Origin of the sequence: Bauldia litoralis, from assembly GCF_900104485.1 — a bacterium.
GTDB classification, from domain to species: domain Bacteria; phylum Pseudomonadota; class Alphaproteobacteria; order Rhizobiales; family Kaistiaceae; genus Bauldia; species Bauldia litoralis.
In genome coordinates, this window is record NZ_FMXQ01000002.1 from 345,598 (window position 1) to 694,413 (window position 348,816).

Below are 348,816 nucleotides of genomic sequence, written 5' to 3' on the forward strand. Positions count from 1 at the left end.
AGGAAACCGGCGAAGAGTATCCAGAACTGGCCGAGGATCACCGCGATCGCCGAGACGATCCCGCCAAGCACGGCGAAGAGCGTCCCCGACATGAATCCGTAGCGACGTCCGATCTCCCGCATGAGCAGCGCCGCCGGGATGGCGCCGAGGGCAACACCCAGGTTGAAGCCGCTGACGGGCAAGGTCGCGAGCGACTTGTCAGGCCCGAGCAGGTAGATGCCGGCGAGCCCGCCAAGCGTGATGGCAATCGGCGGAATCCCACCATTGATCGCGGCGGCAGCCGAGAGAACGAAGGCGTTTCGCCGCGCGTGCGGGTCTTCCGAAACGACGGATGAGTCGAGGGCTTGGTCTGTCACAGGGTATCTCCCGGGCGGGACTATAGACCCTGACGCCAGGAGCGGTCGTCAAAAATGGACGTGGCTTGCCGCGTCCAGGGACAGTGGCTGGCCGTTGACGCCAAGCACCACGGGAGGGGCCTTTCCTTCGACGACACGACCGATCCGGGTCACCGGAACGCCCGCCTCCGCGGCTTCTGCGGCGAAGCGTTCGGCGTCGGCCTCGGGGACAGTCGACAGGATCTCGTAGTCGTCGCCGCCGGCAAGGACGCTGGCCAGCGCCGATTTGTCGCTGTCGACCAGCGCCCGTGCGCCGGCGGACAGCGGCACGGCGTCGGCATCGATCTCGCCGCCAACCCCGGACGCCCGGCAGATATGCGCGAAGTCGCCGACAAGTCCGTCCGACACGTCGAGTGAACTGGTGGCGAACCGCAGCAGCACGGGCGCCAGCGCTAGTCGCGGCTGGGGCAGAAGGTAGCGATCGAGGAGATGGTCCGCTGCCTTGCCTGCCGGCATCGAATCGAGCGTCCCGAGACGGATGCGAAGGCCGAGCGCGGAGTCGCCGATGGTCCCGGACACGAAGACGACATCACCGGGCGCGGCGCCAGCCCGTCGGATGACGCTGCCGGCCGGCACCCGGCCAAAAGCGGCGATCGATACCGTCAGGCCCCCGGCCGCGCGCGTCGTGTCGCCGCCGAAGAGCGAGACGCCGAAGAGCGCCTGGTCGGCAGCGAGGCCGGCGGAAAAATCCCGGAGCCAGTCCTCGTTCCAGTCGTCCGGCAGCGCCATCGACAGCAGGTAGCCGACCGGTGTCGCGCCCTTGCTGGCGAGATCGGACAGGTTGACCCTGAGCCCCTTGGAGGCGATCGCCGACGGCGGATCACCGGCAAAGAAATGGACGCCCGCGACGATCTGGTCAGCCTTGAGAACGAGATCCTCGCCGGGTGGCGGGACATAGACCGCGACGTCATCGGTCAGCCCGAAAGCGCCGGGGTCTGATGCAAGGGGCCGGAAATAGCGCTCGATCAGTTCGAACTCACCTGGGCGCTCGGCCATCGGACGTCACGCCTGGCCGGGCGCAGCGAACTCGGCCGGCCGACTGGAATGCGCCAGCTTGTCGAGCACGGCGTTGACCATGCCCGCCGCATCGGAATCGAAGAAGGCCCGGGTCACGTCGACATATTCGGTGATCACCACCCGCGCCGGCACGTCCGAGCGGTTCGCCAGTTCATAGGCGCCGGACCGCAGCACTGCCCGCAAGGTCGCGTCGATGCGCGGCAGTGGCCAGCCCGGCGTCAGCGCCTGGTGGATCGCCGGATCGAGCGCGCGCTGGTCTCGGACGACGCCCGAGACGATGTCCCGAAAGAAGGCGGGATCGGCGTCGCGATACTGTTCGCCGTCGACTTCCTGCCCGAGGCGATGGGCTTCGAACTCGGCCAGAACATCCGGCAGCGTCGCCCCGGCCAGATCCATCTGGTAGAGCGCCTGCACGGCAGCAAGGCGCGCGGCCCCGCGCTGGTTGGCCGGCTTTGCCGGCTTGCCGCCCTCGCTCATCGGTCGAGGCCGAAGCGCCGGCGGGTCTCGATCATCGCCAGCGCCGCTTCCGCCGCACCGCCGCCCTTGTTCTTTCCGGACACCTTGGCGCGCGCCCAGGCCTGGTCGCGATGATCGACCGTTAGAATACCGTTGCCGACGGCAAGACGTCGGTTGACCGCAAGGTCCATGATCGCCCGCGCCGATTCACCGGCGACGATATCGTAATGGCTGGTCTCGCCCCGGATGACGCAGCCGAGCAGCACGAAACCGTCATAGCGCGTCCCCCCCTGCTCCATCGCGGCGACCGCCATCGCCATCGCGGCGGGGATCTCGAAGGCCCCGGGCACCGAGATGTGATCGAAGCTGCCGCCCGCCGCCTTGATGGCCGCGGACGCGCCCTCGGCCAGTTCCTCGGCCAGGTCTTCGTAAAAGCGTGCGTCTATGATCAACAGATGCGGCGCGTGTTCCGCCATGGCAGTCCGACCCCTTGCGATTGAGGCCGCGACTTAGGCCGTTTCCGCCAGTCGCGCAACATAGCGGGCAATGAGATCGACCTCGAGGTTGATCCGATCGCCCTTTTTTCGTTCGTTCCAGATGGTCGCCTGCAACGTATGCGGGATCAGCAGGCAGTCGAAACGATCCTCCTTGACCGAGTTGATGGTCAGGGATGTGCCGTCGAGCGCCACCGATCCTTTCGGGGCGATCATCCCGGCAACTTTCTCCGGCAATTCAAACCAGAACCGGGTGGTCTCTCCGAGGTCTTCGCGATCGACAATCGAGACGACGGCGTCGACATGCCCGCTGACCATGTGGCCGGACAGTTCGTCGCCGACTTTCAGCGGCCGTTCCAGGTTAAGGCGATATCCAATGTCCCACTCGGAAGCCGTTGTAACATTGAGAGTTTCGGGCGCCGCGTCGACTTCGAAAACCGTCCCGCCACCGTCCCCGCCATCATGGGAGACAACGGTCAGGCAGATGCCGTTGCAGGCGATCGACCCGCCAATGACCAGGTCTTCCGGCTTGAACTTGCAGGCGATGGCAACGCGTTGCACGTCGTTGCGCTGTCCGTTGCTGATAACGGATCCGATCTCTGTGACAATTCCGGTAAACATCTGGCCCCGCTCAGGTCCTCAGATAGCGTCTCATCTGGTCGTCACCGACGATTGCGGCATCGATTTGGCGAAACCGCGGGCTGCGCTCGATCGCCGATAGCGCATATCCCTCGAGTGCGCGCACACCGTCGACGCCGACCACCACAGGTGCCCGGAACAGGACGATTTCATCGAGCAGGTCGTCGGCGAAAAGCGAAGCGGCGACCCGGGCGCCACCTTCGACAAGGATGCGGGTCACCCCGTCCTCGGCAAGGATGGCCAGTGCCTCCGGCAGGTTGAGCCCGTTCGTGCCGTTCGTCGTCTCGACGACCTTCACCCCGGCCGAGGCCAGCGCGGTCTTTGCCGCGTCAGTCGCCGCCGGTCCGACGATAACCACCACAGGGACGTCGCCGGATGTCGTCACCAGCTTCGAATCGAGTGGCAACCGGGCCGACGGATCGAGAACGATACGGATCGGCGACCGGGCTTCCAGTCCCGGCAAACGCACTGTCAGGCGTGGATTGTCGACGAGAACGGTCCCGATGCCGATCATCACGGCATCCGATTCCACCCGCATTGCCTGGACCGCGGTCAGCGCCGGCTTGCCGGTGATCATCATCCGCTCGCCTTCGCGGCGGCCGATCATCCCGTCGGCCGAAACCGCCAGCTTCAGGGTGACATGCGGCCGGCCGCGCGTGACGCGCGAGATGTGCCCGGCATGGTCACGTGCCGCTTCCGCCGCCATCACACCGGAGACGACCTCGATCCCTGCCGCTTCCAGCGCCGCCCTGCCCTTGCCGGCGACCCGCGGGTCCGGGTCTTCGAGAGCCATCACCACCCGCCTGACCCCCGCAGCAATCAGCGCGGAGGTGCAGGGCGGCGTCTCGCCGTCATGGGCGCACGGTTCCAGCGTGACGTAGACGGTGGCGCCTCGCGCTGCCTCTGCGGCCATCTCCAGCGCGATCGTCTCGGCATGGGGCCGGCCACCGGCCGCCGTCCAGCCGCGCCCGACCACGATGGGCGCCCCGTCCACCGTCCGCACCACCAGGGCGCCGACGGCCGGGTTCGGGTGGGTCTGGCCAAGGTTGCGACGTCCGATCCGCAGGGCCGACGCCATGAAGCGCCGATCCTGCTCGCTCGCAGGCATGGAGACTGTTGCTGTCGACGCCGTCATCGGCCGTCAGTCCTCGTCCTTGCCGACCGGGATTTCGCCGGACAGCTCACCGACAAAGGCTTCGAAGTCCTTCGCCTCGCGGAAATTCTTGTAGACCGACGCAAACCGCACGAAGGCCACGGTGTCGAGCCCGCGCAGCCCTTCCATGACGAGATGCCCGATGCTCTCGGAGGGAATATCGCCCTCCCCGGAACTCTCGAGCTGCCGGACGATGCCGTTGACCATCCGCTCGACCCGATCGGGATCGACCTGGCGTTTCCGTAGCGCGATCTGCACCGAGCGCATCAGCTTGTCGCGGTCGAACGGGACGCGGCGGTTGTTCTTCTTCACCACCATCAGTTCGCGCAACTGCACCCGTTCGAAAGTGGTGAACCGCCCGCCGCAATCCGTGCAGATCCGCCGCCGGCGGATCGACGTATTGTCCTGCGAAGGACGCGAGTCCTTCACCTGGGTATCCGGATTGCTGCAAAAGGGACAGCGCATAACCGATCGCCGTTTCCTGCGCCTCGCTCAGCCCTGGTAGATCGGGAAACGCGCCGTCAGCGCGTGGACCTTCTGCCTGACGGAAGCCTCCACCAGCGGCGCCGCGCCGTCCTCGGACTGCGAGACCGCGTCGAGGACCTCGCCGATCAGCTCGCCAACCTGGCGGAACTCGGCAATCCCGAAACCGCGCGTCGTGCAGGCCGGCGTTCCCAGACGAATGCCGGAGGTGATGAAGAACTTCTCCGGATCGAACGGAATGCCGTTCTTGTTGCAGGTCAGGCCGGCCCTGACGAGCGCCTTCTCGGAGGTATTGCCCTTCAACTGCTTGGGACGGAGGTCGACCAGCATCAGGTGGTTGTCGGTCCCGCCCGAAACGATCTCGAAGCCGGCGCCGCGCAGCGTTTCGGCGAGCGCCCGGGCGTTCTCCACGACGTTCTTCGCATAGACCTTGAAGTCCGGACGCAGCGCTTCGCCGAAGGCAACCGCCTTGGCGGCGATCACATGCATCAGCGGCCCGCCCTGCAGGCCGGGGAAGACGGCCGAGTTGAACTTCTTGGCCAGCGCTTCGTCATTGGTGAGGATCAGGCCGCCACGCGGTCCGCGCAGCGACTTGTGGGTCGTCGAGGTCGCGACATGGGCATGTGGAAACGGCGACGGGTGGACGCCGCCGGCGACGAGGCCGGCAAAATGCGCCATGTCCACCATCAGATACGCGCCGACCGAATCGGCGATTTCGCGGAACCGCTTGAAGTCCCAGACGCGGGAATAGGCCGTGCCGCCGGCGATGATCAGCTTCGGCTTCGATTCCTGCGCGATCCGCGCCACTTCGTCATAGTCGATCAGGTGGTCGTCGCGGCGCACGCCATAGGGCGCAACCTTGAACCACTTGCCGGACATGTTGACGGTCGAACCGTGGGTGAGATGGCCGCCGGCCGCCAGGTCGAGCCCCATGAAGGTATCGCCGGGCTCCAGCAGCGCCAGGAACACCGCCTGGTTCATCTGGCTGCCCGAGTTGGGCTGGACGTTGGCGAAGTCGCAGCCGAACAGCTTCTTCGCCCGCTCGATCGCCAGCGTCTCCGCGACATCGACGAACTCGCAGCCGCCGTAATAGCGCTTGCCCGGATAGCCCTCGGCATACTTGTTGGTGAGCACCGATCCCTGGGCCTCGAGCACGGCGCGCGAGACGATGTTTTCCGAGGCGATCAGCTCGATATCGTCCTGCTGGCGCTTCAGCTCCTTGCCGATCACATCGGCGATCTCCGGATCGCTGTCGGCCAGTCCAGCCGCGAAGAAGTCCGGCCGCGTGCCCGCGGCAATGGTATCGGTCAACGACATCAATCGACCCCAGATGGAAGAGAAAGGAAAACAATCGCCGCGGGAGCCTCCCGGATGGCGATCACGCTTTGCGACGGCTTAACATAAGGGTCAGGACGCGCCAAGAACAGGCGTGGAACGATTGGCCGCGGCGCGGTAATCCGCCGGTCCGGTCCGGGCGACTGCGGCAGCCGAAACGGCGACGGGGCGGCAAGGCCGCCCCGCGATTCCCCTCGAAGGTCGAAACCCCTAGAGCGGCGTCGTGTTGGTCTGCGCGTAGAGTTCCAGCCCGTCGAGGCCATAGATGTCGTTGCGGAAATGGACGACGCCGTCGCTCATCGCCCAGGCGGTCAGATACGTCCAGAACAGCGGAACTGGGTTCGTCACCTGGACATCGAGGCGCTGATAGTTGCGGAACTGCTCGTCGATCTGCTCCCGCGACTGGCCGGGCGTATCGCGCAGCAGCCAGACGATCAGCTCGCGAATCCCCTGGACCCGGACGCAGCCCGACGAATCGAACCGAGCCTCCTCATTGAAAAGGCCCTTGTGCGGCGTGTCATGCATGTAGACGCCGTCGGGGCTGGGGAAGTTGATCTTGACCAGGCCCAGCGAGTTCTCGTCGCTCGGGTCCTGCCGGAACATGTAGTTGGTCGCCTCGTCCGAGAACCAGTCGACCTGAGCAGGATTCAATTCGTTGCCGCTCCGGTCATAGATCCGGATGCGATAGTCGGTGAGATAATTCGGCTTCTTCTGCATGATCGGGATCAGATCCTTGCGGATGATGCTCGCGGGCACCGTCCAGTAAGGATGGAAATTGATCTGCGTGATCTTCGAATTGACGATCGGCGACGGCCGGTCGACCTTGCCGACGATCGCCGTATGACGCTGGGCGACGTAGCCGTTCTCGACGGCTTCGATCTGGGCGGCCGGGATGTTAACCATCACGAAGCGGTCGGGGACCTTCTTCGTGATCATCTGCAGCCGGGTCAGGTTGGTCGCGAGCTGGTTGAGGCGCACGGCTGCCGGCACGTTGATCGCGGCGAAGGTCGTGTTGCCGACGATACCGTCGGCCGGAATCCCGTGTCGCGCCTGGAACCGCTTGACCGCTGCGTCGACATAGGTGTCGAAGGCATCCGACACGCCGTTGGCGACACTGAGATCGCCGGAAATGATCAGACGCTGGCGGAGCGCGGTGACTGCCGGGCCGCGGGCGCCGACACGCAACCCCTGCTCGGCGGGCACCACCGGCCAGCCGCCACGGGCGACGATATCGGAATACTGCAGGATCGCGTTTTCGACCGCGGCGACGATATCCGGCGACATGATCGGCACATTGGTCCGGACTTCCGGCGCACTAACCACTGCGGCATCGAAACCGTCGGACCACTCCGTCGCTCGCTGCTTGAGCACGTCCTGGATCGGGTCGGCAAATGCCCCCCGGCCGAGAACGCCCATCGCGACAGCGCCACCGGCGGCCGCGATCAGCGACCTGCGGGTGACAGACTTGGTGATTTTCGTGACCCGATCATTCATTTCGATCATTCCCCGGCAACGCCGTCCTTTGCGCCCGGGAAAGCCCGGGTGCCAAAGCCAATCCTGCTTATCTCTACAGGATTTCCCTTTCGCCCGGTTAATATGGCGCTTTCGTGTCTCGGGTCGATGTCCAGGTGACGGTGGCGTCTGACTGTTGCGCGGACGCAACAGACCATTGTGCCCAGTCACGCAAAGCCCGGCCACCGGCCGGGCGTGCGCATCGATGACGATCGGCGACCGTCAGAGACGGTAGAGAATCTGATCCGTCCAGAACCGCTCCAGCCGCTGCAGCGAGCGATTCAGTTCCTGGAAGTCCTCGATCGCAATACCGCCAACCTGATGGATCGAGCGGATGTGGCGCTCGTAGAGGCTGTTCACGATATGGGCAACTTCATGCCCCTTATCGGTAAGGCTGACCCGGACGGAGCGACGGTCCATCCGCGAACGCTGGTGATGGATATAGCCCATCTCGACCAGCTTCTTGAGATTGTAGGAGACGTTCGAGCCCAGGTAGTAGCCGCGCGTCCGCAGTTCTCCGGCCGTCAGTTCCGACTCGCCGATGTTGAACAGAAGCAGCGCCTGGACTGCGTTGACATCCGAACGCCCCGACCGTTCGAACTCATCCTTGATAACATCAAGCAAGCGCCGGTGAAGTCTTTCGACCAGCGTCAGTGCTTCAAGATACAACGGCTTGATGTCCACACCTTCGTTCTCGGTGGGAATAGCCGCTGCAGCCCCTTTTGCATTTGCCATTTTCTTCGCTCCGCTGTTTCCCGGCAGGTATTTTCCCACCTGAGTCAGCGAGGAGATTATGCCCCGGCGCTGAAAATCCGCTTAAACTTCTAGATTAATCGGACCTTACTTTCAGGCGTCGAATTCGCCTAAAATCGCGGCTATTAGTACCAGTCTTTTCAAGAGCTTAGGCGTCGAGGCGGCTCACCGGGTTTCGCGGCGACGTTCAATCATGAATAACGCGAGGTATACGCCCAGGGTCACGAAGTGGAACAAGACGATCGGCAGGTCGCCGCCGAAAGTACCGATGAAGACGGTGTGCATGGCGATCTCCGCCAGCGCCGCATAAACCCAGACCACGTTGCCCCAGGCGACCCGTTGCCAGAGGCCGACGGAAGCGACGAGATCGACCACAGCCAGGTGCATCGTGGCGATCTTCCACGCTGCCGGCATCGTCTCGAAGGAACCGACCGCGCCGTCGAATATTCCGACGATGATCCCCCATTCGCGCAGGCCCAGCAGCATCATGACACCGGCCATCACCCGGCCGTAAATGTTGAGGATGGCTGGAAGCCGATCGCCGAACGGCGCGTGCGGTGTCGAATCTTTTTCGCTGATGGTCATTTCCGGACGGCGTCAAATCCGCTATTTGGCGAGCAAATTCCCGCCGACGCCATTACACCGTCAAAGCCGGCGTGACCAGCATCGTCCTTCGCGGCGATCCGCCCACCTCGATAGATCGGGTCGACGAGACCGACCCGCAACCAGCGGCCGCACTGAGACATGACCCGACAGATTCCCCCCGTCGCTCAAGCTTCTTCCCTTTCGCAGGACATGGCCGAGATCCTCGCCGGCCGGCGCATGCGAAGGAACCGGAGAACCGACTGGTCGCGTCGCCTGGTCCGTGAAACGGCGTTGTCCGTCGACGACCTGATCTGGCCGATCTTCCTGGTCGAGGGCCAGGGGATTACCCAACCGGTGGCGGCAATGCCCGGCGTCGACCGCTATTCCGTAGATCGCGCGGTGGCCGCGGCGGAGCGGGCCGCTGCCCTCGGCATCCCCGCCCTCGCCCTCTTCCCCTATACCAACCCCGACCTCCGCGACGAAAGCGGTTCGGAAGCGCTGAACCCCGACAACCTCGTCTGCGCGGCCTGCCGCGCGATCAAGGCGGCCGTGCCGGACATCGGCCTGATCACCGACGTGGCGCTCGATCCCTATACGAGCCACGGCCATGACGGCTTGCTGGTCGGCGACGAGATCGTCAATGACGCGACCATCGCCCAGCTCACCGCCCAGTCCCTGAACCAGGCCGAGGCCGGCGCCGACGTCATCGCCCCATCCGACATGATGGACGGACGCGTCGGCGCGATCCGTCGCGCCCTTGATGCCGGCGGCTTCACCAACACCCAGATCATGGCCTATTCGGCCAAATACGCCTCGGCCTTCTACGGTCCTTTCCGCGATGCGATCGGCACTTCGGCGACCCTGAAGGGCGACAAGCGCACCTACCAGATGGACCCGGCCAATACCGACGAGGCGCTCCGTGAAGCGGAACTCGACATCGCCGAGGGCGCCGACATGGTGATGGTCAAGCCGGGCCTCCCCTATCTCGACATCGTGTGGCGAATTCGCGAGGCCTTCCAGATGCCGACTTTCGCCTATCAGGTGTCGGGCGAATACGCGATGATCCAGGCGGCGGCCGGCAACGGCTGGATCGATGGCGAAAGAGCGATGCTGGAGAGCCTGCAGGCCTTCAAGCGCGCCGGCGCCAATGGCATCCTGACCTATTTCGCACCTCTGGCGGCCGAACGTCTCACGCGCTAGATTCAGCCGGCGTGGGCGATGCGACAGCAGCAACGAAACGCTCCCGGTCCCCGCTTGCTTCTCGGGACCGTAGCGACGATGCTTGCTGCGTCCGCGCGCAGACCGTGCGGTCGGGGGAGATCACATGAGCAATGAAGCGCCGACTCGGTCGGATTCGGCCGTCTACGATCCGGACCTTCGTCCGGAACTGTTCGACGCCATTCTGTCCAAGCGCGTTGTCGCCTTCGTGGTTGATGCCATCATCATCGTCCTGCTGATGATTCCGGCGGCCCTTGTCGTCTTCATTGTCGGCGTCGTCACATTCGGCATCGGTTGGCTGCTCTACGGGGCGCTGTTCGCCATCGTCGCCCTCGGCTACATCGCCCTGACGCTGGGCGGTCCGCGCTCGGCCACCGTCGGCATGCGGATGACCGACATCGAGATGCGGACCTGGAATGGCGGTCCGAGCTTCCCACTGCTCGCCGTCATGCATGCGCTGATCTTCTGGTTCTCGGTGGGGCTGCTGACGCCGTTCATCCTTCTCGTCGGGTTGTTCACCCGCCGCCGGCAACTGCTCCATGATCTGCTGCTCGGCACGATCGTGGTCAATTCCGCGCCGCTGCGTAGTTTCGCAAAATAATGCTCCTACCCACTGGAACTTGGCGATGCCGGAGCCTTGAGCGGCTCGCTCGTCCGGGCATGATCCCGGTCCGGTAAAGGATATGACGGCACAACTGGTCATGATGTGGCTGACATTCGCGACGATCGTCGCGATGGTCGTGGCCTATGCGCTGGAGCGCTGGTCAATCGAGCTCGTCTCGATCGCCACCCTGGTCGCCTGGCTCGTCCTGTTCTGGCTTGGACCAATCCTTCTGGGCGAAAAGACGCCGCTCAGCCCTGACGACATCCTCGCCGGCTTCTCGAACCAGGCTCTCGTCACCGTGTTGGCGATGCTGGTGGTCGGCCAGGGGCTGTTCCAGACCGACGCGCTGGAAAGGCCGGCGACCATGCTCGCCCGTTACGGCGGGCGGACCGGAATGGGCGCGGTCATCCTCATCCTCTTCGGGGCAATGGTCACCAGCGCCGTCGTCAACGACACGCCGGTGGTGGTGATGTTCCTGCCGATCGTCACCGCGATCGCGGCGACCCGCGGCATCGCGACCTCGAAGGTGCTCATGCCGCTCAGTTTCGCCGCGCTGCTCGGCGGTACCACGACACTGATCGGCACCTCGACGAACCTGCTGGCCGCTGGCGTCGCCCAGAAGGCGGCCGGCCTTACCCTCGGGTTTTTCGAGTTCACCATCCCCGCCGCGATCATGGCGGCGTTCGGGTTCGCTTACGTCACCCTCGTCCTGCCGCGCATTCTGACGGCGCGGGCCGGCATGGCCGACCAGATGACCGGCGGCAGCGGCAAGCAGTTCATCGCCCAGATCGATATCACCTATGGCCACCCCCTCGCCGGCATCGCCTCGGTGTCGGGAATGTTCCCCGCCCTGAAGGACATGACCGTCCGCCTCGTCCAGCGCGGCGAGCACCCATTCCTGCCGCCCTTCGAGAACCTCACCTTGCGCCCCGGCGACACAGTGATCGTCGCTGCGACCCGCAATGCGCTGACCCGCGCGATCTCGGACGGCGCCGCCGCGCCGAGCCGCGATGCCGACAACGGCGCCAGCGAAACCGCGCCGACGATGCCGACCAAGGATGTCACGTTGGCCGAGGCGGTGGTCGCGCCCGGCTCGCGCCTGATCGGCCGCACCATCGAGCAGGCCGCCATTCATCTCGATACCGGCACCGTCGTCCTTGGCGTCGAGCGCCGCAGCCGCATGCCGCGCATGCCGCTCAGCGACATTCGCCTCGAGGCCGGCGACGTCCTTCTTGTCGGCGGCACGCGGGACACCGTCGAGGGCCTGCGCCTCAACCGCGACCTCCTCCTGCTCGAATGGTCGGCCGCCGATCTGCCGACGCGCCGCTACGCCAAGCGGGCATTGGTCATCTTCGTCATCATGGTGGCCTATGCCGCCAGCGGCATCGGTCCGATCGTCATTGGTGCGCTCGGTGGCGCCTTCGCGATGATCGCCTTCGGCTGCCTCAACATTCGCCAGGCGATCCGCGCTTTCGATCACCGAATTTTTCTAATGATCGGCGCATCGCTGGCAGCGGCGGCGGCGCTGGAGGCGACCGGAGGCGCGGTCTTCATTGCCGACGCGGCAATCGACGCGGTCCGGGGTTATCCGGTCAGCGTCACTCTGTCGGTGATCTTCATCGTCGTGGCGATCCTCACCAACATCATCAGCAACAACGCCACGGCGGTCCTCTTCACGCCGATCGCGATCCAGGTCGCGGACAAGACCGGCAACGACCCGATGCCCTTCGTCGTCGCGGTCATCCTCGCCGCCAGTTGCGCCTTCGCCACGCCGATCGGCTACCAGACCAACATGCTGGTCATGGGGCCTGGCCACTATCGGTTCCGCGACTATCTTGTCGGGGGAACGCCACTCGTCATAATCATGTGGCTGGTCTATTCGGTGGTCGGTCCTTGGTATTATGGTCTGTGGTGAACCGGAATCCTGACTGCGCAGTCGCATGACGCACCAGCCAACAGACACGCCCCAATTCTACCTGACCGCCCCGGCGCCCTGTCCGTATCTCGACGATCGCTTCGAGCGGAAGGTCTTCACGCACCTTGTCGGCGACCGGGCGGCTTCCCTGAACGACATTCTCACCCAGGGCGGGTTTCGTCGCAGCCAGAACATCGCTTACCGGCCCGCCTGCGAAGGCTGCCGTGCCTGCATCTCGGTGCGCAGCGTCGTCGATGCCTTCGTTGAGACGCGCAGCATGTCGCGCGTGATGCGCAAGAACCGCGACATCATCGGCTCCAACAAGGCGGCGGCGCCCTCGTCGGAGCAGTATTCGCTCTTTCGTCGCTATCTGGACTCCCGGCATGCCGAGGGCGGCATGGCCGACATGTCAGTGCTCGACTACGCCATGATGGTCGGCGAATCCTATGTCGCGACCGAACTTGTCGAATACCGCTTTCGCGGTCCCGATTCCGCTTTCACTGGCCGCGGCGAAGGTCCGCTGATCGCCGCCGCGCTGACCGATGTTCTCGCCGACGGCCTGTCGATGGTCTACTCCTTCTACGATCCCGATTACGCCGATCGTGGCCTCGGCACCTACATGATCGTCGACCACCTCAACCGGGCCCGGAAGATGGGCCTGCCCTATGTCTATCTCGGCTACTGGGTCGAGGATTCGCCCAAGATGGACTACAAGCGCCGCTTCCGGCCGCAGGAGCACCTGATGGCACGCGGCTGGGTTCGGGTTGACTAGGAGCCGACAATGATCGCCTTGCAACGCATCGCACTGGGCGTGGCGCTCGCCGCGTCTTCCGCCACTTTCGGAGGGGCCTCCTTCGCCGACGAGCAGCCGGCCGAAACCGCGACCGATGCCGCCGCGCCTGCCGAGACCGCAGACCGCGCCGACAAGCCGGAATGCGACAAGGGCATCTCGTTGAGCCCCGAGGAACTGGTCGCCAGCCTCGACGCCGCCACCGATTGCTGATCGCGCCACGTCGGCATGATCTCGACACCGGTCCTGGCGCTGTGTATCGGCCTCGCCGCCGGTCTCCGCACGATCACGCCGCTGGCGGCAGTGAGCTGGGTCGCCTGGCTCGGCTGGCTGCCGCTCGACCACACATGGCTCGCCTTCTTCGGCCACCCCTGGGTGGCGCCGGTGCTGACCCTTTTCGCCATAGCCGAACTTGTCGGTGACAAACTGCCGCAAACCCCGAGCCGCAGGAAGCCTGCGGTCTTCGCCGCCCGCATCGTCAGCGGCGCACTCTGCGGCGCCGCCCTGACGGCGCCCTACAGCGCCTGGAGCACCGGTTTGATGGCGGGCATCGTCGGCGCGGTGATCGGCACCCTCGCCGGCCACGCACTCCGGACGCGGCTGGCCGCAGGCCTCGGTCGCGACTGGCCGGTCGCGCTGGGCGAAGACGCGGTCGCCGTGATCGGCGCCACGCTGATCGTCTGGGCAGCGCACACGGGCTGATCCGCGTCAGCCGATCGTCGGCGTACCGAACTTGTTCGAGCGCGGAAAACCCTGCGGCGGCATGCGACCGGCCTGGGCCCGTTCGCCGATCCACTCTTTCAACTCCTTGAGCGACCGGTTGAAGCTGCGCCCGGAGGAATCCATCCAGGTCAGCCCGTCCGCGCTGGAGAAGACGCGCGCGTCGGACACACCGCCATCCTTGTAGCGCTGCAGGCGCACGCCCTTGCCGCGGTTCATCTCGGGGATCTGGTCGAGTGGGAAGAGCAGCAGCTTGCGATTCTCGCCAAGCATCGCCACCGTGTCGCCGACGGCCGTGATGCAGAGGCGCACTTCCGCGCCGCCTGAAACCGCCATCACCTGCTTGCCCTTGCGGGTATTGGCGACGATCTCCGATTCCGGCACGACGAAGCCGCGTCCTTCGTTCGAGATGACGAGCAGCTTGCGCGCCGGATCGTGGACAAAGGCCGCGACAATGTCGTCGGCCGCGTCGAAGTCGATGAGCACGCGGATCGGCTCGCCATGGCCGCGCCCGCCCGGCAGCCGGTCGGCCGGCAGCGTGAAGAACCGCCCGCCGGTCGAAGCGACCATTATCCTGTCGGTGGTCTCGGCCGGGAAAGCGTATTTCAGCGAGTCGTCGCCCTTGAAGGCGAGATTGGCGGTCTCGGTGGAATGGCCCTTGAGAGTCCGAATCCAGCCCTTCTGCGACACCACGACGGTGATCGGCTCGCGCTCGACCGTCGCCTCCAGCATCGCCTCCTCGATCCCGGCGGCCGGCCCGTCCGCGAAGGTCGTGCGGCGGCGGCCCAGCGGCGTGTCGGGACCGAAGGTCTTGCGAACCTCGCGGATCTGGTCGGCAACCGCCCCCCATTGCTTGTCCTCGGAGGCGAGTAGCGCCTCGAGCGCCTTGCCTTCCTCGGAAAGCTTCGCATGCTCGCCCTTGATCTCCATCTCCTCCAGCTTGCGGAGGCTGCGGAGGCGCATGTTGAGGATCGCCTCGGCCTGGACATCCGAAAGGCCGAACGCCTTCATCAGGTCGGCTTTCGGCTCATCCTCGTAGCGGATGATGCGGATCACCTCGTCGAGGTTGAGATAGGCGATCAGGTAGCCGTCGAGCACCTCGAGGCGGTGGCTGATCTGCGCCAGTCGATATTCGGAGCGCCGCACCAGCACGACGCGGCGGTGGGCCAGCCACTCGTTGAGCACCTCGCCAAGGCTCATCACTTTCGGCACGACGCCTCGCGACAGGACGTTGAGGTTGAGCGAGATGCGCGACTCGAGGTCGGTCAGCTTGAACAGCGATTCCATAAGCACCGCCGGATCGACGGTGCGGCTGCGCGGTTCGATGACGACGCGAATATCCTCGGCCGACTCGTCGCGGATGTCCGCGACCAGCGGCAACCGCTTCGCCTCCATCAGTTCAGCGATCTTCTCGATGAGCCGCGATTTCTGGACCTGATAGGGGATCTCGGTGACGATCACGACATAGGTGCCCCGCCCCTGGTCCTCCGTCTCCCATCGCGCCCGTACCCGGAAGCCGCCGCGACCGGTGCGATAGGCTTCGATGATGCTTGCCTTGTCCTCGATGATCACGCCGCCGGTCGGCAGGTCCGGGCCCGGCACATGCTCGACAAGGGTTTCGATCCGCGCATTTGGTGACTTGATCAGATGCAGCGCCGCATTGCAGAGCTCGGCGGCATTGTGCGGCGGGATGTTGGTCGCCATGCCGACCGCGATGCCCGAGGAACCGTTCGCCAGCAGGTTCGGAAAGGCGCCGGGAAGGACCACCGGCTCCGTCTCGGACTCGTCATAGGTCGGGCGGAAGTCGACCGCGTTCTCGTCGATGCCATCGAGCAGCAGCCGGGCGACCTCGGTCATCCGCGCTTCGGTGTAGCGCATGGCGGCGGCGCTATCGCCATCGACATTGCCGAAGTTGCCCTGCCCCTCGATCAGCGGATAGCGGACCGCGAAATCCTGGGCCAGTCGCACAAGAGCGTCGTAGATGGCCTGGTCGCCATGCGGATGGAAGTTGCCCATCACGTCGCCGACGATCTTCGCCGACTTCTTGAAGCCCGCCTTTGGATCGAGCTTCAGCAGCCGCATGCCGTGAAGGATGCGGCGATGGACCGGTTTCAGGCCGTCGCGCACGTCGGGCAGCGCCCGGTGCATGATGGTCGAAAGCGCATAGGCGAGATAACGCTCCTCGAGCGCTTCTCGCAGATTAACGGGCTCGATCGAGCCCGGCGGTGGAATCAGGTCTTTTCCCATGATTCGGGAGTATCGGCGGATCGGCGCCGGCGCAAGCTATGTCGACTGCGATCTCGGCCCGCGTTTGGTCCCTGTCCACCAGCGTTTCACAGCGACGCTGACGCGCCGGTTCATCCGCCGCACGACGGGAATGTCGGTTGCCAGGACGATAAAGCCCAGCGGCAGCATCCAGAAGCCGAGGACGGGCAGGAATCCCAGCACACCGCCAAAAATCAGCAAGCCGCCGATCCCCAGCCTGTAGGCCCGGTTTTCCGGCAGATTGAATCTCCGCTTGCCCAGTCGAATCGTCGCCACGGCCAGAACCCGTCTCCAGCAAATCAGCGCCCGAACAGACGCTGTCGATACAGATGGAAGGAAATTTGGCGGTCGACAAGGGCACATTGATGCAATTCGCCCCTTTGCAAGCCGGCCAAGCCTTTGCTATACGGCTGCAACTCGGCAGGGCTTATGCCGATCCCCGGTAGCTCAGTTGGTAGAGCAAGCGGCTGTTAACCGCTTTGTCGCTGGTTCGAGTCCGGCCCGGGGAGCCAGTTTTTCCAAGGCGAATGCCAAGGCCCGTCGTGGTCGGCAATCCGATCGAACCTTGACTCGCCGCTCCGCCTTGGCGAATGAAGCTCTTGCGGCACGGGCCCATTCCCATGCCGACGGGTGGTAAGACCTTTGAAGCAGCTTGATACTTGTTGTTAGGCCAAGGGACTATGGGGCGACGGCGGCCCGTCCCCGGCTCGTCCGCTTACATGGGCGATTCGAAGACGGCCGGATATCCACTCAATCGACCAGAGGAGGTCGCAGATGACTAATAACGAAGGCACGACAGGAAGCGGTGGCGGCGGCGGCCGCTCGATCATCTACATCATCATCGCGGTCATCGTTCTGGCGATCATTTACTACGCCGCGACGACCTACATGAAGGAAGAAGAGGTCGCTCCGGAGCCGGCAGCGCCGACTGAGCCTGCTGAGCCTGCAACCCCGGCCGAACCTGCGACGCCGGCCGAACCGGCCGAGCCCGCGACTCCGGCAGAGCCTGCAACGCCTGCCGAGCCCGAGACTCCGGCCGAACCGGCCACCCCGGCCGAGCCCGAGACGCCAGCCGAGCCGATGACGCCGGAAGAGCCTGCGACCCCGGCCGAGCCGGCGACTCCCGCAGAACCGGCCACGCCGGCCGAGCCTGCGGCACCGGAAGAGCCCGCGACTCCTGCGGAGCCGACCACGCCGACCGAGCCGGCCACCCCGGAGCCGACCGAACCGGCGCCCGCTCAGTAGCAAAGAACACGGGCTTCCGGCTCATCGAGCCGGAAGCCTCCATCGACTGACGAAAGCCGGCGTTCCTTTGGGGGGCGCCGGCTTTTTCATGCGCGGGTGACAGCAGGCAACACTTAACCCTAACCGGCAAAATTCATCTCGAATCAGCGCTTTGGCAAAGCTCTCCGGCGTATTCTGCCGCGGGCTTACCGGTGGAGACTGAGCGCATGGTGCATACGCAGGCGGACCGCGTCGCGTGGGTCGACTATGCCAAGGGCTTCTGCATCATCATGGTGGTGATGATGCACTCGACCCTCGGCGTCGAAAAAGCAGCCGGCGCCGAAGGCTGGCTGCACACCTTCGTCGAGTTCGCCCGCCCCTTCCGGATGCCGGATTTCTTCCTGATCGCCGGGCTTTTCCTCGCCCGGGTGATTGATCGCGACTGGCGCACCTATCTCGACAAGAAGGTCGTCCACTTCGCCTATTTCTATGTCCTGTGGCTGACCATCCAGTTTGCCTTCAAGGCCCCCGGTATCGCCGCGGAGGTCGGGGTCGCCGGCACGATCGAGGCCTACGCCTTCGCCTTCGTCGAGCCTTTCGGCACGATCTGGTTCATCTACCTGCTGCCCATCTTCTTCATCGTCGCCAAGGCGACCCGCGGCCTGCCCTGGTGGACCGTCTGGATCGCCGGCGCCCTGCTCCAGGCAGCGCCGATCCATACCGGGTCGATCATCGTCGACGAGTTCGCGTCCCGCTTCGTCTTTTTCTACACCGGCTACATCTTCGCCCCGCAGGTCTTCCGCATTGCCGACGCGGCCATTGACCGTGGCTGGCTGGCCGGCGCCTTCCTCGTCGCCTGGGCGCTGGTCAACGGTTTCGCCGTCTTCGGCGGATTCGCCGATCTTCCCGGTCTCAGCCTTGGCCTCGGCCTGATCGGCGCCGTCGCCGTGGTCAGCGTCTCGGCGCTTCTGTCCAAATCGCACCTGATGGAACCGATCCGCTACTGCGGCCAGCATTCGATCGTCATCTACCTCGCCTTCTTCCTGCCGATGGCGGTCACCCGCACGGTTCTCCTCAAGGTCGGAATCATTGGCGACATCGGCACCATCTCGCTGATCGTCACCGCCGCTGGCGTCGTCGGACCGCTGATCCTCTTCTGGATCGTCCGCGGCACGTGGTTCCGCTTCCTGTTCCGCCGGCCGGCCTGGGCAACACTTCAGCCGCGCCGGCAGGTTCTGGCACCCGCCGAATAGCGGGACGGCCCGATCCGGGTACCCTTGCCACCTGCGTAACGGCGGGCGACCATCGGTGAATGACATCTGACACCGCCGACGCCCCGCGCCTTTTCTGGTTCAGGGACGATCTCCGCCTCGACGACAATCCCGGCCTGGTCGCCGCCTGTGAAGGCAAAGCGCCCCTGGTCCTGCTCTACGTCCTCGATGACAGCGAGGACGGCACCAGACGCCTCGGCGGCGCTGCCCGGTGGTGGCTCCATGGCTCGCTCGGAAGCCTGTCACGCGACCTTGCGGCGCTCGGCCAAACCCTGATCATCCGGCGCGGGCCGGCGCGCGATGTCGTCCGCGATATCGTCGCGGAGACCGGCGTCCGGCGCGCTTTCTGGAACCGGCGCTACGCCTTCGCCGGCGATCTCGACTCTGACATCGCAGCGGACCTCGAGAAGGCAGGCTGCGCCACCGAGACTTTCAGCGCCAACCTGCTCTTCGAACCCGATGCGGTTCGCAGCGGCAAGGGCGAGCCCTTCCGGGTCTATTCAGCTTACTGGCGCGCCGCCCAACGGACCGGTGAGATACGCAATCCCGTGACGCCGCCGAAGGCCTTGCCTCCGCCCTTGCCCGACCTGTCCGGCGAGCCCCTCGACGCCCTCGCCTTGCTGCCGACAGACCCTGACTGGGCCGGCGGCCTGCGCGACGCATGGCAGCCTGGCGAAAGCGACGCGTCGGAACGGCTGGAATCGTTCCTCGCCGACCGGGTCGCCGCCTATGCGAAACGCCGCGATTTTCCGGCCGATCCCGCCACGTCGAAGCTCTCGCCCCATCTGCGTTTCGGCGAGATCAGCCCGGTGCGGATCTGGCATGCGACCGCCGACATGCGGGAAGCGCAGAAATTCCGGTCCGAACTCGGCTGGCGCGATTTCGCCTGGCACGCGCTTGCCCAGGCCCCGGACATGGCCCGAACCAACCTGCGCGACGAATTCGACGGCTTCCCCTGGGCGGCCCCGGACGAAGAAATATTGCGCGCCTGGCAGATGGGCCGGACCGGCTACCCGATCGTCGACGCAGGGATGCGCCAGCTTTGGCAGACCGGCTGGATGCACAACCGGGTTCGCATGGTCGTGGCGTCCTTCCTGACCAAGCACCTGCTGATCGACTGGCGCCACGGCGAACAATGGTTCTGGGACACCCTCGTCGACGCCGACCCGGCCAACAACCCCTTCGGCTGGCAGTGGGTGGCGGGGTCCGGCTTCGACGCCCAGCCATATTTCCGCATCTTCAATCCCGTGCTCCAGGGCCAGAAGTTCGACCCGGATGGCGCCTATGTCCGCGCATTCGTGCCGGAAATAGGCGACCTTCCCGACCGCGATATTCACAAGCCCTGGGAAGCCTCGCCGATGGAACTCAAGGCCGCCGGCATCGAACTCGGCGTCGACTACCCGACCCCGATCGTCGATCATCGCGAGGCCCGCGAACGATCCCTGGAGGCCTACCAGGAGATGCGCCAGGCGGATTGATCGCCAGATCGTAGCAAACCCATTCCGCGGAAACACCAAACGCAGGGCAAACATTCTACGCCCGCCCCTTCCGCCTCCCTTGCCGCACTTGAAGGCCTGATGGCCAGCCGCTAGCTTCCGACCCGAAGCGAAGAGCGCATCCGCCCTCACAAGAAATCCGGACATGACCGCAAAACAATCCGTCGTCGACGCTATCGGCAACACGCCGCTGATCCGCCTCCGCCACGCATCCGAGGCGACTGGCTGCGAGATCTATGGCAAGGCGGAATTCATGAATCCCGGCCAGTCGGTGAAGGATCGCGCTGCCCGACAGATGATCCTCGAGGCGGAAAAGCGCGGTGACCTGAAGCCCGGCGGGCTGATTGTCGAAGGCACCGCCGGCAACACCGGCATCGGCCTGGCGCTTGTCGGAAAAGCTCGTGGTTACAGGGTGTTGATCGTCATTCCTGAGACGCAAAGTCAGGAAAAGAAGGACATGCTCCGCCTCTCGGGGGCGACGCTGATCGAGGTTCCGGCCAAGCCGTTCAAGGACCCCAACAACTATCAGAAAGTCGCCCTGCGCCTGGCGGAATCGCTGCGCAAGACCGAGCCGAACGGCGTGCTGTTCGCCGACCAGTGGAACAACCTCGACAACCGCAACGCCCACTTCCAGACCACCGGACCGGAGATCTGGGACGCCACGGACGGCCGCGTGGACGGGTTCATCTGCTCCGTGGGCACCGGTGGAACACTGGCGGGCACGTCGACCTATCTCAGGAAACAGAACCCGTCCGTGACAATCGGCTGTGCTGACCCGGAAGGCGCGGCAATGTTCAGCCTGTTCACCACCGGCGAGGCAAAGGCCAGTCCCGGCAACTCGATCACCGAGGGCATCGGGCTCGGCCGGTCGACCCCGATCGTCGGCGATATCATCGTGGATAAATCCTACATTGTCCCCGACACCGAGGCGCTGCCGGTAGTCTTCGACCTGATCCAGCACGAGGGACTGGTGCTCGGCGGCTCGTCGGGCATCAACGTTGCCGGCGCCATCCGGCTGGCGAAGGACCTCGGTCCGGGCCACACCATCGTGACGATCCTCTGCGACCTCGGCACCCGCTACCAGTCGAAGCTGTTCAATCCGGAATTCCTCCGCTCGAAGGACCTGCCGGTGCCGGAATGGCTCGAAAGCCAGCCCGACATCGTCGTTCCCTTCGAGAACGCCTGACACCCGACCGCCATGGCGCTAGGATCGGGCCTCAGACGAGGGAACCCGACGCCGTGGCCACCGAGCTTCTTTTTCGCGACGACGCCTACCTGCCGGAAACGGAGGCGACAGTGCTTGCCGTCACCGACCGGCGAGGCATCGTCCTTGACCGAACCGTCTTCTTCGCCACCGGCGGCGGACAGCCCGGCGATGCGGGGACCCTGAGTCGGAGCGACGGCCCGGCTGTCGCCATCGCCACGGCGGTCTACGGCGACGACAAGAGCGAGATCGTTCATGTCCCCGGCGACGGCGAGCCACTGCCCGAACCCGGCGAGACGGTGAAGGCCTCGCTCGACTGGGGACGCCGCCACCGGCTCATGCGCATCCACACCGCCCTTCATCTCCTGTCCGTCGTCCTGCCCTTTCCGGTCACCGGCGGCCAGATCGGCGCCGACGAGGGGCGGCTCGACTTCGACATCGACGGCGACGTGCCGCCGAAGGACGAGATCGAGGCGGCGCTCAACGCGCTGGTCGCGGCCGATCTTCCGGTCAGCGACGAATGGATCACCGACGACGAACTCCTCGCCAACCCCGACATGGTCAAGACGATGAAGGTCAAGCCGCCGATGGGCAGCGGCAAGGTGCGGCTTGTGCGCATCGGGGACATCGACCTCCAGCCATGCGGCGGCACCCATGTCCGCACCACCGGTGAAATCGGAGCGCTCGCCATCGGCAAGATCCAGAGCAAGGGCCGGCAGAACCGCCGCGTCCGCATCCACTTCGCAGGCGACGCATGAACCACCGTTCTCGCTGGTTCGCCTCTACCGAGTGGCTTGCCGACCACCTCGACGACCCTGACATCGTGATCGTCGACGGAAGCTGGCACCTGCCCGGCCAGGCCCGCGACGCGCGCACCGAGTATGACGCGGCGCATATCCCGGGCGCGGTCTTTTTCGATATCGACGCGGTCTCTGACACGGCCAATCCGCTGCCGCACATGCTGCCGCCCCCGGAAGCCTTCGCCGCCGCTGTCGGCGCCCTTGGCATCGACGAGCGGCAGCGGATCGTCGTCTATGACGCCCTCGGCCTGTTCGCCGCTCCGCGGGTCTGGTGGACCTTCAGGATCATGGGCGCCCGCGACGTTGTCCTGCTCGATGGCGGGCTTCCGAAGTGGCTGGCCGAGGGACGCCCGACCACCGACGCCCGGACCGTCCGGCCGCCCCGTCCCTTCGCTACCGATTTCAACGCCGAAGCGGTGCAGGACCTCGCAGCAGTGCGCGACGGCCTCGCCGCATCGGCGATCCAGCTTGTCGACGCCCGGCCGCGCCCGCGCTTCCTCGGCGAGGCGCCGGAGCCACGCGACTGGGTGCGCTCGGGCCGGATACCCGGCAGCCTCAACCTCCCCTCCTCGGCTGTCATTGCCGATGGCGTCATGGTTGCGCCGGAAGCGATTGCCGATGCCTTCGCCACCGCCGGCGTCGATCTCGCCAAGCCGATCGTCACCAGTTGCGGATCGGGGGTCAACGCCGCAATTCTGACACTGGCGCTGGAAATGATCGGCGTCGAAAACAGTGGCCTCTACGACGGTTCATGGACGGAATGGGGCGGCCGGCAGGATATGCCGCTTGCCACTGGCCCGGAACGATAGCCGCAGCATAGCGTTGACACCTTCAGACGGGTTGCACCTCCCGGTGATGCGGGAGCGCCGTAGCCTGTCGAGCCATGCCTGAGGGGGCATCCGCGACGCCGGTCTTCCGGCCCGCACAAGAGGTGGAAACACAATGCGACGTCAGACACGAACCCTGCTTCTCGCCGGGGCATCCTTTCTCTCCCTGGGCGGCCTCGCGCTGGCCGAGCAACGGCCGGCCGAGCCGATCGTCATTGCCCAGGCCGACACCGCCGGGGTCGCAGCCGCCGAGCAGGCTGTCGCCGAGGCGCGCGCAGCGCTCGAATTGGCCGAAACCGCCGGCAAGGGCGTAAAGAAGGCGCAGAACGCGCTGGACAAGGCGCTGGCACAGCTTGACGCGGCCAAGTCCGCTGCCGCGCCGCCCCCGCCCCCGACTGAAGAGGTCGTCGAGGACCTGAGGGAAGCAGCGCCCGCCGAGGAAGCCGTCCCCGAGGCGCCTGCCGACGTCGCCGAAGAGCCGGCCCCGCCGCCCGCCGAAACAGTGACCGAACAACCGGCGCCAGAAGCGCCAACGGAAGACGTGGCAGACGAGCCGGCCCCGGAGCCGCAGCCCGAGACCGTCGCCGACGAACCGGCCCCGCCTCCCACGGATGTTGCCGAGGAGCCCGCGCCTCCCCCTGTCGAGGAGGTCGCCGAAGAACCGGCGCCAACACCGCCGGCCGAGACCGTCGTCGAGGAACCGGCCGCTCCTGCCCCGGCGGAGAACGTCGCCGAGGAACCGGCGCCGGCCCCCAAGGCCAAGGACCAGGCGACAAAGCCGGCCGCCAAGCCCCAGACCGGCGATACCGCCAAGCAGCCTGCCCCGCCCGCCAAGCAAACCGCGGAGGAGCCGGCCGCGCAGCCTGACGCCAAGGCCAGCACGCCAAACGCCGAACAGGCCGCAAAGCCCAGGAAGCCGCGTGCCGATGGTCCGCGCAAGGGTCCGCCGCCGGAGCGGGCGGAAAAGCCGGAGGAGAAGCCGGCCAAGCCGCTGCCCGAGAACGCCGAGGCCATTCGTGAAGGCCAGAAGGTGGAAGCGGCCGGCGGTCGTGTCATCGAACGCGAGCGTGGCCAGGTGGTCATCCGGCACGACGACGAGGAGCGTTTCCGTAGCGAGAACAGCCGCTACGATCGCGAGCGCGGCGCCGACGGCCGGACCGTCATCACGGTCGAGCGGCCGAATGGCGATGCGATCATCACGGTGCGTGACGCCGATGGCGATATCGTCAAGCGCACCAAGCTGACCCGCGACGGGCGCGAGATCGTGCTCATCAACAACGAGCGTCGCGGTCCGCGCAACGAGCCGCCGCGATACGATCTCGGCAACATCCTGCCGCCGATCGTCCTGAACATTCCGCTTCAGGACTATATCGTCGAGAGCCGTCGCGCCTCGCCGCAGATAATCTACCAGACGTTGATCGCCCCGCCGGTCGAGGTCATCGAGCAGCCCTATACGCTGGAGGAAGTGCGCTACAACGAGCGGGTTCGCGACATGGTCCGCCGGGTCGACGTCGATACCGTGACGTTCGATTTTGGCCAGGCCTACGTGCCGGAAAGCCAGATCGACGCCCTCGACGGCATCGCCCGGGCGATCCAGGCGGCGATCGACCGCGACGAACGCGAGATATTCCTCGTCGAAGGCCACACCGACGCCGTCGGTTCGGAACTCGCCAACCTCGCCTTGTCCGATCGCCGGGCGGAGTCGGTCGCCGAAATCCTGACCTACTATTACGATATCCCGCCGGAAAACCTGATCACCCAGGGCTACGGCGAGAGCGACCTCAAGGTGCAGACGCTGGAAGCCGAACGGCAGAACCGCCGGGTGACCCTGCGTCGGATCACGCCGCTGATCAGCGCCGGCAACTGATGCCGACCTGAATGGCTCTGGATGGCGGGTGCCGCAAGGCGCCCGCCTTTTCCTTGCCTAATGCAGGATCTGGCTGAGGAAGAGCTTGGTCCGCTCGTGCTGCGGACTATTGAAGAACTCTTCCGGCTTGTTCTGCTCGATGATCTGCCCGGCATCCATGAAGACGACGCGGTCAGCCACCTGGCGGGCGAAGCCCATTTCGTGGGTCACGACCATCATCGTCATGCCTTCGTTGGCAAGCCCGACCATGACGTCGAGAACTTCCTTGATCATCTCCGGGTCGAGCGCCGAGGTCGGCTCGTCGAACAGCATGATCCGCGGGTTCATGCAGAGCGCCCGGGCGATGGCCACGCGCTGCTGCTGGCCGCCGGAGAGCTGTCCGGGATACTTGTTCGCCTGCTCCGGAATCTGCACCCGCTCGAGGTAGCGCATCGCCACCTCCTCGGCCTCGCGCTTCGGCATCCGTCGCACCCAGATCGGCGCCAGCGTGCAGTTCTGCAGGATGGTGAGGTGCGGAAACAGGTTGAAGTGCTGGAAGACCATGCCGACCTCGCGGCGGATCTCGTCGATGCGCTTGAGGTCGTCGGTCAGTTCGATGCCATCGACGATGATGCTGCCCGACTGGTGTTCCTCCAGCCGGTTGATGCACCGGATCATGGTCGACTTGCCCGATCCCGAAGGTCCGCAGACGACGATGCGTTCACCGCGCCTGACCTGCAAGTTGATGTTCTTCAGCACGTGGAAGTCGCCGAACCACTTGTTCATGTCGACGATATCGACGGCCACTTCGTCTTCCGGGCCTTTTCTCTCCTCGTCGGCGGAAACCGGCATCGCGGCAGCGTGTTCGGACATTCGGGAAGCTCCTGGTCAGTTCCGGTAGCCGGTATCGAGGCGGCGTTCGGTGTAGAGGGAGTAGCGTGACATCCCGAAGCAGAATATCCAGAATATCAGCGCGGCAAAGACATATCCGGTCGCCGGTGTCGACGGCGACGCCCAGTTCGCATCGGTGAAGTTCGCCTGGACGATCCCGAGCAGGTCGAAGATGCCGATGATCAGCACCAGGCTGGTATCCTTGAACAGGCTGATGAAACTGTTGACGATGCCCGGAATGACGATCTTCAGGGCCTGGGGCAGGATCACCAGCCGCATCATCTGCCAGAACTTCAGGCCGACCGCCTTGGCCGCCTCATATTGCCCGGTCGGGATCGCCTGGAGCCCTCCACGGATGACCTCGGCCATATAGGCGGCCTCGAACAGCGCCACGCCGATCAGCGCCCGCAGCAGCTTGTCGAAGTTCACCCCCTGCGGCAGGAACAGGGGCAGCATGACGCTGGCCATGAACAGGACGGTGATCAGCGGCACGCCGCGCACGAACTCGATGAAGGCAATCGAGGCGAAGCGGACGATCGGCAACCGCGACCGCCGGCCAAGCGCCAGCGCGATTCCGATCGGCATCGACGCGCCCATCCCGCTCAGCGCCACGACCAGGGTGACCAGGAGCCCGCCCCAGAGCGGCGTCTCGACGTAGGACAGGCCGAAATCCACCGCGAAGATACCGAGGATCAGGCACAGCAGGCCGACGGCCGACCACACGCCGAGGGCGCTGCGCGCACCGGCAAAGCCTCGTCTCGCGATAGCAACAAGCCCGACGACTCCGCCAGCGAGGCCGCAGACGAACGCCAGAAGCGTCGCCAGCGACGTCCCGTCGGCGCCGACGCCGACGTCCGGCGTCACGACAAACACCGATATCAGCCACGCCAGCACCGCCAGGCCGGCAAGAGCGGGAGCGACATATCCCGGCACGGACGGCGCGGCGAAGGCGGCGACCACCGCAGTCGCGATGCAACCGAGCACGACGAGTCCCACCGCGGACCAGATGGAGATGTTGAAGTTGCCACCGGTCAGCAGGAGCAGCGCCACGACCGGGAAGATGCCGAAGAGGTAGATCGCGGTTTCCCGCTTGTAGGGTATGCGCGGCACCGCCATTAGGACGACGCCGATGATGAGCAGGACCGCCGTCAGGTCGACGCGCCATCGCTGGTCGAGCGGATAGCGGCCGTAGATGAACTGGCCGAATTTCGCCTCGACGAAGGCCCAGCAGGCCCCCGCTCCCGGCACGATGCAGTCCTCCCGGCTGTCGCCGGTCCACACCGCGTCGATGAACGCCCATTCGATGATCGGCGGCACGATGAGCAGGATCAGCGCGACGCCGACCAGCGTCAGGATCGTATTGCCGATCGAGGAAAAGAGGTTTTGCTGAGCCCAGCCGACGGCGCCAATGCTGCCCCGTGGCGGCGGCAACACAGGTTCTTCCTCGGCGCGCACATACATCATCGTCTCGGCAAAGCCCGGCCGCACCGCGGCGACTTCGCCGGGGACATGCGCGTCCGCGGGCTTCGGTTCGTCAAAGCCGCCGGAGGGGGCGTCTGTCGGTTTGTCGGCGCTCATCCGGTCAGCGCTCCACCAGCGCCACGCGGCGGTTGAACCAGTTCATGAACAGCGACGTCGCGACACTGATCGCCAGGTAGACCAGCATGGTGATGGTGATCGCCTCGACCGCCTGTCCGGTCTGGTTGAGGACTGTCCCCGCGAAGACCGAGACGAGGTCCGGATAGCCGACCGCCACGGCAAGCGACGAGTTCTTGATCAGGTTCAGATACTGGTTGGTCAGCGGCGGAATGATCACCCGCATCGCCTGCGGGATGATCACCAGCCGGAGCGTCGGCCCTTGCCGCATGCCCAGCGCGAAGGCCGCCTCGCTCTGCCCCTTGGCCACGGCGAGGATTCCGGCGCGGACGATTTCGGCGATGAAGGTCGCGGTGTAGAGGCTGAGTCCGAGCAGCAGGGCGACGAATTCGGGCTGGATGTGCAACCCGCCGACGAAGTTGAAGCCCTTGAGTTCGGGATACATCAGTTGCAGCGGCGAACCGCTCGCCAGGAAGACCAGGAGCGGCAGGAAGACGATGAGCCCCAGTCCCGTCCAGAAGGCGGGAAAGGTCTGGCCCGTCGCGTAAAGCCGCCGCCGCGCCCAGATCGAGATGCCGATTGCCGCCACGATCGCCACACCGAGCGCCACCACCGTCGCGCCGAAGCCCGGTTCGACATCGGGCCAGGGCAGCAGCAAGCCGCGGTTGCTCAGGTTGGAGCCAAGCGGCAATTCGACCGCCTGTCGCGGCCCGGGCAGCACCGCCAGCACGGCCTTGTACCAGAACAGCAGTTGCAGCAGCACCGGGATGTTGCGCAGCGTCTCGACATAGACCCCGGCGATTCCGGCGACCAGCCAGTTTCGCGACAACCGCGCGATGCCGACGATGAAACCGATGATCGAGGCGAGGAAGACGCCGATCACGCCGACAAGCAGCGTATTGATCAGGCCGACGAAGAAGGACCGTAGGTAGCTGTCGTCGGGCGTGTAATCGATCAGGGATTGCGAGATCGCGAAGCCCGCCCGGCTCCACAGGAAGTCGAAACCGGAGGCGATATTCGCCCGTTCGAGATTCTCGCGTGCGTTGTCGATCGCCCACCAGAAGAAGGCGACGACACCGATGGCGAGAAGCACCTGGAAGACGATGCCGCGGATTTTCGGGTCGTAGAGCGGCGAGACGCGCGCCGCCCCGCGCACACCACGATCAGGTGCCATATCTCCTACGGCCATCCGTGTCTTCCAGTTACCGCTTCAGGTCGCCTTCGGGCGGCGCGATTGCCGCCCGAAGCCTTGCAAGCGATACGCCGCCGCCTAGCGGATCGGCGGGGCGTACTGGATGCCGCCCTTGGTCCACAGGGCGTTGAGACCGCGAGCGATCTGCAGCGGCGAATCCGCGCCGATGTTGCGCTCGAAGATCTCGCCGTAGTTGCCGACGGCCTTCAGCACGTCAGCCGCCCAGGCAGTGGTCAGGCCGATGTCCTCGCCGAAGGTCCCGTCCTTGCCAAGCAAGCGCTGGACCGACTGGTTCTCGCTGGACATCATCTCGTCGACATTCGCCTGGGTGACACCGAGTTCCTCGGCGTTCAGCAGGGCGAAACCGACCCACTTCATGATGTTGAACCATTCCTCGTCGCCCTGGCGGACGACCGGGCCGAGCGGCTCTTTGGAGATGATCTCGGGCAGGATGATGTGATCGTCCGGCGCGGCGAGCGTCAGACGGGTGGAGTAAAGGCCGGACGCATCGGTGGTGTAGGCGTCGCAACGATTGGCGTCATAGGCGGCGTTGGCTTCCTCGACCTTCTCGAAGACAACCGGATTTAGCTCCATGTTGTTGCGCGAGAAATAGTCGGCGAGGTTCAGCTCGGTCGTCGTCCCGGTCTGGACGCAGACGGCGGCGCCGGAAAGCTCGAGCGCCGAGGTAATGCCGGCGTCCTTGCGCACCATGAAGCCCTGGCCGTCATAGTAGGTGACGACGCCGAAGGCGAGTCCAAGCGCGGTATCGCGCGACATGGTCCAGGTCGTGTTGCGCGACAGGAGGTCGATCTCGCCCGACTGGAGCGCGGTGAACCGATCCTTCGCGGTCAGCGGCGTGTACTTGACCTTGGTCGCGTCGTTGAAGATCGCCGCGGCGATGGCTTTGCAGAAATCGACGTCGAAACCGGTCCATTCGCCCGCGTCATCGGGCGCGGCGAATCCGATCAGCCCGGTGTTGACGCCGCATTGTAGAAAGCCCTTGGCCTTCACGTCTTCGAGAGTCGTTGCGCTGGCCGCACCCGCTGCAAACGAGAACATTGCGCCGGCAATAACCGGAATCATCAGTTGTTTCATACTCAAACTCCCTCTTTGTCGCGGATAACCGCCGAAACTTTCCTATTCATGCCGAGGCTGTAAGCAGACTTGCGACAGGAAATTGCCTGAACCATGCCCGATCGAAAGTTGACCCTCTCATCACAGGCGATTATGCGACACCGGTCAAGACCGTCCAATGCCGATTTTCCGGCAGTTTCGGCCCAAAACTTAATCCACATAAGTCGGACATTTCATCAATGGTCAAGTCAGACGACGGTCGCCCGGACCGCAAGCCATCCACCCGGTTGGTCCGGGTCGGGCGCGACGAGGCGCTGACCGGACCTTTCGTCAATCCTCCCGTCGTCCATGCATCGACGGTCCTGTTTCCCGACACGGACACCATGCTCTCCCGTCGGCAGCGCTACCTGTATGGACGCCGGGGCACGCCAACCAGCGAAGCCCTCGAAACCGCCATCAGCGACATCGAAGGGGCCTCCGGCACGGTTATCTGCCCCTCCGGCCTGAACGCTGTCTCAACCGCCCTGCTTAGCGCGCTTTCCGCCGGCGACGAGGTGCTGATCGTCGATTGTGTCTATGGCCCGGTCCGACACTTCGCCGATACGGTCCTGAAGCGAATGGGGATCGACACGGTCTATTTCGACCCCGCGATCGGCACCGGCATCGCCGACATCATCTCCGAGCGCACGGCCGCGGTCTATCTCGAAGCCCCGGGTTCGCTGACCTTCGAGATGCAGGACGTCCCGGCAATCGCTGGCATTGCCCACGATCGCGGTGCAACCGTCTTGTTCGACAATACCTGGGCGACGCCCTTTTTCTTCAAGCCGCTGGCAGCCGGCGTCGACCTGTCGATCCAGGCCGGCACCAAGTATCTCGGCGGCCATTCCGACGTGAATCTCGGGCTCGTCGCTGCCAACGAGCGCCATTGGCCGGCCCTCAAGGAAGCTCATGGCACCATGGGACTCTGCGCCGGCCCCGACGACATCTACCTCGGCCTGCGGGGATTGCGGACGATGGGCGTTCGCCTCGAACGCCAGATGCAGTCCGCACTGACCGTCGCCGGATGGCTGCAAGACCGGCCCGAGGTCGCCCGGGTTCTCCACCCGGCCCTGCCGGACGATCCCGGACACGCCTTGTGGAAACGCGACATGGGCGGCGCTTGCGGCCTGTTCAGCATCATTCTCGATGGCTGGAGCCTCGACGATACGAAGAGCCTGGTCGATGGCCTCGACCTCTTCGGCATCGGAGCGTCGTGGGGCGGGTTCGAAAGCCTCGCCATCCTCGCCGACCCCCGCAAGCAGCGCACGGCGGTGCCGTGGGCCGCTGAAGGTCCGCTGGTACGGCTGCATATCGGACTGGAAGACCCGGGCGACCTGATCGCCGACCTCAAGGCCGGCTTCGACCGCATCGCCGCCGCCTGAGCGGGCGGTCCCGCTCCTATCCCCGGCGAGCGCCCCTCAACGCCGCCCAGAGTTCCTCGACCATCGTCGCCGCGCCTTCCCTGCGGAACATCGTGCGGATCGCCACGGTCTTCGGCATCAGGGAGCCATCCGGCTGGCGCTGGAACGCAACGCCGCTGCGCCCGAGGGCGTAGGCGTAGAAGACGGTGAAGGCCGCGCCTACGAACACGCCGGCGACGACGTCGCTCGGGAAATGGGCGCCGACCGCCACCCGGCTGACGGCCATGAGCCCGGCGCAGACCCCGATCACGCCGACCACCACCGGCTGTCCCCTGAAGATGTAGGCGCAGGAGACGAAGAGAGCGGCGGCGGTCGTCGCATGCCCCGAGGGAAAGCTGACATGCTCATGGGCGAAGGAAATCGGCTCGAAGGTAAAGATGCCGTCCTTCTTGAAGCGCAGCGGACGGGAGCGTCCAAGCGTCCACTTGATCAGGTTGGTGACAATGCCGGCCGCGGCCATATTGAAGAAGAAGAAGCCGACAAGGTCCGCGACCTCGACCCAGGCCGCCGCCGCGGACCGGCCGATGCGGGTCCAGTCGGCGAAGAGCAACACCAGCCCGAAGATGCCGACCGGGACCAGATACCACCCGGACTTGCCGAACTGGGTGATGAACTGGAAGACGCCCTCGGTCAGCGGCGACAGGGCCTCGGACCAGCCCGGCGCCCCGGAATCGAGGCTGAACAGGGAAAGCGTGATCACGATCACCGCCAGCAAACCTCCCGCCAGCACCAGCCGCGTCCGCGGATAGGCATCGGGAAGGAGGGCCGGAATCCGACGCCGCTTCAGCCGGGCGTTGAGAATCGCGAGGTTTCGCCGAAGCCGCCCCCCGCCCTCGGACGCAGCACGGGCCTTTTGGTCTGTCTCGGTCATGCGTGCGCCGGTTCGGTCTGAATCCCCCATGCGTCCGACGCTAGCAGGATTTCGCGTCAGAGGCAGGACTGGAACCGTTCTTCCGTCACATCCCGACAATCAAAGTGATCCCGGCCTGGAACCGGGAGAAACCGCCGTTCCCGCCTAATCGCTTGTGTACGTCGACAGGGTCAGGCTCAGGTTGTAGGCGCTGATGAGCCTGATGAAATCGCGGCTGAAGGACTGCAAGAGCGCGTCTTCCTCGCCGTCATGGAACGCGATGTCGAGTTCCATCGATTCGACATCCCCGCGTGTCGCGACGGGAAGCAATTCGCCATGCGCGCGAAGCCATCCCGTCGCCATCGTCTCGATCTGCGAAATCGAGTTCCGGTCATCGACGTTGCCGAGGCCGTAGTGCAGGCAATTCGTCAGGCTTCCGTCGACATCGCGGTGGTCAATCCGATACGGGCGCGCGGTGATGAGGTCCCTGATCTCCCCGACGTCCAGGGCTTCGCCCGAAATCCGCAACTCAATATCCAAGCTGATGACCTTGTGTGTTGGCGGCGGAAATCGGTCCGGGACCGAAAAGGCAAAGCCATCGGTGGGATTGGCGACCCCGGCAGGGCTCGAACCTGCGACCCGCAGCTTAGAAGGCTGCTGCTCTATCCAGCTGAGCTACGGGGTCGTCTCCGGGCGCGCTTTCAGTGGGTCCAGGGTTGCGCCCGGTCGTAGCGAAAATTGTCGGCGTAGGACTGGAGCCGCAACGAACGCTCGTGGGTCTCGCTGACGCGATAGGGAATGCCGTTCCGCTCCGCATAGGCGACAGCTTCCTCGCGGGTGTCGAATTCGAGATGGATCTGCCGCCGCATGTCCGACGACGAGGTGTAGCCCATCAGCGGGTCGACCTTGAGCGGCACCTCCGGCTCGTAATCGAGAATCCACCGGTCCGTCTGTGCGGTGCCCGACTGCATGGCCGTCTTGGCCGGTCTGAAGATACGCGCGAGCATGGACTGCCTCTCCAGCGAGGATTGATCGAACCGCGATCCGGAAGCCGCTTCGCCGCTTCCCCCGGTTGCCCCTAGATAGGCCGAGCCGATCCGCCGGATCAAGCCCGCCCTTTTACCGCTGGCCGGTTTCCGCCGATCCGCGTCGCCTCGGCCTGGGCGGTCAGAGCCAGCTCGGTCGCCAGGAAGCAATGCGCCTGCCCCATCGCGGTTTCCGTGCGGTTCAGGACATCGTCGCGAAGTTGCTTGCCGTAGAGGACTTCGGTCGACGCGCAATCGATGTGGCGGACGCCCTCGCCATCGACCAGGAACAGGTGGTCGCTGCCGGGCCGGCCGGCGATGTCGATATATTTGCGGAGTTCGATCGTCCCCTCGGTGCCGAGGACGAAAAGCCGCCCGTCGCCCCAAACCGGCAGCCCGGCCTGGGTGAACCAGTCGACGCGGATGTAGCCGGTGGCCGAATCCGAGACGAGCACCATCTGGCCGAAGTCGTCGAAATCCGGCTTGTCGGGGTGGTCGAAATTGGCGATCTGGCTCGAGGCGACAGTCGCCTCGCTGGCCCCTGTGAAGAACAGGAACTGCTCGACCTGGTGCGAGCCGATATCGCAGAGAATGCCGCCGTAGCGCGCCTTCTGGTAGAACCAGTCCGGGCGGGGGTAATTGCCCTCACGGTGCGGCCCGAGGCCGACAGTCTGCATCACCTTGCCGATCGCCCCGGCCCTGACCAGTTCGCCGGCGGCGATCGTGGCGGGCTGGAGCAGGTGCTCGGAATAGCAGATCGACAGGATCCGCCCGGTCTCCGCCTGCACCGCGCGCAATTCGGCCAGCTGGTCGAGGCTGGTGGCGCCGGGCTTGTCGAGCATCACGTCCTTGCCATGGCGCATCGCCCGAACGGCCATCGGCGCCCGCTCGGCCAGGATCCCCGCCCCGATGATCAGCTTGATCTCCGGGTCCTCGAGGATTTCGCGCTCGTCGGTGACCCGCCTGGCCTCGGGAAACGCCTCGCTATAGGGCGCGGCCAGATCGTCCTCCGGCCCGTAGAACGCCTTGAGCCGGCAACCGGCCTCGATCATCACGCTGGTCTGCGCGTAGACGTGGCCATGGTTGATACCGATGGTGGCGAAATCGAATCCTGGCGATGCGGGCATGAGGCTTCCGTCGGCTGGGAATGGGGCAACACGGCACCGGCGGCGCCGGTCGCGGGAGAGCGCCGACGAAAGTAACTTGTCGGTTATTTAGTGGCAAGGCGCGGCGGAACCGTCCCCGCCTCGCGACGCCAGCCGTCTAGCCGGCGGCCTGCGCCCAGTAGTCGACCACCAGCGCCCGCTCGATCCATGCCGAGGCGAAGGCGACGAATTCCTTGTGCTTCGGGTGCGGCAGATAGGCGTCGCGCGCCGCTTCCGAGACGAAGGTCAGCACGAAGCAGTGTTCGTGGCCGCCGGACTTGCCTTCCGGGCTGTTATTCACCCCCCACTCGAACCCATCGACCCCGTCGACCTCGGTCGCCAGCACGCCGAAGCGCCGGGCGATCTCGTCGATCTCGGCCTCGGTGGTGCCGTCCTTGAAGCCGAACAGCACGATGTGGCGCAGCTTGGTCTGGTCCATGAGTCTTACTCCGATGAAGGGAAAGGAAGACGCCGAGGGTGACCGGGAAGGTCACGACGGTCGGGAAAGGCGGTGAATGCGCCTCGGCGGCGGGCGGCGGTAACGGAAAATGGTCGGGGCAGCAGGATTCGAACCTACGACCCCCTGCTCCCAAAGCAGGTGCTCTACCAGGCTGAGCTACGCCCCGAACACATCGTATGTGGCCGGTATGACGGTTCTGGTCAATCCCGCTGCGTCATCCACACTGGCCGCAGCAGGGTCAATTTCAGCGTCACTCGTCGCCGACCTAATCCGTTTCTTCCCCGCCTACGTTGGGCCAACAGCGCCCGGAATTACTCGAAGTTGCTGTTCCGTCGGCATTTGGTCCAAAAACGTACGTTGGTTTGTCATCAGTGCAAACATACCGCCCCACAAACGCTTCAACCGGTAGTCGCCATGCTGATGAAAGCTCGGATATTTGGTCACGCTCCAAGTCAATGAAACACGTAGCCAACCGAAATGGCGGATCGTGCGGCGGCAGTATCGTGTCGGCATTGCCGATTGCTCCTTCCAGACCTTTCTCGGAGAGTATTGCGTTCCTCAGATTCGCTTCGTAAAGGTTGGTCCGCGATATTGTGGCCCCAGTGAGGTTTGCGCCAGAAAGGTCCGCGCCGCGTAAGTTAGTTCCCACAAGAACAGCTCCCTTCAGACTCGCGCGATCGAGCCGCGCGCGCACCATGTATGCGTAATCCAATCTGCTCTTTTCCAGCCTTGCGCAGGACAACGTAGTTCGTGTGAGTGCCGCGCCTTTCAGCTTCGCCCGGCTTAATAGTGCGCCCTCCATCTCAGCGGCGAAGAGGCGCGCGCCGCTGAGATCGGCTCTTCTCAGGTTTACCGCAGGTAAGAAACCATACCTCATGTCCGCTGACCGAAGGTCAGTTCGTTCAAGCTGTGGTCGGGCGAGGGAGAGCAGGAAATGGTTTCGCTGTTCCACGAATTGCTCCTTGGCATTCGCAAACCGCAGGCTAGGCTCGTCCGCAAGAGCTTTATCGAGATCCATGCGGCTCAGATTGGCGTGATCAGCTAGGAATTCCAGTTCAGCCTGCCTCCTTGGCAACCAATCATCGGGACGTTCGACCAATTCAACTTGGTAAAGGTCTGCTTGCCAGAGAAGCGAAGGGCCAACGGTAAATCCGCGAGTAAATGCGAACGATGTAAAAAAAGCCAATACCGCTAATAAAGCGAATGACCAAATAATCGGAACGCCACTACGCTTCAACTGCAATGTCGACCCGCTTCTAAGCGCCCGCAGGACAGACGCATAAGTGATCCACCCAAACAATAGCGCAAAAACTAGTAATCCAGCTATAAATATTGTCAATCCAAGATTATGATGCGACCATGATCGAATCCAGAACAAAAAAAGAACTGCGGGCGCAGCCCACCATGCGAGAAATAATGCCAAAATTGGGTAGACAAACCCAAACTCAGATGGAATTGCATCAGTTTTTCTTGAAATTAAGGCTTCTGATATTAGGCCGGGCTGTATAGCCATACTTAATGGAGTCGTTTTTTCTGTCCCATCCATGCGTATTTCTGAGGGTAGGGACGCAATTCCACTCGTAAGTTTGACGACATAGAATAAAAAATATAAGTACCCACTTGCCAGAAGAATCGGCATTACGATGAAGAATGCGACTGTTGGCACAGAAATTCCGAGCAACGGCAATTCGGTTCTAACCACTTTAGCAAAAAAGTCGCTATCCCTCACTCCGCCAATGGTAATGAGGGAGAATGCAATCAGCGCAAGCGAAGTGAGCCAAGCGACCTGCGTGTTCTTTGCTATCTCGTCGACATATTTCACTCGGTCTTTCATCATCGTTTACCTCATGAACGAAATTCGCAGGGCTGAGACCCTCTATATTAGCAGAGAACGACAACGACCATCAATGGTTGTGTCAGCTCAGGCTAGTGCTTGGCGGGCGCGGCACTGACGTTATCTGCGATCGCTTGACACCCTGCACAACAAGCAGGCGACCGATCAAATAGACGCCAATCCTCTGAGAACGCGCCTTCCATCTCTTGCGCCAACCCGCTGGCATCGATCTTGCGAACCTCGTTATCCGTGCAGTGCGTCTAGGGTTCCGGTCGCTTTGGCGATGCCTGGTCCGAGAGACGCACCCGAAGCCCCAATAACGACGGGGCTTCGGGACACGGCGGGCCAAAATCCCGGGAGGTCGCTGCACGGGTTTGCTGAGCGCAACCCGTCCTCCCGCGTGCTCGGCAAATCTTCGCGAAACAAGCCGGCCGATCCGTCGGCGGAACACGAAGGAGCCGAGAATGACCCTGAAGACGTTGTCGAAATCCGCGCTTGTCGCGCTGGGACTGTCCGCCGCCTGCCTCGCGCCGATCAGCGCCCAGGCCGAGAAGAAGACCGATTTCAAGGTGTGCTGGTCGATCTATGTCGGCTGGATGCCCTGGGGCTACATCCAGGAGTCCGGGATCATGGATCTCCACGCCAAGAAATACGGCATCACCGTCGAGATCGTTCAGATCAACGACTATGTCGAGTCGATCAACCAGTACACGGCCGGCGAATATGACGGCTGCTCGATGACCAATATGGACGCCCTGTCGATCCCCTCGGCCGGCGGCATCGACACCACCGCGCTGATCATCGGCGACTTCTCCAACGGCAACGACGGCATCGTCCTCAAGGGCAAGGATGCGCTGGCCGACATCAAGGGCCAGAGCGTCAACCTCGTCGAGCTGTCAGTCTCGCATTACCTGCTCGCCCGCGCCCTCGACACGGTCGACCTGAAGGAAGCCGACCTGACCGTCGTCAACACCTCGGACGCCGACATGGTCGCCGCCTACACGACGCCGGACGTCACATCGGTAGTCACCTGGAACCCGCTGCTCTCGGAAATCGAGGCGTTCCCGGATTCCCACAAGGTCTTCGATTCAAGCGAGATCCCCGGCGAGATCATCGACATCATGATGGTCAACACCGAGACGCTCGCCGACAATCCCGAATTCGGCAAGGCGCTGGTCGCCGCCTGGTATGACGCGATGACCCTGATGGCCAAGGAAACCGGCGACGAGGCACCCGCCCGTTCCGCCATGGCCGAGGCGTCCGGCACCGACCTTGCCGGCTACAACGCGCAGCTCGCCACCACCCAGATGTTCTACGACCCGGCCGACGCGGTCGCCTTCGCCAAGGACGAGAAGCTGATCGACACGATGAAGTTCGTCGCCCAGTTCCTCTTCGACCACGGCATCCTCGGCGACGGCGCCGACAGCCCGGACGCCGTCGGCATGGCCTTCCCCGGCGGCAAGACCCTGGGCGACACCGACAACATCAAGCTGCGCTTTGACCCGACCTACATGCAGATGGCGGTCGACGGCGCGCTTTGAGCCCAGGCAACAAAAGGACGGGACGGCCGCCGACTTGCGCGGCGGTCGACCCGACACCCTGATGGCAGTCACTCACGGCAAACTGACCCGCTCGACCCGGCTGTCGCTTGGCGCAATTCCGTTCGTCCTGCTGATCGCCGCCTATGCGGTCGGCAGTCACCTTCGCCGGCTCGAAAACCCGGCCGACAAGCTGCTGCCGCCCTTCGGCAAGATGGCCGACGCCTTCTGGGAGATGGCGACGGTGCCGGACAAGCGCTCCGGCGACCTGTTGCTGTGGTCGGACACCGCGCTCAGTCTCGGCCGTCTCGGCGTCGGCATCGCCGTCGCCGCGCTGATCGCCGTGTCGCTCGGCGTACTGATCGGCTTCGTCCCCCGCGTGCGGGCGTCGCTGGCGCCCTTCGTCGCCGCGATCTCGCTGATCCCGCCAATCACCATCCTGCCGATCCTCTTCATCATCTTCGGCCTCGGCGAATTGTCCAAGGTCATGCTGATCGTGCTCGGCACCGCGCCGATCATGACCCGCTCGCTCGCCCAGGCGGTGATCGACATTCCGCGCGAACAGATCATCAAGGCCGAGACCCTCGGCGCAGGCCCGTGGCAACTGGTGCAGCGAGTCGTGCTGCCGCAGATCTGGCCGAAGCTGGTGACCGCCATGCGGCTCGGCCTCGTGCCTGCCTGGATCTTCCTGATCTCGGCCGAGGCGATCGCCTCGACCGGCGGCCTCGGCTACCGGATCTTCCTCGTCCGGCGCTACCTCGCCATGGACATCATCATCCCTTACGTCCTGTGGATCACCCTGCTCGCCTATACGCTTGACCGCCTGCTCCACGCCTTCTCCCGCCGCGCCTTCCGCTGGGCTCATCTCGAGGGAGACAGCCTGTGAGCTTCGTCGCGGTCCGGGACGTCGCGGTCAGTTACGACGAGACGCCGATCCTCGAGCGGATCAACCTCGACATTGACGAAGGCGCCTTCGTCACCGTCGTCGGCGCTTCGGGTTGCGGCAAGTCGACCTTCCTCCGCCTCCTCCTCAGCCAGGAATCCGCAACCCGCGGCACCATCACGCTGGCCGGCGAACCAATCCCCGACCGGCCGACCCCGGACCGCGGCATCGTCTTCCAGCGCTACTCGGTCTTCCCCCACCTGACCGTGACCGAGAACCTCATCCTGCCGCTCGAACTCGCGCGCTCCCGACACTTCGGTCGGCTCTTTGGCGCGAGACGGAAGGCGTTGTGCACGGAAGTCGACGACATCCTCGTCCGGATCGGCCTCGCGCATGCCAGCGACCGCTACCCCGCCCAGTTGTCGGGCGGCATGCAGCAACGGCTGGCCATCGCCCAGGCGCTGCTGATGAAGCCCAAGCTTCTCCTCCTCGACGAGCCCTTCGGCGCCCTCGATCCCGGCATCCGCCGCGACATGCACGAGTTGCTGCTGGCGTTGTGGGAGGAGATCGGGATGACCGTGCTGATGGTCACGCATGACATCGCCGAGGCCTTCAAGCTCGGCACCCGGCTGATCGTCTTCGACAAGGTGCGGCACGATCCCGACGCGCCGACCGCCTATGGCGCGACCATCACCTACGACCTGCCGCTCCGCCGTCCCTCGGCACAGCGCACCGACATCGCGACGGCCTCCGTCGAAGCCGCAGACGCGCTCGACCAGACCATCTCGCTTCTCACCAACGAAAACAGAAAGGGAGCCCCCCAATGATCTTCGGCAAAGAGCGCCAGAAGGCCCGCCGCTACGCTGGCGCCGTCCCCTCTCCCGACCGCAGCCGCCGGCATCATCCCGACTTCAATGCCAAGGAGACGCGGGGATGGAAGGCGGTCGAAGCCGAGGGTCGCCTGTCGGTCGACGGCTGGCGGCGCGAGGAAAAGTGGGCGCTCGACATGGGCCTGCCCGGCGCCGATGTGCTCACCGACAAGTCGATCCCGACATTCGCCCGAGGCGAGCTGCCGCATTTCGCCGGCATCAACACCTTCCTCAAGGCGCCCTATGTCGAAAACGTCCGCGATGTCGGCAAGTATGACGCCGCAGTGCTCGGCATCCCCTTCGATTCCGGCACCACCTACCGGCCCGGCACCCGTTTCGGGCCGCAGGGCATTCGCCGCATCTCGGCGCTCTACACGCCCTACAATTACGAGCTCGGCGTCGACCTCCGCGAGCAGATGACGCTTTGCGACGCCGGCGACGTCTTCACGATTCCCGCCAATCTCGAAAAGAGCTTCGACCAGATCACCCGCGGCGTCAGCCATGTGTTCTCGTCCGGCGCGCTGCCGATCATGCTCGGCGGCGACCACTCGATCGGCTTCCCCTGCGTCCGCGGCATCGCCGATTGCACATCGAAGCGCATCGGCATCATCCATTTCGACCGCCACATCGACATCCAGGAGAAGGATCTCGACGAGCGGATGCACACGACGCCCTGGTACTGGGCAACCAACATGCCGAATGTCTCGGCGACCAACCTGGTCCAGCTCGGCATCGGCGGCTGGCAGGTGCCGCGCCCCGGCGTCCAGGTCGCCCGCGAGCGCAACACCAATGTCCTGACCATCGACGACATCGAGGAAATGGGGCTGGAGAAGACCGCGGAGGTCGCCCTCGAACTCGCCTGGAAGGACGCCGATGCCGTCTACATCTCCTTCGACGTCGACTCGATCGATTGCGGCTTCGTACCCGGAACCGGATGGCCGGAGCCCGGCGGCTTCCTGCCCCGCGAGGCGCTGAAGATCCTCGGGCTGGTCTGCGCGGAAGGCATCTGCGGGCTCGAGGTGGTCGAGGTCTCGCCGCCCTATGACACCTCGGACATCACCGCCCTGTTCGGCGCCCGGGTCGTCGTCGAGGCGCTGGGCTCGCTCGTCGCCCACGGCAAGATGGGCTCCCACAAGCACCTGATCGACAAGCCGGTGAGTTTCTGACCATGGCCCATGACGGACACCACCACGGTCCCCACGACCACCACCATCATCATCATCACGCCCATGCCCCGATCGGGCACAACGGCGCTACTGCCACGACGCAATGGCAAACCCCGCACCTGCCTGAGGGCGAGGCCCGGCCCGAGGCGGCGCCCTCGGAGCCCGATCTCGATCTTGTCGAGACCGCGTTTCTCGAAGCCTTTCCGCGCGCGCCGGATCCGACGAGCTTTCTCAGGCTCGCGGGAGTTCCGTTCATCGGACGGACGACGGATGGCAGGACCCTGAACCTGTTGCGGGTCGAGGCCAGCCAGACCACCGATGTCGGCAGCGTCACGCCTCATCTCGGCGGAGAGGGTTTCAACTATACCCCTCTCCCCGCCGCGATCACGTCGCGTCGCGATGCGCTGGCCTTCGTGTACCAGTCGGACGACCAGACAGTCCGCCTCGCGCTCAGCGAAGCGAAGGCCCTGACCAACGTCACGCCGTCCCGCTAGAATTCGAGCCGGAACCGATCACGCCGCGGTCCGGTTCTTCCGCCGACCGTCTCCGTCGACGACGACACGATCCCGGCCGTGGAGCTTTGCGTCATAGAGGGCTGCGTCGGCTGCCTCGACCATCTCGCCGGGATCGCTGAAGCCCTGGGCCGAGGCGATTCCGACACTGACCGTTACCGTGACATCCGTGCCGTCCAGTTGGATCGGGCAAGCCGCGATCGCCTTGCGAATCCGCTCCGCCGTTTCTCTCCCCTCCTCGCTGTTCGTACCCGGAAGAATCGCGGAGAATTCCTCGCCACCCGATCGAAACAGCTTGTCGCTAAGCCGCAACTGGCCGGTCATCGTATGCGCGATCGCCCGCAGCACGGCGTCCCCGGCTGAATGGCCATAGGTATCGTTGATCTCTTTGAAATGGTCGATATCGATCGCCAGCAGCGAAACCTGTTCCCGGAACCGCTCGACGCGCGCCCACGCTTCCGACAACGACTCATCGAACGCGCGACGGTTCGCCAGTCCCGTCAGGCTGTCCCGGCGGGCCAGTTCGGCGAGGACTTCCTCCGACTCGTTGATCCGGCCGATCATATGGTTGAACTCTTCCGCGACCCGATGGAGTTCGGGCGGAATCTGGACATCGATGCGGTGTCCGCGATCGCCGTCCGCAAACCGCACCGCGCCATCGACAAGCCGATCGACACTCGCGACCATGATGCGGCCGATCAGGAACACACCGCCGACAATCGCCAACAGCGAAAAGATCCCGGCGACGCTGGTGGTCCAGATCGCCCTTTCGTAGAAGAGAACCGCGACGTCATGGTCGGCCTGGACCTCTCCGTCGAGATGGTTGTGGACGGCCGCCAGCTTGTCGGTCGCAGCCGCGATTTCGCCATGGAACCGCTGCATCGCGGCGATTGCCGCCGGGTCGCCTCGTCGCTGCTGGACCGAGATCAGCTCGGTCGCCTGACGATCGGCCGTGGTCCATTCGTCGCGCGCCCGCTGCACGAGGGCATATGCCGCCGGTTCATCCTTTACCGCTTCACCGAGCGCCCCGAACTCTGTTTCGATCCTGGTCCGGGCCTCCCGGTAGGCCCGCTGATGAACCGGATCGCCGTCCTCAATGAACTCGTCCACCGGCACCAGCGAGTTGGCGATGTCCAGCCGCAACCGTTGCGTCGGCGCGATCTGGGTGCGCTCGCGCATCAGGACGTCCTGAAAGGAGTCGATCACGCCGTGATTGAGGACAAAGTAGCTCACAACCGCAGAAACAATCAGTGGCAGGATCGCAATGGACATGCTCAACGCGATCCAGAAACGCAGAGATCTGGTCTTTAGAAGAGCTTCCACAGGTGCACGCCCTCGCATTCAATGATCATGTCGGACCATTTGGGGCGTCAGTGCTGCAAAAAACGTTAAGTCAAAGTCTCGAATGTGCCTTGCCACGGACCTCGGTCTCTCTCCGTCCGCAGGGCAGGCCATCCGGTCCGGGACTGACCGGAGTGCCGCCTAGGGCGTCTTGAGCCTGTCGACCAACGCCTGCGCCTCGTCGACCAGACCGGGATAGAAGTCCTGGTCGTCGACCCGTTCGCCATAGCAGGTGTGAAAAGCCGCCTCGCCTTCCGCATAGATTCGGCCGATTTCATCAAAGCGGCTGTCGTCGTCCGCGCCCGCGTCCTGGTCGCTCTCGGACAGAGCCATCGCCTGCGCCTCGTAGTCCTGCCAGACCGCATCGCAATCCGCGATCGCTGTGACCGGCGATGTCACCGGCGCGCTGGCAAGCGTGAAACGGCCATTGGCAAGCACCACCACGATGATCTCGTCCGGCACGCCGATCGCCACATCCTGGCTGCGCAGATCGAGCATCGCATAGGCGAAATCGGCGCCGGCCGGCGGCTTAACGGGGATCTCCGCGAACCGGGCAACGGCCGCGTCGGCGCTGATCGCCTGGGTGTAGAAGGCGCCCGTCTCCAGCGCGTCGCGCAGATCGCCCGGCATGGCCGGCGTGCCCCACCAGTCGCGATGCTCGGCGAGCCAGGCGTCGACAATTCCTTTGGTGGTCACCAGCGCGCCCGCGCTGCCGTCGTCCATTCCAAAGGTCAGTCCGTCCAGCAGGCCGAAGCCGAGGTCGCCGTCGAACAGCGCTTCGAGGCTGACCGCCCCCTCCGACGAGAAGCCGTCAAGCGTCACCGGACCGATGAGATCGCGCAACTGCGCTTCGAGTTCGTCCAGCGCCTCCTGATGCGCGGCCATGACCTCGTCGCCGAAATTGCCGGCCGCCGCCTCGGCGGTGAAGCGGGCGACGAAGGCGTCGCGTGACGCGAGGTAATCCTGTTCCTGGGCTGGCGACCCGGCGGCAATCGACACCAGGGCCAGCAAGGCGATCGCAAAGACTTTCATGAGGTGGAATCCCGATGAGGAAGGCGGCAATCTACACCGGCGCATGGCGCCCGGATACGACGATCCGCATCGCTTCGACGATCGCCGGTGTCGCACCTGGCGCCGCCGTTGTCTTGCCATCGACCGTCGCTATACTCCGCCGCCAACGTCAGGAGTATCCCGTACCGTCATGGCAAAGAGCGGACGCGCGAAGACCAGCGGGCAGAAGACGCCGCCCGAAAAACCCAGGGCGGCAACCGGTTCGCGAGCCGCCATCCTGATCGCCCTTGCCGGCGCGGTGGTCGTCGCGGCCGTCCTCGGGGTTCTGCTGTGGCCTCAGCCCCGGACGGAGCTGGTCGCCGAGACCGGATCGGAACCGGGGCTGATCGCCCGGATCGAGTCCCTCTACAACGACATCTACGTCTACAAGCGGACCAATGGCCAATACGTCCTGTCGTTCGGCGCGGAACGCCTGCGCTACACCGAATCGGTGGTCAATCCCGACGACGAACTCGATCTGCCGGTCTATTACACCCAGTCGATGACGGTCGGTCTCGCCTACGCGCCGGCGCTCGAGAATGCCGCGATCATCGGCCTCGGCGGCGGCCGCACCGCCTGGTACCACCACAAGAGCGTCCCGGACCTGCACTTCACCGCCGTCGAGCTCGACCCGCAGGTGGCGCAGGTCGCCGACCAGTTCTTCGGCGTGAAGGCCGAGGAGAATTTCGACCTCGAGATCCTCGACGGCCGGGTCTGGCTGACCAAGTCGGACGAGACCTATGACCTGATCATGGTCGACGCCTATCGCGGTCCCTTCGTCCCCTTCCACCTCCTCACCACCGAGTTCTACGAGGAGGTCGCCAGCCACCTGAAGCCCGGCGGCATCGCCATCCAGAATGTCGAGCCGTCGACCATGCTCTTCGACAGCGCCGTCGCCACCATCGGCGCCGCTTTCGACAATCTCGACTTCTACGAGGGCCGCGGCAACATCGTCATCGTCGCCTATGACGGCCCGAAGCGCGACCCGGCCGAACTCCGGCGGATTGCCGCCGAGCGCCAGGCCGAGTACGGCTTCCGATACGATCTCACGCAGATTCTGGAACGCGGCTACGAGCCGGAATTCGACGCCGACGCCGAACCGCTGACCGATGACTTCGCCCCGGTGGAGTATCTGAAGGCGATCGACCGGCACAATCAGAAACAGAGTTGACCGGCGCCCCATCATGACCCTCGCACCTGCGCTTCCCCTCCACCGCCGACTCGCGGTCGGCCCCGGCGCCGCCCTCCTGGTGGTGATCGATGTCATCACCCTCGGCTTCGTCACGCTCGGCTTCGAGATGGTGGCGAGCCGCATCCTGACGCCGCTCTTCGGCAGCGGCATCTACACCTGGGCGACGATCATCTCGATCGTCGTCGGCGGATTGATGGCCGGTTATTTCCTCGGCGGCTTCGTCGCCGATCGCTTCCCGGGCTTCGGCCTCGCCGCGGTGATCAAGTTCCTCGCCTCGGCCTATCTGTTCTTCATCTACTGGTTGACCCAGGGCGGACTGGAATCGCTGATCGGCGAGATCGACGGCGAGTTCACCGCGCTCTTTGTCTCGGGCTTCGTCGTCTGTTTCCCGCCGCTGGTCGTCCTCGGCATGTACTCGCCGCTGTCGGTGCGCCTCTTGCTGCGCGACCCGAAGGATGCCGGCCGGATTTCCGGCGGGCTGTTCGCGATTTCCTCCTTTGGAAACATCATGGGGATCATCGTGACGACCTTCATCCTGATCCCCTCGGTCGGCACCCGGGCGATCACCGCCGGCTTCGCCACCTTCTTGCTGGCGACGGCCTTCGCCTCGCTCTCGACCCGCGCCATCTACGGCAAGTCGGAGTGAATCGACACGCGAAAGCAGCGCACTAGAGCGCTGTTTCAATTGGAAAATTCCGGAAATTCGGTCTAGTGGGACGACAGGCCGCTGGCGCCGGTATCGGGAAGCACTTCCGCCGCCATCAGTCCCTTCGCGCCATTGCCATAGCGCACCAGAACGGTCTGTCCCGGCCGCAATTCGGCCAGCCCGTATTGGCGCAGCGTCTCCATGTGGACGAAGATATCCTCGGTCCCCTCGCCGCGGGTCAGGAAGCCGTAGCCGCGGGTTCGGTTGAACCACTTCACCGTCGCGCGCTCGAGACCGCTGGTCGGCGTCACCGTCGTATGGGTGCGGGCCTCGACCGTCTGCGGCGGATGCACCGCGGTCGAATCGTCCATGCTGAGAATGTGAAACGCCTGGAGGCCCTTCTCGCGCATCACCGCTTCGCAGACCACCCGCGCGCCTTCATGCGCCGTCTGGAAACCGCCCTGGCGGAGACAGGTGACATGCAGCAGGACATCGGCCGAACCGTCGTCCGGAATGATGAAGCCGTAGCCCTTCGAAGCGTCAAACCATTTGATGATGCCGGAGACCTCGACGAGATCGACGGGCGCTTCTTCGCCTGTCGTCACGCCGACTGGAAGTCCGGGTGAGACCTTCGCCCCCATGTTGACGCCGTGCCCCTAAACGATGCCGCATTGTCCGGCGCAGCCTTCGCCGAATCTCGTAAGAGCATAACACCCGCAAGAAGAGAGGCCAGCCCAAAATGGGACTGCGCCTGCGCCTGTGTACTCTTTGCAACGATCGGGCAGCAGCAGTGGGGGTGGGTCCGGCCCGATTTGCCTTTGCCGCGGGCGACCTTATGCTCGCCGCCGCAAATCGCCAGGCATCAGGAGGAGCTCCGATGAAATATCTTCACACCATGGTCCGCGTCCGTGATCTCGACGCGTCGCTGAAATTCTATCGCGACCTCCTCGGTCTCAAGGAGACCCGTCGGATCGATAACGACAAGGGTCGCTTCACGCTGGTCTTCCTCGCCCCCGAGGGCCAGGAGGAAGCGCCGGTCGAACTGACCTACAACTGGGATCCGGAGGAATATACCGGCGGCCGGAACTTCGGCCACCTCGCCTACGAGGTCGACGACATCTATGCCTTCTGCCAGAAGGTCATGGACGCCGGCGTCACGATCAACCGCCCCCCGCGCGACGGCCACATGGCGTTCATCCGCTCCCCCGACAACATCTCGCTGGAGATCCTCCAGAAGGGCCAGCGCCTTGAGCCCAAGGAGCCCTGGGCGACGATGCCGAATACCGGTGAGTGGTAGCCTGGGACCTCTCATCCCGTTCCATTGGTCCGCCGGCCCGAGAGGCGCCGGCGGGCACGTTTGATACCCGCTGAACGGCCGCATTTCCCCGTCGGTCGGTGACGAAATTCACCGGTCCGACAAGAAGCCGTCGCGAGGCACTTGTTTCGGAGCCGGGATCACCCTTATAAGGCAGCGCGCTGCGCCCTTCGTCTAGCGGTCCAGGACGCCGCCCTTTCACGGCGGAAACACGGGTTCGATTCCCGTAGGGCGTACCACTATCCCCAGACTTTCGACCTTTCGGCTTGATCGCAGCTGTCCCGCATCGGTACTTTCGCCCGATGGACAATCGGCATCCGCCATTCCCGAACTCGCCGTTGTGGTGCTCGCGCTCGGCGCACCGCCCGAGACGATTCGCGCGATCCGGTCCCTGCTGCGCCAGCAGCCTCCCGTCGAAATCGCCGTGGTGAATTCCGGCGGCGGCGACATGGCGGCACTGCTCAGCGCCAACCAGCTGGATCTGCCGGTGGTCGAACGCGCCGAGCGGGTCTATGTCGGCGCCGCCCGCAACCTCGGTATCGCCGCAACCCGGGCGCGCTATGTCGCCTTTCTCGCCAGCGACTGCGAGGCATCGCCGAACTGGGCGCGCAACCGCCTCGAGACCCATCGTCGCGGATACGCCGCGGTCGGCAGTTCGGTCGTCAACAGCCGCCGGCGCAATCCCTTCGCCTGGGCATCGCACCTGACCCTGTGGCCCTGGCGGCATCCCGGCCTGAAGAAACGTGGCCTGCCCTTCGGCGCCTCCTATGACCGCCGGCTGTTCGAGACCTATGGCACCTTCCGCGAAGACCTCAGGGTCGCAGAGGACACCGAATTCAACGCCCGCCTGCCCGAGGACAAGAAACCGGTGTGGCAGCCGAAGGTCAGAACCGTCCACGCCAACCCGACCAACCCGGTGGCGCTCGTCCGGGACCATTTCGCCCGCGGCACCCGCGCGGCGCGTTCCACCGTCGAACTGCATGGCCTGCGGATGGACTGCGGTCCGAAGGCATGGTGGCGGAAGTCGTCGTTGTCGACCCGCATGGCGCGCCACACCCACCCGCGCGACCAAGTCTATGTCAGGCTGGCAAAGCCGATCATCCCGGTCGCGACGGCGGCTTACTGCCTCGGCGCCGCCTTGTGGTTGATGCGGCAGCCGGCCGCGACCCGCGCCCTGCCCCGGGCCGGTGGCTCGACACCTGCGCCGGTGACGCCGGTCGCCCCCAAGGCGATGGCGGCGGCGAGCGCCATCGCGCTGCAGGCGCGGCCGGAAGACTCCGCGTCGGCTGAACAGACGCCGTAGAATGATCGTCCGCGAGCATTTCACCCGGAGCTGGCTCCCGGGACGATGGCGCAGCCGACCGCGGATCCTGGCTCTCTTCTCGTTCCGCTACGACGCCCATCTGGTGCCGGACCTGATCGAGAATCTCCGCCCGCTGGTCGACGGCTATGTTGCCTGGGACGACCGCGCCGCGACCGACACCTTCAGTTCCGAACCGCGTCGCCGGCGTAAGCTGATCCGGGCCGCGCGCAACATGCGGGCGCGCTGGGTGATGTTCATCGATCCCGACGAACGGATCGAAAGCGCTGCCGCCGACATCCTCCCGGACATGACGCGTGACGACAAGCCGATGGTGATCGGCTTCCACTTCCGGGAGCTCTACACACCGGATTCCTACCGGGTCGACGGTCTTTGGGGGAAGAAGGTCCGCTACAATCTGTTTCCGCTGCTCGACGGCCAGAAGTTCCGGAAGGAAGCCCTCCATGCCCCGGCCTATCCGATCGGCTATCGCCGCCGGATGACCGACCTCAACCTCTATCACCTGAAGATGATCGCGCCGCAGCGCCGTGCCGCGCGGCGCGACCTCTACAAGCTGCTCGACCCTGAAAAGGCGTATCAGGACATCGGCTACGACTACCTGGCCGATGACGCCGGGGCTGAATTCGCGACGATCCCGCCGGAGCGCGGCTACCTGCCCGCGCATCGCGACGACGACGGATTGTGGATGGGCGACATTCCGGCGACGCCGGCAACAGAACCGCAGTCCTCCCGCGACCGCGCCCGATAAAGCCCGGACGGGCTAGGCGCCCCGCGCCTCGCTTGCGACCGCATCGGCCACCGGCGGCAGCGACGCCCCGGGCATCCGGTCGAGCAGCGACTTCAGCCGGGCGGAAGAATCCATCAGCACCGCCCTGTCCGGATGCGCCCGCGCCGCGATCAGCGCCTGGGCCAGCCGGATGTCGCGGCCGATCGAGCCGACCGTGCCAAGTCCGGTCGCGCCGACGATGCGGCCGTCGGGCCGAAGGTGGAAGAGGATCATCGCGCCATCGTCGCGGCGTCGCGCAACGGTCGACGAGCCGAGATGCGGCAGGCCGACGATCTGCAGCGACAGGTCGTATTGATCCGACCAGAAGAACGGCACGGTATCGCACACGGCGTCTCCCCCCGTCAGGACGCTGGCGATCACCCGGGCGTGGTCCTCGGCATTCTGGAAAGCCTCGACCCGGACGGTGCGCTCGAACAGGGGATGCCAGTAGGTCGCCACGTCGCCACAGGCGAAGATCGCCGGATCGGAGGTCCGAAGGCTGGCGTCGGTGCGAATGCCGACGTCGATGTCCAGCCCGGCGGCCGCCGCCAGTTCGACATTCGCGGCGACACCGACGCCGACGACCGCCATGTCGCAGGCCAGCGTCTCGCCGGTGGAAAGCCGCGCCACCCTTGCCTGCCCGTCCTCGCCCGGCTCGAACGCCTCGACCATCGCCCCCATCCTCAGCGTCACCCCCTCGACGCGGTGCCGCCCGGCCAGCAGTCCGGCGATCTGGCTCGGCACGACGCGCGCGAGCAGCCGGTCGGACGCCTCGACCATCGTGATGTCGAGATGCCTGAGCCGCGCCGAGGCCGCGATCTCAAGGCCGATGAAGCCGCCCCCGACGATCATCAGCCGCTTGCCCTTGCCAAAGCTCCGGGCGATCGCCTCGGCCTGGTCGAAACTTCGCAGGGAATGGATATTGGCGCTGTCAGACCCCGGCGTGGTTAACCGGCGAACCCGCGACCCGGTGGCCAGCACCAGCCGGTCGTAGGCGACGGTCTCGCCATCGTCGAGCGCGACGGTCCGGGCCTCACGGTCGATCGCCATCGCCGTCACCCCGATCCGCAGGTCGACATCCTTCCAGGCGGGATCGGCCTTCGGCCAGATCAGGCAATCCTCCAGCGTCGCGGTGCCGAGCAGGACGCCCTTGGACAACGGTGGCCGTTCATAGGGCGGATGCGGCTCCTGGCAGATCAGCGTCACGGCGAAGCGCCCGTCGGCCGCGCACAGCGCCTGGGCAAGCCTGCCACCGGCCTGGCCGCCTCCGACAATGACAATCCGTTCCCGACGTCGCGCCATGGTCTCCGGTCTCGCGCCACTGCGATCAGCCGAAGGTACAGGCGAGTACAGCCCGACCGCAATCGCGGCGACCCGGCGGAGGGAGTGCTCATGATGGTATTCCATCAAATGGTGCGGACGATCGCTGCCGGATCGGCTATGGATGACCCGGAGGAGGATCGGGGTGAGCGACGAGACCAGAGACGATACCGGGGAGCCGAAGGGCCAGCGACCCGGCCCGGCCCGGCCGGGCCTCTCCGATGTCGCGGCCCGTGCCGGCGTCGGCATCGCCACGGTCGACCGCGTCCTCAACGAGCGCGGCAACGTCTCCCCGGCCACCGCCCGCAAGGTGATCGAAGCGGCTCGCGACCTCGGACTGCCGCGGATCCTGCCAAGGCCCTACCGGCGCGGCGTGCGGATCGGCGTCGTCATGGCCCGGCGCGAGACGCCCTTCGCCGAGCGAGTCAGTGCCGCCTTCCTCCGCGTCGGCGCCACCCTCGACCGCTCGGTCATCATCCAGCGCAGCTTCGTCGACGAGACCCGCCCGCGCGAGGTCGCCGAGCACCTCGCCTCGACCAAGGCCGACGCGCTGATCATCTACGGCCAGGAGCAACTGGCGATCATCGACGCCGTCAGGGCGCTGACCGCCCGCGGCATCCCGGTGGTGACGATGATCTCCGATATCCCCACCTCGCCGCGCCTCGCCTATGTCGGCATCGACCACTACAGCGCGGGCCGCACCGCCGCCTTCTTCATGGCGCGGATGGCCCGCCGGTCGGGCCCGGTGCTGGTGCTCTGCCACAGCTACGACTACCGCGCCCATGCCGAGCGGGTCAGCGGCTTCACCGACGGGTTGCGCGACCACGCCCCGGAGATGACCATCCTCGACGTGATCGAGGGCCACGACCGCCAGGACGAATCCGAAGCGTTGGTGCTGGATCGCATCGGCGGCGCACCGGAAGAAATCGTCGGCATCTACAACACCGGCGGCGCCAACCGCGCCGTGGACAAGGCCATCGGCCAAGTCGCCTGGCAGCAACGGCCGGTCTTCATCGGCCACGAATTGTCGATCCACACTGCCCGCATGCTGTCGACCGGCGTCATGACGCTGGCCATCGACCAGAACCCGGAAGAGCAGGCGCGCCGGGCGGTCGACGTGCTGCTCCGCCGCTTCGGCCACAGCGATACGCCGCCGGAGGCGAATGACGTCGCCTTCACGATCTTCGGGCCGGAGAATATCCCGCCGGCCGAAGAGAGCACGGAGACCGGCCTTTTCCTGCCAGGCAAGCCCGGCGAAGGGTCCACTTCGGTCCCGTGATCGGAAACCATCACCGGAATTGGCGTTCCGGACGCCCGCCGCGGTGCTAGCCGATTGACAGCGGCGGATCAGCGCCCACTATCTAGGCACAATCAAAATCGTACCGTTGGCGGGTCTCCGGGAGGGATCACGATGACCGACTATATCTACAGCGCCGAACCGCCCAAGAGGGACTACAGCCTCGTTGGCCCTGAAACCCTGCGCGCCGAGGAGCGCGGGCTCGCGACGGCCGAGTGGTATCACACGGCGATTCCGCGCAAGCGGATGAAGGAGCTGATGCAGCGCTCCGATGGCCCGGCCACCCGCGACATCGCCATCTGGGCCGCGGTCTTCTTCGCCAGCGCCATCGGCGGCTTCCTGACCTGGGGCACCTGGTGGTGCGTCCCCTTCTTCATCGTCTACGGCGTGCTCTACGGCTCGTCGAGCGACGCGCGCTGGCATGAATTCGGCCACCGCACGGCGTTCCGGACCCAGTGGAAGAACGACATCCTCTACCAGATCGCCTCCTTCATGGTCCTGCGCGAGCCGGAAGTCTGGCGCTGGAGCCATACCCGGCACCACACCGACACGATCATCGTCGGCCGCGATCCGGAAATCGCCGCGCCGCGCCCGCCAAACCTTCGGGAACTCGCCCTCGCCTTCCTCGGCCTGCCGCAGGCGAAGGTCTATTTCAAGAAGGTCTTCCTGCATGCCTCCGGCCGCCTCAGCGACGAGGAGAAGACCTTCATCCCCGAGTCCGAGTGGGACAAGGTCTACCGCACGGCCCGCATCCACCTGGCCATCTACGCGGCGGTCATCCTGCTGTCGCTGGCGACCTGGAGCATCCTGCCGCTGATGTATGTCGGCCTGCCGTCATTCTACGGCGCGTGGTGGTACCTGACGACGGGACTGACCCAGCATGCCGGTCTGTCGGAGGACGTCCTCGACCATCGGCTGAACTGCCGCACCGTCTACATGAACCCGGTGGCGCGGTTCCTCTATCTCAACATGAACTACCACGTCGAACACCACATGTTCCCGATGGTCCCCTACTACAATCTCCCGGCGCTGCACGAGGAGATGAAGGACGACACCCCGACGCCCTATAGCGGCTTCTGGGAGGCGTATAAGGAGATCATTCCGACGCTGATCCGCCAGGTGAAGGAGCCGGGCTATTACGTGAAGCGGGAATTGCCGCCGACCGCCAAGCCGTTCGTTCCGGCTGGCGCTTCGACCGCCGGCGTCGCCGCCGAATAGCGCGCGGTCCGGACCGCCAGGGCGGTCCGGACTCAACCCGGGAAACGGTCTAGTCGGTGAAGAACACCTGCTCCATCCGCGCCCACCACTCGCCTTCCTTGCGGGTCGGCAGCGGCTCCTGCATCGGTCCGCAGATCTCCCACCAGCGCTGGGTGTCTTCCGAGGCGTCCATCTTCTTCATATCCGCGGCAAAGTCGGTGCCATGATATTCCCAGTAGGCGAAGAGGAGGTTTTCGGGCTCCTTCAGGAAGATCGAGTAGTTGCGGATATTGCAGTCGGCGATCGTCTGCAGGACCGCGGGCCAGACATCCCGGTGCAGCCGCTTGTATTCGTCAATGGTGTCCGGCTTCAACGTCAGCACCTGACCCATGCGTTCCATCGTGTGATTCCTCCTTCGTTGCTCGCGAATGCGCGTTTCGAGGCCACCGGCAATAGACGAAGCGCGGCGACAAATGAAGGGCGATCCGATGACCGATGAACGCGCCATGGTCATCGTCGGCGCCGGCCACGCCGGCGGCCGCGCCGCCCACGCCTTGCGCGAGGCGGGATGGGCCGGACCGATCATCATGCTCGGCACCGACACCCATGCCCCGCACGAGCGCCCGCCGCTCTCCAAGGAGATGCTGATCGGCACGAAGGCGGCGGCCGATTGCGCCCTCTTCGACGCGGATTTCTATCGCGCCAACGCCATCGACCTTCGACTGGACACGACGGCCGAGTCGATCGACCGGGAGAACCGCATCCTCACCCTCGGCGATGGTTCGCAGGTCGCCTACCAGCGCCTGCTGCTGGCCACCGGCGCCGAGCCGCGTCGTCTGCCGGTTCCCGGCGCGACGCTCGACGGCGTCCACTATCTCCGCGAAATCGACGATTCCCTTGCCCTTGCTGCGGGCCTGAAACCCGGCGCCCATATCGTCATCATCGGCGGCGGCTTCATCGGGCTCGAGGTGGCGGCGAACGCGCTGGCCCTCGGCTGCGAGGTCACGGTCGTCGAGACCGGCGAGCGGCTGCTGATGCGCGCGGTGCCGCCACAGATCGAGGCGCGGATGCGCGACCGCCATGGCGAGGCCGGCGTCACGCTGCGCCTCGGCCGCCAGGCCGCCGAGATCCTCGGCGACGACCGCGTCACCGGCGTTCGTCTCGACGACGGGTCGGAGATTGCCTGCGACCTCGTCCTGGTCAGCATCGGCGCGATCCCGCGCATCGGCCTGGCCGAAGCGGCCGGCCTGGCCGTCGACAACGGCATCGTCGCCGGCCCCACCCTCCAGACCTCCGACCCGAACATCTTCGCCGCCGGCGATGTCTGCGCCTTCGATCACCCGCTGTACGGCGCCCGGATCCGACTTGAGAGCTGGAAGAACGCCGAGGAACAGGGTCCGATCGCCGCCAGGAACATGCTGGGCGGCAGCGAGGAATGCGCCACCGCGCCGTGGATGTGGTCCGATCAGTACGACATGACCATCCAGATCGCCGGCCTGCCGGATCGCGGCGTGAACGCCGTCGAGCGCCCCCTCGACGACGGCGCCGTCGTCGTCTTCCATCTCGCCGACGACGGCCGCCTCGTCGGCGCCAGCGGCTACGGCGCCAGCGGCACCATCGGCCGTGTCATCCGCATCGGCCAGATGATGATCGAGCGCGGCCTCTATCCCGACCCCGCCGCGCTTGCCGACCCGGCCGTCAACCTGAAGGCCTTGATGAGACAGCAAGCGGCCTGAGCCGCCTTCACCAAAAAGACGACCAATCCCGGGAGAATTCGCCGCGATGGCAACGGCAGCAGCCAAAGCCGACCGAGGCCATCGCCGCCCCAATCAAGGAGCATAACCCGTGCAGAAAATCCTGATCTTCCAGTCGCTCTGGGCGATGGAACGCCGCCACACCGACGGCATGGAACGCAGCGTCGAAGAGAATATCGAGATGATCGCCGGCGCCGGTTTCGACGGGATCAGCACCGACTGGCGCAACCGCGACAATGTCCGGCGCATCTCCGCCCTGCTCAAGCAGCATGGCATGACCGCCGAGGGCCAATGCTTCCCGGCCACCGTCGACGACCTCAAGCCGGTGCTGGAGATCGCGACCGAGTCCGGCCTCCACCATCTCGACATCCAGCCGAACGTCCGGCCGCGCCGCCTGCAGGAGTGCATTCCGCTGATCGAAGGCTGGCGGCGGCTCGCCGAGGAGGTCGATTTCCCGGTCTATATCGAGACCCATCGCGACCGGATGACCACCGACCTCTTCTTCGTCCTCGACCTTCTCGACTGCTTCCCCGACCTCAAGCTCCTCGGCGATATCTCGCATTTCCTCGTCGGCCGCGAATTCGAATGGCCGATCGACGAGGTCAATCACGGCTACATCCACCGCATCCTCGACAATTCGTGGTCCTTCCACGGCCGCGTCGCCAGCCGCGAACAGGTCCAGATCGAGATATCCTTCCCCCATCACAAGATGTGGCTCGACCTCTTCCTCGACTGGTGGGAATACGGTTTCCGCAGCTGGAAGCGCCGCGCCGGCCCGGACGACACCCTGGCCTTCACCTGCGAACTCGGCCCCAAGCCCTATGCGATCACCGGCCCCGACGGCAACGACACGACCGACCGCTGGGCCGAGGCCCTGATGATGAAGGATCTCGTGAGGAAGCGGTGGGATTCGCTTTCCACCTGAGATAGTCTGCGGCGCGGTTGATCAAAAACCATCACTGACGGCGCTCGGCCGGGGATTTTCAGCCGGCCGACAATCCGCCATTGTGGTCACGGGAGGCAGCCGCCACGCTGTTTGTTCAAGGGCTTCGGTATTAACCGGGGCACATCCAAGGGAGGACTACGAATGTTGAAGTATCTTCTTGCCGGGGGCGTCGCCGCCACGGTGGCTTTCTCGGGCGCCAGCGCCGTTCAGGCGCAGGAGCGTTTCACCTACCTGCTGCACTCGACCCCGACCAACGTCTTCTGGCAGGCGGTCAAGCTCGGCTTCGACTCGGCCTGTGCCCAGATCGATGCCGATTGCCAGATGGTCTTCCTCCAGCAGGACGGCAATTTCCAGGAGCAGCTGAACAACCTCGAAGCCGCGCTGGCCAACAACCCGACCGGCATCATCACCACCTTCGCCGGCGGCAACATCTTCGATGAGGCTCTCGCCCGCGCCGAGGAAGCCGGCATCCCGATCATCGCCAGCAACGTCGATCATCCGGACGGCAAGTATCGCCTCGCCTATGTCGGCCAGAACCTCGAGACGGCCGGCTACGATCTCGCCAAGGCGCTCTCCGAGCAGTTCCCGGCTGAAGGCCCGATCCACGTCCTGATCGGCGTCAATGGCCCCGGCCAAGTGTGGTCCGAGACCCGTGCCCGCGGCATCCAGCGCTATATCGAGGAAATGGCCGCGTCCAATCCGGATCGCGAGATCACCTTCGAGCGCATCGACGCCGGCCTCGATCTGGCCCTCGTCGGCCAGCGCGTCGCAGCCTACGTCCAGTCGACCCCGACCACGGCGTATTTCGACACCGGTTACTGGCATGCCGGCGCCGCTGTCTCGCTGCGCGATCTGGGCAAGGGCCCGGGCGAAGTCCTGCTTGGTGGCTTCGATCTCGTCCCGGCCGTCTTCGACGAGATGAAGAGCGGCTACATCCAGTTGAGCGTCGACCAGCAGCCTTACCTGCAGGGCTACTACCCGGTGCACGAGCTCTACCTGCTCAACAACTACGCCTTCCCGGCCTTCGACGTGGATACCGGCAAGGCGCTGATCACGCCCGACGACGTCGACGCTCTGCTCGAGCTGTCGGCCCAGGGCATCCGCTGATCGCCTGAACAACCACAGCGCCCGGGCTGCCTGAACGGCGGCCCGGGCGGCTTTCTCGGGGGACCAATGCAACCAATCGTCAAGGCGCTCCTGTCGCGCCCGGAGATCAGCGCGCTCGTGATGCTGATCCTCGTGATCATCGGCTTCGCGATCTACGCGCCGAATTTCACGTCCTATGGCAACATCCGCGTCACGCTCTTCGCGTTCCCGGAGCTCGGCATCGTCGTGCTCGGTGTCGGCATCCTGATGATCGCCGGCGAGTTCGACCTCTCGGTCGGTTCGGTCTTTGCGCTTGCGCCCATGATCATGGTGCTCGCCACCGGTCGCTGGGGCTTCGACCCCTATCTCGGCATTGCCGCCGGTCTCGTCGTCGCCCTTGCCGTCGGTTACATCAACGGCTGGATCACGATCACGTTCAGCATCCCGAGCTTCGTCACCACCCTCGGCATGATGTTCATGGTCCGCTCGATCGCCGTCGTGCTGTCCGGCGGCTTCCCCCCGCCTTTCCCCAGCGAACTCAGCACCGGGCTTTTCGTCAGCGACCTCGGGCTGTTCCGGTCCTCGATGATCTGGTTCGTCGCCTTCGCCATCATCCTCGGCGTCATGCTCCACCGCACCAATCTCGGCAACTGGATCTTCGCCACCGGCGGACAGCAGCAGGCGGCGGCGGACATGGGTATCGACACCCGCCGCGTGAAGATCTTCTGCTTCATGCTGTGCAGCTTCCTCGCCGGCTTTGCCGGGATGATCACCACCTTCCGCCTGCGCTCGGCGATTCCCTCGCTCGGCGAAGGCCTCGAACTCCAGGCGATCGCGGCCGCGGTGATCGGCGGCACGGCCCTGACCGGCGGCATCGGCTCGATGATCGGCTTCATTGTCGGCACCGCGCTCATCCGCGTCATCGACAACGGCCTCGTCATGGGCCGGATCGATGCAAGCTGGTTCCGCTTCGCCATCGGCGCGCTGACCATCTTCGCGGTCATTCTCAACATCTGGCTGCGGCGCCGCGCCCAGAAGATGCAATAGGGAGGGCGTCATGGTCGCCGTCATCAAGGAACACGCCTTCCCCCCCGAGCAGTTCGTCAAGCCCAGCGCCAATCCGCTGGTTCGCTGCGAGGGCCTGGTCAAGTGGTACGGCAGCGTCCAGGCGCTGACCGGAGTCGACTTCCACGCCGAGCCCGGTGAGATCGTCGGTCTCGTCGGCGACAACGGCGCCGGCAAGTCGACGCTGATCAAGATCCTCTCCGGCGCCGACACGCCGACCAGCGGCAAGATCTATTTCGCCGGCAAGGAGGTCTCGATCCGCTCGCCGAAAGTGGCGATGGCGCTCGGGATCGAGACCATCTACCAGTACACCGCCATGGTCCCGGCCATGTCGATCGCCCGCAACATGTTCATCGGCCGCGAGCCGCTGACCGGGTTCAAGCTCGGTGGCATCGGCATCATGGACCAGAAGAGCATGGTCGATCACGCCACCAAGTCCCTGACCAATATCGACCTGACCCAGCGCTCGCCCAACACCACGGTGGAGGAGCTTTCCGGCGGCCAGCGCCAGGCCGTCGCCATCGCCCGGGCGATGTATTTCAAGTCGCAGCTGCTGATCCTCGACGAGCCGACCAACCATCTGTCGGTCAAGGAAACCAACAAGGTGCTCGACTACGTGGCCGAGCTGAAGGACCAGGGCATCGGCTCGATCTTCATCAGCCACAACCTCCACCACATCTTCCCGATCGCCGATCGCATCGTCGCCATGGCCCGCGGCGCCAAGATCGCCGACATCCGCAAGTCCGATACGACGATCGAAGCCCTGACCGACCTGATAGTCTGAGGCACGGGGGCCGAAGCCCCCTGCCCCGGTCGATACCAATTGACGGAGAAACGACGTGGACGTGAAAGCAGCCGTAGCCTTCGAAGCCGGAAAGCCGCTGGAGGTGGCGACCGTCCAGCTCGAGGGGCCGAGGGCCTTCGAGGTGCTCGTCGAGGTCAAGGCGACCGGCATCTGCCACACCGACGAATTCACCCTGTCGGGCGCCGATCCCGAGGGCCTTTTCCCGGCGATCCTCGGCCATGAGGGCGCCGGCGTCGTCGTCGAGGTCGGCGAAGGCGTCACCAGCCTGAAGCCCGGCGATCACGTCATCCCGCTCTATACGCCCGAATGCCGCCAGTGCCCGTCCTGCCTGTCGCGCAAGACCAACCTCTGCACGGCGATCCGCGCCACCCAGGGCCAGGGCCTGATGCCCGACGGCTCCTCGCGCTTCTCCCTCGATGGCAAGCCGCTGCACCACTACATGGGCTGCTCGACCTTCGCCAATTACACCGTGTTGCCGGAGATCGCGCTGGCCAAGATCCGGGAAGACGCCCCCTTCGACAAGGTCTGCTACATCGGCTGCGGCGTCACCACCGGCATCGGCGCGGTGATCAACACGGCCAAGGTCGAGATCGGCGCCAAGGCGGTGGTCTTCGGCCTCGGCGGCATCGGCCTCAACGTCATCCAGGGCCTGCGGCTGGCCGGCGCCGACATGATCATCGGCGTCGACATCAACAACGACAAGAAGGAATGGGGCGAACGCTTCGGCATGACCCATTTCGTCAACCCGAAGGAAATCGACGGCGACATCGTCCCCTATATCGTCGACATGACCAAGAAGGGCGCCGACCAGATCGGCGGCGCCGACTACACCTTCGACTGCACCGGCAACGTCACCGTCATGCGCCAGGCGCTGGAATGCAGCCATCGCGGCTGGGGCGTCTCGGTCGTCATCGGCGTCGCGCCCTCCGGGGCCGAGATCGCCACCCGCCCCTTCCAGCTGGTCACCGGCCGGGTGTGGAAGGGAACCGCCTTCGGCGGCGCCCGCGGCCGCACCGACGTGCCGAAGATCGTCGACTGGTACATGGAGGGCAAGATCGAGATCGATCCGATGATCACCCACACCCTGCCGCTCGCCGACATCAACAAGGGCTTCGACCTGATGCATGCCGGCGAGTCGATCCGCAGCGTCGTGGTCTACTGACGCCGGCCCCGCGCCGCCGACACGAACGGGAATTTCAGGAAACAAGCATGACCGATACGACGACGGGCGCCTGGGTCGAGGCCTGCGCGAAGGATGACATCGAGACGGAGGACGTGATCCGCTTCGATCACGGCGGGCGGACCTACGCGATCTATCGCTCGCCGGACGACGAATTCTTCGCCACCGACGGCATCTGCACCCACGAGCATGCGCTCTTGTCCGACGGCCTCGTTCTCGACGAGATCATCGAATGCCCGAAGCATAACGGCCGCTTCGACTACCGCACCGGCCAGGCCAAGGGCGCCCCGGTCTGCGTCGATCTCAAGACCTTCCCGGTCAAGGTCGAAGGCGACAAGGTCTTCATCCAGCTCGGCTGACGCTGCCGTTCTCTCTCCGCGAGCACCGGAAAGTCGCCGCCCCTCAATCCGGGTCGGCGCCCTCTCCCTTGGCCTCGTCGGCGATCTTCGGGCGGAAGTAGCGGCCGATGATCAGCGGCGCCAGGAAGCCGACGATGGCGAAGACCCACAGGCCGATCGCCAGCGGCGAACCCAGCAGGATCGACCAGTCGCCGTCGGAGATGGTCAGCGCCCGGCGCAGGTTCTTCTCCATCTCGTTGCCGAGCAGTACCCCGAGGATGACGGGCACCAGCGGCACGTCGAGCTTGCGCAGCACATAGCCGAGCACCCCGAAGCCGACCATCACCATGAGGTCGAAGGTCGAGCCGGAAATCCCGTAGATGCCGACGAAGGAAATCATCGCCACCGTCGGCATCAGGTAGCGCGGCGGCACCAGCAGCACCCGGACGAACAGGCTGACCATCGGGATGTTGAGCAGGAGCAGCATGACGTTGGCGATGAACAGCGCTGCAATCAGCCCCCAGACCACGTCCGGATTCGACTGGAAGAGCAGCGGCCCCGGCGTGATGTTGAGCGTCAGCAGCATGGCGAGAAGCACCGCCGTCGTGCCGGATCCCGGCACGCCGAGCGCCAGCATCGGGATCAGCGCCCCGCCAGCCGCCGCGTTGTTGCCGGCCTCGGGCGCGGCGACGCCGCGCGGGTCGCCCTTGCCGAAGGTCTTGTCCTTGTCGGAGAGCCGCTTCTCGAAGGTATAGGCGATGAAGGAGCCGAGCGAGGCGCCCGCCCCCGGCAGCACCCCGGCGACGAAGCCGAGGCCGGTGCCGCGCAACATCGTTCCGATCGAGCCCTTGATCATCGACCACGGCGCGGTCACCCGTCCGATCTTCATGTCCGCCGCGCCGGCCTTGCCCTGGCCCTTGTGCTCGAGGAACAGGAAGACTTCCGACAGCGCGAACAGCCCGACGATGGCGACGAGGAAGTCGATGCCGTCATAGAGGTGGACCTCGCCGAAGGTGAAGCGCGGGACGCCGGTCTGGTGGTCGACGCCGATCATCGCGATGCCGAGACCCAGCGCGGCCGCGATCGCAGCCTTGGCCTGGTTGCGGCTGGCGACTCCGCCGAGCGTCGCGAAAGCCAGCGTGAACAGCGCGAAATACTCCGCTGGCCCGAAGAGCAGCGCCACCTTGACCAGTTGAGGGGCAAGGAAGACCAGCCCGATCGTGGCGAAGAAGGCCCCGACGAAGGAGGCGATGCCGGAGAGTGCCAGCGCCTCGCCGGCCTGTCCCTTCTTCGCCATCGGGTAACCGTCGAGCGTCGTCATCAACGCCGGTTCGTCGCCGGGTATGTTGAGCAGGATCGACGAGATCCGCCCACCATACATCGCCCCGTAATAGACGCTGGTCAGAAGAATCAGCGCCGGCGTTGCCGGCAGCCCGAGCGTGAAGGCAAGCGGGATCAGGATCGCCACCCCGTTCGACGGCCCGAGCCCGGGCAGCGCGCCGATGATCGTGCCGAGGAAGCAGCCGAGCAGCGCCAGCCCGATATTCTGGACGGTCAGCGCGACCGCGAAACCGTCGAGCAGTGAAGAGAGTGCGTCCATCGCTCAGAATCCCCAGGGGCCACGGGCGAGCGACAGGCCCAGCACCAGGTGGAAGATGACGTAGATGCCGACCGCGATGACGATCCCCGCCAGCGCCGCCGCCAGCGGTCGCGAACCGAGCCGCCAGCCGAGCAACGAGGCCGCCACCGCCGTCGACAGGACAAACCCGAATTCCGGCAGAAACAGCGCATAGGCGAGCATCACCGCGACCGCGAAGGCGATCTCGAGGAGCCGCCCGGGCGGCGGCCAGTCCGGCGCCGCGTCGGGCCGGACGATCGCGTAAAGGCCGCCAAGGGCGAGCACCACGCCGATGATGATCGGAAAGGCGCCCGGCCCCAGCGGGTCGACGATGAACCCCGTCTCGATCTGCGTCGCCTGCCAGATGAACAGCGCGGCGAGCAGGATGCAGACGACGCCGAGGACCCGGTCGCTCATCGCCGGGCCTCGCGCGGGAGGCATGGCCCGGTCACTTGATCAGGCCGATTTCCTTCGACAGCGCCTCGGTCTTGGCCACCTGCTCGGCAACGAAGGCCTGGAAGGCATCGCCGGAAAGGTCCAGCGGCATCAGGCCGTTATCGGCCATGATCGCCTTCCATTCGTCGGAGGCATAGACATCGGCGATCGCCCCGGCCCAGAAGGCATAGGCGTCGTCCGACATGCCGCCCGGCGCATAGAAGCCGCGCCAGTTGGCGCCCACCGCGTCGATGCCCTGCTCGCGCGCCGTCGGAAACTTGTCGAACTCGCCGGGAAGCCGGTCCGGCGCCAGCACCGCCAGCACCTTGATGTCGCCGGAATCGACGAAGCCCTTGGCCTCGGAGATATCGCCGGAGAAGGCCTGGACGTGGCCGCCCATCAACTGGGTCACCGCCTCGCCACCACCCTCGAAGGCGACATACTTGATCGTGCGGACGTCATCGATGCCCGCGGCGTTGGCGGCGATCAGCACCTTCAGGTGGTCCCAACCGCCGACCGCCGAACCGCCGGCGACCGAGACCGACGACGGATCGCTCTTGATCTTGTCCATCAGGTCGGTGAGCGAGTTGATGTCGGAGTCCCCGGCGACGGCGATCACGCCATAGTCGGCGCCGACGGTCCCGAGCCAGCGCACCTGGTCCATGGTGTTGCCGGGGAAGGCCCCCTGCGCCAGGCGGGTCGAGGTTGCCGACGACGCGGCGACGATCAGGTCGTTGTCGTCGTTGCGCTTGTTGACCACCGCGGCATAGGCGACGCCGCCGCCGCCGCCGGCCATGTTGGTCACCTGCACCGGGTTCGGCACGATCTCCAGGTCATAGAGCGCCTTGCCGACCTGTCGGCAGGTGAAGTCCCAGCCGCCGCCGGCATTGGCCGGCGCGATGCATTCGCTGTTCGTCGGCTCGAAGGCGAGCGCAGCGGTCGAAAAGCCGCCGACCGCAACGGCGAAAACCGCCGCGACGAACACCGGGCGCGCGTCGAATTGGATCATGGTCTTCCTCCCGTTTTTTCTTGGTCTCGCGCCCCGGAGGAGCACGGGCCATGACGGGATTAAGGCACCAAGCTACCCGAGTGTCGAATCCCCGCCACAACCAGCGACCGGCCGGGCGTCCCACACCGGGAAAAAATTAACCACTCGCGCCACATCCTCGCTCATCGGTTCACGTGATTCGGGGGCATTGGGGGTGGCATGGGTGTAGTGGTTGCGTTCAGGCAGAAGGTTGAAGAGTGCGACGCCGGGGAGGACGACGCGGAGCTCGACCTCTTCACCGCCGTCGATGTTGCCATCCGCGATCTTCGCGAGATCGTCCTGCGCTGGGGAGAGCCAGCCGGAATCGAGCAGGCCGACGCCTGCCGGGAGATGCTGGAACGGGTCTATCGCGCCGCGCTCTGAGAGGCCCGACCGAATGAATTCCATTGCTCAAGAGCCGCGCCGGGCAACCGACGCGGCTTTTTTCTTCGGCCGGGTCGCGGTGACATCGGGACCTCGGCGACCACCGCATGCTCTACGACCCGACGACGGGTGTCCTCCGCTACGACGAGGATAGCAGCGGCGCGATCGCCCCGATCGTGGTCGCGAAACTCCCCGGTGGCCTGGCCATGACCGCGGCGGAGTTCTTCATCGCCTGCCCGCTCCGCGCTCGACTGGCTTTCGTCGCAATCGACAAGCCGTCGATGTCGCCATCCGAAATCTTCGCCAGCGTTGCCTGCTCCCGTCGCGCCTACCCCCGGTTGACATAAGGCGAAACGCTGTTGCCGAAAAGCCGCGCGAGACACCGTTCGCGGCGTTAATTTCCACGAGAAGGCCTTACCGCGCCGACACTGCTTTGAATCAGACTTGAATCCATCTAGTGTCGACTGACACGCTTCGCTTCCGGGCGGCCGGAATGGTCGATGGGGAACGCCCCGCGCGCCCGACGGCGTTTTAGTCCCGCGACTGGAGAGGTCGCGCTTTTAATGGCCGGCTCCCCGATAGGGAAAGCGGCCGAAACAACGCCGTGGCGTTGTGCCCAGGGAGAAGAAGAATGCTCAACCAATTCAAGCTTAACAACGCCGACGTCGCGTTGTTCTACAACTCGACTTACGTCGATACATCCACCGGCGGCAACGGTGAAGCCTACAACCTGGAGAAGTCGCTTCAGGCCAAGGGCCATGACGTCGATCGCTTCGTCGGGACCGATGCGGCCACATGGGCTTTCCTTACCCAGAACTACGACGTAATTGCCATTCCCGATCTGGAGAAAAAAGCGCTCTCGCTCGATCCAGGATCAATCGTCATTCTCAAGCAGTTCGTCATGAACGGTGGCACTTTGCTCGTCATCGGCGAATACCAGAACAACGGTACCGCTTTCATCAATCAGATTTTCCGGACGTCGCTGAATAACGACAACGATATCGGCAACAGCACGAAGCAAAGCGATGCTTCCGGCACGACGTTCAGTGGCCAGGCCAACACACTGAACGCCAACAACGACACCCAGTCGCTGGATGCGTCCTCGTTGCCGAACCGCGCCGAAAGCTACTACGAGGATTCGGCCGGCGACTCGACCGTCATGTCCTTTCAGGTCGGCAAGGGTCAGGTCACCTATCTGGGCTGGGACTGGTACCAGTCCAACCCGCCACTGCTTGGCGGCCAGGACGGCGGCTGGCAGGGTGTCCTCGACAGCGCCATCAGCGAGACCGACGGCAAGGTCAACGGCAACACGATCAAGGGTACCAAGAGCGACGACAAGGTCACCCTGACCAAGGCGCTGAAGGGCAAGAAGACCACTAACGACGACGATTACATCAAGCTCAAGAAGGGCGACGACAAGGCCAAGGCCGGCGACGGCAACGACATGATCTTCGGCGCAAAAGGCGAGGACAAGTGCATCGGCCAGGACGGCAACGATTGGCTCAACGGCCAGCACGATAACGACATCCTCAAGGGCGGCCTCGGAGCCGACTGCTTCGTCTTCGACACCAAGCTGAGCAAGGCCGGCGTCGATTTCATCAAGGACTTCAAGTTCTTCGAAGGGGACATGATCGTCTTGAGCCAGAAGGTCTTCACCGACCTGCCAATCGGCCAGTTGTCCCAGACCGACTTCAACGACCACATGAACGTCAAGGCCAACGGCTACGTCGAATATAACGGCGACGAATTCTGCCGGGTGAAGCCGGGCGTCGTTTCCTCGGGCGGTCTCCTTGCCCAGGACTTCGTCGTCATCGCCTGACGATCCGGCGCGCTCGCGCGCCAGACCAGACAACTGAAAGCCGCGACGGGCGACCGTCGCGGCTTTTTCTTGTGCGCTACCGCCAGAATTCAGGGCCGCGCGGCGTCGATGATCCGAAGGCTTGGCTGGCTACGCCCCTGCCAATGGTCGGCGGACAGCGAGCCGGCGACGTGCAGCGCCTGCCCACGGGAGTCGAGCAGCGCCCGGCCAAGGTCGGTATCGGCGGCGCGAAACGCCATCGCCTTCAGCGCCGTTCCATCGGGCGATCTCAGCGAGGCGCGGACGTGGCCGTTGCCGACCGTCTCGACATAGCCGACCTGGTGTCCCGGAAAGGCGAAGACCGGCTCCGCATGGCCGGCGCCGAACGGCCCGGCCCGGCCGATCAGGCCGATCATGTCGATCGTCGCCCCGGTCGCCGCCAGCGCCGCGTCGATCGACAGGCTGCCCATCGGCTCCGCACCGCCCGCCTTGGCCGCTTCGGCCGACAGGAAGGCGCGCAGGTCGGCCAGCCGGCCGCGTTCGATGGTCAGGCCGGCCGCCATCGCGTGGCCGCCGCCCTTGACCGCGATCCCCTGCTCCACCGCGCGCCGCACCGCCCGGCCGAGGTCGACCCCGGCGACGGAGCGGCCTGACCCGGCGCCGAGTCCGTTCGGCTGCAGCGCGATCGCCAGCGACGGCCGCTGGAAGCGGTCCTTGAGCCGCGAGGCGATCAGCCCGACCACCCCCGGGTGCCAGCGATCGCTGGCCGTGACCAGCACCGCCGGCCCCGGGCCCGATCCGATCTCGGCCTCCGCCTCGGCGACCGCCTCCTCCAGCATCGCCGTTTCAAGCACCTGGCGTTCGCGGTTCAGCCGGTCGAGTTCGGCGGCGATCGTCGCGCTGGCTTCCGCGTCGTCGGTGGCCAGCAGCCGGGCGCCGAGCGCCGCGTCGCCGATCCGGCCGCCGGCATTGATCCGGGGACCGAGCATGAAGCCGAGGTGATAGGGTGCCGGCGGCCCGCCGAGCCGCGCGACATCCGCCAGCGCCGCCAGGCCCTTGTTCTCCCGCCGCCCCATGGCGAGAAGCCCCTTGGTGACGAAGGCGCGGTTGAGCCCGACCAGGGGCACCACGTCACAGACCGTGCCGAGCGCCACGAGGTCGAGCCATTGCAGGAGGTCCGGCGCGGCGCGTCCGGCGAAGAAGCCGCGCGCCCTGAGCACCCGGTTGACCGCCACCACCGTCAGGAAGGTGACGCCGACCGCCGCCAGGTGGCCAAGCCCCGACAGGTCGTCCTGGCGGTTGGGATTGACCACGGCCTCGGCCGGCGGCAGTTCCGCGCCGACCTGATGATGGTCGAGAACCACCACGCCGAGCCCCAGCCGCCGCGCCTCCGTGAGCGCCTCGAAGGAGGTCGAGCCACAGTCGACGCAGATCACCAGTTTCGCGCCGCCTTCGGCGAGCTTGCCCATCGCCTCGGGGTTGGGGCCGTAGCCCTCGAAGATCCGGTCGGGGATGTAGACGGTCGCGTCGCACCCGGCGGCGCGCAGGAAGCGCAGCATCAGCGCCGACGACGTCGCGCCGTCGACGTCATAGTCGCCGAAGATGGCGATCGCCTCGCCGCCGGTGATCGCATCGGCGATCCGCGCCGCGGCCGCATCCATGTCGGTCAGCAGCGACGGGTCGGGCATCAGGCGCTTCAGCGCGGGATCGAGGAAATCCGGCGCATCGTCGGTGGCGACCCCCCGGCCCGCCAGCACCCGCGCCACGATGTCGGAGATGCCGTGCCGCTGCGCCATCGCCTGGGCGACGCGCGCCGCCTCGCCGTCGAGCCGCTCGGCCCAGCGCCGGCCGGTCAGCGACTGCTCGACGCCGAGAAAGGCGCGCCTGTCCTGTGACGTGTTGAGGGTCTGCAACAAGGTCTCTGTCCGATTCGCCGGGATTGCCGGCGAGTCTAGTCGAATTCGCCGGGCCTCGCGCCGAAGGCGATCAGAGCGCGTCGCCGAACTTCTCGAGGTCCTGGTGCTCGGCCTTGATCCAGCGCACCGTGCCGGAGGACGACCGCATCACCACGGTATGGGTGGTCACCGCCCGCCGGCCGAAGCGCACGCCGGACAACAGGTTGCCGTCGGTCACCCCGGTCGCCGCGAACAGCACGTCGCCGCGCGCCATCTCGCCCATCTCGTATTTGCGGTCGATGTCCTCGACGCCCATGCGGTGGGCGCGCTCGCGCTGTTCGCTGGAGTTGATCACCAGCCGTCCCTGCATCTGGCCGCCGATGCAGCGCAGGGCCGCCGCCGCCAGCACGCCCTCGGGCGCGCCGCCGATGCCGAGATAGATATCGATGCCGGTCTCGTCCGGGCTCGTCGCGTGGATGATCCCGGCCACGTCGCCGTCGCCGATGAGCCGGATCGCGGCCCCGGTCGCCCGCACTTCCTCGACCATCCGCGCGTGGCGCGGGCGGTCGAGCACGCAGGCGGTGATCTCGTTGATCGGCACGCCCTTGGCTTCCGCCAGCGCCTTGATGTTGTCGAGCGGCGAACGGTCGAGATCGACCAGCCCGGCCGGGTAACCCGGCCCGATGGCGATCTTGTCCATGTAGACGTCGGGCGCATTGAGCAGGCTGCCCGCCTCGGCGATAGCGATGACCGCCAGCGAGTTGGGCAGGTTCTTGGCGGCGATCGTCGTGCCTTCCAGCGGATCGAGGGCGATGTCGACGCGCGGCCCGCTCTTGGTGCCGACCTCCTCGCCGATATAGAGCATCGGCGCCTCGTCGCGCTCGCCCTCGCCGATCACCACGGTACCGTGGATTGGCAGCAGGTTGAGTTCGCTGCGCATCGCGTCGACGGCGGCCTGGTCGGCGGCGACCTCGTCGCCCCGCCCGCGCAGCCGTGCGGCAGCGACCGCGGCCCGTTCTGTCACCCGGACAAGTTCCAGTGTCAGGATGCGGTCGAGGGACGGGCCCTTTGGAAAGCGCGTGGTCTCGGTCATCGGATTCGCGCCCTCCCCGGCCGACACAGAATCATGTGAATTGCTCGATCCGTATCATCTGCGGCTCGCCCGCGATATGGCCGTCGGTCTTGATCGTCTCGAGCGCCGCGCGGATCTCCGCCTCGGTCGTCTCGTACGTGATCATGATCACCGGCGCCGGCTCGACCGGCCGCTCGTGACCGGGCGCCGCCCGAGGAGCGCGCCGCCGCTGGACGATCGATTCCAGCGAGATCCCGCGATCGGCCATCCGCTGCGAGATCGCCGCGAAGGCGCCGGGCCGGTCATAGACCGACAGCCGGACATAGTAGCCGCCCTCGTGGGTCCGCATCCCGGCGCGGCGATAGGGTTCGAGGTCGGAGGCCGGCCGGCCGAAGGTGCCGACCCGGTCGCCGCGGGCAATGTCGGCGATGTCGCTCATCACCGACGAGGCCGTCGCGTCACCGCCGGCGCCCGGACCGGACAGCACCAGCTGGCCGACGAAATCGGCCTCGATCGCCACCGCGTTTGTCACGCCGTCGATGCGGGCAATCGCCGAGGAGCGCGGCACCATGGTCGGATGCACGCGCTGCTCGATGCCGGAATCGGTCCGGCAGGCGACGCCGAGCAGCTTGATCCGGTAGCCCAGTTCGTCCGCCGCCTCGATGTCGGCGCTGGTGATCGAGGAAATCCCCTCGACATATATCGCCTCGCCATCGACCTCGGTGCCGAAGGCGATCGAGGTCAGCAGCGCCAGCTTGTGGGCGGCGTCCTGGCCGCCGATGTCGAAGCTCGGATCGGCCTCGGCATAGCCCAGCCGCTGCGCCTCGGCGAGACACTCCTCGAAGCCGATATGGTCCTGCTCCATCCGGCTCAGGATGTAGTTGCTGGTGCCGTTGAGGATGCCGTAGATGCGGCTCACCGTATTGCCGGCCAGCGCCTCGCGCAGCGTCTTGATGATCGGGATGCCGCCGGCCGCCGCCGCCTCGAAGTTGAGGCTCGCGTCTGCGCCTTCGGCCAGCCGCGCCAGTTCGTTGCCATGCTCGGCCAGCAGTGCCTTGTTGGCGGTCACCACATGCTTGCCGGTCGACAGCGCCGCCTCGACCGAGGCCCGCGCCGGCCCTTCGGACCCGCCGATCAGCTCGACGAAGATGTCGTTGCCGGGATCCCGCGCCAGCGCCACCGGGTCGTCGAACCATTCCATCCCCGAGACGTCGATGTCGCGATCCTTGCCGCGATCACGCGCGCAGACCCCCGAGATGACGATCGGCCGGCCACTGCGGACGGCCAGGTCGTTGCCGTGACGGGCGACCATCCGCACCAGCGAGGTGCCAACGGTTCCGAGGCCGGCGACCCCGATCCTGATCGGTGCGTTCGCTTCCATGTCGTGTCTCGCGGTCCTGGCGACGGGCAATGGTCGCGAACCGTGGCACGCGACCAGTCCCGGGCTGCGGGAGGTCCTGGATGTCCGGGCCCGAGCGCGCCAGCCTGATTAGCGGGCGGCGCTCAACGGGACGACGTTGTGCAACGTTTTGTCCGCCGATTCAAGGAATCGCCGCAGGTTCCGGCCCGCCTGGCGGATGCGCTGCTCGTTCTCGACCAGCGCGATGCGCACGTAATCGTCGCCATGCTCGCCGAAGCCGATTCCGGGCGCCACGGCGACATCGGCCTTCTCGATGAGAAGCTTGGAGAATTCCAGCGAACCAAGGCCCCGGAACTTCTCCGGGATCGGCGCCCAGGCGAACATCGATGCGGCCGGCGGCGGAATCTCCCAGCCGGCCCGGCCGAAACAGTCGACCATGACGTCGCGCCGGCGCTGGTAAACGGCGCGCATCTCGTCGATGCACTCCTGCGGCCCGTTCAGCGCCGCCGCTGCGGCGACCTGCACGGGCGTGAAGGCGCCATAGTCGAGATAGGACTTCACCCGGCCAAGCGCCGCGATCAGCCGCTCGTTGCCGACGGCGAAGCCGATCCGCCATCCGGCCATCGAGAAGGTCTTCGACATCGAGGTGAACTCGACCGCGACATCCATGGCGCCGGGCGCCTGAAGGATCGAGGGCGGCGGATTGCCGTCGAAATAGACTTCCGAATAGGCAAGATCCGACAGCACGATCAATTCGTTGCGCCGCGCGAAGCTGACAAGGTCGCGGTAGAAATCAAGGTCGGCGACATGCGCGGTCGGGTTCGACGGATAGCAGACGACGACCGCCAGCGGCTTCGGGATCGAGTGCATCACGGCGCGTTCGAGGGCGCGGAAATAGTCCTCGTTCGGCGCCGCCGGCAAGGCGCGGATGACGCCGCCGGCCATAAGAAAGCCGAAGCCGTGGATCGGGTAGCTCGGGTTTGGGCAAAGCACCACGTCGCCCGGCCCGGTGATCGCCTGGGCCATGTTGGCGAACCCTTCCTTCGAGCCGATGGTGACGATCACCTGGCTGTCGGGATCGACCTTCACGCCGAAGCGACGGTCGTAATAGGCGGCCTGCGCCCGCCGCAGGCCGTTGATGCCGCGCGAGGCCGAATAGCCGTGGGTGTCCCCGCGCCGTGCGGTATCGGCCAGCTTCTCGACGATATGAGCCGGCGTCGGCAGGTCCGGATTGCCCATGCCGAGGTCGACGATATCGGCGCCCCCTGCACGGGCGCGGGCCTTCAGCCGGTTGACCTGCTCGAAGACATAAGGCGGCAGCCGCCGCACGGAGTAGAATTCGTTCATCGTCCCGTCCCGTCCATCATCAATCTTCCGGCGCGCATTCCGGATAAAGGTCGGCAGCGCCTTCCTGTGAGCACTTCTCGATCTGCTTCAAGGCCTCGGCGCCATGGTTGGCAGCTTCGTCGGTCAGCGCCTTGGTCTGGGATGCCGGCGGTTTCGGCGCCGAGCCGCCCTGCTTGGCGCGCAAGGCCTCGAGCTCGGCGATGATCTTCGCCCGCTCCTCCACCGGCAGCAGCGTACCGCCGGGCTGCGGCGGCACAACGTTGATGTTCGGATACTCGCCCGAGGCAGCCTTTGCCGGTGCAGGCACCGGGGCCTCGACCGGGATCGGCTCGGCCGGCGCTGCCGTCGTCGTGACGACCGGAACCGGCTCGGCCTTCACAGGAACAGGCACCGGCTTGACCGGCGCGGGCGCCGCCACGACCGGAGCGGGCGTCACCACGGGCGTCGCCGTGGCGGTCGCCGTCGGTGGCGCGGGCAGCGTCCCGGCGGCGCCGTCGGCGGCGGTCGCGCCATCGGGCGTCAGGAGCATCGGGTTGCCGGCCAAAGGTGCCGCCGGCTGAGAGAGATTGGTCGTCTGCACGCAAGCACTCAGACCCAGAGAGAGAACAAGCGAGGCCAGCGCCGCGAAGCTCCCCCGGGAGCGCATCGCCATCCTGCTTGCCTTGCAATGGTGGGTTGCTAGCGTGATCAAAGTGTTAAGACCGCCCGTTTAATCTATTACCATGCTGGACCATCGCGTCTTATTATGTCGAAAAAGCGGGTTTTGAGCGCGCCGTCTGGCGCTGGATACGTATGAGCACGGATCAATTTCCCAAGGACGGTTACGGATTCCGGGACCCGGAAGCCTTCGCCCATAACCTCGCCCGCATCATGGAAGAAGCCGGCAAGGCCGCTTCCGCCTACCTTAAGCCCCGTGAAGAAGGCAAGGCCAGCTTTGATTTTGCCGACGGCGCCGGCGATATGGCCAAGGTTCTGTCGCGCGTCGCCGAATACTGGCTGTCCGATCCAGAGCGGACCGTAGCAGCGGAATCCACACTTGTTTCCAGCTACATCGACCTCTGGTCGAATTCGCTCAAACGCATGATGGGCGAGCCGACCCGCCCGACGATCGAGCCGGAACCGGGCGACAAGCGCTTCGTCGACCCGCAATGGAGCGAGAACCAGTTCTTTGACTTCCTGAAGCAGTTCTACCTCGTCACCAGCCGCTGGGCGGTCGAGATGGCGGAGAATGCCCAGGACGGCGTCGACGAGCATACCCGCCAGAAGGCCGCCTTCTACACGCGCCAGATCGCCAATGCCCTCGCCCCGTCGAATTTCGTCCTGACCAACCCGGAACTGCTGCGCGAGACACTGGAAACCAACGGCGAGAACCTCGTCCGCGGCATGCACATGCTGGCGGAGGATATCGAGGCGGGCCACGGCGACCTCAAGATCCGCCAGTCGAGCCCCGGCGATTTCCGTCTCGGCGAGAACCTCGCCACCACGCCGGGCAAGGTGATCCACCAGAACGGCCTCTGCCAGGTCATCCAGTATGCGCCGACCACCGACACCGTCCTCAAGCGGCCGCTGCTCATCGTGCCGCCGTGGATCAACAAGTTCTACATCCTCGATCTCACCCGCGAAAAATCCTTCATCCGCTGGTGCGTCGAGCAGGGGCACACGGTCTTCGTCATCTCCTGGGTCAATCCCGGCAAGGCGCATGCCCGCAAGAGCTTCGAGCATTACATGCGCGAGGGCGTCCTCGAGGCCGTCGATGTCGCGATGAAGGTGACCGGCGCCGATGGCGTCGACACCATCGGCTATTGCGTCGGCGGCACCATCCTGGCGGTCACCCTCGCCTGGATGGCGGCCAAGAAGGACGATCGCATCAAGACCGCGACCTTCTTCGCCACCCAGGTGGATTTCACCCATGCCGGCGACCTCAAGGTCTTCGTCGACGAGGAACAGATCGCCGATCTCGAATACAAGATGAAGATGCGCGGCTACCTCGAGGGCAAGACCATGTCGAGCGCCTTCAACATGCTGCGCGCCAACGACCTGATCTGGCCCTACATCATCGGCAACTACATGAAGGGCAAGGAGCCGTCGGCCTTCGACCTGCTCTACTGGAACGCCGACGCCACCCGCATGCCGGCCGCCAACCACGCCTTCTACCTGCGCAACTGCTACCTGAAGAACAAGCTGGCCTCCGGCGAGATGGAGATTGCCGGCGTCCGGCTCGACCTCAGGAAGTGCAAGATTCCGATCTATAATCTTGCCACCCGCGAGGACCACATCGCGCCGCCGCGCTCCGTTTTCTACGGCTCGTCCTTCTTCGGCGGCAAGGTCACCTTCGTGCTGACCGGGTCCGGCCATATCGCCGGCGTCATAAATCCGCCATCCCGGAACAAGTATCAGTACTGGACCGGCCCGGCGCCGAAGGGCGACGCCTATGACGCATGGGCCGCGAAGGCCAGGGAACATCCCGGTTCCTGGTGGCCCCACTGGCAGGCGTGGATCGAGAAGACCAATACGGTCCGGGTCAAGCCGCCGAAGATGGGCGCCGGCAAGTTCAAGCCGATCGAGGATGCACCGGGCAGTTATGTGAGGGTGAAGGCATGAGTATCGCGATTATCGGCGCTGGCGCCATGGGCAAGGGTCTGGCGCGACGGCTGGCGGCAGCCGGCGAAACGATCGTCCTGGCCGGGCGCGACAAGGACAAGGTGGCCGCGATCGCCGCCGATATCCCCGGCGATGTCACCGGCGCCTCGATCGACCAGGCCGCGAACGCCGATGTCATCATTCTCGCCGTGCCTTATCCGGAAGCCGCCAACGCGCTGGCCGAAGCCGGCCCGCTCACCGGCAAGGTGCTGATCGACATCTCGAACCCGGTCGGCCCGGAATTATCTCTGGCGGTCGGCATGACCACCTCGGCCGCCGAGGAAATCCAGAAGCTGGTGCCACAGGCCCGCGTCGTCAAAGCCTTCAACACGGTCTTCGCCGAACTCCTGGACCTCAAGCTCAGCAAACCCGACACCCCGCCCCAGGTGATCTTCGCCGGCGATCACGAATTCGCCAATCACCGGGTCGAAGCGCTGATCAAGGCGATCGGCTTCGAGCCGCTGGACGCCGGCCCGCTGAAGAACGCCCGATTCATCGAGCCGGTTGGCCTGATGATGATCCAGCTCGGCCACGGCCTCGGGCGCGGCAGCCGTATCGCCCCGCGCTTCGTCGAGTATTGAGCGCCGACGACCAGACGGCGCCTAGTGGCCTCGTCATCCGCGAGGCCAATGACAACGATGACGACGACGTGCTGGCGATCGAACGCCGCGCCTTTGGCCGCGACGACGAGGCGGAGCTGGTGCGCGACCTCCTGCGGGACCCCAGCGCCGCGCCACGCCTGTCGCTGCTGGCGTTCGAACGCACCCGCCCCGTCGGCCATCTCCTCTTGACCGCAGTGACCCTGGATGGCGCGGAGCAACCGGTCGCCGCAGCCCTGCTCGCGCCGCTGGCGGTCGTCCCCGAGGCGCAGAATCGCGGCTGCGGAAGCAGGCTGGTCGCGGATGGACTGGCGCGACTGGAAAGCCGCGGCGTCGGGCTCGTCTTCGTCCTCGGCCACCCGACTTACTATCCCCGCTTCGGCTTCACGCCGGCCGAACCGCTGGGCTTCGCGCCGCCCTACCCGATCCCGGCGAAGGATACCGACGCGTGGATGGTCCGATCCCTGCGCGACGGGCAACCGCCCGCCGCATCATCGGTGCGTGTCGCTGTCGCCGAGGCGCTGGCAAAGCCCGAATACTGGCGCGAATGAGCCGGCCGGCGAACCCGCCTAGGTGACCGGCTCGTCTTCCTCGACGTGACCCGACGGAATCCCGTCGATGCTGACCAGGTTGTTGTCGCGCCGATAGCCGGCCAGGTCGTCCTGCGCTTCCGCCCAGTTGGGCATCGACGACCGCTCGCCCTTGTACTCGTACGTCGGCACGCCGAAGCCGCAGGAGGTCTGCGCCGACTCGACGTCGAGCACGATGATCTGGCGGGCGGAGAGCGGCTCCTCGCCGTCGAAAGCCTCGGCCAGAACCTTGCGATAGTCGGCGCTGCCATGGGGCAGGATACGCCCATGGCCATAGAGCCGGAGGATGTTCGGCGGACCGGCGAAGGCGCAGAACATCATCGTCAGCCGCCCGTCGGCCCGGACATGGGCGGCGGTCTCGTTGCCGCTACCGGTCCAGTCCATGTACGCGACCGCGTTGGGCCCGAGCACCCGCAGCGCGTCGAGGCCCTTGGGCGATAGGTTGATCCGCGCCCCCTCCGCCGCCGTGGCAACGAAGAAGACGTGCTGCTCCTTGATGAACCGCTGAAGCTTCGGCTCAACGCTGGTGTAGAATTTCGCCATGCCGCCCGCCCCTAGCGCAACTGCGCCAGAAGTTCCTTGGTCGGGTAGGAATCGGCCGGCAGGCCCAACTTGAGCTGCACCTCCTTGACCGCCGCCCGGGTCTGCTCGCCAATGATCCCGTCGACCTTGCCGACGTTGTAGCCCTTGCGGGCAAGGATCGTCTGCAGCTCGGCGGTTTCCTTGGCCGACAGGCTGTTGATCGGCCCGCTGCCGCGGCTGACCTTACCGGCGCCGGCCATGCGGGTGGCGAAATAGCCGGCGGTCGTCGTGTAGACCAGCGACGAGTTCCATTCGAGCAGATAGGCGAAGTTCGGATAGGCAAGGAAAGCCGGCCCGTTCTTGCCCATCGGCAGGAGCAGCGATGCCTCCAGCCCGTCCGAAGGCAGCGCCGAGCCGACGCCCTTCACCCCGGCCGCCACCCATTCGGAGCGCGGGAACTTGATCTTCAGGTCCGCCATCTCCCAGGGAAATTCCTTGGGCACGGTGACTTCCTGCAGCCACGGCTCGCCGCGACGCCAGCCGATGCTCGACAGGTAGTTGGCCGCCGAGGCCAGCGCGTCCGGCGTGCTCTTCAGGAGGTCGACCCGGCCATTGCCGTCGAAATCGACGCCGTAGTCATAGTAATGCGACGGCAGGAACTGGAGCTGCCCCATCTCGCCGGCCCACGGGCCGCGCATCTGCGCCGGGGTCAGGTCGCCGCGGTCGATGATCTTGAGCGCTGCGATCAACTGCTCGCGAAACAGCTCCGGCCGCCGGCAGTCATAGGCCAGCGTCGCCAGCGAGTTGAGCGTCGACCCGTCGCCGATCACAGCCCCGAAGTCGGTTTCCAGCCCCCAGAAGGCGGCGATCACCTGCGCCGGGACGCCGTATTTCTGCTCGATCTGCTGGAAGGTCTTGCCGTATTTCTTGATCTGCCCCGGACCCTGCTTGACCCGGTACTGCTCGACCATGCGGTCGGAGAATTCGAGGAAGGTCTGGGCAAAGACGCCCTGCGCCCGGTCCTTGTTGACGATGCTCTGGTCGAACTGGACGCCGCCCAGCCCGGCCTGGATCGCCTGGTTGGAAACCCCGGCTTTGGCCGCTTCCTGGGCCACGCCCTGCACCCAGGCGTTGAAGTTGGGCTCCTTGTGGCAGCCGGCTGCGAGTGCCGGCGTCGCGGCGAGTGTCACGGCAACGGCGGCAGCCGCGGCAAGTCTGGCGGTCGAAATCATGGTGGCCTTGGTCTCCGCTGATCGAGTCATCCCCGAGGGCGGGACTATAGGGCGACCGCCCGCCCGGGCAAACTCCCCCGAGCGGACGGCCCCTGCCCTATTCCGCCGGCTGGGCGGCGAGGTCGCCACGCAGCGTCAGGCGGGCCAGCGCATAGGCGCCGACGCCGCAAGCCGCGATCGCCGTCACCATCGGCATGGTCGTCCCGTCGAAGAAGACGCTGACGATGACGATCGCCACCGCGCCGGCCAGCATCTGCAGCGTCCCGCCCAGCGCCGACGCCATGCCGGCGATCGGCCCGTGCTCCTCGAGCGCCAGCACCATGGTCGTCGGGATGACGAGGCCGAGGAAGGCGAAGGCGCAGAACAGCAGCGCCATCAGCACGGCAAGGCTGTCGGCGCCGGCCACCGTCACCGCGAAGAGCAGGACGGTGAAGCTGGCATAGCCGAGGGTGGCGGTCGTCACCACGCGCAGCATGCCGAAGCGGCCCGCCAGCCAGCCGGCCATCTGCGACGCGCCGAAGAAGCCGACCGCGTTGAGCGAGAAGGCCAGCCCATACTCGATCGGCGTCAGGCCGAAATGCTCGATATAGACGAAGGACGACGTCGCGATGAAGGCGAAGAAGCTGGCAAATCCCAGCCCGCCGATGAAGGTCAGCCCCAGGAACCGCCCGTGCCGCAGCAACAGGCCGAAGCCGTCAACGAGGCTCCTGACGCTGACGCGGATGCGCTCCGCCGGCGGCCGCGTTTCGGGCTGGAAGACGGCCAGCATGAACAGCCCGAGCACCGCCGCGATCGAGACGAGCACGAACACCGAGCGCCATCCGAACTCGCCGATCAGCAGCGCGCCGGCCAGCGGCGCGAGGATCGGCGAGATGCTGATCACCAGCATCACCAGCGCCATCAGCCGCGTCGCCTCGGCGCCGGTATACATGTCGCGGATAATCGCCCGCGGGATCACCATGACCGAGGCCGCGCCGATGCCCTGGACGACGCGGAAGGCGATCAGCCAGCCGATGTCCCCGGCCAGCGTGCAGCCGATGCTGCCCGCCAGAAAGACCGCTAGCCCGAAATAGAGCGGCGGCTTGCGGCCGACCATGTCGGACACCGGACCGTAGACGATCTGGCAGACACCGAAGGCGACGAAGAACACCATCAGCGTCATCTGCGTCGCCGCGGTCGAGGCCCCCAGATCGGAGGAGATCGCCGGCAGCGCCGGAATATACATGTCGATGGCGAAGGGGCCGGCCGCCGACAGCAGGCCGAGCACCAGCGCGCTCTTGAAAAAGCTCTTTTGCATCACATTGCTCTTTCCAAAAGTGAAGCGGAGCGGCCGCCGGGAGGATGGTGACCGCGAGTCCGCTTTTCTACCTCTTGTGTGACTCAGGATTGTCAGGAGCGACAAGTGATCGCTTTCACGCACCTGCCATGTTCAGGACGAATGGCCCCACCGGTTCTCGACATCGCTCCGCACTTTTCCTTCGAACAGGCCGCTTCACCTGCCGCTTCCCGGTGGACCGGCCGATCGACCCGGCGCCGGCGTCAGATCCGCAGCGTCACCAGCAAGGCCCCGCCGGCGATCAGCAGGATGCCCAGCCAATTCGCCCAGTTGAGCTGTTCGCCGAGAAAGGCCACCCCGAACACCGCCACCAGCACGACGCTCAGCTTGTCGATCGGCGCGACCTGAGACGCGTTGCCGAGCTTCATCGCCCGGAAATAGCAAAGCCATGAGGCCCCGGTCGCCAGCCCGGACAGGATTAGGAACAGGTATGTCCGGCGGCTGATCGACCCCAGCGGCTGCGTTTCGCCCAGCGCCAGGACAAGCCCGGCCAACACCACGAGGATCACCACCGTCCGGATCAGCGTCGCGAAGTCCGAATTGACGTTCTCGACCCCGACCTTGGCGAAGATCGCCGTCAGCGCCGCGAACACGGCCGAGAGTATCGCCCACACCTGCCAGCTACCGGTTATCGCCATCGTCGTCACTCCTGCCTTGCCGAGTTGATATCCGAAGCAGAAAGCGTGAATTTATCTATCCGGGCTTGAGTAAAAATCAAAGAAAATGTCGCCAGAAGGCTAGGAATAAGATTACGAGCCGAGCTGGATTTGCGATATCACTGCCATGACTAGGCTTCACCTTCCCGTTGTTGCGGGATGAACCAGGACCAAAAAAGACCAGGGGAGTGAACGTGACTCAGATCATACGTCTTGCAGCATTATCTGGGTTTGTTGCCGTCATGGCGCTCTCACCCTTCCCTGCCGGCGCGGATGACAACAAGGCAGGAGCCGCCGCCGCGGCTATCGTCGGCGCAGCCGCCATACTCGGAATCGCCGCCCTCGCGCATCACGACGATCATCACAAGAACGGTCAACACCATTCCGACGAGAAGGCCGAAGCCAAGTACGAGCGCGGTTACAATGACGGCCTCTATAATGCGCCCTATCACGGAGCGGGGGCGGATCAGGCCTATCGCAATGGCTACGACGCCGGTGTGACCGAGCGCCGCAACCGCATGGCGCACAACCGAGATCACGAATGGCAGGCCGACCAGCATAGCGCGCCGCGACTGGCGATGCGCGCCTGCGTCGGCGAAGCGTCGGCCAAATGGAACCGCCGCCCGACGGACATCGTCCCGGTCAAGTCGCGGAAGATTGGCGGCGACGATTATCTCGTCCAGGTGGCGGCCGGGCATCGCTCCGGCAAATGCGAGGTGAGTGGCAATGGGCGTGTCTATCTTCTGGAAAACGGCAAGATCTGACATAGCCGGTCGGCCATCCCGGATATCGCCCGAGTACGTGCATTGGACCAATCAACCCCCGAGGAGTGACGAAATGAACTTCGCCAAACGACCTAGCCGCCGCGTCATCATTGGAGGATTTGCCGCGACGGCAGGCCTGGCGATCGTCGAACGGCACCTCATCGGCTCCGCGCTGGCTGGCCTCGTCTCCGACCCGACCAATCTCCAGACCGGCGATTTCACCTGGCAGCCCGAGCGCTCGCCGAGTGGCCCCGTGGCGATCATCGTCTCGCTGCCCGAGCAGCAGGTCTATGTCTATCGCAACGGCGTGGAGATCGCCGTTTCCACCTGTTCGACCGGCAAGCCAGGCCACAGCACGCCGACCGGGGTGTTCACGATCCTTCAGAAGGACAAGCACCACCACTCGAGCACCTACAACAACGCGCCCATGCCGAACATGAACCGGCTGACCTGGGGCGGCATCGCGTTGCACGCCGGCAAGCTCCCCGGCTATCCCGCCTCGCATGGCTGCGTCCGGCTGCCGATGGAGTTTTCAGAACTGCTGTTCAGCGTTACTCATCTCGGCACGCCGGTGATCATCGCCAACGCCCATTCGGCGCCCGCCGACGTCGTCCATCCCGGCCAGATCCTGTCCGCCGATGCCCGGGCCGAGTTCGCGCATGTCGAGGACACCAAGGCGAAGACGCCGGAGGCCGCCCACCCGGTCTCCCAGGTCGCCGCGGCATCTGAGGTTCCCACTCCGCGCATCAATCCGCGGGATGAAGCGCCGGCCGAGCCGGCGGTCGCCGAGGTTGTGCCAGCGACAGCCATCCTCGTATCGAGCGTCGATCAACGCATCATCGTCATGGACAACGGCGAAATCGTTGCGGAAGGCACGGCGACAATCGAGCAGCCCGACGATCCCCTCGGCCATCACGTCTTCGTCCTGTCCGACGTCAACGACACCGACGATCATCTGCATTGGCACACATTCGGCTACCAGCACGAGATTGGCCCGGATGCCGACGCCGCCGACCTCGACACGATCCATCGCATCAAGGGCGAGCATTCCGTGATCGAGGCGATCCGGACCCGGATGCACCCCGGCACCATCATGGTCACGGTCGATCAACCGCTGCACGAAGATACGCGATCGGTCCGGGACTTCACGGTCATCACGACGGAGGATGTCGGCTAGTTGCGGACACCGGCGAGGCGTTGACCCGAGGCGAAAACGACACCTGGAGGATTCTTGATATGAAAGTGGTTCTCGGTTTCACAGCGGTCATCTGCTTCGCGTTTGGGGCAACGCCGCCGGCCCTCGCGGCGGAACAGGACGCCATCGACGGCTGCATCGACAAGGTGCGCGCGACCGGTGGGCCGGACGCCGCGGGCGGCGGCGAGGTGCTGAGCTCTGAATATTCGGAGGCCGGCACGCTGGTCCGGCTCCGCGATGCCGGCGGCACGGTCTGGGAATGCATCGCCTATGACGACGGTGCGGTCGGCGACCTGCGCGTGGTCGAGGCCGCCGACGACGGTGAAGGCGCAATGGCCGGAGCGGAAGACCACGGCGGCGGCGCGAGGGCGGGCACCAAGGTCACTCGCGTCGAATTCGAAGCGGGCAACGATAACGCCTCGAAGACGGGCAAGATCACCGGGCACGGCTATCACGACTATGTCCTCGGCGCCCGCGCCGGCCAGCGGATGGGCGTTTCGCTGATCACGAAAGGCACCTGCTACTTCAACATCGAGGCACCGGGAAGCGACGGCGCCGCCATATACAATGGGTCGATGGATGGGCCCGACGCGGTCAACATCAAACTACCGAAAGATGGCGACTACACGATCCGCGTCTACCTGATGGGCAACGATCGCGACTCCGGGGCAACGGTCCACTACCAGTTGTCCATGACCATCATGTAGGCGCCTCCTCCCGCCTCTGGCCACGCATCGCCCTTCGGGGCAATGCATGGCGGCGGGACAGGCCGGAACGGGCAACGAATCCCGGCGTCAGGCGAGCCCCTCGGCGGCGAGCGCTTCCCTGACCGCCGGGCGCGCCTCCACCCGGGCGAGATGCGCCGAGAGCCTGGGTGGCACGTCGAACCCGGAGTCCCGCGCCCACCGGGTCATCACGTAGAGGAATGCGTCCGCGGCGCTGAAGTCGGGACCGAAGAGGTATTGCCCTCCATCGAGCCGTCCCGCGAGCAGGTCGAGGCGGCGAACGATCGCCGCCTGGGCTTCCGCCTTTTCCGCATCGGCCGGCGAGAAGGAGAACCGCATGAAGGGACGGTGGATCTCGGTGGCGATGAAGGCCAGCATCTCGACCAGTCTGGCTCGCCCATGCGCCCCGGCCGGCGCCAGCCGATCGTCTCGGTCAGCCACCCAACTGAGAATTGCGACATTCTCGGTCAGCACCAGACCGTCGTCCAGCACGAGGGCGGGTACATAGCCCTTGGGGTTCACGTCGGTGAAGTCGGCGCCGGTTTCGGTGGTGCGGCTCTGCAGGTCGACCCGCTCGATGTCGACGGGAATGCCGGCTTCCCTGATCGCGATGTGGTCGGCCAGGCTGCATGCCCCGGGGGTCAGGTATAGCTTCATCGGATTCCCTGCTCCGCCTTGACGGGTCTCAGGCTGTCGCCGCCGCGAGATGGGTGGCGAGCTTGTCGAAGGCCTCGCTCCAGCCGGCAGCGTGGCCGTCACGGGAGGATTCGGACTCCAGGCCCGACTGGCGGAACACCATGCGGGTCTTGTCCCCTTCTTCGGCGAAGGTCACGGTAACCAGGGTTTCCGTACCCGGCTGCCCATGCTCGTCGATCCACGCGAAGGTGTAGACAAGGCGCTCCGGTTCGACGATTTCCCGGTAGACACCGCGGTTCCGGTGATCCTCGCCTGCCGGCGAGCGCATCACCGAATGCCAGGTGCCGCCAGGTCGGAGGTCCCCGTCGCACTCGATCACCGTGAAGCCGATGGGCGCGCCCCATTGCATCTGGTGCTCGCGCTCGGTCCAGGCGCTCCATACAAGCGCGCGCGGCGCTTCGAACACCCTCTCGATCACCAGTTCGCGGGCATCCCTGGCGGTGCGTGCTTCAGCGCTTGCTTCCATCGTCGCTCTCCCTGTCCTGTACTTTGCGGAGGTAGTCGCTCAGTCGATCGAACCGCTCTTCCCAGTGCCGCCTGTAGCCTTCCAGCCAGTCGTCGGCCTGCTTCAGCGCCAGCGGTTCCAGTTGGCACGGGCGCCGCTGCGCCTGCTTGCTCCTTGCGATCAGGCCGCCGCGCTCGAGCACCTTCAGGTGCTTCGAGATGGCCTGCATGCTCATGTCGAAAGGCTCCGCCAGTTCCTTCACCGTTGCCTCCCCATCCGCCAGGCGGGCAAGGATCATCCGGCGCGTCGGATCGGCAAGAGCGGCAAAGGTGGCGCTGAGCGGGTCTGTCTCGGGCATTATCAACCGCCTGTTTGATCAACTACACGGTTGATAATCACCATTGCTGCTGTTGTCAACCGAATGGTTGAGCAAATCGGTTCGACCCCCGGATCGCAGTCGGCTATCGTCCGCCGACATGCGCCCGCCCGTCCTCAATCCCCTGTTCCGCCCGGTCTCGAGCCTCGCCGGCATCGGGCCGAAGCTTGCCGTGACGCTCCGCAAGCTGCTCGGCGGCCCGGACCCCGACGGCGAGCCGCGGGCGATCGACCTGCTCTTCCACCTGCCGGTCGCCGTCATCGACCGCAGCCGCCAGCCCGGCATCGCCCTCTCGCCGGAAGGCGCGATCGTCACCCTCAAGGTGCGGATCGACCGCCACCAGAAGCCGCCACGCGGCAACCGGCGCATCCCCTACCGGGTGTTCGTCCATGACGACACCGGCGAGCTTGCCCTCACCTTTTTCCACGCCAACGAGCCATGGCTGGAACGGATGCTCCCCATCGGTGAGACACGCTATGTCTCGGGCCGGATGGAGTGGTTCAACGGCCGCCCGAGCATGGTTCACCCCGACCACATGGTGTCCGAGGCCGATTTCGGTGACCTCCCGCTGATCGAACCGGTCTATCCGATGACCGCCGGCCTCGCCCGAAAGACCCTCCTCAAGGCGGTCGGCGACGCCCTCGACGGCCTGCCCGACCTGCCGGAATGGCTGGATTCCAGCGTTGTCGCCGAGCACCACTGGACGACCTTCGGCGCAGCGCTCCGCGCCGCCCATCACCCGACCGCCGTCGCCGATATCGAACCCCACAGCCCCGCCCTCGCCCGCTTGGCCTATGACGAATTATTGGCCAGCCAGCTGGCTTTGGCGCTAATGCGGGCCCACCAGCGGCGCAGCGCCGGCAAGGCGCGCAAGGGCGACGGCGGCCTGCGCGCGAAGATCCTCGACGCCCTGCCTTTCACCCTGACCGGCAGCCAGCAGACGGCGCTGGCCGAGATCGACGCCGACCTCGCCCAGCCCGAGCGGATGCTGCGCCTCCTCCAGGGCGATGTCGGCTCCGGCAAGACGGTCGTTGCGTTGCTTTCCGCGGCGACCACCATCGAAGCCGGCGCCCAGGCGGCGATCATGGCGCCGACCGAATTGCTGGTCCGCCAGCATGCCCGCACCATCGCGCCGCTGGCCGAAGTCGCCGGCATCCGCCTCGCCGTGCTCACCGGCCGCGAGCGCGCCCGGGACCGGGCCGAGGTGGTCGCCGGCCTTGCCGATGGCTCGATCGACCTTCTCGTCGGCACCCATGCGCTGTTCCAGTCCGGGGTCGAATTCCGCGACCTCGGGCTGGTCGTCGTCGACGAGCAGCACCGTTTCGGCGTCCACCAGCGGCTGGCCCTGACCGCCAAGGGCGAGGCGACCGACGTCCTGGTGATGACCGCGACGCCGATCCCGCGCACCCTCGTCCTGACCTATTACGGCGACATGGACGTCTCCCGCCTGACCGAGAAGCCGGCCGGCCGCCGGCCGATCGAGACCCGGGCGATCCCGCTCACCCGCCTTGATGAAGTGGTCGAACGGGTCCGCGCCGCGACCGTGGACGGCGCCAAGGCTTACTGGGTCTGCCCGCTGGTCGAGGAATCGGAAGTCCTCGACGTCGCCGCGGTCGAGGAGCGTTACGCGACGCTGACGGCGGCGCTGGGCGGCGGCATCGGCCTCGTCCACGGCCGGATGAGCGCCGCCGACCGCGATGTCGAGATGGCCAAGTTCGTCAGCGGCGAATCGAAAGTCCTGGTCGCCACCACCGTCGTCGAGGTCGGCGTCGATGTCAGCGATGCGACGATCATGGTCATCGAGCATGCCGAGCGCTTCGGCCTCGCCCAGTTGCACCAGCTCCGCGGCCGCGTCGGCCGCAGCGATCGTCCCTCGGTCTGCCTGCTGCTCTACAAGGGGCCGCTTGGGCCGGTCGCCACCGACCGGCTGCGGATCATGCGCGAAAGCGAGGACGGCTTCGTCATCGCCGAGGAAGACCTGCGGCTGCGCGGCGGCGGCGAGGTCCTCGGCACCCGCCAGTCGGGCACGCCGGGCTTCCGCATCGCCGACCTCGACCATCACGCCGACCTGATGGAAGCCGCCCGCGACGATGCCCGCCTGATCGTCGACCAGGATGCCAATCTCGGCTCGGAGCGCGGCGCGGCATTGCGGTTGCTGCTTTACGTCTTCGGCCGCGACGACGCGGTCCGCCTGCTCAGGGCCGGTTGAACGTCGCGTCCGCGCCGACCTGGCGACCGGCCTCTCCGAGGCGGTCCGGCGGTTCGGACGGCGAGGCTTCCGGGTCCTCCTCGTCGCCGTTGAACTTCGGGCTCACAAGGCCGGCAGAGATCACCAGCTTGGCTGCCTCCTCGACGCTCATGTCGAGGCGAACGACGTCGGCCTCGCGAACGAAGAGCAAGAATCCCGAGGTCGGGTTGGGGGTCGTCGGCAGGAAGACCGAAACCATCGGATCGCCTTCCTTGTCGAGCCGGTGGCCGACTTCACCCTTGGTTCCGGTGGCGATGAAGACGATGGCCCACAGGCCCTTTCGCGGATACTCGATCAGCCCAACGGTCTGGAACGACTTGGCCCGGTTGGACAGCACCGTCTCGAAGATCTGCTTGAGACCGCGATAAAGGTTCCGCACCACCGGCATCCGGTCGAGGAGCGACTCGCCCCAGGACAGCGCCGTGCGTCCCACCAGGTTGGCGGTGAGGAAGCCGAGCAGCGTGATGCAGACGATCGCCACCACCAGCCCGAAGCCGGGAACGGTGAACGGCAGATAGGTATCGGGGCTATAGGCGGCCGGGATGAAGGGCGTCACCCAGGAGTCGATCCAGACGATGAAGCCCCAGGTGATGTAGACGGTCAGGAACAGCGGCGCCGCGATCACCAGCCCCGTGAGGAAATAGTTGCGGAAGCGGAGCATCCCCCGGCTCCGCCGCGCCTCCTCGGCAAGTGTTGGCTGCGGCGGCTCGGCACCGTCCGTCATTCTGGCGACCCTCCACGGTCGCAGACGCGACCGAACGCCACATTATCTATCCATTGCGATGGAAATGAGAAGGCCCGATCGGCGTCGCGCCTATTCTACGGTCACCGACTTGGCCAGGTTGCGCGGCTGGTCGACGTCGGTGCCCATGAAAACAGCAGTATGGTAGGCCAGAAGCTGGATCGGGATGGTGTAGACCAGCGGCGTGATGGTCGACGGCATCTCGGGGAGGATCACCGTCTCGACCGCGTCGATCGCCGCCGCATCGCGGCCCTTCGGGTCGGTCAGCAGGATGATCCGCCCGCCTCGCGCCGCGACTTCCTGCATGTTCGACACCGTCTTGTCGAAGATCCGGTCATAGGGCGCGATCACCACCACCGGCATATTCTCGTCGATCAGCGCGATCGGCCCGTGCTTCAACTCGCCGGCAGCGTAGCCTTCGGCGTGGATATAGGAGATTTCCTTCAGCTTCAGCGCGCCTTCAAGGGCGAGCGGATAGCTGGTGCCGCGGCCGAGATAGAGGATGTGCTGGACCTTGGCGAGATCGCGCGCCAGCGCCTCCATCTGCGTTTCCAGCCGCAGCGCCTGGCTCATCAGCCGCGGGATTTCGCTGAGCGCCCGGACCAGTCGCTCCTCGTCGACATCGGTCAGGTGTCCCCGCGCCTTGCCCGCCGCCACCGCCAGCGACGCCAGTACCGAAAGCTGGCAGGAAAAGGCCTTGGTCGAGGCGACGCCGATCTCGGGGCCGGCCAGCGTCGGCAGGACAAAATCGGACTCCCGCGCGATCGTCGATTCCTGGACGTTGACGATCGCCGCGACCTTCTGGCCTTCCGCCTTGGCGTAGCGGAGCGAGGCCAGCGTGTCGGCGGTCTCGCCCGATTGCGACACGACGATCGACAGGCCGTTCGGGGTCAGCGGCTGCTCGCGATAGCGGAACTCCGAGGCGATATCGATGTCGACCGGCAGGCGCGCGAAGCGTTCGAACCAGTATTTCGCCACCAGCCCGGCATAATAGGCGGTGCCGCAGGCGGTGATCGACAACCGGTCGAGCGAGGCGAAGTCGATGCCGCCGATCGCGTCCGGCGCGCAGCGTCCGCCGGCAAAGTCGAGATAGTGGCCGAGCGTGTGCCCGACGACCTCGGGCTGCTCGTAGATCTCCTTCGCCATGAAATGGCGGTGGTTGCCTTTGTCGACCATCAGGCTGGTCACCAGCGCCCGCGTCACCGGCCGCTCCACCACCGCGCCGTCGGCGTCGTAGATCGTCGCGCCGGCCCGGGTCAGGATCGCCCAGTCGCCGTCCTGCAGGTAGCTCACCCGATCGGTGAAGGGCGCCAGCGCGATCGCGTCGGAGCCGAAATAGATCTCGCCGTCGCTGAAGCCGATCGCCAGCGGGCTGCCCCGCCGGGCGCCGATCATCAGGTCGTCCTCGCCGTCGAAGAGGATCGCCAGTGCGAAGGCGCCTTCCAGCCGGTCGAGGGTGGCCTTGACCGCGTCGGCGGGGGCCATCCCCGCTTCGAGATTGCGGCTGACAAGCTGCGCGATCACCTCGGTGTCGGTGTCGGTCGAGAAGACGGTGCCGCCCTGCTCCAGTTCGGTGCGCAGCTCGCGAAAATTCTCGATGATGCCGTTATGGACCAGCGCCACCCGGTCGGTGGCATGGGGATGGGCGTTGCGCTCGGTCGGCGCGCCATGGGTCGCCCAGCGCGTATGGCCGATGCCGGAGCGCCCGGACAGCGGCTGCGCGGCAAGCCGCTCCTCAAGGTTCCTGAGTTTGCCTTCGGCCCGTCGCCGGGTCAGGTGGCCGCCTTCGAGCGTCGCCACGCCAGCCGAATCGTAGCCGCGATATTCGAGGCGCTTCAGCGCATCGACCAGCAGCGGCGCCGCCGGCCCCGAGCCCAGAATTCCAACAATGCCGCACATCGCGTTAACGCTCCGGACGCCTCGCCAACCCGGACCAACTCATAGCGGGCCGCGCGTCGACGGGAAATCACATCCTGTTTCCAGCCTTAACGTGCGCCGGGATGGTTAACGGACCACCTCATTTGCCTGTCTTCTCCGCCGCCTTGCGCTTGCGGAATTCCGCCGCCCAGCCGGGCCGGTCGAACTGGCGACCGCGCGCCACGGCCAGGGCGTCCTCGGCCACGTCGCGGGTGATGACGCTGCCCGAGCCGACATAGGCGCCCTCGCCGATCGTCACTGGCGCGACCAGCGCGCTGTTCGAACCGACGAAGGCCCCGGCGCCGATCTCGGTGTGGTGCTTGGCAAAGCCGTCATAGTTGCAGGTGATGGTACCGGCGCCGATGTTGGCCGCCGCGCCGACATGGGCATCGCCGATATAGGACAGGTGGTTGAGCTTGGCGCCGGCGTCGACGACCGCGTTCTTGACCTCGACGAAGTTGCCGACCCGCGCCTTCGGCCCGATTTCGGCACCGGGCCGCAGCCGCGCATAGGGCCCGACGATTGCCCCGCTGGCGATGCTGGCGCCCTCGACATGCGAAAAGGCCCGGATCGTCGCGCCGTCGGCGATCGTCACGCCCGGACCGAAGAAAACCTGTGGCTCGACAACAACATCGCGGCCGATCTTCGTGTCATGGCTGAAGTAGATGGACTGGGGATCGATCAGCGTCGCGCCGCCTTCCAGCGCCGCCTGCCGCGCTTCGTCCTGGAAAAGCCGTTCGGCGACAGCGAGTTGCGCCCGGTTGTCGACACCCAGCACTTCGTCCGCATCGGCCTCCAGCGCCACCACCGCCTTGCCGGCGGCATTGGCGAGTTCGACGAGGTCGGTCAGGTAGTATTCGCCCTTGGCGTTGGCGTTGCCGATCTTCCTGAGCAGCGACGCCGCCTTGCCGGAGAAACCCATCACCCCGGCGTTGCAGAGGCCGATCGCCCGCTCCTCTGTCGTCGCATCGTTGAACTCGCGGATCGCCGTGAGCCGCTTGCCGTCGACGATCAGGCGACCGTAGCGGGCGGGATCGGCGGGTCGGAATCCGAGCACCACCACATCCGCCTTGCCGGCCAGCGCCCGGCGCATCCGCTTCAGCGTCTTCGGCGTGATCCGCGGGGTGTCGCCGTAGAGGACGAGGATATCGTCCTGGCCGGCGAACTCTTTCCGCGCCGCAAGCACCGCATGGGCGGTGCCGAGCCGCTCGGTCTGTTCATGGATCGCCGCCGGATAGCCGGTGCCCTCGACGAAACGCCGCGTCGCCTCGGCCCCCGGCCCGACGACCACGGCCATCCGGGTCGCCCCGGCCGATCGCGCCGCGTCGAGCACGTGGCCAAGCATGGGCCGGCCGCCAACGGCATGCATGACCTTGGGTGTGGCGGAGCGCATCCGCGTCCCTTCCCCGGCAGCAAGGACGATGGCTAGGCAGGATCGTTTCGGCATGGTGACAGCTCGATCATCGTGGAGACGCACACGCCTGGATCCGGCGCGCGCCGGCATCATGCCCGAAAATCAGGTGATTCGGCGGCTGGGCCGCTAGCCGATCTGCGCCAGTCCGGGGAAAAGGTCGAGCAGCCAGAAGGCGATCGTCGTGATCTGGCCGGTGACGAACAGCACCCCGGTCACCACCAGCAGCGCCCCCATCGTCTTCTCGACCTTGCCGACATGGCCCCGGAACCGCTTCATGAAGCGCATGAACGGCCCGGCGAAGAGCCCCGCGGCGATGAACGGCAGCCCGAGGCCGGCCGAATAGGTCGCCAGCAGGATCGCGCCGCTGCTCACCGTATCCTCGGTCCCGGCAAGGCCGAGGATCACCGACAGGACCGGCCCGATGCACGGCGTCCAGCCGAAACCGAAGGCGAGCCCCATGACATAGGAACCGAGCGGCCCGGCCTGGTGGCTCCGCACCTCGACCCGCGCCTGGCGGTGCAGGAAGCCGATCTTGAACACACCGAGGAAATGCAGCCCCATCACGATGATGATGCCGCCGCCGATGATGGTCAGGATATCGAGATACTGGCGCAGCAACTGGCCGATCGCCGTCGCGGCCGCGCCGAGGATGACGAAGATCGTCGAGAAACCGAGGACGAAGGCGATCGACGAAAGGAACACTGTTCGCCGGCCGACCGTTGTCGGGGCGTTGCCGGTCAACTGGTCGAGACTGACCCCGGCGAGGTAGCACAGGTAGGGAGGCACCAACGGCAGCACGCACGGCGAGACGAAGGACAGCAGTCCCGCCACAAACGCGCCGCCATGGGTGATGTCGATTGCCATTCCGTCCGTCCGATATCCGCCCGCGCTGGACGTGTGAACCGGTTATAGTGTCGAGGCTGGTCGCGCCACAGTCACTTTTTCAGGAGGCGTCCTTCATCGCGGCACCAGCCCGGGCGGCGCCTCGCATGGGTTTTGGCCCTGAAGATGGCGCGGGCGCGACCTCGTGCCGCTGCCCGCCCCGTCACGGGAACTGGACGCGACGGACATCTGCGGCTTTGCTCGACCCGGGGCCGCTTTCGACCGGTCGCAGGAGGAAATCGTGCCGCAGATCCTGACCCTTGCACTCAATCCGACGATCGACGTCTCGGCCGAGGCCGATGTCGTGCGCCCGACCCACAAGACCCGCACTACTAACGAATCCTTCGAGCCCGGCGGCGGCGGCGTCAACGTTGCCCGCGTCCTGACCGAACTCGGCGGCAACGTCGAAGCCTATTGCATTGCCGGCGGCGTCACCGGCGACCTGTTGAAGGACCTGCTCGGCCGCATCGGCCTGCATACCCACATCATCCCGGTCGCCGGCAACACCCGCATGGCCCACATGGTCTACGAGCGCAGCACCCGGCTCGAATACCGCTTCGTCCCGAGCGGCGCGCCGCTGACCGACGAGGAGATCGAGCGCGCGCTCGAGGCAGTGCGGGTCGCCGGTTTCTCATGGCTGGTGGCCAGCGGCAGCATCCCCGCCGGCTCGCCGCCGGACATCCTCGCCCGCTTCGGCGCGATCGCGGAATCGAAGGGCGCGCGCTTTGTCCTCGACAGCCACGGTCCCGGCCTGACCGAAACCCTCGGCCGGACGCCGGTCCATCTGGTCAAGCCGAGCCTCAACGAGATGAAGGGCGCGTTCGGCAGCCACCTCGACGCCAGTTCCTGTGGCGAGGCCGCGGCGTCTCTCGTCGCCGACGGCAAGGCCGAGATCGTCGCGGTGACCATGGGCGCCGACGGTGCGGTGATCGCATCGCGCGACGGCATCGTCCACGTCCCGCCCCTGAAGGTCGAGGTCAAGTCGGCGGTCGGCGCCGGCGACAGCTTCGTCGCCGGCATGACGCTGGCGCTGGCGGACGGCAAGTCCGTCGCCGAGGCAGCGATGTTCGGCGCCGCCGCCGGGACCGCCGCCGTGCTGACCGCCGGCACGTTGCTCTGCCAGCGCGAGGACGTCGTCAGGCTTTACGAGCAGATCCGCGCCACCATGCCCGACCCCACCCCGGCGGCGCGATGAATGACGACCAGGACGCCGTCTTCGCTTTCCTCGCGGAGCCGCCGACGCATGGGCTGAGCGAACCGGTCAGGCGCATCGACACCAACGCCGCCGCGGTCTTCCTTGCCGGTCCGGACGTCTACAAGGTCAAGCGCGCCGTCCGCTTCCCCTTCATGGACCTGTCGACGCTGGAGAAGCGCCGCGCCGTCTGCGAGGCCGAGATCGCCGTCAACCGGCCCTATGCCCCGTCGCTCTATCGCGGCGTCGTCCCGGTGACGCGCGCGCCCGACGGCGGCCTCAGCCTCGGTGGCGACGGCACCCCGGTCGAATGGGCGGTCCACCTCGCCCGGTTCGACGAGACGATGACCCTCGACCATGTCGCCGAGCGCGGCGAACTCACGCCGGCGCTTCTCAAGGCCCTCGCCGCCGCCGTCACCGACGGCATGGCCCGCGCCGAACCCCGAGACGGCGCAGCCGCCACCGAGGCGCTGGCTGGCGTCGTCGATGAAACCGCGCAGTCACTCGTCGATCATCCGGAGGTCTTCGAGCCGGAGGCGGCGCGCGCCTTCGCCGCCGCCATCCACGACGCCTTCGCCGCCCTGCGTCCCCTGCTGCTCGATCGCGGCGCGCGCGGCTATGTCCGGCGCTGCCATGGCGATCTGCACCTGCGCAACATCGCCCTGATCGACGACAAGCCGGTGCTGTTCGATGCCATCGAGTTCGATGAATCGATCGCCACCGTCGATATCCTCTACGACCTCGCCTTCCTGCTGATGGACCTTTGGGAACGCGACCTGCAGGCCGAGGCGAACACCGTCCTCAACCGCTGCCTCTGGACATCCCCTTCCCTAGACGACGACCTCGCCGGGCTGGCGGCGCTGCCGCTCTTCCTCGCCCTGCGCGCCGCCGTCCGGGCCAAGATCGAGGCGCTGCGCTTCGCTACCGTGGATCACGACCGCCAGGCCCGCGACGACGCCCGCCGCTACTTCGACCACGCCCGCGCCTTCCTCGAGCCCGTCGCGCCGCGCCTGATCGCGGTCGGCGGCCATTCCGGCACGGGCAAGACCACCCTCTCCCGCCATATCGCCCACCGGATCGGCCGGCCGGTCGGCGCGGTGCACCTGCGCAGCGACATCGAACGCAAGCGGCTGATGGGCGTCGACGAACTGGAGCGGCTCCCGGCCTCGGCCTATGAGATCGACGTGACGGTCCGGGTCTTCGCCGCCTTGCGCGAACAAGCCGGCAAGGCGCTTGCCGCCGGCCAGAGCGTCATTGTCGACGCGGTGCACAACACGCCGGAAGAGCGCGCGCTGATCGCCGACGTCGCGGCCAGGCACGGCGTCGCCTTCGCCGGGCTGTGGCTGTTCGCGCCGGTCGATATCCTGGTCGACCGCATCGAGCACCGCACCGGCGACGCCTCGGACGCCACGCCGGCCGTCGTCCTCCTACAGGCCGACCAGCTTTCGGGCGAGATCGACTGGACGCCGCTCGATGCCAGCCGGGGCTTCGACGAGACGGCCGCTGCCGCCCTCCGCTGCATTGCCGCGCCGACCGCGACCGGGTAGCGCCTTTTCGCGCTTTCAGGGAGATGCAAGGATGCCTGCCGATTGAACAGCGCCGGACGCCCGTGGCTTACCTCCTCCTGAAATATGTCCACATCATCGGCGCCACCGTGATCCTCGGCACCGGGTCCGGCATCGCCTTCTTCATGCTGATGGCCCACCGCAGCGGCGACGCCGCCTTCGTCGCCCGCACCGCTGCCGTCGTCGTCATCGCCGACATCGTCTTCACCGCCACGGCCATCGTCGCCCAGCCGGTCACCGGCTTCCTGCTCGCCCGCGAAGCCGGCATCCCGCTCGATCTACCCTGGCTGGTCGCCTCCTATGCCCTTTACCTGCTCGCTGGCGTCTTCTGGCTGCCGGTGGTCTGGATGCAGGCCCGGATGCGCGATCTGGCGCGTCAGGCCGCCGCCGACGGAGCCCCGCTGCCGCCGCGCTATCACCGCCTTTTCCGGCTCTGGTTCGCCTTCGGCTTCCCGGGTTTCGGGGCCGTCCTCGCGATCGTCTGGCTGATGGTCGCCAAACCGACCTTGTGGTGAGCGATGAACAAGCCCCTCCCGACCGTCGCGATCCTTGGCGCCTCCGGCCTGATCGGCCAGGCCGTGGCCACAAGTCTTCGCCGCGACGGGTTTCCAATCGTCCCGATCGCCCGGCGCTTCACCGCCGCCCAGCGAGCCGTCTTCGGCGACGCCCTGGTCGTCTCGTCCTTCGTCTCGCTCGAGGCAGTCGACCTTGAGAGACTGCTGGCAGAAACCAGCGCCGACATCGTCGTCAACTGCGCCGGCGTCCTGCAGGAGGGAGCGCATGGCCGCCCCGACGAGGTCCACAGCGCCTTCGTTGCGAGGCTGGTCGCCGCTCTTGGGGCAAGCCCGGCACCCTCGCTCCTCGTCCAGCTTTCGATTCCCGGCCGTGACGAAGACGACCACACCGACTTCGCCCGGACCAAGCGGGATGCCGAGCGGACGATCCGGGCGTCTCTCCTCCCGCATGTCATCCTCCGCCCCGGCCTCGTCGTCGCGCCCGCCGCCTATGGCGGCAGCGCCATGATCCGCGCTCTGGCTGCGCTCCCCATCGACCTGCCGACGCGTGAGGCGGGCAGTCCCTTCGCGACGACGGATATCTGCGATATCGCCGACACCATCGCATTCGTCGGCCGCTCCTGGCGTGACGGCGCTCGCGACTGGTCTGCGACCTGGGAGGTGGTGGACCGCCGAAAGACGACCGTTGGGGACGTCGTCAACGACTTCCGCGACCGTTTCGGCGGCCCGAAGCTCCGCTTGCCGTCGGCCTCGTGGCTGATGGGCCTTGGCGCGCGGCTTGGCGACCTCGCCGCCCGTCTCGGCTGGTCGCCGCCGATCCGCAGCACCGCGCTGACCGAAATGCGCCGCGGCGTCGCCGGCGATCCCGAACCGTGGATCGCCGCCACGGGCATCGAGCCGACACCCCTCGCCGCAACGCTCGATGCCCTGCCCACCACTGTCCAGGACCGATGGTTCGCCCGGCTTTACCTGGCCAAGGCGCTGATCGTCGCGTCGCTGGTCCTCTTCTGGTGCCTGTCCGGCCTGATTGCCCTGACCGTGGCCTTCGGCGCCGCCCGCGCCATCCTTGTAGACCACGGCTTTTCGACGCCGGTCGCCAACGCCATCACGGTCATCAGCAGCCTTGTCGATATCGCGATCGGCGTGGCGATCGCCTTCCGGCGCACTTGCGCCTGGGGCCTGATCGCCGGCATCGTCGGCTCGCTCGGCTACATGGCCGGCGCGCTCGTGCTGACGCCGGACCTGTGGATCGAGCCACTCGGCGCTCTGGTCAAGACCGGCCCGGCGATCGTCCTGATGCTGGTCGCCCTGGCGATCCTGGACGACCGATGAGCGGCGGCGAGCCCATCGACTGGCCGGACGACGGCGTCATCCTCTACGACGGGGTTTGCATCTTCTGTGCCAGGTGGGTCCGCTTCGTTGCCATCCGCGACACGGCGCACAGGCTGCGCTTCACGCCAATCGAGTCGCCTTATGGCAGACGCCTCGCGGAACGACTCGGCATTGATCCGGCCAATCCCGATACCAACGCCGTCATCCTTGGCGGACAGGCATATTTACGCTCCAACGCTGCCCTCGCGGTGCTTTCGACGCTCCCCCGCTGGCACTGGGTGCGGTTGCTTCGGCTGGTACCGCTTCGGGTTCGGGACGTCGTCTACGGGCTGATCGCACGAAACCGCTATCGCGTCTTCGGCCGCCGCGACTCATGCGATGTCAGCGCGCCGTGGCTGGCCGGTCGGGTGATCTGGGATCAGCCTTCGGACCCGGATTGAGCCGCGGTTGGCGCACTGGTCCGTGATCCACTTCTCAAGGGGATTTTCAGGAACTCTTAATCAAATTGTCGCAACGTGCCGCCCAATGAAAAGGCGCCAGCTCGTCGGACCCGCGTCCGGAAGCTGGCGCCCCCCTGCGACTACTGTTGCGAGGCCTTAAGAGCTCGCCAAGGTCTCAAAAAAACGACAGTGGCATCACCCCGTTGGCTCGTCTTGTAGCTGGCGCCCCGAACACCGCGACGGCTAGCGCGTCTGGCGACGCTCAGGGCAGCCTCGCGCTACACACGTTAGACCTGCAACCGCGCTTGTCAACCGCCAATTTCCCCGGCCCTCTGCCGGAGCGACTTGATATCAATCGAGGAATGGTCCCCACGGACTTTCCTTCCCGCGCCTGCGACCGCACACATGACCCCGTTCATCGGGCCATATCGGGCGCGCAGAAACAGCCACGGTACCGCGCCGCCCGAGCGATAAGACCGACATAACGGTCGAAAGCAGCTAGATCCCGAGGCAGGCGTACTTGATGTCCAGATAGTCATCGAGGCCGTATTTCGAGCCCTCGCGGCCCATGCCGGAATCTTTCACCCCGCCAAAGGGGGCGACCTCGGTGGTGATGACGCCGGCATTGATGCCGACCTGGCCGTACTGGAGCCCCTCCATGACCCGCATCGTCCGCCCGAGGTCGCGGGTATAGGCGTAAGCCGCGAGGCCAAACTCGGTGTTGTTGGCCATCCGGATCGCCTCCGCTTCCTCCTCGAACTTGAAGACCGGCGCCAGCGGACCGAACGTCTCCTCGCGCGCCACCGCCATCTGCGACGTGACGTCGGCGATCACGGTTGGCGTGTAGAAGGTGCCGCCCAGTTCATGCCGCCCGCCGCCGGCGACCAGCCGGCCGCCCTTGGACAGCGCATCGTCGACATGCTCCTGGACCTTCTTGACGGCCGCGTCGTCAATCAGCGGCCCTAGTGCGACACCATCTTCGAGGCCGTTGCCAACCTTCAACTGCCGGGTCGCCGCGGCAAGCTTCTCGACGAAGGCGTCGTAGACGCCGGACTGCACCAGGAAGCGATTGGCGCAGACGCAGGTCTGGCCGGCATTGCGGTATTTCGACTGCATCGCGCCGTCGACCGCCGCATCGAGGTCGGCGTCGTCGAAAACCAGGAACGGCGCGTTGCCGCCGAGTTCCATCGACACCCGCTTCATCGTCGCGGCGGCATCGGCCGTCAGCTTCTTGCCGACGGCGGTCGAGCCGGTGAAGGTGATCTTGCGAACCGCGGGGTTGGCGGTCATCTCGCCGCCAATCGCCCTGGCCGCCCCGGTGACGATGTTGAGGACGCCCGGCGGAACGCCGGCCTCTTCCGCCAAAATGCCCCAGGCAATCGCCGAATACGGCGTCTGGCTCGCCGGCTTGGCGACCACGGTGCATCCCGCCGCCAGCGCCGCGCCGATCTTGCGCGACAGCATCAGCGTCGGAAAATTCCACGGCGTGATCGCCGCGACGACGCCCACCGGCTGCCGGATCACCATGATCCGGCGCTCCGGCCACGGCGACGGGATCACGTCGCCATAGACTCGCCGCGCCTCCTCGGAGAACCAGCGCACATACGCGGCGCTCGCCCCGACCTCGCCCCGGGCCTCGGTGATCGCCTTGCCCTGCTCGGTAGTCAGCAGCCGGGCGAGGTCCTCCTGGTTTGCCTCGATCGCCTCCGCGAGCTTGCGCAGGATACAGGCGCGAACCGCCGCCGTTTTCCGGCCCCAGTCGCCGAAGGCGGCCTCGGCCTCCGCGATCGCCCGCCGCGTCTCGTCGACACCCGAGTCGGGAACGACGCCGATCGTCTTCCCGGTCGCCGGGTTGGTGACGTCGAACGTCTTGCCGCTGTCGGCTCCAACCCATTCGCCGCCGATGAAATTCGCTTCGCGCTGGAAGGGCAGGTTCTGGCTCATCGTCATGCTCCGGGGGTGCTCGGTCGGAATTCTCGAATCGTCGCCGGACCGTTGCCGGCCGGCGCTGAGATACTAACGCATCCGCAGCACCTGCGGTTCGCGACTTTCTCGACCGCGACACCGTCACCCGGCGATTGCCAGCCCGATCATCAGCAGGCCGGCAAGGCATGTAACGATGCCGACGGCATGGGCCGCGCGTTCACCGTCCGGCGCGAAACGTTCGAAGGTAATTGCCGACGCCACCACCGCCATCGCCCACAGGTTCATGACCCCGACGACCAGCAGGATCACCATCAGCCCGCCGCAACAGGTCACGCAGTGCAGGCCGAGCCACATCCCGTGTCGAAAGGCGCCGCCGGCGTTGGCCGGCGAGGGAAAGCCGTCGCCCGGGCCCATCCGGCAACAGGCCAGGTGGCGCGCCTTCCACGCCGTGAACTGCAACGCCCCGGCAATCAGCACGACCACCCCCGCGACCACCGGAAACGCCTGGGACAGCGCCGGAACCCGCATCGCGGCCGCGGCCAGCCCGACGCCGATCGGATAGGCGGCGAGGCCGGCCAGGGACCAGACAAGGAAGTAACCGGCGCCGACCAGCGCGGTCAGTGACCTGAGTCCGCGCGTGCCCCTCCCTTCGACCGCTCGCCGGAACCGCAACAGCATCGGCGCCAGCGACGGCAGCATCATCGCCGCCATCATCACCACCCACATGGCGAGGAACATCGTCGCAGCGAAGGCCCAGGACTGCCCGGGCATCCGCATCCACGCCATCGACATCGTCCAGCCGCCCGGCATCGGCATGCCGCCCATCGCCGCCATCGAACCGCACCAGACGATGATGACGGCTGCGCTGACGACGAACAGCATCGCCGCCAGGCCAACAACGGTCCGGTCCGAGCCTCGCCCGGAGGCCGCGGATGCGCGGCCCCCGCTTCCCCGTTTCAAGGTCCACGCCGACGCCATGGCTCAGGCCGCCGCGTAGTCGTCGTGGTGGCGCCACCAGATGCCCGACTCGTTGCGCCCCCTGGGCGCGCGGTCGAGCCACTGGTACATGCCCCACAGCCCGTCGAGCCCGCGGGAGTAGGTCGAGTAGGTGTGGTAGATGACGCCGTCCTCGCGGACGAAGGCGCTCATCCCGGGCCGCTCCCGCAGGAACGTCGCCATGTCGGTCCCCGTGATGGCTTCGATCGTGTTGGCAGGACCGTCCTCCTTCCGAGGCTCCGTCACCTCGGACGGAGCGGTTTTCGCGGCCTCGCGCCGGTAGTTGTACTCGACACCGCCATTGCGCTGCTCTGCCTCGGTGAACGAGACGTTGAAGTCGGCGTTGAAGTCGCTACCGAAGGAAGAGGCCCAGGGGAAGGACCATCCCATCCGCTGCCTGAAGCCTTGCAGCTTGGCGAGCGGCGCCCGCGAAACCGCGGTCAGCAAGACGTCGTGGTTGGCGAGGTGCACCGCGAAGCCGTCGAAACCGTCGGCGATCGCAGAGCACGAAGGGCATCCGGCCTTGTAGTCCGGGCCGAACATGAAGTGATAGACGAGGAGCTGCGAGCGCCCCTGGAACAGGTCCGCCAGCGAGGCCTCGCCCGCGTCCGTCTCGAAGCGGTAGTCCTTGTCGATCCGGACCCAGGGCAGCGCCTGCCGCCTCTCGGCCAGCGCATCGCTCTGCCGCGTTAGCGCCTTCTCCGCCTCCATCAGCTCCAGCCGTCTGGCCAGCCATTCGTCCCGGCTTGCAATCGGATGTGTCGTCATCGGTCGTCTCCTTCTTGTTCAGCGCCATCGCCCTGCCTTCGCGTAAACGAGAGGCTGGCTGGCGGCCGGGAGATGATTTACGACCGTGAAGCGGAGGGTGAGAGTGACAAGTCTGGCGCGATTTCCATGGATTCGCTGATTACCGCCGGGGCGCTGTCGCTTGCGGCCGGCGATCCGCTGGGCGCGCTCAACCTCGTCGCCCTTCGCGATGACGCGCCGGCGCTGGCGCTGCGCGGCATCGCCATGGCCCAGCTCGGCGACCTTGACCGGGCAAAGGCGCTGCTCGCCCGCGCCGCCCGCGCCTTCGGGTCGCGCGAGGCCGTCGCCCGCGCGCGCTGTGTCGTCGCCGAGGCGGAGATCGCCCTCGTCTCGCGCGATCTCGGTCGGCCGCAGCAGACCCTCGACGCAGCCCGGACGGTGCTTGCCGACCACGGCGACCGGGTCAATGCCGCCTATGCCGGATACCTCGCGCTTCGCCGCCTGTTGCTGCTCGGAAGGCTCGACGAAGCCGAGGCCCGCCGCGCCGCCTTCGATCCCGCGCCGCTGCCGCCAGCCGCGCGAGCCGCCTATGAACTGGTCGTCGCCGGCATCGAGATCCGGCGGCTGAGGACGGCCCCGGCCCGCGCGGCCCTTGCCAATGCCGCCCGGGCTGCGGCCCAGGCCGGGATCCCCTCGCTATCCGCCGAGGTCGAAGCCGCCGCCCGCGTCCTGACCACCCCGGCCGCGCGCCTGATTGCCGATGGCAACGAACGCCTGCTCCTGCTCGAGGAGGTCGAGGCCCTGCTGGCGTCGCCGTCGCTCGTCGTCGACGCGACCCGCAACGCCGTCCGGGCGGGCGGCGCGATCGTCTCCCTCGACCGTCGCCCCGTGCTCTTCACCCTCGCCCGCGTCCTCGCCGAAAGCTGGCCAGGCGACGCCAGTCGCACCGACCTCCTGCGCCGGGCGTTTCGCGCCAGGCAAAGCGACGAGTCGCATCGCGCCCGGCTGCGGGTCGAAATCGGCCGCACCCGCGCCGCGCTGCGCGGCCTCGCCGGGATCACCGCAACACCGAACGGCTTCAGGCTGATGCCGGATGGCGACCGCGATGTCGTCGTGCTCGCCCAGCCGGTCGAGGACGATCATGCGGCGGTGCTCGCTCTCCTCAGCGATGGCGAAGCGTGGTCGAGTTCGGCGCTGGCGCTGGCGCTCGGCATCAGCCAGCGCTCGGTGCAGCGCGCCCTCGAACGACTGGCGGAGACAGGCAAGGCGCAGCCGTTCGGCCGCGGCCGGGCCCGCCGCTGGGTCGCCGCCTCGGTCCCCGGATTCCCGACAGGCTTGTTACTCCCCTCGCCGCTGGCGAGCCGCTAGGTTGCCGCGATGAAACACTCGACAGCAGACCTCCTCGCCGAATACGGCCCCTTCCCCGGCGTCAACTCGATTGGCGGGGTGACCTTCGACTGCAAGCGCGTCTGGTTCGCCTCGGGCGACAGGCTGAACGCGCTCGACCCCCGAACCGGCGAGATCGTCGGCACGATCGACATCCCCGCCCATGCCGGAAGCGCCTTCGACGGCCGCCACCTCTTCCAGATCGCCGCGGACCGCATCCAGAAGATCGATCCGGAAACCGGCAGCATCCTTGCCAGCATCCCGGCGCCTGGCGGCGGCAGCGATTCAGGCCTCGCCTGGGCCGAGGGCACGCTGTGGGTCGGCCAGTACCGGGAGCGCAAGATCCACCAGGTCGATCCCGAGACCGGCGCTATCCTCCGCACCATCGAATCCAACCGCTTCGTCACCGGCGTCACCTGGGTGGATGGCGACTTCTGGCACGGCACCTGGGAGGGCGACGAGAGCGAGTTGCGCCGCATCGACCCTGAGACCGGCGAAGTTTTGGAGCGGCTCGACCTGCCGCCCGGCGTCTCCGTCTCGGGCCTCGAATCCGATGGCGCCGACCGCTTCTTCTGCGGCGGCGGCGACACCGGCAAGGTCAGGGCCATCCGCCGCCCCGCCCGCGAAACGGCGCGCTAGCCGCGGCCGGCCGGAGCCAGCCGCGTCAGCCGTGTTTCACCATGACGTGGCGCACCGCCGTGTAGTCCTCGAGCGCGTAGAGCGACATGTCCTTGCCGTAGCCCGACTGCTTCAGCCCGCCATGCGGCATCTCGTTGACCAGCATGAAGTGGGTGTTGATCCACGTGCAGCCATACTGGAGGCGCGCCGCCGTCGCCATTGCCCGGGAGACGTCCGCCGTCCACACCGACGAAGCGAGGCCATAGTCGGAATCGTTGGCCCAGGTCACCGCCTCCTCGACCTCGGTGAAGCGGGTCACCGAAACCACCGGGCCAAAGACCTCGCGGCGAACGATCTCGTCGGACTGCAGCGCGCCGGCCACCACCGTCGGCTGGTAGAAGAAGCCGTTGCCGTCGCCCGGCTTGCCGCCGGTGGTGATCTCGATATGGCTGAGTTCCGAAGCCCGCTCGACGAAGCTTGAAACCCGCTCGCGCTGGCGCTTGGAGATCAGCGGCCCGATCTCGTTCTTCGTGTCGTCGGCCCCGCCATAGGCGATGGTCGATACCGCCGAGGAGAGGTCGGCGACGAACTTGTCGTAGACCTTGGCGCCGGCATAGATCCGGCACGCGGCCGTGCAATCCTGGCCGGCGTTGTAATAGCCGAACGCCCGAAGCCCCTCGACCACCGCCCCGATATCGGCGTCGTCGAAGACGATGACCGGCGCCTTGCCGCCAAGCTCCAGATGCGTGCGCTTTACCGACTTGGCGGCCGCCTGCAGGACCTTCTTGCCGGTCGCGACGTCGCCGGTGATCGAGATCATGTTGACCTTGGGGTGGTTGATCAGCGCGTTGCCGACGCTGTCGCCCCGTCCGAGCACCACGTTGACGACGCCTTCGGGCAGCACGTCGGCGAGGATCTTCGCCATCTTCAGCGCCGTCAGAGGCGTCTGCTCGGACGGCTTGAACACCACCGTGTTGCCGCCGCCGATCGCCGGCGCCAGCTTCCACGCCATCATCATCAGCGGATAGTTCCACGGCGCGATCGAGGCGACGATGCCGATCGGGTCGCGCCGCACCATCGACGTGAAGCCCGGCATGTATTCGCCGGCCGCGTTGCCGGGCACGCAGCGCACCGCCCCGGCGAAGAAGCGGTAGCAATCGACGATCGCCGGAATCTCGTCGTTGGTAACGGCATTGATCGGCTTGCCGCAGTTCAGCGCCTCGAGCGCCGCGAAGCTCTCCGCCTCCGCCTCGATGCGGTCGGCGATCTTCAGCAGGTAGCCGGAGCGCTCCGCCGGCGTCGTCCGCGACCACTTGACGAAGGCCTTTTCGGCGGCCGCGACCGCCGCCTCGATCTGCGTGGCGGAAGCCTCCGGGAGGTCGAGGATGGTCTCGCCGGTGCGCGGGTTGAGGATGGTTTCGGCGGTCTCCGTCCCGGCCTCGAAACCGGAGCCGATCAGCATTTGCGTGTCCATTGCGGTACTCCCTGGCATGACGGCTTTCACTTGCCCTGGCCGGCGATCTCGGCGCCGTCCCGGGTGAGGTAATAAGCGGCGACGATCGGCAGCAGCGTGACCAGCACGACGACCATCGCCACGACATTGGTGACCGGACGCTGGCGCGGGCGCACCAGTTCCTCGAGCATCCAGATCGGCAGCGTCTGCTGCTGGCCGGCGGTGAAGGTGGTGACGATCACCTCGTCGAAAGACAGCGCGAAGGCCAGCATCCCGCCGGCGACCAGCGCAGTGCCGATATTGGGCAGGATGACGTGGCGCAGCGTCTGGAAGCCGTCGGCGCCGAGGTCCATCGACGCCTCGATCAGCGAACCGGAGGTCCGCCGAAAGCGGGCGATGGCGTTGTTGTAGACGACGACGACGCAGAAGGTCGCGTGGCCGAGGACGATCGTCCAGAAGGAGAAGGGAATGTCGGCGATGTTGAAGGCCGACCGCAGCGCGATGCCCGTGATGATGCCCGGCAGCGCGATCGGCAGGATGATCAGCAGCGAGATCGTCTCGCGGCCGAAGAAGCGCGAGCCCGACACAGCCGCCGCGCAGAGCGAGCCGAGCACCAGCGCGATCGCCGTCGAGATCGTCGCCACCCGCAGCGACAGGCCGAGCGCCTGCCAGACATCCGGCCGGTTCCACGTCGCGGCGAACCACTGCAGCGTGAAGCCCGGCGGTGGCCACTGGTAGCTCCGCTCCTCGGTGGTGAAGGCATAGGCGAAGATCAGCAGGATCGGCACATGCAGGAACAGCAGTCCCGCCGCCGCGGCGATCTTCAGGCCAAGCGGTGCGCGGCTTCCCCGGTCAGAGCGCATCGAAGGCCCCCATCCGCCTGGCGCCCCACAGGTAGAAGCCCATGATGACGATCGGCACGACCGTGAAGGCGGCGGCGAGCGGAATGTTGCCTGCCGTGCCCTGCTGGGCGTAGACCGCCTGGCCGATGAACAGCCGCGACGAGCCGACGATCTGCGGGATGATGTAGTCGCCCAGCGTCAGCGAGAAGGTGAAGATAGATCCGGCGACCATGCCCGGCAGCGCCAGCGGCAGGAGTACGGTGCGGAAGGTCTGGCGCGGTGCGGCTCCGAGGTCGGAGGACGCCTCGATCAGGCTGACCGGCACCCGCTCCAGCGCCGCCTGGGTCGGCAAGATCATGAACGGCAGCCAGACATAGAGGAAGACGAGGAAGGTGCCGATATAGCTCACTGACAGCGAATTGCCGCCGATCACCGGGATCGCCAGCACCAGGTCGAGCAGCCATGTCAGGTGCAGTTGCGCGAAGGCCCAGTTGAGGATGCCTTCCTTGGCGAGGATCAGCTTCCAGGCATAGACCTTGACCAGATAGCTCGACCAAAGCGGCAGCATCGCGCCGAGATAGAACAACACCCGCCATTTGCCGCGCGCATAACGGGCCGCGTAATAGGCGATCGGAAAGGCGACGACCGCCGCCGCCAGCGTTACCACCGCCGCCATGATCACCGAGCGGAGAATGATGTCGAGGTTCGACGGCCGGAACAGCTCGCCATAGGTCTTCAGGGTCAGTTCGTGCCGGATCAGCCCGGAAAACTCGTCGATCGAGAAGAAGCTCTGGGCGAGCAGCGCGAACAGCGAGCCGAGGTAGATGACTCCGAGCCACAGCACCGGCGGCAGCAGCATGACGAAGAGCAACACCCCCGGCCGACGCCACAGGAGGTCGGCCAGCGCGCCGAACACGCCGCCACGGCCGGGCAGGACGGCATGGGCGGCCGCGCTCATCCCTCGTCTTCCATCAGGTGAAGGTCGGCGGCGTCCCAGGCGAGCGATACCGCCTCGCCCTCCCCCGACGCGACACGCCCCGCCGGCAGCACGGCATGGAGCCGGAGCCCCTCGACGACGATGGCTATGCGCGTCGACGCACCGAGGAAGTTCCGCGCCGCTACGGTGCCGGTGACCGCACCGGCCGCGCCCGGCTCGACCCGGACGGCCTCCGGGCGAAGGCTCGCCCATCGCGCCGTCCCGGCATGGCGCTCGACGAAGTCCGGCGGCAGAACGTTGGAGGACCCGACGAAATCGGCGACGAAGCGCGAGGCCGGCCGCCGGTAAACGTCCTCCGGCGTCCCGAGTTGCATGATCCGCCCGTCGTTGAACACTGCGATGCGGTCGGCCATCGACAGCGCCTCGCCCTGATCGTGGGTGACGAAGACGAAGGTGATGCCGAGGCGCTTCTGCAGTGCCCGCAGTTCCTCCTGCATCTGCTCGCGCAGCTTGAGGTCGAGCGCCCCGAGCGGCTCGTCGAGGAGCAGCACCCGGGGCTTGTTGACCAGCGCCCGGGCCAGCGCGACGCGCTGGCGCTGGCCGCCCGAAAGCTGTCCCGGCCGCCGTTCGCCATAGCCCGGCAACTGGACCAGTTCGAGCGCTTCCGCCGCGATCCTGTGCCGTTCGGCCTTGCCGACGCCGCGGACCATCAGGCCGTAGCCGACATTGTCGATGACGTTGAGGTGCGGAAAGAGCGCGTAGTCCTGGAACACCGTGTTGACGTTGCGCCGGTACGGCGGCACGCCTTCGGCGGTTTCGCCGAAGATCTCGATATGCCCGGCGGTGGGCTGCTCGAAACCGGCGATCAGCCGCAGGCATGTCGTCTTGCCCGATCCGGACGGACCGAGCATGGCGAAGAACTCGCCCTCGGCGATGGCGAGGTCGACCCGGTCGACCGCGCGCACCGGACCGAAATGGCGCGAGACGTTCTGGAAGGAAACCGCCGTTGTCATGTCCGGCTCAGGGACGCCCGCCCGCCGCGACGATCGCGACGGACGGGGGCCGTGTCATGGGTGAGGATCGCGATCAGCGTCCGCCGATCACGCCGATATAGTCGGAGACCCAGCGATAGTAGGGAACGCACTCCCCCTGGCTCTCGCAGGCCGACACCGGGGTCTGCCAGAACTTGATCTTGGCGAAATCCTCGAAGCCGTTGGTCTCGCAGCCGGCGTCGGTGAGCAATTCATTGCCGTTGCAGGCCGCCGGCACCGAGGGAACCGAGCCGAACCATGCGGCGAGGTCGCCCTGCACCTTCGGCGACAGCGAGTGCTCCAGCCACTTGTAGGCGCAGGTCGGATGGGCGGCGTTGGCGTGCATCATCGTCGAATCCGCCCAGCCGGTGGCGCCCTCTTCCGGAATCGTCGAGGCGATGGGCATGTCCTCGCTCTTCAGGATGTTGACCTGGAACGGCCACGAGCCGGAGGCGACCACGCCCTCATTCTTGAAGTCGTCCATCTGGATGAAGGCGTCGTGCCAGTAGCGCGAAACGAGCTTGCGCTGGCCGCGCAGCAGGTCGAGCGCCGCCTTGTACTGGTCGGCGTTCAGTTCGTAGGGGCTCTTGATGCCGAGCTCCGGCTGGTGGGTCATGAGGTAGTTGGCGGCGTCGGCGATATGGATCGGCCCGTCATAGGCCTGGACGCGGCCGACATTCGACTTGCCGTCCGGCAGGTCCATCTCCTCGAAGACGACGTTCCAGCTCGTCGGCGCTTCGGCGAAGACCTCGGTGTTGTACATCAGCACGTTCGGGCCCCACTGGTACGGGACGCCATAGTGGATGCCCTTGACGGTGTGCCAAGGCGCGTCCTGCAGCCGCTCGTCGACGGTCGACCAGCTCGGGATCAGGTCGACGTTGATCGGCTGGACCCGGTCGCCGGCGATCAGCCGCAGCGAGGCGTCGCCCGAAGCGGTGACGAGGTCGAAGCCGCCCTCGTTCATCAGCGCCACCATCTCGTCGGAGGTGTTGGCGGTCTTGACGTTGACCGTGCATCCGGTGGCGGTCTCGAAGTCGGTCACCCAGTCGAAATTCTCGTCGGTCTCGCCGCGTTCGATGTAGCCCGGCCAGGCGACGATATCGACCTGGCCTTCCGGCTCGCCAAGCGCCGGCAGCATTTCCGCTGCCATCCCCTGGCTGGCGAAACTCAGGACAACCGCAAGGGCAGTGCAGGATTTCAGCACGGATTTCATGTCTTCTCTCCCGGTCAAGCCGTCGCGACCCCAGCCGGCGACAGGCATCCGGAAGGCATGGTCACGCCTTCTCGCCGGTTTCGCAATTTCATTTATCAGAAGGTCGATATCGGTATTTCCGATACTAACGGTGCCGCACAACCCGCTGCGTCTGCGCGATCCCGATGAAATCGCGCGCGGAGTCGGCCAGGTGCGACCCGCGACGCCAGACGACGCCGACCTGGACCACCGGCAGCGAGCCCGACACGTCGCGGGATTCGATGCGGTCGCCTTCCAGCGACCAAGGTCGGTAGACGAGGTCCGGCAGCAGCGCCACCCCCGCCCCCGTCGCCACCAGGCTGCGCACCGCCTCGACCGAGCGCGTGCGAAACGCGACATGCGGCTTGGCCCCAAGCGCCGAGAGCAGCTTGCCGGTATTTTCCTCGATCTCGTCGACGGTCAGCATAATCAGCGGTTCGGCCGCGATATCGTTGACGCCGATGATGTCGGCGCTGGCCAGGTGATGCCCGAGCGGCAGCCACAGCCGGTAGGGCGAGACCTCGAGGATTTCCGCCTGCAGCGCCATGCGATCCCGCAGGTTGGAGATCACCATCACCGCGACGTCGAGTTCGCCGCCGATCAGCAGGTGCTCCAGGTATTCGCCATTATCCTCGATCGCCGAGACGTCGATGGCCGGATAGGCGCGGCGATAGCGGGCCAGCAGGTCGGAGAGGACGTAGCCGGCGACCAGCGAGGTGACGCCGAGTTGCAGGCTCCCGGTCGCCGCCGCCCGCTCCTCGGAGAATGCCCGCCGCGCATCGGAGACATCGGCGAGGATCTTGGTCGCGTGCCGGAGGAACTGCTGCCCCTTGTGGGTGATCGTCAGCCCGCGCGGATGCCGCTCGAACAGCGCCACCCCGAGGTCGCGCTCCAGCTCGCGGATCGCCTCGGTTACCGACGACTGCGAGATCGACAGATTCTGCGCCGCGCCGGACACCGTCCCCTGGTCCGCCACCGCGAGGAAATACTGAATCTGCCGGATCGTGAAGGCCATCCTCCCAATAACCATGAACCCGGCCGCCCACAAAGGGCCAGAACAGGTGGTTTATGGTTACCGGAGGTCGAGACATGATCGGCCCGGGGCACGGTCTCGAAACGGGAGACAGGTTTGGTAGATAGCGCCCCAGGGAGACTGTCCATCCCCGCAAGGAGGGGAACCGCGACCGTGACCGGGGGTCATTCCGGCGCGCATCGACCCGGCTTGCGGCCCCGCGTAGAGCGATAGCTTCCGCCCCGTTCCGGGTCGCTGCGGCATCGTCACCGGTTGTTTGCGTGTCGACCGCTGTGTTTACCTTCGGCCCGACATCCCGGTGTCGAGGCTGTCGTTATGCACGTAATAGTATAGGACTTGGGTGGCAGGAGTTTGCGGGAGAGGCTTATGACATCACAATTGACTGGTACCAAAATTCTGTTTCAGGACGATTTCTCGACGAACGGACCACTCAACGCGGCGAATTGGGACTACAACCACTGGTCCGCGCAGAACAACCCGTCCTTCCTGGGCCTGACCCAGATGCGCCAGTCATTGCCGCTGGCAGAAAACGGTATGGCCCGCATCCGCCTCGACACCTGGCTCGACGGCAAGGCGTTCAGCGGATCGGAGGCGATCACCAAACAGGCCTGGGACGTGACCGACGGAGGCATCGCCTTCGAAGGGCGATTCCGCTACGAGGGGACCCAGGGCGGCATGATCGCCGGGTTCTTCTCGTACCAGGACTTCCCGCCCAACGTCGATCGCAACGTTCATGACGAGATCGACTTCGAGATCCTGACCACCAATCTCAACAAGATCTCGACCAACGTCTTTGCCCACGAGCCGGGAGACAAGACGGCCCATCCCGAATCCATCGACATGACCGGCAGCTTCGCGGACTGGCATACCTACCGCATGGAGTGGATGCCGGGCATGGTCCGCTGGTTCGTCGATGGCACCCTCATCCGGACGGACACCAAGAACGTGCCGACGGAGCCGCAACAACTCCACATGAATCTCTGGGGCGTGCCCACCACTTGGGGACCGTCTCCCGGCGACCCCAGCGGGCCTCCGGTCGGCGACCCCGGTTTCAAGCCTGCGACCAGCGCCGGCGCCAACCAGACCTTCTTCTTCGACGTGGACTCGGTGAAGGTGGAAAGGCTGTCAACCCTGCTTGGCAACGGCAACGCCAACAAGATGCTCGGCACCATGAACAATGACGGCATCAACGGCGGCGGCGGCGGCGACACGCTCTTCGGAGCTGGCGGTCACGACACCCTCATCGGCCGCCGCGGTGACGACACCATCCGCGGGGGCAACGGCGACGACACGGCCTACGCGGGCAGAGGCAACGACATCGTCGTGGGCGCCGCCGGCAACGACACGATCATCGGCGGCACCGGCAAGGACAAACTCAGGGGCGGCGCCGGCAAGGACGTTCTCTACGGCGGATCGGACGAAGACGTGCTGATGGGCGGAAGTGGCAAGGACTTCCTCGACGGCGGGCACGGTAACGACAAGCTCTGGGGCGGCAAGGGTGCCGACATCTTCTACTTTTCAATCAACGCCGCGGGCAACGCCTTCGGGGTGGACACGATCAAGGACTTCAAGTCCGGCAAGGACATGATCGCCATCCACGTCGAAGAACTCAGTCCCGAAGCCGAGGTCCTTTATGCCAAGGGAACCGGGTTGGTGAGTGTCGATATTGACGGTCCGGGCGGTCTCGATCCCGTGACCATCGCCAAACTCCAGGGGCGCCCGGACGCTGACGACGGTGATTTCTTCCTGGTGTGATGGGGAAACCCGAATGACTGGATGAAGCCGGATAACCTCCGGCTTCATCTGATCCTGCTGGACAGGCCATATCCTGCGGGCGATATCGGCGCTGCCCCGTCGTCTGGAACCTTGAACCGTCCGAGGTGTGAACGCAGCCGCCCGCGCAGTACACGTCCCTTCGTGGGATCGGATATCCGTGGCGAGACGTGACCACCTCGGCCGGCCGAAGGGGTGAGGCCGCATCGACGGACGCGTTTCGTCGCGCCCTGATCGACAGCGAAACGCTTCAAGAAATCAGAATTTGGTGAGCGCGCAGGGGCTCGAACCCTGGACCTACTGATTAAAAGTCAGTTGCTCTACCAGCTGAGCTACGCGCTCGCGTGCGCACCATATGGCTGGCCGCCGCGCGTCGGGTCAATACATGAGCCGCCTGTCGGGCGCAATCTTTTCGGCCGGGAGGGAAACCAACCGCCGGTTTTCTCCGTATAGTCGGTATCAGCATGGAGGGAACCGACATGACCAGCCGGACCAGACACGCCTTCTTCACAATTCTCCTCGTCTTCGGCATCGCCGCGGCGCACCCTGCCAGCGCCCAGCTCGCCGACGTGGATCGCGACGGCATCCGCACCACCATCCAGAACCAGATCGCCGCGTTCCAGCGCGACGACGGCGACGCCGCCTACGGCTACGCCGCGCCGATAATCCAGGGGCTCTTCCCCTCGGTCGACGCGTTCATGGCGATGGTGCGGAGCGGCTACCAGCCGGTCTACCGGCCAAAATCGGTGGTCTTTGGCGAGGCCGTGCTGACGCCGCAGGGACCGACCCAGCGGGTCTTCGTCACCGGCCCGGACGGCAAGAACTGGGTAGCGATCTATTCGCTCGAGCAGCAGCCGGACGGTAGCTGGAAAATCAGCGGCTGCACGCTCGTCGAGGACGAAGGCAGCGTCGCCTGATCGGCGTCGCGGGGCGAGGCGAGCGGGCCGTCGATCAGCCGGCGGCCTCGCCGATCATCGCACGCATCTGCTGGTCTGAGGTGAAGTCGCCGACTTCGACCGACAGCATTTCGGCAAGCCGGGCCCGGGCGCGGTTGACGCGGCTCTTGACGGTGCCGACCGCACAGCCCGAAATTTCGGCCGCTTCCTCGTAGGAGAAACCGGAGGCGCCCACAAGGATCAGCGCCTCGCGCTGCGACTCCGGCAAGGTGGCCAGCGCCTCGCGCAGTTCCTCGAATTCGACCCGGCCAACCTGGTTCGGCTGGGAGACGAGCCTGTCGGCATGCTTGCCGTCGACATCCTCGACTTCGCGCTTCCGTTTCCGGAATTCCGAACGGAAATGGTTGCGCAGGATGGTGAAGAGCCAGGCGTTGAGGTTGGTCCCGGGGGTGAAATGGTCGATCTTGTCGATCGCCCGCATCAGCGTTTCCTGGACGAGGTCGTCTGCCCGGTCCCCATTGCCGCAGAGCGAGTAAGCGAACGCCCGCAGGTTGGGGATCGCCGAAAGCATTTGGTCGCGGATCGAGGGATCCAGCTTCATTCCGAAGTCCCGCCCTTGTCGCCCTTGCGGGGTTTGTCCATCTGGTTCAGGAGTTCGACGAACCGATCCGGCACGCCCTGATCCACCACGTCGCCATACATGGCGCGCAGCTGCTCACCGATCCGTGCCTGGATGTCCCGTCCAAGCTTGGCGGTCTTGTCTGGGTTCGTTTCCTGTTTCAATTTTTCATCGCGAGCGGAAGTTTTCCGGTCCTTCATGTCTGATTCAGCCCTTTAACGCCTGGAAACACTTCCGACGTCCGGAAGATATGGAACGTTTGCCGTGCGAAATGGTTTCATCGCTACGGCAATTGTTTTTTGCAAGTGTCGACGCAAGCTCCTAGCAATCCTAAAACAAGCATAGTCATTCTCAAGGAGACATCACGTGCCCGGGTCACAGGCAGTCGCCTCTCACATTCCTTATCTTCGCCGCTATGCGCGCGCCCTCACCGGCGACCAGGCGTCCGGCGATGCCTATGTTGCCGCAACGCTCGAGGCGCTGGTCGAGGATCCCTCGGCGCTGGACGTCTCGCCTGATCCCAAGGTGGGCCTGTACCGCACCTTCGCCCAGATCTGGAACTCCCTCGCCGTCAACGGCGCCGAAACCGTGGACGATAGCGAACCGGCGGAAAAGCGCCTGACCCGGCTGACGCCCCTGCCTCGCCAGGCCTTCCTGCTCGTCTCTCTCGAAGGCTTCAGCGACGAGGAAGCCGCGGCGATCCTCGGTGTCGAACTCGATGAGGTCCGCGAGCTGATCAACGACTCCGGCCGCGAACTGGCGCAGGACATTGCCAGCGACGTGATGATCATCGAGGATGAGCCGGTCATCGCGATGGAGCTCGAAAGCCTTGTGCAGGATCTTGGGCACCGGGTCACCGGGATCGCCCGTACCCATGACGAGGCCATTGCCCTCGCCAAGGCCAAACAGCCCGGCCTGATCCTCGCCGACATCCGGCTGGCTGATGAAAGCTCCGGCCTGGACGCGGTCAACGAGTTGCTCGAGTCCTTCGAGGTACCTGCGATCTTCATCACCGCCTATCCGGAACGCTTCCTGACCGGCGACCGGCCCGAGCCGACCTTCCTCATCGTCAAGCCCTTCCAGCCCTCGATGGTTTCGGCGGTCTTGAGCCAGGCCCTGTTCTTCGATCGCAAGGCCCGCAAGGGCACTCCCGCCTGATCCGTCGAACCTTCCCGGCAGGACCCTGAAACGAAAAATGGCGGGACCTTCGCAGGTCCCGCCATTTTCTTTAGCCGGTGTCAGGCTCAGGCGTTGTTGCGATCGAGCCAGCTGTCGATCTCCTTGTTGGCCTGGTCCTTGGCGTAGCCGTAGCGCTCCTGGAGCCGACCGGCGAGCTTGGTGCGCTCGCCCTCGACGACGTCGAGATCGTCGTTGGTGAGCTTGCCCCACTGCTTCTGGACTTCGCCCTTGGTTTGCTTCCAGTTGCCTTTGATCTGGTCCCAATTCATGATTTCGTCTCCTTGACGGGGTGAAACATTCGACGGGAAGGAAACGCCCCTTGCCGCTCTGAAGTTCCCGCATCGATGTCGAATTCGCTAACTAAGACCGACTTGGAAAGGGACGCGACCGCGCGGCCGCGCCCCCTCCCTGCCGACTGCCAAGGGGGGCTTGGATGCAGTCGACCACCGTCGTTAACGCGAGCGCCCCAAGCGGGTTCCGGACACCGGGGCCGGATGAATTGCGGGATATTTCGTATCTGTCCGCGCAAGGCGCGGACAGGGCGGCATCGGTCTATTCGATTTCGCGACGCTGTAGCGTCAGCGCATAGCGCAGGCCATCCGGGCCGCCGGAGAGCTCCGATGCACCGCCGACCGCCAACGGCACCAGCCGCGACAGCAGCACATAGCCAAACTCCTCGCGGTCCGGTTCCTCGACCGGCCCCTCGCCCGTCTCGCTCCACATCAGCGAAAGCGCCGGCGTCGTCGGATCCGCCCGGTCGTTGAATCCCGGGAGTGCCGTCACGGCGACACTGACGCGGCCGTTTGGCGTCGCCAGGGCCCCGGTCTGGACGGAATTCACCGCGAGCTCGTGCAGGGCGAGGCCAACATAAAGCGCTGCATTCGGTTTCAGGTAATAGTCGCGCCCGTGAAGAACGACCTGCTGCCGGCCCCGGGCGGCGAAGGATTCGACCTGCGTCGCGATCAGTTCGCTGAGCTGTGCGCCGCGCCAGTTGGCTTCCGTAATCAGATCCTGCGATCGGGACATCGACTGCACGCGGCCATTGAAGCGATCGAGAAAATCGTCGACCGTCCGGGCGGTGCGCGACGTCTGGGCCGCCAGGCTCATGACGATCGCCAGCAGGTTCTTCGACCGATGTGTGACCTCGCGCAAAAGAGTTTCGCGGATCGCCTCGGAGCGCCGCCGGTCTGAGACGTCGACGATCGACGACAGAACCCCGATCACGTTGCCGTCAGCATCGCAGTCGGGCTGGAGAAAAATGTCGTAGAAGCGCTGTCCTTCCGGATGATCGAGCGTCAGTTCGGCCTTCCGGGATACAGCGTTCCCGACCACCTCGGCCTTCGCCGCCGTCAGGGACGCCGCCGACGAGGCTGGAAACAGGTCCGCGTCGCCGCCGCCTGTCGCTTCGTCGACCGCCCATTCCGCCGGCGCGTTCTCGAACCAGACATACCGCAGCTCGGCATCCTGGTACGAAAAGCTGATCGGCGTTCCACTCAGGATCGCCAGCGCTTTTTCCACGCGGTCATTGAGACCTTGTCGTTCGTTCGACACATTTCCGCCTTTGGACCGCCGCCAGAATATCGAGGCAACAGTCTCGCCGGGACTATTGTTCCGACGTGAATACCGCAAAAGCGTAAATCGATCGGAAACCCGCGTTTCCGGCCACGAGGCGACCGAATCAGGAATTTCGGCTGGAAGCCATCGTCGCCAGGATCGCATCGACGAGGTCAATATCCCGGTAGGGTTTCATCACCACCACGGCGGCGTGGCTGTGGGTCATGGCAAGGCCGCTGGCAATAACGAAGGGAGTCCCACATGCGAGGAGTTCGGCCATCAGCCCACCGCTGTCGCCATCGCCGAGCCGCATGTCGAGAATGACGACATCGACTGACTGATTCGCCAGGTGCTTCCGCGCGGCATCCACCGAGTTGACCGGCCAGGCGCTCGCCGCTCCGGCTTCCTCGATAATACGCTGGGCCTCGACGGCAATAAGGAACTCGTCCTCGACAATAAGAACCGAGAGGCCGGACAGCGGTCCGCCGGCGGTTCGTTTCATTGAAAATTCTCCAGCGACCAGCATGGTGCTGATTCCCACGCGGCGCCGCCCCTGTCGTTATCAAATGACGTAGCCGGGGATCTCGTGATGTGCAGGTTTGGCAGCGGCGAACCATCGCGGGGGAAGCTTTCCTCGTATACTGTTGACCGGTAACGAGGATTCCATGGCACCACGACCCCCGGCCCTTACCCGCAAATATCCCTGCGAACGGTGCCCACTGCGAGACCTGGAAATCTTCCGGCCGTTCAAGCGGGAGGAACTCGAGTTCGTCTCACATTTCAAGACCGGCGAACTCACCGCCGAGGCCGGGACGACGATCATGGCGGAGGGCAGCCATAGCGCACATTTGCTTACGGTGCTTTCCGGCTGGGGTTTTCGCTACAAGTTGCTGGAGAACGGCAATCGCCAGATCCTCAATGTCATCCTGCCGGGCGATTTCATCGGCCTGCAGGGCGCGATCATGGACGAGATGCAGCATTCCGTCGAAGCGCTCTCCGACATGTTCCTCTGCGTCTTCGAGCGCGAGCGCCTATGGGAGCTTTATCGCGATCATCCGGGGCTGGCCTTCGACGTCACCTGGCTCGCCTCGCGTGAGGAACAGGTCCTCGACGAGCACTTGCTCAACCTCGGCCAGCGCACTGCCGCTGCCCGGACCGCCTTCCTGTTGCTTTTCCTCTTCAGCCGGGCGCAGGATCGCGGCATGACCCGCGGCGCGTCGGTGACATTTCCGCTGACCCAGCAACATGTTGCCGACATGCTGGGCCTTTCGCTGGTCCACACCAACCGGACGCTCAATCAGCTGGCGCGCAAGAAGCTGATCGCCTGGCAGGACCGCACCCTTCGCCTGCTTGATCGCGACGCACTGGCGGACCTCGCCAACTGGGACGACACGGTCAGCGTCCAGCGCCCGTATATCTAGGCTCCCCCGGCGACAGGAGCGAGCTTGCGGATCGTTTCAAGAATCGCGCGCGGGCTCACCGGCTTCTGCACCATCGCCACCTCGCCGAATTCGCTGGTGAGGTCGTTCGACCGATAGCCGGTGCACAGGCAGAACGGCACCTTGAGTTCGCGGAGCCGCTCCGCCACCGGCAGGCTGGAATCGCCCCTCAGGTTCGCGTCAATGATCGCCACGTCAGGCACCGCGTCGCCTTGGAGTCGCGCCAGCGCCGCCTCGACCGTCGCCGCCGGCCCGATCACCGAATGACCGGCGTCCTCCAGAATCGAGGCGATCTCGTCGGCGATGATGAACTCGTCCTCGAGGACGAAAATGGCAAGCTTCCCGTGAGTCTCGGTCATGGTGTCACGCGTTTACCTTCTCCTTGGCCAACTCTTTCGCAAATGGCCGGATGGTGTGCAGGGGCGCGCGGATCTCGCAAAGAAGCCCTTCCTCGCGGAAGTCCAGGTGGGCATCGCCACCGAGTTCATAAGCGATGCTCCGCTCGATCAGCATCGATCCGAAGCCGCGGTCTTCCGGTGGCTTGACCGCCGGTCCGCCGGACTCCTGCCATTTGAGCAGCATCCACAATTCCTCGTCGATGCGGGTGATCGACCAGACGATCTCGACCCGTCCGGTCGGGATCGACAACGCGCCGTATTTGGAAGCGTTGGTGCCGAGTTCGTGAATGACCAGCGCGAAGGACAGCGCTGCCTTGGGGCTCAGCCTCAGCCGCGGTCCGCCGATCCGGATAACGCCGCCGACATCGAAGCTGCCCGCCTCCTGGCGAATCACGGTGTCGATATCCGCGCCAAGCCAGCGTTCCCCGGCCAGCAACTCATGGGCCCGTGACATCGTCTGGATTCGCCCGAGCAGCGAATTCTCGAACAACGAAACCGATTGCTGGGTGCGGGCCGTGCGCCGGATGACCGCCTGGATCACCTGCAGCGTGTTCTTCATCCGGTGGTCGAGTTCGCGCATCAGCAGGCGCTGGATCTCCTGCGCCTCGTGGCGGTCCGTGACGTCGACGGCGGTAGCCACGAGGTTATGCGTCCGCGCGCTGTTCGGCGTCAGCGGCCGGACCCAGAGGTCGAGAACCCGCGACTCTTCGTCGACATCGATCGTGAAGTCGAAGCGCGCGTCCTCGCCGTTGCGTGCGGTCGCGATCGCCTGGCGGATGCGGGCGCCCTCTTCCGGCTCCTCGTAGTCAAGCGAAAGGTCCCAGAGCGCCCGGCCGATCATATCTCCTTCGGCGACTTTCATGACCTCGACGGCGGCGCGATTGGCGCTGATCACCTTGCCGTCGGGGCCGAGAAGCCAGGCCAGCGGGCCGATACCGTCGAGCATGCCGCGCAGTTGCGCCTGAGCTTCCGCGATCTGCTCGGTCTTCGACCGGTTGGCGATATAGCCGACCACCGCGACCGTCGAGGCCAGCCCGGCGCCCACGACCAGCAAGACCGCCCACCACATGACGGTCGAGGCGCTGGATGGAGCAGCACCCACCGTCACGGTCCAGGTCCGGCCACCAAAGGAGAAGGTCTGGCGATTCGGCGGGGACGTGACCGGCTCCGCGTCGGCGACGGCTTCGGCCGCGCTCGCGGAGGGACCGACCGTCAGGAGGATCTTGGCAATGCCGCTGGTTCGTTGGGCAAAGCGGGCAAGGTCGTCAACCGTAACGGAGGCGAAGGCAACGCCGATGACGTCGCCGCTCCGGTCCAGCGCCGGCAGATAGAACACCACCCCCCGTTCGTCGGTACCCAGCAGGCTCGTTGCGTCGCTGACGACAAGCTGGAACTGGCTGATCGTCTGTTCGATGGCCGCTCGTCGAACCGGATCGGACGCGGCGTCGAAACCGTAGGAGGGCTGGCCTTCGCCAGACAGGTAGCCGGATTCGATGACAAAATGGAAAGGTCGTTCCAAGGCCGCAACAGGGGCGCCATCAGGCCCGCGCTGCCAAATTCCGATCGACCGCGCCGGTTCGGTTTCAAACCTCACCTGGTATTCCTGGCGGTCCTCTGCCGGGACGCGCCGAAGAAAGCCGATCCCGCGCAGGACCTCGTCCGCCGCCAGAGGCACCGCGAAGCGATCGAATTCGTCCTTGGTTACATTGTTCGCGGCATAGAGTCCGCGCACCGCGCGAACGGAAATCGCGACGCGGTCAAGCGCAACCTTGACTGCCGTCGCGGCGGTGTCAATTCGAGCGCTTGCCTGCTCTTCGCGAAGCCGCTGATAGGAATCGTAGACGAACCAGCCCCCCAGTGCTGTCGCCCCGAGGCCCACCACGATGGCGACCGCCGTCGCCATCCTGCGGTGCCGGACTATTTCTCTTTGCGGCAAGCGATCCTCGACCCGTGTTACCCGCTCTCAGAGCGCTCCGACGACCAGCAGAATTGTGACGAAACTCACCACGCCCCAGGGTCCGTCAGGAACCGAGACCGATGAGATGATGGATGGGATGAAATAGGAGGCGTCATTGGAATCTGCTCGGTGCGTATGAGGTGTGTAACGCCCAATATTGCCTGGAGTTCCACGAAACGGCGAAAATAATTGTGGGAACAAACCACCGGAATCCCTTGTTGTTTGGCCCGTAACCCGGCTGCGGCCAAACGCACCAACGTCCTCCCAGGTGTGTTCGCCCGGCTCGGAAACCGAAACGCCAATAAGGGACACACAAACAATGACCTTCAGGAAACTCCTCGCCACGACCGCCATGGTTGCCGTCACTGCGACCGGTGCATACGTCGTCACCCCCTCCCCCTACGCTGCCGCCGCGACGATGGCTTCGGGCTACGTCCAGCAGATCGACACGACGGACCATTACGCGTCCGACATCATCGGCTCGACGGTCTATAGCTCGGCCGAGGCCGACGGCGAAGCCATCGGCGACGTCAATGACCTCGTTGTCGCTCCCGATGGCGGGATCGCTGCAGTCGTGATCGGCGTCGGCGGCTTCCTCGGCATCGGCGAAAAGGACGTTGCTGTTCCGTTCGATCGCCTGACCTGGCGCACGGACGAGGATGGCGAAACCTGGCCGGTTCTCGCCGCTACCCAGGAAGAGCTCGAATCCGCTCCGGCCTTTGAGCGCGACGCACAGACGGCCATGGCCAAGGACCCGGCCATGAAGGACAACGCGCCGGCTGACACCATGGCCAAGACCGACGGTCCGGCTGTGATGGACGAGAACGCTCCGGCCGACACCATGGCCAAGACCGACGACCCGGCGGTCATGGACGGAAACGCTCCGGCCGACACCGTGGCCAGGACCAACGATCCCGCCGTGATGGACGAGACGGCGATGGCCCCGGCCGATGGCGCGACTTTCGACCCGTCGACCATCAGTGTCGAGAACCTGATCGACACCACCGTCTACAGCTCCGACGGTGAGAATGTCGGCGAGGTCTCGGACGTCCTCTTGGCCGAAGGCGGCGAGATCGACGCGGTCGTGATCGATGTCGGCGGCTTCCTCGGCATCGGCGAAAAGCCGGTCGCGATCGGTTACTCCGACCTCGCCATCACCATGGACCAGAATGAAAACCTGATCCTGAAGACGGCGTTCACTCGCGATCAGCTCGATGCGGCGCCGGAGTATGACGAGACCGCGTACCGCGAGGACCGTCAGAAGGTTCTCGTCCGCGGCAAGAGCTAAGGCTCGCTACCTGACAACGACGATGCACGGTCTCCATTCCGGAGGCCGTGCATCGGCCATTTCATGAGGTGCGACGATGTTGGAATGGATTCTCATTGCCCTGCTGATCGCCGCGGTCGCCAGCATCCTGGGTTTCCGAGGCGTCGCCGGCGCAGCCGCCGGTGTCGCCCAGATCCTGGTGGTGATCCTGCTGATCGGTTTGGCGCTGCTGCTGATCTTCGGCGTCCTGGCCTTCGCCTGAGCCGAACGACTACCGCGAACCTTCGCGCCCGGTGCTGATCGCGCCGGGCGTTTTCGTGTAGGCCTCAGGCCGGCGGCAGGTCGCCCCGCGCCCAACCGTCCTTGGTTTCCGCGACGAAGTCGTCGAACCGCCCGGCAGCGATCGCCGCCCGGACCCCGGCCATCAGGTGCTGGTAATAGGCAAGGTTGTTCCAGGTCAAGAGCATCGCGCCGAGCAGTTCGCCCGACTTGATCAGGTGGTGGAGATAGGCGCGCGAATAGTCCCGCGCCGGCACCCAGTCCATGGTCTCGTCGATCGGCCGCCGGTCGTCGGCGTGGCGGGCATTCTTCATGTTGATCCGGCCGAAGCGCGTATAGGCGACGCCATGCCGGCCGGCGCGGGTCGGCAGCACGCAATCGAACATGTCGACGCCGCGCCGTACCGCCTCGACAATGTCGTCCGGCTGGCCGACACCCATGAGGTAGCGGGGATGGTCAAGGGGAAGTGCCGGCACCGTCGTGTCGAGCATCGCCAGCATGACGTCCTGCGGCTCGCCAACCGCCAGCCCGCCGATCGCGTAGCCGTGAAAGCCGATGTCGGCCAGCGCCTCGGCGGAGGCGATCCGCAGGTCCGGCTGGTCGCCGCCCTGCACGATTCCGAACAGCGCCCGCTCTTTCGTCGCGCCGAAGGCCGCCTTCGAGCGCTCGGCCCAGCGCAACGACATCCGCATCGCGCGCTCCACCTCCTGCCGCGGCGCCGGCAGCCGCACGCATTCGTCGAGCTGCATCCGGATGTCCGAGTCGAGCAGGCCCTGGATCTCGAGCGAGCGCTCCGGCGTCAATCGGTGGGTCGACCCGTCGAGATGCGACTGGAAGGTCACGCCCTCTTCATCCAGCTTGCGCAGTCCCGATAGCGACATCACCTGGAAACCGCCGGAATCGGTGAGGATCGGATACGGCCAGTTGGAGAAGACGTGCAGGCCGCCGAGGCCCGCCACTCGCTCGGCGCCCGGCCGCAGCATCAGGTGATAGGTGTTGCCGAGGATGATATCGGCGCCGAGCCCGCGCACCTGCTCTGGGTACATCCCCTTGACTGTCCCGGCAGTGCCAACCGGCATGAAGGCCGGTGTCCGGATGACGCCCCGCGCGGTCGTCAGTTCGCCGGTCCGCGCCGCACCGTCGGTCGCCGCGATCGTCATGCCGAAATCGGTCACGGCCGTATCTCCGGAAAAAGCAGGCTGGCGTCGCCGTAGGAATAGAAGCGGTAGCCGCTGTCGATCGCGTGCCGGTAGGCCGCCACCATCGTCTCGCGGCCGGAAAAGGCCGAGACCAGCATGAACAGCGTCGAGCGCGGCAGGTGGAAGTTGGTCATCAGGATATCGACCGCCTTGAAGCGATAGCCCGGCGTGATGAAGATCGACGTTTCGTCGGAAAAAGGCGCGACCAGCCCGTCATCGGTCGCCGCACTTTCGAGAAGCCGCAGCGAGGTCGTTCCAACCGCGACGATCCGGCCGCCGGCGGCCCGCGCCCGGTTGAGTGCGTCGGCGACGTCGGCGCTCACCGTCCCCCATTCCGCGTGCATCCGGTGGTCGGCCGTATCCTCCGCCTTGACCGGCAGAAAGGTCCCCGGCCCGACATGCAGCGTCACCCGCTGCAGCCCGATCCCCGCCGCCGAAAGCCGCTCGAACAGCCCGTCGGTGAAATGCAGGCCGGCCGTCGGCGCGGCGACCGCGCCTTCCTCCCGCGCATAGATCGTCTGGTAGTCGGCCCGGTCACTGGCATCCTCGCCGCGTTTCGCGGCGATATAGGGCGGCAGCGGCATGTGACCGATGGCGTGCACCGCCTCGTCGAGCACCGGCCCCGAGAGGTCGAAACGGATGAGCACGTCGCCACCCTCGCCCTTCTCCTCGACGGTCGCATCGAGGCCGGCGGCAAGGCAGGCATTGTCGACGGTGGCGCCGAAGCGCAGCCGGTCGCCAGGGCTGAGCCGTCGTGCCGGCCGGGCGAAGGCCCGCCACCGCGCCGGTCCGCTGCGCTCGTAGAGCGTGACTGACACCGGCGTGACATGCTCGCCGCGGATCCGTTCGCCGCGCAGTTCCGCCGGGATCACCTTGGTGTCGTTGACCACCAGCACGTCACCGGGCCGCAGCAGGTCCGGCAGGTCGCTGACATGCCGGTCATCCAGCGCCACACCCGGCTTCACCACCAGCAGCCGCGCCGCGTCGCGCGGATTGGCCGGCCGGAGCGCGATGCTCGTCTCCGGCAGTTCGAAATCGAAGAGGTCGACCCGCACGAAAAACCGTCAGCGGCGCGAATAGGCGCGGCCGAGCGCCAGCACGCCAATGACGATCAGCACCGCCGGCCAGATGACGTTCCAGTCGACATCGAGGTCGAAGAGAAACATCAGCGTCAGCGCCACCAGAACGATGCCGGTGATCAGCGGCCCGATGACGGCGGCGCCGAAGCCGTTCGCCGCGTAGGCCTTCCACGCCCCGATCAGTGCGAAGACCGCCGGAATGAGAATGAACAGCGCCCACCAGTTGCCCGGAATGGCGTAGCCCATGTTCTGCAGGAGGAAGACAATGCCGACCCCGATCAGGATCAGCGCCGCGACCCAGGCCCCCGGACCGCGCGGATCGTTTGCGTCGTCTTCCTGCAATGGCGTGTTGGACATGATGGTTCACCTCCCGCTATCGACCGCCGATCCTAGCACGATGGCAGTTGACGAGCGGTTGACGGGCCGCGCGCGCCGGCAGACACCGGTCGCGCGGCCCGTGATAGCGTCAGGCCTCAGGCTGCGTCGGCGGCAACCTTCATTGACACGATCTTGTCGGGGTTGGCCACCGGCTCGCCGCGCTTGATCTTGTCGATATTGTCCATGCCCTCGCTCACCTGGCCCCAGACCGTGTACTGGCCGTTGAGGAAGCCGGCGTCGCCAAAGCAGATGAAGAACTGGCTGTCGGCGGAGTTGGGATCGCTGGCGCGGGCCATCGAGCAGGTGCCGCGCACATGCGGCTCGGCGTTGAATTCAGCCGGCAGGTGCTTGCCGGAGCCGCCCATGCCGGTGCCGGTCGGATCGCCGGTCTGGGCCATGAAGCCGTCGATGACGCGGTGGAAGACGATGCCGTCGTAGAAGCCTTCGCGCGCCAGCTCCTTGATCCGGGCGACATGCCCGGGCGCCAGGTCGGGGCGCAGTTCGATCACGGTGGTGCCATGGGTGGTTTCCATGATCAGGGTGTTCTCGGGGTCTTTTACGTCGGCCATTCGGCCCTCCTCTTTCGGTTTTTCGTCAGACTAGTTGGTGTCGCCGGCGACCCGCATGTGGACGATGTGGTCCGGGTCCTGCACCGGCTCGCCGCGCTTCAGCGCATCGACCAGTTCCATGCCCTCGACCACTTCGCCCCAGACCGTGTACTGGCCATTCAGGAACGAGCAGTCGTCGAAGCAGATGAAGAACTGCGAGTTGGCCGAGTTGGGATCGGACGTGCGCGCCGCGCCGATCACGCCGCGGCCGAAGTTGGTGTTGGTGAATTCGGCGTTGAGGTCGGGAAGATCCGAACCGCCGGCGCCGGTGCCGGTCGGGTCGCCGCCCTGGGCCATGAAGCCGTCGATCACCCGGTGGAAGGGCGTCGCGTCATAGAAGCCGCGGCGGGTCAGCGTCTTGATCTGGGCGACATGGTTCGGCGCCAGGTCGGGACGCAGGCGGATGGTCACCTCGCCATCCTCAAGCTGCATGATCAGGGTGTTCTCGGGATCGAGGTCCTGGCCATGGGAGACCGCCGGCAGAAGCAGAAACAGAGCCGCCAGCGCGGCCGTAACGTGTTTGATCATTCTCACTCACCAAATTCGCAGGATGACGGGATGGATGGATGATCCGGCGCCCGTTCGGGGCCCCGGGGCTTGCGGCATCAGGTCGAGGAAGCCGGCGGCGCGGCCTTGGACTTCAATCTCTCGACGATAGCCGGAGGTACGAACGGCGCAACGTCGCCGCCCATGCGAGCGATCTGCCGAACAAGCGTGGCGGTGATGTGGCGGCTTGACGGCGAAGCCGGCAGGAACACGGTCCTGATCTCCGGAGCCAGCACCGCGTTGGTCGCCGCCATCTGCATCTCGTAATCGAAATCGGCCGCGTTGCGCAGCCCGCGGACCAGCACCTCGGCGCCGGCCGCCTGGGCCGCCGCAACGGTCAGCCCGTCGAAGGACGTTACCGAGACGCGATCGCGCTTGTCGGTCGGCAGCCCGGCGATCACGTCGGCGATCATCGCCTTGCGCTCGTCGGAGGTGAACATCGTCTTCTTAGACGGATGGACCCCGATCGCGACAACCACCCGGTCGGACACCGTCAACGCCGCAAGCAGGATGTCGAGGTGGCCGTTGGTGATCGGGTCGAAGGTGCCGGGATAGAGCGCTGTTCGGGTCATGGTCCGGTCGGTTCGCGGCTGTGGCCGAGGCAAGGCGTCGCTCGGCTTCTATCGGGAACCGCCCCGCCCGGCAAGGCGTTGCCCCGGCACGGGGGCAGCGGAGAGAGCCAATTCCGGCCATCCGGCAGCCCCCTTTTTCCCAATGCCCGCAGAGACTTGACCATGTGACCCCGATCACACGGCTTTTGTGAAGTTGGTCACTGTGGATGAAAGAGGGCGGAACTATCTTCCAGTCATACCCGTTGTTCAAGTGAGGCCGGCACGAACCCCCGGCCAGGCACGGAAGGATGAGAAAGATGACCACCTTGATCCGCCAGACAGTCGTTGCAGTCGCCTTTGCCGCGACAGTTGCGCTCGGCATCACCGGTGCGACTCTCCGCGGCGAAACCAAGGAAACCGATGTCGCCGCGACCTGCGAAGCTGCCGCCTGGCCGAACATCCCCGCCGAATGCCTCGCCGGCGCCGGCAATGACATCCGCTACATTTCGGCCAACGAGCCCGCCGCCGTGATGATCGGTCCGATGGCGTCCAACGGCGCTCTCGCCGACCGCTTCCAGACCGCCTTCGAGTAAGGCGAACCCGGGCGACTTAGCTGAACACCAGATGAACGGAGCAATCGGCCAGGGTTCAGTCGGCAACAGCGATAAAACCGACAGACATCGACAGCCGGTTCCGTCAGGAGACAACAAAATGAATTTCTGGATCCATTCGACCATCGCAGCCACCAGTCTCGCCGCCACCGTCGCCGTCGCATTTGCCGGCGCAGCCGTCTACGACGCCGGCGGCCCGACCGTCGCCACCAAGAGCGATCGCCTCGAAATCGCGACGACGGCTCCGGCGGACATCAACTACGTGACCGTCGAGTCGCGTGGCGACCAGGTTTCGGTGCTGGAGCGCGTACCGGTCACCATGACCGCCTCCAATGCGACCGAGACCCCGGCCGACCTCATCGCGCAATAAGCCTTCGTTTCCCTACGCCTCCCAAAACCTGACCTGAGCTTGAGCCGCCGGCGCCCCAACCGGCGGCTCTTTTTTGTCTGGGCGGCAACTTCCATCCGTCGGTCGAGCGCCCCTCCACCCTTCGGGCGGACTCCGCTCCCCCGCGAACGGGAGAGGACACGCCGCTCCGCGATACAATCAGCTCTTCGGAGATGCTAAAACCGGCGCCCTGCGATCCCGCCCCGCTTGCGGGGAGGGGGGACCGTCGCGAAGCGATGGTGGGAGGGGCGCGCGGCCCACAAGATCCGGGAAAACCACGGAAACCGCCCTACCCGGCACCTTCCTACGACCTGTTCAATTCCACGGCCGACCGAACCAGCGCCTTGAATGCTTCGGCGTCGATCGTATCGCCCTCCCGCAGGTCGATCGCCCGCCGGGTTCCGGCGGTCAGGCTGGCGTTGAACAGGCCGGAGGGGTCGTCCAGCGCCGCTCCCCTGGCGAAAGTCAGCTTCACATAGCCCTTGTAGGTTTCGCCGGTGCAGATGATCCCGTCATGTTCCCAGACCGGCACCCCGGAAGGATTAGACGGCTTCCGCCACTTCACCGCTTCGACCACGGCCGGGTCGGCTTCCCGGATCAGTCCGCGCATTCGCCCGAGCATCGCCCCGCGCCAATCCCCCAATCCCGCGATCTTGGCGTCGATCAGGTCGGAAGGAGAGTTATCGGCCGCCGCCGTGTCGGCGTTCTTGGTACGTGTCGTCATGTCCGGCTCCCTCGATAGCCATTCGCCTCTTCAAATGGATAGACCGAGGCGCAGCCCTTCGCCGCGATATTGGTGCCATTGTTGATCGAACCGGTGACAGCCCGCCCCTCACATCCGCTCGCCCGGCAGTACGCTCGCCTGCTTCACCCAGTCGACGAACTGGTCTTCGTCGATCGCCTCGTCCTCGTGAATGTGGAAGTAGCGCACGTCCTTCTGCTTCGACCCGACCGGCGGCATGGGCTGCAACTGTGCGCCGCGATGGAAAGCGACCTTCACGTATCTGTCGAAGCAGTGATAGCTCAGGAACCACGTCTGCGGCTCGTCGCCGACATTCGCGCCATAGAGCGGCGAGTTCCATTTGACCGCCTTGCGGACGTCGGGAACGGCCTCGGCGATCAGCGCATCGAGTTGGCGCCCGACATCCCGCTTCCAGCCTGGCATCGCCGCGATATAGGCCTGCACCGGCGCATCGCCGGTGCCCTTGGCGATCTGCGGGTTGCCACCGGACAGGAGAACCGGCTCCGCGCCGCCCCCCTCGGCCGACTGCGCCGCACCCTCTGCCTTCACTCCTGATGTCGCTTTCGCCATCGTCCTCGATCCCGTGCGTCGCCGCGTCGTCCTTTGCGCCCGCCCGGCCCGGATCCAGACGGTGTCGGCGCCCCGCTCAGTCCATCCGGCCCACGACCGCCTCGAGGTTCGAGCAGAATTGCACCCACCCGGCCCGCGCCCCCCCAAACGCCTGTTTCTGGTCGGGACGGAAGCCGACCTGCTCGACGCGAAGCCTGGTTCCCGTCGACGAAGGGGTCAACGTGAAGGTCACAACGCTCTCCAAGTTGTAGGCCGGATCGTCATGCGGGAAGTTCCACGTGTAGGCGAGCGTGCGGTTTGTCTCGACGACAAGGACCTCGCAATCCAGAACCCCGCCCCACTCGCCGTGAAGATTGAAGCTGTGGCCGACCACCGGCTTGAAATCGTTCTTCATCAGCCACTCTTCCATCAGGTGCGGCTGGGTAAGCGCCCGCCAAAGCTTTTCGGGCGGAAACGGGATGTCGCGCTCGATGACGACGGCGCGCGTTTCGGTGGGTGCCTGGCTCACTGGTCCATCCTTTTCAGCAGATCTTCGAGGTCGTCGAGGCGGGATTCCCACGACGCGGCCATCCGGCTCGTCCAGTCGACCAGTGGCGACAGTGCGCCAAGTTGGGCGCTGTAATGCGTCTGTCGCCCCTCATGGCGGCCGCGCACCAACCCCGCCTGTTTCAAGATCCCGAGGTGCTTCGAAACGACCGGTTGCGATACACCGGCCCGCGCCGTCAGGTCGCCGACCGTCTTTTCGCCTTCGCGGCACAAGCGCTCGAAAAGCCCGCGCCGCGTCGGGTCGGCAAGCGTCCTGAAGAGAAGGTCATGCGCGTCCGGCATTCTTGCATCCATACCCCGTCGGCTATCGGTCTATTTCATCGCCGAAGAGCTATGGGTTGTCAAGAACGGGATTGGGGAAGCGACCTCGCCCGGGCGACGGAACAACGAACTATCCGCAAAATTCCAACGCTCATTGGCCTGTGCCATCATGCTGAGGCGTGATCGCTCGGCGCGCGAATACAAAACGACCGGGCTACTTCCATAGCCCGGTCACAATACGTTGTCACAGTGATGCGTTCGCTCGCGCCCCGCCGGCAGCCGCGCCCTAGGCTTGCGGCTCCGGAGCCCCGCCGTCATCGGGCGGACTGCCCTCACCGCCCTCGCCGGCTTCGTCGTCACCGGCTTCCGGCTCCTCGTCTTCGGCTTCACCAAGGTGTTCGACCGAAACCACGGTCTCGTCCTTCGCGGTATCGAAGACGATCACGCCCTGCGTGCCGCGGCCAACGATGCGGATGTCGTGGATCGGCATGCGGATGATCTGCCCGCCGTTCGACACCAGCATGATCTGGTCGTTGGCATCGACCGGGAAGGACGCCACCAGCGGTCCGTTCCGTTCGTTGACCACCATCGCGACGATGCCCTTGCCGCCACGCCCGGTCGTCCGGTACTCGAAGGACGACGTCCGCTTGCCGTAGCCGTTCTCGGAGACGGTGAGGATGAACTGCTCCGCGGCGCTCATTTCGGCGTAACGATCCTGCGAGAGCTCGCCGCTGGTCGCGGCCTCCTCCTCGCCATCGGCCGGCGCCTCGGTGGCCGCCTCCGCGCCCTCCGGCTCGCCCTCGCCGCGCACCGCCCGGCTCATCTTCAGGTAGGCCGCCCGCTCGGCGCCGTCGGCGTCGAAATGCAGGAGGATGGCCATCGAGATGACGCGGTTGCCCTCGCCGAGCGCGATGCCGCGCACGCCGGTCGAGTCGCGGCCCTTGAACACCCGCACCTCGTCGACCGGGAAGCGGATGCACTGGCCGGCCGCCGTGGTCAAAAGCACGTCATGCTTTTCGGTGGCAAGCTGGACCCCGACGATCCCGTCGCCCTCGTCCAGCTTCATCGCGATCTTGCCGTTGCGATTGACCTGGACGAAGTCGGAGAGCTTGTTCCGCCGCACCCGCCCGCTGGTCGTCGCGAACATCACGTCGAGTTCGGCCCAGCTCTTCTCGTCCTCCGGCAGCGGCAGGATCGAGGTGATCTGCTCGCCGCGTTCCAGCGGCAGGAGGTTGATCAGCGCCTTGCCGCGCGATTGCGGCGAGGCCAGCGGCAGCCGCCAGACCTTTTCCTTGTAGACGATGCCGCGCGAGGAGAAGAACAACACCGGCGTATGGGTATTGGCGACGAAGACGCGGTTGACGAAATCCTCGTCCTTCATCGCCATGCCGGTGCGGCCCTTGCCGCCGCGCCGCTGCGCCCGGTAGGTGTCGAGCGCCACCCGCTTGATCCAGCCGGAATGGGTGACCGTGACCACCATGTCCTCGCGCTGGATCAGGTCCTCGTCGTCGAGATCGGCACCGCCGTCGAGGATTTCGGTCCGCCGCGGGACCGCGAACTCGTCGCGGATCGCGATCAACTCGTTCTTGATGATGGTCTGCACCCGCTCGCGCGAGCGCAGAATGTCGAGATAGTCGGTGATCTCGACGGCGATCTTTTCCAGTTCGTCGCTGATTTCCTCGCGACCGAGCGCCGTCAGTCGGGCGAGGCGCAACTCGAGGATCGCCCGGGCCTGCGCGTCGGACAGCCGGTAGGTGCCGTCCTCGGCAATCCGGTGGCGCGGGTCGTCGATCAGGGTCAGCAGCGACGCCACCTCCTCGGCCGGCCAGTCGCGGCTCATCAGTTCCTCGCGCGCCGTCGCCGCGTCCTTGGACGAGCGGATGACGCGGATCACCTCGTCGATATGGGCGACCGCGATGGCGAGACCGACCAGCACATGGGCCCGGTCGCGCGCCTTGGCCAGCAGGTAGCGCGTCCGCCGGCTGATGACATCCTCGCGGAAGGACACGAAGGCCTGCAGCATGTCCTTCAGCGTCATCTGCTCGGGCCGGCCGCCGTTCAGCGCCACGATGTTGCAGCCAAAGGAGGTCTGCAGCGGCGAGAAGCGATAGACCTGGTTCAGCACCACGTCCGCCACCGCGTCGCGTTTCAGCTCGATCACCACCCGCATGCCGTCGCGGTCGGATTCGTCACGGATGTCGGAAATCCCCTCGATCCGCTTCTCGCGAACCAGATCGGCGATCTTCTCGATCATCGTCGCCTTGTTCACCTGATACGGGATCTCGGTGATGACGATCGCCTCGCGCTCCTTGCGCACGGTCTCGACCGACGCCCGTCCGCGCATCAGCACCGAGCCGCGCGCCGTCGCATAGGCGGAGCGGATGCCGGCCCGGCCGAGGATCATGCCGCCGGTCGGGAAGTCCGGACCGGGGACGATTTCCATCAGCCGCTCAAGGTCGATCGCCGGATCGTCCATCAGCGCCATGGTCGCGTCGATGATCTCGCCGAGATTGTGCGGCGGGATGTTGGTCGCCATGCCGACGGCGATGCCGCCGGCACCATTGACCAGAAGGTTCGGATAGCGCGCCGGCAGCACGACGGGCTCGCTTTCCGAGCCGTCATAGTTGTCGCGGAAGTCGACCGTATCCTTGTCGATGTCCTCGAGCAGCGAATGGGCGACCTTCTCGAGCCGGCATTCGGTGTATCGCATCGCCGCCGGCGGATCGCCGTCGACCGAGCCGAAATTGCCCTGCCCGTCGATCAGCGGCACGCTCATCGAGAAGGGCTGCACCAGCCGGACCAGCGCATCGTAGATCGCCTGGTCGCCATGCGGATGGTATTTGCCCATCACGTCTCCGACCACCAGCGCCGACTTGCGGTAGGGCTTGTTCCAGTCGCGGCCGTTCTCGTGCATCGAATAGAGGATGCGGCGATGCACCGGCTTCAGGCCGTCGCGGGCGTCCGGCAGCGCGCGGCTGACGATGACGCTCATCGCGTATTGGAGATAGCTGTCCCGCATCTCGTCGGTGATCGAGACGAATTCGATGCCGGGTGTCATTCCGTCGCCGGGTTCGTCCGGCGTCCGGGGGGGTGTTTCATCAGCCAATGGGATACTCGGGGAATCAGGGTTAAACCTGCACAAAACCTAGGGATTCACCACCAAAGTTACAAGCCGAAAGCGCCTGCAATCCGCCCCGAAAAGCGCTGCGTTTTCAATGTCTTGGGCCGGCGATAAAATGAGACGGCAAAACCGCCGCTCTCGCCCCTTGATAATCCGCGATTCGCCCACCTGCCACCCGGGCCGCCCGACGGCCGTTTCCGTCGCCTGAGCGATGCGATACGTAGGGTCTGTGGCCACCCGCAAGCTCCCGCCAGACCCCGGAGTCCCGCCGCATGAAACGCATCGTCGCCCCGGCCGGCCAGCGCACCCGCATCCTCCGCATGCTGTCCGACAGCATCCCGCAGACGGTGCGCTTCACCGCCCGGCGGGTCGACGGCGGCGGACCGCCCGAGGGCACGGTGGAGATTTCTCGAACCCGCTGGTTCGTCCGCCAGCCGACGGAGATCCGCCCTCTCGAGCCGGACCAGGCGATCCCCAAGGGTTTCGCCGACGTCGACTATGCCATCGACGTGACGCCGCGAGCCGACACCGAAATCGTCTTCCAGAGCCGCCATTTCCGCATGTCGGCGCTGGTCTGGGTCATCGCCGCCGTCATCGTCCTGGCGGTTATCTCGGCGGTGGTCGTCCCGCTGCTCCTCTGACGGTCGGCGGCGTCAACCCGGCACGCCCTGGACGAAGCGCAGCGACTCGACCGTCGAACTCGTGCCGCCGGCCACCACGCTGAACGATCCGTCGGTCTCAAGCACCACTGCTGCGACATCGTCGAGCCGGGCGATCCCTTCGCTGCGCACCGCGGACAAGATCTCCTCTTCGCTCACCCGCTCCCGCCGCATCGTCGGCAGGAAGCGTCCCTGGAAGTAGAGCAGCGTCGGCTCCGACTTGACGAGGTCCTGGAACCACCTCACCCGCACCGAGGTGAAGGCGACCGCGAATTGCAGGCCACAGAGCAACACCATCGCAAACAACCCCTCCGCCAGGGAGACCTCGCTCGACAGGAGCGCTGTCGCCAGCACCGAACCGAGCGCAACGGTGACCACCAGGTCGAAGGCGTTCATCTTGGAAAGGGTGCGCTTGCCGGTCGTCCGCAGCAGCAGGACCAGCCCGGCATAGGCGGCAGTCCCGACGACCAAGACGCGAAACAGGTCGTACCAGCTGTCGAAGATCATCGCCCTGGGGCCTCCATGATGCGGAACACCCGGCCGGGCGCATCTTGGTGACAACCGCGCCGGTTGCGGAAGGTTCCCGCCACCCGCCACGCCGACGCCCGAACGCCTTGACGTCGGCGCCGCGAACCGCGACCGATAGCCGATGACGACGACCGACCTCATCCTGCCCGACCGGCGCGGCGACGAAGCCGCCTTCCGCCAGGCCGTGCGCCAGCTTCGCGATCACCTGCTCGGCGCGGTCGACATCGACATGGCGATCATGCTCAACGGTCAGCCCTTCACCATCACCTGGGGCGACCGCCGCCACGCCGCCACCGACGAAGCCGCCTTTTCGATCGCTTCCGGCATGCGGGTCATGGAAGGCACCGAGACCAACCCCGCCGAGATCGTCTCGTCCGGCGAGGAGCAGATCACCATCGTCATCGACGGCGAACGCCTCGTCTTCCACCTCGTCGAGGTCAAGGACAGGGAGCCGGACGAAGTCGCCGCGCCCCCCAGGGCGCTGCGCTGACAGTAGGACAGCCCCCACCGCTCATCCCCGCGAAAGCGGGGACCCAGCCCTGGCCAAGCCGGACAAGGAAAAGTCTGGATCCCCGCTTTCGCGGGGACGAACGGTCTGGGGAAATGTCAAACCCGGCTCGCTGCAATAAGAGCGCTCCCCTAAGCCCAGCCCTCTCCAGAGCGCACCACGCCCCTTTCCCCCTCGACGTCATCTCCGCAACGCGCGGGATCCAGTACACACTGCCGGCCTGCAACGATTCTCGACCGCAACTACCCCGCAAGAGCCCACTCCGCGCTCCACCACCACGCCCCCGACGGCCTCGCATCGGTCCATCAGAGAGCCGCCCCAGGCCAGGTCACGCCTCCTCTACCCCAAGCAAACCGCTACAAATGCCCCCCTCACAAACCGCCACGCCGCAAACCATCCCTCGTCGCCACCCTATATTAACTATCCGTTAACCACGTTGCAGCGACAACATGTAAACGTTCATTAACTCTGGTTAACGCACCGTGTCTCTCGCCTTCGCCGCCAGTTCGGGCATACGTCTCGCCGGTCGCTCCTTCCTCGCCTTCGTGCTGGAGCCAATGCCGCCGGTCGCCGGGTGGCTCGCCGATCTCGACGCCGTCGCCAGCCAGTCCCTCTCCTTCTTCGCCAACCGGCCGGTGGTGCTCAACCTCGCCCGCCTCGAGCCCGACCGCGAGGAAACCAACGCCATCATCGACGCGCTGAAGCTGCGCAACATCCGGGTCATTGCCGTCGAAGGCGTCGATCCGTCATGGGTCGATCCATCGCTCGCCCCGCTCGGCAGCGGCAAGGAGACCGGCAAGGTCGTCGACTTCCCGAATGCCGCGCCGCGCGCTCAGGCCCGTCCTGCCGCGCCGGCCGCCACGCCGAAGGGATCAACGACGATCGACCGTCCGGTTCGTTCGGGCCAGTCGATCTTTCATCCCGAAGGCGACGTCATCGTTCTCGGCTCGGTTTCCTCCGGCGCCGAAATCATCGCCGGCGGCTCGGTCCATGTCTACGGAACGCTGCGCGGCCGCGTCCTGGCCGGCGCCACAGGCAATCCGGGCGCATTGATCTTCTGCCGCAAGTACCAGGCTGAACTGGTGTCGATTGACGGCAGCTACATGACGGCGGAGCAAAGCCCGCCGGAACTGATCGGCAAGCCGGTGCAGATCCGGCTGCGGAACGACGCAATTGTGGCGGATATTCTCGATTAACCAAGGAGCAGGGGCAGAGATGGGGACGGTAATCACAGTCACTTCCGGCAAGGGCGGCGTAGGCAAGACGACGTCGTCGGCGGCCCTCGGCGCGGCACTCGCGCAGACGGGCGATTCCGTGGCGCTGGTCGATTTCGATGTCGGACTGCGCAATCTCGATCTGGTGCTCGGCGCCGAACGCCGGGTCGTCTATGACTTCGTCAACGTCATCCAGGGCCAGGCAAAGCTGTCCCAGGCGCTGATCCGGGACAAGCGGATCGACACGCTGCATCTCCTCGCCGCCTCCCAGACCCGTGACAAGGACGCGCTCACCGAGGAAGGCGTCGAGGCCGTCGTCAACGCCTTGCGCAAGACCTTCGACTGGGTGATCTGCGACAGCCCCGCCGGCATCGAGCGCGGCGCGCTGCTCGCAATGCGCCACGCCGACATGGCGATCGTCGTCACGAACCCCGAGGTCTCGTCGGTGCGCGATTCCGATCGCATCATCGGCCTTCTCGACGCCCGCACGATCAAGGCCGAAAACGGCGAGTCGATGGAGAAGCACGTCCTTATTACCCGCTACGATCCCGCCCGCGCGGCGCGCGGCGACATGCTGGCAATCGATGACGTTCTCGAAATCCTTTCCCTGCCGCTGATCGGCATCGTCCCGGAAAGCCCGTCGGTGCTCAAGGCATCGAACCTCGGCCTGCCGGTGGTGCTTGCCGATCCGTCGAGCGACTCGGCCCGGGCCTACGCCGACGCGGCCAAGCGCATCAAGGGCGAAAGCATCGAGATGGCGGTGCCCAGCGTCAAGAAGAGCTTGTTTGGGGGCCTGTTCCGGAGGGCAGCCTGATGATTTTGCGTTTCTTCAAGCTACGGCGTTCAGCGCCGGTTGCCAGGGACCGACTCAAGGTCCTGCTGGCTCACGAACGGGCGATGACGGGCCGGCCGGACCTGATCGCGGTGCTGCGCGAGGAAATCCTCGCCGTCATCCGCAAGCATGTCCCCGTCGATCCGGGCAAGGTCAACGTTCGCGCCGACCAGGCTGGCACGACATCGACGCTCAGCGTCGATATCGAATTGTCGACAATGAAGCCGCCAACGGCCGCCGCCGCATAGGCGTCGGCCCGGAGCCCGTTTCGTCGTGACCCGCTGCTAGCGGTGTGCGAAGCCCGGGGGATACGGTTTGCCGCAAAGCCAGAAGTAGTTGCGGTGTTTCGGGCTCCAGATGAAGCAATTGACGAAATCCCAGGGGTTCTGGTTGATCCCGCGCCATGCCTGGTGCCGGGTTCTCGACGTATAGCCATTGTTGGCCGCCAGCACCGGGGCGGCGGTGACCATGACCGCGGCGGCGAGAAGGACAATGGCGACAGCATGTCTGTGCATTACGGCTCCTGTCAGGGATTCTGGTTGGCTCATTGTAGCCGCTTCGGCTGCCAACTGGAAATTCTTCACGAGCCACCCTTAATCGTCTCTTGAAAGCATGCATCGGCGATCCCACGTGCGCGTCCTTCGCCTCGCGGAGATCAAAAGGCAATGCTGGACCAACCGGTCCGGACCGACCCCGATAACGCCCCAACGGGCCCCGGGGAAACCAGGTTCGATCGTATCTACCGGCTCATTGGCTGGGCCGTGGTTCTCTTATTCTGTATCGGGGGGATGATTTATGCGGCGCTCGACTGATCCCTGATTCCTGGCGCTGACAACGCCCGGTGAATGCAAAAGCCAGCGCGGCCACCGCCCGCTGGCTGATGGTGGATCATTGTGTTAACACCCGCGCCGCGGCGACGACGCCCGCGGCTCTGACAGGATCGGCATGCTCAAAGGCTGGCCGGCGATTCTCACTCTCGGCTGGATTTTGCTGGCGCTGTCGATCGCGGCCGCTGGAGTGGCGCTCTATTCGCTGGTCGCTCGCGACGGACTTTCGCCGCTTTTCGCCGAGGTTGCGGCGATCACCGCCGGCGTCGGCGGCACATGCGTCCTGTCGACCATCGGACGCACCTTTGAACTCCGCTTCCGTGACGCGACCCTGCTGACGGTCCTGGCCTGGTTCGCCGTCCCGGCCTTCATCGCCCTGCCCTATCTGGCGGACCCGCTCGACCTGTCCCTCGCCGACGCCTATTTCGAGGCCGTCTCCGGGCTCACCACGACTGGCGCGACGGTACTGACCGGCCTCGACGACCTGCCCCATTCGCTGCTCCTCTGGCGCTCGCTCAGCCAGTGGATCGGCGGCATGGGCATCATCGGCTTCGCCATCCTCATCCTGCCCTTCCTCAAGATCGGCGGCATGCAACTGTTCCGGCTCGAATTCTCCGACCGCTCGGACAAGCGCCTCCCCCGCGCCCGGTCGATCGCCCTCGTCGTCGCCGAGATCTATGTCGGGCTCACCGTACTCTGCTTCCTCGCCTACCGCGTTCTCGGCATGGACGCCTTCGACGCGCTCAACCATGCCCTGACCACCCTGCCGACCGGCGGCTTCTCGACCCATGATTCGTCCTTCGGCTATTTCGACAGCGCGCCCCTGCAATGGGCCAGCGTGCTGTTCATGATCCTGGCGTCGCTGCCCTTCCTCGCCTATTTCCGCTTCATCCAGCGCGGCGCGTTGCGCGACCGCATCGATCCGCAGGTCGAGGCTTTTCTCCTCACAATCGTCGCCGCCACCGTCCTCTTCTCCACCTGGCTGGTGACCAGCCAGGCCCTCGGTGTCGGCGAGGCGCTGACGGAATCGACCTTCAACATCGTCTCGATCGTCACCACCACCGGCTATGCCTCGCTCGACTATCTCGGCTGGGGCACCTTCGCCGCCGTCTGGTTCTTCATCCTGACCTTCGTCGGCGGCTGCACCGGCTCGACCGCCGGCGGCTTGAAGATCTTCCGCTTCCAGATGGCGTCGCGCATCGTCGGCCGGCACATCAGTCACACGATCCACCCCCACGCCGTCCTGCCACTGCGCTACGGCGGCCGGCTGGTCTCCGACGAGCAGGTCGGCTCGATCACCGTCTTTGTCGCGCTCTACCTGGCGACGATCGCCGTCATCTCGGTGATGCTGGCCATCCTCGGCCTCGACCCGTCCACCGCCCTTTCGGCCGCCGCAACAGCCGTCGGCAATGTCGGCCCGGGCGTCGGGTCAATCATCGGTCCGGCCGGCACCTTCGCTTCGCTGCCGGAGAGCGCCAAGGTCATCCTGTCGGTCGCGATGGTGATGGGTCGGCTGGAAATCCTCAGCGTGCTCTTGCTGATGTTCCCCGCCTTCTACCGCTGACCCGGGGGGCAAGTTTCTGCAAAGTCCTCGAAAGCCGCACCGGATCGAGCGTCGAGAGGATCGTCACCGCGCCGGTCACCTGGATGCGCTTGGTCACGGCATCGACCGCCGCCATCATGATTGCGGGCGACGCGATGGCGATGTCGAGCCGGCGATCCTCGCCGAATCTGTAGCGCCCGATTTCCACGGTGCCCTTCCCTCTTCGCGAAGGCAAGACGCCAGCCGCGAACGGGCCTTGCGTCAATGTTGATCTCGATCAACGTCGGCAAGATGCCGTCCGCGCAGGATTCTCCGATCGAGACCGACGGAGCGACTCCCATGCCGACCGAAACCATCCTCGTCATCGTTGGCGTCATCGCCGCTTTTGGCGTCCAGTCCGTAACCCTGCTTTACGCTGACCACGCCACCCGCAATCGCTGATCCACCAGAGCCTGCATCTCTGCCAACCGGCGAAGCGCCTGCCTGCCGGTGGTCTGGCTGCTGCGCCATTTTCTGCTGAACGCCCTTGTCTTCGCGCGATCTCGGCTGACGACGGCCGCGATTGCGAACTATTCTCATTTTAGCTCTTGCATTTGTTGCGAATAATTCTCAGTATCATTACCAACTGGGATCGCAACAGATGACGGCACTGGCTCTTCGTTCCGCACGCTCAATTCAGGCTCTCTGGGCCGAACGCTTTGCGCCCAACGGCCGCAAGCTGCTGATCGCCCTGCTGCTCGTCGCCCTGTTCGGCTCCTCACCCGAAATTCGCGCCCTCGTCATGCAGGCGATGGCCGACGCCTACCTTCAGGTCACCGTGTTTGTCGCCGTGACGCTGGCGCTTTTTTACGCCGTGGAGCGCGGACTGAACATCAACCTCGGTGAGGTGATGGCGAGAAACGCCAGGTGGCAGCCGGCTGTTGCCGCCCTGTTCGGCGCCCTGCCCGGCTGCGGCGGCGCCATTGTCGTGGTCACCCAATACACGCGCGGCTATGCCAGCTTCGGCGCGCTGATTTCGGTCCTGGTCTCGACCATGGGCGACGCTGCATTCCTGCTGATTGCCCGCGACCCGGAAAGCGCCGTCATCGTCCTCAGTATCAGCCTCGTCGCCGGCACGATCACCGGCATGATCGTCGATCGCCTGCATGGCCGCGACTTCATGCGCATGAAGATGGACGCCGATCCACTGGGCGCCGCCTGCCGCACCGGCCGGGGCCTGCTTCCGCCCGGCGGCAAGGTACTGTGGCTGTCCCTGCTGTTTCCCGGCACCATCCTCGGCGCGATGATCGCGTTCCAGGCCGACCCTGATGTCATCATCGGCATTCCCGGATTTACGCTGTGGTTCGGCTTCGCCGGCGCGGCCCTGTCGATCCTGCTCTGGGCGATCTCCGCCAACCACGTCAATGCGCTTGCCGGCCAGCACGAGGATATGGGCACGCGGATCACCGCCGACACCAATTTCGTCACCGCCTGGGTGGTGATGGCGTTCCTCACCTATGAGATCTTCGTCTACGCGCTCGGCGTCGATATCGGCACGCTGTTCCACGCCTGGGCGCCGGTGCTGCCGCTCGCCGCGATCCTGATCGGCTTCATCCCCGGCTGTGGCCCGCAGATCGTCGTCACGACGCTCTATCTCGCCGGCGCCATCCCCCTGTCGGCGCAGCTTGCCAACGGCATCGCCAATGACGGCGACGCCCTCTTCCCGGCAATTGCCCTGGCGCCGCGCGCCGCCGTTCTGGCCACGCTCTACTCCGCCATCCCCGCGGTGATTGTCGGCTACGGCTGGTTCTTCCTGTTCGAATAGAAAATATTAGCCAAATCCCGCTATCGGTCTGCCGTCGGCGACCGTGATCGTCGCGAGACGAGCGGGAAAGCCATGATCGAGACAATCGTCCATTCCTTCGTCACCCTGTTCGTGACGGCGGATCCGATCAGCATCGTCCCGCTGTTCATCGTCGTCACCGCCGGCCTCAACGCAGCTGAGCGCAACCAGGTCGCCCTCCGCTCGGTGCTGATCGCCGGTGTCATCCTCGTCGCCTTTGCGCTGCTGGGCGACGAAATCATCGCCTTCTTCGGCATCACGATCCAGGCGTTCGAAGTCGCCGGCGGGATGCTACTCTTCTTCACCGCCTTCGGCATGGTCTTCGGATCAAGTTCGAGTGAGCCGCAGAAACCCGGCGCCAATGCCGACGGCGCGCTGACCCAGATCGCGGTCTTCCCGCTGGCGATCCCGATGATGGCCGGCCCCGGCGCGATCTCGGCCACGATCCTGCTGTCCGCCCGCGCCCATGGCTGGCTCGGAATCGTCGAACTGGTCGCCGTCATCCTGGCGCTGATGGCCTTGATCTACGCCGTCCTGATGATGTCGGGCCGCATCGACCGGCTTCTCGGCGATACCGGCCGCGTCGTGGTCAGCAAGCTCCTCGGCGTCATTCTCGCCGCGCTTGCCATCCAGTTCATCGGCGACGGCGTCACCAAATTCGCTGAAGAAATCGCCAAGGCGGCGGCATAGCCGCGGCCTGCCGGGGATCAGTTCCCGGCCGCTGCATCGAGGCTGACCCGCATGGTCGCGCCACCGAAGGCGTGAACCTTGTCATGGGCAGCGACCTCGACCTCGGTCGTCCCCTCGGGAATCGCGACGCCGCTCAGGCTGCGGGTAAACGGCTGCTCGGTGTCATGGGGATGGAGCAGAGTCCGGGTGCCGAGCACGGTCCCGTCGAGGGCGCGCACCTCCCAGGCGTCGGCATAGTGGTCCCATCCGGCATCGTCATGGCGTACGGTGACGTCGAAGCGCCAGGTGCCGCCGGTCTCCGGCGTGGCCACCACGTCGATGACGTCGGCTTCGCCGGCAAACGCGGAGGCGGCGGGTGTCAGCAAAAGAAGAAACCCTAGGACGGCGCCGCGCATTAACCCGCTCCATTGTTGCATCCTTGGCAATCGACAGGGAATGTAGGTCAAATCGCCCGAGAGACCACCCGAGAGAGGAATCGCATGGCCGCCCACGGGTCGAAAGTTGTCATTTACGCCGCCCTTGTCGGTAACGCCCTGATCGCGGTGACCAAGTTCGTCGCCGCCAGCATCACCGGCTCCTCGGCCATGATGTCGGAGGGCATCCACTCGCTGGTCGATACCGGCAACCAGGGCCTCCTGCTCTACGGATTGCGCCGGGCCGCCAAGCCGGCCGATGCGCGACATCCATTCGGCTACGGCGCAGAACTCTATTTCTGGGCCTTCGTCGTCGCCATCCTGATCTTCGCCGTCGGCTCCGGCGTCTCCTTCTACGAGGGCATTCACAAGATTTTCGATCCCCACCCGATCGAAAGCCCGTACATCAACTACATCGTTCTCGCTCTCGCCATCGTCTTCGAGGGCGTCGCCTGGACCATCGCCTATCGCAGTTTCGAGAAGACGCGCGGCGACCGCAGCCTGTTCGCCGCGGTCCGTCAGTCCAAGGATCCGACGATCTTCACGGTGCTGTTCGAGGATACCGCCGCGATGCTCGGTCTCATCGTCGCTTTCGTCGGCATCTACCTGTCGTCCACCTTCGACCTGCCCTGGGCCGACGGCGCCGCCTCGATCGGCATTGGCGTCATCCTCGCCGCCGCCGCCATCTTCCTGGCGATCGAGACCAAGGGCCTCTTGATCGGCGAAGCCGCTGCGCCGGACGTCGTCGAGACGATCCGCAAGATCGTCATGGCGACGCCCACCGTGTCGGGCATGAACGAGTTGCGGACCCTGCACCGTGGCCCGGAGGATATCCTCCTCGCCCTGTCGCTCGACTTCGAGGACAACCTCACCGCCGGCAAGGTCGAGGAAGCGATCCAGTCGCTGGAGACCGCGATCCGCGACCAGTTCCCGAGCGTCGGCCGCGTTTTCATCGAGGTCCAGTCGCGAAGCGGCCATGAGCAGTCGGTCCTCGCCGAACAGCAGCGGCTGGCGGACCCGACCCCGGACTGAATGCCGGAAAGGGCCGAATTCAGCCCTTTCGGTGTTGCACCCGGTGCTCGAATGCGGCTAACGTCCCGACAGGGCGTCAATTTGAAAATTCCGTGGGTTGGGGGGCTAGCCAAACCACAGGAATATTGACGCCATGAATGGCAGTTTTGAGGATTTCCTCGACGCACTCCTTGCCTTCGAATCCGGGTGGGACCGGGACCGCTACGAAACCGGTATCATCCAGGACTGGCAGCTCGACCAATGGGCTGGCGGCGCCGTCGGCTCGTTCTTTTCAGGCTATACCAGCTGGTCGCAACTGACCGACGCCGAATGGGAGGCCATGGCCTACCGTTCGATGAATTCCTACGGTTTCGTCGGCTATCAGTTCGGCGAGGCGCTGCTCATCGACCTCGGCTATTACGACGACGATTTCTATTACGGCAACGGCGCCGCCACCAACACCTGGGACGGCGCATGGACCGGCAAGAACGGCGCCGACTCGCTTGACGCCTTCATGACCAAGGCGGTCCAGGATCTCGCGATCCGCGACGCCTTCGGTCACAACCTGAAGATCATCGAGGATGGACTCGCCGCCGCCGGCAAGTCGCTCGACGACTATCTCGGCACCACCCGCACCTACAGCCAGAACGGCATCGACATCTCGGTGCCGCTGACGCTCACCGGCATTCTCGCGGCGGCGCATCTGCGCGGCGCGCCGGCCACCGTCAGCCTTCTCCTCAACGATACGGTCAGCGCCGACGAATACGGCACCTCGATCCTGCAATATATCGAGCAGTTCGGCGGCTATGACGCACCCAGCATCGCCGAGGCGATCGCCTTCTTCGAGGATGGGCTGACCGGCGACGAGGGTTTGGGCACCCCGGGTGAAGCCGACCCGGGCGCCGGTTCCGGCGACGGCGGTGCGCCGGCAGGAAACGGAACGGCCGACGTGACGGCCGAGACCGCCGACGTGGCCATCACCTGGAACTGGGGCCAGGACACGGTGGTCGACGCCTTCGATCCCGCCACCGACACGATCTTCATCGACTGGTTCAACGCCGACCAGATCGAGATGACCGAGGTCGACGGTGGCGTCCGCTTCTGGATCGCCTCGAACAACCAGACGCTCCTCATCGCCGGCGTGACGCTCGCCGCTCTGTCGCCGGCAAATTTCACCATCCGCGACGACACCGCCGCGGCGGAGCTCCTTGGCGCGATCGGCGCATCCGATGACGGCGGCGGCGACACCGGTGACGGTGGTACTGGCGGGACTGACAACGGCGGCACCGACAACGGCGACACCGGGGGCACTAGCGACACCAACCAGGGCGAGACCGGTGGCGGCGACGCGACCGTCGCCGGCCACGGCACCGCCAACGTCACGGCGGCAACCGCCGATGTTGTCCTGACCTGGCAGTGGGGAACGCACAACGTCGTTTCCGGCTTCACCCCCGCCATCGACACCATCTTCGTCGACTGGTTCAACGCGGGCGAGATCGACATCGCGGAAACCGGCGGGAATGTCGTCTTCACCATGCCCGGCAACAACCAGTCGGTGACCCTTCAGGGTATCGGCCTGGCAGATCTTTCGCCGGCAAACTTCACCATCCTCCACGACACCGCGGCGGCCGAAATCCTCGGCGCCATCGGCGCCGATACCGGGCATGGCGATCACGACCACGGCTCCGACGCCGCGGTCATGCACATGGTCACCCTGATGTCGCCGTCCATGACGATCGACGACTTCGATCCGACCCGCGACATGATCCATATCGAGCAGGGCATCACCGATACCGGCCTCGAGATCAGCGACGCGACCGGCGACACCGTCATCGTCGTCACCGGCTACGACGGCAGTCAACTCAGCACCACGACGCTGACCGGGATCCGCCTGTCGGAGCTCACCCTTGCCAACTTCTCGATCGCCGAGACCTCGGCCCTGCACGAGGTCGCCGACGCCATCGGCGCGACGATCGACGAGCCCGAGGTGAGCGGCAGCGGTTTCCCGATCGTCTATGACAGCGACGGCTCGAACCCGGCGGCGATCACCGGCACCACAGACGCCGGCGGCCTCATCTATCGCATCGACTTCTACGCCGACGACATCGTCGCCTTCGACGCCGCGAAGGACCGCATCGACGTCGGCGATACCTCCGTCCACAACCTGATCGCGTTGAAGACACCGGACGGCGAATTCGGCATGGACAATCCCTGGGGACCCGACATGCAGATCCTGCAAGGGGTTCCCTTCGCCGACCTGACGATCGCCACCCTCGGCCTGGTCGGCAACGAGCACCTCCGCCAGGACATCGGCGGCGTCTTTTCCTGGGAGCTCGGCGCCGGGCCACGCGACGACGACACTGTCTATATCCGCTCGCACGAATACGGCGTCCACACGGTGATCGACAACTTCGACCCGGCGACCATGAAGATCAGCTTCCTCTACTACGGCACCCGCGAGCGCCTCTCCGTCGAGGACTCCGACGCAGGGCTGGTGATCAGCACCCTGCCCTCGGGCCAGAGTTTCGTCTTCACCGACCTCAGCCTCGCCGATCTCCAGCCCGGCAATGTCGAGTTCCACCACGACCAGGTGATCGAGGACAATCTCGAGGTGCCCTTCGGCTTCTCCCAGGACGACGTCACCCTAGTCTCCCGCGCCGACCTTCTGACCCCCGAAGGCCCGGCCGGCCAGATCACCGACGGCCATCAGACCCGGGTCGGCGTCGGCGCACCGGGCAGCGACGCCCCCGTCGATCCGGCCCCCGATCCCGTCGATCCAGATCCTGTCGATCCAGACCCTGTCGACCCCGGCGACGGGAGCGGCGGCGGCACGCCCGACGGCCAGGTCGATGTCCACCACCTCACCTGGAACTGGGCGGCGATCGAAACGATCTCCGGCTTCGCGGCCAGCGAGGACGTGCTCGACTTCGGCAACCTGTCGGCAAGCCACATCGCCATTACCGAATCCGGTGGCGACCTCTTTCTCAAGGTCGTCGACAATGGCGGGCATGTCTATGTCATCAAGGACACCGAGGCCGAGGACCTCGGCCTCGCCAACCTCACCGCGCCGGAGTGGAGCGCCGTCCTGACCGCCCCGGGCGGCGTCTACGCCCAACTTGCAGCCCTCGGAAACGAGGACCTGGTCTAAGCCCGCGCCACCGGCCCGGCCGCCCCGGCGGTCGGGCCGGTGCGCCCGCTTCCCCCGTCATTGACCCCTGCCGCCCCAGCCGCGACTATCGTCGGCGCGCGCCCGCGCGCCCAGCCATCACTCTCGCCTCTCGCAGGAGAAACAGGTTTGCGTCTGGCCACGGTTCTCCGCAGGGTCTTTTCCTGGGCAATGGCGCTCAGCATGCTGCCGGTGGTCATCGCCGTCCTGCTCAGCGGCTACATCACCTACCGCTATAACGCGGTGCTCAACGAGACCCGGCAACTCATCCAGCATTCGCTGGAAACCACGACCGCGATCGACGACCTGATGCTCGACCTTCAGGATCTGGAGACGGGCCAGCGCGGGTACATCATCACCGGCGAGCCCGCCTATCTCGAGCCCTTCGAGACAGCCCGCCGCGATGTCGAAACCGATTTCGCGCACTTGCGCGCCCTGGTCGCGAACGATCCGGAGCAGACCGCCCACGTCCACGAGATCGGTGGCCTGGTCAAGACGAAAATGGCCGAGCTCGTCGCCACCATCGCGGTCCGTCGCGACCGGGGTTTCGCCGCGGCCCAGCCGCTCGTCGCCAACGACATCGGCAAGACGACCATGGACCAGATCCGGAGGGAAGTGGACGCCATGCGCGATGCCGAGGCCGCCAGCCTCACCGAGAATACCGGGCGCATGCGCGGCGTCGAACACCACGTCATCCTTGTCGTTGCCCTGACCATCGGACTCAGCCTGATCGGCCGGCTGATCGGGTTCGTCATGCTGGTCTGGTGGCGCTCGCGCCCGAAACGCCCGCGCCACCCCGCCGCGTGACCACCGTCACCCGGCCCGCGCCAGCCGCGCCGCCTCCCGCCACGGTTCGATCGTCCAGTAGCTGGTGGCAAGGCCCGACGGCGACGGCAGGACGATCAGCCCGGTCGCGCCGAGCGTCGCCGCCTGCAATCCGTAGGAGAGCCGCCCGGTCGGGCGCTTGAGGAAAAGGCTTGCCGCCTTCTTGCTGGTGAAGGCAAGGTACCGGGGCGACACGGCGCCGATCCTCATGGCGAGATCGGCGATATCCGCGTCCGTCACCACCAGGTCGCTGTCCTGCCCGACATGCGCCTTGGCGACGTCGGTCAGGCCGATGTCATGGTCGATGACGGTCGCAAAGTCATGCGGGTCGAACTGGCGGGGCGTCAGGCCGACGGCATGGAGCGTCGGCCAGAAGCGGTTGCCCGGCTTGGCGTAATAGGCGCCGACTTCGGCCGACCGCCGTCCCGCGCCGGTCCCGCAGAAAACGATGCGGAGCCCGGGCCGGAGCACGTCCGGCAGGACAGCCATCGTCGCGGGCGCTCGTGGCTAGCGCCTAGAACGGGATCTCGTCGTCGAGTTCCTCGGCATAGGAACCACCTCCACCGCCACCGCCGCCGGAACGCCCGGCATCCGGGCCGCCGCCGGACTCCATCGGCGAGGAGCGCCCGAAGTCGCTGCCGCCGCGCTCGCCACCCATGGACTCGCCGGGCCGGTCGAGGAAGGTCAGGTCGCCGCGGAAACGCTGGATCACGACCTCGGTCGTGTAGCGATCCTGGCCGCTCTGGTCCTGCCACTTGCGGGTCTGAAGCTGCCCTTCGACATAGACCTTGGAGCCCTTCTTCAGATACTGCTCGGCGACCTTGGCGAGGTTCTCGTTGAAGATCACCACGTTATGCCACTCGGTCCGCTCCTGCCGCTCGCCGCTATTCTTGTCGCGCCAGGATTCCGACGTCGCGATGCGCAGGTTGACCACCGGCGAGCCGGAATTCAGCCGCCTGACTTCCGGATCGCGGCCCAGATTGCCGACCAGAATGACCTTGTTGACACTGCCCGCCATCGCTTGACCTTTCTCTGTCCCTCGCTTTGCCGACGACCCTACGCCTCCGGGCGTCCGTCGTCGCCATGCGGACGCCTTATCCACACATCAAGTTTGTTCTTCTTATGTTCGCTTTCGCGATCGATCCTGTCAACCGTGCGGCAGGCAGACCGGCACTAGGCAAGGTTGTCGCTCATCCATGCTGCGCCGAAGCGCACGATGTCCGCGGCGTCGATCAGTTCGCTGTCGGCGCGGCCCACCTTGCCCGTCCTGGCGCGACCGGTCTCCCGGTAGGCCTTGAGGATCAGGGCGAAATAATCCTCGCCATCCCAGGCGACGATGCCGTTCTCGTCATCGAGGCTCTCGACGCTGCGGGTCTCGGGACCGTCCGGGCTCATCACCCGGTAATGCCGCCGCACCCGCCGCTTCTCAGGCAGGTCGGCGAGATACTCCGCGTAGTGCAGCACAGTGGTGGTATCCGGGCTCGCGCCAAGCCGCAGCACCCGGCCACCCATTTGGCAAAGCCTGTCCAGCGGCGAATCCGGGCCGTAATAGTCGTCCCAGGGACTGTTGCGCAGGAGTTCTGCCCCGCGAGCACCGCGGGCGGCGAACCGACCGGACGGGTTGTCGTTGACCATCGTCCCCGGCGCGATCCGAAACGCCTCGGCGAGATAGCCGACCTCGGGCAGCACCGGCGACGTCAGCGGATCATAAGGAGCAACCTCAGCCAGCAGCGCCGCGCGCTCGGCTTCCGGCTTCTGGTTGACCCATTCATGCGCGACCACTGCGCCGAGGATCATCATCAGTGTCCCGTCAGGCCCGACCGCCGTGTCCAGCGCCGCGATGACGCCCGCCGCGCCGCCCTCGACCGGTCCGATCGCCCGCAACGATGCGTGGATCATCAACGCTTCGCCGGGCCGCACGCCGAGGCGGACGAGATCCGCCGCCAGTGCGCTTGAAGAGATGAGTCCGTCGCTCATCGGTCGCCTCAACAGCTACCTTGAAACAGGCCAAAAGCCTCCGCAGCTAATCTGCGATTGCGGCGAATACTCGGCGCGGAGACCCCTGCCGTATTTATCTTTTTTCCGCTTGGGGCGGCCATGCGCCGGGATTAGAATCGCGTCTGGAAAGACACCGGTCCAGGGGACCGCGCGCCTTCCGCAGCCGGGCGCCGCCCGGGCCTGCCGGCGCCCGCCCGCAAGCCGTCTCGACCACAAAGGAAAATGGAATGAAACGCGTTCTCGTGTCGGCAGTCGTTGCTGCCGTCCTTTCAATCTCGTCCGCGGCGATCGCCGCCCCCCAGCAGGCCGGCGGCAAGGTGAAGACCTACGACGCGGCGAAGCATGAACTCAGCCTCACCGGCAAGAAGAACACGGACATCGTCTACTTTGTCCCCGCCACGGTAACCGACCCCGGCCTGAAGCCCGGCGCCCGTGTCACCGTCACCTGGGACCTGGTCGATGGCAAGCACACGGTCAGCGACGTGAAGCTGAAGCCGAAGAAGACCAAGCCGGCCAAGCCCGCCAAACCGGCAAAGCCGGCGACCAATTGATCCTGAGGGCGGCTCTCCCCCGGTCAGCCGCCCTTCAACCGCTCCAGCGGCAGCACCTGGTCGACGTCGAAATACCCCTCCCAGGGATCGGCCTTCTGCCGCTTGAGAAGCGTCTCGGCGTTCTCCACCGTCGCCGACCGGGCATCCTTCAGCCGCGACAAAGCCTGCCATGACACCGGCCATGCGACGGGAGCACCCTTGCGCGCGCGTGGCGAGAACGGCGTGATCGCCGTCGCGCCGCGCCCGTTGCGCAGGTAGTCGATGAAGATCTTGCCCGTCCGCTTCGCCTTGCTCGCCACCGCCAGGTATCGGTCCGGCTCGTCGGCGGCGATGGTGCGGGCCAGCGCCTCGGCGAAGACCTTGACCTCGTCCCATCGGTAATGCGGCGTCAGCGGCGCCACGACGTGTATCCCCTTGCCGCCGGTCACCATGGGAAAGGTCTCGAGCCCGAGCCCCTTCAGCCGATCCCGCATGTCGCGGGCGGCGCTACGCACGGCAGCGAAATCCATCCCCTCGTCCGGATCGAGGTCGAAGACCAGCCGATCCGGCGTCTCGATCGTTGCGTTGTGCGAGCCCCAGATGTGGAGTTCCAGCGCCCCCATCTGCACGCAGGCGACCAGCCCCCGCGCGTCCTCGATATAGAGGTAGAGGTCGCTGCCCTTCTTCTCCTTGATGCGGATCGGCTTGAACGCCTTGGGAAAGCCCGGCGAGGCATGCTTCTGGAAGAAGCAGTCGCCCTCCGCGCCGTCGGGGCAGCGGACCAGGCTGAGCGGCCGGTCGGCGACATGCGGCAGGATATGCTCGGCCACGGCGATGAAATAGGCCGCCAGCGACCGCTTGGTGATCCCCTGGCCGGGAAAGATCACCTTGTCGGGATGGGTAACCCGCACCCCCTCGATGGTGATCGCCTTGTCGTCCTTTGAGTCGTCGATCGTCACGATCTCAGACGCCGCCCGCTTGCGCCCCTTCGCCTTGCCGTCATCCTTTGCCATCGCATCCGTGTCCTTCGGCACTTCCGCCACGATGTCGCGCGCCGGCTTGTCCGTCCGCAGCCCCTTGAAGCTCCCCTGCCGGATCGAGCCTTCGTCGGTGAAGCCCCGAAAGGCGATCTCGGCCACAAGTTCCGGCCGGACGAATTTCGCCTTCCTGCGGACATCGGCCGGAACGTCCGGCGCCGGCGGGTCCTTGACCACACGCTTCTGAAGTTCCGGCCACAGCGTCTCGAATTCGCGGTCGCCGAATCCACTGCCAACGCGGCCGCGATAGGAAAGTTCGCCGCCTTCGCGGACCGCCAGCAGGATCGACGAGAACGGCCGCGCCTTAACGTCGGACGGCCGCCAGCCGATGATGATGAACTCCTGGCCGAAGCCGCATTTTGACTTGAGCCAGCTCTTGCTGCGATCCGAGCGATAGACGGAGTCGGCGCGCTTGGAGACGATGCCCTCCAGCCCCATCTTGCAGACATTGGCGAACATCTCGCCGCCATGGCCGACGACGTGATCGGAATAGAAGAGCGGCCCGGCCCGCGGTTGGTCGACGAGTAGCGCCGCCAGCTTTTCCTTCCGTTCGATCAGAGGCTTGCGCCGCAAGTCCTCGCCGTCGAGGCTGAGCAGATCGAAGAGATGGTAGCCGATGCCGCGCCCCTTGCCCTCGCCCAGCGCATCCTGCAGCGCGCCGAAATCGGTACGGCCCGCCTTGTCGGTAACCGTCACCTCGCCGTCGAACAGCGCCGCCTTGCAGGGAAGGTCGAGCAGCGGCCGCACCAGCGGCTGGAACCGATCGGTCCAGTCGTGGCCGCGCCGCGTATAGATCGCCGCTTCGCCACCGCCGATGGCGGCAATCGCCCGGTAGCCGTCATACTTGATCTCGTGCAGCCAGTCGTCGCCGTCCGGCGGCGCATCGACCAGGGAGGCAAGCTGCGGCGCGACATACTTGGGCGGCGAAAACTGATTGCCAGCCGCCTTTGTCCGCGACCTCCCGCGCTTGATGTTGAAGCCGGAATCCTTCCACTCGACATTGCCGGCCGCGATCTCCTCCATTGACCTGCCGGAGCGCACGCTGGTCAACACCCGCTCGATGATCGGTTTTGTCTCCTCCCCGGCGTAGCCGTCCTTCTCCTTGATCAGCAGCCAGTTCTCGTGCTTCGAGCGCTCGCGCGGCTTCGGCTTCATCCGCACCAGCACCCATTTGCCGCGCAGACGCTCGCCGTGCAGGATGAATTTGAAGTCGCCTTTCTCGAGCGCTGCCTCCGGGTCGCCGACCGGCTCCCACGTCCCCTCGTCCCACAGCATCACCGTGCCGCCGCCGTATTCCCCCTTGGGGATCGTGCCCTCGAAGTCGCCATAGTCGAGCGGATGGTCCTCGACATGAACGGCAAGCCGCTTGTCGGCCGGGTCGTAGCTCGGCCCGTTCGGCACCGCCCAGGACAGAAGCACCCCGTCGAGTTCCAGTCGGAAGTCGAAATGCATCCGCGTCGCGTCATGCTTCTGGATCAGGTAGCGATGCCCGCCGGCGGCGCGGCGCGCATCGTCGCCGCTCGGCTCGGCCGTCTTCCCGAAATCGCGCTTGGCCTGATAGGTCGAGAGACTGGCCTTGGCCATCAGCCCGCCGCCTCGCTCTTGCCCTGCGGGTCGTCCTGTCGGGCGGCGAACCGCGCGCTCAAAACCCGCCACACCATGTAGATGACACCGGAAACGATGACGATCAGCAGCCGGAAAACGCCGGTCGGACTCAGCGCCCCGGCTAGGAAGAAGCCGATCAGAACCACCGCCGCCACCACGAACAGCGCCGTCAGCAGGATTGCCCACACCGACTCGTAGAAGCCCGGCCGCCGCTCCACGAACGTCTCGCCCTCCCCGGCAAGGCGCTCGAAGGCGTCGGCAAAGGCGCCGAAGGCTGGCTTGTCGATCATGTCATGGATGACGACCCGGAATGGTGGCCGCCGAACGCCGATCGTCACGGATTCGACCTCCTCCGCCCGGTAGCGCGACCAGTCCCGGTCGCGACGAAAGAACCGCATGTCCGAAAAGCGAAAGAACTGCTCGCGGGAGCGCAGCCCGAGGTAGCGCGACAGGAGCGGCCGGAACGACCGGCCAAGCCCCTCCCCGGTCAACCGGTAGCGCATGTCCCCTGCCCGTATCCCGAGGACCAGGAGGATGCCGGCGAACAGCGCCGCCATCGACACCAGCATCGGCGGGTCGAAGGCAAAGGATAGCGTCATGGCCAGCAGCCCCATTCCGGTCGCCGCAAGGATGGTCGGCCATGGCCGGCCGATGAAGCCACGCGTCGCCAGTTCGGCGATCACGTCCGGCGCCTCGCGATCGGCCGCCCGTTGCCCGTCTTCGTGGTCTTCCACGACCGATCAGGCGGCGCGACGGCCCCGGGATGACGTCTTCTTGGCCGAGCCGGACTTTGCGGAACTCTTGCCGGCAGGGGCCTTCTTGGCCGCCGGTTTCTTGGCCGAGGCCGCGGCCTTCTTGGTGCTGGTGCTGGCCTTGCCGCCGACGCTCTTCTTCAACGCTTCCATCAGGTCGATGACCTTGGCGCCGATCTGCGGCTCGTCGATCGATTCCGGCGGCCGGTTCTCGACCTTGGCCTCGATCAGTTCGCGCAACGCCGCCTCGTAGGGGTCGCTGAACGCCTTGGGGTCGAATGGCTTGACCTTGCGCTCGATCAGTTCCTCGGCAAGCGACAGGAGTTCCGGCTCCGGCTTGGCGTCCGGCACCTCGGCGAAATAGGCGTCCGGCTTGTGGACCTCGTCGGCATAGCGCAGCGTCTCGATCATCAGACCCTTGCCGCTCGGCCGCAGCGCCACGAGGTTCGAATGACCGCGGGCGACAATGTGGCCGATGCCGACCTTGCCGGTCGCCTTCAACGCCTCGCGCAGCACGACATAGGCCTCGCCGGCCGTCGCGTCGTCTTCCGGCGAAACGTAATAGGGCTTGTCGATGTAGAGGAACTCGACCTCGTTGGCGTCGACAAACTGGATCAGGTCCAGCGTCTTCTTGGCCTCCAGCTTGACGTCGTCGATCTCGTCCTCGGTGATCAGGACATACTTGCCCTTCTCCACCTCGTAACCCTTGACGATATCCTCGGCCGCCGCCTCGCCGACACCCGGCACCACCTTCTGGTAGCGGATGCGCTTGCCGCTCGGCTTGTGGATCTGGTTGAAGCTGATCCGCGCCGCCGATTTGGTCGCCGGGAACACCTGAACGGGGATCGAAACGAGCGCCAGCCTGATCTGGCCCTGCCAATACGCACGCGCGGCCATGGTTTCTCCTTTACGCAAAACAACGGCGGAACCCGCCAAGTGTTCCGGCCCAACCGCCGACAGTATCGGCGTTGAACCTAACGGACAAATAACATTCGCTCGATTACATCTGTTCTCGTTGCGTTCTATACTTTCCTGCCGGCCCGGTTGCTTGTCGGTCCAGGCGCCGGTTCGACGGACCTATTGCCCCGCCTCGACGGCGGCCGCTGCCGCGCCAAGGTCAACGGGCGCGCCGCTGTTCTGGTTGAGATAGGCGATGATGTTTATCCGGTCCTCCGGCCTGGCCAGGCCGACAAACGCCATCTTGCCGCCGGGCACGACCGTCCGGGGCGCCTCGAGATACACGTCGAGACGATCGACCGACCACACCCCGCCAAAGGCGATCATTGCGTCGCTATAGGAATAATCCCGCGCCGCCACCGGCCGACCGACCGCACCCCACAGGTTGGGACCGACCCGCGCCGGCCCGCCTTCCTCGATCGTGTGGCAGGCTCGGCACTTGTTGAAGACCTTCTGGCCCTTGGCCGGATCGGCCACCGCGAAGCGCTCCGTCAGCGACTGGGCATGAGCCCCGCCCAGTCCGACCACCGCCGCCACCGACACGGCGGCCATCCATTTCACCCGTCTCATGCCGTCCTCACCCCGTCTGTCCTTGTCGCGCGCGTGCCAAGAGCAGCGCCTTCTCCCGCGCATTCTGCGTCAGCTCCGCCCCGCGCAGGAATTCCGCCCGGGCCTCGTCGAGGCGGCCAAGCTTCTCCAGCATGTCACCGCGCACGCTCGGCAGCAGGTGATAATTCTTCAGGGTCGCCTCGTTGGAAAGCGGCTCGAGATGGGCAAGTCCCGCCGCCGGCCCGAAGGCGAAGCCGATCGCCACCGCGCGGTTCAGTTCGACCACCGGCGACGGCGTCAGTTGGGCCAGCGCCTCGTAGAGCGCCGCGATCCGCACCCAGTCGGTCTCCTCCGCCTCGCCCGCCCGGGCATGGCAGGCCGCGATCGCCGCCTGCAGGCGATAGGGACCGGCCGCCTCGCCCAGCGCATCGGCCCGCGCCAGCGCCGCCAGCCCCCGGCGGATCAGCAGGTGGTCCCATTGCCCCCGGTTCTGGTCGAGCAGCAGCACCGGCGCGCCGTTGGCGTCGGTCCGCGCCGCGAAGCGCGACGCCTGAATCTCCATCAAGGCGACAAGCCCATGCACTTCCGGCTCGCCCGGCGCCAGTTCCGCCAGGATCCGGCCGAGCCGCATCGCTTCCTCGCAAAGCTGCGGGCGGATCCAGTCGTCGCCGCTGGTCGCCGCATAGCCCTCGTTGAAGATCAGGTAGATGACTTCGAGCACCGAGGGCAGCCGCTGCCCGAGCTCGGCGCCATGCGGCACCTCGAAGGACACCCCCGCATCGGCCAGCGTCCGCTTGGCCCGCACGATCCGCTGCGCCATGGTCGGCTCGGCGACCAGGAAGGCCCTGGCGATCTCGCCGGTGGTCAGGCCGCCGAGCAGCCGCAGCGCCAGCGCCGCCCGCGCCTCGGTCGAAAGCAGCGGATGGCAGGCGGTGAACATCAGGCTGAGCAGGTCGTCGCCGATCTGGTCGTCGAGCCCCGCGTCGGGATCGGGCGCCGCGTCCTGCGCCGCCTCGAGGTCGGCGACGATGTCCTGCGCCTTGCCCGCCGCCATCCGGGTGTGGCGGATGCGATCGATCGCCCGGCGCTTGGCAGTGGCCATCAGCCAGGCCCCCGGATTGTCCGGAATGCCCACCTTCGGCCAGCGCTCCAGCGCGGCAACCAGCGCGTCCTGCGCCACTTCCTCGGCCAGCCCCACGTCACGCACCATCCGCACGAGACTGGCCACGAGCCGGGCCGCCTCGATCCTCCAGACAGCGTCGATCGTCCGCCGGATATCGGTGGTTGTCATGCCCACCGATATCCCACTTCCGATTCACCCGTGCAAGCGATCGCCTGCCCCCGGAGACCGCCGTGCGATCAGGACGACGGTTCACCGGCATTGACCATCCACCGGGCGCCGAACTTGTCGACAAGCATGCCGAACCCGGCCGAAAAGAAGGTTGGCGAAAACGGCATCTTGACCGTGCCGCCTTCGGCCAGCGCATCGAAAATCCGCTTCCCTTCGTCGGCGTCGGCGAATTGCAGCGATACGTAGACGCTCTGCATCGGCTCCTGGTGATCGGGCGGAGAATCCGAGCCCATCAGGATATCCTCGCCGAGGTCGAGAGCGGCATGCATCACCTTGTCGACCCACTCGGCCGGCACATAGGCCTCGGCCTCGGTGCCGCGGTGCTTCATCATCGCGGTGATCTTGCCGCCGAGAACCTTCTGGTAGAACGTGAAGGCTTCCTCGCAGTTGCCGCTGAAGAAAAGGTACGGATTGACGCGCATCATGCAGTCTCCCTTGCTTGTGTTTCCTGAAACGGTGCGTTGGCGTCCCGGCAGTCCGTTGCATACATCTGGCGAATCTCGCTGACGCCTTCCCAGCCGGGCCAGTGCTTTCGGTGGAGGTCCATGAAGCGTTCGGTCCAGGCCACTGCCTCCTCCCGCGAGGCAACGTCGTAGATCGCGAAACCACCGATCACTTCCTTGGCTTCGCTGAAAGGCCCATCGGTCACGCTCACCGAGCCCCCGGAGATGCGGACCTCCGCGCCGGCGGCCGTCGGCATCAGTCCGCCGACCTCGCCCATCACACCCGCCTCGGTCGCTTCGACGCCAAGCGCGCCGATCGCATCCATCAGCGCCTGCGGAGGCGGCGTACCGGTCTCGACCGACTTCACGATCACCATGAAACGCATCGGCAATGCTCCTTCTGTCTTGCCCGTTGACGACAGCCATGGCGCGGCCGTCGCCCTTTGAAGAGACGACGAGCCACCCCGGCCGGAATCGACAGCGCCGGCAGACAGAAAGAAGAAATAAGTACGCAGCCGCGCCTTAGCGGGCGCCGTCCCAGCAGGGGCCGAGTTCGCGGACCTCGATGATCGACCATTCGGCCGCCGGACAGGCATTGCCGATCGCCACCGCCTCGTCGCGGGTCTCGACCGTCAGCAGGAAGAAGCCGCCGATGATTTCCTTGGCCTCGGCAAAGGGCCCGTCGACCATGGTGCGGGCGCCGTCGTGGTGCCGGATGCGAACGGAAGACTCTTCGGGCGTCAGCAGCGACTGGGCCGTCACCAGTTTGCCTTGCGCATCGAGATCAGCGGCGAAGCGCTGCATGGTCTCGTAGCGGCGCTGCCCCTCCGCCGGCGCGACGTCCCGTTCGCCCGGCTGCTCGACCACCACCAGCATGAATGTCATCCGACCCCTCGCCTCGCTGCGACTGACCATCGCGTCGTATCCTCCCGCCGCCCGGCGGTAAAGGGGCTGAATCTCTGCTGTGCTGCCTGGCATGTCAGCGTGCCTCGAAGGCCGCTTCGAGCTTGGCGATATCGAACTTGATCTGCGACATCATCTCCGTGGCGACGCGCGATGCCTTCTCCCTGTCCGGGTCGCTCATCATCGTCCCGAGCACGGTCGGCACGATCTGCCAACGCACCCCGTATCTGTCGGTGATCCAGCCGCAGGCCTGCGGTTTGCCGCCATTCTCGAGGATGGCGTCCCAATAGCCGTCGATCTCCGCTTGAGAACCGCAATTGACCATGAAGGAGATGGCGTCGTTGAAGGCGTCATGCGCCCCGGCGCTCATTGCCATGAAGGCCTGGCCGAAAAGCGTGAAGTTGACCACCACCACCGAACCGGGCGGACCGCTCGGGGACTCCGCCGCCATGGACGAGACGTTGTCGACGCTGGAATCCGGAAAGATGCTCGCATAGAAGCGCGCGGCTTCCTCCGCTTCCCGGTTGAACCACAGGAAGGGCGTGATCTTCTGGATGGATGTTTCGGTCATCGCATGGCCTTTCGTGCCGGATGATCCCCACGAGCCGCGCAGCGCCGGCCCCGGAGCGTCAGCCGTTGTTGATGTGCAGGATATTGCCGTCCGGGTCCTTGAACCACACCATCCTGAAGTCGCCAGAGGCGTGGATGTCGCCATCCCGCTTGACCCCGGGCATGTCGTAATGCTCGAAGCGGACGCCGGCCGTCTGCAGGGCTTCAACGATGCCCGCAAAGGCCTCGCCGGCGCCCCAGGTCGCCGAGGTCGCCCTGTTGGTCCCGGCAAACTCCGACGCATAGACGACCATCGACGACCCGCCGCTCTGGAAGACCAGCACGGCCTCGCTGTCCTCCGTCGACTTGAGGCCGAGGGTCTCGCCGTAGAAGCGCCGGGCGATTTCGAGGTCCTTCACCGCCACGGTCGCCGCGACATCAATATTGGCAAGCATTGTCCGTCTTCCTCCAGTTCCGGCAGTGAGCACCAGCCGCCTAGGCCTTTTCGTCGATCAGCCGGCCGACGGCGCGGTGGTGATCGATCGCCGGGCCCTCGCCGAAATCCTCCAGTTCGAAGAGCTGGCGGATCTCGATTTCCCCGTCTTCGCCATAGGGATTGGGGCAGCGTCGCGCCCATTCGATCGCCTCTTCCTTCGACTTGGTCTGGAAGATCCAGTAGCCGGCGATCAGTTCCTTGCTCTCCGCGAACGGCCCGTCGATCACCGTCCGCGTGTCGCCGGTGAACCGGATCCGCGCCCCTTCCGAGGTGGGCTTGAGTCCGGTGCCATCAAGCATCACACCGGCCTTGACCAGTTCCTCGTTGTAGCGCGCCATTGCCGCCAGCATCTCTTCCGACGGCATCTCGCCGGCTTCCGAGGCCTTTGTCGCCTTCACGATCACCATGAAACGCATTGCCTTGCTCCTTCGAGCTCGTCAGGACATTCCACCCTTCGCAATCAATGACGAACGACGCCGCGCGGTATCGACACGCCCGGCACATTTTTCGATAGGATCGCGCCAATCGGGAGAAAACGATGATCGTCGTCTCGGGCGGCCAGACCGGTGTCGACCGCGCCGCCCTGAAGGCTGCCGTAGCGCTGGGGCTGGCCCATGGCGGCTGGGTGCCGCGGGACGGATGGGCCGAGGACCAGCCGCAACCGCCTGGAATCTGCGCCGACTATCCGGAGCTCAAGCCGACGCCCTCCGCCGATCCGGTCGAACGCACCGAGTGGAACGTTCGCGACAGCGATCGGACGCTCATCCTCGTAAGCCCGGGTGGCCTCGCCGCCTCCCCCGGCACCGCCGCCACGCTGCGTTTCGCCAGGTGTCTCGGCCGGCCGGCGCTGGTCGTGCCGGTTGACGCGGTGGACGCTGCCGGCCGCATCGCCGCATGGCTGCCCGGCGCCACGTCGGCCCTCGTCCTCAATGTCGCAGGTCCGCGCGAGAGCGAAGCGCCCGGCATCCAGGCGGCAGCCGAAGCGATTCTTCGTCACGCCCTCACCCGCTATGCGATGACGGCCCGCTGAAGCCGGATGCGACTGTTCGAGGATCAGAGATGCTGCGTCTCGGCCGGCTCGTTCCACCAGTTGTCGTGGCGCCCGTCGAAATAGCGAACAGGAGCGCCGATCAGTTCCTCGGGCGTCACGTCGTCGAGACAGGCGAGCGAGACAGAGCAGACTGCGCCACCGAGTTCCTCGACATAACCGCGGCTGAAGGCGTGGACCCCGCAATGCCGGCAGAACGGCAGATGGCCCGACCGGGTATTGAACTGGTAGTCGGTCAGGTCAGCTTCGCCGGCCTGCAGGCGGAAGGCCTCTGGTTTGACCACCGCATTCCAGTTGCGCAGCTTGGTGCAGATCGAGCAGTTGCACTTGCCGACGCCGGCCGCGAGGTCGATGTCGGCCTCGAAGCGCACCGCCTGGCAGTGGCAGCTTCCGTGATAGGTCTTGGCGGTCATGTCGGGTTGTCCTCGGTTTGGATGATCACGGGACGACCGTGGTTTCGCGCTGCGACAGATCCTGTCAGCAGCCTATTCCCGCTCGGGGATTTCCATCGCGTCACGCCACGCCTTGACCAGCGCCGTCCGCCGCTGCGGGTATCGCTCGCCCGTTGGCGACAACCGCTCGATGCGGTCGGTGCGGAAATGGCGGAACGCCTCCCGCAATTCGCACCACGCGGCGATCGTCTCGCGCCCTTCATAGAAGGCGAGCGCGATCGGCCAGATGGTCCGTTCGCTGGCCTTGCCGGCGACATCGACATAGGCGATGCCGAGCGTCTGCTCGCGGCGGATCGCCTCCCGGATCGTCGTCAGGTCGACCTTCCGTTCGCTCCGCAGCCAGTCCGGCGGCGCGAACAGGCCGACATTGGCCATGGCATCGCGCAGGTCCTGCGGCGCCGCGGCGGCGATCTTGGCCAGCGCGTTCTGCGCCGCCTTGGCCAGCGCCGGGTCCTTCTGCTGCTCGACCCAGCGTGCGCCCAGCACCAGTGCTTCCACCTCGGTCTCGTCGAACATCAGTGGCGGCAAGAAAAACCCTCCCCGCAACAGGTAGCCAAGCCCGGCCTCGCCGTCGATCGGCGCACCAAAGCCGATCAGCGCCTGGATATCCCGGTAGATCGTGCGGACCGACACCGACAGCTCTTCCGCCAGCGTCGCCGCGGTAACCGGCCGACGATGACGCCTCAGCGCGTCCATAAGTGTCAGCAGTCTCTGGATACGGTCCATGTCGGTGGCTTTCGGAAGGACGGTCAGGCTGCGCGGGATGACGTCAGAGCGCCAGGCGAATTCGCTCGAGGACCAGCAGCCGTTCCTTCTGCACCGTCCCGCCATAGGCGGAAAAGCCGCCGAGCCGGTCGCCGCTGGCCAGCACCCGGTGGCACGGAATAACGATCGGCACCGGGTTCCTGGCCATCGCCTGCCCGACCACCCTTGCTGCGCCCGGCGTCCCGGCGCTGCGCGCCAGCCCGCCATAGGTCACCGTCTCGCCCCATCGCACCCGACGCGCCGCGTCGAGGAAGCGGCGATGGGCGTCGCTGGCCCCGCCGAGATCGAGGTCGATGCCGGCAAAATCCACCTCCGCGCCGTCGAAATATCGCTGCAGGTCGGCGATTGCCGCGGCCGTCGCCGGCGGCGGCTTTCCCTCCGCCCGCAGGCTGGCGAACCGCCCGAGCCGCGCCTCGGTCGCCGCCCGGTCGACCTCCGGGAGTTGCAGCGCCACGATTCCGGCCTCGCTCCAGGCGATGCCGCAGACACCGAAGGCGGTCTCGAACAGCGTATGCCGGAGCGCCCTGGCCGGTGCGCGGAAAGCGGTCTGGGAAGCGGCGGAATCCATCGCTTGCGTTTGAGTCGGATCGTTCTGCGTCAAAATGTATCATAGGGCGTTCGCGACTGAGTCGCGAACCGAACCCAAAGAAGGCGGAGGTTTCCCATGGAGACGGTAGCTGGCGAAGGCACGAGTATCCTTGTTGCGATCATTATCTGGATCATTGTCGGCGGCATCGCCGGCGTTCTCGCGGCCATGGTGGTGCGCGGCGCCGGCTTTGGCCTCGTCGGGGACGTCATCCTCGGCATCATCGGCGCGGTGGTCGCCGGCTGGCTGTTCCCGCTTCTCGGCATCTCGCTCGGCGGCGGCATCATCGGCGCGATCATCTCGGCGGCGATCGGCGCGATCATCGTGCTGCTCATCGTCAAGTTGATCAAGCGAGCCTGACCGGGCGATCCGGAACGGGACTGATCGAGCACCTGGGTCGACGGCGCACGCGCCGCCGGCTGTCTGCATGAAAAGCGGCTGAACGACCGCCTGGCGCGGTCCCGCCGCGCCTCAGATGACGAAGTCGTCGACCATGAAGTCCTTGTGGTCGAGATCGACCTTCTTGTCGATCTTGGCGAACAGCACCTGCTTGGCCCCGCCCTTGCCGTCCCCGTCGTAGAAGACCTTCTTCCCGTCGCGGATGATGTGGTCGTTTTTGTCGCCCGCCTTCTTGCCCTCGACGAACTCCTTCTTGCCGACCTTGGTGCCCACGGCGGCGAAGATGTCCTGGTCGAGCACGATCTTGTCCTTCTTGTGCTTGAAGTCCTTGAGCTTGTCGGCATTGGCGGGGCCGAGCGCGTCTGCGAAGACGAACATGTCCTTGCCGCCCTTGCCGAGCAGCTTGTCCTTGCCGAGCCCGCCGGAGATCGTGTCCGCCGCGCCGCCGCCGTTCAGCGTGTTCTTGCCGGCGTTGCCGACCAGGATGTTGGCGAGATTGTTGCCCGTTCCATTGATCTTGGCCGAGCCGGTCAGCACAAGGTTCTCGACATTGGCGCCGAGGGTGAAGGTGACGCTGCTGGCCACCGTGTCGGTTCCCTGCCCGGCGAATTCGGTGACGCCGTCCCCGGCATTGTCGACGAAGTAGGTGTCGTCGCCGGTGCCTCCCCGCATGTCGTCGGCGCCGGCGCCACCATCGAGCCCATCCGCCCCGTCGCCGCCAAAGAGCGCGTTGTTGCCCGAATTGCCGACGAGGATGTTGGCAAGGCCGTTGCCGGTCCCGCTGATATTCGCCGTGCCGCTGAGCCCCAGATTCTCGACATTGTCGCCGAGAAGATACGAGATGCTGCTGACGACCGTGTCGGTCCCCTGTCCGGCGGATTCGGACACCATGTCGCCGGCGTTGTCGACGAAATAGGTATCGTCGCCGCCGCGGCCAAGCATCAGGTCCGCGCCTGTGCCGCCGTTCAGGATGTCCGCCTGTGCCTGGCCAAGCAGCGTGTCGGACCCGCCGAGGCCGTTGACCGTCGCACCATCCTTGCGGCTGGTGATGACGTTCGCGTTGCCATCGCCATTGATCGGGCTGGTGCGCGGATCGAAGATCGTCGCGTGGATGTCGACATCGGTCGGGGCATTGTCGACGTCCTCGAAGCCGACGATGAAACGTCCGTCGCTAAGCCCGGCAACGACCGGATTGTCCTCGACGCTGAAATTTTCGGTGAACTCGCTGCCTACCTTGGTGCCGTTCGCGTCGAAACGCTGGCCCCGTACCACCCCGCTCCCAGGGTCGTTCCAGACGACGACGAAGCCGCCTCCCGAAAGGGCCGCGACATGCGGATCGTCTTCGAGCGCAACACCGCCGGAGACCGTTTGGGTCGTCACGACGGTGCCCGCCGACGACACGATCGCCATTTTTGCGTCGATGTCGGTGGTGCTGTCTACGAACTCGTCCTCGAAGACGACAACGAAATTCCCATCGGAGAGCGCCGCAACTTCCGGATTGGTCGCGTCGTCGTCTTGGTCGAAGATCACGAACTCGTCGCCAAGCGTCACCAAGTCCGCGCTCAACGTCTTTCCGACGATATCCGTATCGCCGGCATTGTTCGATCGTTCGTAGGTGATCAGGTAGTCGCCATTCGCCGCCATCGCGATCGATGGGTTGGCAAGCGTATCGGTGCCCGGGTCGAGTTGAATATCCAGGTTGGAGATAGGGCTGCCGTAGACATCGAAGAACTCGATGACGATCCCTGTGCCGCTGGCGTCGGTGTCTTCGTAAACGGCGGCGAACCCGCCACCCACGCGCGGCGCAAGAGCCACGTCCTGCTCGTTGTCGGCGTTGCGCAACCTGTTGACCAGGAATTCGCTCCCGATCGTGTTGCCCTCGGCATCGAAGATCTGGCCGACGAGGTCACTGCCGGCAAAGGATGTATCGTTCGCGATCGGCCCACCCGCGGCCTCCGTCCAGACCGCGACGTACCGCCCCAGGCCGATATCGATGATCGCGACGTCGGACTGCGAACCAGTCCCGGTCTGGTTGACCTGCTCGCGTCCCTTCCAGACAGTCGGTGTCGTAACCATTGGCTTGCTCCCCCTGATGGCGACTCCCGCCGGAGCGACAGCCAGTATGTGCGCGCGATCGAAATCTGCGCGGGTTCACCCTCACGAATTGGCTGGACGGATGACACCGGCCTGACGGGCCGGCTCCTTCCCCCCGGAAGTATTGGCCCAATAAAGCGGATCGAATGCAGTTAATCACGCAATAAAACGACGCAGCGCCAATATTCGCGGATGGAATAGCCGATATGTCCTACATTATCTGGCAACAACGGGGACCGGACGACCTGAAGCTACGTATCTCCGGGATCCACATCCATGATTCCATTGCCATCATCGGCAAGAGCACGGTGCCTCAGCCGGCCTTTTCACTCCGGCCCCGGCAACCGAAAGCGTGAGCGCGACGGCCTCGTTTCGCCGGCTGCCCCGGCCGCACAGGCGGCAAGCTTCCCTGCCCCGCCCGGCCCGCCTCAGCGCCAGCCGAGCCCCGGCGCAACATGGGTCAGGATCGCCTCGATGACATGGGCGTTGTAGTCGACGCCGAGCTGGTTCGGCACGGTGAGGAGCAGCGTGTCCGCCTCGGCGATCGCCTCGTCGCCCTTCAGTTCGTCGATCAGTCTGTCCGGCTCGGCGGCGAAGGAGCGGCCGAAGATCGCCCGCGTGTTCTCGTCGATCATGCCGATCTGGTCCTGGCTCTCGCCGTTCCGGCCGAAATACATCCGGTCGCGGTCGTCGACGAGCGCGAAGATCGAGCGGCTGACCGAGACCCGCGGCTCCCGCGCATGCCCGGCCGCTGTCCAGGCGTCGCGATAGGCGCGGATCTGCTTCGCCTGCTGGACATGGAACGGCTCGCCCGTCTCGTCGAATTTCAGGGTCGAGGATTGCAGGTTCATGCCGAGTTTCGCCGCCCATTCGGCCGTGGCGTTGGTCGCCGAGCCCCACCAGATCCGCTCGCGCAAGCCCTCCGAATGCGGCTCGACCCTGAGCCGTCCCAGCGGGTTCGGAAACATCGGCCGCGGGTTCGGCTCGGCGAAGCCCTCGCCGCGCAGCACCTCGAGAAACGTCTCGGTCTTCTGCCGGGCCATCGCCGCGTCGTCTTGTCCCTCCGGCGGCGCGTAGCCGAAGTAACGGTAGCCGTCGATCACCTGCTCCGGCGAGCCGCGCGAGATGCCGAGCTGCAGCCGCCCGCCGGCGATGAGGTCGGCCGCCCCGGCGTCCTCCGCCATGTAGAGCGGGTTCTCGTAGCGCATGTCGATGACCGCCGTGCCGAGCTCGATGCGCGACGTGCGCGCCCCGCAGGCCGCCAGCAGCGGAAACGGCGAGCCGAGCTGCCGGGCGAAATGGTGCACCCGGAAATACGCGCCGTCCGCGCCCAGTTCCTCCGCCGCCACCGCCAGCTCGATCGACTGCAGCAGCGCGTCCGACGCCGAGCGCGTCCCCGACTGCGGCGACGGGTTCCAGTGACCGAAGGAAAGGAAGCCGATGTTCTTCATGGGGTCTCGCTGACGGAGTGACGTGTGCGGCCCATGCTAGCGCAGATTCCGAGCGGGTTGAATCGGCTTGGCGAGCCCCCCTCCTGTCCCCTGATCGAGCCGGGGCAAGCCCTCCCCCGTTCAGGGACCTGTCGCGCAATTGGAGCAAGGCGGTCCTGCGTGCTTCGAGGCTCGCTGCGCTCGCACCTCAGCATGGCGGTGGTTTTCCGCTGCGAAACAGATGCTTGAGCCATCCTGAGGTGCTCGGGCGAAGCCCGGGCCTCGAAGGACGCAATGCCCGTGGATCGGGGCGGCGTCCCGGCGGCAACGCTAATTGACGCGCAATCGCGCGAGGCCTCGATCCGCTCCACCCCTTACCGGCAGATCGGCAGTTTCCCCGGCGGCGCCGGCGTCAGGGACGCCCGCCATTCGTCGATGATCGGCCGTAGCGTTGCCTCGGGCCAGAACCGGGGCGCGCCGATCGCCCGCAGGCACGTCGCGTTCCAGTAGAGCCCCGCGTCCGACAGCGACCGCCGCGCCTTCACCGCATTGGCGACGGCATTGATGTCGCCGGATTCCGGATAGATATACACCGTCGTCGGGTTGTCCTGCGCCAGCGCGAGGATCAGCTCGGAAGCGGCCGGCGACCAGGATGTGCAGCCATTGCTGCGGCCGCCGGTGTAGTTCACCAGGCTGCCATAGGGAACGTATCCCTCCTCGTCCGCATGGGGGCTGCCCGGATTCTTGAAGCGGCACTGCCACCTCAGGAAGACCGCCGGATGCCCGCCGATTTCACGCTCCCTGGCATTGGCCGTCTCCCCCTCGCCCTCGAACTGCAGGAAGGTGCGCAGGAAGGGCGTCCGCTTGCCCGAGATGGTGGTGTAGCCCTTGAACGACGTCCGCGGCTCGGCCGTCACATAGGCCCCGCCCATGGTCAGGTTGGACCCCTCCGCGTTGGAGAAGTTCTGCGCGCATTCCCGCCCGTTCGAGAAATTCGCTCGGGCGAGCTTCCGCCCGTTGCCGTAGCCGGACGAGACAGCGCGAAACGTCTGGTCCGCCTCGCAGATGACGTAGAACCGGCGGCCCGGCTCGCCATCCCGCGACGTGCTGGGCCGCGTCGCGTCCATCGCGAAGTAGCAGGCATTATGCACCGCCCCTTCGCCGACCTTGCGGTGGTGAAGCGCCCGCGCCCGCTGCAACACCACCGGCGCGATCTGCCCCTCCTCCGTCCCGACATGCGGCAGCAGCCAGTCCGGAATGCCCAGGGGCTCAGCCGCCAGCGACGGCGACGCGCCCGCAACAAGAGCCATGACGCCGATGATGAGAGAGAGAAGTGTCAACCGCAACGGGCGAAGTCCCTGCCAGATTGTCCTGGACGGAAGGCTAGCATGAGTCGGTCAGGCATGCAGCGCATCCACCGCCGACTGCGTCGACGGCGACTAGTGACCCAACGAGAGGAAGCTGACGTTTGTTATGGGGGCCCGACGGAGTTGCAAGGTCCAGCCCATAACTTAGCGGCGGCGGGAACAATCGTGAGATCTAGTCGCGTCGGGGCCGCTCTTGACGCTCGCGGATGGCCAGCAGATGTCCGAAGTGGGAGGAAGCGATAACGCCGATAGAAGGGCCCCCAAGGGCCGGCTCCACGTTCGTGTTTGTTTTCATGGCGCCTCCTTAAATGCCAATGTTTTCAACGGAAAATTCCTAAATGCTTCGAGAATTCCCAAGATATATTTAAAGAAAAACATTGTAATTATTCACTTCGGAGAGTATGTGCATATCAATCAACTTGTAGTAACAACCCTTTTTACTCGATTTCTGCCTTGCTCGGAAGGAATTCCGTAGGCTGATCCGACGAGAATATCTGCCGACTCCCGTCCCGTGTTGATCGAGGGACTTGGATCCAGGCGGCGTTTCCAGACCGACTATCGTTTTCTTCCCTGACTTCACGGTTCTGCACTCGATGCGCGGAGAAATTCGTGTCGCCGGGACGATGGTGTCGGTGGCTTTGCATCACCTTGAGGAGTCCAAATGTTGACCGCCCCGCTCGCCTTGGCGACGACTACACTCCGCGCTTCGCCCGCGTCCGACGCCAACGTCAGGGTCCCAATTCCGGCAGGCTCCCGAGGCGAAGCCGCGTCGACCCCATCGGCAATCGTCTATTGCGAAGGCAATTTCGGCGCCCTCGACGGCAAGACTGCCAACGGGCTCGTCCGTCATTCGGAGAAGTACGAGATCCTCTCGGTCATCGACAGCGAAAAGGCTGGCCTCGATACCGGCGTGGTTCTCGGTGATGGGCCGAACGACATCCCGGTATGCCGCGACCTCGCCGATGCTCTCCGCCACGCCGGTGGCACGCCGGACTATTTCATCTTCGGCATGGCCCCATCGAGCGGGATGCTGTCGCCGCGCGAACGCGGCCTTTTCCTCGAGGCGATTGGCCTGGGGATGAACATCGTCAACGGCCTCCACGAGTTCCTCAACGACGACCCGGAGTTCGCGGCGGCGAGTGCTGCGAATTCCGTCGCCATCCTCGACGTGCGCCGGCCTCGCGCCAAGCGGGACCTGCGGATGTTCAGCGGCCGCATTGCCGAGGTTACCTGTCCGCGCATCGCCGTGCTCGGCACGGACTGTGCCATCGGCAAGCGGACCACCGCGACCATATTGACCGGCGCCCTCAACGACCGCGGTATCAAGGCGGTGATGGTCGGCACCGGGCAAACCGGGCTCATCCAGGGAGCGCGCTACGGCGTTTCGCTCGATGCGATCCCTTCGCAGTTCTGCGCTGGCGAGATGGAAGCCGCCATCCTTGAAGCCTTCGAAAGCGAAAATCCGGATGTGATCATCATCGAGGGGCAGGGTGCCCTGAGCCACCCGGCCTTCTGTACGTCGGCGTTTATCCTGCGCGGCAGTCGTCCCGACGGCGTGGTCCTGCAACATGCGCCCGGACGGGCCAATCGGTGCGATTTCGAACACATGCCCATGCCGACGGCGGCCAGCGAGATCAATCTGATCGAGACTTTCGCCGACACCAAGGTCATCGGTCTCACCATCAATCACGAGAACATGACAGACGTCCAGGTCAGCACCTCGATCCAGCTCTTTGCCGGCGATCTCGGCATCCCTATCACAGATGCATTGACCCGGTCGCCCGACCGCTTGGTGGAAATGGTCTTTGGGGCATTTCCGGCTTTGGAGGCGAAGGTCACAGCCCGCGTTCAATGACCGCGCCGCGGCTGGAGATCGACCTCGAGAAGATTCGCCACAACGCCCATACGTTGGTCCAGCGCCTCAAGGCGCGCGGGATTTCCGTCACTGGCGTATCCAAGGCCAGTCTCGGCTCGCCCGACATCGCTGATGCCTTGCTGCGGGCCGGAGTGAGCGGACTTGGCGACTCCCGCATCGAGAACATCGAAGCCATGCGCCGCGCCGGGATCGCGGCGCCGATGACGCTGATCCGATCTCCGATGCTGAGCCAAACTCGGCGGATCGTGACGTTCGCCGATGTCAGCTTCAACACCGAACGCGATGTCATCGCTGCGCTGTCCCGCGCCGCGCAACAGGCGGGGCGTACACACGGGATCGTCCTCATGGTCGAGCTGGGCGATCTCCGCGAAGGGATCATGCCCGCCGATCTCGAACGGACCGTTTGCGAAACGCTCCGTTTCCCGAACATCGTCCTCAAGGGTATCGGCAGCAATCTTGCCTGTCGCAGCGGCGTCGTGCCGGATGCCAGGAACATGTCCGAGTTGTCGAGACTGGCCGACTCGATCGACGCCGCTACCGGTTCCGTGATGACCGTCGTTTCAGGCGGCAACTCTGCCAATCTCGAATGGGCACTCGGCGGCGGCGCAGATATCGGGCGGATCAACAATCTCCGCCTTGGAGAATCGATTCTCCTGGGTTGCGAACCGCTCCATCGCCGGCCGATCGAAGGTCTGTTCACCGACGCGATCACGCTGATCGCCGAGACGATCGAGTCGAAGACAAAGCCGTCCCGACCCTGGGGCACGATTGCCCAATCGGCATTCGGAGAGCGGGCGCCAACCGCGGACCGCGGCCCGATAGCGCAATCGATCCTCGCGCTCGGCCGTCAGGACACCGACACCGATGGCCTTACCGCGCCTCCCGGGACTGAAATTCTCGGCGCCAGCAGCGATCACCTGATCGTCAGCACAGGGGGCCGACATAAGCCGGTCGGCGGCGAAATCGCGTTCCAGCTCACCTACGGCGCGCTGGTTCGCGCCATGACGTCGCCCTTCGTGGCCAAGGCGTTTTTGAAAGGAGGGTAAGGCGACGACACTTGGCGTCGCGCGAACATCGGGCCTCCTCCTTTCCTGCGCGCCTCCCAGAACGATCGACGGTGGCTGGCCACAAGTCTGCTGCAGGCCATTGATTGGTGCCGTCGTTCCCATCCCCGGCGAACGGCGGGTTTGGGCGGAGAACTGACCTCGGGCCTGCGTCCGCTGTAGGTGCAAAGTGGCTGTCCGTCATACCGACCACGCCATCCACACTGCGTCCATGGTTCCCATTTTGTTCTTTACAAGTCCGCCACCACTTGGGCAACATCGCCCACGGACTCACCCGCGCGACCCGCTTTGTCAGCAACCGGCCCCAACCGTGGGGACAATCCGCCCCAGCCGCTTGTTTCGCGCCGCCAAGAGCCTAAGTTTGACCCGAGCGGTCGTCGCCGCCCCTCCCCGTCGGATTAGCAGAGCATGGCAAAGAAGAGCCCCGCCCCGGGCAAGTTCATTTCGATCCGCGGGGCGCGCGAGCATAACCTCAAGAATGTCGACCTCGACCTGCCGCGCGACAGCCTGATCGTGCTGACCGGCCTGTCGGGCTCCGGCAAGTCGTCGCTCGCCTTCGACACCATCTATGCCGAGGGCCAGCGCCGCTATGTCGAGAGCCTGTCGGCCTATGCCCGCCAGTTCCTCGAGATGATGCAGAAGCCGGATGTCGACCAGATCGACGGGCTGTCGCCGGCGATCTCGATCGAGCAGAAGACCACCAGCCGCAACCCGCGCTCGACCGTCGGCACGGTCACCGAGATCTACGACTACATGCGGCTGCTCTTCGCCCGCGTCGGCATCCCCTATTCTCCGTCGACCGGCCTGCCGATCGAGAGCCAGACGGTCAGCCAGATGGTCGACCGGGTGATGGCGCTGCCGGAGGGGACGCGCCTCTACCTCCTCGCCCCGATCGCCCGCGGCCGCAAGGGCGAGTTCCGCAAGGAGTTGGCCGAGTTCATGAAGCGCGGCTTCCAGCGCGTCCGCATCGACGGCGAATTCCACGAGATCGCCGAGGCCCCGGCGCTCGACAAGAAGTACAAGCACGACATCGAGGTGGTGGTCGACCGCATCGTCGTCCGCCCCGACATCGCCACCCGCCTCGCCGACTCCTTCCAGACCGCGCTGGAACTCGCCGACGGTTTGGCCATCGCCGAGTTCGCCGATGCGCCTCCCCAACCTTCCCCTTCGCGGGACGGAGACGACGCCGGTTCCCCGCTACAGCCGGCGAAAGGCCGGTCGCGGGCGAAGACCAGCGAGCCGGCGGCCGATGCGGATGCCGAGGACGCCCCTCCCCCTGGAAGGGGGAGGATCAAGGAGGGGGTCAACCCACCGACAGGCAAGGACGCCCAACCCGAGCGCCTGATCTTCTCCGAGAAATTTGCCTGCCCGGTGTCCGGCTTCACCATCGCCGAGATCGAGCCGCGGCTGTTTTCGTTCAACAACCCCTATGGCGCCTGCCCGGTCTGCGATGGCCTCGGCTCGGAGCGCACGGTCGACGCCGCCCTGGTCGTCCCGGACGACTCGCTGACGCTGCGCAAGAACGCCATCGCCCCCTGGGGCAAGGCCCAGTCGCCCTATTACCTGCAGACGCTGGAGTCGCTCGCCCGCCACTACAAGTTCTCGCTCGAGGCGCCCTGGTCGAAGCTGCCGGAGGCCGCGCAACAGGCGATCCTCTACGGCACCGGCAAGGAGAAGGTGAAGTTCACCTACGACGACGGCCTCAGGAAATACGACACCACCAAGACCTTCGAGGGCGTCATCCCCAATCTCGAGCGCCGCTGGAAGGAGACCGACTCCGCCTGGATGCGCGAGGAGATCGAGCGCTACCAGTCGTCCGTCCCCTGCGCCGCCTGCCACGGCTACCGCCTCAAGCCCGAGGCGCTGGCGGTCAAGCTCGACAGCCTCCACATCGCAGAGGTCGGCGACTTCGCCATTCGCAAGGCCAATGCCTGGGTCGAGCACCTGCCCGAGACGCTGACCGCCCAGCAGAACGAAATCGCCGGCCGCATCCTGAAGGAAATCCGCGAGCGCCTGCAATTCCTCGTCGATGTCGGCCTTGACTACCTGACGCTGTCCCGCGCCTCCGGAACCCTGTCTGGCGGCGAGAGCCAGCGCATCCGGCTCGCCTCGCAGATCGGTTCCGGCCTCACCGGCGTGCTCTACGTGCTCGACGAGCCGTCGATCGGCCTCCACCAGCGCGACAATGCCCGCCTGCTCGAAACGCTGAAGCACCTGCGCGATCTCGGCAACACCGTCATCGTCGTCGAGCATGACGAGGACGCGATCCGCGACGCCGATTACGTCGTCGACATCGGCCCCGCCGCCGGCATCCATGGCGGCCACGTCATCGCCAGGGGCACCCCGGCCGAGGTCATGGCCAACCCCAAGTCGCTGACCGGCCAGTATCTGTCGGGCACCCGCTTCATCGAGACCCCGACCGACCGCCGCAAGCCGAAGAAGGGCAAGGCGATCCGCGTCACCGGCGCCATCGGCAACAACCTCAAGGACGTCACCGCCGAGATCCCGCTGGGTCTCTTCACCGCCATCACCGGCGTCTCCGGCGGCGGCAAGTCGACGCTGCTGATCGACACGCTCTACAAGGCCGTCGCCCGCCGGCTGAACGGCGCCCGCGACGCCCCTGCCCCGCATGAGCGCATCGAGGGCCTCGAATATCTCGACAAGGTCATCGACATCGACCAGTCGCCGATCGGCCGCACCCCGCGCTCCAACCCGGCGACCTATACCGGCGCCTTCACCCCGATCCGCGAGTGGTTCGCCGGCCTGCCGGAAGCCAAGGCCCGCGGCTACGGCCCCGGCCGCTTCTCCTTCAACGTCAAGGGCGGCCGCTGCGAGAAGTGCACCGGCGACGGCGTCATCAAGATCGAGATGCACTTCCTGCCGGATGTCTACGTCACCTGCGATGTCTGCCAGGGCAAGCGCTACAACCGCGAGACGCTGGAGGTCACCTTCAAGGGCAAGTCGATCGCCGATGTCCTCGACATGACGGTCGAGGAGGCGCGCGGCTTCTTCGCCGCCGTCCCCTCGATCCGCGACCGGATGGAGACGCTCGATCGCGTCGGCCTCTCCTACATCCATGTCGGCCAGCAGGCGACGACGCTGTCGGGCGGCGAGGCGCAGCGCGTCAAGCTGTCGAAGGAGCTGTCGAAGCGCGCCACCGGCCGCACCCTCTACATCCTCGACGAGCCGACCACCGGCCTCCACTTCCACGACGTCGCCAAGCTGCTCGAGGTCCTCCACGAACTGGTCGAACAGGGCAACACGGTCGTCGTCATCGAGCACAACCTTGAGGTCATCAAGACGGCCGACTGGATCATCGACCTCGGCCCCGAGGGCGGCGACGGCGGCGGCGAGATCGTAGCGGCCGGCACGCCGGAGGACATCGTCAAGGCGAAGCGCAGCTACACCGGCGCGTTTCTGAAACCGGTGCTGGCAAGGGCCAAGGCGTCACGAGCGCGGGGTGGACGGGACGAAGGCGCGGAGGCGGCGGAGTAGCGGGTCGAGGGGCAAACCCGTTCCACCGGTCATCCCCGCGAAGGCGGGGATCCAGTCAACTCAGGCGAGCACAGATGGCAGCATCTGGAGCCAGTCCCTTACCCGTCATGGCCGGGCTTCACCACCCGATACTCGGGTCAAGCCCGAAGATGACAACGTTTGGGCCTGGCCCCTCCGCCCCCGATTGCGCACGCCTCCCACGTCCCCCCCAACAGTCATGACCGGGCTTAGCCTGGCCATCCATGCCATGACGACGATGCAAACGCCGCTCGTCGACGGTTTTGGCACCGCAATGACATGATGCCGCGGCATGACGTGGCGAGTGGGCTGGCCGTGCCCCCCTCCACGCCGCTCATCCCCGCGAAAGCGGGACCCAGGCGGCGTCGGGAATGAATGCGCGTCCGGCAGCGCTGGCTCCCAGCCCTGACGACTGGATCCCCGCTTGCGCGGGGACGAGCGGATAAGGGTCCGCGGCGTGTCCCGAAGGGCCTGCGAGACCCACCGCGTCTCCCCTCGCCTGTCATCCCCGGCGAGGGCGAAGCCCGAGGGAAGGGGAACCAGTAAACGATGCAGCCGCCGTCCGCCCCTCGCCGACGCGCCACTGCAGTCACCTCTCTACCGTCATGCAGGGCCTGACCCGGCCTTCCAAGCCAAGACGGTGAGGCAAGCGCCGCCTAGACGACCGAGCCGGCGGAGGATGGCGACCAGTTGCGCCTCACCTGGCTCGAAAGCGGCGGCCCCCCGTCACCAAACCCGCCCAAACCGGCTTCGGCTCCCTCCTCCTCGAAAACGTCATGAGCCGCCTAATGTCCGGCTCGGTAACCCTCGACTACCGCCCGGAGGGCCTGGAGGCGACGATCCTGATTCCGCTGCCGGCTACCGGGACTTAGGCTTGGGATAGCGCGCAACGACGGCGAGACCGAGATCAGCTACAGTTACCCATTTTGCCCCGCTCAAATTTCAGCTGGGTACTCTTCCTGCGCCGCAACGGCATGTTCAAATAGCTGGGTTCGTCGCGCGAGCGTTTCCCGGTATTCTTGCGCCTCGACATCTTTAAAGAACGAGGCATCGGGCGCTAGCACGCGCACTGCCTGCTCGACTTCAGACAAATTTGCTTGGAAAAACTCTTTCCTTAAGTTTTGAGTGTTGATGCGTACGGATTCAAAAACAGAATGAAGGGCACTCTCCAAAGCAGCCGCGTCCTCACTGTATATGATTGCGTGGACGTCAAACCTGAATGGAACGCTTGCGTCTCCAAGCTCTCGGATCCGATCTAATGGATCAAGGCGCCTAGTGAGGCCAATTTTCACAACACCGTCGCCAAACGACCCAATATTGGAGATAATGTAGACCCAACCTATCCGAGTGCGCTCTGCGAGCGCCTTTGCGCGCTCCGCTCTGGCATGTGCTTCCGCGAGATCGCGCTCAAGTATATGTATCTGATTTTCAAACGCGTCTAGACGATCGCCAACGATGCTGGCCACTTCCACCTTCGCTTTTTGCAGTAATGTCGCGTAGTGATTTTCATCCTCCTCGGCCTTCTCCAAATCTCGCTGCAGGCGTTGTTCTTCCCTAGCTTGTCTGGCTGCCTCGGCCCTCTCCTCCTTCTCTGCCTTAATTTTTTCTCTCTGCTCGTGGGTCAAGCGAAGCTCCTTAAGCTTGCACTCCAAATATTCATAGCTAATATTGACTTGAAGAGAAGCATTCATTTTCTCTATTTGTTCATATGCCCTAATAATTCTTTTTTCCATTGAATTGACATTATTCCATCGGGTGTTGGCAATCGCCGCCTCGCATTCATTGTTGAAGGCGCGGAGAGTCAATCGGATGCTTCTATTTGTCATCGTTTGACCTTTAGCCTTACTGCCTTCTACCGACCATTCCGTTGAACAGAACACCGCTTTTTTGTCCGCTGTCATTCGTTTCTGAACTTCACGAACAGATCTTATGGCGACCTTGTATTGTTCGCTGTCCGAGAAATCGAAATGCGGCTCATAAACGCCTAACTCAGCAAAAGCCAAACGCTCGTCAAATATAGCGACCTCGGTGGCAAGCCGATCGTATATCGCTTTTTTCTCGGAGTAGGAGGCCCGAAGACTACGTAATTCCGAAGTCGCGGATGATATGTTGGCCTCAATCGACCTTAGTTCTTCATCCAATTTAATCACAGGAGAGAATCTTTGTCTTATCGACCTAAGGCTGCCTTCTGCTTCGGTGGCTCGACGGTCGGCATCGCGAAAGGCCTCATCGACCCGCTCAGAGGAGCGGGCAGCCGCCTCTTCTGCTGTTCTCGCTCGCCTTCGAGCCTTGAGCCAAAGATGGGTGCTAATACCCCACAACACAGGGAGTAGGCATACGAGCGCGATGAAGATGCCCACGGTCAAGTATTCAGTCGTCACGTGCCCCCCAATCCATCACATTCAGTTGTATTTGAGCCATTGAACACAACCCGTGGGCGGATCGCTAGGGCGGATTCGCGCGGGCTTGTCCCGGCCATCCACGCCATGACGTTGAAACCAAAGCCGCCCGCTGCCGGCCATGGCACCGCAATGACATGGATGCCCGGGCAAGACGTGGTGTGTGGCTGGCCGTGCCCCCCTCCACGCCGCTCATCCTCGCGAAAGCGGGGACCCAGGCGGCGTCGGGAATGAATGCGCGGCCGGCAGCGCTGGCGCCCAGCCCTGAGTGCTGGCCCCCCGCTTTCGCGGGGACGTGCGGGTGAGGATTCGCGGAATGTCCCAAAGGGCCTGCGAGACCCACCGCGTCTCCCCTCGCCTGTCATCCCCGGCGAGGGCGAAGCCCGAGGGAAGGGGAACCAGTAACCGACGCCGGTGCAGAACAAGGCGCGACATCGTTGACTGGATCCCCGCGCTGCGGGGGTGACAGTCTGCGTATCCCGTGTGTCGACTGACAACGCGGCGCAACCCCCGGCTCACCGTGAGCACGCGGAGCTGCCGCTTTGCCCACACCACCAGCTACGAACCAACACGCCTCCCCGCCCCCCTCCACCGTCATCCTCGGGCTTGACCCGAGGATCGGCCGGGGCAGTGTGAGCCGGGGCAGAATGGTGCCCCCCACAGGCAAGCGCCAATCGCCCGCTGTCGCGGGAGCGACACCCGATCCTCGGGTCAAGCCCGAGGATGACGGTCGCGTGTGTGACCAGGGCGTGCCACCGCGCGCACCGCACATCGTGGGCGCGCGGCTCCGCCGCTTTGCCCACTCCACGGCCCGGGGCGATGCGCCAAAACCCGCCATCATCTCCCCGCGCCACTCTACCGGGCACAACAAGAATCCCATCCCCCTCGCCCGAACCGGCAGCATACTGCGTCGCATCCCCGCCCATCCGAGGGGCGTCACCGGTGACGGCCAGAGATGCGGGCGGGGAGCGGCGCCTGCGGCGAGACCACCGGCGGGGAAACCCGAACGGAGAGGACGACGGTCCGAACGCCCCGGGAGGCCTTCGCGAGTATGCCCGCCGGCACTAGGACCGGCCGTGGGACATGACCCACCTTAAGGGCGACCGCCAGCCGGCGACACGGGGCGCAACCCCGCATCGCCGGTGAAGTCCCCGGAGGGGATCCGGGGAGCCATCGCAGGATGGTCGGGCGTCCGGAGCGTGAAAGCGGAGTGCCGAAAGTCGCCGCGGCGGGCGCTGGACGAGCGCCCCACTCCGCCACCGGCCCAGGCCGGCGGCCTGCAGGCGTTCCTTCAGCGCCCGCCACCCCTCGGATGTCCGGGGGACATGAACGGAAAGGATCATGCCCCGGCTCGCCCGCGAGCGCGGCAACGGTCGCCCCTGCCCGCGCCGCGACGGGCGCGACGCGGGTTCTGCTCCGTAACCGATGGTCAGTTCTGCATGACGATGTGCTTGCGCGACATCCAGCCGGTCGAGCGAAGATAGTTCACCTTGCACCAGTTGCCCTCGCACTTGACGACGGTGAACGGCACGTTCGGCCAGGCCAGGCAGATCGGTTCGTAGTTGACGCCGGCGCCGGCCCGGATGTTGACGAACAGGCCGTCGGTCGTGGCGTTGTTGGCAAGCGCCGGCGCGGCAAGGCCGGCAATCATCAGGGCCGCGAGCATCGATGAGCGGATCATGGGTTCCTCCTTGATCAGCCCCCCGCATCGCCGTCCAGCGTCTGTCGCACTACCTCGTGGCCGCCCCCGGGATTGCGGCTCTCGGCGCCGACGCCGTGCCCGAAATCATGCCAAAACGCGGCCGGATTGTCGAGCCGATCGCCACCGGCGCGCTGGTCTCCGACCGCCATTCTTGGCCATCCGCCACCACCCGGTTAAGGTCGGCCTCCCGCCTTCTCGCCGTCAGGACATCCCGATGACCGCATCCCCGCAATCGCCCGCGCCGCTGGTGCTTGGCCATGGCGCCACCGAACTGGAGGTCTTCCTCGAGGCGACCTGCCCCCATTCGAAGCGCGCCTTCGACAAGCTGCAGCCGCTGCTCGATGCCGTCGGACCCGACGCGCTGACCATCCAGATCCGCTTCGTCCCCCAGAGCTGGCACCTTTATTCCGGCGTCGTCACCCGGGCGATCCTTGCCGCAAGCGCCACCGAGGGCGGCGGCGAAGCCGGGCTGAAGGCGCTGGCCGGCGTCTTCCGCAACCGTGCCGATTTCGAGTTCGACGGCCACCATTCCGGCCCCAACATGAACCGCACCCCGGCCGAGATCCTCGCCGCGATTGCCGATCTTGCCGGCGTCGACCTCGCCGAGGCCTGGACCTGGAACACCGTCACCCAGGCGCTGAAGTGGCACATCAAATACGCCCGCCAGAACGGCATCCACGTCTCGCCGACCTTCATGGTCGACCGCATCGTCCAGCCGGACATGGGCAGCCGCCAGACGATCGAGGACTGGCGCGCCGCCATCGGCGTCTAGGCGCCGCCGTCCGCCGCGCCCGCTTCCTCGGCCGCCCGCTTGGCCTTGAACGTCTCGGTCGTGTTCTCCTGCGGAAACGGCGTCTCCGGCACCGGCACGCCGAGGAAGCCGCAGAGCGGTTCCCAGCCCTCGCCCACGGTGTAGACCAGCAGCCGTTCCGGCGGCAGCGCCGCCTTCACCGCCGCGTTGTGCCGCTCGTAGACCGCGATGCAGTGGTCCCGGTCGGCAGTGTCGCCGGCAAAGGCGTCCTGGTTGACCACCCGGTAGACCATGCGGCCCCAGTTGTCGGTCCGCTCCGCCCACGGCTTGTCCGGGTTCGGTTTGAAGATCGTCTCCTGCGTCGAGGCATACCATCGCGCGGCGTCGCGCTCGGTGAGGATCACCTTGGCCTCGGGAAAGTGAGCCGCCAGCTCGCGCCAGTAGACGCAGGCCGGGAAATCCACTGTCGCCCGGTAGTCGTTGAACAGCTCATCCCAGTCCGGCGGACCGTCACCGAAGACCGCCGCCGCCCATTTGTCCTTCAGCGCATCGCCGTCTTCGCGCCAGAAGAACTCCGCCATGTGAAAGCACGGATCGAAGCCGAGCTGCTCGAGCGCCAGCTTCAACGACATGGTTCCCGTCCGGCCAAAGCCGGCGCCAATCACTGAAAGTGCCATGGACGTTCCCCCTTCGATCCCACATCCTATCCGCCGTTCAGCCGCAAGGGCGACCGCGGAAAAAGACCGGCGGGAAATGCTTATCAGAGCGGGAACCTTCCGGCCGGCTTCCCGTTGGTCTGGTGTCGATCAGGAGTTCGCCGGTTGCCGCCCCGAAAGAGAACGCAGGAAGCCGTGCCTGCCGCACTCTATATTGTCGTCGATGTTGTCCTGTTGGGCGTTGGACTCGCGGTCGTGTTTCTGGTGCCGCCGATGAGTGACCTCCCGTTGATGTGGATTCCGATCGCGTTGATGGCCAGCGTGGCGTTGACCGTCCCGGTGGCCTGGACGATCTGGACCCTGACCCGACCGAAGCCCGTCGCGCCGCCCGCCAGGCCGGCGCCTCCGCCGATTCCGACCCGCCTCCCCGGCCGCGATCCGGCCCGCGAGCGCCGCTATCCGCGTCCGATCCGCAACAACTAAATCGCGGGGCTTCCGCGCACCGCATTGTCCTTTGCAGCGCACTCCCCTATATGAGGCGCGTTCCAGATTTTGCTCTGCCTTGCTGCAGCTACCCCTTCGGGGCCTACCTCAAGACAACGCGAACTCGGATACGATTGGCCGGCGAATGGTCGCCGGCAATGAAGTGACGCACTTCGCGTTCTCAACAAGGACTACTGATATGGCTACCGGTACCGTCAAATTCTTCAACACCCAGAAGGGCTTTGGCTTCATCACCCCGACCGACGGATCGAAGGACGTCTTCGTCCACATCTCCGCGGTCGAGCGCGCTGGCATGCAGACCCTCAACGAGGGCCAGAAGGTCAGCTACGACGTGATCAGCGAGCGCGGCAAGGACGCCGCGTCGAACCTTCAGGACGGCTGATTCGCCGCATCTGCTGCGATTCTGCGAGCCCGGCGCTCTGCGCCGGGCTTTTTTACGCCGGAAACCAAGGAGTTGACCCGATGGCTTTCAGGCCGAACTACAATCAGGCGCGCGGCGATCGCGACCGTGCCAAGCAGCAGAAGAAGCAGGAAAAGCTCCGCCGCCGCGAGGAAGATGCGGCCCAGCGCAAGATTGATCGCGGCGAGGCGCCCGACACCCAGGACACCGCCGAGACCCCGACAGGGGATGCTCCCGACCCGGCGGGCCCGGTACCGACCCAGTAGAAAGCATCTGACATGGCCAAGATGAAATCGCGCAGCGAGAGCAGCGTCGTCCTGTTCGACGTCTTTTTCGACGACGGCAGCCGCGCCTCGAACCGCAAGGTCCCGGCAACGACGATCGGCGGGCTCGACGGCGACGATCCGGCGCTCACCTACCTGACTGAACAGGAACAGAAGATCTCCGAGCTCTCCGGCAAGCCGGCCCGCGTCATCGACAAGGTCGTGCGGTCGGGCCGCTAGGGCCCGCCCCGACCCTCGCGTCAGCTCGGCGGGACATAATTGCGCGTCGCCTCCGGGTCGTCGTGCTCGACCTCCAGGGTCGACAATTCCTCCCACACCGCATCCGGCACTGGCGTGTTCGCCCAGGCGGCAATCGCGCTGATATGCTCCGCCTTTCCGACGCCGCAGATTGTCGAGGTGATCCGTGGGTCGCGCATCGAGAATTGCAGCGCTACCGCTCCCGCCGGCACGCCGTGCCGGTCGCAGACCGCCTCGACCGCGCGTATCGGCGCCAGCATCGCCTCGCTCGCTTCCTGGTAGACGTAGCGCGGGTTGGATGCGCTGCCGGTGGCGAAGACGCCGCCGGCGAAAGGCGCCGCGTTCAGCACCGCGATCCCCTTGCCATGCGCGAAGTCGATCATCGCATCAGCGTGGCGATTGACCAGCGTGAAGCGGTTGTGGGTGATCATCGCGTCGAAGGGAAAGCGCTCGAGGATCGGCATCATCACGCTGGTCTTGCCGGCCGCCAGTCCGACCGCGTCGCACAGCCCCTCCTCCTTCATCTTGTAGAGCTCTTCGATCGCGCCGCCCGGCCGCGTCACCTCGTCGAGGTCCGCCGCATATTCCGGATCGTGGAGATGGAGCAGTTGCACCCGGTCGAGCCCCATCGTCTCGAGGCTGGCTTCCAGGGAGCGGCGCATCGCGCTCGCGTCGAAGCTGTTCGTCTCCGGGTCGCGGTCGAGCTTGGCCGACAGCACGAAGCCCTCCGGCAAACCGCCCATCTCACGCACCACCGCGCCGATCCGTTCCTCGGCCCGCCCGGCCCCGTAGTTCCGGGAGGTGTCCATGAAGTTCGACGGCCCGCTGAAGATCGCACGCACCGTGTCCTTGCCCTCGTCGGCGGTGATGCCGTGGCCGTAGACCTCCGGCATGCTGCCGATCGGCCCGGTGCCGAAGCAGACTCGCGACACCTTGATGCCCGTCTGGCCGAGCTCGGTTTCTTCAATGCGATTCACGTCGTTCACGCCCCTGTTTCCCCCGTTTGTGATTGGCGCATCGTGCGCCGGATTCGCCCGCCCTGGCAAGCGTTTAGCATGCTGCAGTGACGCTTTCCTCCGGGGATCGTGAAGCATCGTGACCGCAACCGTCTGCGGCGCGATGTAAACTGGTCACAGGACATCGGCCGCGGGCCGACGGTCATCCATCCGCGCCCGCCGAGGCCATGATGATGTCCGTGCGGCAACAGGAGGCACCGTCTCATGTCCAACGCGCATCACACCCTCGCCACCCCGGTCCCCACGGCCGACTTGCCGGTGGTCCGCAAGATCGGGCCGGCCGACCTGAAATACGCGCTGACCCGCGGCGCCGCCGATTTCTGGGCGATGCCGACCCATATCGTCTTCCTCGGCCTGATCTACCCGGTCATCGGCCTCGTGCTCGCCCGGCTGGTCTTCGGCTATGATGTCCTGCCGCTGCTCTTTCCCCTGGCCGCCGGCTTCGCGCTGGTGGGCCCGTTTGCAGCGCTCGGCCTTTACGAGTTGAGCCGGCGTCGGGAAGCCGGGCTCGATACCGGCTGGAAGCGCGCCTTCGACGTGTTCCGCTCCCCCTCCTTCGGGGCGATCGCCGCCGTCGGCGCCCTGCTCCTGGTCCTGTTCTTCATCTGGATCGGGGTCGCCGATGCCATCTATGTCGCGACCTTCGGCTACGCGTCGGCCGCCTCGATGCCGGACTTCCTCGACCAGGTGCTGAACACACCGGAGGGGATGCGCCTGATCCTCGTCGGCAACGCCGTCGGCTTCCTGTTTGCGGTGCTGGCGCTGATGATCAGCGCGGTGTCCTTCCCGCTGCTGCTCGATCGTCCCGTCGGGCCAATCGTCGCGATCCTCGCCTCGGTGCGCGTCGTGCTCGCCAATCCGCTGACCATGGCGCTATGGGGCGTGATCGTCGCCGGATTGCTGCTCATCGGCTCCGTGCCCCTTTTCCTCGGGCTGGCGGTGATCGTCCCGGTCCTCGGTCACGCGACGTGGCACCTCTACCGGCGCGCCGTCGAACCCGCCGCATGACGGGATCGCCGGCCGGAAGCAGACCCTGCGCCGCCGGATCAGGCTGAACCGCCTGCCGTCAGCCGAGCAGCTTCGCGGTGATGTCGTGCAGTTCTTCGTCGAGGGAGATGTCGGTGAAGGGCTTGCCGGCCTTCTGGTACCAGTAGCGCGCATTGGGCAGGTCGCCCTCGACGCGATGCAGGTGGGCGTGGACCCATGCCGCGTCCGAACTGTCGTCGTCCTGGACGATCTCGTGCGCGACATGCCAGTCGCCTTTCGCCGTGTGCCAGAGGGCGCGCGTCGGCCCCTGCAGATCCGCCGGAGGCGTGTCCGCCGCAGTCGAGGCCTTGAATTCCGAATGGTCCATGTCTGTCTCCCGAAGTCCCGCCCTCAGGCGGCATCCGCCAAACCGGCGGCAACCGCGCCAAGGCTACACCGCCGGCGCTCTACCACCAACGTTCAGGCGCAAAGTGCCCGGCCGCGTCCTCGATCACTTGCCCGGTCCGGAACAGCATCTCCTCGTCGAAGGGCCGACCGATCAGTTGCAGGGCGAGCGGCAGTCCCTTGGCGTCGAGCCCGGCCGGCACCGCGATCCCGGGCAGTCCCGCCATGTTCACGGTGACGGTGAAGATGTCGTTGAGGTACATCTCGATCGGTGAGGCCGTCGTCTTCGACGCGACGCCGAACGCCGCGCTCGGCGTCGCCGGCGTCAGGATCGCGTCGACCCCGGCCTCGAACACCGTCTCGAAATCACGCTTGATCAGCGCCCGCACCTTCTGCGCCCGCAGGTAATAGGCATCGTAGTAGCCGGCGGAGAGCACATAGGTACCGATCATCACCCGCCGCTTGACCTCCTTGCCGAACCCGGCGGCGCGGCTGTTCTCATACATCGCGGCAATGTCGTCGCCGGGCACCCGCAGCCCGTAGCGGACGCCGTCGTAGCGGGCGAGGTTCGAAGAGGCCTCGGCCGGGGCAACGATGTAATACGCCGGCAAAGCGTATTGGGTATGCGGCAGGCAAATGTCGATAATCTCGGCGCCGGCCTCCTTCAGCCATGCCTTGCCCTGCTCCCACAGCGCCTCGACTTCCGGCGGCATGCCGTCGATCCGGTATTCCTTGGGAACCCCGATCCGCAGACCCTTGACGCTGCCGCCGACAGCCTTCTCGTAGTCCGGCACCGGCAGGTCGACCGACGTCGTGTCGCGCTCGTCGACGCTGGCCATCGACCGCAGCATGATCGCCGAGTCGCGAACCGTGCGGGCGAGCGGGCCGGCCTGATCGAGCGACGAGGCGAAGGCGATAATCCCCCAGCGCGAGCAGCGCCCATAGGTCGGCTTGATGCCGACCGTCGCGGTGAAGGCCGCTGGCTGGCGGATCGAGCCGCCGGTGTCGGTGCCGGTCGCGCCGGCGCAGAGGCGCGCGGCGACCGCCGTCGCCGACCCGCCGGACGAGCCGCCCGGCACCATCGGCGCGTTGGAGCCCTCGGCGCGCCACGGGTTGACCACCGGCCCGTAATAGGAGGTCTCGTTGGAGGACCCCATGGCGAACTCGTCCATGTTGAGCTTGCCGAGCATCACCGCCCCGTCCGCCCACAGGTTGGCGGTCACGGTCGATTCATAGACAGGCTTGAAACCGTCGAGGATATGGCTCGCCGCCTGGGCATGGACGCCCTCGGTGCAGAACAGGTCCTTGATGCCGAGCGGCACGCCTTCGAGCGGCCGCGCCTCGCCGCTGGCGATCCGGGCGTCGGACGCGGCCGCCATCTCCAGTGCCTTCTCGGGCGTCTCGACGATATAGGCGTTGAGGTCGCGGGCGGCCTCCATCGCTGCCAGGTAGGAATGGGTCAACTCCGTCGCCGAGAACTGGCCGGTGGCCAGCCCGTCGCGGATTTCGGCGATTGTCAGCCCGGTCAGGTCGCTCATTTCGGTTCCTGCGGCCATCACTCGACGACCTTCGGCACGACGAAGAAATGATCCTCACGGGCCGGCGCATTGGCGACGATCCTCTCGGCCTGATCCTGCTCCGTAACCACGTCCGCCCGTTTCTTCATGTCGACTGCGACCACAGAGGTCATCGGCTCGACGCCGGTGACGTCGACCTCGTTCAATTGCTCGACGAAGCCGAGAATGGTGTTCAGTTCGCCCTTCAGCGCTTCCGCCTCCTCGTCGCTGACCGCGATCCGGGCCAGACGTGCGACGCGCTTGACGATGTCCTTGTCGACCGACATGAGTGATTGTTTCCTGGGGAGGGCCACCGGGCCTATAGCAGAGCCGGATTTGCCGGAGCAAGTGCGCTTGGCCGGCGGGATGCCGGCCGGGCGAATCCGGTCTATGATCCACCGCCCCGCCGCCGCCCCTGCCGAGGCGCCAGGCCCGGGCAAGAATGCCATGACAAGCGCGCCCGATCACCCGCCGAGCCTTTGCTGCGACTGCGTTTCGCGGGCGCCGGCGACCGCCCGGCGTTGCCCGGCCTGTGGCAGCCCGCGCCTCCTCGCCCATCCGGAACTCGACCGGCTGTCGATTGCCCACCTCGATTGCGACGCCTTTTACGCTGCAATCGAGAAACGCGACGATCCCTCGCTTGCCGACAAGCCGGTGATCATCGGTGGCGGCCGGCGCGGCGTCGTCTCGACCGCCTGCTACATCGCCCGGATTCGCGGCGTCCATTCGGCCATGCCGATGTTCCAGGCGCTTAAGCTCTGCCCGGACGCCGTGGTCATCCCGCCATCGATGGAGAAATACGGCAAGGTCGGCCGCGAGGTCCGCACCCTGATGCAGGAACTGACGCCGCTGGTCGAGCCGATCTCGATCGACGAGGCCTTTCTCGACCTCTCGGGCACCGAGAAGCTACACCACGCGACACCGGCGGAATCGCTCGGCCGGCTGGCGCTGCGCATCGAGCGCGATCTCGGCATCACCGTGTCGATCGGCCTGTCCTTCAACAAGTTCCTCGCCAAGATCGCCTCGGACCAGAACAAGCCGCGCGGCTTCTCCGTCATCGGTCAGGCAGAGTCGATCGACTTCCTGCGCGACAAGCCGGTCGGGCTGATCTGGGGCGTCGGCGCCAAGACCCGCGAGAAGCTCGCCGCCGACGGCATCCACACCATCGGCACGCTACAACGGATGAGCGAGACCGACCTCGCCCGCCGCTATGGCTCGATCGGCCTCAGGCTCGCCCGCCTCGCCCGCGCCGACGACACCCGCGCCGTCAATCCCCGGGACGGCGCCAAGAGCGTCAGCGCCGAGACCACGCTGGAAACCGACGTTTCCGATCCCCACAAGCTGAAGGCGATCCTGCGCAAGCTCTCCGAACGGGTGTCGCAACGGCTGAAGAAGGCCGAACTCGCCGGCCGGACCGTGACGCTCAAGCTCAAGACCGGTGATTTTCGCACCCGAACCCGCAGCCGCCAGCTGGTCGATCCGACCCGCCTCGCCGATCGCATCTTCCAGGCCGGTTTCCACATGCTGGAGCGCGAGACCGACGGCACCCGCTACCGGCTCATCGGCATCGGCGTGTCGGATTTCGACGACCCGTTGCTCGCCGACCCGGACGACCTCGTCGATACCGGCAGCGCCAAGCGCGCAAGGGCCGAGGCCGCCATCGACCGGATCCGCGACCGCTTCGGCAACCCAGCCGTCGAGACCGGCCTCGTCTTCGGCGAGATTCGCACGAACCGGGCGAAGCCGCGACGGGAGTGATCCGACCAGTCGCCATAGTGAGGGAGAACCATCAATCGTTCTCATTGACCGGCTGCGTCGCTTTAGTAGGATGAAAACGGGAGGATCATTCAAGCATGCTGGTATTCACGGCGCACCGCCGTCTGCGCCTAAGTGCGCTGGTCGCGGTGCAGGTTCGATGACCGCGGCAGGCACCACGACGGCCGCCAGGGCTGACTTTTCCTCGATCGTCCGGCTCGATCAGGTCCAGAAATTCTTCGGCCCGATCCAGGCGCTGCAGGACATCTCGCTTGAGATCGGCCGCAACGAGATCGTTGGCCTGATCGGCGACAACGGTGCCGGCAAGTCGACGCTGATCAAGGTGATGACCGGCGTCATGCAGCCGACTGCGGGACGCATCTTCGTTCGCGACAAGGAGATCAAGCTGTCCGACTACTCGGTGCGGATGGCCCACGACCTGTCGATCGAGACCGTCTACCAAGACCGCTCGCTGGCCGACAAGCAGCCGCTGTGGCGCAATTTCTTCGTCGGTCGCCAGATCACCAACCGCTTCGGCTTCATCGACATCAAGAAGGAGAAGCAGATCGCCGACCAGATCCTCAAGGGCGCGATCGGCTTCCGCAGCGAGGGCATCACCGTCGACTCGACGGTCGCCAACCTCTCCGGCGGCGAGCGCCAGGGCATCGCGATCGGCCGGGCCATGCACTACAACGCCGACCTCATCATCCTCGACGAGCCCACCGTGGCGCTGGCCGTGGCGGAGGTCCGCAAGGTTCTCGATTTTGTCCGACGAATTAAGGAATCAGGCCGCGCCTGCATCTACATCGAGCACAATCTCGCCCACGTCCACGAGGTCGCCGACCGCCTGATCGTTCTCGATCGCGGCAAGGTGGTGGCGGAGATCCTGCCGAAGGATATGACGGTGTTCGAACTCACCGAATTCCTCATCGAACTGCAACACGGGCAATAGGGGTCGAGGAATGGCAAAAGTCCGTGGAGGCCCGTCGCTGGTCGAGCGGTTCGAGGGACTGCCGATCATCGTCGTCTTCTTCCTCCTCCTCGCCCTGTTCATGTACACCGCGCCGCAGGTCTTCCTGCAGCCCTTCATCTACACCACCTTCCTGTCGACGCTGCCACCGCTGATGCTGCTCGCCGTCGGCCTGACCTTCGTCATCGGCGCCGGCGAGATCGACCTCTCCTTCCCGGCGATCATATCCTTTTCCGGCTTCGTCTTCGCCATCCTGTTCAAGGACTACGACCTCGGCTGGCTCGCGGTCATCGCTGCCCTCGCCTCCGGCGTCCTCGTAGGCTTCCTCAACGGCATCATCATCGCCAAGATCGGCATCCCGTCCTTCATCGCGACGCTCGGCACCCAGTTCTTCTGGTTCGGCGCCGCGACGGTATTGTCCGGCGGCAAATCCTATGCGCTACGCGGCGCCGAGGAATCCTCGGTGTGGCAGGTGATCGTCGGTCGCCCCTTCGAGGGATCCGAGACCGCCTGGGTCGCCCAGCTGCCGATGCAGGCTTTCTGGACCCTGGTGATCGTCCTGGTGCTGTGGATGATCCTCAAGCGCCACCGTTTCGGCGAGCATGTGCTGTTCATCGGCGATTCCAACGAGGTGTCGCGGGTCCTCGGCATCGATGTCGACCGGGAGAAGATTAAGGTCTTCACTCTGATGGGGGCGCTGGCCGCCGTCGCCGCCATCATGCTGACGCTGGAGAACAAGAACTTCTTCGGCAACCAGGGCCAGGGCTACCTGCTGACCGCCATTGCCTCGGTGCTGATCGGCGGCACGTCGATCTTCGGCGGCCGGGCGACCGTCATCGGCACGGTCTTCGGCGCCGCCATCATCCTGATGATCGAGCCGGCGCTGGTCGCCACTGGCCTGACCGGCGCCTGGGTCCGCACCGTCCAGGGGCTGGTCTTCCTGATCGCCATCATCTTCTATCTCTACATGGACGAGCCCCAGCGCCGCGCCGCCTTCTTCGCGCGGATGGGCTGGTCCTCGAAAAGCGGGAGCCGCCAGGCTGCGGCCCCGCCCAGCGAACCCGCGCCACCAGGCGCGGGCGTGACAGGCAAGTAAACGAAAACCAGGGAGAAACGGACATGAGAGTATCGAAGACACTTCTCGCCGGCGCCGCCGCGGTGGCCATGCTCGCCAATGCCTCCGCCGCTTCGGCCGAGATGATCGGCGACGGCATCACCATGTATATGCAGATGGGCGGCAACCCCGGCGACGGCGCGACGCTCGCCCGCCAGACGGGCGCGGCACAGGCGGCCGAGGCCTTCGGCGTCGACCTCAAGGAGCAGTTCTCCGCCTGGGCGCCGGAAACCATGATCAACCAGTTCAAGGAAGCGGTCGCCGCCAAGCCGACCTGCATCGAGATCATGGGCCACCCGGGCAGCGCCGCCTTCGAGGACCTGGTCAAGGGCGCGGTCGATCAGGGCATCGTCGTCACCAGCGGCAACTCGCCGATGACCGACCTCCAGAACGCCTTCGGCTCGAAGGGCTTCGGCTATGCCGGCGTCGATCTCTATGTCGGCGGCCAGATCACCGCCAACTACATGATCGACCAGGGCCTGAAGTCGGGTGACGAGGCGATGGTCTATGGCGTGTTCAGTCAGGCCGAGCGCGGTCAGTCCGAGAAGGGCCTCGCCGATACGCTCGAAAAGGCCGGCCTCAAGGTCGACCGGCTCGAGATCACCCAGGAAGCCAACAGCGATGCCTCGCTCGCCATCCCGGTGCTTGCCGCCTATGTCCAGGCTAATCCGAACCTCAAGGCGATCGGCACGCAGCATGGCGGCATCACCAGCGTTCTTGCCGATACGCTGAAGAAAGCCGGCAAGAAGCCCGGTGAGATCATCGTCGGCGGCATCGACCTCGCGCCCGCAACCATCGACGGCCTGAAGTCCGGCTATGTCTCCGCCACCCTCGACCAGTTGCTCTACCTGCAGGGCTTCCTGCCGGTCCTGCAATGCGTCATGACGGCGAAGTACAAGATGCCCGGCCTGTCGATCAACACCGGCGCCGGCGCCGTAACATCGCAGACCATCGACAGCCTCGTCGACCTGATCGACGCCGGCATCCGCTAGTCCGCGAACGCAGGATAATCAGCGCCGGCGGGGAAACCTCGCCGGCGTTTTCTGTTCAAGCCCGGCGCTGCCCGCGCCCCGCGCGCGATGTCGCGGCGCTTCCGCCGTACCTCGCTTGCTTCCTCCACATCATCGATGGACGCACGAAAAACATGGTTGACTGGGCGCACAAAAACCGCACCAAATAGTCGATAAACAATTTTCAACATTTAATTGCGACGTCGCCTCTCGCATCGAGGGGATCTTTTGAAGCCAGAGCTTTAGCCGTTGCTGAGACAATGATTTTCCGTTCTGAATTTTCAGCGAGCCGCCTTCCCCGATCCTTTCATGGCTCCGAAGAACCGGTCGCCCTTTCTCTCAGGCCCGGTCGTCTCATCAGCAATTCCGCGAGCCTGAATATTGCGGAATCGGCGTCAAAACCCACAAGAGTCAAGGCGATCGCTGCAAGCCTGGCGGCCTCGTAACATGGGTGGATGCATTTCGGTCATAGTGCCGATCTTCAATGTGGAGACCTACCTCGGCGATTGCTTGCGGTCGCTTCAGATCCAGTCGGACGCGGATTACGAGATTATTCTGATCGACGACGGCAGCACCGACGGCAGTCCGGAGCTAGCCGAAGCCTTTCGAAGCAACAGCGATCGGTGCACCCTCTGGCGGTCCAGTTCCAATCGCGGTCTGGGCGCGTCGAGGAACAAGGGAGTGCAATTGGCACGCGGCGATTTTGTCTGTTTTGTTGACGCAGACGACGTCGTGTCGCCCGACTTTCTTGCCTGTCTTCGCGATCGGCAGAAGATCACGGGTGCGAGTATCGTTTCGGGTCTCATCAGGCGGATGACCGAGTCCGGCGAGGTCCTGGGCACTCGCATGATCGGCGATGCTCCAGATGTCGATCCGCCTCTCACGGTGCACGAGCGCGTATTGGGGCTCGTCAATCCGTCAGTCGCGTGTGCCCGGCTCTACAGGATCGGGTTGTTGAGGGACGACGCCTGCTTGTTCAGGGACCGCATTCCGCACGAAGACCTCTTCTTCACGTACAAGGTACTCCGCAACCGGGACACTGCGGACGCTGACGAAGCAGTCTATTTCTGGCGGCACCGAGAGGATTCGCTGAGCGCTCGGATAACCAGGGCGCACGTCGATGTCTGGTTGGAACTGAAACGGGATACTGATGCATTCCTGACGGCAAACCAGGGAAGCCCAAGGGAATTCGCGCTGGCCGCGCGGAGAAGCCTCATGTTCGTCAACGGCGTGCTTCGGAAGGCGGATGAACAACAGCGGCTTGATGTTCTGGAATATCTCGAAGGCCTGAGTCAGGAATTCGGATCGCTGATGATGCAGGACTACGATTTCGTCCGACACTCCGAAATAAAGGCGATCTATCTTCCCAAGCGACTTGAGAAATATCTCAACGACCTGGGTTTTTCCTAAGGGACCCCATTGGGGTGGACCGTCCGCCGGGTGCCCACCCGCCGGGAACTCGGCGTCGGTGCGGCAGGATGTGGGGTCCGGCACTGCCGAACTGCCTCAGGACGCCGTCCCTCCCCGTCGCCTGAGCGGCAGCATGGCGACGATGCCGACGGCCGGGCCGATCGCCAGTCCGGCGATCACCCATTGCCATCCGACCAGAGCGGCCACCGCTGGCGCCAGTTGCACGGTGACGAAGGTCAGCGCGAAGCCAAGCGCGGTCTGGAAGGTCATCAGGCTGCCGGCGAGTTCCGGCGGGGCCGCGTCGGCGACCAATGCCGAGAATTGCGGCGAGTCCGGGATCACCGCCGCGCCCCAGACGATGACCAGCACCACCGTCAGCCACACCGGCCCGCCAAAGGTGACGGCGGTGAGCAGCGCCGCCGTGCCGCTGACCGCCAGGATGACGATGGTGGTCTCCGCCTTGCCGAACCTGTCGGCGAAGAGCCCGCCGACGACGCAGGCGACGCCACCGGCGGCGATCGCCAGGAACGTCGTCAGCTTGGCAAGACTGGTTGCGTCGTCCGGCGCCAGTGTCGCCTGGAAGGACAGCGCCGCGAACACCGCCACCCAGGCCCACATCACATAGAGTTCCCACATGTGGCCGAGGTAGCCGACATAGGTGCCGCGAAGCCGCCGGTCGGTCCAGGCAAGGCGGATGGCGCCGGGGTTGAACCGCGGCGAGCGGGCGTGATGCGGCCCGAGGCCGGCGGCCAGCACGATCAGCCCGCCGATGCCGGCGAGCAGCGAGATGACGAGGATCGTCGGCCGCCACGCGGCACCGCCGATGAAGGCCGAGAGATACGGCGCGCCGTTGCCGAGCGTCAGGGCGCCAACCACCAGCCCGACCAGCAGCCCCCGGTCGCGCGTTCCCCAGCCGACGGCGATCTTCATGCCGACGGGATACACCCCGGCCAGCAGCGCCCCGGTGGCGAAGCGCGCAGCGATCGCCCAGTCACCACCGAGCGGCGACACCAGCAGCGTGGCGTTGGCAAGTGCCGCCAGCACGGCCGAGATTGCAAAGACGCGGCGCGGATCGAACCGGTCGGGCGTCCCGCTGATCGAGAAGAACAGCGCGCCGACGACGAAACCGAGTTGCACCGCGCTCGACAGCAGCGCCTGCCGGTCGGGCGAGATCGCAGCCTCGCGCACCATGTCCGGCAGCACCGCGGCCGACGTGAACCACAGGCTCATCGCCGCCATCTCGGCGAGAACCAGCAAGACGATCGAGCGGAGCTTGGAGTGGATCATGCGGGCGGGCCGCCCCATCGGCCGTGGGCGGCAAGGATCGCACCGCCCGCACCGTGGGGCAATTCATACATGGGCTTCATGCTCGACCCGCACCGCGGCCAACGGTATGAAAAAGGCGGTAACGACGCTGCTGCGGCGCGACCGGGGCCTGTCTTCTGCTCGCCAGAGCAACAAGGATCGGCCGGGCGAGTTGCACCGGATGGCAGCACTTGCTCGAGGCAGGCCCCATGGCAACGAATGTCGCGGACGCATCGAACCGGACCGGAACGAACTGGGCAGGTAATCTCACTTACCATGCCAACGCAGTGCAAGTGCCTGCCACACGCGAAGAGGCCCAGGCCTGCGTGCGCGCCTCCGAGAGGCTCCGCGTCCTCGGTTCGTGTCATTGCTTCAACGACATTGCCGACACCACCGGTACCCACTTATCCTTGGAGCGGTTCAGGCGTGTGGTATCGCTGGACAGGGCCGTTGGCCAGGTCACCGTCGAAGCCGGGATTCGCTACAGCGATCTGGCGCCATACCTTCACGAACATGGCTTTGCGCTGCAGAACCTCGCATCGCTGCCGCACATTACGATCGCCGGCGCATGCGCGACGGCCACGCACGGATCGGGCGTGGGTTTGGGAAATCTGGCGACACAGGTCGCCGCCATGGAATTCATCGACGCCTCCGGGACTCTCGTCACCCTGTCGCGCACGAACGACCCGGATACGTTTCCCGGCGCCGTCGTCAACCTCGGCGCGCTCGGCGTGGTCACCAGGCTGACGCTCGATATCCAGCCGGATTTCAACGTTTCCCAGCACGTATTCCTCGATCTGCCCATGAACGCGCTCGATGCCCATTTCGATGAGATCATGTCGAGTGGCTACAGTGTCAGCCTGTTCACCGACTGGCGTGGAGATACCATCGACCAGGTGTGGATCAAGAGCGTCACCGGCGCCGGCCCCGACCTTTTCGGGCGGAAAGCCTTTCACGGCGCGCGACCGGCAACGCGGAACGTCCACCCCGCAGGCGGGGATCCGGCCAACTGCACCCGACAGATGGGTGTCCCGGGATCTTCCTACGATCGCCTTCCCCACCTCCCGATCGGCGCGATCCCGGCCCCCGGCGGGGATTCTCAGGCCGAGTATTTTGTTGCCAGGGAAGACGCAGCCGCTGCCGGGGCGGCCCTGCGAGCGTTTGGCGACCGGATGGCGCCGCATCTGATGCAGTCGGAAGTTCGCGTGGTCGCCGCCGACGACCTGTGGATGAGTCCCTGCTATGGAGAGCCGCGCGTCGCGTTTCATTTTTCCTTCAAGCCCGACTGGCCTGCCGTGAAGAATCTGCTGCCGGCACTGGAAGCGGTCCTCGAACCTTTCGATCCAATCCCGCATTGGGGAAAGCTCTTCGCCATGCAGCCGGGCACCGTAAAGGCCCGCTACAAGAAGCTCGATGCTTTCAGGGACCTCCTGGAAAAACACGATCCCACCGGCAAATTCCGGAACAGCTTCGTCAACCGGAACGTCTTCGAGGCCGACTGAACCACTCAAACATCACGCTCGGGACCTGGCCGCGTGGGCGGCGCTTCGCCTCACCGATAGTCCGGGTTCGGATGGTCGAAACGACAGCCGGCGTCCCACTGCTTGCGCTGGTTGCCATGGGCGGGATAGCCGCCCGCGTCGCGCAGGAGCCGCGCCATGTGCATCAGGTTCCAGGTCATGAAGGTGGTGTTGCGCTGGGTGAAGTCGCTCTCCGGTCCGCCCGAGCCTTCATCGAGATAGGAGGGCCCGGGACCGATCGGCCCGATCCAGCCGCAATCCGCCTGCGGCGGGATGACATAGCCGAGGTGCTGCAGCGAATAGAGGATCTCCATCGCGCAATGCTTGACCCCGTCCTCGTTGCCGGTGACGACGCAGCCGCCCGTCTTGCCGTAATAGATCCACTGGCCCTTGTCGTTGAGCTCGGCCGACATGCCGTAGAGCCGCTCGATGACCAGCTTGCAGACCGCCGAATACTGGCCGAGCCAGATCGGCGAGCCGAGCACGAGAATGTCGGCTGCAAGGATCTTCGGCCACAGATCGGGAAAGGCGTCGGTCTTGAAGCCATGCTCGCGCATGTCCGGGTAAACCCCGTAGGCGATGTCGTGATCGACGGCCCGGATCGAGGTCACCTCGATACCGTTCTTCTCCATGATCGCCCGCGACACGTCCATCAGCCCGTCCGTGTTAGAGGTCTCCGGCGATGGCTTCAGCGTGCAGTTGATGAACATCGCCTTCAGCCCTGAGAAATCGTAGGGACTGTCGGCGCAAAGCTGTTCCTGCTGCGGGGTCAATGCCATGGGAGCCTCCGTTGAATCGTTTTGCGAATGAATGGGTTGGTCAGGGAAGGCCCGAGTGTCGGCCATGGTTCCCTTGTTTGCCAATCATTTGCGCTTGAACGATGCGTCATCGCTGCCGCCAGCCCGCGACCGGCGGCTTGCCGCCAACTCCTCACTCGACAGGGCAACGCCCATCCGCAAGGATCGGCACTGACTCGACGGACGCCCCATGACCGAAGCCGATAATCCATCCGCACCGCGCATCCTCGTCGACGCCGACGCCTGCCCCGTCAAGGAGGAGACGCTGCGTGTCGCCGCCCGCTATCAACTCGCCGTCGTCATCGTCTCCAACGGCGGCCTGCGCCCCTCGCGCGATCCGCTGGTCCGTCACGTCGTCGTCCCCCGAACGCCCGACGCCGCCGACGACTGGATCGTCGAGAATGCGACGCCGTCCGATATCGTCGTCTCCGCCGATATCCTGCTCGCCGCCCGCTGCGTCGAGCTTGGCGTCCAGGTGATCGGGCCCGATGGCCGCCCCTTCACCGAGGACTCGATCGGCATGGCCGTCGCGATGCGCAACCTCAAGCAGCACCTTCGCGAGACCGGCGATATCCAGGGCCATAATCCCGGCTTCACCAAGGCCGACCGCTCGCGCTTCCTCGGCGAGATGGACCGGCTGGCCCGCCGCGCGAAGGGTGGCGGATGATCGAATCCCTCACCTTCCTGCTCCTCGCCCAACTGGCCGGCGAGGTCATCGTCCGGGCGCTCGGCCTGCCGGTTCCCGGCCCGGTCATCGGCCTGATCCTGATGGCGCTGTTCATGGCGTGGCGCGGTATTCCGCCGGCGCTGCACGAAACCGCGCTCGGCCTGCTCCGCAACCTCTCGCTGCTCTTCGTGCCGGCCGGCGTCGGCGTCATCCGCCAGGCCGAGGTGCTGGCCGAGAACTGGCTGGCGCTGGCCCTGGCCCTTGTCGTCTCGACGGTGTCGACGCTGGCGGTCACCGCGCTGGCCTTCCGATGGGCGCAGAAGCGCTTCGGCGATCCGGAGGGCGAGGCGTCCGAATGAACCCGGCGATCGATCTCTGGGTCTACCTCTCCACCAGCCCCCTCGCCTGGCTGGCGCTGACGCTGGCCGCCTATGTCGTCGCCGACCGCATCGCCAGGCGCCTCAACCGCCATCCCCTCGCCAACCCGGTGGTCATCGCGGTGGTTCTCGTCATCATCGCGCTCCAGGTCTCGGAGACACCCTTCGAGACCTATTTCGAAGGCGCGCAGTTCGTCCACTTCCTCCTCGGTCCGGCGACCGTGGCGCTGGCCATCCCGCTGGTCGAGAACTGGCGGCGGGTGAAGCGGTCGGCCCTGCCGATCCTGATCGCCCTCGTCGCCGGTTCGGTGACCGCCGTCGGCAGCGCGGTCGGCATCGGCGCGCTGCTCGGCGCCTCGCCGCCGATCCTCGCCTCGCTGGCCGGCAAGTCGGTGACGACGCCGATCGCCATGGGCATCGCCGAACAGCTCGGCGGCATCCCGACGCTGACCGCCGTGCTGGTCATCTTCACCGGCGTGCTCGGTGCGGTGATGGTGACCCCGGTGATGAACGTGCTTCGCATCAGAGACTACGCCGCCCGGGGCTTTGCCGCCGGCGTCGCCGCCCATGGCATCGGCACGGCCCGCGCCTTCCAGGTCAATGAGCTTGCCGGCACCTTCGCCGGCCTCGCCATGGGCCTGAACGGCATCCTCACCGCGCTGCTGGTGCCGATCCTCGCGCATTTCCTCGCCGGCTGAGGCCGACCGTCGACCGCAGGCCGGGCCGCGCCCCTTGCCAGCGGCTCCCAGCGCTGCGAACCTCCCGGCGACGTCTCTCCTGCCAGCCGGAACGGGAAAACCATGCGATCACCCCAATATGAGGTCTTCGCCCTGCGTTACGCACGCATGGAGGCGACCCAGGCCGATGTACTGATCTTTCCCGAAGATCACGCCGCGCCGATGCCGCTCGATTTTTACATCTGGGCCATCCGCGGCGAAGGCCGCACTATCGTCCTCGATACCGGCTTCGACGCGGCAAGCGGCAAGCGGCGCGGCCGTGCCTGGCTGCGCTCGCCGATCGACGCGCTGAAGACCCTCGACATCGACCCCGCGACGGTCGAGGACGTGGTCCTCAGCCACATGCACTGGGACCATGCCGGCCATTGGGCGGAATTCTCAAACGCCCGCTTCCATCTCCAGGACGCCGAGATGGCGTATTGCACCGGCCGCTGCATGGGCCATCCACCGCTGCGCCGGACATTCGACGTCCAGCATGTCACCACCGCGGTCGAGCATGTCTTCGCCGAGCGCGTCACCTTCCACGACGGCACCGAGGAGATCGCCCCTGGCATCACCCTCCACCTTGTCGGCGGCCATTCCGGCGGCATGCAGGTCATGCGCGTCCCCACCGCCCGCGGCTGGGTGGTGCTGGCCAGCGACGCCGCCCATTTCTGGTACAACATCCGCAAGCGCAACCCGTTCTTCATCGTCCATGACCTTGGCAGGCTGATGGAGGGCTACGTCCTCTGCGAGAAGCTCGCCGACGGCCCCGACCACATCATCCCCGGCCACGACCCCGAAGTGCGCCGACGTTTCCCGCATGTTGGAACCGATCCCGACACGATGGCGTTACACCTCGAACCGGTGGATTGAGACGAATCTCTTTCGTCCGGTTACAACCGTTGCCCGCCCGATGATTATTGTCCTCACCTGACTTGTAAGCATGACACTTCTGAGCATTGCCATCCCCGCCTACAACCGTCCCGATGCGCTTGAATATGCGCTCCTCCGGTTCGTTTCGCAGATCGTGCTGAAATACGAGGACGAAGTAGAGATCGTCGTCACCGACGATAAGACGCCGGGAGACCGGCTGCGGGCAGTGCGCGAGCGGATGGCCCCTTACCCTTTTGTTCGCTTCATCAGAAATCCCGAGAATATCGGTCTCGAGCGCAACCTGATTCATTGCACCGAGCCGTGTATCGGCGAATATCTCTGGCTTTTCGGCGACGACGATTTTGTCGAGACGCCTGAAACGCTCGACGGGATCATGTCCCGTCTGCGGAAGGGCGAACACGACTTCTACATTCTCAACCGGACGCGCCGCTCCGCCGCGCTCGACACGCTGATTTCGTCAAACTGGATGAATCTGGACCCTGAAAAGGACGAAGCGTTTGGCGGGCTCCGGGAATTCTGTGTCGCCAACGGCTTCATCGGCGTCATCGGCTTCATCTCGGTCAACATTTTCAGGCGCAAGCCCTTCGCCGCCGTCGACGTGGAACCGTATTACGGGACGATGTATCCGCAATTGGGCACGATGGCCGAGGCATTCCACGACCGGCCGACCCTGCTGATCGGTGAGCCGCTGGTGTGCCACCGGACCCAGACCGAAGAACAGAAACGCGCCGAACACGGGAACAAGAAGACCGAGGCGGACTTCATGAGCGGCGACATCGAGCGCCGCAATGGCCTGTATTTCAGCCATCCGCTGGCACGGATGCTCAACAGGTTGCTCGATGTCGGCGCCTTCGAGCCCTCCGAACTCGCGGGTATGAAGGAGATCCACGCGTTCCGGGGGTTACCTCTGATGGATCTGGTCATTGCCTCCGTGAACCAGAGCCGCGTCCTTGACGGCGCCTTTACCGAGGCCGACTGGGCGCTTACCAACCGTTTTTTCGAGCGCCTGCCGTTGACCGCCGAACAGAAGGCGGAATTGGCGCAGGCCTGACGGCTCGCAGCCTGTCATCCTCCGCGCGGATCGCCTGCCGGTTTCTTCCGGTTACCGCCGACACGACCCAATGCCAGGCCTCGCGCGCCAAGGTTGCCTGGTGCCCGACCGCCTCCCGCTTCGCAACAATCGGCCGACCGCCGGACGGCCGCCGCAACGGGACCTCTAGCGGCGCTCGCGAAGCCCTCCAACACAACGATCTTGCCCCCATTTTCCGGGCAATCACGCCCACGACGACCCTTCCCCGATTGCGCGCGTAGCTTATAGATATCGTGATCCGCTACCTATACGTGCTAAACTCAAACGCAGTCATCGATCATGGGGGACACGATGGCAGATGCATCCACATGGATTCAGGTACTGGTTCTTGGCGGTCTGGCGGGTGCGGTCGGACAGGTCGCGCGGACGGCTGTCGGCCTCAAGAAGGTCAACGACGTCGCCGTCGCCGAGGACGTGAATCCACAGCACCTCATCATCGCGTCGCGCCTTTTCATCAGTTTGACGATTGGCTTCGTCGCTGGCGCGCTTGTTGCGCTCGCCATGGGAATTGACCCGGCCAACATCGCCACCGAGGAGATTCTGGGGCTGGCGGCTGCCGGGTATGCCGGGACCGATGCCATCGAGGGAATGATTGGCAGGATCACCCCAACCAGACCGGAAGAGACTGGCAAGGCCGAAACCAGGGAGACGGCTGCGGAGCACAAGCCGACTGCGCCGGACCCTGCTCCACCCGCACCGGCGCCGGATGAATATCAGGGGTGAACGCAATGCCGGATTTCCAGATCACACCACAGGATGGCGCGGTCACTGCGATCGCAAAGCTCAACATCCGGGACGGCCAACCGACCACCGAAGTCCCCGTGGCGCGCAAGGTGGAAGCCGGCACAAGTCTGGCGGTCGCCGGTATTGTCACCGGCCAGGCCGTAAAGGGAAACGATCAATGGTACGCGGGACCGGGCCGAACCTTCTTCTGGTCGGGCGCGTGTAGCGATTTCCGCGAGGGCGACGAGCCCCCGCCCGCCACCCTGAAGGTTCGCAGGCGGCCAAACGGCACGATCCGCCCACTCACCGAATCCGAGATCGCCTCGGTCTTCGGTCCGCTGGACTACAAGGAGGGTCTTGGGGGACGCATCAGGCTCGATCCGTCGTGGTCGCAAAAGAATATGGGGATCGCCAACACCCCTTCCCTGGACGATATCGGCCGGCCGAAGCTCGAGGCCCACAAGAAGGCGATCGGCGCTTTCGAGCGGGTCTTCGCTGCGATCGACGCGGCCGGGCTGACCCGACGCATTCTCACATATGACGGCCTGTGGGTTCCACGCCACAAGGGATGGAACCCGACACGAGGCCTGAGTTCCCATTCCTGGGCGATCGCGATCGATCTCAACGCCCGATGGAACGGCTATGGCGTCACCCCGGCGCCGACAGGAAGCCATGGCTCCGTAAGGGAACTCGTGCCCTATTTCGCCGCAGAAGGGTTCGCCTGGGGTGGCTTCTTTTCGCCGCCTCACGAAGACGGCATGCACTTCGAGCTGGCCCGGCTCGACCTGTGATGGCCCGGCTCTCCCCGATTGCAGGGATTCGATCGCTCGTCGCAATCGGTATTGCGTGTGCGGTCTCTTTTCCGGCCTACGGCGCGAGCCAGGCTGTGGATCAGTGCGACCAGTTATGCCTTCGATCGCTGTATGAAGCCCTCGACGAGGAAACGCGGGCGACTTTGGCGTCCTGTGAAGCCGCCGTTCCATGTACCCGGCGGCCGTCCGTGGGGATATTGATAGTGCCTCTACCAGTACCTGCAGGAATGCCACCCGCTCTTCCCTCCTTCCTGATGGAATTCCCGGAGCTCAAGCAGCCGGAAGTCACCCGCTGATGTTCGGCGAGATCGGGGGCCACCTCCTCAGCCAGGCGGCGGCAGCGATCCTCGCGTCAATCCTGCTGTCCTTCCTGTTCTCGATCCGGCTGGTGCCAATCAACGGGGTGACGAGATTGTCCTTCGCCCGGGACCGGTTCCTCGCTTTTGCCGGGATAGCGGTGCCTCTGGCCGTTGTCGCCTTCGCGACCGGATACCTCACGGGCCTCAGTCGCCAACCGGCGGTGACTGCGACGATCCCGGCGGTCCTGACGCTGATCGGCGGCGTGTTCGCCTATGTGTCTGCCGCCAGGCCCGAAGCCCGTGCGCCGATGGGACTCGGCATCATCCTCTTCGCCCTGATCCTGGTCCTTTCGACCAACTACTACTCAGCGGCTCGCGAGAGCGGCCGGCTGGGCAGATTGCTGCTCTTGTCGGAGCAGGAGAAGATGATCACGACGCGACGCGCCAACATGAACCTCCAGACCGACTTTCCGGCCTGGATGCTGACCGGCGAGCCCAGCCGGTAGAACTCACAACGGAATGTTGTCGTGCTTCTTCCAGGGGTTTTCCAGCGCCTTCCCCCTCAGCAGCCGTAGCGCGCGGGCGACCCGGCGTCGCGTTGCGTGGGGCATGATCACCTCGTCGATATAGCCCCGCTCGGCGGCGACGAAGGGCGACATGAAGCGTGCCTCGTATTCCTTGGTGCGCTCGGCGATCTTGTCCGGGTCGCCCGCCTCCTTGCGGTAGATGATCTCGACCGCCCCCTTGGCGCCCATCACCGCGATCTCGGCGGTCGGCCAGGCGTAGTTGATGTCGCCGCGCAGGTGCTTCGACGCCATCACGTCATAGGCGCCGCCATAGGCCTTGCGGGTGATGACGGTCACCTTCGGCACCGTCGCCTCGGAATAGGCGAACAAGAGCTTGGCGCCGTGCTTGATCAGCCCGCCATATTCCTGCGCCGTCCCCGGCAGGAAGCCCGGCACGTCGACAAAGGTGACGATCGGGATCGAGAAACAGTCGCAGAACCGCACGAACCGCGCCGCCTTCCGCGACGCATCGGAGTCGAGCACCCCGGCCAGCACCATCGGCTGGTTGGCGACGAAGCCGCCCGTCCGCCCCTCGACCCGGCCGAAGCCGGTGACGATGTTGCGGGCGAAGGCCTCGCCGATCTCGAAGAAGTCGCCCTCGTCGACAACCTTGAGGATCAGTTCCTTGATGTCATAGGGCTTGTTGGCGCTGTCGGGGATCAGCCGGTCGAGCGACACTTCCTCGCGGCCCGGCGGATCGGCGGTCTCGATCTCGGGCGGCTCCGCCCGGTTCGACAGCGGCAGGTAGTCGATCAGCCGCCGCATCTCGGTCAGCGCCTCGACGTCGTTGTCATAGGCGCCGTCGGCGATCGACGAGCGGGTGGTGTGGACCGAAGCGCCGCCGAGCTCTTCCGGCGTCACCGTCTCGTTGGTTACCGTCTTCACCACGTCCGGCCCGGTGACGAACATGTAGCTGCGGCCGCGCACCATGAAGATGAAGTCGGTCATCGCCGGCGAATAGACGTCGCCACCGGCGCAGGGACCCATGATCACCGAGATCTGGGGAATGACCCCGGACGCCAGAACGTTGCGCTGGAAGACCTCGGCATAGCCGCCGAGCGCCGCAACGCCCTCCTGGATCCGGGCGCCGCCGGCATCGTAGAGGCCGATGATCGGCGCGCCGTTCTTCAGCGCCATGTCCTGGACCTTCTGGATCTTCTCGGCATGGGCTTCCGACAGCGAACCGCCGAACACCGTGAAATCCTTGGCGAAGACGAAGACCGGCCGGCCGTTGACCGTGCCCCAGCCGGTCACCACCCCGTCGCCGGCGATCTTCTTCTCGGCCATGCCGAAGTCGTTCGACCGGTGCTCGACATACATGCCGAATTCCTCGAACGAGCCCTCGTCGAGCAGCACCTCGATCCGTTCACGCGCGGTCAGCTTGCCAAGCTTGTGCTGGGCCGCCACGCGCGCCGCGCCGCCGCCCGCCCGCGCCGCCTGCCGCCGCAACTCCAGCTCTTCGAGAACTTCCTTCATGACGCCCCTCACCTCGCGCAACCGTCTGTTGGGCCGAAACTATCCCGGCCGGACGGATTCCGCCACGCCGGAGCCGGACAACCCGCCGCAGGCCCCGCCCACGGCCGGCAGTCAGCGCCCCGGCATGACTTGATTCCGCCGGATCGCCCCTCTAGTCATGGCCCCGCGGCGCCGATTTCAAGCCGCCTGGACACCCTTCGCGACGCATGACCCTCGTTTGCATCACAATCTGCACTGCCGGACGGCCGGGCATGCTGACCGAATGCCTGCGCTCGGTCGTCTCCCAGGAGGCGCCGGCGGGCTGCGATGTCGAACTGATCCTCATCGACAACAACCCGGTCCCGCAGACCACGGCCATCGCCGCGACGATCGCCGCCGAGGCGCGCTTTCCCGTCACCATGGTGCACGAGTCGGAGCCCGGCATCCCCCAGGCCCGCAATCGCGGCGTCGAGGAGGCGCTGGCTCGCGGCGCCGACTGGATCGTCTGCATCGACGACGACGAGATCGCCGATCCGCGCTGGCTGGCCAATCTCATCGAGGCCGGCATCGCCCACAAGGGCGACGTGGTGATGGGCAAGCTGGTCAAGATCTATCCCGAGCGCCTGCCGCTCTTCGTCCTGCCGACCAACTATCCGCCGCGCCGCGAGGGCGAGGAACTGGAAGTCGCCTATACCCACAACGTCGCCTTTGCCCGCTGGCTGGTCGATCCCGAGCACGGCGGCCTCCGCTTCGACGAGAGCCTGCGCTTCGCCGGCGGCAGCGATTCCCATTTCTTCCGCCGCGCCCGCAAGATCGGCGCCCGCATCGTCGGAACCGAAACATCGGTCGTCCGCGAGAGCCAGGTGCCGGAGCGCCTCACCCTCAAGTGGCAGCTGCGCCGCGAATATCGCGTCGGCGCCGGCATGGCGCGCTCGGAAGCCCGGCTCGATGTCCCCGGGCGCCAGCGCCGCCGCCGCCCCGACCAGCTGATCTTCCGCATCTTCCGGATGATCGTCACCATCATCCTCTCGCCGCTGCTGCTGGTCTTCGGCTTCAGGCGCTTCGAGACCACGGTCGCCGCGGCCCTGCGCAAGCTTGCCGCCTCGGCCGGCGCCCTCTCGGCCCATTTCGGAAAGCTGCCCAACCCGTATCGCAAGCTCGACGGCTATTGAGCGTCGGACGCCTGAATACGCGCGACGCCACCACCTAAAACAAAATTAAATCAATCCATTACGCCAGAGAAGCGACTCAATCTCTGAGCGAATTAGCCACATCCCGCGCCCGTTCCAGGATCAGCGCCGCCGCCGCCAGGTCCGCGAAACGGGCCGCCCGCCGGGTCAACGCCGCATCGTCCGTGCCCCATTTGGCCATCTGCCAGTCCTCGTCGATATGGGCAGCGGCCCAGGCTTCCGCCGGCGTCAGCCGCCCCCGCGCCAGCGCCAGCCCGATCACCGCCGAGCCGGTCAGTGTCGTCGCGGTATGGAGTGCGGCGAGGCCGAGCGCGTCGAACGGCTCCACGGCGCGGGCGATCGCCGCCATGGCCGCCTCGTCCTGCGTGACATGGACGATGCCCCGGGTCATCACCAGCCGGGCGCCGAGGTCGTCCCGCGCCCAGTCGACCAGCGGAGCCCACGCTAAATCCTCGGCCGCGATCAGTCCCTCCGGCCCCTCGGCCCGGTAGCAGATCAGGTCGGCGCCGGCATGGGTGATGAGGTCGGCGCGCACCGCCTCCATCGCGTCGACCACCCGGTCAAGCGCCGTGTTGACCAGCCGGGTCAGCGGCATGCGCGACGGATCGATGGTCTCCGCCTGCGCCTCCCACTCCGCCGCAAGCGCCTCCGCGACGGCCGCATCACGCACCGCGAGCAGGTTCTTCGCCGGCGTCCGCGCCGTGCGCCCGTCGAGCAGCAGCGCATGGCCGCCCCCCTCGCCCGGACCGATCGAGACGGCCTTGTAGAACCGCTTCGGCAGGATCGGCCGGGTCAGCCGCCGGGAGACCGCCTCGGGATTGGCAATCGGCTTGTCGTCGCTCACGCCCGCCTCGTCGTCAGATGCTGAGCGACGGCTCATACGCGGCCAGGACATCGTACCAGTCCTGCCGGTCGAGCGGATTGTTGACCGCCTGGATCGCCCCCTCGAGCCGCTCGCGCTTGCCCGAACCGATGATCGGCACGCCCCTGGCCGGATGCCGCGCGACGAAGGCAATCGCCGCCTCGGCCGCGCCGGCAAGCCCGTTCCGCTTCGCCACTTCGGCCAGGACGCCACGGATCCGCACGACGCGCTCGTCGTCGCCGGTCATAAGCCGGCCGCCGCCGATCGGCGACCAGATCATCGGAACGTGTCCATCCAGCATCGCCGTATCGAACACCCCGTTGGAGATCGGCTCGACATGGATCGGCGAGAATTCGACCTGGTTGGTGACCACCGGCGCCTTCAGCTTCGAGGTCAGCAGCTTCAGCCGCGACGGCGAGAAGTTCGAGACGCCGACATGCTTCGTCTTGCCCTCGGCGATCAGCGCGTCGAGCGCCCCGGCGGTCTCGGCCGGCTCCATCAGGTAGTCCGGCCGGTGCAGCAGGATCGCGTCGGCGTAATCGATGCCGAGCTTCTCCAGCGAGCGGTCGACCGACCGGCGGATCTCCTTTTCGCTGAAGTCGAAGTGGCGGACCCGATTGACCGTCCGGTGCGGCGAAATCCGCTGGATCCCGGCCTTGGTGACGATCTCGAACTTGTCGCGCCCGACCTCCGCGATCGCCTTGCCGAGGAATTCCTCCACCGTATAGGGATGGGGAATGCCGTAGACATTGGCGGTGTCGAGGGTCGTCACCCCGTGGTCGAGCAGGAAGCGGAGGAAATCCGCCAGTTCGCCCACCGAGGAAAACTGCTCCTCGCAGCGCATCGAGCCCCAGATGACGCTGGAGAATTCCGGCCCGCCGGCATGCATCCGGACCCGGCCGGCCTGCGTGGTGTCGTCCGTCATCATTTGTCCTCCCTCGGATCGGCATCGCCCATCGCGGCATCGAAGCCGAGAAGGTTCCAGCTCTGTTGCATATGGAGCGGCAGCGGCGCGGAAACGTCGAGCGTGCCGCCGGCCGGATGCGGGATCACCAACCGCCGGGCGTGCAGGTGCAGCCGGTTCTGGATCCCGCCGGGAAAGTCCCACTCGTCCTCGGCCGTAAAATACTTGGCGTCACCGATGATCGGATGGCCGATATGGGCGGCATGGGCGCGCAACTGGTGCGTCCGGCCGGTGACCGGCTTCATCGTCAGCCAGGCGAGTTTCTGGCCGGCCTTGTCGACCACCGAATAGAGCGACACGGCGTGGCTGGCGTCGTCGGAGCCGTGCCGCGCCACCTTCATCTTCTCGCCCTCGGCGCCCTCGCCCCGGGCAAGCCAGGTCGAGACCCGCCCCTGCGGCGGCTTCGGCACGCCCTTGACCAGCGCCCAGTAGATCTTGCGGGTCGAGCGCCGGCGGAAGGCGGCGGCGAGGTGCTGGGCCGCCAGCCGGGTCCGCGCCACGACGATCACGCCGGAGGTCTCGCGGTCGAGGCGATGGACCAGCCTTGGCTTCTGCCCCTTGCGGTCGCGCATCGCCTCGAGCATCCCGTCGAGGTGACGGGTCAGCCCGGAGCCGCCCTGGACGGCGAGCCCCGCCTGCTTGTTGAAGACGAAGACCTCGTCGTCCTCGTGCAGCAGCATCGCCCGCAGGAGTTCGATATCGGCATGGTTGCCGCCGGCCTTCAGCGCCAGGCGGAACGCCGCCCCGGGGCCGGTGTCCCGCGCCGGGCCGGCCGGGCGCGCGTCGTCCGACGCCGCGCCGCCGCCCGCCCCGCTGGCGCGCGGCCGATCGTCGACCGGACCTTCCCCGGCCCGCAAGGGCGGGATCCGCACCACCTGCCCCGGCTCGACCCGCGTGCTGGTCTTGACGCGGCCGCCGTCGACCCGCACCTGGCCCGACCGGATCAGCTTCTGCAGGTGGCCGAAGGAGAGGCCCGGATAATGTGCATTGAACCAGCGATCGAGGCGCATCCCGGCCTCGTCCGCATCGACGGTTCTGGTTTCGATCTTTGCCATGGGTGTCCGAATGATTGCAGCGAGCCTGCCTGTAGCATCATGGCACCGCGGTTGCGAGCCGTGAGGCCGCTCAGGACAGGCTGCGCACGATCCACAGCCCGAGCAGGAGCCCGCCGATCGACAGGATGACATTGGCTAGGATATAGGCCGCGGCAAGCCCCGGCTCCCCCCGCTCCCATAACAAGGCGCTGTCCAGCGAGAAGGCCGAGAAGGTGGTGAACCCGCCGAGAAAGCCCGTCGTCAGGAAAAGCCGGGCATGCTGGGTCCAGTTGGCGCCGGCGCGAAAGGCCAGCCAGCCGGCGATCAATCCCATCAGCACCGAGCCCGCGGCATTGACGATCAGCGTCCCCCACGGGAAGTTGATGCCGATCGCCCGCATCGCCACGAGGTTGACCCCGTGCCGCGACGCAGCACCCAGCCCGCCGCCGATAAACACCAGCAGCCAGGGCGCCAGCCCGTTCACGCGCCCACCATCGTCTTCACCGACCTGAGCATCGCCACGTAAGCCTCCGGAAAACCGTGATGGATGGCGCCGTCGAGCAGGTGCTTCACATAGTCCTCCGACGGCAGCCCGGGATCGGGCGAGGGATTCGCCACATAGGTTACCGTCTCGACCACGCCGGCATCCAGCCTCGCGACCCGGACCGATGCCCGCAGGTAGCGGCTTTCATCCGGCCGATCGGCAAAATGCCCCTCCCGCGCATCGAGCGCCTCCAGGTCCTGAGCCGACATCCGGTAAAGGGCCCCCCAGACAACCTCCCCTGCCGCCGCCCCGATACTGGCCACCGCGCAGCGTCTGACGGGGGAATGCCGAGGAAAATGCAGCCGGTACCCGTCCAGCCGTCCCACAGCCACATGCGGCGACCCCGGACACCGCAGCGCCCACTGGACCGGATCGAGATTGGAGCCATAGGCGAAGTAGATCATTGCGGGTCCGTCGCAAGGTCGACGCGGGGGCCGACCCCGCGCCTCGGGACTAGCCGCCGCGCAGTCGCGAGGCAACCCGCGTCACGCCGCCGCAAGGAAGAGAAAATCGTCGGCGTCGAGGCTGGAGAGACGGGTCTTGGCGACAACCAGCTTGTCGCCGCCGCCGAAGTCGAAGACCGTGTCGCGCCCGTCGCGGTAAGCCGTGTCGACCAGCGCGGCAAAAGAGGTGATCCCCTCGACATCCAGCGAGATGACGTCGCCCGGGATCGTCCACCACAGGAAGGTCAGGTCGCCGACGAAGTCCCCTATCCGGTCCGTCCCATCGCCATCGCGATAGATAAACACGTCCGGGCCCAGTCCGCCCAGCAGGGTGTCGTCCCCTTCGCCCCCGCCAAGGGTATCGGCGCCCAGGCCGCCACGCAGGTCGTCGTCGCCCGCCCCGCCATAGAGCGTGTCGTCGCCGATCTCGCCCTTGAGGCTGTCGTTCCCGTCGCCGCCGAAGATCAGGTCGTCGCCAAAGCCGCCGTCGATCTGGTCGTCCCCGCCGCCGCCATCCAGCCGATTGGCCGAGAAGTCACCCGAAAGCTTGTCGTCGAAGTCCGAGCCGGTGAGATTCTCGATCCCCTTCAGGCGATCGAAGCCGGCGCCCTGCGTGTTCTGGCTGCCGGATTTGAGAAGCGACACCGTCACGCCGCTTTCAGCGTCGGCATAGTTCGCGGTGTCGAGCCCTGCGCCGCCGTTGAGGAGGTCGTTTCCGGCGCCGCCGGACAGCGTGTCGTCGCCGTCGCCGCCATGAACCTTGTCGTTGCCGCCATGGCCGTGAAGGTCGTCGTCGCCATCCTCCCCGCGAAGGACATTGGCAAACCCGTTGCCGACCAGTCTGTCATCGCCGCCGCCGCCGGTGGCGTTCTCGATAACCACGCCGTTGGCGATCGTCACGCCGCCGAACACGCCGGCGACGTAGGAGACAAACCCGCCGCCACCCGGCTCATAGGCCAGCGTCGCGGCATTCAGGTCGATCACCGCATCGAGATCGCCGTCATACCGGATCTCGTCGCGCCCCCCGGTATCCCAGATCGTCCGGTAGCCGGTGCCAACCGCGTTCGCGCCGTCGAGCCCATAAACGTCGTTCCCCGAACGATAATCGGCGTTCGGTGCATACTTGGCGTGCAGCGCCGCGATATCGAGCGCCGCCGGCCCGGTCTGGAAGCCGTAATCGAGCACCGACGATGGCAGCGCGCCATTCGGCCCCGTTTCCCAGCCCTCGTTGTAGCTCATCACCGTGAAGGCGGTCTGGTTGAGTTCATAGAACCCGAGGTCCGGACGCTGCTCGACCCCGAGCATCCGGTCACCGTCGAAATAGGGTCCGGTGTCGTGAGTGTGTTTGAGGCCGAGGCCGTGGCCGATCTCGTGGACGAGGACTTCATAGAACGCCCCGCCGACGGCAAGCGTATCGGCGAACTCCGGCTGGGTTTCGGGCGCTAACAGGTCGAAGACGCCGAGACCGGCATAGGCCGTGTCGGGAGCGCCAAAATACCCCCCGACATTGGTGTCCCAGTCGTCGACAAGCACGAAGTCGGCCTCAGCCTCGCTCGCCACCTCGACGAACTGGATGTCGATGACCGCCTCGTAGGCGTCGAACGCGCTGCGGATTGCCGTCTTGCCAAGGTCGGTCCAGGCCTCTCCGGTGAAGTCGGCACTATCGAACGCGCCGACATCCGGGTAGGCGTATCCCTCTTCGGCAAACCAGTAGGCGATGACGTTGCCGCCGACCGCGCTGCCATCGTCGATGGAATCGACCGGCGAAACCGCTATCGGATCGTCGGACAGGCGAACCGTGTATCCGCCGGTGTCGTCTAAGTCGTAGGGGAAGAGGTCGAGAACGTAGGCCCCGCTTTCGGTCGGGTAGAAGTAGCTCGTGTCGACGCCGCCGAGCCCGCTGTTGAACCCTTCGCTGAACACCGCGCCGCCGGCATCGCGGATCTGGTAGTAGTAGCCGCCGATCGGCTGTGCTCCGTCCGGCCCGATCTCGATCGTGTAGGCGACGCCGCCGTCGAGAAGGTAGCTGAACACATCGTTGTCGAAGACCGCCTCGATATCCCCCTGGTAGGTGGCGCCAATCGCCGCCGCCGTCGCCTCTCCCGCCGTATCGCCGTGGTCGTCGTCGATGGTCGTCTCGGTGAAGGTGATGCCGTAGGCGCCGAAGCCGCCGGAGGAATCGGTGATCTCGAGCGTCGCGGAGTTCGACACCGCCTTGAAGACCAGCGGGACGCCTGATGCGATGTCGATCTGGCTCCCGTAGATCGAGGGCCCGTAGTCGACCAGGTCGAAGCCCGGCCCCGGCAGGCCGGCGCCATCAACCGCCAGGACGTAGGACTTGCCGACCTCGGTTGCCAGCTTGAAGACATCGCGGTCCCCGCTTCCCTCGAGGCTTCCGTCGATGGTGCTTCCCGCCACGACCACATCGTCCACCACGACCGCGAAGTCGGGAAAATCGTCGAGCCAGGCGTTGAGTTCATAGGACGACGCCGTCGACAGCGCGTCGACGGCGCCAACGTAATATGTGCCCGAGGTGGACGCCGTGAAGTGGATGTAGGAGAGGTTGCCCGACGCGGTGTCGCTCGCCAGCAGCGTCCCGCTGCTGTCGTGAATGCCGAGCAGCGGCGCGTCGCCGGGCGCCCCGGGATAGGCGTAGAAGGAATAGCTCTGGCCGGCGACCAGCGAGATGGCGAACCAGTCGGTGTCCCCGTCAAACTCGAGGTCGCCGAAGGCCACACCGTCCACGGCGATCGTTCCGGTCGTCCCGACATCGCCGGCATGGTCGTCCGCGACCGTCACCTCGGCGATCGTCAGGTCGTAGTCCCCGGTGTTGTAGGGCGCTTCCGCCGACAGGTAATAAGTGCCCGTTGCCGTCGGCGAGAAGACAAGCAGCGAGTCGACGATCGCCGGGTAGTCGATGTCGTCATTGACCGCGACCTTCGTCCCCGCCGCGTCGAAGAGGTTGAGCCGGGGATCGAAGCCGGCGATGCCGTCGAGATTGATCTGGTAGACCTGCCCGGCGGTAAGAGTGACCGCGAACCAGTCGTCATCGCCAATCGCCTCGCCGCTCCCGGAGACGGTCCCGTTGACGATCGCGACCCCGGTCGTCGTCTCGTCGCCGGCATAGTCGTCGGCAACGACGGCGAGCTCGGCGGCGGTGAGCTCGTATTGCCCGGCGTTGTAAGGCGCCACGGCCTCGAGGAAATAGTCTCCGCTCGTCGTCGGTGTGTAGGTGATGAGCGCGTTGTTGTTGGCCGGGTAGTTGATGTCGTCGTGCGACAGGAGCAGCGTGCCGCCAGCGTCGCGGAGATTGAGCAACGGATCGAACGCGCCGATCCCGGTCAGGTTGAACTGGTAACTGGTCCCGGCAACCAGCGAGATCGAATACCAGTCGGTATCGTAAAGCGTCTCTGCGTCACCGACCACGGTTTCGCCGATCGCCAGGACGGCGGTCGTCGTGTCGTCGCCGGGAACATCCGCCAGCCCTGCCCCGTTCGGTTTGTCCGTCGGGCCGGGCGTATCGCGATGGGACCGTCCGCCGGTCCCAGGCAATACATCCAGTGGATCGAGGGCGGTGCGATGGCCGTCTGCAGCATACCGGGCATTCCCGTCACGAACAGGCATCGCACCCTCCAGATGTTGTTGGGTCGACGCTACGGCATTCCACCGTCGATACAATCGACGCGGAGCGATAAAGCGCGCGCAGGTTTAACGTGCGATGAGGATTTACTCGAAGTGTTGCTCAAACGGCGCGAGAAGACGGCGATGTGTCTGACACGGCGCGGATCAACCGATCGCCGTCCCGGCTTGTCACGCCCACCCCGCTCCTTCCGCGGCCTCACCCGGTCATCCAGGCATCCGGCTTTGCCGGCCGGACCGAAGCCCGCAGCTAGCGGCTTTCATGCGGCCGATCGACAAAATGCTCCTCCCGCGCATGACTTTGCGCCGCAACCGACGCCCAACGCGTGGGCGTCGGGCGCTCTCTCCGCGATCCGCTTCGCGGCATGACCTTTAGATTGATGAAGTCCGATCGCCAGCGGCAACGCGGCTTACATGCCCCCAAACCTCTCGTGCGTGCGAAACGGAAACGAAGTGGCCGCCCCTCTCGACGACTATGATCCGGTTTGCCCGATTCAGCGTCGCCATCGCCCCGAATTCCTCGATCCTCGTGAGTGGATCGCACCGACCGTGGATGAAGGTGACCGGCATGGGCAATTCCGCAACTTCCTGCTGCCAGGAATTCATGACGAACCCGAAATCATCGATGATGCCCAATGTCGAGCTTTGATAGGTCTCGGAAAACATCGGGTAGGCGCGGACGTTGGAGAATTTGCCCTCAAGTACGTCGACGTCCGGTTCGGAACTGCCGAACAGCCTGAGCAGGATGTCGCGACAGGTCTTCTCGTCCCCGTAGTATTTTCTGAACTGCCAGTTCACGAACTTGAAGAGGTCTGGCCGGTCCGAAAGCGCACGGAGCCCCCCATAGAACGTTCCGGCGATGTTTTCGGTCGACGGTTGCGTCCGCGTCAGGTTGATCGACAACAAGACGAGATTCGATACGAGGTCCGGATAGAGGCCCGCAAACCGGATAGCTGCCACGCCGCCGAGAGAATTCCCGAGGATGATCGCCGGCGTCTGGCAGCTTTGCCTCAGGAACTCCGCGATGTCTTCCATGCTGCCCGCCAGCAGGCCCCCTTCCTTGTAGAGGCTGAAGGTGGAGCGGGACTCGAGGTATCCGTCGCGGATCGGAACGATGAGGCGGATGCCCGCGGCATGCAGGTGTTCCGCTATCCCGAACAGGGAAATCGGAAACATCATCCCGTGGATCATCACCACGGGTCTGCCCTGTGCCGGCCCGCTCTCCAGAAACCGTATCAAACGGCCACTGCGGAGACGCTGGACCGACATGCGGACGTCATTCGACAGGAACCGCGACACGAACGACTCGGCTATGTCCGCATGCACGGCCTCCGAATCGCTGAGCGACAGGAGATGCACCATCTGGCCGAGGACCTTGCGCACCAGGTCCTTCTGCCCCGTGCAAGAGAGCTTCTCGCAGGCGCTCTTCATGTGGAAGCGCTTCGTCTCGTACGAGACGCCATCGGTCGAAGCGGCGTCGCGCAAGGAGGTCCCGGCAATGGTCTGGAAGATGACGCGCTTCTCGGTGGTGCTCAGCCCCGCGATCGGGTTGAACATCTCCATGACGTCGCTGAACAACGCATGGGTTATGGACAGTCCACGAAGCCGTGTCTTCGTCAGCTTGTCAGATTTGGTGGGCGTGAACGGCACGAACCAATGAAGACGATCCTGACCCGGTGATGCGGGTTCCAGGAGACCTGCTTCAATCCCGCCCTCCACTGCCCGTCGGGCGAGATCATGAACATCCGCGTCTTCCTGGCTGTTGGTGAAGATGTGGGTCGCCAGGTCCGACGGATTGGAGCTGCCGCCGCGCAGGAACCGGCCGCTCAGGTCAAACTCGGCCCATTTCAGCTCATCGGCGGCACCCCGTTGGCGCGAAGCATACTGTTCGAACGTCTCGCGCTTGGCCTCTTCCGCCTGTCTCCGCGGCAGGAGTGAGAACACCGCATCCAGATTGTCGTTGAGGCGCTGGTTCATGACTGGCGCAAGTTAGCCGACCCACGAAGAAATAAATAAAAATAGCGGCTCGATACCCAATTGGGTGATCCATCAGCTCCCGCTTCGACCTAGGAGTCAAGTGCGGTCGGCATTTCGAAATGACGAATGCCATGGCGCCAACGCTGTGACGACGAGACTGAACGACGTCGCGTGAGAAGGCAGGCGGGCCTTTCCACCAGATGAGACAATTGTCGCTCCGCGCTTGATTGAGCGGTGGTCGGCTAGATGTTGCTGGAGACCAGAACACCATGGCCACATTCATTGTCACCAATTCCGGGGCGCCGGGTGGATCCGGCCTCACTTTCGAAGAGGCGGTGCAGCAATCGATTGCTTCTGCCGGTCCGGACACGATCCGCTTTGCCCAGGACGTGACAGAAGTCGAGCTGGACGATGCGGTCACCATCTCCGGCGAGCTGATCATCAACGGCGACTTCAATGGCGACGGCATCAGCGATGTCGTATTCGACGCCGTCGGTGACCACCGTCATCTCAATATCGACGCCGCGGCCGAGGTGACGATCTTCAATGTGGACTTCGTCGGTGGTTTCGACAGACCCAAGGCGGACGATGGGACCTATCTGGACTCCATACGTCTGCCGGCTGCGGCCGGGACGGCTGGCGCTGCCGGAGAACTGACAGACCCCAGCTATGTTTTCGATGGCGCCGACGCCGGCGATGGCGGTGACGGCGGCGACGGGAGTGACGGGAAGGACGGTCTCGACGCGGCGGGCTCGATCTTGAATCAGGGCTCGCTGACGCTGGTGCGCGTTGGCTTTGGCAACAACGACGCCTGGGGCGAGTACGGCCAGCCCGGCGGCGCCGGCGGCAGCGGTGGCTCCTCCCGTGGCGAGGATGTGTACGGGGGAGACCATGTCGATGGCCTGATCAACACCGGGTTCGGGTTGGGCGAGGGCTACAGGCAATTCCTCCTTGAAGATGCCCACAGGGGTGGCGAAGGCGGCACTGCCGGTCGAGGCGGCAATGGCGCCGCCGGCGGGGACGGCGGCGATGGTGGCGACGCGGCGGCCGCGATCCTGAACGAAGGAACGCTCACGCTGATCGATACGGTCTTCGCTGGCCGCCTGACATCCGGCGAAATTGCCGGAGGCAACGATGCCCGCAGCGGACGGGGCGGCAATGGCGGCGGCGGCGGCCGGGGCGGCGACAGCTTCGGCGGCGATGGTGGAACATCCGGCTTGCAGTGGTTCCAGGAGAACGACGACGTCTATCGCTATCACTGGGACATCAACTACCAAACCAGAGGCGAAAGCCCGAACGTCGTGAGGGTCGGCGATGACGAGGGGGCTGCCGCCGGCATCGTAATCTACCGCAACGAGACCTCGGCGGCCGGTGCCGGCGGTGACGCGGACATCCCGGGGAATGGTGGTACCGGCGGCCGCGGCGGGAATAGCGGCGATGCCGCAACGATCATCAATCGCGGATCACTAGAGGGCAAGGCGGCGCTCGCTGGCACGTTTAACTCCTCCGAAGTCGCGGACGCAGGAGCGGCCGGGCTTGCGCCCATCGGGGGCAGAAGCCAGGGCGGCCAGGGCGGACAGCAGCTTGGCGAGTTCCTGTCGATGGGATACGGCACCACCGATCCCTTCGAACCGCTCGACCTCGACTACTATACCTTCCACGGCACCACGCCGCCGCAACACATCCTCGATATCTGGTCAATGTCCCCCTATGGATTTGGCGAATTGCCCGATGCCGGCGTTGGCAGTTACTACGTGGACGAAGGCCGTGCCGCGGACGGACGAAGCCTGCCGCCGGGTGCCGACGGCACGGCCGGCCAGCCCGGCCTGCAGGGCACCGCGACCATGGGCGCCAGCGGCAGTGGGGCCACCACGCTGCAGACCAATGGCACGCTGGTCTACGTGTACGATCTCGGGCAGGACGAAGACACCGGCCAGCTCGCCTTCAACATCATCCGTCTCGGCAACATCATCGATGCCGTTACCGTCCACTGGGAACTGACCGGAAACGGAACCAATCCCCTGTCCGCGGAGGATTTTGCACCCGGCACGCAATTCTCGGGCGAGGTGTCCTTCGCCGCGCTCAACACGGGTGAATATCCCAATGAGGAGGCAGCAGAAGCTGCGGACCTGGAAATCAACGTCCGCAAGGTCGTGTTCGACATCGCGGTGGACGGGCTGCCCGAGCCGCCGGAAGGCTATCGGTTCACGCTGTCGGACGCGAGCGGCGCGGCCGTCCTGGGGACCAGCGCGGTCACCGGCACCGTCGTCGACGCCGGCTTCGAGCCCCCACCGGTCAACGAACACGCTCCGGCGATCAACTCGAACGGTGGCGGCGCGGCCGCAAACGTGTCGGTCGCCGAAAACACAACGGCGGTCACGACTGTCGCCGCGAGCGACGATGACGGCGATACCCTCGCCTACACGATCCTGGCCGGTGGAGACGGAGCCCTGTTCAAGCTCCATCCCATTACCCATGCGCTGTCCTTCAAGGCGGCGCCCGACTTCGAGGCGCCGAAGGATGCCAACAAGGACAACATCTACGATGTGACCGTGCGGGTATCCGATGGCGCCAAGGCCGACACGCAAACCCTCCATGTGTCGGTGACCGACATCGGCGGCGTCACCATCGTTGGCAGCAAGAAGAACGACAAGATCGACGCAAGCCATACGCCGAAGGGCCAGCCGCTTCCGACCAACGAGGAAGACACGATCGCCGGCGGGAAGAAGAACGACACGATCTTCGGCCTCGGCGGCGACGATACGCTTTCGGGTGGAACGTCCCAATTCAAGAAGGGCAAGGCCAAGGGCGCCAACAAGCTGACCGGCGGCGACGGCGCCGACGGCTTCCTGTTCGATACCAAGCTCAAGAAGTCGAAGACCAAGGTGATGGATTTCGACAGCGCCGAGGGCGACACCGTGCTCCTCGCCAGCTCCATCTTCAAGCACAAGAAGCTCAAAGACGGCGACATCTCTGCCAAGGATTTCAAGAAGCTCTTCGATTACACGAAGGGCGTCCTGAAATACGACGGCGATGAAGTAGCGAAATTCGCAGGCAAGCCGGACCTCGACGCAGACGACCTGTTGCTGGTCTGACGACCCACACTCCCCTTGCCGCGGTTGGCGGTGTGGGCACGCCGCCCCCGCTCAGCCCTCATCATCGTCGTCGGCGAACGCGCCGGTCAGTTTCAGACCTTCCAGCCACGTCGCACCGTCCTGCTTGCAGACCACCCACGGCCTGGCGCCGGCCTCCACTTCGAGGGCGTCGGCGAGATCCGGTGCGTGCGTTACGCACCAGACCGGCGTCCGCTCCGCGGCGCGGCCGATGAGGCGGGCGAGCGGGCGGATCAGGTCCGGATGCAGGCTCGTCTCGGGTTCGTTGAGCGCAATGAAGCCCGGCAACCGATAGCTTGCCAGCGCCGCGACGAGGCAGAGATAGGCAAGCGTCCCGTCGGAGACTTCCGTTGCCGCCAGCGGCCGCGGCATGTCGGGAATGGTCATCGACAGCATGACACGTCCGCCCTCGACCGCCACATCAAGCGACGCGCCCGGAAACGCGTCCGCGATGGCGGCGTCGATCTCGACGCGTTCGTCGATCACCATTCTCGTTGCGAGCGCGGCGGCCATGTCCGAGCCGTCCGAGGCGAGCGTCGGCGTCGTCACGGCGAGCGGCGGCCGGCGGATGGGCGAGCCGGCATCGGTCCGGAAATTGTGGAAGAACCGCCAGTCCGCCAGCGCGCGGCGAACGGCATCGAGTTCCGCGAACATCGCCGCGTCCTGGAACGTCGCCAGCGCCGTCTCGGACGCCAGGAGGGTGTGCTCGAAGGCATGGCGCTTGCTCTCGCCGTCGCGGAGCCAGACGCTCGGCCCGCGGCGTTTCATCAGGGTGACGGGCCGGCCGGCGGTGAAGACCAGTTCTTCCTCCTTCACCAGTGGTTCGGTCAGCGAAATCGCGGCCTCGGTTTTGGTCGGCAGACCGATTTCCACAGTATAGGTGAGGTCGCCGAGCTCCGCGCCGAACTTCAGACGAACCGGCTTGCCGCGCTGACGCGGGCCGGCCCACAGGACGGACTCGATACCGCCCTCCCCGGCAATCTCGCGGGTGATCGTGCCGCGCGCCGCGGCAGCGGTCAGTTCCAGCGCGCGATAGAGGTTGGTCTTGCCGACGCCGTTCCTGCCGACCAGAACCGACAGATGCCCGACCGGCAGCCGAAGCTTGCGGATGGAGCGGTAGCCTTCGATCTGGAAGCCTGTCAGGCGCGGGCCCATCGCCTACCCGCCCCTCTCCTTCCGCAGCTTCGCCCAGTAGTCCAGGCGCTTGCGGACCTCGCGCTCGAAGCCGCGTTCCGGCGGGTCGTAAAAGGTCTGGCGGCCGAGTTGCTCGGGAAAATAGTCCTGGCCGGAAAAGGCGTCCGGCTCGTCGTGGTCGTAGCGGTAGCCGGAGCCGTAGCCCTCGCCCTTCATCAGCTTGGTCGGCGCGTTGAGGATGACCTTCGGCGGCACCAGCGAGCCGCGCTCCTTGGCGACCTTCGTCGCCGCCTTGAAGGCGGTGTAGACCGCGTTCGATTTCGGCGCCGTCGCCAGGTAGACGGTCGCCTCGGCCAGCGCCAGTTCGCCTTCCGGCGAGCCTAGGTAGTCGTAGGCGTCCTTGGCGGCCAGCGCGACGACCATCGCCTGCGGGTCGGCAAGCCCGATATCCTCGACCGCCATGCGGACCAGCCGGCGGCCGATGTAGAGCGGCTGTTCGCCGGCGTCCAGCATCCGCGCCAGGTAATAAAGCGCCGCATCCGGGTCGGAGCCGCGCACCGATTTGTGCAGCGCCGAGATCAGGTTGTAGTGGCCGTCCTGGCCCTTGTCGTAGAGCGGCGCGCGGCGCTGGACGACCTGCTGCAGCCCGGCCGGATCGAAGACCTCATCCGGCCGCGCGGCCCGCCACACCTCCTCGGCGAGCGTCAGCAGCGCCCTGCCGTCGCGATCGGCCATGCCGAGCAGCATCTCCCGGGCATCCGCATCGAGCGGCAGCGGCTTGCCCTCGACCTCTTCCGATCGATCGAGCAGCTTCGCCAGCGCCTCTTCGTCGAGCGGCTGGAAGACCAGCACCAGCGATCGCGACAGGAGCGCCGCGTTGAGTTCGAAGGACGGGTTCTCGGTGGTGGCGCCGACCAGCGTCACCGTCCCGTCCTCCATCACCGGCAGGAAGGAGTCCTGCTGGGCACGGTTGAAACGGTGTATCTCATCGACGAACAGCAGGGTGCCCTTGCCCGTCTCATGGCGCGCCCGGGCCGTCTCGAACACCCGTTTCAGGTCTGCCACACCCGAAAAAACCGCCGAAATCTGCTCGAAATGCAGGTCCGTTTCGCGCGCGAGGAGCCGCGCCACGGTGGTCTTTCCGGTGCCGGGCGGGCCCCAGAAGATCAACGATCCCAACGAGTTGGTCCGCAGCATCCGGGTCAGCGCACCGTCCGGCCCAAGCAGGTGCCCCTGCCCCACCACGTCGGCAAGCGTCTCCGGCCGCAACCGATCCGCCAAAGGCCGAGGCGCCCCCCGCTCAAGCCCCGCCGCCTGGAAAAGGGTGGATCCGGTCATCGGGGTTTTGCGCGCATTTTCAGGGCCTAGCCGCGGAACCGGGTGCGGATCGTCCGACCGTTGCGTTCGATGGCGATTTCCCAGGTTCTCAGCCGTGCGGAGCAGGCGTCCTCGAGCGTCCGGGTCGTGTCGATCGGCCGGCCATTGACCTCAAGCACCACGTCACCGGGCACCAGGCCGGCCTCGGCCGCGGCCGACCCGTCGGCGACAAGGGCGACGATGACGCCCTCCGTGTTGCCGTCATGCGCCAGTTCCTCAGCGACAGCCGGCGACAGGTTGACGACTCGCGCGCCGGCCAGCGGCGACATGCCGCCGATCTCGATCTCGTCGCGCGGCACCGTCTCCGGCGCTCCCTCGAGCGGCAGCGTCGCGGCGTATTGCTTTCCGTCCCGAAGGACGCCGATGCGCGCCTCGGTGCCGATCCCCTTGGTCGCGAGCCGATAATTGAAGGCCGACGGATCGTCGATCGCCACGTCGTCGATCGACAGCACGAGATCGCCGGTCGTCAGCCCGGCGCGCGCCCCGGGACTGCCCTTGCGGACATCGACGACCAGCGCGCCACGCGGCCGCGACAGGCCGAGCCCCTCGGCAATGTCGGGCGTCACGGCCTGAAGCCGGACGCCGATCCACGGCATGCGGACGTGTGCCCCGCTCTCGGCCGAACGCGCAACGACTTGCACCATGTTCGAGGGAATGGCGAAGCCGATGCCGCTGGAATCGCCGGTGCGGGAGAAGATCGCCGTGTTGATGCCGACCAGACCGCCATTCATGTCGATCAAGGCCCCGCCGGAATTGCCCGGGTTGATCGCCGCATCGGTCTGGATGAAGAACTGGTAGTCGGAAATGCCGACCTTGGTCCGGGCGAGCGCCGAGACAATGCCGCTCGTCACCGTCTGCCCGACGCCGAAGGGGTCGCCGATCGCCAGGACCAGGTCGCCGACTTCAAGCTCGTCGGAATCGGCAAATTCCAGGAACGGCAGCGTCCCCTCGAAGTCCCTGATCCGCAGCACCGCGAGGTCGGTGCGTTCGTCCGTCAGGATCACGTCGCAGTCGAATTCCCGCCGGTCGGCGAGCGCCACCTTGATCTCGCTCGCCTTGGCGATGACGTGGTGGTTGGTGACGATGATGCCGGTCGAATCGATGATGACGCCGGAACCGAGCGACCGCTGGACGCGCTGGGTCGGCCCACCGAAGCTCCGTCCGCCAAAGAAGCGCCGGAAGAACGGGTCATCAAGGAACGGCGATTGCTGCTGGACGACCCGCGACGCGTAGACATTGACCACGGCCGGGGCAACGCGCTTGACGATCGGCGCGAAGGACAGCTTGATCTCCGCAATGTCCTCCGGGACCTGGCGCTGCTCGGCCGATACCGGGCCATGCAGCCAGCCCACAAGAAATGCCGTAGCGACCATCGCCGCAAACCGATTCACCCGTCCTTTCATCGTTGGAAGTCTCTCCTCGAACACTCAATGCCTTGGGTGAAATGCTACATCAAATGGGCAAGGCCGTGACACGCCTTCTGCCTGGGACGGTACGAAAACAGTCGCCGAAACGAAAAAGGGCGGCTCAGAGCCGCCCTTTTCAAATCCCGTCGAACCCGACGCGAATCAGGCCATCGCCTCCGCGTTGGCTTCGTTCTCCGCGTGGCGCGCACGATCCTCGGCGCCCTTGGCCTCCGGATCCCGATCGACAAACTCGATCACCGCGACCGGTGCGCTGTCGCCATAGCGGAAGCCCGCCTTGAGCACCCGCGTATAACCGCCAGCCCGCTCCTTGTAGCGCGGTCCGATGGTGTCAAAGAGCTTCTTCACGGTGCCGAGATCGCGCAGTTGCGCAATCGCCTGACGCCGGGCATGCAGGTCGCCCCGCTTGGCCAGCGTGACAAGCTTCTCGACAACCGGCCTCAGGTCCTTGGCCTTCGGCAGGGTCGTGACGATCTGTTCGTGCTGAATAAGCGATGCCGCCATGTTGGAGAACATCGCCATCCGGTGGCTGGACGACCGATTCAGCTTTCGGCCTGATTTACGGTGGCGCATGGCGCTCTCCCAATACGACGCGGCGAGATGCCGTGCTCAATAATGCTCTTCGTAACGCTTGGCCAGCTCGTCGATATTCTCCGGCGGCCAATTGGCGACTTCCATGCCGAGATGGAGACCCATCTGGGCAAGAACTTCCTTGATCTCGTTCAGCGACTTACGACCAAAGTTGGGCGTACGCAACATCTCGCCTTCGGTCTTCTGAATCAGGTCGCCGATGTAGACGATGTTGTCGTTCTTCAGGCAGTTGGCCGAACGAACCGAAAGCTCGAGCTCGTCGACCTTCTTGAGAAGCGCGGGATTGAAGGCGAGTTCCGGGATCGTGACCTCGGCGGTCTCCTTCTCCGGCTCCTCGAAGTTGACGAAGATCGACAGCTGGTCCTGAAGAATGCGGGCCGCCAGGGCGACCGCATCGTCGGCACGCACCGAACCGTCCGTCTCGACCGTCAGGGTCAGCTTGTCGTAGTCGAGAACCTGACCTTCGCGGGTGTTCTCAATGCGATAGGAGACCTTCTTGACCGGCGAATAGAGGCTGTCGACCGGGATCAGGCCGATCGGCGCATCTTCCGGGCGATTGCGGTCGGCAGTAACGTAGCCCTTGCCGATATCGACCGTGAACTCCATCCGGATCTCCGTGCCCTCGTCGAGCGTGCACAGCACGAGATCGGGGTTGAGGATCTCGATGTCCGAGACGGTCTGGATATCGCCGGCAGTGACGATGCCCGGCCCCTGCTTGCGCACGACCATCCGCTTCGGGCCTTCGCCCTGCATCTTGATCGCGATTTCCTTGATGTTCAGGACGATATCGGTGACGTCCTCACGCACGCCGCCGATCGACGAGAATTCGTGCAGAACGCCGTCGATCTGCACGGCCTTGACGGCCGCGCCCTGGAGCGAGGAAAGCAGCACGCGGCGGAGCGCATTGCCGAGGGTCAGGCCGAAGCCACGCTCGAGCGGCTCGGCGACGACCGTGGCGAAGCGCTTGGCATCCGGGCCAGCGGAAATGTCGAGCTTGTTCGGTTTGATAAGCTCTTGCCAGTTTTTTTGGATCATGAGCCTCGTCCTTTCGGGTTTTGCCGCCTTGGAAGGAAGGCGGAGCAGCGGCTGTGTTGCCACGGCCGCGCTGGAGCGGAATGTTGCGGTACGTCGGCTATCGCCGACGAAAGGCCCTAGACGCGACGGCGCTTGCGCGGCCGGCAGCCATTGTGGGCAATCGGCGTCACGTCGCGAATCGAGGTGATGGTGAAACCACCCGACTGGAGGGCCCGCAGCGCCGACTCACGTCCCGAACCGGGCCCCGAAACCTCGACTTCCAGCGTCTTGACGCCGTGCTCGGCAGCCTTCTTGCCGGCATCCTCCGCCGCCATCTGGGCGGCATAGGGGGTCGACTTGCGCGAACCCTTGAACCCCATCAAACCAGCCGACGACCACGAGATCGCGTTGCCCTGGGCATCGGTGATCGTGATCATGGTGTTGTTGAAGCTGGAATTCACATGCGCCACACCGGAAATGATGTTTTTCCGCTCACGGCGGCGCACCCGGGTTGCATCCTTCGCCATTTTCGACCTTTCGAGCTCCACCCGTCTCGCGGGTGACAATCCTGAGAGCCTTTCGGCCCCTTTACGTCAGCGCGTCACACCGGCATCCGCGGAAGCGGGCCATGGCCCGCCGCGATCCGGCATCCTCGCCGCGTGATTACTTCTTCTTGCCTGCGATCGGCTTCGCCGGGCCCTTGCGGGTCCGTGCATTGGTATGGGTCCGCTGACCGCGAACCGGCAGACCGCGACGATGACGGAGGCCCCGGTAGCAGCCAAGATCCATCAGCCGCTTGATATTCATCGCGACATCGCGGCGAAGATCGCCCTCGACCATGTAGTCGCGATCGATGGTTTCGCGAATCTGCATGACTTCCGAGTCAGTCAGTTCATTCACCCGCCGGCTTTCGGGGACATTGCACTTGTCAATGACCTCCTTGGCCTTGGTCTGACCGATGCCGTGGATGTACTGAAGCGCGATCACGACTCGCTTGTTCGTTGGGATATTGACACCTGCGATACGGGCCACGCTCGCTCTCCTCTTGTCGACCGTTCAATAGAAACAGCCGAAAAACCAATTACTTCACCAAACCGTCCGGGCAACGCAGAAACCGGCCCCGGTTCACCTTGTCTCAGGTCAACCGGCACCGCTACTCTGAAATATTCAGAATTCGTGCCGGTAGATAGCCATTCAGCGGCTTGACGTCAACTCCAAGCCGTATTCTTCACGCCTCGACCAGCGACTGAACATGCCGGTCGATCAACGCTGCAACCTCATCCATCGTCCCCATTCCGTCGACCGAAACCAGCACGCCCTTGCGGCGGTAATGGTCGGCGACGGGCGCCGTCTGCTTCCGATAGACCTCAAGACGCTTGGCGGTCGACTGATCGTCGCCACGCGTGCCACCGGTCTCCTTCGAGCGTCCCGCGATACGATCGATGAGAACCTGCTCGTCGACCTTGATCTCGATGATCGCATCGAGGGCCAGATCGCGCTGGTCGAGGAGCGTATCGAGCGCCTCGGCCTGGGCAACGGTCCTCGGGAATCCATCGAGGATGAAACCCTTCGAAGATCCCGGCTCATCCAGACGCTCGGCGATGATCTCGATCATCACATCGTCAGGCACCAGGTCACCGCGATCCATGATCGCCTTTGCCTTGCTGCCGACCGGCGTGCCGGCCGCCGCGGAGGCGCGCAGCATGTCACCCGTCGAAAGCTGAACGATGCCGTATTTCTCGACCAGGCGCTGGGCCTGGGTCCCCTTGCCGGCGCCGGGTGGCCCCAGCAGTATCAACCTCATCTCGACCGCCCCCTCAGCTTCGACTTCTTGACCAGCCCCTCATACTGATGCGCGAGGAGATGGCCCTGAACCTGCGCCACCGTGTCCATGGTCACGCTGACCACGATCAGCAGCGAAGTACCACCGAAGTAGAACGGCACGCCGGCGTAGCTGATCAGGAACTCAGGCAGCAGGCACACGGCGACCAGGTAAAGCGCGCCGAGAACCGTGATCCGGCTGAGAACGTAGTCGATATATTCGGCAGTCTTGGCGCCGGGGCGGATGCCCGGAATGAAGCCGCCGTGCTTCTTCAGGTTGTCAGCCGTGTCGGTCGGGTTGAAGACGACGGCGGTGTAGAAGAAGGCGAAGAAGCCTATCAAGCCTGCATAGAACAGCATGTAGAGCGGCTGGCCGTGGCCGAGCAGCGCCGTCACGGTCGTCAGCCACTCCGGCCCCTGCCCCGCCGAGAAGCTGGCCAGGGTGACCGGCAGCAGCAGCAGCGAGGATGCGAAGATCGGCGGAATCACACCCGCGGTATTCAGCTTCAGCGGCAGGTGCGAGGAATCACCCTGGAACATCCGGTTGCCGACCTGGCGCTTCGGATACTGGATCAGCAGGCGCCGCTGGGCGCGCTCGACGAACACGATGAACGCGATGACGGCAACCGCCATCACGCCGACGGCGAGGATCAGGAAGGTCGACAGCGCACCTTCGCGACCAAGTTCGAGTGTGCCGACAAAGGCACTCGGCAGGTTGGCGACGATGCCCGAGAAGATGATCAGCGAAATGCCGTTGCCGATGCCGCGGCTAGTGATCTGCTCGCCCAGCCACATCAGGAACATCGTTCCGCCCGTGAGCGTGATGACCGTCGTCAGCCGGAAGAACATGCCCGGGTCTACGACGATGTTGGTGCCGCCCTCGAGGCCGACCGCGATCCCGTAGGACTGCAGGACGGCGAGGATGACCGTGCCGTAGCGGGTGTACTGGTTGATGACCTTCCGGCCCTGCTCGCCTTCCTTCTTCAACTGCTCAAGCGTCGGAACGATCGAGGTCAGAAGCTGGATGATGATCGAGGCGGAGATATACGGCATGATGCCGAGCGCGAAGATCGCCATGCGACCGACCGCGCCACCGGCGAACATGTTGAACATGCCGAGCAGGCCGGCCGAATTGGCGTTGAACGCCTGGGCCAGCGCGTCCGGGTTGATACCGGGCAGCGGAATATAGGTGCCGAGGCGATAGATCAGCAGCGCACCCAGCGTGAACCAGATGCGCTTCTTCAGCGCTTCCGCCTTGGCGAAGGCGCCAAAGTTCAGATTGGCTGCGAGTTGTTCTGCCGCCGATGCCATGGGTTCTGTCCTTTCGGCCCTACTCGGCCGACTTGGTTTCCGCCCCGAGGATCTTCACCGAACCGCCGGCCTTCTCGACCGCCGCGATTGCAGGCTTCGACGCACCGGCGATCTCGAACGACACCGCCGCCTTCAGTTCACCATTGCCCAGCAGCCGGACACCGTCCCTGAGCTGGCGCACGAGGCCGGCCGCCTTGAGCGACTCGACCGTGACCGGCGCCTTGGCGTCGAGCTTGCCGGCGTCGATCGCTTCCTGGACGCGACCGAGGCTGATCTCGCTGAACTTCTTGGCGAAGATGTTGGTGAAGCCGCGCTTCGGCAGCCGCCGATGCAGCGGCATCTGGCCGCCCTCGAAGCCCTTGATGGCGACGCCCGACCGGGACTTCTGCCCCTTGACGCCGCGACCGCCGGTCTTGCCCTTGCCCGAGCCGATGCCCCGGCCAACGCGCATGCGCTTCTTGGTAGCGCCGTCGACGTCGCTGATCTCGTTGAGCTTCATTGTCTTACTTTCCTTCCTCGACGACGCGGACGAGGTGGCTGACCTTGGCGATCATGCCGCGCACTGCCGGCGTGTCCTCGAGGACCCTGCGCCGATGCATCTTGTTCAGGCCGAGACCGACCAGCGTCGCCCGCTGATCCTTCGGGCGGCGGATCGGGCTACCGGTCTGCTCGACTGTTACGGTTTTTGCGGCCATGTCCTTGTCCTCAAAACTTCTCAGGCTTCAGCCGGCTCGGGATCGACATCGGCGCGACGCGCCTGGAGTGCCGACACCTTGAGACCACGACGCGCGGCAACACCACGCGGGCTGTCTTCCTTCTTCAGCGCCTCGAAGGTCGCCCGCACCATGTTGTACGGGTTCGAGGACCCGAACGACTTGGCGACGACATCCTGGACACCCAGCGTCTCGAACACGGCGCGCATCGGGCCGCCGGCGATGATGCCGGTACCGGCTGGCGCTGCCCTGCAGATCACCTTGCCCGCGCCATGACGTCCGCTCACATCATGGTGAAGTGTCCGCCCCTCGCGCAGCGGCACCCGCAGCATGGTCCGCTTGGCCGACTCAGTCGCCTTGCGGATGGCTTCGGGAACTTCCCTCGCCTTGCCATGGCCGAAGCCGACACGACCCTTCTGGTCGCCGACGACGACCAGAGCCGCGAAGCCGAAGCGACGCCCACCCTTGACGACCTTGGCCACTCGGTTGATGTGGACAAGCTTGTCGACGAACTCGCTGTCGCGGTCGTCCCTGCCACGCCTGTCCCGGCTGCGTTCGCGCTCTCGTGCCATATTCGTTCCGTTGGTCCGATATTGTTGTCGAGGTCCGGCGGTTCAAGCCGTCTTCAGAAATTCAGTCCGCCCTCACGGGCGCCATCGGCCAGTGCCTTCACACGACCGTGATAGAGATAACGTCCGCGATCGAAGACAACGTCCTTGATCCCGGCGGCGGCAGCGCGCTCGGCCAGCAGCTTGCCGACCTCCGTCGCGGCAGCCACGTCGGCGCCCGTCTTCAGCTTCTCGCGCAGGTCTTTATCCAGCGAGGAAGCCGCAGCAACCGTCTTTCCACCGAGGTCGTCGATGACCTGGGCGTAGATGTGCTTTGACGAGCGAAACACGGACAGCCGCGTACGACCATTGGCCGCCTTGCGAATAGCACGTCTGACGCGGGCAGCCCGCCGATCTGTAGAGTTTTTTGCCATGACGTCGCTCGCTACTTCTTCTTGCCTTCCTTGCGGTGGATGGTTTCCTCCGCGTATTTAATACCCTTACCCTTGTAGGGCTCAGGCTTGCGAAACTGCCGGATCTCCGCCGCGATCTGGCCGACACGCTGCTTGTCGGTTCCAGAAATGACGATTTCCGTCGGCTTCGGCGTCTCAATCTTGATCCCCTGGGGGATCGGATACAGCACTTCATGGCTGTAGCCGACGCTGAGCTGCAGGTTGGAGCCCTGGATCGCGGCGCGATAGCCGACGCCGTTGATCTCCAGCTTGCGCTCGAAGCCCTTGGTAACGCCCTCGACGAGGTTGGCGACCATGGTCCGCGACAATCCCCAGGCCGCGCGAGCCCGATTGGACTCGCTGCGCGGCTTGATGGAGATCATGCCATCGTCCATGACGACATCGACATCATCGGTCGCCAGAAAGGCGAGTTCGCCCTTCGGACCCTTGACCGAGACCTTCTGTCCGTCAATCGAAGCAGTCACCCCCTGAGGGACCTCGACCGCCTTCTTACCAATTCGCGACATTTCACAACTTCCCGTTTGCGGCCTTCATCAGAAGACGCGGCAAAGCACCTCGCCCCCGACATTCTGGTCGCGGGCATCGGAGTCAGACAAAACGCCCTTCGGCGTCGACAGGATCGACACACCGAGGCCACTGGCGACCCGCGGAATCGTGCGGACCGACGAATAGACCCGGCGACCCGGCCGCGAAACCCTCTGGATCTCGCGGATGACCGGCACCCCGTCGTAATATTTCAGCTCGATCCGCAGCTCGGAGCGGCCGTCTTCCTCGACGGCCTCGTAGCCGCGGATATAGCCCTCGGACTGCAGCACCTCGAGCACGCTCTCGCGCAGCTTGGAGGCCGGAGTCGAAACTGAAGACTTCTTCCGCATCTGCGCGTTGCGGATGCGGGTCAACATATCGCCGATCGGATCGGATATCGTCATCGCGTTTCGCTCTCTGTTACCAGCTCGACTTGACCAGGCCAGGGACCAAGCCCTGCGAGCCCAACTCACGAAGCGCAATGCGCGACATCTTGAGCTTGCGGTAGAAACCGCGCGGCCGACCGGAAATCTCGCAACGGTTGCGGATGCGCACCGGCGACGAGTTGCGCGGAAGCTCGGCGAGCTTCATGCGCGCCTGGAACCGCTCCTCGAGCGACAGGCTCTCGTCGCGCGCCTGAGTCTTCAACTCGGCGCGCTTCTCGGCATAGCGGGCCGCCATGGCGCGCCGCTTCTTGTTTCGCTCGATCGAGCTGGTCTTTGCCATCGTGGCTTATCCCTGTTCCCGGAACGGAAAGTTCAGCGCCTTGAGCAAGGCTCTCGCTTCGTCATCCGTTGTCGCGGTTGTGCAAACGATCACGTCCATGCCCCAGACCTGATCCACTTCGTCATAGTTGATCTCCGGGAACACGATGTGCTCCTTGATCCCCAGCGCGTAATTGCCCCGTCCGTCAAAGCTCTTCGGATTGAGGCCGCGAAAATCGCGGACCCGCGGCAGCGCGACATTGATCAGCCGGTCGATGAACTCGTACATCCGGTTCTGGCGCAGCGTGACCTTGCCACCGATCGGCATGCCGTCGCGCAGCTTGAACGTCGCGATCGACTTGCGCGACGTGGTGACCGCCGGCTTCTGACCGGCGATCTTGGCAAGATCGCCAAGCGCCGACTGGATCTTCTTCGAGTCGGCAACCGCCTCGCCGACGCCCATGTTCAGGACGACCTTGTCGACCCGCGGCACCTGAAGAAGGTTCTTGTATCCGAACTGCTCGACCAGCGACGACCGGATCGCATCCCGGTACTCGGTCTTGAGCCGCGGCTCATACTGTGCCTCAGCCATCGATTACTTCTCCGGTCCGCCTGGCGAAGCGCTCCTTGACGCCGTCCTTGTTCAGACGGAAACCGACCTTGGTCGGCTTGCCGTCGCCAGGACCGGCGAGCGCTATGTTGGAAAGATGGATCGGCATCTCCTTGGAGATGATGCCGCCCTGTTCACTTGCAGTCTGGCGCTGATGGCGCCGCGCAACGTTGATGCCGCGCACGACCGCACGATCCTTGTCCGGGAAGACACGCACGACCTCACCGGTCTTGCCCTTGTCCTTGCCCGTGATGACGACGACCTTGTCGCCCTTCTTGATCCTGGCAGCCATTACAGCACCTCCGGCGCCAGCGAGATGATCTTCATGTGGTTCTTCGCCCGCAGCTCGCGCGGCACGGGGCCAAAGATGCGGGTGCCGACCGGCTCCGACTGGTTGTTGATCAGCACGGCGGCATTGCGATCGAAGCGAATGACGCTGCCGTCAACCCGACGGATATCCTTGGCGGTCCGCACGACCACAGCCTTCATCACGTCGCCCTTTTTCACGCGGCCACGCGGTGTCGCCTCTTTCACCGAGACGACAATGATGTCGCCGACCGAAGCGTATTTCCGCTTCGAGCCACCGAGCACCTTGATGCACATCACCCGGCGAGCGCCGGAGTTGTCCGCAACATCAAGGTTGGTCTGCATCTGTATCATTGTCTTACCGGCGCAGGCCGTCCTCTAATCCAGTTATTCCGTTTTCGCCGCGGTGCCTTTATGCACCACCCAGCGCTTGTTCTTCGAGATCGGCGCCGATTCCTCGATCATCACGATGTCGCCGACCTTGTGCGAGTTGTCCGCATCGTGCGCCTGGTACCGCTTCGACCGACGAACGGTCTTCTTGAACAGCGGATGCGTAAAGCGGCGCTCGACGCGCACGACCACGGTCTTGTCGTTCTTGTCGCTGACGACGGTGCCTTGGAGGACACGTTTGGGCATGATCTGCTTCTCTAGCCTTTTTTCTTCGCGGCAGCTTCGGACCCGATGGTCTTCAGCCGGGCGATATCACGACGCACCTGGCGGACCCGGGACGTGTTCTCGAGCTGGCCAGTCGCCCGCTGGAAGCGCAGGTTGAACTGCTCCTTCTTCAGCTTAGTCAACTCGTCAGCAATCTGGTCTTCGGTCAGCAACCGTACTTCGGACGCCTTCATCGCCATTTCCTTCCTACTCAGCCACGCGCTGCACGAAGCGGGTGCGGATCGGCAACTTGGCCGCACCGAGACGAAGCGCTTCCTTGGCGAGTTCCGGCGCAACGCCGTCAACCTCGAACATGATGCGACCGGGCTTGACGCGGCAGACCCAGAGCTCCGGCGTACCCTTGCCCTTACCCATGCGGACTTCCGTCGGCTTCTTCGAGACCGGCACATCCGGGAACACCCGGATCCAGATACGCCCGGCGCGCTTCATGTGGCGGGTGATCGCGCGGCGGGCCGCCTCGATCTGCCGCGCCGTCACGCGCTCGGGCTCCAATGCCTTGATCCCGAAGGAACCAAAGGTCAGGTCGGCGCCAGACGTCGCCTTGCCGTGAATACGGCCCTTGTGCTGTTTGCGAAACTTGGTGCGTTTTGGCTGAAGCATCTGACGATTACCCTATGAACTACGCTGCCGGCTCGCGGCGGCGGCTTGTCTGCTGTTCCGCGCCCTCGACCTGCTTGCGCTCCGACGCCATCGGGTCGTGCTCCATGATCTCGCCCTTGAAGATCCAGACCATGACGCCGCAGGTGCCGTAGGCAGTGTTGGCGGTCGCGACGCCGTAGTCGATATCGGCGCGAAGCGTGTGCAGCGGCACCCGCCCCTCGCGATACCACTCCGAGCGCGCAATCTCGGCGCCGCCGAGACGGCCGCCGCACGAAATCCGGATGCCCTCGGCGCCAAGCCGCATCGCCGACTGGACGGCGCGCTTCATCGCACGCCGGAACGCCACACGACGCTCGAGCTGCTGGGCGATCGACTGTGCCACCAGGGTCGCATCGATCTCGGGCTTGCGCACCTCGACGATGTTGATGTGGACTTCCGAGTCAGTGATCGCGGAAACCTTCTTGCGCAGCCGCTCGATATCGGCGCCCTTCTTGCCGATGACGATGCCGGGACGCGCGGAATGAACGGTGACGCGGCACTTCTTGTGCGGGCGCTCGATGACGATCTTCGACACCGCGGCCTGCTTCAGTTCCTTCATCAGAGCCTTGCGGATCTGCATGTCCTCGTGGAGCAGCTCGCCGTACTCGCCCTTGTTGGCGAACCAGCGCGAATCCCAGGTCCGGTTGATCCCGAGACGCAGCCCGATCGGATTGACCTTGTTACCCATCAGGCAGACTCCTCGACTTCGCGGACGACGATTGTAAGATTCGAGAACTTCTTCTGAATCCGGCCGACCCGTCCGCGACCGCGCGGCGTCCAGCGCTTCATCATCAGTGCCGGCCCGACAAACGCCTCGGAAACGATCAGCGAGTCGACGTCGAGCTGGTGGTTGTTCTCGGCGTTGGCAATCGCCGATTCCAGGGTCTTCTTGACGTCGACGGCAATCCGCTTGCGGCTGAAGGTCAGGTCGGCCAATGCCGCCGAGACCTTCTTGCCGCGGATCAGCGACGCGACGAGATTAAGCTTCTGCGCCGACACCTTCATCATGTGCGCCTTGGCCAGCGCCTCGTTGTCGGGGAGAACGCGTTCGCGTTTCGCCTTGCCCATCAGGACCTCCTCGCCTTTCGGTCCGCGGTGTGGCCGTAGTAGGTGCGCGACGGCGAAAATTCGCCGAACTTGTGCCCGACCATGTCCTCGCTGACGAGCACGGGAACGTGCTTGTTGCCGTTGTGGACACCAAATGTCAGACCAACGAATTGCGGCAGGATCGTCGAACGCCGGCTCCAGATCTTGATGATCTCGCCTTGACGCGCCTTCTCGGCTTTCTTCAAGAGAAAGCCGTCGACGAAAGGGCCTTTCCAAACTGAACGAGCCACTTAGAGCCTCTTCCTATCTGCCTTTGCGCGCATGACGGCTGCGCGCGATGAACTTGTCGGTGCGCTTGTTATTGCGCGTCTTCTTGCCCTTGGTCGGCACGCCCCAGGGCGAAACCGGATGGCGGCCACCGGAGGAACGTCCCTCGCCGCCGCCGTGCGGATGGTCGACCGGGTTCATGGCCACACCGCGCACGCCCGGCTTCTTGCCGAGCCAGCGATTGCGGCCCGCCTTGCCGATATTGATGTTGCCGTGGTCCGGGTTGGAAACCGCACCGACCGTGGCGAAGCAATTCTGGTTGACCAGACGCTGCTCGCCCGAATTGAGCCTCAGGATCGCATAGCCCTGGTCGCGACCGACATACTGGGCATACGTCCCCGCCGAGCGAGCGATCTGGCCGCCAGCGCCGAGCTTCATCTCGACGTTGTGGACGATCGTGCCAACCGGCATGGCCGAGAGCGGCATCGCATTGCCCGGCTTCACGTCGGCCTGGCGCGAGGCGATCACCTTGTCGCCCGTACCGAGACGCTGCGGCGCCAGGATGTAGTTCAGCTCACCGTCATCATAACGGATCAGCGCGATGAACGCGGTCCGGTTCGGATCATACTCGATCCGCTCGACCGTCCCCTGCACATCAAGCTTCCGCCGCTTGAAATCGATACGGCGATACGAACGCTTGTGGCCACCACCGCGCCAGCGAACCGTGATCCGGCCGGCATTGTTGCGGCCGCCGGTCGAATGCTTGCCCTCGACCAAGCCCTTGACGGGCTTGCCCTTGTAGAGCTCCGAGCGATCGACCAGCACGAGCTGGCGCATGCTCGGCGATGTCGGATTGAACTTCTTCAGTGCCATCGGACTCGCCTCACAAACCGGTCGTTACGTCGATGGAGTGCCCCTCCTCGAGGGTCACGATCGCGCGTTTGATGTCGCTCTGACGGCCGGCAACACCCCGAAACCGCTTGTTCTTGCCCTTGCGGACCAACGTATTGACGCCCGTGACCTTGACCTTGAACAAGGACTCGATCGCCGCCTTGATCTGCGGCTTGGTCGCCGTCCGCGACACCTGGAACACGATCTTGTTGTGCTCCGAAGCGGCAGTCGACTTCTCGGTGATCACCGGGCTGCGGATGACGTCGTAGTGGTCGAGCGCGCTCATTTGAATCGCTCCGTCAGGGCGTCGACGGCAGCCTTGGTCAGGACAAGCGTGTCGCGTCGCATGATGTCGTAGACGTTGATGCCCTGGATCGGCAGAACGTCGATTTGCGGAATGTTGCGGGCCGCGAGCCGGAAGTTGTCCTCCAGCGCCGCACCGTCAACGATGAGCGCATTCGACAGGCCAAGTCCGGCAAGCTGTGCCGCCAGCGCCTTTGTCTTCGGCTCCGAAAGGCTGGCCTCCGACAGGACGATCAGCTTCTCGTCACGCACCTTGTCCGAAAGCGCATGCCGCAGCGCCAGCGCCCGCACCTTCTTGGGAAGGCCATGGGCATGGCTGCGCGGCTCCGGGCCGAAGGCCTTGCCACCGCCGCGGAACTGCGGCGCAGCCTTGTTGCCGTGACGGGCGCGACCGGTGCCCTTCTGCTTGTAGGCCTTGGCCGACGTCATGCGGATTTCGCCGCGCTTCTTCGTCTTGTGCGTTCCGGCCTGGCGCTTCGAAAGCTGCCAGCGAACGATCCGCTGCAGAATGTCCGCACGCGGCTCGAGGCCGAAGATCTCTTCCGGCAGCGCGACCGACTCGCCCGCCTTGCCGTCGAGCGTGGTTACCTTGATGTCCATCACTCGGCTTCCTTCGTCTCGGCTTCGGGCGCGGCAACGGCTTCAGCAGCCACCGGCGCTTCGACCGGAGCAGCTTCCGCCGGCGCGGCGTTCGACTTGAACGCACCAGGCGTCGGGACACCCTCGGGCAACGGCCGCTTGATCGCGTCGCTGACCAGGATCCAGCCACCCTTGGCACCCGGAATTGCACCCTCGACCAGGATCAGGCCGCGCTCGACATCCGTCGTCACGATCTTGAGATTCTGGGTGGTCACCCGGACGTCGCCCATGTGACCGGCCATCTTCTTGCCCTTGAACACCTTGCCGGGGTCCTGGCGCTGGCCGGTCGAGCCATGTGCACGATGGCTGACCGAGTTACCGTGGGTCGCGCGGCCACCACCGAAATTGTACCGCTTCATGACGCCCTGGAAGCCCTTGCCCTTCGATGTCCCTGTGACATCGACGAACTGGCCCGCGACGAAATGATCTGCGGTCAACTCCGCTCCGACCTCGATGAGGTTTTCCGGGCTGACCCGGAATTCCGCCATCTTGCGCTTCGGCTCGACCGAGGCTTTCGCGAAATGTCCGCGAAGCGCCTTCGGCGTGTTCTTCACCTTGCGCAGGCCGACACCGAGCTGCAACGCGGTGTAGCCGTTCTCTGCTTCAGTTCTCTGCGCGACAACCTGGCAATTGTCGAGCTTCAGTACCGTGACCGGCACCTGCTCGCCGCCGTCCGTAAAGACGCGGGTCATGCCAAGTTTCTGCGCAATAACTCCCGAACGCATGTCTTCGCCCTTTAGAGCTTGATCTCGACGTCGACACCGGCAGCCAGGTCGAGCTTCATCAAAGCATCAACCGTCTGCGGTGTCGGATCGACGATGTCGAGGAGCCGCTTGTGAGTCCGCATTTCAAACTGTTCGCGGCTCTTCTTGTCGATATGCGGCGACCGGTTGACCGTGAACTTCTCAATTCGCGTCGGCAACGGAACCGGCCCGCGCACGCGCGCGCCGGTTCGTTTGGCAGTGTTGACGATCTCGCGGGTCGACGCATCGAGGATACGATGGTCGAACGCCTTGAGCCGAATGCGGATGTTCTGGCCGTTCATGGATCTTCAGAAGACAGAGAGACGACGTCCCGTTGCCAAAGTGGCGGCAGCGCTTCGTTACCTCAATCCTGTCTCTCTCTCCTCTTGTCTCTGCTGTTGCCGGTCGGCGACGCTATTTAACGATCTCGGCGACGACGCCGGAACCAACGGTGCGGCCACCTTCGCGGATAGCGAAGCGAAGACGCTCTTCCATGGCGATCGGCACGATCAGCTCAACCTCGATCGACACATTGTCGCCGGGCATGACCATCTCGGTGCCTTCCGGAAGCGTCACCACACCGGTCACGTCCGTCGTACGGAAGTAGAACTGCGGCCGGTAGTTGGTGAAGAACGGGGTATGACGACCACCCTCTTCCTTGGTGAGGATGTAGGCCTCGGCCTTGAAGTTGGTGTGCGGCGTAACCGAACCCGGCTTGCACAGCACCTGGCCGCGCTCGACGCCCTCGCGGTCGATACCACGGAGCAGCGCGCCGATGTTGTCGCCGGCTTCACCGCGATCGAGCAGCTTGCGGAACATCTCGACGCCGGTAACGGTCGTCTTCGACGTATCGCGAATGCCGACGATCTCGACTTCGTCACCAACGTTGACGACGCCGCGCTCGACACGACCGGTCACGACGGTGCCGCGGCCGGAGATCGAGAAGACGTCCTCGATCGGCATCAGGAAGGGCTGGTCGACCGGACGCTCGGGAAGCGGAATGTACTCGTCGACCGCTTCCATCAGCTTGAGCACCGCGTCGTGGCCGAGCTCCTTGCTGGAATCCTCGAGGGCGGCAAGCGCCGAACCGCGGATCATCGGGATATCGTCGCCCGGGAACTCGTAGCTCGAAAGCAGCTCGCGAACCTCGAGCTCGACGAGATCGAGAAGCTCCGGATCGTCGACCATGTCGCACTTGTTGAGGAACACGACGAGGGCCGGAACGCCAACCTGACGGGCGAGCAGGATGTGCTCGCGGGTCTGCGGCATGGGGCCATCGGCCGCGCTGACGACGAGAATGCCGCCGTCCATCTGCGCCGCGCCGGTGATCATGTTCTTCACATAGTCGGCGTGACCGGGGCAATCGACGTGGGCGTAGTGACGATTGGCGGTCTCGTACTCGACGTGGGCCGTGTTGATCGTGATGCCACGAGCCTTTTCTTCCGGCGCGGCGTCGATCGAAGCATAGTCCTTGAAGGTTGCTCCACCGGTTTCGGCCAGGACCTTGGTGATCGCGGCCGTCAGCGACGTCTTGCCATGATCGACATGGCCAATCGTCCCAATGTTCAGGTGCGGCTTATTCCGCTGAAATTTCTCTTTCGCCATCGGGGCTCTCCGTCTTTCCTAGATCTCTCTTGAAACGCGCGGTCAGGCGAACTTCGCCTGAACCTCCTGCGCCACTGCCTGTGGAACTTGCTCGTAGTGATCGAACTGCATCGTGTACTGCGCCCGCCCCTGACTCATGGAGCGAAGCGTATTGACGTAGCCAAACATGTTGGCCAGCGGCACCATCGCGTCGACGACCTGCGCGACACCGCGGGTATCGGTGCCCAGAACCTGACCGCGCCGCGAGTTGATGTCGCCGATCACCGAGCCGAGGTAATCCTCGGGGCTGACGACCTCGACCTTCATGATCGGCTCGAGCAGTTTCGGACTTGCCTTCCGGCACGCTTCGCGCATCGCCGCGCGGCCAGCGATTTCGAACGCCATGACGCTCGAGTCAACGTCGTGATAGGCGCCGTCGACCAGCGCGACATGAACATCGACCAGCGGGAAGCCGGCGAGCACACCGGTCTGCATGACGCTCGAAACGCCCTTCTCGACGCCCGGGATGTACTCTTTCGGCACGTTGCCACCGACGATCTTCGACTCGAAGACAAAACCCGTGCCCGGCTCGCCGGGGGAGACTTCGATCTTGATCCGCGCGAACTGGCCCGAACCACCGGTCTGCTTCTTGTGGGTGTAGTCTTCCAGCACGCCCTTGGTAATCGTCTCGCGATAGGCGACCTGGGGAGCACCGACGCTCGCCTCGACCTTGAATTCGCGCCGCATGCGATCGACGATGATGTCGAGATGCAGCTCGCCCATGCCGGCGATGATCGTCTGGCCCGACTCCTGGTCGGTCTTGACGCGGAACGACGGATCTTCCTGGGCGAGACGATGGAGCGCGACGCCCATCTTCTCCTGGTCGGCCTTGGTGTTCGGCTCGATCGCGATCTCGATGACCGGCTCCGGGAACTCCATCCGCTCCAGGATGACCGGCGAAGCCGGATCGCAGAGCGTATCGCCCGTCGTCACTTCCTTGAGGCCCGCAACCGCGACGATGTCGCCGGCGAAGGCTTCCTTGATGTCCTCGCGATGGTTCGAATGCATCTGCAGCATGCGGCCGATGCGCTCGCGCTTGTCCTTGACCGTGTTGAGCAGCGCGGTGCCGGTCTCGAGCTTGCCCGAGTAGATGCGGCAGAAGGTGAGCGATCCGACGAAGGGATCGTTCATTACCTTGAAGGCCAGCATGGACAGCGGCGACTCGTCCGACGACTTGCGGAGGACTTCTTCCTCGGTCTTCGGATCGATACCCCGGATCGCGGCCACTTCGACCGGCGACGGCAGGTAGTCGACGACCGCGTCGAGGAGCGGCTGCACGCCCTTGTTCTTGAAGGCCGAACCACAAAGGATCGGAACGAAGAGATTGCCGCAGGTACCCTTGCGGATCAGCCGCTTGAGCGTCTCCTCGTCGGGCGAATTGCCCTCGAGATACTGCTCCATCACGGCTTCATCGACTTCGACGGCCGTCTCGATCATCTGCTCGCGATACTCCTCGGCCTTCGCCTGGAGGTCGGCCGGAATGTCGACGTAGTCATAGTCGGCGCCGAGGGTCTCATCGTGCCAGACGACGGCCTTCATGAGAACGAGATCGATAAGCCCCTTGAAGTCGGACTCGGCACCCAGCGGCAGCTGGATGACCAGCGGCTTGGCGCCAAGACGCTCGCGGATCATCTCGACGCTGCGATAGAAATCGGCGCCGATCTTGTCCATCTTGTTGACGAAGATCATCCGCGGAACCTTGTACTTGTCCGCTTGCCGCCAGACCGTCTCAGTCTGCGGCTCGACACCGGCATTCGCGTCGAGCAGCGCAACCGCGCCGTCGAGAACGCGGAGCGACCGCTCCACCTCAATGGTGAAGTCGACGTGACCGGGCGTGTCGATGATGTTCAGGCGCTTCTCGCGCCAGTAAGCAGTCGTCGCGGCGGACGTGATCGTGATGCCGCGCTCCTGCTCCTGCTCCATCCAGTCCATGGTGGCCGCGCCATCATGGACTTCACCGATCTTGTGGCTCTTGCCGGTGTAGTAAAGGATCCGCTCCGTAGTCGTGGTCTTCCCGGCATCAATGTGGGCCATGATGCCGAAATTGCGGTAGTCCTCGATCTTATGGGTGCGCGACATTGCCTGCGGCCTCTAAGCGAAATGGGTTACCAGCGGTAGTGCGAGAAGGCCCGGTTGGCTTCCGCCATCCGATGCGTGTCTTCACGCTTCTTCACCGCATTGCCGCGATTGTTGGCGGCGTCGAGCAGCTCACCGGAGAGCTTCTCGGTCATCGTCTTCTCGTTGCGACCCCGCGCTGCCGACAGCAGCCAGCGAATGGCAAGCGCCTGGCGGCGATCGATCCGGACTTCCACCGGCACCTGATAGGTGGCGCCGCCGACGCGCCGCGACCGCACCTCGATGGTGGGCATCACGTTGTCGAGCGCCTGGCGGAAGATCCCGACCGGATCCTGCTTGGTCTTGTCCTCGATCGTCTCGAAGGCACCGTAGACGATGCGCTCGGCAACCGACTTCTTCCCCTGAATCATGACCGAGTTCATGAACTTGGCCACAACTTCATTGTGGTACTTGGGGTCCGGAATGATCTCGCGCTTTTCAGCGCGGTGACGACGGGACATAGTGTTTCCCTGTGTGTTTTTCTAGACTGAGCGACAACTAACGACCGAGACTACTTCGGCCGCTTTGCACCGTATTTTGAACGCCGCTGCTTGCGGTCCTTGACGCCCTGGGTGTCAAGCACGCCGCGAATGACGTGGTAGCGGACACCCGGAAGATCCTTCACGCGGCCGCCGCGGATCATCACAACCGAATGCTCCTGCAGGTTATGCCCCTCACCCGGGATATAACCGATGACCTCGAACTGGTTGGTCAGCCGGATCTTGGCGACCTTACGCAGCGCGGAGTTCGGCTTCTTCGGCGTCGTGGTGTAGACGCGCGTGCAGACGCCGCGCTTCTGCGGGCTCTGCTGCATCGCCGGCACTTTGTTGCGCTTGATCGGCGCACGGCGCGGATTGCGAATAAGCTGGTTGATCGTCGGCATTGTCGGCCTTGATTTCTCGGGGCCGATCGCCTGGCCCGCTTCATCCCAAATTGCATGACGCAACGAGCGCCATACCCCGCCGAAGGCGAGAGGCGCCTAGAAAAAACAGAGGATCACGGCGGAAGCCGCGATCATGTCATCCCGTATTAGCGTCGTTCTTCTGTTTTCGCTCAGTGTTTAGCGCTTGTATTTCCACAGCATGGCGCCGCCGGAACAAAAGCCCTACTACCTGCTCGAAAGCGGGCGGAACCTAGGCTTTCCCCTACCCCCCGTCAACCCGGACCAGGAAAATTTCTTTAGCGCCGCGACGCGGCGACCGAAATGCAAAGAATTCGGCCCGACAAGGATGCATTTGCGCCATTCCCGCAGTATCAAGCGCAACTGAGTGCCGATCCCGCGAGGGCGCGGGTGGCACCCCTTCTCATCCCACGCCCGCAGCATTGACGCAATCTATCATGGACTCAGTTCAAACGCGGGGATTCGCGAAGACGGACCTCCTCCGGATGCGAATCGCCGTTTCGGTCGTCTTCTTCCTGATCGGCATCGGGCCCGGCATCTGGGCGGTCCACATTCCGCTGATCCAGGAGCGCCTGGCGATCAACCCGGCGATCCTCGGACTGGCCCTCTTGACCATGGCCGCCGGCGCGGTGGTCTCCATGCCCCTTTCCGGATGGATCGTCGGACGGACGGGCTCGCGCCTTCCCACCGCCATCGGCATGATCGTCTACCTGATCATCCTGCCCTTCCCGATCCTGTCATGGACGGTGCCGGCCTTCTTCGTCACGCTCTTCGTCTTCGGCGTGCTGCTCGGCGGCCTCGACGTCGTGGCCAATGTCCAGGCTTCGGAGATCGAGACGGCCCGGCAGAAGCCGACCATGTCTTCCTTCCACGCCTTCTATTCGATCGGCGCGCTATCGGGCGCCCTGATCGGCGCGCTGGTCATCGGGCTCGGCTGGGGCGACGGGCGCGGCGTCGCCGTCGCCGTCGCCGTGAGCCTGATCCCCGCCGCCTTCGCGGTGCGCAACCTCTTTCCCGGCGAGCCCGCGGGACAGGAGGGCCCGCAATTCACCCTGCCGAGCAGGGCTGTCCTCGGTCTCGGCCTGATCGCCCTCCTCGCCTATGCGCTGGAAGGCGCGATCACCGACTGGAGCGCGCTCTACCTGACAACAGTCCGCGAAGCGACGCCGACCACCGCGGCCTTCGGCTTCGCCCTCTTCGCGCTGTCGATGTCGGCCATCCGGCTGTTTGGCGACCCGATCGTCGCCCGGCTTGGCAGCCGCAACATTCTCGTCGGAGGCGGCATCCTCGCGGCGATCGGACTGGGCACCGCGCTGGTGGTCCCCTCGCCGCTCCTTGCCGCCCTCGGCTTCGGCATCGCCGGCATCGGCGTCGCCAACGTCGTCCCGGTGGTGTTCAGCGCCGGGGCAAAGGCGCCGGGCGTCTCTGCCGGTGTCGGCGTCGCCTCGGTCGCCACCATGGGCTATGCCGGCTTCCTCAGCGCCCCGCCGATCCTCGGCTTCATCGGCGCCGAATACGGCCTCTCGGCCTCCCTCGGCATCGTCCTGGCGATGGGACTGGCGATCGCGGTGCTTGGCTACCGACTGAAGTAGGCGGAGGCCTACCAGGGCGTTTCGCCGTCCGGCTCAACAAAGCGGCCGGACACGGCGTCTTCGCCGAGCAGCGCGTATGCGACCGGCAGCCTCGCGCCTTCGTCGGGTGTCATGAAGCCGGTATGACCCGTCAAATCGGTCTTCACGTAGCCGGGGCTTACCGAGTTGACGACGATGGGCGTGTCCCGAAGTTCCGCCGTCAACTGCACGGTGAGCATGTTCAGCGCTGCCTTGGAGGCATTGTAGCCGATCAGGCGCGCCGAATAGTATGGCGAGGCCGGATCGCTGTTGATCGCAAGCGATCCCAGTGAAGTCGCCAGATTGACGATACGGCCGGCCGGCGACTTGCGCAGCAGCGGCAGCATCGCCTGCGTCACCGCCAGGGTGCCGATGAAATTCGTTTCCATGACCCGGCGCACGGCACGCGTCGACGCAGTGGTCGGCGGACCATCCGCACCGTCGACGATGCCGGCATTGTTGACCAGAATGTCCAGCCGGCCATGCCTGGCGGCGATATGTTCGGCTGCGGCGGCGATGGTCACCTCGTCGTTGAGGTCGATCTCGACACTTTCGACAGGTAGCCCAATCGACAATAGTTCGTCGGCCGCTTTCCTGCCGCGATCGCGATCGCGGGCCCCGATGATGACAGTGACATCGGTTCCTGCGAGTTGACGGGCGATTTCCAGTCCGATGCCCTTGTTGGCTCCGGTAACGAGCGCGATGGGTTTGGGGTTCGCCATGCGACTGCCTTCAATGGTTGGTGCGGTGTCGGCACCAATATATGAAGGATCCTTCGCTTTGAGGATTCGCTTATGACCGCGACGCCCCCACTCCACCTGAAGCCCCGGAAACGGCCGCGTCAGGCGCGCGCGACCGTGACGTTGGACGCAATACTCGAAGCGACCATTCAGGTTTTGCTTTCCGAAGGACTCCATCGCCTGACCACCACACGGGTGGCGGAACGAGCCGGAGTCTCCGTTGGCACGATGTACCAGTACTTCCCGCACAAGCAGGCGCTGCTCTATGCGCTGAACGAGCGCTACCTGGATATCGTGGCCGGGAAGGTAGAGACGGCTTGCCTGGAGTTGCGGGGCGCTTCCACGCCGGAGATGGTCGAAGCGCTGGTGGCGACCTACTGGCAGGCGAAAACCGAGCGGAGGGACGTCACCCGCGCGTTGTACCGTTCCGCGGTCGAACTCGACAACGAAGCCCTGATCGAAGCTTTCGCGCAGCGTGTGGATGCCGCGACGACGGCGATGTTCGGCAGCGCCTCCGATGCGACCTACGACGACCTCGCGCTCGTCAACGCGACCCTTCTGGCGGTGATTTTCGGTACCGTGCGCAACGTTTTCGAGCGCAACCTGCCCGCCGGGCTGGAGACCGACATTCGGAAGCAACTGACGATCATGTGCCTCTGCTACCTGGAAACAGCCAGGGTCTGAGCACGAAAAAGGGCCGCCCCGAAAGGCGGCCCCGTATCTGGTCGGTGGTGGTCGACGGCGCCTATTCGGCGGCGCCGCTCAACTCGCTGACGTCTTCCTCGGCGTCCTTGTTGCCCGACAGGGCCGCCGTGCGACGCCGCTCCTCGACGATCAACTCGTCGCGGTGGGTCGCCACCTGGCGGACCCGGCTGATCGTTCCACCGGTACCCGCCGGGATCAGGCGGCCGACAATGATGTTCTCCTTCAGGCCCTCGAGCGGATCGACCTTGCCGTTGACCGCCGCCTCGGTGAGGACGCGGGTGGTCTCCTGGAAGGACGCCGCCGAGAAGAAGGAGCGGGTCTGCAGGCTCGCCTTGGTGATGCCGAGCAGGACCGGGACGCCGACCGCGGGCTTCTTGCCCTCGGCCACCGCCTGGTCGTTGGCGATCTCGTAGTCGAGGGTATCGATCTGCTCGCCCGGGAACATGTCGGTGTCGCCGGACTCCATGATCTCGACCTTCTGCAGCATCTGGCGAACGATCACCTCGATGTGCTTGTCGTTGATGGTCACGCCCTGGAGCCGGTAGACCTCCTGGATCTCGTTGACGAGATACGCGGCAAGCGCCTCGATCCCCTTGATCGCCAGAATGTCATGCGGCGCCGGGTTGCCCTCGACGATGTAGTCGCCCTTTTCGACCGTATCGCCTTCCTGGAGATGGAACGGCCGGCTCTTGGCAATCAGGTACTCGACCGGCTCTGCCCCCTCCTCCTCGGGCTCGAGGACGATCCGCCGCTTGTTCTTGTAGTCGCGGCCGAATTTGATGGTGCCGTCGATCTCGGCGATGATCGCGTGGTCCTTCGGACGACGCGCCTCGAAGAGTTCGGCGACGCGCGGCAGACCGCCCGTAATGTCGCGGGTCTTGGCGCTTGCCATCGGGATACGGGAGAGCACGTCACCCGCATGGACTTCGGTGCCGGCATCGACCGAGAGGATCGCATCCACCGACAACAGGTAGCGCGCGTCGGTGCCGCGAGAGGTCTTCTTGATCTTGCCGTCCTTGCCCTTGATGACGATCGCCGGCTTGAGATCGCCACCCCGCGGATTGGCCCGCCAGTCGGTGATCACACGCTTGGTGATGCCGGTCGACTCGTCGGCGCTCTCGGAGACCGAGATACGATCGACGAGATCCTCGAAGGCGATGATGCCGCCGACTTCCGTCAGGACCGGACGGGTATAGGGGTCCCATTCCGCCAGACGCTGGCCACGCTTGACGACATCGCCCTCGTCCACGTGCAGCCGCGACCCGTAGGTGATGCGGTTGACCGAGCGTTCGGTGCCGTCGCTGTCGACGATCGCGATCTGCATGGTCCGGCCCATCGCCACCAGACGGCCGTCGGAGTCGCGCATCAGGTTACGGTTGCGGATGTGAACCGTACCCTCGAAGTTTGACTCCATCGTCGACTGATCGACCACCTGCGCCGTCCCGCCGATGTGGAAGGTACGCATGGTGAGCTGGGTGCCCGGCTCGCCGATCGACTGGGCCGCGATCACGCCGACCGCCTCGCCCATGTTGACCGGCGTGCCACGGGCCAGATCACGGCCGTAGCACTTGCCGCAGACGCCGTTGGTGTTCTCGCAGGTCAGGACCGAGCGGATGCGGAAGGCCTGAACCTTGGCATTCTCGATCGCCTCGACATGACGCTCCTCGATCAGCGTGCCCGCCGGAATGACGACCTCGCCGGTTGCCGGGGCGATGACGTCCTCGGCGGCCGTGCGTCCGAGGACGCGCATGCCGAGGGTGGCGACGATCTGACCGGAGTCGATCACCGCCTGCATCTTGAGGCCGGCGGTCGTGCCGCAATCCTGCTCGGTGATGATGCAGTCCTGCGCCACGTCGACCAGACGACGGGTGAGGTAACCCGAGTTCGCGGTCTTCAACGCCGTATCCGCGAGGCCCTTACGGGCGCCATGGGTGGAGTTGAAGTACTCGAGAACCGAGAGGCCTTCCTTGAAGTTCGAGATGATCGGCGTCTCGATGATCTCGCCCGACGGCTTGGCCATCAGGCCACGCATGCCGGCCAGCTGCTTCATCTGCTGGGGCGACCCGCGCGCACCGGAGTGCGACATCATGTAGATCGAGTTCATCTGCTTCTGGCGGCCGCTGTCGTCCTTCTCCACCGCCTGAATGCGCTTCATCATCTCGTCGGCGACGCGGTCGGTGCACTTCGCCCAGGCGTCGACGACCTTGTTGTACTTCTCGCCCTGGGTGATGAGACCGTCGTTGTACTGCTGCTCGTATTCCTTGGCGAGCTGCTGGGTCTCTTCGACGAGCTTGGCCTTGGTGTCCGGGATCACCATGTCGTCCTTGCCGAACGAGATGCCCGCCTTGAACGCCCGGGTAAAGCCGAGCTGCATGATGCGATCGCAGAAGATGACCGTCTCCTTCTGACCGCAATGCCGGTAGACGGCGTCGATCGTGTTGGAGATCTCCTTCTTGGTCATCAGCTTGTTGATGAGGTCGAAGGAGAGGTTGGGGTTCTTCGGCAGCAGCGCACCGAGCATCAGCCGGCCCGGCGTGGTCTCGTAGATCTTCGAAACCTCGTTGCCGTCCTGATCGATGGTGCGATACCGCCCCCTCACCTTGGCGTGGAGCGTGGTCGCCCCGGCCGAGAGCGCATGCTCGATCTCGCCGACATCGCCAAAGGCCGCGCCCTCGCCGGGCTCGCCGTCGGCCATGATCGACAGGTAGTAGAGGCCGAGAACGATATCCTGCGACGGCACGATGATCGGCAGGCCGTTGGCCGGATGCAGGATGTTGTTGGTCGACATCATCAGCACGCGGGCTTCGAGCTGGGCTTCCAGCGACAGCGGCACATGGACCGCCATCTGGTCGCCGTCGAAGTCGGCGTTGAAGGCCGCGCAGACCAGCGGGTGAAGCTGGATCGCCTTGCCCTCGACCAGCACCGGCTCGAACGCCTGGATGCCGAGACGATGGAGCGTCGGCGCCCGGTTCAACAGCACCGGATGCTCGCGGATTACCTCGTCGAGGATATCCCAGACCTCGGGCTTCTCCTTCTCGACCAGCTTCTTCGCCTGCTTGACGGTCGACGAATAGCCCTTGGCGTCAAGCCGCGAATAGATGAACGGCTTGAACAGCTCGAGCGCCATCTTCTTCGGCAGGCCGCACTGGTGCAGCTTCAGTTCCGGACCGACGACGATGACCGAGCGGCCGGAATAGTCGACGCGCTTGCCGAGCAGGTTCTGGCGGAACCGGCCCTGCTTGCCCTTCAGCATGTCGGACAGCGACTTCAGCGGGCGCTTGTTGGCGCCGGTGATGACGCGGCCGCGACGACCGTTGTCGAACAGCGCATCGACGGCCTCCTGCAGCATCCGCTTCTCGTTGCGGATGATGATGTCAGGGGCGCGAAGCTCGATCAGGCGCTTCAGCCGGTTGTTCCGGTTGATGACGCGGCGATAGAGGTCGTTGAGGTCCGACGTCGCGAAACGGCCGCCATCCAGCGGCACCAGCGGGCGCAGGTCCGGCGGGATCACCGGCACGACCTTGAGGATCATCCACTCCGGCTTGTTGCCGGACTCGATGAAGGCCTCGACCAGCTTCAGGCGCTTGGCGAGCTTCTTCGGCTTCAGCTCGGTCGTCGACTCGGCAATCTCCTGGCGCAGGTCGACCGTCAGCTTCTTGAGGTCGAGCGCGATCAGCATCTTGCGGATGGCTTCCGCGCCGATGTCGGCGGTGAAGGAATCCTCGCCGTATTCGTCCTGGGCCTTGAGATACTCGTCTTCGCTCAGCAACTGCCGCTCCTTGAGGGGCGTCAGGCCGGGCTCGATAACGATGTAATTCTCGAAATAGAGGATGCGCTCAAGATCCTTGAGCGTCATGTCGAGCAGCATGCCGATCCGCGACGGCAGCGACTTGAGGAACCAGATATGGGCGACCGGAGCGGCGAGCTCGATATGCCCCATGCGCTCGCGCCGGACCCGGGCGAGCGTCACTTCGACACCACACTTCTCGCAGATGATGCCCTTGTACTTCATCCGCTTGTACTTGCCGCACAGGCACTCGTAGTCCTTGATCGGGCCGAAGATGCGGGCGCAGAAGAGCCCGTCCCGCTCCGGCTTGAAGGTGCGGTAGTTGATGGTCTCCGGCTTCTTGATCTCGCCGAACGACCACGAAAGAATCTTTTCCGGGCTCGCGATGGAGATACGAATCTGGTCGAAGATCTGGGCCGGGGGCTGGGCCGGACCGAAGATGTTCGTGATCTCTTGATTCATCGACTGTCTCCTGCAATGCGGCCGGCCGGGAGAGAGGCTCCCGGCGCGGCACGCATGTGACTATTGGCAATGGTGTCCGAATTCACGTCGCGGCAACTCACTCGGCCGCATCCGCGGTCGGCTCCGATCCGCCAGTCGCCTGACGGGCCTTCGAGTTGTCGAGCTCGACATCGAGGCCGAGCGAACGCATCTCCTTCACCAGAACGTTGAAGCTCTCCGGAATACCGGCCTCGAAGGTGTCGTCGCCGCGCACGATCGACTCGTAGACCTTGGTGCGGCCGGCAACGTCGTCCGACTTCACGGTGAGCATTTCCTGCAAGGTGTATGCAGCGCCGTAAGCCTCGAGCGCCCACACCTCCATCTCGCCGAAGCGCTGGCCGCCGAACTGCGCCTTGCCGCCGAGAGGCTGCTGGGTGACCAGGCTGTACGGACCGATCGAGCGGGCGTGGATCTTGTCGTCCACCAAATGGTGCAGCTTCAGCATGTAGATGTAGCCGACCGTCACCGGGCGATCGAAAGGCTCGCCGGTGCGGCCGTCGTAAAGCTGCGACTGCCCCGAGGGATCGAGGTCCGCTTCCTTCAGGAGCTCGACGATGTCCGGTTCACGGGCGCCGTCGAACACCGGCGTCGCGATCGGAACGCCGTGGCTGAGCTGGGTAGCGAGTTCCACCACACCGTTGTCGTCGTAATCGGCAACATTCTCGTTCTTGCTGTTGCTGCCATAGACCTGCGCAAGGACATTGCGAAGCGGCTTGACGTCGTTGTCCTTCTTGTAGGTCTCGACCATCTTGCCGATCTTCAGTCCCATGCCGGCGCAGGCCCAACCCAGATGGGTTTCGAGGATCTGCCCGACATTCATCCGGCTCGGCACGCCGAGCGGATTGAGGACGATGTCGACATGCGTGCCGTCCTCAAGATACGGCATGTCCTCGATCGGCACGATCCGCGACACGACACCCTTGTTGCCGTGGCGGCCGGCCATCTTGTCGCCGGACTGGATCTTGCGCTTCACCGCGACGAAGACCTTGACCATCTTCATCACGCCCGGAGGCAGTTCGTCGCCGCGCTGCAGCTTCTCGACCTTGTCGATGAACCGCTTCTCGAGGCCCTTGCGGCTCTCGTCATACTGGGTGCGAAGCGCTTCGACCTCGGCCATGAGCTTGTCGTTGGAGACGGCAAACTGCCACCACTGGCTACGCGGGAACTCGGCCAGCGTCTCCTTGGTGATCTTGCCACCCTTCTTGAAGCCCTTGGGACCGGACAGGCCGAGCTTGTTGATCAGCATATCGGTCAGACGGCCGTAGACGTTCCGGTCGAGGATCGCCTGTTCGTCGTCGCGATCCTTAGCGAGACGCTCGATCTCCTCGCGCTCGATCGCCATCGCCCGCTCGTCTTTCTCGATGCCGTGGCGGTTGAACACCCGGACCTCGACGACCGTGCCGGTGACGCCCGGCGGAACACGCAGCGACGTATCGCGAACGTCGGAAGCCTTCTCGCCGAAGATGGCGCGAAGCAGCTTCTCCTCCGGCGTCATCGGGCTCTCGCCCTTCGGCGTGATCTTGCCGACCAGGATGTCGGTGGCCGAAACCTCGGCGCCGATATAGACGATGCCCGCCTCGTCTAGGCTCTTCAGCGCCTCTTCCGAAACGTTCGGGATGTCGCGGGTGATTTCCTCCGGCCCGAGCTTGGTGTCTCGCGCCATCACCTCGAATTCCTCGATGTGGATCGAGGTGAAGACGTCGTCGCGCACGATGCGCTCGGACAGCAGGATGGAATCCTCGAAGTTGTAACCGTTCCACGGCATGAAGGCGACGAGGACGTTGCGGCCGAGGGCCAGGTCGCCGAGATCGGTCGACGGACCATCGGCGATGACGCCGCCCTTCTCGACGAAGTCACCGACACGCACCAGAGGCCGCTGGTTGATGCAGGTATTCTGGTTGGAACGCTGGAACTTCATCAGCCGATAGATGTCGACGCCGGAACGGGTCGGATCGAGATCCTCCGTCGCCCGGATGACGACACGCGTCGCATCGACCTGGTCGACGATGCCCGCCCGGCGAGCCGGAACGGCTGCGCCGGAGTCGCGCGCGACGATCGGCTCCATGCCGGTGCCGACCAGCGGCGCCTCGGAGCGAACCAGCGGCACCGCCTGGCGCTGCATGTTCGATCCCATCAGGGCGCGGTTGGCGTCATCGTTCTCGAGGAACGGGATGAGCGCCGCGGCGACCGAAACAAGCTGCTTCGGCGACACGTCCATGAAGTCGACGCGATCGGCCGGGATCACGACGTTGTCGCCGGCGTGACGACAAACAATCATCTCCTCGGTGAAGCTGCCCTTGTCGTCGAGCACGGCATTCGCCTGCGCGACCGTATACTTGGCCTCTTCCATCGCCGAGAGGTAGACGACCTCCTCGGTCACCTGGGCGTCCTTGACGCGCCGGTAGGGGCTCTCGATGAAGCCGTATTTGTTGACCCGCGCGAAGGTGGCGAGCGAGTTGATCAGGCCGATATTCGGCCCTTCCGGCGTCTCGATCGGGCAGATCCGGCCGTAGTGGGTCGGATGCACGTCGCGCACCTCGAAGCCGGCCCGCTCGCGGGTCAGACCGCCCGGGCCAAGCGCCGAGAGACGGCGCTTGTGGGTGATCTCCGACAGCGGATTGGTCTGATCCATGAACTGCGACAGCTGCGACGAGCCGAAGAATTCGCGCACGGCGGCGGCCGCCGGCTTGGCGTTGATCAGGTCCTGCGGCATGACGTTGCCGATCTCGACCGACGACATGCGCTCCTTGATCGCCCGCTCCATGCGCAGGAGGCCGATCCGGTACTGGTTCTCCATGAGCTCGCCGACCGAGCGAACCCGCCGGTTGCCGAGGTTGTCGATGTCGTCGATCTCGCCCTTGCCGTCGCGAAGCTCGAGCAGCGTCTGGATGACGGCGAGGATGTCCTCCTTGCGAAGGACACGGACGGTATCGTCGGTCTTGAGGTCGAGCCGCATGTTCATCTTGACCCGGCCGACTGCGGAAAGGTCGTAGCGCTCGGGGTCGAAGAACAGCGAGGTGAACATCGCCTCGGCCGTCTCGATGGTCGGCGGCTCGCCCGGACGCATCACCCGGTAGATGTCGAACAGCGCGTCTTCGCGCGACTCGTTCTTGTCGATCGCCAGCGTGTTGCGGATGTAGGCGCCGGTATGGATGTGGTCGATGTCGAGAATCTTGAACTCGGTGTAGCCAGCCTCGACCAGATCGGCCAGGAGCTTCTCGGTGACCTCTTCGCCGGCCTCGGAATAGATCTCGCCCGTCTCGGCGTTGACCATTTCCTCAGCCAGGTAGTGACCGTAAAGGTCCTCGTCGGCGACCTTGAGGGCCGACACGTTCTTCTCCGCCAGCTGGCGGGCGCCGCGGGCGGTGATCTTGTGACCGGCCTCGACGATCACTTCGCCGGAATCGGCGTCGACCAGATCGTTGACCGGCTTGAAGCCTCGCATCCGGTTGGCGTCGAAGGGCAGCCGCCAGCCGCCGTCCATCTTGGTGTAGGTGACGGTCTCATAGAAGGTGCTGAGGATCTCCTCGCTGTCGAGCCCGAGTGCGTAGAGCAGCGAGGTGATCGGGATCTTGCGGCGACGGTCGATACGGGCATGGACGATGTCCTTCGCGTCGAACTCGATATCGAGCCACGAGCCGCGATACGGGATGATCCGCGCGGCGAAGAGCAGCTTGCCCGACGAGTGGGTCTTGCCCTTGTCATGGTCGAAGAAGACGCCCGGCGAACGATGCATCTGGGAGACGATGACGCGCTCGGTGCCATTGACGATGAAGGTGCCGTTGTTGGTCATCAACGGCATTTCGCCCATGTAGACTTCCTGCTCCTTGATGTCCTTGACGGACTTGGCGCCGGTGTCCTGGTCGATATCAAAAACGATGAGGCGGAGCGTCACCTTGAGCGGTGCCGAGAAGGTCATGCCGCGCTGGCGGCATTCGTCGACGTCATACTTCGGCGGCTCGAAATCGTAGCGAACGAATTCGAGCAGGGCCGAGTTGGAAAAGTCAGAGATCGGGAAGACGGACTTGAAGACCGCCTGGAGGCCCTCGTCGCCCCGGCCGCCTTCCGGCTCCTCTACAAGCAGGAACTGGTCGTAGGATGCCTTCTGAACCTCGATAAGGTTCGGCATCTCGGCCACCTCCCGAATGGAGCCGAAAAATTTGCGCACTCGCCTGCGGCCGGTGAACGTCTGAGTCATGTCCACTCCTGGTTCGATGTAAACGGCTGTCCGGAAGGTCGGGGACACGGCCTTCGGGAGAGCAGTTGGTCTGTCTTGCGGCGGGCGGGGCGCCGACGGATCGGCGCCCTCCCCTTAACTCTGCGCTGGTCGGGCGATATGCGCCCGGCAGCGTCCTGGATGTCCAGGACCTACTTCAGTTCGACCTTGGCGCCAGCGGCTTCGAGCTGGGCCTTGAGCTTGTCGGCCTCGTCCTTGGCAACGCCTTCCTTGACGGCCTTCGGAGCGGCCTCGACAAGGTCCTTCGCCTCTTTCAGTCCAAGCGCGGTGATCGCCCGGACTTCCTTGATGACGTTGATCTTGTTCGGGCCGACTTCGGCGAGAACGACATCGAAGTCGGTCTTTTCCTCGGCCTCGGCCGCGGCACCGCCGCCACCGGCTGCCGCCACGGCGACCGGAGCCGCTGCGGAAACACCCCACTTCTCTTCAAGCATCTTCGACAGTTCGGCGGCCTCGAGGACCGTCAGCTGCGAAAGTTCATCCACGATTTTCGAAAGTTCAGCCATTGAATTGATTCCTTTTACGATTCGAACCTTTGGATTTCCAAGAATCGGCCTAGGCCGCTTCGTCCTTGTCCGCATAGGCACCGATCACCCGCGCGACCTGACCGGCCGGCGCGGAGAGAACCCGGGCAATTTGCGTTGCCGGCGCGGCCATCAGGCCCACCAGCTTGCCACGCAGTTCATCCAGCGACGGCAGCGCGGCGAGCGCCTTGACGCCCTCCGGGTCGAGACTGGTCGTTCCCATCGCTCCACCCAGGATCACGAGTTTCTCGTTTCCCTTGGCGAATTCGACGGCGATCTTGGGCGCAGCCACCGGGTCGGCTGAATAAGCCAACACCGTCGGACCCTGAAACAGATCCGAAATGTGTTCTACGTCCGTGCCTTTGAGGGCGAGTTTGACAAGACGATTCTTGGCGACTCGCACACTGGCCCCAACGTCGCGCATCCGAGCCCTGAGGGACGTCATCTCCGCAACGGTAAGACCGGTATAGTGGGCGACGACCACGACGCCGGTATCATTGAATACCGACCCAAGGTCTTCTACGAGCTGGCTTTTTTCCGCTCTATCCACTTGCCTCACTCCACTTGGCGGCCACTTGGGGACCGCCGGTTTCACGTGCCACTCCGGCCTGAGCCAAAGCGACAATCCGACCTGTCCCCCAGTCGCCGTGTCGCCACGACGGACTGAGCCGCGAAGAGGTTCGAACCGGAAAGTCCGGCTCCCTCCCGTCTATTGCAGGTCGAAGTAGATTAAGCCGGAGGCCCGGCACCTGCAGTCTCGGACAGGATCGCCAAACCGGCTTGAGGCCGGATTGACGGTGCGCACTCGACAAAACGCTGTGTAAGTCTTTGTCTCCCTTGAAATAATCCGATTGGATGTCCAAGAGAGGGTCTCACCACCGTGATTTAGAGGGACGCACAAAGACGCGCCGTACAAAGGGCCGACGCGCCCAGAGACGCTATCTAGAGACTCGCAAGCCTTTTGCCAAGCCCCTATTTAGCGAAAGATCGAAGCCCGGCGGTAACGCCCCGCCGGGCCTCGCAGAATTTACGTTCCGAGCGACGCCGGATCGACCTTGACGCCGGGTCCCATCGTCGAGGAGATCGCCACGCGCTGGACGAACGTCCCCTTGGCGCCCGACGGACGGGCCTTCTGCACCGCATCGGTGAAGGCCTTGATATTCTCGACCAGCTGGGTGTCGTTGAAGCTCGCCTTGCCGACGCCGGCGTGGATGATCCCCGCCTTCTCGACGCGGAACTCGACCGCCCCGCCCTTGGCTGCCTTGACGGCGGCCTCGACGTCCTGGGTGACCGTGCCGACCTTCGGGTTCGGCATCATGCCGCGCGGCCCGAGGATCTTTCCGAGACGACCGACGAGCGGCATCATGTCCGGCGTGGCGATGCAGCGGTCGAAGTCGATCGTGCCCTTCTGGACCAGTTCGACCAGGTCCTCGGCGCCGACGACATCGGCGCCCGCGGCCTTGGCCTCGTCGGCCTTGGCGCCCTTGGCGAAGACGCCGACCCGCAGCGTCCGGCCGGAACCGTTCGGCAACTGGCAGACGCCACGCACCATCTGGTCGGCATGACGGGGATCGACACCGAGGTTCAGCGCCACTTCGACGGTCTCGTCGAACTTGGCCCCTGCCCGGGACTTGACCAGCTTCACCGCCTCGTCGAGCGGGTAGAGCTTCAGCGGCTCGATGCCCTCGCGGGCGGCTTTAACGCGTTTTCCCTGATGTGCCATGATCTCAGTCCACCACCTGCATGCCCATCGAGCGGGCGGAGCCTTCAACCATCTTCATCGCGCCCTCGATATCGACGGCGTTGAGATCGGCCATCTTCTGGGTCGCGATCTCGCGCACCTGCTCGCGGGTGACGCGGCCGGCGGCGCCGCGACCGGGGGTCGACGAGCCTTTCTTGGAATTCGCTGCCTTCTTCAGGAAGAAGCTCACCGGCGGCGTCTTCATCTGGAAGGTGAAGGACTTGTCCTGGTAGTAGGTGATGACGACGGGAATCGGCGATCCCTTCTCCATCTCCTGGCTCTGCGCGTTGAACGCCTTGCAGAACTCCATGATGTTGATGCCGCGCTGGCCAAGCGCCGGGCCGATCGGCGGCGACGGATTGGCAGCGCCCGCGGGCACCTGCAGTTTCAGAAATCCTGCGACTTTCTTTGCCATGTCTTGTTCCCTTTATCGCCGGCCCGGCCGGCAGGAATGGCGTGGTCCGGATCCGGCGCCCTGGCCAGGCGCCCTCACCTCCCACACCCGTGAACGGATCAAATCTTTTCGACTTGCCCGTATTCGAGCTCGACCGGGGTCGCCCGGCCGAAAATGGACACCGCCACCTTGAGGCGGGCCCTGACTTCGTCGACTTCCTCGATCTGGCCGTTGAACGAGGCAAACGGCCCGTCCGCGACCCGAACCTGCTCGCCGACCTCGAAGCTGATCGACGGCTTCGGCCGCTCGACACCTTCCTGAACCTGCTGGAGGATGCGATGCGCCTCCGCCTCGGAGATCGGAATCGGCTTCATGTCGGCGCCGAGGAATCCGGTGACCTTCGGCGTGTTCTTGATGAGGTGATAGGCCTCGTCGGTCATCGCCATCTTCACCAGCACGTAGCCGGGGAAGAACTTGCGCTCGGCATCGACCTTCCGGCCGCGCCGCACCTCGACCACCTTCTCGGTGGGAACCAGGACTTCCTCGAACAGCCCCTCGAGCCCGGCCGCCTGCGCCTTTTCAGTGATCGATTCGGCGACCTTGCGCTCGAAATTCGAATAGGCGTGGACGATGTACCACTTCTTTTCCATCGTATTCGCTTGTACCGCCGACATCGTTCCGCCTCACCCGCCGACGCCGAGAAGGAAACCGACCCCGAAGCTCAACAGCTGATCGGCGAGCAGGAAGAAGATGCTCGCCAGGATCGCCATGATCAGCACCATGATCGTCGAGATCACGGTTTCGCGCCGGCTCGGCCAGACGACCTTGGCGGCTTCCGTCCGGACCTGCTGGAGGAACGTGAAGGGATTGGTTCTTTCGGCCATAAAATCTCACATAGCTGTAGGCGGGCGAACCTCCCTGGCTCGCCCGCCACGCTTGGGACGGGTTACATAAGGCTTTGGCGCACGAGACTCAAGCCTTTGCGACATTGCTTTTCAGCGACTTCCCGCCACGCCCCGACGCCACCGATGTTCGTGAAGCGCATTCGCGAACGAATCACGGCTATTCGGTTGCTGGTTTGGGACGATGGGAAGTCGCTGTGTCGTGGCAGGGGCAGAGGGACTCGAACCCACGACCTACGGTTTTGGAGACCGTCGCTCTACCAACTGAGCTATACCCCTAAACGATTTCCGCGATCAGATACCAGACTTCGGGGCCGGATTGCCAGAGGCTTTGACGGCTTCCGGTCATTTTCACCAGATCGGGTGTCATGAGCGGGCCGGCGATGGAGCGGGTGAAGGGAATCGAACCCTCGTCATCAGCTTGGAAGGCTGTTGCTCTACCATTGAGCTACACCCGCGGGCGCCGTGCGATCTGCCTGGAAGAAAGGGTAGCACGGCGAAGGATGGTGGGGGAGGTAGGACTCGAACCTACGAAGGCGTACGCCAGCGGATTTACAGTCCGCCCCCTTTGCCACTCGGGACACTCCCCCGCCGATTGCGCGCGACCGGGCGCCGCCAGGGCGGCACCGCGATAACCCGCGGCGCGTGTTATGGCGACGACGGTCTGCCCTGTCAACGATGGTGGCCCGGGTTTGTCGAAGTCGGCACGATCGACGGTGAAGGCGATTGAGACAGCCGGCCGACGCGCCTATAAGCCGGGGCAATGGTCACCCGAAACCGCCCCCCTCGCCCGACCGGCCCCCGGCGCCCGCCCCACGGGCCGCGAACGCCTGCCGAGCGTCGGCCGGACGCCCTCTTCCTCTATGGCATGCACCCGGTCGTCGCCGCCCTCGCCAATCCGAAACGGGTGATCACCCGAATCATGGCGACGCCGAATGCCAGCGCCCGCCTGCGGGAGGCCGGCGCCACGCTGCCGATGGTGCCGGAGGAAGTCCGTCCCCGCGATCTCGACCGCCTGCTCGGCGGCGAAGCCGTCCACCAGGGCGTCGCGATGGAGGTCGCGCCGCTCGAGCCGCTGGCGATCGACGAGCTCCGCGACAGGCACCTCGTCGTCTGTCTCGACCAGGTCAGCGATCCCCATAACGTCGGCGCGATCCTGCGATCGGCCGCCGCCTTTGGCGCCGATGCGGTCCTGTCGACCGCCCGCCACGCCCCGGCCGAAACCGGCGTGCTCGCCAAGGCGGCCTCCGGCGCCCTCGACATGATTCCCCTCGTCGCGGTGGGCAACCTCGCCCGGGCGCTGGACGAGCTCGGCTACAACGGCTTCGTCCGGATCGGCTTCGACGAGGCGGCGGAGACGACGCTCGAATCGGCGATGACCGGCGAGCGCGTCGCGCTGGTGCTGGGCGCCGAGGGCAAGGGCCTGCGCCGCCTCACCCGCGAGAAATGCGACCGGCTGGCCCGCCTGCCGACCAGCGGCCCCCTCGCCAGCCTCAACGTCTCCAACGCCGCAGCGCTCGGCCTCTACGTCGCCCGCCGGCACCTCGATACGTCCGGCTGACAGCCCCCTCCTCGCCGCGACCACGGACGGCCGCCACCCGGCCCACCCGACCTTGCAGCGCCACGAATCCGCTGCTACGGACTCCGGCAAGGGCCGGCATAGCTCAGTTGGTAGAGCACCTGATTTGTAATCAGGGGGTCACGGGTTCGAATCCTGTTGCCGGCACCATTTATTAAGTGAATACAACGGTATAGTGGAATTACCGGATTCACCAATGATTTCAATATTTTACAGAAAATCGAAATAGTTCGAGGAGCACCGCGGGCAGCGCACCGCAAGCTCTCATATGACCGATAAGTTTGGAGGGCGCTCGCGCAGGTAAGGTTTGCGTCGACCTCGCGTCTGCGTCTTTCCAGTCTGCTGTTGACGCTGCGTACCAAGCTCCAGGCCCTTCACATGGAGGACTGCTCTTAGGCAAGGCGCGCTGCGCGGAGATATTGCCGCAATCACCGGCACGCCCCCTTGCGCTCGCCTCGCTACGTGCGAGGCTCTGCAGTTGATGCGCCTCTGCGATCATTGCCGAGAGACAGATGCGGTTACCATGGGGACAAGTGCGGTTCAGCAAATGATTTCTCTCGAATTCCGCACGCGAGCCGCTATCGCATCCGACAATCTATCGACCAGCCGGGACCGCTCCGCATCAAGCTATCGGCGGACGCTTCTCAATCGAGACCACGCCACCCGGTTTGCCAAGGCGCCGGATCGTTATTGGCGCACAAGCCGATGAGCTCCGAGTCGGTCGGCAGAGCTTGGCGCAGCGGGCGGTTCCTGATTGATCGAGCCCAGCCACTCGCCGACGATGCCCTGCATCTTTATTGTCCAGGCGGGAAGGATTTGCCGGTCGAGCACCTGATCACCCTGGCGCTTCTTCCGATCCACGACTGGAACAGCGCGTTGCTCGAGGGTGCGTCCGAGGGGCCGATCACGCAGTCTGACAGCATAAGCGCTTGCGTCTTCGCGATCGATCCTTTCCGACGAATCCGGGACCTCCTGCTGGAGTTGAAGCAGAACAATTTCCACTGGGTGACCAACTTCCCGAGTGCTGAGGCGATCGACGGCGAGATGCGGACGACGCTCGATGATCTCGGCTTCGGGTTGCAGAAGGAGCTGGAGTTCGTCGATGAGGCAAGGGCCCTTGGCTTCGCAGTCGCGGCGTTCGCAACGACCACCTTTTCCGCGTCGTTGATGCTCGAAAACGGAGCCACGGCTCTGGTCACCCCGGATGCGTCAATGATCGACGTCGCAAGCCTGCCGTCAGGCGTGCCGGTGATCGAACTCGAGGGGCATCGATCAGTATGATCAACGGCGCGGCGCTGCCTTTCCGCCGGGCTCCCAAAGCGGTGATCGCGGTTGCCTTGGCCAGCGGCACTGGACGCCGTTGAGGCGGCCAGTGTCGACGACCGTGCTCTCGCAGCGAGCCCGGAACCTGCCGGTGATCACGTCCTTCCGATGCGATCGATCTCCGCCACCAGTTCCGGCTCCAGCGGTCCCTTGCTGGCGTATTCGAGATTCTTGTGAAGCTCGTCGACCTTGCGTGGCCCGGGGATGATGCTCGAGACCCTGGCGTCCGACAGCAGGTAGCGCAGGCCGAGTTCCGGCAGGGACATGCCAACCCGGTCCGACAGCGCGTAGATGGCGTCCAGTCGGTTGAGCACGCGCTCATCGAAACCCCACGGGTAGACGCCGGTCTTGCGCATCTCGGCGATGCGATCGGTGGCCTTGCTGGCCAGCGCGCCCTGGCGATACGGCCCGCCCAGGATCACGCCGACGTCGTGTCGCTCGGCGGCCGGCAGCAGGGCATCGCGCGCGTCCTGCACCGCGAGATCGTAGTGCATGAAGGTGAGCACCACATCGATCCGGCCGGTCTCGACAAGCGCCGTGTTCACCGCCAGGTCCTGGCCACCGACACCGATTGCGCCGACGATCCCCGCCTTCTTCAGATCCTCGAGCGTCGACAGGACGACGCTGTCCCCCGTCGATCCATCGATCTTCCATTGCGCCCATTCAGGCTCATGGATCATGACGACGTCGAGCTTGTCGCGGCGGAGCAGCCAGAGACTGTGCTCCACAATCCTGACGATGGCCTGCCGATCCGTATAGGCGTCGTCGCCGGCGGCCCTGACGACGGTCCTGTCGAGCCAGCCCACCTTGCCCGACACCACGACAGGGCGCTTGTCGAAGCCGGAAAGACCTCGGCCGAGCAGTTCTTCGCTCTCCCCGAACCCGTACATCGGCGCCGTGTCAAAGTAGTTTATACCGGCGTCCAAGGCCGCCTGGATGATCTCCAGGGCCTCCTGTTTCGGAACGCCGAACTCGCCGGTGAACTGGAAGCCGCCACAGCCAACCTCCGAAACCTGAAGGCCGGTTCGGCCCAGTCTTCGCTCCGCCATGCCCTACCCCCTAGATACCGAACAGGTCGCGGACGACCGCGCGGCTTTCCCGCGCGCATCGACTGGCGCTTCCGTTCTCGCGCATTGTCGCATCGCCGTTCTGCTCGACCACGAGCCACCCGGTGTAGGCCATGGCCTTCACCTTTTCCGCTACCGCCCGCAGGTTGGCCTCACCCTGCCCCAGGACGGTGTTCAGTCCGGTCTCGGGCTTGAAGTCCTTGAGTTCGATCATCGAAATGTCGTTCTCATACCGATCGAGCACCACGGTGGTCCGTTGGCTCATCTCGACGTCGACGAAATCCTTCGTCGCGTGCCCGACGTCGACCATGACGCTTCTGTCGTTGGAGAGGCCATCCATGATCCGACAGAACTGTGCGAAGGTCTCGCCCGTATTGTCGGTGTGATTGTGGTAGGTGATCCTGACGCCGCGCGCTTTGGCGATCGTCGTGAGGTAAGACATCATGTCGATCACCAGCCTGAACTCGGACTCCTCGCGGCCGAACCCGCCGAGGATGATCAAGTTCTCGCATGACGCTTCGTTCATCAGATCGAAGACGCGACGGTAGCGATCGAAGTTCAGGTCGAGCGGGGCGATGATGCTGGCGAGTTGCAGGCCCGCGGCATCCAGATGCTTCCGAAAACCCTGCGGGTCGGCGACATGTGACTGCCATCCCCAATCGCTGAAGCCCGATACGCCCTCGTAGCCGATCGACCTGACCTCCTCCAGCCAGGGGGCCAGAAGGTCGTCGGAGGGATTCCCCCACAGAAGGCTCGTGATTCCTACCCTTGGCAGTGATCCTGCCTGTGCCGCTTCCACCCCTGTCACCTCGTTTTCTTATCGATTACGCTCGCCTATGTGACCTAGGTGGAAATCGCCCGGGTGGCAAAGGGTCGCCGGCGCTCCCTTGAGTAATATTGGGCAAAGCTGCGTGTCCCGCGGCGCAAGGCACATGGCAGGAAGCAGGGCGCCCTTCCCAGATTTACCCAAGGATTGGCGCATTCAGCTTGAGGCGAACGGAAAGGCGTCTGAGAATTTGCCGGACGAGGCAACCGACGCCGTTGGGGAGGGCTCATGGGCAGCATCTACATCGTAGGCACCTGCGATACCAAAGGCGAGGAACTCCGGTACATCCGCGACTTGATCGGGGATGCCGGCCAGTCGGTGAAGCTGGTCGATGTGTCGACGTCTTCCAATGCCTCGACCGTCGCTGCGGATCACGGCCGGGACGAGGTTCTGGGGCATCACCCCAACGCCGCGACGCTGACCGGAGACCGCGGCGAGTCGGTCACGACCATGTCGGAGGCGTTGGTCCAGTTCGTCGGCTCCCGCACCGACCTGGACGGCATTCTTAGCGTCGGCGGCACGGGCGGCACCGCACTCGTTGCGCCTGCCATGCGCGCCCTTCCCATCGGTGTCCCGAAAGTGCTGGTTTCGACGATAGCGTCCGGCAACGTCGCGCCTTACGTCGGGCCAACCGACATCTCGATGATGTACTCGGTCACCGACATCGCCGGCCTCAATCGAATATCGCGGAAGGTTCTGGCGAACGCCGCCTTTTCCGTGTTGGGGATGGTCTCCAACAGGCTCGCGGATGACGTCGACCAGAAACCGGCCCTCGGGCTGACGATGTTCGGCGTGACAACACCTTGCGTGCAGGCCATCGTTGCGAGCCTGTCGCCCGACTACGACTGCCTGGTGTTCCACGCAACGGGGACCGGCGGACAGTCCTTCGAGAAACTCGTCGACTCCCGGTTGGTGACTGCCGGCCTCGATATCACGACGACCGAGGTGTGCGATCTTCTGGTCGGTGGCGTGTTCCCCGCGACCGAAGACCGCTTCGGCGCCTTCGAACGCACCGGCCTGCCATGGATCGGCTCGGTCGGCGCAATGGACATGGTGAATTTCGGCGCGCGCGACACCGTCCCGGAGCAATTCAGGAACCGCAAGCTCCACGTCCACAACGCCCAGGTCACGCTGATGAGGACGACGGCCGAGGAGAATGCGCGCTTCGGCGAATGGATGGGAGAGCGCCTCAACCGGTGTGCGGGGCCGGTGCGGCTGAAACTTCCGGAACGCGGCGTATCGGCCCTGGACATCGAAGGCGGGGCCTTCTTCGACCCCGAGGCAGATCAGGCCCTGTTCGCTGCCCTGGAGAGGACGATCGCAGCGACCGCCGACCGCAGCATCGAAAGACTGCCGCTCCATATCAACGATCCGGCGTTCGCGCAGGTCATGATCGATACCCTGAAGGAAATGAAGCCCCATGCCTGAGCCCACGCCCGCCCATCTCGACCGCAACGCCACCCTTGAGCGCTTCCGCGCGATGATTGGTCGGGGCGAGCCCATTATTGGCGGTGGTGCCGGAACCGGCATCTCCGCCAAGAGCGAAGAGGCCGGCGGTATCGACCTCATCGTGATCTACAATTCGGGCCGTTATCGCATGGCGGGGCGAGGCTCCCTCGCGGGCCTTCTTGCGTACGGCAATGCGAACGAGATCGTTCTGGAAATGGGCCGGGAAGTGCTGCCCGTGGTTCGCCACACCCCGGTCATCGCCGGCGTCAATGGAACAGATCCCTTCGTTCGCATGGAGCACTTCCTGCTGCGGCTGAAATCCGAGGGATTTGCGGGTGTCCAGAATTTCCCGACCGTCGGGCTGATCGACGGGGTCTTCCGCCAGAACCTGGAAGAGACCGGCATGGCCTTCGCGCAGGAGGTGGAGATGGTGGGGCTGGCTCATCGGATTGGCCTGCTTACGACTCCCTACGTCTTCTCCACGGAGGACGCCCGCGCGATGACCGAGGCGGGATCGGACATCATCGTCTGTCACATGGGCCTGACCACGGGTGGGGCCATCGGCGCCCGGACCGGCAAGACGCTTTCCGAATGCGTCGACCTCATCGACCAGTTCGCGCAGGCGGCACGCTCCGTAAGGAACGACGTGATCATACTCTGCCACGGAGGGCCGATTTCGAACCCGGAAGATGCGGGCTACATTCTCGAACGCTGCCAAGGGGTGCATGGTTTCTACGGAGCGAGCAGCATGGAGCGACTGCCGGCCGAAGTTGCCATCGCAGAGCAAACGAGAGCGTTTAAGAATTTGCGCGTCTCGCGATCGCACGTGCAATAACTTGGGCCATGGCTGAGAGGAACGCGCGGACTGATTGCGGCTCGAACGTTGTCGGTGTCCTGAAGGAGTCGCTTCGACGCCCGCACACCACACTGGTGGGTGCCGCCATCGGCACCGGTATGGCGGCGCAGGCCGCTACGCGCGGCGGCGCCGACTTTCTGCTCGCGCTCAACGCGGGTCGCATTCGCAGCATGGGCGCGCCGTCGATCCTGTCGTTGCTGGCGCTGCGCGAGAGCAACCGGTTCGTGATGGACTTTGCCCGCTCGGAAATCCTTCCCAACACGACCGCTCCGGTCCTTTTCGGTGCTTCGGCATTCGACCCGAGACAGCCGCTGGAGAGTATCGTCCAGTCGATCGCCGCGGCGCGGTTCGACGGGGTCGTGAACTTCCCGACATGCGTGTTTCTCGATGCTCGTTTCCGGGGGGCGATCGAGGCAGCGGGCGTCGGCTTCGAAAGGGAGGTGGAACTGCTCGCCCTTTCCAAGCAGGCGGGTCTCGCGACTCTGGCTTATGTCCATGACGCGGCCGAAGCGGTGGCCATGGCGCGCGCCCGCGTCGACATCATCAACCTCAACCTCGGCTGGAACGTCGGCGGCGAGAACGGGGTAAAAACGACGCTGACCGTCGACCAGGCGGCCGAATTCGCGCGCACCGTCTTCGCGAAGATCCGCCACCTTCATCCCGGCTGCCTGTGCCTGGTGGAAGGCGGCCCGATCGTCAGCCCGGAGGAGATGTACCTCGTCTGCCGATCGTCCAAGGCGGATGGCTATGTCGGGGGATCAACCATCGACCGGCTGCCATCCGAGAACTCGATCGAGGGCGTGACCTCGGCCTTCAAGGCCGTCGGCACCCTGCAGCGAAAGATCGACAAGCTGGAGCGAAAGCTGGAACTCGTTCAGCGTCGCTTCTCGATCGTCGGTCGCTCCGACGCCATCGTGCGGGCCAAGCAATCGATCGAAAGGCTGGCGCGTTCCTCGGCGCCGCTGTTGATTGTGGGCAAGAAGGGAACGGGCAAACGGCTGGTCGCCCACGCCGTTCATGAAGCGGCTCGCAAGCGGCGGTCCTCTTTCGTGGAGCCTGCCTCCATCGATCCGGATGGAGCCCTTCTTTTCGGAACCGCCGGCACGGATGGCAGCAAGCGCCGGGTCGGCTATCTGGAGGCACACCCCCACGCCACCATCCTCGTCAGCGGCGCCGACACGTTCACGCCCGCGGCCCAGGCGCGCCTGCTCGAACTGTTCGACACCGGATCGTATGCAAACATCGGCGACGAGCGACGACTGGAATTCGATGGCCGGCTGATATTCACGCTGTCGATCGACACGAAGCAGACGCAGGGCCTGGTCGCCGAGGCCCCGCTCCTGAGCCAGCTCTACCCGACGCATGTGGCGCTGCCGGTTTTGCGCGACCGTCTGGAAGACCTGACGATGCTGGCGGAGTATTTTCTTCGCAAACTGGTTGGCGAGGATGGCAGGCCGGTGGGGATCGACCATTCGGCCTATCGGCTTCTGCTATCCCATTCGTGGCCTGGAAACGTCCGGGAACTCAGGACTGTCCTGGAAGCCGCGTTCACCCGTTGCGACGGCAACACCATATTTGGCCGAGACCTCCCTCCCCTGACGAAGGAAGCCTCGGAAGACCGGGCAACCCTCAACGAGCGCGACTGGATCCTCGACGCCTTGAAGCGGCATCGGTTTCGCAAGGGTGAAACGGCTCGTTACCTCTGCATCTCCCGCAAGACCCTTTACAACAAGATGCGTCACTACGGGCTGCCGATTCAACAGCGCCATGCCTGATGGCGCGGTGCGGTCAGGCGCGGACGCGGACTTGCCGTCCGTTGCCGGCGACAACGAAGCCGTGGCGCCCTGGCCTCGGCCCGGGTCCCTATCGGCCGAGCGCTGCGGACAGGGAGCGGATCGAGCCGGGCACGATCGGCTCGCCACTGTGTGACGAGGCGATCGCGGCGAAGACGAGGGCGAGGGAATCGAGATTGCCACGCGCATCGTTGAGCGGCGGGCTGCCGGTTTCGATAGCCTGAAGGACGGCGCCCATCGTGCCGGCGAAGCCCTCCTTGAACCAGGTTCCCTGGAGCTGCGGCCGCGCGACGCCGGCTTCGGTGGTCAGCGTCACCTCCTGAATGCCGGGGTCCGGGCCGCGGGAGATCACGGTGCCGGCGCTGCCGGTCACGACCGTGCGATCTTCGGCGCCAAAGGGTGTGGCGCCATCGAAAACGAGAGAAGACTGGCCGCCCTCGAATCCGACCAGAGCCTCGGCGAGCAAGGCCGGGCGGGCCGTCTGGCCGGCGGCACGCGTCCTGGTCGCAAATACCATTCTGGCGCGGCCGCCAATGATGCTCGCCAGGAAATCGAACCAGTGGACGGCGAAATCGTAGAGGATGAGGTCGTCGATCTCCTCAAACGGCGTGCCGGCCGTCCAGCCGTGGTCCCAGTGAATGGTGGCGTGGCAGGAATGGACGTCGCCGACGCGGCCGGCGCGGACCGCCTCGCGAATCCACGACAGGTGCGGAGCGAAGCGTCCGTTCTGGTTGACCGCCAGCACGAGGTTCCGCGATTCCGCCAACTCGACCAGACGCTCGCCGTCGTCGAGGTCGAGAACGAACGGCTTCTGGGAGAGGACGTGCTTGCCGGCGCGCAGCGCGGTCTCCATCAGCGGCAGCCGTTCCCGCGGGTGCGGCGTGAGGTCAACCACGTCGATGTCGGGACGAGCGAGGGTGCCCTCGACGTCGTCGGTTGCCTCCGCGTCGGGGTAATAGGCGTCGCGCTGCTTGATCGCATTACCGAGCGTCGGGCTGCAGATCACCGTGACGTTGAAGCCGACCGACCGGTAGGCGTCGAGATGGGCGCCGGAGATGCCGCCGGCACCGATGAGGCCGATACGCGCGTTCCTGTCTTTCGGCATCGGCGGTCGATAGGAGAGGTCGGGAGCCGGCACTTCCGCCGCCTCGGCGCTCTTCAGGCTGTAGGCGTCGAGGTCCGCCGTCCTGGTCATGACACGAGACCGACGGTCCGCCGGGTGGCGGCGGAGAGGACGGCGCTGTCGACGATCCTCTGGCCAATGAGGCAAAGTTCCGGATCGAGGGCGCCGGTGATCGGCGCACCGTCATCGATGCGGGCGAGCATGTATTCGATGGGCCCCCGCCTGCCTTCCGGGAGTGGGGCGACCGCCACGGGCGTCGCGGCCGGCTCGGCCCGGGTCTGCACCGTGACGAAATCGTCGTAGTCGTAGCTGGAGATGGTGCCGTCGCTGCCGACCATGACGAATCCGGATTTCGGCTGCGGCTGCAGGGTCCAGGGATCGGTGAAGGTTCCCCAGCGCGTCTCGAACTTCGAGAGGCCTCCGGCATACCGGCAGACGGTGATCGAGTGCTGGTCGACCTCGATGCCCGGCGTTTCGTCGACGACGGTCGTCACCTCTATCGGCGCCTCGCCGCGAAAGAACCAGGTGCCGAAGGTCACGCCATAGCCGAGGTAGTCGAGCAGGCTGCCACCGCCCGACGCCTTCCTGTACCACCATGAGGTCGGCTTCAGCGCCTCGACCTCCTGCGGTGACACCTCGACCTTGTCGGCGAGGTGATAGAGCGGACCGCGGTTGCCGCCATAATAGTGAACCTCGGTCAGCCGTCCGATCGTGCCTTCGTCGAGAAGGCGCTTGGCGGTGTTATGGGTGGGGCTCCAGGCGACCGGCCAATTGATCGCAAGCCGCCTGTCCGTTCCCTCCATCGCCGCGATCATCCTCCGCGCGTCGGCGACGCTGGCGGCGAACGGCTTCTCGACAAGGATATGAAGGCCGTGCGGCGCGATCTTCTCGACATAGTCGGCGTGCTCCCCGGTCGCCGAGCAGAGGATGGCGATGTCGGCGCCGGTCGTGGCGAGGCAGGCCTCGAGGTCGGTATGGACGCGGTCTTCGGGGATGCCGAACTGGTCAATGGCAGTCTGCATCCGCGCCGCATCGGGATCGAAGATGCCGGCGATCTCGGCATCGGGGTGCTCCGACACCGCCCTGAGCAAATCGCCCATATGCATGTGGTCGAAGCTGATGCCAACGATCTTGTGTCTTGCCATGATTCCCGCTTCCCGTCGGACCGCTTCCGGTTGTTTCACAAGCCTCCGTCCTTGCAAGGACGAACCGGCCGAAGGGTTATACCGCGCATTTCGCTCCGGGATCCGAAGGATGCGAGCTGGGCCGTCGGCGGGTTGCGTATCAGGCCACTCGATGAAGGGAGGGCGCGACCATTCGGCCGCGCCCTCCCCCCGGACGGCAGGTTGGGAGGTCCTGGCTACTCGCCCGGGCCCTTGCAGGCGATGATCTGATCCTTGGTGTAGGTGGTCCACTCCGGGATCGAGATGCCCACCGGCCAGTCAGGATCGAGCGACGGATCGGAGGCGGCGGTGAGCTGCGCCCTGCCTTCTTCGGTCACGTTCTCCCACAGCACGGGCTGGACATGGACGATCCGCGATTCCGGCTGCTCGCCCTTGAGCAGTTGAAGCGCCAGCGTGACGCCCGCGCCGCCGATCGAACCCGGGTTCGTCACCGCCCCACCGGTCAGGCCCTCGACCGAGATGAGCTGCTTGACGAAACCGCCGGTATCCGCGCCGACCACCGTCGCCAGCGGGGCGTCGGACTCGAGCAGCGCGTCGACGATCACGATGTCGGTGCCCGACGTCCAGATCCCGTCGAACGGCACGCCGGTGGCGAGGTAGTCGAGGAGCTGCTGCTTGGCCTGGTCCATCTGCCAGCCGGTAAAGACCTCGTGCACCACCTCGATGCCGGAGGCTTCCTCGAGCGCGCGCTTGAAGCCCTTGTCGCGGTCGCTGTCGGCGGATGCACCGGCGGCGCCGCGCATGTAGATCACGTCGCCGGAGCCGCCGAGCTGCTCGAACAACCATTTGGCGCCGACATAGCCGTATTCTTCCTGGTCGTTCGAGATGACATAGGCCGACGGCTCGGTGACCGTCTGGTCGACCGCGACGACGACGATGCCGGCATCGATGGCCTCCTTGATCGCCGCATTGACGCCGGATGGATCGGCCGGGTTGACGATGATCGCGTCGACGCCGGCGCTGATCAGGTTGCGGATGTCCTCGAGCTGACCGGCCGCGTCGGTGTTCCGATGGGAAATGTTGAGCGATTCAACCTCGCCGGAGACCAGCGCCTGGGCCTTGATCGAACAGATCATCTCCTCTCGCCAGCCATTGCCCTGAACGGTGTTTGAAACGCCGATGACGTAGCCCTTGTCCGCCGCCGCCGCGGCGCCAAAGCCCGCGAGAGCGACGCTGGCAGCCGCGGCGAGCGGCAGTAGCGCCAGATGCCTTACCTTGTTCATGAGTTCGTTCCTCCGCTTTGTCTCAATTCGAGATCTGATCGGCCGCTGGTACGAGACCGCCTGTGCGCCGTCGTCCGTTCACTCTGGAGCCTGAGCACCTCGCACGCGAACAGAAGCCGCGTTTGATGCACTCGTCCCCGGTACTGTCGACGCCTCCAGACGCCATTCGGCACATCCGATGATTGTCATGCGGCGGGAGGGCGATCCACATCGAGTTGGGCACCAGTTGGGTAATATTGAGTAAGGCTTCGCGCCGACAACACGAACGTTAAAGCTAGCAGTTGACAACGCTTCTGCGAAGACTCGACAGTGCGCCAAGCGGTGCAATCGATACTGCATCGCCGACGGTGCAGGGCATCTCGGGAGGAGCCCGCGGACGAAGCGATCAGCGAGATTTGGGACGACTGCGAAGGCGCAGGCAAAGACGTCCGGACGCAGTTGGAGCGGTCGCCGCGAATGCACCGGCGAACAATGACCCGCAAAAGGAGGAAACACTCAATGATCACAAAGATGCAATGCGCGACGGCAGTCGCCGCTGTCGTCGGACTGGCGCTCGGCACAAGCGGCGCCGCCCAGGCCGAGGGCCTGAAATTGACGGTGTGGCACAACACCCAGGACACGCCGGCTGTTCTCGGCCTCTACAAGGCCTATGAGGAGCACTCCGGCAACACGATCGAACTCGTCGACATCCCCGCGGACGACTTCCAGGCGACCACCCTGACCAAATGGGCGTCCGGCGACCGGCCCGACATCCTCGAATACTTCCCGAATCTGGCCAACCTCGACCGTCTCAATCCGTCCCAGAACCTGATCGACCTGAGCGACGAGGACTTCGTCGGTCGCTCGGCCATCTACGACCTCGGCGGGCGCGCCTCGGACGGCAAGGTCTATGCGGCGATCACGACCTTCCCCGAGACATGGGGCCTCTATTACAACAAGCAGGTCCTTGCCGATCACGAGCTGGAGCCGGCCACCACCTTCGAGGAAGTCATGGCTCAGTGTGCCGTCCTCTCAAAGGCGGGCATAACCACGCTGCATCAGGCCGGCGGATCGAGCTGGCCCGTCTACGCCACACCGCTCGTCTATGCCAGCGGGGTTACCGAGCCGGGCTGGGTCGATGACGTGATCGCCCAGAAAGCCAGGTTCGACGATCTGGACTCGCCATGGGTGCTGGCCATGCAGGCATGGATCGATATGAAGGATGCCGGTTGCTACAACAGCGACATGACGACCGCGACCTTCGAGCAGTCGACCAATGCGGTCTACGCCGGCGAGGCCGCCTATCAGATGATCCATTCGAACATCGCCGCCGTCTATCTCGACGCGGCCGGCGGAGACGCGGACGCGCTCGACGCGGCTGTGGGCTTCGTGGGGGTGGGCGCCACGGAACCGAAGACCGTGATGAATGCCGGTCCGATCGGCAGCTTCATGGCGCCGAAGACCGGTGACGACGCCCAGGAGGCGGCGGCCCTCGACTTCATCCGCTTCGTTACCGGCGAAGGCTATCCAGACTACATCCAGGCGTCTGGAACCTTCCCGATCCAGGACGGCGTACCCGCACCGGACGCATCGCAGCTCCTCAAGGACATCAAGGCCGCCTATGACAAGGGCCCGCGGGTGATCCTGATCAATCAGAACGTGCCGGGCGGCGACGGAAATGGCCTGCAGGTGGTCAGCGAGCTGTCGGTTGGCCAGCTGACACCGGTGGAGGCCGGCGGCCAGTTGCAGCAGGGGGTTGCCGCCGCCGCGCAGGCGTTGGGTCTTCCGGGCTGGTAGGGCATTGTCTCTACGCTTGTTCGCGATGGAAACGCCGTGACCGGACGCCCGACATCCACGCTGCGGGACGGTGCTCGCACCGCCCCGCGGCGCGCGCGGCTGAAGCCCACCAACATCTGGTTTGCGCTGCCGGCGATGGCCTTCGTCGGTCTGTTCTTCGTTGTGCCGCTTGCCCTCAACCTGCCCCTCTCCTTCTCCAGCTGGACCACCTACCGGTCGGAGATCGTCTGGAACGGCTTTTCGAATTTCAGCCTGCTCCACGGACAGGGCTACCTGATCAATGCAATCTGGGTGACGCTTGCCTACTCGGTCGTCGCCATGCTGGTGCAGAATGTCGTCAGCCTCAGCCTTGCCTATGCGTTGCGCGACAGCACGCTGCTCAACGGCTTCTTCCGCTCCCTGTTCTTCCTGCCGGTGCTCATCTCGCCGCTCGCCGCCGGTTATGTCTGGCGCGGCATTCTCGATCCCGCCGGTCCACTCAACGCCTTCATCTCGATGTTCTGGCCGGGCTTCGACTTCGCGTGGCTGGGCAACATCACGACGGCGTTGCCGGCCGTCGCCTTCGTCGACGCTTGGAAATGGATCGGCCTGACGACGCTGGTTTACATAGCCGGCATCAATTCGGTGCCGCGCGAGGTCAACGAAGCGGCCTATATCGACGGCGCCAACGCCTGGCAGGCGTTCTGGCGGGTCACCTTTCCGATGCTGGCCCCGGCGTTCACCTTCAACGTCGTGGTGACGCTGATCGGCGCGTTTTCCGCCTTCGACGTCATCCAGGCGATGACCGGCGGCGGGCCGGGAGCCGCCACGCGCTCGATCAATGTGCTGCTTCGCATCCAGTGGGGCCTCGGCAATTTCGGCGCGGGCAGCGCGCTCGGATTGATCATCACCGTGATGGTGATCGTCGCGGCGGTTCCCCTGGTCGCCTGGCTTCGGCGGAGGGAGGTATGAGTATGCGCCGCGGTCAGCGATGGGCCATCGCCCGCTATGTCGGGCTGACGTTGTTCGCCATCCCCTGGGTGGTCGTCCCGATCTGGATGGTCGTCGTCAACTCCTTCAAGATGGCGGGCGAAGCGGCCAACCTCACCCTCGACTTGCCGTCGATCTGGTCGATTGCGGAGAACTACACGGCGGTGCTGGTGCAGGGGAATTACCTGCGGGCGCTCGGCAACAGCCTCCTGATCAGCGGCGTCACCATTTTTGCCGTGGTCCTGATCGGCGCCGCCGCCGCCTGGGGTTTCGGGCGGAGCCGCTCGAAGGCGATGCAGGTCGCCTACTACATCATCGTGCTCTCGATCCTCATCCCGCCGACCCTGATCCCGACGATCTACCTGCTGCGCGACATGCATATCGAGGGCTCGACGCTGGGCTATATCCTGGTGCTCATCGGCACCCGCATGGGCATCGTCGTCTTTCTCGCTACCGGCTTCGTGCGCGCCCTGCCGCCGGACATGGAGGACGCCGCCTTCATCGACGGCGCCAGTCGGCTGCAGATCTTCTTTCTGATCATGCTGCCGCTGCTGACGCCGGTCCTTTTCGTCGGCAGCATCATCCTGGTTATTACGGTCTGGGGCGACTTCTTCTTCGCCACCTTCCTGCTGCCGGGCAGCCAGCGGGCGACGCTGCCGCTGGCGCTTTATTCCTTCGCCACGAGCTCGGTGCAGAGCTTCCGCTGGAACCTCGTCTTCGCGCATGTGGTGCTGTCATCACTGCCGCTGATCGTCGCTTACGTCTTCCTGCAGCGGCGGATCGTCGGCGGTCTCACCGAAGGAGCGCTCAAGGGCTAGGACATACGCTTCCGAAACACGGTCGCTGGGGGCACCGCGGCGCGTCGCCAAGCTGCCAAGACGGCCGCAAGCCGCGGCGTATCGGCCATTGTCCGGGCAGGCCGTGGTCTATAGTCGCCGCCTAGGATTCCGTTGAACTGACACCTTCCGCATGGAGGGCTCCGGCGCGGGTGCGCCGCCGGGTGCAAGCGCGCCGCCTTCTTGTTGACGCAGCCGACTGGCGCACCGTGGAAACGATCGATGATCGAAGACGACGACGGATTGGGCAAAAAGAGCGGACAGGAAATGGCGACCGCGAGGGACCGCTCCAGCAGAGCCGGTCCGCGCGTCCGGCGCAGCGACGGCACGCCGGCCCCCAGGCTCAAGGACATCGCCAAGATCGCCGGCGTCTCGCTGCAGACCGTGTCCTACGTAATGAACAACAATGGCTCGGTGAGCGAGGAAGTCCGCGCCCGGGTGCGCCAGATCGGCGAACGGATGGGTTACCAGCCCAACCGCTCTGCCAAGGCGATGCGCACCGGCCGCAGCCAGACTCTGGGGCTGGTCATCTCCGACATGAGCAACCCCTTTTATGCGGAATTCGCGCGGGCGGTGGAGCGGGCCGCCGCCGTGGAGGGATACGCGGTGTTGCTTGTCGATGCCCAGGCGCCCGCCGCCGAAACGGCGGAGATCGCCGAACGGATCGCCGGGCTAAAAAGCCATCCGGTCGACGGCGTCATCAGCGCGGTGCGCTATCCGTCCGTATTGGCGCTGGATGTGCCCGTCGTGCTGCTGGGCGTTCCGGTCCGCGGACGCGATTCGGTCTCCTCCGATGACGTCCGCGGTGGCAAGGCGCTTGCCGAGCACCTGCTGTCGCTCGGACACCGCCGCTTCGGCCTGGTCACCAGCCCGCTTCCCGGCGGCATTCCCATCCGTCGCGACGCGCTGATGGAGCGTTTGCGCGGCGAGGCGGAGATCGTCTGGGAATACGAGACGCCAGCGTCGGAAATGGTGGCGCCGGACATTGCCGGATTCCTGCTGCGGCGCGACGTCAGCATCATTGTGTGCAGCAACGATATCGTGGCGATCAGCGTGCAGCGCACCTTGCGGAACCTCGGTATTGTCGTCCCCGACGACGTGTCGGTCGTTGGCTACGACGACATTCCCTGGGCGGCGATCGTCACGCCGGCACTGACGACCATGCGGCTACCGCTCGCTGACATGGGGAGTGCGGCAGTTCGCTTCGTCGTAGAACGATTGCACGGGCCGCGCCGCCGAGCGCGCCGCGTCAACCTGCCGGTCACTCTCGTCGTGCGCGAATCGGTTGCAAAGCCCAGTGCTCGCTTCGTCGGCCCCGAAGGTCAGATCGGAAATGCAGGCGTGTCGAGCAAGTCGATTTCCGGCTCGCGCTCTGACAGGCCCGCAAGGGCCAGCGTGCCGTCGGGGTCGAACCGCAATAAGACCTGACGTTCGCCGCGGCAGCAAGCCAAGACCATGACCGAAAGAGCCAGCGCCAGCATTACGCCAGTGATGGGCGCCCATAGCTTTCGTTCAGGGGCGGATCGCGTCGCGCAGTTGGCAGCGAAGACCAGGGCCTGCACCCCTGCTGCGACCCAGCCGGTCCAGCGTGGCCAGTCCGGCCCGGAACCGACTTGCGACAGGATGGCCAGGCCAAGCGCGGCCAGAACCACGATCGAAGCGCCGGCGGCGAGGCGGCCGGATGTCGGCAAGGCGCCACTGTGTGTGCCGCCCTGGGTCAACCGTCCCCATGGTGCACCGGCGATCAGTGCGAGCTGAAAGCCGATGACCCCAACGATGAAAGCGCCATACGCGAAGGCGAGAATCTGGACCACGGGTCAAGGCTACCAGATCCGCTGTCGCACCCATACAGGGCGACGCGTGATTGCGCTGCGGCCGACACCAGACCCCAGCTAAGCGTATCGTATGGGGCGCACGCCATCGGCGAAGTGCACATGCCGACGGTTGAACGACGTCCCCTCCAGGCATTCCGGCGCGCTGATCCGATCCATGCGAAAATGCCGGAAGTCTTCGCGCGACGGATCCCAGGCGACCAGGTACCAGAGCGGCGGCAGGATCAGCATGGCCTGTGGCTCGACCTGTCGTGCGGTCGCGTTTCCCTTGGCATCGCGGTAACGGAAGCGCAGTTGCCGGCGGTTCAGAAAGGCGGGTTCAAACGCCGGCAAGAGCGCGGGATCCATGTCGCCCCTGTCGGAAATGTCGACCTGGGGCGCCAGTGGCCCGACCCAGAGGCAATCGAGAAACCGGCGCAGGTCGCGCACCTTGTCTGGCGGCAGGGCCCTTTCGATCTTGGCGAGCCCTGAATCCGCCAGTCCCGAAAAGGGAAGATTCCCGGCCGCCCGCATGCTCGCCACACTGATCAGAAGCGCAAAGACTTCGGGAACCGAAAGCCGGGCCGTGGCCTGGACGGATTGCGGGTCGAGGGACAGGCCGCCGCCCCGCCCCGGCTCCGAGTGAATGATCAGTCCCTGATCCCGCAAGGCGGCGATGTCGCGCAGGACCGTGCGGCGCGATGCGCCGACGTCTCTGGCCAGGTCCTCGATGGTGGTCGTCCCGTTGCGGCGAAGGCTGCGCACGACGGCGTCTTGTCGAATGCGAATGTCCATGACCGCAGTCTAGCAAACAAAGGCGCCAGAATTTGGCACCTTTTCGGCATAAGCCGTTGGCGAGGAATTCAACGAGGAGACAATCCCATGTTCAACGCCACCAGCTTTCCGACACCGACGCTTGTTCCGGTCAACGGCGCCGTCCTCGAAGTCTTCGAGGTCGGCAGCGAAAATGCCGGAAACCCGATCGTCCTGTGCCACGGCTGGCCCGAACACGCCTTTTCCTGGCGCTACCAGATGGCCGCGTTGGCGGCAGCCGGCTTCCACGTCATCGTGCCGAACCAACGCGGTTTCGGAAATTCGTCATCTCCGGAGAATGTCACCGATTATGACATCACGTGTCTGACCGGGGATCTCGTCGCCCTGCTCGATCACTACGGATACGAGGACGCCATCTTCGTCGGCCATGACTGGGGCGCGAACGTCGTCTGGAGCACGGCCCTGCTGCATCCCGACCGGGTGAGGAAGATCATCAACCTCGCCTTGCCGTACCAGCCTCGCACCGACGTCCCCTGGATCGCGTTCATGGAGGCGATTTTCGGCAGCGACAACTACTTCGTCCACTTCAATCGCCAGCCGGGGGTCGCCGATGCGGTCCTGGATGCAAACGCGGCGCAGTTCCTGCGCAATCTCTTCCGCAAGAACGTGCCGCCCGCTCGCCCCGCACCCGGCATGGTGATGATCAACCTTGCCGAGGCCGGGACCCCCTTGGGAGAGCCGGTCATGAGCGAAGACGAACTGGCCGTCTTCACGGCCGCGTTCGAAAGAACCGGGTTCACCGGCGGTATCAACTGGTATCGGAATCTCGACCGCAACTGGCAGATCCTGGCGGACGTCGACCCGGTCATCCACAAGCCGACGCTCATGATCTACGGCGAGCAGGACATGATCCCCAAATCCGAAACCCTGCCCCACTTCGTGCCCGATGTGGATGTCCTGAGCCTTGATTGCGGTCACTGGATCCAGCAGGAAGCGCCCGAGCAGACCACCCAAGCGATCCTGGACTGGCTTGCTGATCATGAGCCGGCTTGACCGCGATCGAACAGCAGCCGGTCGGATCGGGGGGCTTGGCCAGCGCTTGCCGCCCCCCGGCGCCTCGAACCATGCCAGCCTCGCTGCGTTCAGGATGAATATGCTTCAAATTGATCTGGAACACCGGAGGACAAACCCATGCTGAAGCTTGTGGCCGGTTTGGCAGCTGCCGCGATGGTGATCGCACTCACACAGGTCGCGCATGCCGCGCCCGGCGTCGCCCGGGGCGACGTGAACCTGCGCACCGGACCCGGCACGAAATACGCCCGCATCGCCACGATTCCCGCCGGCTCGCGCGTCGACGTGCTTCAATGCGCACGCTGGTGCCAGGTCATCTATGCCGGCCGACGCGGCTGGGCCTCGGCGTCCTACATCGCGCGCGGTTACCCACAGCGGGTCTTTCGCCGGTCGACGGAGTGCTACGAGGCCAACGTCTGGAGGATACCGGGTTGCGAATGGCCGATCGAACGGTCGGTCCGTGAGTTCAATCAGAACACGCGGGACTACCGGAACCGGCAGCACGGCGGCAAGAAGCGCTAGCCGGCATCGCTGCCTTAGTCCCTCTTTCGACCGCTCGCCTAGGCGTCCTCGATGGTGACGCCGACGACGGCCACGCAGTCGCCGGTCTTGACCAGGCCCGGAAAATGGCGGGCCACGAGGATCCCGTCCATGTTGGCGCAATAGTCGATCGGCGCGACGCCGGTTCGCGCTGTCGGATAGACCCGCGCCACCGGCTGGTCGGCCACCACCGTGCCGCCGAGGTCGACGAGGCACTCGATCAGTCCGTCATGTTCGGAAAAGGCGAAACAGTCGTCCGACGGCATGTCGAGCCAGACGGACGGGCTGGCCTCGATGTCGGCATCGAGATTGCCGCAATGGGCGAGGAAGTTGCGGACGCCCCGCCGGGCGATCCCGACCGTCCGCGCGCAGCTGCTGCCGCCGCCGCCGAGTTCGGTCGTGACGAAGACCCGTCCCATCGCCTCGGCCGCGCTGTCATACATGCCGACGGCGTCGATCTCGAGCATCTTGACGGCATAGGGCGCGCCGAACGCCTTGACCGCCGCGAAGCAGCGATCCTCGTGCATCTTGTCGGGCAGGACATGCGCCGCCGCGAAGGGCAGGAAGTCGAGCGTCCGGCCGCCGGAATGGAAGTCGAGGACGTTGTCGGCAAGCGGCAGCAGAACGCGCTGGAAATAGTCCGCGATCTTCTCGGTGACAGTGCCGTCGGGGCGGCCCGGAAAGGACCGGTTGAGGTTGCCGCGATCGATCGGCGAGGTCCGGGTGCCGGCAAGAAACGCCGGGTAGTTCATCGCCGGCACGATGATGACCCGGCCGGCGACCGACTCCGGCTTCAGGGTCGCCGCCAGGTCGAACAGCGCCACCGGCCCCTCATACTCGTCGCCGTGGTTGCCGCCGGTCAGCAGCGCCGTCGGTCCCTCGCCATTCTTGATCACCGTCACCGGGATCATCACCGAGCCCCAGGCGGAATCGTCGCGACTGTAAGGCAGGCGGAGGAAGCCGTGCTGGGCGCCGTCGGCGTCGAAATCGACCGACGCGACGATGGGCGAGTCTCTCATGGCGACGCCATCCACTGTCCCGCCCTCATGCCTTGACGAAGAGTTCGCGCGGAACGTCGGCCAGGAGTTCCGGCGCGCCCTCGGTGATGGCGATCGACTCGGTGATCTCCATCCCCCAGTCCTCCATCCACAACCCGGTCATGAAATGGAAGGTCATGCCAGCCTTGAGTTCGGTGCGGTCGCCGGGCCGCAGGCTCATGGTCCGCTCCCCCCAGTCCGGCGGATAGGACAGCCCGATCGGATAGCCGGTGCGGTTGTTCTTGACGATGCCCTGGCGCGCCAGCACGGCGAAGAAGGCGTTGGCGATGTCCTCGCATGTATTGCCGGCCCGCGCCGCCTCGAGCCCGGCCTCCATCCCCTCCAGCACCGCCTTCTCGGCATCGACGAAGGTCTGCGTCGGCTTGCCGAGGAAGACCGTCCGCGACAGCGGGCAGTGGTAGCGCCGGTAGCAGCCGGCGATCTCGAAGAAGGTCCCCTCCCCGGTCTTCATCGGCTTGTCGTCCCAGGTCAGGTGCGGCGCCGCCGCGTCCGATCCCGACGGCAGCAGCGGCACGATCGCCGGATAGTCGCCGCCGAATCCCTCGACCCCGCGCGTCCCGACATCGTAGATCTCGGCGACGAGGTCGCACTTGCGCATCCCCGGCTCGATCACCTCGACGATGCGCTTGTGCATGGCCGAGACGATCCGCCCGGCGATCCGCATGTAGTCGAGTTCCTGCGGGCTCTTCACCGCCCGCTGCCAGTTGACGAGGCCGGTCGCGTCGGCGAAGTCGGCGTTGGGCAGATGCGTCTGCAGGGTCGCGAAGGCAGCGGCCGAGAACCAGTAATTGTCCATCTCGACGCCGATCCTGCCGGCGCCCCAGCCGCCCTCCGCTGCTGCCGCGGCGAGCACCTCCATCGGGTGCCGCTCGGTCGACTGAACATAGGTGTCGGGATAGCCGATGATCCGGTCTTCGCCGATCCAGGCGGTGCGCCTGGCGCCTTGCGCATCCTGCCCGCGCCCGAACCAGATCGGCTCGCCGTCCGGCGGCACGATCACCGCCTGGTGGACGTAGAAGGACCAGCCGTCATAGCCGGTCAGCCACGCCATGTTGGACGGGTCGGAGACGATCAGCGTGTCGACGCCGCGCGCCGCCATCGCCTGGCGAGTCCGGGCAAGGCGGTCGGCATATTCCGCGCGGGTGAAGTTCAGTACGACATCGGGCATGGGGTCCTCAGCTTTCGAAGGGGGTGCCGGCCTTGGCCGCCCTGGCCCGGGCGACGGCCAGCGTGGCGATGGCGGTATCCTGGACGCCCGTGCCGGTCAGGTCGCAGAGCGTCAGGTCGTCGGGCGCGGCGCGGCCGCCGGCGATCCCGGCGATGACCTGGCCGATCTCGGGAAACACCTGGGCCTCCGGGATCAGCCCGGCCGCGACGGCGTGATGCAACTCGCCGAGCCGGCGCGTCTGGCTGAGGCTGTCGGCGACATAGACCGCCTTCGCGAAAATCGCCGGATCGATCTCGTTCTTGTGTTCGGCGTCGGAGCCCATCGCCGTGACATGCTGCCCGGGCGTCAGCCATTCGGCCTTGAGGATCGGCGAAGTCGCCGGCGTCGTGGTGACGACGATGTCGGCGCCGCGCACCGCCTCGGCCGCGTCGGCCACGGCGGTGACCGGCATGCCAAGGCTCTCGGCCGCCGCCTCGGCGGTCGCCGCCGCGCGATCCGCCCGGCGCGCCCAGATCCGCGCCGCGCGGATTGGCCGGACCAGCGCCAGCGCCTCCAGTTGCAGCCGCGCCTGGACGCCGCCGCCGAGGATCGCCGCGACCGCGGCGTCCTTCCGCGACAGATGCCGGGCTGCGACCGCGCCGGCGGCGGCGGTGCGCACGTCGGTCAGGTAGCCGTTGTCGAGAAGCACCGCCTCGACCACCCCCGTCTCGGCGCTGAAATAGACCATCAGCCCGTTGACGCTGGGCAGCCCCTTCTTCGGGTTGTCGAAGAAGCCGGGGCTGATCTTGATGGCGAAGCCCGCCAGCCCCGGCACATAGGCGGTCTTCACGTCGACCTCGCCATTGTGCTCCGGCACGTCGAGCCGAAGGATCGGCGGCATCGCCACGGGCTTGGTCGCCAGCGCCCGGAAGGCGTCCTCGACGCAGGCGACAGCATCGACGTCGAGCGGCACGAGGCGGCGAAGGTCGGCCTCGGTGAGAATCGTCATCGTCGTCATGCGGCGGCCTCCTCGAGATCGACATCCTCGCTGGAGATCAGGCGGTGATGGAGCTTCATGTCGATGTTGCGGCCCGAGACGAGCACCACGGTCGGGCCGCCCGGCCGGACCTTGCCGGCGATCAGCGCCGCCATGCCGACCGCGCCGCCGCCCTCGACGACTTCCTGCTCGCGCCAGTAGCCGTGGCGGATGCCCTCGGCGATCTCGCCCTCGTCGAGCGTCACCACCGCATCGACGAGGTCGCGCACCATCGCGAAGGTATGGCGGTTGTCGAGGCCGATGCCGCCGCCGAGCGAGTCGGCGAGCGTCGGCCGTTCCGGCGTCAGGGTTGGCCGCCCCGCCTCGAGGCTCACCGCCATCGCCGCGCCGCGCTCCATCGAGATCCCGGTGACGCGCACCTGCGGCCGTTGCGCCTTGATCGCCAGCGCGATGCCGGCGATCAGCCCGCCGCCGGAAAGCGGGACCAGCACCTCGGCAAGATCCGGAACGTCCTCCAGCATCTCGAGGCCGAGGGTGCCCTGCCCGGCGATCACGGCCGGATGGTCGAAGGGCGGGATCATCGTCATGCCCTCCTCGCCGACCAGCCGCTCGACCTCTTCCTGGGCGTCGTCCTGCGACTTGCCGACGATGCGGACCTCGGCGCCAAGATCCCGGATCGCCGCGACCTTGTTTTCCGGCACCAGCGCCGACATGCAGATGATGGCGCGGACACCGGCCCGGCTGGCGGCATGGGCAAGCCCGCGGCCGTGATTGCCGGTGGAGACGCCGACCACGCCGCGGCCGCGTTCGTCGTCAGATAGCGAAAGGATCGCGTTGGTGGCGCCGCGCAGCTTGAAGCTGCCGGTGATCTGGCGCTGCTCCATCTTGAGATGGATCGGCTGGCCGGCGCGCTCCGACAACGACGGCGAAGGCATCGTCGGCGTCCTGAGCACTTCCCCGCGAATGCGCTGGCGCGCGGCGGCGATATCGGCAGCCGTGATGGGTTCGACAGACACGTCCGGCCTCAATCCGGCAACGGCAGCGAGAGCAGCCGCCCATATCCGGCGATCGGCCGGTCGATCCCGGCGAGGCGCAGACACATCCATGCCGAAGCCTGATTGGATGTCACCACCGGCACCCCGCAAGCGGCTTCGATCGTCGCCACGACCTCGACGGCGCGCAGCGCGGTGCAGGAGATGAAGAGCCCCTCCGATCGCTCGTCCAGCGCGTCCCGGGCCGCGTCGACGATCGACCCGGTGGCGACGCGCGCAATGTCCCGATCGTCGTCGAGACCGAGATTGGTCAGTCTGTCGACGATGAATCCATGGTCGCGGAAATAGGCGGCGACCGGCGCCGCCGTCTCGTCGAGATAGGGCGTGAGGATGCTGATCCGCGTGACGCCGAGCGCGGCGAAAGCGCGCCGCGCCCCCATCGGCGGCGTGACGACGGGAACGTCGGGCTTGCCGCGCGCGACCGCCTCGACAACCGCGGCGTCGCCGAGAACCGCCGAGGCCGCGGTACAGGAATAACAGATCGCGTCGAGCGCCTCGCCCGGCAGGATCAGCGCCGCGCCCTCGACCAGCCCCGGCTCCATCGCGCGCAACGTCTCCGGTGTCGTCGGATTGCGGAAGACGATCCGGTTCGCGTAGACGGCGGCTTCCTCACGCGGAATGATGCGATTGAAGTCGCGCTCGCTGGTATGGTCGGTCGACAGGACTACCAGCCCGATCCGCCTGGCGATCGGTCGGTCGTCGAGCACCACGGCGGCCCTTGCTTCGGTTGTCTGGTCCATCACCGTCATTCCTGGCCGATCCGTCCGAACCGCCGCTCCATCCAGCGCAGCACCACCACCGACGGAATGCTGACCGCAAGGAAGAAGACGCCGACCATCGTCATCGGTTCAATGTAGCGATAGGTGTAGTTGGCGATGCTCTTCGCCTCGTTCATCAGTTCGAGCACGGTGATGGCGGCGAGCAGCGGCGTCTCCTTGAACATGGCGATGAAATAGTTGGCGAGCGCCGGGATCATCGGCGGCAGCGCCTGCGGCAGGATCACGTAGCGCCAGGTCTGGAAGCTGGACAGGTTCGCGGCCTTGGCGGCCTCCCACTGGCCGCGCGGAACGTTGTTGATGCCGGCGCGATACACTTCCGACGTATAGGTGGCGTAGTGCAGCCCGAGGCCGATGACGCCGGCAACCAGCGGCGCCAGGACGATGCCGACATCGGGCAGGACATAGAACAGGAAATAGAGCTGGACGAGCAGCGGCGTGCCACGGATGAACTCGACGATGAAGCCGACCGGGCGTGAGATCAGCCGGTTGTCGGATCGACGCAGGATGGCGAAGACGAGGCCGAGGATGGCGGCGACGATCGAGCCGAGGATCGTCGCCTCGATGGTGACGAGGAAGCCGCGGAAAAGATCCGGCAGGATTTCCTCGACGAATTGCCAGCTCCATTCCATGGCCTATTTCCGCGTCCCTTCCAGGCCCTCGGTCAGCCGGTTCTCAAGCCGGCGCACGACCCAGGCGATGGCGCTGGCCATCAGGAAATAGAGGATCAGGATGGTGATGAACGGCACGGCGGTCGAACCGGTCTGGGCCCGCACCACCTGGGCCTGGAACGTCATGTCGGCCAGCGAGATCAGCGACACGACCGCCGTGCCTTTGAGCAACTCGATCGCGTTGTTGCCAAAGGTCGGCAGCATGATGACGAAGGCCTGCGGCAGGATCACGTAGCGCATCGTCTGGAAGCGGCTGAGATTGCAGGCGATGCAGGCTTCGTACTGCTCCCGGCCGATCGATCGGACAGCGCCGCGAACCACCTCGGCGCCATAGGCGCCGACATTCAGGCCGAGCGCCAGGATCGCCGCCTGCAGCGGCGTGATCGGCAGGCCGAGCAGCGGCAGGACGAAATAGGCCCAGAACAGCTGGACGAAGATCGACGTGCCGCGAAAGAACTCGATGTAGGTCGTGGCGAGCCAGCGCAGATACCAATGCTGCGACAAGCGCCCGAGACCGGCGACGAATGCCATCACCAGGGCCAGCGCGCAGCCCAGCAGGGTCAGCTCGATGGTGACCAGCGCGCCCTGCAGGATGAGGTCGATATAGCCCGACCATCTGTCATAGAAATCGAACATCGCGCCCGCGCCGATCCGGTAGGAATGGGGATGTCAGCCGGTCCGCCGCGTCATGCGGCGGGCCGGCTTTCGTCTCGGGGCTATTCAGCCTTGCGGTTGCACAATTCTTCGGTCGTCACCAGCATCGCCGGCTTCGCGTTGAAGCCGAACGGCTCGATGATCGCGGCGAAGGAACCGTCTTCTTTCATCGAGGCCAGCACCTTGTTGTATTCGTCGCGAAGCGCTTCCTGGCCTTTCGGGAAAGCCGTGCCGGCGCAGAAGATCGGCGTGCCCTCCACCGGGCCGACAATCTCGACGTCGCCACCGGCCTTGCCGATGGCGTCTGCCAGCGAAAGGTAAGGCAGCGCATAGACGTCGATCCGGCCATCGGCCAGCATCTTGACGCCACTCTGGGTGTCGGGAACCACGACCACCCGATCGCGCGGGACGCCGGCTTCGAGCGCCAGCCGTTCCTCGGTGCCACCGCCCGGCGCACCCACCCTGATGGTGTCGCTGGCGGCGAGATCGGCGTAGGTCGCGACGCCGGTGGGGTTGCCCTTCTGGACGGCGAAGGCCTCGAAGTCGCAAAGGTCGGGCTCGGAGAAGATCACCGCCGCGCAACGCTCCGGCTTGATGAACAGGCCGGCGGAAACCATGTCGAAGCGGCCGGCCTGGAGGCCCGGAATCATCGCGCCATATTCGGAGATCGACGCGACAATCTCATCGACGCCGAGCTTCTGCATGACCGCGCGCGCGACTTCCGGTGCCGCGCCGGTCACCTTGCCGTCGGCCTTGACCTCGGTCCACGGCGGCTCGTTGGCGATGGCGATACGGGCAAAGCCCTGTTCCTTCAGTTCCTCGAGCGACGCCGAGACTGCGGGCCCGGCGAACCCGGTCGTGATGATCGCCGCAGCGGCGATACCGAAACATGCGCTTCGTGTGCTGTCAGTCCATGCCATGTCTGTCTTCCTTCCCGTTGACGTCCTGAGATGCCGGCCTTGCCGGCGGCTGGCGGCCTAGATTCGTTGTCCGGCCGCGATGACTTTCTTGAGAAATCCCTGCGTTCGCTCCTCGCGCGGATTGGTGAAAATCTGGTCGGGCGGCCCCTCTTCGACGATGCGTCCGCCGTCGAAGAACAGAACCCTGTCGGCAAAGTCGTGGGCGAAACTCATCTCGTGGGTGACGAGGAGCATGGTCATGTCGGTCTCTTCCGCCAGCCGCCGCATGACGTTCAGCACCTCCTCGACAAGCTCCGGGTCGAGGGCGGAGGTAACTTCGTCGAACAGCATCACCTTCGGCTGGAGAGCCAGGGCGCGGGCGATGGCGACCCGCTGCTTCTGGCCGCCGGAAAGCTGCGCCGGCTTGGCCGTCGCCTTTTCCGCCATGCCGACCATGTCGAGGAGTTCCATGGCGCGCGCTTCCGCGTCCTCCTTGCGCACTCCCTGGGTGAGGATCGGCGGCAGCATCACGTTGCGCAGCACCGTCATGTGCGGAAAGAGATTGAACAGCTGGAAGACCATGCCGATCTTGGCGCGCATCCGATGCAGATGGGCTTCGTTGGCCGGCGCGAGGCCGCCATTCGCCGGCATGTGCCAGAGCTGCTCGCCGTCGACCTTGATATGGCCGCCGTTGATCTGCTCCAGCGTCATCAGGATGCGCAGGATGGTCGTCTTGCCCGATCCCGAGGGGCCGATCAGCGCCAGCTTCTCACCCGGCGCGACGTTGAACGTCAGGTCCTTGAGGACCTCGAGTTGACCAAACCTCTTCGAGACCTTGTCGATCTCGATAATCGCGTCCGGCATGGGCGGTCCCCTTCGCACCTGAGAGAGCCGGGAAACCGCGAGCATGATGCGGGAATCAAATCATGTCAATCAATGCAATGTATCATGACAATATAGCAATCAGAGCGTCAGTAGAACCGGCTCCGGATCGCTGGCAAGAATTCCGGCGAGAACCGTAAGGGCCGCGCGCAATTCCTTCTCACTCGGTTGTCCGAGGCAAACGCGAATGGCGGGCTTCGGGTCGCCTTCGATCCGGAACGATGCGCCGGGCGCGATCGCCACGTCATGGAGTCGGGCGAGCGAAACCACCTCGTCCTCGCTGCGATGGGAGCCGAGCGGGATCCAGATGTGAAGCGCGTCGGGATGGCTGAGATAGTCGATGCCCGCCAGTGTCTCGGCAGCGATTTTCTGCCGCCTGCGCAGCGCCCGGCGCTGCCACAGGACCATCTCGAGGGCCGTTCCATCCTCGATCCAGCGGGTCGCCAGTTCCGCGATCAGCGGCGTCGCCATCCAGTTGGTGACCAGGTGCCGGTTGCCGGCGGCCGGAATCAATCGTTCCGGAACAACAAGATAGCCATAGCGCAGTCCCGGAACGACGTTCTTGCTGAAGCTGGTGATGTAGAGCGTGCGCTCCGGCGCCAGGGCGGCAAGCGGTGGCGGGCATTTCTCGATCAGCGGTCCCCAGGCATCGTTCTCGATGATCGTCAGATCGTGCCGCCGCGCGACGTCGACGATCGCCTCCCGGCGCCCCGCGCTCATCATCGAAACCGTTGGATCGCAAGGGTTTGGCATGATGAACAGCGCGCCGATCTCCCCCTCCGCGGCGGCTTTGTCGAGCGCCTCGGGGATCATCCCCTCGATGTCGGTGGGGATACCGCGCAGCGATAGACCCAGGTTCCCGGCAAGCGCCGGCAGGGTGTGATGCCCGATCGCCTCGGTCGCCAGCGTCATGCCGGATCGGGTCGCCGTCATCAGCGCAACCACCATCGCCGGCGTCGCGCCATTGGTCAGAATGACGTTGCGGGCGTTGGTTTCCAGCCCGCATCGCCGCAGCCAGTCGACCGCCACGCCCCGGTGCCTGGCAAACACCACATTGGGCCGGAAGGAGGTAGAAAGGTTGGCCGGAAACGACGTCGCCAGATCAGCCAGCGCCTTCGCCAGCCGATCAAGATGCATCTGCTCGACCACCGGCTTCAGCATCGACAAGTCAACGATCGTGTTACCGCGTTCGTTGATGTAAGGCGGCGGCGGCTCATGCGTCCGAAGCGTGATGAACGTCCCCCGCCCGGTCTCCCCGGCGACCAGACCGCGGCGGGACAGTTCGTCATAGGCGCGGCTCACCGTCTGGACCGCGATGTTCAGTTCCTGTGCGAGCATCCTTTGCGGCGGCAGCCTGTCACCATCGCTAAGTTCACCCGCGTCGACCGCGCCGGAGATCTGTTCGACCAGCGAGAGGTAGACGGGCCGCTTGAGCGTGTCACGATCCGGGCGCCAACTTGTCATGATTCATTTCTGGCGAATATCAGTGCAATTGACAACGGCAAATGCACGTCGCATAGGCGATGACGACAAGGAGCGGCCATGTCCCAGCCAAGGCTCGATGCGATCGACATCAGGATTCTCGCGGAGGTCCAGCGCGAGGGTCGGATCACGAAACTGGCCCTGGCGGACCGGGTCGGCCTGTCGCCGACGCCTTGCTGGAACCGGCTGAAACGCCTCGAGGAATCCGGCCTGATCGCCGGCTATCATGCCCATCTCGAGCCGAAGGCGTTCGGCGCCTTTACCCTCGTCTTCATGGAGGTGACGCTGGCCAACCATCGCCAGCATGACTTCGACCGCTTCGAGAAGGCAGTGCGGGCGCTTCCGGAAATCGTCGGCTGCTGGTCGCTGGGCGGGGGCATCGACTATCTGGTCAAGGTGATCGCCCGCGACATCGATACCTATCAGAGGATGGTCGACAGCCTGCTGGAACGGGAGATCGGCATCGACCGGTATTTCACCTACATCGTCACAAGGTCGGTGAAGGATTGGTCCGCCCTGCCCCTCGATCGTCTCGTCGACCCGGCCTGAACCGGCTCGAAAGAGAGACTCCATCCCCGACGGTGGGGAAAGAGAGAGTCTCTCCCCGTTCCGACGCACATTCAGGCCAAAACGACGGCCGGCACTCCCTAGATAAATGGTCGTGAACAGTTCCGCCTTCGCCTTGCGAACAAGGACCGCGACCGATGAACATCCATGTTTTTGAGCCCCATCGCCCGGACACGCTCGCCCGTCTCACCGATCGGCGCCTGTTTCGGGAGCTTGCCTATGTCGACGGCAAGTGGACGTCCGGCCCGGATGGAGCCAGTTTCGCCGTGAGCGATCCGGCGACGGGCGATGTCGTCGCCAACGTCGCTGAACTCGGGGCCGTCGACGCCGAGTCCGCGATTGACGCCGCATGGCTCGCCTTTCCCGCCTGGCGCGACCGGACAGCCGGCGAGCGCTCGCAGGTGCTGCGCCGCTGGCACGATCTCATCGTCGCGGCCCGTTTCGATCTTGCCGTTCTGATGGTGCGCGAGCAGGGCAAGCCGCTGACCGAGGCGCTCGGCGAGATCGACTACGCCGCGTCCTTCGTCGAATGGTTCGGCGAGGAGGCCAAGCGTCTCAACGTCGAATCCGTCACCAGCCACCTGCCGGGAGCCGAGATGTCGGTCCGGCGCGAACCGCTCGGCGTCGTCGCGGTCGTCACGCCGTGGAATTTCCCCTCGGCGATGCTGACCCGCAAGGTGGCTGCGGCGCTTGCCGCCGGCTGTACCGTGGTCGCCCATCCGGCATCCGAGACGCCGCTTTCGGCGCTGGCGCTTGCCGAACTCGCTGACCGGGCCGGCCTTCCCGCCGGCGTTCTCAACATCGTCACGGGCCCCGCCGCCGAGATCGTCGGCGCCTTTACCGCCGATGCGCGGGTCCGTGCCGTCTCCTTCACCGGTTCGACCGAAATCGGCCGCCTGATCGCCGCGAATTCGGCGCCGACGATCAAGCGCCTCGTCCTTGAACTGGGGGGCCACGCGCCGTTCATCGTCTTTGACGACGCCGATCTCGACAAGGCGGTCGACCTCGCGGTCAAGGCCAAGTTCGCCACCTCCGGCCAGGATTGCCTGGCGGCCAATCGCATCTACGTCCAGCGTCCGCTTTACGAGCCCTTCGTCCAGGCCTTCGCCAATCGGGTTGCGGCGATGAAGGTGGGACCCGGCTTCGAAGACGGTGTCGAGATCGGCCCGTTGATGCATGCGCGCGCCATCGCCAAGGTCGAGGCGCACGTCGCCGATGCCGTTGAGGGCGGGGCGCGACTCCTTGCCGGCGGCACGTCCCATCCGGCGGGCGCCCTCTTCTACCGGCCGACCGTCCTTGCCGACGTGTCCGACGATGCGCTGATCATGAACGAGGAAACCTTCGGCCCGGTCGCCGCCGTTTCCGCCTTCGACACCGAAGAGGAAATCGTCACCAAGGCCAACGCCACCGAATACGGGCTTGTCGCCTATCTCGTCACCGACGACTACCGCCGGATCTCCCGGACGAGCCGGGCACTCGAATACGGGATGGTGGCCGTCAATCGGGTGAAGATCACCGGCCCGGCCATTCCCTTCGGCGGCGTCAAGCAGTCGGGGATCGGACGGGAGGGGTCACGCCATGGTATCGAGGCGTTCACCGACCTCAAGTACATCTGCCTCGACGTCGCCTGAGAGCACCACGGAGTCCATGAAATGCTGAATCGTAACGACCAACTCGACGCCTGGGACCGCGAGAGTTTCTTCCACCCCTCGACCCATCTCGCCCAGCACGCCCGCGGCGAGACGCCGACCCGCATCGTCACCGGCGGCGAAGGCGTCTACATCGTCGATCGCGACGGCAAGAAGAGCCTCGACGCTTTCGGTGGGCTTTACTGCGTCAATGTCGGCTATGGTCGTCCCGAGATCGCCGAGGCGATTGCCGACCAGGCAAAGTCACTCGCCTATTACCACGCCTATGTCGGCCACGGCACGGAAGCGTCGATCACCCTCGCCCACATGATCGCCGAACGGGCGCCCGACCATCTCAACCATGTCTATTTCGGCCTCTCCGGATCCGATGCCAACGAGACCAATGTCAAGCTGGTCTGGTACTACAACAACGTTCTCGGCCGGCCGCAGAAGAAGAAGATCATTTCGCGCTGGCGGGGCTATCACGGCTCCAGCCTGATGACCGGCTCGCTGACCGGGCTCGACCTGTTCCACAAGGCGTTCGACCTGCCGCTGGCGCCGGTGCTTCACACCGAAGCGCCCTATTTCTTCCGCCGTCCCGACCGGTCGATGGACGAGGAATCGTTCTCGCAATATTGCGCCGACCAGCTTGAGGCGATGATCGTCGCCGAAGGACCGGACACCGTCGCCGCCTTCATCGGCGAGCCGATGCTGGGCACCGGTGGCATCGTGCCGCCGCCCGCCGGCTATTGGGAGAAGATCCAGGCCGTCCTCGCCCGCCACGATGTGCTGCTGATCGCCGACGAGGTGGTGACCGCCTTCGGACGGCTGGGTTCGATGTTCGGCTCCGAGCACTACGGCATCAAGCCCGACATCATCACCATCGCCAAGGGACTGACCTCCGCCTATGCGCCGCTGTCCGGCTCGATCGTTTCCGACAAGGTCTGGGCGGTGCTGGAACAGGGCACAGACGCGATGGGCCCGATCGGCCACGGCTGGACCTACTCCGCCCACCCCGTCTGCGCCGCCGCCGGTGTCGCCAACCTGAAGCTGGTGGACAGCCTCGGCCTCGTCGACAACGTCCGCGATGTCGGCGGCTACTTCCGCGGCGCGCTCGCCGACGCGGTCGGCGGTCATCGCATCGTTGGCGACGTTCGCGGCGAAGGCCTGCTGGCGGCGGTCGAATTTGTCGCCGACAAGGACGATCGGACTTTCTTCGATCCCGCCCTGAAGGTCGGACCGCAGATCGCCGCAGCACTCCTGAAGCGCGGCGTCATTGCCCGCGCCATGCCGCAAGGCGATATCCTCGGCTTTGCCCCGCCGCTCTGCCTGTCCCGGGACGAGGCCGATGTCGTCGTCCAGGCGACGGCCGAGGCGATCGACGAAGTCGCAAAGTCGCTTCAGGGAACGTCCTGAACCGGTCGAAGCCGGGTCACTGAAGCCGCGCCCAGCGCGGCTTCGGTCGCCACCTCAGGTGAGGACCGGCCGATCGTAGAAGGGAATGCGCTCGACCCGCGGCGACCACGCCCCGCTCGCGACCAGGCCATCGACATGAGCCGCGATCTCCTCGAGGGTCGCGAACCAGACATTCCCCTTGCCGATCATGTGCTCGATCAGAGCGCGGATCGCCATCGCCGGGCCCGGTCGGCCGCTCACGGCCGGATGCCACACAGGAACGAACAGGCCGCCCCATTCCCACAGGGCGTCGAACTCGGCCTTGTAGACCTCCAACGCCCGGTTCGGCGGCGAGATGGTCATCAGGTAATCGAACGCCCGGCTCGATACATACTGGTTGTAGTCGTCGACCGAGGCTGGCGGCGGCAGTTCCACCAGCCGCCCGGAATCCGATTGGAGAAGGATCGGAACATCGTCGGCGAACAGCGAGGAATCGTAAAGGAACCCGGCTTCGATCAGCAGATCGAAGCTATTGCGTGACAGGCCGTAATACGGCGCGCGGTAGCCTCGCGGCGCCTTGCCGGTCAGGTCCTCGATCCGGGCAATTCCCGCTGCCAGGGCCTCTCGCTCGGCGTCGATCCCCTGCTGGCTCGGCCATTCGTGGAACATGCCGTGATGGGCGATCTCGTTGCGGCCGGTCAGGATGTGTTCGACGGGCTTGCGGTACGTGTCGATCACCCAGCCCGGTACGAAGCAGGTTATCGGGACATCGTAGCCGGCAAACAGATCGACCAGCCTCGGCAATCCGACATGCGGGTCGTAGCGCATCTGCGCGACCGCATGGACCTCGTCGACGACCCCGCCGCGCTTGCCGGCGTGGACGACACTGTCGGCGTCGACATCGAAGCTGAAACCGACCGCGCAGCGCGCGCTGTTCGGCCAGGGAGGCGGGTTGCGGATCATCCGGCTCTCCTCATCCGTTCCGGCTCCATCTCAGGATGTCCGCACGCCGCCGTCAATGAAAAGCCCGTGCAGGTCTTCGGTGGTGATGTCCGCCGGCTTGCAGTCGAGGGCATCCTTGCCGCGCACCAGCACGCAGACCCGGTCGGCCAGCGCCAGGGCACGATTGACATTCTGCTCGACCAGCAGGATCGGGATCGACAACTCGCGATGGATCCTGGCGATCGCCTCGAAAACGCTGTCGACCATCGTCGGCGCCAGATCGCTGCTCGGCTCATCAAGGAGCAGGACTTTCGGCTTGAGAAGGAGCGTCAGTCCGATGGACAGCATCCGCCGCTCGCCGCCGCTCAGCGTGCCGGCCAAGACGCGACGCTTCTCCTTGATCCGTGGAAACAGGGCGTAGACTTCCTCGACGTCTCGATCGAAGCTCTTCGGCCGCAGGAAGGCGCCCATCTTCAGATTGTCGGCGACGGTGAGGTCGAGGAACACGTTCTGGTTCTGCGGCACGTAGCCGATCCCGCTGGCAGCGCGCCTGTGCGCCGCCCATCGGGTGATGTCCTCCCCGGCGAAGGTGATTGCGCCGCCAAGAATGCGGGTCAGTCCCGCCGTCGTCTTCAACACGGTCGACTTGCCGGATCCATTGGCGCCGAGGATCGTCAGGATCTCACCGGGATGAAGCTGGACTGCGACATCGTTCAACACGGTGATCAGGCCGTAGCCGGCCGTGACTGCGCGCAGTTCGAGGATCGGTGCCTTCGTCTCGGACTGTGTCATGCCGGTTGTCCGAGATAGGACTGGATAACTTCGGCATTGTCGCGGATCTCCGCCGGCGTGCCTTCGGCGATCACGGCACCCGCATCGAGCACATAGACGACGTCGCAGACGTTGGAGATCATCTCCATGTTGTGCTCGATCAGGACGATGGCCCTGCCCTCGTCACGCAACGACCTGAGGAATTCCACCTGCTGCTCGATCAGCACCGGGTTGACGCCGGCAGCCGGTTCGTCGAGCAGCAGGACCTGCGGATCGGACATCAGCAGCACGCCCATGGTCAGGAGTTTCTGCTGTCCGCCGGAAAGGTTGCCGGCATAGTCATTGGCTTTCTCGACCAGGCCGAGCCGCTTGAGGATCGCCACGCTCCGGGCAAGGGCGTCCGCTTCCATCGCGGCAACCCTGCCTGGGCGGAGGAAGAGGTCGAACAGCCGCTCGCCGGGCTGATCGCGGGCGCCGACAAGCATGTTCTGGAGAACCGTCAGCCGCTGCGCGAGGCGCGGGACCTGGAAGGTCCGGCCGATACCCCGGGCCGCGACCGCCTCGATCCGGCCAAGCGGCAGCGGCTTGTCGTTCAGGCGAACCTTACCCGCGTCGGGCCGATAGATCCCGCTGACGATGTTGAGGAGCGTCGACTTGCCCGAACCGTTCGGCCCGACCAGGCCGACAATCGATCCCGGCCGCGCCACCATGCTGACGCCGCGAAGCGCCTGAAAACCACCGAAGGCGATGCTGACGTCAGAGACCGTCAACATTTTGCACCCTCTTGGTTTCCGGGAAGAGCCCCGCGGGCCTGAACAGGAACATGAGCACCAGGATGAGCCCGAAGACGGCGAGGCGCAGGTTGGCGACGAGATCCGACGGCAGTCCGGACCATTCCGCCAGGAAGCGCGTCGAGACACTCATCAGGATGAGAATCGCGGCACCGATGACAACGCCGATATTCCGGCCCGGCCCGCCGAGGATGACGGCGGTCCAGACAAGGAAGGTGTCGGTGACCAGGAAGGAAGTCGGTGCGACATAGCCGATGACATGGGCGTAGAGCACCCCGGCAACGCCTGCCATCGCCCAGGACACGACCGTGACCCTCATGCGGAAGGACATCGGAGAGCGACCGAGCGTTGCCGCCAGCGTCTCGTCCTCGCGGATCACCCGCAGCATGCGCCCGAACGGTCCGTTGCCGATCTGCTGCGCAACCGCATAGGCGACGACGCAGAGCGCCACCGCCAGTCCGGCTGCGAGCGTCCGATCGGGCAGCCGCGAAACGGTGACACCGTCGGCGCCGCCGGCGATCGACGGCACGTTCAGCATCGTCAGCCGGAAGATTTCGCCCGCGCCCAGCGTGATCAGCGCCCAGTAGTCCTGCGAGGAGCGCCCTGCCGGCAGGATGACGAGGATACCGGCGATCGGTGCGGCGACCAGACCGGCCACGGCGCCGACCCACCACGGAAGGTCGTATTGGACACCGATAGCGGCCGCATAGGCCCCGATGGCGAATGGCAGGATCTGGCCGAAATTCACCAGGCCGGTCATCCCGAACTGGATGTTCAGGCTGATCGCCATCACCGACCAGATGGCCACAAGCGTCAGCGCATAGATCGCGAAATCGATCATGGCTAGTTCGCCCCCCGTTTGGTCATTGACGGACGGAGGAGGAGAACCAGGACCAGCGCCAGCACAGCGACGTAATCACGGAACTGGCTCGGCACGAACCACGATTGATCCGACACCAGCGAGCCGAAGTCGATCGAGATGATGAAGTTCTGCGCCAGCGACAGGAACAACGCGCCGAGCACGGCTCCGAAGACGTTGCTGAGCCCGCCGATGGTGACCGCGGCAAAGACCGGAAGCAGGATGATGAGGTCCATGTTGGGCTGCAGGCGGGTCTCCAGCGCGATCAGGGAGCCGCCGATCGCCGCATAGGCTCCGGATATGAACCACATCAGCCGGATCATCCGCTCGCCCGGGATGCCGCGGGTTACGGCCAGATCGTAGTTGCTGGCCAGCGCCCGCAGGCCCGATCCGGTGCGGGTCCGGTACAGAAACGCGTGCAGGAGCACCATGAAGGCGACCGTCGCCGAGACGACGATCACGTCGAGTGAGGTGAAGATCGCGCCGGCGAAGCGGATCGGCGTCGTGTTGGTTTCGATGATGATCGACCCGCCGCCGAAGATCGACGCGACGATGGCGCGGATCAGGAGGGCGACGCCCCAGGAAACGATCATCTTGCCCTCGGGCGAGATGTGGCGGAGCCGGCTGAACACGAGAATATCGACGACGACCGCCAGTCCACCGACGAAAACGGCGCTGGCGGGAACCGCGAGAATCAACGGCAGGCCAAGTTCCGTCGCGACATAAGTGGCGTAGCCACCGACCACCGCGAACTGGATGTGCGCAAAATTGGCGAAACGGAGGATCGAATAAGCGAGCGAGATGCCAACGGCGACGATGGCGATCTCGCTGGCATAGATGATCGAATTGACGAAGACCTGAATCACGTGACCTCGGGCCCGGTTGCCCGTTCATAAAACATTTGGCCGGGCAGCGCGCCCGGCCAAACAGCGTAGCCGAATGAAGTCGGGTGGCGGATCGGACCTTAATCGATCGTCCCGACGGTTTCGAACTTGCCGCCCTTGTACTCGATGATGTCGAGCGGCGGATCGATGCGCTGGCCGCGATCGTCCCAGACGATCTTGCCGGTCGCCCCGACATACGACTCGACAACCGACGGCAGTGCCGCAGCGATTTCCGCGGACTCGACACCCCCGGCTTCAATCGCCTTGGCAAGGACCATCATCGCGTCATAGCCGTAGTAGATATGCGCCAGCGGCTCGTCTTCGTCCGGCCATTTCGCCTTGTAGGCCGCAAGCACCGCCGCGCCACCGTCGTTGGCGTAACCACCGTTGTCGACGCCCGACAGCTTGCCGTTCATCCACTCCTCGTTCTCGACCGCAAAGATCGACGGATAAGCGGCGTACCAGGGTGCATCGAAACCCAGTTCCCGTGCGTTCTTGAAGACCGTCCGCGAATCGTCGCCGTAACCGACGCCGACCAGAGCGTCCGGCTCGGCCGCGATGATGGCCTGCACGTCGGCACGGTAGTCCGGTTGTCCCTCGGTATACGCGACTTTTCGAACGATCTTGCCGCCGGCGGCCTCGAATGCCGCGCCCGCCGCATCGGCGATGCCGGTGCCGAACGTATTGTTGGGAACGATGGTCGCGATCGACCGGGCGCCCTTGTCATAGACATACTGCCCGAGTTCCTTGCCGACGATGTTGTCTAGCGGCAGGATCGAGAACAGCGCACCCGGATAATCACCCAGCTTGGCGGAGCTCGATGACGTGTTGATCAGCACCTTGCCTTCCTGCTGTGCAAGCTCACCGACCGGAATCATCAGGCTTGAACCGCCAAACATGATCACTGCGGGAACCTGGTTGACCTGATAGAGCTTGGTGGCCGCCGTCAGGGCTTCCTGTGCCTTGTATTCGGAATCCTCGACGATCAGTTCGATCATCTTGCCGTCGATCCCGCCGGCTGCGTTGATCTCGTCGGCGGCCAGTTCGACGCCGCGCGCCATCTGGAGGCTGGTGTTGACGTCCTGTCCTGTGAGGTTGGCGATGACACCGACCGGAATGGTATCCGCAGCTAGGAGCGCCCCTGGCTGGGCGACAATGGCTGCTGCCGCAAAGACGGCCGCATTCAATAGATTACGCTTCATGGTGTCCCCTTTTCACCGACGCTGTTTCCGCGTCGCGCTTGGTCGATAGTTAGACGGCGATAAGCCCGAGAAACAGGAAGCAAAGGTTAGACCAGAGATCGCTGTCAGGCGAGGGTTTTTGCTTTTCGGTCCAATGGAAAGGCGTCTTCCACTCCAGATGGTATCGAGGGTCTTTTCGCGCAGCGCCATTGCTGGACAACGCCGTGGAATCGCCTTCCCATGTCGCCGAACCGGAGGCCCAGCCCTCCCGGAAGAAGACGGACGACATGGCCAGCCGCAAGATCATCATCGATACCGACCCCGGACAGGATGATGCCTTTGCCATCCTGCTTGCGCTCGGGTCACCGGAACTTGAGGTCGTGGGCGTCACCGCCGTTGCCGGCAACGTGCCCGTGTCGAAGACCGAGTGGAATGCCCGACGCGTGCTTGAACTCGGCGGGCGGCAGGATATCCGCGTCGCCCCCGGCTGTTCGCGGCCGATGGTCAAGTCGCTGTTCACGGCCGAGTACGTGCATGGCGACAGTGGCCTGGAAGGGTGCGACCTGCCCGAACCGTCGATGCCCGCCCTGGACATCCACGCCATCGACTTCCTCATCGACCGCCTGATGGCCGAACCGGAAGGCGAGATCACCCTCTGTCCGCTCGGCCCGCTCACCAACATCGCCATGGCGATGGTCAAGGAGCCGCGGATCCTTGGCCGGATCCGGGAGATCGTGCTGATGGGCGGCGGCTATTTCGAAGGCGGCAACACGACGCCGGCGGCCGAGTTCAACATCTTCGTCGACCCGCACGCCGCACACGTCGTCTTCACCTCGGGCGTTCCGCTGACGATGGTTCCGATCGACTGCACCTACAAGGCGCTAATGACGCCAGCGTGGCTGGAGGAACTCCGGGCGCTCGGCACACGAACCGCCCGCGAGGCGGCCGGCATGGCCAGCTTCTATCAGGAGTACGGCAACCAGAAATTCGGCACCGACTCCTATCCGCTCCACGACCCCTGCGTGATCGGTTACCTGCTGCGGCCCGACCTCTTTCAGGGACGGGCCTGCCACGTCGAGATCGAGACGACATCGCCAACGACCTTGGGAATGACGGTCGTCGACTGGTGGAACGTCACCAAGCGGCCGACCAACTGCCACGTCCTGCGCGACCTCGATAATCCCGCCTTCTACGCGCTCATGCTGGAACGGATCGGGCGCCTGCCCTAGCCGAGGGCCTTCATTTCCGCTGGGCGTAGCGGCCTTCGCCTGCCTCGCCTTTTCGGCGCAGCGGCGTGTTGGCCACATCGGACAGCGGTCCGGCACCGAATGCCGCCGCGCGACGCTCGGGCGAGACAGCCTCGTAGGTTGTCGTGCGCATCACCGGTTGGCGGCCGATCGAGCGGATGAGCGTTTCCATTCCCTCGGGCGACATTTCCTGGCCATGGGCGGCGCCGGCCGCGCGCGAGATCGTCTCGTTCATCAGCGTGCCGCCAAGGTCGTTGGCGCCCGCCCGCAGCACGGCCGCGGCACCTTCGGCCCCCATCTTCACCCACGACACCTGGATGTTCGGAACGTGCGGATGGAGAACGAGCCGGCCGACGGCGTGCATCAGCACTGCCTCGCGGAAGGTGGGGCCCCGCCGCGCCAGCCCCTTCAGGTACATCGGCGCTTCCATGTGAACGAAGGGCAGCGGCACGAACTCGGTGAAGCCGCCGGTCTCAACCTGGAGGTCGCGGATCGCCAGCAGGTGGCGCGCCCAGGAGAGCGGCGTCTCCATGTGGCCGAACATGATCGTCGAGGTCGTCCGGAAGCCGGCCTGGTGCGCCGCGCGCATGACCTGCAACCATTCGCCGGTCCGGATCTTGTCGGGGCAGAGAATGGCGCGCACGTCGTCGTCGAGAATCTCCGCCGCGGTACCAGGCAGCGTGCCGAGGCCCGCTTCACGCAGCATCACAAAATAGTCGTCGAGATCGACGCCGAGCGTCGCCGCCCCCTGCCAGATCTCGAGCGGCGAGAAGGCATGGATATGCATCCCCGGTGCGGCCGCCTTCACCGAGCGACAGATGTCGAGATAGGTCGCCCCGGTGAAGTCGGGATGGATGCCGCCCTGCATGCACACCTCGGTCGCTCCGCGCTCCCATGCCTCGCGCGTCCGCCGCTCGATCTCGTCAAGTGTCAGGTCGTACGGCGTGCCGCGCAGGTTCTCGCTGAGCTTTCCCTTGGAGAAGGCGCAGAAGCGGCATTTGTAGGTGCAGACATTGGTGTAGTTGATGTTGCGCGTCACGACGTAGCTGACCGCGTCGCCATTGACCGCGCGACGGAGTTCATCGGCCGCAGCACAGAGCGCGGCAAGGTCGCCACCACGGGCAGCGAAGAGCGACGCGATCGCCGCCGGCTCAAGGCGTTCGCCCGCCACGGCCCGGTCGATCAGGCGGTTCACCGCCCTTCCCGTCGCCGGCGCGACATCCAGCGATGCGATGGCCTCGTGCGGTGGCTCGGCATCAATCCCCGGCGACCAGTCGCTGTCGCGGACGAGCCCGGCCGCGTCCACCCGATGCAGCGCGGCGACGCGCAATTCCGGCGCGAGCCAGCGGTCACCGTCCTGGAGATAGGCCGGGTATATCGGCAACCGCTGGGCGAGCGACTTGCCGGCCGCCTCGGTCGCCGCCTCGAGCACCTTCAGGTGTGGCCACGGCGCTTCCGGATTGACGTAGTCCGGCGTCACCGGCGACACCCCGCCCCAGTCGTTGATCCCGGCGGCTATCATTCGCCCGAGTTCGCCTGGAGCGGCCAGGTTCGGCGGCGCCTGAATGCTCATCGCCGGCCCGAAGATCAGCCGGGCAACCGCGATGGTCCACAGGTGATCCTCGGTCGAGGGCTCCGGAGCATCGGCCATCCGCGTCCCCGGCTTCGCCCGAAAGTTCTGGACGATGATCTCCTGGATGTGACCATGCCGCTCATGCGCGGCGCGAAGCGCCAGCATCGCCTCTATGCGCTCACGGCGGGTCTCGCCAATGCCGATCAGGAGACCGGAAGTGAAGGGAACCGCTGCTTCGCCGGCGCGCTCGATCGTGGTCAGCCGCGCCGCAGGTTCCTTGTCCGGCGATCCGAAATGCGGCCCTCCCCGCTCCGACAGGCGCGCGGAGGCTGTCTCGAGCATGATGCCCATCGATGCCGACACCGGCCGAAGCGCGGCAAGGTCCGCCGCTTCCATCAGGCCCGGATTGAGATGCGGAAAGAGTCCCGTCCGGGCGAAGATCGCCGCAGCGACCTCGCGGAGATAGGAGAGCGTCGTTGCATGGCCGAGCGCCGCCAGTTCCTCCCGCGCCGTGCGATAGCGCAACTCCGGCTTGTCGCCGAGCGTGAGCAGCGCCTCGGTACAGCCGGCCGCCTGCCCCGCTTCGGCGACGGCGACCGCCTCGTCGATGGTGAGGTACGCCCGTTCGCCGCGTCGTGGCGGATGGGCGAAGGTGCAGTAATGGCAGACGTCGCGGCAAAGCTGGGTCAGCGGGATGAAGACTTTCCGCGAATAGGTCACAACCGAGCCATATCCGGCATTCCGGATATCGCAGGCGACCGCAAGGAGGCTCGGGAGATCGTCGATCTCGACGAGCCGCAGTGCCTCGTCATCCTCGATGCGCCCCGATGCGGCGCGTTTCAGCAACGCATTCACTGGACCGCCTCCGGGCCGTCAACCGTCGCGCGGAAGCGTGCGCCTATTCCGGAGCGCGCCAGGTAGTGCCCCGTTGCCCCGTCGTGGTCGAGGATCGCGGCAAGATCGTCCGGTCGGTCGATGTCATGGGCAAGTTCGGGGACGTCCAGACCGCGCCAGCCTATTCCCCGCGCCTCCGCCGCCCGCTGATGGAGATGATAGCTGCCGGCGCCGAAGCAGAACGGAACCAGGTCGACCGGCCGGGCCACCATCGCGTTCGTACCTTGCCGCCTCCTGTCCGGAACCAGAGTCAGCGGCGGTCCGTCGGCAGCGGTTGCCAAGAGACTTTCGATTGCAAGCGGGGTGGCGAGCGGAAGATCCGCGTGGAGAACCAGCATCGACGCGGCCCGCTCACCCAGGAGGGTCGCCGCCGCTCTCGCGACCGCGGCGGTGGTGCCATCGTCAGTCGGATCGGCAAGAACACGAAAGCCGTGATCCTGCCCCAACGCGGCAAAGCCGTCATCGCCGGTCACCAGCATGACGCCGGACAGCCCGCGCACCGCCGACAGAGCGGTCAGAACGTCACGAACCATCGCTTCGGCAAGGTCGGCGCGCTCCATCGGCCCAAGCAGCGACGCAAGCCGCTGCTTGGCCGCCTCGCGACGCTTGATCGGGACGACGCACCAGGGCGCCACGGGAGTCATGTCCGAGGCTCCAGTCGACCGGCGAATGCCAGGACCGAACGGGCGAGCGCCTCACGATCCGCCATGCTTTGCATCAGCGTCGGCACGACATCGACCGCCACCGGGAATGCCGCCCTGTCGGCTGCGTCTTTGTCGTCGAGCACGAAGCCATCGATCAGGCCCTCATAGTGGGAAGCCACCGCAAGGGCCGTTACCGGGATATCCAGTTCCGCCATGATCTTGGCGGTCGGTCCCTTGACCGCCTGTCCGCCGATGATCGGCGTCACCGCGACAACGGGAGCCGACGTCGAACGGATCGCCGCGCGCATCCCCGGCACCGCGAGGATCGGATCGACACTGAGAAAGGGATTGGACGGGCAGATGACTACAGCGCGCACATCGGGATCGGCAAGCGCCGCCAGCACCCGCGGGCTCGGCCGGGCGGTTTCGGCACCGTCGAAACGGATCCGCTCGACCCGGGGCTCGCATCGGCGGCCGACGAAATAGCGCTGGAAGCCCAGCACGCCCTCATCGGTCTCGACGAAGGTCCGAACCGGGTCGTCGCTCATCGGCAGGATCTCGGCGGCAATGCCAAGTCGCCGCGCCAGGTCGGAGGTTATTGTCGTCAGCGTCTCGCCGGCCTTCAGGCGGAGCGTGCGCTGCACATGCATGGCGAGATCGGCGTCACCCAGGTTGAACCAGTCTTCGCCGCCAAGTGCCTTGAGCGCGGCCATGAAGGCCCAGGTCTCGTTCGCCCGGCCCCAGCCGCGCTCGCGGTCGGCGAGATCGGCGAGCGTGTAGACGACCGTGTCGATGTCCGGCGAGACATGCAGCCCGAGATGCTCGAAATCGTCGCCCGTGTTGACCACCACGGTAAGCTGCTCCGGCGTCAGGATCCGATAGAGCCCGAGGGCCAGCTTGGCGCCGCCGACGCCGCCGCAGATGGCGACGACCTTGCCTGGGATCTCGCTCTTGCTCATCGGAAGAGGTCCCGTTCCTTCGGCCGGATCAGCGCCGCGGCGGGCATGGCATCGCGATCCCAGGCGAGGCCGCGCACCAGAACGGCGGGCAGTCCTTCGTCCGCCTGGCCCATGACCAGCGATGCGGCGGCGGCGATCTCGTCGGCGAAGCCGATCTCGGTTCCGCGCAATTCACGGCCGAACAAGTCCGCCTCCCCGGTCCGCACGACCAGCGACGGAAGCCCCGCCGCGCCGATCGCCACTCCGGTCACCCCATGGCGCCACGCGCGGCCGAAACTGTCGGCGATGACGACCCCGATATCGACGCCGAACCGCTCGTCCAGCGCCTGCTTGAGCCGCAGCGCCGATCCATCGGGATCCTCCGGCAGGAGCAGCGCCAGCTCCCGGCCCTCCGGATGCCGGATATTCGACTGGTCGATCCCGGCATTGGCCATCACCAGCCCGAGCCGGTGAACCACGATCATGATGCCCGGGACATTGCGCAGGATCGTCCCGGATTCCGACAGGATGAGTTCGACCAGGCGCGGTTCCTTGCCGGAGACCGCCGCCAGTTCCCTGGCCCGGGCCGAAGGGACGACGGTGGCGAGATCGACCAGCCGGCCCTCTGCCTTGGAAACGATCTTCTGGGCGATGACGAGCACATCCCGGTCGCGCGGACCGATGTCCGCCGCCAGGAGCGACCTCGCCAGCATCGCCGGCAGGTCATCGCCAGCTTCGACCGGTGGAAGGCCGGGCAACGCCGAAAGGGTAACGGTCGGGACAGTCATTCGTCAGCTTGGCTTTGCGGTCCCGGTGATCCGGATGCCGGCTCCATCGATCTTGTAGCGACGATTGATGCCGATAAGTACACTGGTCAGGGCCTCCGCGACCACCGAATTCGCCAGAGGACCTGCCTCGAGGCCGCGCAGCCCCATCGCGTCCACCAGCGTGACGACGATGGCTCGCGCATCCTTGTCGTTGCCGCAGACCAGAACGTCGCAGTCGACGGCTTCGTCCTTTTGCAGCCTGTGCGCCGCAACGTTGTGGAGCGCCGACACCACCCGGACATCGGACCCAAGACGGTTCTGCGTCGCCACGGCAACCGATCCCTCCGGCGGCAGATGCACGGTGGAAACCTTGGGCGGCTGCAAGGGCACCGTCGTATCGACGACGATCTTGCCGGACACCACTGGCCCGATTTCGTCGAGGATCGCCGCGTGGCTGGCGAAGGGCACGGCAAGGAAGACGACCTCCGCCCGAGCGGCCGCCTCGCTGTTTGTGGCGCCGACGATTGCGCTGCCGCCAAGCGCGGCATTCATCTCCGCCGCCGCCGCAACGGCCCTGGCCGCGTCGCGCGAGCCGATCACCACCGGGTATCCGGCCAGCGCCAGCCGGCGTGCGATCCCCAGCCCGAGGGCGCCAGTGCCGCCGATGACCGCCACGACGGTCGATTGATCACCCATGAACTCTCTCCTGCTGGCCCTGCTCAGGCCTTGATGACCAGATCGCGCGGAAACCGGGTCATCACCTCGGGGCTGCCGTTTTCGGTCACGCGAAACGTCTCGCTCAATTCGAACCCCCGGTCGTCCTCCCACATACCGAGGATCATGTGAAAGCACATATCGGGCCGCAACACCGTGCGATCGCCCTCCCGCAGGCTTGCGGTCCTTTCGCCCCAGTCGGGCGGGTAGTTCAGCCCGATCGAGTAGCCGATGCGGGAGGCCTTCTCGTAGCCGGCGCGAGTAATTACAGCGCGCCATGCAGCTTCGACCTCCTCGCAGGTCACGCCGGCCCGGGCCGCTTCGAGCGCGGTTTCGAGACCTTCCTCGACAACCGCGGCAAGCTTCAGCAGATGGTCCGGCGGGCGGCCCAGATAGACGGTCCGGGCGAGAGCGGCGTGGTACCGGTTATGGCAGCCGCCAAGTTCGAGATAGGCGACACTGTCCTGTTCGTAACGGTCGCCCGACCAGGTCAGGTGCGGCGCGGCGCTCTTGGCGCCGCTGGGAACAGAGGGCAATGCCGCGGGATAGTCGCCCCAGAAGCCGGCGGTGCCATGGACTTGCGCAGCCATGATCTCGGCCACGGCATCGCATTCGCGGACGCCCGGCGCCACCGCGTCGATGCCCACTTTCATCGCTTCCGAGACGATATCCGCCGCGCCACGCATCATGGCGATCTCGGCCGGCGACTTGACGATACGCGCCCATCCGACAAGACGGTGGGCATTGACGAAGCGCGCCGACGGCAAGCCGGCGACCAGTTCGGCATGGGCCTGTGCGGTATAGTACCAGGAGTCCATTTCGACGCCGATCCGCGCCGAACCGAGTTTCCGGCGGAGCAGTTCCCCGGCGACTAAAGCCGCCGGATGCAGCGTCTCGGAGTCGACATGGCTCTCCGGATAGGCAACGAGGCTGTCTTCGTCGAGCCAACTCGTCAGCCGCGCCCCTGGCGCGTCCATTCCCCGACCGATCCATAGCGGCTGCTCGCGGTCGCCAATCACCACGACATACTGGTGCACATAGAATGACCAGCCGTCGTATCCGGTCAGGTAATTGAGACTCGCGGGATCGGCGAGGACGAGCACATCGGCCCCGGCCTCGCCCATCGACGCCTTCACCCGCGCAAGCCGCGCGGCATACTCCGCTTTCGAAAACGCGCTCATCCTAAGTGGCCCACCGGGCCTGGGCGCGGCTCAGAACAATTCCGGGAAATTGGCGTGGAATGCCCGCACCGCGTCGATATGCGCCTGCGGGTTGGCCAATCCACCGATCGCCGCCTTGTTCCAGCGCTTCTCTTCCTCGACCCAGCGCTCCGGCATTGTGTTGATGGTGATGTGCGTCGCACCGATCCTGCGCCAATCGTCGATCTCGGTGCGGAGCTCTTCCGGCGTCCGATCGATGATCGTCATGGTCGCCTCGATGCCGATCGTGTCGGGATCGCGTCCATAGGAGACTGCCATCTCTCTCATCGCATCGATGCTTCGCTTGCCGAGATCGTCGGCCTGGAAATTCGGCAGCCAGCCGTCACCGAGCTGCGCCGTCCGCCGGATCGCCGCCTTGGAGATGCCGCCGATCCAGATCGGGATCGGACGCTGGATCGGCAACGGGTTGATGCCGCCGTCCTCGATCCGGTGATACTCACCCTCGTAGGTGATCAGATCGGAGGTCCACAGCTTGCGAAGAACGTCGATCTGCTCATCGACACGCTTGCCGCGATTGCCGAAATCCTCGCCGCAGGCTTCGAACTCCTCCGGCTTGACCCCGACGCCGATGCCGAGGCGCAAACGCCCGTTCGACAACACGTCCACTTCCGCTGCCTGCTTGGCGACAAGCGCCGTGCCACGCATCGGGAGCACCAGGATCCCGGTGACGAATTCGATCCGGGTGGTCACCGCGGCGAGATATCCGAAGAGGACAAAGATCTCGTGGAACATGTCCTCCGCGTCATGGACGTATTTCCAGTCCGGCCGGCTTTTCTTGTTGAGTCCGATGATCTGGTCGAAGCTGGTCAGATGCGTGTAGCCGAGGTCGTCTGCAGCTTGCGAGAAATCCCGGATGCTGACCGGATCGAGGCCGATCTCAAACTGCGGGAACAGTGCACCAATCTTCATTTACACGCCTTCCTAGAAGCAGATTCAACGTCTTGCCGGTGTCGTATCACACCTCGGTTTGCGGCCGAAAGAACCATGCTTCCGTGGCCATCGCCTCCGGACGAGGGTCGTGGATGACAGATGACCTTTCTACGCCCATAATTTCTACTCGGAATGGTCGGGTTCGATGATTACTCGTCCCCATGCCGAAGCATCCGACAAGCGAAGGAGCACATCGGGACATGAATCTCTGGCGTCGCCTTTCGAGACTTTGCCTTGCCGCCGCGGCCGGAGCGCTCTTGCCGCTTCAGCCGGCTCTTTCGCAGGATCAGGGCGCCGGCCAATATGCCGGCCAGTGGGGCTGCCGCTACAGCATGGAGCCGTTCAGCAAGAACCCGATCGATACCCACTACTGGGAATTCGGCATCATCCTGCAGCCGGACAGCACCTACGCCATGCAGGGCTTCTACTACAGCCCGTCACTGGGCGTTCAGATCCCCGTCCAGGGTCAGGGCCGCTGGGGCATGACCGCCAACGGTCCGCGCGGCACGGCGATATCGGTATCAGGCCAGCTCCTGCGGCAGGACGCGGGCTGGCAGCCCTTCGAGTTCATGGTCACGCCGGCCGACAACCGTAATCTCTACCTGCAATTCCGGGGCAATACCCACATGACCAACATCAGCTGCCAACGCTGACAGGCAGCCACCGGGCCTGGCCGCCTTGCGCCCCTACCAGGCGATCGACTGGCCACCGAGCGCGGCGATCAGCTTCTCGTCCTGCGAATAGACGTCTGCCCGAAAATTCGGGACACCCTGGTCCACCCAGGCAGTAAAGTAGGTGATGTGAACCGGGAGCGGCTTCTCCAGGCTGACCACCGTCCGCTGGCCGCTGCCGACGACCTGGTTCACCCGTCCAATATCCCACCCTGACAACCCACCGGCGGCGAGCACCGGCGGCGCCAATTCGAGCGGCCGCGACAGGCGCACGCAGCCATGGCTGAAGGCGCGATCGGCACGGCTGAACAGGCTCTTTGACGGCGTATCGTGGAGATAGACGTTGAACTGGTTGGGGAACATGTACTTCACCTGCCCGAGCGCGTTGTTCGGGCCGGGCCGCTGCCGGAGCCGGAACGGGAAGTTGCCCGGTCCGTACTGGTTCCAGTTGATCGACGTCAGGGGATAGACCGTGTCGCCACGCACCGCCTCGAAGCCGGCCGCCGCGCGGGCACCGGGATTCTTGCGCAGCTTCGGCAACTCCTCCTTCAGGGCGATGCTCGACGGCACGTTCCAGTAGGGATTGAACTCGAGGTAGCGGATCTCGTCGCTGAAGACCGGCGTCCGGTGATAGGGCTTGCCGACCACCACCGCCATCTTCTCCTCGACCTTGCCATCGCTGACGCGTGTCAGTTCGAAGCCGGCGATGTTGACCATCACGTATTTCTCGCCGAGCGACTCCGGCATCCAGCGCCAGCGTTCCATTGCGACGATGATTTCCTGGATGCGATCCTCGACAGGCACATTGAGCGCGACGATGGTGCCCCGCCCGACGAGGCCATCGATCTCGAGCCCGTGCCGCGCCTGGAAGCTTCTGACGATCGCAACGAGTTCGTCGTCATAGAGGTCTTCCGCGCCAACCGGTGCCTCGGGCGAAGCGCCGTCGGTCACCGCGAGACGGGCGCGCAGCATCGGCACACGCGGATCGGTCATGCCGGGCTTCAGCGTTTCGCCCATCGGGACCTGCGGCCACCCGCCAGCCTGGCCAAGGGCGCGATAGTCCCCGAGCGCGACGCGCAACTCTTCATATTCCGGGGCGCTCGGCTGCCAGCCGATGAAGAACTGGTCGAGGTTGCGTGCCGACGCCAGTTCCTCAAGCGCCGCCAGTTGATCGATCTCGCGCTTCTGGAGAAAGAAGTTGGGATCGACCTTGCGCGGCAGAAAACGCCCGACCCGGAGATCGGAGGCATATTCGAGGAAGGCCGCGGAAAAATGCAGTTCGATGATCGCACGACCGCGATCGTCGGTGACCGGAATGGCATCGCTGAGGTTGACGAGCTGCTCGGTCGGGTATGCGGCGGGGTCGAGGCCGTCATCGGCGGCCGACCGCATCCATTCAATGAAGGCCGGCGCCCGCTCATGCCCGAGCCACAGCAGTTCGCCGCCCTGGCCGGCATAATAGGCGGCTAGCGCTTCCTGGCGCTGGCGCACCGGCAGCGGCAGGTTCGGCTCGCTGGCCAGCAGGTCGACGATATTGACCCGAACCGTCGCCAGATCCTGGTCGGTCAAGCCGTCGAGGGCAGCGGCCGGCGAAACGCAACACGCAACGGCCAGCGCGAAGAAGACCGCGCGCAAACCACCGAACACCTGGGATGACCTGTTCAAATCGGACTCCGTCATTGTCTTGTCGCCCTAGTGCATCGGCGGCGCGTAGAGGATGCCGCCCTGGGTCCAGAGCGCATTCACGCCACGGCGAATGGCGAGCGGCGTCCCCTCACCCAGGTTTCGTTCGAAGATTTCCCCGTAATTGCCGACGGAGGCGAGAACCACCGCGAGCCAGTCGTCCGCGATTCCGAACTCGGTCGCGGCCGCCTTGCCGAGCGCAACGGCACTGTCCCGATTGGCTGAGTCGCCGACGGCCGCCGCGGTCAACCCATCCTCCTCGGCGTTGATCAGCCCGTAGAGCGTCCACCGCACGAGTTCGTTCCACCCGGCGTCCCCCTCGCGGGTCACCGGACCGAGCGGCTCCTTGGAGATCACCTCCCGCAGGATCACGTGATCGTCGGGCACTTCCAGCAGCGACCGTTCGGCTGCCAGCGCGGAACTGTCGGCCGTGTAGACGTCGCACTCACCGGCGGCATAGGCACGGCGCGCTTCGGTCCGGTCGGTGAACCGTTCGAAGGTCACGTCCATGCCGTTCCTGGCGAAATACGCCGCCGCGTTGTCTTCGGTCGTCGTTCCGCTGACGACGCAGATCCGGGCGCCAAGCAGTTCCAGCGCGCTGGACATTCCATCGAGAGCGTGCGCCAGGAACCCCTGGCCGTCGTAATAGGCGATCCCGGCGAAATCGATGCCGAGGTCGAGGTCGCGCGACATGGTCCATGTGCTGTTGCGCGACAGGAGGTCGATCTTGCTGTCGGTCAGGGCCTTGAACCGGTCCGTGGCGGAAAGCTGGACATAGTCAACCTTGTCGGGGTCGCCGAGCACTGCCGCCGCCACCGCCCGACAGAAGTCGACGTCGAAGCCGTACCAGGCGCCTGCAGCGTCGCGGTCCGAGAAGCCGGGCAGGCCCTCGCTGATGCCGCAGACCAGGGTGCCGCGACTGCGGACATCGTCAAGGGTCGACGCCGATGCCGAGCCAAGAATCCCAAGGCCAAGAAAGGCGGCGAGCGTCGCTCGCAGCAGGCGCATGGGCGCCGGTATCTGGATCACAGGATCTCTCCAACTCTGCTCGTTCATCAACGAATCTGCTCCAGGGAGCCTAGGTCGACACCGCAGCCGAGCCAAGCCCGCCCGGCAACCGCAAGCCTCACGCCAGACGGCGCATGAACCACCGTCGCAGCAGCTTCTCGATCTCCAGAAGCACCAGCAGAAGGATCCCGATGCCGATGACGATCAGTCCGTCGACCATGGCGATCGATCGAGTCCCGAATATGGCCTGCATGAACGGGGCATAGGTGAAGAGGAACTGCCCGACGACGACCCCCGCGACACCAATCAGGACGGCCGGCGTGCCGACGATGCCGCGCAGGGTGATCGAGGTCATGTTCAGGTAGCGGACGCTGAACAGATAGAAGATTTCCATCACCACCAGCGTATTGACCACCAGCGTCCGGGCAGTGGTGAGGTCAAGCCCCCGATCAAGCGCCCAGAAGAACATGCCAAAGGCGCCACCGACGAAAAGCAGCGACACGAGTACCACCCGCCACACGAGGAACGGCGACAGCAGCGCCGCCGACGGCGATCGTGGCGGACGCGTCATCGTTCCCGGTTCCGTCGGCTCGAACGCCAGCGTCAGGCCGAGGGCGACGGCGGTAATCATGTTGATCCACAGGATCTGGACCGGCGTCACCGGCAGCGCCAAGCCCGCGAGGATAGCGGCGATGATGACCAGGGCCTCGCCGATACTGGTCGGCAGGGTCCAGCCGATCACCTTCCTGATATTGTCGTAAACGGTCCGCCCCTCGCGCACCGCGGCGACGATGGACGCGAAGTTGTCGTCGAGCAGCACCATCTCGGCCGCTTCCTTGGCGGCTTCGGTGCCCTGCCTGCCCATCGCCACGCCGACGTCGGCGCGCTTCAGCGCCGGCGCGTCGTTGACGCCGTCTCCGGTCATCGCGACGACCGCGTCGCCGGCCTGGAGCGCCTCGACGATCCTGAGCTTGTGTTCCGGGCTGGTGCGGGCGAACACCGCCGAGTGTTCGGCCAGATCCCGCAGCGCCGCCGGCTCCAGGTCTTCAAGCTGTGCCCCGGTGACGACCCGGTCGTGGTCGAGAAGCCCCAGTTGCCGCCCGATCGCCGAGGCGGTCGCGGCATGGTCGCCGGTGATCATCTTCACCTTGATCCCGGCGGCAAGACACTCCCGCACGGCGTCCTGCGCATCGGCACGCGGCGGGTCGATCATCCCGACGATGCCGAGAAAGACGACGTCGCTCTCAAGGTGATCGGCGGCAAGGTCCTTTGCTGCCGCAGGGGCGGGCTTCATGCCGAAGCCGAGGACCCGTTGGCCTTCCGAAGCCAGCCGATGGATTTCCTCGTGCCAGCGCTGCCGATCGATCGGCTCCGACCCGCCGCGACCGCGTTGCCGCGTGCACATGGCGAGAAGACGCTCTGGCGCGCCCTTGATATGGACGACGGCCGCCCCGGCCTGATCGGTGTGCAGCGTCGCCATGTAGCGGTGCCGGGAATCGAAGGGGATCTCGTCGACACGGTGGAAGCGCTCACGGTCTTCGCCGCGCCCGGCTTTCATTGCCAGCGAAATAAGGGCGCCCTCCATCGGGTCGCCCTCGACGAGCCATCCGGCGTCCGTCGACCGCAGCCTCGCATCGTTGCAGAGGATGGCGGCCAGGGCGATGTCGCCGAGAACAGTGCCCTCCGCGATCTCGATCCTTGCGCCGGCGACTTCGAAGTCGCCGGCGGGCTCGTAGCCGACTCCGGTCACCTCCGCCCTGTCGTCCGCGGTCACCACCGAGCGCACGGTCATCTCGTTGCGGGTCAGCGTCCCGGTCTTGTCCGAACAGATCACCGAGACCGCGCCCAGCGTTTCGACCGCCGGCAGCCGTCGGACGATCGCGTTGCGTCGCGCCATGCGCTGGACGCCGATCGCCAGGGTGATCGTCATCACGGCCGGCAGCCCCTCGGGGATCGCGGCGACGACCAGCCCGACCATCGCCATCAGCGCATCGGCGACCGAATAGCCGCGGGCCAGCACGGCAAAGGCGAAACCAATCACCGCAACGCCAAGAATGGCGGCGGTGAGTTGCTTGGCAAACCGGTCCATGAGACGGACAAGCGGGGTGGTCAACGTCTCGACGGTGCCAAGCAGCGTGCTGATCGCCCCGAGTTCGGTCTCGACACCGGTGGCGACGACGACGCCTGCACCCTGCCCGGCGACGACTAGCGTGCCGGAATAGGCCATCGAGCGCCGGTCGCCGAGGACGGCCGATGCGTCGACAGCCTCGACGCCCTTGTCGACAGGGACCGATTCCCCGGTCAGCACTGCCTCCTCGATCCGCAGGTTGCGGGCCTTGACTAGCCGCAGGTCGGCCGGAGTCCGATCGCCGGCTTCCAGCAATACGATGTCGCCAGGCACGACGGTGTCGGCGTCCACCGTTACCCGGTGCCCGTCCCGCATCACGGTCGCCCCCGGCATGATCATCGCCCGGATGGCATCGAGCGCCCGTTCCGCCCTGCCCTCCTGGATGAAGCCGATGACGGCGTTGGCGATGACCACGGCGAGGATGACGGCCGCGTCGACCAGCTCGCCCAGGAAGGCTGCGACGATCGCGGATGCGAGAAGGACGTAGATCAGCACGTTTGCGAACTGGCTGAAGAACCGGACGAGCGCGCTGCGTCCGCGCGTTTCCGGCAGCCGATTGGGCCCGTAGACCTCAAGGCGCTCGGCAGCTTCGGCGGTAGTCAGGCCGAGATGCCGCGATGCCAGTTCCGCGGAGACATCGTCGGCCGACATCGCATGCCAGTCACGCCGCGGCGGCGTTGGACCTTTGCCATTCACCATGGCGCGCCTATCTAGGTGCGAGGGCCTCGTCTGATGAGAATCGGGAATTGCGATCTCTCCTCGTCAGGTTGCACTACCAGTCGGGTCTGCCACTCACCATGCCCGCGCCAGTTTCGCGATCCGGGCTACCACGCGTCTCACCGAAAGAATTAGACCGAAGTCAATGAACCGGATCGGGCCTTTGCATGAAATCGAACCGCCGCATTTCCGCAAGGTCATGGGGCGTTTCGCCACCGGGGTCACGGTAATCACCGCGACGACGGGCGGCGAATCCCACGGCATGACGGCCAACGCCTTCATGTCGGGGTCGCTCGACCCGCCCCTTTGCGTCGTCTCGGTGGCCAGGCGCGCCCATATGCACGCCTATCTCCTCGAAGCGAAGCGGTTCGCGGTCAACATCCTGGCCGAGGGACAGGCCGATCATGCCACCCATTTCGCCGGCAAGCTGGTCCCCGGTCTCGAACCCCGTTTCGTCGACATCGACGGCATCCCGACACTTGGCGACGCATCGGCGCGGATCACCGCCGAACTGGCGGCCAGCCACGACTGCGGCGACCATACGCTGTTCATCGGCCACATCACGTCCATGGACGCCGACGAGCGGCGACCATTGCTGTATTTCGACGGTCATTATAGAGCCATGCAGGAGACCTGCGGGGCAGAAACCCCGCTTCCCGAATTCTGGTGAGTGGCATGGCTGAACGCTTCAACGTCTTCGATCTCTTCCGCCTCGATGGCGACGCCGCCATGGTCACCGGCGCCGGCTCCGGCATCGGTCGGATCGCCGCGACCACGCTCGCCAGCGCCGGAGCAAAGGTCGCGGTTACCGACATCGACGGCGAAGCCGCCGAGGTCGTCGCCGAGGAGATCCGGCAAGCCGGCGGAGAAGCGACTGCCTTCACCCTCGACGTCGCCGACGAGACGGCGATCGTCGCGGTGGTCGACAAGGCCCATGCCGCCTTCGGCCGCATCGACATCCTCGTCAACAATGCCGGCATGACCCGCCGCATCCCGACCGAGGACTTTCCCTCCGAAACCTGGCACGAAATCCTCGCGGTCAACCTCACCTCAGCCTTCGTCGCCTCGCGCGAGGTCGGGCGCCACATGCTGGCGGCGGGCGAAGGCCGCATCGTCAACGTCTCCTCGATCATGGGCATGTCGGGCGGCGGCCTGTTTCCCAGTATCGGTTACTATTCGACCAAGGGCGCCCTGGTGAATTTCACCCGCGGCCTTGCCGGCGAATGGGGCGCGCGCGGCGTCCGCGTCAACGCCATCGCCCCGACCTTCGTTCGCACAAAGCTGACGGAAAACCTCCGCGGAAACCGTGAGATGGTTGAAAAGATCGAGAACCGGACCCCGATGGGCCGCTTCGCCGAACCGGAGGAGATCGCCGGCGGCATTCTCTACCTGTGCAGCCGCGCCTCGAGCATGGTCACCGGCCACGTCCTCGCCATCGATGGCGGCTGGCTGGCCGTCTGAGTTCAGGGCGAGACGCCGATGCCCCTCGAATTCGCGTATCAGCCGTCGCCCCAGCGGATCGTCTTTGGCTCCGGCAAGCTGGACCAGGTCGCGGCCGAAGCCGAGCGGCTGGGGATCACGCGGGCGATGGTCCTCTCGACACCGGGGAAAACCAGCCTCGCCGAAGATGTCGCCGGCCACCTTGGCGACCGGTGCGCCGCGATCCTCCCCACCGCGCGCATGCATACGCCGGTCGAGGTCACGGACGAGGCGATGACCACCGTCGAGGCCGAGCGGATCGACGGTCTCGTAGCGATCGGCGGCGGGTCGACCACCGGGCTCGGCAAGGCAATTGCCTACCGCACCGACCTGCCTCAACTCGTCCTGCCGACGACCTATTCCGGCTCCGAACTGACCGATATTCTCGGCCAGACCGAGGACGGCGAAAAGACGACCATTCGCGATGCCCGGGTCCTGCCTGAAACCGTCATCTACGACGTGGGGCTGACGCTCTCCCTGCCGGTCGCGGTCTCCGTCACCTCCGCGATGAACGCCATGGCCCATGCGGTGGAGGGGCTCTACGCGCCGAACAGCAATCCGATCCTCGCCCTGATGGCCGAGGAAGGGATCCGCGCTCTGGGCGTCGCCATTCCCGGCATCGTCAGGGCCGGCGCCGACGAAGCCGCGCGCGGTCAGGCGCTGTATGGCGCCTGGCTTTGCGGGACCGTGCTCGGCGGTACGTCGATGGCGTTGCACCACAAGCTCTGCCACGTCCTTGGCGGCAGCTTCGGCCTCCCCCATGCCGAGACCCACACCGTCATCCTGCCACACGCCGCCGCCTACAATGCCGCGACGGCGCCGGATGCCATGGCCGCCGTTGCCCGGGCGCTTGGTGCCGACGATGCCCCGACCGCCCTGTTCGACCTGGCGAAGAATGCCGGTGCACCGATGGCGCTTCGCGACATCGGCATGCCGGAAGACGGCCTCGACCGCGCCGCCGAGATCGCGACTGCCAATCCCTATCCGAATCCGCGTCCGCTCGCGCGCGACGCGATCCGCAAGCTCCTCGACGACGCCTGGCACGGAAGACTGCCCGCCGCTTGAGGCGTGGTCAGCGCCCCGCCACTTCCCCCTCGCCGCCGAAATACCCGCTCCATGCAAACCAGTAGGCGATGTGGCCGGGAAGACGCGCGAGCGATCGTCCATCCGGCCCGACCAGCGCGTCTTCCGTGACCTTCCATCGCGAACCGTCCTGCATCACGACCGCGGGATCGCCCCCCTTCTCGAAGGTCATTCCGTCCGACCGATAGGCGCGCACCGTGCGGCTCGCCGCGTCGCCGATCAGTACGAGGTCAACCACGCCTGCGCTGTCGTTGATCACGGCGCCGCCGGCGAAGAGGTCGAGCGGCCAGGCTTTCTCGACCGGCGCGGCGCGCAGCGCGAAGACATAGTCCTTCTGCTTCAGCTCGGACTGGTCGACCCGCGTCGGAAACATCAGGTCCGGGCTGGCGAAGTAGCTGGTGTAGGCGGCCCCCGGCGCATAATCGCGCGCAAAACCGGTGTCGATGTCGATCACCCGGGTTTCCGGGTTGTCGCGCCGCCAGTCCGCCCAGCGCGCAATGACCACCGGCCGGGTCTTCAATTCGATGCCGGAGCCGGTCAGCGGCCCAACCACCGGGCGACCGGTGAACTGGTTCCACAGCGAATGGGTTTCGGTGTCGTACATCAGCTTGTTGGACCGGTAGAGAAAGCCGGACGACCCGAAAACGAGTTCGCGCTCGAAGCGATCGAGCTTCGTCTCGAACAGGATGCCCGAGCCGCAAAGCGTGCAATAGGCGAGCGCGACGGGGACGCCACCGACCGTGTCGTTGAACATCTCGTGCCAGTCGAGAATGCGCAGCGGATAGGCCCGGGCATCGCCGTTGATCGACACGCCGAAGACCAGGTCCTCGTCGTTGAGCCAGCCCGCCGCGTCAGACGCGATCAGCCTCGGATGGTTCAGCGCCGGGATCCCGTCCTTGATGACCCCGCCCCAGACGATTTCCTCGATGCGGATCTCGTGCTTCTTGTCGGCCCCGAGAAACAGCTGGAAGTTCGCGTCGATCTGGCTATGCGCCCAGGCATGCAGCAGGTCGAAGCCCTCGAACGGTTCGATCTCGGGATGCGCCTCCTGCCACAACATCCAGTCGGACCAGGATTGCGGCGCTGTCTCAGCGGTGATGTCCCGCAATACGTCCGGGAAACGATCGTCCCGGACAAACCGCATGGAGAGGATCAGCGCGGCGGCCGACGATGGTCCCAGATCACCGAAATAGGCGAGCGCCGCGTCCCGCGCGTCTTCGTCGCCGGTGAAAAGGGCGACCCCCTGGCGGACCTCCTCGCGCTGCTCCTCGGCCACTGCCGAGAGTGGCGCGAGCGCAGATGTCAGGAGGAGAACAAGGAATAGGACGACCGCGCGCATGTCACTCTCCGTTGCCGGGATACCGAGAGAAACTGCGCGTCCTGCGCGATCACGGTCCACAAAAGTCTGCGTGAGCCGGAGCCGGAATCCCTAGCCGAATTCATTTCACCTTTAAGCGAATGCCGGGCGGCCGGTTCATCGTTGGTTTGCCGCGTGCCGAAGACGCCCGCAACTTCCGCGGCGTCTGCCGGCTTGGTTCTCCACAACGGCCGCGTCACCCGGCGGCGGCCAGAAGCACAAGAGGAGACCATCATGAAGAGGCATCATTTTCTCACAGCCACCGCATCGATCGCCCTGCTGCTGTCGGCGTCCGCTCTTCCCGTTAGCGCTGACGGCATCAACGCCAACGCCAACATCGGCGGCGTCAAGGCCAACGTTTCCGTCGGCGGCAGCGGCGGTGGCGCCAAGGCCAGCGTCAGCGGGGGTGGCGGCGGTGGCAACAACGGTGGTGGCGGCGGCGGCAACAGCAGCGGCGGCGGCGGTGGTGGCGTCAATGCGAACGCCTCCATCGGCGGCGGCAGCGGCGTCAATGCCAATGTCGGCATTGGTGGCGGCAGCGGCGCCAATGCAGACGTCGGCATCGGCGGTGGCAATGGCGCCAATGCCAGCCTCGGCATAGGCGGTGGCAACGGCGCAAATGCCGATGTCGGTATCGGCGGCGGCGATGGCGTCGATGCCGAGGTCGGCATAGGCGGTGGCGACGGTGGCTCCGGCAACGGGTCCGGCGGTGGCACCACCATCTTTGGCAACAGCAAGGCTGGTGGCGGTGTCAGCGGAAACGGCGGCGGCAGCACCATCATCGCGCCGACTGCCGTTCAGGCCGCGATCGCCGACATGTCGTCGGGTGAGCGGGCCGCGATGAAACGCAAGTGCGCCAGCATCCTCGGCAGCCCGAATGCCTATGAGGACAGCATCGTCATCCTCTGCCAGGTGCTGCGCAAGCTCTAGCCGCTGCGACCATCTGGAAATGCGAGCGCCGCCGTCCCTCCCACGGCGGCGTTTCGCCGTCCGGCGTCAGCCCAGCTTTGGCGAAGGGCGCCCCAGCGACAGGCACGCCGCCTTCAGGGTATTTGCCATCAGCAGGGCGATGGTCATCGGCCCGACACCGCCTGGAACCGGGGTAATGGCCGACGCCACCGCCGCGGCTTCGGCAAAGGCGACATCGCCGACCAGCCGGGTCTTGCCCTCCCCTTTTTCCGGCGCGGGAATGCGGTTGACCCCGACATCGATGACCGTGGCGCCGGGCTTGATCCAGTCTCCGCGCACCATCTCCTGCCGTCCGACCGCCGCGACAACAATATCGGCGCGCCGCACCACAGCAGGAAGATCGCGGGTCCGCGAATGGGCGATGGTCACCGTGCAATTCTCGTTGAGCAGCAACTGGGCGACCGGCTTGCCGACCAGATTGGACCGACCGACCACCACGGCCTCGAGCCCGCCGAGATCGTCGCCAAGCGTATCGCGGAGGAGGATCATGCAGCCTGCCGGCGTACAGGGAACCATTGCCTCGCCGGCGCCGCTGGCCAGCCGCCCTACATTGATCGGGTGAAATCCGTCGACGTCTTTCTCCGGGCGGATCGCCTCGATGACCCGGTTCTTGTCGATCTGCGCCGGCAGCGGCAGCTGGACGAGAATTCCATGGATCGCCGGGTCGTCGTTGAGCTCGCCGACCAGCCGCAGCATCGCCTCTTCGCTCGTATCGGCCGGCAGGGTGTGCTGGACGGAAACGAAGCCGAGCTCGTCCGCCTTGCGACCCTTGGCGCCAACATAGACCTGGCTCGCCGGATCGTCGCCGACCAGCACCACCGCCAGACCGGGCACGACGCCCGTCTCATCCGTCAACCGGCGCGTCTCGAAAGCGATGCGCTCGATGACCCTGGCCGATACGGCCCGCCCGTCGATGGTCGCGGCAATGCCGCTAGCGGAAGACGACGGTGCGTTCGCCATTGATCAGGACCCTGTGTTCAAGATGGAATTTGATCGCCCGCGCCAGCACGGCCGCCTCGATGTCGCCGCCGATCGCCAGGAACTCTTCGGGCGACATCGAATGATCGACCCGCCCGACATCCTGCTCGATGATCGGGCCGGCATCGAGCACTGGCGTCACGTAATGCGCGGTCGCGCCGATAAGCTTGACGCCCCGGGCATGCGCCTGGTGATAGGGCTTTGCTCCGACGAAGCTCGGCAGGAACGAGTGATGGATGTTGATGGCGCGCCCGGCCAGTTCGCTGGCGAATCCCTCGGAGAGGATCTGCATGTAGCGGGCCAGCACCACCAGGTCGATGCGCTCGGCCGCGATCAGCGCGGACAGCCGGGCTTCCTGCTCGGCCTTGGTATCGCGTGTCACCGGCAGGTGCAGGTAGTCGACGCCTTCGGCCTCGACACGCCGCCGCATCGTCTCATGGTTCGAGGCCACGGCGACGAGTTCCATCGGCAGGTGACCGATCGAATTGCGGTAAAGCAGGTCGTTGAGGCAGTGACCGAACTTCGACACCAGGATCAGCACGCGCGGCTTCACCGCCAGGTCATGGACCTGCCAATCGAAACCGTAACCGGTGGCGACCGGCTCGAAGCCGCTCGAAAAGGCCTCGGCGGTGAAATGCTCCGGGGCCGAGAACGACACGCGCATGAAGAAGCGCTCGGTCTCCGGATCGCCGTATTGGGCGCTTTCGACGATATTGCAGCCCTGCGACGCGATGCTGTTGGCGACCGCGGCGACGATGCCGCGCCGGTCGTGGCAGGAAAGCGTCAGGACAAACCGCGCGGCTTTTGCGGGCATGGTTCGATTGCTCGGTCGGAGAGACGGTCAGGGCGAAAACCACTACCGCCGTCGCGGGCTACGGGCAACCGATTGGATTGGCGCCGCGCCGATTTGCCCCGAACCGGCCTGAGAAGCGCAATATGCCAAGGCCGCGCGGTCAGGCTCAAAATTCCTGCGAAACAGGCTGAAATGCTATAGCCCCGTATCAAACGAATCTTCGAGAACCCGACCCATGGCAGATATCGACCAGACCAACGCCAAGAAGCTCGCCTTGCTTATCGACGCGGATAACGTGCGCGCCACCTTCCTGCCGATCATCATTCGCGAGGCTTCGGCCATCGGCACCATCGTCGTCCGGCGGGTCTACGGCCATTTCGCCAGCGCCTCGATGGCGTCGTGGCAAAAGCTCCTGCACGAATACGCCCTCACCCCGGTCCACGTGCCGCCGGCGTCGCGCGGCAAGAACGCCTCCGACATGCGTCTCGCCATCGAGGCGATGGACCTGCTTCACCAGAAGCACCTGCAGGGCATCTGCATCGCCTCCAGCGACAGCGATTTCACGTCGCTTGCCAGCCGCATCCGTGAGGACGGGCTGGAGGTCATCGGCTTCGGTGAGAAGAAGACGACCGCCCCTTACGTCGCCGCCTGCGACCGCTTCTTCTATTGCGACCTCCTGCTGGACCAGGAGAAGGAAGAGAAGACGCCCAAACCGGAACGGACCCGCAAGGCGGCCAAGCCGGCAAGGCCGACACTGCCGACCGACGAGATCTTCGACGCCCTCGAGGATGCTTCCGGCGATGACGGATGGGCGCGGTTGGGCACGGTCGGCCAGGTGCTGATCAAGCGCATGCCCGATTTCGACCCGCGCAACTACGGCTACAAGAAGCTGAGCGATCTCTTCGCCGACCTGAAGAGCGTCGAATCCCGGCGACTCGAATCCACCAACGGCTCCGCCCTCATGGTCCGGCGCAAGCCGACCGCGAAACCCCGGTCTGCCTGACGCGGGATCGACCGCGTCAGGGACGGCGACGACGCGTTGGAAATCCGGCGGCGCCGTGCTACCCCGACGCCGCGACCGCGGGAGGGATCATGGCAGCCAGGCCGAAGGCACGGAAACGGAAGGCGATCGCCTTCATCGCCGCCGACACCAGCGAGGCGAAGGCGGCGCGCGACCGGCTGATCGCTCGCTATGGCGGCGTGACGCCAGGCAAGGCGGATATTGTCGTGGCGCTCGGCGGCGACGGCTTCATGCTGCAGACCCTCCATCGGTTCATGAATACCGGCACGCCGATCTACGGAATGAACTGCGGCTCGGTCGGCTTCCTGATGAACGAGTTCCGGGCGACCGGTCTGCGCGGCCGCCTCGACACCGCGCTCAGCAGCGTCGTTCGCCCGCTGGCCATGGTCGCGACCGACCGCAACGGCAAGGAACACACCGCCTTCGCGATCAACGAGGTATCGCTGCTCCGCCAGTCCTACCAGGCCGCGAAGTTGCGCATCGCCATCGACGGCAAGGTGCGGATGGAGGAACTCATCTGCGACGGCATCCTCGTCGCCACGCCCGCCGGCAGCACCGCCTATAACCTCTCGGCCCATGGCCCGATCCTGCCGATCTATGCGCCGTTGCTGGCGATCACGCCGATCAGCGCGTTCCGCCCGCGAACCTGGCGTGGCGCCCTCGTGCCGGACCGGGTCGAGATCAGGATCGAGATGCTCGAAGCGAAGAAGCGCCCGGTCAACGTCGTCGCCGACAATGTCGAGTTCAAGTCGGTCGTCGACGTCACCATCAAGCAGGAGCTCAAGGCGCAGAGTGTCATCATGTTCGACCCGGACCATTCCTGGGACGAACGAATTCTCTCCGAGCAGTTTCGCTACTAGGGCAGGCTCGCGTCAGGCCGCGCTGGCGATCCGACCGTAATCGCGCGCGGCGACACGCGCCTGATCGGCGGCGAACCGTCTCAGCATCGCCGTCAGCTCGTTGACCTCGCCGTCGGTGATATCCCGGTAGCGCGACAACACCGTCTCGACCATGTGCAGCGTGAAGCGATAGCGATCGCGCGGACCGCCCCGTTCGGCGATTTCGCGGCAGGTCTCGATCGCCGTGGCGAAGGCCTCGAACGCCATCGGCGGCAATCCCGCCTTGTCATAGAGCGCGCGAAAGCCCTGGTTCCGTCCGGCGCGGATGAGACTTGCCACCCGCGCCTCGGGAACATGGGAGAGGACCGACAACGCCGTCTCGAACACGGCGACATTTCCGGCGCAGACTGCGCGTAACAGCAGCGCCGTCGTCAATTGGCCGGTCACCCGCAGATGCTCGACCAGCGGCACCAGTTCGTCGGTTTCCGTCTCGGCGGCGAGCGCCACGGTTGCCCGGTCGCAGGCCTCGCGCGTCAGCGTGCGCGCCCGATCCTCGCTCACCCAGGCCTTGCCGACGACCATCTCGCCGAGCGCGCAGCTCAGCCGCTGGATCAGGAGTTGCCGGACATCGGGCGGCAGGCCCGGTCGTTGAAGCAGCGCTTCCCGGATCTCCGCATCGTCACCGAAGCGTTCCGCCATCCGCCGCAGGCTGATCCGCGCGATCATGGCGCCGTCGTTATGAACGAGCGTCAGGCATGTATCCCGCTCCCCGACCTCAGCGATGGCCGCCGACACGGCGCTGGACAGCCGCGGTCGGCTGGCGACGGCGGTCTGGAGTGCCGGTTCGGCGCCGGCCGCGATATCGACAAGTTCGGCATCGACGAAGACCGGTGACCGCGACAGCACCAGCGCGCCGATCTCGGTCGCGTCGGTTGCCAGCGCCAGCATGATATGGCGCGGCGCCTCAAGCCCGGCGGCAAGCGACCTGGCGAGCGCAAGACGGACCTCGGCCGATGGGTCGTCGAGGACGATCGTCATCGCCGCTTCCATCTCGCTCAGCGTCTCATCGTCGATATCGGAAAAGAGATAGGCACGGCCCAGCGACGCCACGGCTTCGGCTCGCCGGGGTGTCGGCGCCGTTTCCATCCAATGGAGAAATTGCTGAACGATCATTTGCGTCTCTCAGACTGCAGCCCACATGCTGCGCCAAACAGATTAACGATCGGTTCACCATAGGATTGGCAGGATTCCGGCCCTCACGGGTCCGCGCGCAGGCGCAAGAAGACGCCAGCCGGGCGCTGGTCACGTCGAATCGAAACCGCTTCGGGAGAGCAGGCCTAGCCGGCGCCAGGCGTCGGTTGCCAGTAATCGACGATGTCGGCGAGATCTGGCCGCGGCCGGTCGGCGGGCGGCACTGTCGGCGTGCCGACATGGACGAAGCCGACGAACTTCTCGCCCTCGCGCAGACCGAGAATCCGCCCGGCCTCCGCGTCATAGGAGATCCATTCGGTCACCCAGTGCGCGGCGAAGCCGAGGGCATGGGCGGCCATCACGGCCAGCATCGCCGCATTGCCGGCCGACAGGAGTTGCTCGAATTCCGGAATCTTTGGATGCGGCGCGGCGCGACTGACAACGCCGATCACCAGCGGCGCCCGCGCCAGGCGGCCCCGCTCCTCCTCGATGCGCTTGGCATCGGCCTCGGGATTCCGACGCTGGTAGAGCACCGCCAGTGCCTCGCCGGCCGCAAGCCGCGCCTCGCCCTGAAACACGATGAAGCGCCACGGCGCGAGCTTGCCGTGGTCCGGCACGCGCGAGGCAATGGTCAGGATGTCGTCGAGTTGCACCTGATCCGGCCCGGGCGCCCCGAGGAACGGCGCGGTGATCGACCGGCGGGTTTTCAGAAGTTCGAGTGCGTCCATGGATCCAGTTCGCCGGAGGGTGTGGTCGCCCGGCCGGCACAGCACCGGCCGGGCATTGGTGAGGTCAGGTCTTGGCCAGGGCCTGGTCGAGGTCGGCGATGATGTCGGCGACATCCTCGATACCCACCGACAGGCGGATCATCTCCGGTCCGGCGCCGGCGGCCTTGCGCTGCTCTTCGGTGAGCTGGCTGTGGGTCGTCGACCATGGATGGATGATCAGGCTCCGCGTGTCGCCGAGGTTGGCCAGATGCGAGAACAATTCGACCTCGGCGACAACCTTGACGCCCGCCTCCGCACCGCCCTCGACACCGAAGGTCAGCACCGCGCCGGCACCCTTCGGGCAGTACTTCTGGGCAAGCTTGTTGTAGCGATCGCCCGCCAGTCCGGCATAGCTCACCCAGGTCACCTTGGGATGAGCGGCGAGGTATTCGGCCACCGCCTTGGCGTTGTCCGAATGCCTCTGCATGCGCAGCGGCAGCGTCTCGGAACCGGTCAGGATGAGGAACGAGTTGAACGGCGAGATCGCCGGGCCAAGGTCGCGAAGGCCGAGCACGCGACAGGCGATGGCGAAGGCGAAGTTGCCGAAGGTCTCGCCGAGCACCATGCCGTTATATTCCGGCCGCGGTTGCGACAGCATCGGATAGCGGTCGGACGCCATCCAGTTGAACTTGCCGCCATCGACGATCATGCCGCCGATCGAATTGCCGTGGCCGCCGATGAACTTCGTCATCGAATGCAGAACGATGTCTGCCCCGTGGTCCAGCGGCTTGCAGAGGTATGGCGTCGCCAGGGTGTTATCGACGATCAGCGGCACGCCGGCCCGCTTGGCGACGGCGGCAATCGCCTCGATGTCGGTAACGACACCGCCGGGATTGGCGATCGACTCGATGAAGATCGCCTTGGTCTTCGGCGACACGGCGCGCTCGAAGCTTTCGACATCGTCGATGTCGGCCCATTTGACGTTCCAGCCGAAGCTCTTGAACGAATGGTTGAACTGGTTGATCGACCCGCCATAGAGCTGGCGAGCGGCGATGAATTCGTCGCCCGGCGACATCATCGCATGCAGCGTGACAAGCTGGGCGGCATGGCCCGAAGCCACGGCGAGACCGGCCGTGCCGCCTTCAAGGGCGGCCATGCGCTCCTCGATCACGCCGCTGGTCGGGCTCATGATCCGCGTATAGATGTTGCCGAAAGCCTGCAGGCCAAACAGCGACGCGGCGTGTTCCGCGTCATTAAAGACATAGCCGGTCGTCTGATAGATCGGGGTGATCCGGGCGCCGGTGGTCGGGTCAGGCTGGGCGCCTGCGTGAACCGCCAGAGTGGCAAATCCAGGAACGCGGTCTTCACTCATTGTCGTTTCCCTCCGTCAACGGGCACTCATGGCCCTTGCAATGGCGGCATATCCGTACCGGGGAACCGGAAGAAAACCAAACCCTCAAAGGTCGTCGGATCGACGCAACGGGAAATTTCCTTCTCATCGCGTCGGATGACCGAAGCTATTCCTTCCCCGGGATCCGCATCCGCTGAAAGGTCGAGGGGGCTTGTCGTGCCCGCGAGCTGAGCCGGCGGGAGTTCACCCCGAACCACCCGATCTCCCCGCAAAGCCGGCCGAACTCGATTTTCGGACAGCGGTTCATGATCACCGTCAGGCCGGCCGCTTCCGCCTTGGCCGCCGCGACGTCGTTGCGGACGCCGAGTTGCATCCAGATCACCCTCGGTCGGGGATCGAGCGCGAGCGCCTCGTCAACAATGCCGTCGGCCGCATCGGACCGCCGGAAGATGTCGATCATGTCAATCGGCTCCGGAATGTCGGCGAGGCTGGCATAGACCTTCTGGCCAAGCAGATCCTTGCCGGCCTGGCCGGGATTGACCGGAATGACCCGAAACCCCTGACCCAGCAGGTATTTCATCACCAGATGGGCCGGCCGCGCCGTGTTCGGCGTCGCCCCCACCATGGCGATCGTCTTGACGGATCGCAGGATCGAGGAAATCAGGTCGTCGGGATAGTCGAGGTCGCGGGGTTGAGCGGTCATTGAAACTAACTGGGCGGGCAACCCCGCGTCCGCAAGAGCGCAATCAAATGTCTGGCCGCCGGGTATAGTCGATTGAGGATCGCTTATGCGGTATCTTTTTACCGCATAAACATCAAACTGAAATGATTGCGCTTTTCGCCGATGAAACTCCTTGACGTGCTGCCCTGCGGCGACTAGAAGCTGCCCCGGACACGCGCCGCCGGCGCGACATTTCTCTTTGCACGGATACGATCCATGAAGACCTTTTCCGCCAAGCCCGCGGAAGTCGAGAAGAAATGGGTGATTATCGACGCCGAGAACGCCGTTGTCGGCCGCCTCGCCGCGATTGTCGCCCGCAGGCTTCGGGGCAAGCACCTGCCGATCTTCACGCCTCACGTCGATTGCGGCGATAACGTCATCATCATCAATGCTGACCGCATCGTCCTGACCGGGCGCAAGCGCCAGGACAAGACCTACTACTGGCACACCGGCCACATCGGCGGCATCAAGCAGCGCACGGCCCGGCAGATCCTCGAGGGCAAGTTCCCCGAGCGCGTCGTCGAGAAGGCTGTCCAGCGGATGATGCCGGAAGGCCCCCTCGCCCGCCGTCAACTGAAGAATCTCCGCGTTTATGCGGGCTCCGAACATCCGCATGAAGCCCAGCAGCCGGAGAAGATCGACATCAGCGCGATGAGCGCCAAGAACGTAAGGACAGCCTGATCATGGCAGCCGACCTCCAGTCCCTCCAGGACCTCGCGCCCCAGGAAGAGCCGGCAGCCCCGGTTCATGTCCAGAAGCTCGACGGCCTCGGCCGCGCCTACGCCACCGGCAAGCGCAAGGACGCGGTCGCCCGCGTCTGGCTGACGCCCGGCGCCGGCCGCATCATCGTCAACAACAAGGACTTCACCGAATTCTTTGCCCGGCCGGTCCTCCAGATGATCGTCCAGCAGCCGATCGTGCATGCTGAGCGCAGCGGCCAGTTCGACGTCAAGGCGACCGTTTCCGGCGGCGGCCTGTCCGGCCAGGCCGGCGCGCTCCGCCACGGCATCTCCAAGGCGCTCACCTACTACGAGCCGGAGCTGCGCGGAGTCCTCAAGAAGGGCGGCTTCCTGACCCGCGACTCGCGTACCGTCGAGCGAAAGAAGTACGGCAAGGCCAAGGCCCGCCGGTCGTTCCAGTTCTCCAAGCGCTGATATTCCCGCGCAGGATCGGAACCAGGGGGCGGGCCAGCCGGCGCGCCCCCTTTTTCTATTGTCGCTTCGCTATTCGGCAGCGGATTCCCCGCCACCATGACCACAACGCCAAGGATCAGGGAATTGCTTGGGCTGCGCGCCATCGGCGCGCGGCAGCGGCGCGCCGAGCGCAAGCTCGACTTCATTGGCATCGGCGCCCAGAAGACCGGCACCACGACGCTCCACCAGTTGCTCGACCTGCATCCGCAGATCGAGATGTATCGGCGCAAGGAGCTTCACTGGTTCGAGAAGGATCGCCAATTCGGCGACGACCACAGGCCGAAGGCCGGCACCTATGACGACCTGCACCGTCACTTCTATTTCGACCGCCAGATCACCGGCGAGATCACGCCGGTCTATATCTACTGGCGTCACGCGGTCGAAAGGATCCACGCCTATAATCCGGATATCCGGATCTTCGTCCTGCTGCGGAGCCCGGTGAAACGGGCCTATTCGCAATGGGGACACTACGTTCGCAAGAGCCGGCGGCCGAAGTTCCGCAACCTCAACATCGGCCCGTTCCAGAAGCGCGTCCGGCGTGAGATCGAAGCGATGCAGCGCAATCCGGATTACCAGAATGTGCGCCGCTCGCAGATTGGAAGGAGCCTCTACGCCAACCAGATTCGGCGGGTGAAGGCGTTGTTTCCGCCGGAGCATCTCCTGTTCGTCAAGTCGGAGGATTTCTTCGCCGACCAGCTCGGCGTCACCGACGACGTCTGCCGCTTCCTCGGCGTCGCGCCATTGTCGGATTTCGGCCACCCGGCGCCGGTTCACGACAATGTCGGGGTGGTGCCGCCGATCGGCATCGACGACTGGAACGCGGCTTATGAGTATCTTGCCGCGGATATCGACGCGGTCGAGCAGGAACTCGGCTGGGACTGCTCCGACTGGCGGCGGCCGCCTGCGCCGAAGAGCGACGACAAGCAGAATGCGTGAATGAGGAAGCCATGAGCGACCCCACGACTCCACGGCCGACCGACAACGCCTTTCTCGGCGAGATCCTGGGCGGCAGCCACGAACCGACCTATGGCGGCGCGCTGTCCTTCATGCGGCGGCGCTATTCGCGCGCCCTCGACGGCATTGATGCGGTTGTCTGGGGTATCCCCTTCGACACGGCGACGTCCAACCGCCCCGGCTGCCGGTTCGGCCCGCAGGCGATCCGGCGCGCCTCGGCGATCTTCGACGGCGATCCGCAACATCCCTTCGGCTTCGATCCGTTCGAGACTCTGAGCACCGTCGACTACGGCGATTGCAGCTTCGATTACGGCCGCCCGGCCGAAATCCCCGCGGCGATCGAAGCGCAGGCCAGGGCGATCCTCGACAGCGGCGCCCAGTTGATCACGCTCGGCGGCGATCATTTCGTCACCTACCCAATGCTTAAGGCCCACGCCGCCCGGCACGGCCGGCTGGCGCTCATCCAGTTCGACGCCCACCAGGACACCTGGCCGGATGACGGCGGCCGCGTCGACCACGGCACCTTCGTCGGCCGCGCCGTCCGCGAGGGTCTGATCGACCCGTCGCGCTCGATCCAGATCGGCATCCGCACCGTCGCGCCGGAGGATTGCGGCATCGAGATCGTCACCCCGGAGACACTCGACCGGGTCGGTGTCGCGGGCGTCCTCGACATGATCCGCGAGCGGGTCGGTGAATGCCCCTCCTATTGCACCTTCGATATCGATTGCCTCGACCCGGCCTTCGCGCCAGGCACCGGAACCCCGGTCGCCGGCGGGTTGTCGAGCCGCGAGGCGCTGGCGCTCCTGCGCGGTCTCGGGCCGGCGAGCATCGACATTGTCGGCGCCGACGTCGTCGAGGTTGCACCGCCTTACGACCACGCCGATATCACGGCGATTGCCGGCGCGACGGTCGCCATGATCTACCTCGGCCTGCTGGCGGAACGGCGACGAAGCTGAGCGACAGGACAACACCGCTCAAGCTTCCGATCCAAGGAGAATAGTCATGTCAAAGGATATCAGAATCGGCGTGCTCGGCGCCTCGGGCTACACCGGCGCCGACCTCGTCAGGCTCGCCCTCGCCCATCCGTCGATGCAGATCGCCACGCTGACCGCCAACAGCCAGGCCGGAAAGCGCATGGCCGAGGTTTTTCCGCAATTCGGCTTCGTCGACCTGCCGGACCTGATAACGACCGAGGAGGCCGACTGGTCGCTGGTCGACGCGGTCTTCTGCGGACTGCCCCACGGCACGACCCAGGAAATCGCCAGGACCGTCCTCGCCGATCATCCCGGCATCAAGTTCATCGACATGTCGGCGGACTTCCGGCTGCGCGATCCGGAGGTCTACAAGACCTGGTACGGCCATGACCATCTGGCGATGGACCTGCAGGCCGAGGCGGTCTACGGGCTCACCGAGCATTACCGGACCGCCATCCGCGATGCGCGGCTCGTCGCTTGCCCCGGCTGCTATCCGACCGCGACGCTCCTGTCGCTCCTGCCGCTCGTCGCCGCCGGCCTGATCGATCCGTCGGAAATCGTCGTCGACGCCAAGTCCGGTGTCACGGGTGCGGGCCGCAGCCTCAAGCAGAACATCCTGTTCAGCGAGGCCGGCGAAGGCCTGTCGCCCTACGCGGTCGGCAAGCATCGGCACGCACCGGAGATCGAGCAGGAAATCTCCAAGGTCGCCGGCACCGACGTCATCGTTTCCTTCACGCCGCACCTCATCCCGATGAGCCGGGGCGAGCTCTGCACGTCCTACCTGAGGATGACCGGCGCGACGGTCGATGACCTGCGCGCCGCCTTTGTCGACGCCTATCGCGACGAACCCTTCGTCCATGTCGCGCCGGAGGGCGTCCTGCCGCAGACCCAGAACGTCCGCGGGTCGAACTATTGCCAGATCGGCGTCGTCGCCGACCGGGTGCCCGGCCGCGCCATCGTCATCTCGGTGATTGACAACCTGGTGAAGGGGTCCGCCGGCCAGGCCGTACAGAATTTCAACCTGATGTACGATCTCGACGAGACCACCGGCCTGACCCAGCAGGCGCTCTTCCCCTGACGACCAGGAACTGATTGGCTTTCTGCTTCAATATGTTGAAGCAGAAAGTGGAATCGATCTCGCAGCCGTCAGGTCACCGACAGCTCGACCGTTCCGAGACCGGAAATCGACACCGTCACCCGGTCTCCACGGTCGAGCCATTTGGTCTCGACGAGGCTCCCTGTCAGCACGATCTCGTCCTTGCGCAGGCTCTGCCCGCGTGCCGCGAGGCTGTTGGCAAGCCAGGCAAGCGCATTGAGCGGATCGCCCATCACGTCGCTGCCCAGGCCCCTGCCTGCTTCCTCGCCGTTGATCGTCGTCACGCCGACGGTCTCGGCCGGCGCACCCACACCGCGAACCGGATTCCCCAGCACACAGCCCGCGGCAAAGAAGTCGTCGGCGATCAGCGTCGGCGTGTCCGTCGTCCGCCAGTCCGCATAACGATCGTCGACGATCTCGATCGCCGGCATGTAGGCGGCAACGGCGTCGGCCAAACTCTCCGCGCTGAAGGCACCGCCGCCGGGATTAAGGTCGCGGCCGAGGCGGACGGCGATCTCGCACTCGATTCCGACCCGCAGGTAGTCGCTCGAGCGAAGCGCCACGCCACTTTGATGCGTGCCGCCTTCGAAGACGCCGCCCGCGCACGGATTGGGAATGCCGAGATAGGTCTGCATCACCGCCGTGGTGCAGCCGATCTTGCGGCCGATCCGCGCCCCGAAGGGCGTATCGAGAAGACGCGCATGGACGGCGTCCTGCACCCGATACGCTTCCACTTCGTCGCCGGGCCTGATCGATATGTCGAGGACACTCAACGCTTCGCGTCTCAGCCGCGCGGCGGCAATGGTCTCGGCGGCAGCGGCGGTCCTGTCCATGAATCACTCGGTCTTCAATTGTGCAGTGGCTGCCCCACCCTCGCCCGCCGGCAGCATCGCCCGCAGGTTGGCGACGGAATGGCCGAGGACGAGGATCGCGCCGAACTGGTGAACCAGCGCCAACCAGATCGGGACAGCCGCAAGAACATTGGCGACCCCGATCACGGCCTGCACGGTAACCAGAAGCGCCAGGGACAGCGCGCCCCGGAAATAAGCCGTACCACGCGTCTGCCAGGCATGCGCCAGCGCCGCGACGAACAGGAGATAGCCGACAACCCGGTGATCGAACTGCACCGTCAACGCGTTCTCGAAAAAGTTCAGCCACACCGGTTGCTGGAACAGCAGCCCATCGGGGACCAGCGCCCCGCGCATCAGCGGCCAGGTGTCGGAGGCGAGGCCGGCATCGAGACCGGCCACGAGTCCGCCGAGGAAAATCTGAAAGAAGATGAGGCCGAGCACGATCGCCCCGGTGACGCGGAACCGCATCGGCGCGACCGTCGACCGCTCCCGCAGTCCCGCCGCGACCCACAGAATATAGGCCAGGATCACGCAGGCCAGCGTCAGGTGAGCCGCCAGACGATACTGGCTGACGTCGGTCCGCGCGGTAAGCCCGCTCGCCACCATCCACCAGCCGACGGCTCCCTGCAGCCCGCCAAGCACGAAGATGCCGGCAAGCCGCGGCGCCAACCGGCGCCCGATCCGCCCGGTCGCCCAGAACCAGATCAGCGGCAGCAGGAAGGCGACGCCGATGAAACGCCCGAGAAACCGGTGCGCCCATTCCCACCAGAAGATCCCCTTGAACGCGGCGAGCGTCATGCCCTTGTTGATCAACTGGTATTCGGGGATCTGCTGATACTTGGCGAACTCCTCCTGCCACTCGGCCGCGTTGAGCGGCGGGATCACGCCATGGATCGGCTTCCACTCGGTGATCGAAAGGCCGGAATCGGTCAGCCGGGTCGCACCGCCGACCAGCACCATGATGACGAGGAGGAGCGCGATGCCGTACAGCCACCACCGCACCGGTGCCATGCCCCGCGCGGGTCTGGGGGCGTCGATATGCGCCGCGCTCGATACACTTGCCATGCTTGTGCTCCCGAAGCCTTCGATATAGGCCTCTCCGACACGCGGCAACCGGTGACACGGGGTCGCGGCAATCTCTCAGGGAAGCGAATGCGACAGCGTACGAGAAAATTGATCGGCACCGTGACGCTCATGGTCTTCGTGCCGTTCTACGCTCTGGTCGCCATGTCGGTCGCGACCGCTCGTCTCGGCGGGACGTCGCTCCTGACGCAGACCGTTTTCTTTGCCATTGCCGGCCTGATCTGGCTGATACCGGCGGGCGCCATCATCAAGTGGATGCAACGCCCCGAGACCGACCCGGACGTCCGGCGCTAAGCGGCTGCTCCGGTGACCGCATCTTCCCGCACGTCGGCGACGGCCAGTGCTTTCCCCGTCGTCGCGGGATCGACGATCAGCAGCATGATATCAGCAGAACTCACCGCGGTGATGCGGTCGAAGGCTCGCGCTGTGCGCGGGTCGGCGGCCCCGAACTCGCTGACCACCATGGCGATATCCGCGCTCGGCCCGAGGACTTCGATCATGTCGTCGCCCGCGTCCAGGACGACGTGGTCATAGGTCTCGTCCAGCGAATCGAGCACGGTCGCCATGCGATCGCCGGTGAGGATCTTCGGCAGGAGCGGCAGCCGCCCGGACGGAATGAAATGCGCCCTTGAGCGGCGGTCGCGCAGGACGACCTGCGCAAAGGACGCCGCGCCTGCATAAAGGTCGGTGAAACCGGGGGGATTGCCGCCCTCGCACATCGCATCACTGTTCGCGCCGTCGCGACGGAAGTCGATCAGCACCGCCCGCCGGTCCACTCGCGCCAGGGCTCGGGTCAGCGCCGCGGCGGCCAGCGGTCGGCGGCTCTCGTCGCCACCGTCCGCCTCGGTCACCAGAATGCGATGCCGGCCGCCGGCGACGATGTCGCCGGAGATCCGCGCCAGCGACTGCTCGGCTTCATTCGCCATCAGCGGCGCCAGCGTCGGCTCGCTCGTCATCATCCGGCGCTGGCCGTCGGCCCACCGAACGTGTCCTCCGACCGGCATGGACCCCGGAACCAGCGGCACCGGTGCGCCAAAGGCAACCCGGCGCATCGGCCGGCCGCTTGAGAGCTCGCGAACCAGGAAGATCGCGATCGCCAGGAGGAATGCCGCGGCGACGGCCGCTGCCGTCATCGGGATGACCTTCGGGAAGGACGGCTCGATCGGCACAAGGGCGCTGGAAATCACCCGCGCATTGGCCGGCAGGTAATCGCCGTTCTGGCGACCCAGCGCTTCGCGATAGCGCAGAAGATACGTGTCGAGCAATTCCCGCTGCGCGGTCGCCTCACGCTCCAGCGCCCGCAGTTGTACTTCGGCGTCGCCGGCGGTGGCGACCGTCGCCTTGAGCCCCGTCAGTCGACGCTCGATCTCGGCCTCGCGCGCCGCCGACAGGTCCACCTCGGCCTCGAGCGCGGCGACGATCTTCTGCGCCTCCGCCGTGACCTGGGCATTCAGATCGGCGAGTTGGGCGTTCAGTTCGCGCATCCGCGGATGGCCGGAAAGCAGCGTCGCCGAAAGCTCCGCGACCTGCGCCCGCAACGCCACCTGCTGCTCGATCAGCCGCTGGATGAGCTGCGAGTTCAGGACCTCGGTTATATTCGGCACCGCGCCGCTCTTGAGGCTTGCCCTGATCTGGGCCGCCTTCGTCTCGGCATCGGTCCGCGTCGCGCGCACCCGGGCGCGTTCGGCGTTGAGGTCGGCGAGCGCCTGCTGGTTTAAGGTCGTCGGCGTCTGCCCGCCGCTGGTGAAGAGATCGTTCGAAACGCGGTATGCCGCGACGCTCGCTTCCGCCGCCGCGACTTTCTCACGCAAATCGGCGATTTCGGATTCCAGCCACTGGGTGGCGTCCTCGTTGGTGTTCCGCATCGCCGAGCGCTGCATCGCGATGTACTCGGCGGCGATGGCGTTGGCGCCGCGCGCAGCGAGCTGCGGATCGGTCGAGGAGAAGCTGATGGTGATGACCCGGGAGTCGGCAATCGCGAGCACCTGCAGGTTCCGGTAATATTCGGCCAGCACCCGCTCCTCGATCGAGGCGTCCGACGGGCTCCTCGCCAGCCCGAGGTCGACCAGCAGGTCCTTGACGAACGAACTGTCCTTGATCGCCTTCTGGTATTCAGGCTGAGCTTCGAGGTCGAGCTTGGAGGCAACCACCTTGGCCAGGTCGCCCGACCGGATCAGCTGGACCTGGCTGGTGACCGCCTCGCGGTCCAGCACGGCCGCTGTCTCCGTCGACGAGGTCGAGCGCGTCAGGTCCGACTCCCCTGTCTCGATCAGGACCGTCGTCTCGCTCGTATAGACCGGCGTCATGTTCGACAGCAGGTAGAACGTCCCTGCCCCGACCAGCGCCGTGAAGATCACGATGAATGGCAGCGCCTTGAGCAGCGAAATGAACAGCGCTCGGACGTCGATTTCGACGTCGGTAGCCATGGGCGCCTGTGTTTCGTTCATACGCTACAACTCACGGATTCATCAGCAGCCGATAATCCGCGATTGTCGTAATCACATCGTTAACGTAAAGCAGAAGTTGCAACGTCAAATATTAACGCGAGTTAATATTCACGAGCAGCCGTGGAATACTTCAAACCAGCACTGACTATGTTTACGTGACATTAACCATGGGAGCCTGATGATCCGGGGCATCAACTGCACAGAGAACCAGTCGGTCCATGCATCTCGTCCACGATATCGATGACGTCGGAGGCTCCCCCCTCCCCCACGGTTCGGACGAAATCGCGGCCAGCGACTGCGATCGGCACGCCCCGTCGACCCACGCCTCCTTCAAGCGCGAGCGTCGATCTTGAGCGGCAGCAGGCGGCATCGCCGTGTCACCCGGGATAAAGGCCATGGCGGCGTCGGCGAGCGACACCCAGCGCATCGTCCACTGCTTTCGCGCGCCGGTCGGCGGTCTGTTCCGGCACGTCCGGGACCTGGCCCAGGCGCAGCACGATGCGGGCAACGCCGTCGGGATCATCTGCGACGCGACGATTGGCAGCGCCATGGAGGAAAAGGCGCTCGCCGCGACGGAGCCCTATCTGTCGCTCGGCCTGAAGCGATTTCCCATGCGGCGTCAGATCACGCCATCCGACATCTCCGCGACCTACCGCGCGCTGCGCGAGGTCCGGAAACTGAATCCCGATATCCTGCATGCTCACGGCGCCAAGGGCGGCGTCTATGCGCGGGTCATCGGTACACTGTTGCGGGCATCTGGTATTCGCGTAGCCCGCATTTACTCCCCGCACGGCGGAAGCCTGCACTATGATCGTGGCTCTTGGGGCGGCCGTGCCTACCTGACAGCGGAACGCGTCCTCCAGCGGATGACCGACGCGTTCATCTTCGTCAGCCAGTTCGAGGCGGATGCCTATGCGGCGAAGGTCGGCGCGCCTGACCGGCCTGCCGCTGTAGTCCGGAACGGCTTGCGCCCGGAGGAATTCATCCCCGTGCCGCCCGCGCCGGATGCGGTCGATTTCCTGTTCATCGGCGCTCTCCGCGACCTCAAGGGACCCGACCTTTTCATCGAGGCGCTCGCCGCTTTCGACGGTGCCGGCGGGCGGCTGCCACGGGCCCTGATCGTCGGCGATGGCGAGGACGAACCGCGCTATCGGCAGATGGTCGCTGATCTCGGCCTGTCGGATCGCGTCGCGTTTCACGAGCCCATGCCGGCCCGCGAAGCCTTCGCCCGGGCCCGGATCGTCGTCGTCCCGTCGCGGGCGGAGTCGATGCCCTACATCATTCTCGAGACGATCGCCGCCGGTGTGCCCCTTGTCGCCACGCGGGTCGGCGGCATTCCGGAGATCTTCGGCCGCGAAACGGACAGGCTGGTCCCGGCCGGCGATGCAACGGCGCTGTTCGAGGCCATGGCCCGGCTGGACCAGAGCCCGGATGAGGCGCGCCGGGATGCCGAAGCGCTGCGTGAAACGGTCCAAGCCGACTTCTCGGCCGAAGCCATGGCGCGGGCCGTTTCGGCTGTCTATCGATCGGTAACCATACCAAACAAATAAACTGGTTACCGCCGGCCGCTTCACCCGAATTTCGCGAATTTCGCCTCAGACTTCCGCGATGCAGACCCCATGTCTTCGCGGTCGACAATGAAGCGTCGGAATACAACGACAATGAACGAGCAGACGACCGAGGCGATCGTCGCGCAGGACGCGACGGTGGTTTCTCCCCCGCCAGCCCTCAAGGACAAGCTGGCTCAACCGCCCCTGAACATTGAAGCCGAACTCGCAGCGGCCGCGCTTCCCGGCCGCTCCGTCTCGCGTGTCGTCGTGGCCGGCACGGTGCGCCTCGCCGACTTCGCGATCGTCGTCACCACCGGCTTCGCCATCCATCTCCTTTACGTCGAGCAGGCATCCGCCCTCGCCTGGTGGTACCTGACCGCCATCATCGGCGCCGCCATCGTCTTTGTCTCGGCCATGCAGGTCGCCGGCGGCTACACGATCCCGGCGATGCGACGGGTCGGCTTCCAGACCGGCCGGCTTCTGGCGACCTGGATGCTGGTCTTCGGCGTGATGACGGCGGTGGTGTTCCTCGCCAAGCTCGGCGAGGAATTCTCGCGCGTCTGGTTCACGGCCTGGTTCGTCATCGGCCTTTGCGCGCTCATTGCCTTCCGGGTGGCGCTGGCGTCATTCGTCAATCGCTGGGCCAGCGAAGGCCTGCTGGAACGGCGTGCGGTCATCGTCGGTGGCGGCGAGCGCGCGGAAGCCCTGATCAACGCGATGGAGGCCCAGGGCGAAGGCGACATCCGGATCTGCGGAATCTTCGACGATCGCAGCGACGACCGGTCGCCGCAGTCCGTCGCCGGCTACCGCAAGCTCGGCACGATCAGCGAACTGGTCGAGTTCGGACGCAAGGCGCAAATCGACCTGCTGATCGTGTCCCTGCCGATCACGGCCGAGGGCCGCGTGCTGCAACTCCTGAAGCAGTTGTGGGTGCTGCCGGTCGACATTCGCCTCTCGGCCCATACCAACAAGCTGCGCTTCCGCCCGAGGACCTATTCCTTCGTCGGAAAGGTCCCCTTTCTCGATGTCGTCGACAAGCCGATCGCCGACTGGGACGTGGTGGCCAAGTGGCTCTTCGACCATGTCGTCGGCGCCATGATCCTCCTGCTGGCGGCGCCGGTGATGCTGCTTGTCGCGCTCGCCATCCGCCTCGACAGCCGAGGCCCGGTGCTCTTCAAGCAGAAGCGCTACGGCTTCAACAACGACCTGATCGAGGTCTACAAGTTCCGCTCGATGTATGTCGACAAGACCGATGCCACCGCCAACAAGCTGGTCACCCGCAACGATCCGCGCGTCACCCGCGTCGGCCGCTTCATCCGCCGCACCAGCCTCGACGAGCTCCCGCAGCTCTTCAACGTCGTCTTCAAGGGCAACCTCTCGCTCGTCGGTCCCCGCCCCCATGCCGTCCAGGCCAAGGCGTCCGACCGGCTTTATGGCGATGTCGTCGACGGCTATTTCGCGCGCCACCGGGTCAAACCCGGCATCACCGGCTGGGCGCAGATCAACGGCTGGCGCGGCGAGACCGACACGGAGGAGAAGCTCCACCACCGCGTCGAGCACGACCTCTTCTACATCGAGAACTGGTCGGTGCTTTTTGACCTCTACATCGTCCTGATGACACCGTTCCGCCTGCTCAACTCGGAGAATGCGTATTGAGCATCGGCGCAGCGAATGACGGGCTCGCATCCGGCGAGTTGGACTGGGCCTTCGGCCGCCGGATCGCCGACTGGACCATCGCGGTCGTCGTCTTCCTCGGCGCCTTCGTCATCGCCGAGCCAGCGCCCTATGAACTCCTGCTGGCGCCGGTCATCGTCGTCTGGGCGCTCTTCGGCCTCAAGCTCAACCGCCACATCCTGCCGCTGATCGTCCTGCTCGGCATCTATTCGGCCGGCGGCTTCCTGGCGCTGACCCAGTTGCCGGACCCGGCCTCACAGCTCATCTACGTCGTCGTCACTTTCTTTCTGGCGCTGTCCGCCATCTTCTTTGCCGCCGTCGTTTCGGAGGCGCCGGAAAGGCGATGCCGGATCATCGCCAACGCCTACATCGCCGCAGCAACCGTCACCGCCCTGCTCGGCATCGTCGGCTACTTTCACCTCGTTCCCGGCAGCGATCTATTCCTGCTCTACGATCGGGCCAAGGGAACCTTCCAGGATCCCAACGTCTTCGCGCCCTTCCTGGTGCTGCCGATCATCCTGCTCTATCGCGATATCCTGACGACACCGCTCCACCGCTCCTTCTGGAAGGCGGCCATCCTGCTGGTGCTCCTCTTCGCGATCTTCCTCGCCTTCTCCCGCGCGGCATGGGGAATGACCGTCTTCGCCGGGCTGGCGATCACCGCGATCGGCTACATCACCAGCCCGCGCGGATTGCCCCGCCTTCGCATCGTCTCGCTGTTCGGCATCGGCATTCTCATCGTCGCGCTGATGGTCGCGGTGGCGCTGACCATCCCGCAGGTCAACGACCTCTTCGCCGACCGCGGCACGTCGCTGCTCGAGGACTACGACGCCGGACCGGACGGTCGTTTCGGACGCCACCTCCAGGGCTTCTACCTCGTGCTCGAACGTCCGCTGGGACTGGGACCCTTCGTCTTCGCCGACCTGCTCGGCGGCGACGAGCACAACATGTGGCTGAAGGGCTTCACCACCTACGGCTGGATCGGCGGCTTCGCCTATATCGCGCTGGCGATCTGGACGCTGGTTGCCGCGACGCCGCTATTGTTCAAGCCGCGCCCCTGGCAGTCCTTCGTCCAGTGCGTCTATGTCGTTTTCGTCGGCCACCTGCTGATCCACAACGTGATCGACAATGACCACTGGCGGCACGTCTTCCTGCTCTATGGATTGCTGTGGGGCGCGATCGCCGCCGAAAAACTCCACCGCCGTGCCGACCGCCAGCGGATGGCGACAGCGGTTCAGCCGCCCCTCATCGAATACGCGGCGCCACGACCCGGCTAGCCGCCCGATCCCCGACCCACCTTCTTGGCTTCGCCGACCGGCTGGCAATAGGCCGCCTGCAGCGCCTCGATGACATGCAGAACCTCCGGTCGGGCAATCCGGTAATAGACGCTCGTCCCCTCCCGGCGCGATTCGACCAGTCCGTCGGCACGCAGCCGCATCAACTGCTGCGACATCGGCACCTGGTCGATCCCCCCCAGTTCGCAGCGTAGATCGGCAACCGTCTTTTCCTCCGTGCCCAAGGCGCAAAGCGCCAGCAAACGCTGGGGATGCGACAGGCTGCGCATCAGGTCTGCGGCATTCTCCGCCGCCGGGATCATGTCTTTTACATTCATGTTCTTGAAATTAGTATCTTTGAATGTTACCTGCAAGTCACCGGACGATACGACGCCGATTTGACGGTGCGCAATGCATCCCGGCACGGATCGCGCGAATGAGGGAAAGAAGGAGCATCGCTCCTTCTGCAGCGGAAAGGGAGGATGTCATGTCACGCATCGTGGTTCTCGGCGCCGGCTTGGGCGGTGTCATCATGGCCTACGAGATGAAGGAAAAGCTGGGCGCCGGCGACGAACTCACCGTCGTCAATCTCGGCAGCACCTACTCCTTCGTCCCCTCGAACCCGTGGGTCGCCGTCGGCTGGCGCGACCGCAAGGACATCTCCGTCGACCTGACCTCCGTCTTCGACAAGCGCGGCATCAAGCTGCGCCCCGAGGGCGCGAAGCGGGTCCACCCGGGCGAAAACCGGATCGAACTCAACGACGGCTCGTCGCTCGACTACGATTACCTGATCATCGCCACCGGCCCTGACCTGGCCTTCGACGAGATCGAGGGCCTCGGACCGGACGCCAACACCCAGTCGGTCTGCCAGATCGACCATGCCGAAAGGGCCAAGACCGCCTTCGACGCGCTGGTCAGGAAGCCGGGCCCCGTCGTCATCGGCGCGGTTCAGGGCGCCTCGTGCTTCGGCCCGGCTTACGAATTCGCCTTCATCCTCGAGACCGCCCTGCGCCGCGCCAAGATCCGCGACCAGGTGCCGATGACCTTCGTCACCCCGGAGCCCTATGTCGGCCACCTCGGCCTCGACGGCGTCGGCGACACCAAGGGCCTGCTCGAAAGCGCCATGCGCGAGCGCCACATCAAGTGGATCACCAACGCCAGGGTCGACAAGGTCGAGGCCGGTACGATGTTCGTCGAGGAAGTCGACGAGAGCGGCGCCACCAAGACCCGGCACGAGCTGCCCTTCGCCTATTCGATGATGCTGCCGGCTTTCCGCGGCGTCGCTGCCGTTGCCGGCATCGAGGGCCTGACCAACCCGCGCGGCTTCATCACCATCGACAAGTATCAGCGCAACGCCGCCTTCCCGAATGTCTTCGGCATCGGCGTCGGTGTCGCCATACCCCCGGTCGGCAAGACGCCGCTGCCGGTCGGCGTACCGAAGACCGGTTTCATGATCGAGTCGATGGTCACCGCCACCGCGCTCAATATCGCCGCCCTCATGCACGGCGAGGAACCGAGCGCCGTCGCGACATGGAACGCCGTCTGCCTCGCCGATTTCGGCGACGAGGGCATTGCCTTCGTCGCCCAGCCCCAGATTCCGCCGCGCAACGTCAACTGGTCGTCGTCGGGCAAGTGGGTCCACACCGCCAAGATCGGCTTCGAAAAGTACTTCCTGCGCAAGGTCCGCCAGGGCAAGGCCGACACCTTCTACGAAAACCTCGTTCTCGACGTCCTCGGCATCAAGAAGCTGAAGGAGCTTCGCACCGAGCCGGCCGAATAACCCGAACCCCAAAGGAAACGGAACAATGAGCATCGAACGCGCTGTCATGGCTTTTGCCGGAGTGATGATCCTGGTGTCGCTGGCTCTCGGCTACACCGTGTCGCCCTACTGGTACCTCCTCACCGCCTTCGTCGGACTGAACCTCCTCCAGGCCTCCTTCACCCACTTCTGTCCGGCGGCGATGATCTTCCGCAAGCTCGGCCTGAAGCCCGGCTCGGCCTTCGGCTGACCCTGGCCATCCCGCCAACAGGAGCGCGTTTCATGCACCGGACGAGATCGGCACTGATCGCCGCCGCCATCGCCCTGACGCCGGCCTCCGCCCTTGCGGCGGAGTTCGTCGTCGAGCCCGTCGTGGTCAACGAGACCAAGGCCGTCTTCGGCAAGGTCGAGAGCCGCGACGCGGTGCCCGCCCGCGCCCGGATTGGCGGCACGATCCGCGAGATCCGGGTCGACGAAGGCAGCGAGGTCGCGAAAGGCGACGAGATCGCCGTGATCGTCGACGACAAGATCGCCCTGCAACAGCAGGCGGCGGACGCCAAGATCCAGGCGCTGGTCTCGCAACTGAAGAACGCCGAGACCGATCTCGATCGCGCCGAGCAACTCCTGAAGAGCGGTTCGACCACCCAGAGCCGGGTCGACCAGGCGCGCACCCAGGTCGACGTCCTCAACAACCAGCTGGCGGCCGCCGAGGCCGATCGGGCCGTCATCGCCGTGCAGGCGACCGAAGGCAGCGTCGCGGCGCCGGCGTCGGGCCGTGTCCTGCGGGTGCCGGTCACCCAGGGCTCCGTCGTCCTCCCCGGCGAGGAGATCGCCCTCGTCGCCGGCGGCGGCTATTTCCTCCGCCTCGCCCTCCCCGAGCGTCACGCCTCGGAGATCGAGGTTGGCGCTCCGGTCCTGGTCGGAAGCCGGCCGGCCGCATTGGACGCGCCGGCGACCGTCGAGACCGCCGCGACGGGCACGCTGGTCAAGGTCTATCCGCAGATCGAGGATGGCCGCGTGCTCGCGGATGTCGAGATCGAAGGCCTCGGCGACTTCTTCGTCGGCGAACGGACGCTGGTGTGGATCCCCGTCGGCAAGCGGTCGGTGCTGTCGGTCCCGACCGACGCGGTCACCACCCGCCACGGCGTCGACTATGTTCGGATCGCCACCGAGGCGGGCGAAATGGAAGTCGCCGTCATTCTCGGTTCGCCCTTCGAAGACGAGGGCGCCCCCCGCCTCGAAGTGCTGAGCGGACTGGAATCCGGTGACCGGGTCGTCCTGCCATGAACCTCGGCATAGCCGGCCGGCTCACCGCGTCCTTCATCAGTTCCCCGCTGACGCCGCTCCTCCTGCTGGCGTCGCTGGCGCTCGGCATCATCGCCCTCGTTACGCTGCCGCGTGAGGAGGAGCCGCAGATATCGGTGCCGATGGTCGACATCCATGTCCGGGCCGACGGCCTGCGGGCCGAGGATGCCGCCAAGCTGGTCACCGAACCGCTGGAGACCATCGTCAAGAGCATCGACGGCGTCGAGCATGTCTATTCCCAGACCACCGACGACCGCACGGTGGTCACCGCCCGCTTCCTGGTCGGCACCAGTTCCGATGCCGCCATTTTGCGCGTCCACGACAAGGTCCGCGCCAATATCGACCGCATCCCGGTCGGCATTCCCGAGCCGCTGATCGTCGGCCGCGGCATAGACGACGTGGCGATCGTCGTCGTCACCCTGACGCCGACGCTCGAAGCCGCCGGCCGCTGGGACGCCAACGGCCTGACCCGCCTGGCGCGCGAGCTGCAGATCGAGGTCTCGAAGCTCCCCGACATCGGCCTGACCTATATCGTCGGCGCGCAGCCGGAACAGATCCGCGTCGAGCCCGATCCCGAGCGCCTCTCCCTCTACGGGATCACCCTGCAGCAACTGACCGCCAAGGTGCAGGGCGCTAATCGCTCCTTCCTCGCCGCCGATGTCCGAGACGGCGGCCAGCAACTCGACCTCGTCGCCGGTGAAACGCTGCAGTCGATGCCTGAGATCGGCAACCTGCTCCTGACCGCCCGCGACGGCCGGCCGGTCTATGTCCGCGATGTCGCCGATATCAGCCTCGTCACCGACGCAGCCGAGATGCGCGTCGCCGAGGTGCGCAAGGGTGACGCCGGGCTCGAGCGCATTCCCGCGGTTTCGCTCGCCATCGCCAAGCGCCCCGGCACCAACGCCGTCGTCATCGCCGAGGAGGTCGTCCATCGGCTGGAAGCCGTGAGTGGCCAGATCTTCCCCGAAGACATCGAGATGACGGTCACCCGGAACTACGGCGAGACCGCCGACGAGAAGGCCAACGAGCTTCTCTTCCACCTCGCCCTGGCCACCGTCTCGATCATCATTTTGGTCGCGATCGCCATCGGCTGGCGCGAGGCGATCGTGGTTGCCGTGGTCATCCCGACCACGATCCTGCTGACCCTCTTCGCCGCCCGCATCATGGGCTACACGCTGAACCGGGTCAGCCTCTTCGCCCTGATCTTCTCGATCGGCATCCTCGTCGACGACGCCATCGTCGTCATCGAGAATATCGCACGCCACTGGGCGATGAACGACGACCGGTCACGGACCCGCGCCGCCATCGAGGCGGTGGCCGAGGTCGGCAACCCGACCATCGTCGCCACCCTCACGGTCGTCGTTGCCCTCCTGCCGATGCTCTTCGTCTCCGGCCTGATGGGCCCTTACATGAGCCCGATCCCGGCGATCGCCTCGGCGGCGATGCTGTTCTCGTTCTTCGTCGCGGTGATGCTCACGCCCTGGCTGATGGTGCGCTTCGGTCACGGCGGCGGCGAGGCCCACGGCCACGATCAGATCGGCCCCCTCGGCCGCGCCTATGTCGCCGTCGCCAGGCCGATCCTCAAGTCGCGGCTTCGCTCATGGGTCTTCCTCGCCATCGTCGGCGTGATGACCGTTGGCTCGCTTGCGCTGTTCTATACCCAGGACGTCACGGTGAAGCTCCTCCCCTTCGACAACAAGACCGACCTGCAAGTCGTCGTCGATCTGCCGGAAGGCTCGTCCGTCGAGGATACCGACCGCGTCATCCAGGACGCCGTCGCCCGGCTTGCCGACGTGCCCGAGGTCGTCTCCTTCCAGACCTATGCCGGCACCGCCGCGCCGTTCAACTTCAATGGTCTCGTTCGCCACTACTACCTGCGCGCCATGCCGTGGCAGGGCGACGCCCAGGTCAATCTCCTGCCCAAGGGCGAGCGCGACCGCAGCAGTCACGACGTTGCGCTCGACATGCGCGAGCGCCTTGCCGGCCTCGACATGCCGGAGGGAACCTCGATCAAGGTTGTCGAGCCGCCGCCGGGGCCGCCCGTCCTGTCGACGCTGCTTGCCGAGATCTACGGACCGGACGCCGAGACCCGGCGCGCCGTCGCCGCCAAGGTCCGCGAGGCCTTCGAGAGCGTCCCCTTCATCGTTGACGTCGACGACTCCTACGGCCGGCCGCCCGAACGACTGAAGATCGTCATCGACCAGGACAACCTCGAATATTACCGGGTCGAACAGGGCGACGTGTACCAGACCATCCAGTCCTTCTATGGCGACGCCACAGTCGGCTATTCCCATCGCGGCGGCGAGCGCCAGCCGATCCCGATCACCATCGGACTGTCGAAGCAGAACCGCGTGCTCGACGAGAAGGCGCTGGCGACCCCGGTCCCGGCGAACGCCCTGCCCGGCGATCGCGGCATCGTCGAACTCGGCGATGTCGTCCATGTCGTCCGCACCGAAGCGTCCTACCCGATCTTCCGCCACAACGGCCGCACCGCCGAAATGGTCACCGGCGAACTGGCCGGTGCCTTCGAGGCGCCGGTCTATGGCATGGTCGCGGTCGGTCGCGCCATCGACGAGGCCGACTGGGGCGACCTGCCCAAGCCGGTGATCTCGCTCCACGGCCAGCCCGACGACGAAGCCACGCCGACGCTACTTTGGGACGGTGAGTGGGAGGTCACCTGGGTCACCTTCCGCGACATGGGCGCCGCCTTCATGGTCGCGATCCTCGGCATCTACATCCTGGTGGTCGCCCAGTTCGGCTCGTTCAAGCTGCCGCTGGTGATCCTGACGCCGATCCCCCTCACCTTCATCGGCATCCTGATCGGCCACTGGCTGTTCGCCGCGCCATTCACCGCAACGTCGATGATTGGCTTCATCGCCCTGGCCGGCATCATCGTCCGCAACTCGATCCTGCTGGTCGATTTCATCCGCCAGGCGCGGACGCCTGATCGCGATCTCCGCGGCGTGTTGCTCGAAGCGGGCGCCATCCGCTTCAAGCCGATCCTGCTCACCGCGCTGGCGGCGATGATTGGCGCCGCGGTCATCCTCGCCGACCCGATCTTCCAGGGCCTGGCGATCTCGCTGCTCTTCGGCCTCGCCTCCTCGACGGCGCTGACCATCCTGGTCATCCCGGCGATCTACTTCGCCCTGCGCGGCGGACCGAAGCACGAGACAGCCAAGCCGGTCGAACCGACGGTCGCCTGACGTCCGGGCATCGGCGCCGGAATCGTCTATACTCGCTTGATGACGATCCGCGCCTATGTCTTCGACGCCTATGGCACGCTCTTCGACGTCCACGCCGCCGTGCGCCGCCACGCCGGGGCGATCGGACCGCAGAGCCAGCGCCTGTCGGATATCTGGCGGACCAAGCAGCTCGAATACACCTGGGTCCGTTCGCTGATGGGCCGGTACCGGGACTTCTGGTCGCTGACCGAGGAGGCGCTGGATTTTGCCATCGCCGCCGCCGCGCCGGACGCCGCCAGCCTCAAGCCGGACCTGCTCGACGCCTATCGCGAACTCGAAGCCTACCCGGAGGTCCGCGGGGTCCTCACCCGGCTCAAGGCGTCCGCGAAGCTCGCCATCCTCTCGAACGGCTCGCCCGAGATGCTCGATACGGCGGTGGCGTCTGCCGGGATCGGCGATCTGCTCGACGAAATCATTTCGGTCGACGCGCTTCAGATCTACAAGACCGCGCCCAGTGTCTACGACCTCGTCGGCGAGCGGATGGGCGTGCCCCCGGAAGCCGTCTCGTTCCAGTCATCCAACCGCTGGGACATCGCCGGCGCCACTGCCTACGGCTTCCGGACGGTCTGGATCAACCGCACCGGCCAGCCGGATGAGTATCCCGACCTGCCGCCCGTCGCGGTGATGTCGTCCCTGGAGGGGCTGGGCGAGTAGGCAAAGCGATCACGGTGGGCTGTGCGTCCTTCGAGGCTCGGTCGCCACTGCTCCCTCGCACCTCAGGATGACAAAGAAGCGGGGAGAAATTAGCAGGAACCAGGAAGAGCCCATCCCGAACGGCATTCGCCCCCCAGATCGATCGGGCCACCACCAACGTAGCCATCCTGAGGTGCGAGCAAAGCGAGCGTCGAAGGACGCACCGCCCACGACAACCACCGAGTGTTTAGAGAGCACCCAACCCCGCCATGCTGAGGTGCCCGGCAAAGCCGGGCCTCGAAGCACGCGCGGCCGGTCGATCCGCCGTCACACCGCCAGGTAATTGGCCCGAAGTTCGGCGTTGTCGAGAACGTGGTCGGCGCCGCCGGAAAACACCACTTCGCCCATGTCGAGGATCACCGCGCGATCGGCGAGCTGCAGCGCCGCGATGGCGTTCTGCTCGACAATGATCGTGGTGATGCCCTCTTTCTTGATGCCGGCGACGATCCGCTCGATCTCCTGAACGATGACCGGCGCCAGCCCCTCATAGGGCTCGTCGAGCAGCAGGAGCTTGATCTCGCGGGCCAGCGCCCGCGCCACCGCCAGCATCTGCTGCTCGCCGCCGGAAAGCGTCGTCGCGTCCTGCTTGCGGCGTTCGGCCAGGCGCGGGAAATGCTCGTAGATACGTTCGATCGACCAGCCGATCGGCGGCGCGACCTGCGACAGGACGAGGTTCTCCTCGACCGTCAGTCCTCCGATGATCCGCCGATCCTCGGGCACCAGCTGGATGCCCGCCTGTGCCGCCTCGTAGGACTTGAGCGGATGCATCGCCTTGCCGCCAAGGTAAATCTCACCGCTCTTCAGCGTCGGGTTGTCCATCCGCGCGATGGTGCGGAGTGTCGAGGTCTTGCCGGCGCCGTTGCGACCGAGCAGCGCCAGGATCTCGCCCTCCTTGATATCGAAGGAGACGCCCTGAACGATGTAGCTCTCGCCGTAATAGGATTCGATGTTCTTGCAGGAGAAGAAGGCATCGGTCGTTTCGGTGGCGGCGGCCACGGGCGCGGCCGCCGTTTCCGACCCGGTCGGCTCGGTCATGCCGAGCGGCGCAGCGATATCGGCCGTGACACTCACTCGTGAACTCCTCCAAGATAGGCTTCCTGGACCGCCGGGTTGCCGCGAACCTCGTCCGGCGTCCCTTCGGCAATGATACGCCCCTGCGCCAGCACCGTCACCTTGTCGGCGAGGCTGAACACGACATGCATGTCGTGCTCGATGATCACCTTGGTCATGCCGCGGGCCTTGAACTTCTGCAGAAGCTCGATCGTCCGGTTGGTATCGAGCCGCGACATGCCGGCGGTCGGCTCGTCGAGCAACAGCAGCAGCGGGTCCTGAACGAGGCCCATGGCGAGCTCCAGCCGCCGCTTGTCGCCGCGCGACAGGCTCCCCCCCTCCTGGCCCATATGCTCCTGAAGCCCGACATCCTCGAGCGCGGTCGCCGCCTTGTCCTTGAGTTCGCCTTCCGAATACATCGCCTTCCAGGCATCGATGGCGAAAGCGCCGTCGCGCTTGGCCAGGGCCGGGATGACGACATTGTCGAGCACGCTGAGGTCCGGGAAGATCTCCGGCGTCTGGAACACCCGCGCCACCCCGAGCTGGTTGATCTCGTGCGGCGGACGCCCGCTGAGGATCGAGCCATTGAACACCACCGCCCCGGAATCCGGCTTCAGCCGGCCGACGCACACATTGAGCAGCGTCGACTTGCCGGCGCCATTCGGCCCGATGATCGCGTGGGTCTTGCCTTCCGCCACCTGCAGGTCGATGTCGCTCAGCGCGTGCAGGCCACCGAAGCTCTTGAAGACGTCGTCGACGTGAAGAACGATGTTGTCCATGCGCCCTATCCCGCCGTCTGTATTTTTTGCGCCCTGCGCGGCGCGGGAGGTTTTCGCGCCCATCGCGTGATCCGGCGGAAGCCTTCCATGACGCCGCCCGGCAGGAAGATCACGATCAGCATGAAGATGATGCCGAGGGTCAGGTGCCACCCCTCTCCGACGAACATCGTCGAGATCGAGACGGCCGCATTCTGCAGCGGTTCCGGCAGGAAGCTGAACGTGTGATGCAGGCTCTGTTCGTTGAAGGCCGAGAAGATGTTCTCCGCATATTTGATGATTCCTGCGCCAAGAATGGGACCGATCAGGGTCCCGGCGCCGCCGAGGATCGTCATCAGCACGACCTCGCCGGACGCCGTCCATTGCATCCGCTCCGCGCCGGCCAGCGGATCGGTGACCGCCATCAGCGCCCCGGCCAGTCCCGCATACATGCCGGAGATGACGAAGGCCGCCAGTGTGTAGGGCCGCGTGTTGAAGCCGGTATAGTTCATCCGGATCTGGTTCGACTTGATCGCCCTCAGCGCCAGGCCGAACGGCGAGCGGGTGATCTTCATCGCGACGAAGAAGGCGATGATCAGGAACACCGCGCAGATGTAGAAGCCCTCGTAGCCGATCGTTCTCAACCCGAAGAGTTCGGGCGTCGGCAGGCTCTCGCCGACCTCGATGCCGAACATGTGGTCGAGGACGCGCGGATCGTCCCGCAGCACCCGCAGACCGGTCTCGCCATTGGTGATCGGAGTCAGGACCGAATAGGCGAGGTTGTAGGCCATCTGGGCGAAGGCCAGCGTCAGGATCGAAAAGTAGATGCCTGTCCGCCGCAGGCTGACATAGCCGATCGCCAGGGCGAAGACGCCGGCGAGCAGCATAGAGAGGACGACCGCCGGCAGGATGTTCATCGACAGCAGCTTGAACGCCCAGACCGTCGTGTAGGAGCCGACGCCGAGAAAGACCGCGTGGCCGAAGGACAGGTAGCCGGTGAGGCCGAAGAGGATGTTGAAGCCGATGGCGAAGATGCCGAAGATCGCGAACTTCTGGAGGAGATCAGGATAGCCGGCGCCGATCGGCGTCAGCCAGATCGGCATCGTCAGGACGGCGGCGGTGAACACCACCATCAGGAGCAGGTCATTGCGGGCCGACGATCGATCCATGCTCAGGACTCCATCACACCGGCCCGGCCGAGCAGGCCGCGCGGACGCACGAGCAGGACGACGACGGCGACAAGGTAGATGATGATCTGGTCGATGCCGGGAAAGATCGACTTGATCTCGTTCATCGAGGCGAAGGACTGGAGGATGCCGAGCAGGAAGCCTGCCAGCACCGCTCCGCCGAGCGAGCCCATGCCACCGACGACGACGACGACGAAGGACAGCACCAGGAAGTCCATCCCGATGGTGTAGTTTGGCGGCACGATCGGCGTGTACATGACGCCCGCCAGGCCGGCGACCACGGCCGCAAGGCCGAACACCGCGGTGAAACGCTTCTGAATGTTGATACCGAGCAGTCCGACCGTCTCGCGGTCGCGCATGCCGGCCCGCACCACCATGCCGTAGGTGGTGAACTGCAACATGCCGAAGACGACGGCGAGGATGATCGCCGAGAAGACGAAATAGATCAGCCGCCACCAGGGATAGACCACCCCTGCCCCGAGCCCGAGCCACGCGCCGATATCGGCGCTGCCGGCAACCGGCGGCGGCGCCGAGACCGGAATCGGATTGGCGCCGAACCAGATGCGGATGATTTCCTGGAGGACGATGGCAAGGCCGAAGGTCACGAGGATCTGGTCGGCATGGGAACGCTTGTAGAAGAAGCGGATCAGCCCGCGCTCCATCACCCAGCCGATCAGCAGCATCGCCGGAATTGCGAGCAGGATCGATATCGGCACCGACCAGGCGATGATCGACGTCCCGAAATCGCCGAGCCAGATTTCCAGATAGGGCACTTCCTTGAAGGCGTCGAAGAAGGTGACCGACTCGTCCTTAACCTGCACCGAGAGCGTCAGGAGCTGCTGCATCGCCACGGCGCAGAAGGCGCCGAGCATGAACAGCGCGCCATGGGCGAAGTTGACGACGCCCAGGGTGCCGAAGACCAGCGTTAGCCCGAGGGCGATCAGCGCATAGGCGCCGCCCTTGTCGAGGCCGTTCAGAAACTGGAGAACGATTGAGTCCATGTCCCCGCTTCACCCGATTTCCGTCTACCAGCAGACAAGCACAACGCTTGCGGGAGACGAAATCTTGCATGAACGGGGCCGGCGACCTTGCGGCTGCCGGCCCCGTGGTTAGGTAGCCGGCCTAGCTCGCCGGGATGTACGGGCCGAGTTCGCCGCCGAAGATCGACGGATCGTACTCGACCTGCTTCCGCGGAACGATCTTGACCACCTCGAGCAGATCGAACTGGCTCGACGGGTTCTCCTTGCCGCGCACCACAAGCACGTCCTTGAAGCACTGGTGATCGGCGGCGCGGTAGAGCGTCGGGCCGTTGCCCATGCCGTCGAACTCGAAGCCTTCCAGCGCCTTGATGACCTCCGGCGGATAGAAGGTTCCGGCCGTCTCCACGGCGTTGGCATAGAGCAGGGTCTGCACGTAGCAGGTCTGCGCGGCCTGCGACGGCGGATTGCCGTATTCCTGGCCGAACGACTTGACGAAGGCCTGGCTCGCATCGTCCTGCAGCGACCAGTTCCAGTTGGTCGTGCCGAGGATCCCCTTGATCGCGTCACCCGCGCCCTGCGCCATGAGGCGCGAGAACAGCGGCACGACGATCTCGAAGTTCTTGCCATTCGCCTGCTTGTCGCGAAGCCCGAACTGGACGGCCTGGGTCAGCGAGTTGACCATGTCCTTGCCGTAGTGGTTCAGGATCAGCACGTCGGCGCCCGAATTGAGCACCGGCGTGATGTATTGCGAGAAGTCGCCGGCGCCGAGCGGGGTGCGGACGGCGGCGGCCGTCTTCCAGCCGAGCGCTTCGGAAGCGTTCTTGATCGACTCTTCCTGGGTCCAGCCCCATGTGTAGTCGGCGGTCAGGTGATACGCGACGCGGTCGGTGCCGTATTCCTCGGCCAAAATCGGCGCCAGCGCTTCACCGGACATGTAGGCGTTGAAGAAGTGGCGGAAGCCGTAGCGCCGCTTGTCCTTGCCGGTGGTGTCATTCGAGTGGGTCAGGCCGGCCATGAAGATGATGCCCATCTCCTGGCAGAGCGACTGCACCGCCACCGCGACGCCGGACGACGAACCGCCGGTGATCATGATGGCGCCGTCCTTCTCGACCATCCGCTTGGCGGATGCGCGGGCGGCATCGGACTTGGTCTGGGTGTCGCCGGTGACGAACTCGACCTTCTTGCCGAGGATGCCCTTACCCGTGAGGTTCGATGGCGTGAAGGTGTTCATCATGCCGCCGTCGCCCTCGCCATTGAGGTGCTTGACGGCCAGCTGATAGGCGCGCAGCTCGTCCGCGCCTTCGTCGGCATAGGCGCCGGTCTGCGGAACGTTGAAGCCCAGCGTGATGCTCGGTCCCGATGTCTTTGACGGGAAGTTGCCGATCGGCTGTTCCTCGGCCCATGCCTGGCTGACGAAATGGAGCGGAGCCACCCCGGTCAGGCTGAGGGCGCCGAGGGCGGTGGTTGAGGCAAGCGATCCTTTGAGGATCGAGCGCCGCGAAAGCGGCGTATCGAGCCGCGTCTTGCGGTCTGTCATGAAGTCCTCCGGGCGTTTCCTGTTGACGAGAGGCGCGGGGTAGCCGTGCGTCTTATTGTTGTTTCCCCATGCGCCAATGCTCGGGGGTTCGTGTCAAGCAGTCAACAACCTATTGATAAGTCAGCAGAATCCTGTAAATATATTGCATTGTATCTGCTAACTTTGTAAAATTGTGACTCGACACAGTGGAGAACCCTGACGTGCGCGCCCCGATCGGCCAGAGAATTCGCAAGCGCCGTCAGGAGGTTGCTCTCTCCCAGGTAGCGCTGGCGGCGCGCGTTGAAATCTCGCCGAGCTACCTCAACCTGATCGAGCACAACAAGCGCGCCATCGGCGGGGCCCTGCTCAACCGCATCGCGACTGAACTCGACCTCGACAGCCGGGCGCTGGCCGGCACCGAGGAAGCGCGACTCATTGCCGAACTCAGCGAGGTCGCCGCCGACTCGGCGTTGTCGGGCATCGCCCTCGATCATCGGGAGGTCAGCGAGATTGTCGCTGCCAATCCGAAGGCGGCCCGGGTCATCCTCGCCCTCTTCCGCGCCTATGGCGAAGCCCGCATGCGGTCCGACCTGATGGGCGAGCGCCTCGGCGAGGAGTCCTTCCTGGCCGAGGCCAGCCAGCAGATCCTCGCCCTGATCACCACGATCCGCTCCTATTCCGAGATCCTCAAGGATCACGGCGACCTCAGCGACGACGAACGCGCCCGCTTCGTCGACACCCTCGTCGGCGAGAGCGAACGCCTCGCCTCGCAGGCTGGCGACCTGTTCGATTTTCTCGGTGGCCGCGGCGCCCGGCGGCCTCGCCCCTCGCCACGCGAGGAGATCGAGGACTTCGTCTCCGATCACGCCAACCATTTTCCGGGTCTGGAAGCGGCCGCCGAAGAGGTCCGACCGTCACTCGGCATGGACGATGTCGGCACCCTCGCCCGCTACCTGCTCGACCACCACGGCGTCACTGTCGCGCGCGCTTCGATGGCGGGTTCCGGCGATGAGCTTTTCGAACCGGACGGCAAGCGCTTCCTGCTCGCCGACACGCTCGGCCAGGGTAGCCAGCGCTTTCGGCTCGCCCGCCTGATCGGCGAACTGGAATACCCCGATCTGCTCGCGACGCTCACCGCCAGCGCCAGCCTCACTTCCGGCAGCGCAAGCGCCCGCCTCAAGCGCGCACTGGCCAACTATTTCGGTGCCGCGCTCCTCATGCCGTACGAGGACTTCGCCGTTGCGGCCACGGAATCGCGCCATGATATCCAGCGACTGGGCGCCCGTTTCAACGCCAGTTTCGAGCAGGTCTGCCATCGGCTGGCGACTCTGCGCCGCCCCGGCATGGAAGGAGTGCCGCTCCATTTCCTGCGGGCCGACATCGCCGGGAACATCTCGAAGCGCTTCAGCGCCTCCGGGTTACGGCTTCCGCGTTACGGCGGCGCATGCCCGCGCTGGATCGTGCACCACGCCTTCGCCACCCCGGACCGGATCGTCACCCAGGTCGCGCGGCTGCCGGATGGCGACGCCTATCTCTTCATCGCCTCGACCTGTACCCCGACGCCCGGCACCGAGACGCTCGGCAGCCATCACGCCGTGATGATCGGCACGACCGTCGCCAATGCCGCGAACTTCGTCTATGCCGACGGCCTCGATCTCGACAATCTGACCCACGCCGTTCCCGTCGGCGTCACCTGCCGACAATGCTCGCGCGACGACTGCGCCCAGCGTGCCTTCGACCGCCTGCCGGAGCCCGGCGCTCGCGCAATGACATGACGGCGTTTCGGCGCTACCATCGACCAACAGAAGAATGACAAGACCGGAGCGATCGCTGCGGTCGGGTGGGGAAACCGTGACAGCTGGCTCCGTTCTCGTGGCGGAAGACGAGCGCAATCTCGCAGAGGCGCTCTCGTTCCTGATGCAGCGCGCCGGGCTTGAGGTGACCGTTGCGCGCGACGGTCCCTCCACGGTCGACATGGCCAGACGCATCAAGCCGGACGTCATCGTCCTCGACATCATGCTGCCGGGCTTCGACGGATTCGAGGTCATCGCCGCCTTGAAGGACAATGCGCTCAACCCGATGCCGCGCATCATCATGCTCACCGCCAAGGGTCATGAGAAAGACAAGCGCAAGGCGCTCGATCTCGGCGTCGATGACTACGTGACCAAGCCATTCTCCAACCGCGACGTCGTCGAGCGCGTCCAGGCGCTGCTGATCCAGGGGAAGGTCGCATGACACCGGTTCCGCCTCCCGAGGCGCGGCTGACCGACCGGGCCTTCGTCCTCCCTCTCCTGACGCTGGTACTCCTGACCCCGCCGATCATCACGATCTTCGACGTACCGATCTTCTTCTTCGGTATCCCCCTCCTCCACATCTACTGCTTCGGGCTTTGGCTCGCGGCGATCGCCGCCGGCGGCATTCTGTCGAGCCGCATTGCCGGGCGCCGGACCGCCCGGGTCGCCCCGCCCCGGCCCGGTGGCGGGGAGAGCGACTGAGCCATGCTCGACACCGCCACGATCGTCGCGGTCGCGCTGGCCTATCTCGGTCTCCTCTTCGCCATCGCCTGGTACGGCGATCGCCGCGCCGACACCGGCCGGAGCCTGATCCGCTCACCGGTCGTCTACACCTTCTCGCTGGCGGTCTATTGCACGTCCTGGACCTTCTATGGCGCGGTCGGCACCGCGGCGCGGCGCGGCATCGAGTTCCTCACCATCTACACCGGACCGACGATCATCTTCCTCGGCTGGTGGTTCCTGCTGCGCAAGATCGCCCGCATCAGCAAGTCGCAGCGCATCACCTCGATCGCCGACTTCATCGCCTCGCGCTACGGCAAGAGCGCCAGCCTCGGTATGATCGTCACGGTCATCGCGATGATCGGAACGATGCCCTACATCGCCCTTCAGTTGAAAGCGGTCTCGACCAGCTTCGCCGTGCTGGTCAGCTACGAGGCGACCCCCGACCTGGCGATCGCGCTGACCAGCCCGCCGGCCGCGACCCTGACCGACGCCGCCTTCCTCACCGCGATCGGCATGGCCGTCTTCGCTATCCTGTTCGGCACCCGCCACATCGACGCCAACGAGCATCACGAAGGCATGGTCGCGGCTATCGCCTTCGAGTCCTGCGTCAAGCTGCTGGCCTTTCTCGCCGTTGGCTTCTTCGCGATCTTCACCCTCGGCAGCACCGCGACGCCCGGCGCCGGCGAAGCCGCGATGTCGGCCGGCTGGAGCAACCTCACCCGGTTTCCCGAGGGCGGCTCGGGACGTTTCCTGACCATGACCTTCCTGTCGATGGCCGCCATCGTCTGTCTGCCGCGCCAGTTCCACATCACCATCGTCGAGAATGTCGACGAACGACACCTGTCGACCGCGTCATGGCTCTTCCCGACATACCTCTTCCTGATGAGTCTCTTCGTCCTGCCGATTGCCGCGGCCGGCCTGTCGCTGCTGCCGGCCGGCGCCAACCCGGACTTCTACGTGCTGACGGTGCCGATGACCCAGGGCCACAACGGGCTCGCGCTGCTCGCCTTCATCGGCGGGCTCTCGTCAGCAACCGCTATGGTCGTGGTCGCGGCGATCGCCTTGTCGACGATGATATGCAACGACCTGGTCATGCCGGTCCTCCTGCGGATCCGCTGGCTGCGGCTTGAGGACCGCGGCAACCTCGCGACGCTGCTTCTCTACATCCGCCGTATTGCGATCTTCGCGGTCCTGCTGCTGGGCTACGCCTACTACCGGCTGACCGGCGAGTCCGGCCCGCTTGCCCAGATCGGGCTCGTCTCCTTTGCCGTCGCCGCCCAGTTCTTCCCCGCCATCATTGGCGCGCTGTTCTGGAAGAATGGCACGCGGGCCGGCGCCCAGACCGGCCTGATCCTTGGCTTCCTCACCTGGGCCTACACGATGCTGGTCCCCCTGCTCGCCCGCAGCGACCTCTTCAGCGGCTCGATCCTCGAACCCGGCCCCTGGGGCATCGCCGCGCTCCGGCCGGAGGCGCTGTTCGGCCTCGAAGGCTGGGAGCCGCTGACCCACGCCCTGTTCTGGAGCATGGCCGCCAACATCTGCGGCTATGTCCTCGTCTCGCTCTTCTCGAAGCAGGACACGCTGGAGCGCATCCAGGCGGCGATTTTCGTCGATGTCTTCCGCCGGCCGCCGGCCGAGGCGCAGGTCTGGCGTCGCTCCGCGGCCGTCGAGGAACTGCACGCCTTGTTGCAGCGCTTCATCGGCACCGAACGCGCCGACCGGGCGTTTCGCGACTACGCCGCCGAGCACGGACAGCGGATTGGCGACATGCCCGAAGCGGACGCCGACCTCGTCGCCTTCGTCGAACGCCTGCTCGCCGGCAGCGTCGGCGCCGCCTCCGCCCGCGGCATGGTCGCCTCGATCGCCAAGGGCGAGTTGCTCGGCTTCGACGAGGTGATGGCGATCCTTGAGGAAACCCACCAGGTCATCGCCCACAGTCGCGAGATCGAGCAGAAATCCCGCGAACTGGAGGCCACCGCCCTCGAACTCACCCGCGCCAACGCCCAGCTCAAGGAGCTCGACCGCCTCAAGGACGATTTCCTGTCGACCGTCAGCCATGAATTGCGGACGCCGCTGACATCGATCCGGACCTATTCTGAAATCCTCAGCGACCACGACGTCTCGGAGGAGCAGGCCGACCGCTTCCTCGACATCATCTCGAGCGAGACCCAGCGCCTGACCCGGTTGCTCGACACCATCCTCGACCTCACCCGCCTCGAGCAGGGCCAGGCCGAATGGCGGATGGCCGATGTCGACCCGAGCGCCGTGCTGGAAGATGCGGTCGCCGCCACGGGCGGCCTGTTCCGTGGTCGGCAGTTCGACCTCAAGGTCGCCATCGAGCCGTCCGCCGCCCCGGTTCGCGCCGATCGCGACCGGCTGATGCAGGTCTTCATCAACCTCCTGTCCAACGCCGCGAAATTCGCCGAGCCAGGCGATGGCCGGGTGATGGTCGTCGGACGCCCCGACGACGGCGGCTATCTCGTTGAGGTCACCGACAATGGCGAAGGCGTCAGCCCGCAGGATCGCGAGCTGATTTTCGAGAAATTCGCCAAGGCCCGCGACCGGAACACCGGCCGGCCGTCGGGCAGCGGCCTTGGCCTGACCATCTCCCGCCACATCGTCGAGCACCACGGCGGCCGGATCTGGACCGAAACCCCGCCGACGCGCGGCGCCCGTTTCTGCGTTCACCTCCACTCGGTCCGCCCACCGTCGGGCAGCCGCAAGCCAGCCCTGGCCGAGGCAGCCGAATGAACGCGCGCCCGACGACAGCCCCGACACAGATCAAGGTTTGCGATGCCGCGACGACCTATGGTTCGGCCGTCTCGGGACGACGAAGGGAGCCTCGCACCTGATGGGCAAGTATGCGGAGACCTACGGCCGGTGGCGTGACGACCCGATCGGTTTCTGGGCCGAGGCGGCGTCGGCGATCGAATGGGAAACGCCGTGGCGCACGGCCTTCAATCCCGACATGGGCGTCTACGGACGGTGGTTCCCCGGCGCCCGCTGCAACACCTGTTTCAACGCGCTCGACCGCCACGTCGCCGAGGGCCGCGGCGATCAGACGGCGATCATCTACGACAGCCCCGTCACCGGCGTGAAGCGGCGGATCAGCTATCTCGAACTCCTCGACGACGTCGCCACCTTCGCCGCCGTCCTGGCCGACCGGGGCGTCGAGAAAGGCGATCGCGTCATCCTCTACATGCCGATGGTGCCGGAAGCGCTGGTCGCGATGCTGGCGACCGCTCGCCTCGGCGCGGTGCATTCGGTGGTCTTCGGCGGCTTCGCGGCGCATGAACTGGCGTCCCGCATCGACGACGCCGAACCGAAGCTCATCGTCACCGCGTCCTGCGGCATCGAACCCAGCCGCATCGTCGCCTACCTGCCGCTGGCCGCCGCCGCGATCGATCAGGCGCGGCACAAGCCCGACGGCATCATCGTCGTCCAGCGCGAGCAGCATGTCGCCGACCTCAAGCCCGGCCGCGACCATGACTATGCGGCCCTGATGGCGGCGGCGCGCAAGGCCGATCACGCCCACGAGTGTGTGCCCATCGACGCCACCGACCCGCTCTACATCCTCTACACCTCCGGCACCACCGGCCAGCCAAAGGGCATCGTCCGCGACACCGGCGGCCACATGGTCGCGCTCGAGTGGTCGATGACCAACGTCTACGGCGTCGCGCCGGGCGAGGTCTTCTGGGCGGCGTCCGACATCGGCTGGGTCGTCGGCCACTCCTATATCGTCTACGCCCCCCTCATCCACGGCTGCACCACCGTTCTCTACGAGGGCAAGCCGGTCGGCACGCCGGACGCCGGCGCCTTCTGGCGGGTCGTCGAGGAGCACGGCGTCTCGGCGCTGTTCACCGCCCCGACGGCCCTTCGCGCCATCAAGAAGGAGGACCCGGATGGCGCCTTGATCGAGAATTACGACCTGTCCGGCCTCCGCGCGCTGTTCCTCGCCGGCGAGCGGGCCGATCCGGAAACCGTGCGATGGGCCGAGGACAAGTTCGGCATCCCGGTGATCGATCACTGGTGGCAGACCGAGACCGGATGGTCGATCGGCGCCAACCCGATGGGGCTGGAGGCGTTGCCGGTCAAGCGCGGCTCACCGACCGTGGCGATGCCCGGCTACGATATTCGCATCCTGGACGATGCAGGCCATCCGGTAGCGCCCGGCAAGCTCGGCAACATCGTCATCAAGCTCCCGCTACCGCCAGGCTGCCTGCCGACGCTCTGGCGCAACGACGACCGCTTCCAGACGAGCTACCTCGTCGAATTCCCCGGCTACTACCAGACCTCGGACGCCGGCTACATTGATGCCGACGGCTATCTCTTCATCATGGGACGCACCGACGACATCATCAATGTCGCCGGCCATCGCCTCTCCACCGGTGGAATGGAGGAGGTGGTCGCCAGTCACCCGCAGGTGGCCGAATGCGCGGTCATCGGCGTTGCCGACAGCCTCAAGGGCCAGTTGCCCCTCGCCTTTCTCGTTCTCAAGGCCGGCGCCGAGGCCGATCCGGATGCCATCGAGGGCGAAATCATCGCGCTGGTCCGCGACCAGATCGGTCCTGTCGCCGCGCTCAAGACCGTGCTCGTCGTCCCCCGTCTGCCCAAGACCCGCTCCGGCAAGATCCTGCGCGGCACGATGAGCAAGATCGCCGACGGCGAATCCTTTCGCCCGCCGGCGACGATAGACGATCCCGCGATCCTCGACGAAATCGCCGAAATCCTTCGGAGCCGCGTCGGCGCCTCCCCAAGGTAACGACCGGTTGGCAACGCTCGCCGATTCGACCATCTGACCCGCATCACGTGGGCGAGCCGCAGCTGCGGGCGATATCGATAGCCACGCGGCGGCGGTAGTGGCAGAATTGCTGAAGTAGCCTACACAGGGAACCTGTAATCTACACTGCGCCCCGACGCAGCTTGCCGTAGCCTGACACGTGGAATCGTCGAAGAAGTAAGAGTCGACGAACTGAAGACCGCTGACCGCAAGGTTCGGTTCGGATTCGTGATGGGAGATGGATATGGTCAATCACTCTCGTAGCGCTTTGCTCGTCGGCGCCATGGCCTGTTCAGCCTGGGTGCTCGCCGCGGCTTCGATCGCATCGGCCCAGGGCAACCCGGACCGCAACGCCTACTTCGGCGAGCAGCATATCCACACGAGTTGGTCGGTCGATGCCTGGCTCTTCGGCAACCACCTGACCGGTCCCGACGACGCGCTGAAATATGCTCAGGGCCAGGCGATCAAGCATCCGCTGGGCTACGAGATCAAGATCGAGCAGCCTCTCGACTGGATGGGGGTGACCGATCACTCCGAGTATGTCGGCATTACCAAGCAAGCGAACACTCCTGGCTCGCCGGTCAGCAAGATGCCGGAGGCGCAGCCGCTGATCCTGAAGGATCCGAACAACCCCGCCGACGTGGCGAAGGTCTTCGCCTATCTCGTTTCGCTGGTCAGCAAGCCGCCGATCAAGGCATTCATGACACCCCAGGTCGCCGGCACGGTCTGGAAGGAAAACGTCAAGATTGCCGACGAGAA

At 65.4% G+C, this 348,816-nt stretch carries 350 protein-coding genes, 9 tRNA genes, 1 pseudogene and 1 riboswitch (1 of these 361 only partly in view); of the genes and pseudogenes, 146 read left to right on the top strand and 214 right to left on the bottom strand.

Going from position 1 to position 348,816, the window contains the following annotated elements:
* The 11 genes from BLT60_RS05505 to BLT60_RS05555 form a co-directional block, all read right to left on the bottom strand.
* On the bottom strand, window positions 1–356 hold the beginning of the coding sequence (locus BLT60_RS05505; RefSeq protein ID WP_090875326.1) for an MFS transporter. The gene continues 871 nt to the left of window position 1, outside the view; 356 of the gene's 1,227 nt are visible here — the first part of the coding sequence; it begins with the start codon at window positions 354–356; the stop codon falls past the left edge of the window.
* Window positions 357–404: 48 nt separating this feature from the next.
* Window positions 405–1,391: a thiamine-phosphate kinase gene (gene thiL / locus BLT60_RS05510; protein ID WP_090875328.1), complete on the bottom strand. Its 987-nt coding sequence runs from the start codon at window positions 1,389–1,391 to the stop codon at window positions 405–407.
* Between the two features lie 6 nt (window positions 1,392–1,397).
* Window positions 1,398–1,889 carry a transcription antitermination factor NusB gene (gene nusB, locus BLT60_RS05515; RefSeq protein ID WP_090875330.1) on the bottom strand — a complete coding sequence of 164 codons (492 nt, stop codon included), beginning with the start codon at window positions 1,887–1,889 and terminating at the stop codon, window positions 1,398–1,400.
* The gene (gene ribH, locus BLT60_RS05520; protein ID WP_090875332.1) at window positions 1,886–2,344 is read right to left on the bottom strand and encodes a 6,7-dimethyl-8-ribityllumazine synthase; all 459 of its coding nucleotides are present in this window, start codon (window positions 2,342–2,344) and stop codon (window positions 1,886–1,888) included. Before ribH ends, nusB begins: the two co-directional genes overlap by 4 nt.
* 33 nt (window positions 2,345–2,377) lie before the next feature.
* Window positions 2,378–2,983, bottom strand: coding sequence for a riboflavin synthase (locus BLT60_RS05525; protein WP_090875334.1), 606 nt, complete (start codon window positions 2,981–2,983; stop codon window positions 2,378–2,380).
* 10 nt (window positions 2,984–2,993) lie between these two features.
* Window positions 2,994–4,136, bottom strand: a complete 1,143-nt coding sequence (ribD, locus tag BLT60_RS05530; protein WP_090875336.1) for a bifunctional diaminohydroxyphosphoribosylaminopyrimidine deaminase/5-amino-6-(5-phosphoribosylamino)uracil reductase RibD — start codon at window positions 4,134–4,136, stop codon at window positions 2,994–2,996.
* A 6-nt stretch (window positions 4,137–4,142) separates the two neighbouring features.
* Entirely contained in the window at window positions 4,143–4,619 is a 477-nt protein-coding gene (gene nrdR / locus BLT60_RS05535; protein ID WP_090875338.1) for a transcriptional regulator NrdR, read from the bottom strand.
* A 27-nt stretch (window positions 4,620–4,646) separates the two neighbouring features.
* Window positions 4,647–5,954, bottom strand: coding sequence for a serine hydroxymethyltransferase (glyA, locus tag BLT60_RS05540; RefSeq protein ID WP_090875340.1), 1,308 nt, complete (start codon window positions 5,952–5,954; stop codon window positions 4,647–4,649).
* A 228-nt stretch (window positions 5,955–6,182) separates the two neighbouring features.
* Window positions 6,183–7,466, bottom strand: a complete 1,284-nt coding sequence (locus BLT60_RS05545; RefSeq protein ID WP_090875749.1) for a L,D-transpeptidase family protein — start codon at window positions 7,464–7,466, stop codon at window positions 6,183–6,185.
* A 240-nt stretch (window positions 7,467–7,706) separates the two neighbouring features.
* The gene (gene ldtR / locus BLT60_RS05550) at window positions 7,707–8,219 is read right to left on the bottom strand and encodes a transcriptional regulator LdtR (protein ID WP_090875750.1); all 513 of its coding nucleotides are present in this window, start codon (window positions 8,217–8,219) and stop codon (window positions 7,707–7,709) included.
* A 183-nt stretch (window positions 8,220–8,402) separates the two neighbouring features.
* A complete protein-coding gene (locus tag BLT60_RS05555) occupies window positions 8,403–8,822 on the bottom strand; it encodes a DUF6163 family protein (protein ID WP_090875341.1) in 420 nt (139 codons plus the stop codon).
* Between the two features lie 210 nt (window positions 8,823–9,032).
* Here BLT60_RS05555 and hemB point away from each other — a divergent pair, with 210 nt between their 5' ends.
* The 6 genes from hemB (at window position 9,033) to BLT60_RS05585 (ending at window position 14,051) form a co-directional block, all read left to right on the top strand.
* Window positions 9,033–10,022 (top strand): porphobilinogen synthase, encoded by a 990-nt coding sequence (hemB, locus tag BLT60_RS05560; RefSeq protein ID WP_244521153.1) that lies wholly within the window; start codon window positions 9,033–9,035, stop codon window positions 10,020–10,022.
* Window positions 10,023–10,146: 124 nt separating this feature from the next.
* On the top strand, window positions 10,147–10,641 hold the full coding sequence (locus BLT60_RS05565) for an RDD family protein (RefSeq protein ID WP_090875344.1): 495 nt from the start codon (window positions 10,147–10,149) through the stop codon (window positions 10,639–10,641).
* Window positions 10,642–10,723: 82 nt separating this feature from the next.
* On the top strand, window positions 10,724–12,559 hold the full coding sequence (locus BLT60_RS05570; RefSeq protein WP_244521154.1) for an SLC13 family permease: 1,836 nt from the start codon (window positions 10,724–10,726) through the stop codon (window positions 12,557–12,559).
* Window positions 12,560–12,584: 25 nt separating this feature from the next.
* Entirely contained in the window at window positions 12,585–13,331 is a 747-nt protein-coding gene (locus tag BLT60_RS05575; RefSeq protein WP_090875345.1) for an arginyltransferase, read from the top strand.
* Window positions 13,332–13,340: 9 nt separating this feature from the next.
* Window positions 13,341–13,562 carry a hypothetical protein gene (locus BLT60_RS05580; RefSeq protein WP_090875346.1) on the top strand — a complete coding sequence of 74 codons (222 nt, stop codon included), beginning with the start codon at window positions 13,341–13,343 and terminating at the stop codon, window positions 13,560–13,562.
* Between the two features lie 15 nt (window positions 13,563–13,577).
* Window positions 13,578–14,051 carry a DUF4126 family protein gene (locus tag BLT60_RS05585; RefSeq protein ID WP_090875347.1) on the top strand — a complete coding sequence of 158 codons (474 nt, stop codon included), beginning with the start codon at window positions 13,578–13,580 and terminating at the stop codon, window positions 14,049–14,051.
* Window positions 14,052–14,057: 6 nt separating this feature from the next.
* Here BLT60_RS05585 and parC read toward each other — a convergent pair whose 3' ends face one another.
* Together parC and BLT60_RS05595 are read right to left on the bottom strand one after the other, a co-directional pair.
* Window positions 14,058–16,316: a DNA topoisomerase IV subunit A gene (gene parC / locus BLT60_RS05590; protein ID WP_090875349.1), complete on the bottom strand. Its 2,259-nt coding sequence runs from the start codon at window positions 16,314–16,316 to the stop codon at window positions 14,058–14,060.
* A 36-nt stretch (window positions 16,317–16,352) separates the two neighbouring features.
* Window positions 16,353–16,610 carry a hypothetical protein gene (locus BLT60_RS05595; protein WP_090875351.1) on the bottom strand — a complete coding sequence of 86 codons (258 nt, stop codon included), beginning with the start codon at window positions 16,608–16,610 and terminating at the stop codon, window positions 16,353–16,355.
* Between the two features lie 160 nt (window positions 16,611–16,770).
* Here BLT60_RS05595 and BLT60_RS05600 point away from each other — a divergent pair.
* The 8 genes from BLT60_RS05600 to BLT60_RS05635 all read left to right on the top strand — a co-directional run bounded on the left by BLT60_RS05600 (window position 16,771) and on the right by BLT60_RS05635 (window position 25,023).
* Window positions 16,771–16,846 (top strand) — tRNA-Asn (locus BLT60_RS05600).
* Between the two features lie 262 nt (window positions 16,847–17,108).
* Window positions 17,109–17,579: a hypothetical protein gene (locus BLT60_RS24725; protein ID WP_244521155.1), complete on the top strand. Its 471-nt coding sequence runs from the start codon at window positions 17,109–17,111 to the stop codon at window positions 17,577–17,579.
* A gap of 206 nt (window positions 17,580–17,785) precedes the next feature.
* Window positions 17,786–18,811 (top strand): acyltransferase family protein, encoded by a 1,026-nt coding sequence (locus BLT60_RS05610; protein ID WP_090875355.1) that lies wholly within the window; start codon window positions 17,786–17,788, stop codon window positions 18,809–18,811.
* Between the two features lie 59 nt (window positions 18,812–18,870).
* A complete protein-coding gene (locus BLT60_RS05615; RefSeq protein ID WP_090875357.1) occupies window positions 18,871–20,307 on the top strand; it encodes a cryptochrome/photolyase family protein in 1,437 nt (478 codons plus the stop codon).
* A 163-nt stretch (window positions 20,308–20,470) separates the two neighbouring features.
* A complete protein-coding gene (locus tag BLT60_RS05620; RefSeq protein ID WP_090875358.1) occupies window positions 20,471–21,511 on the top strand; it encodes a cysteine synthase A in 1,041 nt (346 codons plus the stop codon).
* 53 nt (window positions 21,512–21,564) lie between these two features.
* Window positions 21,565–22,287 carry an alanyl-tRNA editing protein gene (locus BLT60_RS05625; protein ID WP_090875360.1) on the top strand — a complete coding sequence of 241 codons (723 nt, stop codon included), beginning with the start codon at window positions 21,565–21,567 and terminating at the stop codon, window positions 22,285–22,287.
* Window positions 22,284–23,138 carry a 3-mercaptopyruvate sulfurtransferase gene (sseA, locus tag BLT60_RS05630; protein ID WP_090875362.1) on the top strand — a complete coding sequence of 285 codons (855 nt, stop codon included), beginning with the start codon at window positions 22,284–22,286 and terminating at the stop codon, window positions 23,136–23,138. Before BLT60_RS05625 ends, sseA begins: the two co-directional genes overlap by 4 nt.
* Before the next feature lie 133 nt (window positions 23,139–23,271).
* Window positions 23,272–25,023: an OmpA family protein gene (locus tag BLT60_RS05635; protein ID WP_090875364.1), complete on the top strand. Its 1,752-nt coding sequence runs from the start codon at window positions 23,272–23,274 to the stop codon at window positions 25,021–25,023.
* Window positions 25,024–25,080: 57 nt separating this feature from the next.
* Here the strand turns inward: BLT60_RS05635 and BLT60_RS05640 are convergent, their stop codons facing one another.
* The 4 genes from BLT60_RS05640 to BLT60_RS05655 form a co-directional block, all read right to left on the bottom strand.
* Window positions 25,081–25,854 (bottom strand): amino acid ABC transporter ATP-binding protein, encoded by a 774-nt coding sequence (locus BLT60_RS05640; RefSeq protein ID WP_425284973.1) that lies wholly within the window; start codon window positions 25,852–25,854, stop codon window positions 25,081–25,083.
* 36 nt (window positions 25,855–25,890) lie between these two features.
* Complete coding sequence (locus tag BLT60_RS05645) at window positions 25,891–27,471, bottom strand: amino acid ABC transporter permease (protein WP_244521156.1); 1,581 nt, start codon at window positions 27,469–27,471, stop codon at window positions 25,891–25,893.
* Between the two features lie 4 nt (window positions 27,472–27,475).
* The gene (locus BLT60_RS05650; RefSeq protein ID WP_090875367.1) at window positions 27,476–28,663 is read right to left on the bottom strand and encodes an amino acid ABC transporter permease; all 1,188 of its coding nucleotides are present in this window, start codon (window positions 28,661–28,663) and stop codon (window positions 27,476–27,478) included.
* A 96-nt stretch (window positions 28,664–28,759) separates the two neighbouring features.
* Window positions 28,760–29,776, bottom strand: coding sequence for an amino acid ABC transporter substrate-binding protein (locus BLT60_RS05655; RefSeq protein WP_090875369.1), 1,017 nt, complete (start codon window positions 29,774–29,776; stop codon window positions 28,760–28,762).
* Window positions 29,777–29,994: 218 nt separating this feature from the next.
* On the opposite strand from BLT60_RS05655, the gene metC reads away from it, so the two are divergent.
* Complete coding sequence (metC, locus tag BLT60_RS05660) at window positions 29,995–31,176, top strand: cystathionine beta-lyase (RefSeq protein WP_090875370.1); 1,182 nt, start codon at window positions 29,995–29,997, stop codon at window positions 31,174–31,176.
* A gap of 16 nt (window positions 31,177–31,192) precedes the next feature.
* On the opposite strand, the gene BLT60_RS05665 is transcribed toward metC, so the two are convergent.
* From BLT60_RS05665 to BLT60_RS05700, 8 genes are all read right to left on the bottom strand, one after another.
* Entirely contained in the window at window positions 31,193–32,086 is an 894-nt protein-coding gene (locus BLT60_RS05665; RefSeq protein WP_139167759.1) for a phosphatase PAP2 family protein, read from the bottom strand.
* 144 nt (window positions 32,087–32,230) lie between these two features.
* Window positions 32,231–32,605 carry a hypothetical protein gene (locus tag BLT60_RS05670; protein ID WP_139167760.1) on the bottom strand — a complete coding sequence of 125 codons (375 nt, stop codon included), beginning with the start codon at window positions 32,603–32,605 and terminating at the stop codon, window positions 32,231–32,233.
* A gap of 68 nt (window positions 32,606–32,673) precedes the next feature.
* A tRNA-Arg gene (locus tag BLT60_RS05675) sits at window positions 32,674–32,750 on the bottom strand.
* Between the two features lie 16 nt (window positions 32,751–32,766).
* A complete protein-coding gene (locus tag BLT60_RS05680) occupies window positions 32,767–33,072 on the bottom strand; it encodes an ETC complex I subunit (RefSeq protein WP_090875376.1) in 306 nt (101 codons plus the stop codon).
* A gap of 98 nt (window positions 33,073–33,170) precedes the next feature.
* Complete coding sequence (locus BLT60_RS05685) at window positions 33,171–34,217, bottom strand: Gfo/Idh/MocA family protein (protein ID WP_090875377.1); 1,047 nt, start codon at window positions 34,215–34,217, stop codon at window positions 33,171–33,173.
* Between the two features lie 136 nt (window positions 34,218–34,353).
* Window positions 34,354–34,674, bottom strand: a complete 321-nt coding sequence (locus BLT60_RS05690; RefSeq protein ID WP_090875379.1) for a Dabb family protein — start codon at window positions 34,672–34,674, stop codon at window positions 34,354–34,356.
* 110 nt (window positions 34,675–34,784) lie between these two features.
* A tRNA-Pro gene (locus BLT60_RS05695) sits at window positions 34,785–34,861 on the bottom strand.
* A gap of 99 nt (window positions 34,862–34,960) precedes the next feature.
* Window positions 34,961–36,517 carry a pentapeptide repeat-containing protein gene (locus BLT60_RS05700; RefSeq protein WP_175478303.1) on the bottom strand — a complete coding sequence of 519 codons (1,557 nt, stop codon included), beginning with the start codon at window positions 36,515–36,517 and terminating at the stop codon, window positions 34,961–34,963.
* Between the two features lie 261 nt (window positions 36,518–36,778).
* Window positions 36,779–36,891, top strand: a riboswitch (guanidine-I (ykkC/yxkD leader).
* A 108-nt stretch (window positions 36,892–36,999) separates the two neighbouring features.
* Here BLT60_RS05700 and BLT60_RS05705 point away from each other — a divergent pair.
* The 5 genes from BLT60_RS05705 to BLT60_RS05725 all read left to right on the top strand — a co-directional run bounded on the left by BLT60_RS05705 (window position 37,000) and on the right by BLT60_RS05725 (window position 41,479).
* Complete coding sequence (locus BLT60_RS05705; RefSeq protein ID WP_425284974.1) at window positions 37,000–38,070, top strand: putative urea ABC transporter substrate-binding protein; 1,071 nt, start codon at window positions 37,000–37,002, stop codon at window positions 38,068–38,070.
* 61 nt (window positions 38,071–38,131) lie between these two features.
* A complete protein-coding gene (locus tag BLT60_RS05710; protein ID WP_090875753.1) occupies window positions 38,132–38,953 on the top strand; it encodes an ABC transporter permease in 822 nt (273 codons plus the stop codon).
* Window positions 38,950–39,777, top strand: a complete 828-nt coding sequence (locus BLT60_RS05715; RefSeq protein WP_090875385.1) for an ATP-binding cassette domain-containing protein — start codon at window positions 38,950–38,952, stop codon at window positions 39,775–39,777. The genes BLT60_RS05710 and BLT60_RS05715 overlap by 4 nt, the downstream gene beginning before the upstream one ends.
* Window positions 39,774–40,985, top strand: a complete 1,212-nt coding sequence (locus tag BLT60_RS05720; protein ID WP_090875387.1) for an agmatinase family protein — start codon at window positions 39,774–39,776, stop codon at window positions 40,983–40,985. Before BLT60_RS05715 ends, BLT60_RS05720 begins: the two co-directional genes overlap by 4 nt.
* 2 nt (window positions 40,986–40,987) lie before the next feature.
* On the top strand, window positions 40,988–41,479 hold the full coding sequence (locus tag BLT60_RS05725) for a hypothetical protein (protein WP_090875389.1): 492 nt from the start codon (window positions 40,988–40,990) through the stop codon (window positions 41,477–41,479).
* Window positions 41,480–41,497: 18 nt separating this feature from the next.
* Here the strand turns inward: BLT60_RS05725 and BLT60_RS05730 are convergent, their stop codons facing one another.
* A complete protein-coding gene (locus tag BLT60_RS05730; protein ID WP_175478304.1) occupies window positions 41,498–42,769 on the bottom strand; it encodes a diguanylate cyclase in 1,272 nt (423 codons plus the stop codon).
* Window positions 42,770–42,979: 210 nt separating this feature from the next.
* Window positions 42,980–43,870, bottom strand: coding sequence for a hypothetical protein (locus tag BLT60_RS05735; RefSeq protein ID WP_090875391.1), 891 nt, complete (start codon window positions 43,868–43,870; stop codon window positions 42,980–42,982).
* A 169-nt stretch (window positions 43,871–44,039) separates the two neighbouring features.
* On the opposite strand from BLT60_RS05735, the gene BLT60_RS05740 reads away from it, so the two are divergent.
* Both BLT60_RS05740 and BLT60_RS05745 read left to right on the top strand, forming a co-directional pair.
* Window positions 44,040–45,059 carry a spermidine synthase gene (locus BLT60_RS05740; RefSeq protein WP_090875393.1) on the top strand — a complete coding sequence of 340 codons (1,020 nt, stop codon included), beginning with the start codon at window positions 44,040–44,042 and terminating at the stop codon, window positions 45,057–45,059.
* A gap of 13 nt (window positions 45,060–45,072) precedes the next feature.
* A complete protein-coding gene (locus BLT60_RS05745) occupies window positions 45,073–45,726 on the top strand; it encodes a fused MFS/spermidine synthase (protein ID WP_090875395.1) in 654 nt (217 codons plus the stop codon).
* A gap of 62 nt (window positions 45,727–45,788) precedes the next feature.
* On the opposite strand, the gene BLT60_RS05750 is transcribed toward BLT60_RS05745, so the two are convergent.
* A complete protein-coding gene (locus BLT60_RS05750; protein ID WP_090875397.1) occupies window positions 45,789–46,367 on the bottom strand; it encodes a cold-shock protein in 579 nt (192 codons plus the stop codon).
* Between the two features lie 236 nt (window positions 46,368–46,603).
* On the opposite strand from BLT60_RS05750, the gene BLT60_RS05755 reads away from it, so the two are divergent.
* The 4 genes from BLT60_RS05755 to BLT60_RS05770 all read left to right on the top strand — a co-directional run bounded on the left by BLT60_RS05755 (window position 46,604) and on the right by BLT60_RS05770 (window position 49,110).
* On the top strand, window positions 46,604–47,023 hold the full coding sequence (locus tag BLT60_RS05755; RefSeq protein ID WP_090875399.1) for a VOC family protein: 420 nt from the start codon (window positions 46,604–46,606) through the stop codon (window positions 47,021–47,023).
* Window positions 47,024–47,204: 181 nt separating this feature from the next.
* A tRNA-Glu gene (locus BLT60_RS05760) sits at window positions 47,205–47,280 on the top strand.
* Between the two features lie 101 nt (window positions 47,281–47,381).
* Window positions 47,382–48,344 (top strand): glycosyltransferase, encoded by a 963-nt coding sequence (locus BLT60_RS05765; RefSeq protein ID WP_175478305.1) that lies wholly within the window; start codon window positions 47,382–47,384, stop codon window positions 48,342–48,344.
* A gap of 1 nt (window position 48,345) precedes the next feature.
* Window positions 48,346–49,110, top strand: coding sequence for a hypothetical protein (locus BLT60_RS05770; protein WP_090875402.1), 765 nt, complete (start codon window positions 48,346–48,348; stop codon window positions 49,108–49,110).
* A 12-nt stretch (window positions 49,111–49,122) separates the two neighbouring features.
* Here the strand turns inward: BLT60_RS05770 and BLT60_RS05775 are convergent, their stop codons facing one another.
* Entirely contained in the window at window positions 49,123–50,430 is a 1,308-nt protein-coding gene (locus tag BLT60_RS05775) for an NAD(P)/FAD-dependent oxidoreductase (protein ID WP_090875404.1), read from the bottom strand.
* Window positions 50,431–50,593: 163 nt separating this feature from the next.
* Here BLT60_RS05775 and BLT60_RS05780 point away from each other — a divergent pair, with 163 nt between their 5' ends.
* Together BLT60_RS05780 and BLT60_RS05785 are read left to right on the top strand one after the other, a co-directional pair.
* Window positions 50,594–51,727 carry a LacI family DNA-binding transcriptional regulator gene (locus tag BLT60_RS05780; protein ID WP_244521158.1) on the top strand — a complete coding sequence of 378 codons (1,134 nt, stop codon included), beginning with the start codon at window positions 50,594–50,596 and terminating at the stop codon, window positions 51,725–51,727.
* A 132-nt stretch (window positions 51,728–51,859) separates the two neighbouring features.
* Window positions 51,860–52,963: a fatty acid desaturase family protein gene (locus BLT60_RS05785; protein WP_090875408.1), complete on the top strand. Its 1,104-nt coding sequence runs from the start codon at window positions 51,860–51,862 to the stop codon at window positions 52,961–52,963.
* Window positions 52,964–53,012: 49 nt separating this feature from the next.
* Here the strand turns inward: BLT60_RS05785 and BLT60_RS05790 are convergent, their stop codons facing one another.
* The gene (locus tag BLT60_RS05790; RefSeq protein WP_090875410.1) at window positions 53,013–53,342 is read right to left on the bottom strand and encodes an L-rhamnose mutarotase; all 330 of its coding nucleotides are present in this window, start codon (window positions 53,340–53,342) and stop codon (window positions 53,013–53,015) included.
* An 88-nt stretch (window positions 53,343–53,430) separates the two neighbouring features.
* Between BLT60_RS05790 and BLT60_RS05795 the strand changes: the two genes are divergently transcribed.
* The 7 genes from BLT60_RS05795 to BLT60_RS05825 all read left to right on the top strand — a co-directional run bounded on the left by BLT60_RS05795 (window position 53,431) and on the right by BLT60_RS05825 (window position 60,137).
* Window positions 53,431–54,678 carry an NAD(P)/FAD-dependent oxidoreductase gene (locus BLT60_RS05795; protein ID WP_090875754.1) on the top strand — a complete coding sequence of 416 codons (1,248 nt, stop codon included), beginning with the start codon at window positions 53,431–53,433 and terminating at the stop codon, window positions 54,676–54,678.
* Between the two features lie 109 nt (window positions 54,679–54,787).
* Window positions 54,788–55,621: a sugar phosphate isomerase/epimerase family protein gene (locus tag BLT60_RS05800; RefSeq protein WP_090875411.1), complete on the top strand. Its 834-nt coding sequence runs from the start codon at window positions 54,788–54,790 to the stop codon at window positions 55,619–55,621.
* Window positions 55,622–55,783: 162 nt separating this feature from the next.
* On the top strand, window positions 55,784–56,749 hold the full coding sequence (locus BLT60_RS05805; RefSeq protein WP_090875413.1) for a substrate-binding domain-containing protein: 966 nt from the start codon (window positions 55,784–55,786) through the stop codon (window positions 56,747–56,749).
* 66 nt (window positions 56,750–56,815) lie between these two features.
* Entirely contained in the window at window positions 56,816–57,775 is a 960-nt protein-coding gene (locus BLT60_RS05810) for an ABC transporter permease (protein WP_090875415.1), read from the top strand.
* 10 nt (window positions 57,776–57,785) lie between these two features.
* Complete coding sequence (locus BLT60_RS05815; protein ID WP_090875417.1) at window positions 57,786–58,577, top strand: ATP-binding cassette domain-containing protein; 792 nt, start codon at window positions 57,786–57,788, stop codon at window positions 58,575–58,577.
* 55 nt (window positions 58,578–58,632) lie between these two features.
* On the top strand, window positions 58,633–59,760 hold the full coding sequence (locus BLT60_RS05820; protein WP_090875418.1) for an S-(hydroxymethyl)glutathione dehydrogenase/class III alcohol dehydrogenase: 1,128 nt from the start codon (window positions 58,633–58,635) through the stop codon (window positions 59,758–59,760).
* A gap of 47 nt (window positions 59,761–59,807) precedes the next feature.
* On the top strand, window positions 59,808–60,137 hold the full coding sequence (locus tag BLT60_RS05825; RefSeq protein ID WP_090875420.1) for a MocE family 2Fe-2S type ferredoxin: 330 nt from the start codon (window positions 59,808–59,810) through the stop codon (window positions 60,135–60,137).
* 43 nt (window positions 60,138–60,180) lie between these two features.
* Here BLT60_RS05825 and BLT60_RS05830 read toward each other — a convergent pair whose 3' ends face one another.
* From BLT60_RS05830 to BLT60_RS05840, 3 genes are read right to left on the bottom strand one after another with little or no spacing between them, the layout of a single operon-like run.
* A complete protein-coding gene (locus BLT60_RS05830; RefSeq protein WP_090875422.1) occupies window positions 60,181–61,716 on the bottom strand; it encodes a tripartite tricarboxylate transporter permease in 1,536 nt (511 codons plus the stop codon).
* 3 nt (window positions 61,717–61,719) lie between these two features.
* Complete coding sequence (locus tag BLT60_RS05835; protein WP_090875423.1) at window positions 61,720–62,151, bottom strand: tripartite tricarboxylate transporter TctB family protein; 432 nt, start codon at window positions 62,149–62,151, stop codon at window positions 61,720–61,722.
* 31 nt (window positions 62,152–62,182) lie between these two features.
* On the bottom strand, window positions 62,183–63,178 hold the full coding sequence (locus BLT60_RS05840) for a Bug family tripartite tricarboxylate transporter substrate binding protein (protein ID WP_090875425.1): 996 nt from the start codon (window positions 63,176–63,178) through the stop codon (window positions 62,183–62,185).
* Between the two features lie 198 nt (window positions 63,179–63,376).
* Between BLT60_RS05840 and BLT60_RS05845 the strand changes: the two genes are divergently transcribed.
* The 3 genes from BLT60_RS05845 (at window position 63,377) to BLT60_RS05855 (ending at window position 65,399) form a co-directional block, all read left to right on the top strand.
* A complete protein-coding gene (locus BLT60_RS05845; RefSeq protein ID WP_090875427.1) occupies window positions 63,377–63,580 on the top strand; it encodes a hypothetical protein in 204 nt (67 codons plus the stop codon).
* A gap of 107 nt (window positions 63,581–63,687) precedes the next feature.
* The gene (locus BLT60_RS05850; protein WP_090875429.1) at window positions 63,688–63,927 is read left to right on the top strand and encodes a hypothetical protein; all 240 of its coding nucleotides are present in this window, start codon (window positions 63,688–63,690) and stop codon (window positions 63,925–63,927) included.
* 284 nt (window positions 63,928–64,211) lie between these two features.
* On the top strand, window positions 64,212–65,399 hold the full coding sequence (locus BLT60_RS05855) for a calcium-binding protein (RefSeq protein WP_090875430.1): 1,188 nt from the start codon (window positions 64,212–64,214) through the stop codon (window positions 65,397–65,399).
* Between the two features lie 89 nt (window positions 65,400–65,488).
* On the opposite strand, the gene recJ is transcribed toward BLT60_RS05855, so the two are convergent.
* The 5 genes from recJ to BLT60_RS05880 form a co-directional block, all read right to left on the bottom strand.
* On the bottom strand, window positions 65,489–67,294 hold the full coding sequence (gene recJ / locus BLT60_RS05860) for a single-stranded-DNA-specific exonuclease RecJ (RefSeq protein WP_244521159.1): 1,806 nt from the start codon (window positions 67,292–67,294) through the stop codon (window positions 65,489–65,491).
* Window positions 67,295–67,364: 70 nt separating this feature from the next.
* The gene (gene glpX, locus BLT60_RS05865; protein ID WP_090875756.1) at window positions 67,365–68,366 is read right to left on the bottom strand and encodes a class II fructose-bisphosphatase; all 1,002 of its coding nucleotides are present in this window, start codon (window positions 68,364–68,366) and stop codon (window positions 67,365–67,367) included.
* A gap of 31 nt (window positions 68,367–68,397) precedes the next feature.
* Window positions 68,398–69,726 (bottom strand): homoserine dehydrogenase, encoded by a 1,329-nt coding sequence (locus BLT60_RS05870; protein WP_090875432.1) that lies wholly within the window; start codon window positions 69,724–69,726, stop codon window positions 68,398–68,400.
* Window positions 69,727–69,834: 108 nt separating this feature from the next.
* Complete coding sequence (locus tag BLT60_RS05875; RefSeq protein ID WP_090875434.1) at window positions 69,835–71,052, bottom strand: LL-diaminopimelate aminotransferase; 1,218 nt, start codon at window positions 71,050–71,052, stop codon at window positions 69,835–69,837.
* A 19-nt stretch (window positions 71,053–71,071) separates the two neighbouring features.
* The gene (locus BLT60_RS05880) at window positions 71,072–71,581 is read right to left on the bottom strand and encodes a hypothetical protein (RefSeq protein WP_139167762.1); all 510 of its coding nucleotides are present in this window, start codon (window positions 71,579–71,581) and stop codon (window positions 71,072–71,074) included.
* Window positions 71,582–71,844: 263 nt separating this feature from the next.
* Here BLT60_RS05880 and BLT60_RS05885 point away from each other — a divergent pair, with 263 nt between their 5' ends.
* Genes BLT60_RS05885 through BLT60_RS05895 form a run of 3 tightly spaced genes read left to right on the top strand, consistent with a single transcriptional unit; the run spans window position 71,845 to window position 74,842 of the window.
* The gene (locus BLT60_RS05885) at window positions 71,845–73,653 is read left to right on the top strand and encodes a PHA/PHB synthase family protein (RefSeq protein ID WP_090875437.1); all 1,809 of its coding nucleotides are present in this window, start codon (window positions 71,845–71,847) and stop codon (window positions 73,651–73,653) included.
* On the top strand, window positions 73,650–74,273 hold the full coding sequence (locus tag BLT60_RS05890; RefSeq protein ID WP_090875438.1) for an NADPH-dependent F420 reductase: 624 nt from the start codon (window positions 73,650–73,652) through the stop codon (window positions 74,271–74,273). The genes BLT60_RS05885 and BLT60_RS05890 overlap by 4 nt, the downstream gene beginning before the upstream one ends.
* On the top strand, window positions 74,270–74,842 hold the full coding sequence (locus tag BLT60_RS05895) for a GNAT family N-acetyltransferase (RefSeq protein ID WP_175478306.1): 573 nt from the start codon (window positions 74,270–74,272) through the stop codon (window positions 74,840–74,842). Before BLT60_RS05890 ends, BLT60_RS05895 begins: the two co-directional genes overlap by 4 nt.
* Window positions 74,843–74,860: 18 nt before the next feature.
* Here the strand turns inward: BLT60_RS05895 and BLT60_RS05900 are convergent, their stop codons facing one another.
* The 4 genes from BLT60_RS05900 to BLT60_RS05915 form a co-directional block, all read right to left on the bottom strand.
* Entirely contained in the window at window positions 74,861–75,424 is a 564-nt protein-coding gene (locus BLT60_RS05900; RefSeq protein WP_090875440.1) for a pyridoxamine 5'-phosphate oxidase family protein, read from the bottom strand.
* 11 nt (window positions 75,425–75,435) lie between these two features.
* Entirely contained in the window at window positions 75,436–76,635 is a 1,200-nt protein-coding gene (locus tag BLT60_RS05905) for a lytic murein transglycosylase (RefSeq protein WP_090875442.1), read from the bottom strand.
* Window positions 76,636–76,732: 97 nt separating this feature from the next.
* On the bottom strand, window positions 76,733–77,932 hold the full coding sequence (locus BLT60_RS05910; protein ID WP_090875443.1) for a multidrug effflux MFS transporter: 1,200 nt from the start codon (window positions 77,930–77,932) through the stop codon (window positions 76,733–76,735).
* 242 nt (window positions 77,933–78,174) lie between these two features.
* Window positions 78,175–78,609, bottom strand: coding sequence for an EamA family transporter (locus tag BLT60_RS05915; RefSeq protein WP_090875445.1), 435 nt, complete (start codon window positions 78,607–78,609; stop codon window positions 78,175–78,177).
* A gap of 167 nt (window positions 78,610–78,776) precedes the next feature.
* Here BLT60_RS05915 and BLT60_RS05920 point away from each other — a divergent pair, with 167 nt between their 5' ends.
* From BLT60_RS05920 to BLT60_RS24570, 3 genes are all read left to right on the top strand, one after another.
* The gene (locus BLT60_RS05920) at window positions 78,777–79,391 is read left to right on the top strand and encodes a hypothetical protein (RefSeq protein WP_139167763.1); all 615 of its coding nucleotides are present in this window, start codon (window positions 78,777–78,779) and stop codon (window positions 79,389–79,391) included.
* 73 nt (window positions 79,392–79,464) lie between these two features.
* Window positions 79,465–80,568, top strand: coding sequence for a L,D-transpeptidase (locus BLT60_RS05925; RefSeq protein ID WP_090875450.1), 1,104 nt, complete (start codon window positions 79,465–79,467; stop codon window positions 80,566–80,568).
* A gap of 59 nt (window positions 80,569–80,627) precedes the next feature.
* Complete coding sequence (locus BLT60_RS24570) at window positions 80,628–81,293, top strand: hypothetical protein (RefSeq protein WP_210185548.1); 666 nt, start codon at window positions 80,628–80,630, stop codon at window positions 81,291–81,293.
* Between the two features lie 87 nt (window positions 81,294–81,380).
* Here BLT60_RS24570 and BLT60_RS05935 read toward each other — a convergent pair whose 3' ends face one another.
* From BLT60_RS05935 to BLT60_RS05945, 3 genes are read right to left on the bottom strand one after another with little or no spacing between them, the layout of a single operon-like run.
* Entirely contained in the window at window positions 81,381–81,968 is a 588-nt protein-coding gene (locus BLT60_RS05935; RefSeq protein ID WP_090875452.1) for a glutathione S-transferase C-terminal domain-containing protein, read from the bottom strand.
* Between the two features lie 28 nt (window positions 81,969–81,996).
* The gene (locus BLT60_RS05940) at window positions 81,997–82,473 is read right to left on the bottom strand and encodes an SRPBCC family protein (RefSeq protein ID WP_090875454.1); all 477 of its coding nucleotides are present in this window, start codon (window positions 82,471–82,473) and stop codon (window positions 81,997–81,999) included.
* Window positions 82,457–82,810, bottom strand: coding sequence for an ArsR/SmtB family transcription factor (locus BLT60_RS05945; RefSeq protein WP_090875455.1), 354 nt, complete (start codon window positions 82,808–82,810; stop codon window positions 82,457–82,459). The genes BLT60_RS05940 and BLT60_RS05945 overlap by 17 nt, the downstream gene beginning before the upstream one ends.
* Before the next feature lie 118 nt (window positions 82,811–82,928).
* On the opposite strand from BLT60_RS05945, the gene recG reads away from it, so the two are divergent.
* The gene (gene recG, locus BLT60_RS05950; protein ID WP_090875457.1) at window positions 82,929–85,037 is read left to right on the top strand and encodes an ATP-dependent DNA helicase RecG; all 2,109 of its coding nucleotides are present in this window, start codon (window positions 82,929–82,931) and stop codon (window positions 85,035–85,037) included.
* On the opposite strand, the gene BLT60_RS05955 is transcribed toward recG, so the two are convergent.
* The 4 genes from BLT60_RS05955 to BLT60_RS05970 all read right to left on the bottom strand — a co-directional run bounded on the left by BLT60_RS05955 (window position 85,024) and on the right by BLT60_RS05970 (window position 90,013).
* Window positions 85,024–85,800 carry a DUF502 domain-containing protein gene (locus BLT60_RS05955; RefSeq protein WP_425284970.1) on the bottom strand — a complete coding sequence of 259 codons (777 nt, stop codon included), beginning with the start codon at window positions 85,798–85,800 and terminating at the stop codon, window positions 85,024–85,026. The two genes, recG and BLT60_RS05955, sit on opposite strands and share 14 nt — an antisense overlap.
* 90 nt (window positions 85,801–85,890) lie before the next feature.
* The gene (glmS, locus tag BLT60_RS05960) at window positions 85,891–87,717 is read right to left on the bottom strand and encodes a glutamine--fructose-6-phosphate transaminase (isomerizing) (RefSeq protein ID WP_090875458.1); all 1,827 of its coding nucleotides are present in this window, start codon (window positions 87,715–87,717) and stop codon (window positions 85,891–85,893) included.
* Window positions 87,718–87,835: 118 nt separating this feature from the next.
* Window positions 87,836–89,182, bottom strand: a complete 1,347-nt coding sequence (gene glmU / locus BLT60_RS05965) for a bifunctional UDP-N-acetylglucosamine diphosphorylase/glucosamine-1-phosphate N-acetyltransferase GlmU (protein WP_090875460.1) — start codon at window positions 89,180–89,182, stop codon at window positions 87,836–87,838.
* A 93-nt stretch (window positions 89,183–89,275) separates the two neighbouring features.
* Complete coding sequence (locus tag BLT60_RS05970) at window positions 89,276–90,013, bottom strand: cytochrome c biogenesis CcdA family protein (protein ID WP_090875462.1); 738 nt, start codon at window positions 90,011–90,013, stop codon at window positions 89,276–89,278.
* Window positions 90,014–90,272: 259 nt separating this feature from the next.
* On the opposite strand from BLT60_RS05970, the gene BLT60_RS05975 reads away from it, so the two are divergent.
* From BLT60_RS05975 to BLT60_RS05995, 5 genes are all read left to right on the top strand, one after another.
* Window positions 90,273–91,226 (top strand): 1-phosphofructokinase family hexose kinase, encoded by a 954-nt coding sequence (locus BLT60_RS05975; protein ID WP_090875760.1) that lies wholly within the window; start codon window positions 90,273–90,275, stop codon window positions 91,224–91,226.
* Window positions 91,223–92,770 (top strand): bifunctional aminoglycoside phosphotransferase/ATP-binding protein, encoded by a 1,548-nt coding sequence (locus tag BLT60_RS05980; RefSeq protein ID WP_090875464.1) that lies wholly within the window; start codon window positions 91,223–91,225, stop codon window positions 92,768–92,770. Before BLT60_RS05975 ends, BLT60_RS05980 begins: the two co-directional genes overlap by 4 nt.
* 62 nt (window positions 92,771–92,832) lie before the next feature.
* Window positions 92,833–93,303, top strand: a complete 471-nt coding sequence (locus BLT60_RS05985) for a DUF2269 family protein (protein ID WP_175478307.1) — start codon at window positions 92,833–92,835, stop codon at window positions 93,301–93,303.
* Window positions 93,304–93,306: 3 nt separating this feature from the next.
* A complete protein-coding gene (locus BLT60_RS05990) occupies window positions 93,307–94,635 on the top strand; it encodes an SDR family oxidoreductase (RefSeq protein ID WP_090875466.1) in 1,329 nt (442 codons plus the stop codon).
* Window positions 94,632–95,075 (top strand): thiol-disulfide oxidoreductase DCC family protein, encoded by a 444-nt coding sequence (locus BLT60_RS05995; RefSeq protein WP_090875468.1) that lies wholly within the window; start codon window positions 94,632–94,634, stop codon window positions 95,073–95,075. The genes BLT60_RS05990 and BLT60_RS05995 overlap by 4 nt, the downstream gene beginning before the upstream one ends.
* Window positions 95,076–95,573: 498 nt before the next feature.
* Here the strand turns inward: BLT60_RS05995 and BLT60_RS06000 are convergent, their stop codons facing one another.
* The 3 genes from BLT60_RS06000 to BLT60_RS06010 form a co-directional block, all read right to left on the bottom strand.
* On the bottom strand, window positions 95,574–97,019 hold the full coding sequence (locus BLT60_RS06000) for an NAD-dependent succinate-semialdehyde dehydrogenase (protein ID WP_090875761.1): 1,446 nt from the start codon (window positions 97,017–97,019) through the stop codon (window positions 95,574–95,576).
* 123 nt (window positions 97,020–97,142) lie between these two features.
* Complete coding sequence (locus BLT60_RS06005) at window positions 97,143–97,883, bottom strand: DUF2182 domain-containing protein (RefSeq protein WP_210185549.1); 741 nt, start codon at window positions 97,881–97,883, stop codon at window positions 97,143–97,145.
* Window positions 97,884–97,982: 99 nt separating this feature from the next.
* On the bottom strand, window positions 97,983–98,765 hold the full coding sequence (locus tag BLT60_RS06010) for a DUF899 domain-containing protein (RefSeq protein ID WP_090875471.1): 783 nt from the start codon (window positions 98,763–98,765) through the stop codon (window positions 97,983–97,985).
* A 126-nt stretch (window positions 98,766–98,891) separates the two neighbouring features.
* On the opposite strand from BLT60_RS06010, the gene BLT60_RS06015 reads away from it, so the two are divergent.
* Together BLT60_RS06015 and BLT60_RS06020 are read left to right on the top strand one after the other, a co-directional pair.
* On the top strand, window positions 98,892–100,112 hold the full coding sequence (locus BLT60_RS06015; protein WP_090875473.1) for a helix-turn-helix domain-containing protein: 1,221 nt from the start codon (window positions 98,892–98,894) through the stop codon (window positions 100,110–100,112).
* Between the two features lie 9 nt (window positions 100,113–100,121).
* On the top strand, window positions 100,122–100,769 hold the full coding sequence (locus tag BLT60_RS06020; protein WP_090875475.1) for a Vgb family protein: 648 nt from the start codon (window positions 100,122–100,124) through the stop codon (window positions 100,767–100,769).
* A gap of 25 nt (window positions 100,770–100,794) precedes the next feature.
* Here BLT60_RS06020 and BLT60_RS06025 read toward each other — a convergent pair whose 3' ends face one another.
* The 6 genes from BLT60_RS06025 to BLT60_RS06050 form a co-directional block, all read right to left on the bottom strand.
* A complete protein-coding gene (locus BLT60_RS06025) occupies window positions 100,795–102,222 on the bottom strand; it encodes a gamma-aminobutyraldehyde dehydrogenase (RefSeq protein WP_090875477.1) in 1,428 nt (475 codons plus the stop codon).
* Between the two features lie 26 nt (window positions 102,223–102,248).
* Complete coding sequence (locus tag BLT60_RS06030; RefSeq protein WP_090875479.1) at window positions 102,249–103,064, bottom strand: ABC transporter permease; 816 nt, start codon at window positions 103,062–103,064, stop codon at window positions 102,249–102,251.
* A complete protein-coding gene (locus tag BLT60_RS06035) occupies window positions 103,054–104,001 on the bottom strand; it encodes an ABC transporter permease (protein ID WP_090875481.1) in 948 nt (315 codons plus the stop codon). Before BLT60_RS06035 ends, BLT60_RS06030 begins: the two co-directional genes overlap by 11 nt.
* The gene (locus tag BLT60_RS06040; protein WP_090875483.1) at window positions 103,998–104,993 is read right to left on the bottom strand and encodes an ABC transporter ATP-binding protein; all 996 of its coding nucleotides are present in this window, start codon (window positions 104,991–104,993) and stop codon (window positions 103,998–104,000) included. The genes BLT60_RS06035 and BLT60_RS06040 overlap by 4 nt, the downstream gene beginning before the upstream one ends.
* Window positions 104,994–105,066: 73 nt before the next feature.
* Complete coding sequence (locus BLT60_RS06045; protein ID WP_090875762.1) at window positions 105,067–106,224, bottom strand: ABC transporter substrate-binding protein; 1,158 nt, start codon at window positions 106,222–106,224, stop codon at window positions 105,067–105,069.
* A 124-nt stretch (window positions 106,225–106,348) separates the two neighbouring features.
* Window positions 106,349–107,257 (bottom strand): LysR family transcriptional regulator, encoded by a 909-nt coding sequence (locus BLT60_RS06050; RefSeq protein ID WP_090875484.1) that lies wholly within the window; start codon window positions 107,255–107,257, stop codon window positions 106,349–106,351.
* A gap of 396 nt (window positions 107,258–107,653) precedes the next feature.
* Here BLT60_RS06050 and BLT60_RS06055 point away from each other — a divergent pair, with 396 nt between their 5' ends.
* Entirely contained in the window at window positions 107,654–109,030 is a 1,377-nt protein-coding gene (locus BLT60_RS06055) for a family 16 glycosylhydrolase (protein ID WP_175478308.1), read from the top strand.
* 284 nt (window positions 109,031–109,314) lie between these two features.
* On the opposite strand, the gene BLT60_RS06060 is transcribed toward BLT60_RS06055, so the two are convergent.
* Window positions 109,315–109,390: transfer RNA gene (locus BLT60_RS06060), tRNA-Lys, on the bottom strand.
* 137 nt (window positions 109,391–109,527) lie between these two features.
* Between BLT60_RS06060 and BLT60_RS06065 the strand changes: the two genes are divergently transcribed.
* The gene (locus BLT60_RS06065; RefSeq protein ID WP_090875763.1) at window positions 109,528–109,965 is read left to right on the top strand and encodes a DUF4864 domain-containing protein; all 438 of its coding nucleotides are present in this window, start codon (window positions 109,528–109,530) and stop codon (window positions 109,963–109,965) included.
* Between the two features lie 34 nt (window positions 109,966–109,999).
* Here BLT60_RS06065 and BLT60_RS06070 read toward each other — a convergent pair whose 3' ends face one another.
* Window positions 110,000–110,545 (bottom strand): sigma-70 family RNA polymerase sigma factor, encoded by a 546-nt coding sequence (locus BLT60_RS06070; RefSeq protein ID WP_090875488.1) that lies wholly within the window; start codon window positions 110,543–110,545, stop codon window positions 110,000–110,002.
* Window positions 110,542–110,763: a NepR family anti-sigma factor gene (locus BLT60_RS06075; RefSeq protein WP_175478309.1), complete on the bottom strand. Its 222-nt coding sequence runs from the start codon at window positions 110,761–110,763 to the stop codon at window positions 110,542–110,544. Before BLT60_RS06075 ends, BLT60_RS06070 begins: the two co-directional genes overlap by 4 nt.
* Before the next feature lie 166 nt (window positions 110,764–110,929).
* Here BLT60_RS06075 and BLT60_RS06080 point away from each other — a divergent pair, with 166 nt between their 5' ends.
* Complete coding sequence (locus tag BLT60_RS06080; protein WP_090875490.1) at window positions 110,930–111,721, top strand: response regulator; 792 nt, start codon at window positions 110,930–110,932, stop codon at window positions 111,719–111,721.
* Window positions 111,722–111,807: 86 nt separating this feature from the next.
* Here BLT60_RS06080 and BLT60_RS06085 read toward each other — a convergent pair whose 3' ends face one another.
* From BLT60_RS06085 to BLT60_RS06095, 3 genes are all read right to left on the bottom strand, one after another.
* Entirely contained in the window at window positions 111,808–112,011 is a 204-nt protein-coding gene (locus BLT60_RS06085) for a CsbD family protein (protein ID WP_090875491.1), read from the bottom strand.
* Between the two features lie 283 nt (window positions 112,012–112,294).
* On the bottom strand, window positions 112,295–113,260 hold the full coding sequence (locus BLT60_RS06090; protein WP_175478310.1) for a PAS domain-containing sensor histidine kinase: 966 nt from the start codon (window positions 113,258–113,260) through the stop codon (window positions 112,295–112,297).
* A gap of 160 nt (window positions 113,261–113,420) precedes the next feature.
* Window positions 113,421–113,798, bottom strand: a complete 378-nt coding sequence (locus tag BLT60_RS06095) for a response regulator (RefSeq protein ID WP_175478311.1) — start codon at window positions 113,796–113,798, stop codon at window positions 113,421–113,423.
* A 163-nt stretch (window positions 113,799–113,961) separates the two neighbouring features.
* Between BLT60_RS06095 and BLT60_RS06100 the strand changes: the two genes are divergently transcribed.
* Complete coding sequence (locus BLT60_RS06100; protein ID WP_090875497.1) at window positions 113,962–114,717, top strand: Crp/Fnr family transcriptional regulator; 756 nt, start codon at window positions 113,962–113,964, stop codon at window positions 114,715–114,717.
* Here the strand turns inward: BLT60_RS06100 and BLT60_RS06105 are convergent.
* Window positions 114,714–115,094, bottom strand: coding sequence for a response regulator (locus BLT60_RS06105; protein ID WP_090875499.1), 381 nt, complete (start codon window positions 115,092–115,094; stop codon window positions 114,714–114,716). The two genes, BLT60_RS06100 and BLT60_RS06105, sit on opposite strands and share 4 nt — an antisense overlap.
* Before the next feature lie 4 nt (window positions 115,095–115,098).
* Complete coding sequence (locus tag BLT60_RS06110) at window positions 115,099–117,036, bottom strand: HWE histidine kinase domain-containing protein (protein WP_090875501.1); 1,938 nt, start codon at window positions 117,034–117,036, stop codon at window positions 115,099–115,101.
* Window positions 117,037–117,409: 373 nt separating this feature from the next.
* On the opposite strand from BLT60_RS06110, the gene BLT60_RS06115 reads away from it, so the two are divergent.
* Both BLT60_RS06115 and BLT60_RS06120 read left to right on the top strand, forming a co-directional pair.
* A complete protein-coding gene (locus BLT60_RS06115) occupies window positions 117,410–118,378 on the top strand; it encodes a PRC-barrel domain-containing protein (RefSeq protein WP_090875503.1) in 969 nt (322 codons plus the stop codon).
* Window positions 118,379–118,454: 76 nt separating this feature from the next.
* Complete coding sequence (locus tag BLT60_RS06120) at window positions 118,455–118,619, top strand: DUF1328 family protein (RefSeq protein ID WP_090875505.1); 165 nt, start codon at window positions 118,455–118,457, stop codon at window positions 118,617–118,619.
* A gap of 64 nt (window positions 118,620–118,683) precedes the next feature.
* On the opposite strand, the gene tgt is transcribed toward BLT60_RS06120, so the two are convergent.
* The 6 genes from tgt to coaD all read right to left on the bottom strand — a co-directional run bounded on the left by tgt (window position 118,684) and on the right by coaD (window position 123,018).
* Window positions 118,684–119,796 carry a tRNA guanosine(34) transglycosylase Tgt gene (gene tgt / locus BLT60_RS06125; protein WP_090875765.1) on the bottom strand — a complete coding sequence of 371 codons (1,113 nt, stop codon included), beginning with the start codon at window positions 119,794–119,796 and terminating at the stop codon, window positions 118,684–118,686.
* A gap of 11 nt (window positions 119,797–119,807) precedes the next feature.
* Window positions 119,808–120,890: a tRNA preQ1(34) S-adenosylmethionine ribosyltransferase-isomerase QueA gene (queA, locus tag BLT60_RS06130; protein WP_090875507.1), complete on the bottom strand. Its 1,083-nt coding sequence runs from the start codon at window positions 120,888–120,890 to the stop codon at window positions 119,808–119,810.
* A 9-nt stretch (window positions 120,891–120,899) separates the two neighbouring features.
* Complete coding sequence (locus BLT60_RS06135; protein WP_090875509.1) at window positions 120,900–121,271, bottom strand: LiaI-LiaF-like domain-containing protein; 372 nt, start codon at window positions 121,269–121,271, stop codon at window positions 120,900–120,902.
* 116 nt (window positions 121,272–121,387) lie between these two features.
* Window positions 121,388–121,861, bottom strand: a complete 474-nt coding sequence (locus BLT60_RS06140) for a peptidylprolyl isomerase (RefSeq protein WP_090875511.1) — start codon at window positions 121,859–121,861, stop codon at window positions 121,388–121,390.
* 30 nt (window positions 121,862–121,891) lie between these two features.
* On the bottom strand, window positions 121,892–122,428 hold the full coding sequence (locus BLT60_RS06145; RefSeq protein ID WP_090875512.1) for a peptidylprolyl isomerase: 537 nt from the start codon (window positions 122,426–122,428) through the stop codon (window positions 121,892–121,894).
* 77 nt (window positions 122,429–122,505) lie between these two features.
* Window positions 122,506–123,018 carry a pantetheine-phosphate adenylyltransferase gene (gene coaD / locus BLT60_RS06150; RefSeq protein ID WP_090875514.1) on the bottom strand — a complete coding sequence of 171 codons (513 nt, stop codon included), beginning with the start codon at window positions 123,016–123,018 and terminating at the stop codon, window positions 122,506–122,508.
* Between the two features lie 296 nt (window positions 123,019–123,314).
* Here coaD and BLT60_RS06155 point away from each other — a divergent pair, with 296 nt between their 5' ends.
* Together BLT60_RS06155 and BLT60_RS06160 are read left to right on the top strand one after the other, a co-directional pair.
* Window positions 123,315–123,590: a hypothetical protein gene (locus tag BLT60_RS06155; protein ID WP_090875515.1), complete on the top strand. Its 276-nt coding sequence runs from the start codon at window positions 123,315–123,317 to the stop codon at window positions 123,588–123,590.
* Between the two features lie 118 nt (window positions 123,591–123,708).
* Window positions 123,709–123,978: a hypothetical protein gene (locus BLT60_RS06160; RefSeq protein ID WP_090875516.1), complete on the top strand. Its 270-nt coding sequence runs from the start codon at window positions 123,709–123,711 to the stop codon at window positions 123,976–123,978.
* 322 nt (window positions 123,979–124,300) lie between these two features.
* On the opposite strand, the gene BLT60_RS06165 is transcribed toward BLT60_RS06160, so the two are convergent.
* From BLT60_RS06165 to gyrA, 5 genes are all read right to left on the bottom strand, one after another.
* Window positions 124,301–124,720, bottom strand: a complete 420-nt coding sequence (locus BLT60_RS06165; RefSeq protein ID WP_090875517.1) for a DUF1801 domain-containing protein — start codon at window positions 124,718–124,720, stop codon at window positions 124,301–124,303.
* Between the two features lie 108 nt (window positions 124,721–124,828).
* Window positions 124,829–125,308 (bottom strand): DUF1801 domain-containing protein, encoded by a 480-nt coding sequence (locus BLT60_RS06170; protein WP_090875518.1) that lies wholly within the window; start codon window positions 125,306–125,308, stop codon window positions 124,829–124,831.
* A 76-nt stretch (window positions 125,309–125,384) separates the two neighbouring features.
* Window positions 125,385–125,816, bottom strand: a complete 432-nt coding sequence (locus BLT60_RS06175; RefSeq protein WP_090875519.1) for an SRPBCC family protein — start codon at window positions 125,814–125,816, stop codon at window positions 125,385–125,387.
* Window positions 125,813–126,136 carry an ArsR/SmtB family transcription factor gene (locus tag BLT60_RS06180; RefSeq protein WP_090875766.1) on the bottom strand — a complete coding sequence of 108 codons (324 nt, stop codon included), beginning with the start codon at window positions 126,134–126,136 and terminating at the stop codon, window positions 125,813–125,815. The genes BLT60_RS06175 and BLT60_RS06180 overlap by 4 nt, the downstream gene beginning before the upstream one ends.
* A gap of 265 nt (window positions 126,137–126,401) precedes the next feature.
* Entirely contained in the window at window positions 126,402–129,173 is a 2,772-nt protein-coding gene (gyrA, locus tag BLT60_RS06185; protein WP_090875520.1) for a DNA gyrase subunit A, read from the bottom strand.
* A 335-nt stretch (window positions 129,174–129,508) separates the two neighbouring features.
* On the opposite strand from gyrA, the gene BLT60_RS06190 reads away from it, so the two are divergent.
* Window positions 129,509–129,877: a hypothetical protein gene (locus BLT60_RS06190; protein WP_090875521.1), complete on the top strand. Its 369-nt coding sequence runs from the start codon at window positions 129,509–129,511 to the stop codon at window positions 129,875–129,877.
* Between the two features lie 12 nt (window positions 129,878–129,889).
* Here the strand turns inward: BLT60_RS06190 and BLT60_RS06195 are convergent, their stop codons facing one another.
* The gene (locus BLT60_RS06195) at window positions 129,890–130,402 is read right to left on the bottom strand and encodes a DUF421 domain-containing protein (protein ID WP_090875522.1); all 513 of its coding nucleotides are present in this window, start codon (window positions 130,400–130,402) and stop codon (window positions 129,890–129,892) included.
* Between the two features lie 142 nt (window positions 130,403–130,544).
* Between BLT60_RS06195 and BLT60_RS06200 the strand changes: the two genes are divergently transcribed.
* The 4 genes from BLT60_RS06200 (at window position 130,545) to minE (ending at window position 133,225) form a co-directional block, all read left to right on the top strand.
* Window positions 130,545–130,913, top strand: coding sequence for a hypothetical protein (locus BLT60_RS06200; protein ID WP_090875523.1), 369 nt, complete (start codon window positions 130,545–130,547; stop codon window positions 130,911–130,913).
* A 500-nt stretch (window positions 130,914–131,413) separates the two neighbouring features.
* On the top strand, window positions 131,414–132,127 hold the full coding sequence (gene minC / locus BLT60_RS06205; RefSeq protein WP_090875524.1) for a septum site-determining protein MinC: 714 nt from the start codon (window positions 131,414–131,416) through the stop codon (window positions 132,125–132,127).
* 19 nt (window positions 132,128–132,146) lie between these two features.
* Window positions 132,147–132,959 (top strand): septum site-determining protein MinD, encoded by an 813-nt coding sequence (gene minD / locus BLT60_RS06210; RefSeq protein ID WP_090875525.1) that lies wholly within the window; start codon window positions 132,147–132,149, stop codon window positions 132,957–132,959.
* Window positions 132,956–133,225, top strand: a complete 270-nt coding sequence (minE, locus tag BLT60_RS06215; protein ID WP_090875526.1) for a cell division topological specificity factor MinE — start codon at window positions 132,956–132,958, stop codon at window positions 133,223–133,225. The genes minD and minE overlap by 4 nt, the downstream gene beginning before the upstream one ends.
* A gap of 36 nt (window positions 133,226–133,261) precedes the next feature.
* Here the strand turns inward: minE and BLT60_RS06220 are convergent, their stop codons facing one another.
* A complete protein-coding gene (locus tag BLT60_RS06220) occupies window positions 133,262–133,492 on the bottom strand; it encodes a hypothetical protein (protein WP_090875527.1) in 231 nt (76 codons plus the stop codon).
* Window positions 133,493–133,922: 430 nt separating this feature from the next.
* On the opposite strand from BLT60_RS06220, the gene BLT60_RS06225 reads away from it, so the two are divergent.
* Window positions 133,923–135,368, top strand: coding sequence for a TrkH family potassium uptake protein (locus BLT60_RS06225; protein ID WP_090875528.1), 1,446 nt, complete (start codon window positions 133,923–133,925; stop codon window positions 135,366–135,368).
* On the opposite strand, the gene BLT60_RS23965 is transcribed toward BLT60_RS06225, so the two are convergent.
* Window positions 135,328–135,555 carry an LLM class flavin-dependent oxidoreductase gene (locus BLT60_RS23965; protein ID WP_210185550.1) on the bottom strand — a complete coding sequence of 76 codons (228 nt, stop codon included), beginning with the start codon at window positions 135,553–135,555 and terminating at the stop codon, window positions 135,328–135,330. The genes BLT60_RS06225 and BLT60_RS23965 overlap by 41 nt on opposite strands.
* 432 nt (window positions 135,556–135,987) lie before the next feature.
* On the opposite strand from BLT60_RS23965, the gene BLT60_RS06230 reads away from it, so the two are divergent.
* Complete coding sequence (locus tag BLT60_RS06230; protein WP_090875529.1) at window positions 135,988–137,151, top strand: putative manganese transporter; 1,164 nt, start codon at window positions 135,988–135,990, stop codon at window positions 137,149–137,151.
* A 72-nt stretch (window positions 137,152–137,223) separates the two neighbouring features.
* Complete coding sequence (locus BLT60_RS06235) at window positions 137,224–137,859, top strand: MarC family protein (RefSeq protein WP_090875530.1); 636 nt, start codon at window positions 137,224–137,226, stop codon at window positions 137,857–137,859.
* Window positions 137,860–137,876: 17 nt separating this feature from the next.
* Here BLT60_RS06235 and BLT60_RS06240 read toward each other — a convergent pair whose 3' ends face one another.
* Complete coding sequence (locus tag BLT60_RS06240) at window positions 137,877–138,254, bottom strand: hypothetical protein (RefSeq protein WP_090875531.1); 378 nt, start codon at window positions 138,252–138,254, stop codon at window positions 137,877–137,879.
* Between the two features lie 84 nt (window positions 138,255–138,338).
* Between BLT60_RS06240 and BLT60_RS06245 the strand changes: the two genes are divergently transcribed.
* From BLT60_RS06245 to BLT60_RS06255, 3 genes are all read left to right on the top strand, one after another.
* A complete protein-coding gene (locus BLT60_RS06245) occupies window positions 138,339–139,304 on the top strand; it encodes a cation diffusion facilitator family transporter (protein WP_090875532.1) in 966 nt (321 codons plus the stop codon).
* A gap of 133 nt (window positions 139,305–139,437) precedes the next feature.
* Window positions 139,438–142,431 carry a hypothetical protein gene (locus BLT60_RS24290; protein ID WP_090875533.1) on the top strand — a complete coding sequence of 998 codons (2,994 nt, stop codon included), beginning with the start codon at window positions 139,438–139,440 and terminating at the stop codon, window positions 142,429–142,431.
* Between the two features lie 147 nt (window positions 142,432–142,578).
* Complete coding sequence (locus BLT60_RS06255; protein ID WP_139167766.1) at window positions 142,579–143,256, top strand: CHASE3 domain-containing protein; 678 nt, start codon at window positions 142,579–142,581, stop codon at window positions 143,254–143,256.
* 6 nt (window positions 143,257–143,262) lie between these two features.
* Here the strand turns inward: BLT60_RS06255 and BLT60_RS06260 are convergent, their stop codons facing one another.
* From BLT60_RS06260 to BLT60_RS06270, 3 genes are all read right to left on the bottom strand, one after another.
* Window positions 143,263–143,763 carry a mismatch-specific DNA-glycosylase gene (locus BLT60_RS06260; protein WP_090875535.1) on the bottom strand — a complete coding sequence of 167 codons (501 nt, stop codon included), beginning with the start codon at window positions 143,761–143,763 and terminating at the stop codon, window positions 143,263–143,265.
* A 25-nt stretch (window positions 143,764–143,788) separates the two neighbouring features.
* The gene (gene ssb / locus BLT60_RS06265) at window positions 143,789–144,292 is read right to left on the bottom strand and encodes a single-stranded DNA-binding protein (protein ID WP_090875536.1); all 504 of its coding nucleotides are present in this window, start codon (window positions 144,290–144,292) and stop codon (window positions 143,789–143,791) included.
* 155 nt (window positions 144,293–144,447) lie between these two features.
* Window positions 144,448–145,251, bottom strand: a complete 804-nt coding sequence (locus BLT60_RS06270; protein ID WP_090875537.1) for an AAC(3) family N-acetyltransferase — start codon at window positions 145,249–145,251, stop codon at window positions 144,448–144,450.
* A gap of 248 nt (window positions 145,252–145,499) precedes the next feature.
* Between BLT60_RS06270 and BLT60_RS06275 the strand changes: the two genes are divergently transcribed.
* Window positions 145,500–145,823, top strand: coding sequence for a hypothetical protein (locus BLT60_RS06275; RefSeq protein ID WP_090875538.1), 324 nt, complete (start codon window positions 145,500–145,502; stop codon window positions 145,821–145,823).
* 23 nt (window positions 145,824–145,846) lie between these two features.
* Here BLT60_RS06275 and ligD read toward each other — a convergent pair whose 3' ends face one another.
* The 11 genes from ligD to BLT60_RS06330 form a co-directional block, all read right to left on the bottom strand.
* Window positions 145,847–148,423 (bottom strand): DNA ligase D, encoded by a 2,577-nt coding sequence (gene ligD, locus BLT60_RS06280; RefSeq protein WP_090875539.1) that lies wholly within the window; start codon window positions 148,421–148,423, stop codon window positions 145,847–145,849.
* Window positions 148,423–149,178, bottom strand: a complete 756-nt coding sequence (locus BLT60_RS06285) for a hypothetical protein (RefSeq protein WP_090875540.1) — start codon at window positions 149,176–149,178, stop codon at window positions 148,423–148,425. The genes ligD and BLT60_RS06285 overlap by 1 nt, the downstream gene beginning before the upstream one ends.
* 6 nt (window positions 149,179–149,184) lie before the next feature.
* A complete protein-coding gene (ku, locus tag BLT60_RS06290; RefSeq protein WP_090875541.1) occupies window positions 149,185–150,093 on the bottom strand; it encodes a non-homologous end joining protein Ku in 909 nt (302 codons plus the stop codon).
* A 180-nt stretch (window positions 150,094–150,273) separates the two neighbouring features.
* Complete coding sequence (locus BLT60_RS06295) at window positions 150,274–150,723, bottom strand: c-type cytochrome (protein ID WP_244521160.1); 450 nt, start codon at window positions 150,721–150,723, stop codon at window positions 150,274–150,276.
* Between the two features lie 7 nt (window positions 150,724–150,730).
* Complete coding sequence (locus BLT60_RS06300) at window positions 150,731–151,993, bottom strand: RNA polymerase sigma factor (protein ID WP_090875543.1); 1,263 nt, start codon at window positions 151,991–151,993, stop codon at window positions 150,731–150,733.
* Between the two features lie 68 nt (window positions 151,994–152,061).
* Window positions 152,062–152,475, bottom strand: a complete 414-nt coding sequence (locus BLT60_RS06305; RefSeq protein WP_090875767.1) for a VOC family protein — start codon at window positions 152,473–152,475, stop codon at window positions 152,062–152,064.
* Window positions 152,475–152,882: a YciI family protein gene (locus BLT60_RS06310; RefSeq protein ID WP_090875544.1), complete on the bottom strand. Its 408-nt coding sequence runs from the start codon at window positions 152,880–152,882 to the stop codon at window positions 152,475–152,477. The genes BLT60_RS06305 and BLT60_RS06310 overlap by 1 nt, the downstream gene beginning before the upstream one ends.
* Before the next feature lie 136 nt (window positions 152,883–153,018).
* Window positions 153,019–153,381, bottom strand: coding sequence for a YciI family protein (locus BLT60_RS06315; protein ID WP_090875545.1), 363 nt, complete (start codon window positions 153,379–153,381; stop codon window positions 153,019–153,021).
* 94 nt (window positions 153,382–153,475) lie between these two features.
* Window positions 153,476–153,955, bottom strand: coding sequence for a VOC family protein (locus BLT60_RS06320; RefSeq protein WP_425284975.1), 480 nt, complete (start codon window positions 153,953–153,955; stop codon window positions 153,476–153,478).
* Window positions 153,956–154,028: 73 nt separating this feature from the next.
* Window positions 154,029–154,403, bottom strand: coding sequence for a VOC family protein (locus BLT60_RS06325; RefSeq protein ID WP_090875547.1), 375 nt, complete (start codon window positions 154,401–154,403; stop codon window positions 154,029–154,031).
* 40 nt (window positions 154,404–154,443) lie between these two features.
* Window positions 154,444–154,860, bottom strand: coding sequence for a YciI family protein (locus BLT60_RS06330; protein WP_090875548.1), 417 nt, complete (start codon window positions 154,858–154,860; stop codon window positions 154,444–154,446).
* Window positions 154,861–154,982: 122 nt separating this feature from the next.
* Here BLT60_RS06330 and BLT60_RS06335 point away from each other — a divergent pair, with 122 nt between their 5' ends.
* On the top strand, window positions 154,983–155,474 hold the full coding sequence (locus tag BLT60_RS06335) for a putative molybdenum carrier protein (RefSeq protein ID WP_090875549.1): 492 nt from the start codon (window positions 154,983–154,985) through the stop codon (window positions 155,472–155,474).
* Window positions 155,475–155,497: 23 nt separating this feature from the next.
* Here BLT60_RS06335 and BLT60_RS06340 read toward each other — a convergent pair whose 3' ends face one another.
* The 3 genes from BLT60_RS06340 to BLT60_RS06350 all read right to left on the bottom strand — a co-directional run bounded on the left by BLT60_RS06340 (window position 155,498) and on the right by BLT60_RS06350 (window position 157,277).
* Complete coding sequence (locus tag BLT60_RS06340) at window positions 155,498–155,905, bottom strand: GFA family protein (RefSeq protein ID WP_090875550.1); 408 nt, start codon at window positions 155,903–155,905, stop codon at window positions 155,498–155,500.
* Between the two features lie 72 nt (window positions 155,906–155,977).
* Complete coding sequence (locus BLT60_RS06345) at window positions 155,978–156,670, bottom strand: helix-turn-helix transcriptional regulator (RefSeq protein WP_090875551.1); 693 nt, start codon at window positions 156,668–156,670, stop codon at window positions 155,978–155,980.
* Window positions 156,671–156,713: 43 nt separating this feature from the next.
* Window positions 156,714–157,277, bottom strand: coding sequence for a methylated-DNA--[protein]-cysteine S-methyltransferase (locus BLT60_RS06350; protein WP_090875552.1), 564 nt, complete (start codon window positions 157,275–157,277; stop codon window positions 156,714–156,716).
* A 96-nt stretch (window positions 157,278–157,373) separates the two neighbouring features.
* On the opposite strand from BLT60_RS06350, the gene BLT60_RS06355 reads away from it, so the two are divergent.
* Window positions 157,374–157,655 (top strand): GlsB/YeaQ/YmgE family stress response membrane protein, encoded by a 282-nt coding sequence (locus BLT60_RS06355; RefSeq protein WP_090875553.1) that lies wholly within the window; start codon window positions 157,374–157,376, stop codon window positions 157,653–157,655.
* A 111-nt stretch (window positions 157,656–157,766) separates the two neighbouring features.
* Here BLT60_RS06355 and BLT60_RS06360 read toward each other — a convergent pair whose 3' ends face one another.
* Complete coding sequence (locus BLT60_RS06360; protein WP_090875554.1) at window positions 157,767–159,770, bottom strand: calcium-binding protein; 2,004 nt, start codon at window positions 159,768–159,770, stop codon at window positions 157,767–157,769.
* Window positions 159,771–159,994: 224 nt separating this feature from the next.
* Between BLT60_RS06360 and BLT60_RS24295 the strand changes: the two genes are divergently transcribed.
* Complete coding sequence (locus BLT60_RS24295) at window positions 159,995–160,144, top strand: hypothetical protein (protein ID WP_175478312.1); 150 nt, start codon at window positions 159,995–159,997, stop codon at window positions 160,142–160,144.
* Window positions 160,145–160,216: 72 nt separating this feature from the next.
* On the opposite strand, the gene BLT60_RS06365 is transcribed toward BLT60_RS24295, so the two are convergent.
* Both BLT60_RS06365 and BLT60_RS06370 read right to left on the bottom strand, forming a co-directional pair.
* Window positions 160,217–161,239 (bottom strand): LLM class flavin-dependent oxidoreductase, encoded by a 1,023-nt coding sequence (locus tag BLT60_RS06365; protein ID WP_090875555.1) that lies wholly within the window; start codon window positions 161,237–161,239, stop codon window positions 160,217–160,219.
* Window positions 161,240–161,592: 353 nt separating this feature from the next.
* On the bottom strand, window positions 161,593–162,528 hold the full coding sequence (locus BLT60_RS06370; protein ID WP_090875556.1) for a hypothetical protein: 936 nt from the start codon (window positions 162,526–162,528) through the stop codon (window positions 161,593–161,595).
* A 718-nt stretch (window positions 162,529–163,246) separates the two neighbouring features.
* Here BLT60_RS06370 and BLT60_RS06375 point away from each other — a divergent pair.
* From BLT60_RS06375 to uvrA, 3 genes are all read left to right on the top strand, one after another.
* The gene (locus BLT60_RS06375; RefSeq protein ID WP_090875557.1) at window positions 163,247–164,440 is read left to right on the top strand and encodes an N-acetyltransferase DgcN family protein; all 1,194 of its coding nucleotides are present in this window, start codon (window positions 163,247–163,249) and stop codon (window positions 164,438–164,440) included.
* Entirely contained in the window at window positions 164,437–165,507 is a 1,071-nt protein-coding gene (locus tag BLT60_RS06380; RefSeq protein ID WP_090875558.1) for an alanine/ornithine racemase family PLP-dependent enzyme, read from the top strand. Before BLT60_RS06375 ends, BLT60_RS06380 begins: the two co-directional genes overlap by 4 nt.
* 426 nt (window positions 165,508–165,933) lie before the next feature.
* Window positions 165,934–169,020 carry an excinuclease ABC subunit UvrA gene (gene uvrA / locus BLT60_RS06385; protein WP_090875559.1) on the top strand — a complete coding sequence of 1,029 codons (3,087 nt, stop codon included), beginning with the start codon at window positions 165,934–165,936 and terminating at the stop codon, window positions 169,018–169,020.
* Between the two features lie 953 nt (window positions 169,021–169,973).
* Here the strand turns inward: uvrA and BLT60_RS06390 are convergent.
* From BLT60_RS06390 to BLT60_RS24300, 3 genes are all read right to left on the bottom strand, one after another.
* On the bottom strand, window positions 169,974–171,419 hold the full coding sequence (locus BLT60_RS06390) for an SNIPE associated domain-containing protein (protein ID WP_090875560.1): 1,446 nt from the start codon (window positions 171,417–171,419) through the stop codon (window positions 169,974–169,976).
* Window positions 171,420–172,866: 1,447 nt separating this feature from the next.
* Window positions 172,867–173,118 (bottom strand): SH3 domain-containing protein, encoded by a 252-nt coding sequence (locus BLT60_RS06395; protein ID WP_090875561.1) that lies wholly within the window; start codon window positions 173,116–173,118, stop codon window positions 172,867–172,869.
* Window positions 173,119–173,132: 14 nt separating this feature from the next.
* Window positions 173,133–173,288 (bottom strand): hypothetical protein, encoded by a 156-nt coding sequence (locus BLT60_RS24300; protein WP_175478313.1) that lies wholly within the window; start codon window positions 173,286–173,288, stop codon window positions 173,133–173,135.
* A 65-nt stretch (window positions 173,289–173,353) separates the two neighbouring features.
* On the opposite strand from BLT60_RS24300, the gene BLT60_RS06400 reads away from it, so the two are divergent.
* Window positions 173,354–173,911: a hypothetical protein gene (locus tag BLT60_RS06400; RefSeq protein ID WP_090875562.1), complete on the top strand. Its 558-nt coding sequence runs from the start codon at window positions 173,354–173,356 to the stop codon at window positions 173,909–173,911.
* On the opposite strand, the gene BLT60_RS06405 is transcribed toward BLT60_RS06400, so the two are convergent.
* The gene (locus tag BLT60_RS06405; protein ID WP_090875563.1) at window positions 173,908–174,567 is read right to left on the bottom strand and encodes a sulfotransferase family protein; all 660 of its coding nucleotides are present in this window, start codon (window positions 174,565–174,567) and stop codon (window positions 173,908–173,910) included. The two genes, BLT60_RS06400 and BLT60_RS06405, sit on opposite strands and share 4 nt — an antisense overlap.
* A gap of 234 nt (window positions 174,568–174,801) precedes the next feature.
* Here BLT60_RS06405 and BLT60_RS06410 point away from each other — a divergent pair, with 234 nt between their 5' ends.
* The 4 genes from BLT60_RS06410 to BLT60_RS06425 all read left to right on the top strand — a co-directional run bounded on the left by BLT60_RS06410 (window position 174,802) and on the right by BLT60_RS06425 (window position 175,953).
* Entirely contained in the window at window positions 174,802–175,029 is a 228-nt protein-coding gene (locus BLT60_RS06410; protein ID WP_139167767.1) for a hypothetical protein, read from the top strand.
* A 199-nt stretch (window positions 175,030–175,228) separates the two neighbouring features.
* Window positions 175,229–175,432: a cold-shock protein gene (locus BLT60_RS06415; RefSeq protein WP_090875565.1), complete on the top strand. Its 204-nt coding sequence runs from the start codon at window positions 175,229–175,231 to the stop codon at window positions 175,430–175,432.
* Between the two features lie 80 nt (window positions 175,433–175,512).
* Complete coding sequence (locus tag BLT60_RS06420; RefSeq protein ID WP_090875566.1) at window positions 175,513–175,716, top strand: hypothetical protein; 204 nt, start codon at window positions 175,513–175,515, stop codon at window positions 175,714–175,716.
* Between the two features lie 12 nt (window positions 175,717–175,728).
* Window positions 175,729–175,953 (top strand): hypothetical protein, encoded by a 225-nt coding sequence (locus tag BLT60_RS06425; protein ID WP_090875567.1) that lies wholly within the window; start codon window positions 175,729–175,731, stop codon window positions 175,951–175,953.
* Between the two features lie 20 nt (window positions 175,954–175,973).
* On the opposite strand, the gene BLT60_RS06430 is transcribed toward BLT60_RS06425, so the two are convergent.
* On the bottom strand, window positions 175,974–176,957 hold the full coding sequence (locus BLT60_RS06430) for an aldo/keto reductase (protein ID WP_244521161.1): 984 nt from the start codon (window positions 176,955–176,957) through the stop codon (window positions 175,974–175,976).
* Between the two features lie 234 nt (window positions 176,958–177,191).
* On the opposite strand from BLT60_RS06430, the gene BLT60_RS06435 reads away from it, so the two are divergent.
* On the top strand, window positions 177,192–177,995 hold the full coding sequence (locus BLT60_RS06435) for a DUF2189 domain-containing protein (protein WP_090875569.1): 804 nt from the start codon (window positions 177,192–177,194) through the stop codon (window positions 177,993–177,995).
* A 58-nt stretch (window positions 177,996–178,053) separates the two neighbouring features.
* On the opposite strand, the gene BLT60_RS06440 is transcribed toward BLT60_RS06435, so the two are convergent.
* The 3 genes from BLT60_RS06440 to gatC all read right to left on the bottom strand — a co-directional run bounded on the left by BLT60_RS06440 (window position 178,054) and on the right by gatC (window position 180,201).
* Window positions 178,054–178,341: a hypothetical protein gene (locus BLT60_RS06440; protein WP_090875570.1), complete on the bottom strand. Its 288-nt coding sequence runs from the start codon at window positions 178,339–178,341 to the stop codon at window positions 178,054–178,056.
* Window positions 178,342–178,420: 79 nt separating this feature from the next.
* A complete protein-coding gene (gene gatA, locus BLT60_RS06445) occupies window positions 178,421–179,896 on the bottom strand; it encodes an Asp-tRNA(Asn)/Glu-tRNA(Gln) amidotransferase subunit GatA (protein WP_090875768.1) in 1,476 nt (491 codons plus the stop codon).
* Between the two features lie 17 nt (window positions 179,897–179,913).
* Window positions 179,914–180,201, bottom strand: a complete 288-nt coding sequence (gene gatC, locus BLT60_RS06450) for an Asp-tRNA(Asn)/Glu-tRNA(Gln) amidotransferase subunit GatC (protein WP_090875571.1) — start codon at window positions 180,199–180,201, stop codon at window positions 179,914–179,916.
* Between the two features lie 160 nt (window positions 180,202–180,361).
* Between gatC and BLT60_RS06455 the strand changes: the two genes are divergently transcribed.
* From BLT60_RS06455 to BLT60_RS06475, 5 genes are all read left to right on the top strand, one after another.
* Window positions 180,362–181,672: a DNA polymerase IV gene (locus BLT60_RS06455; protein WP_090875769.1), complete on the top strand. Its 1,311-nt coding sequence runs from the start codon at window positions 180,362–180,364 to the stop codon at window positions 181,670–181,672.
* Between the two features lie 157 nt (window positions 181,673–181,829).
* Window positions 181,830–182,621: an ATP-binding cassette domain-containing protein gene (locus BLT60_RS06460; protein WP_090875572.1), complete on the top strand. Its 792-nt coding sequence runs from the start codon at window positions 181,830–181,832 to the stop codon at window positions 182,619–182,621.
* Between the two features lie 10 nt (window positions 182,622–182,631).
* Window positions 182,632–183,735: an ABC transporter permease gene (locus BLT60_RS06465; protein ID WP_090875573.1), complete on the top strand. Its 1,104-nt coding sequence runs from the start codon at window positions 182,632–182,634 to the stop codon at window positions 183,733–183,735.
* Window positions 183,736–183,758: 23 nt separating this feature from the next.
* Window positions 183,759–184,745 (top strand): sugar ABC transporter substrate-binding protein, encoded by a 987-nt coding sequence (locus BLT60_RS06470; protein WP_090875574.1) that lies wholly within the window; start codon window positions 183,759–183,761, stop codon window positions 184,743–184,745.
* A 489-nt stretch (window positions 184,746–185,234) separates the two neighbouring features.
* Window positions 185,235–186,173 carry a glycosyltransferase family 2 protein gene (locus tag BLT60_RS06475; protein ID WP_175478314.1) on the top strand — a complete coding sequence of 313 codons (939 nt, stop codon included), beginning with the start codon at window positions 185,235–185,237 and terminating at the stop codon, window positions 186,171–186,173.
* A 96-nt stretch (window positions 186,174–186,269) separates the two neighbouring features.
* Here BLT60_RS06475 and BLT60_RS06480 read toward each other — a convergent pair whose 3' ends face one another.
* Window positions 186,270–187,460 carry an MFS transporter gene (locus tag BLT60_RS06480; RefSeq protein ID WP_090875576.1) on the bottom strand — a complete coding sequence of 397 codons (1,191 nt, stop codon included), beginning with the start codon at window positions 187,458–187,460 and terminating at the stop codon, window positions 186,270–186,272.
* Between the two features lie 227 nt (window positions 187,461–187,687).
* Here BLT60_RS06480 and BLT60_RS06485 point away from each other — a divergent pair, with 227 nt between their 5' ends.
* Entirely contained in the window at window positions 187,688–188,980 is a 1,293-nt protein-coding gene (locus tag BLT60_RS06485; protein WP_090875577.1) for an FAD-binding protein, read from the top strand.
* Between the two features lie 50 nt (window positions 188,981–189,030).
* On the opposite strand, the gene BLT60_RS06490 is transcribed toward BLT60_RS06485, so the two are convergent.
* Complete coding sequence (locus BLT60_RS06490) at window positions 189,031–189,777, bottom strand: flavodoxin family protein (protein WP_090875578.1); 747 nt, start codon at window positions 189,775–189,777, stop codon at window positions 189,031–189,033.
* A gap of 208 nt (window positions 189,778–189,985) precedes the next feature.
* Between BLT60_RS06490 and BLT60_RS06495 the strand changes: the two genes are divergently transcribed.
* The 8 genes from BLT60_RS06495 to BLT60_RS06530 all read left to right on the top strand — a co-directional run bounded on the left by BLT60_RS06495 (window position 189,986) and on the right by BLT60_RS06530 (window position 195,882).
* Window positions 189,986–190,462 carry a YaiI/YqxD family protein gene (locus tag BLT60_RS06495; protein ID WP_090875579.1) on the top strand — a complete coding sequence of 159 codons (477 nt, stop codon included), beginning with the start codon at window positions 189,986–189,988 and terminating at the stop codon, window positions 190,460–190,462.
* Window positions 190,459–190,821, top strand: coding sequence for a CidA/LrgA family protein (locus BLT60_RS06500; protein WP_090875580.1), 363 nt, complete (start codon window positions 190,459–190,461; stop codon window positions 190,819–190,821). The genes BLT60_RS06495 and BLT60_RS06500 overlap by 4 nt, the downstream gene beginning before the upstream one ends.
* Window positions 190,818–191,537 carry an LrgB family protein gene (locus BLT60_RS06505; protein WP_090875581.1) on the top strand — a complete coding sequence of 240 codons (720 nt, stop codon included), beginning with the start codon at window positions 190,818–190,820 and terminating at the stop codon, window positions 191,535–191,537. Before BLT60_RS06500 ends, BLT60_RS06505 begins: the two co-directional genes overlap by 4 nt.
* A 102-nt stretch (window positions 191,538–191,639) precedes the next feature.
* Window positions 191,640–192,431, top strand: a complete 792-nt coding sequence (locus BLT60_RS06510; RefSeq protein ID WP_090875582.1) for an N-acyl homoserine lactonase family protein — start codon at window positions 191,640–191,642, stop codon at window positions 192,429–192,431.
* 70 nt (window positions 192,432–192,501) lie between these two features.
* Window positions 192,502–193,503, top strand: coding sequence for a glycosyltransferase family 2 protein (locus tag BLT60_RS06515; RefSeq protein WP_090875583.1), 1,002 nt, complete (start codon window positions 192,502–192,504; stop codon window positions 193,501–193,503).
* A gap of 330 nt (window positions 193,504–193,833) precedes the next feature.
* Window positions 193,834–194,265: a hypothetical protein gene (locus tag BLT60_RS06520; protein ID WP_139167768.1), complete on the top strand. Its 432-nt coding sequence runs from the start codon at window positions 193,834–193,836 to the stop codon at window positions 194,263–194,265.
* Window positions 194,266–194,270: 5 nt separating this feature from the next.
* A complete protein-coding gene (locus tag BLT60_RS06525) occupies window positions 194,271–195,056 on the top strand; it encodes a M15 family metallopeptidase (protein ID WP_090875585.1) in 786 nt (261 codons plus the stop codon).
* Between the two features lie 316 nt (window positions 195,057–195,372).
* On the top strand, window positions 195,373–195,882 hold the full coding sequence (locus tag BLT60_RS06530) for a hypothetical protein (RefSeq protein ID WP_090875586.1): 510 nt from the start codon (window positions 195,373–195,375) through the stop codon (window positions 195,880–195,882).
* A 3-nt stretch (window positions 195,883–195,885) separates the two neighbouring features.
* On the opposite strand, the gene BLT60_RS06535 is transcribed toward BLT60_RS06530, so the two are convergent.
* Window positions 195,886–197,418: an acyl-CoA carboxylase subunit beta gene (locus tag BLT60_RS06535; RefSeq protein WP_090875587.1), complete on the bottom strand. Its 1,533-nt coding sequence runs from the start codon at window positions 197,416–197,418 to the stop codon at window positions 195,886–195,888.
* Between the two features lie 206 nt (window positions 197,419–197,624).
* Between BLT60_RS06535 and BLT60_RS06540 the strand changes: the two genes are divergently transcribed.
* Entirely contained in the window at window positions 197,625–198,569 is a 945-nt protein-coding gene (locus BLT60_RS06540; protein WP_090875588.1) for a glycosyltransferase family 2 protein, read from the top strand.
* 76 nt (window positions 198,570–198,645) lie between these two features.
* Here BLT60_RS06540 and BLT60_RS06545 read toward each other — a convergent pair whose 3' ends face one another.
* The 7 genes from BLT60_RS06545 to BLT60_RS06575 form a co-directional block, all read right to left on the bottom strand.
* Complete coding sequence (locus tag BLT60_RS06545; RefSeq protein ID WP_244521162.1) at window positions 198,646–199,431, bottom strand: ATP12 family chaperone protein; 786 nt, start codon at window positions 199,429–199,431, stop codon at window positions 198,646–198,648.
* Window positions 199,432–199,444: 13 nt separating this feature from the next.
* Complete coding sequence (locus BLT60_RS06550; RefSeq protein ID WP_175478316.1) at window positions 199,445–200,374, bottom strand: aldo/keto reductase; 930 nt, start codon at window positions 200,372–200,374, stop codon at window positions 199,445–199,447.
* On the bottom strand, window positions 200,374–201,468 hold the full coding sequence (locus BLT60_RS06555) for an RluA family pseudouridine synthase (RefSeq protein WP_090875591.1): 1,095 nt from the start codon (window positions 201,466–201,468) through the stop codon (window positions 200,374–200,376). Before BLT60_RS06555 ends, BLT60_RS06550 begins: the two co-directional genes overlap by 1 nt.
* 70 nt (window positions 201,469–201,538) lie before the next feature.
* Window positions 201,539–201,922: a fluoride efflux transporter CrcB gene (gene crcB / locus BLT60_RS06560; RefSeq protein WP_425284976.1), complete on the bottom strand. Its 384-nt coding sequence runs from the start codon at window positions 201,920–201,922 to the stop codon at window positions 201,539–201,541.
* A 5-nt stretch (window positions 201,923–201,927) separates the two neighbouring features.
* Window positions 201,928–202,395 (bottom strand): gamma-glutamylcyclotransferase family protein, encoded by a 468-nt coding sequence (locus BLT60_RS06565; RefSeq protein ID WP_090875593.1) that lies wholly within the window; start codon window positions 202,393–202,395, stop codon window positions 201,928–201,930.
* A gap of 81 nt (window positions 202,396–202,476) precedes the next feature.
* Window positions 202,477–206,058, bottom strand: a complete 3,582-nt coding sequence (locus BLT60_RS24305; protein ID WP_090875594.1) for a pre-peptidase C-terminal domain-containing protein — start codon at window positions 206,056–206,058, stop codon at window positions 202,477–202,479.
* 387 nt (window positions 206,059–206,445) lie between these two features.
* A complete protein-coding gene (locus BLT60_RS06575) occupies window positions 206,446–208,050 on the bottom strand; it encodes a bifunctional helix-turn-helix transcriptional regulator/alpha/beta hydrolase (RefSeq protein ID WP_090875595.1) in 1,605 nt (534 codons plus the stop codon).
* Between the two features lie 269 nt (window positions 208,051–208,319).
* On the opposite strand from BLT60_RS06575, the gene BLT60_RS06580 reads away from it, so the two are divergent.
* Complete coding sequence (locus BLT60_RS06580) at window positions 208,320–211,145, top strand: cadherin repeat domain-containing protein (protein WP_090875596.1); 2,826 nt, start codon at window positions 208,320–208,322, stop codon at window positions 211,143–211,145.
* A gap of 51 nt (window positions 211,146–211,196) precedes the next feature.
* Here the strand turns inward: BLT60_RS06580 and BLT60_RS06585 are convergent, their stop codons facing one another.
* The 34 genes from BLT60_RS06585 to rpsL form a co-directional block, all read right to left on the bottom strand.
* Window positions 211,197–212,318 carry an AAA family ATPase gene (locus tag BLT60_RS06585; RefSeq protein ID WP_090875597.1) on the bottom strand — a complete coding sequence of 374 codons (1,122 nt, stop codon included), beginning with the start codon at window positions 212,316–212,318 and terminating at the stop codon, window positions 211,197–211,199.
* A 3-nt stretch (window positions 212,319–212,321) separates the two neighbouring features.
* The gene (locus BLT60_RS06590; RefSeq protein ID WP_090875598.1) at window positions 212,322–213,635 is read right to left on the bottom strand and encodes a replication-associated recombination protein A; all 1,314 of its coding nucleotides are present in this window, start codon (window positions 213,633–213,635) and stop codon (window positions 212,322–212,324) included.
* 26 nt (window positions 213,636–213,661) lie between these two features.
* Window positions 213,662–215,047 carry a DegQ family serine endoprotease gene (locus BLT60_RS06595; RefSeq protein WP_210185562.1) on the bottom strand — a complete coding sequence of 462 codons (1,386 nt, stop codon included), beginning with the start codon at window positions 215,045–215,047 and terminating at the stop codon, window positions 213,662–213,664.
* Window positions 215,048–215,242: 195 nt separating this feature from the next.
* A complete protein-coding gene (rplQ, locus tag BLT60_RS06600; RefSeq protein WP_090875600.1) occupies window positions 215,243–215,671 on the bottom strand; it encodes a 50S ribosomal protein L17 in 429 nt (142 codons plus the stop codon).
* 36 nt (window positions 215,672–215,707) lie between these two features.
* A complete protein-coding gene (locus BLT60_RS06605; RefSeq protein WP_090875601.1) occupies window positions 215,708–216,724 on the bottom strand; it encodes a DNA-directed RNA polymerase subunit alpha in 1,017 nt (338 codons plus the stop codon).
* A 116-nt stretch (window positions 216,725–216,840) separates the two neighbouring features.
* The gene (gene rpsK / locus BLT60_RS06610; RefSeq protein ID WP_090875602.1) at window positions 216,841–217,230 is read right to left on the bottom strand and encodes a 30S ribosomal protein S11; all 390 of its coding nucleotides are present in this window, start codon (window positions 217,228–217,230) and stop codon (window positions 216,841–216,843) included.
* Window positions 217,231–217,366: 136 nt separating this feature from the next.
* A complete protein-coding gene (rpsM, locus tag BLT60_RS06615) occupies window positions 217,367–217,735 on the bottom strand; it encodes a 30S ribosomal protein S13 (RefSeq protein ID WP_090875603.1) in 369 nt (122 codons plus the stop codon).
* 196 nt (window positions 217,736–217,931) lie between these two features.
* Window positions 217,932–218,507, bottom strand: a complete 576-nt coding sequence (locus tag BLT60_RS06620) for an adenylate kinase (RefSeq protein ID WP_090875604.1) — start codon at window positions 218,505–218,507, stop codon at window positions 217,932–217,934.
* Entirely contained in the window at window positions 218,504–219,835 is a 1,332-nt protein-coding gene (gene secY / locus BLT60_RS06625) for a preprotein translocase subunit SecY (protein ID WP_090875605.1), read from the bottom strand. Before secY ends, BLT60_RS06620 begins: the two co-directional genes overlap by 4 nt.
* Before the next feature lie 19 nt (window positions 219,836–219,854).
* The gene (rplO, locus tag BLT60_RS06630) at window positions 219,855–220,334 is read right to left on the bottom strand and encodes a 50S ribosomal protein L15 (RefSeq protein WP_090875606.1); all 480 of its coding nucleotides are present in this window, start codon (window positions 220,332–220,334) and stop codon (window positions 219,855–219,857) included.
* A gap of 4 nt (window positions 220,335–220,338) precedes the next feature.
* Window positions 220,339–220,530: a 50S ribosomal protein L30 gene (gene rpmD, locus BLT60_RS06635; RefSeq protein WP_090875607.1), complete on the bottom strand. Its 192-nt coding sequence runs from the start codon at window positions 220,528–220,530 to the stop codon at window positions 220,339–220,341.
* 20 nt (window positions 220,531–220,550) lie between these two features.
* Entirely contained in the window at window positions 220,551–221,120 is a 570-nt protein-coding gene (rpsE, locus tag BLT60_RS06640) for a 30S ribosomal protein S5 (RefSeq protein WP_090875608.1), read from the bottom strand.
* Between the two features lie 53 nt (window positions 221,121–221,173).
* Window positions 221,174–221,530, bottom strand: coding sequence for a 50S ribosomal protein L18 (rplR, locus tag BLT60_RS06645; RefSeq protein ID WP_090875609.1), 357 nt, complete (start codon window positions 221,528–221,530; stop codon window positions 221,174–221,176).
* Window positions 221,531–221,541: 11 nt separating this feature from the next.
* Complete coding sequence (gene rplF, locus BLT60_RS06650) at window positions 221,542–222,075, bottom strand: 50S ribosomal protein L6 (protein WP_090875610.1); 534 nt, start codon at window positions 222,073–222,075, stop codon at window positions 221,542–221,544.
* Window positions 222,076–222,102: 27 nt separating this feature from the next.
* Complete coding sequence (gene rpsH / locus BLT60_RS06655) at window positions 222,103–222,498, bottom strand: 30S ribosomal protein S8 (protein WP_090875611.1); 396 nt, start codon at window positions 222,496–222,498, stop codon at window positions 222,103–222,105.
* Window positions 222,499–222,514: 16 nt separating this feature from the next.
* Window positions 222,515–222,820 carry a 30S ribosomal protein S14 gene (gene rpsN / locus BLT60_RS06660; RefSeq protein ID WP_090875612.1) on the bottom strand — a complete coding sequence of 102 codons (306 nt, stop codon included), beginning with the start codon at window positions 222,818–222,820 and terminating at the stop codon, window positions 222,515–222,517.
* 6 nt (window positions 222,821–222,826) lie between these two features.
* Window positions 222,827–223,390 (bottom strand): 50S ribosomal protein L5, encoded by a 564-nt coding sequence (rplE, locus tag BLT60_RS06665; protein WP_090875613.1) that lies wholly within the window; start codon window positions 223,388–223,390, stop codon window positions 222,827–222,829.
* Window positions 223,383–223,700, bottom strand: a complete 318-nt coding sequence (gene rplX, locus BLT60_RS06670) for a 50S ribosomal protein L24 (protein WP_090875614.1) — start codon at window positions 223,698–223,700, stop codon at window positions 223,383–223,385. The genes rplE and rplX overlap by 8 nt, the downstream gene beginning before the upstream one ends.
* Window positions 223,700–224,068 (bottom strand): 50S ribosomal protein L14, encoded by a 369-nt coding sequence (rplN, locus tag BLT60_RS06675; RefSeq protein ID WP_090875615.1) that lies wholly within the window; start codon window positions 224,066–224,068, stop codon window positions 223,700–223,702. Before rplN ends, rplX begins: the two co-directional genes overlap by 1 nt.
* 33 nt (window positions 224,069–224,101) lie before the next feature.
* Window positions 224,102–224,350 carry a 30S ribosomal protein S17 gene (rpsQ, locus tag BLT60_RS06680; protein WP_090875616.1) on the bottom strand — a complete coding sequence of 83 codons (249 nt, stop codon included), beginning with the start codon at window positions 224,348–224,350 and terminating at the stop codon, window positions 224,102–224,104.
* Window positions 224,351–224,361: 11 nt separating this feature from the next.
* Window positions 224,362–224,562 carry a 50S ribosomal protein L29 gene (gene rpmC / locus BLT60_RS06685; protein WP_090875770.1) on the bottom strand — a complete coding sequence of 67 codons (201 nt, stop codon included), beginning with the start codon at window positions 224,560–224,562 and terminating at the stop codon, window positions 224,362–224,364.
* 13 nt (window positions 224,563–224,575) lie between these two features.
* Window positions 224,576–224,989: a 50S ribosomal protein L16 gene (gene rplP, locus BLT60_RS06690; RefSeq protein ID WP_090875617.1), complete on the bottom strand. Its 414-nt coding sequence runs from the start codon at window positions 224,987–224,989 to the stop codon at window positions 224,576–224,578.
* Window positions 224,990–225,008: 19 nt separating this feature from the next.
* Complete coding sequence (gene rpsC, locus BLT60_RS06695; RefSeq protein ID WP_090875618.1) at window positions 225,009–225,716, bottom strand: 30S ribosomal protein S3; 708 nt, start codon at window positions 225,714–225,716, stop codon at window positions 225,009–225,011.
* On the bottom strand, window positions 225,716–226,096 hold the full coding sequence (rplV, locus tag BLT60_RS06700) for a 50S ribosomal protein L22 (RefSeq protein ID WP_090875619.1): 381 nt from the start codon (window positions 226,094–226,096) through the stop codon (window positions 225,716–225,718). The genes rpsC and rplV overlap by 1 nt, the downstream gene beginning before the upstream one ends.
* The gene (gene rpsS, locus BLT60_RS06705; protein WP_090875620.1) at window positions 226,096–226,365 is read right to left on the bottom strand and encodes a 30S ribosomal protein S19; all 270 of its coding nucleotides are present in this window, start codon (window positions 226,363–226,365) and stop codon (window positions 226,096–226,098) included. The genes rplV and rpsS overlap by 1 nt, the downstream gene beginning before the upstream one ends.
* A gap of 13 nt (window positions 226,366–226,378) precedes the next feature.
* The gene (rplB, locus tag BLT60_RS06710) at window positions 226,379–227,215 is read right to left on the bottom strand and encodes a 50S ribosomal protein L2 (RefSeq protein WP_090875621.1); all 837 of its coding nucleotides are present in this window, start codon (window positions 227,213–227,215) and stop codon (window positions 226,379–226,381) included.
* A gap of 10 nt (window positions 227,216–227,225) precedes the next feature.
* Entirely contained in the window at window positions 227,226–227,519 is a 294-nt protein-coding gene (locus BLT60_RS06715) for a 50S ribosomal protein L23 (protein WP_090875622.1), read from the bottom strand.
* Window positions 227,516–228,136 (bottom strand): 50S ribosomal protein L4, encoded by a 621-nt coding sequence (rplD, locus tag BLT60_RS06720; protein WP_090875623.1) that lies wholly within the window; start codon window positions 228,134–228,136, stop codon window positions 227,516–227,518. Before rplD ends, BLT60_RS06715 begins: the two co-directional genes overlap by 4 nt.
* Window positions 228,136–228,900, bottom strand: coding sequence for a 50S ribosomal protein L3 (gene rplC, locus BLT60_RS06725; protein WP_090875624.1), 765 nt, complete (start codon window positions 228,898–228,900; stop codon window positions 228,136–228,138). The genes rplD and rplC overlap by 1 nt, the downstream gene beginning before the upstream one ends.
* A gap of 11 nt (window positions 228,901–228,911) precedes the next feature.
* Window positions 228,912–229,220 (bottom strand): 30S ribosomal protein S10, encoded by a 309-nt coding sequence (gene rpsJ / locus BLT60_RS06730; RefSeq protein ID WP_090875625.1) that lies wholly within the window; start codon window positions 229,218–229,220, stop codon window positions 228,912–228,914.
* A gap of 112 nt (window positions 229,221–229,332) precedes the next feature.
* A complete protein-coding gene (gene tuf / locus BLT60_RS06735; RefSeq protein WP_090875626.1) occupies window positions 229,333–230,523 on the bottom strand; it encodes an elongation factor Tu in 1,191 nt (396 codons plus the stop codon).
* Window positions 230,524–230,565: 42 nt separating this feature from the next.
* On the bottom strand, window positions 230,566–232,641 hold the full coding sequence (fusA, locus tag BLT60_RS06740; protein ID WP_090875627.1) for an elongation factor G: 2,076 nt from the start codon (window positions 232,639–232,641) through the stop codon (window positions 230,566–230,568).
* 26 nt (window positions 232,642–232,667) lie between these two features.
* Window positions 232,668–233,138, bottom strand: coding sequence for a 30S ribosomal protein S7 (gene rpsG, locus BLT60_RS06745; protein ID WP_090875628.1), 471 nt, complete (start codon window positions 233,136–233,138; stop codon window positions 232,668–232,670).
* 50 nt (window positions 233,139–233,188) lie between these two features.
* Entirely contained in the window at window positions 233,189–233,560 is a 372-nt protein-coding gene (gene rpsL / locus BLT60_RS06750; protein WP_090875629.1) for a 30S ribosomal protein S12, read from the bottom strand.
* Between the two features lie 503 nt (window positions 233,561–234,063).
* Here rpsL and BLT60_RS06755 point away from each other — a divergent pair.
* The gene (locus BLT60_RS06755) at window positions 234,064–235,170 is read left to right on the top strand and encodes an MFS transporter (protein ID WP_175478317.1); all 1,107 of its coding nucleotides are present in this window, start codon (window positions 234,064–234,066) and stop codon (window positions 235,168–235,170) included.
* An 8-nt stretch (window positions 235,171–235,178) separates the two neighbouring features.
* Here the strand turns inward: BLT60_RS06755 and BLT60_RS06760 are convergent, their stop codons facing one another.
* Window positions 235,179–236,105, bottom strand: coding sequence for an SDR family oxidoreductase (locus BLT60_RS06760; protein ID WP_342028570.1), 927 nt, complete (start codon window positions 236,103–236,105; stop codon window positions 235,179–235,181).
* On the opposite strand from BLT60_RS06760, the pseudogene BLT60_RS24995 reads away from it, so the two are divergent.
* Window positions 236,085–236,138 (top strand): annotated as a pseudogene (locus BLT60_RS24995) (hypothetical protein); the annotation flags it as partial. The gene BLT60_RS06760 and the pseudogene BLT60_RS24995 overlap by 21 nt on opposite strands.
* 18 nt (window positions 236,139–236,156) lie before the next feature.
* Window positions 236,157–236,612: a TetR/AcrR family transcriptional regulator gene (locus BLT60_RS06765; RefSeq protein WP_244521175.1), complete on the top strand. Its 456-nt coding sequence runs from the start codon at window positions 236,157–236,159 to the stop codon at window positions 236,610–236,612.
* 61 nt (window positions 236,613–236,673) lie between these two features.
* On the opposite strand, the gene rpoC is transcribed toward BLT60_RS06765, so the two are convergent.
* The 11 genes from rpoC to BLT60_RS06820 all read right to left on the bottom strand — a co-directional run bounded on the left by rpoC (window position 236,674) and on the right by BLT60_RS06820 (window position 249,309).
* Window positions 236,674–240,882, bottom strand: a complete 4,209-nt coding sequence (gene rpoC / locus BLT60_RS06770) for a DNA-directed RNA polymerase subunit beta' (protein WP_090875633.1) — start codon at window positions 240,880–240,882, stop codon at window positions 236,674–236,676.
* 97 nt (window positions 240,883–240,979) lie between these two features.
* Window positions 240,980–245,119, bottom strand: coding sequence for a DNA-directed RNA polymerase subunit beta (gene rpoB, locus BLT60_RS06775; protein WP_090875634.1), 4,140 nt, complete (start codon window positions 245,117–245,119; stop codon window positions 240,980–240,982).
* Window positions 245,120–245,289: 170 nt separating this feature from the next.
* Entirely contained in the window at window positions 245,290–245,664 is a 375-nt protein-coding gene (gene rplL / locus BLT60_RS06780) for a 50S ribosomal protein L7/L12 (protein ID WP_090875635.1), read from the bottom strand.
* Window positions 245,665–245,713: 49 nt separating this feature from the next.
* Entirely contained in the window at window positions 245,714–246,232 is a 519-nt protein-coding gene (gene rplJ, locus BLT60_RS06785) for a 50S ribosomal protein L10 (protein WP_090875636.1), read from the bottom strand.
* A 477-nt stretch (window positions 246,233–246,709) separates the two neighbouring features.
* Entirely contained in the window at window positions 246,710–247,405 is a 696-nt protein-coding gene (rplA, locus tag BLT60_RS06790; protein WP_090875637.1) for a 50S ribosomal protein L1, read from the bottom strand.
* 4 nt (window positions 247,406–247,409) lie between these two features.
* On the bottom strand, window positions 247,410–247,838 hold the full coding sequence (rplK, locus tag BLT60_RS06795) for a 50S ribosomal protein L11 (RefSeq protein WP_090875638.1): 429 nt from the start codon (window positions 247,836–247,838) through the stop codon (window positions 247,410–247,412).
* A 98-nt stretch (window positions 247,839–247,936) separates the two neighbouring features.
* Complete coding sequence (nusG, locus tag BLT60_RS06800; RefSeq protein ID WP_090875771.1) at window positions 247,937–248,467, bottom strand: transcription termination/antitermination protein NusG; 531 nt, start codon at window positions 248,465–248,467, stop codon at window positions 247,937–247,939.
* A gap of 33 nt (window positions 248,468–248,500) precedes the next feature.
* Complete coding sequence (secE, locus tag BLT60_RS06805; protein ID WP_090875639.1) at window positions 248,501–248,701, bottom strand: preprotein translocase subunit SecE; 201 nt, start codon at window positions 248,699–248,701, stop codon at window positions 248,501–248,503.
* Window positions 248,702–248,922: 221 nt separating this feature from the next.
* A tRNA-Trp gene (locus BLT60_RS06810) sits at window positions 248,923–248,998 on the bottom strand.
* 105 nt (window positions 248,999–249,103) lie between these two features.
* Window positions 249,104–249,177: transfer RNA gene (locus BLT60_RS06815), tRNA-Gly, on the bottom strand.
* Between the two features lie 46 nt (window positions 249,178–249,223).
* A tRNA-Tyr gene (locus BLT60_RS06820) sits at window positions 249,224–249,309 on the bottom strand.
* 173 nt (window positions 249,310–249,482) lie between these two features.
* Here BLT60_RS06820 and BLT60_RS06825 point away from each other — a divergent pair.
* From BLT60_RS06825 to BLT60_RS06835, 3 genes are all read left to right on the top strand, one after another.
* Complete coding sequence (locus BLT60_RS06825) at window positions 249,483–250,280, top strand: TrmH family RNA methyltransferase (protein ID WP_090875640.1); 798 nt, start codon at window positions 249,483–249,485, stop codon at window positions 250,278–250,280.
* Window positions 250,281–250,372: 92 nt separating this feature from the next.
* Window positions 250,373–250,448, top strand: a tRNA-Thr gene (locus tag BLT60_RS06830).
* 555 nt (window positions 250,449–251,003) lie between these two features.
* Window positions 251,004–251,579: a phosphoenolpyruvate hydrolase family protein gene (locus BLT60_RS06835; protein ID WP_090875641.1), complete on the top strand. Its 576-nt coding sequence runs from the start codon at window positions 251,004–251,006 to the stop codon at window positions 251,577–251,579.
* A 137-nt stretch (window positions 251,580–251,716) separates the two neighbouring features.
* Here BLT60_RS06835 and BLT60_RS06840 read toward each other — a convergent pair whose 3' ends face one another.
* On the bottom strand, window positions 251,717–252,670 hold the full coding sequence (locus tag BLT60_RS06840; RefSeq protein ID WP_090875642.1) for an aldo/keto reductase: 954 nt from the start codon (window positions 252,668–252,670) through the stop codon (window positions 251,717–251,719).
* A 10-nt stretch (window positions 252,671–252,680) separates the two neighbouring features.
* Entirely contained in the window at window positions 252,681–253,487 is an 807-nt protein-coding gene (locus BLT60_RS06845) for a sugar phosphate isomerase/epimerase family protein (RefSeq protein WP_175478318.1), read from the bottom strand.
* Between the two features lie 255 nt (window positions 253,488–253,742).
* On the opposite strand from BLT60_RS06845, the gene BLT60_RS06850 reads away from it, so the two are divergent.
* From BLT60_RS06850 to BLT60_RS06860, 3 genes are read left to right on the top strand one after another with little or no spacing between them, the layout of a single operon-like run.
* Complete coding sequence (locus tag BLT60_RS06850) at window positions 253,743–254,942, top strand: Tm-1-like ATP-binding domain-containing protein (protein ID WP_090875644.1); 1,200 nt, start codon at window positions 253,743–253,745, stop codon at window positions 254,940–254,942.
* Entirely contained in the window at window positions 254,935–255,798 is an 864-nt protein-coding gene (locus BLT60_RS06855; RefSeq protein WP_090875645.1) for a phosphoenolpyruvate hydrolase family protein, read from the top strand. Before BLT60_RS06850 ends, BLT60_RS06855 begins: the two co-directional genes overlap by 8 nt.
* Before the next feature lie 8 nt (window positions 255,799–255,806).
* Entirely contained in the window at window positions 255,807–257,594 is a 1,788-nt protein-coding gene (locus BLT60_RS06860; protein ID WP_090875646.1) for a phosphoenolpyruvate hydrolase family protein, read from the top strand.
* 88 nt (window positions 257,595–257,682) lie between these two features.
* Here the strand turns inward: BLT60_RS06860 and BLT60_RS06865 are convergent, their stop codons facing one another.
* The 3 genes from BLT60_RS06865 to BLT60_RS06875 form a co-directional block, all read right to left on the bottom strand.
* Entirely contained in the window at window positions 257,683–258,807 is a 1,125-nt protein-coding gene (locus tag BLT60_RS06865; protein WP_090875647.1) for a Gfo/Idh/MocA family protein, read from the bottom strand.
* Entirely contained in the window at window positions 258,804–259,880 is a 1,077-nt protein-coding gene (locus BLT60_RS06870; protein ID WP_090875648.1) for a Gfo/Idh/MocA family protein, read from the bottom strand. Before BLT60_RS06870 ends, BLT60_RS06865 begins: the two co-directional genes overlap by 4 nt.
* 215 nt (window positions 259,881–260,095) lie before the next feature.
* Entirely contained in the window at window positions 260,096–261,142 is a 1,047-nt protein-coding gene (locus BLT60_RS06875) for an ABC transporter substrate-binding protein (protein WP_090875649.1), read from the bottom strand.
* Between the two features lie 498 nt (window positions 261,143–261,640).
* Between BLT60_RS06875 and BLT60_RS06880 the strand changes: the two genes are divergently transcribed.
* From BLT60_RS06880 to BLT60_RS06895, 4 genes are all read left to right on the top strand, one after another.
* Window positions 261,641–262,918 carry an ABC transporter substrate-binding protein gene (locus tag BLT60_RS06880; RefSeq protein ID WP_175478319.1) on the top strand — a complete coding sequence of 426 codons (1,278 nt, stop codon included), beginning with the start codon at window positions 261,641–261,643 and terminating at the stop codon, window positions 262,916–262,918.
* 36 nt (window positions 262,919–262,954) lie between these two features.
* On the top strand, window positions 262,955–263,869 hold the full coding sequence (locus tag BLT60_RS06885; protein ID WP_210185551.1) for a carbohydrate ABC transporter permease: 915 nt from the start codon (window positions 262,955–262,957) through the stop codon (window positions 263,867–263,869).
* Entirely contained in the window at window positions 263,866–264,705 is an 840-nt protein-coding gene (locus BLT60_RS06890; RefSeq protein WP_090875651.1) for a carbohydrate ABC transporter permease, read from the top strand. Before BLT60_RS06885 ends, BLT60_RS06890 begins: the two co-directional genes overlap by 4 nt.
* Before the next feature lie 240 nt (window positions 264,706–264,945).
* Complete coding sequence (locus BLT60_RS06895) at window positions 264,946–266,151, top strand: LacI family DNA-binding transcriptional regulator (RefSeq protein ID WP_090875652.1); 1,206 nt, start codon at window positions 264,946–264,948, stop codon at window positions 266,149–266,151.
* On the opposite strand, the gene BLT60_RS06900 is transcribed toward BLT60_RS06895, so the two are convergent.
* Entirely contained in the window at window positions 266,046–266,537 is a 492-nt protein-coding gene (locus tag BLT60_RS06900; RefSeq protein WP_175478320.1) for a hypothetical protein, read from the bottom strand. The genes BLT60_RS06895 and BLT60_RS06900 overlap by 106 nt on opposite strands.
* A 78-nt stretch (window positions 266,538–266,615) precedes the next feature.
* On the bottom strand, window positions 266,616–267,329 hold the full coding sequence (locus BLT60_RS06905) for a helix-turn-helix transcriptional regulator (RefSeq protein ID WP_090875653.1): 714 nt from the start codon (window positions 267,327–267,329) through the stop codon (window positions 266,616–266,618).
* A gap of 87 nt (window positions 267,330–267,416) precedes the next feature.
* Between BLT60_RS06905 and BLT60_RS06910 the strand changes: the two genes are divergently transcribed.
* Both BLT60_RS06910 and BLT60_RS06915 read left to right on the top strand, forming a co-directional pair.
* The gene (locus tag BLT60_RS06910; RefSeq protein ID WP_090875654.1) at window positions 267,417–268,361 is read left to right on the top strand and encodes an alpha/beta fold hydrolase; all 945 of its coding nucleotides are present in this window, start codon (window positions 267,417–267,419) and stop codon (window positions 268,359–268,361) included.
* Between the two features lie 138 nt (window positions 268,362–268,499).
* Window positions 268,500–268,901 carry an SH3 domain-containing protein gene (locus tag BLT60_RS06915; protein ID WP_090875655.1) on the top strand — a complete coding sequence of 134 codons (402 nt, stop codon included), beginning with the start codon at window positions 268,500–268,502 and terminating at the stop codon, window positions 268,899–268,901.
* A 38-nt stretch (window positions 268,902–268,939) separates the two neighbouring features.
* On the opposite strand, the gene doeB is transcribed toward BLT60_RS06915, so the two are convergent.
* The 10 genes from doeB to ehuR all read right to left on the bottom strand — a co-directional run bounded on the left by doeB (window position 268,940) and on the right by ehuR (window position 278,519).
* The gene (gene doeB, locus BLT60_RS06920; protein WP_090875773.1) at window positions 268,940–269,938 is read right to left on the bottom strand and encodes a N(2)-acetyl-L-2,4-diaminobutanoate deacetylase DoeB; all 999 of its coding nucleotides are present in this window, start codon (window positions 269,936–269,938) and stop codon (window positions 268,940–268,942) included.
* 25 nt (window positions 269,939–269,963) lie between these two features.
* Window positions 269,964–271,145 (bottom strand): ectoine hydrolase DoeA, encoded by a 1,182-nt coding sequence (doeA, locus tag BLT60_RS06925; protein ID WP_090875656.1) that lies wholly within the window; start codon window positions 271,143–271,145, stop codon window positions 269,964–269,966.
* Window positions 271,146–271,152: 7 nt separating this feature from the next.
* Window positions 271,153–272,142, bottom strand: a complete 990-nt coding sequence (gene eutC / locus BLT60_RS06930; RefSeq protein WP_090875657.1) for an ectoine utilization protein EutC — start codon at window positions 272,140–272,142, stop codon at window positions 271,153–271,155.
* Window positions 272,139–273,137 carry a hydroxyectoine utilization dehydratase EutB gene (eutB, locus tag BLT60_RS06935; RefSeq protein ID WP_244521163.1) on the bottom strand — a complete coding sequence of 333 codons (999 nt, stop codon included), beginning with the start codon at window positions 273,135–273,137 and terminating at the stop codon, window positions 272,139–272,141. Before eutB ends, eutC begins: the two co-directional genes overlap by 4 nt.
* An 8-nt stretch (window positions 273,138–273,145) precedes the next feature.
* Window positions 273,146–273,922, bottom strand: a complete 777-nt coding sequence (gene eutA, locus BLT60_RS06940) for an ectoine utilization protein EutA (RefSeq protein ID WP_090875659.1) — start codon at window positions 273,920–273,922, stop codon at window positions 273,146–273,148.
* Window positions 273,919–274,581, bottom strand: coding sequence for an ectoine/hydroxyectoine ABC transporter permease subunit EhuD (ehuD, locus tag BLT60_RS06945; protein WP_090875660.1), 663 nt, complete (start codon window positions 274,579–274,581; stop codon window positions 273,919–273,921). Before ehuD ends, eutA begins: the two co-directional genes overlap by 4 nt.
* Window positions 274,582–274,584: 3 nt before the next feature.
* On the bottom strand, window positions 274,585–275,256 hold the full coding sequence (gene ehuC, locus BLT60_RS06950; protein WP_090875661.1) for an ectoine/hydroxyectoine ABC transporter permease subunit EhuC: 672 nt from the start codon (window positions 275,254–275,256) through the stop codon (window positions 274,585–274,587).
* An 80-nt stretch (window positions 275,257–275,336) separates the two neighbouring features.
* Window positions 275,337–276,194 (bottom strand): ectoine/hydroxyectoine ABC transporter substrate-binding protein EhuB, encoded by an 858-nt coding sequence (gene ehuB, locus BLT60_RS06955; RefSeq protein WP_090875662.1) that lies wholly within the window; start codon window positions 276,192–276,194, stop codon window positions 275,337–275,339.
* A gap of 57 nt (window positions 276,195–276,251) precedes the next feature.
* Complete coding sequence (gene ehuA, locus BLT60_RS06960; protein ID WP_090875663.1) at window positions 276,252–277,037, bottom strand: ectoine/hydroxyectoine ABC transporter ATP-binding protein EhuA; 786 nt, start codon at window positions 277,035–277,037, stop codon at window positions 276,252–276,254.
* Between the two features lie 99 nt (window positions 277,038–277,136).
* Complete coding sequence (gene ehuR / locus BLT60_RS06965; RefSeq protein WP_090875664.1) at window positions 277,137–278,519, bottom strand: MocR-like ectoine utilization transcription factor EhuR; 1,383 nt, start codon at window positions 278,517–278,519, stop codon at window positions 277,137–277,139.
* 78 nt (window positions 278,520–278,597) lie between these two features.
* Between ehuR and BLT60_RS06970 the strand changes: the two genes are divergently transcribed.
* The 3 genes from BLT60_RS06970 to BLT60_RS06980 all read left to right on the top strand — a co-directional run bounded on the left by BLT60_RS06970 (window position 278,598) and on the right by BLT60_RS06980 (window position 282,148).
* Entirely contained in the window at window positions 278,598–279,086 is a 489-nt protein-coding gene (locus BLT60_RS06970; protein WP_090875665.1) for an Lrp/AsnC family transcriptional regulator, read from the top strand.
* A gap of 155 nt (window positions 279,087–279,241) precedes the next feature.
* Window positions 279,242–280,735: an NAD-dependent succinate-semialdehyde dehydrogenase gene (locus BLT60_RS06975; protein ID WP_090875666.1), complete on the top strand. Its 1,494-nt coding sequence runs from the start codon at window positions 279,242–279,244 to the stop codon at window positions 280,733–280,735.
* A 21-nt stretch (window positions 280,736–280,756) separates the two neighbouring features.
* A complete protein-coding gene (locus BLT60_RS06980) occupies window positions 280,757–282,148 on the top strand; it encodes an aspartate aminotransferase family protein (RefSeq protein ID WP_090875667.1) in 1,392 nt (463 codons plus the stop codon).
* A 54-nt stretch (window positions 282,149–282,202) separates the two neighbouring features.
* Here the strand turns inward: BLT60_RS06980 and BLT60_RS06985 are convergent, their stop codons facing one another.
* The 6 genes from BLT60_RS06985 to BLT60_RS07010 form a co-directional block, all read right to left on the bottom strand.
* A complete protein-coding gene (locus BLT60_RS06985) occupies window positions 282,203–283,090 on the bottom strand; it encodes a polysaccharide deacetylase family protein (protein WP_090875668.1) in 888 nt (295 codons plus the stop codon).
* 30 nt (window positions 283,091–283,120) lie between these two features.
* Window positions 283,121–283,861 carry an ABC transporter ATP-binding protein gene (locus BLT60_RS06990; protein ID WP_090875669.1) on the bottom strand — a complete coding sequence of 247 codons (741 nt, stop codon included), beginning with the start codon at window positions 283,859–283,861 and terminating at the stop codon, window positions 283,121–283,123.
* The gene (locus BLT60_RS06995; protein WP_090875774.1) at window positions 283,858–284,613 is read right to left on the bottom strand and encodes an ABC transporter ATP-binding protein; all 756 of its coding nucleotides are present in this window, start codon (window positions 284,611–284,613) and stop codon (window positions 283,858–283,860) included. Before BLT60_RS06995 ends, BLT60_RS06990 begins: the two co-directional genes overlap by 4 nt.
* Window positions 284,597–285,472: a branched-chain amino acid ABC transporter permease gene (locus BLT60_RS07000; RefSeq protein WP_090875670.1), complete on the bottom strand. Its 876-nt coding sequence runs from the start codon at window positions 285,470–285,472 to the stop codon at window positions 284,597–284,599. The genes BLT60_RS06995 and BLT60_RS07000 overlap by 17 nt, the downstream gene beginning before the upstream one ends.
* A gap of 2 nt (window positions 285,473–285,474) precedes the next feature.
* Window positions 285,475–286,356, bottom strand: coding sequence for a branched-chain amino acid ABC transporter permease (locus tag BLT60_RS07005; protein ID WP_090875671.1), 882 nt, complete (start codon window positions 286,354–286,356; stop codon window positions 285,475–285,477).
* Window positions 286,357–286,454: 98 nt separating this feature from the next.
* Window positions 286,455–287,576, bottom strand: coding sequence for an ABC transporter substrate-binding protein (locus tag BLT60_RS07010; RefSeq protein WP_090875672.1), 1,122 nt, complete (start codon window positions 287,574–287,576; stop codon window positions 286,455–286,457).
* 266 nt (window positions 287,577–287,842) lie between these two features.
* Here BLT60_RS07010 and BLT60_RS07015 point away from each other — a divergent pair, with 266 nt between their 5' ends.
* Window positions 287,843–288,784, top strand: a complete 942-nt coding sequence (locus BLT60_RS07015) for a nucleoside hydrolase (protein ID WP_090875775.1) — start codon at window positions 287,843–287,845, stop codon at window positions 288,782–288,784.
* A gap of 10 nt (window positions 288,785–288,794) precedes the next feature.
* Here BLT60_RS07015 and cofH read toward each other — a convergent pair whose 3' ends face one another.
* From cofH to BLT60_RS07050, 7 genes are read right to left on the bottom strand one after another with little or no spacing between them, the layout of a single operon-like run.
* Window positions 288,795–291,230, bottom strand: coding sequence for a 5-amino-6-(D-ribitylamino)uracil--L-tyrosine 4-hydroxyphenyl transferase CofH (gene cofH, locus BLT60_RS07020; protein ID WP_090875673.1), 2,436 nt, complete (start codon window positions 291,228–291,230; stop codon window positions 288,795–288,797).
* Window positions 291,227–291,913, bottom strand: a complete 687-nt coding sequence (cofC, locus tag BLT60_RS07025; RefSeq protein WP_090875674.1) for a 2-phospho-L-lactate guanylyltransferase — start codon at window positions 291,911–291,913, stop codon at window positions 291,227–291,229. The genes cofH and cofC overlap by 4 nt, the downstream gene beginning before the upstream one ends.
* Window positions 291,910–292,872, bottom strand: a complete 963-nt coding sequence (gene cofD, locus BLT60_RS07030) for a 2-phospho-L-lactate transferase (protein WP_175478321.1) — start codon at window positions 292,870–292,872, stop codon at window positions 291,910–291,912. Before cofD ends, cofC begins: the two co-directional genes overlap by 4 nt.
* A complete protein-coding gene (cofE, locus tag BLT60_RS07035) occupies window positions 292,869–293,639 on the bottom strand; it encodes a coenzyme F420-0:L-glutamate ligase (protein ID WP_090875675.1) in 771 nt (256 codons plus the stop codon). The genes cofD and cofE overlap by 4 nt, the downstream gene beginning before the upstream one ends.
* A gap of 3 nt (window positions 293,640–293,642) precedes the next feature.
* Window positions 293,643–294,314 carry an NADPH-dependent F420 reductase gene (npdG, locus tag BLT60_RS07040; protein WP_090875676.1) on the bottom strand — a complete coding sequence of 224 codons (672 nt, stop codon included), beginning with the start codon at window positions 294,312–294,314 and terminating at the stop codon, window positions 293,643–293,645.
* A gap of 23 nt (window positions 294,315–294,337) precedes the next feature.
* Entirely contained in the window at window positions 294,338–295,513 is a 1,176-nt protein-coding gene (locus BLT60_RS07045) for a M24 family metallopeptidase (protein ID WP_090875677.1), read from the bottom strand.
* A gap of 30 nt (window positions 295,514–295,543) precedes the next feature.
* Window positions 295,544–296,461, bottom strand: a complete 918-nt coding sequence (locus BLT60_RS07050; RefSeq protein ID WP_090875678.1) for an LLM class F420-dependent oxidoreductase — start codon at window positions 296,459–296,461, stop codon at window positions 295,544–295,546.
* Between the two features lie 221 nt (window positions 296,462–296,682).
* On the opposite strand from BLT60_RS07050, the gene BLT60_RS07055 reads away from it, so the two are divergent.
* Window positions 296,683–297,135 (top strand): hypothetical protein, encoded by a 453-nt coding sequence (locus tag BLT60_RS07055; RefSeq protein ID WP_090875679.1) that lies wholly within the window; start codon window positions 296,683–296,685, stop codon window positions 297,133–297,135.
* 33 nt (window positions 297,136–297,168) lie between these two features.
* Here the strand turns inward: BLT60_RS07055 and BLT60_RS07060 are convergent, their stop codons facing one another.
* The 3 genes from BLT60_RS07060 to BLT60_RS07070 all read right to left on the bottom strand — a co-directional run bounded on the left by BLT60_RS07060 (window position 297,169) and on the right by BLT60_RS07070 (window position 302,671).
* On the bottom strand, window positions 297,169–298,818 hold the full coding sequence (locus tag BLT60_RS07060; protein ID WP_175478322.1) for a L,D-transpeptidase family protein: 1,650 nt from the start codon (window positions 298,816–298,818) through the stop codon (window positions 297,169–297,171).
* A 27-nt stretch (window positions 298,819–298,845) separates the two neighbouring features.
* Window positions 298,846–299,844, bottom strand: coding sequence for an amino acid ABC transporter substrate-binding protein (locus BLT60_RS07065; protein WP_090875681.1), 999 nt, complete (start codon window positions 299,842–299,844; stop codon window positions 298,846–298,848).
* A 118-nt stretch (window positions 299,845–299,962) separates the two neighbouring features.
* A complete protein-coding gene (locus tag BLT60_RS07070) occupies window positions 299,963–302,671 on the bottom strand; it encodes a cation-transporting P-type ATPase (RefSeq protein ID WP_244521165.1) in 2,709 nt (902 codons plus the stop codon).
* 181 nt (window positions 302,672–302,852) lie between these two features.
* Here BLT60_RS07070 and BLT60_RS07075 point away from each other — a divergent pair, with 181 nt between their 5' ends.
* From BLT60_RS07075 to BLT60_RS07085, 3 genes are read left to right on the top strand one after another with little or no spacing between them, the layout of a single operon-like run.
* Window positions 302,853–303,359, top strand: coding sequence for a flavin reductase family protein (locus BLT60_RS07075; protein ID WP_210185552.1), 507 nt, complete (start codon window positions 302,853–302,855; stop codon window positions 303,357–303,359).
* A gap of 5 nt (window positions 303,360–303,364) precedes the next feature.
* Window positions 303,365–304,150: an SDR family NAD(P)-dependent oxidoreductase gene (locus BLT60_RS07080; RefSeq protein WP_090875683.1), complete on the top strand. Its 786-nt coding sequence runs from the start codon at window positions 303,365–303,367 to the stop codon at window positions 304,148–304,150.
* Between the two features lie 18 nt (window positions 304,151–304,168).
* Complete coding sequence (locus BLT60_RS07085; protein ID WP_090875684.1) at window positions 304,169–305,233, top strand: maleylacetate reductase; 1,065 nt, start codon at window positions 304,169–304,171, stop codon at window positions 305,231–305,233.
* Window positions 305,234–305,240: 7 nt separating this feature from the next.
* Here BLT60_RS07085 and BLT60_RS07090 read toward each other — a convergent pair whose 3' ends face one another.
* Window positions 305,241–306,590: a DUF3179 domain-containing protein gene (locus BLT60_RS07090; protein ID WP_090875685.1), complete on the bottom strand. Its 1,350-nt coding sequence runs from the start codon at window positions 306,588–306,590 to the stop codon at window positions 305,241–305,243.
* Between the two features lie 252 nt (window positions 306,591–306,842).
* Here BLT60_RS07090 and BLT60_RS07095 point away from each other — a divergent pair, with 252 nt between their 5' ends.
* A complete protein-coding gene (locus BLT60_RS07095; protein ID WP_139167769.1) occupies window positions 306,843–307,538 on the top strand; it encodes a hypothetical protein in 696 nt (231 codons plus the stop codon).
* Between the two features lie 66 nt (window positions 307,539–307,604).
* On the opposite strand, the gene folD is transcribed toward BLT60_RS07095, so the two are convergent.
* Window positions 307,605–308,537 carry a bifunctional methylenetetrahydrofolate dehydrogenase/methenyltetrahydrofolate cyclohydrolase FolD gene (gene folD / locus BLT60_RS07100; RefSeq protein WP_090875687.1) on the bottom strand — a complete coding sequence of 311 codons (933 nt, stop codon included), beginning with the start codon at window positions 308,535–308,537 and terminating at the stop codon, window positions 307,605–307,607.
* Entirely contained in the window at window positions 308,509–309,369 is an 861-nt protein-coding gene (gene purU, locus BLT60_RS07105; protein ID WP_090875688.1) for a formyltetrahydrofolate deformylase, read from the bottom strand. Before purU ends, folD begins: the two co-directional genes overlap by 29 nt.
* Window positions 309,370–309,583: 214 nt before the next feature.
* Here purU and BLT60_RS07110 point away from each other — a divergent pair, with 214 nt between their 5' ends.
* On the top strand, window positions 309,584–310,351 hold the full coding sequence (locus tag BLT60_RS07110; RefSeq protein WP_090875689.1) for an NYN domain-containing protein: 768 nt from the start codon (window positions 309,584–309,586) through the stop codon (window positions 310,349–310,351).
* Window positions 310,352–310,440: 89 nt separating this feature from the next.
* On the top strand, window positions 310,441–311,229 hold the full coding sequence (locus BLT60_RS07115) for an NAD kinase (RefSeq protein ID WP_090875690.1): 789 nt from the start codon (window positions 310,441–310,443) through the stop codon (window positions 311,227–311,229).
* Window positions 311,230–311,241: 12 nt separating this feature from the next.
* Here the strand turns inward: BLT60_RS07115 and BLT60_RS07120 are convergent, their stop codons facing one another.
* The 4 genes from BLT60_RS07120 to BLT60_RS07135 form a co-directional block, all read right to left on the bottom strand.
* Entirely contained in the window at window positions 311,242–312,381 is a 1,140-nt protein-coding gene (locus BLT60_RS07120) for a DUF2336 domain-containing protein (protein WP_090875691.1), read from the bottom strand.
* Window positions 312,382–312,545: 164 nt separating this feature from the next.
* Complete coding sequence (locus tag BLT60_RS07125; RefSeq protein WP_090875692.1) at window positions 312,546–313,127, bottom strand: nitroreductase family protein; 582 nt, start codon at window positions 313,125–313,127, stop codon at window positions 312,546–312,548.
* Between the two features lie 64 nt (window positions 313,128–313,191).
* Window positions 313,192–314,478 (bottom strand): O-acetylhomoserine aminocarboxypropyltransferase, encoded by a 1,287-nt coding sequence (locus BLT60_RS07130; RefSeq protein ID WP_090875693.1) that lies wholly within the window; start codon window positions 314,476–314,478, stop codon window positions 313,192–313,194.
* Window positions 314,479–314,623: 145 nt separating this feature from the next.
* On the bottom strand, window positions 314,624–315,160 hold the full coding sequence (locus BLT60_RS07135) for a CoA-binding protein (RefSeq protein ID WP_090875694.1): 537 nt from the start codon (window positions 315,158–315,160) through the stop codon (window positions 314,624–314,626).
* A 234-nt stretch (window positions 315,161–315,394) separates the two neighbouring features.
* On the opposite strand from BLT60_RS07135, the gene rplM reads away from it, so the two are divergent.
* The 5 genes from rplM to argC all read left to right on the top strand — a co-directional run bounded on the left by rplM (window position 315,395) and on the right by argC (window position 319,377).
* Window positions 315,395–315,859: a 50S ribosomal protein L13 gene (rplM, locus tag BLT60_RS07140; RefSeq protein ID WP_090875695.1), complete on the top strand. Its 465-nt coding sequence runs from the start codon at window positions 315,395–315,397 to the stop codon at window positions 315,857–315,859.
* 2 nt (window positions 315,860–315,861) lie between these two features.
* On the top strand, window positions 315,862–316,332 hold the full coding sequence (gene rpsI / locus BLT60_RS07145) for a 30S ribosomal protein S9 (protein ID WP_090875696.1): 471 nt from the start codon (window positions 315,862–315,864) through the stop codon (window positions 316,330–316,332).
* 96 nt (window positions 316,333–316,428) lie between these two features.
* Window positions 316,429–317,307, top strand: a complete 879-nt coding sequence (locus BLT60_RS07150) for a sulfotransferase family protein (protein WP_090875697.1) — start codon at window positions 316,429–316,431, stop codon at window positions 317,305–317,307.
* An 11-nt stretch (window positions 317,308–317,318) separates the two neighbouring features.
* Complete coding sequence (gene speB / locus BLT60_RS07155) at window positions 317,319–318,281, top strand: agmatinase (protein ID WP_090875698.1); 963 nt, start codon at window positions 317,319–317,321, stop codon at window positions 318,279–318,281.
* Window positions 318,282–318,327: 46 nt separating this feature from the next.
* Window positions 318,328–319,377: an N-acetyl-gamma-glutamyl-phosphate reductase gene (gene argC / locus BLT60_RS07160; RefSeq protein ID WP_090875699.1), complete on the top strand. Its 1,050-nt coding sequence runs from the start codon at window positions 318,328–318,330 to the stop codon at window positions 319,375–319,377.
* Between the two features lie 68 nt (window positions 319,378–319,445).
* On the opposite strand, the gene BLT60_RS07165 is transcribed toward argC, so the two are convergent.
* Together BLT60_RS07165 and BLT60_RS07170 are read right to left on the bottom strand one after the other, a co-directional pair.
* Window positions 319,446–320,228 (bottom strand): 2-keto-4-pentenoate hydratase, encoded by a 783-nt coding sequence (locus tag BLT60_RS07165; RefSeq protein ID WP_090875700.1) that lies wholly within the window; start codon window positions 320,226–320,228, stop codon window positions 319,446–319,448.
* A gap of 3 nt (window positions 320,229–320,231) precedes the next feature.
* Complete coding sequence (locus BLT60_RS07170; protein ID WP_090875778.1) at window positions 320,232–321,311, bottom strand: COX15/CtaA family protein; 1,080 nt, start codon at window positions 321,309–321,311, stop codon at window positions 320,232–320,234.
* An 87-nt stretch (window positions 321,312–321,398) separates the two neighbouring features.
* Between BLT60_RS07170 and BLT60_RS07175 the strand changes: the two genes are divergently transcribed.
* Entirely contained in the window at window positions 321,399–321,623 is a 225-nt protein-coding gene (locus BLT60_RS07175) for a DUF2842 domain-containing protein (RefSeq protein WP_090875701.1), read from the top strand.
* Here the strand turns inward: BLT60_RS07175 and BLT60_RS07180 are convergent.
* The gene (locus tag BLT60_RS07180) at window positions 321,620–323,755 is read right to left on the bottom strand and encodes a GumC family protein (protein ID WP_175478323.1); all 2,136 of its coding nucleotides are present in this window, start codon (window positions 323,753–323,755) and stop codon (window positions 321,620–321,622) included. The two genes, BLT60_RS07175 and BLT60_RS07180, sit on opposite strands and share 4 nt — an antisense overlap.
* 416 nt (window positions 323,756–324,171) lie before the next feature.
* Between BLT60_RS07180 and BLT60_RS07185 the strand changes: the two genes are divergently transcribed.
* The 3 genes from BLT60_RS07185 (at window position 324,172) to BLT60_RS07195 (ending at window position 328,277) form a co-directional block, all read left to right on the top strand.
* Complete coding sequence (locus BLT60_RS07185; protein WP_090875703.1) at window positions 324,172–325,326, top strand: glycosyltransferase family 4 protein; 1,155 nt, start codon at window positions 324,172–324,174, stop codon at window positions 325,324–325,326.
* Window positions 325,327–325,437: 111 nt separating this feature from the next.
* A complete protein-coding gene (locus tag BLT60_RS07190) occupies window positions 325,438–326,982 on the top strand; it encodes an undecaprenyl-phosphate glucose phosphotransferase (RefSeq protein WP_090875704.1) in 1,545 nt (514 codons plus the stop codon).
* On the top strand, window positions 326,979–328,277 hold the full coding sequence (locus BLT60_RS07195) for an O-antigen ligase family protein (protein WP_090875705.1): 1,299 nt from the start codon (window positions 326,979–326,981) through the stop codon (window positions 328,275–328,277). Before BLT60_RS07190 ends, BLT60_RS07195 begins: the two co-directional genes overlap by 4 nt.
* Here the strand turns inward: BLT60_RS07195 and BLT60_RS07200 are convergent.
* On the bottom strand, window positions 328,274–328,597 hold the full coding sequence (locus BLT60_RS07200) for an ArsR/SmtB family transcription factor (protein ID WP_244521166.1): 324 nt from the start codon (window positions 328,595–328,597) through the stop codon (window positions 328,274–328,276). The two genes, BLT60_RS07195 and BLT60_RS07200, sit on opposite strands and share 4 nt — an antisense overlap.
* Before the next feature lie 164 nt (window positions 328,598–328,761).
* Here BLT60_RS07200 and BLT60_RS07205 point away from each other — a divergent pair, with 164 nt between their 5' ends.
* The 5 genes from BLT60_RS07205 to BLT60_RS07225 are packed head-to-tail and all read left to right on the top strand — an operon-like array spanning window position 328,762 to window position 335,234.
* Window positions 328,762–330,054 (top strand): NAD(P)/FAD-dependent oxidoreductase, encoded by a 1,293-nt coding sequence (locus BLT60_RS07205; RefSeq protein ID WP_090875707.1) that lies wholly within the window; start codon window positions 328,762–328,764, stop codon window positions 330,052–330,054.
* Window positions 330,055–330,079: 25 nt separating this feature from the next.
* A complete protein-coding gene (locus BLT60_RS07210; RefSeq protein WP_090875708.1) occupies window positions 330,080–330,283 on the top strand; it encodes a YgaP family membrane protein in 204 nt (67 codons plus the stop codon).
* A 32-nt stretch (window positions 330,284–330,315) separates the two neighbouring features.
* A complete protein-coding gene (locus BLT60_RS07215) occupies window positions 330,316–331,320 on the top strand; it encodes an efflux RND transporter periplasmic adaptor subunit (RefSeq protein WP_090875709.1) in 1,005 nt (334 codons plus the stop codon).
* Window positions 331,317–334,541 carry an efflux RND transporter permease subunit gene (locus BLT60_RS07220; protein WP_090875710.1) on the top strand — a complete coding sequence of 1,075 codons (3,225 nt, stop codon included), beginning with the start codon at window positions 331,317–331,319 and terminating at the stop codon, window positions 334,539–334,541. Before BLT60_RS07215 ends, BLT60_RS07220 begins: the two co-directional genes overlap by 4 nt.
* Window positions 334,542–334,580: 39 nt before the next feature.
* Window positions 334,581–335,234, top strand: coding sequence for a haloacid dehalogenase type II (locus BLT60_RS07225; RefSeq protein WP_090875711.1), 654 nt, complete (start codon window positions 334,581–334,583; stop codon window positions 335,232–335,234).
* Window positions 335,235–335,540: 306 nt separating this feature from the next.
* On the opposite strand, the gene BLT60_RS07230 is transcribed toward BLT60_RS07225, so the two are convergent.
* The 5 genes from BLT60_RS07230 to BLT60_RS07250 form a co-directional block, all read right to left on the bottom strand.
* Window positions 335,541–336,308 carry an ABC transporter ATP-binding protein gene (locus BLT60_RS07230; RefSeq protein WP_090875779.1) on the bottom strand — a complete coding sequence of 256 codons (768 nt, stop codon included), beginning with the start codon at window positions 336,306–336,308 and terminating at the stop codon, window positions 335,541–335,543.
* 32 nt (window positions 336,309–336,340) lie between these two features.
* Window positions 336,341–337,102 (bottom strand): ABC transporter ATP-binding protein, encoded by a 762-nt coding sequence (locus tag BLT60_RS07235; protein ID WP_090875712.1) that lies wholly within the window; start codon window positions 337,100–337,102, stop codon window positions 336,341–336,343.
* Between the two features lie 5 nt (window positions 337,103–337,107).
* Window positions 337,108–338,247 (bottom strand): branched-chain amino acid ABC transporter permease, encoded by a 1,140-nt coding sequence (locus BLT60_RS07240; protein ID WP_090875713.1) that lies wholly within the window; start codon window positions 338,245–338,247, stop codon window positions 337,108–337,110.
* A gap of 2 nt (window positions 338,248–338,249) precedes the next feature.
* A complete protein-coding gene (locus BLT60_RS07245; RefSeq protein WP_090875714.1) occupies window positions 338,250–339,266 on the bottom strand; it encodes a branched-chain amino acid ABC transporter permease in 1,017 nt (338 codons plus the stop codon).
* 121 nt (window positions 339,267–339,387) lie between these two features.
* Entirely contained in the window at window positions 339,388–340,782 is a 1,395-nt protein-coding gene (locus BLT60_RS07250; RefSeq protein WP_175478324.1) for a substrate-binding protein, read from the bottom strand.
* Between the two features lie 200 nt (window positions 340,783–340,982).
* Here BLT60_RS07250 and BLT60_RS07255 point away from each other — a divergent pair, with 200 nt between their 5' ends.
* The 6 genes from BLT60_RS07255 to BLT60_RS07280 form a co-directional block, all read left to right on the top strand.
* Window positions 340,983–342,536: a helix-turn-helix domain-containing protein gene (locus tag BLT60_RS07255; RefSeq protein ID WP_175478325.1), complete on the top strand. Its 1,554-nt coding sequence runs from the start codon at window positions 340,983–340,985 to the stop codon at window positions 342,534–342,536.
* A 76-nt stretch (window positions 342,537–342,612) separates the two neighbouring features.
* Window positions 342,613–342,996 carry a response regulator transcription factor gene (locus BLT60_RS07260; RefSeq protein ID WP_210185553.1) on the top strand — a complete coding sequence of 128 codons (384 nt, stop codon included), beginning with the start codon at window positions 342,613–342,615 and terminating at the stop codon, window positions 342,994–342,996.
* Window positions 342,993–343,256, top strand: a complete 264-nt coding sequence (locus BLT60_RS07265; RefSeq protein WP_090875717.1) for a hypothetical protein — start codon at window positions 342,993–342,995, stop codon at window positions 343,254–343,256. Before BLT60_RS07260 ends, BLT60_RS07265 begins: the two co-directional genes overlap by 4 nt.
* Window positions 343,257–343,259: 3 nt before the next feature.
* The gene (locus tag BLT60_RS07270; protein WP_090875718.1) at window positions 343,260–346,028 is read left to right on the top strand and encodes a sensor histidine kinase; all 2,769 of its coding nucleotides are present in this window, start codon (window positions 343,260–343,262) and stop codon (window positions 346,026–346,028) included.
* A 100-nt stretch (window positions 346,029–346,128) separates the two neighbouring features.
* Complete coding sequence (locus BLT60_RS07275) at window positions 346,129–348,039, top strand: propionyl-CoA synthetase (protein ID WP_090875719.1); 1,911 nt, start codon at window positions 346,129–346,131, stop codon at window positions 348,037–348,039.
* A 262-nt stretch (window positions 348,040–348,301) separates the two neighbouring features.
* A partial coding sequence (locus tag BLT60_RS07280) for a DUF3604 domain-containing protein (protein WP_244521168.1) occupies window positions 348,302–348,816 on the top strand: 515 nt, incomplete at its 3' end.

Coding starts and splice junctions, on each gene's coding strand:
- glmS (WP_090875458.1), bottom strand. CDS start 87,717: ATGTGCGGCATTGTTGGAATTCTGGGCTCGGGGCCGGCGGCGCCGCTG.
- BLT60_RS05915 (WP_090875445.1), bottom strand. CDS start 78,609: ATGGCGATAACCGGTAGCTGGCAGGTGTGGGCGATACTCTCGGCCGTG.
- BLT60_RS06395 (WP_090875561.1), bottom strand. CDS start 173,118: ATGATCCGCTCATCGATGCTCGCGGCCCTGATGATTGCCGGCCTTGCC.
- BLT60_RS06165 (WP_090875517.1), bottom strand. CDS start 124,720: ATGACGACACGTACCAAGAACGCCGACACGGCGGCGGCCGATAACTCT.
- BLT60_RS06760 (WP_342028570.1), bottom strand. CDS start 236,105: ATGGAGTCCTTCGGAAAGCAAAACCTGAATGGTCGCTTCGAGTATTGC.
- ldtR (WP_090875750.1), bottom strand. CDS start 8,219: ATGGCAAATGCAAAAGGGGCTGCAGCGGCTATTCCCACCGAGAACGAA.
- fusA (WP_090875627.1), bottom strand. CDS start 232,641: ATGTCGCGCACCCATAAGATCGAGGACTACCGCAATTTCGGCATCATG.
- BLT60_RS07165 (WP_090875700.1), bottom strand. CDS start 320,228: ATGGACAGGACCGCCGCTGCCGCCGAGACCATTGCCGCCGCGCGGCTG.
- BLT60_RS07050 (WP_090875678.1), bottom strand. CDS start 296,461: ATGAAGATTGGTGCACTGTTCCCGCAGTTTGAGATCGGCCTCGATCCG.
- BLT60_RS24725 (WP_244521155.1), top strand. CDS start 17,109: ATGACTAATAACGAAGGCACGACAGGAAGCGGTGGCGGCGGCGGCCGC.
- BLT60_RS05710 (WP_090875753.1), top strand. CDS start 38,132: ATGGCAGTCACTCACGGCAAACTGACCCGCTCGACCCGGCTGTCGCTT.
- BLT60_RS06580 (WP_090875596.1), top strand. CDS start 208,320: ATGGCCACATTCATTGTCACCAATTCCGGGGCGCCGGGTGGATCCGGC.
- BLT60_RS06455 (WP_090875769.1), top strand. CDS start 180,362: ATGACAAGCGCGCCCGATCACCCGCCGAGCCTTTGCTGCGACTGCGTT.
- BLT60_RS06535 (WP_090875587.1), bottom strand. CDS start 197,418: ATGAAGGAAGTTCTCGAAGAGCTGGAGTTGCGGCGGCAGGCGGCGCGG.
- BLT60_RS07045 (WP_090875677.1), bottom strand. CDS start 295,513: ATGAGCGCGTTTTCGAAAGCGGAGTATGCCGCGCGGCTTGCGCGGGTG.
- BLT60_RS05770 (WP_090875402.1), top strand. CDS start 48,346: ATGATCGTCCGCGAGCATTTCACCCGGAGCTGGCTCCCGGGACGATGG.
- BLT60_RS06315 (WP_090875545.1), bottom strand. CDS start 153,381: ATGACATTCATGCTGGTGGTGGTCGAGCAGCCGGGCGAACGGGACGTC.
- BLT60_RS05525 (WP_090875334.1), bottom strand. CDS start 2,983: ATGTTTACCGGAATTGTCACAGAGATCGGATCCGTTATCAGCAACGGA.
- BLT60_RS06895 (WP_090875652.1), top strand. CDS start 264,946: ATGATCGAAGACGACGACGGATTGGGCAAAAAGAGCGGACAGGAAATG.
- BLT60_RS06440 (WP_090875570.1), bottom strand. CDS start 178,341: ATGGACCATTCGGAATTCAAGGCCTCGACTGCGGCGGACACGCCTCCG.
- ehuD (WP_090875660.1), bottom strand. CDS start 274,581: ATGGAATGGAGCTGGCAATTCGTCGAGGAAATCCTGCCGGATCTTTTC.
- rplP (WP_090875617.1), bottom strand. CDS start 224,989: ATGCTTCAGCCAAAACGCACCAAGTTTCGCAAACAGCACAAGGGCCGT.
- BLT60_RS05635 (WP_090875364.1), top strand. CDS start 23,272: ATGCGACGTCAGACACGAACCCTGCTTCTCGCCGGGGCATCCTTTCTC.
- BLT60_RS05750 (WP_090875397.1), bottom strand. CDS start 46,367: ATGGGGGCGAAGGTCTCACCCGGACTTCCAGTCGGCGTGACGACAGGC.
- parC (WP_090875349.1), bottom strand. CDS start 16,316: ATGGGAAAAGACCTGATTCCACCGCCGGGCTCGATCGAGCCCGTTAAT.
- BLT60_RS06470 (WP_090875574.1), top strand. CDS start 183,759: ATGAGAGTATCGAAGACACTTCTCGCCGGCGCCGCCGCGGTGGCCATG.
- rplQ (WP_090875600.1), bottom strand. CDS start 215,671: ATGCGCCACCGTAAATCAGGCCGAAAGCTGAATCGGTCGTCCAGCCAC.
- BLT60_RS05855 (WP_090875430.1), top strand. CDS start 64,212: ATGCTCAACCAATTCAAGCTTAACAACGCCGACGTCGCGTTGTTCTAC.
- BLT60_RS06855 (WP_090875645.1), top strand. CDS start 254,935: ATGCCTGAGCCCACGCCCGCCCATCTCGACCGCAACGCCACCCTTGAG.
- rplK (WP_090875638.1), bottom strand. CDS start 247,838: ATGGCAAAGAAAGTCGCAGGATTTCTGAAACTGCAGGTGCCCGCGGGC.
- BLT60_RS06310 (WP_090875544.1), bottom strand. CDS start 152,882: ATGCGTTTCATGGTGATCGTGAAGTCGGTCGAGACCGGTACGCCGCCT.
- BLT60_RS07065 (WP_090875681.1), bottom strand. CDS start 299,844: ATGCGCCTGCTGCGAGCGACGCTCGCCGCCTTTCTTGGCCTTGGGATT.
- BLT60_RS06585 (WP_090875597.1), bottom strand. CDS start 212,318: ATGGGCCCGCGCCTGACAGGCTTCCAGATCGAAGGCTACCGCTCCATC.
- BLT60_RS06000 (WP_090875761.1), bottom strand. CDS start 97,019: ATGAGCCAGAACCTGCCCTTCCAGCGCGAAGCGAATTTCATCGGCGGC.
- tuf (WP_090875626.1), bottom strand. CDS start 230,523: ATGGCGAAAGAGAAATTTCAGCGGAATAAGCCGCACCTGAACATTGGG.
- BLT60_RS06105 (WP_090875499.1), bottom strand. CDS start 115,094: ATGACCGAGACTCACGGGAAGCTTGCCATTTTCGTCCTCGAGGACGAG.
- BLT60_RS06715 (WP_090875622.1), bottom strand. CDS start 227,519: ATGAGCGCGCTCGACCACTACGACGTCATCCGCAGCCCGGTGATCACC.
- BLT60_RS06110 (WP_090875501.1), bottom strand. CDS start 117,036: ATGGCGACGGCGGTCGCCATCGTGGTGGGCCTCGGGGCGACAGCACTG.
- cofD (WP_175478321.1), bottom strand. CDS start 292,872: ATGAGCAAGAGCGAGATCCCAGGCAAGGTCGTCGCCATCTGCGGCGGC.
- BLT60_RS06325 (WP_090875547.1), bottom strand. CDS start 154,403: ATGCTTGCCAATATTGATGTCGCGGCGACCGTGGCGGTGAAGGACCTC.
- ehuA (WP_090875663.1), bottom strand. CDS start 277,037: ATGCCGGACGCGATTATCGAGATCGACAAGGTCTCGAAGAGGTTTGGT.
- BLT60_RS05830 (WP_090875422.1), bottom strand. CDS start 61,716: ATGGACGCACTCTCTTCACTGCTCGACGGTTTCGCGGTCGCGCTGACC.
- BLT60_RS05905 (WP_090875442.1), bottom strand. CDS start 76,635: ATGATTTCGACCGCCAGACTTGCCGCGGCTGCCGCCGTTGCCGTGACA.
- BLT60_RS05970 (WP_090875462.1), bottom strand. CDS start 90,013: ATGGCAATCGACATCACCCATGGCGGCGCGTTTGTGGCGGGACTGCTG.
- BLT60_RS07175 (WP_090875701.1), top strand. CDS start 321,399: ATGCGACAGCGTACGAGAAAATTGATCGGCACCGTGACGCTCATGGTC.
- BLT60_RS06135 (WP_090875509.1), bottom strand. CDS start 121,271: ATGTCCAACACGCCATTGCAGGAAGACGACGCAAACGATCCGCGCGGT.
- BLT60_RS05620 (WP_090875358.1), top strand. CDS start 20,471: ATGACCGCAAAACAATCCGTCGTCGACGCTATCGGCAACACGCCGCTG.
- BLT60_RS05725 (WP_090875389.1), top strand. CDS start 40,988: ATGGCCCATGACGGACACCACCACGGTCCCCACGACCACCACCATCAT.
- BLT60_RS05665 (WP_139167759.1), bottom strand. CDS start 32,086: ATGACCGAGACAGACCAAAAGGCCCGTGCTGCGTCCGAGGGCGGGGGG.
- BLT60_RS06370 (WP_090875556.1), bottom strand. CDS start 162,528: ATGGCTCTTGTTGCGGGCGCGTCGCCGTCGCTGGCGGCTGAGCCCCTG.
- rpsL (WP_090875629.1), bottom strand. CDS start 233,560: ATGCCGACGATCAACCAGCTTATTCGCAATCCGCGCCGTGCGCCGATC.
- BLT60_RS05875 (WP_090875434.1), bottom strand. CDS start 71,052: ATGAACGAATTCTACTCCGTGCGGCGGCTGCCGCCTTATGTCTTCGAG.
- rplN (WP_090875615.1), bottom strand. CDS start 224,068: ATGATACAGATGCAGACCAACCTTGATGTTGCGGACAACTCCGGCGCT.
- BLT60_RS06620 (WP_090875604.1), bottom strand. CDS start 218,507: ATGAGGTTGATACTGCTGGGGCCACCCGGCGCCGGCAAGGGGACCCAG.
- nusG (WP_090875771.1), bottom strand. CDS start 248,467: ATGGAAAAGAAGTGGTACATCGTCCACGCCTATTCGAATTTCGAGCGC.
- BLT60_RS06240 (WP_090875531.1), bottom strand. CDS start 138,254: ATGCGCGGCGCCGTCCTAGGGTTTCTTCTTTTGCTGACACCCGCCGCC.
- BLT60_RS06405 (WP_090875563.1), bottom strand. CDS start 174,567: ATGGCACTTTCAGTGATTGGCGCCGGCTTTGGCCGGACGGGAACCATG.
- BLT60_RS06040 (WP_090875483.1), bottom strand. CDS start 104,993: ATGACAACGGCGGTTTCCTTCCAGAACGTCTCGCGCCATTTCGGTCCG.
- BLT60_RS06085 (WP_090875491.1), bottom strand. CDS start 112,011: ATGAATTGGGACCAGATCAAAGGCAACTGGAAGCAAACCAAGGGCGAA.
- BLT60_RS06420 (WP_090875566.1), top strand. CDS start 175,513: ATGGCTTTCAGGCCGAACTACAATCAGGCGCGCGGCGATCGCGACCGT.
- BLT60_RS05740 (WP_090875393.1), top strand. CDS start 44,040: ATGGCAAAGAGCGGACGCGCGAAGACCAGCGGGCAGAAGACGCCGCCC.
- BLT60_RS06985 (WP_090875668.1), bottom strand. CDS start 283,090: ATGATCCGCAACCCGCCTCCCTGGCCGAACAGCGCGCGCTGCGCGGTC.
- ehuR (WP_090875664.1), bottom strand. CDS start 278,519: ATGACAAGTTGGCGCCCGGATCGTGACACGCTCAAGCGGCCCGTCTAC.
- glyA (WP_090875340.1), bottom strand. CDS start 5,954: ATGTCGTTGACCGATACCATTGCCGCGGGCACGCGGCCGGACTTCTTC.
- BLT60_RS05995 (WP_090875468.1), top strand. CDS start 94,632: ATGAGCGGCGGCGAGCCCATCGACTGGCCGGACGACGGCGTCATCCTC.
- npdG (WP_090875676.1), bottom strand. CDS start 294,314: ATGGGTGATCAATCGACCGTCGTGGCGGTCATCGGCGGCACTGGCGCC.
- BLT60_RS07220 (WP_090875710.1), top strand. CDS start 331,317: ATGAACCTCGGCATAGCCGGCCGGCTCACCGCGTCCTTCATCAGTTCC.
- BLT60_RS06910 (WP_090875654.1), top strand. CDS start 267,417: ATGTTCAACGCCACCAGCTTTCCGACACCGACGCTTGTTCCGGTCAAC.
- BLT60_RS07095 (WP_139167769.1), top strand. CDS start 306,843: ATGAAGAGGCATCATTTTCTCACAGCCACCGCATCGATCGCCCTGCTG.
- BLT60_RS06160 (WP_090875516.1), top strand. CDS start 123,709: ATGAATTTCTGGATCCATTCGACCATCGCAGCCACCAGTCTCGCCGCC.
- BLT60_RS07180 (WP_175478323.1), bottom strand. CDS start 323,755: ATGGCTACCGACGTCGAAATCGACGTCCGAGCGCTGTTCATTTCGCTG.
- BLT60_RS05795 (WP_090875754.1), top strand. CDS start 53,431: ATGACCGATGAACGCGCCATGGTCATCGTCGGCGCCGGCCACGCCGGC.
- BLT60_RS06345 (WP_090875551.1), bottom strand. CDS start 156,670: ATGGACCGTATCCAGAGACTGCTGACACTTATGGACGCGCTGAGGCGT.
- BLT60_RS06365 (WP_090875555.1), bottom strand. CDS start 161,239: ATGAAGAACATCGGCTTCCTTTCCTTCGGTCACTGGAACCCGTCGCCG.
- secY (WP_090875605.1), bottom strand. CDS start 219,835: ATGGCATCGGCGGCAGAACAACTCGCAGCCAATCTGAACTTTGGCGCC.
- BLT60_RS06490 (WP_090875578.1), bottom strand. CDS start 189,777: ATGGCATTGACCCCGCAGCAGGAACAGCTTTGCGCCGACAGTCCCTAC.
- BLT60_RS07130 (WP_090875693.1), bottom strand. CDS start 314,478: ATGAGTGAAGACCGCGTTCCTGGATTTGCCACTCTGGCGGTTCACGCA.
- BLT60_RS07135 (WP_090875694.1), bottom strand. CDS start 315,160: ATGACCGCTCAACCCCGCGACCTCGACTATCCCGACGACCTGATTTCC.
- BLT60_RS07200 (WP_244521166.1), bottom strand. CDS start 328,597: ATGATCCCGGCGGCGGAGAATGCCGCAGACCTGATGCGCAGCCTGTCG.
- BLT60_RS05690 (WP_090875379.1), bottom strand. CDS start 34,674: ATGGACCAGACCAAGCTGCGCCACATCGTGCTGTTCGGCTTCAAGGAC.
- eutC (WP_090875657.1), bottom strand. CDS start 272,142: ATGACGACGATGACGATTCTCACCGAGGCCGACCTTCGCCGCCTCGTG.
- BLT60_RS06865 (WP_090875647.1), bottom strand. CDS start 258,807: ATGACCAGGACGGCGGACCTCGACGCCTACAGCCTGAAGAGCGCCGAG.
- cofC (WP_090875674.1), bottom strand. CDS start 291,913: ATGACTCCCGTGGCGCCCTGGTGCGTCGTCCCGATCAAGCGTCGCGAG.
- BLT60_RS06335 (WP_090875549.1), top strand. CDS start 154,983: ATGATCGTCGTCTCGGGCGGCCAGACCGGTGTCGACCGCGCCGCCCTG.
- BLT60_RS05680 (WP_090875376.1), bottom strand. CDS start 33,072: ATGCTCGCGCGTATCTTCAGACCGGCCAAGACGGCCATGCAGTCGGGC.
- BLT60_RS07170 (WP_090875778.1), bottom strand. CDS start 321,311: ATGGCAAGTGTATCGAGCGCGGCGCATATCGACGCCCCCAGACCCGCG.
- BLT60_RS06520 (WP_139167768.1), top strand. CDS start 193,834: ATGGCAGATGCATCCACATGGATTCAGGTACTGGTTCTTGGCGGTCTG.
- BLT60_RS05880 (WP_139167762.1), bottom strand. CDS start 71,581: ATGCTCCTGACGCCCGATGGCGCGACCGCCGCCGACGGCGCCGCCGGG.
- BLT60_RS07085 (WP_090875684.1), top strand. CDS start 304,169: ATGCCCCTCGAATTCGCGTATCAGCCGTCGCCCCAGCGGATCGTCTTT.
- gatA (WP_090875768.1), bottom strand. CDS start 179,896: ATGAGCGACCTGACCGGGCTGACAATCGCCGAAATCCGCGACGGGCTG.
- BLT60_RS05565 (WP_090875344.1), top strand. CDS start 10,147: ATGAGCAATGAAGCGCCGACTCGGTCGGATTCGGCCGTCTACGATCCG.
- BLT60_RS06995 (WP_090875774.1), bottom strand. CDS start 284,613: ATGTTGACGGTCTCTGACGTCAGCATCGCCTTCGGTGGTTTTCAGGCG.
- BLT60_RS06005 (WP_210185549.1), bottom strand. CDS start 97,883: ATGCTGTTCGTCGTCAGCGCAGCCGTCATCATCGTCTGGTGCGGTTCG.
- BLT60_RS24570 (WP_210185548.1), top strand. CDS start 80,628: ATGAAAGTGGTTCTCGGTTTCACAGCGGTCATCTGCTTCGCGTTTGGG.
- BLT60_RS05730 (WP_175478304.1), bottom strand. CDS start 42,769: ATGTCCATTGCGATCCTGCCACTGATTGTTTCTGCGGTTGTGAGCTAC.
- doeB (WP_090875773.1), bottom strand. CDS start 269,938: ATGAGAGACTCGCCCATCGTCGCGTCGGTCGATTTCGACGCCGACGGC.
- BLT60_RS06025 (WP_090875477.1), bottom strand. CDS start 102,222: ATGGACACGCAAATGCTGATCGGCTCCGGTTTCGAGGCCGGGACGGAG.
- BLT60_RS06555 (WP_090875591.1), bottom strand. CDS start 201,468: ATGGCAAAGATCGAAACCAGAACCGTCGATGCGGACGAGGCCGGGATG.
- BLT60_RS07190 (WP_090875704.1), top strand. CDS start 325,438: ATGAACGAGCAGACGACCGAGGCGATCGTCGCGCAGGACGCGACGGTG.
- BLT60_RS05785 (WP_090875408.1), top strand. CDS start 51,860: ATGACCGACTATATCTACAGCGCCGAACCGCCCAAGAGGGACTACAGC.
- BLT60_RS05955 (WP_425284970.1), bottom strand. CDS start 85,800: ATGACGGACGGTGCCGAGCCGCCGCAGCCAACACTTGCCGAGGAGGCG.
- BLT60_RS06485 (WP_090875577.1), top strand. CDS start 187,688: ATGGCAACGAATGTCGCGGACGCATCGAACCGGACCGGAACGAACTGG.
- BLT60_RS06905 (WP_090875653.1), bottom strand. CDS start 267,329: ATGGACATTCGCATTCGACAAGACGCCGTCGTGCGCAGCCTTCGCCGC.
- BLT60_RS06120 (WP_090875505.1), top strand. CDS start 118,455: ATGTTGGAATGGATTCTCATTGCCCTGCTGATCGCCGCGGTCGCCAGC.
- BLT60_RS05615 (WP_090875357.1), top strand. CDS start 18,871: ATGACATCTGACACCGCCGACGCCCCGCGCCTTTTCTGGTTCAGGGAC.
- BLT60_RS05870 (WP_090875432.1), bottom strand. CDS start 69,726: ATGGAAGCGAACGCACCGATCAGGATCGGGGTCGCCGGCCTCGGAACC.
- BLT60_RS06030 (WP_090875479.1), bottom strand. CDS start 103,064: ATGCGCTCTGACCGGGGAAGCCGCGCACCGCTTGGCCTGAAGATCGCC.
- BLT60_RS07080 (WP_090875683.1), top strand. CDS start 303,365: ATGGCTGAACGCTTCAACGTCTTCGATCTCTTCCGCCTCGATGGCGAC.
- minD (WP_090875525.1), top strand. CDS start 132,147: ATGGGGACGGTAATCACAGTCACTTCCGGCAAGGGCGGCGTAGGCAAG.
- BLT60_RS06010 (WP_090875471.1), bottom strand. CDS start 98,765: ATGACGACACATCCGATTGCAAGCCGGGACGAATGGCTGGCCAGACGG.
- BLT60_RS06550 (WP_175478316.1), bottom strand. CDS start 200,374: ATGACGGACGACACCACGCAGGCCGGCCGGGTCCGGATGCATGCCGGC.
- BLT60_RS07000 (WP_090875670.1), bottom strand. CDS start 285,472: ATGATCGATTTCGCGATCTATGCGCTGACGCTTGTGGCCATCTGGTCG.
- BLT60_RS06095 (WP_175478311.1), bottom strand. CDS start 113,798: ATGAAACGAACCGCCGGCGGACCGCTGTCCGGCCTCTCGGTTCTTATT.
- BLT60_RS06360 (WP_090875554.1), bottom strand. CDS start 159,770: ATGGTTACGACACCGACTGTCTGGAAGGGACGCGAGCAGGTCAACCAG.
- BLT60_RS06565 (WP_090875593.1), bottom strand. CDS start 202,395: ATGATCTACTTCGCCTATGGCTCCAATCTCGATCCGGTCCAGTGGGCG.
- BLT60_RS07185 (WP_090875703.1), top strand. CDS start 324,172: ATGGCGGCGTCGGCGAGCGACACCCAGCGCATCGTCCACTGCTTTCGC.
- BLT60_RS06605 (WP_090875601.1), bottom strand. CDS start 216,724: ATGATCCAAAAAAACTGGCAAGAGCTTATCAAACCGAACAAGCTCGAC.
- ehuC (WP_090875661.1), bottom strand. CDS start 275,256: ATGTTCGATTTCTATGACAGATGGTCGGGCTATATCGACCTCATCCTG.
- BLT60_RS06515 (WP_090875583.1), top strand. CDS start 192,502: ATGACACTTCTGAGCATTGCCATCCCCGCCTACAACCGTCCCGATGCG.
- ligD (WP_090875539.1), bottom strand. CDS start 148,423: ATGGCCAAGGCCAGTCTCTCGACCTATCAGGCCAAGCGCGATTTCGGG.
- BLT60_RS06270 (WP_090875537.1), bottom strand. CDS start 145,251: ATGAGCGACGGACTCATCTCTTCAAGCGCACTGGCGGCGGATCTCGTC.
- uvrA (WP_090875559.1), top strand. CDS start 165,934: ATGGCAAAGAAGAGCCCCGCCCCGGGCAAGTTCATTTCGATCCGCGGG.
- BLT60_RS07235 (WP_090875712.1), bottom strand. CDS start 337,102: ATGGACAACATCGTTCTTCACGTCGACGACGTCTTCAAGAGCTTCGGT.
- BLT60_RS06070 (WP_090875488.1), bottom strand. CDS start 110,545: ATGAAGCTGGATCCCTCGATCCGCGACCAAATGCTTTCGGCGATCCCC.
- rpsI (WP_090875696.1), top strand. CDS start 315,862: ATGGCAGCCGACCTCCAGTCCCTCCAGGACCTCGCGCCCCAGGAAGAG.
- BLT60_RS06500 (WP_090875580.1), top strand. CDS start 190,459: ATGATCGAATCCCTCACCTTCCTGCTCCTCGCCCAACTGGCCGGCGAG.
- BLT60_RS06825 (WP_090875640.1), top strand. CDS start 249,483: ATGGTCACCCGAAACCGCCCCCCTCGCCCGACCGGCCCCCGGCGCCCG.
- BLT60_RS06875 (WP_090875649.1), bottom strand. CDS start 261,142: ATGAACAAGGTAAGGCATCTGGCGCTACTGCCGCTCGCCGCGGCTGCC.
- BLT60_RS05790 (WP_090875410.1), bottom strand. CDS start 53,342: ATGGAACGCATGGGTCAGGTGCTGACGTTGAAGCCGGACACCATTGAC.
- BLT60_RS05775 (WP_090875404.1), bottom strand. CDS start 50,430: ATGGCGCGACGTCGGGAACGGATTGTCATTGTCGGAGGCGGCCAGGCC.
- doeA (WP_090875656.1), bottom strand. CDS start 271,145: ATGCCCGATGTCGTACTGAACTTCACCCGCGCGGAATATGCCGACCGC.
- BLT60_RS05925 (WP_090875450.1), top strand. CDS start 79,465: ATGAACTTCGCCAAACGACCTAGCCGCCGCGTCATCATTGGAGGATTT.
- BLT60_RS06140 (WP_090875511.1), bottom strand. CDS start 121,861: ATGGCCGACGTAAAAGACCCCGAGAACACCCTGATCATGGAAACCACC.
- BLT60_RS06415 (WP_090875565.1), top strand. CDS start 175,229: ATGGCTACCGGTACCGTCAAATTCTTCAACACCCAGAAGGGCTTTGGC.
- BLT60_RS07230 (WP_090875779.1), bottom strand. CDS start 336,308: ATGACCGAGCCGACCGGGTCGGAAACGGCGGCCGCGCCCGTGGCCGCC.
- rpoC (WP_090875633.1), bottom strand. CDS start 240,882: ATGAATCAAGAGATCACGAACATCTTCGGTCCGGCCCAGCCCCCGGCC.
- BLT60_RS07110 (WP_090875689.1), top strand. CDS start 309,584: ATGGCAGATATCGACCAGACCAACGCCAAGAAGCTCGCCTTGCTTATC.
- BLT60_RS05835 (WP_090875423.1), bottom strand. CDS start 62,151: ATGAGCGACCGGGTCCTCGGCGTCGTCTGCATCCTGCTCGCCGCGCTG.
- rplX (WP_090875614.1), bottom strand. CDS start 223,700: ATGGCTGCCAGGATCAAGAAGGGCGACAAGGTCGTCGTCATCACGGGC.
- BLT60_RS06340 (WP_090875550.1), bottom strand. CDS start 155,905: ATGACCGCCAAGACCTATCACGGAAGCTGCCACTGCCAGGCGGTGCGC.
- BLT60_RS06540 (WP_090875588.1), top strand. CDS start 197,625: ATGACCCTCGTTTGCATCACAATCTGCACTGCCGGACGGCCGGGCATG.
- BLT60_RS06890 (WP_090875651.1), top strand. CDS start 263,866: ATGAGTATGCGCCGCGGTCAGCGATGGGCCATCGCCCGCTATGTCGGG.
- rpsE (WP_090875608.1), bottom strand. CDS start 221,120: ATGGCACGAGAGCGCGAACGCAGCCGGGACAGGCGTGGCAGGGACGAC.
- BLT60_RS06510 (WP_090875582.1), top strand. CDS start 191,640: ATGCGATCACCCCAATATGAGGTCTTCGCCCTGCGTTACGCACGCATG.
- BLT60_RS05545 (WP_090875749.1), bottom strand. CDS start 7,466: ATGAATGATCGGGTCACGAAAATCACCAAGTCTGTCACCCGCAGGTCG.
- BLT60_RS05645 (WP_244521156.1), bottom strand. CDS start 27,471: ATGAGCGCCGACAAACCGACAGACGCCCCCTCCGGCGGCTTTGACGAA.
- BLT60_RS06330 (WP_090875548.1), bottom strand. CDS start 154,860: ATGCGTTTCATGGTGATCGTGAAGGCGACAAAGGCCTCGGAAGCCGGC.
- rpsC (WP_090875618.1), bottom strand. CDS start 225,716: ATGGGTAACAAGGTCAATCCGATCGGGCTGCGTCTCGGGATCAACCGG.
- BLT60_RS07210 (WP_090875708.1), top strand. CDS start 330,080: ATGAGCATCGAACGCGCTGTCATGGCTTTTGCCGGAGTGATGATCCTG.
- ssb (WP_090875536.1), bottom strand. CDS start 144,292: ATGGCGGGCAGTGTCAACAAGGTCATTCTGGTCGGCAATCTGGGCCGC.
- glpX (WP_090875756.1), bottom strand. CDS start 68,366: ATGACCGAGACCACGCGCTTTCCAAAGGGCCCGTCCCTCGACCGCATC.
- BLT60_RS06465 (WP_090875573.1), top strand. CDS start 182,632: ATGGCAAAAGTCCGTGGAGGCCCGTCGCTGGTCGAGCGGTTCGAGGGA.
- BLT60_RS05720 (WP_090875387.1), top strand. CDS start 39,774: ATGATCTTCGGCAAAGAGCGCCAGAAGGCCCGCCGCTACGCTGGCGCC.
- BLT60_RS06035 (WP_090875481.1), bottom strand. CDS start 104,001: ATGAGCGCGGCCGCCCATGCCGTCCTGCCCGGCCGTGGCGGCGTGTTC.
- BLT60_RS06835 (WP_090875641.1), top strand. CDS start 251,004: ATGAGCTCCGAGTCGGTCGGCAGAGCTTGGCGCAGCGGGCGGTTCCTG.
- BLT60_RS05990 (WP_090875466.1), top strand. CDS start 93,307: ATGAACAAGCCCCTCCCGACCGTCGCGATCCTTGGCGCCTCCGGCCTG.
- BLT60_RS06245 (WP_090875532.1), top strand. CDS start 138,339: ATGGCCGCCCACGGGTCGAAAGTTGTCATTTACGCCGCCCTTGTCGGT.
- BLT60_RS05810 (WP_090875415.1), top strand. CDS start 56,816: ATGCAACCAATCGTCAAGGCGCTCCTGTCGCGCCCGGAGATCAGCGCG.
- metC (WP_090875370.1), top strand. CDS start 29,995: ATGGTCAAGTCAGACGACGGTCGCCCGGACCGCAAGCCATCCACCCGG.
- rplC (WP_090875624.1), bottom strand. CDS start 228,900: ATGCGTTCGGGAGTTATTGCGCAGAAACTTGGCATGACCCGCGTCTTT.
- thiL (WP_090875328.1), bottom strand. CDS start 1,391: ATGGCCGAGCGCCCAGGTGAGTTCGAACTGATCGAGCGCTATTTCCGG.
- BLT60_RS06505 (WP_090875581.1), top strand. CDS start 190,818: ATGAACCCGGCGATCGATCTCTGGGTCTACCTCTCCACCAGCCCCCTC.
- BLT60_RS06015 (WP_090875473.1), top strand. CDS start 98,892: ATGGATTCGCTGATTACCGCCGGGGCGCTGTCGCTTGCGGCCGGCGAT.
- rpsG (WP_090875628.1), bottom strand. CDS start 233,138: ATGTCCCGTCGTCACCGCGCTGAAAAGCGCGAGATCATTCCGGACCCC.
- BLT60_RS06575 (WP_090875595.1), bottom strand. CDS start 208,050: ATGAACCAGCGCCTCAACGACAATCTGGATGCGGTGTTCTCACTCCTG.
- BLT60_RS05805 (WP_090875413.1), top strand. CDS start 55,784: ATGTTGAAGTATCTTCTTGCCGGGGGCGTCGCCGCCACGGTGGCTTTC.
- BLT60_RS07015 (WP_090875775.1), top strand. CDS start 287,843: ATGGCCAGCCGCAAGATCATCATCGATACCGACCCCGGACAGGATGAT.
- BLT60_RS07150 (WP_090875697.1), top strand. CDS start 316,429: ATGACCACAACGCCAAGGATCAGGGAATTGCTTGGGCTGCGCGCCATC.
- argC (WP_090875699.1), top strand. CDS start 318,328: ATGTCAAAGGATATCAGAATCGGCGTGCTCGGCGCCTCGGGCTACACC.
- BLT60_RS07215 (WP_090875709.1), top strand. CDS start 330,316: ATGCACCGGACGAGATCGGCACTGATCGCCGCCGCCATCGCCCTGACG.
- BLT60_RS07125 (WP_090875692.1), bottom strand. CDS start 313,127: ATGGACGCACTCGAACTTCTGAAAACCCGCCGGTCGATCACCGCGCCG.
- BLT60_RS06425 (WP_090875567.1), top strand. CDS start 175,729: ATGGCCAAGATGAAATCGCGCAGCGAGAGCAGCGTCGTCCTGTTCGAC.
- BLT60_RS06595 (WP_210185562.1), bottom strand. CDS start 215,047: ATGGTCGCTACGGCATTTCTTGTGGGCTGGCTGCATGGCCCGGTATCG.
- tgt (WP_090875765.1), bottom strand. CDS start 119,796: ATGACGATCGCGGCGACCGACGGTGCGGCGCGGACCGGCGAACTGACG.
- BLT60_RS07090 (WP_090875685.1), bottom strand. CDS start 306,590: ATGCGCGCGGTCGTCCTATTCCTTGTTCTCCTCCTGACATCTGCGCTC.
- BLT60_RS05840 (WP_090875425.1), bottom strand. CDS start 63,178: ATGATCCAATTCGACGCGCGCCCGGTGTTCGTCGCGGCGGTTTTCGCC.
- hemB (WP_244521153.1), top strand. CDS start 9,033: ATGGCCGAGATCCTCGCCGGCCGGCGCATGCGAAGGAACCGGAGAACC.
- BLT60_RS06180 (WP_090875766.1), bottom strand. CDS start 126,136: ATGCCGGACGCGCATGACCTTCTCTTCAGGACGCTTGCCGACCCGACG.
- BLT60_RS05845 (WP_090875427.1), top strand. CDS start 63,377: ATGGGTGTAGTGGTTGCGTTCAGGCAGAAGGTTGAAGAGTGCGACGCC.
- BLT60_RS06170 (WP_090875518.1), bottom strand. CDS start 125,308: ATGGCGAAAGCGACATCAGGAGTGAAGGCAGAGGGTGCGGCGCAGTCG.
- BLT60_RS06050 (WP_090875484.1), bottom strand. CDS start 107,257: ATGGCCTTCACGATCCGGCAGATTCAGTATTTCCTCGCGGTGGCGGAC.
- BLT60_RS06190 (WP_090875521.1), top strand. CDS start 129,509: ATGAAACGCATCGTCGCCCCGGCCGGCCAGCGCACCCGCATCCTCCGC.
- BLT60_RS24305 (WP_090875594.1), bottom strand. CDS start 206,058: ATGCCTGTTCGTGACGGGAATGCCCGGTATGCTGCAGACGGCCATCGC.
- rplR (WP_090875609.1), bottom strand. CDS start 221,530: ATGGCAAAAAACTCTACAGATCGGCGGGCTGCCCGCGTCAGACGTGCT.
- rpoB (WP_090875634.1), bottom strand. CDS start 245,119: ATGACTCAGACGTTCACCGGCCGCAGGCGAGTGCGCAAATTTTTCGGC.
- rplD (WP_090875623.1), bottom strand. CDS start 228,136: ATGGACATCAAGGTAACCACGCTCGACGGCAAGGCGGGCGAGTCGGTC.
- BLT60_RS06305 (WP_090875767.1), bottom strand. CDS start 152,475: ATGCGCGTCAATCCGTACCTTTTCTTCAGCGGCAACTGCGAGGAAGCC.
- ehuB (WP_090875662.1), bottom strand. CDS start 276,194: ATGGCATGGACTGACAGCACACGAAGCGCATGTTTCGGTATCGCCGCT.
- BLT60_RS06155 (WP_090875515.1), top strand. CDS start 123,315: ATGACCACCTTGATCCGCCAGACAGTCGTTGCAGTCGCCTTTGCCGCG.
- BLT60_RS05885 (WP_090875437.1), top strand. CDS start 71,845: ATGAGCACGGATCAATTTCCCAAGGACGGTTACGGATTCCGGGACCCG.
- BLT60_RS06850 (WP_090875644.1), top strand. CDS start 253,743: ATGGGCAGCATCTACATCGTAGGCACCTGCGATACCAAAGGCGAGGAA.
- BLT60_RS05580 (WP_090875346.1), top strand. CDS start 13,341: ATGATCGCCTTGCAACGCATCGCACTGGGCGTGGCGCTCGCCGCGTCT.
- BLT60_RS07205 (WP_090875707.1), top strand. CDS start 328,762: ATGTCACGCATCGTGGTTCTCGGCGCCGGCTTGGGCGGTGTCATCATG.
- eutA (WP_090875659.1), bottom strand. CDS start 273,922: ATGACGGTGATGGACCAGACAACCGAAGCAAGGGCCGCCGTGGTGCTC.
- BLT60_RS06765 (WP_244521175.1), top strand. CDS start 236,157: ATGTACCAGTACTTCCCGCACAAGCAGGCGCTGCTCTATGCGCTGAAC.
- BLT60_RS05745 (WP_090875395.1), top strand. CDS start 45,073: ATGACCCTCGCACCTGCGCTTCCCCTCCACCGCCGACTCGCGGTCGGC.
- BLT60_RS06200 (WP_090875523.1), top strand. CDS start 130,545: ATGACGACGACCGACCTCATCCTGCCCGACCGGCGCGGCGACGAAGCC.
- BLT60_RS06530 (WP_090875586.1), top strand. CDS start 195,373: ATGTTCGGCGAGATCGGGGGCCACCTCCTCAGCCAGGCGGCGGCAGCG.
- BLT60_RS24295 (WP_175478312.1), top strand. CDS start 159,995: ATGTCCTACATTATCTGGCAACAACGGGGACCGGACGACCTGAAGCTA.
- BLT60_RS07120 (WP_090875691.1), bottom strand. CDS start 312,381: ATGATCGTTCAGCAATTTCTCCATTGGATGGAAACGGCGCCGACACCC.
- BLT60_RS06295 (WP_244521160.1), bottom strand. CDS start 150,723: ATGAGACGGGTGAAATGGATGGCCGCCGTGTCGGTGGCGGCGGTGGTC.
- sseA (WP_090875362.1), top strand. CDS start 22,284: ATGAACCACCGTTCTCGCTGGTTCGCCTCTACCGAGTGGCTTGCCGAC.
- nusB (WP_090875330.1), bottom strand. CDS start 1,889: ATGAGCGAGGGCGGCAAGCCGGCAAAGCCGGCCAACCAGCGCGGGGCC.
- rplA (WP_090875637.1), bottom strand. CDS start 247,405: ATGGCACATCAGGGAAAACGCGTTAAAGCCGCCCGCGAGGGCATCGAG.
- gyrA (WP_090875520.1), bottom strand. CDS start 129,173: ATGACACCCGGCATCGAATTCGTCTCGATCACCGACGAGATGCGGGAC.
- rpsH (WP_090875611.1), bottom strand. CDS start 222,498: ATGACGATATCCGATCCGATCGGCGATATGTTGACCCGCATCCGCAAC.
- BLT60_RS05640 (WP_425284973.1), bottom strand. CDS start 25,854: ATGCCGGTTTCCGCCGACGAGGAGAGAAAAGGCCCGGAAGACGAAGTG.
- BLT60_RS06860 (WP_090875646.1), top strand. CDS start 255,807: ATGGCTGAGAGGAACGCGCGGACTGATTGCGGCTCGAACGTTGTCGGT.
- ribH (WP_090875332.1), bottom strand. CDS start 2,344: ATGGCGGAACACGCGCCGCATCTGTTGATCATAGACGCACGCTTTTAC.
- BLT60_RS05685 (WP_090875377.1), bottom strand. CDS start 34,217: ATGCCCGCATCGCCAGGATTCGATTTCGCCACCATCGGTATCAACCAT.
- BLT60_RS06590 (WP_090875598.1), bottom strand. CDS start 213,635: ATGACCGGATCCACCCTTTTCCAGGCGGCGGGGCTTGAGCGGGGGGCG.
- BLT60_RS06970 (WP_090875665.1), top strand. CDS start 278,598: ATGTCCCAGCCAAGGCTCGATGCGATCGACATCAGGATTCTCGCGGAG.
- rpsJ (WP_090875625.1), bottom strand. CDS start 229,220: ATGAACGGCCAGAACATCCGCATTCGGCTCAAGGCGTTCGACCATCGT.
- cofE (WP_090875675.1), bottom strand. CDS start 293,639: ATGACTGTCCCGACCGTTACCCTTTCGGCGTTGCCCGGCCTTCCACCG.
- BLT60_RS06915 (WP_090875655.1), top strand. CDS start 268,500: ATGCTGAAGCTTGTGGCCGGTTTGGCAGCTGCCGCGATGGTGATCGCA.
- rpsN (WP_090875612.1), bottom strand. CDS start 222,820: ATGGCAAAGACCAGCTCGATCGAGCGAAACAAGAAGCGGCGCGCCATG.
- BLT60_RS06840 (WP_090875642.1), bottom strand. CDS start 252,670: ATGGCGGAGCGAAGACTGGGCCGAACCGGCCTTCAGGTTTCGGAGGTT.
- rplE (WP_090875613.1), bottom strand. CDS start 223,390: ATGGCTGAGGCACAGTATGAGCCGCGGCTCAAGACCGAGTACCGGGAT.
- BLT60_RS06145 (WP_090875512.1), bottom strand. CDS start 122,428: ATGATCAAACACGTTACGGCCGCGCTGGCGGCTCTGTTTCTGCTTCTG.
- BLT60_RS06225 (WP_090875528.1), top strand. CDS start 133,923: ATGCTCAAAGGCTGGCCGGCGATTCTCACTCTCGGCTGGATTTTGCTG.
- BLT60_RS06495 (WP_090875579.1), top strand. CDS start 189,986: ATGACCGAAGCCGATAATCCATCCGCACCGCGCATCCTCGTCGACGCC.
- glmU (WP_090875460.1), bottom strand. CDS start 89,182: ATGCCGAAACGATCCTGCCTAGCCATCGTCCTTGCTGCCGGGGAAGGG.
- BLT60_RS06480 (WP_090875576.1), bottom strand. CDS start 187,460: ATGATCCACTCCAAGCTCCGCTCGATCGTCTTGCTGGTTCTCGCCGAG.
- BLT60_RS05610 (WP_090875355.1), top strand. CDS start 17,786: ATGGTGCATACGCAGGCGGACCGCGTCGCGTGGGTCGACTATGCCAAG.
- BLT60_RS06220 (WP_090875527.1), bottom strand. CDS start 133,492: ATGCACAGACATGCTGTCGCCATTGTCCTTCTCGCCGCCGCGGTCATG.
- BLT60_RS05910 (WP_090875443.1), bottom strand. CDS start 77,932: ATGCAAAAGAGCTTTTTCAAGAGCGCGCTGGTGCTCGGCCTGCTGTCG.
- BLT60_RS06350 (WP_090875552.1), bottom strand. CDS start 157,277: ATGGATTCCGCCGCTTCCCAGACCGCTTTCCGCGCACCGGCCAGGGCG.
- BLT60_RS05945 (WP_090875455.1), bottom strand. CDS start 82,810: ATGCCCGAGACAGACCCGCTCAGCGCCACCTTTGCCGCTCTTGCCGAT.
- BLT60_RS06975 (WP_090875666.1), top strand. CDS start 279,242: ATGAACATCCATGTTTTTGAGCCCCATCGCCCGGACACGCTCGCCCGT.
- BLT60_RS06020 (WP_090875475.1), top strand. CDS start 100,122: ATGAAACACTCGACAGCAGACCTCCTCGCCGAATACGGCCCCTTCCCC.
- BLT60_RS07225 (WP_090875711.1), top strand. CDS start 334,581: ATGACGATCCGCGCCTATGTCTTCGACGCCTATGGCACGCTCTTCGAC.
- rpsQ (WP_090875616.1), bottom strand. CDS start 224,350: ATGCCCAAACGTGTCCTCCAAGGCACCGTCGTCAGCGACAAGAACGAC.
- BLT60_RS06115 (WP_090875503.1), top strand. CDS start 117,410: ATGACCTTCAGGAAACTCCTCGCCACGACCGCCATGGTTGCCGTCACT.
- rplV (WP_090875619.1), bottom strand. CDS start 226,096: ATGGGCAAGGCGAAACGCGAACGCGTTCTCCCCGACAACGAGGCGCTG.
- speB (WP_090875698.1), top strand. CDS start 317,319: ATGAGCGACCCCACGACTCCACGGCCGACCGACAACGCCTTTCTCGGC.
- rplM (WP_090875695.1), top strand. CDS start 315,395: ATGAAGACCTTTTCCGCCAAGCCCGCGGAAGTCGAGAAGAAATGGGTG.
- rpmC (WP_090875770.1), bottom strand. CDS start 224,562: ATGAAGGCGTCCGAAGTACGGTTGCTGACCGAAGACCAGATTGCTGAC.
- BLT60_RS06045 (WP_090875762.1), bottom strand. CDS start 106,224: ATGAAATCCGTGCTGAAATCCTGCACTGCCCTTGCGGTTGTCCTGAGT.
- BLT60_RS05735 (WP_090875391.1), bottom strand. CDS start 43,870: ATGAAAGTCTTTGCGATCGCCTTGCTGGCCCTGGTGTCGATTGCCGCC.
- BLT60_RS06195 (WP_090875522.1), bottom strand. CDS start 130,402: ATGATCTTCGACAGCTGGTACGACCTGTTTCGCGTCTTGGTCGTCGGG.
- BLT60_RS06380 (WP_090875558.1), top strand. CDS start 164,437: ATGACCGCGCCGCGGCTGGAGATCGACCTCGAGAAGATTCGCCACAAC.
- BLT60_RS06355 (WP_090875553.1), top strand. CDS start 157,374: ATGGAGACGGTAGCTGGCGAAGGCACGAGTATCCTTGTTGCGATCATT.
- BLT60_RS06275 (WP_090875538.1), top strand. CDS start 145,500: ATGAAACGCGTTCTCGTGTCGGCAGTCGTTGCTGCCGTCCTTTCAATC.
- BLT60_RS07115 (WP_090875690.1), top strand. CDS start 310,441: ATGGCAGCCAGGCCGAAGGCACGGAAACGGAAGGCGATCGCCTTCATC.
- BLT60_RS06755 (WP_175478317.1), top strand. CDS start 234,064: ATGCGAATCGCCGTTTCGGTCGTCTTCTTCCTGATCGGCATCGGGCCC.
- BLT60_RS06870 (WP_090875648.1), bottom strand. CDS start 259,880: ATGGCAAGACACAAGATCGTTGGCATCAGCTTCGACCACATGCATATG.
- BLT60_RS07055 (WP_090875679.1), top strand. CDS start 296,683: ATGAATCTCTGGCGTCGCCTTTCGAGACTTTGCCTTGCCGCCGCGGCC.
- BLT60_RS05575 (WP_090875345.1), top strand. CDS start 12,585: ATGACGCACCAGCCAACAGACACGCCCCAATTCTACCTGACCGCCCCG.
- BLT60_RS07010 (WP_090875672.1), bottom strand. CDS start 287,576: ATGAAGCGTAATCTATTGAATGCGGCCGTCTTTGCGGCAGCAGCCATT.
- BLT60_RS06100 (WP_090875497.1), top strand. CDS start 113,962: ATGGCACCACGACCCCCGGCCCTTACCCGCAAATATCCCTGCGAACGG.
- BLT60_RS05900 (WP_090875440.1), bottom strand. CDS start 75,424: ATGGCGAAATTCTACACCAGCGTTGAGCCGAAGCTTCAGCGGTTCATC.
- ribD (WP_090875336.1), bottom strand. CDS start 4,136: ATGACGGCGTCGACAGCAACAGTCTCCATGCCTGCGAGCGAGCAGGAT.
- BLT60_RS05755 (WP_090875399.1), top strand. CDS start 46,604: ATGAAATATCTTCACACCATGGTCCGCGTCCGTGATCTCGACGCGTCG.
- coaD (WP_090875514.1), bottom strand. CDS start 123,018: ATGACCCGAACAGCGCTCTATCCCGGCACCTTCGACCCGATCACCAAC.
- BLT60_RS05935 (WP_090875452.1), bottom strand. CDS start 81,968: ATGAAGCTATACCTGACCCCCGGGGCATGCAGCCTGGCCGACCACATC.
- recG (WP_090875457.1), top strand. CDS start 82,929: ATGCGCCCGCCCGTCCTCAATCCCCTGTTCCGCCCGGTCTCGAGCCTC.
- BLT60_RS05655 (WP_090875369.1), bottom strand. CDS start 29,776: ATGAAACAACTGATGATTCCGGTTATTGCCGGCGCAATGTTCTCGTTT.
- BLT60_RS07275 (WP_090875719.1), top strand. CDS start 346,129: ATGGGCAAGTATGCGGAGACCTACGGCCGGTGGCGTGACGACCCGATC.
- secE (WP_090875639.1), bottom strand. CDS start 248,701: ATGGCCGAAAGAACCAATCCCTTCACGTTCCTCCAGCAGGTCCGGACG.
- rpsK (WP_090875602.1), bottom strand. CDS start 217,230: ATGGCGAAGGATGCAACCCGGGTGCGCCGCCGTGAGCGGAAAAACATC.
- BLT60_RS06400 (WP_090875562.1), top strand. CDS start 173,354: ATGACCGCATCCCCGCAATCGCCCGCGCCGCTGGTGCTTGGCCATGGC.
- BLT60_RS05940 (WP_090875454.1), bottom strand. CDS start 82,473: ATGGAAGCAAGCGCTGAAGCACGCACCGCCAGGGATGCCCGCGAACTG.
- gatC (WP_090875571.1), bottom strand. CDS start 180,201: ATGTCGGTCGACAAGGACATCGTCAAGCGCGTCGCACGTCTGGCCCGG.
- BLT60_RS06435 (WP_090875569.1), top strand. CDS start 177,192: ATGTCCAACGCGCATCACACCCTCGCCACCCCGGTCCCCACGGCCGAC.
- BLT60_RS06460 (WP_090875572.1), top strand. CDS start 181,830: ATGACCGCGGCAGGCACCACGACGGCCGCCAGGGCTGACTTTTCCTCG.
- BLT60_RS07240 (WP_090875713.1), bottom strand. CDS start 338,247: ATGGATCGATCGTCGGCCCGCAATGACCTGCTCCTGATGGTGGTGTTC.
- BLT60_RS05555 (WP_090875341.1), bottom strand. CDS start 8,822: ATGACCATCAGCGAAAAAGATTCGACACCGCACGCGCCGTTCGGCGAT.
- BLT60_RS07070 (WP_244521165.1), bottom strand. CDS start 302,671: ATGGTGAATGGCAAAGGTCCAACGCCGCCGCGGCGTGACTGGCATGCG.
- BLT60_RS06075 (WP_175478309.1), bottom strand. CDS start 110,763: ATGAAGGACCGGAAAACTTCCGCTCGCGATGAAAAATTGAAACAGGAA.
- BLT60_RS05850 (WP_090875429.1), top strand. CDS start 63,688: ATGCTCTACGACCCGACGACGGGTGTCCTCCGCTACGACGAGGATAGC.
- nrdR (WP_090875338.1), bottom strand. CDS start 4,619: ATGCGCTGTCCCTTTTGCAGCAATCCGGATACCCAGGTGAAGGACTCG.
- rplF (WP_090875610.1), bottom strand. CDS start 222,075: ATGTCGCGAATTGGTAAGAAGGCGGTCGAGGTCCCTCAGGGGGTGACT.
- BLT60_RS07265 (WP_090875717.1), top strand. CDS start 342,993: ATGACACCGGTTCCGCCTCCCGAGGCGCGGCTGACCGACCGGGCCTTC.
- BLT60_RS06525 (WP_090875585.1), top strand. CDS start 194,271: ATGCCGGATTTCCAGATCACACCACAGGATGGCGCGGTCACTGCGATC.
- BLT60_RS07245 (WP_090875714.1), bottom strand. CDS start 339,266: ATGGACTCAATCGTTCTCCAGTTTCTGAACGGCCTCGACAAGGGCGGC.
- BLT60_RS07270 (WP_090875718.1), top strand. CDS start 343,260: ATGCTCGACACCGCCACGATCGTCGCGGTCGCGCTGGCCTATCTCGGT.
- BLT60_RS05890 (WP_090875438.1), top strand. CDS start 73,650: ATGAGTATCGCGATTATCGGCGCTGGCGCCATGGGCAAGGGTCTGGCG.
- ku (WP_090875541.1), bottom strand. CDS start 150,093: ATGGCCGCGCGTGCGTATTGGCAGGGCCAGATCAGGCTGGCGCTCGTT.
- BLT60_RS07250 (WP_175478324.1), bottom strand. CDS start 340,782: ATGACAGACCGCAAGACGCGGCTCGATACGCCGCTTTCGCGGCGCTCG.
- folD (WP_090875687.1), bottom strand. CDS start 308,537: ATGGCGAACGCACCGTCGTCTTCCGCTAGCGGCATTGCCGCGACCATC.
- BLT60_RS05825 (WP_090875420.1), top strand. CDS start 59,808: ATGACCGATACGACGACGGGCGCCTGGGTCGAGGCCTGCGCGAAGGAT.
- rplL (WP_090875635.1), bottom strand. CDS start 245,664: ATGGCTGAACTTTCGAAAATCGTGGATGAACTTTCGCAGCTGACGGTC.
- BLT60_RS06300 (WP_090875543.1), bottom strand. CDS start 151,993: ATGACAACCACCGATATCCGGCGGACGATCGACGCTGTCTGGAGGATC.
- BLT60_RS06375 (WP_090875557.1), top strand. CDS start 163,247: ATGTTGACCGCCCCGCTCGCCTTGGCGACGACTACACTCCGCGCTTCG.
- BLT60_RS06880 (WP_175478319.1), top strand. CDS start 261,641: ATGATCACAAAGATGCAATGCGCGACGGCAGTCGCCGCTGTCGTCGGA.
- rplB (WP_090875621.1), bottom strand. CDS start 227,215: ATGGCACTGAAGAAGTTCAATCCGACATCGCCGAGCATGCGCCAGCTC.
- BLT60_RS06065 (WP_090875763.1), top strand. CDS start 109,528: ATGACCAGCCGGACCAGACACGCCTTCTTCACAATTCTCCTCGTCTTC.
- rplO (WP_090875606.1), bottom strand. CDS start 220,334: ATGAAGCTCAACGAGATCAGCGACGTCGACGGCGCTACCAAGAAGCGC.
- BLT60_RS05585 (WP_090875347.1), top strand. CDS start 13,578: ATGATCTCGACACCGGTCCTGGCGCTGTGTATCGGCCTCGCCGCCGGT.
- rpmD (WP_090875607.1), bottom strand. CDS start 220,530: ATGGCCGCAAAAACCGTAACAGTCGAGCAGACCGGTAGCCCGATCCGC.
- BLT60_RS05570 (WP_244521154.1), top strand. CDS start 10,724: ATGACGGCACAACTGGTCATGATGTGGCTGACATTCGCGACGATCGTC.
- BLT60_RS05815 (WP_090875417.1), top strand. CDS start 57,786: ATGGTCGCCGTCATCAAGGAACACGCCTTCCCCCCCGAGCAGTTCGTC.
- BLT60_RS06230 (WP_090875529.1), top strand. CDS start 135,988: ATGACGGCACTGGCTCTTCGTTCCGCACGCTCAATTCAGGCTCTCTGG.
- BLT60_RS24300 (WP_175478313.1), bottom strand. CDS start 173,288: ATGGCGGTCGGAGACCAGCGCGCCGGTGGCGATCGGCTCGACAATCCG.
- BLT60_RS06235 (WP_090875530.1), top strand. CDS start 137,224: ATGATCGAGACAATCGTCCATTCCTTCGTCACCCTGTTCGTGACGGCG.
- BLT60_RS05650 (WP_090875367.1), bottom strand. CDS start 28,663: ATGGCACCTGATCGTGGTGTGCGCGGGGCGGCGCGCGTCTCGCCGCTC.
- BLT60_RS05980 (WP_090875464.1), top strand. CDS start 91,223: ATGAATGACGACCAGGACGCCGTCTTCGCTTTCCTCGCGGAGCCGCCG.
- BLT60_RS06990 (WP_090875669.1), bottom strand. CDS start 283,861: ATGACACAGTCCGAGACGAAGGCACCGATCCTCGAACTGCGCGCAGTC.
- BLT60_RS06260 (WP_090875535.1), bottom strand. CDS start 143,763: ATGGCTGTCCTGCCGGACGTGCTCCGGCCCGGGCTCCGCATCGTTTTC.
- BLT60_RS24290 (WP_090875533.1), top strand. CDS start 139,438: ATGAATGGCAGTTTTGAGGATTTCCTCGACGCACTCCTTGCCTTCGAA.
- BLT60_RS06980 (WP_090875667.1), top strand. CDS start 280,757: ATGCTGAATCGTAACGACCAACTCGACGCCTGGGACCGCGAGAGTTTC.
- purU (WP_090875688.1), bottom strand. CDS start 309,369: ATGCCCGCAAAAGCCGCGCGGTTTGTCCTGACGCTTTCCTGCCACGAC.